The sequence below is a fragment of the Chryseobacterium sp. ERMR1:04 genome, assembly GCF_001297705.1.
Taxonomy (GTDB): Bacteria; Bacteroidota; Bacteroidia; order Flavobacteriales; family Weeksellaceae; genus Chryseobacterium.
Window position 1 is genome coordinate 230,686 of the sequence record NZ_LIRF01000008.1, and the last position, 461,373, is coordinate 692,058.

391 protein-coding genes, 3 tRNA genes, 7 pseudogenes and 2 riboswitches (2 of these 403 cut by a window edge) are annotated in these 461,373 nt (G+C 34.4%); of the genes and pseudogenes, 211 read left to right on the forward strand and 190 right to left on the reverse strand.

Annotation, left to right across the window (positions count from 1 at the left end):
• Together AMQ68_RS18340 and AMQ68_RS18345 are read left to right on the forward strand one after the other, a co-directional pair.
• Nucleotides 1–196: the 3' end of a hypothetical protein gene (locus tag AMQ68_RS18340; RefSeq protein ID WP_054512057.1), read on the forward strand. The gene continues 782 nt to the left of window position 1, outside the view; only the last 196 of its 978 coding nucleotides appear in the window; the start codon falls outside the window, past its left edge; its stop codon occupies nucleotides 194–196.
• Nucleotides 197–325: 129 nt separating this feature from the next.
• Complete coding sequence (locus tag AMQ68_RS18345; RefSeq protein WP_054512058.1) at nucleotides 326–3,043, forward strand: hypothetical protein; 2,718 nt, start codon at nucleotides 326–328, stop codon at nucleotides 3,041–3,043.
• Nucleotides 3,044–3,118: 75 nt separating this feature from the next.
• Here AMQ68_RS18345 and AMQ68_RS18350 read toward each other — a convergent pair whose 3' ends face one another.
• The 11 genes and pseudogenes from AMQ68_RS18350 to AMQ68_RS18400 all read right to left on the reverse strand — a co-directional run bounded on the left by AMQ68_RS18350 (nucleotide 3,119) and on the right by AMQ68_RS18400 (nucleotide 15,563).
• On the reverse strand, nucleotides 3,119–5,350 hold the full coding sequence (locus AMQ68_RS18350; RefSeq protein WP_054512059.1) for a zinc-dependent metalloprotease: 2,232 nt from the start codon (nucleotides 5,348–5,350) through the stop codon (nucleotides 3,119–3,121).
• A gap of 375 nt (nucleotides 5,351–5,725) precedes the next feature.
• Entirely contained in the window at nucleotides 5,726–6,031 is a 306-nt protein-coding gene (locus AMQ68_RS18355) for a hypothetical protein (protein ID WP_054512060.1), read from the reverse strand.
• A 47-nt stretch (nucleotides 6,032–6,078) separates the two neighbouring features.
• Nucleotides 6,079–6,570, reverse strand: coding sequence for a low affinity iron permease family protein (locus tag AMQ68_RS18360; protein WP_054512061.1), 492 nt, complete (start codon nucleotides 6,568–6,570; stop codon nucleotides 6,079–6,081).
• Between the two features lie 80 nt (nucleotides 6,571–6,650).
• The gene (locus tag AMQ68_RS18365; protein ID WP_054512062.1) at nucleotides 6,651–7,847 is read right to left on the reverse strand and encodes a PepSY domain-containing protein; all 1,197 of its coding nucleotides are present in this window, start codon (nucleotides 7,845–7,847) and stop codon (nucleotides 6,651–6,653) included.
• Nucleotides 7,848–7,927: 80 nt separating this feature from the next.
• Nucleotides 7,928–8,545 carry a hypothetical protein gene (locus AMQ68_RS18370; protein ID WP_054512063.1) on the reverse strand — a complete coding sequence of 206 codons (618 nt, stop codon included), beginning with the start codon at nucleotides 8,543–8,545 and terminating at the stop codon, nucleotides 7,928–7,930.
• 14 nt (nucleotides 8,546–8,559) lie between these two features.
• Nucleotides 8,560–10,743: a TonB-dependent siderophore receptor gene (locus AMQ68_RS18375; protein ID WP_054512064.1), complete on the reverse strand. Its 2,184-nt coding sequence runs from the start codon at nucleotides 10,741–10,743 to the stop codon at nucleotides 8,560–8,562.
• 356 nt (nucleotides 10,744–11,099) lie between these two features.
• Nucleotides 11,100–11,405 carry a 30S ribosomal protein S10 gene (rpsJ, locus tag AMQ68_RS18380; RefSeq protein WP_002661363.1) on the reverse strand — a complete coding sequence of 102 codons (306 nt, stop codon included), beginning with the start codon at nucleotides 11,403–11,405 and terminating at the stop codon, nucleotides 11,100–11,102.
• A gap of 17 nt (nucleotides 11,406–11,422) precedes the next feature.
• Nucleotides 11,423–13,580 (reverse strand): annotated as a pseudogene (gene fusA / locus AMQ68_RS18385) (elongation factor G).
• A gap of 6 nt (nucleotides 13,581–13,586) precedes the next feature.
• The gene (gene rpsG / locus AMQ68_RS18390; protein ID WP_054512065.1) at nucleotides 13,587–14,063 is read right to left on the reverse strand and encodes a 30S ribosomal protein S7; all 477 of its coding nucleotides are present in this window, start codon (nucleotides 14,061–14,063) and stop codon (nucleotides 13,587–13,589) included.
• Nucleotides 14,064–14,086: 23 nt separating this feature from the next.
• Nucleotides 14,087–14,500, reverse strand: coding sequence for a 30S ribosomal protein S12 (rpsL, locus tag AMQ68_RS18395; RefSeq protein ID WP_027383325.1), 414 nt, complete (start codon nucleotides 14,498–14,500; stop codon nucleotides 14,087–14,089).
• 94 nt (nucleotides 14,501–14,594) lie between these two features.
• Nucleotides 14,595–15,563, reverse strand: a complete 969-nt coding sequence (locus AMQ68_RS18400) for a sulfatase-like hydrolase/transferase (protein WP_054512066.1) — start codon at nucleotides 15,561–15,563, stop codon at nucleotides 14,595–14,597.
• A 267-nt stretch (nucleotides 15,564–15,830) separates the two neighbouring features.
• Here AMQ68_RS18400 and AMQ68_RS18405 point away from each other — a divergent pair, with 267 nt between their 5' ends.
• The 3 genes from AMQ68_RS18405 to AMQ68_RS18415 all read left to right on the forward strand — a co-directional run bounded on the left by AMQ68_RS18405 (nucleotide 15,831) and on the right by AMQ68_RS18415 (nucleotide 18,134).
• Entirely contained in the window at nucleotides 15,831–16,307 is a 477-nt protein-coding gene (locus AMQ68_RS18405) for a Dps family protein (protein ID WP_054512067.1), read from the forward strand.
• A gap of 93 nt (nucleotides 16,308–16,400) precedes the next feature.
• Nucleotides 16,401–17,579 carry a nicotinate phosphoribosyltransferase gene (gene pncB, locus AMQ68_RS18410; protein WP_054512068.1) on the forward strand — a complete coding sequence of 393 codons (1,179 nt, stop codon included), beginning with the start codon at nucleotides 16,401–16,403 and terminating at the stop codon, nucleotides 17,577–17,579.
• Between the two features lie 294 nt (nucleotides 17,580–17,873).
• Nucleotides 17,874–18,134 (forward strand): hypothetical protein, encoded by a 261-nt coding sequence (locus AMQ68_RS18415; RefSeq protein ID WP_054512069.1) that lies wholly within the window; start codon nucleotides 17,874–17,876, stop codon nucleotides 18,132–18,134.
• A gap of 182 nt (nucleotides 18,135–18,316) precedes the next feature.
• Here AMQ68_RS18415 and AMQ68_RS18420 read toward each other — a convergent pair whose 3' ends face one another.
• From AMQ68_RS18420 to AMQ68_RS18440, 5 genes are all read right to left on the reverse strand, one after another.
• Nucleotides 18,317–21,415: an efflux RND transporter permease subunit gene (locus AMQ68_RS18420; RefSeq protein WP_054512070.1), complete on the reverse strand. Its 3,099-nt coding sequence runs from the start codon at nucleotides 21,413–21,415 to the stop codon at nucleotides 18,317–18,319.
• Entirely contained in the window at nucleotides 21,415–22,533 is a 1,119-nt protein-coding gene (locus tag AMQ68_RS18425; RefSeq protein WP_054512071.1) for an efflux RND transporter periplasmic adaptor subunit, read from the reverse strand. Before AMQ68_RS18425 ends, AMQ68_RS18420 begins: the two co-directional genes overlap by 1 nt.
• A 2-nt stretch (nucleotides 22,534–22,535) precedes the next feature.
• Nucleotides 22,536–23,810, reverse strand: a complete 1,275-nt coding sequence (locus AMQ68_RS18430) for a TolC family protein (RefSeq protein ID WP_054512072.1) — start codon at nucleotides 23,808–23,810, stop codon at nucleotides 22,536–22,538.
• An 82-nt stretch (nucleotides 23,811–23,892) separates the two neighbouring features.
• Nucleotides 23,893–25,272: a HAMP domain-containing sensor histidine kinase gene (locus AMQ68_RS18435; protein ID WP_054512073.1), complete on the reverse strand. Its 1,380-nt coding sequence runs from the start codon at nucleotides 25,270–25,272 to the stop codon at nucleotides 23,893–23,895.
• 2 nt (nucleotides 25,273–25,274) lie between these two features.
• The gene (locus tag AMQ68_RS18440; protein WP_054512074.1) at nucleotides 25,275–25,949 is read right to left on the reverse strand and encodes a response regulator transcription factor; all 675 of its coding nucleotides are present in this window, start codon (nucleotides 25,947–25,949) and stop codon (nucleotides 25,275–25,277) included.
• A 153-nt stretch (nucleotides 25,950–26,102) separates the two neighbouring features.
• Here AMQ68_RS18440 and rmuC point away from each other — a divergent pair, with 153 nt between their 5' ends.
• Both rmuC and AMQ68_RS18450 read left to right on the forward strand, forming a co-directional pair.
• On the forward strand, nucleotides 26,103–27,596 hold the full coding sequence (gene rmuC, locus AMQ68_RS18445) for a DNA recombination protein RmuC (protein ID WP_054512857.1): 1,494 nt from the start codon (nucleotides 26,103–26,105) through the stop codon (nucleotides 27,594–27,596).
• A gap of 2 nt (nucleotides 27,597–27,598) precedes the next feature.
• Entirely contained in the window at nucleotides 27,599–28,363 is a 765-nt protein-coding gene (locus tag AMQ68_RS18450) for an RNA methyltransferase (protein WP_054512075.1), read from the forward strand.
• 143 nt (nucleotides 28,364–28,506) lie between these two features.
• Here the strand turns inward: AMQ68_RS18450 and AMQ68_RS18455 are convergent, their stop codons facing one another.
• Nucleotides 28,507–28,845 (reverse strand): hypothetical protein, encoded by a 339-nt coding sequence (locus AMQ68_RS18455; RefSeq protein ID WP_054512076.1) that lies wholly within the window; start codon nucleotides 28,843–28,845, stop codon nucleotides 28,507–28,509.
• 182 nt (nucleotides 28,846–29,027) lie between these two features.
• Between AMQ68_RS18455 and AMQ68_RS18460 the strand changes: the two genes are divergently transcribed.
• Together AMQ68_RS18460 and AMQ68_RS18465 are read left to right on the forward strand one after the other, a co-directional pair.
• The gene (locus tag AMQ68_RS18460) at nucleotides 29,028–30,194 is read left to right on the forward strand and encodes a hypothetical protein (protein WP_054512077.1); all 1,167 of its coding nucleotides are present in this window, start codon (nucleotides 29,028–29,030) and stop codon (nucleotides 30,192–30,194) included.
• On the forward strand, nucleotides 30,178–30,771 hold the full coding sequence (locus tag AMQ68_RS18465) for a hypothetical protein (RefSeq protein WP_054512078.1): 594 nt from the start codon (nucleotides 30,178–30,180) through the stop codon (nucleotides 30,769–30,771). Before AMQ68_RS18460 ends, AMQ68_RS18465 begins: the two co-directional genes overlap by 17 nt.
• On the opposite strand, the gene AMQ68_RS18470 is transcribed toward AMQ68_RS18465, so the two are convergent.
• Together AMQ68_RS18470 and AMQ68_RS18475 are read right to left on the reverse strand one after the other, a co-directional pair.
• Nucleotides 30,720–31,292, reverse strand: coding sequence for a 5-formyltetrahydrofolate cyclo-ligase (locus tag AMQ68_RS18470; RefSeq protein WP_054512858.1), 573 nt, complete (start codon nucleotides 31,290–31,292; stop codon nucleotides 30,720–30,722). The genes AMQ68_RS18465 and AMQ68_RS18470 overlap by 52 nt on opposite strands.
• 5 nt (nucleotides 31,293–31,297) lie before the next feature.
• Nucleotides 31,298–32,668: a rhodanese-related sulfurtransferase gene (locus tag AMQ68_RS18475; protein ID WP_054512079.1), complete on the reverse strand. Its 1,371-nt coding sequence runs from the start codon at nucleotides 32,666–32,668 to the stop codon at nucleotides 31,298–31,300.
• A gap of 385 nt (nucleotides 32,669–33,053) precedes the next feature.
• On the opposite strand from AMQ68_RS18475, the gene AMQ68_RS18480 reads away from it, so the two are divergent.
• Nucleotides 33,054–34,601 carry a trypsin-like peptidase domain-containing protein gene (locus tag AMQ68_RS18480; protein WP_054512080.1) on the forward strand — a complete coding sequence of 516 codons (1,548 nt, stop codon included), beginning with the start codon at nucleotides 33,054–33,056 and terminating at the stop codon, nucleotides 34,599–34,601.
• 72 nt (nucleotides 34,602–34,673) lie between these two features.
• On the opposite strand, the gene AMQ68_RS18485 is transcribed toward AMQ68_RS18480, so the two are convergent.
• From AMQ68_RS18485 to AMQ68_RS18495, 3 genes are all read right to left on the reverse strand, one after another.
• On the reverse strand, nucleotides 34,674–35,129 hold the full coding sequence (locus AMQ68_RS18485; protein WP_054512081.1) for a hypothetical protein: 456 nt from the start codon (nucleotides 35,127–35,129) through the stop codon (nucleotides 34,674–34,676).
• Complete coding sequence (locus AMQ68_RS18490) at nucleotides 35,129–35,509, reverse strand: RidA family protein (RefSeq protein WP_054512082.1); 381 nt, start codon at nucleotides 35,507–35,509, stop codon at nucleotides 35,129–35,131. Before AMQ68_RS18490 ends, AMQ68_RS18485 begins: the two co-directional genes overlap by 1 nt.
• Before the next feature lie 144 nt (nucleotides 35,510–35,653).
• On the reverse strand, nucleotides 35,654–38,245 hold the full coding sequence (locus AMQ68_RS18495; protein WP_082384166.1) for a putative LPS assembly protein LptD: 2,592 nt from the start codon (nucleotides 38,243–38,245) through the stop codon (nucleotides 35,654–35,656).
• A 53-nt stretch (nucleotides 38,246–38,298) separates the two neighbouring features.
• On the opposite strand from AMQ68_RS18495, the gene AMQ68_RS18500 reads away from it, so the two are divergent.
• The 10 genes from AMQ68_RS18500 (at nucleotide 38,299) to AMQ68_RS18545 (ending at nucleotide 46,159) form a co-directional block, all read left to right on the forward strand.
• On the forward strand, nucleotides 38,299–39,591 hold the full coding sequence (locus tag AMQ68_RS18500; RefSeq protein ID WP_054512084.1) for an N-acetylmuramoyl-L-alanine amidase: 1,293 nt from the start codon (nucleotides 38,299–38,301) through the stop codon (nucleotides 39,589–39,591).
• Between the two features lie 58 nt (nucleotides 39,592–39,649).
• Nucleotides 39,650–39,721, forward strand: a tRNA-Glu gene (locus AMQ68_RS18505).
• A 224-nt stretch (nucleotides 39,722–39,945) separates the two neighbouring features.
• Nucleotides 39,946–40,266, forward strand: a complete 321-nt coding sequence (locus tag AMQ68_RS18510; protein WP_054512085.1) for a hypothetical protein — start codon at nucleotides 39,946–39,948, stop codon at nucleotides 40,264–40,266.
• A gap of 77 nt (nucleotides 40,267–40,343) precedes the next feature.
• On the forward strand, nucleotides 40,344–40,598 hold the full coding sequence (gene rpsT, locus AMQ68_RS18515; RefSeq protein WP_054512086.1) for a 30S ribosomal protein S20: 255 nt from the start codon (nucleotides 40,344–40,346) through the stop codon (nucleotides 40,596–40,598).
• An 11-nt stretch (nucleotides 40,599–40,609) separates the two neighbouring features.
• Nucleotides 40,610–40,681: transfer RNA gene (locus AMQ68_RS18520), tRNA-Glu, on the forward strand.
• A gap of 97 nt (nucleotides 40,682–40,778) precedes the next feature.
• Nucleotides 40,779–40,850 (forward strand) — tRNA-Glu (locus tag AMQ68_RS18525).
• A 244-nt stretch (nucleotides 40,851–41,094) separates the two neighbouring features.
• Complete coding sequence (rhaT, locus tag AMQ68_RS18530) at nucleotides 41,095–42,144, forward strand: L-rhamnose/proton symporter RhaT (protein WP_054512087.1); 1,050 nt, start codon at nucleotides 41,095–41,097, stop codon at nucleotides 42,142–42,144.
• Nucleotides 42,145–42,157: 13 nt separating this feature from the next.
• Nucleotides 42,158–43,447: an L-rhamnose isomerase gene (locus AMQ68_RS18535; protein WP_241775176.1), complete on the forward strand. Its 1,290-nt coding sequence runs from the start codon at nucleotides 42,158–42,160 to the stop codon at nucleotides 43,445–43,447.
• 6 nt (nucleotides 43,448–43,453) lie between these two features.
• Nucleotides 43,454–44,836 carry an FGGY-family carbohydrate kinase gene (locus AMQ68_RS18540; RefSeq protein ID WP_054512088.1) on the forward strand — a complete coding sequence of 461 codons (1,383 nt, stop codon included), beginning with the start codon at nucleotides 43,454–43,456 and terminating at the stop codon, nucleotides 44,834–44,836.
• A 156-nt stretch (nucleotides 44,837–44,992) separates the two neighbouring features.
• Nucleotides 44,993–46,159, forward strand: coding sequence for an alpha-hydroxy acid oxidase (locus AMQ68_RS18545; RefSeq protein WP_054512089.1), 1,167 nt, complete (start codon nucleotides 44,993–44,995; stop codon nucleotides 46,157–46,159).
• A gap of 15 nt (nucleotides 46,160–46,174) precedes the next feature.
• Here the strand turns inward: AMQ68_RS18545 and AMQ68_RS18550 are convergent, their stop codons facing one another.
• Nucleotides 46,175–47,209, reverse strand: a complete 1,035-nt coding sequence (locus AMQ68_RS18550) for a GntR family transcriptional regulator (protein ID WP_054512090.1) — start codon at nucleotides 47,207–47,209, stop codon at nucleotides 46,175–46,177.
• A 168-nt stretch (nucleotides 47,210–47,377) separates the two neighbouring features.
• On the opposite strand from AMQ68_RS18550, the gene AMQ68_RS18555 reads away from it, so the two are divergent.
• From AMQ68_RS18555 to AMQ68_RS18565, 3 genes are all read left to right on the forward strand, one after another.
• On the forward strand, nucleotides 47,378–49,474 hold the full coding sequence (locus AMQ68_RS18555; RefSeq protein WP_054512091.1) for a bifunctional rhamnulose-1-phosphate aldolase/short-chain dehydrogenase: 2,097 nt from the start codon (nucleotides 47,378–47,380) through the stop codon (nucleotides 49,472–49,474).
• A 143-nt stretch (nucleotides 49,475–49,617) separates the two neighbouring features.
• A complete protein-coding gene (locus AMQ68_RS18560) occupies nucleotides 49,618–50,277 on the forward strand; it encodes a FadR/GntR family transcriptional regulator (protein ID WP_054512092.1) in 660 nt (219 codons plus the stop codon).
• Nucleotides 50,278–50,348: 71 nt separating this feature from the next.
• A complete protein-coding gene (locus tag AMQ68_RS18565; protein WP_054512093.1) occupies nucleotides 50,349–51,560 on the forward strand; it encodes an MFS transporter in 1,212 nt (403 codons plus the stop codon).
• Between the two features lie 432 nt (nucleotides 51,561–51,992).
• Here AMQ68_RS18565 and AMQ68_RS18570 read toward each other — a convergent pair whose 3' ends face one another.
• The 17 genes from AMQ68_RS18570 to AMQ68_RS18650 all read right to left on the reverse strand — a co-directional run bounded on the left by AMQ68_RS18570 (nucleotide 51,993) and on the right by AMQ68_RS18650 (nucleotide 74,000).
• Complete coding sequence (locus tag AMQ68_RS18570; protein ID WP_054512094.1) at nucleotides 51,993–54,266, reverse strand: DUF5074 domain-containing protein; 2,274 nt, start codon at nucleotides 54,264–54,266, stop codon at nucleotides 51,993–51,995.
• Between the two features lie 36 nt (nucleotides 54,267–54,302).
• Complete coding sequence (locus AMQ68_RS18575) at nucleotides 54,303–55,493, reverse strand: hypothetical protein (RefSeq protein ID WP_054512095.1); 1,191 nt, start codon at nucleotides 55,491–55,493, stop codon at nucleotides 54,303–54,305.
• 13 nt (nucleotides 55,494–55,506) lie between these two features.
• Nucleotides 55,507–56,643: a YncE family protein gene (locus AMQ68_RS18580; protein WP_054512096.1), complete on the reverse strand. Its 1,137-nt coding sequence runs from the start codon at nucleotides 56,641–56,643 to the stop codon at nucleotides 55,507–55,509.
• Complete coding sequence (locus AMQ68_RS18585; RefSeq protein ID WP_054512097.1) at nucleotides 56,640–58,667, reverse strand: TonB-dependent siderophore receptor; 2,028 nt, start codon at nucleotides 58,665–58,667, stop codon at nucleotides 56,640–56,642. Before AMQ68_RS18585 ends, AMQ68_RS18580 begins: the two co-directional genes overlap by 4 nt.
• A gap of 108 nt (nucleotides 58,668–58,775) precedes the next feature.
• A riboswitch (cobalamin riboswitch) is annotated at nucleotides 58,776–58,962 on the reverse strand.
• Nucleotides 58,963–59,061: 99 nt separating this feature from the next.
• Nucleotides 59,062–60,003 (reverse strand): transporter, encoded by a 942-nt coding sequence (locus tag AMQ68_RS18590; protein ID WP_054512098.1) that lies wholly within the window; start codon nucleotides 60,001–60,003, stop codon nucleotides 59,062–59,064.
• A 2-nt stretch (nucleotides 60,004–60,005) separates the two neighbouring features.
• A complete protein-coding gene (locus AMQ68_RS18595) occupies nucleotides 60,006–61,049 on the reverse strand; it encodes a cytochrome-c peroxidase (protein WP_054512099.1) in 1,044 nt (347 codons plus the stop codon).
• Nucleotides 61,042–61,872: an MbnP family protein gene (locus tag AMQ68_RS18600; RefSeq protein WP_054512860.1), complete on the reverse strand. Its 831-nt coding sequence runs from the start codon at nucleotides 61,870–61,872 to the stop codon at nucleotides 61,042–61,044. Before AMQ68_RS18600 ends, AMQ68_RS18595 begins: the two co-directional genes overlap by 8 nt.
• Before the next feature lie 450 nt (nucleotides 61,873–62,322).
• Complete coding sequence (locus tag AMQ68_RS18605) at nucleotides 62,323–62,691, reverse strand: hypothetical protein (protein ID WP_054512100.1); 369 nt, start codon at nucleotides 62,689–62,691, stop codon at nucleotides 62,323–62,325.
• A 3-nt stretch (nucleotides 62,692–62,694) separates the two neighbouring features.
• Entirely contained in the window at nucleotides 62,695–63,369 is a 675-nt protein-coding gene (locus AMQ68_RS18610) for a superoxide dismutase (RefSeq protein ID WP_054512101.1), read from the reverse strand.
• A gap of 121 nt (nucleotides 63,370–63,490) precedes the next feature.
• Nucleotides 63,491–64,174 carry an SCO family protein gene (locus tag AMQ68_RS18615; RefSeq protein ID WP_054512102.1) on the reverse strand — a complete coding sequence of 228 codons (684 nt, stop codon included), beginning with the start codon at nucleotides 64,172–64,174 and terminating at the stop codon, nucleotides 63,491–63,493.
• The gene (locus AMQ68_RS18620) at nucleotides 64,161–64,418 is read right to left on the reverse strand and encodes a YHS domain-containing protein (RefSeq protein WP_241775177.1); all 258 of its coding nucleotides are present in this window, start codon (nucleotides 64,416–64,418) and stop codon (nucleotides 64,161–64,163) included. Before AMQ68_RS18620 ends, AMQ68_RS18615 begins: the two co-directional genes overlap by 14 nt.
• Before the next feature lie 225 nt (nucleotides 64,419–64,643).
• Entirely contained in the window at nucleotides 64,644–65,006 is a 363-nt protein-coding gene (locus AMQ68_RS18625; RefSeq protein WP_054512104.1) for a hypothetical protein, read from the reverse strand.
• 348 nt (nucleotides 65,007–65,354) lie between these two features.
• Nucleotides 65,355–67,307: a heavy metal translocating P-type ATPase gene (locus AMQ68_RS18630; RefSeq protein ID WP_054512105.1), complete on the reverse strand. Its 1,953-nt coding sequence runs from the start codon at nucleotides 67,305–67,307 to the stop codon at nucleotides 65,355–65,357.
• A 45-nt stretch (nucleotides 67,308–67,352) separates the two neighbouring features.
• On the reverse strand, nucleotides 67,353–67,772 hold the full coding sequence (locus tag AMQ68_RS18635) for a Fur family transcriptional regulator (RefSeq protein ID WP_054512106.1): 420 nt from the start codon (nucleotides 67,770–67,772) through the stop codon (nucleotides 67,353–67,355).
• 12 nt (nucleotides 67,773–67,784) lie between these two features.
• On the reverse strand, nucleotides 67,785–69,008 hold the full coding sequence (locus AMQ68_RS18640) for an efflux RND transporter periplasmic adaptor subunit (RefSeq protein ID WP_054512107.1): 1,224 nt from the start codon (nucleotides 69,006–69,008) through the stop codon (nucleotides 67,785–67,787).
• 1 nt (nucleotide 69,009) lies between these two features.
• Complete coding sequence (locus tag AMQ68_RS18645) at nucleotides 69,010–73,374, reverse strand: CusA/CzcA family heavy metal efflux RND transporter (protein WP_082384170.1); 4,365 nt, start codon at nucleotides 73,372–73,374, stop codon at nucleotides 69,010–69,012.
• A gap of 302 nt (nucleotides 73,375–73,676) precedes the next feature.
• On the reverse strand, nucleotides 73,677–74,000 hold the full coding sequence (locus AMQ68_RS18650) for a DUF6660 family protein (protein ID WP_054512109.1): 324 nt from the start codon (nucleotides 73,998–74,000) through the stop codon (nucleotides 73,677–73,679).
• Between the two features lie 201 nt (nucleotides 74,001–74,201).
• Between AMQ68_RS18650 and AMQ68_RS18655 the strand changes: the two genes are divergently transcribed.
• The 9 genes from AMQ68_RS18655 (at nucleotide 74,202) to AMQ68_RS18695 (ending at nucleotide 85,688) form a co-directional block, all read left to right on the forward strand.
• On the forward strand, nucleotides 74,202–75,425 hold the full coding sequence (locus tag AMQ68_RS18655) for a glycosyltransferase family 39 protein (RefSeq protein WP_054512110.1): 1,224 nt from the start codon (nucleotides 74,202–74,204) through the stop codon (nucleotides 75,423–75,425).
• A gap of 37 nt (nucleotides 75,426–75,462) precedes the next feature.
• On the forward strand, nucleotides 75,463–75,987 hold the full coding sequence (locus tag AMQ68_RS18660) for a hypothetical protein (protein ID WP_054512111.1): 525 nt from the start codon (nucleotides 75,463–75,465) through the stop codon (nucleotides 75,985–75,987).
• Between the two features lie 215 nt (nucleotides 75,988–76,202).
• Complete coding sequence (locus AMQ68_RS18665) at nucleotides 76,203–77,054, forward strand: hypothetical protein (RefSeq protein ID WP_054512112.1); 852 nt, start codon at nucleotides 76,203–76,205, stop codon at nucleotides 77,052–77,054.
• 6 nt (nucleotides 77,055–77,060) lie between these two features.
• Nucleotides 77,061–77,543: a hypothetical protein gene (locus AMQ68_RS18670; protein ID WP_054512113.1), complete on the forward strand. Its 483-nt coding sequence runs from the start codon at nucleotides 77,061–77,063 to the stop codon at nucleotides 77,541–77,543.
• Nucleotides 77,544–77,575: 32 nt separating this feature from the next.
• On the forward strand, nucleotides 77,576–84,463 hold the full coding sequence (locus AMQ68_RS18675; RefSeq protein ID WP_054512114.1) for an RHS repeat-associated core domain-containing protein: 6,888 nt from the start codon (nucleotides 77,576–77,578) through the stop codon (nucleotides 84,461–84,463).
• Between the two features lies 1 nt (nucleotide 84,464).
• Complete coding sequence (locus AMQ68_RS18680; RefSeq protein ID WP_054512115.1) at nucleotides 84,465–84,848, forward strand: hypothetical protein; 384 nt, start codon at nucleotides 84,465–84,467, stop codon at nucleotides 84,846–84,848.
• 36 nt (nucleotides 84,849–84,884) lie between these two features.
• Nucleotides 84,885–85,160, forward strand: coding sequence for a hypothetical protein (locus AMQ68_RS25715; RefSeq protein ID WP_054512116.1), 276 nt, complete (start codon nucleotides 84,885–84,887; stop codon nucleotides 85,158–85,160).
• Entirely contained in the window at nucleotides 85,105–85,422 is a 318-nt protein-coding gene (locus AMQ68_RS18690) for a colicin E3/pyocin S6 family cytotoxin (RefSeq protein ID WP_198408892.1), read from the forward strand. The genes AMQ68_RS25715 and AMQ68_RS18690 overlap by 56 nt, the downstream gene beginning before the upstream one ends.
• Nucleotides 85,419–85,688: a hypothetical protein gene (locus AMQ68_RS18695; protein ID WP_054512118.1), complete on the forward strand. Its 270-nt coding sequence runs from the start codon at nucleotides 85,419–85,421 to the stop codon at nucleotides 85,686–85,688. Before AMQ68_RS18690 ends, AMQ68_RS18695 begins: the two co-directional genes overlap by 4 nt.
• Nucleotides 85,689–85,926: 238 nt before the next feature.
• Here the strand turns inward: AMQ68_RS18695 and AMQ68_RS18700 are convergent, their stop codons facing one another.
• Together AMQ68_RS18700 and AMQ68_RS18705 are read right to left on the reverse strand one after the other, a co-directional pair.
• Complete coding sequence (locus tag AMQ68_RS18700; RefSeq protein WP_054512119.1) at nucleotides 85,927–87,420, reverse strand: RagB/SusD family nutrient uptake outer membrane protein; 1,494 nt, start codon at nucleotides 87,418–87,420, stop codon at nucleotides 85,927–85,929.
• A gap of 19 nt (nucleotides 87,421–87,439) precedes the next feature.
• Nucleotides 87,440–90,373, reverse strand: a complete 2,934-nt coding sequence (locus AMQ68_RS18705; protein WP_054512120.1) for a TonB-dependent receptor — start codon at nucleotides 90,371–90,373, stop codon at nucleotides 87,440–87,442.
• An 83-nt stretch (nucleotides 90,374–90,456) separates the two neighbouring features.
• Nucleotides 90,457–90,553: riboswitch (SAM riboswitch) on the reverse strand.
• 242 nt (nucleotides 90,554–90,795) lie between these two features.
• On the opposite strand from AMQ68_RS18705, the gene AMQ68_RS18710 reads away from it, so the two are divergent.
• Complete coding sequence (locus tag AMQ68_RS18710; protein WP_054512121.1) at nucleotides 90,796–91,203, forward strand: type II 3-dehydroquinate dehydratase; 408 nt, start codon at nucleotides 90,796–90,798, stop codon at nucleotides 91,201–91,203.
• A 172-nt stretch (nucleotides 91,204–91,375) separates the two neighbouring features.
• Here AMQ68_RS18710 and pckA read toward each other — a convergent pair whose 3' ends face one another.
• The 12 genes from pckA to rimP form a co-directional block, all read right to left on the reverse strand.
• Nucleotides 91,376–92,995, reverse strand: a complete 1,620-nt coding sequence (pckA, locus tag AMQ68_RS18715) for a phosphoenolpyruvate carboxykinase (ATP) (protein ID WP_054512122.1) — start codon at nucleotides 92,993–92,995, stop codon at nucleotides 91,376–91,378.
• A gap of 127 nt (nucleotides 92,996–93,122) precedes the next feature.
• Nucleotides 93,123–94,028 (reverse strand): GYDIA family GHMP kinase, encoded by a 906-nt coding sequence (locus tag AMQ68_RS18720; protein ID WP_054512123.1) that lies wholly within the window; start codon nucleotides 94,026–94,028, stop codon nucleotides 93,123–93,125.
• A gap of 10 nt (nucleotides 94,029–94,038) precedes the next feature.
• Nucleotides 94,039–94,914: an ACP S-malonyltransferase gene (gene fabD, locus AMQ68_RS18725; protein ID WP_054512124.1), complete on the reverse strand. Its 876-nt coding sequence runs from the start codon at nucleotides 94,912–94,914 to the stop codon at nucleotides 94,039–94,041.
• A gap of 70 nt (nucleotides 94,915–94,984) precedes the next feature.
• On the reverse strand, nucleotides 94,985–96,949 hold the full coding sequence (locus tag AMQ68_RS18730) for a LysM peptidoglycan-binding domain-containing protein (protein WP_054512125.1): 1,965 nt from the start codon (nucleotides 96,947–96,949) through the stop codon (nucleotides 94,985–94,987).
• A gap of 38 nt (nucleotides 96,950–96,987) precedes the next feature.
• Nucleotides 96,988–98,574, reverse strand: coding sequence for a bacillithiol biosynthesis cysteine-adding enzyme BshC (gene bshC / locus AMQ68_RS18735; RefSeq protein WP_054512861.1), 1,587 nt, complete (start codon nucleotides 98,572–98,574; stop codon nucleotides 96,988–96,990).
• Nucleotides 98,575–98,591: 17 nt separating this feature from the next.
• Entirely contained in the window at nucleotides 98,592–100,532 is a 1,941-nt protein-coding gene (locus AMQ68_RS18740) for a putative porin (RefSeq protein WP_054512126.1), read from the reverse strand.
• Between the two features lie 43 nt (nucleotides 100,533–100,575).
• A complete protein-coding gene (locus AMQ68_RS18745) occupies nucleotides 100,576–101,256 on the reverse strand; it encodes a hypothetical protein (protein ID WP_054512127.1) in 681 nt (226 codons plus the stop codon).
• 108 nt (nucleotides 101,257–101,364) lie between these two features.
• Nucleotides 101,365–102,756 carry a RagB/SusD family nutrient uptake outer membrane protein gene (locus tag AMQ68_RS18750; protein WP_054512128.1) on the reverse strand — a complete coding sequence of 464 codons (1,392 nt, stop codon included), beginning with the start codon at nucleotides 102,754–102,756 and terminating at the stop codon, nucleotides 101,365–101,367.
• 11 nt (nucleotides 102,757–102,767) lie between these two features.
• The gene (locus AMQ68_RS18755; protein ID WP_054512129.1) at nucleotides 102,768–105,620 is read right to left on the reverse strand and encodes a SusC/RagA family TonB-linked outer membrane protein; all 2,853 of its coding nucleotides are present in this window, start codon (nucleotides 105,618–105,620) and stop codon (nucleotides 102,768–102,770) included.
• 309 nt (nucleotides 105,621–105,929) lie between these two features.
• A complete protein-coding gene (gene infB, locus AMQ68_RS18760; RefSeq protein WP_054512130.1) occupies nucleotides 105,930–108,920 on the reverse strand; it encodes a translation initiation factor IF-2 in 2,991 nt (996 codons plus the stop codon).
• 78 nt (nucleotides 108,921–108,998) lie between these two features.
• Complete coding sequence (gene nusA / locus AMQ68_RS18765) at nucleotides 108,999–110,234, reverse strand: transcription termination factor NusA (RefSeq protein ID WP_054512131.1); 1,236 nt, start codon at nucleotides 110,232–110,234, stop codon at nucleotides 108,999–109,001.
• Nucleotides 110,235–110,249: 15 nt separating this feature from the next.
• Nucleotides 110,250–110,717 (reverse strand): ribosome assembly cofactor RimP, encoded by a 468-nt coding sequence (rimP, locus tag AMQ68_RS18770; RefSeq protein WP_054512132.1) that lies wholly within the window; start codon nucleotides 110,715–110,717, stop codon nucleotides 110,250–110,252.
• 218 nt (nucleotides 110,718–110,935) lie between these two features.
• Between rimP and AMQ68_RS18775 the strand changes: the two genes are divergently transcribed.
• From AMQ68_RS18775 to AMQ68_RS18895, 25 genes are all read left to right on the forward strand, one after another.
• Complete coding sequence (locus AMQ68_RS18775) at nucleotides 110,936–112,249, forward strand: UDP-glucose/GDP-mannose dehydrogenase family protein (RefSeq protein WP_054512133.1); 1,314 nt, start codon at nucleotides 110,936–110,938, stop codon at nucleotides 112,247–112,249.
• 4 nt (nucleotides 112,250–112,253) lie between these two features.
• Nucleotides 112,254–113,333, forward strand: coding sequence for a dTDP-glucose 4,6-dehydratase (gene rfbB, locus AMQ68_RS18780; RefSeq protein ID WP_054512134.1), 1,080 nt, complete (start codon nucleotides 112,254–112,256; stop codon nucleotides 113,331–113,333).
• A 9-nt stretch (nucleotides 113,334–113,342) separates the two neighbouring features.
• A complete protein-coding gene (gene rfbA, locus AMQ68_RS18785; RefSeq protein WP_054512135.1) occupies nucleotides 113,343–114,206 on the forward strand; it encodes a glucose-1-phosphate thymidylyltransferase RfbA in 864 nt (287 codons plus the stop codon).
• A gap of 175 nt (nucleotides 114,207–114,381) precedes the next feature.
• Entirely contained in the window at nucleotides 114,382–115,233 is an 852-nt protein-coding gene (locus AMQ68_RS18790) for an ABC transporter permease (RefSeq protein WP_054512136.1), read from the forward strand.
• Nucleotides 115,234–115,275: 42 nt separating this feature from the next.
• Complete coding sequence (locus tag AMQ68_RS18795; protein WP_054512137.1) at nucleotides 115,276–116,517, forward strand: polysaccharide ABC transporter ATP-binding protein; 1,242 nt, start codon at nucleotides 115,276–115,278, stop codon at nucleotides 116,515–116,517.
• Nucleotides 116,514–117,812 (forward strand): glycosyltransferase, encoded by a 1,299-nt coding sequence (locus AMQ68_RS18800; RefSeq protein ID WP_054512138.1) that lies wholly within the window; start codon nucleotides 116,514–116,516, stop codon nucleotides 117,810–117,812. The genes AMQ68_RS18795 and AMQ68_RS18800 overlap by 4 nt, the downstream gene beginning before the upstream one ends.
• Nucleotides 117,809–118,930 carry an acetyl-CoA carboxylase biotin carboxylase subunit family protein gene (locus AMQ68_RS18805; protein ID WP_071254913.1) on the forward strand — a complete coding sequence of 374 codons (1,122 nt, stop codon included), beginning with the start codon at nucleotides 117,809–117,811 and terminating at the stop codon, nucleotides 118,928–118,930. Before AMQ68_RS18800 ends, AMQ68_RS18805 begins: the two co-directional genes overlap by 4 nt.
• Complete coding sequence (locus AMQ68_RS18810) at nucleotides 118,927–119,559, forward strand: acetyltransferase (RefSeq protein ID WP_054512140.1); 633 nt, start codon at nucleotides 118,927–118,929, stop codon at nucleotides 119,557–119,559. The genes AMQ68_RS18805 and AMQ68_RS18810 overlap by 4 nt, the downstream gene beginning before the upstream one ends.
• A gap of 1 nt (nucleotide 119,560) precedes the next feature.
• Nucleotides 119,561–120,703: an acyltransferase gene (locus AMQ68_RS25965; RefSeq protein ID WP_054512141.1), complete on the forward strand. Its 1,143-nt coding sequence runs from the start codon at nucleotides 119,561–119,563 to the stop codon at nucleotides 120,701–120,703.
• Nucleotides 120,700–121,845, forward strand: a complete 1,146-nt coding sequence (gene rffA, locus AMQ68_RS18820) for a dTDP-4-amino-4,6-dideoxygalactose transaminase (RefSeq protein WP_054512142.1) — start codon at nucleotides 120,700–120,702, stop codon at nucleotides 121,843–121,845. Before AMQ68_RS25965 ends, rffA begins: the two co-directional genes overlap by 4 nt.
• Nucleotides 121,846–121,881: 36 nt before the next feature.
• Entirely contained in the window at nucleotides 121,882–122,490 is a 609-nt protein-coding gene (locus AMQ68_RS18825; protein ID WP_054512143.1) for a hypothetical protein, read from the forward strand.
• Nucleotides 122,491–122,492: 2 nt separating this feature from the next.
• On the forward strand, nucleotides 122,493–123,671 hold the full coding sequence (locus AMQ68_RS18830; RefSeq protein ID WP_054512144.1) for a glycoside hydrolase family 99-like domain-containing protein: 1,179 nt from the start codon (nucleotides 122,493–122,495) through the stop codon (nucleotides 123,669–123,671).
• Between the two features lie 98 nt (nucleotides 123,672–123,769).
• Nucleotides 123,770–124,702: a glycosyltransferase gene (locus tag AMQ68_RS18835; protein ID WP_054512145.1), complete on the forward strand. Its 933-nt coding sequence runs from the start codon at nucleotides 123,770–123,772 to the stop codon at nucleotides 124,700–124,702.
• A 9-nt stretch (nucleotides 124,703–124,711) separates the two neighbouring features.
• The gene (locus AMQ68_RS18840; protein ID WP_054512146.1) at nucleotides 124,712–125,644 is read left to right on the forward strand and encodes a glycosyltransferase; all 933 of its coding nucleotides are present in this window, start codon (nucleotides 124,712–124,714) and stop codon (nucleotides 125,642–125,644) included.
• 13 nt (nucleotides 125,645–125,657) lie between these two features.
• Nucleotides 125,658–126,326 carry an NAD(P)-dependent oxidoreductase gene (locus tag AMQ68_RS18845; RefSeq protein ID WP_054512147.1) on the forward strand — a complete coding sequence of 223 codons (669 nt, stop codon included), beginning with the start codon at nucleotides 125,658–125,660 and terminating at the stop codon, nucleotides 126,324–126,326.
• A gap of 8 nt (nucleotides 126,327–126,334) precedes the next feature.
• Nucleotides 126,335–127,288, forward strand: a complete 954-nt coding sequence (locus AMQ68_RS18850; protein WP_054512148.1) for a glycosyltransferase family 2 protein — start codon at nucleotides 126,335–126,337, stop codon at nucleotides 127,286–127,288.
• Nucleotides 127,289–127,293: 5 nt separating this feature from the next.
• Nucleotides 127,294–128,082: a glycosyltransferase family 2 protein gene (locus AMQ68_RS18855; RefSeq protein WP_054512149.1), complete on the forward strand. Its 789-nt coding sequence runs from the start codon at nucleotides 127,294–127,296 to the stop codon at nucleotides 128,080–128,082.
• A gap of 7 nt (nucleotides 128,083–128,089) precedes the next feature.
• The gene (locus AMQ68_RS18860) at nucleotides 128,090–129,052 is read left to right on the forward strand and encodes a hypothetical protein (protein WP_054512150.1); all 963 of its coding nucleotides are present in this window, start codon (nucleotides 128,090–128,092) and stop codon (nucleotides 129,050–129,052) included.
• A 3-nt stretch (nucleotides 129,053–129,055) separates the two neighbouring features.
• Nucleotides 129,056–130,180, forward strand: coding sequence for a hypothetical protein (locus AMQ68_RS18865; RefSeq protein WP_054512151.1), 1,125 nt, complete (start codon nucleotides 129,056–129,058; stop codon nucleotides 130,178–130,180).
• Between the two features lie 82 nt (nucleotides 130,181–130,262).
• On the forward strand, nucleotides 130,263–131,411 hold the full coding sequence (locus tag AMQ68_RS18870; protein WP_054512152.1) for a hypothetical protein: 1,149 nt from the start codon (nucleotides 130,263–130,265) through the stop codon (nucleotides 131,409–131,411).
• 125 nt (nucleotides 131,412–131,536) lie between these two features.
• Entirely contained in the window at nucleotides 131,537–133,339 is a 1,803-nt protein-coding gene (asnB, locus tag AMQ68_RS18875; RefSeq protein WP_054512153.1) for an asparagine synthase (glutamine-hydrolyzing), read from the forward strand.
• Nucleotide 133,340: 1 nt separating this feature from the next.
• Entirely contained in the window at nucleotides 133,341–134,489 is a 1,149-nt protein-coding gene (locus AMQ68_RS18880; RefSeq protein ID WP_054512154.1) for a glycosyltransferase family 4 protein, read from the forward strand.
• Nucleotides 134,486–135,421 carry a glycosyltransferase family 2 protein gene (locus AMQ68_RS18885; RefSeq protein WP_054512155.1) on the forward strand — a complete coding sequence of 312 codons (936 nt, stop codon included), beginning with the start codon at nucleotides 134,486–134,488 and terminating at the stop codon, nucleotides 135,419–135,421. The genes AMQ68_RS18880 and AMQ68_RS18885 overlap by 4 nt, the downstream gene beginning before the upstream one ends.
• On the forward strand, nucleotides 135,418–136,356 hold the full coding sequence (locus AMQ68_RS18890; protein ID WP_054512156.1) for a glycosyltransferase family 2 protein: 939 nt from the start codon (nucleotides 135,418–135,420) through the stop codon (nucleotides 136,354–136,356). Before AMQ68_RS18885 ends, AMQ68_RS18890 begins: the two co-directional genes overlap by 4 nt.
• 16 nt (nucleotides 136,357–136,372) lie before the next feature.
• Nucleotides 136,373–137,311 carry a glycosyltransferase family 2 protein gene (locus AMQ68_RS18895; RefSeq protein WP_054512157.1) on the forward strand — a complete coding sequence of 313 codons (939 nt, stop codon included), beginning with the start codon at nucleotides 136,373–136,375 and terminating at the stop codon, nucleotides 137,309–137,311.
• Nucleotides 137,312–137,313: 2 nt separating this feature from the next.
• On the opposite strand, the gene AMQ68_RS18900 is transcribed toward AMQ68_RS18895, so the two are convergent.
• The 9 genes from AMQ68_RS18900 to AMQ68_RS18940 form a co-directional block, all read right to left on the reverse strand.
• Nucleotides 137,314–138,240, reverse strand: coding sequence for a hypothetical protein (locus AMQ68_RS18900; protein WP_123905737.1), 927 nt, complete (start codon nucleotides 138,238–138,240; stop codon nucleotides 137,314–137,316).
• Nucleotides 138,240–139,658 carry an MBOAT family protein gene (locus AMQ68_RS18905; RefSeq protein ID WP_054512158.1) on the reverse strand — a complete coding sequence of 473 codons (1,419 nt, stop codon included), beginning with the start codon at nucleotides 139,656–139,658 and terminating at the stop codon, nucleotides 138,240–138,242. Before AMQ68_RS18905 ends, AMQ68_RS18900 begins: the two co-directional genes overlap by 1 nt.
• A complete protein-coding gene (locus AMQ68_RS18910; RefSeq protein WP_054512159.1) occupies nucleotides 139,658–140,038 on the reverse strand; it encodes a VOC family protein in 381 nt (126 codons plus the stop codon). The genes AMQ68_RS18905 and AMQ68_RS18910 overlap by 1 nt, the downstream gene beginning before the upstream one ends.
• Nucleotides 140,038–140,277: an acyl carrier protein gene (locus AMQ68_RS18915; RefSeq protein ID WP_054512160.1), complete on the reverse strand. Its 240-nt coding sequence runs from the start codon at nucleotides 140,275–140,277 to the stop codon at nucleotides 140,038–140,040. The genes AMQ68_RS18910 and AMQ68_RS18915 overlap by 1 nt, the downstream gene beginning before the upstream one ends.
• A gap of 9 nt (nucleotides 140,278–140,286) precedes the next feature.
• Complete coding sequence (locus AMQ68_RS18920) at nucleotides 140,287–141,192, reverse strand: bifunctional 2-polyprenyl-6-hydroxyphenol methylase/3-demethylubiquinol 3-O-methyltransferase UbiG (RefSeq protein ID WP_054512161.1); 906 nt, start codon at nucleotides 141,190–141,192, stop codon at nucleotides 140,287–140,289.
• Nucleotides 141,193–141,195: 3 nt separating this feature from the next.
• On the reverse strand, nucleotides 141,196–142,920 hold the full coding sequence (locus tag AMQ68_RS18925) for an HAD family hydrolase (protein WP_198408893.1): 1,725 nt from the start codon (nucleotides 142,918–142,920) through the stop codon (nucleotides 141,196–141,198).
• Nucleotides 142,921–143,005: 85 nt separating this feature from the next.
• Nucleotides 143,006–143,971, reverse strand: a complete 966-nt coding sequence (locus AMQ68_RS18930; protein WP_054512162.1) for a hypothetical protein — start codon at nucleotides 143,969–143,971, stop codon at nucleotides 143,006–143,008.
• The gene (locus AMQ68_RS18935; RefSeq protein WP_054512163.1) at nucleotides 143,972–145,405 is read right to left on the reverse strand and encodes an MBOAT family protein; all 1,434 of its coding nucleotides are present in this window, start codon (nucleotides 145,403–145,405) and stop codon (nucleotides 143,972–143,974) included.
• A 21-nt stretch (nucleotides 145,406–145,426) separates the two neighbouring features.
• The gene (locus AMQ68_RS18940; RefSeq protein ID WP_054512164.1) at nucleotides 145,427–146,197 is read right to left on the reverse strand and encodes an O-methyltransferase; all 771 of its coding nucleotides are present in this window, start codon (nucleotides 146,195–146,197) and stop codon (nucleotides 145,427–145,429) included.
• Between the two features lie 93 nt (nucleotides 146,198–146,290).
• On the opposite strand from AMQ68_RS18940, the gene AMQ68_RS18945 reads away from it, so the two are divergent.
• From AMQ68_RS18945 to AMQ68_RS18985, 9 genes are all read left to right on the forward strand, one after another.
• Nucleotides 146,291–147,130, forward strand: a complete 840-nt coding sequence (locus AMQ68_RS18945) for a glycosyltransferase (protein ID WP_054512165.1) — start codon at nucleotides 146,291–146,293, stop codon at nucleotides 147,128–147,130.
• Nucleotides 147,131–147,135: 5 nt separating this feature from the next.
• Nucleotides 147,136–148,287 (forward strand): glycosyltransferase, encoded by a 1,152-nt coding sequence (locus tag AMQ68_RS18950; protein ID WP_241775178.1) that lies wholly within the window; start codon nucleotides 147,136–147,138, stop codon nucleotides 148,285–148,287.
• Nucleotides 148,284–148,847 (forward strand): DapH/DapD/GlmU-related protein, encoded by a 564-nt coding sequence (locus AMQ68_RS18955; protein ID WP_071254915.1) that lies wholly within the window; start codon nucleotides 148,284–148,286, stop codon nucleotides 148,845–148,847. Before AMQ68_RS18950 ends, AMQ68_RS18955 begins: the two co-directional genes overlap by 4 nt.
• Nucleotides 148,848–149,999, forward strand: coding sequence for a glycosyltransferase (locus AMQ68_RS18960; protein WP_054512168.1), 1,152 nt, complete (start codon nucleotides 148,848–148,850; stop codon nucleotides 149,997–149,999). It abuts the gene before it with no gap.
• 9 nt (nucleotides 150,000–150,008) lie between these two features.
• Entirely contained in the window at nucleotides 150,009–150,563 is a 555-nt protein-coding gene (locus AMQ68_RS18965) for a serine acetyltransferase (RefSeq protein WP_054512169.1), read from the forward strand.
• Between the two features lie 367 nt (nucleotides 150,564–150,930).
• Nucleotides 150,931–151,599, forward strand: a complete 669-nt coding sequence (locus AMQ68_RS18970; RefSeq protein WP_054512170.1) for a carbonic anhydrase — start codon at nucleotides 150,931–150,933, stop codon at nucleotides 151,597–151,599.
• Nucleotides 151,600–151,621: 22 nt separating this feature from the next.
• On the forward strand, nucleotides 151,622–151,921 hold the full coding sequence (locus AMQ68_RS18975) for a hypothetical protein (RefSeq protein ID WP_054512171.1): 300 nt from the start codon (nucleotides 151,622–151,624) through the stop codon (nucleotides 151,919–151,921).
• Between the two features lie 145 nt (nucleotides 151,922–152,066).
• On the forward strand, nucleotides 152,067–153,659 hold the full coding sequence (locus tag AMQ68_RS18980) for a SulP family inorganic anion transporter (RefSeq protein ID WP_054512172.1): 1,593 nt from the start codon (nucleotides 152,067–152,069) through the stop codon (nucleotides 153,657–153,659).
• 48 nt (nucleotides 153,660–153,707) lie between these two features.
• A complete protein-coding gene (locus AMQ68_RS18985; RefSeq protein ID WP_054512173.1) occupies nucleotides 153,708–154,343 on the forward strand; it encodes a carbonic anhydrase in 636 nt (211 codons plus the stop codon).
• Nucleotides 154,344–154,513: 170 nt separating this feature from the next.
• On the opposite strand, the gene AMQ68_RS18990 is transcribed toward AMQ68_RS18985, so the two are convergent.
• Nucleotides 154,514–154,930, reverse strand: coding sequence for a transcriptional regulator (locus AMQ68_RS18990; RefSeq protein ID WP_123905738.1), 417 nt, complete (start codon nucleotides 154,928–154,930; stop codon nucleotides 154,514–154,516).
• Nucleotides 154,931–154,950: 20 nt separating this feature from the next.
• On the opposite strand from AMQ68_RS18990, the gene AMQ68_RS18995 reads away from it, so the two are divergent.
• Nucleotides 154,951–155,361, forward strand: a complete 411-nt coding sequence (locus AMQ68_RS18995; protein ID WP_054512174.1) for a hypothetical protein — start codon at nucleotides 154,951–154,953, stop codon at nucleotides 155,359–155,361.
• A gap of 188 nt (nucleotides 155,362–155,549) precedes the next feature.
• Here the strand turns inward: AMQ68_RS18995 and pth are convergent, their stop codons facing one another.
• From pth to mfd, 7 genes are all read right to left on the reverse strand, one after another.
• Complete coding sequence (pth, locus tag AMQ68_RS19000) at nucleotides 155,550–156,113, reverse strand: aminoacyl-tRNA hydrolase (protein ID WP_054512175.1); 564 nt, start codon at nucleotides 156,111–156,113, stop codon at nucleotides 155,550–155,552.
• 90 nt (nucleotides 156,114–156,203) lie between these two features.
• Nucleotides 156,204–157,136: a hypothetical protein gene (locus AMQ68_RS19005; protein WP_054512176.1), complete on the reverse strand. Its 933-nt coding sequence runs from the start codon at nucleotides 157,134–157,136 to the stop codon at nucleotides 156,204–156,206.
• Between the two features lie 102 nt (nucleotides 157,137–157,238).
• Nucleotides 157,239–158,129 carry a hypothetical protein gene (locus AMQ68_RS19010; protein ID WP_123905739.1) on the reverse strand — a complete coding sequence of 297 codons (891 nt, stop codon included), beginning with the start codon at nucleotides 158,127–158,129 and terminating at the stop codon, nucleotides 157,239–157,241.
• A gap of 143 nt (nucleotides 158,130–158,272) precedes the next feature.
• Nucleotides 158,273–159,037: a hypothetical protein gene (locus tag AMQ68_RS19015; RefSeq protein ID WP_054512178.1), complete on the reverse strand. Its 765-nt coding sequence runs from the start codon at nucleotides 159,035–159,037 to the stop codon at nucleotides 158,273–158,275.
• A 3-nt stretch (nucleotides 159,038–159,040) separates the two neighbouring features.
• Nucleotides 159,041–159,859, reverse strand: coding sequence for a hypothetical protein (locus tag AMQ68_RS19020; protein ID WP_054512179.1), 819 nt, complete (start codon nucleotides 159,857–159,859; stop codon nucleotides 159,041–159,043).
• Nucleotides 159,860–159,862: 3 nt separating this feature from the next.
• On the reverse strand, nucleotides 159,863–160,684 hold the full coding sequence (locus AMQ68_RS19025) for a hypothetical protein (RefSeq protein ID WP_054512180.1): 822 nt from the start codon (nucleotides 160,682–160,684) through the stop codon (nucleotides 159,863–159,865).
• 135 nt (nucleotides 160,685–160,819) lie between these two features.
• Nucleotides 160,820–164,188, reverse strand: coding sequence for a transcription-repair coupling factor (mfd, locus tag AMQ68_RS19030; protein WP_054512181.1), 3,369 nt, complete (start codon nucleotides 164,186–164,188; stop codon nucleotides 160,820–160,822).
• Nucleotides 164,189–164,440: 252 nt separating this feature from the next.
• Here mfd and AMQ68_RS19035 point away from each other — a divergent pair, with 252 nt between their 5' ends.
• The 20 genes from AMQ68_RS19035 (at nucleotide 164,441) to AMQ68_RS19130 (ending at nucleotide 190,497) form a co-directional block, all read left to right on the forward strand.
• Nucleotides 164,441–164,833 carry a hypothetical protein gene (locus AMQ68_RS19035; protein ID WP_054512182.1) on the forward strand — a complete coding sequence of 131 codons (393 nt, stop codon included), beginning with the start codon at nucleotides 164,441–164,443 and terminating at the stop codon, nucleotides 164,831–164,833.
• 256 nt (nucleotides 164,834–165,089) lie between these two features.
• Entirely contained in the window at nucleotides 165,090–165,380 is a 291-nt protein-coding gene (locus AMQ68_RS19040) for a hypothetical protein (protein ID WP_054512183.1), read from the forward strand.
• Nucleotides 165,381–165,508: 128 nt separating this feature from the next.
• A complete protein-coding gene (locus AMQ68_RS19045; protein WP_054512184.1) occupies nucleotides 165,509–167,008 on the forward strand; it encodes a GH3 auxin-responsive promoter family protein in 1,500 nt (499 codons plus the stop codon).
• 69 nt (nucleotides 167,009–167,077) lie between these two features.
• Nucleotides 167,078–167,440 carry a hypothetical protein gene (locus AMQ68_RS19050; RefSeq protein WP_054512185.1) on the forward strand — a complete coding sequence of 121 codons (363 nt, stop codon included), beginning with the start codon at nucleotides 167,078–167,080 and terminating at the stop codon, nucleotides 167,438–167,440.
• Between the two features lie 93 nt (nucleotides 167,441–167,533).
• The gene (locus AMQ68_RS19055; RefSeq protein WP_054512186.1) at nucleotides 167,534–168,769 is read left to right on the forward strand and encodes an MFS transporter; all 1,236 of its coding nucleotides are present in this window, start codon (nucleotides 167,534–167,536) and stop codon (nucleotides 168,767–168,769) included.
• 91 nt (nucleotides 168,770–168,860) lie between these two features.
• Nucleotides 168,861–169,478 (forward strand): hypothetical protein, encoded by a 618-nt coding sequence (locus tag AMQ68_RS19060; protein WP_054512187.1) that lies wholly within the window; start codon nucleotides 168,861–168,863, stop codon nucleotides 169,476–169,478.
• A gap of 29 nt (nucleotides 169,479–169,507) precedes the next feature.
• Entirely contained in the window at nucleotides 169,508–170,128 is a 621-nt protein-coding gene (locus AMQ68_RS19065; RefSeq protein WP_054512188.1) for a type IV pilus biogenesis/stability protein PilW, read from the forward strand.
• A gap of 32 nt (nucleotides 170,129–170,160) precedes the next feature.
• Nucleotides 170,161–172,266: a T9SS type B sorting domain-containing protein gene (locus tag AMQ68_RS19070; protein WP_054512189.1), complete on the forward strand. Its 2,106-nt coding sequence runs from the start codon at nucleotides 170,161–170,163 to the stop codon at nucleotides 172,264–172,266.
• Nucleotides 172,267–172,380: 114 nt separating this feature from the next.
• A complete protein-coding gene (locus AMQ68_RS19075; RefSeq protein WP_054512190.1) occupies nucleotides 172,381–174,450 on the forward strand; it encodes a T9SS type B sorting domain-containing protein in 2,070 nt (689 codons plus the stop codon).
• 157 nt (nucleotides 174,451–174,607) lie between these two features.
• Nucleotides 174,608–176,188 (forward strand): replicative DNA helicase, encoded by a 1,581-nt coding sequence (dnaB, locus tag AMQ68_RS19080; RefSeq protein WP_054512191.1) that lies wholly within the window; start codon nucleotides 174,608–174,610, stop codon nucleotides 176,186–176,188.
• Between the two features lie 259 nt (nucleotides 176,189–176,447).
• Nucleotides 176,448–176,924: a ribonuclease HI gene (gene rnhA / locus AMQ68_RS19085; protein WP_054512192.1), complete on the forward strand. Its 477-nt coding sequence runs from the start codon at nucleotides 176,448–176,450 to the stop codon at nucleotides 176,922–176,924.
• A gap of 167 nt (nucleotides 176,925–177,091) precedes the next feature.
• Nucleotides 177,092–179,347, forward strand: coding sequence for a T9SS type B sorting domain-containing protein (locus AMQ68_RS19090; RefSeq protein WP_054512193.1), 2,256 nt, complete (start codon nucleotides 177,092–177,094; stop codon nucleotides 179,345–179,347).
• A 231-nt stretch (nucleotides 179,348–179,578) separates the two neighbouring features.
• Nucleotides 179,579–181,840 (forward strand): T9SS type B sorting domain-containing protein, encoded by a 2,262-nt coding sequence (locus AMQ68_RS19095; RefSeq protein WP_054512194.1) that lies wholly within the window; start codon nucleotides 179,579–179,581, stop codon nucleotides 181,838–181,840.
• Between the two features lie 129 nt (nucleotides 181,841–181,969).
• The gene (locus AMQ68_RS19100) at nucleotides 181,970–182,596 is read left to right on the forward strand and encodes an NAD(P)H-dependent oxidoreductase (protein ID WP_054512195.1); all 627 of its coding nucleotides are present in this window, start codon (nucleotides 181,970–181,972) and stop codon (nucleotides 182,594–182,596) included.
• A gap of 31 nt (nucleotides 182,597–182,627) precedes the next feature.
• Nucleotides 182,628–184,199, forward strand: coding sequence for an L-aspartate oxidase (gene nadB / locus AMQ68_RS19105; RefSeq protein ID WP_054512196.1), 1,572 nt, complete (start codon nucleotides 182,628–182,630; stop codon nucleotides 184,197–184,199).
• An 11-nt stretch (nucleotides 184,200–184,210) separates the two neighbouring features.
• A complete protein-coding gene (gene nadC, locus AMQ68_RS19110; protein ID WP_054512197.1) occupies nucleotides 184,211–185,071 on the forward strand; it encodes a carboxylating nicotinate-nucleotide diphosphorylase in 861 nt (286 codons plus the stop codon).
• Between the two features lie 209 nt (nucleotides 185,072–185,280).
• Nucleotides 185,281–187,887, forward strand: coding sequence for a TonB-dependent receptor (locus tag AMQ68_RS19115; protein WP_054512198.1), 2,607 nt, complete (start codon nucleotides 185,281–185,283; stop codon nucleotides 187,885–187,887).
• Nucleotides 187,888–187,983: 96 nt separating this feature from the next.
• Complete coding sequence (locus tag AMQ68_RS19120; RefSeq protein ID WP_054512199.1) at nucleotides 187,984–188,421, forward strand: hypothetical protein; 438 nt, start codon at nucleotides 187,984–187,986, stop codon at nucleotides 188,419–188,421.
• A gap of 30 nt (nucleotides 188,422–188,451) precedes the next feature.
• Nucleotides 188,452–189,444 carry an aspartate-semialdehyde dehydrogenase gene (locus AMQ68_RS19125; protein WP_054512200.1) on the forward strand — a complete coding sequence of 331 codons (993 nt, stop codon included), beginning with the start codon at nucleotides 188,452–188,454 and terminating at the stop codon, nucleotides 189,442–189,444.
• A gap of 54 nt (nucleotides 189,445–189,498) precedes the next feature.
• Nucleotides 189,499–190,497: a cation diffusion facilitator family transporter gene (locus AMQ68_RS19130; protein WP_054512201.1), complete on the forward strand. Its 999-nt coding sequence runs from the start codon at nucleotides 189,499–189,501 to the stop codon at nucleotides 190,495–190,497.
• A 138-nt stretch (nucleotides 190,498–190,635) separates the two neighbouring features.
• Here the strand turns inward: AMQ68_RS19130 and AMQ68_RS19135 are convergent, their stop codons facing one another.
• Complete coding sequence (locus AMQ68_RS19135; protein ID WP_054512202.1) at nucleotides 190,636–191,073, reverse strand: exosortase F system-associated protein; 438 nt, start codon at nucleotides 191,071–191,073, stop codon at nucleotides 190,636–190,638.
• Nucleotides 191,060–191,590 (reverse strand): exosortase family protein XrtF, encoded by a 531-nt coding sequence (gene xrtF, locus AMQ68_RS19140; RefSeq protein WP_054512203.1) that lies wholly within the window; start codon nucleotides 191,588–191,590, stop codon nucleotides 191,060–191,062. Before xrtF ends, AMQ68_RS19135 begins: the two co-directional genes overlap by 14 nt.
• Nucleotides 191,591–191,640: 50 nt before the next feature.
• On the opposite strand from xrtF, the gene AMQ68_RS19145 reads away from it, so the two are divergent.
• The 6 genes from AMQ68_RS19145 to AMQ68_RS19170 all read left to right on the forward strand — a co-directional run bounded on the left by AMQ68_RS19145 (nucleotide 191,641) and on the right by AMQ68_RS19170 (nucleotide 195,889).
• Complete coding sequence (locus AMQ68_RS19145) at nucleotides 191,641–192,660, forward strand: aminoglycoside phosphotransferase family protein (protein ID WP_054512204.1); 1,020 nt, start codon at nucleotides 191,641–191,643, stop codon at nucleotides 192,658–192,660.
• 213 nt (nucleotides 192,661–192,873) lie between these two features.
• Nucleotides 192,874–193,290, forward strand: coding sequence for an RNase adapter RapZ (locus AMQ68_RS19150; protein WP_054512205.1), 417 nt, complete (start codon nucleotides 192,874–192,876; stop codon nucleotides 193,288–193,290).
• A 96-nt stretch (nucleotides 193,291–193,386) separates the two neighbouring features.
• Complete coding sequence (locus tag AMQ68_RS19155; protein WP_054512206.1) at nucleotides 193,387–194,100, forward strand: nucleotidyltransferase family protein; 714 nt, start codon at nucleotides 193,387–193,389, stop codon at nucleotides 194,098–194,100.
• Between the two features lie 8 nt (nucleotides 194,101–194,108).
• Nucleotides 194,109–194,861 carry a TIGR00730 family Rossman fold protein gene (locus AMQ68_RS19160; RefSeq protein WP_123905766.1) on the forward strand — a complete coding sequence of 251 codons (753 nt, stop codon included), beginning with the start codon at nucleotides 194,109–194,111 and terminating at the stop codon, nucleotides 194,859–194,861.
• A gap of 59 nt (nucleotides 194,862–194,920) precedes the next feature.
• Nucleotides 194,921–195,391 (forward strand): DUF6702 family protein, encoded by a 471-nt coding sequence (locus AMQ68_RS19165; RefSeq protein ID WP_241775180.1) that lies wholly within the window; start codon nucleotides 194,921–194,923, stop codon nucleotides 195,389–195,391.
• Nucleotides 195,392–195,466: 75 nt separating this feature from the next.
• Nucleotides 195,467–195,889 carry a hypothetical protein gene (locus AMQ68_RS19170; protein WP_054512209.1) on the forward strand — a complete coding sequence of 141 codons (423 nt, stop codon included), beginning with the start codon at nucleotides 195,467–195,469 and terminating at the stop codon, nucleotides 195,887–195,889.
• Between the two features lie 138 nt (nucleotides 195,890–196,027).
• Here AMQ68_RS19170 and AMQ68_RS19175 read toward each other — a convergent pair whose 3' ends face one another.
• Both AMQ68_RS19175 and AMQ68_RS19180 read right to left on the reverse strand, forming a co-directional pair.
• Complete coding sequence (locus AMQ68_RS19175; RefSeq protein WP_054512210.1) at nucleotides 196,028–197,458, reverse strand: DUF5689 domain-containing protein; 1,431 nt, start codon at nucleotides 197,456–197,458, stop codon at nucleotides 196,028–196,030.
• Between the two features lie 26 nt (nucleotides 197,459–197,484).
• Nucleotides 197,485–200,367 carry a carboxypeptidase-like regulatory domain-containing protein gene (locus AMQ68_RS19180; protein ID WP_054512211.1) on the reverse strand — a complete coding sequence of 961 codons (2,883 nt, stop codon included), beginning with the start codon at nucleotides 200,365–200,367 and terminating at the stop codon, nucleotides 197,485–197,487.
• Nucleotides 200,368–200,604: 237 nt separating this feature from the next.
• Between AMQ68_RS19180 and AMQ68_RS19185 the strand changes: the two genes are divergently transcribed.
• Nucleotides 200,605–201,795, forward strand: a complete 1,191-nt coding sequence (locus AMQ68_RS19185) for an endonuclease (protein WP_054512212.1) — start codon at nucleotides 200,605–200,607, stop codon at nucleotides 201,793–201,795.
• 353 nt (nucleotides 201,796–202,148) lie between these two features.
• On the opposite strand, the gene AMQ68_RS19190 is transcribed toward AMQ68_RS19185, so the two are convergent.
• From AMQ68_RS19190 to rho, 3 genes are all read right to left on the reverse strand, one after another.
• A complete protein-coding gene (locus AMQ68_RS19190) occupies nucleotides 202,149–202,601 on the reverse strand; it encodes a hypothetical protein (protein ID WP_054512213.1) in 453 nt (150 codons plus the stop codon).
• Nucleotides 202,602–202,819: 218 nt separating this feature from the next.
• Nucleotides 202,820–203,416 (reverse strand): superoxide dismutase, encoded by a 597-nt coding sequence (locus AMQ68_RS19195; protein WP_054512214.1) that lies wholly within the window; start codon nucleotides 203,414–203,416, stop codon nucleotides 202,820–202,822.
• A 201-nt stretch (nucleotides 203,417–203,617) separates the two neighbouring features.
• Nucleotides 203,618–205,531, reverse strand: a complete 1,914-nt coding sequence (gene rho, locus AMQ68_RS19200; protein ID WP_054512215.1) for a transcription termination factor Rho — start codon at nucleotides 205,529–205,531, stop codon at nucleotides 203,618–203,620.
• A gap of 144 nt (nucleotides 205,532–205,675) precedes the next feature.
• Here rho and AMQ68_RS19205 point away from each other — a divergent pair, with 144 nt between their 5' ends.
• The 4 genes from AMQ68_RS19205 (at nucleotide 205,676) to AMQ68_RS19220 (ending at nucleotide 209,497) form a co-directional block, all read left to right on the forward strand.
• Nucleotides 205,676–206,065 (forward strand): DUF4293 family protein, encoded by a 390-nt coding sequence (locus AMQ68_RS19205; protein WP_054512216.1) that lies wholly within the window; start codon nucleotides 205,676–205,678, stop codon nucleotides 206,063–206,065.
• Between the two features lie 119 nt (nucleotides 206,066–206,184).
• Nucleotides 206,185–207,108: a M28 family peptidase gene (locus tag AMQ68_RS19210; RefSeq protein ID WP_054512217.1), complete on the forward strand. Its 924-nt coding sequence runs from the start codon at nucleotides 206,185–206,187 to the stop codon at nucleotides 207,106–207,108.
• Between the two features lie 179 nt (nucleotides 207,109–207,287).
• On the forward strand, nucleotides 207,288–209,126 hold the full coding sequence (locus AMQ68_RS19215) for an ABC transporter ATP-binding protein (RefSeq protein WP_054512218.1): 1,839 nt from the start codon (nucleotides 207,288–207,290) through the stop codon (nucleotides 209,124–209,126).
• A gap of 23 nt (nucleotides 209,127–209,149) precedes the next feature.
• Complete coding sequence (locus tag AMQ68_RS19220) at nucleotides 209,150–209,497, forward strand: DUF1801 domain-containing protein (protein WP_054512219.1); 348 nt, start codon at nucleotides 209,150–209,152, stop codon at nucleotides 209,495–209,497.
• A gap of 87 nt (nucleotides 209,498–209,584) precedes the next feature.
• On the opposite strand, the gene AMQ68_RS19225 is transcribed toward AMQ68_RS19220, so the two are convergent.
• The 5 genes from AMQ68_RS19225 to rsfS all read right to left on the reverse strand — a co-directional run bounded on the left by AMQ68_RS19225 (nucleotide 209,585) and on the right by rsfS (nucleotide 214,253).
• A complete protein-coding gene (locus AMQ68_RS19225) occupies nucleotides 209,585–210,238 on the reverse strand; it encodes a phosphatidylserine decarboxylase family protein (protein ID WP_054512220.1) in 654 nt (217 codons plus the stop codon).
• Between the two features lie 4 nt (nucleotides 210,239–210,242).
• The gene (locus tag AMQ68_RS19230; protein ID WP_054512221.1) at nucleotides 210,243–211,115 is read right to left on the reverse strand and encodes a phosphatidate cytidylyltransferase; all 873 of its coding nucleotides are present in this window, start codon (nucleotides 211,113–211,115) and stop codon (nucleotides 210,243–210,245) included.
• A 23-nt stretch (nucleotides 211,116–211,138) separates the two neighbouring features.
• A complete protein-coding gene (locus tag AMQ68_RS19235) occupies nucleotides 211,139–211,720 on the reverse strand; it encodes an LUD domain-containing protein (protein WP_054512222.1) in 582 nt (193 codons plus the stop codon).
• 135 nt (nucleotides 211,721–211,855) lie between these two features.
• A complete protein-coding gene (ftsH, locus tag AMQ68_RS19240; RefSeq protein ID WP_054512223.1) occupies nucleotides 211,856–213,868 on the reverse strand; it encodes an ATP-dependent zinc metalloprotease FtsH in 2,013 nt (670 codons plus the stop codon).
• Nucleotides 213,869–213,884: 16 nt separating this feature from the next.
• On the reverse strand, nucleotides 213,885–214,253 hold the full coding sequence (rsfS, locus tag AMQ68_RS19245) for a ribosome silencing factor (protein ID WP_054512224.1): 369 nt from the start codon (nucleotides 214,251–214,253) through the stop codon (nucleotides 213,885–213,887).
• Between the two features lie 84 nt (nucleotides 214,254–214,337).
• Here rsfS and AMQ68_RS19250 point away from each other — a divergent pair, with 84 nt between their 5' ends.
• Nucleotides 214,338–215,054, forward strand: coding sequence for a biotin--[acetyl-CoA-carboxylase] ligase (locus tag AMQ68_RS19250; protein WP_054512225.1), 717 nt, complete (start codon nucleotides 214,338–214,340; stop codon nucleotides 215,052–215,054).
• Here AMQ68_RS19250 and AMQ68_RS19255 read toward each other — a convergent pair.
• The 4 genes from AMQ68_RS19255 to AMQ68_RS19270 form a co-directional block, all read right to left on the reverse strand.
• Complete coding sequence (locus tag AMQ68_RS19255; protein WP_082384177.1) at nucleotides 215,048–216,160, reverse strand: LptF/LptG family permease; 1,113 nt, start codon at nucleotides 216,158–216,160, stop codon at nucleotides 215,048–215,050. The genes AMQ68_RS19250 and AMQ68_RS19255 overlap by 7 nt on opposite strands.
• A gap of 91 nt (nucleotides 216,161–216,251) precedes the next feature.
• Entirely contained in the window at nucleotides 216,252–217,382 is a 1,131-nt protein-coding gene (tgt, locus tag AMQ68_RS19260) for a tRNA guanosine(34) transglycosylase Tgt (protein ID WP_054512227.1), read from the reverse strand.
• A gap of 74 nt (nucleotides 217,383–217,456) precedes the next feature.
• Nucleotides 217,457–217,825 carry a DUF4296 domain-containing protein gene (locus AMQ68_RS19265; RefSeq protein WP_054512228.1) on the reverse strand — a complete coding sequence of 123 codons (369 nt, stop codon included), beginning with the start codon at nucleotides 217,823–217,825 and terminating at the stop codon, nucleotides 217,457–217,459.
• Nucleotides 217,822–218,538 (reverse strand): polyprenol monophosphomannose synthase, encoded by a 717-nt coding sequence (locus tag AMQ68_RS19270; protein WP_054512229.1) that lies wholly within the window; start codon nucleotides 218,536–218,538, stop codon nucleotides 217,822–217,824. The genes AMQ68_RS19265 and AMQ68_RS19270 overlap by 4 nt, the downstream gene beginning before the upstream one ends.
• A gap of 76 nt (nucleotides 218,539–218,614) precedes the next feature.
• Here AMQ68_RS19270 and AMQ68_RS19275 point away from each other — a divergent pair, with 76 nt between their 5' ends.
• From AMQ68_RS19275 to AMQ68_RS19290, 4 genes are all read left to right on the forward strand, one after another.
• Nucleotides 218,615–219,283 carry a DUF4271 domain-containing protein gene (locus tag AMQ68_RS19275; RefSeq protein ID WP_082384178.1) on the forward strand — a complete coding sequence of 223 codons (669 nt, stop codon included), beginning with the start codon at nucleotides 218,615–218,617 and terminating at the stop codon, nucleotides 219,281–219,283.
• A 12-nt stretch (nucleotides 219,284–219,295) separates the two neighbouring features.
• A complete protein-coding gene (locus AMQ68_RS19280; RefSeq protein WP_054512865.1) occupies nucleotides 219,296–220,036 on the forward strand; it encodes a uroporphyrinogen-III synthase in 741 nt (246 codons plus the stop codon).
• Between the two features lie 88 nt (nucleotides 220,037–220,124).
• Entirely contained in the window at nucleotides 220,125–222,173 is a 2,049-nt protein-coding gene (locus AMQ68_RS19285; RefSeq protein WP_054512231.1) for an oligopeptidase B, read from the forward strand.
• The gene (locus tag AMQ68_RS19290; RefSeq protein ID WP_054512232.1) at nucleotides 222,170–222,511 is read left to right on the forward strand and encodes a hypothetical protein; all 342 of its coding nucleotides are present in this window, start codon (nucleotides 222,170–222,172) and stop codon (nucleotides 222,509–222,511) included. Before AMQ68_RS19285 ends, AMQ68_RS19290 begins: the two co-directional genes overlap by 4 nt.
• 91 nt (nucleotides 222,512–222,602) lie before the next feature.
• Here the strand turns inward: AMQ68_RS19290 and AMQ68_RS19295 are convergent, their stop codons facing one another.
• Nucleotides 222,603–223,088: an SRPBCC domain-containing protein gene (locus AMQ68_RS19295; protein WP_054512233.1), complete on the reverse strand. Its 486-nt coding sequence runs from the start codon at nucleotides 223,086–223,088 to the stop codon at nucleotides 222,603–222,605.
• A 200-nt stretch (nucleotides 223,089–223,288) separates the two neighbouring features.
• On the opposite strand from AMQ68_RS19295, the gene AMQ68_RS19300 reads away from it, so the two are divergent.
• The 5 genes from AMQ68_RS19300 (at nucleotide 223,289) to AMQ68_RS19320 (ending at nucleotide 229,456) form a co-directional block, all read left to right on the forward strand.
• Nucleotides 223,289–224,836: a sensor histidine kinase KdpD gene (locus tag AMQ68_RS19300; RefSeq protein ID WP_054512234.1), complete on the forward strand. Its 1,548-nt coding sequence runs from the start codon at nucleotides 223,289–223,291 to the stop codon at nucleotides 224,834–224,836.
• A gap of 92 nt (nucleotides 224,837–224,928) precedes the next feature.
• Nucleotides 224,929–225,615: a response regulator transcription factor gene (locus tag AMQ68_RS19305; RefSeq protein WP_054512235.1), complete on the forward strand. Its 687-nt coding sequence runs from the start codon at nucleotides 224,929–224,931 to the stop codon at nucleotides 225,613–225,615.
• 81 nt (nucleotides 225,616–225,696) lie between these two features.
• Nucleotides 225,697–226,305 (forward strand): hypothetical protein, encoded by a 609-nt coding sequence (locus tag AMQ68_RS19310; protein ID WP_054512236.1) that lies wholly within the window; start codon nucleotides 225,697–225,699, stop codon nucleotides 226,303–226,305.
• 19 nt (nucleotides 226,306–226,324) lie between these two features.
• The gene (locus tag AMQ68_RS19315) at nucleotides 226,325–226,693 is read left to right on the forward strand and encodes a hypothetical protein (RefSeq protein WP_054512237.1); all 369 of its coding nucleotides are present in this window, start codon (nucleotides 226,325–226,327) and stop codon (nucleotides 226,691–226,693) included.
• 66 nt (nucleotides 226,694–226,759) lie between these two features.
• Nucleotides 226,760–229,456 (forward strand): TonB-dependent receptor, encoded by a 2,697-nt coding sequence (locus AMQ68_RS19320; protein WP_054512238.1) that lies wholly within the window; start codon nucleotides 226,760–226,762, stop codon nucleotides 229,454–229,456.
• Nucleotides 229,457–229,550: 94 nt separating this feature from the next.
• On the opposite strand, the gene AMQ68_RS19325 is transcribed toward AMQ68_RS19320, so the two are convergent.
• From AMQ68_RS19325 to AMQ68_RS19380, 12 genes are all read right to left on the reverse strand, one after another.
• Complete coding sequence (locus AMQ68_RS19325; RefSeq protein WP_054512866.1) at nucleotides 229,551–231,662, reverse strand: glycoside hydrolase family 97 protein; 2,112 nt, start codon at nucleotides 231,660–231,662, stop codon at nucleotides 229,551–229,553.
• A gap of 88 nt (nucleotides 231,663–231,750) precedes the next feature.
• Nucleotides 231,751–232,248: a phosphoheptose isomerase gene (locus AMQ68_RS19330; protein ID WP_054512239.1), complete on the reverse strand. Its 498-nt coding sequence runs from the start codon at nucleotides 232,246–232,248 to the stop codon at nucleotides 231,751–231,753.
• 40 nt (nucleotides 232,249–232,288) lie between these two features.
• A complete protein-coding gene (locus tag AMQ68_RS19335; RefSeq protein ID WP_054512240.1) occupies nucleotides 232,289–234,559 on the reverse strand; it encodes a GH92 family glycosyl hydrolase in 2,271 nt (756 codons plus the stop codon).
• Between the two features lie 19 nt (nucleotides 234,560–234,578).
• Nucleotides 234,579–235,436 (reverse strand): ROK family protein, encoded by an 858-nt coding sequence (locus tag AMQ68_RS19340; RefSeq protein WP_054512241.1) that lies wholly within the window; start codon nucleotides 235,434–235,436, stop codon nucleotides 234,579–234,581.
• 437 nt (nucleotides 235,437–235,873) lie between these two features.
• Nucleotides 235,874–238,291: an endo-beta-N-acetylglucosaminidase H gene (locus AMQ68_RS19345; RefSeq protein WP_054512242.1), complete on the reverse strand. Its 2,418-nt coding sequence runs from the start codon at nucleotides 238,289–238,291 to the stop codon at nucleotides 235,874–235,876.
• A 115-nt stretch (nucleotides 238,292–238,406) separates the two neighbouring features.
• Nucleotides 238,407–239,834: a glycoside hydrolase family 125 protein gene (locus tag AMQ68_RS19350; RefSeq protein WP_054512243.1), complete on the reverse strand. Its 1,428-nt coding sequence runs from the start codon at nucleotides 239,832–239,834 to the stop codon at nucleotides 238,407–238,409.
• 31 nt (nucleotides 239,835–239,865) lie between these two features.
• Nucleotides 239,866–242,097: a GH92 family glycosyl hydrolase gene (locus AMQ68_RS19355; protein WP_071254917.1), complete on the reverse strand. Its 2,232-nt coding sequence runs from the start codon at nucleotides 242,095–242,097 to the stop codon at nucleotides 239,866–239,868.
• A gap of 120 nt (nucleotides 242,098–242,217) precedes the next feature.
• Nucleotides 242,218–243,189 (reverse strand): glycoside hydrolase family 130 protein, encoded by a 972-nt coding sequence (locus AMQ68_RS19360; RefSeq protein ID WP_054512245.1) that lies wholly within the window; start codon nucleotides 243,187–243,189, stop codon nucleotides 242,218–242,220.
• Nucleotides 243,190–243,220: 31 nt separating this feature from the next.
• On the reverse strand, nucleotides 243,221–244,522 hold the full coding sequence (locus AMQ68_RS19365) for an MFS transporter (protein WP_054512246.1): 1,302 nt from the start codon (nucleotides 244,520–244,522) through the stop codon (nucleotides 243,221–243,223).
• Between the two features lie 158 nt (nucleotides 244,523–244,680).
• Entirely contained in the window at nucleotides 244,681–246,306 is a 1,626-nt protein-coding gene (locus AMQ68_RS19370; protein ID WP_054512247.1) for a SusD/RagB family nutrient-binding outer membrane lipoprotein, read from the reverse strand.
• Nucleotides 246,307–246,323: 17 nt separating this feature from the next.
• A complete protein-coding gene (locus AMQ68_RS19375) occupies nucleotides 246,324–249,284 on the reverse strand; it encodes a SusC/RagA family TonB-linked outer membrane protein (RefSeq protein ID WP_082384230.1) in 2,961 nt (986 codons plus the stop codon).
• 363 nt (nucleotides 249,285–249,647) lie between these two features.
• On the reverse strand, nucleotides 249,648–250,526 hold the full coding sequence (locus AMQ68_RS19380; RefSeq protein ID WP_054512248.1) for an AraC family transcriptional regulator: 879 nt from the start codon (nucleotides 250,524–250,526) through the stop codon (nucleotides 249,648–249,650).
• A 188-nt stretch (nucleotides 250,527–250,714) separates the two neighbouring features.
• Here AMQ68_RS19380 and AMQ68_RS19385 point away from each other — a divergent pair, with 188 nt between their 5' ends.
• The 8 genes from AMQ68_RS19385 to AMQ68_RS19420 all read left to right on the forward strand — a co-directional run bounded on the left by AMQ68_RS19385 (nucleotide 250,715) and on the right by AMQ68_RS19420 (nucleotide 257,816).
• Nucleotides 250,715–251,587 carry an AraC family transcriptional regulator gene (locus tag AMQ68_RS19385; protein ID WP_054512249.1) on the forward strand — a complete coding sequence of 291 codons (873 nt, stop codon included), beginning with the start codon at nucleotides 250,715–250,717 and terminating at the stop codon, nucleotides 251,585–251,587.
• 89 nt (nucleotides 251,588–251,676) lie between these two features.
• Nucleotides 251,677–252,093: an OsmC family protein gene (locus AMQ68_RS19390; protein WP_054512868.1), complete on the forward strand. Its 417-nt coding sequence runs from the start codon at nucleotides 251,677–251,679 to the stop codon at nucleotides 252,091–252,093.
• 428 nt (nucleotides 252,094–252,521) lie between these two features.
• Nucleotides 252,522–253,127, forward strand: coding sequence for a TetR/AcrR family transcriptional regulator (locus AMQ68_RS19395; protein ID WP_054512250.1), 606 nt, complete (start codon nucleotides 252,522–252,524; stop codon nucleotides 253,125–253,127).
• A gap of 10 nt (nucleotides 253,128–253,137) precedes the next feature.
• Nucleotides 253,138–254,406, forward strand: a complete 1,269-nt coding sequence (locus AMQ68_RS19400; protein WP_054512251.1) for an acetyl-CoA C-acetyltransferase — start codon at nucleotides 253,138–253,140, stop codon at nucleotides 254,404–254,406.
• 8 nt (nucleotides 254,407–254,414) lie between these two features.
• Nucleotides 254,415–254,840 carry a PaaI family thioesterase gene (locus tag AMQ68_RS19405; RefSeq protein ID WP_054512252.1) on the forward strand — a complete coding sequence of 142 codons (426 nt, stop codon included), beginning with the start codon at nucleotides 254,415–254,417 and terminating at the stop codon, nucleotides 254,838–254,840.
• A 1-nt stretch (nucleotide 254,841) separates the two neighbouring features.
• Nucleotides 254,842–256,083: a beta-ketoacyl-ACP synthase II gene (fabF, locus tag AMQ68_RS19410; protein ID WP_054512253.1), complete on the forward strand. Its 1,242-nt coding sequence runs from the start codon at nucleotides 254,842–254,844 to the stop codon at nucleotides 256,081–256,083.
• Nucleotides 256,084–256,106: 23 nt separating this feature from the next.
• A complete protein-coding gene (locus AMQ68_RS19415; protein WP_054512254.1) occupies nucleotides 256,107–256,661 on the forward strand; it encodes a helix-turn-helix domain-containing protein in 555 nt (184 codons plus the stop codon).
• Nucleotides 256,662–256,748: 87 nt separating this feature from the next.
• Nucleotides 256,749–257,816: a serine hydrolase domain-containing protein gene (locus AMQ68_RS19420; protein WP_082384181.1), complete on the forward strand. Its 1,068-nt coding sequence runs from the start codon at nucleotides 256,749–256,751 to the stop codon at nucleotides 257,814–257,816.
• Between the two features lie 80 nt (nucleotides 257,817–257,896).
• Here the strand turns inward: AMQ68_RS19420 and AMQ68_RS19425 are convergent, their stop codons facing one another.
• From AMQ68_RS19425 to AMQ68_RS19435, 3 genes are read right to left on the reverse strand one after another with little or no spacing between them, the layout of a single operon-like run.
• Nucleotides 257,897–258,382, reverse strand: a complete 486-nt coding sequence (locus tag AMQ68_RS19425; protein ID WP_071254920.1) for a hypothetical protein — start codon at nucleotides 258,380–258,382, stop codon at nucleotides 257,897–257,899.
• A 20-nt stretch (nucleotides 258,383–258,402) separates the two neighbouring features.
• Nucleotides 258,403–258,822: a Dabb family protein gene (locus AMQ68_RS19430; RefSeq protein WP_054512255.1), complete on the reverse strand. Its 420-nt coding sequence runs from the start codon at nucleotides 258,820–258,822 to the stop codon at nucleotides 258,403–258,405.
• A gap of 11 nt (nucleotides 258,823–258,833) precedes the next feature.
• Nucleotides 258,834–260,162 (reverse strand): hypothetical protein, encoded by a 1,329-nt coding sequence (locus AMQ68_RS19435; RefSeq protein WP_123905740.1) that lies wholly within the window; start codon nucleotides 260,160–260,162, stop codon nucleotides 258,834–258,836.
• 246 nt (nucleotides 260,163–260,408) lie between these two features.
• Between AMQ68_RS19435 and AMQ68_RS19440 the strand changes: the two genes are divergently transcribed.
• On the forward strand, nucleotides 260,409–261,098 hold the full coding sequence (locus AMQ68_RS19440) for a response regulator transcription factor (protein WP_054512257.1): 690 nt from the start codon (nucleotides 260,409–260,411) through the stop codon (nucleotides 261,096–261,098).
• Complete coding sequence (locus tag AMQ68_RS19445) at nucleotides 261,095–262,474, forward strand: HAMP domain-containing sensor histidine kinase (protein WP_054512258.1); 1,380 nt, start codon at nucleotides 261,095–261,097, stop codon at nucleotides 262,472–262,474. The genes AMQ68_RS19440 and AMQ68_RS19445 overlap by 4 nt, the downstream gene beginning before the upstream one ends.
• 260 nt (nucleotides 262,475–262,734) lie before the next feature.
• Here the strand turns inward: AMQ68_RS19445 and AMQ68_RS19450 are convergent, their stop codons facing one another.
• A complete protein-coding gene (locus tag AMQ68_RS19450; RefSeq protein ID WP_054512259.1) occupies nucleotides 262,735–263,487 on the reverse strand; it encodes a murein L,D-transpeptidase catalytic domain family protein in 753 nt (250 codons plus the stop codon).
• Between the two features lie 127 nt (nucleotides 263,488–263,614).
• Entirely contained in the window at nucleotides 263,615–264,058 is a 444-nt protein-coding gene (msrB, locus tag AMQ68_RS19455; protein ID WP_054512260.1) for a peptide-methionine (R)-S-oxide reductase MsrB, read from the reverse strand.
• Between the two features lie 240 nt (nucleotides 264,059–264,298).
• Between msrB and AMQ68_RS19460 the strand changes: the two genes are divergently transcribed.
• Nucleotides 264,299–265,543 carry a DUF445 domain-containing protein gene (locus tag AMQ68_RS19460; protein WP_054512261.1) on the forward strand — a complete coding sequence of 415 codons (1,245 nt, stop codon included), beginning with the start codon at nucleotides 264,299–264,301 and terminating at the stop codon, nucleotides 265,541–265,543.
• A gap of 27 nt (nucleotides 265,544–265,570) precedes the next feature.
• Nucleotides 265,571–266,455: a hypothetical protein gene (locus AMQ68_RS19465; RefSeq protein ID WP_054512262.1), complete on the forward strand. Its 885-nt coding sequence runs from the start codon at nucleotides 265,571–265,573 to the stop codon at nucleotides 266,453–266,455.
• 28 nt (nucleotides 266,456–266,483) lie between these two features.
• Here the strand turns inward: AMQ68_RS19465 and AMQ68_RS19470 are convergent, their stop codons facing one another.
• The gene (locus AMQ68_RS19470) at nucleotides 266,484–267,521 is read right to left on the reverse strand and encodes a quinone-dependent dihydroorotate dehydrogenase (RefSeq protein ID WP_054512263.1); all 1,038 of its coding nucleotides are present in this window, start codon (nucleotides 267,519–267,521) and stop codon (nucleotides 266,484–266,486) included.
• A 510-nt stretch (nucleotides 267,522–268,031) separates the two neighbouring features.
• On the reverse strand, nucleotides 268,032–268,727 hold the full coding sequence (locus AMQ68_RS19475) for a pseudouridine synthase (protein ID WP_054512264.1): 696 nt from the start codon (nucleotides 268,725–268,727) through the stop codon (nucleotides 268,032–268,034).
• 377 nt (nucleotides 268,728–269,104) lie between these two features.
• Here AMQ68_RS19475 and AMQ68_RS19480 point away from each other — a divergent pair, with 377 nt between their 5' ends.
• The 3 genes from AMQ68_RS19480 to AMQ68_RS19490 all read left to right on the forward strand — a co-directional run bounded on the left by AMQ68_RS19480 (nucleotide 269,105) and on the right by AMQ68_RS19490 (nucleotide 273,201).
• Nucleotides 269,105–270,646, forward strand: coding sequence for a glycine--tRNA ligase (locus tag AMQ68_RS19480; protein ID WP_054512265.1), 1,542 nt, complete (start codon nucleotides 269,105–269,107; stop codon nucleotides 270,644–270,646).
• Between the two features lie 109 nt (nucleotides 270,647–270,755).
• On the forward strand, nucleotides 270,756–271,571 hold the full coding sequence (locus AMQ68_RS19485; RefSeq protein WP_123905741.1) for a hypothetical protein: 816 nt from the start codon (nucleotides 270,756–270,758) through the stop codon (nucleotides 271,569–271,571).
• A gap of 100 nt (nucleotides 271,572–271,671) precedes the next feature.
• Entirely contained in the window at nucleotides 271,672–273,201 is a 1,530-nt protein-coding gene (locus tag AMQ68_RS19490) for a hypothetical protein (protein WP_054512267.1), read from the forward strand.
• Nucleotides 273,202–273,226: 25 nt separating this feature from the next.
• On the opposite strand, the gene AMQ68_RS19495 is transcribed toward AMQ68_RS19490, so the two are convergent.
• Entirely contained in the window at nucleotides 273,227–274,528 is a 1,302-nt protein-coding gene (locus tag AMQ68_RS19495; RefSeq protein WP_054512268.1) for a M48 family metalloprotease, read from the reverse strand.
• Nucleotides 274,529–274,611: 83 nt separating this feature from the next.
• Between AMQ68_RS19495 and AMQ68_RS19500 the strand changes: the two genes are divergently transcribed.
• Nucleotides 274,612–275,751, forward strand: coding sequence for a serine hydrolase (locus tag AMQ68_RS19500; protein WP_054512269.1), 1,140 nt, complete (start codon nucleotides 274,612–274,614; stop codon nucleotides 275,749–275,751).
• Nucleotides 275,752–275,775: 24 nt separating this feature from the next.
• Here AMQ68_RS19500 and AMQ68_RS19505 read toward each other — a convergent pair whose 3' ends face one another.
• A complete protein-coding gene (locus tag AMQ68_RS19505) occupies nucleotides 275,776–277,047 on the reverse strand; it encodes a Y-family DNA polymerase (protein ID WP_054512270.1) in 1,272 nt (423 codons plus the stop codon).
• A 329-nt stretch (nucleotides 277,048–277,376) separates the two neighbouring features.
• Here AMQ68_RS19505 and AMQ68_RS19510 point away from each other — a divergent pair, with 329 nt between their 5' ends.
• From AMQ68_RS19510 to AMQ68_RS19580, 15 genes are all read left to right on the forward strand, one after another.
• Complete coding sequence (locus AMQ68_RS19510) at nucleotides 277,377–277,877, forward strand: M15 family metallopeptidase (RefSeq protein ID WP_054512271.1); 501 nt, start codon at nucleotides 277,377–277,379, stop codon at nucleotides 277,875–277,877.
• Nucleotides 277,878–278,056: 179 nt separating this feature from the next.
• Entirely contained in the window at nucleotides 278,057–279,094 is a 1,038-nt protein-coding gene (locus tag AMQ68_RS19515; RefSeq protein ID WP_054512870.1) for a patatin-like phospholipase family protein, read from the forward strand.
• Between the two features lie 233 nt (nucleotides 279,095–279,327).
• Nucleotides 279,328–279,486 (forward strand): hypothetical protein, encoded by a 159-nt coding sequence (locus tag AMQ68_RS25375; RefSeq protein WP_160317999.1) that lies wholly within the window; start codon nucleotides 279,328–279,330, stop codon nucleotides 279,484–279,486.
• 199 nt (nucleotides 279,487–279,685) lie between these two features.
• Nucleotides 279,686–279,856: a hypothetical protein gene (locus AMQ68_RS25380; protein WP_160318000.1), complete on the forward strand. Its 171-nt coding sequence runs from the start codon at nucleotides 279,686–279,688 to the stop codon at nucleotides 279,854–279,856.
• Nucleotides 279,857–280,025: 169 nt separating this feature from the next.
• On the forward strand, nucleotides 280,026–280,655 hold the full coding sequence (locus tag AMQ68_RS19530) for a leucine-rich repeat domain-containing protein (protein WP_054512274.1): 630 nt from the start codon (nucleotides 280,026–280,028) through the stop codon (nucleotides 280,653–280,655).
• A 12-nt stretch (nucleotides 280,656–280,667) separates the two neighbouring features.
• Nucleotides 280,668–281,309, forward strand: coding sequence for a leucine-rich repeat domain-containing protein (locus tag AMQ68_RS19535; protein WP_054512275.1), 642 nt, complete (start codon nucleotides 280,668–280,670; stop codon nucleotides 281,307–281,309).
• 7 nt (nucleotides 281,310–281,316) lie between these two features.
• The gene (locus AMQ68_RS19540) at nucleotides 281,317–282,477 is read left to right on the forward strand and encodes a hypothetical protein (protein ID WP_054512276.1); all 1,161 of its coding nucleotides are present in this window, start codon (nucleotides 281,317–281,319) and stop codon (nucleotides 282,475–282,477) included.
• Between the two features lie 3 nt (nucleotides 282,478–282,480).
• Entirely contained in the window at nucleotides 282,481–283,527 is a 1,047-nt protein-coding gene (locus AMQ68_RS19545; RefSeq protein WP_054512277.1) for a hypothetical protein, read from the forward strand.
• A gap of 11 nt (nucleotides 283,528–283,538) precedes the next feature.
• Nucleotides 283,539–286,247, forward strand: a complete 2,709-nt coding sequence (locus AMQ68_RS25720) for a hypothetical protein (protein ID WP_241775181.1) — start codon at nucleotides 283,539–283,541, stop codon at nucleotides 286,245–286,247.
• Nucleotides 286,248–286,315: 68 nt separating this feature from the next.
• Nucleotides 286,316–288,892 (forward strand): hypothetical protein, encoded by a 2,577-nt coding sequence (locus AMQ68_RS19555; protein ID WP_054512278.1) that lies wholly within the window; start codon nucleotides 286,316–286,318, stop codon nucleotides 288,890–288,892.
• Between the two features lie 31 nt (nucleotides 288,893–288,923).
• Nucleotides 288,924–289,214 carry a hypothetical protein gene (locus AMQ68_RS19560; RefSeq protein ID WP_054512279.1) on the forward strand — a complete coding sequence of 97 codons (291 nt, stop codon included), beginning with the start codon at nucleotides 288,924–288,926 and terminating at the stop codon, nucleotides 289,212–289,214.
• Nucleotides 289,215–289,361: 147 nt separating this feature from the next.
• Complete coding sequence (locus tag AMQ68_RS19565; protein ID WP_054512280.1) at nucleotides 289,362–290,282, forward strand: YafY family protein; 921 nt, start codon at nucleotides 289,362–289,364, stop codon at nucleotides 290,280–290,282.
• Nucleotides 290,283–290,413: 131 nt separating this feature from the next.
• On the forward strand, nucleotides 290,414–290,959 hold the full coding sequence (locus tag AMQ68_RS19570) for an energy transducer TonB (RefSeq protein WP_241775182.1): 546 nt from the start codon (nucleotides 290,414–290,416) through the stop codon (nucleotides 290,957–290,959).
• 1 nt (nucleotide 290,960) lies between these two features.
• Nucleotides 290,961–291,557, forward strand: coding sequence for an energy transducer TonB (locus tag AMQ68_RS19575; RefSeq protein ID WP_054512281.1), 597 nt, complete (start codon nucleotides 290,961–290,963; stop codon nucleotides 291,555–291,557).
• A complete protein-coding gene (locus AMQ68_RS19580; protein ID WP_054512282.1) occupies nucleotides 291,558–291,989 on the forward strand; it encodes a nucleoside deaminase in 432 nt (143 codons plus the stop codon). It begins immediately after the preceding gene.
• Here AMQ68_RS19580 and AMQ68_RS19585 read toward each other — a convergent pair.
• The 4 genes from AMQ68_RS19585 to AMQ68_RS19600 form a co-directional block, all read right to left on the reverse strand.
• Complete coding sequence (locus tag AMQ68_RS19585) at nucleotides 291,986–292,519, reverse strand: GNAT family N-acetyltransferase (RefSeq protein ID WP_054512283.1); 534 nt, start codon at nucleotides 292,517–292,519, stop codon at nucleotides 291,986–291,988. The genes AMQ68_RS19580 and AMQ68_RS19585 overlap by 4 nt on opposite strands.
• On the reverse strand, nucleotides 292,520–293,278 hold the full coding sequence (locus tag AMQ68_RS19590) for a type III pantothenate kinase (RefSeq protein ID WP_054512284.1): 759 nt from the start codon (nucleotides 293,276–293,278) through the stop codon (nucleotides 292,520–292,522). It lies immediately after the preceding gene.
• 253 nt (nucleotides 293,279–293,531) lie between these two features.
• Entirely contained in the window at nucleotides 293,532–293,753 is a 222-nt protein-coding gene (locus AMQ68_RS19595; protein WP_054512285.1) for a hypothetical protein, read from the reverse strand.
• A 16-nt stretch (nucleotides 293,754–293,769) separates the two neighbouring features.
• Nucleotides 293,770–295,608 carry a M1 family metallopeptidase gene (locus AMQ68_RS19600; RefSeq protein ID WP_054512286.1) on the reverse strand — a complete coding sequence of 613 codons (1,839 nt, stop codon included), beginning with the start codon at nucleotides 295,606–295,608 and terminating at the stop codon, nucleotides 293,770–293,772.
• Between the two features lie 104 nt (nucleotides 295,609–295,712).
• On the opposite strand from AMQ68_RS19600, the gene AMQ68_RS19605 reads away from it, so the two are divergent.
• Nucleotides 295,713–296,357: a GldM family protein gene (locus tag AMQ68_RS19605; RefSeq protein WP_054512287.1), complete on the forward strand. Its 645-nt coding sequence runs from the start codon at nucleotides 295,713–295,715 to the stop codon at nucleotides 296,355–296,357.
• Nucleotides 296,358–296,411: 54 nt separating this feature from the next.
• Here AMQ68_RS19605 and AMQ68_RS19610 read toward each other — a convergent pair whose 3' ends face one another.
• On the reverse strand, nucleotides 296,412–296,879 hold the full coding sequence (locus AMQ68_RS19610) for a hypothetical protein (RefSeq protein WP_054512288.1): 468 nt from the start codon (nucleotides 296,877–296,879) through the stop codon (nucleotides 296,412–296,414).
• Nucleotides 296,880–297,065: 186 nt separating this feature from the next.
• On the reverse strand, nucleotides 297,066–298,754 hold the full coding sequence (locus AMQ68_RS19615; protein WP_054512289.1) for a hypothetical protein: 1,689 nt from the start codon (nucleotides 298,752–298,754) through the stop codon (nucleotides 297,066–297,068).
• Nucleotides 298,755–298,970: 216 nt separating this feature from the next.
• Here AMQ68_RS19615 and AMQ68_RS19620 point away from each other — a divergent pair, with 216 nt between their 5' ends.
• The 8 genes from AMQ68_RS19620 to AMQ68_RS19655 all read left to right on the forward strand — a co-directional run bounded on the left by AMQ68_RS19620 (nucleotide 298,971) and on the right by AMQ68_RS19655 (nucleotide 310,414).
• Nucleotides 298,971–301,166 (forward strand): glutamine synthetase III, encoded by a 2,196-nt coding sequence (locus AMQ68_RS19620; RefSeq protein ID WP_054512290.1) that lies wholly within the window; start codon nucleotides 298,971–298,973, stop codon nucleotides 301,164–301,166.
• Between the two features lie 167 nt (nucleotides 301,167–301,333).
• On the forward strand, nucleotides 301,334–302,026 hold the full coding sequence (locus tag AMQ68_RS19625) for a response regulator transcription factor (protein WP_054512291.1): 693 nt from the start codon (nucleotides 301,334–301,336) through the stop codon (nucleotides 302,024–302,026).
• Complete coding sequence (locus tag AMQ68_RS19630) at nucleotides 302,023–303,354, forward strand: HAMP domain-containing sensor histidine kinase (protein WP_054512292.1); 1,332 nt, start codon at nucleotides 302,023–302,025, stop codon at nucleotides 303,352–303,354. Before AMQ68_RS19625 ends, AMQ68_RS19630 begins: the two co-directional genes overlap by 4 nt.
• Before the next feature lie 121 nt (nucleotides 303,355–303,475).
• Nucleotides 303,476–304,213 (forward strand): TolC family protein, encoded by a 738-nt coding sequence (locus tag AMQ68_RS19635; RefSeq protein ID WP_054512293.1) that lies wholly within the window; start codon nucleotides 303,476–303,478, stop codon nucleotides 304,211–304,213.
• The gene (locus AMQ68_RS19640; protein WP_241775183.1) at nucleotides 304,210–304,971 is read left to right on the forward strand and encodes a TolC family protein; all 762 of its coding nucleotides are present in this window, start codon (nucleotides 304,210–304,212) and stop codon (nucleotides 304,969–304,971) included. Before AMQ68_RS19635 ends, AMQ68_RS19640 begins: the two co-directional genes overlap by 4 nt.
• Before the next feature lie 32 nt (nucleotides 304,972–305,003).
• Complete coding sequence (locus AMQ68_RS19645; protein WP_054512294.1) at nucleotides 305,004–308,273, forward strand: efflux RND transporter permease subunit; 3,270 nt, start codon at nucleotides 305,004–305,006, stop codon at nucleotides 308,271–308,273.
• A 24-nt stretch (nucleotides 308,274–308,297) separates the two neighbouring features.
• Nucleotides 308,298–309,404: an efflux RND transporter periplasmic adaptor subunit gene (locus AMQ68_RS19650; RefSeq protein ID WP_054512295.1), complete on the forward strand. Its 1,107-nt coding sequence runs from the start codon at nucleotides 308,298–308,300 to the stop codon at nucleotides 309,402–309,404.
• A gap of 299 nt (nucleotides 309,405–309,703) precedes the next feature.
• A complete protein-coding gene (locus AMQ68_RS19655; RefSeq protein WP_054512873.1) occupies nucleotides 309,704–310,414 on the forward strand; it encodes a C40 family peptidase in 711 nt (236 codons plus the stop codon).
• 80 nt (nucleotides 310,415–310,494) lie between these two features.
• Here the strand turns inward: AMQ68_RS19655 and AMQ68_RS19660 are convergent, their stop codons facing one another.
• From AMQ68_RS19660 to AMQ68_RS19685, 6 genes are all read right to left on the reverse strand, one after another.
• On the reverse strand, nucleotides 310,495–311,076 hold the full coding sequence (locus AMQ68_RS19660) for a pentapeptide repeat-containing protein (protein ID WP_054512296.1): 582 nt from the start codon (nucleotides 311,074–311,076) through the stop codon (nucleotides 310,495–310,497).
• A gap of 85 nt (nucleotides 311,077–311,161) precedes the next feature.
• Nucleotides 311,162–312,391: a rod shape-determining protein RodA gene (rodA, locus tag AMQ68_RS19665; RefSeq protein WP_054512297.1), complete on the reverse strand. Its 1,230-nt coding sequence runs from the start codon at nucleotides 312,389–312,391 to the stop codon at nucleotides 311,162–311,164.
• Nucleotides 312,388–314,418 carry a penicillin-binding protein 2 gene (locus tag AMQ68_RS19670; RefSeq protein WP_054512298.1) on the reverse strand — a complete coding sequence of 677 codons (2,031 nt, stop codon included), beginning with the start codon at nucleotides 314,416–314,418 and terminating at the stop codon, nucleotides 312,388–312,390. Before AMQ68_RS19670 ends, rodA begins: the two co-directional genes overlap by 4 nt.
• Entirely contained in the window at nucleotides 314,415–314,921 is a 507-nt protein-coding gene (locus AMQ68_RS25725; RefSeq protein WP_054512299.1) for a hypothetical protein, read from the reverse strand. The genes AMQ68_RS19670 and AMQ68_RS25725 overlap by 4 nt, the downstream gene beginning before the upstream one ends.
• Complete coding sequence (gene mreC, locus AMQ68_RS19680; protein ID WP_054512300.1) at nucleotides 314,914–315,768, reverse strand: rod shape-determining protein MreC; 855 nt, start codon at nucleotides 315,766–315,768, stop codon at nucleotides 314,914–314,916. Before mreC ends, AMQ68_RS25725 begins: the two co-directional genes overlap by 8 nt.
• A gap of 27 nt (nucleotides 315,769–315,795) precedes the next feature.
• Nucleotides 315,796–316,821, reverse strand: coding sequence for a rod shape-determining protein (locus AMQ68_RS19685; RefSeq protein WP_054512301.1), 1,026 nt, complete (start codon nucleotides 316,819–316,821; stop codon nucleotides 315,796–315,798).
• Nucleotides 316,822–317,063: 242 nt separating this feature from the next.
• Here AMQ68_RS19685 and hemA point away from each other — a divergent pair, with 242 nt between their 5' ends.
• The 6 genes and pseudogenes from hemA to hemE all read left to right on the forward strand — a co-directional run bounded on the left by hemA (nucleotide 317,064) and on the right by hemE (nucleotide 322,279).
• Nucleotides 317,064–318,338, forward strand: a complete 1,275-nt coding sequence (gene hemA, locus AMQ68_RS19690; RefSeq protein WP_054512302.1) for a glutamyl-tRNA reductase — start codon at nucleotides 317,064–317,066, stop codon at nucleotides 318,336–318,338.
• On the forward strand, nucleotides 318,325–319,236 hold the full coding sequence (gene hemC / locus AMQ68_RS19695; RefSeq protein ID WP_054512303.1) for a hydroxymethylbilane synthase: 912 nt from the start codon (nucleotides 318,325–318,327) through the stop codon (nucleotides 319,234–319,236). The genes hemA and hemC overlap by 14 nt, the downstream gene beginning before the upstream one ends.
• A 46-nt stretch (nucleotides 319,237–319,282) precedes the next feature.
• A pseudogene (locus AMQ68_RS19700) lies at nucleotides 319,283–319,844 on the forward strand (DUF1287 domain-containing protein).
• Nucleotides 319,845–319,856: 12 nt separating this feature from the next.
• Nucleotides 319,857–320,513, forward strand: a complete 657-nt coding sequence (locus tag AMQ68_RS19705; RefSeq protein WP_054512304.1) for a peptidoglycan recognition family protein — start codon at nucleotides 319,857–319,859, stop codon at nucleotides 320,511–320,513.
• Nucleotides 320,513–321,196: a uroporphyrinogen-III synthase gene (locus tag AMQ68_RS19710; RefSeq protein WP_054512305.1), complete on the forward strand. Its 684-nt coding sequence runs from the start codon at nucleotides 320,513–320,515 to the stop codon at nucleotides 321,194–321,196. The genes AMQ68_RS19705 and AMQ68_RS19710 overlap by 1 nt, the downstream gene beginning before the upstream one ends.
• 51 nt (nucleotides 321,197–321,247) lie before the next feature.
• Nucleotides 321,248–322,279 carry a uroporphyrinogen decarboxylase gene (gene hemE, locus AMQ68_RS19715; RefSeq protein WP_054512306.1) on the forward strand — a complete coding sequence of 344 codons (1,032 nt, stop codon included), beginning with the start codon at nucleotides 321,248–321,250 and terminating at the stop codon, nucleotides 322,277–322,279.
• 96 nt (nucleotides 322,280–322,375) lie between these two features.
• On the opposite strand, the gene AMQ68_RS19720 is transcribed toward hemE, so the two are convergent.
• From AMQ68_RS19720 to AMQ68_RS19745, 6 genes and pseudogenes are all read right to left on the reverse strand, one after another.
• Nucleotides 322,376–323,008, reverse strand: a complete 633-nt coding sequence (locus tag AMQ68_RS19720) for a nitroreductase family protein (protein WP_054512307.1) — start codon at nucleotides 323,006–323,008, stop codon at nucleotides 322,376–322,378.
• 150 nt (nucleotides 323,009–323,158) lie between these two features.
• A complete protein-coding gene (locus tag AMQ68_RS19725) occupies nucleotides 323,159–324,379 on the reverse strand; it encodes an aminotransferase class V-fold PLP-dependent enzyme (protein ID WP_054512308.1) in 1,221 nt (406 codons plus the stop codon).
• Between the two features lie 160 nt (nucleotides 324,380–324,539).
• Complete coding sequence (locus AMQ68_RS19730; protein WP_054512309.1) at nucleotides 324,540–325,181, reverse strand: 50S ribosomal protein L25/general stress protein Ctc; 642 nt, start codon at nucleotides 325,179–325,181, stop codon at nucleotides 324,540–324,542.
• Between the two features lie 55 nt (nucleotides 325,182–325,236).
• Nucleotides 325,237–326,177: pseudogene (locus tag AMQ68_RS19735) on the reverse strand (ribose-phosphate pyrophosphokinase).
• An 86-nt stretch (nucleotides 326,178–326,263) separates the two neighbouring features.
• A complete protein-coding gene (locus tag AMQ68_RS19740; RefSeq protein ID WP_054512310.1) occupies nucleotides 326,264–327,808 on the reverse strand; it encodes a G-D-S-L family lipolytic protein in 1,545 nt (514 codons plus the stop codon).
• 10 nt (nucleotides 327,809–327,818) lie between these two features.
• The gene (locus AMQ68_RS19745) at nucleotides 327,819–329,054 is read right to left on the reverse strand and encodes an OmpP1/FadL family transporter (RefSeq protein ID WP_054512311.1); all 1,236 of its coding nucleotides are present in this window, start codon (nucleotides 329,052–329,054) and stop codon (nucleotides 327,819–327,821) included.
• 276 nt (nucleotides 329,055–329,330) lie between these two features.
• Here AMQ68_RS19745 and AMQ68_RS19750 point away from each other — a divergent pair, with 276 nt between their 5' ends.
• From AMQ68_RS19750 to AMQ68_RS19775, 6 genes are all read left to right on the forward strand, one after another.
• Nucleotides 329,331–330,782, forward strand: a complete 1,452-nt coding sequence (locus AMQ68_RS19750; RefSeq protein ID WP_054512312.1) for a regulatory iron-sulfur-containing complex subunit RicT — start codon at nucleotides 329,331–329,333, stop codon at nucleotides 330,780–330,782.
• Nucleotides 330,775–331,242 (forward strand): gliding motility lipoprotein GldH, encoded by a 468-nt coding sequence (locus tag AMQ68_RS19755; RefSeq protein ID WP_054512313.1) that lies wholly within the window; start codon nucleotides 330,775–330,777, stop codon nucleotides 331,240–331,242. Before AMQ68_RS19750 ends, AMQ68_RS19755 begins: the two co-directional genes overlap by 8 nt.
• Before the next feature lie 6 nt (nucleotides 331,243–331,248).
• On the forward strand, nucleotides 331,249–333,630 hold the full coding sequence (locus AMQ68_RS19760; protein WP_054512314.1) for a penicillin-binding protein 1A: 2,382 nt from the start codon (nucleotides 331,249–331,251) through the stop codon (nucleotides 333,628–333,630).
• A gap of 75 nt (nucleotides 333,631–333,705) precedes the next feature.
• The gene (locus tag AMQ68_RS19765; protein ID WP_054512315.1) at nucleotides 333,706–335,247 is read left to right on the forward strand and encodes a YdiU family protein; all 1,542 of its coding nucleotides are present in this window, start codon (nucleotides 333,706–333,708) and stop codon (nucleotides 335,245–335,247) included.
• 92 nt (nucleotides 335,248–335,339) lie between these two features.
• The gene (locus AMQ68_RS19770) at nucleotides 335,340–336,185 is read left to right on the forward strand and encodes a T9SS type A sorting domain-containing protein (protein ID WP_054512316.1); all 846 of its coding nucleotides are present in this window, start codon (nucleotides 335,340–335,342) and stop codon (nucleotides 336,183–336,185) included.
• 74 nt (nucleotides 336,186–336,259) lie between these two features.
• Entirely contained in the window at nucleotides 336,260–337,546 is a 1,287-nt protein-coding gene (locus tag AMQ68_RS19775) for a DUF6080 domain-containing protein (RefSeq protein ID WP_185113410.1), read from the forward strand.
• Between the two features lie 52 nt (nucleotides 337,547–337,598).
• Here AMQ68_RS19775 and AMQ68_RS19780 read toward each other — a convergent pair whose 3' ends face one another.
• Nucleotides 337,599–338,150 carry a hypothetical protein gene (locus AMQ68_RS19780; protein WP_054512317.1) on the reverse strand — a complete coding sequence of 184 codons (552 nt, stop codon included), beginning with the start codon at nucleotides 338,148–338,150 and terminating at the stop codon, nucleotides 337,599–337,601.
• 182 nt (nucleotides 338,151–338,332) lie between these two features.
• Between AMQ68_RS19780 and AMQ68_RS19785 the strand changes: the two genes are divergently transcribed.
• From AMQ68_RS19785 to AMQ68_RS19850, 14 genes are all read left to right on the forward strand, one after another.
• Nucleotides 338,333–339,694 carry a c-type cytochrome gene (locus AMQ68_RS19785; protein ID WP_054512318.1) on the forward strand — a complete coding sequence of 454 codons (1,362 nt, stop codon included), beginning with the start codon at nucleotides 338,333–338,335 and terminating at the stop codon, nucleotides 339,692–339,694.
• 22 nt (nucleotides 339,695–339,716) lie between these two features.
• Nucleotides 339,717–342,764, forward strand: a complete 3,048-nt coding sequence (locus AMQ68_RS19790; protein WP_054512319.1) for a TAT-variant-translocated molybdopterin oxidoreductase — start codon at nucleotides 339,717–339,719, stop codon at nucleotides 342,762–342,764.
• Between the two features lie 25 nt (nucleotides 342,765–342,789).
• Nucleotides 342,790–344,187, forward strand: a complete 1,398-nt coding sequence (gene nrfD / locus AMQ68_RS19795; RefSeq protein ID WP_054512320.1) for an NrfD/PsrC family molybdoenzyme membrane anchor subunit — start codon at nucleotides 342,790–342,792, stop codon at nucleotides 344,185–344,187.
• Nucleotides 344,174–344,695, forward strand: a complete 522-nt coding sequence (locus tag AMQ68_RS19800; RefSeq protein ID WP_054512321.1) for a DUF3341 domain-containing protein — start codon at nucleotides 344,174–344,176, stop codon at nucleotides 344,693–344,695. Before nrfD ends, AMQ68_RS19800 begins: the two co-directional genes overlap by 14 nt.
• 1 nt (nucleotide 344,696) lies before the next feature.
• Nucleotides 344,697–345,389: a cytochrome c gene (locus tag AMQ68_RS19805; protein WP_054512322.1), complete on the forward strand. Its 693-nt coding sequence runs from the start codon at nucleotides 344,697–344,699 to the stop codon at nucleotides 345,387–345,389.
• A gap of 8 nt (nucleotides 345,390–345,397) precedes the next feature.
• Nucleotides 345,398–346,729, forward strand: a complete 1,332-nt coding sequence (locus AMQ68_RS19810) for a hypothetical protein (protein ID WP_054512323.1) — start codon at nucleotides 345,398–345,400, stop codon at nucleotides 346,727–346,729.
• Between the two features lie 141 nt (nucleotides 346,730–346,870).
• Complete coding sequence (locus AMQ68_RS19815; protein ID WP_054512324.1) at nucleotides 346,871–347,887, forward strand: hypothetical protein; 1,017 nt, start codon at nucleotides 346,871–346,873, stop codon at nucleotides 347,885–347,887.
• A gap of 50 nt (nucleotides 347,888–347,937) precedes the next feature.
• Nucleotides 347,938–349,134, forward strand: a complete 1,197-nt coding sequence (locus tag AMQ68_RS19820; RefSeq protein ID WP_054512325.1) for an NTF2-like N-terminal transpeptidase — start codon at nucleotides 347,938–347,940, stop codon at nucleotides 349,132–349,134.
• The gene (locus tag AMQ68_RS19825; RefSeq protein ID WP_054512326.1) at nucleotides 349,135–349,671 is read left to right on the forward strand and encodes an adenine phosphoribosyltransferase; all 537 of its coding nucleotides are present in this window, start codon (nucleotides 349,135–349,137) and stop codon (nucleotides 349,669–349,671) included.
• Nucleotides 349,672–349,852: 181 nt separating this feature from the next.
• Nucleotides 349,853–350,560, forward strand: a complete 708-nt coding sequence (locus AMQ68_RS19830; protein ID WP_054512327.1) for a hypothetical protein — start codon at nucleotides 349,853–349,855, stop codon at nucleotides 350,558–350,560.
• Between the two features lie 3 nt (nucleotides 350,561–350,563).
• Nucleotides 350,564–351,082: a 6,7-dimethyl-8-ribityllumazine synthase gene (gene ribH / locus AMQ68_RS19835; RefSeq protein ID WP_054512328.1), complete on the forward strand. Its 519-nt coding sequence runs from the start codon at nucleotides 350,564–350,566 to the stop codon at nucleotides 351,080–351,082.
• 194 nt (nucleotides 351,083–351,276) lie between these two features.
• Nucleotides 351,277–353,355, forward strand: coding sequence for an LTA synthase family protein (locus AMQ68_RS19840; protein ID WP_054512329.1), 2,079 nt, complete (start codon nucleotides 351,277–351,279; stop codon nucleotides 353,353–353,355).
• Between the two features lie 94 nt (nucleotides 353,356–353,449).
• Nucleotides 353,450–354,313 (forward strand): neutral zinc metallopeptidase, encoded by an 864-nt coding sequence (locus tag AMQ68_RS19845; RefSeq protein ID WP_054512330.1) that lies wholly within the window; start codon nucleotides 353,450–353,452, stop codon nucleotides 354,311–354,313.
• An 84-nt stretch (nucleotides 354,314–354,397) separates the two neighbouring features.
• The gene (locus AMQ68_RS19850; protein WP_054512331.1) at nucleotides 354,398–355,543 is read left to right on the forward strand and encodes a glycerophosphodiester phosphodiesterase; all 1,146 of its coding nucleotides are present in this window, start codon (nucleotides 354,398–354,400) and stop codon (nucleotides 355,541–355,543) included.
• A gap of 132 nt (nucleotides 355,544–355,675) precedes the next feature.
• On the opposite strand, the gene AMQ68_RS19855 is transcribed toward AMQ68_RS19850, so the two are convergent.
• Both AMQ68_RS19855 and AMQ68_RS19860 read right to left on the reverse strand, forming a co-directional pair.
• Nucleotides 355,676–356,548, reverse strand: coding sequence for a GLPGLI family protein (locus tag AMQ68_RS19855; RefSeq protein WP_054512332.1), 873 nt, complete (start codon nucleotides 356,546–356,548; stop codon nucleotides 355,676–355,678).
• 8 nt (nucleotides 356,549–356,556) lie between these two features.
• On the reverse strand, nucleotides 356,557–357,498 hold the full coding sequence (locus AMQ68_RS19860) for a GLPGLI family protein (protein WP_054512333.1): 942 nt from the start codon (nucleotides 357,496–357,498) through the stop codon (nucleotides 356,557–356,559).
• Nucleotides 357,499–357,712: 214 nt separating this feature from the next.
• Here AMQ68_RS19860 and AMQ68_RS19865 point away from each other — a divergent pair, with 214 nt between their 5' ends.
• The 4 genes from AMQ68_RS19865 to sufD all read left to right on the forward strand — a co-directional run bounded on the left by AMQ68_RS19865 (nucleotide 357,713) and on the right by sufD (nucleotide 361,903).
• Complete coding sequence (locus AMQ68_RS19865; protein ID WP_054512334.1) at nucleotides 357,713–358,042, forward strand: iron-sulfur cluster assembly accessory protein; 330 nt, start codon at nucleotides 357,713–357,715, stop codon at nucleotides 358,040–358,042.
• 81 nt (nucleotides 358,043–358,123) lie between these two features.
• Nucleotides 358,124–359,572 carry a Fe-S cluster assembly protein SufB gene (gene sufB / locus AMQ68_RS19870; RefSeq protein ID WP_054512335.1) on the forward strand — a complete coding sequence of 483 codons (1,449 nt, stop codon included), beginning with the start codon at nucleotides 358,124–358,126 and terminating at the stop codon, nucleotides 359,570–359,572.
• A 159-nt stretch (nucleotides 359,573–359,731) separates the two neighbouring features.
• Nucleotides 359,732–360,475: a Fe-S cluster assembly ATPase SufC gene (sufC, locus tag AMQ68_RS19875; protein ID WP_054512336.1), complete on the forward strand. Its 744-nt coding sequence runs from the start codon at nucleotides 359,732–359,734 to the stop codon at nucleotides 360,473–360,475.
• A gap of 120 nt (nucleotides 360,476–360,595) precedes the next feature.
• Nucleotides 360,596–361,903, forward strand: coding sequence for a Fe-S cluster assembly protein SufD (gene sufD, locus AMQ68_RS19880; protein ID WP_071254933.1), 1,308 nt, complete (start codon nucleotides 360,596–360,598; stop codon nucleotides 361,901–361,903).
• Nucleotides 361,904–361,970: 67 nt separating this feature from the next.
• On the opposite strand, the gene AMQ68_RS19885 is transcribed toward sufD, so the two are convergent.
• Nucleotides 361,971–362,894, reverse strand: a complete 924-nt coding sequence (locus AMQ68_RS19885; protein ID WP_054512337.1) for a DUF3078 domain-containing protein — start codon at nucleotides 362,892–362,894, stop codon at nucleotides 361,971–361,973.
• A gap of 223 nt (nucleotides 362,895–363,117) precedes the next feature.
• Nucleotides 363,118–364,047: a DUF3078 domain-containing protein gene (locus AMQ68_RS19890; RefSeq protein ID WP_054512338.1), complete on the reverse strand. Its 930-nt coding sequence runs from the start codon at nucleotides 364,045–364,047 to the stop codon at nucleotides 363,118–363,120.
• 264 nt (nucleotides 364,048–364,311) lie between these two features.
• Here AMQ68_RS19890 and AMQ68_RS19895 point away from each other — a divergent pair, with 264 nt between their 5' ends.
• The 3 genes and pseudogenes from AMQ68_RS19895 to gdhA all read left to right on the forward strand — a co-directional run bounded on the left by AMQ68_RS19895 (nucleotide 364,312) and on the right by gdhA (nucleotide 367,777).
• Entirely contained in the window at nucleotides 364,312–365,079 is a 768-nt protein-coding gene (locus AMQ68_RS19895; protein ID WP_054512339.1) for a rhomboid family intramembrane serine protease, read from the forward strand.
• Between the two features lie 38 nt (nucleotides 365,080–365,117).
• Nucleotides 365,118–366,227, forward strand: coding sequence for a DNA-processing protein DprA (gene dprA, locus AMQ68_RS19900; RefSeq protein WP_054512340.1), 1,110 nt, complete (start codon nucleotides 365,118–365,120; stop codon nucleotides 366,225–366,227).
• A gap of 192 nt (nucleotides 366,228–366,419) precedes the next feature.
• Nucleotides 366,420–367,777 (forward strand): annotated as a pseudogene (gdhA, locus tag AMQ68_RS19905) (NADP-specific glutamate dehydrogenase).
• A 216-nt stretch (nucleotides 367,778–367,993) separates the two neighbouring features.
• Here gdhA and AMQ68_RS19910 read toward each other — a convergent pair.
• The 6 genes from AMQ68_RS19910 to AMQ68_RS19935 form a co-directional block, all read right to left on the reverse strand.
• Entirely contained in the window at nucleotides 367,994–368,320 is a 327-nt protein-coding gene (locus tag AMQ68_RS19910) for a hypothetical protein (RefSeq protein WP_054512341.1), read from the reverse strand.
• 120 nt (nucleotides 368,321–368,440) lie between these two features.
• Complete coding sequence (locus AMQ68_RS25145; RefSeq protein ID WP_054512342.1) at nucleotides 368,441–368,929, reverse strand: YkgJ family cysteine cluster protein; 489 nt, start codon at nucleotides 368,927–368,929, stop codon at nucleotides 368,441–368,443.
• Complete coding sequence (locus tag AMQ68_RS25150; protein WP_054512343.1) at nucleotides 368,930–369,901, reverse strand: ion channel; 972 nt, start codon at nucleotides 369,899–369,901, stop codon at nucleotides 368,930–368,932. It abuts the gene before it with no gap.
• 219 nt (nucleotides 369,902–370,120) lie between these two features.
• Nucleotides 370,121–371,137, reverse strand: coding sequence for a tyrosine-type recombinase/integrase (locus AMQ68_RS19925; RefSeq protein ID WP_054512344.1), 1,017 nt, complete (start codon nucleotides 371,135–371,137; stop codon nucleotides 370,121–370,123).
• A 115-nt stretch (nucleotides 371,138–371,252) separates the two neighbouring features.
• A complete protein-coding gene (locus AMQ68_RS19930; RefSeq protein ID WP_054512345.1) occupies nucleotides 371,253–372,143 on the reverse strand; it encodes a tyrosine-type recombinase/integrase in 891 nt (296 codons plus the stop codon).
• Nucleotides 372,144–372,153: 10 nt separating this feature from the next.
• Nucleotides 372,154–373,380, reverse strand: coding sequence for a tyrosine-type recombinase/integrase (locus AMQ68_RS19935; RefSeq protein ID WP_054512346.1), 1,227 nt, complete (start codon nucleotides 373,378–373,380; stop codon nucleotides 372,154–372,156).
• Between the two features lie 489 nt (nucleotides 373,381–373,869).
• Here AMQ68_RS19935 and AMQ68_RS19940 point away from each other — a divergent pair, with 489 nt between their 5' ends.
• From AMQ68_RS19940 to AMQ68_RS19955, 4 genes are all read left to right on the forward strand, one after another.
• Nucleotides 373,870–374,223 (forward strand): hypothetical protein, encoded by a 354-nt coding sequence (locus tag AMQ68_RS19940; RefSeq protein ID WP_054509276.1) that lies wholly within the window; start codon nucleotides 373,870–373,872, stop codon nucleotides 374,221–374,223.
• Between the two features lie 28 nt (nucleotides 374,224–374,251).
• Nucleotides 374,252–375,196: a transposase gene (locus AMQ68_RS19945; RefSeq protein ID WP_054509277.1), complete on the forward strand. Its 945-nt coding sequence runs from the start codon at nucleotides 374,252–374,254 to the stop codon at nucleotides 375,194–375,196.
• A 581-nt stretch (nucleotides 375,197–375,777) separates the two neighbouring features.
• On the forward strand, nucleotides 375,778–375,993 hold the full coding sequence (locus tag AMQ68_RS25970; RefSeq protein WP_054512347.1) for a superinfection immunity protein: 216 nt from the start codon (nucleotides 375,778–375,780) through the stop codon (nucleotides 375,991–375,993).
• Nucleotides 375,994–376,026: 33 nt separating this feature from the next.
• Nucleotides 376,027–376,410 (forward strand): hypothetical protein, encoded by a 384-nt coding sequence (locus AMQ68_RS19955; RefSeq protein ID WP_054512348.1) that lies wholly within the window; start codon nucleotides 376,027–376,029, stop codon nucleotides 376,408–376,410.
• Between the two features lie 578 nt (nucleotides 376,411–376,988).
• Here the strand turns inward: AMQ68_RS19955 and AMQ68_RS19960 are convergent.
• From AMQ68_RS19960 to AMQ68_RS19980, 5 genes are all read right to left on the reverse strand, one after another.
• A complete protein-coding gene (locus AMQ68_RS19960; protein WP_054512349.1) occupies nucleotides 376,989–380,144 on the reverse strand; it encodes an AAA family ATPase in 3,156 nt (1,051 codons plus the stop codon).
• Nucleotides 380,131–380,685 (reverse strand): ABC-three component system middle component 1, encoded by a 555-nt coding sequence (locus AMQ68_RS19965; RefSeq protein ID WP_123905742.1) that lies wholly within the window; start codon nucleotides 380,683–380,685, stop codon nucleotides 380,131–380,133. The genes AMQ68_RS19960 and AMQ68_RS19965 overlap by 14 nt, the downstream gene beginning before the upstream one ends.
• A complete protein-coding gene (locus AMQ68_RS19970; RefSeq protein WP_054512351.1) occupies nucleotides 380,669–381,958 on the reverse strand; it encodes a serine protease in 1,290 nt (429 codons plus the stop codon). Before AMQ68_RS19970 ends, AMQ68_RS19965 begins: the two co-directional genes overlap by 17 nt.
• Nucleotides 381,955–383,169, reverse strand: coding sequence for an MBL fold metallo-hydrolase (locus AMQ68_RS19975; RefSeq protein ID WP_054512352.1), 1,215 nt, complete (start codon nucleotides 383,167–383,169; stop codon nucleotides 381,955–381,957). The genes AMQ68_RS19970 and AMQ68_RS19975 overlap by 4 nt, the downstream gene beginning before the upstream one ends.
• 359 nt (nucleotides 383,170–383,528) lie before the next feature.
• Nucleotides 383,529–385,007 (reverse strand): DUF3644 domain-containing protein, encoded by a 1,479-nt coding sequence (locus AMQ68_RS19980; protein WP_054512353.1) that lies wholly within the window; start codon nucleotides 385,005–385,007, stop codon nucleotides 383,529–383,531.
• Nucleotides 385,008–385,652: 645 nt separating this feature from the next.
• On the opposite strand from AMQ68_RS19980, the gene AMQ68_RS19990 reads away from it, so the two are divergent.
• Nucleotides 385,653–386,033, forward strand: coding sequence for a group III truncated hemoglobin (locus AMQ68_RS19990; protein ID WP_054512355.1), 381 nt, complete (start codon nucleotides 385,653–385,655; stop codon nucleotides 386,031–386,033).
• A 408-nt stretch (nucleotides 386,034–386,441) separates the two neighbouring features.
• Nucleotides 386,442–386,855, forward strand: a complete 414-nt coding sequence (locus tag AMQ68_RS19995; RefSeq protein WP_054512356.1) for a hypothetical protein — start codon at nucleotides 386,442–386,444, stop codon at nucleotides 386,853–386,855.
• A 108-nt stretch (nucleotides 386,856–386,963) separates the two neighbouring features.
• Here AMQ68_RS19995 and AMQ68_RS20000 read toward each other — a convergent pair whose 3' ends face one another.
• The 11 genes from AMQ68_RS20000 to AMQ68_RS20050 all read right to left on the reverse strand — a co-directional run bounded on the left by AMQ68_RS20000 (nucleotide 386,964) and on the right by AMQ68_RS20050 (nucleotide 397,811).
• Nucleotides 386,964–388,034 carry a calcium:proton antiporter gene (locus AMQ68_RS20000; RefSeq protein ID WP_054512357.1) on the reverse strand — a complete coding sequence of 357 codons (1,071 nt, stop codon included), beginning with the start codon at nucleotides 388,032–388,034 and terminating at the stop codon, nucleotides 386,964–386,966.
• A 65-nt stretch (nucleotides 388,035–388,099) separates the two neighbouring features.
• Entirely contained in the window at nucleotides 388,100–388,438 is a 339-nt protein-coding gene (locus AMQ68_RS20005; protein WP_185113411.1) for a DUF6122 family protein, read from the reverse strand.
• A 36-nt stretch (nucleotides 388,439–388,474) separates the two neighbouring features.
• Nucleotides 388,475–389,713, reverse strand: a complete 1,239-nt coding sequence (locus AMQ68_RS20010) for a hypothetical protein (RefSeq protein ID WP_054512358.1) — start codon at nucleotides 389,711–389,713, stop codon at nucleotides 388,475–388,477.
• Nucleotides 389,714–389,716: 3 nt separating this feature from the next.
• Nucleotides 389,717–391,786, reverse strand: a complete 2,070-nt coding sequence (locus AMQ68_RS20015) for a hypothetical protein (protein WP_054512359.1) — start codon at nucleotides 391,784–391,786, stop codon at nucleotides 389,717–389,719.
• A gap of 15 nt (nucleotides 391,787–391,801) precedes the next feature.
• Nucleotides 391,802–392,470, reverse strand: coding sequence for a hypothetical protein (locus AMQ68_RS20020; protein ID WP_054512360.1), 669 nt, complete (start codon nucleotides 392,468–392,470; stop codon nucleotides 391,802–391,804).
• Nucleotides 392,471–392,526: 56 nt separating this feature from the next.
• Nucleotides 392,527–393,237, reverse strand: a complete 711-nt coding sequence (locus AMQ68_RS20025; protein WP_054512361.1) for a DNA alkylation repair protein — start codon at nucleotides 393,235–393,237, stop codon at nucleotides 392,527–392,529.
• Nucleotide 393,238: 1 nt separating this feature from the next.
• Nucleotides 393,239–393,895 carry a DUF4919 domain-containing protein gene (locus tag AMQ68_RS20030; protein WP_054512362.1) on the reverse strand — a complete coding sequence of 219 codons (657 nt, stop codon included), beginning with the start codon at nucleotides 393,893–393,895 and terminating at the stop codon, nucleotides 393,239–393,241.
• Nucleotides 393,896–393,916: 21 nt separating this feature from the next.
• Entirely contained in the window at nucleotides 393,917–395,197 is a 1,281-nt protein-coding gene (locus AMQ68_RS20035) for a sodium:proton antiporter (RefSeq protein WP_054512363.1), read from the reverse strand.
• 15 nt (nucleotides 395,198–395,212) lie between these two features.
• A complete protein-coding gene (locus tag AMQ68_RS20040) occupies nucleotides 395,213–395,842 on the reverse strand; it encodes a DUF4919 domain-containing protein (protein WP_054512364.1) in 630 nt (209 codons plus the stop codon).
• Nucleotides 395,842–397,068 (reverse strand): GTPase HflX, encoded by a 1,227-nt coding sequence (hflX, locus tag AMQ68_RS20045; protein ID WP_054512365.1) that lies wholly within the window; start codon nucleotides 397,066–397,068, stop codon nucleotides 395,842–395,844. Before hflX ends, AMQ68_RS20040 begins: the two co-directional genes overlap by 1 nt.
• Before the next feature lie 308 nt (nucleotides 397,069–397,376).
• Nucleotides 397,377–397,811: an META domain-containing protein gene (locus AMQ68_RS20050; RefSeq protein WP_054512366.1), complete on the reverse strand. Its 435-nt coding sequence runs from the start codon at nucleotides 397,809–397,811 to the stop codon at nucleotides 397,377–397,379.
• An 86-nt stretch (nucleotides 397,812–397,897) separates the two neighbouring features.
• Between AMQ68_RS20050 and AMQ68_RS20055 the strand changes: the two genes are divergently transcribed.
• From AMQ68_RS20055 to AMQ68_RS20065, 3 genes are all read left to right on the forward strand, one after another.
• Nucleotides 397,898–400,090, forward strand: coding sequence for a S46 family peptidase (locus AMQ68_RS20055; RefSeq protein ID WP_054512367.1), 2,193 nt, complete (start codon nucleotides 397,898–397,900; stop codon nucleotides 400,088–400,090).
• 58 nt (nucleotides 400,091–400,148) lie between these two features.
• A complete protein-coding gene (locus AMQ68_RS20060; RefSeq protein ID WP_123905743.1) occupies nucleotides 400,149–401,129 on the forward strand; it encodes a hypothetical protein in 981 nt (326 codons plus the stop codon).
• A gap of 335 nt (nucleotides 401,130–401,464) precedes the next feature.
• Nucleotides 401,465–402,682, forward strand: coding sequence for a spondin domain-containing protein (locus AMQ68_RS20065; protein WP_054512369.1), 1,218 nt, complete (start codon nucleotides 401,465–401,467; stop codon nucleotides 402,680–402,682).
• Nucleotides 402,683–402,766: 84 nt separating this feature from the next.
• Here the strand turns inward: AMQ68_RS20065 and AMQ68_RS20070 are convergent, their stop codons facing one another.
• The 10 genes and pseudogenes from AMQ68_RS20070 to AMQ68_RS20115 form a co-directional block, all read right to left on the reverse strand.
• Nucleotides 402,767–404,359, reverse strand: coding sequence for a hypothetical protein (locus AMQ68_RS20070; protein ID WP_054512370.1), 1,593 nt, complete (start codon nucleotides 404,357–404,359; stop codon nucleotides 402,767–402,769).
• Between the two features lie 191 nt (nucleotides 404,360–404,550).
• Nucleotides 404,551–404,898 carry a hypothetical protein gene (locus AMQ68_RS20075; RefSeq protein WP_054512371.1) on the reverse strand — a complete coding sequence of 116 codons (348 nt, stop codon included), beginning with the start codon at nucleotides 404,896–404,898 and terminating at the stop codon, nucleotides 404,551–404,553.
• A gap of 127 nt (nucleotides 404,899–405,025) precedes the next feature.
• Nucleotides 405,026–405,727 (reverse strand): annotated as a pseudogene (locus AMQ68_RS20080) (YifB family Mg chelatase-like AAA ATPase); the annotation flags it as partial.
• Nucleotides 405,728–406,015: 288 nt separating this feature from the next.
• Entirely contained in the window at nucleotides 406,016–406,978 is a 963-nt protein-coding gene (locus AMQ68_RS20085) for a hypothetical protein (protein WP_054512372.1), read from the reverse strand.
• A gap of 250 nt (nucleotides 406,979–407,228) precedes the next feature.
• Complete coding sequence (locus tag AMQ68_RS20090; protein WP_054512373.1) at nucleotides 407,229–408,278, reverse strand: PIN domain-containing protein; 1,050 nt, start codon at nucleotides 408,276–408,278, stop codon at nucleotides 407,229–407,231.
• Between the two features lie 207 nt (nucleotides 408,279–408,485).
• Nucleotides 408,486–408,599, reverse strand: coding sequence for a 3'-5' exonuclease (locus tag AMQ68_RS25975; protein ID WP_123905744.1), 114 nt, complete (start codon nucleotides 408,597–408,599; stop codon nucleotides 408,486–408,488).
• 191 nt (nucleotides 408,600–408,790) lie between these two features.
• Entirely contained in the window at nucleotides 408,791–410,815 is a 2,025-nt protein-coding gene (locus AMQ68_RS20095; protein ID WP_054512374.1) for a hypothetical protein, read from the reverse strand.
• A complete protein-coding gene (locus AMQ68_RS20100) occupies nucleotides 410,799–411,290 on the reverse strand; it encodes a hypothetical protein (RefSeq protein WP_054512375.1) in 492 nt (163 codons plus the stop codon). Before AMQ68_RS20100 ends, AMQ68_RS20095 begins: the two co-directional genes overlap by 17 nt.
• A 2-nt stretch (nucleotides 411,291–411,292) precedes the next feature.
• Entirely contained in the window at nucleotides 411,293–412,216 is a 924-nt protein-coding gene (locus AMQ68_RS20105) for a hypothetical protein (protein WP_054512376.1), read from the reverse strand.
• Between the two features lie 546 nt (nucleotides 412,217–412,762).
• Entirely contained in the window at nucleotides 412,763–414,067 is a 1,305-nt protein-coding gene (locus tag AMQ68_RS20115) for a PIN domain-containing protein (protein ID WP_054512378.1), read from the reverse strand.
• Nucleotides 414,068–414,475: 408 nt separating this feature from the next.
• Between AMQ68_RS20115 and AMQ68_RS20120 the strand changes: the two genes are divergently transcribed.
• The 7 genes from AMQ68_RS20120 to AMQ68_RS20150 all read left to right on the forward strand — a co-directional run bounded on the left by AMQ68_RS20120 (nucleotide 414,476) and on the right by AMQ68_RS20150 (nucleotide 419,837).
• Nucleotides 414,476–415,018 (forward strand): antirestriction protein ArdA, encoded by a 543-nt coding sequence (locus AMQ68_RS20120; RefSeq protein ID WP_054512379.1) that lies wholly within the window; start codon nucleotides 414,476–414,478, stop codon nucleotides 415,016–415,018.
• Nucleotides 414,978–415,661, forward strand: a complete 684-nt coding sequence (locus tag AMQ68_RS20125; RefSeq protein ID WP_241775184.1) for a recombinase family protein — start codon at nucleotides 414,978–414,980, stop codon at nucleotides 415,659–415,661. Before AMQ68_RS20120 ends, AMQ68_RS20125 begins: the two co-directional genes overlap by 41 nt.
• A complete protein-coding gene (locus AMQ68_RS20130; RefSeq protein WP_054512380.1) occupies nucleotides 415,661–417,526 on the forward strand; it encodes a hypothetical protein in 1,866 nt (621 codons plus the stop codon). The genes AMQ68_RS20125 and AMQ68_RS20130 overlap by 1 nt, the downstream gene beginning before the upstream one ends.
• Nucleotides 417,527–417,852: 326 nt before the next feature.
• Nucleotides 417,853–418,137, forward strand: coding sequence for a hypothetical protein (locus tag AMQ68_RS20135; RefSeq protein ID WP_054512381.1), 285 nt, complete (start codon nucleotides 417,853–417,855; stop codon nucleotides 418,135–418,137).
• Nucleotides 418,138–418,149: 12 nt separating this feature from the next.
• Nucleotides 418,150–418,557, forward strand: a complete 408-nt coding sequence (locus AMQ68_RS20140) for a hypothetical protein (RefSeq protein WP_054512382.1) — start codon at nucleotides 418,150–418,152, stop codon at nucleotides 418,555–418,557.
• A 19-nt stretch (nucleotides 418,558–418,576) separates the two neighbouring features.
• Nucleotides 418,577–419,011, forward strand: coding sequence for a hypothetical protein (locus AMQ68_RS20145; RefSeq protein WP_054512383.1), 435 nt, complete (start codon nucleotides 418,577–418,579; stop codon nucleotides 419,009–419,011).
• On the forward strand, nucleotides 418,995–419,837 hold the full coding sequence (locus AMQ68_RS20150) for a hypothetical protein (protein ID WP_054512384.1): 843 nt from the start codon (nucleotides 418,995–418,997) through the stop codon (nucleotides 419,835–419,837). Before AMQ68_RS20145 ends, AMQ68_RS20150 begins: the two co-directional genes overlap by 17 nt.
• A gap of 517 nt (nucleotides 419,838–420,354) precedes the next feature.
• Here AMQ68_RS20150 and AMQ68_RS20155 read toward each other — a convergent pair.
• The 5 genes and pseudogenes from AMQ68_RS20155 to AMQ68_RS20175 form a co-directional block, all read right to left on the reverse strand.
• The gene (locus AMQ68_RS20155) at nucleotides 420,355–420,531 is read right to left on the reverse strand and encodes a histone H1 (RefSeq protein WP_054512385.1); all 177 of its coding nucleotides are present in this window, start codon (nucleotides 420,529–420,531) and stop codon (nucleotides 420,355–420,357) included.
• Nucleotides 420,532–420,539: 8 nt separating this feature from the next.
• On the reverse strand, nucleotides 420,540–421,226 hold the full coding sequence (locus tag AMQ68_RS20160; RefSeq protein ID WP_054512386.1) for a hypothetical protein: 687 nt from the start codon (nucleotides 421,224–421,226) through the stop codon (nucleotides 420,540–420,542).
• A gap of 4 nt (nucleotides 421,227–421,230) precedes the next feature.
• Nucleotides 421,231–424,713, reverse strand: a complete 3,483-nt coding sequence (locus tag AMQ68_RS20165; protein ID WP_054512387.1) for a DUF6443 domain-containing protein — start codon at nucleotides 424,711–424,713, stop codon at nucleotides 421,231–421,233.
• A gap of 232 nt (nucleotides 424,714–424,945) precedes the next feature.
• A complete protein-coding gene (locus tag AMQ68_RS20170; RefSeq protein WP_054512388.1) occupies nucleotides 424,946–426,889 on the reverse strand; it encodes a recombinase family protein in 1,944 nt (647 codons plus the stop codon).
• A gap of 47 nt (nucleotides 426,890–426,936) precedes the next feature.
• Nucleotides 426,937–427,782: pseudogene (locus tag AMQ68_RS20175) on the reverse strand (YifB family Mg chelatase-like AAA ATPase); the annotation flags it as partial.
• A 320-nt stretch (nucleotides 427,783–428,102) separates the two neighbouring features.
• On the opposite strand from AMQ68_RS20175, the gene AMQ68_RS20180 reads away from it, so the two are divergent.
• A complete protein-coding gene (locus AMQ68_RS20180; RefSeq protein ID WP_054512389.1) occupies nucleotides 428,103–428,729 on the forward strand; it encodes a hypothetical protein in 627 nt (208 codons plus the stop codon).
• A gap of 70 nt (nucleotides 428,730–428,799) precedes the next feature.
• Here AMQ68_RS20180 and AMQ68_RS20185 read toward each other — a convergent pair.
• Nucleotides 428,800–429,003, reverse strand: a pseudogene (locus AMQ68_RS20185) (magnesium chelatase domain-containing protein); the annotation flags it as partial.
• Between the two features lie 314 nt (nucleotides 429,004–429,317).
• Between AMQ68_RS20185 and AMQ68_RS25730 the strand changes: the two are divergent.
• Together AMQ68_RS25730 and AMQ68_RS20190 are read left to right on the forward strand one after the other, a co-directional pair.
• A complete protein-coding gene (locus AMQ68_RS25730) occupies nucleotides 429,318–429,536 on the forward strand; it encodes a hypothetical protein (RefSeq protein ID WP_241775185.1) in 219 nt (72 codons plus the stop codon).
• Nucleotides 429,537–429,574: 38 nt separating this feature from the next.
• Nucleotides 429,575–430,633: a DUF3472 domain-containing protein gene (locus AMQ68_RS20190; RefSeq protein WP_241775186.1), complete on the forward strand. Its 1,059-nt coding sequence runs from the start codon at nucleotides 429,575–429,577 to the stop codon at nucleotides 430,631–430,633.
• Between the two features lie 164 nt (nucleotides 430,634–430,797).
• Here AMQ68_RS20190 and AMQ68_RS20195 read toward each other — a convergent pair whose 3' ends face one another.
• From AMQ68_RS20195 to AMQ68_RS20210, 4 genes are all read right to left on the reverse strand, one after another.
• Nucleotides 430,798–431,769 (reverse strand): T9SS type A sorting domain-containing protein, encoded by a 972-nt coding sequence (locus AMQ68_RS20195; protein WP_054512391.1) that lies wholly within the window; start codon nucleotides 431,767–431,769, stop codon nucleotides 430,798–430,800.
• A 118-nt stretch (nucleotides 431,770–431,887) separates the two neighbouring features.
• Complete coding sequence (locus AMQ68_RS20200; RefSeq protein WP_054512392.1) at nucleotides 431,888–433,282, reverse strand: outer membrane beta-barrel protein; 1,395 nt, start codon at nucleotides 433,280–433,282, stop codon at nucleotides 431,888–431,890.
• Entirely contained in the window at nucleotides 433,279–433,842 is a 564-nt protein-coding gene (locus AMQ68_RS20205; protein WP_054512393.1) for an RNA polymerase sigma factor, read from the reverse strand. Before AMQ68_RS20205 ends, AMQ68_RS20200 begins: the two co-directional genes overlap by 4 nt.
• A gap of 104 nt (nucleotides 433,843–433,946) precedes the next feature.
• Nucleotides 433,947–434,522, reverse strand: coding sequence for a DUF4840 domain-containing protein (locus AMQ68_RS20210; protein WP_054512878.1), 576 nt, complete (start codon nucleotides 434,520–434,522; stop codon nucleotides 433,947–433,949).
• Nucleotides 434,523–434,724: 202 nt separating this feature from the next.
• Between AMQ68_RS20210 and AMQ68_RS20215 the strand changes: the two genes are divergently transcribed.
• The 4 genes from AMQ68_RS20215 to AMQ68_RS20230 are packed head-to-tail and all read left to right on the forward strand — an operon-like array spanning nucleotide 434,725 to nucleotide 436,628.
• Nucleotides 434,725–435,234 (forward strand): hypothetical protein, encoded by a 510-nt coding sequence (locus AMQ68_RS20215; RefSeq protein ID WP_054512394.1) that lies wholly within the window; start codon nucleotides 434,725–434,727, stop codon nucleotides 435,232–435,234.
• Entirely contained in the window at nucleotides 435,231–435,578 is a 348-nt protein-coding gene (locus AMQ68_RS20220; RefSeq protein WP_054512395.1) for a tRNA-binding protein, read from the forward strand. Before AMQ68_RS20215 ends, AMQ68_RS20220 begins: the two co-directional genes overlap by 4 nt.
• Nucleotides 435,579–435,593: 15 nt before the next feature.
• Nucleotides 435,594–436,298 carry a 3'-5' exonuclease gene (locus AMQ68_RS20225; RefSeq protein WP_054512396.1) on the forward strand — a complete coding sequence of 235 codons (705 nt, stop codon included), beginning with the start codon at nucleotides 435,594–435,596 and terminating at the stop codon, nucleotides 436,296–436,298.
• Nucleotides 436,299–436,301: 3 nt separating this feature from the next.
• A complete protein-coding gene (locus tag AMQ68_RS20230; RefSeq protein WP_054512397.1) occupies nucleotides 436,302–436,628 on the forward strand; it encodes a DUF59 domain-containing protein in 327 nt (108 codons plus the stop codon).
• A gap of 144 nt (nucleotides 436,629–436,772) precedes the next feature.
• Here AMQ68_RS20230 and AMQ68_RS20235 read toward each other — a convergent pair whose 3' ends face one another.
• The 13 genes from AMQ68_RS20235 to AMQ68_RS20295 all read right to left on the reverse strand — a co-directional run bounded on the left by AMQ68_RS20235 (nucleotide 436,773) and on the right by AMQ68_RS20295 (nucleotide 452,968).
• On the reverse strand, nucleotides 436,773–437,609 hold the full coding sequence (locus AMQ68_RS20235) for a sulfurtransferase (RefSeq protein ID WP_054512398.1): 837 nt from the start codon (nucleotides 437,607–437,609) through the stop codon (nucleotides 436,773–436,775).
• A gap of 179 nt (nucleotides 437,610–437,788) precedes the next feature.
• On the reverse strand, nucleotides 437,789–438,637 hold the full coding sequence (locus AMQ68_RS20240) for a hydroxymethylglutaryl-CoA lyase (protein WP_054512399.1): 849 nt from the start codon (nucleotides 438,635–438,637) through the stop codon (nucleotides 437,789–437,791).
• Between the two features lie 191 nt (nucleotides 438,638–438,828).
• Entirely contained in the window at nucleotides 438,829–440,352 is a 1,524-nt protein-coding gene (locus AMQ68_RS20245; protein ID WP_054512400.1) for a TSUP family transporter, read from the reverse strand.
• Between the two features lie 190 nt (nucleotides 440,353–440,542).
• Nucleotides 440,543–443,329, reverse strand: a complete 2,787-nt coding sequence (locus tag AMQ68_RS20250; RefSeq protein WP_241775188.1) for a TonB-dependent receptor — start codon at nucleotides 443,327–443,329, stop codon at nucleotides 440,543–440,545.
• A gap of 137 nt (nucleotides 443,330–443,466) precedes the next feature.
• On the reverse strand, nucleotides 443,467–445,140 hold the full coding sequence (locus AMQ68_RS20255; RefSeq protein ID WP_054512401.1) for an NADPH-dependent assimilatory sulfite reductase hemoprotein subunit: 1,674 nt from the start codon (nucleotides 445,138–445,140) through the stop codon (nucleotides 443,467–443,469).
• 18 nt (nucleotides 445,141–445,158) lie between these two features.
• Nucleotides 445,159–446,868, reverse strand: coding sequence for a sulfite reductase flavoprotein subunit alpha (locus AMQ68_RS20260; RefSeq protein WP_054512402.1), 1,710 nt, complete (start codon nucleotides 446,866–446,868; stop codon nucleotides 445,159–445,161).
• Nucleotides 446,858–447,703: a uroporphyrinogen-III C-methyltransferase gene (gene cobA / locus AMQ68_RS20265; RefSeq protein ID WP_054512403.1), complete on the reverse strand. Its 846-nt coding sequence runs from the start codon at nucleotides 447,701–447,703 to the stop codon at nucleotides 446,858–446,860. The genes AMQ68_RS20260 and cobA overlap by 11 nt, the downstream gene beginning before the upstream one ends.
• 24 nt (nucleotides 447,704–447,727) lie before the next feature.
• Nucleotides 447,728–448,639: a cysteine synthase A gene (gene cysK / locus AMQ68_RS20270; protein ID WP_054512404.1), complete on the reverse strand. Its 912-nt coding sequence runs from the start codon at nucleotides 448,637–448,639 to the stop codon at nucleotides 447,728–447,730.
• Nucleotides 448,640–448,671: 32 nt separating this feature from the next.
• Nucleotides 448,672–449,502, reverse strand: a complete 831-nt coding sequence (epsC, locus tag AMQ68_RS20275) for a serine O-acetyltransferase EpsC (RefSeq protein WP_054512405.1) — start codon at nucleotides 449,500–449,502, stop codon at nucleotides 448,672–448,674.
• A gap of 3 nt (nucleotides 449,503–449,505) precedes the next feature.
• Nucleotides 449,506–450,744, reverse strand: a complete 1,239-nt coding sequence (locus AMQ68_RS20280; RefSeq protein ID WP_054512406.1) for a sulfate adenylyltransferase subunit 1 — start codon at nucleotides 450,742–450,744, stop codon at nucleotides 449,506–449,508.
• An 89-nt stretch (nucleotides 450,745–450,833) separates the two neighbouring features.
• Entirely contained in the window at nucleotides 450,834–451,742 is a 909-nt protein-coding gene (gene cysD / locus AMQ68_RS20285) for a sulfate adenylyltransferase subunit CysD (RefSeq protein ID WP_054512407.1), read from the reverse strand.
• Nucleotides 451,743–451,752: 10 nt separating this feature from the next.
• The gene (locus AMQ68_RS20290; protein WP_054512408.1) at nucleotides 451,753–452,466 is read right to left on the reverse strand and encodes a phosphoadenylyl-sulfate reductase; all 714 of its coding nucleotides are present in this window, start codon (nucleotides 452,464–452,466) and stop codon (nucleotides 451,753–451,755) included.
• A gap of 85 nt (nucleotides 452,467–452,551) precedes the next feature.
• A complete protein-coding gene (locus AMQ68_RS20295) occupies nucleotides 452,552–452,968 on the reverse strand; it encodes an Rrf2 family transcriptional regulator (protein ID WP_054512879.1) in 417 nt (138 codons plus the stop codon).
• Between the two features lie 159 nt (nucleotides 452,969–453,127).
• Between AMQ68_RS20295 and pepT the strand changes: the two genes are divergently transcribed.
• Complete coding sequence (gene pepT, locus AMQ68_RS20300) at nucleotides 453,128–454,375, forward strand: peptidase T (protein WP_054512409.1); 1,248 nt, start codon at nucleotides 453,128–453,130, stop codon at nucleotides 454,373–454,375.
• Nucleotides 454,376–454,463: 88 nt separating this feature from the next.
• On the opposite strand, the gene AMQ68_RS20305 is transcribed toward pepT, so the two are convergent.
• The gene (locus AMQ68_RS20305; protein WP_054512410.1) at nucleotides 454,464–454,739 is read right to left on the reverse strand and encodes a hypothetical protein; all 276 of its coding nucleotides are present in this window, start codon (nucleotides 454,737–454,739) and stop codon (nucleotides 454,464–454,466) included.
• 98 nt (nucleotides 454,740–454,837) lie between these two features.
• Here AMQ68_RS20305 and AMQ68_RS20310 point away from each other — a divergent pair, with 98 nt between their 5' ends.
• The 4 genes from AMQ68_RS20310 to AMQ68_RS20325 all read left to right on the forward strand — a co-directional run bounded on the left by AMQ68_RS20310 (nucleotide 454,838) and on the right by AMQ68_RS20325 (nucleotide 457,741).
• The gene (locus AMQ68_RS20310) at nucleotides 454,838–455,095 is read left to right on the forward strand and encodes a hypothetical protein (RefSeq protein ID WP_054512411.1); all 258 of its coding nucleotides are present in this window, start codon (nucleotides 454,838–454,840) and stop codon (nucleotides 455,093–455,095) included.
• A 184-nt stretch (nucleotides 455,096–455,279) separates the two neighbouring features.
• Nucleotides 455,280–455,876, forward strand: coding sequence for a porin family protein (locus tag AMQ68_RS20315; protein ID WP_054512412.1), 597 nt, complete (start codon nucleotides 455,280–455,282; stop codon nucleotides 455,874–455,876).
• 79 nt (nucleotides 455,877–455,955) lie between these two features.
• Nucleotides 455,956–457,026, forward strand: a complete 1,071-nt coding sequence (locus AMQ68_RS20320; RefSeq protein ID WP_054512413.1) for a sensor histidine kinase — start codon at nucleotides 455,956–455,958, stop codon at nucleotides 457,024–457,026.
• Nucleotides 457,007–457,741: a LytTR family DNA-binding domain-containing protein gene (locus AMQ68_RS20325; RefSeq protein ID WP_054512414.1), complete on the forward strand. Its 735-nt coding sequence runs from the start codon at nucleotides 457,007–457,009 to the stop codon at nucleotides 457,739–457,741. Before AMQ68_RS20320 ends, AMQ68_RS20325 begins: the two co-directional genes overlap by 20 nt.
• 53 nt (nucleotides 457,742–457,794) lie before the next feature.
• Here AMQ68_RS20325 and AMQ68_RS20330 read toward each other — a convergent pair whose 3' ends face one another.
• Nucleotides 457,795–458,703, reverse strand: a complete 909-nt coding sequence (locus AMQ68_RS20330) for a DUF6268 family outer membrane beta-barrel protein (RefSeq protein WP_054512415.1) — start codon at nucleotides 458,701–458,703, stop codon at nucleotides 457,795–457,797.
• 252 nt (nucleotides 458,704–458,955) lie between these two features.
• On the opposite strand from AMQ68_RS20330, the gene AMQ68_RS20335 reads away from it, so the two are divergent.
• Nucleotides 458,956–460,797: an acyltransferase family protein gene (locus tag AMQ68_RS20335; RefSeq protein ID WP_054512416.1), complete on the forward strand. Its 1,842-nt coding sequence runs from the start codon at nucleotides 458,956–458,958 to the stop codon at nucleotides 460,795–460,797.
• 143 nt (nucleotides 460,798–460,940) lie between these two features.
• Here the strand turns inward: AMQ68_RS20335 and thiL are convergent, their stop codons facing one another.
• A protein-coding gene (gene thiL / locus AMQ68_RS20340; protein ID WP_054512417.1) for a thiamine-phosphate kinase crosses the window boundary here: on the reverse strand, nucleotides 460,941–461,373 show its end. The gene runs 623 nt beyond the window's last position; the window shows 433 of its 1,056 coding nt (coding positions 624–1,056); its start codon lies off the right edge, out of view; the stop codon is at nucleotides 460,941–460,943.

Genomic DNA, 461,373 nt, shown 5'->3' on the forward strand with positions numbered 1-461,373 from the left:
CGAAATTGAAATCCAAAAAGATGGATTCTATTTTGGAAATTATCTTAACAAAGGTTTCAAAATAAAAGTTGAAGAAATAGCGGATGATCAACTTCAGGAAGTTGTCGGTTTTCTGGAGAAAAAAATTAAGCATTTCAATATCGTTTATTATCAATTAGATAGTAAATTTGTTACAGGGCAGAATTTTAATTTTTAATTTAAATATTATTAATCACAAAATCTGTAAAGATATAACGTTGTTTTTCTCCCTCAGATTACACAGATTTACGTAGATAATTTGAATCCTTCTTTTAATTTTAAACTATAAAAAAACACCATCTATACAATGAAAAAGTACTTTCTTTCGCTTGCGGTTTTATCGCTTTTTTATACAGAATCCAATGCCTGTGGCTGGTCTGATCCGGATTATGAATACTTTAATCTTTTTACTCAAAGTATTATAAAAGATAAATCATACTTGCCTTTTCTTCATAGTTATTCTACGAGATTCTACACGGGTTTTAAACCATCTCAGATTCCGGATGAAAATATTGAATCCTGGAAAAAGTTTTTTAATAATCAATTGAGTTATTCCGAAACAGATTTCCTGGTCAATAAAATGAACATGAACGATCTGAATGAATTGAAAAAAGGAAATTCAACCAATACCCTACTTACAAAACTCGGTGCCGGCTCTTATCAAAAATATCATGAGGGAATTGATTATTTAATTGAAGCTAAATATTTGGAGCCTTACATGAGCATTAATTATGTTGAAAGTTCCAACTCATTTTATGATAACGAAGACAAAACCAGCAAGAACGCAACCAATCTAGATTACGACAAGACAGTTTCAGCTTTAACATCTTTATATAATGCGGCGAAAAATCCTGAGATCAAACAACGTTACGGGTATCAGTTGATTCGTTTTAATCATTATACAAGAAATTATGATGTTGCGCTTCAAGCATTTAAAACCTATGTAGAACCTGTAAAATTAAAAGGTCCAGTCTACTTTATGTCTCTTGATCAATTGGCAGGCGCACAGAGAGGATTAGAAATGAAGAATGATGCCAACTGGAATTTCTTTCAGGTTTTCATGAACAGCAAAAGCCGCAAGGAATCTGCATTTATTTCGATGAAGCTTTCGGATACCGCATCTTTCAATAACATCATGAAAAGAGCAGGAACCAATGATGAAAAGAATATGGCGTATTTCCTTTTAGGCTATGAAGATTTTACCAATCCGATTCCTATTATGGAAAAAATGTACGACATCAATCCAGATTCCGAGATTTTGAAAGTAATGGCCGTAAGAAGTATCAATGAACTGGAAAGGAATTATCTTCCCACCTACTATTATGCTTCCACTAATGGAACTGACTCAAACGTACAAAAAAGTACAACCAATACAACCACCGATCAAACAAAAACTGAACCCACTGAGGTAAAAGAAAAAGAACTGTCTTTCTGGCAAAAAATTGTACGTTTCTTTAAAAAGCTTTTCGGTATAAAATCTGATGCCGTATCTGATAGCAATAAAGCAGATCAAAGTGACGATGAATTGCTGGATAACCCGAACAGAATTCCGTTTTACGCTAAAAACATCAGTTATTATTACGATGACAAGACTAAAGATTTCTTAGATGATCTGGAAAAATTTACAGAAAAAACTAAAACGAAATCCAAAGATGAATACTGGCAAATTGCAGATGCTTATCTTAAGTTTTTGAAAAAAGACTACAAAGCGAGTACTGAAATCTTAGAAGATATCAAAACCAATAACCCGGAATATCTTGAGCAAATAAAAAGAATGAAAGTTCTGAATGATATCGTTTCCCAACCTAAAATAACTGCGGAATATGAAAATCATTTAATGAAAGATTATTCTGAATATTTTATTGAAAAAGAGGGTAAAAAAGAACCTGTACAAACAGAGGAAGATTCCTATTACGGAACAGTTCCATCAACCGCTTCTTTCCTTAAAGATGTTTTGGCTAACCGTTATTTCTTACAGGGAGAAGACGGAAAATCATTCTTAATGAGCAATAAACTTTCTGACCTTCAGTACAATCCCAATTCTCAATTGGTAAAAAGTGTTGAAGATTTTTACAGAAAACCCAACAAGTCTCAATTTGAGCAACAAATCATTGCTAAAAACATTAATAGCGTAGGTAATATTGATGCGTTTTTCAATCTAATTTACGGAGACAGAGCAATGAGAATGGCTGATTTTGAAAAAGCGAAATCGTATTATCAAAAAGCACAAGGCTTCGCCGGAATTCCAAGAATAGATTATGACTGGAGCAGCAATGTTGAGAAAACAAGTCTTCATCAATATAAACCTTCTGACTATAATGGATTCAATAATATTCCTAATCTTGTTTTCGGACATAATGTTTGGGAAAGTTTCCAAAGTGATGATGCAACGAGTATGAAAATAGAAGATTACACGCCGTTCCCTTTCATTAAAACAGACATGAATAAGCTAGAGTTGGTAGACGCATTAATTCAACTTAAAACCATAGGAAACGGAAAAGATGAAAAGGCTGCAAAAGCCAATCAACTTGTTGGAAATTTATTATACAACACTTCTATTTTAGGATATTACAGAGAATTATTTGTGATGGATATTGATAACAGCAATGGTGGAAAATACGACTTCTGGAATACAGACAAGAAAACACCTTACCGATATTATTACAAAAACTTCCTTGACTCCTCTTATATAGAACCCGATAACTTTGATCTGGCTATTAATTATTACAAAAAAGCACTAGATCTTGCCACCAATAAAGAACAGAAAGCCAGAATACTCTTCCAAATGGCGAGCGCAGAACAAGGTAAGTATTATCAATATGAAGCCAAAAATCAAGCTACTATCGATTATTCCGACCCTAAATATTCTGAGAAAAGTGATGCCCACCTCAAACAACTGGACGAGATTAAAAATCAGAAATTCAGAACGTATTTTGCAATGATTAAAAATCAATATGCCGATACCGAAACTGCAAAAGGTCTTATGGGAAGTTGTTCTTATTTTGGGTATTTTATGAAGAGATAAGCTATCGACTTTATTGACACACAAAAGCCGCTGAATTAATTCAGCGGCTTTTACTTTATATCATTCTATATAAAACTATTTTTTAACAAACTTAGTTTTAAGATTCGTACCATTCTCATCTATATTGATAAAGTACACCCCTTTTACTAAATCTCTTACCACAATTTTACCGTCTCCAATTGTACCTTTAGATATCAATTGACCAGGCGCATTGTAAATATCGTATGTAGATTTTGAAGATATATTTTTAACATTTAAGATATCATCCACAGGGTTTGGATAAATCTGAACAGTTTTTACATTTCCAACTTCAGATGTTGACAAAGTACCCACGTTATTTCCTTTCACAGCATAAAATACATTCCCAATTGCAGAAACTCTTAAGTGTCCACTTTTACCAGATAAAGATGCAGGAACTAAAACACTAGCAGTTCCAGTATTAGGAACCGAAGCAGCCAATACAGTCCAAGTTGCTCCATTGTCAAAAGTATAATCTATTTTCACATTTGCAACATTGTATGGTGCGGCTGTTGTCCCAGAAGCTACCCATGAAACCGTAGAGTTTGCATTTGGAGTTAGTGTTGAAGCATTAACAGTAAATGCACTTGCAGAACCTACAACAATTGTTTGTGTTGCGTAAGCTGTCTGTGCTTGTCCACCAATTTTATTATCTCTTACCGTCACTCGGAAGTTCGTAGTTCTTGCTACCGTAGAAGCAGCTTCAAAATCTAGTATATTTTTCACAGCACCTCCAAGAACTGTTGACAATTTAGGGAAGTATCTTGTAGGACTTGTTGTTGCAATCCAAGATCTAAAACTTGCACCAGAAGTTGTATTTCCAATATTAGATTTTGTCACTCCATTACCTAATAAGCTTGAATTCACCTGTTCCCAGCTATATGTTAGCGGATCTCCATCTGGATCTGTTGCCGATGCTGTAAGAACAAAAGCTGTTGATTTTGGAATTGTATAACTCGTTGTCATAGGAGTAACTATTGGTGGATTATTTGTAATAGGAGTTTCTACATCTACTGTTACTGATGCAAGATTCGCTTGAACCTGATCAATACTTACACTATGAAAATAAGGATCAGAATGAGTCTGAACATCTGTTGTAGAACCTGTAATCCCTGCATATCCCATAATAGTAGAGCCAGAACCAGGCTCAACACATACTCCTGTTCCTTCATTGAAACTATACGTATGATTATCTCCTAGTTGGTGCCCTATTTCGTGAGCAACATAATCTATATCAAATGCATCTCCCATCGGAATTGCATTACCCGGTGAAGTGATGCCACTTCCTTTATAATTATTTGGAGAACTATATCCATATAATATTCCTGTAGAAGTCTCACATGCATCATTACTACTAGCAGAAACTGTTGTAAAAGTAACATCATTACTCCCTATACATCCTATACATCCAGCATTTCCACCACCCCCAGTAGCACCAAATAAATGACCAATATCATAATCAGCATCAGTAACACCATAATTTCCACCATGCAAGACATTCATCAATTCATAATTCCATCTACACATATAATCTGCAGTACTATATGGATCCGTAGCTGCATCTGTAAAAATAAGATTTGGTGCACTAATCATATTAAGATGCAAATTAAATTCCTGCTCAAAAACACCATCTACTTTCGTTAAGGTAGCATTAATTTGAACAAGAGCATTTGCTGTCCCACCAAAATAGGCAGTATATTCTCCCGTTACAGATAAGGCAAGCTTAAGAGTATGGTACTTTTTATCTCCTGATTTAGCAGCTGCTCCCTTTGCCATCATTTGCTCCATTCTAGTAACAGACTCATGGCTTTCTTTGGTACTACAAATAAAAGCATGACCATTTTTACCTGTTTTCCCATGAATTGAATACACTGATTTATCTGCATTAGCAGGCTCAATGAACTCATATTTTCCATCATTTATGATCATAGACTGGAAATCATTAGGAGCTACACTAAATCTAATATATTTTGTAGGATCATCTACTCCCACTCCTACATAAGAACCTAACTGGTATTGGCTTGCTAGAGCCTCATCCATTACCGGAAAACTGTTCACTGCAAATTTTTCAATACTTCCATTTAATGTAGGAATATTGATTGTTACCGCAGTCTCTCCAACTTTTTGAGCTCTTAATAATTGCGTTCTAATTTTGTTAATATCAAGATTGTAATAAACAGTTTTATCACTTCTTTTAACAACATCTTTCGTAGGTATTGTTTTATTCCATTGTGCACTTACCATTGAAGAGGCAACTGCAAACAATACAAGGGGTAGTTTTGTTTTCATGTAAAATTTTTGGAAAACAAATGTAACGTTAATTACCAATTCTCCAACAAAAAGAAGTAATTATTTAATAAATTAACTATTACATACAAATAATCTATCGAAATCTAAGTTTTTAATTTAATTATTAAATTAAACTTAAAAGATGAAAAATAATATTTATACTTTTTTTCACACTTATTCTTAAAACTATTTCCAATTTATACTTTTCAACATACCGAAATATTTGCTTACACTATGTTCTGGTTGTAATTTCATACCCACATTGAATACCTTATTAAAAAAGAGTAAATAAAAAACACCACTAATTATGAAAAACTTATCCTTCATTTTAAAATTTGCACCCTTTTATTATACATATCAAATATTACTCGATCATTATTTTTTCTTATAAACAGTAAAATAGGTAGCATCTTTATTTTTCACTATAGAATCTCCAACTTTAATTAATGTAATAATTTTCATATCTTCTAAATGGATTTTATTACTATCCGATGATTTAACTATATTAAAATGAGAAGTTTCATCATATGAATTTGAGACAACTATTCCATTGCAATACTGATCAAAATATTTATATCTAGAAAGATTCGGATCAAAGGCTTTCCTTATAATTAAAAAACAGAAGATAATTCCAAAAAGAACTAGAATAGTTTTATTAACATTTACTTTTAAAAATCCCATATTCTAATTAATCTTTTCCCGGCCTTAAATCAAAAGCTTTCATCAACTTATCCCTTTTTTCCACCCTGCTTCTGCAACCATTCATCATGCCTTTTTCTAAACAGGTCATGCTTATAATCCTGATTTCTTTTGGCTGCATCTATGGAATGTGAACTGTGAATATCCGCATCTTCTTCTGCAAAATCTGCTAACTTCTCATAGTAACAATGGAGTTCGTCCAATTCTTTTTCTGTAAGATCTTCAATATCTACAATTCGGTTGCTGGCTTTTTCATTGGCAGCTAGTAGTTCATTTAACTTGATCTGGATGGCTTTCGAATCTTTATTTTGAGCTTTCTGGATAAGAAAAACCATCAAAAATGTAATAATGGTTGTTCCGGTATTAATAACTAATTGCCAAGTTTCAGAATAATTGAATAGAGGTCCTGAAATGGCCCAAATAACAACAATAAGTGTTGCGCCAATAAAAGCTTTAGAGCTTCCCGTGAACTTGGTAGCCCAATTTGAAAATTTTTCGAAAAAATTATTCTTATCACTCATCGTATATTATTTTAATGAATAAATGTATTAAATAATATCAGTCTTTGGATAAAGAAAATCATAAACTATATAAGAGATCATTATTTCAATTTCTTTACCCGATGCCACCAGATCAATAAACCTGTTACAGGCAAAGAGCATCCGATGAGACACACGATAAAATATAAAATAATACTGGGTAGTCCCATGATTTCTCCTGTATGTAAAGGCTTCGCTAACGCAGTAAATTGTTTATTTAATGGTTTGTCTGAAAACAATTCTTTGGTTTTAAATTCACCGGTTTTGTCAAAAGTGATTTCATCCGGAACCATCACACCCAGTACATTCTCTGTATTGGTTTTAACAACAACATATCTGGGGTTATCTTTATTCGGCATTTCGATACTTGTAACGGCGTCATATGGGAGATATTGATTGGATAATTCTAAAATTCTATTAATCGACGCAGCCTTTACATCTTTTAAATTCTTTTTTTCACCTTGCTTTTGCAGCATATCTTCTAGAAGATTTCCAAATGCATCATTCTCCTTATTTTTTTCATTTGAAACTGCGTTAATAGATGATCCGCCTAAGGAAATAATAAATCCGTTTTTCACCCAAGGATAGGTTACATAAAGTCCTGTCAACGAAATAAATAAAAGCAATAAGAAAGTATAAAAGCCTAGTGTGTTATGTAAATCGTAATTCAGCCGTTGAAACTTAGCATTCAGTTTTACTGTTAACCCTTGCTCCAAAAATTTCATTTTTTTAGGTAACCAAAGAATCAATCCTGAAATCAGTAAAAGACAAAATATTAACACCGATGCTCCTACAATTTGTCTTCCCACATTCCCCATCATCAAGTTTCGGTGAATATCCAAAACAACATCGAAAAATCGATTTGCTCCCACATCGGCATCACCAAGTAGTTCACCTGTATATTGATTATAAAAACCCGTCCGATCCAGTTGATTCTCCCGATAAGAAATAACATAGCTCCTATTCTTCTGCAAGGGAATCAACAAAGAAGTGAGTTCTTTATTACTTTTTAATAATTCCTCTTTTATCTGATCCGGCTTGCGGGGGATTTTTGTATTTGAAGAAATATAGACTTTATCTCTGTTGGAAAAGTCTGTGATCTGATTTTTAAAAGCATATAAACATCCTGTAACACACATGATGAAAACGACGATACAGGATAAAAGTCCCATCCACAAATGAGCAAGCCACATAATGTATTTAAGGGCAGATTCGTTTTTTCTTTTTTTCCTATAGAGACTTTTTACTAATGGATTCATGATCTGTAATAACAAAAACATTAAGACAGTTGCCCGCCTTAATGTTTTCTATTTAAAATTGAATATGAATGTTTATTGTATTATTTTCTTCCTTTGAACTGAACCTCTTTTACAATGTTTTCAAACTTTGCATAATGCTCAGGACTCAATGCTTTTTGAATCGCCAGTTTTCTCTGTGCGTCAAACTTCTCCCAGTATTCTTTAGCTAAATCGTTGTTTCCGTGATACACATCATGGGCATCATTGAATGCTTTTTCAAAAGCATCATTGGCAGCGTTTACCATGGTGAATTCTTCTTCTGATAATCCTGCTTCAGTTTTAATTCTTTCTAATAAAGCATTATCATATCTTGGTCTTTTACGAGAATTTTCGTCTACAAAAGCATTAAACTTTTGCAATTGCTCTGCATCTAAAACTTTAGCCATATCTAAAGACTGCTGATTTCTCAGTTCTTCATTTTTAATGCTTAACCCCACACGATCCATAGTTCCTCCCTGCCCTTTTGCAGCCTGAAAATTCTGTTCCTGTAGTTTTTGATATTTCGCCGTAATCTCATCAAAGCTTTTTACCTGCTCAGGACTCAAGGTAACTTTTGTCTTAAACTGGTTATAATCAATTCCTTTTTTCTTATCTCCTGAACATGCTACGAAGAATAAGCTTAAAACGAATGCTACTACTAGTACTTTTATATTTTTCATAAATTTAATGGTTATTAAAATTTGTAATTTACCTGAACGGCAAAGTTTCTAGGCTGGATCTGATCGATATATCCTCCTCTGAAATAAGAATTGTATCCTACTGAATCGAAGATGTTATTGAAGAAACCTCTTAATCCCAATCCGTTTTTGAAAGTATACCCAATCTGAGCATCTACAGTAGTATAATCAGGCATATTGAACGGTTTCTCATCTGGCTGCGTTCCATTTACATGCCCATTATCCAATACTGCCTTTAATTTATAATCATCAACCGGTCTGTTTCCTACATAATAAATTCCTGCTCCAACATCAAGTCCTTCCAAAGCACCTGTATTAAATTTATAATTTAACCAAGCATTGGCAGAATGTTTAGGCGTATTAATAGGCGCTGAACCATTAACGAATGAAGGACTGTCTTGATATTGAGCATCTACATAGGCCCAACCGGTCATTACCTGAAGGTTTGGAAGGATTTTCCCAATCAATTCTACTTCCATTCCTTTTCTTTTTAACTCACCCGCTAAAGCAAATCTTCCGGTACCATTTCCTCCACTTCCGATAATTTCATAAGATAAATTATCCGTTTTGATATCAAAGAAGGTTACATTAAATCTTAATCTTTCATTAAGCCAGTCTGACTTAATTCCTGCTTCCCATTGTTTCGTTGTGGAAGCTCCAACAGTACCTCCTGCTGCTAATGGACTATTAGAACTTCTTAGAGAAGTTGTACTGGTATAAGATCCAAAAACATTCATGTTCTCAACCGGAGAGATCATAATCCCTAATGAAGGATTCCAGGCATAGTCTTTTTCTTTATCGGAACCAATGAGTCGGCTGTAACGAACTCCTAAATGAGCCTTGATATATTTATTGAATGTGATAACATCCTGCGCCATTAATCCCATAGTAGGCGTTATTGTATTCACAATTGGATTATTTTTCATTAAATCAAATTTCTCAGCATCAATTGTATTGGGAAGAAAATTATTAATATCCTGCAAAACATTAATCTGATCAACGTCTTTTGATTGGTATGAAGTGGTTGTAACATTAGATTCTTTCCAATCGAAACCTACCTGAAAAGTATGTTTCATAAAACCAGTCATCACATCTGCTCCAATAAAATCGAATTGGAAAACTTTGTTCAAATCTTCTCTGTCTGATCTGGTCAAGGTTCTTTTACGGAATTCATTTGGAGCTTTATTATTAACCGGAGCAAGTGCTGCTCCTATGATTTCAGACTGGTAAGAAGAGCTCATGAAAGCCGCTCTTAATTTTAATTTCTCTGTCAGTTTTCTTGTTGCTGTTGTAGAGAAATTAAAGGTCTCAATTTTCGCATTGTCTGAAGCAAAACCCAGAAACTTTCTTCCCGGCATTCTATAGATAGCTTCTGTATCTCCTTTTGCAAGGTTCACTGTCCCTCTGTCGGGCGTTGTATTATTGTGCATATAATCCATCTCCACAACAATTTCCGTTTTATCGTCCGGACGAATGGCGATGGATGGATTTACGTAGATACGATCTGTATGAATAAATCTTCTGAAGCTGTTGTTATCTTGATAAGCAGCATTTAATCGTACCGCTACTTTCCCTTGAGAATCCAACACTCTTTGGAAATCTATTGTAGGTCTGTAGAAATCCCAACTTCCGTATCGGAACCCTACATTGGTTTGATTAATAAATTTTGGAACTTTTGTCACCACATTAATTACTCCTCCTGCAGCTCCAAGCCCATCTCCAATCCCTTGTGTAACGGCAGCCGAACCTTTTATTACCTGAATACTTTCCACTCCCTGCATATCCGTCAACATTGCTCCTGTACGGAAATCTGAATCCATCTGAACTCCATTCTTTAAAACTGGAACTCCACGGTATCCTCTGATAGACATACTTTCTCTTATTCCACCATAACTTCCGAATTGGGTTACACCGGGAACGTTTTTAGCAACATCTGTTACCGTTAATGCTCCAAGAGCTTCAATAGCTTTATAAGATATTACAGAAATACTTTGGATCTGATCTCTTGGTTTTAAAGGCAATCTGGTAATTGCTTCCAAGCCTTCGGGTTGCTTCTTTCTTTCTCCAAATAATTCTACTTCTTCTATCTTACTCTCTCTTTTAATAGAATCATTCACTTGCTGTGCGTTGGCAAAAACCCCACCTAATACAAGCAGAGAAACGGATACTATTTTATTCATTTAATAATTTTTTTCAAATATATTATTTTTATTAATTCTAAATAAAGAATATAGAATGATATATCTCATCGGAAAGAATTACTATATATAAAGTCTTAATCATTTAACAGGTTTATGGAAAGACTCTTTTACTATAACCAAGTATCATTAAAAAATAGAAAAGAAAGCAAGGGATCAATTAATGGTTTTACAATCAATTTATATTGAGATATTTTGACATTTTTAAGACTTAATAACAATTTACTTGATGGTAGAGCTTTTACTATTCTTGGCTTTTTAAGTTCAATTATATGCATAAAAAAATCCGCCCCTAAAAAGGGACGGATTTATATAATTACGTGCAAAAATGCAAGTTATCACACTTTAATTTCTACGTCTACACCTGAAGGAAGTTCTAATTTCATTAGAGCATCAACAGTTTTAGAAGAAGAAGAGTAGATATCCATTAGTCTCTTGTGAGCTGATAATTGGAACTGCTCTCTTGCCTTCTTGTTTACGTGAGGAGATCTCAACACAGTGAAGATTCTCTTATTAGTTGGCAATGGAATTGGTCCGTTTACAACAGCACCAGTAGCCTTTACCGTTTTTACGATTTTCTCAGCAGACTTGTCTACCAAGTTGTAATCGTAAGATTTTAGTTTTATTCTGATTCTTTGTGACATTTCTTTACTTTAAAAAATTAACCTTTTGCTTTAGCAATGATATCTTCCGCAACGTTCTGTGGAGTTGCTTGGTACTTCTCTAATTCCATAGAAGAAGTAGCTCTTCCTGATGAAAGTGTTCTTAGAGTTGTTACATATCCAAACATTTCAGAAAGTGGAACTGAACCTTTGATAACTACGGCTCCGTTTTTCTCTTCCTGACCACTGATTGTACCTCTTCTCTTGTTAAGGTCACCAATGATGTTACCCATATATTCTTCTGGAGTTACAACCTCCAATTTCATAATAGGCTCCATGATTACTGGCTTAGCAGCACGTCCCGCTTCTTTAAATCCTAATTTAGCAGCTAATTCGAAAGAAAGTGCATCAGAATCCACTGCGTGGAAAGATCCGTCTTTAAGAACAACTTTAATACCTTCAACTTCGAAACCAGCCAAAGGACCGTTTTTCATTGCAGCTTTAAAGCCTTTTTCAATTGCAGGAACAAATTCTCTAGGAACGTTACCACCTTTGATTTCGTTAATAAATTCTAGACCAATTTTACCTTCTTCAGCAGGTCCAAGTTCGAATACGATATCAGCAAATTTACCTTTACCACCAGATTGTTTTTTGTAAACTTCTCTGTGTTGAGCAACTCTTGTAAGATTTTCTTTGTATTCTACTTGTGGCTGACCTTGGTTAACTTCTACTTTGAATTCTCTTCTCATACGATCTACAAGAATGTCAAGGTGAAGTTCACCCATTCCTGAGATAATAGTTTGTCCAGAAGCCTCGTCAGTTTTAACCTGGAAAGTAGGATCTTCTTCAGCTAATTTAGCTAGAGCGTTACCCATTTTATCCTGGTCTGCCTTAGTTTTAGGTTCAACAGCGATACCAATTACCGGATCAGGGAAAACCATCGATTCAAGAACGATTGGGTTTTTCTCGTCACACATTGTATCACCAGTTTTGATAGATTTAAAACCTACAGCTGCACCAATATCTCCTGCTTCAATAAATTCTACAGGATTTTGCTTGTTAGCGTGCATTTGATAGATTCTAGAGATTCTTTCTTTATCTCCTGAACGAGTGTTCAAGATATAAGAACCTGCATCTAATCTTCCAGAGTATGCTCTGAAGAATGCTAATCTTCCCACGAATGGGTCAGTAGCAATCTTGAATGCTAAAGCTGCGAACGGCTCATTTACATCTGGTTTTCTTGTGATTTCAAGATCTGTTCTAGGGTCAGTACCTTTGATATCATCTTTATCCAATGGAGAAGGCAAGTATTTACATACTGCATCCAACATAAACTGTACTCCTTTATTCTTAAATGAAGAACCACAAGTCATTGGGATAATAGAAAGATCAATAGTAGCTTTTCTTAGCGCTTCGTTGATTTCGTCTTCAGAGATTGAATCTGGATCTTCGAAGAATTTCTCCATCAAAGTATCATCGTAGTCTGCAACAGCTTCTACTAGTTTCTCTCTGTATTCAAGAACTTCAGCCTTCATGTCTTCAGGAATTGGCACTACTTCGAAAGTAGCTCCTTGTCCTGCTTCATCCCAGATGATCGCTCTGTTTTTGATTAAGTCAACAACACCTTTGAAATCTTCTTCAGCACCGATTGGTAAAACGATTGGAACTGCGTTAGATCCTAACATTGTCTTAACTTGGTTTACCACGTTAAGGAAGTCAGCACCTTGTCTGTCCATTTTGTTTACGAATCCCATTCTTGCAACTTTATAGTTGTCAGCAAGTCTCCAGTTTGTTTCAGACTGAGGCTCTACTCCATCTACTGCAGAGAACAGTTAGTTCAACTCATTCTACTCCATCTACTGCAGAGAATAAGAATACCAAACCATCTAATACTCTTAAAGATCTGTTTACTTCTACTGTGAAGTCAACGTGACCTGGTGTATCAATGATGTTGAAGTGGTAAGGCTTACTTTCAGGTAACATTTTACCTTGGTCTGTTGGAAAATTCCAAGAACAAGTAGTTGCAGCAGAAGTAATTGTAATACCTCTTTCAGCTTCCTGCTCCATCCAGTCCATTGTAGAAGCACCATCGTGAACTTCACCAATTTTGTGGTTTACACCTGTATAGAATAAGATTCTTTCTGTAGTGGTAGTCTTTCCCGCATCAATGTGGGCAGCAATACCAATATTTCTTGTAAATTTAAGATCTCTACTCATTTCTAATTAGAATTTAAAGTGAGAGAAAGCTTTGTTAGCTTCCGCCATTTTGTGAGTATCAGATTTTTTCTTATAAGCAGCACCTTCTTCTCTAGAAGCCGCTACAACTTCGTTAGCTAATTTCAAAGCCATAGACTTATCATTTCTAGCTGTAGAATATTTGATTAACCATTTCATTGCCATAGAAATTTTTCTATCAGCTCTGATTGGCATAGGGATCTGGAAGTTAGCACCACCTACTCTTCTAGAACGTACTTCTACGTGAGGCATAACGTTAGTTAATGCATCTTTCCAGATTTCAAGGGCTGTTTTCTCAGTTTCTCCTTTTTTAGCTTCTACTAGCTCTAAAGCATCATAGAATATTTTAAATGCAATTGACTTCTTACCGTCTTGCATTAAATTGTTTACAAATCTTGTTACCAATTGATCATTAAATTTCGGATCTGGTAACAACGGTCTTTTTTTCGCTTTTGTCTTTCTCATTGTTTCTGTACCTTATTTAATGATTATTTTTTCTTTCCTTTAGCTGGCGCAGCTGCTGCCTGACCTGGTTTAGGTCTCTTAGCTCCATACTTAGATCTTCTCTGCGTTCTTCCGCTAACACCTGCAGTGTCTAATGCTCCTCTTACGATATGATAACGTACTCCCGGTAGGTCTTTCACCCTTCCGCCGCGTACCAATACTATCGAGTGCTCTTGAAGATTATGTCCTTCGCCCGGGATGTAGGCGTTGACTTCCTTCCCATTAGAAAGTCTTACCCTTGCAACTTTTCTAAGTGCAGAGTTAGGTTTCTTAGGAGTGGTAGTATATACTCTCGTACATACACCTCGTCTTTGTGGACAAGAATCAAGGGCAGCCGATTTACTCTTCTTGGTGAGTGCGACTCTTCCTTTTCTTACTAATTGTTGAATAGTAGGCATTTAATTGCTTTTTATTTTAAGGTGCAAAAATAGTAATAATTTTTTAATCTACAAGCAGTTGTGTAAATTTATTTATTATGAAAATTTAAAATTCTTATTTAAAAACATCTCTAATTACTTTTCCTTTAGCATACTCCAAAGGCATTCCTAAAAGCTCTGCGATGGTACTTGCAACATCAATCTGCTCGTAATTTCCAGTGTTAATAATCGCATTTTTCTTAAAATCAGGACCCATTGCGAAGAACTCAATATGCCTGCATCCTGCGCAATCATCACCATGTTCTGCAAAACCTCCATGACTGTCTAAATGTCTTCCATGATCATTAGAAACAATTAATGTTGTTTTATCCTTATAAGCAGGAAGCGACTGAATATGATTCCAAATATCTTTAATAGAGGTATCGGTTGCTTTTATAGCATTAATATATCCATTCCAATTATTATTGTTAGCATTATGAGCATGTCCATTAGAATCAACATCTTTTAAATTGATCACAATAATATTAGGAGAATACTGCCCCATGATCGACTTCACTCTATCTACTGTTACAGCATCTTCTCTATAACCAGAGCCATTACCATTGATACCGCAGTCTGTACTCGGTTGAAATTTATCTTTCCAACTGCTGAGCTTACAATTATTCAATATTTCTAATTTATCTTTAGAAGCGATGATCCAAGCTTTCTTTTTGTCTGCTCCTGTTTGTTTCAGCCATTGCTGCATAATAGATGGATAACCTGGTAATTCTGTACCATTATTTTGTAAATTTTCATATACTCCACTACACAGTGCGCTGTGTCCAGGGTTGGTAAGAGTGGCCCCATTATTTTTAAAATTACTGATAAAAACCCCTTGGTTTAAAAGGTTTACTCTATTGGGAATGTACTTTCTGGTAGGTTCTTCCCAAGTTTCAGAAATACGGGGTCCATCAACAACTAGTAGAATTACATTTTTGGTTTGGTATTTATCTTGATTTTTTATTGGTCCCTGACCATCTTTATCACGATCGGTACAAGAAAAGATTAGGAATAAACACGCGAAATACGATACAATTTTCTTCATAACATTTTATTATTTGTGAATTTTAATTGCAAAGCTAGGGAAACAACAAGTTAGACTACATTAACTAATTGTTATGTATATTTTAAATATGATCCTTATAGAATTACTATGAATTAGTTTTTATACTGCCAAGCTTATACCCCCTTTTCATATTGATGATTTCTCCAAATTGTTTTTAAAAATCCTCTTATAGTTATGTTCTATTAATTACACCCCCCATTCGGCATAATATTTCCTAACTTTGTAGATATCCAAAAAAATAAACTTATGAAAAATGCAAGTATTATCGGTTTAAAAGCAGCCGACTGCAAAAACATTTCGGGAAAATTAAATGTACTTTTAGCCAACTATTCAATATTTTATCAAAATACCAGAGGTTCTCACTGGAACATTAAAGGGGACCAATTTTTCACACTGCATCCAAAGTTTGAAGAACTTTACAATAGCCTGGTTTTGAAAATTGATGAAATTGCAGAAAGAATCTTAACATTAGGAGCAACTCCTGCACATAATTATTCAGACTATTTAAAAGTTTCCAGCATTAAAGAAACAAAAGAAGTTACTGACGGTAATAAAAGTGTAGAATATATTTTAAATTCATTTAAAATAGTTATTGATCTTCAAAGAGAGCTTTTAGATATTACGGACAAAGCTGGAGATGAAGGTACAAACTCTCAAATGAGCGACTACATCACGGAACAGGAAAAAGAAGTTTGGATGTATAACTCTTATTTGGGGAGATAAACAGATACAATCATCAAAATATTTAAAAAAATCGTCTTACATTTAGACGATTTTTATTTTTAATTATTAAATTTGCGTTAAAATCACACATATATGTACGACGTTCGATTAAACTCCATCCTAGACAATGATTTCTATAAAATAACCATGCAGAATGCCGTGGTAAAATTGTTCCCAAGCTCTATTGTAAAGTATGAGTTTATCAACAGAGGGAAACATCATTTTCCTGCAGGCTTTGATGTCGCTTTAAGAGAAGCCGTGACAAAAATGGCAGAATTGAAGCTTACTAAAGATGAAAAAAAGTTTTTGGCAAGAACTTGTCCTTATCTAAACCTTCCCTATTTGGATTTCCTAGAAGGCTATCATTATGACCCTTCTGAAGTGAAAATTCATCAGGATGGAAACGATCTTAGTGTTACTGTAGAAGGACTTTGGTACAGAACTATTTTATGGGAAGTTCCTTTATTAGCTTTAATCAGTGAATTGCATTACGAAATGAATCACATGGAAAGAGACTCTAATGAAGTGGTAATGAGTAAAACTGTTGAAAAAGCAGAATCTCTGAATAAACTTGGCGTTAATTTCGCAGAATTCGGTACCAGAAGAAGACACTCTTATAAAGTTCAAAATTTGGTAATGGAAGCGTTAAATCAGAAGAAAGATTCTACATTTATCGGTAGTTCAAACGTTCATTTTGCCATGAAATATAATGTAAAACCAATCGGAACCCATGCCCACGAATGGTTTATGTTTCACGGAGCAGAATATGGCTTTAAAATGGCCAACGAACTAGCACTGGAACATTGGGTTGATGTTTTCAGAGGTGATTTAGGAGTGGCACTTTCTGACACCTATACAACAGATGTTTTCTTCCGCCAGTTCGATAAGAAATTCGCTAAGCTGTTCGACGGCGTACGTCATGACAGTGGCGACGCCTTAGAATTTGCAGATAAAACCATTGCCCATTATCAAAAAAACGGAATCAATCCTTTATTTAAATATATTATTTTCTCTGATGCCCTGAATCTTGAAAAAGTGGAAGAAATCACCAATTACTGCAAAGGTAAAATCGGAGTTTCTTTTGGAATCGGAACCAATCTTACCAATGATGTAGGTTTAAAACCTATGAACATTGTCATGAAATTAATTGGCGTTCAGGCTCCCAATAAAGAATGGATTCCTACCGTAAAGCTTTCCGACGAACACGGAAAATATACGGGAGATCCTAAGATGATTGAATTGGCTAAGGAGTTTTTAAGGATAAAAGATTAAGTCTTTATAAAATAATATTTTAGTTGTATAATATTTCCCAACCCCGGATTCCTTTTATTATACTTAAAGCTCTATAACAAAAAATCAATAAATTGGGTTTTATAGCAAATTTTCATAATAAAATTTAATTGACATTAAGATTTGTATGAAAATAAAACATCATCATATTAAAGAAACAATTTTAAGCTAACTATAAATAAATCACTACAATGTTATATAGTGATTTGTTTTTTAAGTATATTAGATTCTCATTTTCAGATTTATACAAATTAAAATCAACAAAAAATTAAATCCATGAAAAAAACGAACTTATCTAAAATTTCAAGAACAGCATTGAAAGATGTATTTGGAGGAACTCTGGTTCATGCCCTTGAGTGTTATTCAAACAGAGAATGTAGTGGCCGTGGCGAAGGCATGATCTTATGTCCGGACGGAACAAGTTCGATGTCTGGCTATATCTGTATGGGTGGAACCTGTATGATGGCAACAGGATTTTGCGGTCCATTGGTTCTCGGACCTATTGATATTGATCCAGGACCAAGAGTTAATCCGTAATCACACCATAAAAAATGAGCCAATTCGGTTCATTTTTTTTATCAGATATTAGAATAATTCTTTGCTCTTTAACCTATTTCGAGGATTTTATCTAAAGACTGTCTAATCAAACGTAATACAAAAAAAGTTGCCGGGATCCTCACAATCCCGACAACAACAACTAACGTATAAAATTGAAAGAATTATAGCGTTGCATTATATTTTTTCTGATAAGCATAATAGAAAATAATCGGCAGTATGGTAAATGATAATAACATACAGATGATTAATCCACCTACGATCATAATCGCTAAAGGCTTTTGAATTTCAGAGCCCATACCGTTGGATATTGCCGCAGGGAAAAGTCCCATTGATCCCATTAGTGCAATCATGACAACCGGACGAATTCTACTTTTTACTCCTTCAGCAATTGCCATTTTAAGTGGCATTTTATTTTGCAGATTTTCCTTCATCACCCCGATCAATACAATTCCATCAATAGTTGCGACTCCGAAAAGGATAATAAAACCAATCCCTGCAGAAATCCCGAATATCGTTCCTGTAAACCAAAGGGATAAAAACCCTCCAATAAATGCAAATGCCAATGTTACAGAAGAGATCAATGTATCTTTAATATTTCCAAAATTGAAATACAACAACATCAGAATAAGTACCAAGGAAATAGGAACTACCATTGCTAACTGTTTTGCTGCTCTTTCCTTACTTTCGAATTCTCCTGCCCAAGTCATTTTATTATTCTTAGGAATATTCACATCTTTTGCCACTTTTTCTTTGGCTTCAGCAATGGTACTTCCAAGATCACGGCCTTCAATATTAAATCCAACTCCAATGTATCTGCTGTTTCCTTCTCTATAAATAAATGAAGGGCCTGTATGATAATCAATGGTTGCGATTTCTTTTAAGGGTACTTTCTTATTATCTTTTGTAGGAATCAGAATATTTCCAATCTTATCAGGTGTATCACGATATTGTTTTTCAAATCTTAACATGACATCAAACATCCTTTCCTGTTCATAAAATTTTGTAGCAGCCTGGCCACCAATCGTCATTTCAATTACAGCTTGTGCGTCTGCTGTAGAAATTCCGTACTTAGCCATTTTAGCATCATGAAGTTGTATTCTTAATTCCGGTAAACCGATATTTTTAAAAACATTCACATCAGAGATCCCAGGAACCGTTCTGATAGAATTGGCTACCTGATTGGCATAATTTTCTAGCTGAAAAAGGTCATTTCCAAAAATCTTGATCACCAACGGAGCTTTAACTCCGGCTACATATTCTTCCACATTATCCTGAATGGGCTGACTGAACCCAAAGTTAATTCCCGGATATTTCTCTAATGACATCCTCATTTCTTCAAGAAGGTCATTTTTAGATATCTTTTTCTTCCACTCATCTTCAGGCTTTAGCTGAATATTAAATTCTATATTAAAGAATCCGGTAGGATCTGTTCCGTCATTAGGACGTCCGGTTTGCGTCATTACAAACTTTACTTCATCATATTTCATTAAGATTTCCTTCATCTCTTTGGTGAGCCTTACCGATTCATCTAGGTTTACACTGTTTGGCAATGTTGCACGTACGTAAATGGCACCTTCATTAAGTTTTGGTAAAAATTCTGAACCATAGTTTGAGAATCTCCATCCACAAATAGCTAACAACACAAGAAATCCAATAATAAATGCTTTACGGAAACGGTCACTGAATGCGTAAAACTTATAGATGTTCACTCTAAAAAACCGAGAAATGAAATTTTCTTTTTCCTCTATATTTTTAGTTAATAACAATTTACACATCGCAGGAACGTAGGTTAAGCTTAAAATTAAAGAACCTAACAATGCATATCCTAATGTAAAGGCTAATGGAGAAAACATTTTTCCTTCTACTTTCTGGAAAGAGAAAATAGGCATCAAGGCAACAATCAAAATTAACAATGCAAAGAAAATATAACTGGCTACACTCCCTGCACTCTTCTTGATGATCCCCAATTTGGACATTTTATTAAAGCGCTCTAATCCTATCTTTTTTGCTTTAAGTTCGAGGGCAACAAACACATGTTCTACGATGACTAAAGTTCCTTCCAAGAGTAACCCAAAATCAAGCGCTCCCATAGAAATCAAGTTGGCAGGCAAACCTTGAATTTTCAACATAATGATTGCAAACAAGAATGCTAATGGAATAACAGAGGCTACAATGAATGTCGTCCTCCAGTTATATAAAAAGACAAAGACAATAATTGAAACAAGAATAATACCTTCCACTAAATTTTTAGATACTGTATGAACCGTTGTATTTACCAGTTCAGTACGGTCTATAATGGGCTCAATTTTAACATCTCCAGGAAGCTCACCTGAATTAAGTTCTGCAATTCTGTCTTTTATTCTTCCGATAACTTCACTTGGGTTTTCACCACGCAACATGATAACAATTCCTTCTACAACATCATCTTGCTTATTGTATCCTACATGCCCCAATCTTGGCTTAGCAGATACTTTAACTTCAGCAACGTGCTTCACTAAAATAGGCGTAGATCCTTTTACTTCGATCTGAATATTTTCAATATCCTCTTTACTTTCCAATAATCCGATACCTCGAACAACATAAGCCTGATCGCCTTTTGAAACAACATCTCCCCCTACATTCACATTACTTTTAGAAACAGCTTCATAGACATCCAATGGTGAAAGGTCATAATTATGTAGTTCGGTAGGATTAATTTTAATCTCATAGGTCTTTTCTTCTCCTCCAAAACTTACCACATCAGCCACTCCGGGAACAGCTAACAATTCTCTTTCAATAACCCAATCCTGAATAGAAGTCACTTCACTTATCGGCAATTTACTTTTAATAATATATCGGTAAATTTCACCGGTAGCTCCTGATGGAGGTTCTATACTGTGATCTGCACCTTCGGGAAGCTTTACATTGGCAAGGCGGTTGGATGCATATTGCTGGGCATAAAAATCATTAACATGATCATCAAAAATAACCGTCACCACCGATAATCCAAATAAAGAGATGGACCGTACCGACGTTTTATTCGGTATCGTATTCATTTCTTTTGAAATGGGTAAGGTTACGAATTTTTCTATTTCTTCGGCACTTCTTCCCGGCCACTGAGTAATTACTCTTACTCTGGTGTTGGTAACATCGGGGAAGGCTTCAATAGGAGTATGGATGTATGAATAGATTCCTCCAGCCAATAAAAGAAATGTTCCTAATAATACAATCAGGGAATTTTTTAAAGAGAAAGAAACTATACTCTGAACAAATTTTCTCATTATTTCTTAGAATTATTGGATTGGTTTTTCAAGTTCTCATAGATCAGCAATCCGTTAGAAGCAATGATCTTTTCTCCTGCTTTAAGGTTTCCTTCTACATAAATATGTTTGCTGTTGGCTGCTATTTCAGTAACTGCTCTTACCTCTAGTGCACAGTCTTTTTTATAAACAATAACATAACTTTGATTGTTATCAAAAACCAATGCTTTAGCAGGAATTGCCAATGCCGTTTTATCTTGTGAATTAATAGGTAGTACAATATCTGCTGACATTCCGGGTCTCAACTTCATATTATTATTATCCATAATAATTTTAGCTTTCAACACTCTTTCATTTTCATTAAAAACCTGCGAAATTGAATTTACTTTCCCTGAAAAATTATCATCAGGATAAGCCAAGGTTTTTACTTCTACAGGCTGATTAACATAGACGTGTCTCATATTCGTAGCATATACATTAGCCATCACCCAAACTTTATCAAGATTTGAAATTGTAAAAAGCTCGCCTCCACCCGATGTTACAGGCATTCCGTTAGAAATATTCTTTGAGATAACATATCCGTCTGCTGGAGATTTGATCTGAATAACGTTACTTCCCGCTGAATACAACTGCATATTTTTATTGGTCTTGAAAATACTTGCTTGCAGAATTTCAACTTCAGATTTTGCTTCCTGTAAATCTTTCTGAGAAGCAATATCATCTTTATACATAGATTCTACGGAGGATAGTTTCCTTTTTGCAACAGCCAATTGTGCCTGCAATGTTTTAGTATCTCCCTGCATTTCATTCACGGAAACACTTTTTACAGTGGCCAGAACCTGTCCTTTTTTCACATAATTCCCTAAAGAAAAATAGGTTTCTGTTACCACTCCATCCACAAGACTTACAAACGGAACCGTCTTGTCAGAGTTGCTTTCAACTTCCCCCGTAAGGGTAATACTTTCTTCTACCGGAAGTCTTTCTACATCTACCAGTTTCAGATCTTTTTTAAGCTCTTTACTGATACAGTAATTTTGGGTTCCCGCTTCTTCATTCTGCTTTTTTTCAGTACAGCCAGTGAAAGCTACCATTACCAAAAAGCCAGCTGCTATAATATATTTAGTCGTAATATTTTCCATATCTATAAATCTTGTCCTACAACATACTGTAGGTTTTCGTAATATTGATTAAGTTCTTTTTTGGTATCCAGGATGATCATTTTATTGCTTATATAAGTATCTAGAAAGTCCATATACTCCAGCATGCTTAGATTTCTAAGTCTGAAGTTTTTTTCATGACTTGTAAGCATTCCATCCAAAGTAGTTTCGTAAGAATCGTCGATCTCATGAAAGATCTCCTGAGTTTTGGTGTAGTTATTAAAAACTGCAACAATTTCGTTTTCAGATTTTAGAATATTCTTACGGGTTTCATATCCGGATTTGGTGATTTCTAATTTAGCTTCCTGAATATTCCCTTTATTTCGGTCAAAAATGGGTAGATCAAATGAAACACCGAATCCCACGAAATCTTTCATAATATTTCCTCCACGGTCGTATCCTACAGACACGGCAATATCAGGAGTTCTTAATGCATTTTGTAATTCCAGATTTTTCTGGGCAGACTTTTCTTTATTTTTGGCAATCAAAATATCGGGACGGTTTTCTTTAGCCACTTCCAACCACTTTGGTAATTCTAATTCTGAAAGTTCTTTTTCAGGAGCATGAAGATCATCTGAAATAACAATGTATGATTTAGCAGGAATAATTAATAATGCTTTTAGCTCTGTCTGCTGTTCTGTAATTTCCTGTTGTAAGGAAATCAGTTTTTTCTTGAATTCAATTTCCTGAGCCTTCAGCCTGATATATTCTGCCCGACTGATATTTCCTTGCTCTAATTGATTTTGATAAGATTTTGTTAATTTCTCAATAGAAGAAATTTGATTTTGATACAGTTTCTGCTGTTCCTGATTATATACAATTTCAGTAATGGTATTACGCAGCAGTTTTTTCAGCTCACGCAGTACTTCCTGCAATTCGTATTTCTCCCCTTCCACTTCAATTTTCTGAAGCTCGATGTTCTTTCTTCTCTTGCCTGCAGTTTGTATTACCTGCTCAATCTCCGCAGATACCTGCGTGTTTGTTCCCCAATTACGGATTAATGCTGGCTGCTCCTCAATATCATAGGTCCGCCATAAATTAACTTCATTAATGGTAAGTTTAGGATTAGGCCAAAATTTCGCCTGAACAACACGGGCTTCCGCTTGAGAGATTTCTAATTTCTGAGTAATAAGATCCAGATTTCGGGTAAGAAAAATAGATTCAGCTTCTTTTCTTCCAATTTTCAGCGTGTCTGAATTTTGTGCAGAAAAGAAACCAAAAATATGAACGTACAATAATGTTATGATAATTTTCTTCAAAGTCTCGTATTTAAGACTACAAAGTTATTTTCGGCACATTAAAGCTAATTTCAAATAGAATTAAGATTCGATTAATCCAACATTAGAGTTTGGTTAGAACCTTTGATATCGTAGGAAACGTAAGCAGAACCGTGGTTCCCTTACCGACTACAGAACTTATTTTCATCATAACATCATGATGATCGAAAATACTTTTAGATAAGGACAGCCCGATTCCACTTCCTTTTATATTATCTACATTTTTTCCTCTGTAAAAAGTCTCGGTTATTTTCTTAAGATCATCGGGAGCAATACCTTTTCCCTGATCTTTAATCTCGATTTGTAATTGTTGATTTTCTTCCAACATCGTCACCGAAATTGGACTCGGTCCCGAATATTTTATTGCATTTTCTACAATATTATATAACGCCAGATACAATAGGGTTTCATTTCCGGGAAATTCTAATAAAGCAGGCTTTGTAACCTTTAGATTGATGGTAATAGAAATTTGTTTTTCTTGGGCTTTACTATTTAATTTTTCATAGATTTTCCAGATAAGTTCATCCACACGTACCTGTTTATGAGATTTTTCAAGTTTAGTAAGCCCAGACATCAGCAAAAGATTATTCAGAATATTTTCAATCTCATATACATTTTCCAATGATTCTTTAACCACTTCTCTGTATTCTTCCGGTGTTCTATCTTTTTGGGCAAACACCTCTAAGTTTCCAGAAATTGCAGCCAAAGGTGTCTTAAACTCATGCGAAACATAGTTAATGAAATTCTGTTGGAGTAAGATGCTTTCCGAGATTCTCCCGAATAATTTATTGTATGATTTAATCAGTTCTTCAAGTTCATCATCCGTATTGGTAGAAGTAATTGCCTGAGAAATATCGTTATATTCTACATTATTAATACGCTCAACAATATTAGAAATAGGCTTGTAAATTATTTTCGAAAGATATCTGCTTAAAAAATAGATGGCCAATAAACCCATGATCAATACCGCCAACATAATAATAGAAAGTCTGATCATCTGAGAATTAAAAGAACCACTGGATGCTTTAGCGAAAACAACAAAATCCCCTTGGTTGTCTTTATAAAAAATACCATAATAAAAATTATTTTCAACTAAGAACTGTACACTCTTGTTACTTCTTGCAATCTTTAAATGATAGGGTTTAATATTTTTATCTCCCAGATTTTGCCCAAAAGTCACTTGATTCTTCTGATCATACACTGCGACTTGGCTATTTTCAATAAGATGATGGTATTCTTTTTTTATCTGCGCATGCCTGTCTTTTGGAAGCTCATCTTTTTCAAGATAATAAATGGCAGAGATAAGAGCCGTATTTCTCAATCTGTCAAAATAAGCAATCTTAGTGCTGTCATAGTACGCAAAAAATATCACTACAAAAGTAATAATAGAAACAATGCCGAACGAAAGGCTGGAAATAAGGGTAAATCTATTCTTTAAAGTCATTTCTAATCTTTAATCAAATATCCTGTTCCTTTTACGGTGTGAATAATTTTTTGTTCCGTTTCATCAATTTTATTGCGGACATAAGAAATGTAAACATCCACAACATTCGTGGTGTTATCAAAACTAATTCCCCACACATTATGAAGGATCTGGGTTCTGCTCAACACTTTGTTTTTATTCTCCATCAGGAAAGTGAGCAATTTATATTCTGTAGGGGAAAGCTCAATCTCTTTATCTTTCTGAATCACTTTATGAAGATCTGTATCTATCATCAACGTTCCGCATGATAAAAACTGATTATCTTCCTGATAGCTTAATCTATTTCTTCTTGTCAACGCTTTAATCCTCGATATCAACTCTTCAAAATGAAAAGGTTTCGACAAATAATCATCAGCTCCCAAATCAAGCATTTTTATTTTATCATCCGGACTGTTTAACGCACTTAAAACCAGAATCGGAGTATAATTTTTTCTAAATCTGATCATTTGTGTAAGCTGCATTCCGTCTAATCCCGGCAACATAATATCCATTAAAATAATATCAAAATCGTACGTGCCTATTATATCACGTGCTTTTTCTCCAGAATCAGCAAGAACCATATGATGGCCGGCTTCGCTCAACCCTTTTACAAGAAATTTACTGATTCTTTCATCGTCTTCTACTAATAAAATATTCATAAGCCCTGAAATTTCCTATAAATATAAGAAATCAAAAAAACAACTCTATGTGAAATCTAACGGATAAATCTATTTTAATAAAATCTTAAGCCTCCAATACTTGTTAGCACAATTTTTACACCCGGCTTTTTTTCATAATTTTGCAATATGGAGATGACCTATTTAATTATTGGATTTATTGCAGGAGGGATTCTTGGAGCAGTAATTTTATATTTTGCACTGAAATCATCAATGGTGTCAAGAAGTTCTTATGATGCGCTCAACAATTTACAGATTAAGAACAATTCGGATCTGGAAAATTCTATGCAGAAAATCCAGGAATTAATGCTTGCCATCAATAAAGAAAAAGAGCAAAATCAACAACAGGCAGATCTATTTAATGATCAAAAAAATGAGCTCGCAAAAGTCTCGGCAGAATATTCATCTTTACATTCTCAGATTTTAGAGTACAAAGAAATTAACATCAAATTAGCTGCTCAAATTGAAAAACTGATCACCGAAAAACAGATTATTTTTGCTAAAAATGCTGAACTTTCTGCCGTTAATGAAAGCATGCAAAAGTCTCTTGAAACCCAAAAAGGAGAAATCACTAAAATTCAAGAAGAATCTAAATTACAGTTTGAAAACTTAGCAAATAAAATTTTAGAAGAGAAAACAGAAAAGTTCACAACCCTTAATCAGAATAATCTTAAATCAATCTTAGACCCTTTTCAGGAAAAAATAGCAGATCTTAAAAACAGAGTAAACGAAGCTTACGAAAAGGAAAATAAGGAACGCTTTTCTCTTGCCGAAAAGGTGAAAGAATTGGCAGAACTGAATCAACAGATCTCTGAAGATGCCAAGAAATTAACAAGAGCATTGAAAGGTGAAAGCAAAACCCAAGGAAATTGGGGCGAGATGATCCTTGAAAGCATTCTTGAAAAATCCGGTTTGGTAAAAGGAAGAGAATATTTCCTGGAACATGAACTTCGCGATGAAGATAACAAAGCATTATTTTCAGAATTTTCAGGAAAGAAAATGCGCCCGGATGCAGTTATAAAATATCCGGATGAAAGAAATGTAATTATAGATTCTAAAGTTTCTTTAACTGCTTTCACGGAATTAGTGGATGAAACAGATCAGGATATTTATGCCATTAAACTGAATCAACATTTATCTTCTATAAAAACGCACATTACGCAATTAAGCCAAAAAGCATACGATGATTACGGGAAATCGCTGGATTTTGTGATGATGTTTATTCCTAGTGAGCCCGCTTATATTGCTGCAATGCAGGCAGACCAAAACCTTTGGAATTATGCCTACGAAAGAAGAGTTTTACTATTAAATCCGAGTAATTTAATTACTTCATTAAAATTAATAGCTGATCTTTGGAAGCGTGAATACCAAAACAAAAATTCCATGGAAATCGCTGAAAGAGGCGCTAAATTGTATGATAAGTTTGTAGGTTTTGTAGATAATCTTGAAAAAGTAGGTAAAAATCTAGATCAAGCGAAGAACGTTTATAATGATGCTTACAAGCAACTTTCTACAGGAAATGACAATCTGATTATTCAAACTCAGAAATTAAAATCTTTAGGAATAAAAAATAAAAAAGAGCTTCCACAGAGCTTAATTGATACTTCTAACAACATTCTAGAATCATAAAAATGATTGAAAGCTTTCAAAACGAAAAAATAAAAAATATCACTAAACTTCTTACAGACAACCGATTTAGAAAAAAATCAGGTGTTTTTGTAGTGGAAGGACAACAGGAAAACGAAAGGGCTCAGAAATATGATTTTGAAGCGGTAGAGTTTTTCATTTGTGAAACTATATTTAAAGGACAAACTCCTGATGGGAAAACACATCTTGTAAGTGATAAAGTGTATGAAAAGATTGCCTACAGAGGAAGCTCTGAAGGAATTATTGGAGTCTATAAGGCTAAAGAAAATAGCTTAGATTCATTTAACCCAAAAGAAAATTCTACTGTAATTATTGTTGAAGGAGTCGAAAAACCAGGAAATTTAGGGGCAATTTTAAGAAGCTGTGAAGCATTTGGAATTGATGCTCTGATTGTAGCAGACGGTAAAACAGACTTTTATAATCCTAATGTAATCCGTTCAAGTGTTGGTTGTCTTTTCGGAATGCAGGTATTTCAGGCTGAAAATGAGGAAACATTAGAATTTCTTCAAAAGAATCAGTTCAATATCTATACTACGATCATGGATGAAAGTTCTGAAGATCTTTATAAAAGAGATTTCACTCAAAAATCTGCGGTATTATTTGGAACCGAACATTCTGGGTTGAGTGATTTCTGGATAGGAAAGGGAAAAAATACGCTAATCCCAATGACAGGAAGCATCGATTCTTTAAATTTAAGCAACGCCGTTGCCATTACATGCTATGAAGCATTGAAACAAAAGAAAGGATAATTATTTGTTATTGGTTATTGATTGATTGTTGCGGGTTACAAGTATTACTTATTGTCAATTACTTATTACTCATAAATACAACGCATAAAAAAACCGATTCACTAGGTGAACCGGTTCTTTTATTTTTAGGTTGAGGCTAAAAATTATTTTTTAGCAGCGTCAACAGCTTGTTTAGCGTCTTTAGCAGCACCTTTAGCAGCATCAGCAGCTCCTTTAGCAGCATCAGCAGCTCCAGCAGCAGCACCTTTAGCAGCTTCAGCTCCAGCAGCAGTAGTAGCAGCAGCAGCATCTTTAGCAGCACCTACAGTAGCAGAAGCAGCAGAATCAACAACAGTTGCAGCAGAATCAGCAACAACAGCAGCAGAATCAGTAACAGCTACAGCAGCAGAATCAGCACCTCCTTCAGTAGAAGTAGCTTCAGTTTTTTTACAAGCAACTAGAGAGATTGCAGCGATAGCAGCTACGAATAATGACTTTTTCATAATAAATTAAATTTAATTTTGTTAATATTGTTTTCTAAAATTTTTTCTCGTTCTGTATATTTGAACAAGACAAAGGTATAGCAGATACAAAAGTTGTTTATGAAAAATAATTGTAATACCTTTGTAAAATAGTTTTACAAATAAACTAACCTGATAATCAGTAATTTAATTATATTTAAAAATTGACAGATTTAGATCTATTACATTTTGAGCAGCTAAAAAAGGATGTCCAAGCTCAATATTTGAAAGAATATACTCCTTCCTATGATGATATTTCAAAATGGAAGGGTATTGATATTATATATTTTCAGGAAGATCTTCGTAAAAAGGCTAAAGGAAACATTAGCGAAAAATCTTTTTACACCTATTTCAAAAACTCTCCCGTTACAAAATTACCTAGAATTGACATGCTCAATTTATTGAGTATTTATACAGGTTACGACTCATGGTACGAATTCAAAAAGCAACACTTATTTGCCGGAGAATTGCTACAACAAGACCAAGATATGAGTGATGAAGAGATAGAAGATTTAGAAAAAACACTTGAAAGTTTGTCTAATTTATCTAAAAGCAAGAATTCACCCGAAAAAACAAGCGAAACACCACAAGAAAATACTGATTTACAAAAATCAAATAGTGAAAATCAAATAGTTAATAAAAATACAGAATTAAAAATCCCATCAGATTCTGAGACTGTAAAACCCAAGAAAAATTTCTTTAAAAAGAACATTTGGGCGCTTGCAACCTCTATTTTGATTTTAGTAACGGGTATCCTTGGTTTTAAAGATGAATTATTTCTAAAAGAATACAAATATTGTTTCACTGATGCAGACAGAGGAACTTCCGTTATTAATACCTTAGAAATAAAAGTGATTAAAGAAAATGAGTCTCCTATTCTTTATAGAATAAAACCTGGAGATTGTTTTAAATACTCAACAAAGGATAAGATTTTGAAAATGGAGATCAGAGCTCCTTTCTACGAATACTTAACGATAAGCAGAAGTTTAGAAAACGCGCCTACAGAAGAAATGATAGAATTAAAGCCTGATGATTATAAGATGGCTGTTAATTATTTCTCGGTAAAAGATGCTAATGGTAATCCTGAACTCCTTAAACAGAAACGTAAGCAGCTAGAAAATCTCATCAGCAACAATGCTATTATTTATCAGGTTTATGATAATACAACCTACGGTATTGAAACGTTAGACAAACAAAAATACATTACCTTAGTAACAACACCCACAACTTCCCTTAAGAATCTAAGTGTCATTGAAATGAAAAAAGATAATAATGGGAAAATAATATCTATCAAATTTAAAATTGCAAGTACAGATGAAAAGAATAAGTAATTTTTTAATTTTTGCAATAACGCTTCTTATGTTAGCAGCTTGTAATGAGAAAAAAAACTCAGAAGTAAGTGATATTGAAAAACTTAGAAACAGTAATAATAAAAAAAGCTATCCTGCCGTGCAGATGGATAGCGCGCAGGCCATCAACTTCATTACCAAGCAAAAGGTTCAGGAGCTTTTAGATCTGTCTACCTTATACTTATCGGGATCAGGAAATAAGAATACCGAGATTGATACGGTAATCTATTCTCAAATCGGAAGCTATTTCCATAAACCGGATAGCCTGACCTTTAAAAGGTTATTCCGAGAACTGGATAGCTTAAAGGTAAAAAGTGTAAAAGTGAATAATTTATCTGTTTATAAAGATTATTATAAAAAAGATACGCTGGATTACGCCAAATTTGATGTAGAATACTTTGATGATAAGAACAGATCGTTGGGTACTTTTGAAAAAAATGCACAATACATTCTTATGTCGGCGCCTATTAAATTCAAAAAAGAATTTAAATTTTACTTCCTTAACTTCTATTCTTCCCCTTTGAAGAAAGACAGCACATCAGTAAAAGTAACTAAATAGTCTAAGGGAATATCATTTTCCCAGACATCATCAATATATTCATCGGGGTTAAAATAATTAACTCCGATTTTTTTTGAACTAGGTGAAATAGATTGAAAAAAGTCATCATAAAAACCTTTCCCATAGCCTACTCTATTTCCATTAGGGTCACAATACAATAAAGGCGTGATTACATAATCAAACTGAGTCTCTCCTGAATCTATAGTAGAAACAGGTTCCGAAATTCCCCACTTGCTTGTTTCAAATTCTGTATCTGGAAATATTTCAACCGAGATCAACCCTTCTACAACCTTAGGCACAAAAACACGGATATTATGCTCTAAAAAATAGTTGATGAATAGATTAGTATCAATTTCATTAAACTTCTCAATCGGGATAAAAACATGTACTTTCTGACCTTCTACAGGCTTAAAATAGTGAATAAAATTTTCAACAATCTTTTCAGATAACAAGAAAGCCTCATCAGAAGATAAGGCTTTTCTTTTTTGCATATATTTTTTTCTAAGTTCAGCTTTTAGCATTCTCATTAAGCTTTTTCAGAAGGTTCTATAATTTTATATAATTTGTCTGATAAACGAACTTTAAACGGAAGCTCAAAAGTAATTTGATCTCCCATTTTTGCCGTTTCGCAAGGACCTCCGTTTGCATAAATTTCGGTAATTGTAAATTCTTGTTCACCCGTTGTAGGACCAGAAATCAATACTTTATCGCCTATTGAAAGCTCTTTGTTTTCAATTAAGAACTGCGCAATTTTTGATTTTGAGTAATAATGTTCTCCTTTTCCAACCAATACTTTTTTAACCGCTATCTTTTGGCGAATATTTTTGGTGGCTACTTTTCCTAAAGGCTGAGTTGGTAAATCACCTGAATTCTTAAATTTCAAAGAATCAGACTTCCCTTTTCTGAACACTTTATTTCCAACCTGCAATCCTTTTCTTAGTTGTAATTGCTCTTCTACCGGTAAATGTGTAATTTCCAAGCATTCTGTAGAACATGTATTTTCCATTGTAGCTTTGCATTCGTCACATTGAATAAACAATAAGTGACAGGCATCATTCGCACAATTGGTATGGTTATCACAAGGCTTCCCACATTGATGGCATTGTGAAATAATATCATCTGTAATTCGTTCTCCTAATCGGTGATCAAATACGAAGTTCTTCCCTATGAATTTACTCTCAATATTTTCTTCTTTTATCTGACGGGTATATTCAATAATTCCGCCTTCTAATTGGAAAACATTTTTGAAACCCTGATGCTTAAAGTAAGCGCTGGCTTTTTCACAACGAATTCCGCCTGTGCAATACATTAACAGGTTTTTATCTTCTTTAAAATCTTGTAACTGTTCGTTAATGATTGGTAAGCTTTCTCTGAAGTTTTCTACATCAGGTGTAATAGCGCCTTCAAAATGACCTACTTCACTTTCGTAGTGATTTCTGAAATCAACCACAATTGTATTTGGGTCTTCCAATAGATTATTAAACTCCTGAGCTTTTAAGTGAACTCCTTTATTGGTAACATCAAAAGAATCATCATTCAAACCGTCGGCTACAATTTTATGTCTCACCTTGATGGTCAACTTTAAAAAAGAATAATCATCCTGATCTACTGCTACGTTTAAACGAATCCCTTTCATGAAGTCATACACTTCTAATGTATCGCGAAATGCTTCAAATTGATCAGCAGGAACGCTCATCTGAGCATTAATTCCTTCATGGGCAACATAGATACGACCCAATGCATCAAGTGCATTCCAGGCTATAAATAATTCGTCGCGAAACTTTTTGGGATCTTCAATTTTGGCATACGCATAGAAAGACAATGTAAGACGTTCCTTACCAGCTTCATCAATAAGTTGAGCTCTTTCTTCTGCGCTTAAGGTGTTATACAGTTGCATGCTATAAACGTTTTAAGTGAGAAAAGTATTTTTGCAAAGATAGTAATTTTTCAATTAAGTCTATTTGTTGATAAAAATATCAGACGTTAGGAGACACATAATGGTTATTAAATTATAGCTAATCAAAAAAATCATTTAGGTGTGAAATTTTGTCAGTTATTCATTATATAATGCTAGCTTTACGATACAAAATGTCACTATTTTGTTTAATATTTTTTTAAGTTTTGTTAATTCCAATTTTAACAATTACGACATAATGCATAAATAATTGCTATTCCTGTTAAATTTTAGTTAAAATTGAAACATATCATAATAATCAACTACCTATTTAGCATTAAATTTGTTTACAATAAAACATAAATTAAAAATTAAAAGAAGATATACAATGAAGAGTACTTTAAAAAAACTATTACCATTTGCTGTAGTAGGAGTTATCTCAGGAGCTACTACCGTTGGCACAATACAATATTTCGGTCATCCTACTAATAATGAGGATCAGGGTTATTTTAAATCTGCCTCAAATGTTTCATTTGCTGGTATGAATACTGGTGCTGTAGGTGACGATTTTGTAAAAGCAGCAAAAACTACGGTTCCGGCTGTAGTTACTATTAAGAATTACCAAAGCAGAACATCTTCTTCTGGTGGAAGAGCATCCGAGCAAGATCTATTCGACTTCTTTTTCGGTGATCCTTTCGGCGGAGGCGGAAGAGGAGGACAACAAAGACAAAAGCCACAGCAACAAGTCCCTGACAATATGCCTTCAGGAATGGGTTCAGGAGTAATTATCTCTCCGGATGGTTATATTATATCAAATAATCACGTTGTAGCGGGTGCCAATAAACTGGAAGTCGTATTAAGCAACAAAAAATCTTATATCGCAACCTTAGTAGGAACAGATCCTAACACTGATATTTCATTATTAAAGATTGAAGAAAAAGGACTACCTTATCTAAACTTTGCTAATTCTGATAATATTGAAGTAGGACAATGGGCTCTTGCGGTAGGTAATCCGTTAGGACTGAACTCAACCGTTACAGCAGGTATTATTTCTGCTAAAGGAAGAGGAATCGGAATTTTAGGAGGTCAAGGGAAAGCGACTAATCCTATTGAAAGTTTTATTCAGACAGATGCTGCCATTAACCCTGGAAACTCAGGAGGAGCATTGGTAAATACGAATGGTGAACTTATTGGGATTAACTCTGCGATCCAATCTACAACTGGTTATTACCAAGGATACGGATTTGCAGTTCCGGCTAATTTGGCCAGAAAAATTGTTGAAGACATCAAGAAATTCGGAATTGTACAAAGAGGATTCCTTGGAGTTCAATCTCTAGACCTTTCTGATGACATGCAGGTTGCTGCCTACAACAAACAGAAAAAGACTAACCTTAAAACAGGTTCAGGAGTATACGTTACAGGATTCGGAGATAAGAGTGGTGCTGAAGATGCTGGCATTAAAATGGGAGATATTATCACCAAAATAGATAATTCAGCCATTACAGACTTTGCCGATCTATCTATCGCTATCGGAAGCAAGCGTCCTGGAGATAAAGTACAAGTTACTTACTCAAGAAATGGTAAAGAGAGCACAACTACAGTAACATTGAGAGATCAAAAAGGAGGAACTTCTACAAGAACAAAAGAAGAACTAAGTGTTACAGAAAAAATTGGAGCTGATTTTGAACCATTAAGTGAAAAATTCAAAACAGACTACGGTTTGAATAGCGGTGTTGTTGCTAAAAATGTATCTGAAGGAAGCGAAATCGCTAAGATCGGATTGGTAGACAACTATATCGTAGTAGAGATCAATGGTAAGCCTGTAAACTCACAAAAAGACGTTGAAAGAATCCTAGATAAGTATCAAGGGAACGTTCAAGTGAAGTTTGTGGATGAGTATGGCAGAATGTACACGAAAGGCTTTAAAATGCCTTAATCAAGATTCAACAAAAACATTTATTTTCATATCAACGAAAAGCCGCTACAAAATTTGTAGCGGCTTTTTATTTTATGATTTATTATTCATTTTCTCAGCGATTCTCTTTTTCTTATTCCGTTCATAAATGACTTCTACGATCTTACCCCCGATCCACGAAAAAGGAAAGAATGTAAGGAAAATAGATATTTTATAGAACGTAGGATGATAAGGAAAAATAATAACATCCAGCATGGCTATAAACAACATGATGAACCCAATAAGAATAGCATAAGCTACTTTAGCATATTTTACGATGATTGCTGTTGCCACCCCTCCTATCGTAGTTCCCAAACCGGAAATAAACAATAAGAAGCCGAAGAACGCTTCATCATTTTTCATGCTTTCAAGAAACCTCTGCCAGTGCTCAAAAGGAGCGAAAGCTTCAAAAGTAACCCATTGCGGAAAAACCCTTATACCAAGGGTAATGATAAGCCCGGCAATTGCGAGCCCCACTAAAACCGCTAATGTATTTCTTATAAAACTCATTAATCCTGATGTGCGATCATCGAAATTTCAATATCAACATTTTTAGGCAAGCAAGAAACCTGTACTGTTTCACGAGCCGGAAAGCTTTCTGCATCCAAGTAAGACGCATAAATATCATTCATTACAGCAAAATCATCCATACTTTTAAGGAAAATACTCGCTTTTACAACATTTTTAAATGTCATTCCAGCTTCAGTAAGAATTGCCTCAAGATTTTTCATTACCTGGTGCGTTTCTTTTTCAATTCCTTCTACCAATTTACCAGTTGCAGGATCTACAGGGATCTGACCAGAAATGTATAATACTCCGTTGGCAAGATTTGCCTGAGAATAAGGTCCGATAGCTGCAGGTGCATTCACTGTGTTGATTACTTTTTTCATATGTAGTTACTATTTATTTTTTCTAAAATCATATGCAATCACTACCTCCTATACTGTTTTGTTTGAAGTATATTCAACAGTGATTTTATTAGAATTTATTTTGGTTGCAAATATAAAATTTATATTCAAATATCAATATGATATTTAGAAAGGTGGATTTGGCTGTGTGAAACTTCTGTCTTTATACTTCAACGCATCACTTAAAATATTAGCTTTTATCCCAATAAAGAAGTCGTATACCTTATACTGCCCAAAAGGAACCCAGTTAAAATTAATGGTAAAACTTCGTTGATCTCTTGAGAAACCAATTCTTGTATACGCCAATTCTTTCGTCACCATATCATAGTGAGTACTTCCGTTGATATTCCAGAAAGGTGTCAGTTTAACACTACCATCAAGTCCAACAGAGGCCATTCTTGTAGGAATTCTATTCCCTGAAGTTTTTGAATAGGCGTAGTTGGCATTCACATTCAACGTCCAAGCCTGATCGAAACGAGCGTAATTATCATCATCAAAATAATAATTTTCATTTCTTATCTCTCCTTTAGATTTATATTTTTTAGCATAGTCTGTTTTCTGTCCAAAAATCTCACTGCTTAAAGGATAAGACAACTGCACGTTGAACCCCTGTACACTAAAGTGACCAAAATCTTCTGTTCTGATTCCTCCTGTATCCTGTCCTGGAAGGTAGATGATTTTATATGGATCTAATGACAAACTCGTATTTACATTCAGTTTATTATTAAAGAAAGAAGACTGACCATTGATCGTTAAAATAGACCAAGGGTGATCTTTTGCTGCAAAGTTATAGCTTCCTGAAAGGTTTAAAGATTCAAATATTTTTATTTTTTTTACTCCGGTAGAATCACTTTTAGACTTCACTTTCATCTCAATATTGTTTCCAATATTAAATCCTAGCGCTCCCACCATCCCACTTGAAGGGCTTCCTACAATTCCGCCTTCAAAAATTGAATAAGGAGTTAAAGCGCCTGTAGCATTGTAATAGTTCTTGTAATATCCATAACCTGAACCTCCAAAATCCGGTGAGTATGTAAACCCAATACTTGGCGTCATCATGTGTCGGATCGCTTCAATAGTAGACCCTTTTTTAAACTTCATCATTCCGTAAAGCGTCGTTTGAATACTTGCCGTTGAAGAGAAGGTAGAATATCCTGCGATCCCTTTATCTGTTGCCGTAATTTCTTTATCAGCTACAGGATCATAAAATTTCTTAATTGTTTTTGTCGTTAATGCATTATCTACATTCGCCCCTAAACTGAAAGTGAAATATTTGGCAATGGTGGTATTGGTTCCTAAAGCAATATTGTTTTTAAGCCCGGTTTGTAACTTATCCCACATTTCCTTTTTGAAAAGCTCGCCTTCGTCAGTTTGCACATAATTTGTTAAATTAAGCCCTGTATTTACGGTAATATTTTCCAATAATCCGCTTCTTACACCCGTTTTTGATTTAAATAAATAAAACTGGTTAATGGCAACGTTCATCTGAGGCAAACGCAAATCTGACTTCCCGGTAGCAAAGTTCTGAGAATAAGAAGTGGTTGCTGTAATGGTAGCCGGTAACTTTAAGAACCTTTTTGTAAGCGTTACTGTGGAGTTCTGCTGCGTGTTTAATACATTTTGATTTAAAATATAATTGTTATTCAGCGTATTGTTATAAAACTTAGTACTCACAACATCCACAGAAGCAGAGAAATTAAGAAAAGGATTCGCTTTTGTATCTTGGGTATGTCTCCAGGCAATTCTATAGGTACTGTTTTTATTATAATCATCCAGTCCTTTTATCCCTCTCACCTGTGTTCCAATATCTGCAGAGAAACTTCCGGAATAACGATATTTCTTCATATAGTTCATTTCCGGTCTTAAATTCCAGCTTCCCTTGGTGTAAATATCAGCAAGTACCTTAAGATCAAAATGCTCCCCTATGGGTTGATAATATCCTATTCCATTCAAGAAGAAACCTACATCCTGCCTTTCCCCAAAACTCGGGATCAAAATACCCGCTGATCTTTTAGAAGAAAATGGTAAAATAGCAAATGGCATAATTAAAGGCGTTGGAACCCTTTCAATAAATAACTGAATAGGCCCTGTAATAATCTGAGATTTTTCTTTGGTCTTTATTAATTTAATATTATAAGCCCGCATGTGATAATCCGCCGCTGTATCTTTTTTCTTGATAAAATACTCATCCGTAGTATAAATGGCATTGGTCATTGCAAAGACAGAGTCGCTATACTTCTTCGTCTTTTTGGCAATAATTACCCCTTCACTTTCCTCAGTTCGGGCATTATAGGCGATAGCTTGTTTTGTTTTGGTATTATAATGAAACTCATTCGTTTCATATTTTTTCCCTGCCTGGGTTGTAATAACAGGTTCTATAATTTTTCCTAAAGAATCTAGCTTACCTCTCGCATAGACAAGATTTTGCTTCTCATCTATAGAGATATAATCTGCATCAATTTGCATATCCTGATACTTCACCTGAGCTTTTTTGTTCAGGTAAATCATCTTTTTAGGGAAGTCTCTACGGATATTATCAGCTTTAGTCTGAAGAATATCATCTAAAGACTCTTTTTTTACAACAATGGTATCCTTTTTGGAAATAGTATCATTAACCGCATTTTTAGGCAATTTCTCAGACGTTTCCTGTGCTAAAAAACTGTTAAAAATTAGGATAATTGAAATTTGTAATATATTTTTGAGGACGGTTTTGGCCAATTTTATTATATATAATTAAGGCTCAAAATTAGTATAATTTTTAAAACTGTAAGATGTACAAACAAAATTTTAAAATAATTTTATCATTTCTCCTCATCTTTTTGAGTAATTTTATGTTTTCTCAAAAGAAATTCACCATCGTTTTAGATGCCGGACATGGAGGAAGTGATTCAGGAGCCAAAAGGAGTTACTCCGATATTGGTTTGCTCGCAGAAAAGGATGTAACCCTTGCTATTGTGCTAAAAGTTGGAAGAATGCTTGAGAAAAATAAAGATTTCAAAGTAATTTACACTCGTAAATATGATGAATATCCTTCTCTTTCCGACAGAACGAATTTAGCAAACAGAAGCAAAGCAGATCTTTTTGTATCTGTTCACTGTAATTCAGCAGCAAGATCTACAGCATACGGAACTGAAACTTATGTTCAGGGACCAGACCAGAATGATACCAACCTTGAGGTGGCTAAAAGAGAAAATGATGTAATTTTCTTAGACGAAAAAGATAAGCAGACCTTTGGTTCTTATGACGCAAGTTCACCGGAATCTTTAATTGCACTAAAACTTCAGCAAAGTAAATATTTGGAATCCAGTCTACTTTTAGGTGGATTGGTGGAAGGAAATTTTGTAGATAAAGACAAAAGATTCTCAAGAGGTGTTTTCCAAAAAAACCTACACGTTCTTCGTATGAATGCAATGCCTTCTGTTCTTATTGAAACAGGATTTATCAATCATGCGGAAGAAAGTCATTATTTGGCATCTGAAAAGGGCCAGGATGAGATTTCTGAAAGTATCTATAACGCTATCATAGAATACAAAAAAGCAGTCGACAGAAAATCCGGAGGTGCCTATGCTACTACTACCAAAAAAATAGAGCCTGAAAAACCAGCTGAAGTAGCATTAAAGAATGATTTCAGAATATTATTAATGAGTGCTCCAACTAAATACAATGATGGAGACCCTGCATTAAAAGGCTTAAACTACATTCTTCCTATTAAAGAAAACGGACAGTACAAATACTATTACGGAGTCACCAATATGTCTTCTGTAAAAGATATTAATATTAAAACAGCGAAAGACGCAGGATTTAGAAATGCTTTTGCCGTAGGATTCATGCCAAATCAAAAATTAAGCATGGGATATTACACCATTGAAGTCTATGTGGGAGAAAAATTAAATGGCAATTCTTTTATCCTACAAACGCTAAAAGATCTCGAAAGGAACAAAGATAGTGGTGTTTTCTACTACACTTATGGAAAAATTTACACCCTAGAAGACGCTGTAAATTTACAGAAAGAGCTTGAAAGCAAAGGAATTAAGAATACTGTCATTCAAAAAGTATATAAATAATTTAAAAAATAATTTTGAAGTTCAAAAGTTAATTCCTACTTTTGCAACCTCAAAATTTGGTCTATTCGTCTAGTGGTCAGGACTCAAGGTTTTCATCCTTGCAACAGGGGTTCGATTCCCCTATAGACTACATAAATAAAGTATTCTGACTAGCAATTTTATCTAGCTATAGGAATTTAAAAAAAGATTATTTAATTTTGCATTCGCATTTATTCTTAGGCAAAAGAAAATAGTGAAACATTATACCCTTAATGATCTCTGTTTTCGACTAAGAAAAAGCAAATGATGAATACTAATTTATATTAAGTCTTTGGGATGTATTTCCCGCACAGGCTTAGCAAATAATTTTATGTCATGCAGGATTTAAAGATACAAGAAGCGAAGTTGCTCTTTAATAAAATCCATTCTAACCCTAAAAATTATGATTTAAAGATCAATGAAGAGGGGATTATAGGCAACGATGATAAAATAAGTTTCAGACTTTACAAGAGTGGAGAAAGAGGAGCATTAGAAGTTACAATTGACGGACTAACCTTTACCAACACAACCGGAGAATGGAACAACGCAATGATAATGTTGGAAAATATTATCAAAAGAATAGATAAAGAACAAGAAAATTTTAAAATAGAACAAGCAATAGATAAGCTTAAACAGTACCTTTCAGAAGAAAATTAAAATTTTTCAAAAATAATCAAGAAATTATTTGGCTGGTATTAAAAAAGTCTTTATTTTTGCACTCACATTTAAACGATATGGCAAATCATAAATCAGCATTAAAGAGAATCAGACAAAACGAAGTTAGAAAAGTTCGTAACAGATACTATCACAAGACTGCTAGAACAGCTTTGAAGATACTAAGAAATGAAGAAGACAAAGCTGCTGCTACTGAGCAATTGCCAAAAGTTATCTCTTTGTTGGATAAATTAGCTAAGAAAAATATTATCCACAAAAACAAAGCGGCTAACTTAAAAAGCAAATTAACTAAGCACGTTAACAAACTAGCTTAATAAGTATAGTTGGCCCGTTCGTCTATCGGTTAGGACCTCAGATTTTCATTCTGGTAAGAGGGGTTCGACTCCCCTACGGGCTACAAGACTTAATTACTACTAACCGGGTAATTAAAATAAGAGTTGAAACTTATAAAAACAAAAAATACTAACCCTGTAATTTATTACAGTTTGGTAGATGGCCCGTTCGTCTATCGGTTAGGACCTCAGATTTTCATTCTGGTAAGAGGGGTTCGACTCCCCTACGGGCTACAAAAGAGACTTTATTTTTAAAGTCTCTTTTTTTGTGCCTAACTTTCTCTCTTATTTTTTACCCTTACCAACTCCCTCTCCCACACGTTTACGATATTATATTATTATCTCATTTCCTTACCCTGTATTCATTAAAATAAGTCTACAGGATAGTACAGGACGCCACCTTACTCAGCTTCTCCTAATTTAGGAAAAGTAAAAATGATGAAGACAAAGTATAATTTATATAAACATCGTTAAGGGTATGCAAGCATTATTAGGAATTATTTATCATGTGATTGGCGGAATTGCTGCAGGAAGTTTTTATATGCCTTATAAAAAAGTGAAGGGATGGAAATGGGAAACCTACTGGATGGTTGGCGGACTTTTCTCTTGGATCATTGTTCCGTTTATAGCAGCATGGTTTTCTTATCCAGAATTTATGCATGTAATTTTCACGCATACAGAGGTACTTCCCTACACTTTCCTATTTGGGTTTTTATGGGGAATTGGAGGACTAACCTATGGACTAGGAATTCGCTATCTGGGAATGTCATTGGGTAATTCTTTTATTTTAGGAATCACCTTATCATTTGGATCTTTATTACCGGCAATCTTTTACGATTTTTATCCGAAAGAAGGAAAAGATACCTTTTCAGGATTGCTTTCATCCACAGGCGGACAGATTATTCTTTTAGGAATATTCATTTGTCTCATTGGGATAACGTTATCAGGAAGAGCAGGAATGTTGAAAGAAAAAGGTAAGAAAGAAGTTTCTTCCAACTCAGGTAAAGAATTTAATTTGAAAACAGGATTAATCTTAGGATTGATATCCGGTGTTTTAAGTGCCTGTTTTAATTATGGGATAGATGCCGGAAAACCTTTAGCCGAAGAAATGGTAAAAGCAGGCGTAAATCCATTAATGCAAAATAATATTATTTTTGTCGTCATCCTTTGGGGAGGCTTCACCACCAATTTTTTATCGTGTATTTATATTGCTTTAAAAGAAAAAAGTTATTCAGATTATACAGAACCCACCAAACCTCTCTTTAAAAATTATATATTTAGTGCCATCGCAGGAACGATGTGGTTTTTACAGTTTTTCTTTTACGGAATGGGAGAAAGTAAAATGGGAAATGGTGCCAGCAGCTGGATATTACATATGTGTTCCTATATTTTAGTCGCTAACATTTGGGGATATATATTGAAAGAATGGGAAGGTGTACAACCAAAAGCCCGTAATACAATGATTGGCAGCATCGCAACTTTACTTGTTGCCATAGCGATCGTAGGATACGGAACCTCTTTAAAATAAAAATAAAATATAAATGATGAATACAGAAAGTATAAAAGAAGCATACGCCTTAGCAAAAAAGAATTATGCCGAGCTAGGAATCGATACAGACTACGCTATAGAACAAATGAAGGACCTACACATAAGTTTACATTGTTGGCAGGGAGATGATGTGGCAGGTTTTGAAAGTCCGGATGCTGAACTTACAGGTGGTGGAATTCAGGTAACCGGAAATTATCCGGGAAAAGCAACCACGATTGAGGAACTTCGCCAGGATATCGAAGAAGTTTTACGTCTTCTTCCCGGAAAACACCGTTTTAATCTGCACGCTATTTATGGAGATTTCAATAATGAAAAAGTAGATCGTAACGAAATTGAGATCAAACATTTCCAAAGTTGGATAGATTGGGCAAAAAAAAATGAAATCGGATTGGATTTTAATCCTACCTGCTTTTCCCATCCTAATGCAAATACAGGGTTCACACTTTCCAGTAAAGATGAAAATATAAGACAGTTTTGGGTAGAGCATGTAAAATGCTGCCGTAAAATCGCTGCAGAAATGGGAAAACAATTAGGAACCCCCGTCATCAACAACATCTGGATTCCTGATGGATCAAAAGATACTCCCATCGACAGAAATACGCACAGAGCCTTATTAAAAAAATCATTAGATGAAATTTTTGCAGAAGAATATCCAAAAGAATATTTAAAAGATGCTGTAGAAAGTAAGCTTTTCGGAATCGGTGCAGAATCAATGACGGTAGGTTCCAACGAATTTTATTTGGCCTATGCGGTAAAAAATAATAAAATGATCTGTTTAGATAACGGTCATTTTCATCCGACAGAGCAAACCGGTGATAAAATATCTTCTGTCCTTCAGTTTTTAGATGAAATATTATTGCACGTCACAAGACCTGTCCGTTGGGACAGTGACCACGTGGTTACTTTTAATGATGAAATACAACTCATTGCTCAAGAAATTGTTCGTGCGAATGCAATGAAAAAAGTAAATGTAGGGTTAGATTATTTTGATGCAAGCATCAACAGAATTGGAGCTTACGTAACGGGAATCCGAGCGGTGCAGATTGCTTTTCTCTTCGCTTTCCTGGAGCCTGTGGAAAAACTTAAAGAGTTTGAAGAACATGGCAAGAATTTCCAACGCCTTGCTTGGTTAGAATTATTAAAAACAAAACCATTTGGAGCGGTTTACGATTATTACTGCCTGATTAATAATGTTGCTGTGGGTGAAAACTATATCAATGAAATAGAGAATTATGAAACCATTGTTCTCAGCAACAGAGCTTCTTCTGAAATTTTGATGTAAATAATTATGAAGAAAGTCATCGCCATATTTGATATTGGGAAAACCAACAAGAAATTACTTCTCTTTAATGAAGATCTTAAACTCATTCAGCTTCAAGAGCAGCCTTTTGAAGAAATAACGGATGAGGAAGGTTTTCCCTGTGATGATATTTCTGCCATTGAAACCTGGATCATAAGCATTACAAAAAGTTTAAGTTTGATCTATGAAATCATCGCCATTAATTTTACCACGTATGGAGCTACGCTTGTTTATCTTGATGAAAATGGAAACCGAGTTACCCCTTTATACAACTATCTGAAACCTTTACCTGAAGATACTTTAGACAACTTTTATGAAAGATATGGAGATTCTAAAGAGTTTCTTCGAAAAACCGCTTCTCCTAAATTGGGAATGCTTAATTCCGGTTTACAGATACTTTGGTTGAAAAATAAAAAATCTGAAGTCTATGCTAAAGTGAAAAATATATTACACTTCCCTCAGTATCTAAGTTATCTTTTCACAAAAAAGATCGCCTCAGAATATACGTCGATTGGTTGCCATACTGCGCTTTGGGATTTTGATAATAATACCTATCACCGTTGGGTTTCAGATGAGAATATCAACTTGGTAGCACCTACCTCAAATTTTGATTTTTTCACTGTTATATTGAATGATAAACCAACCTTAATTGGTACCGGATTTCATGACAGTTCAGCTTCCTTAATTCCTTATTTAATAGATCATTCAGAAAAATTCATCTTGATCTCTACGGGAACCTGGAGTATTTTTATGAATCCTTTTAATGAAGAAAAACTAACCTCCGATCAACTTAAAAAAGATACGTTATGCTTTTTATCTGTTCAGCAAAAACAAGTAAAATCTTCCCGCTTATTTATGGGACATATTCATAAAAAAATTGCAGAGAAACTATCTGAATATTTTCAAAAAACGAAAGACCATTATCAGTTTGTAAAGGCAGCTCCATCAATTTTTGAAGACTTATTAGCTAAGAATAAAGTCAATGTATTTTTTCCCAATGGTGTTTCTGAGAATGCAGACGAATGTATTTCAGATCTGGAACAGTTTGATAGTTTTGAAGAAGCCTATCATCAATTAAATATTGATTTAATAAAACTCGCCAAAGAAAGAATAGAAATAATAAGTGGTGACAATGATTCTTCCGCGATTTATATTACCGGTGGGTTTTCAAGAAATGAATTGTACACCAGATTATTGGCCACAGAATTTCCGGATAAAACAATTTACACTTCTGAAATTGATAATGCTACTGCTTTGGGTGCGGCTTTAATTACAAGAAATGCGCTTAAAAATGAACAAAGCTATTCAAGCAATACCATTGATCTTGGAATTCGGAAAGTTTTTCCTTTTGAGTTCAAAATGACGATTTAACTAATTGTATTGAATTTGGAACCTTTTAAAATTCTACCACAAAAGGTATAAAAGCTTTTAGTTAGCTATTTTGAAAATAAAAGTTTGAAAAAGTTTATAATACAAACAGATTACTAAAACCCCAATTTTTATTATTTTAAATGAAATTTACAGCCAATGAGTAAGAAATTAATTTTCCCTTACAATTCAAAATATCCATCCGTAGAAGATCTCCGTAAAAAAGCGAAAACAAGAATTCCAAAATTTGCGTTTGACTATCTAGAAGGAGGCGCTAATGAAGGATTGAACCTTTCCCGAAACGAAACCGATTTCGATGATATTTTATTGAAGCCTTATTATCTCAAAAAAATAGACGAAATTGATATGTCGGTTGAAATATTTGGACAAAAATATGCGGCACCTTTTGGAATTTCTCCCATCGGATTACAAGGATTGATGTGGCCCAACGCTCCGGAAATTTTAGCCAAAGCCTCTGCAAAACTCAAGATTCCTTATACCTTGAGTACTGTTTCTACAGCGGGAATAGAAAATATAGCCAAAGCTTCTGAAGGTACCTTTTGGTTTCAGCTGTATCACCCTACAGAAAATCGGTTGCGGGATGATATTCTTGATCGTCTGAAAGCGGTGGAATGTCCTGTTTTAGTTGTTTTGGTAGATGTTCCGGCTTTCGGACTTCGTTACAAAGAGATCAAAAGTGGCCTTTCTATGCCTCCGAAAATGAATATTGAAAATATATTTCAGGCTTTTAGTCATCCAACCTGGAGTTTGAAAACGTTACAATATGGTATTCCCAACTTCGGCGTACTAAAACCTTATATGGAAAAAGGGATGGACATGTCCCAATTGGGGCAATTTATGAACCGAACTTTCACAGGAAAAGTAGATGCCGAAAAAGTAAAAGCTATCCGGGATATTTGGAAAGGTCCATTGGTTTTAAAAGGAATTACCACACAAGAAGATATAGAAGAATGTATTAAAATAGGCGTTGATGGTATTATCGTCTCCAACCATGGCGGAAGGCAGATTGATGCTGGGGAATCATCCATCCGCTCTTTAATAAAACTAGCTTCTAATCCGTCTTATTCTTCTAAGATAAAAATAATGCTGGATGGCGGCATGCGCTCAGGAGTAGATTTGGCTCGGGCTCATGCGGTTGGCTCAGAATTTAATTTTATGGGCAGACCTTTTATGTATGGCGTAGGAGCGTTAGGAGATGAAGGTGGCGAGCATACGATAAATATGTTTAAAACCCACCTATATCAGATCATGCAACAGCTTTCTATAGATCGCATTGACAAATTTCCGGAAAGGTTATTACCATAAACCTCATCGCAATATCTAAAGAGAATCTCGTTCTATGTATTTAAAAACATTTTTTACAGATTCTCTTTTATTTTTCAAAACCATATATCCTGCCGTGCCTCCCATTGCTTTAAAATCTGTACTGATAACAGTGATTCCTAATAGGTCTTTCAATGGCGTTTCATTATAAGAAATGATCCCAATGTCTTTTCCTAACTGAAGATTTTTTCCACGAACCTGTCTTACCAGGCTTACCAGATCTTTTTCTCTCAAAATGATGTAGGCGTACTTTTTGTCCAGTTCCATATCATCATAAATTTCTTCAATGACTTCATAATTAAAATGATTTTGCATGCAGAAGGAAGTAAAACCACGGGCAATTCTTCTCGGATACGGATAATGCACTTTTGAGGGATATACCAATACCAGCTTTTCATATTTCTTCAATTTTTCAAGTGCTTCGGTTAATGATTCTGAAATATCTTTTTCAAAATCCTGATAAATACAACCGTAGCCTTCATTTAATGGAGATTTATAATTATCGATAAGAATCACCCGGTCTTTAGAAATTTTATTGAGTGTATGAAGTACTTTCTCGGTAAAACTGATGTGCTTGGAATTTTCATCCCGAAAATGAAGCATGACTACATAATAATCAAACGCACCCATTTTCTTTTCGAGCTCATTGATAAATAATGTTTCATCACAATAATACAGAAACATAGAAACGTGACCTTTGCCCCCAATTTCATTAACAAAAGCATCATAGATTTCCATTTTATATCCACTCGGTTTATTAATCATGAATAAAATATTCACTTTTTGATCAGGAATAATATCTGTGATATAATAGCCTTTCCCTTTAATAGATTCTATGATTTTTCTTTCACGAAGAACTTTATACGCTTTTTCAACTGTGTCTCGGGAAAGATAATAATCTTCACTCATCACATTGATGGAAGGCAGCCTGTCACCTGATTTTGTATGGCCTTTGATAATATTATTAATAATAGAATCAACGATTTGTCGATACTTCGGAATACTGGAATTTTCGTTAACATCAATTTGCATTTGTGGGTATATTTTGGGAGCTAATTTTTCAAAGATAGTTTTTTTAGCCTTTAATCATTAAAAATATATCCTATTATTATACAGCACAGTACAGGATACTTTCCTTCTTCTATTATCTTATTTTTGAAAAACAAGTGTAAGAAATTCATAGTTTAATACATCAATAAAATGGAAAAAAAATTTCAACATGTCAATGATCTCTGGAATGATACAAAAGCTGCTGAATTAGGCGATGACCAGGTAGCTTTATTTCTTTACAGATCTAATATATTAGGAGAAGATCTCCGTATTACCAATTATGGTGGAGGGAATACTTCTTGCAAAACCATAGAAAAAGATCCTCTTACCAATGCTGAAGTAGAAGTAATGTGGGTGAAAGGTTCCGGTGGTGATATCGGTACTCTCACCAGAAGCGGAATCGCAGGTTTGTATACCGAAAGACTTCGTGATCTTAAAAAAGTATATCAAGGGTTGAATGATGAAGACCGAATGGTAGATCTTTTCAACCACTGCATCTATGATCTTAATAGCAAAGCGCCTTCTATAGATACACCACTACATGGCTTATTGCCTTTTAAACATATTGATCATTTGCATCCTGATGCTTTAATTGCCATAGCTGCCGCTAAAGACAGTGAAAAAGTAACCAAAGAAATCTGGGGAGATACGATGGGCTGGGTTCCTTGGCAGCGTCCGGGCTTTGATCTCGGTTTACAATTAGAAAAATGCCTTATCGAAAATCCTGGAATTAGAGGAATTGTATTAGGAAGCCATGGTTTATTTACCTGGGGAGATACTTCTTACGAATGTTATATCAACAGTTTAGAAGTTATTGAAAAAGCCTCTCAATATATTGATGCTAAGATTAAAGAAAAAGGAATCGTTTTTGGAGGAAAAAAAATAGAGAGTTTACCCAAAGAAGAACGCCTACAAAAGGCAGCTACCCTAATGCCGTTGCTTCGCGGATTGGCTTCTACAGAAAACAGAATGATTGGTCATTTTACCGATACGGATGTTGTTCTTGAATTCATCAACAGCAATGATCTTGAAAGGCTTGCTCCTATGGGAACTTCTTGTCCGGACCACTTTTTACGGACTAAAATTCAGCCTTTAGTTTTACATTTAACAACAGATGAAAATTTAGAAGACACCTCATCTGTTCTGGAAAAATTAAAACCCGCCTTTGAACAATATCGTGAGGAGTACAAGCACTATTACGAATCGTGTAAACATCCTAATAGTCCTGCAATGAGAGATCCAAATCCTGTGATCATTATTTATCCGGGAGTGGGAATGTTTAGCTTTTCAAAAGATAAACAAACGACGAGAGTCGCCAGCGAGTTTTACATCAATGCCATCAATGTCATGCGTGGTGCAGAAGCGATTACAGCTTATACATCATTACCAAGACAGGAAGCCTTTGATATAGAATATTGGTTACTGGAAGAAGCCAAATTACAAAGAATGCCGAAAGAGCAGCCTTTATCCCGAAAAGTAGCAATTATAACAGGTGCCGGCGGAGGTATTGGTAAAGCTATTGCAGATAAGCTTGTTTCAGAAGGAGCCGTTGTTGTCCTTACCGATTTAAGTGAACCCACCCTAGAAACTGCCTTGAAGACTTATAAAAAAGATCAAGCTATTGCTGTCCCTTGTGACGTGACTAAAGAAGAAGATATTATTAATGCTTTCAAACAGGCGAGCCTTGCTTTTGGTGGTGTAGATATTATTGTACATTCTGCAGGATTGGCCATTTCAAAACCATTGGAAGAAACCACGATTAAAGAATGGGATTTATTGGCAAATGTTTTGGTAAAAGGACAGTTCTTAATGGCTCAGCAGGGCGTTAAAATTTTAAGAAAACAAGGGTTAGGAGGTGATATCGTACATATTGCCAGTAAAAACGGATTAGTAGCCGGACCTAACAACGTAGGTTATGGAACAGCAAAAGCTGCCCAACAACACATGACCCGTTTATTAGCCGCCGAACTTGGTCCTGATAAAATAAGAGTAAATACCGTAAACCCGGACGGTGTGATTGTGGGAAGTAAAATCTGGGAAGGCGAATGGGCAGAAGGTCGTGCCAAAGCTTATGGAATTACTGTGGAAGAACTTCCGATGCATTATGCTAAACGAAATTTATTACACGAAATCATTTTACCTGAAGACATTGCGAAAGGAGTTTTTGCATGTGTTGGTATTTTAAACAAAAGTACAGGCAACACGATTAATGTAGATGGCGGAATGGCCAACGCTTTTGTAAGGTAAAACTTTAAAAATAAACACAAAAAACACATACAAAACTGATGAAAAATGGCCGTCTCAATATAAGAGACGGCTTTTTTCTTTTACTTTTTCAAAGAAAATTAATAAAAAGCTTTACCTTTGCATTCGTCAGATGATAAGATGATATGTCGCATATTCAAAGAAAAACATTAGCCCAAGAAGTAGCAGAAAGACTTATTGAAGAGATCACTAATGATCATTATTCTATTGGTGAGAAACTGCCGACTGAACCTGAACTCATGAAAATGTATGGGGTTGGACGCTCCAGTATCCGTGAGGCGATAAAAATATTATCTATTAATGGTATCTTAAGCGTACAACAAGGTGTGGGAACATTTGTGGTATCTAAAAACATTCAGGAATCTTTAGAAACTCAAATTAGTAAAGCAGAAATTGAGGAAGTTCTTGAAGTGCGATCTCTTCTGGATTCAAAGATTGCGGCAAAAGCAGCAATGAATCGTACGAAAAAAGATTTAGAAACTATTAAGCATTATTTAGACCTCAGAGGTAAATTTGCTGAAGAAAATCAAGCACAGGAATGCTATCTGGCAGATTTAAATTTTCACGTAGCCATAGCTGAAGCTTGTGGTAATACGCTTTTAAAAGAAATTTATAAAGTAGCAAGTAAGAATATTCTAAAAACTTTTGAAATCAATAATAACAATAACACAGACTCTTTTAAGATCTCACAAAATATACATGCCGATCTTTATAAAAGCATAGAAAAAAGAGATCCACAGCAAGCAGCCATTATTGCTCAAAAAATTGTTGAAAATTTATTTTAAAAATAATAAAGCTAAGTAAAATAACAATCAAATTCATCAGATGATAAGATGAATTTTCAAATTACAATTCTATGGAAGAAGTACAAACAAAAACAATTGACCCCAATAAAATTGTTTATCCTATTTTATTTATGATCAGTTTTTCCCATTTTTTAAATGACCTGATCCAATCTACCATCCCTTCATTATACCCCATTCTAAAAGGAGAGTTTACACTATCTTTTGCGCAAATTGGTATTATTACATTGGTATTTCAACTTACGGCATCTATACTACAGCCGTTTGTAGGAATTTATACCGATAAGAAACCAAATCCAAGATCGTTGGCCATCGGAATGGGATTATCAATGGCAGGCCTACTCCTTTTGGCCTCAGCTCATGAGTATTATATGATTCTGATCTCGGTGGCATTAATCGGTATGGGATCATCGGTTTTTCATCCTGAAGCTTCCAGAGTTGCTCAACTTGCCTCTGGTGGACAGAAAGGGCTTGCCCAATCTATTTTTCAGGTAGGAGGAAATTCGGGAAGTGCCATTGGGCCATTATTGGTAGCATTAATTGTTCTTCCATTGGGTCAGGGATATGTAGGATTGTTCGCTATTGCTGCATTTATTGGGATCATCCTGCTATGGAGAATCGGAAACTGGTACGCTGAAAGATTATCTATTCAAAAAGCATCCAAGCATTCTGATGTGGTAATCAATATTCAACTGTCAAGAAAAAAGGTATTATTCTCTGTTAGTATTTTGTTGGCTTTGGTATTTTCAAAGTACATTTATCTGGCATCAATGACGAATTATTTCACTTTTTTCCTGATCGATAAATTTCATGTTTCTGTACAGGATTCTCAGTTATATTTATTTATGTTTCTTGCAGCCGTTGCAGTAGGAACCATTTTGGGAGGGAAATTGGGAGATAAATATGGCAGAAAGAAAATTATTTGGATATCTATTTTAGGAGCCGCACCGTTTACGTTGTGTCTTCCTTATCTTTCATTGGTTTGGACGATTGTATTTGCTGTTTTAATCGGGTTAATTATTGCCTCAGCATTTTCTGCCATCTTAGTATACGCAACAGATCTGATGCCTGATAAAATTGGTTTGGTAGCCGGTTTATTTTTCGGATTTATGTTCGGAATGGGAGGAATAGGTTCCGCTGTATTAGGGGCAGTTGCTGACGACACCAGTATTGAATACGTCTTTAAAATCTGTGCATTCTTACCCTTAATGGGTATTATCACCGCATTTTTACCTAATATTCGAGGAACTAAAAAAGCAAAATAATTATAAATTATCATCCATATAAAAAACCCCTTTACTGCAATAGCAAAGGGGTTTATATCAACTAGAGAATCAAATATTGTTTAAATTTATTTTACCTTCTTCCTCTACCGCCTTCTCCTCTATTTCCGCCTCCCATCTTCATTTCTCTTCCTCGCTCATCAAATCCTTGTCCGCCAAACATATTCATACTATGAATAGCAGAGAAACATGGTCATCTTTATGACCAATATTTTGTCCATAGAAGGAGATTTCTCTTGAAAGCCGGATTTGGTTTTTTCCATAAAAAAGTGATTTAAGATTTGGTAAATAGAATACTATGCAATTTAAAAAATAAATCGAAACAAAACAATACTCATTGTATATCAGACAATTAAAAAGCCTCCACCATAATGATAGAGGCCTCTATCTAATTATAAATTATTATTTAGAAAATTAATTCTTAATAAATTTCTGTTGATAAACCGCTTTGTCAGTCACCACTTTTAGGATGTACATTCCTTTTGTAAGTGTACTTACATTAATCTGCCCATTATTGATTGGAGCATTGATCATCTTTCCAGAAAGATCAAAGATTACGGCACTTACAATTTTCTCCTGAGTTTTAATATTCAAAACATCAGATGTAGGATTCGGATAAATACCTAATTGTATTTTTTTAACCTCAGCAGTCGCTAAAGTAGAAGTCGTGGTATTTACGGTAAGCATTTTTTCAACCACTTTACCATTTGAATTAAAACTTAAAACGATATCTGCAGTTCCTGACCCTTGAGGGGTAAGAACTAATTCATCATCAAGATTAATCATAGCAGAAAGTATAGCCGTATTACTGTTAGATTTAACAGACTTAACAATAGCTGATGATAAATTATCTCCATCAGAAATTACGGTCTTCAAATCAATTGTAGTTGCCATATTCACAGACACCTGAGAAGGGAATGTATTGCTTACAACAGGATTTGTCATATCTGGGAAAACTGCTACTGAAGGGAACCAATAATAATCATTTAGAGTTTTTGTATTGGTTAACGTTCCTGTATTATTATACGTATGAATCCAATTCTTTTGGTAATGAGCACCGTAACCACTTTCTGTAGTATTTAATATCAATTCATCTGTATTTGGATTTACACGCAATGCAGCTCCGTAAGGAATTTGCTTATAGGTTCCGGTTTGTCCCGGAAGTAAAGCAAAGCTTTCATTGAACGTTTTTGTAGTAACATCAAACTTCACAATTTGAGCACCTGAATTAAAAGAATCAACAGAGTTAAGCCAATACAAAGTATTGTTTTTATTACTTGCAGTAAAACTTCCGGCGTTCCAAGCTCCCCAAGCTCCCAAATATTTCGTCGTAGGAATATCATAACTTGTAGTTACAAAAGTTGTGGGATGAATATTTACTAATTTCTGATTTTGAATTGCCCAAATACTTCCATCTTTCGCCTGAACAATTGAATTGAAAGATCCTGCAATCGTACTAATAACCGTATCTGTAGTTGGATTGATTACCAATACCCCCGCAGCTTGTTTTATTGCAAAAACATATTGAGAAGTACGAATCATCGTTCCTATTTGTCCGGCACTTGAACTTCCGCCACCTGTTGTTGGAATAACTGTTCCAACCTGCATATTATCAATATCAAATTTGAAGATACCGTTTGATGCACCGATATATCCTTTGTGTTCATTCACCCCAAGAAAAGATCTTCCATCTCCTCCTCCAATGGCATTAAATCCTGCAATTTTCTGCATTGTCTGAGCATTCGCAACAACTAATCTTCCTCCTGGCGTATATTGATGATCTCCACCATCAGCAGCTTGCTTTGAAATGAAGTAGAATTTATCTCCGTAAATTGTTCCAAATTGAGTGGTTGCTCCAAAAGCCTCATTATTATTAGCATTGCTGTAAACACGGTAATTAATATTTCCGTTATTATCTATAAAATTCACAGAACCATTGGTATGGCCAAACCAATCTTCATTCACCATAAAATACCCATTGGTGAAATTAGTTGAAGAAACATAAGGGGTAACAGGCGTCATGGTAGAAGAAATTGGGAAATCATTAAATGATGCATTAAAATTCCAAACATCCCAAGAACCATTTTCCAGCGCTCTTGTACTTACTCCTACTGGTGAATATCCAAAATCAGAATCAGTAGGGTCTTTTGTCCAATATGACCAATATCCATTAACTGTCCATCCTGAAGACCAGTGATCAGCTGCATCTATTCCTGTATATTGATCAAAATCATAAGATGTTGTATTTATAACTCCATTTACAGGGTAAAAAGGATAGGTTAAATTCCCAGCCTTGTAAAGACCATTTGAATTTACCCCATTTAAATCAAAACCAAATCCCCCTACTGCAGAACCAAACTGGGTTCCCTGGTATAACAAAGAGAAAAATCTATGGTCGGCTTTTGCAATGGCTTTCAACATATCTTCACCTGTAGCATTACCGTCCCATCTGAATCCCCATACTAATGCATCAGGATTTTTACTGTCATTCCATTGTACCACAAAAGCAGCTTCGTTTGCTCCTGTTCCTACCCAATATTGTACATCAGCAAACGTTAAAGTTGTAGTCGTCTGATTTTGGGTATTAGGGTTCTGAATATCATTTCGGGGTACCCCTTGTACTTTTACCTGTGCATTCGTAAAAAATGCAAACAGCAAAAGCATTGTAAAAAGATAAAACTTTTTCATTTCTATTTAATTTTAAAAGTATTGTATTGTTGAATTTTATTTAAGATGTAAATCATACGCTCCGGCAACCTCAGTAGAGACTTCACCCAACCAACCTGCTTCCTGATTGGTTCCTGTATATACTTTCACAAAATCTACCCCGGGAAGTTTTACATAATTTCCGTTTCTGTCAACGGCCCAAGAGATATCGATATTGGAAGCTTCATCTGTATTCGGTGCATTATCTGCGTAGCCGTATTCATAAGATTTACCTACCCAATAATTTCCCGTTCCGCTTTGGTCATAAAAATTATTCTGAAGCTTTGTTCCGCTAAAACTGTAAGAACTATCCGAAAGCCACAAAGGATAATAGCTTTGCGAATGGAAGGCATTCCGTGTTTTAAATCCGTTATTCCCAAGATTGTCTTGCCATTTGATATATTCTACATCAGCTTGCCAAAACTCACTTCCGGGAACGGGAGGCTTATTTTCATTGGGTTTAAAATAGGTTATATTGAAATTTTTAACCGTTGTATTTTTAAAGTACTCGCTTCCTGCTATTTCGTACCATTCATTATCATCCGGCTTTCCGTTTTTATTTCTGTCATAGGCAACCATAATAATTCCCGGTTCACAAGATCCTGAACGAGAATCATTAGCATCACTCGCAAAGAAAGCATTTCCAAGAATTTTAAAATCTCTTCCGTTCATGTTTGGAACGGTATGATCAAAACCAAAAACAACATATCCTCCATATCCTCCAAGGCTAATCATTGTAGAATTGCCTCCTACCAAAGATTCTCTGGCTCTCTGAATCATATCAGCCGCTGTATTCCCTGGAGCATATTCTGGAATTTCGTTCATAAACTGTCCTACCGCAGGACGAAAATCAAATACATTAGAAATATATTTGCTGTAAGTTCCCGTCTCGTGATTAACAACTATTTTAGAATTATACGTTTTTACACTTCCATTCACATCAATTTTTAATGTTAAAGGATACGTATTGGCTTTTGAACTGATAAATTCCAGCTCTGAGCTTTGTGAAATAATAGAATCATTAATACTCCAGGTAAAATTTCCTGAAACATTTGTCGGGATACTCAATACTTTAAAACGGTCAACAGAATAAGATCCATCAAGACCATTAAAAGAAAAATCATCATCGTCACTTTTACAAGATACAACCGAGATAAGGAGGACTGATAAAAGTAAAATATTGAAATAGTTAAACGTAATTCTCTTCATATGTTAGATTTAATTATTTGTATAAAAAAGCAAAATGCGCGGGGATATTTCCGCCTTCGGTTTTCCATTTGAAATGTCCGTTCCTATCAAAACAGTATACAAATCCCATAGCAACATAGTTTCTGGCATCGGTAATGTAAATATCTTCCGTAATAGGATTTACCATAATTCCGTAAGGTGTTTTGATAGCGTTAATGTATTCCTGATCAATAATTTTATTAGAAATAATCTCCTCGGTTTTTACATCTATAATTCCGAAAGTTTTTGTGTAGGCGTGCGTATTGTAATTGAACTCGTTTCCATAGTAATACAACTTGTCGTTCACAATGGTCATTTCGCTAACCGCAATATGAAAGTCTTTCTTTATTGCCCCCGTTGCCGCATCCATTAAATATAAGCTTGACGGCACTGTATAATAATCTCCTCTTGAGCTTACATACAGATCTCCATAATTATCTTTTTGCAGACGGTGAAGATTAATGGCAACATCCACTTTTTTAGTCTCCGTGAACGAAGTGAGATCAATTACTGAAACTGTCTTATCATAGTTAGGAACCATATATCCTCCTGAATTTGCTACGAAAAGCTTGTTTCCTACGATTGCCATTTCTTCAGGCTGATATCCAACTGTTACTTGTCTTTGTATGGAAAGAGAAGTCGTATCAATCTCCACTACTTTTCCCTTTGGAGCATTAGGATTAATATCTACTGGTCCGGCATAACTGCTCGCGTATGCTTTTCCGTCTTTAAAAACCATATATCTGCAATTCTGCAACGGGATGGTTTTAATACGCTTCGCTGTCTTAGCATCCAAAACCTCTATTTTGTTGGAAACATTAACAACGATATATAATTTGCTTCCGTAAATTTTAATATCGTTTCCAACATCACCTAATTCCTTTACGACATTGGGATTAATCTCTGCGTAAATATTCCTGTGATACGTTCCTGTGGTATAATCAAAAAAATCCAGGGTGCATTTATTACTCCCCATATTTCCTTCATTCAACATATAGAACCCTTTGATTGCTGTATTTTCAGGTATGGCAAGTCCGGGAACAACTTCTGAACGCACAATAATATCGTCTGTACGACATGAAACTAGAAAAGCCAACGTAAAAAATAATAGAAAAATGTTTAGCTTCTTCATAAAGTGTAGTTTAAAATAAGTTTAAAATTTCTTCCCGGCATTGGATAATTAATTACGACATCATAGTATTGATTAAACATATTATTCATTTCTAAGCTTACTTTGAATTGTTGCTTATGCCAATTAAATTTCTTCTGAACAGATAAATCATGCGTATACCAAGGCTGTACATAATTATATTGATTGTTATCCTGATTCACATCGTAACGCTTACCCACGTACATTGCGCTATAATTAAAACTCCAGTCTTTATAATCTGCCATTAACGTAAAAGTTCCGCTATGCCAAGGGGTATAAGCAATTTGATCTTTATAGAATGTATCCTCAGGATTCGTCATATCTCTGGCACTTTGATACGTGTAGGAAAGCAATGGCTTAAGCTTAACATTCCCCAACATCATATCCGCCTGAACATTCACGTCTACTCCAACAATTTCAACCAAACCAAGATTCATCATCAGCCAACGGAACATACTTCCATTAGGAGCTGCGATAATTTTATCTTCAACTTTATTATAGTAACCATCAACTTTTGCATAGAAATTTTTAAGAATTGGTTTATCAAAACTTTTCTGATAGGTAAAGCCAATGTCATACTGATTGGTATACTCCGGTTTCAGATACGTATTTCCTATATAGGTATAATACAAATCATTGAAAGTTGGCATTCTAAAAATCCTTTTATAAAAAGCCCTCAACGTAAGCTCTGGAATAATGAGTGGCTGATAGCTCATGAATAAAGATGGAGTCCATTCTTGTCTATCAGGTGACTTAATATTACGTTCAACATGCTCTTGGACAAATGTTCCTAAAACACTTCCCAACACCTTAAATCTATTCCATTGATAGGTGGATGCTAAAGCTACCAACGAAGTATAACGAGTGGGAAAAGAAAATTTGTCTAAGTTAGCATCCAGATTATTGAATTGAAAATCACCATTTACACTCACATCCCAATTGGAATTAATAGAATATAAATTTGATGATGAAACATACACTTCTCTTTGGATAAAAGTATTATCTGCATACTTTAGATACTCTGTTCTAACAGTATCAAGAAAGTGCGTATAGTCATAAGCAAATTTTGCTTTAAACTGAGTTTCTAATTTTGGAAATAGTTTTTTTCTTACATGAGCTTGAACGAAGTAATTTTCATCAGACATTCTTGCACCACGAGCATCAAAACGCCCATTTACAATTGAAGCAGGCAATCCACGATTTGAAATATACCCATAACCACGAACATTCCAAGTTCCGTTATTTAGAGTTCCGTTTACACTGGTTTCAAAACGTTTTGCATTAATATCAGAATCCTGTCGTTTTGCAATAACATCATAAGCCTGTTCTCCATCAGGATATTTTTTAGCATAACGGTATCTGTAGATCCCATCACTCTGCATAAATTCCGAACTGAAACTCGCAGAAACTCTTGGTGAAATTTTTTGTTCTAACCGAAATGAAGGATTAAATAAATCAATAGAGGCATTCTTTAATCTTACAACAAGATTAGTTTTTTTATTTCCTGTAAAATAGGGTGTTTTAGGCTGTAAATAAATAGAGCTGGAAGATCCAAAATCTTTTGCAGGTTGAAAAATTTCACTTTTCTGCCCATTATATAATGATATTTCTTCCAAATCATCCAAAGAATATCTTCCTAAATCCACAAGTCCATTTTGAGCATTTCCCAACTGAATCCCATCATAAAAAACGCCAACATGCTGACTTCCTAAGCTTCGAACATTGATTGTTTTTAGCCCTCCAATTCCACCGTAGTCTTTAATCTGAATCCCCGAAAAATAACGCAATGCATCGGCAACAGAATGGCTATTAAGTCTCTCAAGCTCTTCTCCTGAAAGCGTCTGTGCAGGAAGAATTTCTTTAAAATTCTTTTTGTAAATAGTAACAGGAACAATGTGTTGCTCTTTAAGAGTATCTCTTTTTGTTTGGGAACATAAGAGTTGAGCCGTTAGCACAACGAATATGACAATAACTTTATGAAGTCCGGAAGTAAATTTTGATACCATTAGCTCTTTGAAAATAATAACGCTAATGGATATAAGAAAGCAGCAATGAAAAGCACAGCGATAACTGCACAGAATCATTGATGTCCTAAGCTTTATTCCACGAAAGCGTCAAACGTTAAATCTTCTGGCAGGTCTTCTGACTTACTCCATTTTTGAAATCCTTCCCATTAAAAAAACAGTGGATATAATTTTCAAAAACTTTTTTGTGGAGCTTACAGCAGCGGGTCTGTTCCGGATTTACACCGAATTCCCTTTTAAGCGCTTTTTAGGGCTCACCAGATTTTGGCAAAGATAGAAAATTATCAGCATATACAATACCTCACTTAATTAAATGAATTTCAACTAAATAACAAAAACATCCCGCTAATTTCTTAACGGGATGTAAATAATTATGTTAAATTCCAAAGTTGATAAAAACACTCAGTCGGGATTTCGCTTCAATATCTCCTCCTGCTAAATTAGAATAAGCGGGAAGCATCACTTCACTTCCCAAACTAAACTTTTTATAAGAGGCTTCAAAACCCAATTTTCCGTATAAAGCACTTCCTGCGGTATTGGGTAAATCTTCACGAAACTGTTTATTTCGATCATATACTTCTCCCTGCATTCCTACTTTTCCTGAAAAAATAACTTTTTCATTGGCGATAAGTTGATAGAATCCGGTGGCTGAATAATTCCATTGGTTTCCAAAATCATAATGCTTCTTGTTCTCTGTTTTAATGGTATAATCTGTGTTTAAAAGAACAGCAACTTTATTTTTCTGAAATTTATAATTCAAAACCATCTGATAATCCCAGCTTCCTGTTCCCAGCTGAAAACTAGGATTAACGCCTGTAATTCCTTTCTCATCAAACTTTCCTAAGGGAACTTTCACTCCAACTCCTCCATTTAATTGATGAATATTATCTTTTGAATTAATTAACTGATAGATTCCCATCAAATTCAAATCTCCAATTCCATTGATCTTAATATCACCCTGCATGGTTTTCTTTTCATGAAAATGAAATGGCAAACTCGCGTATACACTTAGCTTTTTAGTTAAAGGAATCTTTCCCCAAAGCTGAATGGTATTGAAATATTGATCCTGCGTTAAATCCTTTACAAATAGATTTTCTTTTGCTTTATAATGCTGTGCAAAATATTTAATTCCTATAAATTGTGGATTCAATAAAGACTCAAAACCAGAAGAACCGTTTCCTGCAGCACATCCGCAAGCATCACAATCATCAAAAACCATTTCATGAAAATCAGTAGGAATATAAAGACTGTCAGTGATTGCTTTAGCCTGAAATAAATTACATAAAATCAAGCTTATTATTAAAATTATTCTTTTCATGTTTACTCAGAAAATTTTGGGTTTGAAATAAAGTTTTTATCGGACAATGTTTTCAGAAAGGTAATAATGAACTGCTTCTCCTGATCGTTCATCGCAATTCCGACATGACCGTTTTGTTTTAATTGAGGATCAAGATTGGGCTGATTTTCCACATTATCTGAATAGAAATTAAGTACTGCATTTAAGGTGTAAAATCTCCCGTCATGCATGTAAGGTGCAGTATATTCAATATTCCTTAAACTCGGAACGCGGAATTTCATCCAATCGTTTTGATCAAGCGTCACTCTATATCGTCCCGCATCTTTGAACTGCGTATTATAATACATTCCTGTATTTCTGAAACTTTCATCTGTAAACAATGCTCCGCTGTGGCAGGAAGCACATTTCTGCTGAAATAAATTCATCCCCTGCGTTTCTTCTGAAGTAAAATTTTCTTTTCCTTGTTTAAATCTGTCATATTTCGAATCTGCGGAAATCATCGTCGCCATAAATTGTGACAACGCTTTCAACACTCTTTCCCCTGTGATACTTTCATCGCCATAAGCAGACTTAAATAATTTTTTATACTTAGAATCTCCGCTTAATTTTGAAATAACCTCAGGCATCGAACTATCCATTTCATCTTCGTTGGTTATTGGAATTATTGGCTGTTCATTTAAATTATGAATGACTCCATCCCACATATATCGTTTTAGAAATGCCATGTTTTGAATCGGTGGAGCGTTTCTGATTCCAATTCGATCATCAACACCATGACTTACGGTATGACCGTGATGGGTAAATGCATTTTCCTGAATATGACAGAAACCACATGAGATGGTATTATTTCGTGAAAGCTTGCCTTCATAGAATAATTTTCGTCCCAACTCTACTCCATTTTTGGTAATAGGATTTCCAGATTGATCGAAAGTCAATTCAGAAAAATAGGAAGGAAACTCCAAGTTGTAAGCTTCATCTTTTTCCAGCGGCTCTATTACCTCATCCGAACACGATATAACGCTTAGAAAAGAAAAAAGAATCAATCCCGTTTTTATTATTTTAATCATTGTGAACGTGGTCTACTTTAAACATCTTCGTTAAGTTATTGGTTACATTAACCAAGTGTTGACTTGAACCCATCATCATGTCATTGGTAGATGTCAAAGTAAGCGGAGTTTCACCACTCAAATACTGGTTAAGATCTGCCAAAATATGAATGGAAGGCGTAATTGCAGTGGTAACTCTTGCTGTCGTCGGAAGGTTTAACGTAACTTCTCGGTAAAGATTAGGTGTATTATTCGCTGCGGTATTCCCCATATTTCCGGTGTGATTCATAAATTCTGTAGTAGGAGAACTTGTTCCGTATTTTCCTTCCAATTTTACAAAAACATAACCTGCTGCCCAAGACCACGACATTCCTTTTTGCTTGGCCTTATTCCAGAATTCTGCCTGCCCGTCTTGTCCCAGCAGATAAGCATTTTGGCTAATTCCCAATCCGAATTTTATTTTTTTATAATTGTTTTTTGGAATTCCATTGAGGTTGAGGTAAATAATTCCGGCCACGGCATCCGCTTGATCTACGATGAAAGCACCTTTGTCAGGATTATTTTCATTGTATTTAAACTCATTTCCGTTTTCATCGAATAAACTGATATTGCTCACCACATATTTAAGCGCAGAAAACTGATGCTTTTGTCCTTGCAAAGACGTTTGTGTAGTTTGATTTAAAACAATATCGCCCAGATTATTAAACCCAATTTCAAATTTTATCTGAAGATTTCCAGGTGTTTCATTGGTTGAATCGTCGTTATCGTCATTATTTCGACAAGAGGTTAAAGTGAATACAATAATGGCAATACAGAATAATGATAAAAATTTATAAATTTTCATTGTTGATTTTTTAAGTTGATTTTTTGAAATAGACATATGAGTTGAATGAAAGAACACTCAATTTTCTCTAACCGCAAAAGGCACAAAAGCTTTAACACTTTAGAATTTTAAAGTGAGTACTTAACGCTTTAATAGAACACTTAAGTTTTGAGAAAATCTTTGATTTTCATCTTAGGTGAAATTATTTTACGTAAGATGTAAGCAATAGCTTTTGTAACTTTTTTGAAAAAAAAATATATCTGAATGAAAGAACACTCAATTTTTTCTAACCGCAAAAGGCACAAAAGTTTTAACACTTTAGAATTTTAAAGTGAATACTTAACGCTTTAATAGAACACTTAAGTTTTGAGAAAATCTTTGATTTTCATCTTAGGTGAACTTATTTTACGTAAGATTTAAACAGAAGCTTTTGTAACTTTTGTGGTTAAAATAAGATTTGAAAAAATTAACTTAAAAAACCGGAGGTCTGAAAATAGAGGGTAAAAACAGAAAAGAATAATCTGCTTTGTATGAAAATTTGAAATTAAAGAGAGATATTTTTTCTGTGTTTTGAATTTCTGCAATGTCAGGAAGAATATAAATATCCAATAATTTCTGTCCTGAATTTTTTGTTTTGTTTAAAGGCGAAGAATCGGTATCATTTGTTTTTGCAAGCTCTTTGCTCAGGTAACACTTTCCGTTACAGTGAAGCTCGGGTTTGCTTTTGTTGATACATAAAACATTCGATATATAATCATAATTTACAGCATACTCCACCAATGGTACCAGAGGCCTGAATACCACAAAGAATGTGAGAAATATGCTGCAAATTAAGTTCATGAATTATTTCTTGCTTATGGCATCTTCATATCTTTGGCTTACTGATTTCCAGTTAAGCACATTCCAGATTGCGGAAAGATAATCTGCTCTTTTGTTTTGATATTTCAAATAATAAGCATGCTCCCAAACATCAATTCCTAAAATTGGAGTCCCTTTTTCTTCTACAACATCCATTAAAGGATTATCCTGATTAGGTGTTGATGAAACGAATAATTTTCCGTTTTTATCTACAGAAAGCCAAGCCCATCCAGAACCAAAACGTTCTGCTCCAGCTTTACCAATTTTTTCTTTGAAAGCATCCATACTCCCGAAGCTTTCAGTAATTGCTTTTGCTAATTTTGCTGAAGGTTGCGTATTTTTTTCAGGCGTAAGCATTGTCCAGAAAAGCTCGTGGTTATAATGTCCACCTGCATTATTTCTTACAGCAGGAGTAGATTTCGAAGCCTGAGAAAGAATCTGAAATAAGGTTTGTTTTTCCTGTGGAGTTCCCGCAATTGCTTTATTCAAATTCGCTACATATGCAGCAGCATGTTTTGAATAATGAATCTCCATTGTCTGAGCATCAATAGAACCTTCCAATGCATTGTATGCATACGGTAAAGGCGTCTGTTTAAACTGTGCAAACGCAAACTGCGCCGCAAAAACTGCACTTAGAGCAGCTATTTTCATAATCTTCATAACGTTTTGTTTTTGTGGTTAAACAATATTTTCTTTTAGGTTGGAAGCTGGTAGATGGAGAGGCTGGAAGTTATATACTAACTGTTACAACTTCCCTCTTCCTGCATCTAGCTTCCAATCTTTACTTCAATAATTTCTTAATATCCTCAATTAAAATTTCTCTGTCAGGGTGATATTTACCTGTCAATTTTGGGACCTTTCCTTCTGCATCTTCATAATTTAAACCAGAATAATATAAAATCGGCATATTATCCTTATTGTATCTGCATCGAATATTACCTTCCTGGTCTACCAGAGCAATCATTCCGCTATGGTTGAGATTTTCTCCTTCATCTTCTTTATCACCTACATAAATATCGAATTGATCAGCCACCTTGCCAATATAATCTCTATTTCCTGTTAAGAAATGCCAGTTGGGAGATTTCACCCCAATTCTTTTGGCGTGTTGCTTCAATAATTCGGGAGTATCATTTTCAGGGTCTATACTTATGGAAATGATTCCAAAATCAGGATTATTAATCTCATCCTCAATTGCTCTCATATTGCTGTTCATCACAGGGCAAATGGTAGGACATCTGCTGAAAAAAAACTCTACCAAATATACTTTTCCAAGCATATCTTTATTCGTAATTTTCTTATTATTTTGATCAGTCAGTTCAAAATTAGGAACCTTCATTACCGTGTAAAGGCTCTTTTTAAAATAACTCATCCCAACCCCGATACCTAAGAAAAGTAAAGCAATAATAGCAAGCGGAATTATTACTTTGCGCTTTGCACTTTTATTGGTCTTATTATTTTTGGACATACTTCTCCGGATTTTTTTTGAATTCGTCCTTACAGTAAGCACTGCAAAAACCATACGTTTTATTTTTATACACCGCTGTATCCTTCATGCCATCTTCTGTTTTCATGTGGCAAATGGGATCTTCTGCGTTGGCAAATTTCGTGCTCTTAGTATTTGATTTTGAAGAGGCAGTGCTCTTTTTATGCTTTACCTTAGGGACTTCCTGGGCACAAGACAATAGTGAGATAGACAGAAATGCTGTCAAAATTATTTTTGATTTCATTTTAAATTAAATTGAAATTAATATTCGTATTGAATAAAATTGGTTGATTATTTTAACTAAATTTAATATTGAATTATTTTAAACGCAAGGTTCGCAAGCTTTTTACAAGCCTCACATTTATACGTTTGCAAGGGCGTTATACTCAGCAATTGATAGCTAAGTTTATTTCAATATTAGATTCAACTAAAATTTAGTTTTAAAAAAAAATTAAACTAAAGGAGGACGGAATATTCGGGAGGAATATTCTGATATATGGAAATTAAAGGCACCTGAATCAGGGATTCCTATTGAAAAATCTGATAGGTTTTTATTGGAGAATGAAAATATTTCGTTGGATAAGAAAACATCTAATCCCGCGATTTTAATATTTTGAGAATTGTTTGATTGTTTTTCTGTTTTTGCTAATTCCTTTTCGACATAGCATTTCCCTTTACAAGTAGATTGTGGAACGTTTCTGTTTTCACAAAGATTTTTTACAATGTAATCATAGTTTATCGCATAATTCAGCAATGGCAAAACAGGTCGTAATGCAATGGTGAAAATAACGAATATGGAAATGAAAAACTTCAATGATCAATTCTGTTCTACAAATATACTACTGAAATTTGTTTTTATGATTGATTTATGATGAAAGTCATTTTTCTAATTGATGGTGAGCGGTTGATAGTAATAAAAAAGCTCCGTTAAAATTTAACAGAGCTTTGTTTTTTGTTTCTCGCGGATTTTGCTGATGACGCAGATCTCTTTTTAATACAAACATCTACGAGATTTGCATAATCTGCGAGAAAATATGTTTTGGCTAAAGCCATGTTGAAAAATTTATTTTTGTAAACGGGCTAAAGTCCGTTTCTATTGATGAGTAAAAAACTTTGGGTGAAATCTGTGATCCTTGTCAAGGTTTATCACGTGAAAATTATTTTAAAATTTCATTTTCTGAATTCTAACCGCATTTAGAATAGCGAGTAAAGCAACTCCAACATCGGCAAAAACAGCTTCCCACATGGTGGCTAAACCTCCAGCTCCCAATACTAAAACAACCGCTTTTACGGCAAATGCAAGAATGATATTCTGCCACACGATTTTCTTCGTTTGCTTTCCGATATTAATAGCCATTGGGATTTTACTCGGCATATCGTCTTGGATTACAACGTCGGCAGTTTCAATCGTTGCATCACTTCCCAATCCGCCCATTGCGATTCCTACGTCGCTTAAGGCAACAACTGGCGCATCATTTACACCATCACCGACAAAGGCTACAGTTTGATTTTTAGCTTTGATCTCTTTTACTTTATTCACCTTATCTTCGGGAAGTAAATCTCCAAAAGCATTTTGAATCCCCAATTGATCGGCCACAAATTTCACCACTGAAGTCTTGTCTCCACTCAACATGGTGGTTTGTACATTCAAAGCTTTTAATTTATTGATCGTTAATTGAGCATCCGCTTTAATGGAATCGGCAATCGTAAGATACCCTACAAATTGTTTATCGTAAGCAATGGCAATCAAGGTGTACACAATATTGTCAGGTTGGATGTCATATTTGATATTGAACTTATCCAATAACTTAAAGTTCCCCACCAATAAATCTTTTCCATTGATCGTTGCTTTTAAGCCATGCCCAGCAATTTCTTCCACATTTTCTAATTGAATAGAATGATCAATCTCTCCTACAAAATCATGAATCGCTGTTGCAACAGGATGAGAACTTTTACTTTCTAAGGCATTGACAAATTTTAAAATTTCATCTTTATTGAATTCAGTTTTAAAATCAACTTCCTGAACTTTAAAAACACCTTCGGTCATGGTTCCGGTTTTGTCCATCACCACATTTTGAACATTCGCCAGAACATCTAAAAAGTTGCTTCCTTTAAATAAAATCCCGTTTCGGCTGCCCGCTCCAATTCCACCAAAATATCCTAATGGAATGGAGATCACCAAAGCACACGGACAAGAGATTACCAAGAATACCAATGCTCTGTACAACCAATCTCTAAACTGATAATCGGCTACAAAAAAGTAAGGCAACAACGTAATTCCGATTGCTAAAAACACAACAATTGGTGTATACACTTTGGCGAATTTTCTGATAAATAATTCGGTCGGAGCTTTTTGAGCAGTTGCATTTTGAACCATCTCCAAAATTTTGCTCAGTTTACTATCTTTATAAGCCGTTGTTACTTTTACCTGACTCACCGTATTGAGATTGATCATTCCCGCTAATACCGTTTCGCCTTTTATTTTGGTATCCGGTTTACTTTCTCCGGTAAGCGCGGAAGTGTTAAATGAGGCTTTTTCAGACAGCAACTCACCGTCTAATCCTAGTTTTTCACCAGATTTCAACTGAATAATTTCTCCAATATTTACCTTTTCTGCTTTTACAATTTCAGGTTTCCCATCTTTCAAAATCGTAACCTCATCGGGACGCTGATCGAGTAAAGATTTGATATTACTTTTTGCTCTGGTCACCGCCATCGCCTGAAAAACTTCACCCACAGAATAGAAAAGCATTACAGCAACTCCTTCCGGATATTCTCCTATTGAAAAAGCACCCACGGTTGCGATTCCCATTAAGAAAAACTCTGAAAACACATCGCCTTTCGTGATGCTTTCGTACGCTTCTTTTAACACAGGAAGTCCCACCGGAATATAAGCAATCAGGTACCAAACTAAGCGAACCCAGCCTGTGAACCAATTGGTTTTAATATAATTATCTAAAGCGATTCCTATTAATAACAAAGAAAAAGAGATGATTGCAGGAAGGAACATCTGAAACGTAGATTGATCTCCTGTATCATGAGAATGGTCGTGGTCGTGACCTTCATGACTATGATTGTGCTCTTTTTTGGGTTTTGTACTGCAACATTCTTCCATAACTGAATAATTTTAATCAAAATTAGGTGTAAACTTAATGCAATACTATTGCAAACTTTCCAGACAGTTTTCACAGATTCCTTTGGCAAAAAGCCTGATTTCATCAATCCTGAAATTCGTCTGAACATTCTCAGGAAAAGAAATATCTTCTTTACAAGTGGTCTGTTTACAGATCTTACAGTAGAAATGAAGATGCCAATCTTTATGTGTACTTTCATCACATCCATCGTGACAAAGCTTATATTTCGTCGTGGCATTTTCCTGTATGCTGTGAACAATTCCTTTTTCCTCAAAAGTTTTTAATGTTCGGTAAATTGTGGTTCGGTCGGCATTATCAAAATAATTTTCAATTTCTGATAATGACAAAGCTGCTTCCTGAGAACTCAAAAAATCATACACCAAGATCCTCATGCTTGTAGGTTTGGTATTTTTATCTATTAATTTATTTTCAATGTCTTTTTTCATAATATTTGAAAATTAATGTTCGTGTTCTCCAGAGTTTGTGAGCTTAGCATTAATAAAAAATGCTCCTTTTGTTGCGATTTTAGTTCCTTCCGGAATAGATTTCACAGGTGTAATGGCTGTATACCCCATTTCTGAAGTTCCTTTTACCACTTCTATCCTCTCAAAGTTAACGGTTTTTTCATTGTGTTTCTCCTGAGATTTTTCATCTTTATGATCTTCTGTCTTTTTATCGCTCACAAGAAAAATATAGTCTTTCCCGTCAGCACTTGTAATGGCCGTGTTGGGAACTGCAGACATTAATTTATTATCTAAACTTATCACCGCAGTGGCATTCATTCCATCAATTAAACCGTTTTTATTTCCTTTCACTTTACAATGAATCGGAATGGTTTTACTTTGATTTTCAAAAGCTGTTCCAATGCTGTAGACCTCAGCATCATATTCTTCTACCGGATTATTGGTTAACGTAAAATGAATTTTCTGCCCTACTTTTATTGATGGTAGGTCTTTTTCAAAAACCTGTAAATCGAGATGCAAAGAACTGTTATCAACAATTTCTGCAACAGGCGACGAAACATTAATATAACTTCCGATCTGTAATAAAATATTACTGATTGTCCCGCTAATTGGTGCTGTAACAGCAAGTCCGGTTCTTAGATTTTGGTTGGAAACATTTCCCGGGCTGATTCCCATCATCTGAATCTGTCTTTGCAAAGAAGCTCTTTTGGTTCTTAAAGTTTTTAACTCTGAATCCGCATTTTGTAGATTTTTTTTCGCTCCGGCATCATTATCAAAAAGTTCTCTTTGTCTTCTGTATTCCTGTTCTGCAAAAGTGATTCTGCTTCCTGTTGTTAAATAATCTTCCTGCAATTGAATAAACTCAGGGTTGGCAATCGTAGCGATTACCTGCCCTTTTTTTACAAAATCTCCCACCTGAACATTCAATGTCTTAATGACTCCTCCATATAAAGAAGTTGCACTGGCTTTATTATTATTGGGCACACTCAATCCCCCGTTGGCTTTAACGACAGAAGTAAGCTCCTTCATTTCAATTTGTCCTAACGAAATCCCCACCGCATTCATTTGCTCTTGCGTTAGTTCTGCAAACTCCGAACTTTCATGTTCTGAATGTTCTTCAGTTTTCTCTTTTGGTTCTTCTGCTTTTTCAGACTTTCCACAACTCGTTAGAAATAATGACAGAAGAATAAGTATGATGATATTAAATTTGAATTTCATTTTATTTGTTGATTAAAGAATTAATGTTGACAACAGTTTGATTTACCTGCTGAATAGATTGCAAATATTTCAGTTCGATATTGGTTGCTGTTTGAAGCGCAAACAAATATTCTACATAAGAAATCTCTCCTGTTTTATAACCTAACTGAGCGGCTTTTACAATACTTTTCGCATTAGGAACCGCCTGATCTGTATAATATTGATACTGTTGAAGATCTTGCTGATATTGGCTGAACGAATTCTTTAGTTGAGTATCCAGCTGTTGCTGCTGAAACTTCGCGTTCTTTTCTTCCATCTGCTTTTGGTAATCCAACGACTTTATTCTTGCTTTTGTAGCACCGAAAGTCAATGGAATAGCCACCCCAACGGTCACTGCATTGAATCTATTCTCAGACCCATAATATTTTTCCTGTCCATTTAAAGTATGGAAACCTATCAACGACTGATTGGTATATCCAATACTGAAATCTGGTAATCCCTGCGCCTTTTCAACATTTTTATTCTTTTCCAGCACTTCCATATTCTGCTTAAAAATCTGGATCGATGGATGATTTTCAACCGTTGCATTGTCTAAAAGATATTCAACTTTTAAAGGTTCATATTTTTGAGAATCCGGAATGGAAATATCTTCATCTGTATTTAATAAGGTCTTTAAATTTTTATAGGCATTATTTAGATATACCTTATTCTGCTGAAACAAAAGATTGATCTCTCCTTTCTGTGTTTCCGCGGTGTTGATTTCTATTTTCTTAATATCTCCTGCTTTAAATCTCACCGTTGCAATTCTGATAAAATCGCCATACAAACTATCGAGGTATTGCAGTTTTGATTGATTGTACTGCAAATATTCAATCTGATAAAAATAAGATCTTACCTGTTTGATCAATTCATTTTCGGTAACCTGTTTTTCAATCTTTTTGGTTTTAATCTCTTCCTGAATTAATTCCTTTCTGGCTTTAAACAAAGTGGGAAAAGGAATTGTTTGAGAAATAGAAAAAGACTGGTCAAATTTCGGGCTGTTGTATTGTCCGAGCTGTGCACTGAAATCTAACTTAGGAATTTCTTTTGCGGTTGGCTTCAATGCCTCAGAAGACTGAACACTTAAATCCTTTGCTTTTATGGAAGGGTTATTTTCCTGTAACAATTCTATTGCCTGATTCAAAGAAATTTCTCTTGAATTTTGTGCTTTCAAATTTTGACCTAACAATAAAGTTCCTATTAAAATGATTATTGTTAAAGGCTTTTTCAGCAATTTATCTTTAATATTAATTTTAGAATTAAAAATAATATACAACATCGGCAATACAAACAAAGTAAGGAAAGTTGCGGAGAGTAATCCTCCGATAACAACCGTCGCTAAAGGTTTCTGAACTTCTGCTCCTGCGCTTGTACTGATTGCCATCGGTAAGAATCCGAAAGAAGCTACCGTTGCTGTCATTAAAACAGGTCTTAATCTGGTTTTCGTCCCTTCAATGACTCTTTTAAAGACATCGGTAACGCCATCTTTTTCTAATTGATTGAATGTTCCGATCAACACAATTCCGTTAAGAACTGCCACTCCGAATAATGCAATAAAACCAATTCCTGCACTGATACTGAAAGGCATTCCTCTTAACAAAAGAGCAAAAATACCTCCGATCGCACTCATCGGAATCGCCGTAAATATCAAGGTTGCCTGTTTGAAAGAATGAAATGTAAAATACAGCAACATAAAAATTAGGAGAAGCGATACCGGAACGGCAATCATCAGTCGCTGACTTGCTTCTTTTAAGTTTTCAAACTGACCACCGTATGTGAAATAATATCCTGATGGAAGTTTTACCTCTTTTGTGAGTTTTGACTGAATATCTTTCACTACACTTTCTACATCTCTTCCTTTCACATTAAATCCAACGACAATTCTACGTTTCCCAGCTTCACGACTGATTTGGGCAGGCCCCAATTTATATTCAATATTCGCCACCTGAGATAATGGAACCTGAGTTCCGGTATTGGTTGGAACCATTAAATTACTCACATCATCAATATCTGTTCGATACAGGCTGTCTAATCTTACCACCAAATCAAAACGTCTTTCATTTTCAAAAATCTGACCGGCAGTTTTACCTGCAAATGCGGTGCTTAAAACATTGTTGACATCTTCAACATTTAATCCGTAATTGGCAATTCTCGTTCTGTCGTAAGTTACATTAATCTGCGGAAGTCCGCCCACTCTTTCAACTTGTGGAGAAGTTGCTCCTTCAACATTTTGAATAACTTTGCTTACTTTATCAGCATAAATTGAAAGTGTATCCATATTTTCACCGAAGATCTTTACCGCAACATCTTGTCGGATTCCGGTCATCAATTCATTAAAACGCATTTGAATCGGTTGATTCGCTTCAAAGAAAACTCCGGGAATTACTTCCAGTTTTTCTGTAATTTCATCTGATAATTCAGTGTATGATTTTTTGGATTTCCATTCTTTTTGAGGTTTCAATACAATGATTAAATCGGTGGCTTCCGGTGGCATCGGATCTGTAGGAACCTCAGCAGAACCTGTTTTTCCAACGACCATTTTCACCTCGTCAAATTGTTTAATCAATCTGGAAGCCTGCATTGACGTTTCGATACTTTGGCTTAATGAACTTCCCTGTGGTAAAATACAATGAAATGCAAAATCTCCTTCCTGCAACTGTGGAATAAACTCCCCACCCATTCTACTAAAAATCAATGCTGAGATTGAGAATAAAACAACGGTAAGTCCAACAATCACATATTTAATTTTAATAGCTTTCTGTAATAAAGGTTGATATATTTTTTGCAACCAATTCATCATTTTATCCGAAAAATTTTCTTTGTGAGATGTTTTCTTCGAAAGGAAAAGCGCGCACATCATCGGAATATAAGTCAGTGAAAGAATCAATGCTCCCAAAATTGCAAAACCTACTGTTTTAGCCATTGGTGAGAACATTTTGCCTTCAATTCCTACCAATGTAAGAATTGGAATGTATACAATCAGGATAATAATTTCTCCAAAAGCAGCACTTCCACGAATTTTTGAGGCCGATAGAAAAACTTCTTCATCCATTTCGCTTTGCGTTAATCTCTGAACGGATTTTCTTAATCCTAAATGATGCAAAGTAGCTTCAACAATAATTACCGCTCCGTCTACAATCAATCCAAAATCGATCGCTCCCAAACTCATTAAATTGGCACTTACTCCGAAAACATTCATCATTCCCAAAGCAAATAATAAGGACAAAGGAATTGCCGAAGCTACAATTAATCCTGCTCTGAAATTTCCAAGAAATACAACTAAAACAAAAATAACGATCAGTGCTCCCTCAATCAAGTTCTTCTCAACCGTACTGATTGCTCGATCTACCAAATCTGTTCTGTCTAAAAATGGTTCGATCACAATATCTGCCGGCAACGATTTCTGAATGGTCGGAATTTTTTCTTTAATTCTGTTGACAACATCATTACTATTCGCACCTTTCAACATCATCACCACTCCACCAACGGCATCGGTTTGTCCGTTATACGTCATCGCTCCGTAACGCGTTGCATGCCCAAAACGAACATCTGCTACATCTTTAATAAAAACAGGAATATTCCCTGTATTTTTTACCGCAATATTTTTAACATCCTCAATAGAAGTTGCCAAACCAATTCCCCGAATGAAATAGGCATTCGGCTTTTTATCAATATAAGCTCCGCCCGTATTCTGATTGTTTTTTTCAAGGGCTGTGAAAATATCGGCAACGCTTACTCCCATTGCTTTTAGACGATTGGGATTTACCGCCACTTCATATTGTTTCAGCTCGCCCCCAAAGCTATTGACCTCAGCAACGCCTTCTGTTCCGTATAACTGTCGGGAAACAATCCAATCCTGCATTGTACGCAGATCTTTCGCATTGTATTTTTTCTCACTTCCTTTTTTAGGATGCAAAATATATTGATATACTTCTCCCAACCCTGTACTCACAGGTGCCAATTCGGGAGTTCCGATTCCTTTAGGGATATTTTCTTCCGCCTGCTTTAATCTTTCGTTGATTAATTGCCGGGCAAAATAGATGTCTACTTTATCTTTAAATACAACCGTAATCACCGATAATCCGAATCTTGAAATACTTCGGGTTTCTTCTATATCCGGCACCGTCGCAATACTTTGCTCAATGGGGAAAGTGACTAATTGTTCTACTTCCTGCCCTGCCAACGTAGGGCAAACCGTAATAATCTGTACCTGATTATTGGTAATATCCGGTACGGCATCAATGGGTAATCTGGTGGCACTCCACCCTCCCCAAATGATCAAAAGCAAAGTCATTATACCTATAATGATTTTGTTTTGGATACTAAATTTTATTATTTTATCTAACACAAATTGAGATTTAATTTGTGATTGTCTGTTTTTTAACGCTGCTTAATTTTTTAACGCTAAGAGCGCTAAGTTTTTTTGATAAAGTAATTGGTTTTAAGTTCGCAAAGGCGTTTTACTCAGCAAAGTTATCAAAGAGACAATCGATTAATTTTAATTGAGAATATTTTACATTCCATTATTTTTTTAAATAAAGATGCTTTTCTTCAAAACCTATGAGGTTTGATGGCGTTGAAATGCAAAAATATCATGAATACCTCTGCAACGATATTGCAAAGTTTCATGAAATATTTAAAATCAATACATTAAATCTTAGGAGGTTGCCAAATATGGTCGTACACCTGGTAGGCAAAATTGTTTTTCTGAAATAGAATTTTCTTTGAAAAATAGGTTTGAATCTTTTGAGGAATTTTCATTGAAACATCCATCTTAAAAGCCGTAACCGTAATCTGACAGCAATTACAAACGCACAACGGAGAACAAATATCTCCTTTGTCTTTTGAATGGGATTCGTCAATATGCAAAGATAATAATGTCTTATCAGGACCTGATTGTTTATGTATGTCTTCACACGGCATTACGGATAACACCATGAAATACATTGCTAAAATCAGTCTGAATAGGTTCATTGTGACAAAGATAGAGATTTTTCATCAATGGAAAAGTCATTTTCCTGATGATTGTTGCATTTTATCATTTGAGAAATACGATTCTTTTTGTCTTAAATAACCTCGTGACCATTCATGGAAAATAAATAATGCAGCATTTAAATCTAAATTACTGTGACTATTTATTAAATTTGTAAAAACGCACATTTACTCACTCAAGCAATGCAAAATAAATACTCCGCTTATCCCTATATATTTCTTTTAATATTGGGGATTATCTACTTTTTATCCATTGGAAAAGATCCAGCTTTGGGTGATAGTTTAGGCTTTACCATTCAAGGTTATCAGGGATTTGCATTTGAATCGAACGCAACCAATCACTTTTTGTTTTCCAATGTTTTAGGCTTAGCCTATAAGATTTTCCCATTTATCAATGTACATATTCTTTTTGTCAGCATCTGTATTATTTCAGGACTGCTGGCTTTATTTTATTTAAGAAAGCTACTACTTTTATTAGATATTTCTGAAAAATCATCTCTGATGTGTATGATGCTGTTAGGATTTTCATTTACATTTTGGAGGCAAGCCATCATTACAGAGGTCTATACATTTTACATTCTTTTTGTTATCTTATTTTTAATGAATGTATTTAAATTCCTCAAAGAAAAGGATATTAAATATTTCTATTACCTCTCCATATTTTTAGGAATCCTTTTCTTGATTCATATTCAGACGATCCTTTTTGGCCCCTTATATTGTTTCTTACTTTTTAAAAACTTTAAACTTCTAAAGAAACACATTATTTATGGAGGTCTTATTACGCTTATTTTATTTTCAATTCTATTGCTTCCTGTAGCACTTGGACGTCATTCTTTAGTCTCTATATTTACCGATAATGCGTATGAAAACTCTCTTTTTGATTATGACCCTTCAACGATTTTTAAAAGTATTATAAAGAATTTAGGAATCCTGGGATACAATTTCTTATTTTTCAGTGTATTTATTGTTTGGGGAGTAAGAAATAAAAAATACCTGAGCTATATTCTTTTCGGGGCTCTTCCTTTTCTATTTTTCTGTATCAAACATAATGTATCGGATGTACATGTTTTCCAGCTCGTTCCGTATATTTTCATTATTATTCTCATAGGACAAGGATTGGATAGATTTCCTAAACTTCCATTACTATTACCCGTTATACTTCCTATGTTCTATTTTACGTCTTTTAAAATTGTACAAAGAACCTCTATTGGAAATAATTTTGAGAAAGAAAAAGGTTTTAAAGGCGGAACAGAATACATGCTATTTCCACCTTTAAATGGCATCCCAGATTTAAATTCTATCTTAAAGAACTACAAAAAAGATTCATTATACCAGAAACCAGGACTAGAGGAAATGTACCCTTTAATGATTCAGTGGGAAGAAATTAAAAAGAAAAATAATTATTAAATTTAAATAGATTAATTATCAAAAACTATCTATTTCAATGAATTTAAAAATCACATTAAAAAGCCAATTAAAGGCTTTGATAGAATTAATTATAATTAGTATAATCTATTTTGGACTTATGTATTTCTTATATGTAAACACAGAATTTGATCTATTCAAAATCCTTTTTTGGTCAACCTTCTCTTTTTATTTTTTAATCGTTGTTTTGCCTGTAGCCATTTTACATCTAAATTATTTGAACAACAATTGTTTTAAAGAAATAGTTATTGATAAGAATAGATTAATTGTGAATGCTATTGAATATAGCTCAGAAGATATTAACGAAATTAATGTTTTTGCAACGAAGCAACATTTTGATGATTCAACTGGAGCTTATTCATTGGCTTACAATGATTACTATTATCACATTGAAATATGCCTGAAAAATAATGAGAAAATTTCATTATCATCTTTGCTAGATTATAAACTCGATAAAATCTTAAAAGAAAACTTCAATTCTGTAAAAATTACTGAAAATGCTGGAGGATTATTTTCCTTGTTAATTAAAGGTAAGACAGAATGAGATAAGGCTTGTTGAATCTTAAATTTTAAATTAAAGCTTCAGACGTTTCTGTGATTTTAATTTTTTCTTATATTCCTAATTCAGGTTATTCCTTTACAATCAGTTTAAATTATTTTACTAATATTTACACGTAATAAATATCATATTGGTTTAATTCTAGTTCTTGTGAATTTATGTTAAATTCGCGGCTCTAAATTTAACATATTTTAACTTTTATGAAACTAAAATTATTCTTGATAGCTCTATTAGCTTCATCTTCATTTACTTTTGCCCAATCTTGGAATACAACAGGAAATACAGGAACAACACCCCCTAATAACTTTATTGGGACAATTGATGATAAAGATTTAGTCTTTAAAACCAATAATATTGAACGGTTTAGGGTCTTCTCTAGCCCTTATGTTAATGGCATGGTGATAGGTGACATGACTGCTACAGGAACTTCACGAGGACGATTAGAAATTACAAGTGTACTTTGTAATGGCTGTGCCTCTAGATGGGCTGTACCATCGGACGTTGTTGTAAGAACTGCGGGAAGTCGTAATTTGGAATTCCACATGCCTAATAATAATGTTGAAGATCCAAATGCAGATGTATCTACTCCTAATTCATCTGGAATCACAAGAATAAAATTTACCGATGCCGTACACAACAGTAGTCTTGTTGTTTTCAATACCGGAAAAGTAACTGTCGGTACTGATCAATATGATAATGATCCTAATTTTATTTTTTATGTAAGAAAAGGGATAAAAGCAGAGCAGATAAAAGTAGAAAACCCTTCAGCCAACGGATGGGCAGATTATGTATTCAAAAAAGACTATAAACTTAACACACTCGAAGAAGTTGAAAAACATATTGCAGATAAAGGACATTTACCAAATATTCCTTCTGCTGAAGAAGTTGCAAAAGTAGGGATCAATCTTGGAGAAATGGATGCTAAACTTCTTGAAAAAATAGAAGAATTGACACTTTATTCTATAGAGCAAAACAAAGCTTTGAAACAGCAATCTGAAAAGATTGAAAAACTAGAGAAACAATTAGAATTGTTACTTTCAACAAAAAAATAAAACACTATGAAAAGAAAACTACTTTCCCTATTCTCCTTACTGATAGGATTTTTTGGTTTTTCACAAACTGAAGTCTATTTTAAATATGATGAGGCAGGAAACCAAAGATACAGAGGTCCCAATGCAGCCGGAAAAAATGCTCCTGAAGAAATTAAAGAAGTAAAAAAAGTGGAGGAAATAAAACCGATTGCTGCTGTAAAACAAGAGCCAACGATTGATGAAAATACTTTTTGGAAACAAATAAGACTATATCCTGTTCCTGTAAATGATTTTCTTACGATAGACTGGACCGAAGAAGTAAATGGATTAATAGAATCTGTTTCCCTTTATCAGCATAGTACAGTGCACTGGAAATTCCAACAACAAAATATTCCAAGTTTAAACCGACAATTGAAGATCAACATGAATGGCTATGAATGGGGAGTATATGTTCTCCGCTTTACTTTAAAAGATGGAAGGATCTTCAGTAAAAACATTACCAAACGATAAACTTTTAACCATAATAATTTATAAAAAAGAATATGAAAATTCTTTCATCACTGATGCTTTTCCTGTGTTCAGTATTGGGCTATTCGCAGACCATACTCTACCAGCAGGAAAGTACATCACGAACCGTTCAGGATCCACAAACGGTGGTACTGGCACAAGGATTTAGAGCCACATCAACTACTTCAAATCCTTTTGTAGCTAAGATTGGTCCTGCAACGGAAAATCCAGGAGGTGGACCAATAGATTCAAATGCGGGAGCAAATAATCCATCTGGGACAATAAAAACCGACACTATTAAATTTCATGATACCAAAGGTAACATAGAAATTAATGGAGGAGGTCAGTTACAATTTACTTTACCCATTGCTCTACCTCCTGGAGTTAAAAGTGTTGCCCCTCAAGTAAACCTCGTATATACAAGTGGTGGCACAAACGGGATTGCGGGATATGGTTGGAATATCTCTGGAATAACCTCAATCTCCAGAATTGGAAAACATATTGAAAAAGATGGTAAATCTGATGAAATTAAACTAGACTATTCAGATTATTTCAGCTTCAATGGACAAAGGTTAATTTTAAAGTCAGGAGAATATGGTAAAGACGGCGCTGAATATGTAACGGAAAAATATTCTAATATAAAAATAAAGTCCATTGGTACTAAAAGTGGTGTTCAGGGACCTTTATTTTTTCATGTAACATTTGAAGATGGCTCACAAGCTTGGTATGGGGACACTCAATCTGACGATCCTGAACACTCTAGTACCGGAAGAACATCTATGGAATATAATATTATGAAATGGATGGATACTCAAGGGAATTACATAACCTATGAGTACGAAAAAAACACCTCTATAGCAGCCTTAACCGAAATCAGCGGGGAGGTGACAAAAATTAAAAAAATTAAATGGGGAGGCAATGAAATCTTGAATAAAAGTCATTTCAATGAAATCATATTTAATTATAATATTGAAAGAACTTCAAAAGAACTTTCATATCATCAAGGATACTATTATAATCAGGATAAACTTCTCAATGAGATTATTGTAAAATCTAATAGTTCCCAGTTTAAAAGGTATGAAGTCAAATACATTAACAATAATACAAATTATCAATTTGTAGATAATATAACTGAGTACAATGCTGAAAATGATGCCGCAACTCCCATAAGGTTTGAGCGAAGTAAGGATGCATCTACCATTAAAAGTTCGGAGCTTTCTAACAATTTAAATTTAGATAATAAAAACATATCTGACTTCGATGGAGATGGATATTTAGATTTATTATATTATCACTCTGCCAGTCAAGGATATTATGAATGTATAAGTTACGATGATTATGGACATTGTGACAGAGAAGGTGATTACATTGAAGCTACAATTGCTGGTACATATATTACTTATAATAATTTTTTTGGAGGAAACACCGTAAAAGTTTCTGATGCCAATTTAGCAGGTTCCTTAGCAATTAATTCTACATTAAGCAATGCTAAAATGCGACCTATTAAATCGCTTTATCAGCACAAAAATGAAGCAACCCAAATAAAATTTGATAAGTATATTTTTGAAAATGATAAATACATTCTTAATCAATCTAAAAATGTTCCATCATCACTGTATGATAAAACATATACAAGACCTCGGGAAAACCCTACAGACCCATACATATCTACAAAATCTTATATAAGAGAGTTTAGAGATGTAGACGCTAATGGAGATGGCCTTTCTGAGGTATTATTTTCAGTGGAAAGTATTACGACAATTGTACCATATACAGGCCCAATTACCGACCCAAATATTTTGGATTCAGGGCTTCCTGCCCCACCTCGCCCCACTATGCAATCTTATACAGAATTTGATTTTTATATCGTAAACCCTAATACTAGTGAAAATGATGCATATTGGGTAGGTTCTGGACCTAGAGATCTATTAAAAGTTGGATATGCAATGGATTTTGATGGAGACGGAAAAGAAAATTTAGTTGAAGTTACTTCAAATTGGGTAAATAATAATTTTTTTGTAGTAAACAACGCTGGTAAATATGAAATTCGAACTAATTACATATTTTTTAGTGGTGAAAGTTCTGGGGTCGTTTTTGGAGATTTTAATGGAGACAATAAAATGGACTTCATGGTACCTCAAGGTATTGAAACATCTGATTGGAAATTATATATTAACCAAGGAAAAACACTTCCTGCGGGGCAATCCTTTAATTTCAGGGAGCAGAATCTTAACAATTTTTCATACTACATTAAAGAGCCAAAAATAGTTGATAATACTTATAAAAGACAGCTTGCTGTTTGGCATTTTGCAAAAGACCTTAATGGAGATGGGAAAAGTGATTTAGTCCGTTTTGAATCCCAGATATTTAAAGCTCATAAATGCTGTAAAGACATAGATTCAAGAAGAGGTTTTCAGATTTTAGAATCAATGGGTACAGATGCTAATGGAAATATTTCATTTTCAACAAAATATAATGAAGATCCTTGGAGTATGTATTCAGAGATTGGTGATCATTGGATGCCTATGAACCTCTCATTACGAATTAATAAAGAAGAAAATATTTTTTTCGTGAAAGTAGCCAATCATCTATACCGTTATACTTATTATGACATAAAGAGCAGAGAGCGAATTCTTGCTATTAATCAGGGAGGCATAAAAACTGAAATTAAATACAATGAAATAGATACAACAGATCCTCTAACCTCTACATTCTATCGACCTACTACTATCCAGAATTATCCATATGTACAAGTGGAACATATGCCACAAAATTTTCTGGTTACTCAACTCAAAGAACAAGGAAGAAAGCAGGATTTTAAATATCGAGATCTAATTGTTAACCTTCATGGTAAGGGAGTTATTGGTTTCAGACAAACAGCCCGTTCATCATGGTATGCAGACGGCTTCGAAAACACAAAGATATGGTCAGGTGCAGAAATAGATCCTTTAAATGAAGGAGTAACAATTAAGGAATGGTCATTAAGAACTAATGACAACAACAAAATATTTCCGACAGATATTTCTGAAAACAATACAGAACTTTTAAACTTTAAATCGACAAGTTATGATAAAGATGAGTTATTAAATGGCCAAATAGTTACGAATATAACTCCAGCGGATAAACCTAACATCGTAAAAGCTCTTGTTCCAAAATCCACAAAATCAAAAGAGTTTTTAACCAATACAACTACAGTAAGTACAATTACTTATGGAGACTACTATCTCCCTTTACAGACCATAACAAATGTTAATAATAATTATGCAGTAACAACTTCCACGTTTGATTATTATCACAATCCTAATGGTACAAATTCTGAGTATTATATTGGTCGCCCTAAATCTAAAATTGATCTTTCACAAATATATGGTGATACAAAATCAGCAAAAGAAGAATATATTTATGATAATAATCTATTAAAAACTCTGGTAACTTGGAACAGAGATAACTCTGGTAACTTACAAGAAACTTATGAATATGATGGCTTTGGAAATATAACTAAGAAAATAATCAGTAATAATATTGATTCTCAAACTCAGACTGTAGCATCTGCATACGATCCAAAAGGAAGGTTTGTTGTAAAAAAGACAGATAATATAGGACTTGAAACAAATATCATTTATAATGACTGGGGACAGATAAAATCCCAAACGGACCCTCTAGGTAATATTCTCGAAAACACCTATGATAATTGGGGTAAAATATTAACATCTAAAACTAATCAGGCAGGAAAGACCACTTATCAATATGAAAAGGATAAGCAACTCAATGTAATTGTTACCCAATATGATGCTGATGGAGATATATCAAAAAAATACACCAATAAATTAGGTCAGGATTATAAATCTTCCACTAAAGCATTCAAACAAGGACAGTTTATAACTCAGGAAATTCAATATGATATTTTAGGAAGAAAAACGAAAGAGAGTGAACCTTATTTTGAAGGTGAAAATGTAAGCAAATGGAATGTTATATCTTATAACGACACCTTCTACCCTGCTAAGATAACCACAACTGCGTTAGCCACATTGAATAATGTAGGAGAAATTTCTTCAGTTACTGGTAAACAAATAGAAACTTTTGTTTCTGGTAATACCACCACTGTAAGAGAAGTTAATGGATATGCAAGAGTAAATACTAAAACCACGGATGCAGCAGGAAATGTACTTTCTACCACCGACAAAGGAGGAACTATTCAATTTTCATATAATGCCGCAGGAGAACAGATTAAAGCACAATATGCAGAAAATATTGTCACTACAAAATATGATAATTGGGGAAGAAAGTCAGAATTTAATGATCCGTCTAATGGATTATATAAATACGAATATGATGCATTCGGACAACCTAAGAAAATTATCAGTCCAAAAGGAACTAAAGAATTTATATATAATAATTTAGGACAGCTTATCACTCAAAAAGAAATTTCTACAGTAGATGCCGGCCAGGCTACTGATAAAATAATTTCTTATATGTATGATAATAAAGGAAGGGTAATATCAAAAAATGGAACTTCTAAAGGAAAAGCATACAGTTCAACTATTTCTTTCGATCAACAAGGAAGAATATTATCATCTTCTGAAAACAGCAATGGTAAATATTTTATCCAGAAAGGAATTACTTATGACGATAAAGCAAGAGTAACATCTTATGAAAAAAGCCTTTATTCTTCGGGAGTTCTTACTAAAGTAAATATTGAAAATATTTATAGTGAATGGAATGGAGAACTTTATCAGGTAAAAGATAAAAATTCAGGCAAGGTTTTATGGGAACTTAAAGACGCCAATGCAAAAGGTCAAATACTTCAAGCTAAATTAGGTGCAGCAAATGTTATTAATAATTATGATGGTAGTGGTTTCTTAACCTCGGTTAATCATTCTTCTCAGGTGAAGCAAGGGATTTTGCAGCTTAATTACATCTTTGACGGAATTAAAAATGAGTTAAAAAGCAGGGTGACTGGAGGTGATTTCAATATCACAGAACTCTTTGATTATGATGACAACAATAGATTAATCAGCTGGACAGATCCTATAACGGGTGCAAAACCAATGAACAGAAATATCTATGATGCTAAAGGAAGAATCATGGAAAATGATCAGGTAGGTAAAATTAAGTATGAAAACTCTTCCAAGATTTACCAACCAACAGGAATGACATTAAATGCAGCGGGAACTCAAAATTATAATAATGATTTAATTCAAAGTATTGCATATAATGAGAATAATGATCCAATTTTCATTGATGGAGAAAAAGGAGATGTAGCCTTCCAATATGGACTCACAAACATGAGGCAAAGGGTTACTTACGGTGGTAATTTCAGCACAAACGGAGATGGTAAGTTTACCAAATTCTATAGTGAAGACGGAAGTTTTGAAATTGTAAAAGACAATACAACAGGCAAAGAAAAACATATTTTATATATTGGAGGAACTCCTTACGAAAGCAATATTGTATATTTGAAAAATTTCGAAGAAAGCAATGGCTCTTACAAATTTTTACATAAAGATTACATAGGAAGTATCTTAGCCATTAGTGATGAATTAGGAAACAAGCTGGAGCAAAGGCATTTTGACGCCTGGGGTAATTTCACTCATCTTCAAATGGGAAATGGAGCGATTATAACAGATAAAAATATAATTGATACAACCGCATTATTATTAGAAAGAGGATTTACCAGCCACGAACATTTTGCAGAAGTAGGTATTATACATATGAACGGAAGGTTGTATGATCCACTGTTAAGAAGATTCTTAAATGCAGATGAGAATATTTCGGACCCAACTAATACACAAAATTATAATAAGTATGGATATGTAATGAATAATCCCTTAATGTTTGCTGATCCGAGTGGAGAAGAACTCGTAACATTATTTGCCATTTCTATGGCAGCCATTGTAAAGGCTATTATTATTGGCGCAGCTATTGGATTAGCCGCTTATACATTAAGCCTCGCAGTAACAGGTAACTTCGATCAATGGAATTTATTAGGGGCATTTAAAGCTACTTTTACAGGAGCCGCATCCGGAGCTGTAACTTTTGGAATAGGAAGTTTATTTTCTGCAGCTGGGCAAGTAGGAGGATTAACCGCTCTAGGAACTAGTATCAAGGAATCTGTCGGAGGTGTTGGATTAGCAATGATACAAGCGGGTACCCACGCTATATCTCAAGGGGTTTTAGGATTAGTACAGGGAGATAAATTCTTAAGTGCAGCAGCAGCAGGAGGTTTTTTTGGAAGCTTAGGAGCAAGTGCTTTTGGAGCTGCTGCTAAAGGGATCGCTAAAACTACTGTTGGCACAATAGCTTTTGGTGCTTTATCAGGAGGAATAGGATCTGAATTGACAGGAGGAAATTTCTGGCAAGGAGCTCTAATTGGAGGCGTAGTTGCCGGATTGAATCACGTGATGCATATGGAGGATATGCAACCAACTTATAATGATGATGAATTTAGGAGAAATGCAGATGGTACTATTACAGCAACAGGAGGAAAAAAGGGAGGAGATACAACAGATTATTTATATGATGCAAAAGGAAAATTAATTGGGAGTAAATCTGTAACTGTTCTTGAAGCTGGTGATAATATGTCTGCTGATTATTCTACCTACGGATTAAGACTTCATACCGAAGGAACTGGTCTTTCAATAAGTGAAGGTTTGGGTGCGGCGGCTCTTGAATTTACTGGAGCTGCATTCTATAGATTTGTATCTGGTGCAAATTTTTTTTATAAAACAAAGGTAGCAGGACAATTTAGTTTTGGATACCTTGACAAGCCTACAAAATTTATGATTAGATTTGAGAAACATAGTCTTCCAAAAATTGGTGGCGGAAGAGGATATCCAACACATTTTAATATTGAAAAAATAGGAAAATTTAATAAACATATTTTTCCAAATCCTAAAGACTGGGGTAAATATAAGGTTAGATAATATGGAGAATATAGAAAAAATACGTCAACATCTTATCTCATCGAAATATAGTTTGGGCAAAGATGATATCCTAAATGACAAGTTAATTCATTTAGAAAAAGAAACTAATGAGAATTTAGTAGTAGTAGATTTAGAAAAAGAGTCGATCAAAATTCAATTTAATTTGAATGAAAATTATTATTTTGAAAATGTTAAAGATATTTTTTTTAATTTTTTCAAGGGCGATTATACAATAAAATATTACTGCAATGACGAAAACTTGCTCTATTCTAAATTCATTTGGAAAAACAATGAGTTAAGAAAGTTTAATTTCAAGACCAAATATGGTTTTTTACGCTGTAAGAAGATTAATAAAATAGAACAAATCAAAGGCATAGTTTGGTAAATTTGGAAGTATAGAGGAACTTCTACTTTTGGTGCCTTGGCGGGAGGAGTTGGTTCTGAATTGACAGGAGGAAACTTCTGGCAGGGTGCTGTAATTGGGGGATTTGTCGCAGGGTTTAATAATGCGATGCATCAAATAGATACTCCTTTTTCTGATGATGGAGACGGCAATGGAGGGAAGAAAGGAGATAGTGCTAGGGATAGTAGGCATCATAAGCCTGCCCCAAAAGATTTAGAAGGATTCCCAGATGCAAAAAGTGGTCCTAATAAAGGAAGTGGCCGAACAAGATGGAAAAATATTAGAATGGGATAAACAACATGGAGATGTTGAAATATATAATAAAAAAGGAAAACATTTAGGCTCAGCCGATCCAAAAACTGGAGAAGTATATAAAGATCCTGTACCTGGAAGAAAAACTGAACCTATTATGAAAGTTGGAGTTGGGGTCGGAATTATTTATGGAGGGTTAAAACTTTTAGATTGGGCAGCAAGCAGAGTTACACCTTTTTTGATGACTCCTATAATGCAAATGAATCAACAATCTACTTATCAAAATCAAAAAATAGAGTTATGAAACGTGTAAGAGCTATCGAAGAATTTAGTAAAAAAGAAGAAATTCTTCATAAGGAATATAAATTAGATATTACATCAACACAGCTACTAAAAGAGTTAGATGATTTGATTCTTAATGAAGAAGATTATGAGGATGAAATTTATGATCAATATAATTTGACAAAGCTACAAGTTCAAAAATTAAAACCTTTTTTAAAAGAATTACTAAAAGAAGATTTTGAAAAATACACTTATGAGCTAGGTTGCTATGAAGAAGAAGAAAAGTAACCGTTAATGGTCACTTCCACTTTTTTGCTCGCGAGCGTCACACTCGTATCCGTTTCTCTTAATAAGTCAATCCAGGAAAATACTTTTTATAACAGCGGCACAAATTCCTCCTTGTCCATCATTCAATAAATATATTACCCAAAATAAGCTACTTTAAGGCAACAAAAAACTCCCTTGAATTGATCAAGGGAGTTTTACTTAGTAATATATTGCTTATATTATTTCAAGTATAAAAATACTACAAATTCGGGTTATTCTCCACCTCCTTCTGTGGAATAGAAAACAAATAATACTTACTATTCGGAGCAAAAGAAGTCTGGTCTGGGAAAGCATAAATGGTGTGTCCTCTTCCATTAACCGTTTTTACGACCCCAGCTGGAGTTGTAATCTGAACCGGAATGGATGACCCATCTGCATTGGCATAAGGTTTTCTAGCCACCGTTCCTTGGGTTCTGATGATATCAGACAAAGAGAAACCTTCCCCAAATAATTCTTTTCTTCTCTCAATCAAAACTTCTTTAATCACATCATTCTGCGCTAAAGATCCGTTGTATTGATTGGCGTTTCTTGCTGATTTTAATTGATTTAATACTGTCACTGCATTCGTAATATTTCCGTTTCTGGCGTCAGCTTCAGCTTCAATTAAATACATTTCAGCAGCTCTCATGTAGACAATATCTGCAATCAGATTGGCTTTAAATTTAAACTTAGCATATCTCAAAAGCCCTTCTCTTCCCGGCTGTCCATCCCATGAGAATAAAGAATATCTGATATCATTGGTGTCAAACAGATTTTTAAAGTACGGGTCAGCCATGAAACTGTAATAATAACTTCCCGAAGACGAAACATCTAAAAAGTGGAATGCATAACTTTCACTTGACTGCTCTTGTGTCTGGCCATGTCCCCAGATCCATTCTCCATTGCTGATGTCATTAAATCCGTCTTTGTACTTTTCAGAAGTCATTAAAGCATATCCATTTCTGGCAACCTTGGCAGCGGCAGCAGCTTTCGTCCAATCTCCGGTGTTCAAATAGGTTCTTGCCAATAATCCATTCACTACCGATCTATCAATTTTATCTTTATTGTTTCGGGTATAATTTTGCAATAATTGGTCAGCATCCGTTAAATCACTTTTAATCAACGTATAGATTTCCTCTAAACTCGCTCTTTTATTAGGCTTTGAATTCGTGGTGGTAGGTTCCGTATAAATTGGAGCCGTTAATGCTGTTTTATCTTTCAAATAACTTAACTGGTAAAAACTCGCCAAGTTTAAGTAACAAAATGCACGTAATGTTTTTGCCTGACCTTTCACCTGATTTTTCTTATCCTGACTTCCTTCTGCAGCATCAATTTTTGTAATCACATTATTCATGTTATTGATGGTAGAATACAGCAAACTCCAGATAAAAAGTGGACGACCTCCTGTATTATTTACTAGGTCTGTAAAAGCATACGCGCCGGGAAATCCATATTTATTGGTCAAAACCGCTACATCGCTTCCCATCGCATCACTTGTTCTCAACACGGTTGAATATCCGATGTTGGCATAGTTGGTTCCGTCATCGTTAAACTTTGCCCACGTTCCATTGATTACTGTTTCAGCATTATCCGCAGTTTTAAAAATTTCAGCTTCGTTCGCCTGGTCGGTAGGAGCCGTTTCCAGATCATTTTCACAACTCACAATCGAAAGCAAGGCAATAAAAGCAAAGGATATATATTTTAATTTTTTCATTGTTTAAATTTTAAAGAGATTAAAGAGTCGCCTGAATTCCAAAAGTTATTGTTCTCATTGCAGGATATCTATAGTAAGTAGTTCCATCCAATGCTTGCTCAGGGTCCATTCCTTTATGTTTGTAGAAGGTCAGAAGGTTTTCTCCCTGCAGATAGATTCTGAATTTTTTCAATCCGATTTTTTCAAAGTAATCTGATGGCAGCGTATAACCAATACTCACATTTTTCAATCTTGCATAGGTTGCAGAATATAAAAATCTTGAAGATGCATTTGTCCAGTTATTAGGCGTCGTAGATAGACCAGGAACATCTGTATTGGGATTTTCAGGCGTCCATCTGTTTAGTATTTCTGCACTCCAAGATCTTCCTCCAAGACTTCCACTTGACATAATGGATGTATAATCTGTATCCAATATCTTCCCTCCTATTCTGAAAGTCAATAATGCTGATAAGTCAAAATTCTTATAATTAATACTTGTGGTAAGCCCTCCCATTAATTTTGGAAGTGCAGAACCCTGAAGTTCTCTCGTTGCTTCTCCTACTACTGAAGTTGTACCTTCTACCGTTTGTCCGTTTGCATCCGTTTTAATGGTTTTCCACAATGCCTTACCATTACTAGGATCTACACCCACCCAAGTCGGAAGATAGAAATCATATACAGAACCTCCTTCTGTTAACAGCTTTGTTCCGCTAATGATTGACGCTTTGGGTAATTTTGTTATTTTATTATTTAATGTGCTTAAATTCACATCAACATTCCATTCAAAATCTTCTGTTTTAATTGGGGTTGTAAACAATGAAAATTCAAAACCTGTATTTTTTAATGTCCCGATATTAGCCTGAAAGCTACTAAATCCTAGAGATGGAGCCATAGGCGTGTCAAATAAAAGATCCTGACTTTTACGTTCAAAATATTCTACATTTCCTTTAACCCTATTGTTAAGAATAGCGAATTCTAATCCTAAATTTAGGTTAAGATTGGTTTCCCATTTCAACTCGGGCGTCGGAAGTTTGCTTGCCACCGTTCCCGGTTCTCCTAAATTATTATAGAACGTGTATAAACTCTGATAAGCATAGTAAATACTTTGGCTACCTTTCATGATTTTATCATTTCCCTGTCCACCGTAACTTGCACGAAGCGTCAATTGATTGAAGAAATTTAAATCTTTAATGAAATTTTCATTCGATGCTTTCCAAGATCCTCCTACTGACCAGAAGGTTCCCCATCTGTTTTCGGGTGCAAATCTTGAAGAACCGTCAGATCTTACTGATCCTGAAACGAAATATTTATTGGCATAATCATACTCTACTTTGCCTAAGAAACTTAATAAACTTACTTTATCACTATTTCCACTAAATCCTCCTAACAAGGCTGCAGCATCCGGCTCATAGTAATACGGAAGAGAAAACTGACTTCTGTTTCCTGAAATTGTCTGATAATCGTACTTATAAAATTCCTGACCAGCCAAAAGGTTAATATGATGCTGACCGAATTTTTTATCATACGTTAAAATATTACTTGTTGTATAAGAAAGTGTTCTGGAATTAGTTCTTGTTACTGAACCCCCAATCTCCGTTCCCTGTCCCAATAATGGGTTTGTATAATAATGACCGTTATAGTTCACCAAATCAACAGAAAAGCTCGACTTAAATTTTAGTTCAGGTAAAAATGTAAAATCTAGAAATCCTTTCCCAGAAAAGTTATCTTCTTTGTTTTCGTTTTTATCTAAAGGCAATGTTGCTGCTAAATTCTGATTTTGTAAAGCATTGGACGGCCTGTATTTTCCAAAGTCATAAATATTATTTCCATTTGCATCCAGCCTATAACTTCCATCTCCGTTTCTTTCGTAATAAGGATAAAATGAAGGAATACTACGTCCCACATTAATAATATTATCCGAACTTGAATCTGATGAAGGTGGAGCCTGTTGTATGCTGTTGGTGTAACTTAAGTTGGCACCAACATTCAACCATTTTTTAACTTCAGAATTTAATTTTAATCTCGTGCTGTATTTTTTAAAGCCTGATTCAATAGCAACTCCTTTATCATCCAAATAGCCTAATGAGAAATAATAATTACTTTTATCACTTCCACCACTGAAATCTAAATCTACTTGATTTCTTGCCGCAGTTCTTTGAAGAACATTCGCCCAATTATCATCCCATAAAGCTTTTGCACCGGGTAACAATTTTCCGTCTGTTCCTACAGGTTTTGCAAAATTGGATCCGTAAGGATTAATTCCTAAGCCATTGCTTCCTGAAATTAAAGCATCACTTGCCATTTGGGCAGCCTGTTGCGAAGCAATTTGATTGGCAACAAAACCATTTCTCAACGCTTCCCAATACAATTCAAAATATTGATCTGTTGTTACCTGCTTATAGTCTTTCACAGCTCTTGAAGAGAATCCCTGACTCATATTAAAATTAATACGCGACTCTCCTTTTTTACCGGATTTGGTTGTAATGATAATCACTCCGTTTGCACCTCTTGAACCATACAAAGAGCTTGCTGTAGCATCTTTCAATACACTGATTGATTCAATATCATTCGGGCTGATTGTATTCAGGTTTCCATCAAAAGGAAGTCCGTCTACCACGTATAACGGCTCACTTGATGCACTCACAGAACCAATTCCTCGAATACGAACAGATGCTACAGATCCTGGCTGTCCCGAAGCACTCACTGCCTGAAGTCCGGCAACCTGCCCTTCCAAAGCCTTTGTAATATTCGTAACCGGTCTGTTGTTGATTTTATCACTTGAAATGGTTGCCACAGAACCTGTGTAACTATTTTTTTTAGCTTTTCCGTAAGCTACCACTACCACTTCATCAATCTCCTTTTCGCGAAGGGTATCTTTTTTTGTTTCCTGACCATGTACGCTGGCAATTCCTAAGAAAAATACAGCAACTGGTGGAATCCAAATTTTAGAATTAATTAAACTTTTACCAATCATAATCAATTTTATTTATCAAATATTAAAAACTAACCCTTTATAGAAAAGTCAGCAAAAGTCATCGATAAATACGATTAACCAAATGCTTATTTTTCCTTTAAAGGCTGAATGTAACACCTTGCGCAACGCAGGTTGTTAAGACTTCACAGGGTCAGTTCCCTCCATCTTTCTTTATAAGCCGATCGAAATATGTTTGCAAATCTAGAAACAAATAGTCTACAAAACAAGTAGACTTTAATATTTTTAATGATAATTTGATAAAAATTATGTTAATAAAAATTTAAAAACCACTAAAATAAGTACTTAAGGAAATTATTGATTTTGTAAATATGAGAAATATCATTAAAAATAACACAAAGCATGATTTCCAATTAAAATCAAAAATTTGAGTCTTAATTGAAAAAACTTTTTAAATTTATACTATGAAAATTTTAATTGTAAACGGTCCCAACCTGAATCTTTTAGGAACAAGAGAACCAGAAATTTACGGAACACTTTCTATGGAAGATTATTTGGAAAATTTAAAATCTGAATTCCCTTCTCATGAATTAGAATATTATCAATCGAATATTGAAGGAGAGATCATTAACAGACTTCAGAAGGATGATTTTGAGGCGTTAGTCATTAATCCTGGCGCTTACACGCATTATTCTTATGCAATTGCTGATTGTTTAAAAAATATTCAAAAGCAAAAAGTGGAAGTTCACATCAGTAATATTTATAAAAGAGAAGAATTTCGTCAAAAATCTGTGACAGCTGCCAATAGCGATGCTGTTTTATCCGGCTTTGGAATGGATGGATATAGATTGGCGATTTTGAGTTTGAAATAAATTTCATTAAGATTGAAAATAAGAAATGCTTCGACTCCGCTCAGCATGACATCGCTAATAAAGTACGTTATAATAAAACGATTAGTATTAGGAATGTCATGCAGAGCGGAGTTGAAGCATCTTAGATATATATTAAAAAAAATCCTCATCGCATTGATGAGGATTTCTATTTTTAGTTTGTTGTCTGCTGTTGTAATTGAGGTCCGGAAGCGATAAGCTTTTTCCCTTCTTCGGTATTACAATACTGATCAAAGTTTTTGATATATCTTGAGGCAAGATCTTTTGCTTTCTCTTCCCACTCAGCAACTTCGTTGTATGTATTTCTAGGATCTAAAATACCTTCAGAAACGTTTGGTAATTCAGTAGGAATCTCCAAATTCATGATAGGAATTCTAGTTTTAGGAGCATTTTCGATTGAACCATCAATGATCGCATCAATAATTGCTCTTGTATCTTTTAGAGAAATTCTCTTTCCGGTACCATTCCATCCTGTGTTTACCAAATAAGCTTTAGCACCGTGTTCTTTCATTTTACCAATTAATGTTTTAGAATACATTGTTGGGTGTAATGTTAAGAACGCCTCACCAAATGCAGGTGAGAATGACGGTTCAGGAGAAGTAATCCCTCTTTCAGTTCCGGCTAATTTTGAAGTATAACCGCAAAGGAAGTGATATTGAGCTTGGTTTTCATCTAAAACAGAAACCGGAGGCAATACTCCGAATGCATCAGCAGAAAGATAAACAATCTTGCTTGCGTGACCTGCTTTAGAAGGTAAAACGATTTTATTGATATGATAAATCGGATAAGAAACTCTAGTATTTTCTGTGATTGATCCATCAGTATAATCAGATACTCCGTTGTTTACGACAACGTTTTCAAGAAGTGCATCTCTTTTAATAGCTCTGAAAATATCCGGTTCTTTTTCTTCAGAAAGGTCAATAACTTTAGCATAACAACCACCTTCGTAGTTGAATACTCCATTATTATCCCAACCGTGTTCGTCATCACCGATCAAATATCTTTTAGGATCTGCAGATAATGTAGTTTTTCCTGTTCCGGAAAGTCCGAAGAAAAGAGCAACATCTCCCTCTTCACCTACGTTTGCAGAACAATGCATAGAAGCCATCCCTTTCAATGGAAGGTAATAGTTCATCATGGCAAACATTCCTTTCTTCATTTCTCCACCGTACCAAGTACCGCCAATAATCTGAAGTTTTTCAGTAAGGTTGAACATTACGAAGTTCTCAGAATTTAATCCTTGCTCTTCCCAGTTCGGGTTTGTTGTTTTAGATCCGTTGATTACAGTAAAATCCGGTTCTCCGAAGTTTTCTAACTCGTAGTGAGAAGGACGGATGAACATATTCGTAACAAAATGCGCCTGCCATGCAACCTCTACAATAAATCTTACTTTAAGTCTAGTATCTGCATTCGTTCCACAGAAAGCATCTACAACATAAATTTTCTTAGAAGTTGAAAGCTGGTTCAACACTAATTCCTTACAAGACTGGAAAATTTCCGGGGAAGTTGGCAAGTTTACTTTACCATCCCAGAAAATTGTGTCTTTTGTAACATCATCCTGTACAATGTATCTATCTTTAGGAGAACGACCTGTGAAAATTCCTGTTTTTACTGATACCGCACCAGATTCTGTAAGCTCTGCTTTCTCAAAGCCTTGGTTTTCAGGAGAAATTTCAGCTTGATATAACTCTTCATAAGAAGGATTATATTGTATTTCATAGTCTCCTTTAATCCCTAATTTTTCTAAATCTTGGATGATTTTAGCGTGTTTCATTTTACTTATATTTTCTATTTCTTTTTTGGGTTCAACAAAATTAATATTAATTAATTGTTAAAGGTGGTTTAAATATAATGATATAAGTCAGATTGGCAAATAAAAAAACCTCTTTGTAAAATACTGATTACAAATTAATTATCTCATGCCATTGAAAAACAGTAGTAAAACCTTTTCCCCAAAAATAGTCCTTAAAGCCATCAAATTTGGCACTCATGACAAAATCTCCGCCCCAAGCACCTAAACTTTTCACAAATGAAGGGCAATCTTCGAAAAACTTTTGTTTAACTGTAGGAATTTCAAGAAAATTAGCTATTTTTTGCTCATGAATCACCATTAGTTGAGAAAAATTTTCCAATTCACTGCATAACAAAATATTCTTTGTGAGATTCGAAAACTCATCAACCAGTTTTTGAGACTTTGTTTTTGACTTGTAAAAATTGATTCCTTCGCGGCTATCTTGCTTTTGATTGAGATGAATAAAAATAAGCTCATTTTTAAAAGAAGGATTAAAATCTACCTTCTCATATTTGATCTCAGGTTTACTTTGAAAAAGGACAGCCGATTTCTCTTTGGCAACTGCAATATCATAACCGCTTCCTCCCAAACTGATAGAGTTTAAATAAAAAGGATCTATTGCAGCCCATTCCGCAAGATTATTCATCAGCGTAGAACTACTTCCAAGACCATAATCGGCCGGAAACTGAAGGTTTGTTTTTAAATGATAAGAATGTGTGCTTTTGAATTTGGTTTCAGAAAGACTCTGAACGTTTTTTAAGGTTTTTAAGATAAATTCAGCACTAGAAGTAATGTTGGTTTCTATGACCTGCCAGCTATTATAATCAATGACAGCTTTTAACCATAATTTATTTTGATGATAGGCTTCCCAGAAGATCAATGTCTTCCCATCCTGTTTTTCATCAAAGAAAAACTCTTGTCCTAGCTTGGTGGGTACCGCTAAGACAAGAGCTCCGTCTATCGCAAAATATTCTGAAGTAAGCATAAGCTTTCCCGGTGAAAATATCTCGCTCATATTTTGTTAATTAAATTGCAGAAGCAACATCTACAGAATTGTCAATTTTCTTGATCAATCCTTGAAGTGTTTTTCCTGGTCCAACTTCAATGAAGTTTGTTGCACCATCTTTAATCATATTTTGAACAGACTGTGTCCATTTTACTGGGCCTGTTAATTGCGCAATCAAATTTTGTTTGATCTCCTCAGGATTAGTTATCGCTGTGGTGGTGATATTCTGATAAACAGGAATTGTAGCTTTTCTAAATTTTGTTTTTTCAATTGCTGCTGCCAGTCTTTCTTGTGCCGGCTGCATCAATGGAGAATGGAATGCTCCATTCACAGGTAACAATAAAGCTCTTTTAGCTCCCGCCTCTTTTAGTTTTGCACAAGCCTCTTCAACCGCTGCCGTTTCACCAGAAATTACCAATTGTCCGGGACAGTTGTAATTTGCAGGAACAACAATTCCGCTGATTTGTGCACAGATTTCTTCAACTCTAGCATCTTCTAATCCTAAAATTGCTGCCATAGAACTTGGGTTAGCATTGCAAGCATCCTGCATTGCTTTTGCTCTTTCAGAAACTAATTTCAGACCGTCATCAAAAGATAAAACTCCATTGGCAACTAATGCTGAAAATTCTCCTAAAGAATGCCCTGCAACCATTTCAGCTCCAAGACCGTTCACTGCTTTAAGCGCAGCAACAGAATGTATAAAAATTGAAGGTTGGGTAACCTCTGTTTTTTTAAGGTCTTCATCTGCCCCATTAAACATAATGGAAAGGATATCGAACCCTAAAATTTCGTTGGCAGATTCCATCAGATCTTTTATATCTTTTCTAGAATCATACAATTCTTTTCCCATTCCTACGAACTGAGAACCCTGCCCAGGAAATACAAGTGCTTTCATGTATTGATTTAAAATATTATGCAAATATAAATATAATGTTAACGTTTTTCTTTAAACTGATCCAAATCATTTATGGAACCAATCTAATCACACGATAACCTGTATTTACATATGCTCCGTTTGCTTTAGATTTTACAAACTCAAATTTGGTAGCCAACTGAGTCTGAACTTTATTCATTTGCTTGAAAATTTCTCCTTTTTTGTTTTCTCTGGTTAACATGTCATTTACGACATCGAAACCTACGATTGCATATTTAGGAGGCGTTTTACAATATTTATTTTTATATGCTGCTAGAATTTCTTTTTCGAAACCACCATCAGCATTAATCTTTCTATCCATTAAATACACCAAATTAGCTTGGCTCAATTCGTCCACTTTCTTTTCAAAAATTGGAGAATAATACATACTGAAAGCTTTCACGCCCTGAACTTCTTTAGACAAAGCAATTACTTTATTTGCAAAAGCATCCCCCAAAGCATCATTATCATTCGCTAAGATAGTAATAACCGGAGCAGATTGTCCTGTCATCATATTTTGGTCAACCTGAATATCAGCCGGAGAATTTACAATCGTTACATTAGGATTCTTAAGTGCTTTTTCAAGACCTCCTTTAATATAGTTTGCATTTTCTTTTTTGCTATCTGCAACAATATAAATTTTTTGATCAGAATAAGCTCCTTTTACTTCTTCAATGATCTTATCTGCGTATGTCTGATCATTCGTTTCAACAATAATCAAATTGCTGTAGTTGTATAATTCCGGTGAATTGGCAAATGGCGCAACAATCGGAATTTTTTGATTTTTAGTAAAATCTAAAACATCAATAACATTCGACTTGAAGAATGGCCCAATGATTAAATCTGTATTGTTAGGATTAATCTGTGTTAATGAATTTCTGAATGAAGCTTCATTACCAGAATCTACAATCTTAATATCTAATTTCTGACCGTTTCTAGCATTTCTTTCAATTGCTACTTTCGCTCCTGTAAGGAAATCCATAGCCATTCCTCTGTATTGAGTTTCGTTGGTGCTGTATCCGAAAGGAAGCATCAATACAACGCTTAAAGCATCACCGCTTTTCTTGATATAAGCCGGATCAAGTTTCTTGATCTTTAAAATCATTCCTGTTTTTAACCCATGAGATAAATCGGGATTCAGTGCAATAAGCTCATCAATAGATACTCCGAATTTATTAACAATAGAGAAAACTGTATCTCCCTGCATCACTGTATACGTCACATATTCGTCTGAAGAAGCTGTGCTGGTATTTGATGAACTTACAGAAGGTTTTTCATTTCCTGAATCCATCGTTGTTTTTGTATTCGCAACCGGTTCAGAAACTGAGGTATTGTTATTTGATTTTTTAACTTTAATAGACTCACCAGGTTTCAACCCTTTTTCTTCCAATCCTGGATTTAAAGCAAAAAGCTCTTCTTTGGTAACATTAAACTGTCTTGCAATTCTGTAATAATTATCTTTTGCCTGAACAACATACAATTCATTACCAGCAGACGTTGATACCGGAGTCTCAACAACAGTTTCTACAGGTTTTGTAGCTGCGGGCGTTGTAATGGCAACTTGTGCCTGCTCACCACCATATTTCTTAACACTGTCAAGCGGTAATATGATCTCATCCCCGATCTTCATGTGAGAATCCAATTCAGGATTTAATTTTCTCAAATCAGTTTCTGAGATACGGTATTGTTTTGTAATTCCGTAAATAGTCTGCTTAGGCTGTAAAATAATTTTACCTAAGTGTGCATTGGGTTTAGCTTTTTCTACTACCGCCACCGTTGTTTTAGGAACTGAAGGTATAGCTGTAGCTGTTTTATCTGCTTTAACCGTAAGAATATCGCCAATTGCCAGCTTTCCGTCTTTAAACTTTGGGTTTAGTTTTAGCAATTCGTCCACAGTTATCCCGTATTTTTTTGCAATGTTATAAGGATTATCTCCTTTTACAACGGTGTGAGATTTCTGAGCAGACATGCCCAAAAACATACATAAACTGGATAGAATAAAAAACCTCTTTATCATAGTCGATAATTATAATTTACAAAAATACTCCTTTAAAATTAAATGGCAACAATTATTAATTTTGAATCTTGAACCACCATTTCTTCCAAACAAGTTTCAAGCCACGAATATCCATAATCTGCGAAAAATACGCTAAAATTATAAACTCTTTCTTGCCAGGTCTTAGAAGGATGTACATCTAAAAATAGATTTTCCAGTCTTTCTAACAATTCACTTTGTTTAATCTTTTCAGCATGAAGGAGACGTTTTTTCATTCTTGCAAAAGATTTCATTTGCCTCACTTCTTCAGCCTTTACCATATTGCCAAAGGACTTTTCAGTAGTTTCAGCAATAACTTTTAATTCAGAAAAATTATTTGTTAAGATCTGTTCTTTCTTTTCTAATAATTCCAGAATCGCATTATTACTTAAAATTTTGTTATTGGTAATTGTTGTAAAGTTTTGGAAAAAATCTTCAATTTTCAAATCTAATTTTCCAATTTTAGCAACCGTTTTTTCCTTTAAAAACAACATTGAATTTCTTGGAATTAAAACCGGAAACGGAATATTGATTTTCGTGAAATAATCTTTCAATTCCAACCAATACATGATTTCAGCATTTCCTCCGATATAGGCTAAATTCGGTAAAACCTTTTCCTGATACACCGGACGCATTAATGCATTTGGACTGAATTTCTCAGGATTATTTTCCAATTCATTCAAGATTTCTTCCTGAGTAAACTGAATATTTTTATCTACAACAATATATTTCTGACCATCAAACTCAATTCGATCTCTTGTTTCTGAAAAATAAAACAAGTTAATCTCACGTGGATTCACCTGAACTTTGCCGTATTTTTCTGTTAGAAAATCTACTTTATCTTTTGATGTTTCATGTAAACTAAAATTCAGAAGTTCATCTTTAAAAACATCTTTGATCTGTGTTTTAAGCTCTTTAGAATCTCCATCAACAATCAACAAACCTAGATCTGAAAAAAGCCTGTTAACTAAAGTTTTGATAGCCTGAGTTAATGTATTCTCAGGTTTGTAAGCCTCCTTCAACATCAAAATTAATTCAGTTCCGAAAATTGAATCTTTAAATTCTTTTTCAAACTCTGAAATAAAAAATGTATCATTGATCTTGATTCTTCCAACCGGACCGCCAGACTTTTCATTGATCTCGTAATAATTGTTGTCTGTTTTAAAATGATTGATCTCTGCAAAATCATGATCTTCCGAAGCCATCCAATAGACAGGAACAAAATTAAAATCAGGAAAGTTTTCTTTTAAATAAGTGCAGGTTTTAATCGTCTGCAAAATTTTATATACAAAGAAAACAGGCCCGGAAAATAAATTTAACTGATGACCAGTTGTGATCGTAAATGTATTGGGCTGTTTTAAATGATCTACATTCTCTTTTTGCTTTGATGATATTTTAAGATCCTTAAGTTGTTCCTCCAGCGCATCAAATAAAACCTCTCTTTGATCTTGCGTAAAAGATTCCTGTTTTAAGTGAATCTGCTTTTTAAAATTATCAAAAGAAAATGTATTTTCTTCGAATCCTTCAATTTTATGACTCAAAAAATCTTTGATCAATTGAGGTATGCTTTCTATATCGTTAAATGATATTTTATTAATTGTTTTCAACTTTTGATTGTATAATATTAGTTGAACATATACCAAACAATCCCAAGATTCAGTCTAAAATCATAAACCGGATAATGTGGAAATGCGTAGGCTTTATTATGTGAAATAACCGTTCCTATTTGCTGACCTTCAACATAAAAGAACATTTTTTTAACCTTCATATTAATATAGACATCTGCAATTGGCTGTCCACCAATCGAGAATGAACTAGAATTAGGTAAAATATATTCGTTCAATATCGGAAAATAATCTCTTGAAGCGAATTTTGAGAAGTAATATACTTTGATCCCCGCCTGAATTTCTGCAGCATCTTTGAAAGCTTTAGACTGATAAAAGAAATTTGCTCTACCAATAAAACTTGGCATCGGAAGTAATTCTTTATTTGTTAAAGCATTTTGAAACTGCAATCTTGTATTCAAATGAAAATCTCCATAACTAAATGTTGCATCCCCTCCTATTTGGGAAATATTCAGCGAGGTATCACTTTGTTTTGGCATCGCAAACTGATCGAAATATGTATAATTATCAATTCTGAAATAGTTTACAAACAGTTCGGTTTTGAACCATTTTAAATTTACATTTCCGCCAATTTCAGTGATCGACTGATTTTTTGCATTCTGAAGATAATAATTAAAATTATTATAATTCGATGTATTTAAAAGGTAGTTAAATGACGGATATACACTTTGGAAATTAACTTTAGCATTTACAAAATAATCTTTTATCGGTTCAAACTTAAGATTATTAGTTGTTTTTAAATAGGTTCCAAATTGGCTCCCATTTGAAAATTCAAGAAATGAATTCAACTGTATCTTATCTAAAAGTTTCACCTGAAGATTTCCTACTGCTCCAATTCTACTTTCCTTAATCTCATTAGGGATTTCTAAAATAGGCAATGTAATAGCAGTTGCGCCAAATTTCAACATTTGGTAACGTACCCCAGCATCAAGCTTGAACTTTTCGTTATCCCAAACCAAACTAACGGTATTGCTTAAATTCTCAGAATATTTTTTTGTTGAAAGAGGAAAACCTGCAACGATCTCTTGTGGAACAGCCTTCCAATAAGGCTCTATAGCGCCTTGCGTATAGTAATATTTATTTCCCTGATGAGAAATAGTGTGTCTTATTCTAAAAGGATATTTTTCAGGATTAAAAGGGGAAAATTGATGGCTTAAATAATATCTTCTATACGCATATTGCGAGTTTGAAGACGCTAAGTTAACCTGAGCATTTTGCTTATTGCTATAATCGCTGCTTCCGCTTTGGAAAAGATCATCGTCTACAATTCCACCACTCTCCTGATTGTTTACATTTTGGTGTAGGTAGTGGGCAAATAATTCATAGTTTCCACTTTTAGAAATATAGTGTCCCGAAAATAAGGTATTGTTATTAGCAGCCAAAGAGTTTCTATACATTCCCTGAGAACGCAATCCCATATACTCTAAAGCAAAGTTGAATCTCTTACCGATATTCTGAGTATATGTTGATCTCAACGCAGCTCCATTTTTCATTGCATTATGATATACAAAAGTAGCAGTCGGTGTTTTTACATCGTAATAATGGACATCATTAACACCAATAATTCCGTACGATTTATTCTCCGGTAACAACGCTAGATTCTGTTCTGCATTTACTTCATAAGACAACGGATTAAACCCCGCTCCTATGTTAGCAACCTGTACTCTCCCAAAATTATCTTTGTTATTATACTGTGAATATATATTCGTTTTATCAAAAGTCATCACCGTATCAAATACTTTCTTTTCAGAAAACTGCGTCTGATACAGATAATCCTTAATCGTTGGCTTAAATATTTTTAAAGAATCTTTTTTACCGGAGTCTATCACTAAGGTATCATCATCTTTTTTGTTTTCAAGTTTATTTGAGTCTGTTTTATTGACAACCTGAGCCTTAGAAATAAACCCGAGAAAAAATATTATAAAAAGTATGTACTTCATTATCTGCTTTTGTAGGGCAAAAATACATACTTTTTTACAATTATTATTTATTAATAAAGTCAACTAATTTTATAAGATCAGCTTCCTTATTAAAGTTAATCTTATTAGATTTAGCAAAACTCTGTAATTCATTCTTATCTAAAGACAATAGAACCGCAAGTTCATCTATATCTTTAGGGAATTTGTAAAACTGATTTCCATTTGAAATTAAATACAGATCTTTTTCTTTTGCGAAGTAATCATTAGCATCCTTACCATAGGCATTAGGACTTTTTTCACCAGGTATAAGTTCTACTTTTTCTCTTTTAAACAATCCGTATTTTGCATCTTTTTTATTTAAAAGCATTAAATAGCCTAATTTTTTATTTCCTAAATAAGTGTAATCTTTTACAATATATGTTTTTTTTAATTCAGGAAAATTAACAACCAATCCATCTGTTTTATCCACAAAGTAATTTTCATTATTTTGAGTAAACTCCATTTCATCTTCATAAGCATTATATCTAAGATCCTGAACATTCTTTGAAAATCCATCTATTGTTACTTTCTCAAATTTTTTGCTATTCGAATATGGATTTCCGTCTATCTTATATTCCGCACTTTTACTTCTTTTTCCGAGAGTGAATATTTTATCATTAGACATAAATACATTACCATTACCCGCTTGCGCAAAAAAACTAGCCGTAGCAAGAGGTAGACACAGAATCAAAAATATTTTTTTCATATTAAAAAATTATATATACTGTAAAGATAATAATTTTACCTATTGAATTATCATAAAAAAAACCGCTAATAGCGGTTTTTTTTATAATAATAATTTTTAATATATCATTTAGTTGTCGTATCCTGGATTAGACTGAACAGCTCCTACGTTCGTTTCTGATAACGGAATAGGGAAAGCATTCAATAATGGACTAGTGCTAGCCGTAGTAGGTCTAGGAACAGCATCACCCCATCTTCTAAGATCCCATTGTCTTAAACCTTCACCAAGAAGTTCTCTTAATCTTTCATTTTTCAATTCAGCAATAGTAACACTTGTTGCAGCTGCTAAATTTCTATTAGTACGAATTTGGTTTAAATAAGTTAAAGCCTTAATTGGATTACCTCCATTAAGCTCTGCTTCAACACCGTCTAATAAAATTTCCTCATAACGAAGCATTTTAATATTATCAGCACCAGAAGCATTCAAATATTTACCTTTTACTCCATTAAGATTAGACAAGTAATTTGTGCTTCCAGTAGTAATAAGAGTTCTTCTTGTATCATTAGAAGCAAATAATGCAACAGCAGCCGGTTTGATAACAACATTCCCATATCCACCATTACTAAGCTTATGTCTGTAAGACTGCGTCCCCAAGGCTGATGCATTTCCTACTGCTAATTCAAACATTGAATTGGCAGCCGATCCGTTCATTGAAAATGTATAAGAACCCTGAAGGTTTGCAGCTCCAACTACAGAATATCCTCCTGCATCTACAATATAATCTACTAATTCTCTAACTTTAGCATAATTACCTTTGTATAGATAAAATCTAGCCATTAGACCTTTTACAGCTGAAAGTGATAATTCAGTTCTCTCACTAGGTCCATTATCCCAATCAGAATGATCTTCCATTAATTGCTCAGCTTTAGCAAAATCAGATGCAATCTGTGCTTCTGTTTCTGCAATTGTACTTCTAGCCTGTTTGGCTTGTGGATCATATTTAAGAGGTAAAACTACTCCTAAAGATCCAGATCCAGTATATTGTTGCCCGTATACACGAAGTAAATCAAAGAAGTTTAAAGCTCTTACCGCATAAGCCTGACCTTGTAAAAATCCTGCGTGATCTTTATCGTCAGCGCTAAATGAACTAGCATCAGTATTAATAACAACGTTAGCCTTAGCTACAGTCTGATAAATATAATTCCAAGTATCTTTAGCATATCCATCTGCCGCTACTTGTGTATAATTCATAACATTTGTATAATAACCACTATTCAGGTTACTCAACATCTCATCTGACCTCACCTCTCCATAAGCCAGAAAATCACACCCATAATAATATGGACTTCTCATAGAAGCATAAGTACCTCTTACAAAAGACTCCATCTCCTGAACTGATTTTAATGGTCCCTGCTCTACATCTTGATTGAATTGTCTTTCTACGAAATCATCACTACAAGATACAGATACCGTCAGAAGTGCTATAGATAATAATGCTACTTTTAATATTTTATTTTTCATTTTCTTTTTTTTTAAAAACTTAAATTAACACCGAATAAGAAAGATTTTAATACCGGTAAATTTAGATCTGTATAACCTGCGATATTAGTTTCAGGGTCATATTTAAGACCTTTATCGAATCTATATGTGTAAGCATTGTTAGCCATCACATATACTTTCATATTAGTAAATCCAGAGCCTTTAAGGAAATCACTGCTGAATGTATACCCAAAACTGGCATTGCTTAAACGAATATAATCTGCATCATATAAGAATCTTGTAGATGCTTGATTTGATTGCTTATTACCTCCAATAATTGGTTTAGGATTAGAAGCGTTAGGATTATTTGGTGTCCAATAATCTCCCATTATATCACCATATCCAGGATAATTAAGAGAATATTGTCCGTCTGAATAAAGGTAGTTTGACCAGTTGTCATAAATCTTACCTCCAAATCCATAAGTAAATTGTAAATCAAGCGCAAACCCTTTATAAGACAATGAAGTATTCACCCCACCAAATACATTACTTAGGAATGAACCTTGTACAGCTTGCTTAGCTTGACTATATACATTTGTTGTAGCACCATCTACTCCATTAATGTACCAAAGTGGATCTCCATTAGAAGGATCTACTCCTGCCCATTTTCTTAAATAAAATGTTCTTACTCCTTCACCAACTCTAACAGTTGTTGTAGATGTATTTACATCTGATCCGTAAAGTTCTGTTACTTTATTATTCAACGTAGATAGGTTAGCACCAAGTGACCAGTTAAACTGATCTCTATCTCCTCTAAAAATATCTCCGTTTACTGAAAATTCAAAACCTTTATTTACTAATGTTCCAATATTATCTACATAAAACACATTTCTTCCAGCATCAGAAGGATCATTAGCACCCTGAGCACCTGATAAAGGAATATTATAAATTAGATCTTTGGTTTTCTTGTTATAATATTCTGCAGTAACTGTCAATCTATTTTTAAAGAATCCGAAATCAAACCCTACGTTAAATGGATTTACTGTTTCCCAAGATAAATTTGGGTTAAAGACTCTATAGATAGATGCTGCTGCATAATCATTATAGTTGGTTGTATAAGCAAAAGTAGCATAAGGATTAGCCAATACCTGGTTTCCTAATTTACCATATGATGATCTGAACTTCAACATTGAAATAGCATCAATATTTTTAATCGTTTCAAAACGTGCTACATCAAGACCTACCCCTACAGACCAGAAGTTCCCTGCTTTATGACCTGGAGTAAACTGAGATAATACATCACGTCTATATGAAGCATCTAATAAAAATAACTTATCATAGTCATAATGACCTGTAACAGCATAACCATAACGAGATGACATATCTTTGTCCCCATTATACCCGAAAGGTACTACAAAATTTGTCAGAGTCTGAAGTGTTGGTGTACCAACAGTAATACCCGTTGCTGTTAAATATTTACTGTCTTTTTTGTATGCTTCCTGAATCAATGAAGCTCCAAAATTATGACGATCTATTCTAAAGTTATAATCTAAGATATTCTGTACGTTAAAATTGAAATATCTGCTAACGCCAGTCTGTTGATACCCTCCATATCCTGCACCATCACCATGCAATGGATTCCAATAAGTATCCTCTTCTAGGTTAATATATTCTGGAGAGAAAACAAATCTATAGGTAAGGTTTTTTAATATCTTATATTCAACATTTAAATTTCCAAAAGCTCTAAAAGTTCCTCCATGAACATAATTCATATCCTGAAGAGCCGCAGAGTTGAAATTATTATTACTCAATCTACCATTCGCTCCTCCAAGATTATAACTTCCATCAGGATTCGTAATAGCATCTGTTGGTCTGTTAAAATATTGGGTAAGAATTGGGTTTGAGAATGCTCCAGCATCGCTTAACGTACTGATTTTTGTGTACGCAAATTGAAAATCTGTATTAATTTTTAACTTATCAGTAGCCTGATATGATAATTTATTTGTAAAAGCAAGTCTGTTAAAATAAGACCCTCTAACAACACTCTCCTGATTAAAATAGTTGATTGATGAATAATAGGTAAATTTATCATTCCCTCCAGACACATTAAAATCAAGATTTTGCTGATACCCTAATTTTTGAGTCGCTTTTTGCCAATCACTTGAACTATCACCAGTTTGGAAAACACCCGCAGCATTTACTCCTGTATTATAAGTATTATTTGCTAGGTCTGCAGCAGTATATTGTCTATTATCTCTGTTTGAAAATGCCTGAAGTAAATACGTCTTCCAGTCAGTTGTATTGAAAGACTCATGAGCCTTCACTGCTCTGTCATTAAATCCACTGTTGAAACTAATATTAAATCTTGCTTTTCCTTTCTTACCTGATTTTGTCGTAATTACAATTACCCCTGCTCCGGCATCAGCACCATATACAGCTGTAGAAACTGCATCCTTTAATACAGTAACATTTTCAATGTCATCTGGATTCAAACCAGCTAAAGCATTTGCAGTCGTTACTTGTCTTGATAAATCACCAGAAGAAATTCTTACCCCATCAACAATATAAATAGGTGAAGAAACTCCATTAATGGATGAAATACCACGAACACGTACACTAGCCATACCTCCAGGCTGCCCAGAAGCATTACCTGTCTGTACACCTGCTACTCTTCCCTGTAGCATTTTATCTACAGAAGCCACAGGAACATCTTCAATCGCTTTTGCAGACATAGTACTAGCCGATCCTGTCATTTCTTGAACTGTCTTCTTCTGACCGAATCCAACCATTACTACTTCCTCAATCTGAGTTTCTTTAGCAACCGTATCTTTCTTAGATTGTGCAAAAGCAGCTTGTCCTAAGAAAAACAAAGCTCCTACACTTAATACACGTAGTTTAACATTCATATTAACAAATTTTAATATATTTTAATGGGCAAATATGTTAATAAATATTAACACTTGCAAGTTTTCCAACTAGATAGATATTACTTTTTTTCATGTTTAATGTTATTTTTTTTTAAAAATAAACAAGCTTTAGCAAAAATTACCACTTATTTTTTCATATAATGTATTCTTTTTATATGAAAAAAAACATTTAACATATTTTTTATAAAGAGAAAAATCTTATTTAGAATTATTATAAATTATAAAAGATAAAAAAACAACAAAAAAGCCACTTTTTACAAAGTGGCTTTTTTATCCTTAAAATATTAATTATTTCAATTTTTTCTTAACGGCTACTTCTTCGTAAACCTCAAGAATATCACCGGTTTCGATGTCGTTATACCCTTTTAGGTTCAATCCACATTCGTAACCTTTTGTTACTTCTTTTACATCGTCTTTGAAACGTTTTAAACTTTCAAGCTCACCATCGAATTTCACGATACCGTCACGAAGTACTCTTACTTTAGACTGTCTGGTAACTTTTCCTGAAAGAACCATACAACCAGCAATTGTTCCAACTTTAGAAATCTTAAAGACTTCTCTAATTTCAACATTACCAATTACCTGCTCTTTAATTTCAGGGGAAAGCATACCTTCCATTGCTTCTTTAACTTCGTCAATAGCAGCATAGATTACAGAATATGTTCTGATCTCAATCTCTTCTCTGTCTGCTAATTCTTTAGCATTACCACCAGCTCTAACATTAAATCCGATAATAATTGCATCTGAAGCAGTTGCTAAGTTAACATCAGATTCCGTGATCTGTCCAACACCTTTATGAAGAATGTTTACATTAATTTCAGCAGTAGATAATCTTTGCAATTGATCTGATAATGCTTCAACTGAACCATCAACGTCACCTTTTAAGATAATATTCAATTCCTTGAACTCACCCAATGCAATTCTTCTACCCAACTCTTCAAGAGTTGTATGTTTCTTAGTTCTGATAGACAATTCTCTTTGAAGCTGCTCTCTCTTGTTAGCAATCGTTTTAGCTTCACTTTCATCTTCATATACTTTAAACTTATCACCAGCTGTTGGTGCTCCGTCTAAACCTAAAATAGTTACCGGTATAGATGGACCTGCTTCCTTAAGGTTTCTACCTCTTTCGTCAAGCATTGCTTTTACTTTACCGTGGTTTTTACCTGCAACTACATAATCTCCAACTTTCAAGGTGCCTGTCTGTACTAACATTGTAGCAACATAACCTCTTCCTTTATCTAATGAAGCTTCAATAACAACACCTTGAGCGTTTCTGTCCGGATTAGCTTTTAAATCTAACATTTCTGCTTGAAGTAATACTTTCTCTAATAGAATATCCATGTTATTACCAAACTTAGCAGAAATCTCTTGTGCCTGAACATTTCCACCCCACTCTTCTACTAAGATATTCATCCCAGAAAGTTGTTGACGGATATTGTCCGGATTTGCACTTGGTCTATCTACTTTGTTGATTGCAATAATCATTGGTACACCAGCAGCCTGTGCGTGAGAAATAGCTTCTCTCGTTTGAGGCATCACATCATCATCAGCTGCAATTACAATAATTGCAATATCCGTGATCTGAGCACCTCTGGCTCTCATTGCTGTAAACGCTTCGTGACCTGGTGTATCTAAGAATGTAATTCTCTGTCCACTTTCCAATTTCACGTTATAAGCACCAATATGCTGCGTAATACCTCCTGATTCACCAGCGATAACGTTTGTTTTTCTGATGTAATCAAGTAATGACGTTTTACCGTGGTCAACGTGACCCATTACGGTAACGATCGGAGCTCTTGGAGAAAGATCCTCCTCAGTATCCATATCTTCTTCAGATTCTACCTCTTCAAGGTCAGCATCCGAGAATTCTATTTTATAACCAAATTCGTCAGCAACTAATAATAAAGTATCAGCTTCAAGTCTTTGGTTCATTGTTACCATTACTCCTAGAGAGAAACAAGCCGAAATTACTTCTGTTGCACTTACATCCATCAAACTTGCCAATTCTCCGACAGTGATAAATTCTGTAACTTTTAGTGAAGTATCTCTTGCATCTGCTTCCTGCTGACGCTCATCCTGCTCTCTACGGTAAGTTCTTTTATCTTTTCTGTGTTTAGCAGATTTAGATTTACCTCCTTTATTGGTTAATTTTTCAAGGGTTTCCTTGATCTGGTTTTTAACTTGCTCGTCGGTTAATTCAACAGGCATCGTTCTTTGACCAGGTCTGTTGTTGTTTCCTGGGCCACCTGGGCCTTTTTTGAAACCACCACCTTGTCCTGGAGGACGGTTACCTTGGTTATTCCCAAAACGAGGACCACCTTGTCCTGGCGGACGGTTTCCTTGGCCACCTTGACCTGGCGGACGGTTTCCTTGACCACCTTGGTTGTTCCCTTGACCTGGCGGACGGTTTCCTTGGCCACCACCTTGGGTATTATTACCACCTTGTTGATTGTTTCCTGAGTTTGGCTGATTAGGGCCTCCAGGTTTTTCAATCCTTTTTCTTTTCTTTTTAGCCCCAGAATTAGGTTTTGGCGCAAACTGACTTAAGTCGATTTTTTCACCAACAATTTTAGGTCCATCAAGTTTTTGATAAACCGTTTCAATTTTTTGAGACTCTTGAGGCTGATCAGCTTCTACTTTTTTAGGCTCAGCTTTCACCTCAACAGGTTTAGCTACGGGCTCTACAACGGGCTTTGGAGCTTGTTTCACAGGCTCAACTGGTTTTTCCTCCGCTTTTTTATCTTCCACTTTAGGTTTATCTTTTTTTACAGGTCTATTTCTAGATTCTATCTGAGACAAGTCAATTTTATCCAGAACTTTGAATTCCTGCTTTTCTTTTTCAGGAGCTGCCTTCACTTCTGGTTCCGGTGTTGGCGTTGGTGGTACTACTACTTCTACTTTCTTTTCTTCTACCACTACCGGTGCTGCTACAGGAGCAACAGGAGTTTCTTCAACTTCAGGCTTTTTAGGCTCTAAGTCTATTTTACCTAAAATTCTCGTTTCCGGTCTGTTAGCTTTAGCTCTTATTACTTCAGGGGTTTTCTTTTCTTCAATTTCCAGTTTTTCTTCCGGAACTTTCGTGATCACCACCTCATGGGAAGCTTTACGTTGCTCGCCATCTTTGGCAAACTCAGCTTCCAATGCAGAATATGCCGCTTCTTCTAATTGAGCGTTAGGATTGCTTTCAACCTCGATACCCTTAGCTTGTAAAAATTCTACTAATCTGGACATCGAAATATTGAATTCCTTAACCGCTTTATTTAATCTTATTTTTGGCATCTATTATATTTACTATTTTTTTAATTCTTAAAATTAAAGTATTTCTTTTTACTGATTATTAAAATTTATCTCAAAATCTTAACTTTCAAATTCTTCTCTTAGAATACGTTTTACATCTTCAATTGTTTCCTCTTCCAAGTCAACCATTTTAATAAGACTTTCCGTATCTTTATCTAATACTGATTTTGCAGTAGTAAGACCCACTTTCTTAAATTCATCCAGAATCCACTGCTCTATATCGTCATTAAATTCTCTCAATTCAACATCATCATCTTCGCTAGCTTCTCTGAATACATCAATTTCATACCCTGTTAACCAAGAAGCCAATCTGATATTCTGACCTTGCTTACCGATAACTTTAGAAATCTCTTCAACAGGAGTATAAACCAAAGCATAATTGGTTTCCTCGTTGATGTCAATTTTATTGATGGTAACATTTCCTAAAGCTCTCTTCACTAAGATCTCAGGGTTTTTAGACCACTGAATAACATCGATGTTTTCATTTCTCAACTCTCTTACAACGCCGTGAATTCTTGATCCTTTCACACCCACACAGGCACCAACAGGATCTATTCTGTCGTCATAAGCATCTACTGCGATCTTCGCCTTTTCACCAGGAATTCTTACTACTTTTTTCAATATAATAGTACCATCTTGGATCTCAGGAATTTCCAACTCTAATAACTTCTCTAGGAATTTAGGTGCAGTTCTGGAAATAATAATCTGAGGTTTTGAACCTTTAAAATCTACTGATTCAACAATAGCTCTGATATTTTCACCTTTTTTAAAGAAGTCAGAACTAATCTGATTTTCTTTTGGTAAGATAAATTCATTCTCTTCATCATCCAATAAGATCACATGTTTGTGACGGATATGGTGAATTTCTCCAATTACAATCTCTCCGATTCTATCTCTAAACTGCTCATACAACATGGCGTTGTTATGTTCCTGCAATTTAGTTGCTAAAATCTGCTTCAACGTAAGAATATTTCTTCTTCCTAATTGAGCAACAGGAATTTCCATTGTAAAATCCTCGCCTACTTCGAAAGTTGAATCTATTTTCTTTGCTTCAGAGATCTCGATTTCCAAATCATCGTCTTCCGACATTTCGTCCTCTACAATCGTTTTATTTAAAAATATCTGAAAATCTCCTTTATCCGGGTTCACAATTACATCAAAATGATCATCTGAATCAAATCTTTTTCTCAAAAGAGTCTTCAGTGAATCTTCAATAATTGCCATAAGATCGATCTTACTGATCCCTTTTTCGTCTTTAAAATCACCAAAGGATTCAATCAACGCTATATTATCCATTTATTCTTTTTTCTTTTAAAATTTAATTGCTACTAATGCTTTTTTAATCTCAGCGTAAGGAATTTCTTTTTCCTCCACCACATCTACTTTACCTTTCCCCACTTCTTTTGGTTTTCTGTAACGTAAAATAAGAGTAATCTTTTCCTCATCTACTTTCAATAATTCACCTTCAATTTCGGAAGAATCCGTCAGCATAATTTCGATCTCTCTTCCTAAATTTTTATTGAATTGTCTCGGAGTTACCAAAGGCTCGCTTAATCCAGCAGACATCACCTGTAAGCTGAAATCATGTTCTTCGCGATCCATATTGAATTCTATTGCGCGACTTGCATCTAGACAGTCTTGCACAGAAACTCCGTTGTCTCCATCTAAAATCACCGTAATGTCGTCCCCCGTAGAAAACTTTAAATCAATAAGAAATAAATCTTCTCTGGTTTCAAGGAACTCATTTAATAATTCTTCAATTTTTTTTCTAAACTCCATAAATTATATTAACCTTGGTTTACCTGTACGAAAAAAGGCTTTCTTCCGAAGCCTTCTCATTTTTTCCCGTAAATCCAATGCAAATATACAATTTTTTTCTAAAAAAGCAAAAATCTCTTATAATCAAGCATGTAAGTTAATATTCATTTACATTAAATTAAAAGGCGCAGTGAAAGTATTTTTACTATTTTTGTCATGAATTTTTAAAAACATACATTTTGAATATAACGATTGTAGGAACAGGTTATGTAGGATTAGTTACAGGAACTACCCTAGCAGAACTTGGCAATTCAGTATACTGTGTAGATATTGATGAGAAAAAAGTAGAAGGTATGAAAAACGGCGTAGTTCCCATCTATGAGCCGAACCTTGAGGAAATGTTTCTTAGAAACATCCAATCTGAAAGATTATTTTTCACTACCAATTTAAAAGAAGCTTTAGACAAAAGCGAAGTTGTATATCTAGCATTACCCACTCCACCAGGAGAAGATGGCTCAGCAGACCTTTCTTATGTTCTGAAAGTAGCCAACGATATTGGTGAACTCATGACAGAATATAAAGTTGTTGTCAATAAAAGTACTGTTCCTGTAGGAACTGCTGATAGAGTGAGTGAGGTAATTGCATCAAAAACAAGCATTCCTTTCGACGTAGTGTCTAACCCTGAATTTTTGAGAGAAGGTTTTGCCGTTGAAGACTCAATGAATCCCGCAAGAGTGGTTGTAGGATCAAGTTCTGAAAGGGCTAAAGATATTATGTCTAAAATCTATCAGCCATTTACAAATACCGGAATTCCTATTATTTTCATGGACGAAAAGTCCTCTGAATTAACAAAATATGCTGCCAATTCTTTCTTAGCTGTGAAAATCACGTTTATGAATGAAATTGCCAACTATTGTGAAAAAGTAGGTGCAGACGTTGATAAAGTAAGACTAGGAATGGGAAGTGATGACAGAATTGGTCACCGATTTTTATTCCCTGGAATCGGATATGGAGGAAGTTGTTTCCCTAAAGACGTGAAAGCTTTAATCAGATCCGGAAAAAAGGAAGATTTTAATTTCCAAATTTTGGAAGCTACTGAAAATGTAAATATTGCTCAAAAAGTAATTTTAGTTTCAGAGATTGAAAAATACTTTGGAGGAAGTGTTGAGGGGAAAACAATTGCCATGTGGGGATTAGCTTTTAAAGCAAATACAGACGACATCCGTGAAGCTTCTTCTTTAGACAATATTGATCTTTTATTAAACAAAGGCGCGAAAATTGTAGCATACGACGCTGTTGCCGAAAATAATGTTAAAAAATTAATCGGCGATAAAATACAATACGCAAAAGGAATGTATGATGCCTTAGAAGATGTAGACGCTTTATTCATCGCAACAGAATGGCCGGAGTTTAAAAATCCAAACTTTGAACTGATGGCTAAAAAAATGAAAAATAAAGTTATTTTTGACGGAAGAAACATGTATCCGCTGGAAGTTCCAGAACAAAACGGATTCTTTTATAAAAGTATAGGAAGAAAGACAATTTCAAAATAATCAGATGAAAAACATAATTATTACCGGAGGAGCAGGATTTATAGGATCCCACGTTGTAAGAGAATTTGTGAAGAATAATCCAAATACAACAATCATCAATCTTGATGCGCTTACCTACGCCGGAAATCTGGAAAATTTAAAAGACATCGAAAACGAACCTAATTACGTTTTCGAAAAAGCAGATATCACCAACCCTGAAGAATTAAGAACAATATTTGAAAAATATAATCCTGATGCTGTCGTTCACTTAGCTGCAGAAAGTCATGTAGACCGAAGTATTACAGATCCAATGGCATTTATTAATACCAATGTAAACGGAACAGCAAATCTTCTTAATCTTTGTAAAGAATTCTGGACATTAAATCCTGATCATACTCACGGAAGGTTCCCAGATGAAAAAAGACAAAACTTATTCTATCACGTTTCAACTGATGAAGTGTATGGAAGTTTAGGGGAAACAGGATTTTTCTTAGAAACAACAGCTTACGATCCACAATCTCCATATTCTGCTTCTAAAGCCGCTTCTGACCATTTGGTGAGAGCGTACGGAAATACTTATGGAATGCCTTTTATCGTATCAAACTGTTCAAACAATTACGGACCGAATCATTTCCCAGAAAAACTGATCCCACTTTGTATCTCAAATATTCTTAATGAAAGACCATTGCCTATTTATGGTGACGGAAAATATACAAGAGATTGGTTATACGTAATTGACCATGCAAAAGGTATTCACCAAATTTTTAATGAAGCTAAAACTGGAGAAACTTATAATATAGGTGGTTTCAACGAGTGGCAGAATATTGACTTGGTGAAAGAATTAATTAAGCAAATGGATGCCAAATTAGGAAAACCCGAAGGTCATTCTGAAAAACTCATTACTTTTGTAAAAGACAGACCAGGACACGACAAACGTTATGCTATCGATGCTACTAAACTTAATAAAGATCTGGGATGGAAGCCTTCTGTAACTTTCGAAGAAGGTCTAGGAAAAACAATCGATTGGTATCTTGAAAATAAAGAGTGGTTGGAAAATATCACCAATGGAGATTATCAAAAATATTATGATAATCAATACAATTAAACACACAAAATGAAAGGAATAATATTAGCCGGAGGTTCCGGAACAAGACTTTACCCTCTTACTATTGCTGTAAGTAAGCAACTGATGCCGGTTTATGATAAGCCAATGATTTATTACCCGCTTTCAACTTTATTATTAGCAGGAATTAAAGACATTTTAATTATTACAACTCCGCACGACCAAGCTGGATTTATCAAGCTTTTAGGTGACGGCTCACAAATTGGGTGTAATATAGAATATATTGTACAACCCAGCCCAGATGGTTTAGCACAAGCCTTTATCTTAGGAGATCAATTTATCGGAGACGATTCTGTAGCCCTTGTTTTAGGTGATAATATTTTTTATGGCTCTGAAATGGGAACTTTATTAAAAAACAAAACGAATCCTGATGGAGGTGTTGTTTTTGCTTATCACGTTGCTGATCCCGAGAGGTACGGTGTTGTAGAATTTGATAATAATTTCAAGGCAGTTTCCATAGAAGAAAAACCTCTAAGCCCTAAATCAAACTACGCCGTTCCCGGTCTATACTTTTACGACAATGAAGTCGTAGAAATCGCTAAAAACATACAACCTTCACCAAGAGGAGAACTGGAAATTACTGATGTAAATAATGTTTACTTAAGTAAAAATAAGCTTGAAGTTGGTGTTCTTGATAGAGGAACCGCTTGGTTAGATACTGGAACATTCGACTCACTTCATGATGCATCTGAATTTGTAAGTGTAATTGAAAAAAGACAAGGTTTCAAAATTGGATGTATCGAAGAAATTGCTTTCAGAAACAAATTTATTAGCGAAGAAAAACTATTAGAAACTGCTATCAAATATGGTAAAAGCGGATATGGTACATATCTTAAGCAGCTTGTAAACAAATAATCAGAATAACATTGATAATTTAAAGAACTATTGGCTTTATGGCCAATAGTTTTTGCCAATTCAGATATTTTTCAATACATTAGTTGTTATTTTCAGTTCCATATGAAGAAGAATTCATAATCTAAAAAATTTCAGCTAAATTAATTATTATAAATTTGTAAAAATTTTGACACAAATGAATGAACCACAACAACAGAAGTGGACAGAAACAATAGATGACAACCATTCTTTATTTGATTTAAAAATAAAAGAGGTCTGGAAATATAAAGATCTAGTCTATATGTTTGTAAAAAGAGACTTTGTATCAAGTTTCAAGCAAACTATTTTGGGACCGATATGGTTTTTTATTAATCCCATTTTCACTACAATTACCTATTTGGTTATTTTCGGAAAATTTGCAAAACTTCCTACCGATGGTGCACCGGGTATTTTGTTTTACCTGGCAGGTGTTACCTTATGGAATTATTTTTCCGGGGCACTTTTAGGCACTACCAGTACTTTTACAAGCAACGCCAGTATTTTTGGTAAAGTGTATTTTCCAAGACTTGTAACGCCAATTTCAATTGTTCTTTCGAATCTTATGCGATTGAGCGTACAGTTTCTCTTATTCTTAGTAGTGTGGCTGTATTATGTTATTAACAAAGAAGTTCATCCCAATTGGTGGATGTTGGCAACGCCATTTCTTATCATCATCATGGCATTGTTAGCTTTAGGAGCCGGAATGCTGTTTTCTGCACTTACTACAAAATATAAAGACCTTACTATGTTGTTGGCTTTCGGCGTAAGTTTGCTGATGTATGCAACGCCCGTAATTTATCCTGTATCTATGCTTCCAGGATATTTTAGAAGCTTATCGAAATTTAATCCGCTAACCGGTATTTTCGAATGTTTTAAATATGGCTGGCTGGGTGTAGGAGATTTTTCACCCTCAATGCTTATTACGAGTACCATTATTACTCTTATTCTTCTTTTTATTGGGGTCATTACCTTCAATAAAGTGGAAAGAGCTTTTATGGATACCGTATAAACGTGTTATAAAAACATTTTGATTAATTAAAAAAATTTAAAAATGCTAGCTTTAAAAGCAGAAAATATATCAAAACAATACCGCTTAGGGCAAGTGGGTACAGGAACACTTTCCCATGATCTCAATAGGTTTTGGCATAAGATAAGAGGTAACGAAGATCCTTATCTAAAGATTGGGGAGGTCAATGACAGAACCACAAAAGGAAGCTCCGATTATATTTGGTCTTTACGTGATATTAACTTTGAAATAAATCAGGGTGATGCAGTCGGGATCATCGGAAGAAACGGTGCAGGAAAGTCCACCCTCCTAAAACTGTTAAGTAAAGTAACAAAACCTACTACTGGAAAAATCTATACGAACGGAAGAATAGCCTCTCTATTAGAAGTAGGAACTGGGTTTCACCCTGAAATGACAGGAAGGGAAAATGTTTACCTGAATGGTGCTATCCTAGGAATGACCCGTAAAGAAATCACCCGAAAATTTGATGAAATTGTAGCTTTTTCCGGAGTAGAAAGATATATTGATACTCCTGTAAAAAGATATTCCTCAGGAATGTATGTGCGTCTTGCTTTTGCCGTTGCAGCCCATTTGGAATCTGAAATCCTTATTGTAGATGAGGTTTTGGCAGTTGGAGATGCGGAGTTCCAAAAAAAATGTCTTGGAAAAATGGGTGATGTTACAAAAGGAGAAGGCAGAACAGTATTATTTGTGAGCCATAATATGGCTGCTGTAAAACAGTTATGTAACAACGGTATTTTAATGAGACTTGGACAGGTTTCAGATCAGGGAAATATTAATAAAGTTCTTGAAAGCTATATTCTAAATGAACTGTCACCCAGCACTGAATTTGCTTATATCGAAGATTTAAACAAAAAAGCTCAGATCCAACATGTTAGAATATACAACAACAAAAATATCGAAACGACCGAATTTAGTCATACAGATGATATTTGTGTTGATATCAGCTTTGAAAATAGAAATGTAAAAAGCGGTATAAGAGTAAACATCGCAGTATTAGATAAATTTGAAAATGTAATTTTCATAACCCGAAAAATTTTTAAAAATATTGGAGAGAACAAATTCTCAATCAAAATTGAGGGCAATACACTCATTCCCAATACTTATATTTTTTCCGTTGCTTTAGATACTCCTAGCGTTGAGCTTTATGACTTGATAAAAGGAGGTGTACAATTATCTATTATAGAAACAGGACATGACAATTTCATTACAGGAGATACCGAAAACGGAATTATAACTCCTCCGGTAATTTGGGATTTAAAATGAAAAAAATTCTTATTTTATCAACGGGTGATATTAATGGCGCTTATGAAGCCATGTATAAAACTGCTCTTATTTTAAAAAATATGGGGCATGAGGTTGTGATGTGTGTAAAACATAAAACAAAAAATGATGATTTTATTAAAGTATACAGACATTTTACGCCTTATCCAAAGTTTAGCTTAACACAAAGGATTATTAATAAAATAAAAAGTAGGCTATTTCCTCAACCTATTAAAAAAGAGCCCAAAATAGAAGAAAAATATTGTTTTTTAAGCAAAGATGAACTGTCTGAAAATATAAACGTTGAAAGCATGCTAAAAATAGTAGGTTTTATTCCTGAATATATTTTTACAGGAATGACAATTGATTTTCTCAACAGTACAGATTTGTTAAATCTTTACAATGGGACACATGCTAAAATATATAATATCACTGTAGATATGAATCACTTCACAGGAGGATGTCATTATTCATGGGGATGTGAAGGTTATATTCATGGTTGTGATATTTGTCCTGCTATTTTAGATGATCCAATCAAAGACAGAGCTAAAAACAACTTTAATAAAAAATATGAAAATGCTCAAAAGGCAAATTTTCAAATCATTGCTGGTTCAGGTTTAACACTAGAACAGGCTAAAAAATCAAAAATATATAAAAATCAACATACAATTTATAACGTAAATAGTCTGATTGATACCAAACTATTAAACAGTAAAAACAAATCCATTGCAAAAGATATCTTTTCTTTGTCTTATGATCATTTCTATATTTTAACAGGTGCTCAGAAAATGGATGATCCGAGAAAAGGATTTTCTTATCTTATTGAAGCGCTTCAGCTATTGGATAAAGAATTACCTGCTGAGATAAAAGAGAAAATCATAGTGTTGGTTGTTTCAAATTCTGTAAATGAAGAATTTGAGAAGGTGACGTTCAAAAAGCAAATGATTGAATATATAAAAGATTACCGTTTGTTATCATTACTGTATCAAGCTGCAGATGTTTTTGTGAACACTTCGGTAGAAGACTCAGGGCCGATGATGGTTTCAGAAGCATTAGCCTGTGGAACTCCGGTTGTAGGTTTTGATACCGGAATTATAACAAATATGGTCATAAACGATTACAATGGATATAAAGCTTCAGTAAAAAATAGTCAAGAATTAGCTGAAGGGATTAAAAAGGTTTTTCAATTAAATAAAGATTCTTATAAAATCTTTTCTAAAAACGCTGTCAAGCAGGTCGAAGAGTTTTCGTCTTATTCATATGCTGAAAAAATTTTCAAAAACATTCTTGAATCATGAAAAAAATTGCCATTTTAGGAGCAAGCTACCTCCAACTGCCATTAGTGAAAAAAGCAAAAGAAAACAATCATGAGATTCACTGCTTTGCTTGGGATGACGGGAAAGCAGTTTGCAAAGAATATGTAGATTATTTTTATGATATTTCTGTTTTGGAAAAAGAAAGTATTCTTGCGAAATGCAAAGAAGTTGGTATAGATGGAATATTGACTATTGCAACTGACATTTGTATTCCAACCATAGCGTATATAGCTCAGGCATTAAATCTTCCAGGAAATAGTATTGAATGCTCAATGCTAACAACTAATAAGTCACTTATGAGAAAGTGCTTTGAAGAAAATAATATTGCATCTCCTCGATCCATTTCAATTTCAGAATTTAATCCAAGGGATTTTGATTTGTTTAGCTATCCTTTAATCATAAAGCCTTCTGACAGATCTGGAAGTTTGGGAGTCATAAAAATAGATTCTCCTGAGGGTGCAACAGAAGCTGTTGAGAATGCAGTCAACTATTCATTTAGTAAGACTTGCGTGGTGGAAGAATTTATAACAGGTAAAGAAGTAAGTGTTGAAACAATTAGCTGGAAAGGCGAGCATAAAATTATAACAATTACGGATAAAGAAATAACAAAAGAGCCCTATTTTGTTGAGTTAGCCCATCATCAGCCATCAGCATTACCTGAAGATATTAAAAATAAAATACATGAGATTACATATAAAATACTGGAGGCAACAAAAGTTGAAAATGGAGCTTCCCATGTAGAATTAATTATAACCGATAAAGGTAAAGTATATCCCATTGAAATCGGAAGCAGAATGGGAGGTGATTTTATTGGATCAGATCTTGTGGAACTATCTACGGGTTTTGACTATTTACAGGCTGTAACAGATATTGCTTTAAACCGATTCTCCTTTCCCACAGATATAGCATCAGAAAAATACTCAGGAGTATACTTTTTGTCAAAAAATACAGAATATTTACTTCCTTTCTTTTCTGATATAGAAAATCAAAATATATTAAAAAAGGAAATTACCAATCCTTCGCTACAGGATGTACATTCCAGTAATGATCGGTCAGGATATTTGATCTATCAATCTGACCATAAAATTGATTTTAAATGAAACGTATTGCAATAATCGGGTCCGGCCATCTGGGACAGCAGATTCTGCATCATATCCATACTGATACAGATAATAAAGTCGTTGGTTTTTTTGATGATTTTCAGGAAAAGGGAAATAAAGTAAAAAACCTTCCCATATTAGGAAATCAAAAAGATATTCTGGATATTTTTCAGAAGGATGTCTTTGATGAAATAGTCATTGCAATAGGATATAGACACTTGGAATTTAAGCGACAGGTTTTTGAAGATTTTAAAAATAAAATTCCTTTTTATCAATTTATTCATTCAACAAGCATCGTTGATCCTTCAGCAAAAATAGGACAGGGAACCATTATCTATCCTAATTGCATGATTGATCAGGATGTAAAAATAGGGGATAATGTTCTTCTTAACATTTCATGTTCTGTTGCCCATGACTCAAGTATAGGAGACCATTGTTTTTTATCCCCGTCTGTGAGTCTGGCTGGATTTGTGAATGTTTCCAAACTTTGTGTTCTTGGAATAAACAGTACTGTCATTGACAATATAAACATCTCGGAGAGGATACAATTAGGAGGAGGAACTGTTGTGATAAAAAATTTAGATACATCAGGATTGTATGTTGGTAATCCTTCAAGATTTATAAGATAATATGGAGCCGGCAAAAAAAACCGTTTTTTTCACTGGACTCAATGAACTACGTGCAGTTGCGGCTTTGGATGTAATATTCCATCATATTGAGGTATTCAAACACAGTGACCATATAGGAAGCTTATTCAATTCAAAATACAGCACCTATTTTATAGAGAATTTAGGTGAAAATGGTGTTTATCTATTTTTTGTTCTTAGTGGATTTCTTATCACCTATCTTCTGATTTCAGAAAAAGAAAAAAATAATACGATTAATTTAAAAAAATTCTATTTAAGAAGGATATTGAGGATTTGGCCATTATATTATCTTATTGTTTTAATCTCTTTTACACTCATACCCTTATTCGCCCACTCTTTCACTATTTTTTCCATTACTCCTAATTGGTATGACAAAATAATGGACCCTTCTAATTATAGTTTGAAAACAATATTATTGTATATCCTTTTCTTACCCAACCTTGCGTTGAAAACAGGGAAAATAGTTGTTGGTGCATCCCAATCTTGGTCTGTAGGTGTTGAAGAGCAATTTTACATACTTTGGCCTCTAATCGTTTCTTTTTTTCGGAAAAATCTTTTGGTATGGGTTTTCGGATTAATATTATTCACGTTTATTATTACAAATGTGAAGTTCCCTCAGTCATTATTAGGGCATATTACCAGTATCATTCCTTTCGAGTTCATGGCTATTGGGGGGATTGGTGGATATTATTATTCCAAGTATCCTGAAATAATAACAAAATATACTAAAAGTAAATTCATATATCTGACAACAGCCCTATTAATATGTTTTTTAATTTCTACCCCTATTTTTAAACATTATATACAAAGCTTAATCTCAGGATTTCTTTTTTTATTATTGATTATAATTAGTATCAACCAGTCAAACAGAAGTGTTTTTACCAATAGATCATTTTCATTTTTAGGAAACATCTCTTATGGAATATACATGTACCACCCTATTGTCATGTTTTTTATTTTTCCTATTTCTTATAAGTTACTTCGTTTATGCAATAATATTTATTTATTCAATATATTTATCTATTTATTAATCCCAAGTTTAACTATCTTTATTAGCTATTTATCTTTTGAATACATGGAAAAATATTTTATAAAGATTAAAGATACTAAGTTTAAAACACTATGATTCCATTCAACAAACCATTTATTATAGGCAAAGAGCTGAAATATATAGAAGAAGCCGTATTATCCGGAAAAATTTCTGGGGACGGAATGTTCACTAAAAAATGTCAGCAATTCTTTGAAGAAAAATACCATTTTCCTAAAGTACTCTTAACAACGTCATGTACCGATGCTTTGGAAATGGCCGCCATCCTCTGTAATATTAAGGAAGGAGACGAAGTGATTGTTCCAAGTTATACGTTTGTTTCCTCGGCTAATGCTTTTGCATTACGGGGAGCTAAAATTATTTTTGTAGACTCCTGCACAAATAACCCTAATATTGATGCCGAAAAGATTGAAGAGCATATTACAGAGAAAACAAAAGTAATTGTTCCCGTACATTATGCTGGAGTAGCTTGTGATATGGAAAAAATCATGGCCTTAGCTAAAAAGTATAACCTGTTTGTGGTGGAAGATGCTGCTCAGGCGATAGACAGCTATTATACTTTCTCTGATGGAACTAAAAAAGCTTTAGGTGCAATAGGTCATTTTGCCGCTTTTTCATTTCATGAAACAAAAAATATCATTGCTGGAGAAGGAGGAATGCTTGTTATTAATGATTCTAAATTCTTTGAAAGAGCAGAAGTTATCAGGGAAAAAGGGACCAACAGAAGCGCTTTCTTCAGAGGTGAAGTCAATAAATACGGTTGGGTAGATCTAGGCTCATCTTTCCTACCATCAGAAATTATTTCTGCTTTTCTATATGCACAATTAGAAAACCTTGATATTATTCAAGCAAAAAGAATAGAGATATGGCAAAGGTACTCTAATGCCTTTAAATCATTAGAAGAGAAAAAATGTATCGCTTTACCGAATATTCCTTCATTCGCAGATAACAATGCCCACATGTTCTATATCATTTGTAAAAATTATGAAGAAAGAACAAATCTGATACAATACTTAAAAGCAAAAGATATACATCCCGTTTTTCATTATTTAAGTTTAAATAAAAGTGATTATTACCTTGCAACTAATCCTAAGATTGACATTCCTAACTCCGATCATTTTACAGATAATCTTTTAAGATTACCTTTTTATTATGAATTATCAAAAGATGACCAAGACAAGATCATACAACTTATCCTTACTTTTTATTTACCTTGTTAATAACTGAAGATACCATAGCATCTTAAAAAATTTATTATGTTTCAAAAGATAAAAAACAGGATACTAAATTACCTATTTAATGAATTCAAAAATCACCAAAATAATAAGCAAGATCAATATATAAGGTGGATTGCTAAACAATTCAAAAAAGTAGGAAGCAATTTCCAATTAGAAACGCCCTATATCATTAATGGTTGCAAATATATCGAAATCGGATCTGATTTTGTAGCAGGAAACCGTTTTTGGCTAGATGCTATTGATCATTATCGAGATCAGAAATTTAATCCTGAAATAATAATAAAAGACAATGTACACATCAATCATAACGTACATATAGGAGCGATTAATAAAATAGTCATTGGAAATAATACTCTTATTGCAAGCAACGTACTCATATCAGATCACAATCATGGCTCTATAACAAAAGAAGAGAATAATATTCCGCCCAAAGAAAGACCTTTATTCTCTAAAGGAGAAATCATTATAGGAGATAACGTTTGGATTGGAGAATATGTAAGCATATTAGGAGGTGTCAAAATTGGGAATAATGTCATCATAGGATCCAATTCACTGATAAATAAAGATATTCCTGATAATTGTGTTGTCGGAGGCGTTCCTGCAAAAATTTTAAAAACACTAGAATAATTATGTTAAATAAGCTTAGACCAATTGCCATACACCTCCCTCAGTTCCATCCGTTCCCGGAAAATGATGAATGGTGGGGAAAAGGCTTTACAGAATGGACCAATGTAACCAAAGCAAAACCCTTATACGAAGGTCACGATCAACCACAGCTTCCAACTGATCTGGGCTTTTATGACTTGCGTCTTGCTGAATGTAGGTTAGAACAGGAAAAACTGGCTAAAGAATATGGGATCTATGGTTTTTGTTATTACCATTATTGGTTCAATGGAAAGCTTTTAATGGAAAAGCCCCTCGAAGAAAAATTAAAAAATCCCAAGGAAGATTTCCCTTTCATGCTTTGTTGGGCTAATGAAAACTGGACTAGAGTCTGGGACGGAGGAGACCAAAATATATTGATGCAACAAGATTATAGTGATATGGAAGACCATATTGCTCATATTAATTATCTTATCCCTTTCTTCAAAGATGAAAGATATATAAAAATTGATGGAAAAGCTGTTTTTGCAGTTTACAGAACCTCACTGATACCGGATTTTGATAAGGTTGCTGAATTATGGAGAAAAGAAGTGGCAAAACATGGAATAGAATTATACATTACCCGTTTTGAAAGTTTTGGAGAAAAAGGTCAGGAATTTATCACCAAAAATATTGATGCAAGCATTGAGTTTCAACCCCATTCCGGAATAAAAACCTTAAAAGAAATTAAAGATAAGAATAACTCACTTGAAAAGCAGAACTTTAAATCTTTAAGAGACGAGATAAGTGTTTCTACCATTAAACAAAGTTTTAGTCACTGGACTAAAAAACTAAAATTAAAATCTACTGAATCAATACCTCAACTAGATGGAAAACTTGTAGAATATATTGATTTTGCTAATGCAGACATTGAATATCATAAAAATGAAAAACCGGATCATAAATTTTTCAGATGCGTATGTCCCGGCTTTGACAATAGCGCTAGAAAAGCAAAGAATTATTTTATTTTAAAAAACACATCTCCAAAAATATTTAAACATTGGCTTGAAGAAAAAGTAAAATTATTCACTCCTTTTAGTGAAGAAGAAAATCTATTTTTCATCAATGCTTGGAATGAATGGGCAGAAGGAAATTATTTAGAACCAAGTAAGACCTGGGGAAGAGAATATTTAGATGTAGTTAAAGAAGTTTTTAAAAATAAATAATATAAATAGGACGTTATGATAAACTACAAAAGAAATAAGATGAATTTTTTGTTCGTTTATCAATAGAAAATAACTAATATTTATCCAAGAAATAGACTATGAAGATATCCGTAGCTTTATGTACATACAATGGAGAGAATTATCTACATGAGCAAATAGATTCTATTCTGAATCAAACTGTACAAGTAGATGAGATCGTAATTTGCGACGATGGTTCGAATGATAAAACGATAGAAATACTTTTTGAATATCAGAAAAAGCACCCTGATTTTTTCAAATTTTATCAAAATGAAAATAACTTAGGTTTTATTAAAAACTTTGAAAAGGCGATCAATCTCTGCAAAAACGAGATTATTATTATCAGTGATCAAGATGATATTTGGGAAAAAGATAAAGTAGAAGAAACTATTCGTTTTTTTGAAATTAATCCTAAATTTGATGGTGCCTTCCACGATTTAAAATTAATTGATGATGATAAAATACATCCTTCTTATTTAAATTGGAAAGGTATTTCTCATGAAGAGGTGATTCAAGAGGTAAATGATAATGATCTTTTTGTAGCATTAGTTAAAAAAGGAAGTTTTATATTAGGCTGCGCTTTGGCAATAAAAAAAGTAGCTCTGAAAAAATATGAAATGGAAGACTTCCCTATCGCCCATGATTATTATATTGCTCAAAAATTAAGTTCAAAACACTCACTCGGATTTATCTCAAAATCTCTTTCTTCGTATAGATTACATCCTAATCAGGTATATGGTTTAAGATATAAATCAGATAAGGAAGAAGAAGAAATATCAGAAACTCAAAAATATTTTAAAGAATATGTGTGGGGGTATATGCAAATTTTAAAAAGATATAAAGAATTAAATCCTAGAGAAAACGAAAAACTAACCAACATATATTCTATATTTATTAAAAATAGAAATACATATTTAAAATCATTGCCTTTTTTGGAGAAAAAAAAATACATTTTAAAGTGTATTCGTTACCAATATTTAGACCTTGAAGGAGCTGATTTATTTAGAATTTAAACCAACAGTATGGATGTAAGCATTTGTATTACCACCTATAAACACGAAAAATATATTAAACAATGTCTTGAGAGTATTTTCGCTCAAGAGTTCAATGGTGCCTATGAAATTATCATTTGTAATGATAATTCTCCGGATAATACAGAGATCATTATCAATGAGCTCATTGCGTCACATCCAAAAGGTAATAAAATAAAATATTTTAAAAACGTTCCTAATTTAGGATATGTAAAAAACACTTTATTTTCTTTTTCAAAAGCTTCTGGAAAATATATTTCTATATTAGATGGTGATGATTATTGGATCGATTCTTCCAAACTACAACAACAATTTAATTTTTTAGAAAAAAATCCTGATTTCTCAGGAGTGGGTACAGATTCTAATGTCATTTATGAAGATGTTCCTCTTCCTAGCCATGGTTTTTCAGGACATTTGGGACAAGAATTAACGAAGGATAGTTTGACTGACAGAAACATTTGCCAAACCTCAACATTTTTCTTCAGAAAAAGTATTTTGAAGGATGATTTTCCAACAAAAATTATTTCTGCAGACAGATGCCTTTATCTTTTAGCTGGATGCTATGGAAAAATAAAAGTTCTTCCTGAGCAAATGAGTACTTACAGACAGTTTTCGGCAAGCATTTCGAAAAATGTAACGTATGATATGATGAAGGGAGATTTTGCTATTATCCCTTTTATAAAAAAATATAATTCAGAATATAAAACATCAAACCTAAAGGCTTATTTTTATTATACTTTGATGACATACTCTACTGTAATCACGAAGTCTAATTTTCATAAAGCTGCTACAGGATACTTTTTCAACAATATATTATCAAAGTTTTCATTGAATCCTATAAAATTATATCTGGCAATAAAATGGACCCAACATACAATTAACCAAAAACATCAGATAAAAGTACAGAACAACAGTTTTATATAAAAAAACACAAATAATGATTATAGGAAACGGACTTATCGCAACCTCACTAAAAAATATAGATTCAGAGGATATGCTCTACTTTGCTTCTGGTGTTTCAAACTCCCTCGAAACCAGAAGTTCTGAATTTGAAAGAGAATTTACTCTTTTAAAAACTGCATTAGAGAATAATCCTAGTAGCAAGGTTATTTATTTTTCTACTTTGAGTATTAATGACCAATCAAAGCAAGACAGTCATTACGTTATGCATAAAAAAGCAATCGAAAATTATATCCAAGAAAATTCCGAGAATTATCTTATCCTAAGAATAGGAAATATTGTAGGAAAAGGAGGAAACCCAAACACTCTTTTCAATTATTTGAAAGCACAGATTTCAAATAACAATAAATTTGCACTGCACACCAAAGCCAGAAGATTATTAATAGATATTGATGACATTGCGCTGTTTTTAGGTATGAATTGCGCTCAATTAAACAATAAAACGATTAATTTTGCGTATCCCTATTATTATGATCTGAGTGAAATTATTAATGCAATCCAACTAAAAATGGATAAGAAGGCAAACTACGATGAGGTGGACCAAGGGGATTTTTATAAAGTAACTTTCGAGGAAAATATTACTGCCTTTTTCTCAAAAACAAGTGCTGAAGATTATATAAAAATTCTGACCGAAAAATATATTTAAAAACACACATGAATAAAGTTTATTTGATCATCGTTACTTACAATGCTATGAAATGGGCGGAAAGATGTTTTACAAGTTTAAGACATTCCAATCACCCTGTAATATGTATTGTAATTGATAATGGTTCCACAGATGGTACACAAGAATATATAAAAACTACTTTTCCTGAAGTAGATTTCATACAATCAGCCGAAAATTCTGGTTTCGGAAGAGCAAATAATGTAGGAATAGAAAAAGCATATAAAGCAGGTGCTGATTTTGTTTATCTCATGAATCAGGATGCATGGATTTTCCCTGATAGTGTAGAACAACTATTGGAGGTTTACAAAACCTATCCTAATAAGGAACAAATCGGGATATTAAGCCCTATGCATATGGATGGAAGTGAAAAAAGATTTGATCTCCATTTTGAAAACTACATTGCCCAAGACGCTAAAAATAACAGATTAGTTTCTGATCTATTTTTTGGCAGCCTTAAGCCGTTTTATGAAATAAAATTCGTGAATGCTGCGCACTGGTTTATTCCAAGAAATATCATTGAGAAAGTAGGAGGATTTAATCCGTATTTCTTTCATGGTGCTGAAGATTATGACTATATCAACAGAGTTACTTATTTCGGATTCAAAATAATTGTTTGCCCGAAAAGTAAGGTTGTACATGATGCAAAAGTGCAATCCTTTGAAAAAGAGCAACAAAAAACGCCTGCCGAAATATTAGCAAGACAGAGACTTTCCATGCAAATGCAAAGGGAAACGAGATATATGAACCCCAATTTTGATTATAATATCAAGAGAGAGAAAAAAGCTTTCCTTACCTCTATTTTAAAAGTGGGAGCACAAAGAAATAGAAGTGAGTATAAATTTTATATGGAACAGTATAAATACTTTTCAGCAAAATTTAAAGAAATTGATGCCTATAGAACAACAGCTATGACCGGTAAACATCCATTTTTAAATCTTTAATTATAATGGAAAAACTACCTATAAGCATCTGTATCCTTTCCTGGAAAAGTGGGAGTACGCTGAAAAACACGCTGAGGTCATACAAAAAGTATGGACTTTTAGAGATGGTGGATGATATTGTAATCCTCTTTCAGGAAGTAAGTGAGGAAGATAAAAAAACCGCAGAAAAATATAAAGTCAAATATATTGGCTTAAAAGAAAATATTGGGATTGGAAAAGGCATGAAAATGCTGGCCGAAAATGCTTCCACCGAAAATATTCTTTTCTTAGAACATGATTGGGAACTTATTGAAGAAAAAAACTTTGTATTTCCTCATCTTAAAGGCGGACTAGATTTACTTAATAATGGATTTGACGTTGTAAGATTCCGAAGCAGAAAAAAACCCGGTTATCCTTTGATATCTATTAGAAACAAAGGTAAAGAGCTCGATTACTATGATGATTGGCACGAATGCACCTCTCCTCACCTTCTTGAATCACTCCATTGGCTAGATCCGGCGGTAGAGTTTCCTGATAAAATACAAAAGCAGGGAGAATACTTCGTAACAACTTCCCGATGGGCGAATTGGACGAACAATCCTTATCTTGTTAAAAAAAATTATTTACTTGAAAAAATTCTTCCTTTTTCCGGAGAATCTGTTTCGCTTGAAAGAAATATTGCTTCTTGGTGGGTAAAGCAGGATTTTAAAATAGCACAAGGCGAAGGTCTTTTTACACATAAAGATTTTACTAAATACCCGAAGAAAAGCCTTCTTCGCAAAATATTGAGTAAATTGAAAAATAAATTTAAATAAGCACATAATGAAAATCCTTTTCCATGAGAACGAACTCAATTATAGAGGGACTTCCATCGCATTATATGATTACGCAGATTTCAATGAAAGATATCTTGGAAATGAATCTATCATTATATACAATAAAACATTACCAACCAACCATCAGTTAGGAATTGAAAAATTCAAAAAACGTTTTCAGGTAATTGATTATTCTGATTTTAAAGAAGTTGATACCGTCATCAAAAACAATACTATTGATTTGTTTTATGCCATCAAAAACGGGTTCCAAGACGGTGTAGAGACAAAAGAGTGCAAAACAGTTATTCACAGTGTTTTTAAATATTTAGAGCCCCATGGAGATGTCTATGCTTATGTTTCAGAATGGCTGAGTGAGGAAATGACAGGATCTAAATCTCCATTCGTTCCACATATGGTCAATTTGGGAGCTGAAACTCATGAGGATCTGAGAACGGAACTTAATATTCCAAAAAATGCCAAAGTTTTTGGATATTATGGTGGCGGTCAAAGTTTCAATATCACTTTTGCTCAAAAAACAGCAGAAAAAATTGCTTCAAAATATAAAGACATTTATTTCATTTTTATGGGAGTAGACTCTTTTGTGAAGAAAAAATGGTGGAAATCAGCTTTACCCAACATTATATTCCTCCCGCCAAGTTCGGATATTATGATGAAACTAAAATTCATCAACACTTGTGATGCATTGCTTCATGCACGAGAAAGAGGTGAAACGTTTGGAATCACTGTTGCCGAATTTGCAATTAAAGGAAAATCCGTCATTACTTTTGCGGATTCTCCCGAGAAGGCTCATAATATGCATTTGAAAGATAAAGCCTACTATTATCGCAACGAAAAAGAATTGCGGGATATTATTTTAGATTCAGATCTGAAACTATCTGCAAAAGAACTGTATGAAAAGTTTTTACCACATCCTGTAATGGATACCTTTAAGAATGTATTTATTGATTAAGGCATGAAAACTAAAGTCATTAATTATATCATTAGTCTTATACTGATTGTATATTATTTTATAAGTATACAAAATACCTATTTACAAATCATAATTAATAAAAACGGATGGTATTTAGGAGAATGGATTATCAATTATCAGGATGGAGGCTTTAAAAGAAGAGGGTTATTTGGTACTATATTTATATTTTTAAATGAGGTTACTAAAATTAATCTGGAATACATTATTTTCTCTTTTCTATTTTTAGTATATACTTTATTCTTCTACATGTTGATTAAGCTCTTCTGGAAAAATAAAAATAATTTAATCACAATAAGTATTTTACTACTTCCTTCAGCATTTGGAATGCTTTTAAAAGATCCTACAATCGCAGCTAAAAAAGATGTTTTTTTCCTGTTATTATATCTTTTATATTTTGTTTACCTCAACTCAAAGATTATTATTAATGATTTTATAATTACATTCTTTATAATAATTGCGATCTTAAATCATGAAGCAACATTTTTTTATTTACCATTTATAGCCTTCACTTACTTCATCAAAAATGAAGCTTCAGCATTTAAGAAAATTAAAAAGATAATTATATTTCAAATAGTTCCTGCAATTATAACGATGGCGCTTCTTTATAAATTTGGGATGAATATAAAAACAGATAACTCCATTTTATTTTTGAAGGAACATGGTCTTCAACTCGGTCAATTAGGAATCTATGAATATGATCCCAATTTTAATGTTTTGAACTTTTATAAGGAACATCTATATGGTTATCAAATGTATGCTATAAGTATATTAATAAGCATATTAACTTTTGGAATATATTATAGATTTAATAACCTCAAAATAAATATTCCATTTATAATAATACAAACAATATTTTTATTACCCTTATTCTATATAGCCTATGATTGGGGTAGATGGATAAATATTATTTTCTCTCTATTAACAATCTTTATCGCAGGTGAAAAAACAATCCTAAGTAGTTTAAAAAAAGATATAATTGCTATTGTATTAATATTATTTAATTCCCTTTGGAGTATGATGGTTTTACACCAAGGCTTTTTAACCTTCCCAAGAATTGATAATTTTTTGAAAAAACTTATTTATTTTTTGTATTTCAAATTTTTTTAACTCCCTGACATTATACAAAATAGCAAAATAAAATTATAGAAGTTAATATAAAATTGTTAGTTATCAAATATTTATTAAAATAATGAAAGTAAAAATAACCAACTACATCATAAGTTTCATATTCATAATTTACTATTATTTTAGTATTGCAACCTCCTATTCATTAATCGTAGTAAACAAAGGCGGATGGTTTCTGGGAGAATGGCTTATAAACTATCAAGATGGTGGGTTCAAACGAAGAGGGCTCTTTGGTTCTTTATTTATATTTATAAATGAGATTACTAACATTAATCTGGAATATATTGTATTTGCATTTTTATTTATTCTTTATTCTTTATTCTTTTACTTATTCATAAAACTCTTTTGGAAAGAAAAAAATAACCTCCTTGTTATAGCACTCATACTACTCCCTGCAGGTTTCGGAATGATGGTAAAGCATCCTGAAATTGCATCAAAAAAGGAAGCTTTGTTTTTTCTGCTATATCTCCTATATTTTTTATCTCTCCGCTCCAAGGTTATCATTAAAGATTATGTTATTACTCTCTTTATCCTTATTGCAATATTAACCCACGAAATGGCATTTTTTTATTTACCATTTGTCAGTTTTACCTACTTTGTTAAAAATGATCGTCCTAGTATTGACAAAATAAAAAAAATATTTTTTTATCAGTTTCTACCTGCCACTGCGGCTATGATGATTCTTTATAAATTCGGAGTAAATATAACGACAGTAAATACAGTACAATTCTTTAAAAACCACGGATTAGTATTTAAAGAATTAGGTATTTTTGAGTACAACCCAAATTACAATGTTCTTGATTATTACAAATCACATTCATATAGCTATCAGATGTATGTTATTAGTATATTTCTGGGTTCATTCACTTTTTATATTTATTGTAAATTTAATCAAGTTAAAATCAGTACTATATTCTTAGCTATACAAGTTATTTTTTTACTTCCTTTATTCTATATTGCTGTGGATTGGGGCCGATGGGTAAATATCTTTTTTTCGCTATTAACCATATTTATGATTGGGGAGCAAAAATTAGTGTTAACTCGCAAACAAGAAATTATTACTATTATAATAATATTTTTTAATCTCTGGTGGAAAATGCTGCTTAGAACTGAAGGTTTTTTAACTTTTACTATATTTGATAATTTTCTAAAACAAACCTATTATTTTATATTTTATAATCTAAAAAACATATTTAATTTATTTTTTTTCTAAAAAACACAACTATTATTTTTTTAACTTGACTTTAAGATTCCAACGATGAAACTGAGAGAGCAATTTAAATAAGCACCTTATTAAAAATACAAACATTAAATTAAACTTCCCTTAAAAAAATACCTATGTGCGGAATAGCAGGAATCATAATCAATAATGCAAAAAATTATCAGGAAGAAATTCAAAAAATGACGAATGTTATGGCCTATCGTGGTCCGGATTCTGAGCATTTTGAATTTTATGATAATGCAGCATTAGGTCATAGAAGACTTTCAATTATAGACCTTTCTGAGAATGGTAAACAGCCTATGTTTTCTGATACAAAGAAAGAATGCATTGTTTTAAATGGTGAAATCTATGGTTATCAGGCGATAAAAGACCAATATGCAGACTATCCATATCGTGGAGGTTCAGATACTGAGGTTGTTCTTGCTATGTATCAGAAGAAACAAGAAAACTTGATCCATGATCTACCCGGAATGTTTGCTTTTGCCCTATGGGACAATGAAAAGCAAGAACTATTCTGCGCAAGAGATCGTTTTGGAGAAAAGCCTTTTTACTATGCTATTGGAAAAGACGGTGAATTTATTTTTGCATCTGAGATCAAAGCAATTTTAGCCTCAGGATTAGTAAAACCAGAAATTGATAAAGCACAGATTGCCTATTATTTAAAAAACGGATATATCCACCCTCACCAAACTATTTATAAAAATATTTCCAACCTTAAACCAGCGCATACTCTGGTATATAAGAATGGGAATATAGAAATAAAACCGTATTGGAAAGTTCCTACAGAAACCACAAAATTAAGCTTGGGTGAAAGTGTCGAAAAATTTAAATACCTTTTAGACAGTGCCGTAAAAAAACAATTAATAGCAGATGTTCCCGTAGGTTCTTTCCTTTCGGGAGGGCTTGACTCAAGTACGATTGTTGCGGTAGCTTCTAAATATAAAGAAAATATCAAAACATTGGTTTACGGCTATGATAGTGGTGATTTAAACGAAATGCCATACGCACAGGCCATTGCAGATAAATACAAAACAGACCATCATATTCTTTTAGATAAGAAACAAAAAATTTCAGAAACGTTGCAGGAAGTTTATTCCTATATGGATGAACCGTTGATGGATTCTTCCTTACTTCCTACTCATCTTATTTTCAAACAAGCTTCCAAAGATCTTAAAGTTATTCTTTCCGGCGATGTAGGTGATGAGTTATTCGGAGGATATAGTTTTTATAGATATAATGTAAATCTTTCTCAAAAAGGTTATTATCCGGACTACCTTTCTAAAATGATTCTTTTAGCCGGAAAATTTAGAGATATTGGGTCCGAAAGGCGCCACAGAGCAGAATACAGTGATACCCTGGATTATCATCAGAACAAGGTGCGAAATCACTTTTCTATTGCCGAAATTAGAAAATTGGGGATCAGCGAGGGAATTCCTGCACAAGAGTTTAGCTTTACCCCTAAAAATGAAGATTTTAATGATCTTATGAGGATAGATCTGGAAAAATATGTTCCGGGTAACATGTTGTTGAAAGGTGACAGAACTTCTATGTATAATTCTGTAGAAGTAAGAATTCCATTTTTAGATATAGATTTTGCAGAGTTCTGTATTCAACTTCCTTGGCAGTACAAGGTAAACTCAACGGAAGATAAAATTATATTAAGAAAAGCCTATTCTCAGGCGTGGACAGAAGAAATTGCAAAACGTAAAAAAAATGGTTTTGGAGCTTCTGTCAATGAATGGTTCAAAGAAACTGAACTTCAAGATCTAAGCAAAGAACTTCTTGAAAATAAAAACAGTTATATCTTTCAGTTTTTAGATTTTAATGAAGTACAAAAGAAACTCAATAAGCAGCTTCAGCATTGGAGTTTATTGATTTTAGCGCTTTGGTTTCAGAATAATAAAAATCATTTACAATAAGATGAAAATAGGCCTGACACAAAATGACTATCCCATTAAAAGAAATATTTTAAATAAAGTTTCTGGATTTGAGTATGTATTTCTACGAAAAAACAACAATTTTTTTCATTCATTATCTACCTTGAAAAATATTTTGTTCAGAAAAAGAGATAATATTGAAGGAAAGTATTTTTTCTATCAAAAACCAAAGATTGATATCCTTCATCTTTACAATGATATTAATTATTCTTCTCAGAAATGGGTAGCTTCTTTTGAAACGTTAGTTCCCAGATTCCATGAAACCAGAAATGATCATCAGAAAACTGAACCTCAACATACCCGTAATAAAAAAACAGAAAATGCGCTCAAGCAAATTTCCAGAAAGAACTGTTTAGGGATTATCTCAATTTCTCAAGCTTCTGCAAATATTCAGTTGGAGCTTTTGAAAAACTATCCTGAATTTCAGGAAATTATCAACAATAAACTTTCTGTGATACATCCTTCGCAGGAGGTTATTCCGAGAGATTCTCAGAGTGTTTACAAAAACATAGAAACTTTTAATCTTATTTTTGTAGGAACCCAATTTCATCTAAAAGGAGGAGTGGAAATGGTAGAGGTTTTAAAAAAATTAAGACAAAAACACAATTTCAAACTTACGATTGTTTCTTCTTTTAAAACAGATAATTATGTAACGAGGGTAACTGAAAAAGAAGCTCAGGAAACTAAAGAGCTATTGAAAAAGGAAGAATGGATCGAAATTTTCGAAAACATTCCTAACGAAAAAGTGATCGAGCTTATTAAGCAATCTCACGTTGGTTTGTTACCCACTTGGTCCGATACTTATGGATTTTCTGTATTAGAAATGCAGGCGGCAGGAGTTCCTGTCATTAGTACAGACATAAGAGCATTACCGGAAATTAATAATAAAAATTGTGGCTGGTTGATTCATATTCCTCAAAATCGTTTAAAACAGGCACTTTACTATACCAATGAACAAAAAGAAGAACTAAAAAAAACATTGAAAGTACAGCTTGAAAATGTTCTTGAAGATATTTTTGCAGATCCGGAACAGCTCTTGGAAAAATCAAAAAATTCATTGGAAAGAATCAAAAAAAATCATGACCCTATTATTTTTAGTGAAAAATTAAACGCAATATATAGCAAGGCATGAATATCTCAGTAATTATACCCGTTTACAATGCAGCAGAGTTTTTAGAAAAAGCGGTAGATTCTGCGTTGCAGTTTGATGAAGTACAGGAAATTGTATTAATTGAGGATAAATCAACCGATAATTCATTAGAGGTTTGCCAGAAATTGATTATCAAAGATTCAAGAATTACTTTACATCAACATGCTGACAAAGGAAATCATGGTGCCGGAGCTTCTAGAAATTTAGGTCTTGAAAAAGCAAATTGTGAATTCATCTCTTTTCTGGATGCAGATGATTATTATCTCCCCAATCGTTTTGAGGCGGAAAAAGAAATTTTCAAAGAGGCAAAAATCGAAGGTGTTTTTGGAGCCATCGGAATAGAATATTTAACCGAAAAAGGAAAAGAAGAATTTCAGAGTAAATTTAAAAACATCTCTTTAACCACCGTTAATTTCCCAGCAGAAGGTGAAACTGTTTTGAAAGGATTATTAGGTTTGACTCCTATCATTTTTGGAACATTCTTTCATTTGAACGCACTTACCATCAGAAAATCGGCTTTAGTTAAAAATAATCTTCGCTTTAACGAAAATCTTAGGGTACATCAGGATTCTGATTTTATTACTAAACTGGCTTATCATTGCTATTTAAAATCTGGAATTATAGATAAAGCCATTGCGATAAGAGGCGTTCATGATAATAACAGGATCACAAAAATTATAAGATATTCCCCTCAATATAATAAGAGGCAATGCCTGTTATGGAAGTCTTTATATGATTGGTCAAGCTCCAATCCATTACCGCTAGATTGCAAAAGAAAAATTTATTTAACCTATAGATCATTTGACTTATCTTTAAAAACAGGATTAAATAAATATTTTTGTATCTTTTTAGAGGCTATTAAAAATCCCCAAATAGTAAAAACACAATATCGTTTCACTTATCTCAACCGATGAAAATATCCGTAATCATTCCCGTTTATAATGCTGAAAAATACATTTCGCAAGCCGTAGAATCAGCGCTACAGTTTGAGGAAGTATATGAGATCATTTTAATTGAAGATAAATCTCCGGACAATGCGCTGCAGGTCTGTCAGAAATTAGCTGAAAAATATTCTCAAATTAAATTATACCAGCATCCCGACAAAGGTAACCACGGAGCCGGAGCTTCCAGAAATCTCGGATTAGAGAAAGTAACCGGCGATTTCGTAGCATTTTTAGATGCCGATGATTACTACTTACCCAACAGATTTGATGCGGAAAGAGAACTTTTCAAAAATCCAGAAGTTGATGGGGTGTATGGAGCCAATGGAGTACAATATTATTCAGAAAAAGCAAGAGAACAGTACTACCCTATTTATAAAGATAAATTAGATACTGTATATAAAAAAACAAATCCTGAAGATGTTTATTTAGGATTAATTAATTTGCGCGGAACTTTTGGATTGATTCATCTGGATGCTCTTACCATTAGAAAAACAGCTCTGTCTAAAATGAGCAAAATGTTTGAAACCTCTCTCCGTCTTCATCAGGATTCGGAAATTATCGTAAGGCTCGCTTTCTATCTTAGGCTTTTTACAGGAATCAATGAGCAACCTATTGCCTTAAGAGGTATTCATGAAGATAATAGAATAACAAAAGTAGATTCAGGGAAAACAAATCCTGCAACAACGCGGGTTTTATTGTGGAGAGAACTGAGTAAATGGGCCGAAAATGAAGAAGGCGTTCCCCAAGATGTAAAAATTCACATCCAAAGAATGCTTCGTAGTTTTGAGATTGCCATTGCTCCCACTTTCAAAAAATGGGGAATGATTGGGAAATACCTTATTACTGATTATAGAAGTATTAGATCGGGACTTTACAATATCAATTTTAGATCAACCATTATTTAATTTACATTCTGTTTTAATGAAAATATCAGTAATTACTCCCGTTTATAACGCCGAGAAATATGTTGCTCAGGCTGTAGAATCTGCTTTACAGTTTGATGAAGTATATGAAGTGATTTTAATTGAAGACAAGTCGCCCGACAATGCATTACAAATCTGCTTGGAATTGGCTGAAAAATATGACCGAGTAAAACTCTATCAACATCCCGATAAAGGAAATCATGGAGCCGGAGCAACCCGAAATTTGGGATTAGAAAAAGCAACCGGAGATATTATAGCATTTCTGGATGCCGATGATTACTACTTACCCAATAGATTTGATGCCGAAAAAGAGCTTTTTAACAATCCAGACGTAGAAGGAGTTTATGGTGCCATTGGGGTTCATTATTATTCTGAAAAATCAAAAGAACAGTATTATAAATTATATGGAGATCGACTAACAACCGTCTATAAAAAGCATCATCCTAAAGATGTATTTCCAGGGCAGATCCATATGAGAGGATCTTTTGGACAATTTAGTCTGGATGCGCTTACCATAAGAAGAGAATCATTACAAAAGATGGGTACATTCTTTAAAACGCATTTAAGGCTTCATCAGGACACCGAATTCTTATTAAGACTCTCTTACTACCTCGATTTGTATACTGGCATTATAGACAAAGCAGTAGCCGTGAGAGGCATTCATGAAGACAACAGAATCACGCAAGTAAATTCCGGCAAGATCAATCCTGCCACCACAAGGGTTCTACTTTGGAGAGAAATCAATAAATGGGCTGAAAATGAAGAAACTGTTCCCCAAGACGCCAAAGTTCATATCAAAAGAATGCATCGCAGTTTTGAAATTGCTGTTGCCCCTCGTTTTAAGAAATGGGGAATGATTACAAAATATATGATCACAGATTATCCCAGTATTCGTTCGGGATTATTTAATATCAATTTTAGAAAAGGGCTATTTTAGAATTATTTCTTTCCTCTTTTATCCGCTATAATAGAGTCGGCAATTTGAGCAGTGAAGATCTTCCCAGATCCTTTATACATGTGGTTTCCGTCTGTGTAAATGTAATCCTCAGGTTTTGTTGACAAATTAAAAAACTTCACTCCATTTTGTTTTGCTATATTTTCTATTCTCTTATTGAAATCAGGAGCGTATTTATCTTCTAGTTCCATCATGCCTTTGAATGCCGGAATTCTTACAATATACACCGTCCCTTTCTCTTTAAGATATTTAATCATATCTTGAAAAGCATTGATTCTGTATTGTGAAATTTTCTGACCTTTCATCATCTCAGTATACCCTTCAATCTTTCTGGCTTCTCTTACTTTAATACTATCAGGATGTATATTTACATTAACTTCCATCCATCCATTTTTATGCAAAAAAGTTACTGATTTTGAAAGTTCTTCCCTATCTCTGTAGATATTAAACCAACTTCCAGAAAAATGCTTTAAAAGGTATTCATAGTTGGGGCTCATATCATAAAAATGCATATCAGCCAGAGGAGAATATCTATCCGGATCTTCTTTTACGTTTTCTAAACTTTTTTCTAATGATAAACACCAAGGATCAACGGTTAAAATGAAAATTCCATTTTTAGTATCTGGATTCATTCTTCTCTTTACTGCTTCAAGATAGACTTGTCCATACGGAGAATCACCAATATTAAGGGCAAAATTATTAAACTTTCTTCCTTTTAGTTTTTCATCCAGAACATAGGGAATAACAGCCTGTCCGCCACGAGAATCTCCCAAGATCATATCAGAAGGTTTTGGGCCTGTATAGTGTCTGTAATTATCATCAGTATTACCATCTGCGTACGTTCCTAAGAACAGCATAACGCCAATAACACCAATAATATAAAATGATATTTTAAATAAAAACTTTTTCATTAGAACTGTTCATAGATGAAACTTCCGTTACCAAAAACGCCGTAATACATAATCAGAAAAATAAGGAAAACATAAATAATTCTTCTTACCATTGGTTTAAATCTGCTGATTTCCAAACCATGCTCCTGCTCTTTATTAATCCAGTCAATTAAAACGACAATGGCAATTAAACCTAAAATTTTAATTTTAATAAACTGTGGAACCGAGAAAAGTGAAAGACTAAAAATTCTCCCATACATGCCAAAAGCATCTTTTAAACTCGGAGCAACAAAAAGAACCAGTGCAAAACAAACCAAAGCCATGGTATACACTATATTTCCAAGTTCTTTAAATGTAGGAATTGTTTTAGATAGTTTCTTCTTTTTATTAATCTGATTATTAACCACTAAAGGAACATAATACAGTCCTTGCAAAGCTCCATAAACAATGAAAGTCCAGTTGGCACCATGCCAGAAACCAATGATTACAAAATTCAGAAAAACGGCAAGCATTAATCCCTTTTTATCGTAATCTCTGAATTGTATTACTAATGGGGTAAAGACATATTCTGTTAACCAAGAAGTTAATGAAATATGCCATTTTCTCCAATAATCTGCAATATTTTGAGCAAAAAGAGGGAAAGCAAAGTTTTTAGTTGTTTTAAAGCCTAACAGTTTTGCGATACCAATGGCCATATCCGAATATCCTGAAAAATCGGCATACATCTGGAATAGGAAAAGAACTGCTCCAAAAGCAATTGTACTTCCTGAAAGATGTTCGTAGTTCTGGAATATATTCTGAGTAATAGGTGAAATACTATTAGAAACAACCAGCTTTTTGAATGCTCCCAAAAGAATCTGCCTTGCTGCATCAGATCCATTTTCAACGGTGAAAACTCTTTCTTTTTTCAGTTGAGGAAGCAATAGTCCCCCTTTGTCAATAGGACCTGAAGTCATACTTGGAAAGAAAGAAATATAGTTGAAAAAAGCTAGAGCATCTGTTTCAGCTTTCAATTTATTATTCTTAATATCAAGAATATAACTTATCATCCTGAAAGTATAAAAACTAATTCCCAGCGGTAAAATTATTTTTAAAGTCAAATCATTTTTAATTCCAAATAAATCTGTAAAAGATTCAATAAAGAAATTGAAATATTTAAAATAAAATAATGTTCCTACAGAAAATAGTAATCCCAAATTTACCCAAAGCTTTTTTCTCTTCGGATCTTGAGTTTCAGAAATTTTTAATCCCAAATAATAACATATTGCTGAACTTACCACCAAAAGTATAAGAAACCTCCAGTCCCAGCTTGCATAAAACACATAGCTGGCCAATAATAAAAATATATTCTGAGCTTTAAGATTTTTCCCTAAAACCCACCAGTATATGGCAAAAACAACCGAAAAAAAAAGGATAAATACTAATGATGTAAACTGCATCAGTTGCTATTTAAAAGTTCAACAATTCCATAAGAAAGCATTAAGAAAGCCACTTTTCTGTTATTGAAAAGTATCGCTTCTTTAGGTGGAGAGATTAGCATTCCTCCCTTTTCGGTAAGATCTTCTATTGTTTTATCAATATCATCCACTTCATAGCAAATATGATAGTATGAAATTCTTTTTTTCAAAAGATTCTCCACCGGTTTCCCTGAAACAAGCTCGATATTCAATCCATCTTCTACCGTAATCATACATAATTCTGCTTGCTGATTCGGATCGAAAACAACAGGCGTTTCTTCTATGATTTTGTGGAGTTGTCTTATGCTTTGGAGTTCTGCCTGTATATCCTTACAGGCAACTCCTACGTGATGAAATTTCATTACAATTTTGAAGCAATAGAACTTGCCATTTCACCTACTGTGTTCCAGCTTTGAATTTCTGAAGAAGTGAAACGTACTTTAAAAGCCTTTTCTACTGCTACAATAAGTTGAATATGAGAAAGTGAATCCCATTCTTCTACATCATTTGCTGTAGTTTCTTCTGTTAGGGTAATATCTTCGTTATCCAATTCTTCACGGAAAATTTCTGATAGTTTTGCTAAAATTTCTTCTTTATTCATAATGTTTAACTATTTTTTTATTTTTAAAAACGATGCATACATGGTTGCAATCTTTCTTTTTTCTGCTTTTTCTAAATCTATATCTTCACTTACAAAATACCTTTCATCTACAATCTCCAGTCCTGCCTCATTAATTAAATCTCTGATTTCCTGAACATTGTTAAATAGATAAATATGATCTATGGAAGGGGCATTGGTAGGAGTTGTAATAAAAATAGTTCCTTCTGGTTTTATAAGGTTTTTGATTTTCTTTAATAACGCTAAAGGATCTTCCACATGCTCTAGCACCTCTCCCATTGTTATGAAATCTTTCTTTTCATCATCATCATTATAATCAAATACATTTTTAAGATGATAGATCACCTTGTCACTTTTGATTAAACTTTTTGTAAGCTCAAGAGAAGACTCACTAATATCCAATGCTTCAAAAGTACAATCATTACCAATTTTTTCCATTGCGGCTTCAAAATACAAGCCATGACCAGCTCCTATTTCAAGATAAGATTGTATAGGTAAATAGTGTTGAATCCCATTTTTGAAATATTGATACACATCATAATGATGTTTCCAAAGAAACTGAGAAAGCAATAATCCGTGCATATGAGAAACCATGACATCAGGATTATTATACATTGCTTTATTTACGGCGTCAAATGAAGTATTCCTATATTTTCCTGTTCTTATAAAATCAAGCATTTCTTCATTAAAATCTCCAATCATTTTAAGATAATAGTTGATGGAGTCATCAAATGTAAGACTGTTCTTTTCAAGAATATCTTTATATTTATTGATGAAAACATTATAGTCATTAATATAATGTTCTTCTTCCTTTAAAGAAGAAAAATTCTTTTGCAACTTTTTACCATGAATGGCATTTTTAGTCGCAATGCTTTCGATTAAGTGTTCAATTTCCATATTTTATTTAGTGCTTATAAAAACTTCTTTTGGCTCATAGCGATCAATATTCAAGACCCATTTTCCTTCATTTTCTATAAACCCTAACCTTTGGTAATGATCCTTCACCATTTGGTTTTTTGCTGTTGGAAGATATTCGCCTACAACATATTTAAAACCATTCTTTTTTGCTGTCTCAACGATTGTGTTAAGCGTAAACTCCTCCATTCCTCTTTTCAACACTCGGCAGCTCATCAGCCATGTTTCAATGAAAAGTGTTTCTGCATCTTTCTTTTCCAGGACAATCACACAAATCAATCCGTTGTCACCATATTTATCTACCAAAGTAAAAGACATGGTATGGTGATCCTCCGAATTCATAAGGCTTTCAACGTCTTGTTCAGTATATCTTACCGTTCTTAAATTAAATTGATTAGAGCGTTGTGTTAATTGAGAAACCCTAGGTTTTGAAAAGTTATTAAATGCCTGAACATCAGAAACCATCTTCATACTTTTAAGAAAATCTTCTACATTGGTAAAACTATCCAACGCAATGGCTCTTTCTGCCTCAACCTGATATTGCTTCGTTCTCTCAGCATCATTTTCAGAGAAGCTTGCGGTTTCAAAAAGATTTAAACCATATAAATATTCTAAATATTCTGCAGGATCTTCGGGTAATTCCGGAACACAAACGTCAGGAAGATTTTCTCTGACAATGTTTCTTTCAAAAGGATTGTCATCCAGGAAAACCATAGAATCGAACCCAATATTTAATATACTCTGAATTTTCCTGATATTATCTGCTTTATTCTCCCAATTGGCTACAAACACAGCAATATCGTCTAATTTAAGAACCATATCAGGATGTTTTTCAAAAGGCTCTTTCGCTTTATCTTCATCATTTTTACTGCAGACCGCTAGAATAATACCTCTCTTCTGCAACGCTTTAGCCCAATATTGAAGTTCTGTAAAAGCTTTGCCGATTCCTAAACTACCAATCTGTATTTTTTCAAGACCATCATCACCAATAATTCCTCCCCATGTTGTATTATCCAGATCTAAGATCAAACACTTCTTGAACTTACCTTCTACAGAAGATAAAATACTAACGATATGATGGGATACAATGGGCAGTACATCTAAAGACAACACCATCTCCGTATTCACATAAATATTGGGAGAAAACATAAAGTTTCTTCCCCATTTATTTTGAATAGAAAGCAAATCTGCGATAAAAAGATTATTCTGTCCTATGGCTAATTGTGCAGAAAGTAAATAATTCAATTTATTAAGCTGAAAAACAAAAGAAGATTCAACTTTATGAGCAAAATTCCCAAAAATCTGATTATCAATACCTGTAAAATTGCAATAAATAACTTTGCTTTTTGTGCGGTTTTGAATGGTAGTGTATAATTCTTCTATATAATTGATTTTATCCTGAGCAAAATTCAACTGAGAATTGTATGATTTATAATATTGAGAGAGTAATTTATGTGAAGATTCAAAGATGATCGTATAATCAGCATTAAACTCATAATATTCTGAAGTAGGATCTAAGATCTGACGGGAAATCTGACCAAAATCTGCTTCAAAAACCTCTAAGTCAAAGCCTTCATCAATAGCAGTACCTTTTAGAGCTACATTTAAAAACTGGGTTGCAGTATCTCCCAACAACGCCACTTTTATTTTTTTTAGCCCTTCTTCTTTTTTATTTAAATTTTTCTTTAGCTGTGTAAACGTTTTCATCATAGGTTTCATTTGCGGTTTGCAAAATACAATTAATATCATTTATTTACAAACCTCTGTTTAAGCTTTAATTAAATGTAATATTTGATTATTTCTTATCTAAAACTTTTTCTAAAAGAGGAGCCGTTTTTTCTGAAAGAATTTTAGATCCCTTTTCATTAAGATGCCCATAATCCCATCTATTTTCATATTGATAAAACTCAGGATATGCATCCGGATTTACAAGACTTACAACAGGTACGTTGAACGCGTTTTGATATACTTCCAGTTTTTTTGCATCCGGCTCTGCTGGGCCTGGAATATAGAGTATCAATTGAATGTTTTTTTTCTTACACTTTTCTGAAAACTCATTAATTCTCTTCACCAAAGCTTGATTTGGTGTGTATTTATTTTGATCTGCATGATAACGTTCAAGCCTTTCTTTAATTACACTTTTAAGTTTATTTTCGTCAGTTCTTGGAACCGAACTAAATTCTAATGCAGAAAAGCCTTGATTCTTATCTATAAAACTATTCTGTGTTTTTTGAATAGATCTTTCATCAGAATATTTATTAAAGTGAAAAACATTTAAAACAAAAGACGCCAATGTCAACCCTATCTGTTTATAATCTTTATTCTCTAGATGGTAATTTATAGCAAAAGCCGTATTTGCATAATTGAAAGATCCGAAACTTCTTTCTGTTTTAATATTGATTTTGGTAACCTTTATTTTATCCTGCAATTCAACGATGATATACTTAGGTTTGAAATTAGGATTGCTTAAAATATAATCTAAAGTTTGATAACTTTCTAGATCAAAACCTGCATTGGCTCCTAAATTATATGATTTTACCCCTGCAATATTCTGATCGATAATTTTACAATCAACCTGATTATTGATTTTAGAGCTTCCAATGAAATACATATTGTATTCCGGATGCTTTTCCAGAAACTCCAGCTTTGCATTTAGATACGGATATGAATAATTTGTATTCGGGCTAAGGGCCAGCTTCACCAAGCCTATAATAAATACTACGGCTATAAATAATGCTAATCTTGAGAAAAACTTCTTCATTTAAAATTGAAAATAAATAAATTCATTACTGCCAAAGTTGGCAAAATTCAATATCAAAAATGCGACTAAAATATAAATAATACTTTGTAACCACGGCTTTTTATCTTGAATTTTTAATCCATAATCCTGCGTTCTATTCCACCATTCTATCACAAGCATAAAAAGAATCAATCCAGACAGAACTAATCTAAACTCTGTCGGGAATGAAAACAGACTTTCGCTAAAGATCCTTTTAATATATCCGATAGCATCAGAAACACTTTCTGAACGGAAAAATATCCACGCAAAACAAGTCAGCGTAAACGTCATTAAAATACTCAATACTTCTCTGAACGAAGGAATAATTTTTCCCATTGCCACAACTTCCAGGTTATGTCTGTTTTTTTCAGCAATTAATAAAGGAAGAAAGAATAAAGCATTCAATCCGCCCCAAATAATAAACGTCCAGTTGGCGCCATGCCAGAACCCGCTGACCAGGAAAATAATAAAGGTATTTCTAATTTTCATCCACAATCCGCCTTTACTTCCCCCTAAAGGAATATACAGGTAATCTCTAAACCAAGATGAAAGTGAAATATGCCATCTCCTCCAGAATTCGGCAATATCTCTTGAAAAATAAGGGAATGAAAAGTTTTTAAGTAATTCAAGACCAAACAATCTGGATGTTCCTAAGGCAATATCTGAATATCCTGAAAAGTCTCCATAAATCTGGAAGGCAAAAAGTACAGCTCCTAATACTAAGTTACTGGCACTTTCTGTATGGTAGTTTGTGAAAATTTCATTAACAATAGGCGCACAGTTATCTGCAATTACCATTTTCTTGAAAAATCCCCAGAGAATCTGAGCCATTCCGTCTTTTGCTTTTTCGTAATCAAAAGTTCTTTTTCTCTGAATTTGAGGAAGAAGATGGGTTGCTCTTTCAATAGGCCCAGCCACCAACAAAGGAAAATAACTTACAAATACTGCATAATCTACATAGTTTCTTTCTGCCGGAATTCTTTTCTTATAAACATCTATCACATAAGATAACCCATGGAATGTGTAGAAAGAAATACCAACCGGTAGAATAACTTTTAATACCCACATGTTTACGCCAAAGCCAAACGAATGCAAGAGTTCTGCAAAATTTTCTATGAAGAAATTGTAGTATTTAAAAAAGCCTAAAAAGCCAAGATTAATTGCGATACTCAATGTCAGCCAAAAAGTAGCTTCTCTTTTTGTTTTACTGTTTTCAATTTGAATACCTGAAAAATAATCCAGTCCGATAGAAAATATCAGAAGGAAAAGAAACCGCCAATCCCAACAGCCATAAAAATAAAAGCTGGCCGCCAGCAAAAGGATATTCTGGTATTTATAGTTTTTATTACATACACGCCAGTATAGTATAAAAACAATCGGAAGAAAAATTAAAAAGGCAATAGAATTAAAAAGCATAAACTTTATTTAAAATAAAAATTACTTTACAAACATACCAATATATTTTCCTTCAAACTCCACTACCACTGTATTTATATCATTTTTTTCACAAAAATCCTGATAAGCAGAATTATCGCCTATATCATCACTTATAAAGATTCCTCCTTTTCTAAGATGTTTATACAATTCTTCATAAGCCCACATTCTTCCGTTATAACTCTTGTCTGAATCATAATGTACAACATCAAAAGAAGAATTTTGATTAAAGATTTTAGGTAGAGATTCCTTATCCGCAAAACGGAATAATTTCCAATATTTTTTAAGATCATCAGGAACTACAACCCCTACATACTGGTCGCCATCTTGTGCTAAATAAGGCATATCAGAACTATACAAAGTTCCATCTATTTTTTGAAGGGAAAGCAATGCAGCCAAAGAAGACCAGCCGTAAGCAACTCCGGTTTCTATGACATTTTGTGCCTTTGTAAATTCACATGCAAAATAGATTAACTCCATTGCACCGGCACCCCCCATTTTAATGGGGCAAGAGATTTCTCTTTCTTCAGATTTTTTTAAAATTTCTTTAAAATCATCTTTAAAAGAATTCATATCAATTTCAAAAAGCTGGGAAATTGCTTCTCTTTGAGAAATTGATTTAGAGGCTGCCCAAGAGTTTGTTTTCTCTTTGCCTTTAAAGGCATTTCCTCTATTAATAGTGTTTTTCACGATTTTTCTACCAAGTTCAGGATAGAGATCCGGACGTTTAAGGTAGGCTAAAAATGTTTTAAAAACTCTTAGTAATTCATTCATTGTGTTTGTGTAAGTGACAAAAATAAAGATTTTTCTGTAATATTTAATTTTTATCTTTACAAAAATTTATTAAAAAAAACTTAACCCTCACAAATGAAGTTTTCTATCCTTATAGCAAATTACAATAATGGAAAATTTTTCAAGAACTGCTACGATTCTATTATTGCACAAACATATGATAATTGGGAAGCCATTATCCTTGATGACGCTTCTACAGATAATTCTTTAGAGATTATACAAAAAATAATCGGCCATGATGATCGTTTTAAGATTCATCAAAATGAAGAGAATAGTGGCGTTGGTATTACAAAAAGTAAATTAATAGAACTTGCAAATACCGATATCTGTGGATTTGTAGATCCTGATGATGCCATTACTCCCAATGCACTCCTTTCAAGTATTACCGCTTTTAAGAAAAACAAAGATATAGTTCTCACTTATTCAAAATATGTGAAGTGTGACGAGCATCTTCAACCCATAGAAATTCCTAAATTAGCCATGCAGGTTCTCAATAATGATCCTTATTTTTTTAACTGTCCGGTTCATATTGTTCATTTTGTAAATTTTAGAAAAAAGATTTATGACCAAACAGAAAAAATGGATCCTATGATGAAAATTGCGGAGGACCAGGATTTGTATTTAAAAATGTATGAGAAAGGAAAAGTATTATTTATCAATGAAGCTAACTATCTTTACAGAACACATGCTGGAGGTATTTCTCAAAATGATAACAGACCAAAATCTCGTGAATATTTTGCCAAAGTAATTTTTAATGCCATGAAACGTAGAAAATTAACAACAATACACAGTAAACCTATTCCTAATGAGTACAACACTTCTACCGAAATTTATAGTTTATTAGAATATCAAACTTCGATTACATATAGAATTAAGAAAAAACTGAAAATATTTGCACAACAAATCTTTAGTTAATGATGATGAATAAGAAAACAAAAGTACTTTTCAGGCATCGCTCCATGGAAATGGGAGGGGTAGAAAAGGTAATATTAAGCATGCTTAATAATCTTAACAGAGATAAATTTGAGATGACAATATGCTTAAACATGAATCAGGGAGAATTACGAAATGAGATTCCCAAACATATCCGAAAAGTATATCTTAAAGAAGGAAAAGAAGATCTTTCCAAAAATCCTGTTATCAAAAAAATACAGCTTATAAAAAGAAGATTAGAACTAAAGCATGCGGAAATAAACCCCAACGTTGCAGATAATCTTCTGAATGAAAAATATGATGTAGAAATTGCTCCGACTTTCGATGCTTTCACCTCTGTATTAAACTCAAGTAACAAACATTCAAAAAAAATAGGCTGGTTCCATTCTGACATTACGGTTCCTAAAATGCAGCCGATTGTTTCTAGAATCTTACATCAAATTCCTCAGTTTGATTATTTCATTTTTGGCTCCCAACAAGCCAGAGATATTCTAGTAGAAACATATCCTGATCTAAAATTGCCTGAAAATCAAGTTATTTTAAATGCAATTCCCATTGATGAGCTAAAGCAAAAAGCTGAAGTATTTAAACCTGAATTACCCGATATTCCCGTATTTGTATCGGTTGCCAGATTGCATACCAGAAAAGGTTTTCATAAATTACTTAATGCTCATGCAAAGCTTATAAAAGACGGATTTAATCATCATATTATCGTAATTGGTGATGGTGAAGAAATGGACAATCTAAAAAAACAAGCTGAAAACTTAGGCGTTACCAACAGCTTTGAATTATTAGGATCCATGATGAATCCTTATCCTTATGTAAAAAATGCAGACTTTTTTATTCTCCCCTCAGAATCTGAAGGATGGCCTCTTATTATTGCAGACACATTAATTCTTCAAAAACCTATTATTGCAACGAGCGTAGGAGGAATTCCAGAGATGATTTCTCATGAAAAAACAGGATACCTCGTTAATTATGAAGAAGACGATATGTATGACGCAATGAAAAAGTTTTTAACTGAACCAGAACTCGTTTCCAACATTAAAAAACATCTTGAAACGATTGAAGAGCAGTTTGATAATCAGAAAATATTTAACACTGTAGAAAATATAATTTTAAAACTAACACAAAAATGATGTTATTATTCAGAGTCATATTAAAGATACGTTCCCTGTATCAGGATATGATCAAACATATTATTATTAAAGTCGCCATCAAACAAGGAATGAAAGTGGGTGATAATCTTTATGTACAAGGCATTCCCAATTTTGGTTCAGAGCCTTTTCTTATTGAGATGGGAGACAATATAACCATTGCTGAAGGCATTTCTTTTATTAATCATGGAGGAGATGGGCGAGTAACAAAAAGAATTGAAAAATACAAAGACGGAAGAACGTTCGGAAGAATAAAAATCGGTAACAATACCTTTATTGGAAAAGGAGCCGTTTTACTCCCCGGAGTTTCCATTGGAAGCAACTGCATTGTTGGTTCTATGAGTGTGGTAAGCAGTTCTGTTCCCGATAATACAATTTATGCGGGTGCCCCTGCTAAATTCATTTGCACGATTGAACAATATGGCGAAAAATTGATCGCCAATAGCACAATATATCCTCTTGAACTAGAAGCCGACCGTGCAAAACTAGAAGAATACCTCATCAAAAATCTCCCTCATACTTATAAACCCGTAAGAAAATAAATGTCGAAAAAAAAGAAAATACTCATTCGTATTGGTTCTCTTCGTCATGGTGGGGCAGAAAAAGTGTTGGTTACTTTTTTAAAAAACATTTCACCAGACAAGTATGAAGTTGATTTATTAATCAATCTTTATTCGGGAATCTACATTAAAGAAGTGCCTTCTTGGGTAAATGTTTATTACTTATTGAAAGGAGAAATGATCACCACCAATAGACCACAAGATATTCCTGTAAAAGCTTATCGGGTTCTTTATCAAAAGATGTTTCTTTGGTTTCCTTCCCTGCTTTATAAATTTATTTTAAAGAATAAACAATACGACGTAGAACTGGCGGCCATTCATGGAATGTACAGAGAAATTTTATCGAGCCCACAGAAAGATTCAAAAAAAATAATCTGGGTACAAAATGATATTTTCAACCTAAAAGAATACACTCCAGACGTCATAAGACAGTTTTTTAAGTTTGACAAAATATTAGTTATTTCCAACAAACTGCAGCAGGAAATGCATAAATTGGCTCAAAATGAAACAGAAAAACAATCTGTCATCAAAATTTTCAACCCTATAGATAAAGAAGATACACTGAAAAAAGCAAATATTATTATTGATGACTACCCTTTCGATAATAATATTCCTACTTTTGTAAGCGTTGGAACTGTTTACCCCCAAAAAGGCTACGATAGGTTATTAGAAGTTCATAAAAGATTATTAGACGAAGGTTTAAAACATCAACTTTTAATTATTGGTGATGGTTTTGATCTCGATAACATTCAAGCATTGCTTGATCAATTAAAATTGCAAGAAACAGCAAAAATGTTAGGATTTAAAAGCAACCCTTATCCTTATTTAAAAAAAGCAGACTACTACATCATGTCCTCAAGACATGAGGGATTTCCAACAATTATAGCAGAGGCACTTATTCTTAACAAACCTATTTCAGCAACAGATATTTCTGGGATTAAAGACCTTTTGCAAGACGGAAAACTAGGAACGATAACTCCAAATTCTGAAGATGGAATTTATGACGGAATGAAAATGTTTCTTACGAATAAAGATCTTGCCGGAGAATACAAAAAGCGGGTATCCGAAACAGATCTACCATTTGTTTTAGAGAAATCTGTACAAAAACTTCAAGAAATAATTGATGAAATATAAATCCTAACTATGTCAAATTATTCCATCATACAAAAAGATTTTTATCGTGAAAGCGGAAAATGGCTTTCAACATTTGAAATTTGGGCAAAATGCATCAACCCTAATTTACACTTTATCTATATTTTTAGAAAAACTCAGAAACACATGAAAAAACCTGTCTTAGGGATTTTCTGGAGATTGGTTTTGAGGCATTATCAAATAAAATATGGATATCAGATCTATCCCGAAACTGAAATTGGCGAAGGACTGTATTTAGGCCATTGGGGAAGTTTAGTCATTAACCCTAAAGCAACAATTGGCAGAAACTGCAATATCGCACAGGGCGTAACCATCGGGCAACAAAACCGTGGAAAGTATCAAGGCTTTCCCACCATCGGAGATGAAGTCTGGATTGGAACCAATGCCGTAATTGTGGGCGGGGTTACAGTGGGAAATAATGTTTTAATTGCACCCAACTCGTATGTAAACTTTGACATCCCGACCAATTCTGTAGTTGTTGGAAATCCCGGGAAAATATACCCTATAAAAAGAGCAACAGAGGGCTATATTAACAGTAAAATATAACAAACCTTATAGATCATAAGTTTTCGCATAAATAGTAGCTTCCTTAACCTAGGGAAGCTTTTTTTGTGTCGATTTAAGAATCTTTTAATATTGAAATTTCTTTTTATTCTAAATAGTTCGTATTTTTATATCTATATTATTGAAACTGTTTAAATTATTAAAACCATAAAATATTAATCTAAAACAAAGGAAAACCTATCCAATACATAGATTCCGTATGATTTTAAGCATATTTTAATATTAAACTTTGTTAAAAGTAATTGCATTTTAACCAAAAATTATATTTTTGCATCATTATTGATTTAGTCTATTGATTTTGAAAATAATTTAAACGAAATAAATAATTACACCTTCAAATTTTTAATTTATGTCACAATCGTACGAAGTTATTTTTGAAAACAATAGAAAATGGGTAGCATCTAAAATTGCACAAGACCCTAAATTCTTCGAAGAATTAGCTAAAACTCAAAATCCGGATTATCTATATATTGGATGTTCAGACAGCCGAGTAACCGCAGAAGAATTAATGGGTACGCAGCCAGGCGAAGTTTTTGTAACGAGAAACATTGCTAATGTGGTGAATACTTTAGATATGAGTTCAACAGCTGTTATTCAGTATGCAGTAGAACATCTAAAAGTAAAACACATTATTGTTTGCGGACATTACAACTGTGGTGGTGTAAAAGCAGCAATGACCCCTCAAGATTTAGGATTATTGAATCCTTGGTTAAGAAATATTCGTGATGTGTATAGATTACACCAAGCAGAATTAGACGCTATTAATGATGAAGGTAAACATTATGACAGGCTGGTAGAACTGAATGTTCAGGAGCAATGTATCAACGTAATTAAAATGGCTTGTGTACAGGAAAGATATATTTTAGAAGAATATCCTGTAGTTCACGGCTGGGTTTTTGACCTTAGAACAGGTAAAATTATTGATTTGGAGATCGATTTTGAAAAAATCTTAAAAGACATCCAAAAAATCTATAACCTAACAGGTTCAGATTGGGTAATGAGTAAGAAAACTAAATAGTTTTTTAATAAAAGAATGTAAAATGAAATTCTGGAGTATTATTGTTTTAACGTTTTTCCTAAACTTTACAGCGCTGCCAAGCATTGCTGCAGTTTTTGGTTGGGAATTACAGAGAACCAATATTATCATCAATGAAGAAGAGCCTCATTCTCACTCCACATCTTTAGTTATTTACGAAAAGACGCTTCCAAAGCCTCTAAACGTTTTCGATTATTTAAAATTTTTCGAACCTGATCTTTCAGGTAGATCTTTTATACTGATAGATGATTCTTTTCATCTGTCTCCCCTACTCACTATATTTTCTCCGCCCCCGGAAGCTTAATTTTTAAGTACGATTCATATTTCTATTTATTCATATCAAATTTGATATCGAATACACATGCTTTAAAATTAAATTTCCAATCTTTTATCATTGAATTATGTAAAGACACATAGCTCTATGATATATTCACAGCAGTTTTCACATCATGAAAAAGACATCTTTAATAGGAGGAATTAAGGAGAATTTTCCTTCAGGCCTCGTTGTATTTTTAGTAGCACTTCCGCTTTGTTTAGGAATTGCTTTAGCGTCTGGAGCACCACCCTTGTCTGGAATTATTTCAGGAATCGTAGGTGGTCTGGTCGTAGGGTTTTTAAGTAACTCAAACATTTCAGTATCCGGTCCTGCCGCAGGTCTAACAGCGATTGTCTTAACGGCAATCACAGATCTTGGTGCCTTTAACCTTTTCCTTTCCGCAGGAATCGTGGCGGGTCTTATTCAATTAATCTTAGGCTTTGTAAAAGCAGGAAGTATTTCAAACTACTTTCCCAATAACGTTATTGAAGGGATGCTTGCCGCAATTGGTATCATCATTATTCTAAAACAAATTCCCCATGCCCTAGGATTTGATAAAGATTACGAAGGACATGAATCTATATTTGATAAAGGACTGAACTTCAATTATTTTACAGAATTATTTGGAGCAGTTCATGCGGGAGCAATTCTAGTTACATTGGTATCAGTATCTGTTCTTTTAATTTGGGATAAAGTACCTGCCTTGAAAAGAATGAAAATGCTTCCAGGAGCATTGGTTGCAGTGGTTGTAGGTATTTTATTGAATGAACTTTTTAAAATGTCCGGAAGCGGATTGGCAATTGGTACAGAGCATTTGGTTTCTTTACCTGTTCCAAAATCTGCTGACGACTTTAAAAACCTAATTACACTGCCCGACTTCGGAGGATTTACCAATCCTAAAGTATGGATCGTGGGAGCAACTATTGCCATTGTAGCTTCTATTGAAACATTACTTTGTATTGAAGCATCAGACAGATTAGATAAACAAAGAAGAATTACTGATACCAACCTAGAACTTAAAGCTCAGGGAATCGGAAACTTAATCAGCGCATTTATCGGAGGTCTTCCAATGACATCCGTTGTTGTAAGAAGTTCAGCCAATGCTAATGCAGGTGCTACTTCTAAAATGTCAGCGATGATTCATGGGGTTTTACTATTGGTTTGTGTTCTTACCATTCCGTTTATATTAAATTTAATTCCGCTTGCAACGCTTGCCGCTGTATTGATCTTGGTAGGATATAAATTAGCAAAACCGGCTACCATCATGCATTTTTGGCATTTGGGAAAATTCCAATTCATTCCATTTGTTGCGACTGTAGTTGCGATAGTGGCTACCGACTTGTTGAAAGGAGTAGGAATTGGTTTAGCCATCTCTGTTTTCTATATTCTTCAGGGAAATATGAAACGTGCTTATTATTTAAGCCGAGAAAAATTAGATGATGCAGACGAAATTAATATTAAGCTTGCTGAAGAAGTATCTTTCTTAAATAAAGCTGCCATCAAAAAAACATTAAAAAACATTAAGTCAAACTCTACAGTGACTATTGACGCGAGAGGAACTTCATATATCACAACCGATGTATTGGAGATGATTCAGGATTTCGCCAACATAAGAGCCAAAGAAGAAGATATTAATGTTGAACTTCTAGGTTTCAAAACCTCATACAGAGATTATGAAACCAATCAGGATTCTCACATCTTGATTACTCACAAAAGAGCAATGTAAGCTCAATTCCAATAATTTTTTTAACTTTAAAAAGAATAAACAAATCATATGAAAGCACATACACACGAAACTCAATCTACTATTACGCCTGAAAAAGCATTAGAAATTTTAAAAGAAGGAAACCAAAGGTTTGTAAGCAATCTAAAGGCAAACAGAGATCTTTTAGGACAGGTAAATGCTACCCGTGAAGGACAATGGCCTTTTGCAGTAATTTTAAGCTGCATAGACAGCCGTACTTCTGCAGAACTTATCTTTGATCAAGGATTGGGAGATGTTTTCAGCGTTAGAATTGCAGGTAATTTTGTAAATCAGGATATTTTAGGATCAATGGAATTTGGCTGTAACGTTGCAGGTTCCAAACTTGTTGTTGTATTGGGACACACTAAATGTGGCGCTTTAAAAGGCGGTTTAGACGCAGCACAAATCCAAGGATTAGGAATGGACAACCTTAATCATTTGATCAATCATTTCGACCCAATCATCAATGAAATCATTGAAGAAGGAGAAGAGCGTTCATCTAAAAACGGTGATCTTTTGGAAAGACTGAACCAACAAAACGTAAAAAGTGCCATCGAAGATATCCGTACCCAAAGTTCAACGCTTAAAAAGCTTGAAGACGAAGGTAAGATCAAAATAGTTGGTGCCAACTATGACGTTGAAACCGGAGTTGTAACTTGGTTATAATAAATCCCATTTACACCTCTCTATTACACACATAAAAAAGAAATAATACTATAGTTAGTTAGATTGGAAATTAATTTCTAAAGTATATAAAAAGACCATCGAAATATCGATGGTCTTTGCTTTTTTAATAAAAAATAAGATGATGCAACCCTAAACAGGCTTACTTTTATTTATTTACTTTTTAACTCTTCTTTCAATCTCTGATTTTCTTCCTTTAATAATGCAATATAATCCTGTAAATCCTTTAATACAAATTCAGGAATATTACAATAGTTATTATTATTTCCAATATAATTTCCTGAGCTATTATCAAAATTATTCATCACATTAGATGTTTCTGAATTTTCTTTTATTTCTTCAACATCTATTTCAAGAAGTTTTGCAATACGTTCCCATTCATTTTCAGTAATTCCCATTTCCCCTTTTTCCTTTCTTTGGTATAACAATTGTTCTGATTTTGCTATAGATGTCTTAAATATTGCAGGGGTTTCTACAAACAATAGCGGAAGTTGGGATAGCCCAAATAACGTTGCTTCAATTTTATCTAGTTTAGCTAACCACTCATCAGGAGGAAACGCACCTAACACTATAAGAACTTGTCCTTGATATGAAAGTTTTAAAAATTATATCTATATTTTCTTTTTTACTTATTAACGGTATACAAGAAAACGGAACCATTAATTTTGGAATAATTTTAATGTACCTATTTGCATTTCTACATGATATAACACATTTTCCTGTAATTGGGATTTTTTGGGAAGGATTTATAGCTATTACTATAATAGGAACATTGATTACTTTTATTTTATGTAGAAAGTATAAAGACAGGTACCTCCAATTATTTTGTTTTTTGTCTTTATTAATAGGAACAGTTTATCTCACAGGAGTTTCAGTTCCCGAAAATTACAAGAGAGTATCATCATCTGGATTTCTACCTACCATATCTATTTTTATAATAAGTTCTGTTTGGGTAATAATATTAAGTTTTAAGAAACCTGTTATAGAAAAAGAAGAATAAATAATTTTTTAAAAAGAAACAGCTACATCAGGCGTTTCTTTTATATTTTTAGTACATGAAAATTCTTAAAATCATTTCAGCTATTTCTTTTTTCCTTATTAGTAAAGTAAAGAAGTATAGCTCTCAATCCTAATAATATTATATAAGACAAAACCTACTAAAATGTAGGTTTTGTCTTATATAATATCTTATTTCCCGTTAAAAGCGGACATTGTATTATTGATGCCTGCAAAAACAAACGATAAACAAGCTTTAGTAAATTTTTCTATTCTTTCAGGAAGCTTCTCCGCTTCTTCTTCATTCCAGGTTCCAAGGACATAGTCTACTTGCCTACCTTCTGAAAACTCTGCAGAGATCCCAAAACGAAGTCTTGCGTAATTTTGGGTCTGAAGTACTTCATTAATATTTTTAAGTCCGTTATGACCTGCATCTGAACCTTTCATTTTCATTCTTAATGTACCAAAAGGCAACGCAAGATCATCAGTAACAATCATTACATTTTCTAAAGGAATATTTTCCTTCTGCATCCAAAATTTCACTGCATTTCCAGAAAGGTTCATATACGTATCTGGCTTTAAAATCAAAACTTTTCTGCCTTTATATTTGCCTTCTGCCATCCACCCAAAGTTGGTGGTATTAAATGATGCTTCAAGTGTTTCAGCTATTTTTTCAGCTACTTTAAATCCTATATTGTGACGTGTATTTTCATATTCCGGGCCTTTATTTCCGAGACCGACGATTAAATATTTCATGAGAAATTTTTTGCAAAATTAAGAGATAAAAAATAAAAAACTCAATCCGGTGAAGAATTGAGTTTAAATATTATGAAAAATAATTATTTCTTATAGTGGTTTATAAATAAAGTTTGTCCCAAATCCTTTTGTCACATACGTCTGTGGATCATAACGATAATCTGTAGAGAACAAAACAGGAGCCGGAATTGGCAACATAAGATCTGATACAGACATCCTCTTAGGACTATTTGGAGAAAGTATTAAACTTTTTAAATCATTTTTACTTGTAGATATAAGAACAGACACTTTATAAGCGAAAGGCAGTAATGTATACGGGCTTATCTGAGTATCATAACTTGAATATACATATCCTAGTTTTTCAGTTGGTGTACCAAATACCCCACCAGCTCCTATAAGACCAGAATGTTTTTCTGCATTAGATACATTATCTCCTATATAATCATAATTCGTTTTTGAATAGGCTGTATAGGCAAATTGAGTTCCTGAAACATCTGTTCCGGTTCTCATAGTGATCATTTTAAATTTAGCGGTAGATGCATCATACTCTAAATTAAACAAACTTTTCGTCTTTTTAAAAAGAGCAAATGGACCTAAAATTGCCGGGGGAACCGGAGTTCCTCTCTTATACACAGAACGGTTTTCTGATATAGATTCCAATCTTCCTGTATTACCATATGTAAATAACTGTGAAAACGAAGTACTGTCTTTATCTAAGATTCCATCTCCGTCCATATCAAGGAAGCCACGAAAATTGATCGTACTTACTTTGTCACCACTGAAAGTAACATCAGTAATAGATGCATGATTTCTAATGACTCTTGATAAAAGCAATCCGTTATAATGATATTCTGCGATTGTATCAGCATCCGTAATTTCTCTATATAACGCTCTTGGGCCTGTTAAACCGCTATTAGTATTCAAATCTACTAATGGATTTCCATCTTCATCCAATAAATCTTTACAAGAATGTATTGCAGAAAAACCTGCCAATAGTAAAACAAAATATAAAAGTCTTTTCATTCCTTAAGGGGGATTATTTATTTTTCCAAAAATATAATTTTTTTTTGAATAAAAAGTATATAATTATTCATATTATAGCAAACTTAGTAATTAAGTTTTTCGTTATAAAGCTTTATAGATATATTTTCCTGTCTGGTTTTGGCTTGAAATAGGATAATTCTGAGTATCATACTGATACGCCATATCTACAGATATAGATGGTGCTGGAGCCGGATACGCAAAGCTCAGATTCCCAACATTATTGGAAGATAGTCTATAAAAATTAGCTGGATGTATTAAGCTATATACCAAAAAGAAAGTTTTAGGAAGTGTTGTATACGGATTAATTTTAGAGTCATAGTTTGTAAAATTGAAAGTCGTTGCCAATGATCCCCCTGGTTGTGGATTTCCACTATTATCTGTTGCTCCCATCACAGAAACTACTTTAGTAATATTATCTCCGGTATACGTTAGCGTATTTTCTGTAAACTGACTATATACACTAGGTATTATACCTCCAGCTCCCATCTTTTTCTTTTCTATGATCTTTGTGATTTTCCCAGCAGAATCATACGTATAAAAAAAATCACTTTTTCCTGTAAGTATAGTTCCCGTAAGTAAATTAGACGTTGTTCCGGAAATTCTTCCATTCGTATCATAGCTGATGTCAAAATCATATCCTGCACCATTAGAACCCACAAACTTTATTTTCGAAATTTTATTTGCTGTATAAGTGGCAGTACCCGTAAAAAAAGAGTTCGGAGTGCTTGCATCTGTAAATATTCCTTTATCAAGAATGCCCGCATTCGTAATAAACTCTTCTACTGTAGCCCCATTACCCGTTGTTTTGCTTAAAATTCTTGGTCCGGTAATCGTTGTACCCCCGCCTCCGCTGTTGTTATTGGGAGTAGTAGTTTTGTTTTGGTTAATAGGATCGTCCGTTGTATTGTCGCACGATATAAGAAATCCGAAAACAAGCCCTAAAAGAGCTTTAAATAGAATGTTTTTTCTCATGGTTAATGATTTTTTTAATGGTGCCAAATATAATTTATTTTCCCAAATAAAAACCAAGCCATCATAAATATTAGTTTTATAATGAAAAAAGGTTTAAAAATTTACACTTTTAAACCTTCTCAACTATTATTTATTATGAAAAATTAAAATGGCTGCAATACCGATGTTGTTAATACAGATTGTGACATATCTGCATTAAGAAAAGTAGTATTTACGGCTCTTCCAATTCCTAAAGTTCCTGAATTCAAATTTCTTTTTACGCAGGCAGCTTTTACATTGTAATCCTTTTTGGGAAGAAGATTAGTAAGAGTTGCATTAAGATTAAAGATCTTATTTGTTCCATCCCCGCCTAATATTACATCAGTTCTCACTGCCTTTAACTTATCGTCTACAAAAATTCCGCAGGCAAAACTTATTGATGCATTAGCATTGGTCGTATTAGAATTAGGATTAATCGTTTTTTGAGCAGTCGTTTGAAAAGTAAAGGTTACTTTATTTTCTGCATTTGTAATAGAAAATTTACCTACGGTTCCAGTCAAAACTGTCCAATTTGCATTATAATCTAAGTTTTCTGCATATGGACTTGTAGAGCCATTATTACCCGTAAAACGTGCACCTACTTTATCAAAAACTGTAGTCATAGAAAAAAGAGACATACTTCCCATCCCATCAGCAACTTTTACATCTTTCCAATCATTAATATTCAAATTTGCATTATTGTGAAAGAGTGTTCCTTTTGGTCCCGAAGAACCTTTAGTAGCTGCGGAAGCGCCTATTCTAATTTCCTTTCTTACATTCAAGTCTCCATTTATATCTAATCTATTTACTGGTGCAGCCGTATTAATACCCACTTGAGCACTTAATAAAGCTCCAAAGAATAGCAAGCTTATTAACAATATTTGTTTCATGATTTAGTTTGTTACTGTATTAAACACCTGAGGTACCTCATAAACATCTACTTTAAGTGATGATTGAGAGATGAAAGAATCAATATTAGCCGCAACACTAGTTCCTATTCCTAATGTTACTGGAGTATTACTATTTATGTTATAAGATTCCAATCTTGAACAGGCCACGCTTACGGTATGATCTCCTTTTGAAAGATTTTCCACAAGACCAATTTGGTTGTGCGTAAGGAAAGGATTGGATGCACTACTTGCCTTAATATTTCCCTGTCTTAAATTCACCAGTTTATCATCTACAAAAATCCCACAACCGTAATCAATGGAATTATCTGTGTTTCCAACGGTTCCAAAATCAGCATGAACAACGGTTTCAAACTGAAAATAGGTCTTACTTTGTGTACTAAATACTTTGAAAACTTTAGTCAGCCCAGGTATTTTCTTAAACTGTCCAAAAGTACTGAACGTATTGTTTTTAGTAAAAGAAGCAGAACGTGAAGTAGGAGCAGACTCTTCAGAATCCGTAAATTTCACCCCTTCTCTATCGGAAAACGAGTTATTAAAAATTAAATAAAATTTATTGGCTTCATAATCAGGAATACGAAGTGTTTTCCATGTAGGAGCATTTCCTTCGCCTTGTGAAACTAAAAGTTGATCATCTCTACCTTCAGAAAGCTTATTATTAGCATCTTGAACCACTAATTTACCTCTAAGATTATAGTTACCATTCACATCCAACATTGCTTTAGGAGCCGGTGTATTGATTCCAACTTGAGCAGAGAGTGATAATCCTACTGTAGAGAATAGGATAAATAATATATTTTTCATTGATTAATTTACTTGGTAGGTTACAAATTCAATAAGATCGATCTTGAATGCAGATTCTAAAGTAAATGCATTAGAAAGATTGCCATTACCTTCTACATTACGCCCAATAGCAAACTGAGCGTTGTTATTAGATACATTAATTTTCCTGCATGCAACTTCAATCTTTTGTACCCCTACCGGAACGTCTGGTTCCGTGTAATTTAACGTGAAAATATAATCTTGGATTCCTTTCTTTTCAGAATTATTGTTTGAAGAAATTTTGTCCGGACGTACCGCTACAAGTTTACCATTTCGGAAAATACCACACGTAAAGCTTACATTCTGAGATGCATTTGCCGTTGAGGCTTTCATTTCAACTCCGGTTTGGAACTGATAAGTAAGTCTGTTCAGCCCGTTTTTAATCGTAAAATTATTCTCAAGACCCGCAATTTTCACCCATGTTCCTTTGCTTGCATCAGTGATATCATCTCCAATACTATTTTTGTAAATAGCATCACCAGAAATCCCGTTAGAAAGAGAGGCAACACCTACTTGATCTGATGATAAATATGAATTGATTAATTTGTACTGTCCTTCCTCCATAAAGGTGACATTCAGAGTTTTCCATTGAGGAGATACTCCATCTCCCTGGGAAACCAAAACTTGGCCGTTTAAACCGGCATTACCAACTTGGGTAGAAGTACCACCCACTCTAAGTTCTTTTCTTAAGGTGGTCTTCCCGTTGACATCGAGAGTTGTTTGAGGGATGTTTATCCCAACGCCCACCTGCGCATAGGTATAGACCGAAAACAGCCCAACCACGCATAAATACATAGCTTTTTTCATAATAAGGGCTGCAAAGGTATAAAATATTATACAAAAAGTAGAATTAACTTAATGTAAGTTAATAGAAATAAGTTAATTACGCTATAGAATTTATAGCATATAAAAGTAGAATTATTTCTACTTTTAGCGAATTATCTAGTCGTTTTTTAGGATAGATTTTAGTAGATTATTCACCTCATCGACATTTATCACCTTGTCTTTTCTCATCATAAGGTGATTTCCTTCCTTGCTTACTTTCTCCTTCAGTTGGGCTTCTGCAGGATTTGAGGTTAGGTAACTAATTATGTTTTTAAACTTGCTTGTTTGGTAAAATTTGTCTTGAGGGTTGCCCGGAAAGTAGCCTAAAAACACTCCATTTTTCATGACAATTTTCTCAAAACCGATGTCGGAAGCGAGCCATTTTAACGAAACACTTTTTAATAAATTAATTGCTTCTTTTGGTAATTTTCCAAAACGATCGATCAATTCCAGCTCGAATTTTTGCAAATCTGCCTCATTATTGATCTCTGCAAGTTTCTGATAAAGCAATAATCGCTCTTCGGTATTCGATATATAAAAATCGGGAAGCATTAATTCTAAATCAGTATCAATATTCACATCTTTTACCGATTTAAAGAGCTTGTTACGATCTTCCTCATTATCAAATAAGTTCTCAAAATCCTTATCATCTTTTAGTTCTTCAAGAGCTTCCTGCATCAGTTTTTGATAGGTTTCAAAGCCCATTTCATTGATAAATCCACTTTGTTCAGCACCTAACAAATCTCCAGCACCACGAATCTCCAAATCTTTCATGGCAATCTGGAAACCACTTCCAAGATCTGAAAACTGTTCAATCGCTTCAAGACGCTTCCTCGCATCCGATGTAATCATATCATAAGGCGGAGTAATTAAATAACAAAAAGCTTTTCTGTTGCTTCGTCCTACCCTTCCTCTCATCTGGTGAAGATCTGCCATCCCAAATCTTTGAGCATCATTAATAAAGATGGTATTGGCATTAGGAACATCTACTCCACTTTCGATAATCGTTGTAGAAACCAGAACGTCATATTTACCTTCCATAAAATCCAGAACGTTTTTCTCGAGTTGCTTTCCTTCCATTTGTCCGTGACCAATGATTACTCGCGCATCAGGAACCAGTCGCTGAATTAATCCTGCAATATCTTTAAGGTTTTCAATTCTATTATTAATAAAATAAACCTGTCCGTCTCTTTGTAATTCGTAAGACACCGCATCACGAATGGTTTCTTCATTAAAACCAACAAGTTGCGTATCCACAGGCTGCCTGTTTGGTGGTGGTGTTTTAATAACTGATAGATCTCGGGCTGCCATCAATGAAAACTGCAAGGTTCTAGGAATTGGCGTTGCCGTTAAAGTCAAGGTATCAACATTGCTTTTAAGTGTTTTCAGTTTATCTTTTACTGAAACTCCAAACTTATGCTCTTCATCAATAATCAACAACCCTAAATCTTTAAACTTAACACTTGCGCTTGCCAACTGATGTGTTCCTATAATAATATCAACTTTTCCATCTTTCAGATCAGCCAAAGTTTCAGATTTCTGCTTGGCAGTTCTGAATCGGTTAACATAAGAAACTGTAACTGGAAAATCTTTTAATCTTTCTTTAAAACTTCTATAATGTTGAAAAGCCAAGATAGTTGTCGGAACCAAAATAGCTACCTGTTTACCATCTGTTGCCGCTTTGAATGCAGCACGCACAGCCACTTCCGTTTTACCGAAACCAACGTCTCCGCAAACTAATCTGTCCATCACCGTATCTGCCTCCATATCCTTTTTAACGTCAATGGTTGCTTTTTCCTGATCCGGAGTATCTTCATAAATAAAACTGGCTTCCAATTCATTTTGCAGATAAGAATCTGGTGTAAAAGCAAAACCTTTAGCCGTTTTTCTTTGAGCATACAATCTGATAAGATCAAAAGCAATCTGTTTTACTTTAGCTTTTGTTTTCTGTTTCAATGATTTCCAACTCGGCGATCCCAACTTACTTAGAACAATTTCTTTTCCATCGGGCCCATTGAATTTTGAAATCTTATGAAGGGAATGAATACTTACATATAATAAGTCTCCATTTTTATAGGTCAGTTTAAAACATTCCTGAATTTTACCGTCGTTATTCACCTTTACCAATCCCATGAATTTTCCTATTCCATGATCGATATGAGCAATATAATCTCCAATTTTAAGAGACATTAAATCTTTTAAAGTAAGCTGTTCAGATTTAGCAAAATTATTTTTCGCTTTATATCGTTGATAACGGTCAAAGATCTGGTGATCTGTATACACCAAAATTTTGTGATCACTATCTACAAAACCTTCATGAAGCTCAGACTTAAAGCTTTTAAAAGGCACTTCATGTTCCAGTTCTTCAAAAATTGACTGAAGTCTTTCCCTTTGCTTCTCCGTAGAAAAAGAGATCCAGGTATCAAAACCTTCTTCTTGCTTTTCTTCTAAATCTTCAATGAGTAATTCAAAGTTTTTATGAAAAGAAGGCTGTGAAGTCTGATCAATTTTAATCTCCGTAATATCTTTCAGCCCTTCAATCGCAACACTGCTAAAATCAATGGTTTTAAATTTTTTATAATCAAATAAAAACTCCTGATCAGAAATAAATAATTCCTTTGGTGCTCTATGAGCTATATCTTTGCTTAAAGCTTCGAATTTCTCTAAAGATTTTTCGTAAAACGTTTTAATTCTTTGAATCCCAACAAGTCCATTTTTAGAAACAATAAAACTCTCTTTCGGTAATAATTGAAGTAAAGAAACTCTGGTCCCTCCTACTGAAAAATTCATATTAGAAACCAATTGAAGCTCTTTTACTTTCTCTATAGAAAGTTGTGTTTCAATATCAAATGTTTTTATGCTTTCAACCTCATTTCCAAAGAAAGTAATACGGTAAGGCTTTTCATAAGAATAAGAAAATACGTCTACAATCCCTCCTCTTACGGAAAACTCTCCGGGTTCAGAAACAAAATCTGTTTGCTGAAAGTTATAATGTGTAAGCAATTCATCCACAAAATCAAAGTCAAGTTGGTCGCCTACTTTGATCTGATGAGAAATAGCTTTAAAATCTTCTTTCTTCAACACTTTTTCCGATAAAGCACCCGAATAGGCAACAATTACCTTTGGAGATTTGCTTGAATTTATTTTATTTAAAACCTCGGTTCTCAACACCAAATTGGCATTCTGCGTTTTCTCAACCTGATAAGGCTCAAGATGCGTTGCAGGAAAATACAAGACTTTTTCTTTCCCCAACAAATCTTCCATCTCCGTATTGACATAAAGAGCGTCTTCTTTATCATCAATTATATAAAGAACGGTATGTTTCTGGGTTAAAAAAAGCTCGGCAACAAAAATAGAAGCCGAAGATCCTGCACTTCCTCTTACAGAAATGTGTTGATTATTTTCCAGTTGAGCAAAAATCTCTTTTCCAAATTCCTTTTGTAATAAATCTGGAAGAAACTTTTCGTTGATTGTTTTTAACTGCATAAATAGTAACGGTATAAACGCCAAAAGCGATTTCGGGAGTTTTCCGAAACCGTTTAAGACAAAACAAAGGTAAGGATATTTTTTTTCTCTAAAATCATGATTGTGATTTACACAAAATTTAAACTATACCGATAAAAACCTCCTAAATCACAATAAATGCCAAAAAATTTAATTAAAAGTTAAAACGTAAAAAATCCCTATCCATGGCATAATGTTTGAAAGTTCCCCCACTTAACATTTAAACGAAAAATGATGCAAAAAACAATTAAAGCTTTAGGAATTTTTATGCTGGTACTTTTTACAGCAATCTCTTTTTCATCTTGTAGTAGCGAGGACGATGTAACCAAAGACGATGTTTTCGCCGGAGTTTACAAAGGAAGTGTTTCTTATAAAGATGCAGACAAAAACATCAGCACAACCGAAGGAAGTGTTTTTGTAACCAAAGTTGTAAGCGGAACCAAATATAACTTTGCTTTCTCTAACGACATTCCTGCTCTTAACGGAATTGATTTTGAACAAAAGGGAGCTAATACCATAATTATGGTAGGTTCAAATGCAACAGCTTACGTAAGAGTTGAAAACAATCAGGTGAAAATATTATACACCAAAGACGGTAAAACTTGGACTGCTGACTGCAAACGTTAAACTAACTATTTAGACACATACTAAGACCTGTTTTCATTTTTGAAAGCAGGTCTTTTATTTTTAAACACAACACAAAATTTATTTTTTTTAAAATTGTTTTTGATCCTCTGATATTCCAGAAGGCTCTGATAGATTATTAAACAGCTTTAATTTTTTTTTAAGCTGTAATAAACTTTAGTTAAGTTTCTAAACGTTAGATTTTTCAGCCTAATTTTTGCATAACTTTGATTCAACAAAAACAAATAATACAATTATTATGAAAAAATTAATAACTGCAATGACACTAGTATTAGGACTAGGGTTTGCAACTGCTCAACAAGCTGCTCCTGCAACAGCTTCTAAAGCTCATCAACAGGTAACAAAACCTGCTAAAATGGTAGACGCTAAAGCTGTAAAAGCAACAGATACCAAAGTAGCAAAACCAGCAGCCCCGTCTACAACAGCTGTTAAAATGAAAAAAGACGGTACTCCTGATAAGAGATATAAAGACGCTCAACATCTAAAAAAAGATGGTACCCCAGACAAAAGGTATAAAGAAAACAAATAAACTCAACTTATAGTTGTTATTTTCATAATCAAATTTCGAAGAACCGATGATACTCATTCATCGGTTTTTTTTATTTCATATTTCATTAAAATGTCATCAAATTATTTAGTTATTTATAAATTTGAACCATGTTAAACTTTTTCAAGAAAAATATAGCACTGGTTTGGGCAAAAAAGCATGTTCAAAAGGCTGAAGAATTCAAACAAAATTCGGGGAAAAACCAAGAAGAATTACTTTTATCTTTGGTAGAAACGGCTAAAAAAACACTGTTTGGAAGAGAGCATGATTTTGAAAACATTCACTCAATAAAAGAGTTTCAGGAAAAAGTTTCTATTGCAGACTATGAAGACCTTAAACCCTATATTGAAAGAGTAAAAAAAGGTCAGGCCAATATTCTATGGACAGAAACTCCGGAATATTTTGCTAAAACTTCAGGTACGACTTCGGGATCAAAATATATTCCGATTTCTAAAGAAGCCATGCCTTACCAAATTGCAGGAGCTCAAAGTGCTTTATTCCATTATATTGCACAGAAAAACAGTGCTGAATTTGTGAAAGGCAAAATGATCTTTCTACAGGGAAGTCCTGAATTAGAAGAAGTTTTCGGCATAAAAACAGGACGCCTTTCTGGGATCGTTGCACATCACATCCCAAATTATCTACAGAAAAACCGTTTACCGAGTTGGGAAACCAATATGATCGACGACTGGGAAACCAAAGTTGAAAAAATAGTTGAGGAGACCGAAAAAGAAAACATGACGCTGATCTCTGGAATTCCACCTTGGTTAATCATGTATTTTGAAAAATTAATTGAAAAGAACGGCAAAAAGATCAAGCAAATTTTTCCTAATCTTCAATTGATCGTTACAGGTGGAGTAAATTATGAACCTTACCGCGATAAAATGGAAGAATTATTGGGTGGGAAAGTTGATATCATTCAAACATTCCCTGCTTCAGAAGGTTTTTTCGCTTTTCAGGATGATTATACAAAAGAGGGACTTTTGCTTTTAACCAATCATGGAATTTTCTATGAGTTTATTCCCTTGGAAGAATATGGCAAACCCAATGCAAGAAGATTAACGCTAAAAGAAATTGAACTGAATAAAGATTATGCATTGATCTTAACAACGAATTCAGGTTTGTGGGCGTATTCCATTGGTGATGTGGTAAGGTTTATTGATAAAAATCCGTACAGAATTTTAGTAAGCGGAAGGACAAAACATTTTACTTCAGCTTTCGGGGAACATGTTATTGCTTTTGAAGTGGAAGAAGCTCTTAAAGCAACCTTAGAAAAATATCCCGCACAAATTACCGAGTTTCATCTCGCCCCACAGGTAAATCCTACAGAAGGACTTCCCTATCATGAATGGTTCATAGAATTTGACAAAGAACCCGAAAATTTGGAAATCTTTAAAGATGAACTTGATGAACAGCTAAGAAAACGCAATACCTATTATGATGATTTGATTTCTGGAAATATTCTCCAAAAACTTCATATCAGCAGATTAAAAAAGAATGCTTTTCATGAATATGCAAAATCTCAAGGAAAATTGGGCGGTCAAAATAAAACTCCAAGACTGGCAAATGATAGAAAAATCGCAGATTTATTAGAAATCTATAAATTTTAAACACATTTTTTTAATTCAGGAAACGTTTATTCGAAAAAAATTATAAATTTGGAAAACTAAAAAATAAGAATGAAAGCATCTGTACTTTTAAAATCATCTTTGTTAACTTCATTATTTGTAATTTCATCTTGTGCAACTACAAAATATACCGAAGACATTTCTAAGAATAATTATTCTAACCTTGAAGCAGGAAAAATGTATGTGGTTAAAATGAAAGACGGTTCTAAAAATCAAAAAATGCTATTCCGCAACATAGATGGCAATAATCTTATGGGTACAGCCGGGAAAAAAGACAGCACAGAAGTTATCATTCCAAAATCTAATGTAGCATCTGTAAGAGACAGCAGAAAAGCTAGAATTACTGCCGGTGCGGTTGTAATTGGGGCAGCAGGCGTTGCAGCATTAGTTTTAAGTTCTTCAAGAGCTGACTAAAATAGATTTTATCTTTCAGCTTCCATTTGATTTATCATTTAAAAAATCACGATATCACTAGCCTTAAATGAATATTTAGGGCTATTTTTGTGAATGATTTCGTTTACCCCGCTAAAAACATTGCAAAATGTTGAATTCAGGAATCTTCTTACAGGAAGATTTTTTATCGTTTTAGCCTTTAGAATGCTCGCTACTTTACTTGGATGGTGGGTGTATCAATTAACAAAAGATCCTTTTTCAATTGGTTTGATTGGTCTTTCGGAAGTAATTCCGGCCGTAAGCTGTGCTTTATACGCAGGCCATGTTATTGATATGAATGAAAAAAAGAGGCTCCTGCTCATCTGTAATTACACCTATGTTTTTCTAATTGGCTTATTGCTGATTCCGGCATTCCTAAATGTAGAAATGCATTTTACCGGACACCAGATTACCTATTTCATCTACGCTGTTATTTTTTTCACAGGAATTGCACGAGCTTTTATCGGACCTATTGTCCCTTCTATGATTCCAAAAATCGTTAAAAAAGAAAATCTACCGAATGCCGTCACTCTAAATCAGGCCACTTTCCTGATATCATCTGTTTGCGGACATGCAGTTGGGGGATTTCTTATTGGTTATTTTGGAGTAAAATGGACCTTAGTTGTTATTATATCATTAATATTTTTCGCTTCATTATTTTTCTGGCAATTAAAAAAACAATATTCTGAACACAAAAAAGAAGAAGTAAATGTGGTTGAAAGTATGCGCGAAGGAATTTCTTACATCTTTAAAACCAAAGAGATTCTAGGTGCGTTATGTCTTGATATGTTTGCTGTTCTCTTCGGAGGAGCCGTTGCAATGATCCCCGTATTTGCTACCGACATTCTAAAAGTAGGTGCCGAAGGTTTCGGATTATTAAATGCTGCTTCGGATATTGGTTCGATGTGTATCATAATAATGTTATCTATTATTCCGTTAAGGAAAAACCAGGGTAAGATATTGCTTGTGGTAGTAACCGGATTTGGATTGTGTATTATAGGTTTTGGATTATCTCATATATATTGGCTTTCATTTATGTTTTTGGTATTAAGCGGAATGCTCGATGGAATTTCTGTTGTAATACGAGGAACTATAGTTCAGTTGAAGACACCAGATCACATAAGAGGACGTGTTTTAAGTGTGAATTCCATTTTTATTATGTCTAGTAATGAGATGGGCCAATTTGAAAGTGGAGTTATGGCAAAACTACTTGGCGTAGTGCGCTCTGTAGTATTTGGAGGAACGATGACGGTATTGGTTGCTTTGCTTGTAGCAAGCACAAATCCCAAGCTTAGAAAAATGCAATATTAAAACTTATAAGTGTGATTTATTAAATAAATCACAAAAACTTCGATTCAACGTTAATAATTATTTATATTTGCTTTATAAAATCTCCCCCTTTATGAAAAAAATTCTACTAATTTTAGGCTTTTTTATGGCCGCTTCTTGGGCAGACGCTCAAGTTTACATAGAAAAAGACTTTCAACAATCTGTTTTACAAGTAAATACTTCTAAAACAAGAAGTGATTACGATAACCTTTTTCAAAAGTTTTCTAAATTCACGAGTACCAAAACTTCAGAAAGATGGCAAGCTTACTATTATGCTGCTGTTTCAATGTATCTTAAAACAGAGGTACAATTAGATCAAACTACTCACGAAGACCTTTCAGCATCTAATGCACTTGCTACAAAATTTGCTAATGGAGCAACTTCTCAGCAAGATAATGCAGAAGTTAATATATTACTTGGATTGATCTATTTTCAGAAAATACAAATCAACCCTTCTAGCAATACACAAAAAGATCTAGATCTTATTTCACAAACAATAGCAAAAGCAGAAGCAACAACGCCAAACAATCCTAGATTAGCAATTTTAAAAGCTAGAATGAAAGAAAAATCAGGAGACAAATCTGCTGCAGAACTCCTTCTGAAAAAAGCAACAAGCGGATTTGGAAGTAAGAATTCTTCGGACAATACTGCACCAATGTGGGGCAGACAGTTAATTCAATCAAATAAATAAAGAATTAGAAAATTTTAAATCTACCCTTTATGAAAAAAATTCTACTTATTTTAAGTTTTTTTGTAGCAGGCATTTCAGTAAATGCTCAATCCTACACAGAAAAAGACTTTCAACAATCTGTTTCGCAAATAAATACAGCTAAAACAAGAAGTGATTACGACAACCTATTTCAAAAGTTTTTTAAATTCACAAGTACTAAAACTTCAGAAAAATGGCAAGCTTACTATTATGCTGCTGTTTCAATTTATCTTAAAACTGAAATGCAATTAAAAGATACATCAGCACAAAATCTTGGTGAATCTAATGCAATGGCTCAAAAATTCGCCATAGCTGCATTGACCTCTCAACCAAACAATGCTGAAATCAATACATTAATAGGGTTGATTTATTTTCAGAAGATACAGATGAATATTTCTCAGGATGTACAAAAAGACACAGATGTTATTGCTAAAACTATTGCAAAAGCTGAAGAAAGTTCACCAGACAACCCTAGACTGGTAATTCTAAAGGCTAAATTAAAAGAAAAATCCGGAGATAAAGCAGATGCTGAAATCCTTTTTCAAAAAGCACAAAGCGGTTTTGAAAAAGAAAACTCTTCAGACATTACCTCACCAACATGGGGCAGACAGTTAATTCAATCAACTAAATAATCTAAGGATTAAAAAACTTTAAACTGATCAAAATGAAAAAATATCTACTGGTCTTTCTATTTTTTGCAACTCAAATGTTTTATGCACAGCAAGACTGCGCTACCGCTATACCAATATGTAGTGATGCTGCTATTTCCTTAACACCTAATGGCTGGGGGAACATTAAAGAAGGTACAGTTGGTTGCTTGGGTCCAATTGGAGAGACAAACTCCATTTGGCTTACTTTCAGCATACAAACAGCCGGAACTTTAACCTTTCTCGTTACGCCTACAGGCCCTAATGCCACTAATATCGATTATGATTTTGCACTCTATGGACCTAATCACAATTGTGCTAATTTAACAGCAACCCCTTTAAGATGTTCATATGCAGGTCTTGTTAATTTTGGAGCCGTTAACCCTACTGGATTAAGTATGACAGCTACAGCTACAAGCGAAAACGGAACAGGAACAGGTTTTGTGAAATATATAGATGTGCTTCCAGGGCAAGTTTATCACTTACTTTTGAATAACTTCTCTACTCAAATTTCACCATTTACATTATCTTTTGGAGGTACAGCAACATTACTAACTCCTTTTGACAACAATTCATCTCATATATATCAACCTAACCCATTTTTACAGCCTGGCCCAACACAAAATGGAGAAATTCCTATTTGTGGCAATCCTGTAAATTTCGATTTCTCAACACTTTCAACACATATCCTAAATAGCAATCCTAATTTTATTGTCAAATATTATAGAAGTGCTACTGATGCTATAGATGATATAAATCCTATAACCACTCCTGAATCGGTAAATACAACTACGACTTATAGCTATGCTATTACTTATGTTGACCCTAGCAGCCCCACAAGTTTTTTAAATCAGTGTAGGGAGTTCGGCACAATAAAATTCCTTGACAAATCTTTTAAACTATCACCAGCAGCATTAACTTCTTGTAGTAATAATAATTCGGGAACAGCATTATATGATCTTACAACAGCCAATGTAAATGCAACCCCTAATCTTACATTAAAATATTACCCGTCATTAGCCGCTGTAAATGCTGGAATTAGTGAAATAACAAATCCTTATCAATACACTTCTGCTGCAGGATCTGCCTATGTAAAAGCAACTAATGAATTTGGATGTACAGACATTGCAGAAATTAAATTAAATTTTTTCCCAATTGTAACCGTAAATGACGTTACTTTAAGATCTTGTTTTATTGAAACAAATCCTTCAACAGCTTTATTTAATCTTACTATAGCCGCCGTATCAACTCAGGCAGGAACTACTAAAAAATACTATCCTTCTTTAACAGATGCGATCAACGGAACCAATGAAATTCCTCCTGCGCAAGCATTAGCATATATTTCTCCAAATGGAGTTATCTACATTAAAGTATCCAATGCAAATGGATGTTATGCTGTTGCAAAAGTAACATTAACCGTAATTGCCCCTGTTTATTCTGCTGTTTTAAAAGACAAAATCATTTGTATTGAAGATAAAACCACATTAGATGCAGGTCCCGGATTTAGTTCATACGAATGGAGTACAGGAGCTACAACTCAATCCATTGCCAATGTTGGAGTAGGTACTTATTGGGTAAAGCTGAAAACAGGAGACTGTACTGCACTTCAAACAGTAAAAATCTACCCATCTGAGCAACCAGTAATTTCTAGTATTGACATTTCAACTACTACTCTTACAGCATACGTTATAGGTGGGACCGCTCCCTATAAATACTCAATAGATAATATCAACTGGCAAGACTCCAATGTATTCGCTAATGTACCAAGAGGAAACACTACCGTTTATGTGAAAGACTCTTATGATTGTGATCCTATTGAAGTGGAGGTAGTTGTACCTAATATCATCAATGTAATCACTCCAAACGGAGATGGCATCAATGATGTGATTGATTATTCTGCATTAGCAAGTAAGAAAAATCTTATATTCAGTATTTTTGACAGATATGGTGCCAAAATCTTCCAAGCTGATAAAAGCAATGGATATAAATGGGGAGGTACTACGATTGATGGTAAAAAACTATCTACAGGTAATTACTGGTATTCTGTAACATGGAATGAGAACGATAAGAAAAGTACTCCTTTCAAATATTCAGGATGGATATTGGTAAAAAACAGAGAATAATTAATAATACATACAAAAACCGCTTTCTTTTAAGCGGTTTTCTGTATCTCGCTAATACAATATTAAATTATTGTTAATATTTTCGTTATTTTTGTTTAATAAAAGTCAGTTAAAATGAAAAAACATCTACTTCTTTTAGTCTTCTTTTTCTCGCAGCTATATTTTTCGCAATCAGATTGTGATTCAGCAATTCCGGTATGCGGAAACTCAGACCTGTCCTATACCCCAAGTGGTCATGGAAATACAGCAGAAGGCCTAATCGGATGCGTAACCTCAGAACACTACTCAGTATGGTATAGTTTTACTATTGCAACGAGTGGCACCCTTACATTCCTAATTACTCCTAATGCACAGGCAGATTATGACTGGACTGTTTTTGGACCTAATGTTACCTGTGGTAATTTAGGGACCCCTATCAGATGCTCGTACGCTAACACAACAAACGGAATCTTAACAGGGCTCGACATGACTTCAACCGATCTTACACAAGATGCAGGTGGAAGCGGATTTTGTAGATACATGGATGTAATAGCTGGAGAAACATACTATTTACTTGTAGACAATTTCTCTGCAAATGCCAATGGATTTGCATTAACCTGGGGAGGAACAGCTACATTAGCATCTCCATTCACTGATCCCGTATTAACCCCTCATCCATTTGTCACTCCTGGAGAGCCTGGCCCAACACCAACTTCTCCAAATGTTATTTACAAGTGTCAACTACCAACAATGTTTGATTTCAGTACTTTATCTGCAGGAATCATTAATGGCAATACGAACTTTACGGTAACCTATCATACAACTAGTAATGACGTAATTACAGGAAACGCTCCGATCACAGCACCCATCATGGTAAATGCAACAGATATTTACTATTACAGATTAAAATACACTGATCCTAATAACCCTGATAATCCTATCAATGGATGCTTTCTAACAGGAAAATTCAAATTTGAAAAAGGAAATATTATCACTAAAAATGTCACACTATACGGCTGTAACAATAATAATGTAGGAACAGCATCATTTGACCTGACAACAGCAAATGTTTACACAGGTGCTGCTACAAAAAAATATTACCCTACCCTTAATGATCTAAATGCAGGAACAAACGAGATCACCAATATTACCAATTACATTTCCGTAGAGAAAAAAGTATTCGTAAAAGTAAGTACAGACGATGGCTGTACTGCAAATGCCGAAATAACATTAAAATTCTATTCTCTTGTTATAGTAAATGACGCCAGCCTTGAATCTTGTTATATTCCAACTAATATAACAACAGCTGTATTTGACTTAACTTCAGCAAATGTTTCCACACTTCCAACTCCTCCTAAAAAATTCTACACAACATTAGCTAACGCAACAAGCGGAACGAATGAAATAGGAAATCCAGCTATTTACATTACCACTACAGGTTCTGCATATGTAAGAGTTTATAGTGCTGATGGTTGTTATTCTATTGCTAAGATTAATCTTAAAGTTTTACCTCCTGTAAAATCAAATGTTTTAAAAGACAAAACAATCTGTCTTGAAGACAAAACAACTTTAGATGCAGGTGCCGGATTTGACGGCTACGAATGGAGCACAGGAGCAACAACACAAACAATTTCAAATGTAGCAGTTGGCGCTTATTGGGTAAAATTGAAAACAGGAAAATGTTTCACCCTACAAAATGTGAATGTATACGCTACTCAGCAACCTGTGGTAACCAGCATTGATATCACCAACAATACAATTACAGTAAACGTAAACGGGGGAACAGCTCCTTACAAATACTCTATAGATGGTATCAACTGGCAAGATTCTAATGTGTTTACAGACCTTCCAAGAGGAGAAGTAAAAGTATATGTAAAAGATTTTTACGATTGTAATCCTGTAGATGTACAAGTAACTGTTCCTAATCTTATTAATGCAATCACACCAAATGGAGACAACATTAATGATTATATAGATTATTCTGCATTGGCTTACAAAAAGAACTTAGAGTTTATTGTTTACGACAGATATGGAAATAAACTTTTCACAGCTGATAAAACCAAAGCCTATAGATGGGACGGAACTTCCGGAGGTAAAAAAATCCTTACAGGAACTTATTGGTACACGATCACATGGAACGAAAATGATAAAAACAATACTCAGACAAAATACAGCGGATGGGTACTTGTAAAAAACAGAGAATAATTTAATTCTTTTAATACATTTAAAATCACCTCAATTTTGGGGTGATTTTTTTATTCACATCAACTCTCTTTTATTGATGGTATTTTAAAACAAATCAGCAGTAAAATGTTAGTTACTATTTTCAAATTATTTTTTAAATAAACTATATCTTTGCACAATGGCGCAGAAAGAAACACTATCATCTCTTACTCACGGAAACTTTGCAAAAGAGTTATCCATTGCTGATGGAAAAATGCCTCCTAACGCAGTAGACTTCGAAAGATTGGTTATCGGAACTTTTTTAATTGACAAAAAAGGGCTAGACCATTCTATTGATCTTCTTACGCCTGATGTATTTTATGACCCTAGACATCAGGTAATTTTCACGACCATTTTAAAATTATACGAAGGAAACCACCCTGTTGATTTAATGACCATTATTCAGGAGCTTAAAAAAGAAGAAAAACTTCCTTTGGCAGGTGGAGACCATTATATCGTTGATCTTACAATGGGTGTAAGTTCATCTGCACACATTGAATATCACGTTCGTGTTATTCTGGAAAAATATATTTTAAGAAGTTTAATTAATGTTTCTGCCAACGTTATAGACTCTTCTTATAAAGAATCTACCGATGTTTTTGAGCTTTTAGACAAAGCTGAACAATCATTCTTTGAAATCACCAACGGAACCATTAAAAAAGGATTCGACACGGCAAACTCATTGGTAAAACAAGCTATTGAAACCATAAAATCTTTAAAAGACAAAGAAGGTATTTCAGGAGTACCTTCAGGATTTAGAGATATCGATAAAGAAACCGGAGGTTGGCAAAATTCCGACCTTATTATTATTGCTGCCCGTCCTGCGATGGGAAAAACAGCTTTCCTTCTTTCCATGGCAAGAAATATTGCTGTCGGACATAAAATACCAATGGTCCTTTTCTCTCTGGAGATGGCATCGGTACAGTTGATCACAAGGATGATCGCCTCTGAAACAAGAATTTCATCTGAAAAACTAAGAAAAGGAACCCTAGATGATGAAGAATGGCAGCGACTATTCTCCAATGTATCTGAACTGGAAAACGCTCCTCTTTTCATTGATGAAACCCCTTCCCTTTCTATATTCGACTTCCGTGCAAAATGCCGAAGATTGGTAATGCAGCATGGCGTTAGACTGATCATGGTCGATTATCTTCAGCTGATGACAGCCGGTAGTGGTGGAAAAGGAGTTGGAAACCGTGAACAGGAAATCTCCATGATCTCACGTTCACTAAAAGCGATTGCAAAAGAATTGAACGTTCCTGTAATTGCACTTTCACAGCTTTCAAGAAGTGTGGAAACCCGCCCCGGGAAAAGACCTCAACTTTCAGATCTAAGGGAATCCGGAGCGATTGAGCAGGATGCAGATATCGTGTCTTTCATCTTTAGACCGGAATATTATAAAATTGGCGTTTGGGATAATGATGATGAAGGACAGGAAACTACAACAGAAAACCAAGCCGAACTTATTATCGCAAAACACAGGAATGGTGCTACAGCAGATGTAAGATTATCTTTCTTGAAACACTTTGCAAAATTTGGAGATATAGAACACGCAACAGGCGGAGGTTTTCCTACTGATTTCGGTACACCTGAACCAAGTGGTTTTGATAAAATAAAAACAACAATTCAACCAGGAGCAGCATTTGATTTACCCGATAGTTCTAAACTTTCAGGTTCTTCAATGAATGATTTTGATGATGAAGATGATTTTCCTTTTTAATACTTAAGGTTAATTTTAATTATAAAAACTTTCATATCAAGTCCATTTTTTTTGGCACTTAAGTCTTTTAAGTTTAAAATAAAGTTCATTAAAGAACACTTAAGTTTTCAAAAATCTTTGATCTTTATCTTATTTGTACTTTTTATTTTTAAAGTAATAAACTCTAAAACTTAAGTGATCTAAAGTGTTTAAATAATAAAGCTTTTGTGGTCCATTATTTAAAAATTTCAAACGATTTTAATTTTTACATACAACAGATTTGAGAATTGATATATATACAGACGGCGCCTGCAGTGGAAACCCCGGAAAAGGAGGATACGGAATTGTTATGCGCGTTCCTGAAAAAAATTACCAGAAAACATTCTCGAAAGGCTTTCGCAAAACCACCAACAACAGAATGGAGCTTCTGGCCGTGATTAATGCACTGGAAAAACTAAAATCTCCGGATAATGACATTCATGTTTTCACGGATAGTAAGTATGTCTCTGACGCGATTAACCAAAACTGGATTGCAGGATGGATAAAAAGAGGATGGAAAAATGTGAAGAATCCTGATCTCTGGAAAAAATTCATTGAACTTTATAATATACATAAACCTAAAATGCATTGGATAAAGGGACATGCAGGGCATTTTGAAAATGAACTTTGTGATAAATTAGCCGTTGCCGCAGCTGCTTCAGACAACCTTGAAATAGATGCTTATTTTGAATCTCTTGAGAATAACTCCCTTTTTTAGCTCAATTTTATTTAAACTAATTATAGATACTATCTATTAGTAATTTCGCTATTCAAACTAGACTTCTTTATTAAATACCTATTATATTCCGCAAAATTAACAGTAAATACATATTTATTGATTCGGATTTAATATATTTACACGTCTAATTTAAAGTGCGTTACTAAATGATTAAAAAACTACTCGTTTATTTTGCCATTATTTTTTCTGGTTTATTCGGAAAAATCCTGGCCCAAACCTATCAGCTCACAGGAAATCCTGTAACTACGACCGGCTGGACAATGGTTTCTCCTACACAAGTGAATACTGACTTCATTCAGCTCACCCCTGATACCAACAACCAATCCGGATCCATAAGACTGAATGATCCCATCAACTTAAAATACTGCGATAAGTGGAGAGTTGAATTTGATTTTAGAATGGATTCTAACCAAACCGCCAACGGAGATGGCCTTGCGTTTTGGTATCTGGCAAATCCACCGGTAGCCAGCGTGCTAGGGTCTGGTCTTGGAGTTTCTCAAAATGCAGTTGGATTAATTGTAGGATTTGATACCTATAACAATACCACTACAGCTGTAATGAGCAAAGTTCATGTGGCATACGGACAAGTTGCCAATACTACCGACAGCAACAACGTAGAGTTTTTCAATGTTGCAGGAAGTTCTTTTCACTCCCCTGATCTGAACACAACACAGCCTTTCCAAGGCGCTACCTACAAACATGTTGAAGTAACCGCTGAGGTTAATCCTAGTTCTCCTACTGGTTGGATCATCAAAATAACCATTGATGGCAACATCATCTGTAATCAATCTTTTGTCCCTTCAGGTGCTGCAACCGCAATGACCATTGGGTACTTTGGATTTTCAGCTTCTACGGGAGGGAACAGATCAAGACATTCCATTAAAAATGTAAAAATTTACACCGATAAAGTTGCTATTTTACAAAATAGCGTTACCCAATCTTTTTGCCCTAATCCAACGACAGGATCAGCAAGTGTAAATTTAACGTCTTACAATAATCAATTTGTAGCTAATCCTGCTAATTATACCTTTACTTATTATGTTTTAGGAAGCTCTACTCCAATTGCTACTCCTACAAACTATCAGTATAACGCAAACACAACAATAACAGTTGTTATTAAAGATAACGCAGGGGTTTTGTGTGATAACGCCGACGGAAAAATAGCCTTGTCACTTTCTCCTTTCAGCGCCAATAATGTTACTTTGACCGAGTGTAATAATAACAATATAGGAACAGCTACATTTAATCTTACTACAGCCAACATAACAGGTGTTTTAGGAGTTACAAAGAAGTATTACAAAACAATGGCTGATCTTAATGCAGGCATTAATGAAATCCCAAATCCTGCAGCGTATACTTCTGTACCAGGAGTTGTTTTTGTAAAAGTAACCACCCCACAAGGATGTACCGGCAGCGCGCAAATTACCTTAGCCTTCCATCCTCTGGTGGTTGTAAATGATACTGTTTTGCGCTCATGTTTTATTGAAAATGCTCCTACGACAGCTTTATTCAATTTAGCAACAGCCAATGTAACGCCGCTAGCAGGTACTACTAAAAAATATTATCCGACAGCAGCTGATGCATTAGCAGGAACTAATGAGATCATGAACCCTACAACATATATTACAGGAAATACAACAATATATGTAAAAGTAACCTCTGCAAACGGGTGCTATAATACCGCCAAAATCACGCTGATTGTTTTAACTCCGGTAACCTCTGCCGTTTTAAAAGATAAAATCATTTGTATAGATGCCAAAACAACGCTTGATGCGGGACCTGGTTTTGACGGATACGAATGGAGCACAGGAGCAACAACTCAGGCTATACAAAATATTTCAGCGGGTCTTTATTGGGTAAAACTAAAAACAGGAAACTGTATTACTACTCAAATTGTAAAGGTAATTCCTTCTGCCCAGCCTGTTATTTCAAGCATTGATATTAATAACAATACGATTACTGTAAATGTAAACGGAGGAACCCCTCCTTATAAATACTCATTGGACGGAATCACTTGGCAGGATTCTAATTATTTCAACAACCTTGCAAGAGGTGAAGTAAAAGTATATGTTAAAGATTTCTACAACTGTACTCCTATTCAGGTTCAGATCACCGTTCCTAATTTGATTAATGCAATTACTCCAAACGGAGATAACATTAATGATTATATAGACTACTCAGCATTAGCTTACAAAAAGAATCTGGAGTTTATTGTTTACGATAGATATGGAAACAAGCTTTTCACCGCTGATAAATCTAAAGCTTACAGATGGGACGGAACTTCTGGAGGTAAGAAGATCTTAACAGCGACTTATTGGTATACCATTACTTGGAATGAAAATGATAAAAACAATACCCAAACAAAATACAACGGATGGGTACTTGTAAAAAATAGAGAATAACAGGTAAAACTCACTCCGAAATCGGAGTGAGTTTTTTATGAATTATACCTCAACGCTGGGCGAAAATTTCAAATCAATCTTTTTAATTAATTAAAATTATCAATTTAATTTCATAAATCTTATTTTATTACAGTTTAACTAAATTAAATTACATAATTAACACATAAACAACACCAAATAACATAAAATCAATACATTTACAATACTAACAACCTAACCAATATACTTCACATGAAAAAAACTTTACTCTTTTATTTTTATATTATTTTGTGCTGTTTGTCTGGAAAGCTATTTTCTCAGACTTATCAGCTCTCAGGAAACCCCGTGGTAACCACAGGGTGGGATCTCGTCTCGAGCGCGAACGTTAACACCGACTTCATACAGCTCACCGCAGACCAAGGAGGTCTTTATGGTGCTATAAAATTAGCAGCTCCGATCAACTTGAAATATTGCGACAAATGGAAAGTGGAATTTGATTTTAGAATTGATGGAAACGGAACCCCTGCATTCGGAAGAGGAGACGGATTTACCTTCTGGTATCTTGCCAATCCCCCAACAGGATTTGTATCAGGCGGAGGACTTGGAATTCCTTCAAATGCCAATGGGTTGATGGTAGGCTTTGATATTTTCAACAACACTACCGAAGGGCAAATGAGCAAAGTTCATGTTCTATATGGCACCAATAATCTACCTGCAGGAAACTTTAATATCGAATACAACAATACTCCGGGAAGCACTTACCACACTGCAGATCTTAACCCAACTCAACCATTTGTAGGGCCAACTTACAAACATGTTGAGGTAAATGGAGAAACCGATCCTGCCAACCCTACAAGCTGGCTCATCAAAATAAGAATTGACGGTGTACTACTTGTTGATCAATCTTTCGCGCCATCAGGAGGAGCAATAGGCATGACAACAGGATACTTTGGTTTTTCGGCAGCTACAGGAGGTGCCAGTGCAAGACATTCTATTAAAAATGCGAAAGTCTATATCGATAAAGTTCCAATTCTTACCAATACACTCACTCCTTTTGTGTGTGTAAATCCTGCAACAGGAACAGGAACCATAGATTTAACATCATACAACACCCAATTTGTAGCCAATCCTGCCAATTATATCATTACTTATTTTGGACCTGGCGGAACCCCTATTACCAACCCTACCAATTATACCTATTCGGGGAACACTAACATAACCGTGGTTGTGAAAGACCCATCATCTACGTTATGCGATAATGGTGATGGAGTAATCAAATTAAATCCGACTCCTTTTGCTGCGGTTGACAAAACACTAACGGGATGTAACAACAACAATGCTGGTGTAGCCATATTTGACCTTACAACAGCTGCGGTAACTACCGTTTTGGGAGTAACAAAACAATACTATCCTACTCTAACAGACCTTAACAACGGAACGAATGAAATTTTAAATCCTACAACCTATCCTTCTCCTGTAGGTTTTGTATATGTAAAAGTAACCACTCCTCAAGGTTGTGTATCTACAGCAAAAATTACTTTAAATCATTTCGCAGTAGTTACCGTAAATGATGCAACCCTAAGAACTTGCTTTATTGAAACAGATCCTTCAACAGGTTTATTTAATCTTACCATAGCAGCTGTAACAACGCAGGCAGGGACCACAAAAAAATACTATCCATCTTTAACAGATGCAATCAATGGAACCAATGAAATTCCTAATCCCTTAACCTATACCGCTCCTAATGGAGTCATTTACATTAAAGTAACAAATGGAAACGGATGTTACGCCGTGGCCAAAGTTACATTGACCGTAATTGCCCCAGTTTTATCTGCTGTTTTAAAAGATAAAACAATTTGTATGGAAGATAAAACTACGTTAGATGCAGGCCCTGGATTCAGTTCATATTTATGGAGCACAGGAGCCACAACCCAAACGATCTCCAATGTAGGCGTTGGTACATATTGGGTAAAACTGAAAACAGGAGATTGTACGGCAACTCAAAAAGTAACAATTTTCCCTTCTGAGCAACCTGTCATTACGAGTGTTGATATATCAAGCAGCACCATCAGCATCAACGTGATCGGAGGAACCCAGCCGTATAAATATTCACTGGATAACATTACATGGCAGGACTCTAATCTATTTAAAAATATACCGAGAGGTGATAATAAAATATACGTAAAAGATGCATATGACTGCGAACCTATCACCATCACGGTCGTTGTTCCCAATCTTATCAACGTAATTACGCCCAACGGAGACGGAGTAAATGATGCCATCGATTATTCTGCATTAGCCAACAAAGAAAATCTCGTGTTTAATGTATTCGACAGATATGGAGCCAAGATCCATCAAGGTGATAAGTCTACAAGATACAGATGGGACGGAACCATTGCGGGAAGAAAAGTCCCTACAGGAAGCTACTGGTATTCTGTAACATGGAATGAAAATGATAAACATAAAACTCCTTTCAAATATTCAGGATGGATATTGGTGAAAAACAGAGAGTAATAAAATAATCATTTTATATAATAAGAGAATCACTTCAATTTTTTTGGAGTGATTCTTTTTTGTGCAATTTAGACGGAGATATTTCGTTTTAAGCTCAGTTTATTCACATCCAATCCTTAAATTTGTCATATGAATTATTTGGAAGCTTTAAGCAGAAGATATTCTGTGAAAAAATTTAACGCCGAAATTATTCCTCAGGAAACCCTTCATAACATTCTTGAGTCAGGAAAGCTGTCTGCAAGTTCGCTTGGCCTTCAACCCTACAAAATTACTGTGGTGGAAAGTGAAGAGATGAAGCAAAAATTAATTCCTGCATTTTATAATCCATCACAAATATCCACGTGCTCTCATTTGATTGTTATCATTTCGAAAAAAACAATTGGAGAAAGCTATGTGCAAGGGTATTTTAATCATATTTCTGAAGTGAGAGATGTTCCGTTAGAGAATCTCAACCTCTTCAAGAACAGCATCAATCAGCATATTAATCAAAAAAACAACGATGAAATTTTCAACTGGGCAGAGAAACAGTCTTATATCGTATTAGCCAACTTAATGTATGCTGCAGCGATAGAAAATATTGACACTTGTCCTATGGAAGGCTACCGTCAGGATCTTATTGAAGAAATTCTAAACATCGATCCTGAAACAGAAAAAGTAACCGTTACCCTAGCGTTAGGCTACCGTTCTGAGGAAGATCATTTCCAACACATGAAAAAAGTAAGAAAACCAAACGAAAAATTGTTTAAATTTATTTAATTATTTAGACGATTGTACCTAAAGTAAGCATATGATAAAAGCGGATGTATTAGTAATTGGTTCCGGTATTTCGGGACTTTCTTATGCCATAAAAGTTTCTGAGCAACTTCCCGATGCCAAAATAATCATAGTAACGAAATCTGATGAAGACGAAAGCAATACCAAATACGCACAAGGCGGTTTAGCGGTAGTCACAGATTCTAAAAATGATAATTTCGAAAAACACATCGAGGATACCATGCGTGCCGGAGACGGTGAAAACAAACGCGATGTTGTAGAAATGGTGGTAAAGGAAGCTCCTGCAAGATTCAACGAGATCGTAGAATGGGGCGCCAATTTCGACAAGAAAAATGGAGAATTCGCTTTAGGAAGAGAGGGCGGACATACTGAAAACAGAATTGTTCATCATAAAGACATTACCGGTTTCGAGATCGAAAGAGCCTTACTGGAAACAGCCAACAAAAGCCCTAATATTGAGATTTTAGATCATCATTATGTAATTGATATCATTACGCAACACCATGTTCCTGGAAAAGAATTAAACACAGGAGACATTCATTGCTATGGAGCGTATATTTTAGATGAAAAATCTAAAACCATCAAAAAAATTACTTCAAAAATCACTTTGGTAGCAACTGGAGGTGCCGGACATGTTTATAAAAACACAACCAATCCTAAAATTGCAACAGGAGATGGAATTGCATTTGTAGCCCGCGCCAAAGGCCAGGTTTCCAATATGCAGTATTATCAGTTTCACCCAACAGCTTTGTATAGCAAAATTGACGGAATGTTATTTTTAATTTCTGAAGCCGTTCGTGGTGATGGTGCAAAATTAAGAACCAAAAGAGGTGAAAAATTCATGCACAAATATGATGAGCGTGAAGAATTAGCTTCAAGAGATATTGTCGCAAGAGCTATTGACAATGAAATGAAAGTTTCTGGTGATGAATTTGTCGGTTTAGATTGCCGAGAGATGGATCATGAAAAATTCTTGGAACACTTCCCTAATATTTATAAAAAATGCAGAGAAGAAGCAATAGATCCTTTTACTCAATTGATTCCTGTAGTTCCAGCTTGTCATTATTTGATGGGTGGAATTGAAGTCGATAAAGACGGACAATCATCCATTAAAAATCTATTTGCGGTTGGTGAATGTACCAATTCAGGCCTACATGGAGCCAACAGACTCGCATCGAACTCATTATTAGAAGGTTTAGTTTTCGGACACAATGCTGCCATGAAAACAATGACTCTTCTCAATGAAAACAATTTCAACTTTGATGATTTAAAAGCAGTCCCTGAATGGAATGAAGAAGGAATGAAGATCATGGACGAAATGGTCATCGTAAGTTACCTGAGAAAGCAACTCCAGGAAATGATGAGCGATCTTGTGGGAATCGTAAGAAGTAACAAACGTTTAACTATGGCTTTACAAAAGCATCAGGAAATTGCTGCTGCTGTAGATGAGATCTACCACTACTCTATACTTTCGCCACAATTATCAGAACTAAGAAATTTAACAACCGTTGCCCACCTCATTATTACCCAATCTATGGAAATGACTGAGAATAAGGGAGCGTTTTACAATAAAGATTTAGCTTAAAAGCATACACAATGAAAAGACCAGACTACGTTACAGATAAAGTTTTAAAACAATTCATCAAGAATGCTTTAGAAGAAGATATTCAGGATGGAGACCACTCTACCCTTTCTACCATTCCGAAAGATTTGGAACAAAGTGCAAAATTGTTGGTTAAGCAAAACTGTATTTTGGCAGGAGTTGAATTGGCTGAAATCATTTTTAAAACTTTTGATAAGAACTTAAAAGTCGAGGTTTTTATTAAAGATGGAACTCCTGCAAGAATTGGTGACGTAGCCCTTATTGTTACCGGAAGCGCAAGATCTATTCTTTCTACTGAAAGGCTGATTCTTAATTGCATGCAAAGAATGAGCGGTATTGCCACCCTTACCAATGATTGGGATTCCCGATTGGTAGGTACAAAAACCAAATTATTAGACACTAGAAAAACAACTCCCAATTTCAGAGTCTGTGAAAAATGGGCAGTTGCCATTGGTGGTGGAACCAATCACAGATATGGTCTTTATGACATGATCATGCTGAAAGACAACCATATTGATTACAACGGAAGCATAACGAATGCCGTGAAAATGGCAAAAGATTATATCAAAAAAAATAAAAAGAAATTAAAGATTGAGGTTGAAACCAGAAATCTTGAAGAAGTTGAAGAAGCAATCAAGGCAAAAGTTGACAGAATTATGCTTGATAACATGAATGTGAAGATGATGAAGCAAGCCGTAAAAATGATCAATGGTTCTTGCGAATCTGAAGCATCCGGCGGAATTACCCGAGATATGTTAAAAGAAATTGCGACTACAGGAGTCACCTATATCTCTGTAGGAGCCCTTACTCACTCAGCTGAGAATATCGATTTAAGCCTCAAAGCAGTGAAATAGCGTTGTATTTTTAATAAAAAGCACCCCTATTTATTAAAAATACAATAATATGATTTTTTTCATATGAAAATTCGATTTTAGTTTAAATATTTGACAATCAATAAATTACAACTTATTAAGATTCAGTAAAAATTAACATATAGTTAATATTAGTTAAAATTTATTTCGCCAATTTTGCAGAAAATTAAATCTAACTATTACTAACGATTATGAAATTAATCAACAAATCAATACTAACTGTATTTATTACGTTATCTACAGCTAGTGTTTATTACGCTCAAGAAACTAAAGACACTGTTAAGACAACCAGGTCTAAAGATATTGAGGAGGTAATCCTAAGAGGAGTTACTGATATCGCTAAAGATAGAAAAACACCAGTAGCTGTCTCTACAATTAAAGCTGCACAGATCCTTGAAAGACAAGGAAATCAAGAGCTTGTAGAATTGTTAAATACAACGCCTTCAGTATATGCTACAAAAGGTGGTGGTGGTTTCGGAGACTCTCAAATTGTTATGCGTGGTTTCGAATCTAGAAACATTGCAGTAATGGTAAACGGTATGCCTGTAAATGATATGGAAGGCGGTACTGTTTATTTCTCAAACTGGACTGGATTATCTGATGTTACAAGTTTCATGCAGGTACAAAGAGGACTTGGATCTTCTAAACTGGCTATTGCTTCTGTTGGAGGTACGATGAACTTCATCACAAAGTCAGCAGACATGAAAAAAGGTGGGGTAATAAGATTAGGTGTTGGTAACGACGATTATTTAAAAACATCTTTTGCTTACAATACCGGTAAATCTAAAGACGGATGGTCTTCATCAATTTTGATGAGCAGACAAGCTGGAGGAACTTATATTGAGAACACAGATTATGAAGCTTATGCTTACTATTTTGCATTAGGATTTGAAGCAAGTAAAAAACATAACTTTCAATTTACTTTAACATCTGCGCCTCAATGGCATAATCAAAGAACTTTTGCTCCTACAGTCCAAAATTACATTAATTACAACCCTGATCGCGACGGGTCGCCATACAGACAGTATAACTCTGACTATGGATACTACACAGATTCTTCAGGAAACAGAGTACCTGTAGCTAACAGAGCTAATTATTACTCTAAGCCGGTAATGATGCTAAACTGGGATTGGACAATGAGTGAAAAATCCAAATTAAGTACGGTAGCTTACATGTCTAATGGTAGAGGTGGCGGAACTGGAGATTTAGGAAAAGTAGGAGGTAAATCAATCACTGATGCTTCTTTTGTTGATACTTCTGGGCATTTCAATTATGATGCTATTTTTGCCGCTAACCAAGCAGTTAATGTAAATACAGCTGGTGCAGGAAGTACTTTAATTCGTAGATCAAATGTAAACTCTCACAACTGGTATGGAATTTTAGCTAATTTCCAACATAAAGTGAATGATAACTGGAATTTCTCAGTAGGAACTGACGATAGATATTACTATGGATACCATTATCAAGTAGTTTCAGATCTATATGGAGCTTCAGGATACAAAGATGCTAATAACAAAAATATAGCCCCGAATATTGTAAGTAACGCATACGATTATAAAAAACTTGAGTGGAATCCGTTTGGAGGAAAAACAGCTCCATTACAAGATCAAGTAGGATTTAGTAATGATGGAGAAGTAATTTGGTATAGTGGATTTGCGCAAGTAGAATATACTAAAAATAATTTATCTGCATTCGTACAAGGATCCGTATCTAACCAAGGATATCAAAGAATTGATAATTTTGTATTAGACGGAAGCACATTAAAAGGCCAGACAGTAAACACTAAAACAGGTTTCAAAAATCTATTTGGATATAATATCAAAGGGGGAGCTAACTATAACATCAATGAGCAACACAACGTTTTTGCTAACATTGGTTACTACAGCAAGCAACCATTCTTAAATACAGTTTACCCAAACAACCAACAGCTTATTAATCAGTCTTTAACCAACGAGAAAATTTTCTCAGCAGAAGTTGGGTATGGATTCAGATCAGCTAAATTCAGTGCGAATGTTAACTTATACAGAACGCAGTGGAAAGACAGATGGTTGAGAAAAACTAACCAGACGTTTACATTGCCTGATAATACAACGACTACTGGTTATGCAGAGATCAATGGTATTACTGAAATTCATCAAGGTATTGAATTCGACGGAACTTACAAACCAACTAACTTCTTAGAATTCAATGGTATGTTCTCTTGGGGCGATTACTACTACAAAGGGAATGCAACAGGAACAGCATTTGACGACAACAACAATCCACTTACTTTATCTGGTACTTCAAATACATCTGAATTATACATAGACAAAGTAAAAGTAGGAGGAACAAGTAATAACAGTATCCCACAAATGACTGCTTCATTAGGAGCAACCATCAAACCTGTAAAAGATCTTAGCATCTTTGGTACTTGGAGATATGTTGGGAAATTATATTCTTCTATTGATATTGCAACATTCTCTAACCAGTCTGCGCAAGACAGAGGAGTATTACAATTACCTGATTTTAACTTGTTTGATGTTGGAGCTTCTTATAAATTAAGATTAAAAAATGAGTCTCAATACTTTACTATAGGAGTAAATATCTATAACTTGATTGACACAACGTATATATCTGATGCTTCTACTAATATATTTGGTAATGATACACCAACTAAATTAGCTGACGGAGTAACAAACAACGTAGGTAAAAAAACTTATGACGAACTTGGTATGATGTACAAAGGGATCGCAACTGGTAACCGTGCATATTTCGGATTCGGAAGAACATGGGCTGCAACATTATCATTCAACTTCTAATCATATAAAAACATTAGATTTTATAAATATCAATCCCGGCTTATCGCCGGGATTTTTGTTATATTTGTACATTAGAAAAAAAGAAAAAATAGGATTATGGATTTTTACAAGATTTTATTGAGTGCCCACAAGGGATTTGGGTATTTAGAGCTTCTATTAGTAACATTATTTATTATCGCTTTACTAGCTACCATGTTTGGTTTCAGTGGGAAAGTAAATAAATTTTTAAAGAAGACTACCCTTTTCACAATGATCTTCTTCCACGTGCAATTTTTAATGGGAATCTTTTTATTATTTGTTTCCCCAGGCTTAAAAGCGGCTATGGCATCTGGAACATTAATGAGTGATGCTTATAGCAGACAAACATTTGTTGAACATCCATTTTCTATGCTAATCGCAGCAGTTTTGTTGACCATCATCAATAGAAAAGTAAAATCTAGCGATACTATTTCTTTGAAAATTGTAATTATGGGATTAATTGCAGTTGGTTTATTTGCATTCGCGTTTCCATGGACAAGAGTCTTTGGAGCTTAATATATTAACTTTAAAAATGTAATCATTAACATGAAAGTAGCTGTAGTCGGTTCAACAGGAATGGTTGGACAAGTTATGCTTAGAGTATTAGAGGAAAGGAACTTCCCTATAACAGAATTAATTCCGGTAGCTTCGGAAAGATCTATAGGTAAGAAGGTGAAGTATAAACAGGAAGAGTATACTATTGTAAGCATTAATGACGCTATAGCTGCCAAACCTGATATTGCACTTTTTTCAGCGGGTGGTTCAACATCGCTTGAATTTGCTCCAAAATTTGCAGAAGCAGGCATTACAGTGATTGATAATTCTTCAGCTTGGAGAATGGATCCTGATAAAAAATTAGTGGTTCCCGAGATCAATGCTGATGTATTGACCAAGGAAGATAAGATCATAGCAAACCCAAACTGTTCTACAATTCAGTTGGTGATGGTTTTAGGTCCGCTAAACAAAAAATATGATTTAAAAAGAGTAATTGTTTCTACCTACCAATCTGTAACAGGAACAGGAAAAGCTGCTGTAGATCAATTAAACGGAGAAATAAACGGAGACGATTCTGTTGAAAAAGTATATCCTTATCAGATTTTTAAAAACGCACTTCCACATTGTGATGTTTTTTCTGATGATGATTATACGAAAGAAGAAATTAAATTAATGAAAGAGCCTAAGAAAATTTTAGGAGATGATACATTTAATTTAACAGCAACAGCAGTAAGAGTTCCGGTTCAGGGAGGACATTCTGAAAGCGTAAACATTGAGTTCGAAAATGAATTTGAACTTGACGAAGTAAGAAAGATTTTAGCTGAAACTCCGGGAGTGATTGTAATGGATAACGTTAAAAACAACGAATATCCAATGCCATTATATTCAGAAGGAAAAGATGAAGTGTTTGTCGGAAGAATCAGGCGAGACCTCTCCCAGCCAAAAACGCTCAACCTCTGGATCGTAGCAGACAATCTGCGAAAAGGCGCTGCAACCAACGCAGTACAGATCGCAGAATACCTTGTAGCAAACAACTTAGTATAAACTAACAAAATAAAAAAGAGTCTCAACATTGAGATTCTTTTTTTTATCAAACTTATGAACGCTCAGAAGAATATCAATAAAGATAAAATAGGCTTTCAAAAATGGATCGCCGCTTTTGGAATTATTCTATTTATAGGAAAAATCGTTGCATGGAAACTGACTAATTCCGATGCCGTATTTTCTGACGCTATGGAAAGTATCGTGAATGTCATTAGTGCATTTATGGGACTTTACTCTTTACATCTTGCTGCAAAACCAAAGGACGAAGGACACCCTTACGGCCACGGAAAAGTAGAATTCGTAACATCGGGAATAGAAGGTGCTTTAATCGCCATTGCGGGGATCATGATCATCTACGAAGGCATCAACAGTTTAATCACCGGCAAAGTATTGAATAAACTGGATTGGGGTATCTGGATTATTGCTGCAACCGCGATTGTAAATTATTATTTAGGCTACATTTCCATTAAAAAAGGAAAAAGAGAAAATTCTTTAGTGTTAATTTCTTCCGGAAAACATCTTCAGTCTGACACCATTACAACATTGGGTGTGGTAATAAGTTTAGTCATTGTTTATTTTACTAAAATTTATTGGATAGATTCCGCTGTAGCCCTAGTTTTTGGAGCCTACATTATTTTTGTTGGATACAAGATTGTCCGCAAATCTTTAAGTGGAATTATGGATGAACAAGATCCTGACTTATTAAATCAAATCGTTCATATTCTTGAAAATAACAGAAAAACAGAATGGATTGATATTCACAATATGAAAATCCAGCAATTTGGAGCTTCCCTGCATATTGACGCACACATCACTCTTCCTTGGTATTACACCCTTCGTGATGCTCATAAACAAATGGAAAGCGTCATTATTCTTTTAGCTAAAAATACAAAGCGTACCGTAGAATTTAATTTTCATATGGATGACTGCAGAACCGTTTCATGTCCTGTATGTCAGATCACAGACTGCCCAGTTCGTGAAAGAGAATTTGTAAAACGAGTGGAATGGACGGCTGAAAATGTGACAAGAGAAGTTAAACATACAGTGGAATAATTTCAATTTAGATAAAAAAAACTTAGATTTTGGCTAAAGCCAATTGATGGTATTATTTTGTTTAAACGGGCTGAAGCCCGTTCCTATTGATGACAAAATTTGTGTAAAAATAGCCGCGAAAATTTGTGCTTAAAAAGTCTATGTAACTTCTTTACCTATTTGCTTTCTATAATAAAACATCGGAACGATCAAAAGCAAGATCAAAGGTTGAATCACAAATCTTCTCATGTAAAAAGAAAACAGGTAGCCAATCTCAAATCTATCATAGATACAATACAGATAAATCGGAAACGTAATCGCGAAAATTATTGTGATTAGTAAAGCTCCTTGGATTGTCCATTCTTTATTTTTAAATATAAAATGAATGATCACACAGGAAAAAAATAAGTTTAAAATAAATCTGAAAAGGTGCCCTGCAATCAGTTTTCCCCATTCAAAAGGAGGAAATGAAAGATTTTTATTGGCTTCATGAAAATAGTTGAGAAAAGGGTCATAGAAGATCTTATCTTCAAGCGCTCTCACACTTACAAGTCCAACAACGCCTACTATAACCAGAAACCAACTAAGAATTTTCATTTTTTAAAGCAAAGAATTTAATCCAAACAAGCCAAAGTAAAACCACACTTCCGTAGATAACTGCCGGAAAAACAAAATCATGTGACATTTTACCATATTGTTGATAATCTCTCATTACAATATTCAACCCTGCAATTCTCAATACATTCATGATATAAAGAGCAAGAAGACCAATCAATACAAAAACAAATGTTTTCTTTCCTTTATAAAAAGCAAAAACAAAAGATACAAAAAGAATCATCACAGAAATAGCATTACACCCCTCCACCATCCTTGTTGGATAATAATTTTTCACATTAAACCAAACAGATTCTCCGCGAATATCATCGAAAAGTTTGGTGGGATAATTTATTAAATTCTGAATCCACATTACCTGATCTGCAATGAGCCTCGAAAAAGGATCCAGTCCGGTTCCTTTAAATTCATTCAGATAAAATTGATAGCCAAAAAGCAACACCAAATAGATAATGATGAAACGCAATAAAATGCTTAAAACTGGTTTAAAATCCTTTAGCATAACGCAAAGATAAAAAATCAACTGATATTTAGTATATTTGTTTCCATATTATGACTTCCGAAAACGCAAAACGATTTTTTGAAAACTATATCGGTAAAAAATCTTCTGAGTTCATCACATTGGCTCAAAGCGGTTCTGCGAGGGTAAATTTCGTGGCCCAATCCGATAACAAACAATACATTATTACGTACAATGAAAACATTCCCGAGAATGAAAGTTTTTTTTATTTTTCGGAGATATTTTCCCAACTCAACCTTAATACGCCTACTATTTTCTCCATTTCTGATGACCGGAAAATATACATTCAGGAGTTTTTAGGTGGAAATACACTTTCTGAGATGATTTCAAAAGAAGGTCTATCCGAAAATATAAGATCATTGGTAAAGCAAACATTAGAAAAGCTTTTTCAACTTCAAATACAGACCAAAGGAAAAATAGATTATCATCAAACTTTTGAATATGAAAGTTATGATGAGCTTCCCGTCATTCACGATTTATATTATTTTAAAAACTTTGTGGCAGATGTTCTTGAGCTGGAATATCATAAATCTACTCTGCTGAAAGAATTTAAAAAGATCGTCCACCTCATCGAAAATCTTGAACCGAAAGGATTAATGATTCGCGATTTTCAGGCAAGAAACATCATGGTAAATGAAAACAATACCGTTTCATTTATCGATTATCAGTCTGCAATGAAGGGACCTTTAATGTATGATGTTATTTCTTTTCTGTTTCAGGCGAAAGCTAATTTTTCTGAAGATTTTAAAAATGAGATGCTGGAATTCTATACTCAACAATTTGAAAATGAAGAAATTCAAGTTCAACTAAAAAAATCGGTTAAACCAATTCAATTGATGAGATTCTTACAGGTTTTGGGAGCGTATGGTTTTAGAGGATTGATTCAGAGAAAACAACACTTCATTGCAAGTATAGAAAAAGGAATAGAAAACATCACCCAATTTGCTCAATCCTGGGAAGATATGAAAGACTATCCGGAACTTGAAAAAGTGATACAACAGTTAAGCTCGGAGAAAACGAGGTTAAAAATTGAAGAAATTTTAAAAACATAAAGTCTTCAACAAAATCTGACTTACATAAATTGAGTCACACCTCATTAAGCGGTTAGTATTAACGATTTCATCCTGAGCGAAGTCGAAGGATCTTTTTAAACAAAAAACTAAGCTTAGATTCCTCCGGAATGACAAAAGTGATTGAAGAAATAAAAATAAACAATGAGCTGAATGGTTCAAATTAAAAGCCACAATAATTAAATATAAAATAATATGCTACACATAGACATCCACAGTTTTTCATACAAAAAGGGAGGAATTCCTAAAGACGAATCAGGAAACGGAGGTGGTTTTGCTTTCGACTGTAGAGGAATTTTAAACCCAGGAAGAGTTGAGGAATATAAAATTCAAACAGGAAACGATATCGGCGTTCAGGAATATCTTGAAACAAAAACCGAAATACCTCAATTTTTAGAGCTCATAAAAAACATCGTTTCTATCAACATCGATAACTATTTGGCAAGAGGTTTTGAAAATCTACAAATCAATTTCGGATGTACAGGTGGACAGCACCGATCTGTATACGCTGCGATAAAAATTGCAGAATTCATCAAAGAAAAATATCCTGAAGGAACCAATGTAACCCTTCATCATGATGAACAACACCAACTTAACATGAGTGATAAGTAATTGGTAATGAGTAATATTTTTAACTTCGTTAAATTATATTAATTATTATTTATACTTCATCATTACATATTACCAATTACTCATTACCCATATTATATGAAGGCTCTAATTTTTGCAGCAGGAAAAGGTACCCGTCTGAAACCTTTTACAGATCATCATCCCAAGGCTTTGGCTAAGGTGAATGGCATCCCTCTTTTAGAAAGAAATATAAACTACCTCAAGAGTTTCGGAATCACTGATTTCGTGATCAACATCCATCATTTTGGAGATCAGATCGTTGAGTTTTTGAAGAAAAACAACAACTTCAATTGCAACATTGAGATTTCAGATGAAGCCAACGAACTGCTGGAAACTGGTGGTGGTTTGATTTTTGCTAGAAGATTCCTTGATCATGGGGAAGATTTTTTAATCATGAATGCAGATATTTTAACAGAGATAAATATTACTGATCTTGTAAACTATCATAAAAAGATAAAAGATTTCGCTACTTTAGCCGTTTCGGATAGGGAAAGTTCAAGAAAATTACTTTTCAACGATGAATTGGTTTTAAGAGGATGGCTTAATGTACAAACCGGCGAACAAAGACTTGCAGAATTTAACAAAGGATTCAAGGCTTTGGCTTTTAGCGGTGTTCATTGTATCAACCCTATCATTTTTAACAAAATAAAAAGAACAGGCAAATTTTCTATTATGGAAGAATATCTGGACATCATGCAAACTGAGCACATTCATGGTTTTGTGCACGATAGCGTTTTGATAGATGTTGGAAGACCAGAATCTGTAATAGAAGCCGAAAAATATTTTAAATAATTGTCATGATGGAACTTGATGGAACGAGAGATGAAAGTTTGGTAAACCCGGCACTTGATAGCAACGAAACAAAACTACATAACAGTTTAAAACAAAAAACCTGGGACGAAATCATTACCAAAGACAGCTGGATGGTTTTCAAGGTAATGGCTGAATTTGTAGATGGTTATGAAAAGTTGGCTAAAATAGGACCTTGTGTTTCTATTTTTGGTTCTGCCAGGCTAAAACCAGATACTAAATATTACGATATGGCAGTTGAGATTGCCGAAAAAATAACGAAACTTGGTTTCGGAATTATTACCGGAGGTGGACCTGGAATTATGGAAGCCGGAAATAAAGGAGCTTTTAATGCTAAAGGAACCTCAATAGGTTTAAATATTGATTTGCCTTTTGAACAGCATTTTAATCCTTATATCAACAAATCCTATTCTATGAATTTTGATTACTTCTTCGTAAGAAAAGTAATGTTTGTAAAATATTCTCAAGGGTTTATTGTAATGCCGGGCGGATTTGGAACACTTGATGAACTTACCGAAGCAATGACGCTCATCCAAACCAATAAAATAGGAAAATTCCCTATTGTTTTGGTAGGATCTGAATTTTGGGGAGGATTGCTAGATTGGTTTAAAGCAACTTTATTAAAAGAAAAAATGATTGCAGAAGACGATTTAGATCTTTACAGAGTGGTAGACACGGCTGATGAAGCGGTTGCGCACATTAAAGCGTTTTATGATAAATATTCTGTGAACGTAAATTTTTAATTGGCATATTATTTGTGACTTTATAAACAACAACTATGATTGTAAATCTATTAATTAGAATGAAAAAACTTTTATATATATCAGGAATATTAACATTTTTTGTGTTAACGAGTTTCATGAGTGTAGACTTTTTCTCTTCAATGACTAAAGTTGATTATATTGATGGAAGCAAGACGTTGAAGTTTACTACAAAGATGAATACAGCCCATATTTCGGATGCTATAAAAATAAATCCTAACACAGCAGGGTTTGAAGCAGAAGTAAAGAAATATGTAAATAATAACTTCGACGTGTATGTTAATGATTCTCCAAAAACAATTACTTTCACAGGAAGTCAGGTAAGCGGAGAAACAGTTTGGGTATATTTTGAGACCAGCGGAGTGTCAGATATCAGTACCATGAAGATTAAAAATACGATCCTTTTAAGTGCTTTTCCGAAGCAGATTAACATTGTGAGTATCGCTTATAAGGGAAGTCAGAAAGTAATGAATTTCCAACGCGGAAAAGAAGTGAATGAAGTTTCTTTTTAAAAGCGAAAAAATTTAAAATTATACAACCATTGCAAAAAGCAATGGTTTTTTGTTAGACTTTGAATTCAAATAAATATGAAAGTAAAATGTATTAGCAAACAAATTTTGAGTGATAATAAATTATTAGCAGAATGGGCAATACATTCAGAATTAGAAATCACAGTCAATAAAGAATATACAGTTTTCGCTATTGGTAAATATTTAAACGCCCTATTTTATTATATACTTGGAGATGAATCTAATTCTTATCCTCTTTCATTTCCAGCACAATTATTCCAAATAATAGATTCCAGAGTATCTAAATATTGGGAAACAAATTTGGTCAAGATAAATTCTTGGGAAGATTTAGATATTCAAGATGGTGATATTATTAGCTTCAGAGAATGGACAGTAAAAGGCGACAGTTTCTATGAAAACCTATTAAATGAACAAAGATCAGAAGTATTTCTATTTAATAATTATTGTGACAAAATTTTGAATGAACATATATCGTTCTAATAAAATTACTGCCTGTGGAGAATTTAAAGTAAGACCTTTTATTTCTCATTCATAGCCTGAAAACAAAAATCCGCCTCAATGCTGAGACGGATTCTTTTATTGATGATAAGAATACTCCTATTCTAAACTATCTTGATATTACTCAATTTTGATGTTATCAATCTGAAGATCGTAAACTCCTCCACTACCTGTTTTGATAGCAAACATGTTTTTTCCGGCTGTTAAATTAAGATCTGTTAGACCCGTAACATTCAGCTCGATCAATCTCCATTGTCCGTTTGTATTGATTGATCCCGAATATGCATTAGCACTTTCAGTATCTAAGATAGCACCAGTTGTAAATGTTCCTAAGTTATATGTATAAAAAGCTGTACCAGGGGTACCTGTAGTTTTATATACGTTAAAAGAAAGCGATTTTCCTGTTGCTGTACCTTTGATATACATTGTAATTCTCTTCGGAGCAGCTGGTAATCCTGTAGCAGCATAAGCCGTAAACACATAATCATTTGATGGTGGTACTGTACCTTTAATCTGAAGTGAATTTGTACCGTTATATCCCAAACCAATACCTTGAGTAGCATAAGGCTTAATTCCAAAGGTAGCATCTATATTGGCTATAAAGTTCGTCCAGTTTTCAAAATCAGAACTCGGGAAAAGATTCACAGCAGAAGCAGAAGGGTTTTCTGGTGCTCCAGGAGAGAATCTTGCGTTGGTAAAGACCATATCATTCAGACTTCTGATATATGCTTGCTCTGTGAAAACTGTAGCTGTAGGATTAGTTGGGCTAGTATAACGACTTAAGCATAGAACGATATCCCCACTTTTTGCGTAATTTGGAGAGATTGGTGATTTAGCAAACGTTGCGAAATTACTGAAACGAAGATCTAATCTCGCCGCTTTTTTATCTGTAATATAACGATCTCCTGTTGCTGTATCATCACCAAAATTCTTTGTTAATTCTGCATCTTCGAACTGAACATTCTTAATTTTGATCAATTGGTTGATGTGTGCGCCATTTTTAAGAGCCTCAGCGATAGAATTAAATTCCAAAGGTATCATTGCAGCTACAACCGGCTTTTGTCCGTCACAAACTCTCGCCATATAGTTCGAAAGTTTATTTGGGTTAATTCTTCCAACTGAGTAGCTTGGATCGTAAGAACCAATTTTGATATTTCCATTAGAAGCCTGAACAATAAGTCCCTTTAAGTTAATTCTAACCATAGCTCCTGTAGGGAAATCCAAATACTGGTTTCCTCCGTCAATGTCCACCTCTATCCCTTGCGTTGGGTTTTCCGGCTTATCCTGAAGGAACATCATTTTGTAAATATTTCCAGATTCATCATTTGAACCAACATAGGCTTCAACGATATAATCTTCAGTAATAATATCAGTTGCACCCGGTTTAGGCTTTGCAATGGTTGCAAGATCTGTTAATTTATGATTAGCTGCCGCAAATTTGTTAGTACACTTAATTTCCGGAACTTCGTAATCATCGGACTTTACACAAGACGATAACGTCAACATTGAAAGGGCACTAAATATAGCCGCTTTAAAATATATATTTTTCATTGTTTTCGATTTTTTAAATTTATTTATTAGAATCTAAATTGAAGATTAACAAAATAAGATCTTCCCTGAGAGTACCAGTATTTAGGAGCAAATACCATATTTCCGCTATCATAATCACTTGTATAGTCATTATAGTTTACGTTTCTGGTCTGTTCAAACCCTCCTGTAATATAATTTTTATTATTAAGGATGTTATTAATAGATGCAGATACCAATACATAATACTTACCGATCATCCATGATTTACCTGCGTTAGCATTCAAGAAGAATGAGCTAGGCAATTTAGTAGGCGTAAGAACTCTTGCCAATTCTTCAGGAGTTACGTTGTCATAAGGTACTCCCGGGGTATTTGGATTGGAATAAAACCTTTCTGTTCTTGTTACCGGAGACGGATCTAAGAATGAGTGTCCGAAGTAGTTCCAGCTTGCACCAACCCACCAGTATTTAGGGCTGCTATACCTAAGACCTAAGTTATATGCCTCTTGAGGTGTTCCTCCCTGTCTGTAATTTTTTAATGTAGCCTCTCCCATATTAGTATATGATCTCGAAACTAAATTACCATTACCATCAAGCTCTCTAAATGTTCCAACTGCGTCAGATGCAAAATAAACAGTAGGGTTATTGGTATAAGTATATTGTCCTACACTCAATAATCCATTAGCCGTTAAAGTAGGCGTAATTTTCACCTGTGCACCCAGCTCAATTCCCATATTTCTCTTGTTAGCACCCGCAAGTACCTGAGTAATAAATGCACCGTCCTGAACTGGAGTCTGATCACCATTTTCACTCAAGGTAGTAAGCTTAACACCCTGTGCAAAATATCTCTGTACACTTGTTTCATTCTGAGTATTAACAAGGTAACCGGTTAATCTCACTTTAACAATAGGAGTAGATATTACATAGCTCAAATCATTAGCATCAATAACAACGTTCTTGATATTTGGAGTTACAACACCACTTACTCTTGTATTAAAATAAATATCATTTAAGAATGGAGACTGTGAGTAGTATGCTCCATTATAAACAAGGAAGTTTCTACCGTTGATTCTATAAGTAATCTGACCTTTAACACCAACATTCCAAAAGTTTTTAGTCTCTCCTTTTCCGTAAGATGACTGATATAGGTAATGCTGAAATAAACCTTCTCTACTGTTGGTAGTATACCCGAATAATCCAGAAACAAAAACATCAAATTTACCTGTTGAGAATTTTACTGCCGGATTTATTTTTATTTCCTGTCTTCTAAAAATATAATCATACCCGATCTTATCTCCTTCTCTTTTTGCAACAGAAGCATCATCTTCTTTTGTATTGTATTTACCCCAAACACTTCCTGCATCAGTATTGGATGCAAACGGATCCATATTCAGAGCGAAATCAGCCCCTAATAAATCGTTCACCTCTCTGTACTGCTCAGATTTATAATTTTGATAAGATGCATTTAAAATGAAACGAGAAGTATCATTAAAGTTATAAGTATAGTGGGTTGATACATTAAATGTTTTATCATCTTTCACATCATCTACTAGGTAATAAGCTGCTCTCCTACCGCCAAACTGCGACATATAAAGATCACCGTTTCTGTTGGCATTATAAAGATTATCCCAGTTGATTTGCGTACGTGATTCATCGTTATTAGTCCACCAATCCGTAGTAATTCCAATATTCTCAGCTTGTGCAGGAGCAGGATTTTTATAATTCAACCAATAGCTTGGTAAATTACGGTAGTACGTTGGTGAAGGGTTATTCGCTCTGTACCAATCCAATCTTGAGCTATAGTCTTTTCCGAACTGATAAGAAACGGATGTCCATAATTGAGACTTCTTATTGATCTTCCAGAAATCCTGTAATTGGAACAATGGCTGGAAGCCTCTTCTTACCCTCTCGCTTCTTTTCTCTCCACCTTGCCATCCCCAATATGAGTTGTAATGAATTCCTCTGAAATCATAAACCTCCTGAGTATTTGGACTAGAAGTACTTCTAGTATATTTAGAACCAATGGCATTAAATGTCATGGAATGGTTGTCACTGAATTTCTTTTCAACCCCAAGATAACCGCTGTATGCATCATAGAAAGTTCCTTCTTGTATACCTTCCTGAGCCCACCTTCTGGCGATCATCCCTGTAAAAGCCCAACCTTTCTTACTCATTCCTGAAGAATATCTGTAAGATAATCTGTTGGTATAGTTTCTGTTCGTCAATGAATACGTCAACTGACTTCCTTTTCTATAATCGCTTGCTTTTGTATTTTTATAAATAACGGAACTGTTTCCACCAAATGCATATTCTGATGGCGAATGATTTTGAGAAATTTCCGGGTATCTCGTGATTTCATTAAGACCACCCCAATTTCCAAAATCGACATTACCATTATCAGATTCAACCATAGAAACACCATTCAACATTGATTCTGCTGACCTACCATCAATTCCTCTAGGACGGAACCAATAAAATCCTAAATCAAATGCTGCAACTCTACTGAATACATCCTGAGAAGACTGTAGCAAACCTACGGTAGAAGATTGGCTGTTACCACCACCTTCATCACCACCACTACCACTGTCGATAATTGCTAATCCCTGATCTGCATTCGTAAGAGCAGAATACAGCGTAATAGCCCCTAGATCTTTTCTTTTCTCGTCACTGACTACATCAAACTCCATTACTTTTGTTTCGTAATTCGATTTTGCAATCACAATTTGGTAATGCCCCGGCTGTAAATCAACAAACTGGAAATATCCAATTTTATCGGCCGTTACATCATTTTCATTCCCTTTTAAATTCACTCCGGCCTTTTCAATAGCCTTTCCGTCAGCATCCTTAAGATACGCAAATACTGTAGTTTGCGCAAAATAGAACGAAGCAGGAAGTAAAGTAAATAAAGAGACTAATGATAGTTTTTTAATCATAGTATATTATTTTTTTAAACACTTTTCACCTTAGTTATCAACAAGTTAAAACTTGGGGGCACAAATTTAATCAAATTTTATAATTTAAAACTTTTTTAACATTATTTTTTCTTAACATTGCAAGCTTTTAAGGAAAAAGCATGTAGCTCTTCATTAAATTATTATAAATTTACAATTATTTAAAACTGAAAGAGTTAAAAAAAAGTAAATTTGTCGATTAATTAATTTTAATATTCAATGAGAAAATTTTTAAGTTTTTGTGCCGTTATTTGTTCGGTCATAACTTTCGCACAACAGCAAGGCAAATTAAGAAAAGTTGCCGCGGTAGGTTTTTTAAACGTAGAAAACCTTTGGGACACCATACGTTCCGCAGATTACATAGACGGTACAAAAGATATAAAAAATCCGGCTTTTCACAGAAGTATTCCTTTAGACTCTATTAAGTTTTTAGAAGCTGAAAAATATGACGGACAATGGAGTGACGGCGCTCTGAAAGGTAAAAAAGCAGTAAGATACCAAAGTGGTTCTGAAGAATTTACTCCGAAAAGTCCTAAAAATTATAATACTAAAATTTACAATGCTAAATTGGCTAATGAAGCTAAAGTAATTTCAGAATTGGGTTCACAATATACCAAAACTGCACCTGCAGTTGTAGGCTTGATTGAGGTTGAAAACAGACAGGTTATTGAAGACCTAATTAAGCAACCGGCTTTAGCAAAATTCGATTACGGAATCATTCACTATAACTCTTATGACTACAGAGGAATTGATGTAGCCCTGATCTATCAAAAAAGAAGATTTACCATAACCAATTCTCTTAAAAAAGAGTTGAAAGTTTACGGAGATAACGGAAAAAGAGAATACACTAGAGATATATTAGTTGTTACAGGTTTCCTTGATAACGAAAAAGTAGCTTTCTTTATGAATCACTGGCCTTCCAGAAGAGGAGGTGAAGCGATTTCTTTACCAAAAAGAAATGCCGCTGCTGCTTTACTGAAACAACAAATGGACAGCATAAGAACAGCCGATCCTACTACAAAATTGTTTGCTATGGGCGACTTTAATGATGATCCTGTAAGCTCAAGTTTAAAAAATCATTTAAAAGCACAGGCAAGTCCAAAAGACTTAACAGAAGAAACTCCTTATCTTAATCTAATGTATCCTTTATACAAAAAAGGGATTGCTTCTTTAGCGTATCAGGATGCTCCTAACTTATTTGATCAGATCATTGTTTCTAAGAATCTAATCTCCGATCAGGTAACTAAAGAATATTCTGTTTTTAAAGCTGAAATCTATGCTCCGGCTTATTTAGTTAATAAAGAAGGAAATTATAAAGGCTATCCTTTCAGATCCTGGAACGGGGATCAGTTTACAGGAGGCTATAGTGACCACTTTCCGGCATTTGTCATTCTTCAAAAAGAACCATAAAATATAAAGCACTCGATTCGGGTGCTTTTTTTGTGTAACTTTATGAATATAGAAAATCTAATTTTACTATTATTCATCACATCTATTCCTTTTAGTTGTTCAGCACAAGCCAATTCTAAAAGTGATAAGGAAAAATCAGAAATGAAACCTGAAAATTTACTTAAAGAAATAAAATGAGCTAGTTTATTTTAAATAATCATTAATAAAAATATCACATGAAAGAATTTGTACAATGGTCAAGATGAATATGGGTAGGCTTCGTCTAGTTTTAAATAATAAAAGAATCTATCCATAATAAGATAGATTCTTTTATTTATAGGTATAAGAATAAACAATAGAAAAATATATTGTTATTATTTAGTCGCCTCAATAATACTTCCCGTTACTTCTTCATTGAGTCTTCTTTTATCAAACCCAAATGGAATTTTATCTATTGACCAACCTTCTTTTTCATTAATATTTTTTTTTCTCAAGCTATCAGTTATATCATAATCGTCTAAAATCATAAATCCATTTTTAATATTAACAGAGTCATAAACCACAAGATATTTTCTGCCCTTAATGAAATTTCCATCAACGTGCGGCTCTTTTATACCTTTTTGTGTATAGAATTCATAATCATACCCATCTCCTGTTGATTTACTATAGAATCTATCTGTTAAAATAGTTCCAGTTGTATATTTAAGATTTTTAAGCATATCTTTATTTAGTATTGCTGTATCGGAAAACTTAATATATAGAACTAAAAATACCAACAATAACGCGCTAGCAATAAGTAATTTTATACTGTCTTTATTATCATCCATAAATTTATTTATTTTCAATAGTAATAGGAACGAGAACCTGTTGGTTTATACTTTTATTTCTAACTAAATAAACCTCTCTAATAATTGACAAATGTATCATTAAAAGCTATTAGAGCATACAAAAAAACAGTAGAGACTTGAAAGTCTCTACTGTTTTTTTGTATGCTTTTATTTGTTTAATCCTGTATCATTTTTTCAGGACAAGTAATGTCTGAAAATTATTTGTTGAATAATTCCTCTACTTTGTCCCAGTTTACAACAGAGAAAAATGCAGAAACATAGTCAGGTCTTCTGTTTTGGTAGTTTAAATAATAAGCGTGCTCCCAAACGTCTAAACCTAAAACTGGAGTTCCTTTAACGTCTGCAACAGGCATTAATGGATTGTCTTGGTTTGGCGTAGAAGAAACAGAAACAGAACCGTCAGCATTTTTCACTAGCCAAGCCCATCCAGAACCGAATCTTGTTTTAGCAGCATCAGAAAAATCATTTTTGAATTTTTCAAGACCACCATAAGTTTCGATAGCAGCTTTTACGTTTCCTACAGGCTCATTGCTTCCACCAGGAGTTAAAACTTCCCAGAATAAAGAGTGGTTGAAGTGACCTCCACCATTGTTTCTTACTGCAGGCTTATCAGTTCCAGTCTGGCAGATCTCTTCGATCGTTTTTCCAGCTAGTTCAGTACCTTCAATTGCTTTATTTAAGTTGTCGATATATGCTTGGTGATGTTTTGTATGGTGAATCTCCATAGTTTTTGCATCAATAGTCGGCTCTAATGCATCGTAAGCATATCCTAATTTTGGTAATTCAAATGACATAATTTTATTTTTAATGTTATAATTCAAAGTTAGCCAATAAATGATCGATTATCAAAAATTGGAGATTATTTTAATAAATCTTTAACATTGATATCGTAGATTCTATCATACTTTTAATTAAAAAAATTAAGTTTAGAAAAAATCAAAACAAAAAGCACAGATATAAAACCTGTGCTTCTCATTTAACAATATTAAATTAAATTATTTATTCATAGACATCAAGAACTCTTCATTGTTTAAAGTTCCTCGGATGTTTTTATTTACAAATTCCATTGCTTCTACAGGATTCATTTCAGAAAGGTATTTTCTGAAGATCCACATTCTCTGAGAAGTAACTTCATCAAGCAATAGATCGTCTCTTCTTGTACTTGAAGAAATTAAATCAATAGCAGGATAAATCCTTCTGTTAGCAATTTTTCTGTCTAATTGAAGTTCCATGTTTCCGGTACCTTTGAATTCTTCAAAAATAACTTCATCCATTTTAGAACCTGTATCAATAAGTGCTGTTGCAATAATCGTTAAAGATCCACCACCTTCAATTTTTCTTGCCGCTCCGAAGAATCTTTTCGGCTTGTGAAGAGCATTCGCATCTACCCCACCAGAAAGAACTTTACCAGATGCAGGCGTTACCGTATTGTAAGCTCTTGCTAATCTTGTAATTGAGTCTAATAAGATCACAACATCATGTCCGCATTCAACCATTCTTTGAGCTTTCGCTAAAACAAGGTTGGCCACTTTTACATGCTTATCTGCTGCTTCATCAAATGTAGATGCAATAACTTCTGCATTTACACTTCTTTCCATATCGGTAACTTCTTCAGGACGTTCGTCGATCAAAAGAACCATCATGTATACTTCAGGATGATTAGAAGCAATAGAATTAGCAATATCTTTCAACAACATCGTTTTACCGGTTTTCGGCTGTGCAACGATCATTGCTCTCTGTCCTTTCCCGATTGGCGCGAATAAATCAACAATTCTTGTAGAAAGCGTTGAATTATCTCCTGCCAGGTTAAATTTCTCTTCAGGGAAAAGCGGTGTTAAATATTCAAACGCCACACGATCTTTAATGAATGCAAGATCACGTCCGTTAACTTCAGTTGGTTTTAATAAAGAAAAGTATTTTTCTCCTTCTTTTGGAAGTCTTACAATACCTCTTACTGTATCACCCGTTTTCAACCCGAAATTTCTGATCTGTGCAGTAGAAACATATACATCATCCGGAGAAGAAATATAGCTAAAATCTGAAGAACGTAAAAATCCGTAGTTATCCGGTAATATTTCTAAAACCCCTTCAATACTTACCATTCCATCAAAATTGAACTCTTTTCTATGGTGTTCTTGATGATCTTCGTTTCTGTCAGAATTCCTATTTTGATTTTGATTAGGGTTCTGATTCTGATTCGAATGCTGGTTTGGGTTTTGATTCGGGTTCTGCCCTTGGTTAGGATTTTGAGCCTGTCCCTGATTAGGATTTTGATTAGAGCTCTGACCTTGATTCGGGTTTTGATTTTTATGTTGGTTTCCACTGTTTTGTGGATGGTTCTGTCCTTTTTGAGGTCTAGCCTGCGGTTGTTGTCGAGGGTTGCTAGGCTTCTCTGCTGCTGGAGCAGATTCTTGAGGTGGTGTGTTTTTAGGAGCTTCCGTTTGTTCCTGAACAGGATTTTCTACATTGCTTGTATTTGTAGGAAGCCTTTTTCTTTTTTTCCTTGCGGCTTCAGCCTTTGCTGCTGCATCTTCTTCAGTTTCAGCTTTAGGAGCTTGTGGCTTTACTTCTTCGGAAACAATTTCTTTTTCAACCGCTTTTTCTTCTTCTTTTGGTTTTGTTTCTACCGGAGCTTTTGCCTCAGGCTTTGGTTTTGGCGTCCTTTTCGGAGCAGCCTTTTTTACAGGAGCTTTCGCTTCTTTCTCTGGTGGATTTTCTTCAGTATTCATACTGCTTTCTGTGGCGTTGAAATAATCTTTTGCAACTTTAGGGTTAGAAGCCTGAAAATCAAGAACTGCAAAGATTTTATCATTCTCATTGCTGTTTCTTGCAACTTTAACGCCCAAATCCTTTAAGATTTTAGTCAGTTCCGTTACGGATTTTGACCTTAACGTTTCTATGTTAAACATATTTAATGTAAAAATGTAATTAATTGTGAGTAAGAAAAGTAAGTCCGGTGACTATTGTTTTCAAGTACATTGTATAATGCAAATCTACACTTATTTTTGAATTGTGCAAAATTTATACTACTTTTGCCTAGAATTAAATATTCAATGCTACAAAGAATACAGACTATATGGGTTTTTCTGGCAGTTTTAGCTGCTGTGTTTCTGTTCATTACAGGACAGGATGTTGTCATTTTTGGCACTATATCTGTTGTAAATATTGGTAGTGTAGCACTTGTTTTGGTTGGATTACTAAGTGTATTCAGCTTTAAAAACAGAAAAAGACAAATTTTGCTGAATAACATCAGCATCATTATAAACGTTTTGTTGATTGGTGTATTGGCGTACTGGTTACTAAACTCACCCGGAGGAATTCAATTTCCTGAGAAGGGTGTTGAGCCGATTTTTCCATTGATCGCGATTATCTGTCTGCTTATTGCAAACATATACATCCGCAAAGATGAGAGGCTCGTGAAATCTGTGGACAGACTTCGATAACCTAAACAACGATTTTTTGAGTAAGAACAGCTTCTTTTAGGAGCTGTTTTTTTCTTTTATATATCATTTGTGCAACATTTTCCTTTAAATTGCGACCTATTATTAAAATTTATCTACTCATGAAAAAACTCACCTTTCTTACGCTCTCTCTTTTCTCAGTATTTACATTAGCACAGGAAGTTTCAACCGAAAGAATCAAAACTGTTCTTGCAACGTTGGCATCAGACGAAATGAAAGGCCGCGAAATCGGAACCCCTGAAAATGAAAATGCGGCAAATTATATCGCTAAGCTTTTTAAAGAAAATAATTTAGAATTCTGTACAGGAAATTCTTACCTCGTTCCGTTTGATTACAAAGGAAAAAAGGTTTATAATGTGTGTGGTGCTAAAAAAGGAAAAACCGATAAATACTTAGGTTTCTCAGGACATTTCGATCACATCGGAATAGACAATAATAAAAGTGGCGATAATATTTACAATGGAGCTGATGATGATGCAAGTGGCATTACCACTTTAGTAGGAATTTCAGATTATTTCAAAACTAAAAAACCTGAATTTTCAATGGTTTTCATGGCATTTAATGGGGAGGAAAAAGGAATGTTGGGCTCTACCGCCATTGCAGATGATAAAAATTTAGATAAAATTTACAATAACTTATATGCGCTTTTCAATTTTGAAATGGTGGCTACAGAATCTCAATTCGGAAAAAACGCTGTTTTTATGACTGGCGATGGGTTTTCGGATTTGGATGAACTTTTTAATAAAAACGCAGTAAACGGATTAAAAATCAATGCTGATCCTTATGCTGCAGAACAATTATTTTACAGATCAGACAATGTAAACTTTGTTAAAAAGAAAATTATCGCTCATTCAATTTCAACTGCTGATATGACTAAAATCAAGCATTACCACCAAGTGACCGATGATGTAAGCATTGTTGATTTCGATAATATGACCCAGATCATTAATAATTTTGGAAAGACATTGGATAAATTAAGTCCTAAGAACTTTGCTCCAAAGTATAATGATACCGTGAAATTTTAATTAAAATAAAAAGAGTGTTACCTTATAAAAGTAGCACTCTTTTTTTCACAACCAGCACCATATCAGAAATACCTTGTAACAAAAAAGAGAGTATTAGGACATATTAGTTAAAGTAAAATAGGATTTAGAACGTCTTATCACTATATTTTAATTAATTTTGCTATCCAATTTTTCATTGAATGAACGAATATAAAAAAATACTAAAATTCGCGAAACCGCATCAGAAATATATCTACGGAAGTTTATTCTTCAACATCATGTATTCTGTATTTCAAATAGCTTCTTTAGGAACTATTTTACCTGTCTTGGGAATGCTTTTTGGCACTATAAAGCCTGAGAAATACGAAACAGCTCCTGTTTATTCCGGAAGTATTGGTGATTTCTTTTCTTACTTAAAAGAATACTCTAACTATTATGTTCAGAGTTTAGTCGTAGAATACGGTACTCTAAAAGTTCTGGCTTGGCTGTGTATTATTACGGCTTTTATGTTTCTTTTGAGAAATGCTTTCCGTTATTTCGGATCTTTTTTGTTAATTAATTATCGTGTGGGGGTTACCAAAGATCTTCGTGGTGCTATGTACCGCAAAATACTTTCTTTACCCGTTTCTTTTTTTACCGAAAGTAGAAAAGGAGATATGATGTCTCGTATGTCTAATGATGTTGGGGAAGTTGAAGGAAACATTTTGGGAAGTTTGATTGAGTTAATCAACGCTCCATTTATGTTGATAAGTACTTTAGTGACCTTGTACTTCTTAAGTCCACAAATGACCCTTTTCTCTTTATTGGTTTTACCTGTAATGGGAACCATGATTGCTTTGATTGGAAAAAGTCTTAAAAAAGACTCTCATGAAGCGCAGCACGAAATGGGAACTATCTTTTCTATTGTTGATGAAACACTGAAATCATCAAAAGTGATCAAGATCTTTAATGCTGAAAAGATAATGGACAATAGATTCATGCAATCTATGAATAAATGGATTTCCAGCTCGATAAGCTTGGGAAGAAAGAAAGAATTGGCATCGCCAATGAGTGAATTTCTAGGATCAATTACTTTCCTGATCATTGCATGGTACGGAGGAAAACAAATTATTATTGAGCAAAGTATTTCACCGGCAGATTTCCTAGTTTTCTTGGGAATATTCTTCCAAATCTTACCTCCTGCAAAAAGTTTGTCTACTTCTATTTCTAATGTTCAGAAAGGAGAAGCTTCTCTAAAAAGAGTATTGGAAATTCTGGATGCAGACGTGAAGATCGAAGAAGTATCAGAACCTGTTTCAATTACTACTCTTCAAAATAATATTGAATTTAAGGACATTGGATTCTATTACGATAAAGATAATTTAATCCTTAAAAACTTCAACTTAACCATTCCGAAAGGAAAAACGGTTGCGTTGGTTGGACAAAGTGGAAGTGGAAAAACAACCATCGCCAATCTTTTGGCAAGATTCTATGATGTTTCTGAAGGTGAAATTTTAATTGATGGTGTTAGCATCAAACATTTAAAATTAAATGAATATAGAAAGCTATTGGGAATGGTAACCCAGGAATCTGTATTATTCAACGATTCGGTTTACAATAATATTTTAATGGGTAAGCCTGACGCTACTAAAGAAGAAGTAATTGCAGCTGCTAAAGTTGCCAATGCAGATATTTTCATTACACAGTTACCCAACGGGTATGATACCAATATCGGAGATGATGGAGGTAAACTTTCCGGAGGTCAGAAACAAAGAGTTTCTATCGCAAGAGCGGTTCTTAAAAACCCTCCTATTATGATTCTTGATGAAGCGACTTCAGCTTTGGATACTGAATCTGAAAAATTTGTTCAGGATGCTCTTGAAAAAATGATGGCCAACAGAACCTCATTAATCATTGCCCACAGACTTTCAACGATTCAAAAAGCTGACTGGATTGTAGTGATGGAAAAAGGCGACATCGTAGAACAAGGAAGCCACCAAGAGCTTATGGCGCACAGAGGTGTATATCACAAGCTTGTTGAGCTTCAAAATTTTGATTAAATCTTTTTAAATTAGTTTTTAAAATGAATCCCATACAAGAGTACTTCTACAGAATTCAAGAACCTGAAAGAAGTACTCTTCTTTTTTTAAGGAAAAAGATATTAGAGTCGGACCCTGAAAATATCACAGAAACATTGAGCTTCGGGCTTCCTTTTTTTAAGTTTAAAAAGAAGATGTTATGCTATTTATATTACAGCAAAAAGCATAAGAAACATTATGTAAGTTTTTATCATGGTGATAGACTTGATCATCCAGAGCTCATTCAGGAAGGCAGAAAGAAGTTTAAAATCCTTTTAATTGAGATTGAAGAGGATTTGCCTGTGGAATTGATTTTGAGGTTGATTAATGAAGTAAAACAGTACATAAAATAGGTTGAAACAAATTCTCGTGTCATTCGTATGTAAATAAAAAAGACCGCTCCTTTCGAAACAGTCTTTACATATATTTTTGATGATGTCTTAATCTTTCATTCTTGCAATCACATCCAATCCACCTTTGGTGATATCTCCAATCTTGCAGATGATTTCTGTATCTAAAGGCAAGAAAACATCCATTCTTGATCCGAATTTAATGAATCCAAATTCATGTCCTGCTTTAGACTCATCCCCTTCATTACAATAGAAAACAATTCTTCTAGCCACGTATCCTGCAATTTGTCTGAAAACCACTTGATGATTTGTCATACTTTGAACAGCAACCGTTGTTCTCTCGTTCTCTGTAGAAGATTTCTCGTGCCAAGCAACAAGATATTTCCCTGGATGGTATTTTTTATAAATTACTTTTCCTGAAACCGGATATCTACAAATATGCACGTTTAAAGGTGACATAAAAATAGAAACCTGAATCGCTTTTCCTTTCAAAAACTCGGTTTCTTCCACTTCCTTGATCATTACCACTTTCCCATCAACAGGAGCAATAACGTTTTCACGGTGTTCTAAAATATCACGTACCGGAACTCTAAAGAACCAAAATACTAAACTGTAGACAATCAATAATGGCATAATGATCAGTAATGACCACATTTCAAGAAAATAAATAGCCAACACACTAATGATAATAAATAGTAGTGTTGCTACAGTGATCGTCCCCTTTGACTCCTTATGTAATTTCATGAGATTAAATAAATTTTTCTAAAATAAAGTACAAATATACGACAGGCGCGCAAATTAAAAAACTATCCAGCCTATCTAATACGCCACCATGCCCCGGAAGGATGTTTCCGCTGTCTTTTACACCGAAATTTCTTTTCAGTTGGCTTTCTACCAAATCTCCTAATGGTGCAAAGGCAGCCACTAAGAACCCAACAACCATCCAGTTTCCTCTAAGTTCAGGCTGATAATGTTCTATGAAGTAAGAAAGCACTAATGTTAGTACTACCCCACCAAAATATCCTTCCCAAGTTTTTTTAGGAGAGATTTTAGGAGCCATTTTATGTTTCCCGAAGAATTTCCCTGTTAAGTAGGCAAACGTATCGCTGCTCCATATCAAAACAAACAAGAAAAGAACTTCTAAAGAGAATGTATTCTCATAGGTAGAAAACTTTGGTAAGCCCAATGCAAAACTAAACGGAAGAGCCACGTAAATAACTGTAAAAATAAGTTTCCCGCTATCGAAGTACAATTCGTTCGCATATTTAAATAACGTGATAACAGCTATTAAAATCAAGGCAAGCGCCAATATTTCGCTTAATCTGAAATTAAAATAAAAGTCGTGGTAGAAATACCTTTTGGAAAACATATAAAAGATAACCATGATAACAGGAAATACGACCCATTTCTCATATCCATTTCCAAATTTCATAATTTTTACACATTCCCATGATCCTACAATCAATAGAAAAGTGATCAAACCGTAATATAAATATTGTTGTTTAACAAGGTCCGGAGAAATACTGTTGATGAGTTGCGCTCCTAGCGGAGTGGTACAAAGAATAATAACTGCAACATAAACAATTCCCGAGAGTGTTCTTTGAATAAGATTTTTGTCCAAGATGTAAATTTTAGAAGTTGATGCTAGTCTTCAAGCAGCAATAAAAATAGTTTTGTATTGGCGTGTGAAGAAGTATCTAATTTTGACTGATTTCCGCTGATGGAAGTAAGGTTCTTAATATTTCCGTTTCTTTTAATTTTTCCCATCGCATCATTCAGGTTATTTACAATCTGTGAAACATTCGCCATAATAATGATTTTATTAGGCAACCTTGAAGAGTGATAATGCAGGATGTTATTATGTGAAAGCATGATTCTTCCATCGTAAGCAATAAGATACTCACAGGTGATGAAAGCAGCATCATTGGAATGTTCAAAATCTGAAGTATAAGGAGTTTTCACCACGTTCAGAAAATTCTGAAGCTCCTTATCCCAACAAAAGATATTATTCATCCCTTCTATTTTGACAATTTGCTGTAAAGTCTGTAGAGCCTCCGCTTCATCTGCACAATAATTAAAAAATCCTCCCGAATGCGTAAATAATTGCGCAAACTTATAGTCGAGATCCGCATTTTTAAGCGAATCCCCTAGTTTTTCCAAACTCTGTTTGTCTTCTTCCTCAGGTTGGTTGGTCAGTTTGCTTACAATTCTCTTGAATAAACTCAACTTAATTTATTTTTAGTCAACTTTATACAAAAATAGAAAATAAATTACAATAGATTCTAAAAATGTACTCTTAAATATGAAAAAACCTGACAATTTTGCGTCGTCAGGTTTTTTCTACTCTATTTTTGAAGTATTTTAAAGTTGTGTCGGGCTTTCTGGAGCCTGAATTTCACTTTCTTCTTCTTTGTCTTTGATAATGATTTCCTCACTCGGTTCTTTAGCCGCCATCGTGCTTGTAACAGGTCTTTCTGTTAACTCAGGATCCCATGCTCTTTTTCCGAATATATCCTCAAGGTCTTCACGGAAAATTACTTCTTTTTCTAAAAGTTTATTCGCTAAGGCATCAAGCTTATCTTTATTCTCAGTAAGAATCTGAACCGCTCTTTCATATTGATTTTCAATAATTGATTTTATCTCAACATCAATTTTATTAGCCGTTGCTTCAGAATATGGTTTTCCAAAATTATATTCAGACTGCCCTGAACTGTCGTAGTAAGAGATGTTCCCAATATTTGGGCTTAATCCGTATACCGTAACCATAGCCTGAGCTCTTTTCGTTACACTTTCCAAATCAGATAATGCACCTGTTGAAATATTGTTAAAAATAACCTGCTCTGCTGCTCTACCTCCTAATGTTGCACATAATTCGTCCATCATCTGTTCAGTAGTTGTCAACTGTCTTTCTTCTGGAAGATACCAAGCTGCTCCTAAAGAGCGTCCTCTTGGCACAATCGTTACTTTCAACAATGGAGCTGCGTGTTCTACCAACCAAGAGATGGTAGCGTGACCCGCTTCATGATAAGCAACTCTTCTTTTTTCTGAAGGTTTGATTGCCATATTTTTCTTCTCAAGACCACCAATGATTCTGTCTACAGCATCAAGGAAATCTTGCTTAGTTACCGAAGTATGACTATTTCTAGCTGCAATTAATGCTGCTTCGTTACAAACGTTAGCAATATCTGCTCCACTGAATCCTGGAGTTTGTTTTGCTAAGAAATCTCTGTCCACTGTATCATCAAGCTTAATTTTAAGCAGGTGAACATCAAAAATCTCTCTTCTTTCGTGTAATTCAGGAAGATCTACATAGATAGAACGGTCAAAACGTCCTGCTCTCATCAAGGCTTTATCTAAGATATCAGCTCTGTTGGTTGCAGCCATAACGATAACGTTAACATCTGTTCCAAATCCGTCCATTTCTGTAAGAAGTTGGTTCAATGTATTTTCTCTTTCGTCATTTCCGCCTGAGAAATTGTTTTTACCTCTTGCACGTCCGATCGCATCAATCTCATCAATAAAGATGATTGCCGGAGATTTTGCTTTTGCCTGAGCAAACAAATCTCTTACTCTTGAAGCTCCTACTCCTACAAACATTTCTACAAAATCAGAACCTGAAAGTGAGAAGAATGGAACTTTAGCTTCACCTGCAACGGCTTTAGCCAGTAATGTTTTACCCGTTCCCGGAGGTCCTACTAATAGAACTCCTTTAGGGATCTTACCTCCTAGTTTTGTGTATTTTTCAGAATTTTTCAAGAAATCTACAACTTCCTGTACTTCTTCTTTTGCACCTTCCAATCCTGCAACATCCTTAAATGTTACCTGAATTCTTTCTTTTTCGTCGAAAAGTTTTGCTTTAGACTTACCGATAGAGAAAATTTGTCCACCAGGGCCTCCGCCACCTCCCATCTTTCTGAAAAGAAGGAAATAGAACAATCCTAAAATAGCAATCCAAATTAATGCTGAGAACAAAATATCCATGAAAGGATTTTTGCCTGCACCATAATCTTTAGTCGTTGCAATAGCAGGGTTAGTTGCTTTTATCTGTTCAAACTTTTGAAGGAATAGCTGAAGATCTCCGTATTTTACAGAACAATCTGCTTTTGGTGCCATCTCGAATGCAGATAACGGATTATTTTCTTTAGCATCTTTACTTACTATCGCCGTTTTAGCAGCTTTCGTTAAGAAAACATCAGCCTTTTCGGTGTCTTTGTATATAATAATATTTTGAACTTTTCCCGCCTGCAACTCTTTGAAGAAACCATCTTCGTCAATAGATTTTGCACTGTCGCCTCCTAAAAAATTGGAGCCAAAAAATAACAAAAGAGCTATGATCGCAATCGGAAAAAACCAGTTAAATCCTTTATTGTTCATTTATACTTTTTAAAATTTAATATTCATATTCAATCTTTGTAATCTTCGCATCTCCCCAAAGTTCCTCGATGTCATAGTACTCACGAGTTTCTTTTTGGAAAATGTGAACTACCACGGTAACATAATCTACCAAAACCCACATAGAGTTTTCGGTACCTTCTACATGCCAAGGTCTATCCTGAAGATCGTTTCTTACTTTTTTCTCTACACTCCCTGCTAATGCAGACACTTGTGTGTTTGAGTTTCCGCTACAAATTATAAAAGTTTCCGCTACAGAATTTTCAATTTTCGAAAGATCGAAAATCATAATATCTTCACCCTTTACATCTTGGATGGCCTCAACAATTTTATCTATTAGCGCCTGCTTTTCTGCTGTTTTATTCATTAAAATATCTATAATCTGCAAATTTATTGTTTTTCTTTTACTTTAGCCTTACTTTTAGCCTTTTAAAGTCTTAAAGTTTTCTTAATGGGTCAACTATTCTATCAAAAAGAGTCTTCTTCTACTAATGACGAAATATCTCAGTATTTACTTTACGATAATTCGGATTTTATTGGGCTTCATACTTTCAACCAGACCAAAGGTCGTGGACAGTACGGAAATACATGGATTTCAACTGCTGAAAAAAATTTAGCCTATACGCTAGCAGTTAAAACTGAAAACTCCACGCTGTCTGATTTTTTGTTCAATTATTATACCGCAATTGCCATCAGGGATTTCCTTGCCAATTTGACTGAAAATATAGTGAAAATAAAATGGCCGAACGACATCATTCTTAAAAATAAGAAAATCGTTGGAATTTTAATCGAGAAGAAAAAAATCAACCAAAGCAATTATTACATCATCGGTTCGGGTATCAATGTGTTACAGGAAGTATTTGATGATATTTCCAAAGCGGGCTCACTTTTAACCCAGACGGGAACAAGATATGATTTAAAAGAATTTACCTCCAACTATCATGATTTTCTAATTGAAAAATTAAAAAATATTCCTTCTGAACAGGAAATCATGGATCATTTTAATGAAAATCTATTTCGAAAAGATGAGATCTCTGTCTTCGAAATGAATGAAGAGAGACAAAATGGCATTATAAAATACGCCGACAAAATGGGTGAATTATGGATTGATCTTGAAAATGACGGACTACAATCTTTTTATCATAAAGAAATAAAACTTCTTTATTGATTGGCTCTTTTCAAGTATAAATACAATGCGATCGGGAAAAACACAATATTGGGAAACCACATCGCAAGCAGAGGCGACATGCTTTTGTTTTCAGAAACCACCTTTAATGCTTCAAATGAAAACACAAACAGGAAAGCCAAGGAGATTCCTATAGCCAAGTTTACACCCAATCCTCCTCTTTTCTTTTGAGAAGAAAGAGAAAGTGCTAAAAACGTAAGAATAACAATAGAAACAGGCATTGAAGTTCTCTGATGAAGCTCATTGAGATGGGTATTCAGGTTACTGTTTCCTTTTTCTTTTTCTCTTTGAATAAACTTCAGAAGCTCCAGCGTGGTTTTGTTTTGCCCTAACAATTCGTTCGGGAAAAGCTCTTCAGGATCATGACCAAAACTTTTTCTTATCTCAACTCCGTTTGAAAGTTTTTCTGTATCGTCTTTATTGATGGTTTTTTCCAGATAATTGCTTAAAACAAATTGTTTTTTAGCTTTATCCCAAAGTACATCGGAAGCTTTAAGCTCATAGGTCATCTTTCTATTCTTATTGAATGTTTGAAAGACAAAACCAGAGCCTCTTTTCTCTCCTTTATTCCATGAATTAACAAAAATATATTCTGTTCTGCTTAGCTGTGCGGAAACCGGAGCCGTTCCTAGAAGTTTTTCTTTATTCCTTGCATTATAGGTATATGCCTCTAATTGATTTTTCTGAATATTTGCCCAAGGAAGAACAAAATGATTGACTACCAATGACAAACACGCAATAAATAAAGAGGTAAGCAAATAAGGCTTTGCAAATCTGTGGAAACTGGCACCACTGCTTATAATGGCAACAATTTCGGTATTATTTGCCATTCTGGAGGTAAAATAAATCACCGAAATAAACACCAAAATAGACAAGAAGGTCATGACCAGGTTGATGATCCAGAAAGGGTAAAAATGGATAAGAAAATACGTCAAATCCAATTTTGGGTCTACCAATTTAGCATTTTCAATTCTTGGAATCTTCTGCTGAACATCAATTACCAAAACCACTACAGACAGCAATATCAACATGAAACTAAAAGTTCCAAGGTATTTTTTAATGATATATTTGTCTATAATTTTAAACACTACTCGCTTTTTTTATTTTGATAGGATTAGCATCCTATTCTTTGTTAAGTCGTCCCTTTGGGACTCTTTTTTTACTATGTATTTATATTTTTTAAAGTCTTTGTCTAAGAACAGGAACCACAGAATCTTTCCATTGATAAAAATCTCCTGCAATAATATGCTCTCTTGCCACTTTTACCAAATCTAAATAAAATGCCAAGTTATGAATTGATGCAATTTGTTTTCCTAAATATTCTTTAGAAACAAATAAATGGCGCACATATGCTTTTGAATATTCTCTATCTACAAAACTTGTCCCAAACTCATCCAAAGGAGAAAAATCTTGTTTCCATTTTTCATTTTTCATGTTTATTACCCCTTGCCAAGTGAACAGCATTCCATTTCTTGCATTTCTGGTAGGCATCACACAATCCATCATATCAATTCCCAACCCAATAGATTCCAAAATATTCCATGGAGTTCCTACTCCCATTAGGTATCTCGGTTTATCTTTTGGTAAGATATCGGTAACTTCATTAGTAATTCTGTAAAGTTCATCTTCAGGTTCACCAACAGACAATCCACCAATTGCGTTTCCTTCGGCACCTGCCTCTGAAATTACTTCAGCAGAAATTTTTCTTAAATCTGAATACGTAGAACCTTGAACAATCGGGAAAAACCTTTGTTTGTAACCGTATAATTCAGGATTTTTCTCATTCCAACCAATACATCTTTTCAACCATCTGTGGGTCATTTCCATGGAAGCTTTTACTTGGTTGTATCCACTAGGATAAGCCACACATTCGTCAAAAGCCATGAAAATATCTGCTCCGATCTGTCTTTGGATTTCCATAGATTTTTCCGGAGTAAATAAGTGATAACTTCCATCAATATGAGATTTGAACTTCACTCCTTCCTCAGACATTTTTCTACTTCCTGAAAGTGAAAATACCTGAAAACCTCCTGAATCCGTAAGAATAGGAAGATCCCAGTTCATGAATTTATGTAAACCTCCCGCTTTCTGCATGGTTTCCATACCAGGACGAAGGTATAAGTGATAGGTATTACCCAAAATAATTTGGGCCTTGATGTCTTCTTTTAATTCTCTTTGGTGAACTGTTTTCACACTTGCTACAGTTCCTACAGGCATAAAAATAGGGGTTTGCACCTTCCCATGATCGGTCATGATCTCTCCTGCTCTTGCCTTACCTTCAGAGGTTTTTTCTATATTAAAAAATTTCATTCGTATACTTCTTTAATTCACCATCATTGGCGACTGATCTTTTTTGCCAAATGGAATATGTTGATCTACCAGCCCTATTTTTCAAGAGTTGGTAACACTCCATTCTTTTTCAACTTATCTTTTATATATTGATCCGCTTTTGGATCTTTTTCAATTAATACTTTTTGAGCTTCCTCAGCAATTCCCTTCATTTCATCTTTCACCACATAATATTTAAAACTTTCGATAAAATCATTCGGTTTTACCTTATATGTTTTAAGAATATATCGTGTTCCGGATTCCAGATTTTTATTTTGATACACAAAAGTTGCCTGATCATTAATTGCCATCTCAGCAAGAATCTCAGCCATTATATCTTTGTCTACCAAGTTCTTTGGTTTATCAATGTAATCACCACATGAAAACATTCCCAATAAAACAAAAATGAAGATCAGTTTTTTCATAATCTGTTGATTAATGATTTCCACTTTAAATTTAAAACACCAAACACCGCTTCATGAATAATTCCACCATTCATTTTACTTTCGCCCAATATTCTGTTGGTAAAAATAATAGGAACTTCTACAATTTTAAAGCCTTTTTTAAAAGCTCTGAATTTCATTTCGATTTGAAAACCATATCCTTTAAGCCTTACATTCTCCAATCCTATTTCTTCTAAAACTTTTCTTGAAAAACAAACAAAACCTGCTGTTGTATCATGTATCGAAAGTCCTAAAACAAATCTTACGTATTTTGATGCAAAATAAGAAAGAAGAACTCTTCCCATTGGCCAGTTTACCACATTTACTCCTTTCGAATAACGAGAACCAATGGCCATATCTGCATTCAGACAAGCTTCGAAAAGTTTGGGTAAATCACTTGGATTGTGAGAAAAATCGGCATCCATTTCAAAAATATAATCATAATTATTTTGAATTGCCCATTTAAAACCATGAATATAAGCTTTCCCTAAACCATCTTTTACATGTCTTATCGATAAATGCAATGTATGAGGAAATCTCTTCTGAAGATCTTTTACAATCTCAAATGTACCGTCCGGAGAGGAGTCATCCACTACTAAAATATGAAAATTATCTTCCAACGCAAAAACCGCGGAAATTATACTTTCTATATTTTCCTTTTCGTTATAAGTTGGGATGATGACGAGTTTTTTCATTTCAATTTGCAAAGATAGTTTATTTAACCTTTTTATTTTATACAAAATAATCTATAATTTTGCAAAAAACATTCCTTTGCCATTATCACAAAATTTTATAAATCACGTAAGGATACCCGAGAACAACGATTGGGTAATCTTTATATTGTTGGGCTGTATATTTTTATACCTATTTATGATGAATATCATAGAAAGAGGCGCCAACCTGAAAGACTTTTTGCTGCAAAAATATTTTGACGCCAGCAATAACCTTCCCAGCTGGATTATCACCTCTTGTGTGATGGCTCTTACCTTAGCTGTTTTAATCTCACAATACATCCCGATTGTGCCTAAAAAAGTTGCCGACTTACAGGTTTTGGGATACCAATTGAATAAATTTGGGTATAGTTTAATAGCCGTTGTGTTATTTTATTTAATAAAAACAACATTAGGATTTATTTTCTATCAAAGTATAGGAGATGGTAAAAAATGGATGGTTTTTTACTTTACCTCTACAAAATTTTACTTTGTTTTGTCTTTTTTGTTAATAATTTTATGTGTAACCCACTACTATTTCCCTATTGACAGAAATAAAATGTTTTTATACTATTTATTCTTCTTTTCATTTGTATTCATTTTTAAAGTTTTTTTCTATTTATTTCACAAGAACAATGTTTTACCCGAAAAATGGTATTATAAATTTTTGTATATTTGCACCCTCCAAATAGCACCATTATTACTGCTTTGGAAAGTATTATTTTTTTAATAAATGTCAATGATGAGAATAAAGTCTATATTGGTTTCTCAACCAGCGCCTAGTGAGTCTTCTCCATATTTAGATATAGCGAAGAAGGAAAAAATAAAGATTGATTTTCGTCCTTTTATCCACGTCGAAGGTGTTGACAACAAGGAACTTAGAACACAGAAAATAGATCTAACACAGTACACTGGAATTATTTTTACCAGCAAAAATGCAATAGATCATTATTTCAGACTTGCTGAAGAGTTACGCTTTGCAGTACCAGATACTATGCGATATATCTGCCAGTCTGAAGCAGTAGCCAACTATCTTCAAAAGCATATTGTCTACAGAAAAAGAAAGATCAGTTTTGGGGAGAAAAACTTCTCAGACTTAGCTCCGCTTTTCAAGAAATTCCCTTCTGAAAAGTATCTATTACCTTCTTCGGATGTTTTAAGTCCGGATATTGTAAAGACGTTAGATGCCGCAAACGTAGATTGGACAAGAGCAATCATGTACAGAACGGTTTGTAGTGATCTTACAGATATTAGTATTAAAGATTATGACATGATGATCTTCTTTAGTCCTCAAGGAATTAAATCTTTACAACAGAATTTCCCAGACTTCAAACAGGATGAAACTAATATTGGTGTTTTTGGTAACACAACATTAGCAGCCGCTGAAGAAGCAGGATTAAGAGTAGATCTAATGGCGCCTACAAAAGAAACGCCATCTATGACTATGGCCCTTGAAAAGTATGTAAAAGCTTTACATAAGTAACTTTTACTCTAAAATATAAAACAGCCGTCTTTCAATAAAAGGAAAGATGGCTTTTTTTTAACTAAATTTGAACAAGAATTAATATTGAATGGAAGCTCCACAGGCAAAAAAAATAGAAAAAACACTAGAAATACACGGAGATAAAAGAACGGACAATTATTTCTGGCTCAATGAAAGAGAAAACCCTGAAGTCATAAAGTATCTTGAAGAAGAAAATGCTTACGAAGAATTTATGATGAAAGATACCGAAGAGCTTCAGGAAGAGCTTTATGAAGAGATGAAAGCCCGCTACAAAAAAGATGACGAATCTTTACCCTATTTCTTCAATGAATACTGGTATATCGTACGTTATGAAGAAGGAAAAGAATATCCTATTTTTTGCAGAAAACATAAAAGTTTAGAAAACACCGAAGAGATTATTCTTGATGTAAATATTCTTGCAGAAGGTGAAACATTTTTCGAAGTGGGAAGCGTTGCTGTAAGTCCAAATAATACATTAACTTCTTTTTCGTCTGATAATGTTGGAAGAAGAATTTATGACATTAATTTCAAGAATTTAGAAACAGAAGAAATTCTTACTGATAAAATAGAAAACACCACAGGTAAAGCTGTTTGGGCGAATGATAACGAACACGTTTTTTATATCAGAAAAGATGAAAGCTTACGTGCATTTCAGGTATACAGGCATAAATTAGGAACAGAACCTTCAGAAGATATTTTAATCTTCCATGAAGAGGATGACACTTTTGATGTGAATGTTTTCAAAACAAAATCATTAGAATATATTTTTCTGGCAAGTTCAAGCACGATTTCTGATGAACACCGTTTTATTCCTGCTGATGATGTTTTTGCAGAATGGAAAATGATTCAGTCAAGAATCGATGATCTAGAATATTCTGTAGAACATTATGAAGACGAGTTTTACATTATCACCAATGCCGATGACGCAATAAATTTTAAAATTGTAAAAGCTAAAATTGATAATTGTGGAATGGAAAACTGGGTAGATGTCATTCCGCACCGCGCAGAAATTCTCTTGGAAGGTTTTGAAATATTTAAAGACTATCTTATTCTTGAAGAAAGAGAAAGAGGTCTTTTACAAATCAAAATCATCGAAGAGAAAACCAAAGAATCTTATTATCTACCTTTCTCTGATCCAACGTATACGGCTTACATCGGGACCAATTTAGAATTTGACACCGAAGTTTTACGTTACGGCTATACCTCGCTTACACAACCCAATGCAACTTATGAATATAACCTTAAAGACAAAACAACGAAACTGTTGAAGCAACAGGAAGTTTTGGGAGGAAAATTCATTGCTGAAAATTATATTTCCGAAAGAATTTGGGCAGACTCAAGAGATGGAGAAACAAAAATTCCAATCTCATTGGTTTATCACAAAGACACGAAAAAATCAGCCGATACTCCTGTTCTTTTATATGGTTATGGAAGTTATGGACATACGGTTGATGCAAGTTTCTCTAATGTAAGGTTATCAATCTTAGACAGAGGCTTTATTTATGCAATTGCTCACATCAGAGGTGGAGAATATTTAGGAAGAGAATGGTATGAAGACGGAAAAATGCTGTTTAAGAAAAATACCTTCTTTGATTTTATTGATGCCGGAAAATATTTAATCAAACAAAATTACACTTCATCAAAGCATTTATATGCAATGGGCGGAAGTGCAGGAGGATTATTGGTTGGGGCAGTTATCAATTACGAGCCGAAACTATTCAACGGAATTGTTTCTCAGGTTCCTTTTGTAGATGTTGTGACGACGATGTTGGATGAAACGATTCCATTAACTACAGGAGAATATGACGAATGGGGAAATCCAAACGACAAAGAATATTATCAATACATGAAGGAATATTCGCCATACGATAATGTAGAAGCGAAAGAATACCCTCATATACTGATTACAACAGGTCTGCATGATTCTCAGGTTCAATATTGGGAACCTGCAAAATGGACCGCAAAATTAAGAGAGTTAAAAACAGACAACAATCTTTTATTATTCAAAACCGATATGAGTTCCGGACACGGAGGCGCGAGCGGAAGATTTGAATCATTAAAAGAAGACGCATTGGAATATGCGTTTCTGTTAAAATTAGAAAATGAAAAAGGATGATCAACGAAGCTGAATATTGGAAAAAAGTAGAACAATTTTTCGAGGAAAACTTTGATACTGAAAAAAATCCACCCATTGAGACCATCTTATTTTTAATTGGTCTTCAGGAATTAGGAAGTGGACAGCAAAAATATACGAAAGAAGATAAAGTAAATTTAATTCATATCGCCGTGTGTAGATTACTGGAACCTTTTGGGTACTATAAATTCTCGCACTACGAAGGCGGATGGCCGCACTTTGAAAAACTGGAAGGATTACCAGAATTAAAACCCAATGAGCAATCATTGCTTATGAAAAAAGCAGTTATTCAATATTTTCAAGACGAAGAATTGTTTTAAGAAAAATAAGAAAACGGAAAGGTTCTCCTTTCCGTTTTTTTTTATTTTAAGCCATTAAGGTCATTTTGAGAATTAAGCTCAATGGTTCAAATTATTTTAAAACCTCTGCTAATTGATTCAATCCCATTTTGAAGCCTTCTTCAAAACCCATTTCCAGTTGCTGCTTCATTGCTTCCTCCGACGCAAAATGAATATTGATCGTCACTTTTGCTCCTTCTTCTATTCCAGTAAACCCAATAAGCCATTGTGATCCGGAAACCCTTTCATTAATATCTCCGTCTTCATTACAAAAAGCAGCCACACCGTCAAAACTTCTATGTTCCATAATCTCCCCATATTTTAATTGGGCATAATGTCTTTCATTTTCCGGACCAACCATTGAATACAACCAAACTCCTCCTTCCTTAAAATCCTGCTTTTTAGTTTCACATTTCCATGGTTTGGGAGCCCACCAATAATCCAATAATTCGGATTGTGTAAAATAATCCCACACTTTTGACACATCAGTATGAAAAATTTTCATTACATAAACACTCTTTGAGTCAAAATCTTTGTTAAAAATGATATTAGATTCCATAAGTAATTATTTGTAACAAACTTACTATTTTAATTTATGACAGGGGTTTTCCTATGTTAAGCATTCTTAAATTTATAATAAAATGTTAAAAAACGTAGTTTTAAGAAAAATTATACAATTTTTTGGCTCGTTTTTTGTTTATCAAGTCTTAAAACAATTAATTTTAACATTCACAATTCTAAAAACAATAAAACAGTCTAATGAATAATAAGTTCATCCCAATAATTTCGGTGTTTATGACCATCTCACTGATCGTCTTTGTTACGCTCCAATTTTATTGGCTGAAGAGATATTACAATATTCTGGAACAGGATTTTTCAGGCAAAGTATATACTGCTTTAGAAAGTACTGCGAAAAGCATTACTGAAATAGAGATAGAAAAATATACCAACGAAGACAATAAAAACTTCCGAAAAAATATCATTGCCAGCAACAATCAACCTTCTTTAACGACTATTCAGCAAGTAGAAGATTCCGGAACTCAAAGACAAATCATTTATTCTAAAAATATTATTGAGAAGACGCAGCTTCCCATTTCTCCAAGAGGAGATTCCATAAAATGGACAACCCTTTATAGTGATGGTGCAGCCTATAAAATAAAAAGAGACACTACAAAACCACAACAGCTTACCGCAGAGATCAACAACGATATTGAAAATGGAGATTATACCATAAAAGAATTTGCTAAAATTTATGGAAATAATTTACCCATTACCAAAAGAGTTGACAGTAAAGTTCTTGATTCTATTATCACCAAAGAACTTAAAATAAGGGGAATTTCAGCGAAGTTTGACTATGCCGTTACGGATAAAAATAACAATCTCACAAGCATTGTAAACAAAGATTATAAAGACAAAAAAGATAATACGCCTTACAGCTACCCTCTTTTTACAGACCAAAAAGAACGTACTTTATATACTTTAGCATTAGTCTTTCCTAAAAAAGAATATTCTTTGGCGATGAACAATTGGCCGATGCTTTTAGGAACTTTCCTTTCCTTGTTGACGATTTTAGGAATTTATATCATCTCTATTAATTATATGATGAGGCAGAAAAAATTGGCAGAAGTAAAGACAGACTTCATCAATAATATGTCTCATGAGTTTAAAACGCCTCTCGCAACAATATCCGTCGCAACAGATTCATTAGCAAATGATAAAATTGCCACGAATCCTGATAAGGTTAAATACTATTCAGAATTAATCAAGCAGGAGAATTTAAGGATGAAAAAGCAGGTTGAGAATATTCTTAATATGTCTAAACTAGAGAGAAATGAGGTAGAACTATTCTTAAGAGAAGCTAACGTAAGAGAATTAATCAAGAGAACAACTGAATCATTTAACTTGATTGTTAATCAACGAAATGGTTCGCTTACCCAGGAATTCACTGCCGATAAATATATATTCAAAATAGATGAATTCCACATCTCGAATATGTTGGTTAATTTATTAGATAACGCGAATAAGTATTCTCCTGAGACTCCTGAGATCCATATAAAAACCAGCAATGAAGGCAATCTATATGTGATTGAAATTTCAGACAAAGGAATGGGAATGGAAACCCAAAATAAAACGAAAATTTTCGACAAATTCTTTAGAGAAGAAACAGGAAATATTCATAATGTAAAAGGACAAGGCCTTGGTCTTTCCTACGTAAAAAAGATTGTAGAACTGCATAAAGGAGAAGTAATTGTAGATTCTCAGAAAGATAAAGGAAGTACTTTCACGATAAAACTTCCAATGAGTTAATTTAAAATAAATAGGAACCCAAATAACAATATAATTAAGAAGGTAGAATGAGTGACTTCATGATTACTTTTTAATTTTTAATTTTTAAAACTATGAGCAACAGAATATTATTAGTAGAAGACGATCAGAGTTTCGGAGCAGTATTGAAAGATTATTTAACGATCAATAATTTTGAAGTTACACTGGCAGTAGATGGAGAACAGGGATTGAAAGAATTTACAGAAAACGAATTCGACATCTGTATTTTCGATGTCATGATGCCTAAAAAAGACGGATTCTCATTAGCAGAAGACGTTAAAAAAATCGATAAAAATACCCCTATCATTTTCTTGACTGCAAGAAACATGAGAGAAGATATATTAAAAGGGTACCAATTGGGAGCGGATGACTACATCACAAAACCATTTGATACGGAGTTACTTTTATACAAAATAAAAGCTATTCTTCAGAGAAGCTCTACGTTGGAAAATGAAGAGCAAGAGCAATTCAAGATCAGCAATATTTTCTTTGATTCTATGCTTAGACAATTGAGAGTAGGTGATAAAGAATATAAACTTTCTCCAAAAGAAAATGAATTATTGAAACTTCTTTGTATCCACAGAAACGACTTTATGCCTAGAGATCTAGCATTAAGAAAAATCTGGAAAAAAGAAAACTACTTTACGGCAAGAAGTATGGACGTTTATATCGCGAAGCTTCGTAAATTATTAAAAGAAGACGAAGGTTTGGAAATTATCAACGTTCACGGAGAAGGATTTAGACTTTTAGTTAAAAATTAGTTCTAAAATAAGATTATAAATATAAAATTAGCAAAACAATTAAAAATGTTTTGCTAATTTTGTTTCATACCAATTCTGGATATGAAAAATACACTTTTAGGCTTTATCGCCGTTTCACTAGTAACCGTTTCTTGTAAAAAAGACGAAAAAGCAACGTATATAAAGGAAGAAACCAGCGTTCAATCAAACGCAGTTGTTAATACGCCTCAACCCTCTATTTTAGATCAAGCTGGAATTTCCAGCCCAGCCGCCGCTTCTATTGCAGCACCAGGAATGAATCCTGCGCATGGACAGCCGGGTCACCGATGCGATATTCCTGTTGGACAACCTCTGAATAGTCAAGCTGCTCCCGCTCAAAATGTGGCCGTTAATACCGTTCCTAACGCCGTTCAAGTTGATCCTAATGCATTACCTGCAGGACAAGTTATAGTTCCTGATAAAAATCAGGCTGCAAAAACTGCTCCCGGAATGAATCCTCCGCATGGTCAGCCAGGTCATAGATGTGATATCCCTGTCGGACAGCCTTTAAGCAGCAAACCCTCTCCACAAGCCACTCCAACAAACATTCAACCTACTCCTGCCCCAGCCCCTCAACAAGCTCTTGCAATGGGTGAAAAACCAAAATTAAATCCTGCTCATGGTGAGCCTTTTCATAGTTGTTCATTAAAAGTAGGAGAACCTTTGCCATAATTTTTGTAAATTTGCAATCGTGAAACTAGTTCAGATTTTGACGATCATTTTCTGCTTGGGAATTTTTTTAATTCCCAAGGATAACTTCTATGCTCAGGCTTCACAGGAAACTTGCTGCAAAAAAGAGTCAAAATCAGACGATTGCTGCAAAAACCACCACAGTTCATCAAAAGACCATCACTCTAAAGAAAGTAAATCATCTTGTAATGATGATTGCTGTACGTTGTGCATCTCTTGCGCTCCATTTTTAGAAATTACCCCTTCTAAATCTTTATTGTCTTTAGATCTATCTCATTTTAATCTTACCCAAAATTTACCATTTCAATATTCTGATCCTTATGTTTCAGATGGTTTAAAAGATATTTGGCAACCGCCCAAACTAGGTTAATTACATATCAACCAGTTCATTATTCTATAATGGACCGATTTTTTAATTAATCTAAATTTTAAACAAATGAAATTATATATTTCCAAGATAATTCTTGGTGCATTCTTACTATTTACCCAAATTATTTTTGCTCAAAATCTTTCTAAAAGCCAATTCAAAGTAAAAGGAAACTGCGAAATGTGTAAGGAAAGAATAGAAACAACCGCTAAAAAGGCAGGTGCAAAAGAAGCCCGTTATTCTATTGAATCCCAAACCTTAACCTTAGAAACAGACAGTACTGTTTCAACGGATGAGATCTTGAAGAAAGTAGCCGGAGCAGGACACGACAATGAAAAATTCAAAGCATCGAATGAGACGTATGAAAGTCTTCCGGGATGTTGTCATTATGACAGAAACCTTCAACCAACTGCCGTAGAAGCGCACGATCATCAGCATAAAAAAGAAAATGAATTTTATGTAAAAGGAAACTGTGCGTCTTGTAAAGCAAGAATCGAAAAAGCAGCAAAAGAGGCGGGTGCCAATTCCGCAGACTGGAATGCAGAAAAGCAAACCGTTACCTTAGATTTTGATTCATCAAAAACCTCAGCAGATAAAATTTTAAAGAAAATTGCAGATGTGGGTCATGATAATGAAAAATATAAATCATCAGATGCCACCTATAAAAATCTTCCCGGATGTTGTTTGTACGACAGAGAAATCGCCTTAGGAGAAAAGAATCCTAATGTACATTATGAAGAAGGTACAACGTCTGACCATTCAGAACACAAGGATGCAAACGCTTCAAACGAAAGCCATGAAGGTCATGACAATCGTGAAAAAAGCATTGAAGGCGTTGTTCTGACAGGAGGGAAAACAGCAACTTCTTTAAGCAAGAAAGAAGCAGGATTGGTTTTTAATATCGATAAAAAAGAATTATTAAAAGCAGCTTGTTGTAATTTGTCTGAAAGTTTTGAAACCAATGCAACGGTTGATGTTTCTTTCAGCAATGCGGTTACGGGAACAAAACAATTGAAAATGTTAGGCTTAGACCAAAAATACACAAGTTTAACTAAAGAATTATTACCTGAAATCAGAGGATTAGCCTCTGCCTATGGATTAAGCTTTATTCCCGGAAGATGGATCGAAAGCATCCAATTAACCAAAGGAGGAAGCACCGTTACCAACGGATATGAAAGTATCACAGGACAAATTAATACAGAGCTTTTAAAAAACGCTAAAGAACCTGAAACTTCATTAAATCTTTTTTCTGATTTTAATGGAAGAGCCGAAGCCAATATTACCAACGTTTCCAAGATTAATGAAAAATGGTCTCAAACGTTTTTGCTTCATGGAAACGGAACTTTCGGTAATACCGATATGAATAAAGACGGTTTTCTTGACCGTCCAAAAGGAACGCAGATCAACACGGCTTATTTGCTGAACTATAACGATTTAGAAAAGTCAGGTTTCGGTTCACATTTTGGAATTAACTTCATCAAAGACGAAAGAACGGCAGGACAAACAGATTTCAACAAACAACTGCCTCAGGATAAGCAAACCGCTTACGGGGTTGGAATTGACATCTCAAGATTTCAGGTTTGGAACAAAACAGGATATGTTTTTAAAGGTAAACCTTACCAAAGTTTAGGCTGGATGAACCAATATGTTTATCATCAGCAGGACAGCTTTTTCGGTCTTAGAAATTATTCAGGAAAGCAGCAGACGTATTACTCAAATTTAATTTTTGAAAGTATTTTAGGAAATACCAATCACAAATATAAAGCGGGTGCAAGTTTTATGTATGATGGTTATGATGAAACATATTTGACAGATAATTTCAAAAGAAACGAAATTGTTCCGGGAATTTTTGCTGAATATACGTTGACCGGATTAAAATATACTTTAGTCGCTGGAGCCAGAGCAGATTTCCACAATTTGGCAGGAACTCAGTTTACGCCGAGATTGAATTTTAAATATGATTTCACTCCACAGACTATTTTGAGACTTTCTGCAGGAAGAGGTTTTAGAACCGCCAATGTTTTTGCTGAAAATCAACAATATTTTGCTTCTAACAGAAATATTCAGATCTTACAAAATAATGGAAGTATCTATGGTTTAAAGCCTGAAATTGCTTGGAATTACGGAATCAGTTTACAACAGGAATTCAAGATCTTTGGAAGAAAATCTTCGATTATTGCAGATTTCTTTAGAACAGATTTCCAGAATCAAGTTTTGGTAGATCTAGACCGTTCTCCTCAACAATTGACTTTCTATAACCTAGAAGGTAAATCTTTTGCGAACTCCTTTCAAACGCAATGGGATTTTACGCCTTTCAAAAACTTTGATGTAAGATTAGCATATAAATATTATGATGTTCAGGCTGATTATCTGGATGGAAGAAGAGAAATTCCTTTCATGGCCAAGCACAGAGGTTTTGTAAACCTTGCCTATTCAACCAACAAAAATGATAAAGGTGCATTCTGGAGTTTTGATACAACCTTAAACTGGGTTGGAAAGCAAAGACTTCCTAACACATCAAGCAATCCTGAAGAATTTCAATTGCCCACTTATTCAGAATCTTATGCGGTGCTGAATGCTCAGGTTTCAAGAAATTTCAATAAAAAGATCAGAGCGTATGTTGGCGGTGAGAATTTAACGTCTTATTACCAGAAAAATGCGATTGTAGATTTTAGAAATCCTTTCGGTAATTACTTTGATGGCGGAATGGTGTATGCCCCAATTATGAAAGCTAATTTCTATGTTGGATTAGATGTAACTTTCTAGAAATAAATATTTTAATATAAAAACCAGCTCCAAAAATTGGAGCTGGTTTTATTTTTATGGCATTGTTTAGTCCTGAAATAATAATCCCTTTTTATTATTTCAAAGCTTTAATACTTATAGCAAAACCTCCTCCGGGAGCTACTTTAATTTTTAATGTTTGGTTCGATTTCACCTGTTGCTTAGAGATCTCATAGCTCTTAGGATTATGATTCCAGCTTGCCTGTTTTCCATCTTTATATAGGGTTGCTTCAAATTTTTCTCCTTTAGGCAAAAACGATAAATCTACGATTGCTTCTCTTGGGTTCTCATCTGTAATACTTCCCACAAACCATTCTTTCTTATTTTTTGCTTTTCTTGCAATGGTAACATAGTCTCCAGGCTCTGCTTCAAGAATATAGGAAGAATCCCAATCTACAGCCACATCCTTAATAAACTGAAAAGCATCAGGATATTTTTTATAGTTTTCAATTAAATCTGCTGCCATCTGAAGAGGGCTATACATCGTGATGTAAAGAGCCAATTGTTTGGTAAGCGTTGTACTTAACTGCGCTTTATTATTGCCGTAAACGGATAAATCTCCTTCAAATATTCCCGGTGTATAATCCATAGGACCTCCTATCAGTCGGGTAAACGGTAAAATGGTTGTATGATCGGGCTTGTTTCCACTAAAAGATTCAAACTCAGTTCCTCTTGCAGATTCCTGAGCAATCCAGTTGGGGAAAGTTCTATATAAGCCCGTTGGGCGCACGGCTTCGTGTGAATTGACCATGATATGATATCGGGCAGCTGTTTCCACAACATATTGATAATGATTCACCATCCATTGCCCGTCATGATATTCACTTCGGGGAATAATAGGTCCTACATATCCCGTTTTCACCGCATCATAACCATTGTCTTTCATAAACTTAAAACCATCATTAAGCTGTCTTTCATAGTCTACAACAGAAGATGTGGTTTCGTGATGCATGATGATTTTTACGTTTTTACTTTTTGCATATGCCTGAAGCTCCTTTACATCGAAATCCGGATATGCTTTCGTAAAGCTATAAATATGTTCTTTCCTGTACGCTTGGTTATCTTCCCAGCCTTCATTCCAGCCTTCTACCAATACAGCATCAAATCCGTTTTCTGCCGCGAAATCTATATATTCTTTTACATGTTTGGTATTGGCTCCATGAGTGCCATTGGGTGGTAAAGTCGTGTAGTCCGTTTTTCCTATTCTAATATCCTGATTATTTGAGTACGCCCAAGTAGACCCTCCTCCTGTAAAATATTCCCACCAAACGCCAATATATTTAATCGGTTTTATCCAGGATGTATCTTCAATTTTGCTTGGCTCATTAAGGTTAACCACAAGATTAGAAGACAAAATTTTTCTAGCATCATCACTGATAATCATGGTGCGCCAAGGACTCACGGATCCTGTTTGAATAAAGCCTCGATCTCCGTTTTTATCCGGTGTAAGATTAGATGACAAAATAAAATTTTTCTCATCAAGAGTAAGGCTCATGGCGGGAAAATTAACCAAAGCTGCCTCATGAATATTGATATAAAGACCGTCCTGAGATTTCAACATCAATGGGGTCTGTACCGCAAGGCTTTTACTTGGCGCTTTTGCGGCTAAAGATTCTTTTCTAGCATGATCAATAAGTTTCGAAACTTCAGATAATTGAGAGGTCGACACCGGAAATTCATTGGTGTCATAATCCGCAGGAATCCAAAAAGCTTTATAGTCTTTCCCTAGATTAAAACTCGTTGTTTCATTGTTAATCGTAAAATGTCTTAATTCAGATTGGATGGGAAATTCATATCGAAAGCCCAATCCATCATCAAAAAGTCTAAATCTGACATCCAGCTTCCAGCCTGTTTTCTGTTGAACTAAATGCACCAACATTTCGTTGTAGTGATTATTTACTTCTTTGTTGGGTCCCCAAACCGGGGTCCAATTTTTATTAAAAGAAGCATAATCAATATTTTCTACCTTAAATTCAGAATCATAAGAGTAGGAAGGCTTTATCGTAAATCCTAACTTACTGTTTTTTATTACACTTTTATCTTTATAGCCTAAAGAATAATAGGGACTTCCCCCTTCTTCAATGGTAAAATTTAATTTTAATTGACCATTGGGTGATGAAAACGTTTGTGCCTGAGTATTTACCACAAACAGAATCCCTATCCAAAAGCATAAAATATATTTTTTCATACGGTTTAATCTTAAAAAAAGCCTCTGCTCGCCACGCTCTACAATAGAGAAATGATGAACAGAGGCTGATGTATATTTTAGTTTAGAATTACCTTCCAAAATCATCCTGCACTCTCACGATATCGTCTTCGTCAGAAGGGCTAGAAGCATCAGTATGCTGCCAGATCTCGGCAACTACACCCCAACCCTGTAAACCAATTAGTCTGTGTCTCTCTCCTTGCTGAAGCTTGATTTGATCTTTTGGACCGAATTCTTTCAACTCGCCTTCTTCATCGGTATTGCTTCTTTTAATTCCAACCGTCCCTTCTACTACCTGCCAGATTTCTGCTCTACGGTGGTGATACTGCCAGCTTAGTCTTGCATCCGGAGCTACCAATAAGATTTTCGGGCTTAGCTTTCCTCCAATTTTTAAACTTTCTACATCAATTCCATCAAAATATTGGTTCGCAAAATCCTGTGCCTGGTTTTCATCAATCACAAAAAAGCCACCCCAAGGTCTTGTATCATCCTTTGCGGCAATGTTAAAACCCTGTGTTCCCAACATTTCTTCTACTCTATCAAATATTTCTTTCTTTTCTGCACTCATTACAGTTGTATTTATAGGTTAAAAAATTATTATTAAATGATTATTCTTTTGACATTGAATACGGAAAATCCTTTTCCTGTGCACCTCTTTCTTTGTTTGGCTTACTATCCATTTGGAAGTCCAGAACAGCTCCTGTCATCAATTCTTTATGACTCAGCCAGTTTTTAGAATAAGGTTTCTGATTTATATTCAATGATTTTACATATAGATTTTCAGCACTATTTTGTGGCGCCTTTATTTCTATTTTCTTTCCGTTTTCAAGATGAATCGTAGCCTCTTTAAATAAGGGTGCCCCTAAAACATACTGATCTGTGGCCGGAGTTACCGGATAGAAACCTAACGCAGAGAAAACATACCATGCAGAAGTCTGCCCGTTATCTTCATCTCCACAATAGCCGTCTGGTGTTGGCTGATATAGTTTATTCATCACCTCTCTTGCCCAATATTGAGTTTTATAAGGCGATCCTGAATAATTATATAAATAAATCATATGCTGAATGGGCTGGTTTCCGTGGGCATATTGTCCCATATTCATGATCTGCATTTCACGGATCTCATGAATTACGCCTCCATAATAACTGTCATCAAAAACCGGTGGAAGAGAAAAAACCTCATCCAGCTTTGCTTCAAATTTCTTTTTGCCTCCCATTAATTTCGCAAGACCATCAATATCCTGAAAAACAGACCAGGTATAATGCCAGCTATTTCCTTCTGTGAAAGCATCTCCCCATTTAAAAGGATTAAAAGGTTTCTGGAATTTACCATCCTGATTTTTACCACGCATTAACCCAGTTTCCGGATCATACATGTTTTTATAATTATAGGCTCTTTTTTTATAAATATCAATTTCTGAAGCAGGTTTCCCTAACGCTTTTCCTAACTGATAAATAGCGAAATCATCGTAAGCATATTCCAACGTTCGGGCTGCATTTTCGTTAATTTTCACATCATAAGGCACATATCCTAAACGATTGTAATATTCCACTCCTCTACGTCCTACAGCATCCATAGGGCCTTCATTATTGGCACCATGTTTTACCGCCTGCCAAAGTGTTTCTGTATCATACCCACGAAGTCCTTTGATGTAAGCATCTGCCACTACGGAAGCCGAGTTGTTTCCAATCATAATATTGGAATATCCGGGACTGCTCCATTCTGGTAAGAAACCTCCTTCCTTATAAGCGTTGGCCAAACCTTCCTGCATTTCAACATTAATGCCTGGATACACTAAATTCAGGAAAGGATATAATGCACGGAAAGTATCCCAAAAACCTGTTCCTGCAAACATTCTACCCTCTTCTATTTTCCCGTTATAAGGACTCCAGTGTTTTATTTTATTCTGCGCATCAACTTCATATAGTTTTTGTGGAAAAAATAAGGTTCTGTATAAAGAGGAATAAAAGGTTCTCATCTGTTGATCTGTTCCTCCCTTTACCTCGATCTTATTTAAGGTTTTATTCCAGATATCTTTAGCATCTGTTTTTACCTGATCGAAACTTTTGTTTCCAATTTCTCTCTTCAAATTTATTTCTGCCTGCTCAAAACTGATGAATGAAGATGCTACTTTTGCATACACCGATTCTTTGTTTTTCAATTTAAAACCAACGACTGCTCCTGCATGATTACTGGTAACTTCAAGCTGATTGTTGATGAACTTATCATCCTTCCAAGCGGTGGTTACGTCAAAATCTTTATCAAACTGGATAATGAAATAGTTTTTAAAATTCTCATATTTTCCTGAGGCATACTTGGTGGTATATCCTATGATCTTCTTTTCTTTTGGAAAAATCTTGATATAAGAACCTTTATCCAGCGCATCAATCACGACATACGCGCTATCTGTTTTAGGAAAATCAAATTTAAAAAAAGAAGCTCTTTCTGTAGGCGTAAATTCAGTGGTTACGTTAATATCAGCTAAATACACACTATAGAAATAAGGAGTTGCCTTTTCTGCTTTATGGCTGAACCAACTTGCTCTGTCGTCTTCTTTAAATTTCAATTTACCAACGCCCGGCATGATCGCAAAAGCGCCGTAATCATTCATCCAGGGAGATGGCTGATGCGTTTGTTTAAAACCTCTTATCTTGTCGGCATCATAGCTATAGGCCCATCCGTCGCCCATTTTACCCGTTTGGGGCGTCCAAATATTCATTCCCCACGGAAGTCCTATTGCCGGATAGGTATTTCCATTCGACAAAGAGGGTTTGGATTGCGTTCCCATAAGCGGATTTACATAATCTACCGGGGATGAGCTCTGACTAAAAATCAAAGTACTCAGTAAAAGAAAATAAGTAGAAAATAAAGACTTCATTATCATTTTATTAATTTATTCAGGCTTTTTTCAAAGCATAGCTTGCAGCTCCTAAAATGGCTGCATCTTCAAAAATAGCGGAAATTTTTATGGGTAGGTTAAGATTATTCTTTTTTAAATTAGAAATAAATCTTTTTTCAAAATAAGGAAAAGCTTTTGCAATATTTCCTCCTATAACTAAAACTTCAGGCTCATAACTTCTTACATATCTGATCATAAACTCTGCAAAAGAATCTGCATATTCATCAAATATTTTGGTTCGTATTTCTTCAGGCTTATCCAGTAATTCTTTGGTTCCGGAAATGGTTTCTCCTGTTAATTCTGCATACCGGTTGACAAACCATCTTGTTGCCAGATAGTCTTCACAAATAGAATCCTTGAGAGGTGAATCCCACAGATCTTCATCCGTGGCAGTTTCGTTGTTATAAAAAGTGGTTCCAAGACCTGTTCCCAACGTTACTCCAAAAACTTTTTTATACCCTTGCGCGCAGCCTGCGAAAACTTCTCCTTCCATAAATGCAGCGGCATCATTTAAAAAATGAATCTGATCAGAAGAAATTGAAAGTCTCTTTGCCAGTTCTTCTTTGATATTTACCTGATAAATATCCATAAATTTTCCTTGCTGCATGGAAGAAACCCCATTTTCATAATCGAAAGGTCCGGGCATTGCGATCCCTATTAAAAGATGTTCTCTACTCAGATCATGAGCCACTTTTTCAATGGCAGACGTCCATGAAGAAAAAATAATTTCACGAGGCTCAAAAGAATCAACATGTTCTCTCCCATAAGTAGAGGGCAGTATTTCACGTTTCTGCGGATCAACCTGAGCCAACGTAATATGAGATCCTCCAATATCTATTCCTACTATATTCTGCATTATTTCGTTCTTTATTATGAACTTGTTTAAACCTTTTATTTTAACCGCAAAAGAGACAAAAGATTAACACTTCAGTATTTTTAAGTTAATTATTAAACCGCTAATAAGAGCACATAAGTTTTCAAAATAGCTAAACTTTAAACGATTCAATAATAGCTTTTGTACCTTTTGTGGTTTAATTTTTAAATGAGTTTGAACAGGCTTTATATTTATATATCCTCAAAACAGACAAACAAAAAGCAAAAATAAATAACACGGAATGATAATCATCCTTTTTGGAATTCATTTTTGCTTTTTTGTCTCTCTATTTTACTATTTAATTTGTTTTACTTTTTTAAATGTCTGGTTTACTAGTATTTTTTAAACGCAAAGACCACAAAGTTTTTCAATGAGATCAAATTGTGGATAATCATTTACCTTTTTAGTTGAACCCTCATTTATTCTACGATTATTTTACCGGATGATACAATCTGGCTATTTTTTGATGTTACTTTATAAAGATAAGTCCCCGTTGGTATATTTTGAGTATTCATGATAACATCATTTTTATTTACACTTTCTTTTCTAATCAGCTTTCCTGACACATCATACAAAGCAATTTCTTCCGCAGTATTAGTATTGATTCTGAAGTGAATATCATTCCCTCTTTTAACCGGATTTGGATATACATTGTTCTCTTTACCTAACTCACCATCCTTAATATCCTGTGTAGATAATGAAGCCGTACAAGGAACGTCCGTTTTCCAATTGGTATCTGACATGTTGATCAAGCTCGCAAAATGAGTATTTGAAGTAGCATCCAACGCTCCGTTTCCACTGCCTTCATCCATTTTCCAGTTGGCTTCAAGACCGGTTGAGCTTGCTCCAACGTTACATTTATTATCTAAAATCTCCTGAGGGGTTAATGCTTTTTTCCATACTCTGAATTCATCCAGAGATCCATTTAAAGCTCGTGAATTATCATAATTTCTAGCGATATAAAGAATACCATTTGCTGTAAAATTACCCGAACTAGAAGCACTTGCATCCAAAGCGCCATTGATATAAAGCTTCATTGATGCACCGTCATAAGTTGCTGCAATGTGGTACCATGTATTGGTATTAAGGCCTGTATTACTGTTAAGCTTTACCTGAGATGAGCCAAAACTTAATATAAACTGTAATTTGTTATTAGCCAAGTTACCATCCCCAAATCGTAGCATTGCCGAATTACTATCTCCTACTTCAATTCCTAGAACTGATGAAATATAAGGAAAACTCGGTTTAAATGCATTTACTTTAACCCATCCTTCAAAGGTTAATGCATTTCCACTCAGGTTAAATTGTCCTGCATTAAGATATTGGGTACTTCCATTAAAAGAAAGCGCTCTTGGGCCAGGGCTTACAACAGGTGCAAAACCACTGTTAAATGCGGTATCAGCTGAATAAACGCTGGTATTTGTACCTCCGCAAGATGATTGTACTTTCCATACATAGTTGGTATTACCCGTCAGGTTCTGAAGGCTATACGTATTGGTTGAGATATTTGGAATCACATTCCATGTAGTTGCTGCTGCCGTTTTATATTGTAAGGTATAAGTAGAAGCAGTTCCCACAGCATCCCATGACAATTGCGTAGTTGTACCAAGGTTATTTGATGCCACCAAACCAGTTGGAGTAGCGCATCCGTTTCCAGAATTAAACCTCGGTGCAAAAAGGTAAGTACTCGTTAATGTTGAAGAACAGTTAGATTGTATTCTCCAGTCATAATCTGTATTCTGGGTAAGGCTATTGATCACGACATTGCTTCCTGAATAGTTGGTTGCCACATTCGTCCATGTCGTTGAATTGGCTGCTTTATAATCGATATTATAGGTTTGAGAACCATTGGCAGTCCAATTTAACTTAGCGGTAGTTCCGCTAGCATTCGTCATTTCCAACCCAAGTGGCGGATCACAGGCTTGCCCTTGTGACCACGAATAAAGAGCTCCACTGCGTTGTGTATTTTCACTGTAAAGAATATTTGATCCTGTACTCAGATAGCTTGCAACATCGGTTCCACCCAGATCGTACCACATGAATACTCCATACCCGTCGTTTTTTGTATTGGTTGCCAGACTTGTTAATGTAGCCACAGAAGTAGACTGTGGATTCGTGTTTTGAATCCACGTTGCAGCCGCTGATAGCTTACTATTATCAAGAGGTGATACACTAGGAGCACTGTAAGTACCATAATATGGGTTCCAGCTATAATCTATATAATTTCCGGCTTTATCTCCGTTATAATTTTGTCTTGTGGTGGCAGGCCCCAGATAATAAAATGTGATTAACTTATCGGGCATTGCACTTTTAAGTTCCTGCAAAAGCATAACAAAAGAACTGCTATTCGCAGGACCTGTTCCGTTATTTCCATAGCCTGCATATTCGTCATCCAGATCTACCCCATCCAAACCGTAAGTATAAACAGTATTGGCAATCTGTAATGCAAAATCTTTGGCTGCTTCACGGTTCGGGAAGTTCGAAATACCAGCTCCCTGATGATTTCCTAATAGATCCAACAATACCTTGATTCCCTTTTGCTGCAAAGGTCTTACATAGGTATTTACATCATTCAATACTTTGGTAACATTGTTATTGTTTGAGATATACGCTCTGTTCTTGGAAACATCATAATTAATATTAGCCGCAAAAATAATGGCCACATCAAAAAGCTGTTTCCCGCTGTTCTGCAAAGTATAAGACCCTGCATTCAACATATTATTGTTATTCACTTCTACATAGCATATTCCTACCGGATTAAGTTGCTGTGCACTAAGCTTTAAAGTACCCTGAAGGGCAAGGGCAAGTAGGGTAATAAAAACGGATTTTTTTCTCATAATATAATTTGTTTTATTGTTTCTTGGTGTTAAAATTGTACAAATCTCTATCAGGACATTATTCTTTTACAGAAAAACATCTAAGGGAAAAATAGAAGAATGTACTCTTAAATGGCTATGCCAATAACTCCGGATGTTCGTTAAAAGTTTTCCATAATAACTCTCCAAATAAGGTATTCGACCATGCAAACCATTCTCTGGTGAATTTTTTATCATCATCCTTATTGAAAGATTCATGCATAAAACCTGTTCCTCCGTGAGTTTTCTGTAATGTGTTGATACACCATTTAATCTCACTTTGATCTTTGGAAGTCAACGCTTTCATAATGATACTCATTGGCCAGATCATATCAAGACCAATGTGTGGACCTCCAATCCCTTCTGCCAATTTACCTTTGAAAAAGAATGGGTTGTTTTCTGACCAGACAAATTTTCTGGTATTAACATACACAGGATCATCAGATTTCACAGCTCCCAAATAAGGCAATCCTAGCAAGCTTGGACAGTTGGCATCATCCATCAGGTTATAACTTCCAAAGCCATTGACTTCAAAAGCATATATTTTTCCGTATTGAGGGTGATCGTAAATTCCATATTTCTTAATCGCGCCCTCTACCTCATCTGCAAGGCTGTTAAGCTGCTGAGCCAATGCTTTTTCATTTTTGATTTGTGAAACCATTTCTGCAGCCTGACGTAAACTTATCACTACAAATAGATTAGACGGAATCAGGAATCCATAAATAGTAGCATCATCACTTGGACGGAACATAGAACTGATTAATCCAACCGGTTTTGTAGGATAGCCATATCCTCCCATCGGAACACCATCTGTAGCCCAAGCTGTTGTACGCTCGAATTTATAAGGTCCTAAATCTTTTTTCCTCTGCTGCTCGGTAAACGTCTGTAAAGTAAGTTTAATCCCCTGTAACCAATTGGCATCGAAAGGCTTTGTATCTCCTGTTGTTTTCCAGAAATGATATGCTAAACGAATAGGATAACACAATGAATCGATCTCCCATTTTCTCTCATGGATTCCAGGCTTCATATCGGTGTGATCATATTCTTTCCACTTGCTTATTTTCTGGTCATCATTGTAGAAAGCATTGGCATACGGATCTTTCAGAATAAACGTGGTCTGCTTGTGGATTACTCCAGAGATCAGTTTATGTAGTTTCTCATCTTTCTTTGAGAACTGCAGATAAGGGAAAACCTGTGCAGAACTGTCTCTAAGCCACATGGCATCAATATCACCAGTAATCACGTACGTATCCGGATTACCGTTATTTTCACTATAAAAAACAGTTGTATCTAATGTATTTGGAAAACAGTTTTCAAAAAGCCAAGCTAATTCTTTATTTTTAACTTTACTTTTAAAAGCTGAAATTGCACCTTCTACTGATTCGCTGGTAAAATGTCTTTTATCCTTAGCCACTCGAACAATCGGGAAGCCATCCAGAACCAGATTTTTTGCAAAAATATTTTGAGTAAACAGCAATCCGGCTCCTGCCAGTGCACTTGTTTTAATAAAATTTCTCCTTTCCATTGATACGTTATTTCGTTATTTTTTATTAATCTTATTTTACAGGTTTATTTCCCATCACAAATCTCAGTTCCCCTCCGTTCATGATGTCACTGTGATTAAGTTCCCAGCTTTTATACTCTTTACCATTAAGGAACATTTTCTGAACATAGATATTTTTATCAGAAATTTTATCTGCAATGACAGTGAAAGTTTTTCCATTTTCTAATTTAAGAGAAGCTTTCGGAAACTGAGGCGCTCCGATTGCATACACAGGCTTACCAGGTGTCACCGGATAGAATCCTAATGAAGAGAAAATATACCATGCCGACATTTGTCCGCAATCTTCATTGTTTACGATTCCGTCAGGCTTTGCAGCATACATATTATCACGGATGAATTTGATCATTTTCTGTGTCTTGTAAGGACTTCCCACATAGTTGTAAAGATAAGGAACGTGGTGTCCCGGCTCATCTCCAAATCCTAAAGAACCAATGAATCCTGAAATATCTACGTGCTGTTCTCCCTCCATTTTAAGGGCTTCGGTAAAGGTTTTATCTAATTTGTTTTCGAAACCTTTTTTTCCTCCGTATAAGTCCATCATTTCATCAATCTTATGAGGAACAAAGAAATCATACGCCCAGATATTTCCAGAAACCCAGTGTGGCTGAAGTTTTTTCCAGTCGTTCAATACAAAATCTGGTAAGAATTTACCGTTTTTCTGTTTTGGCCAGAAATGATTATTTTCTTTATTAAAAGTATTTAAAAAGCTCATAGAACGCTTTCTGTACACTTCTGCTTCGTCTTTTTTGCCCAGCTTTTCTGCAAGTTGCTGGATACACCAGTCATCATAAGCATATTCCAACGTGGCAGAAACAGAAGCTCCGTTTTCTGAAGGGGTATAGCCTAATTTAATATAGTCATTAAGACCTCCGCCTCCATCACTGCTGCTCATTTTATCGGTTAAAGAAGCATCTTTCATGGCTGCAAACGCTTTTTCTTCATCAATACCCGGTACTCCTTTAGAAATAGCATCCCAGATTACCGATACACTATGATAGCCAAGCATACAGAAATTATCGTATCCACAAAGTTCCCAAATCGGCATATGATCTTTACGGTCTGTATATCGGCTGATTAAAGAGTTTGCAAATTCTTTCGTATGTTTTTGATCCATAATGGTCAACAAAGGATGGGTAGCTCTAAAACCATCCCAATAAGAATAGGTACTGTAGTTGGTAAACCACTTGGTATTCATATTTTCCTGTGCTGCCACATAGTCTCCGTTGGCATCCATATAAAGATTAGGAGCAATAAATGTATGATAAACCCCTGTATAGAAGATTTTTCTCTGGTCATTTGTTCCACCTGTTACTTCAAATCTACCGATCAGATCTCTCCATGTTTTCTGTGCCGTTTCTTTCGCTTGAGCAAAGTCTACATTTTTGGCTTCGGTATCAAAATTTTCCTGTGCATTTTCTGTACTTACCGGAGATAAAGAGACTTTCACCTCAATACTTTCATTGTCTTCCGTAGAGAATTTCACATACGCTTTAGCATCTTTAGCCAAAGCCATTTTTTCATTGCTTTTTATTTTTCCTTCCGCATATACTCCATAAGATTTAAACGGTTTGGAAAACTCCATCACAAAATAAGCAAATCGCTTTCCTCCCCAGCCATTGCTGTAGCAATATCCTTTAATTTTATTATTTCCTTCTATACTTACCAGCGTATGATAAATATTTCCAAAGATTTTATTGGTAGGATCTATAATGATATTAGATTCATCACTTTTTGGGAAGGTATATTTATGAAAACCTACCCTTGGAGAAGTTGTTAATTCTGCTTTAATTCCATAACTGTCCAGCATAACAGAGTAATACCCCGGCGATGCAGTCTCTCTTTCGTGGCTGAATTTTGAGCGATAGCCTGTTTCAGGATTCTCTTCTGTACCCGGCGTCATCTTTAAGGCACCCACCGTTGGCATGACCAGAATATCTCCAAGATCTGCCCAACCTGTCCCACTAAGGTGGTTATGACTGAATCCCATAATCGTCTTACTGCTGTAATGGTATCCTGAACACCAGTCCCAATCTCCACTTTTTGTATTCTGATCCGGACTTAGCTGGATCATTCCAAATGGCGTTGTAGCTCCTGGAAAAGTATGACCATGGCCACCTGTTCCGATGAACGGATCTACCCAAGAAAGAACATCATTCTTCTGTTGTTGAGCATGCCCCGTAGAGAGCAGAGCGGTAAAAAAATAGATAAGCAATTCTTTCTTCATGATAGGTATATCGGGCTTTTTAATATAAAAATTTGTCTAAAAATATGAAAACCAAAACAAAGATCTTTACTCGAAAAAAAATAAGTTGATCTACATATTCCGTAAAAAATTCTAACTGACTTAGATTGAGTTCTTTTTCATAAAATCAATTATTTCTGAAATATATCCGAAGGCAATAGCCACCACCGTATCGGCAGCGCCATAATACACGGAAACTTTATCTCCTTCTGTTAATGCAGCACAAGGAAAAACTACATTCGGCACATCTCCTGTTAACTCATACGATTCTGCAGGAGCCAATAAATATGGCTTCGTTCTATACAGTACTTTGGTAGGATCTTCAAGATCCAGCAATGCTGCTCCCATTGAATATCGGAAACCTCTGCAGGTATTAATTACACCATGATAGAAAAGCAGCCATCCTTCTTCTGTTTTAATAGGAACCGGGCCACCACCAATCTTGGTACATTGCCATGCACTATCTTCAAAAGGCGTTACTTTCATTACGCAACGGTGTTCTCCCCAATATTTCATATCAGGACTGTAGCTGATGTAAATATCTCCAAAAGGAGTGTGCCCATTATCACTTGGACGGCTCAACATTGCATATTTACCATTGATTTTTTCAGGGAAAAGCACTCCATTTCTGTTGAATGGCAGAAAAGCATTTTCACACTGGAAAAACTCTTTAAAATCGAAAGTATAGCCAATTCCGATGGTAGGTCCATTATATCCATTACACCAGGTAATCCAATAACGGTCTTCTATAAAAGTGACACGAGGATCATATTTGTAGTCGGATTCTATCATTTCAGTATTGCCTGCCTTCATTTCAATAGGATCATGATTGATCTCCCAATTGATTCCATCTTTACTGAAACCAGCAAAAATATTCATCTGCACGGCTTTGTTATCACATCTGAATACGCCTGCAAATCCGTCCTCAAAAGAAGTTACGGCACTATTGAATATACTGTTCGACGTTGGTATTGCATATCTGTTAATGATCGGGTTTTCGGAGAACCTCCACATAATATCATTGCTATCTTCCGGGCGATCCTGCCAAGGGATCATTACTGATTGAGCTGTCATAAAGTATTTTTTACTTTTTATTTAATTTTGTTTATTGATTGATCTCTTGTTCTTTTTGATTTTCCAAATAGGGGAACGGAACAAATAATGTCACTAAAAATGCCGGAATCGTAGCTACTAAAACCCAGATGAAAAACATTTTATATCCTATACAGTCGCTGATCATCCCGCTGAACATTCCCGGAATCATCACCCCAAGATTCATAATACCGGTGGCAAATGCATAATGGGCTGTTTTATGTTTTCCGGGCGCTATCTGTTGCATCATATAAAGCATAAGCCCTACAAACCCAAACCCATAACCAAAGTATTCTACCACAACAGCAATACCTACCGGTAAAAGATCAACCGGCTGATAGTAAGCTAATAAAGCATATACAATGAATGGAATATTGAAAGCGCAACACAGCCAGATTAACGATTTTTTTAGTCCACGGGCTGAAATAAAATATCCCGCCAGCACAGATCCTAAAATAAATGCGGCTGAACCATACGTCCCATAAATAAGTCCTATTTCTGAGGTAGATAATCCTAATCCTCCTGAAGATCTTGGCGCTTTAAAAAATAAAGGCGCAATTTTGATGGCAAAACCTTCCGCAAAACGATATAGGATAATGAACAAGATAGACCATATAATTTTTCGTTTTGTAAAGAAAGAGGTAATAACTTCCAACAATTCTTTACGGACATTTCTAGCTGATTTTTCTTCTTTTGGTACTTCTCTCTCTTCTTTTGGCAAGATGAAATAATGATAAACAGCGAGCGCAAAAAATAACAATGCATAAATCCCCATAATAAGCATCCATGCATGGGTAACGCCTTTTGTTTTTTCTAAAACTCCGGCGAAATATACCAATGCTCCACTGCTGATAATCTTTGCCAAATTGTAGAAGGCACCCTGCCAGCCAATATATTTTGCCTGTTCTTTGTTGGTAAGGAAACCAATATACGTTCCATCTGCTACCACATCATGTGTTGCTCCACAAAATGCAACAACTGCAAAAAGTGCAATGCTGTATTTAAAAAAATCGGGTAACTGAAGACTTAAAGCAACGAGTGCAAATAGAATTCCTATGGCAAACTGGGTAAATACAACAAAGAATTTTTTAGTTTTATAAATCTCCAGAAAAGGACTCCACAATGGTTTTAATGTCCATGAGAACATGATAAGCGCCGTCCAGAAAGTAATTTTGGAATCTGAAATCCCCATATCCTTATACATAATTCCGGATACGGCATTAATGGTTACAAAGGGCATTCCCATTGCAAAATATAAGGTCGAGATCCAGAGGATAGGGTTTACCAGACGGTTTCCTGAGTTGTTTTTTATCATGCTTAAAACTAAAATACTAAATGAAAAGAGACATCTTACTATTTCATCCCGGCTAAAATGAAACTATATAAAGAGGTTAACCTCTCCAACCGAAATGAAAGTATCAAATAAAAACCTGATTCCTAAGATGCCTCTATATTTTGAGTGATTTTGATTAATTATTTCTTATCCCACCATAGCTTAGTTGCTCCGGTATCTGGTCCGCTAAGCGTTTGTAAAGCCTGTTGATAATTATAAAGTGATGTTTTAGTCTCGATAGTGAAAGGAATTCTTCGGATCATAGCATCCGTACTGATCAATCCGCCACTATCATTTTTTCTTATTTTGAAGAGAATAGGATATCCTGTTCTTCTCTGTTCTGCCCAAGCTTCGGGTCCGTTAGGATAAAGACACAACCATTTCTGGGTAATAATTCTTTCTAATTTTCTTTCGTTTGTATCTGTATTATTCCAACCAATGGTAATTGTACTTAACTGAGGGTTTCCAGCAGCTACATTATTGTCTGCATTTTTTGGATCAACATAAGCTTTTTCCGTATAAGTGGTATTGGCAAGATAAACATCAACGTCAGCACTCTTTCCCCATTCACCGAAAGATTGGCGAACTCCGTTTTCATAATTGGTTTGAATATCTCCTGCTCCTGCATACCCTCTTAGAGCGGCCTCAGCTTTCAGGAAATAGGTTTCTGCTGCGGTAAATAATTTCATTTTACCATCAGTTCCAGAAAAATAATCTCCGTTTGCCGATTTGGCCTGTGGTTGTGAAAATCCACCATAGGTTGCTTTACCATTTAACAAATCAATTCCCTGACGTATTCCTATATATTGCCCATGAACACTGCTGTCCGTTGCCGGAAGAGCATACGCAGAAAGTCTTGAATCTTTATATCCGTTCATAAAAGCCATTAAAGGGGCACCTATGAAACAGTCTCTATCCCCTTCGATGATTGTACTCAATTCTGACCTTCCTACACTAATTAATGCGTTATCTGCATTATCAGTAATCAATCCTGCGGACGACGCAAGAGCTTCCTCAGCATATTGTCTAGATTTCACAGGGTCAGCGTAGCTCATTCTCATGGCTAATCTCAGCTTAAGAGAATTGGCAAATTTTGCCCACTTTACCATATCTCCACCATATACCAAATCAGCATTTTTTAGTGAAGATTTATCTTCTACATTTTGTGTAGCCGATGTAGCAATTATTTTCTGTAAATCATTAATCGCTACAGTAAGATCAGCAATAAAATAATTGTAGGCATCTTGTTGAGAGTCAAAATCTGTAGTTCCGTTAGGATTTGGCTTTTCATATTTACTGTATACCACGGGCCCATGATTGTCTGAAACTCTTGCTGCTGTAATAACTTTCAGAATTTTTTTAACGGCAAATGTTCCCGTAAAATCTACTCCTTCATAGATTACTTTCGCAGCATTATCAATAATGATAGAATAATTGAAAATATCCTGCTGTCTGGCAACAATTTTATTATTCCAGTCATCCACCATAGAATAGGTAAGATTATTTACCCCACTATTGAATGGAGTTGCAGTACTGAACATTCCAGAGTACATATCTGCACTCAAATTAGGATATCGTTGATAATCTGCCTGCAACCCACGTTGCATAGATTTCATAGGATCAACAACAGCAATAAAATCTGCATAAAAATTTTCAGGTCCGCCTAGTTTTTCCTGATTATATTGGTCAAAGTCATTAGTACATCCTGAGATCGAAAACAGCACTACAGTACCGAATACCAATGTTTTAATAGTATTGATTTTCATTTTCTTAATTGTAAAAGTTAGAAGTTAGCTTTTAATGATAATCCGATAGATCGGTTAACCGGTAGTCCGAATGCGTCTACCCCAACCCCACCAGGTGTATTTCCAGATACTTGTTCAGGGTCAAACGGTGCTTTTTTATAGAAGAAAAATAAATTGGTTCCCACTAAACTTACCGTTGCATTTCTCATGTATTTTGACTTGATATCAAAAGTATATGAAATAGAAGCCTGACGTAATCTTACCGTTGTAGCGCTGTACATATAAGCCTCGTCAATTCCTTTTCCATATCCTTCGGTAGTCCCTACTTTTTGATAGTAATCTTTCGGATCTGTTAAACCGGTATAAGCCTGTCCTGCATTTGGAGTTCCTGGTGCATATACCGCATTTGGAATAGATACACCTCCGGCATCTCTTGCATCAGCAGAAGCTTTACTTACCCCATACAAATCATTTGCTTTCTCAGTAAGAGAAAGAACCTGACCTCCAAATTTACCATCAATAAGGAAAGAGATTCCTAATTTGCCAATATTAAAAGTATTATTAAATCCTAAAATAAATTTAGGGTTCGGGTTACCCAAATAAGAAGGAGTATCTTCTGCTAATGGAATCCCTTTTTCATTCACCAAAATACGTCCCTGGTCATCTCTTTTAAATTTAATTCCGTAAAGATCTCCGAAAGATCCTCCCAGTTTAAGCTTTGTATACTCTCCCCCTCCAGTCAATGAGAAAAGTTGTTCTTCTGAAATACTCAACCTTGATGGGAATAGCTCAACGATCTTGTTCTTATTCACAGATCCATTCAATGCCGTAGTCCAACCAAATTTTTCTGTATTGAAAATTTTATAAGATAAAGAAGACTCGAAACCTATATTTTGTATTTTTCCTGCATTAATGTAATAAGATCCTGTAGGAATACCTCCTAAATTGGAAGCAATTTTGGTTTCCAACAACTGGTTACTCGTATTGGAATTATAATAGGTAATATCAAAACTTAATTTATTCTTCAACATCCTTAGCTCTGTCCCCGCTTCAAAAGTTTTATTAAGTTCGGGTTTTGGAAACAATTCATTAAAATTAGGATCTGTAATGAAAGAGCTTTTAGGATATACAATCGTTCCTGCATCTACTCCGTAAGAATATCCTTTGTTGTATTCAACCATTGAATTTGAAATATTCGCAGGCAATCCCAATCCAACAGTTGCGTATGATCCTCTTATTTTCCAGAAATTAATTGTTTCCGGAAGTTTGAATATAGAAGATAATATAGCATTGGCACCTACAGATTCATAATCAAATCCGGTTCTTCCGGTTAGCGCTAAGCTAGAATCCCAATCATTTCTGAAGGTCATGTCTACATAGAACATATTTTTGTATCCAACAGATGCACTTGCAAAAACCGACTGCACCTGTCTTTTCATATTGGTATAGATGTAATGATATCCATCTCCAGGTGATCTGTTTGTACTCCATTGAAGGTTATTCAGAGTAAAAAGATTAGGAGCAGCCAGATAAGCATTATCAATCTGTGTAATCTTATTTCGTGACGTATTGATACTTCCCCCTACTGTAAAATCTAAAGAGATATCCTCACTTAGCTTTGGGCTACCGATAAGTAAAACATCGCCATAAGTAGAAGAGTTTTCGTATACATTTTTAAGAATTCTTCCATTTTTACCTCCAGCTAGTAAACTATTCGCTGAGAAAGCAGCAATATCACGCTGACTGTCTGATATATTCCAGCTATAATTCCCTCTCACTCTTGCAGACAACCATGGATTGATCTGATAAGACAGCGCAAGTGCTCCATAGGCATTTTTATTGCTAACAGTAACCGGATTTCTGTTTAAGATCCAATAAGGATTCTGCGTTGCAGGATTTCCTTTAAAGCTTCCTTCCGGAGTAATTTCCCACCAGTTCTGAGCTGGTAAATATCTGGTTTTATCTATATAGGAATAATTATCGGGTCCATATTGATCAAAGTCTACTCCTCTTGGTAACCAGTACAAACTTGTTAAGGGCGAAAATGATGCTCCTGGAGTCTGTCTGTTTTTACTTTCCTGCAGTGAACCAATGAAGTTGGCATCTAATGTCAACTTATCATCCATGAACTTGCTGGAGTTTCTGAAAGAGACATTATACTGATCAAAATATGACATAGGAACGACTCCTTTATTGGTGGTATTCCCAACAGAAAAATAATTGGTAGATTTTTCATTCCCAGACTGGAAAGAAAGACTGTTTACCCACGTAGTTCCTGTTTGCAGAAAATCTTTAAGATAATCTTTAGATGCTCCTTTTGCACCCCAGCTCTGTACAGATTCTCCAGGCTGCTGTCCTGAAACAGATGGGTCATAAGACAAATAACTGTGCTGCAACTTTGGAAGGCTATACGCTCTATCTGCTGTGAGGCTGGTGCTGTAAGTAATAGTACTTTTACCTGCACGTCCTTTTTTTGTAGTAATCAAAATAGCTCCGTTTCCTCCGGCAGAACCATACAATGCAGAAGCAGAAGCTCCTTTCAGGAAGTTCATGCTTTCAATATCATCCGGGTTAATTGAGCTCAGTACATCTCCGGGATCCGGCATATTGGAGTATTGTCCGATATCTGCAGACTTCCCTGTACCATTCACAATAGGAATTCCATCGATTACATACAGTGGCTGAGTGTTGGATACCGATTTGTTTCCTCTCATAATCACCCTTACGGAACTTCCTACCCCGTTCGTTCTGTTGACCTGTACATTGGAAACTTTTCCGTTGATAGAATTTAAAAGATTGGGAGTTTTTACCGCAGTCAGTTCATCTCCGCCAATCTGCTGGCTAGAATACGTCAGCGAGCGGGCTTGTTTTTTTATCCCCAAAGAAGTGACAACAACCTCCTGAATATCGGTTGTCTTGGTGGTGTCGGCTGTTTTCCTCTCCTGAGCATTTGAATAAAAGGAAAGAACTAATAGAACCGGTATAACTGCTTTTCTCATAAGGCTTAGATTAGTTAGATTTAATTGAGAATCAATCACATTACTTTAGCATTCGATACAAAAATTTCTTATTTTTTTAGCAATATTTTGCTCTTTATGCATCAGATAATTTAAAGTTTTCTTAAGATTTAATTCACATTAGCAAATCTAAATTTTGTTACCAGTCAGATATAATACTATTTTGTCATAAAATGATATTATTATTTCATGCTTGTTTTTAAAACAATCATACCAAACTAATTTACAAATAGATACAATGCATTTTAAGGGATTAAACCCAAGGCATTTATTTCACTTTTTAACAAAAAAATCCAGATCTTGAAATCCGGATTTTCTAAAAATTATTTTATGAAGTAAGCCTTTTTATTCAATTTTTTTGACTCCTTTAAACTGTTCTCTAAACTCTGTAGGTGTTGTTTTCTTGATGGATTTAAAGACTTTATTAAAATTAGCAATATTATTAAATCCGGCTTCAAAAGCGATTTCAAAAACCGTTAGATTTTTTTCCATAAGCCATCGGGCGGCATAGCTTATTCTTACTTCGTTAAGATAATTTACAAACGTTTTACTAATCCTTTTTTTGATAAATCTATTGAAAGTAACATTGCTCATATTCACAAGTGAGGCAACATCATCCAGTGTTATTTTATTTTCAAAATTTTTGTGTACAAAATCATGAACAATTTTCATTTTGTCATTATCAGCAAAAGTCTCCAAATCAATACTATAAGATGATAAAAATATTTTATCTTCTGCAACCGCCAGCTCATTAAGGATTTTCATGATTTCAATAAAAGATTCAAAACTGCTCATTTTAGAGAGATTGAGAAAAGAATCTTTTAGTTTTTCAGCTGTTTCTGTTGAAAATAAAATCCCTCTGATGGATTCTTTTATCAGTTTATTAATCGGTTTCAACACATTTTTTTCCATCAAAGATTGATTGAAAAAATCCTGATTGAATTGCACTGTTATCTCATTGGTTTTCCTATTCTTACATTTATGATTAGCCCAACAATGAGGCAGATTTGGCCCCACAATAACCAGCTCTATATCTCCAATTTCCCCTGTATGATCTCCAATCATTCTACGGTATCCTTTTCCTTTGTAAACAAAATTTATTTCAATCTCAGGATGGTAGTGATATGGGAAATCAAATGATGCTTTAATACGGTCAAACACAAGAAAGCTATCTTCGGGAGATAGTGGAGTTATTTCTCTCAGAATATTTTCTAATTCGCTCATATAGCAGTTTTGGAAAAAGGGTTAACAGTACAAATCTTTGTAAAAATGCTAAAATAATATCAATCTAGGGATGTATTCTTTTGTTTTTTTTAAAAGAATCTTTTCCATCCTTTTTAGGTTCAATAGTTTTCAATAATTTAATGTATTGAAATCATGCTTTTTTGTATCTTTAAACTTAAAGTAAATCTATGGGATTACAAGATCTGGTTTTTGAAGACAATTATAAAAAATTCGGACTCATTCTATTTTCTAATGAAAATCTTGAAACCATCAACAAAATAAAATCTCAACCCTATATAAAAATACTTTTAGTTCCTGCAGGCTATGAACTGACCGTAGATTTCAATCATTACAAAACAGAAGCTCCTACTCTATTTTTTCTTACCTATCAATATTTTGACATTAAAAATGGAAACGCTGAAGCGGCTTCACTTCTTTATTACAACAGAGATTTTTATTGCATCCAAATTCATGATAAGGAAGTAGCCTGTGACGGTTTGCTTTTCCATAATATCTTTGAAATCCCGAAAGTTGATCTTGATGATTCTGAATCAATGATTATTAAAAACTTATTTCAAAACATCCAGGAAGAGCTGGAATGGAAAGAATCTTCCAGCGAAGAAATGATACGAACCTATTTAAAACAGGTCATTATCCGCGCCACCAGAAAATGGAAAAAACAAAATCTGGATAATGACACTGTAAAAATTCTGAGTAATGAATTGGATGTGTTCAGAGATTTCAGCAGACATCTGGAAATCCATTTCAGAGAGAAACACAATGTTGCCGATTATGCAGAATTACTTCACCTAGCTCCGAAAACATTAACGCATAAATTTAAAAGCTTACATCTGGATTCGCCCAATCAGTTTATCATCAATCGAATCTTACTGGAAGCTAAAAGACTGTTATTCTACACTGACAAACCTGTTAAAGAAATTGCTTACGATCTAGGCTATGAAGATCCTGCTTATTTCAACCGACTCTTCACCAATAAAATTGGAAACACTCCCGTTAATTTCAAGAAAAACTACACCTCGGGAAAAAAGTACAATATTTAGGTCTTTTTATCTATTTATTTTACTCAACAACCACTATATCTTTGTATCATCAAAAACAAACAACATTAAATAACAAAAAACAAAACATTATGAAACGTAACGCAACAGCCGTTTGGAACGGTAACATCAAAGAAGGAAAAGGACATTTAACCACTCAAAGTACAACGTTGAATGAAACTCAATATTCTTTCAACAGCCGTTTTGCTGACGGAGTGGGAACAAACCCTGAAGAATTATTGGCAGCAGCTCACGCAGGATGCTTTACTATGAAATTAAGCGCCGAACTTTCTCAGGCTGGTTTTACTCCGGAAGAATTGGTTACAAAATCAGTAATCACCCTTGATCCAACCCTTGGAAAAATTACAAAATCTGAACTGACTTTAACCGCAAAAGTTCCGGGACTTTCAGAAGAAGAGTTTCAAAAATTCGCTAAAATTGCTGAAGAAGGATGCCCTGTAAGCGCAGCTTTCAATTTTGAAATTACTTTGACTGCTACTTTGGCTTAACAATTATCTATAAAAAGATATTTTTGTCATCCTCTGTATGCATTCGTAAAGTATTTTTAACGCAAAGATTCATTTTTAATTCTGATTATTTAAGATAGCAAAGAATTGAATCAATATAATTGATTCTTAAGAAGCATCCTTCATCAGAGACTTTGTCGTATTTCTTTGCTTCCTAAAAATAATATTTTTTTTATATTAAAACTTTGCGTTTAAAAATGAATTTTAGTGTTATACTCATTATCATTCTATGAGGAATCTAAAGAAGTATATAGAAAAAACTAAGTTGAGATTCCTCCGGATGACAAATTAGGTGAATAGATCATAAATAATTAAATCTGAGCTTATCCAACAGTTCAGATTTATTTTTAAAACAAAATATACCGCTTGGTATATTTTCGTATCTTTGCAGTATAATTTCATTACAGGAAATGTCAAAAGCAGAAAAGACAAAACAATTTATTATTGAAAAAACAGCCTCTTTATTTAACACAAAGGGCTATACTTCTACGTCGCTTTCCGACATAACAGAAGCTACAGGATTAACGAAAGGAAGCATCTATGGAAACTTTGAAAATAAAGACGAAGTAGCTCTTGAGGTCTACAAATACAACTCGAGCTTACTGGCCAAAAGCATGGCAAGATCTTTAGGTGATGAATTCCCAACCACAATTGATAAACTTAATGCCTTTGTGAATTTCTACCGAAAAAGCTGGAAAATGGTTTTTGAAAGTGGTGGATGCCCATTAATGAATGCTGCTACTGAAGCTGATGATACTTTTCCCGCTTTACAAAAACAGGTTTCTTTATCCTTCGAAATTTGGATTAAAAAAATTGTATCTGTTATTGTGCAGGGACAGCAAAAGAAAGAGATCCATCAGCATATCAATGCCGAAGAATACGGAGCGCTCTTTATCATGATCGTTGAAGGAGGTATTTTACTTTCCAAAACAACAGATGATGAAAAATACCTCAACCTTGCTTTAGATCGGATTTTATTAATGATTGACAAAGAACTAAAACTCCTTCCATCATAAAATTGACGCTATGGAAACAAAAAAAGTAGCAATCGTAGGATACAACAGGATTCCTTTTGCCAGAATGAATACCGCTTATGCAGATGCAGACAATCAAAGTTTATTGATTTCTGCGTTGAATGGGCTTATTGATCGTTATCATTTAAAAGGAAAACTTTTAGGTGAAGTGGCAGGCGGGGCTGTCATTAAACATATTTCTGAAAGCAACCTCATCAGAGAAACGGTGATGAATACCTCACTCGATCCTGCAACTCCTGCGTGTGATTTGCAACAGGCTTGTGATACAGGAATTGAAGCAGCTATTTACATCGGAAATAAAATTGCCTTAGGCCAAATCGAAAGTGGAATTGCCTGCGGCGTTGAAGCCATGAGCAACATCCCGTTTGAATCTTCGCCAAGATTAAGAAAAGCATTGTTAAAAGCCAACAAAGAAAAATCTGCTTTTGGAAAACTAAAACACTTATTAAGTCCAACACTGAAAGACTGGATGCCGATTCCCTACAAAGGACAAGAACCCAAAACAGGTTTGGTAATGGGCGGACACACAGAAATTACCGCAAAACATTATCAGATTTCCCGTGAGGATCAGGATGAATTGGCTTTTAAAAGTCATCAAAATATGGCGAAAGCGTATGATGAAGGCTTTTTTGATGATATGATCACCCCCGCTTTTGGTTTAGATAAAGACAATAATCTTCGTCGTGATACAAGTTTGGAGAAATTAGCTTCATTAAAACCCGCTTTCGATAAACAAAACGGAACGTTGACAGCCGGAAATTCAACTCCATTTACCGATGGAGCTTCTGCCGTTTTATTGGCAAGTGAAGATTGGGCAAAAGCCAATAATCTTCCCATCTTAGCTTATATCACATTCTCAGAAGTGGCAGGAATTGAATATGTTGAAAATAAACAAAACCTACTACTGGCTCCCGTTTTTGCAGCAGACAGAATGCTTAAAAAAGCAGGAATGAACTTGGAAGACTTTGATTATTATGAAATTCACGAGGCTTTTGCTGCTCAGGTTTTAGCTACCATTAAAATCTGGGAGAATGATGATTTGGCAAAGCAATTCGGATTAGAAAAAGCATTAGGAAAAATCGACAGAACCAAATTAAACGTAAAAGGCGGAAGTCTTGCTTCAGCCCATCCTTTTGCTGCAACCGGCGGAAGAATCATTGGTACATTGGCAAAATTACTGAATGAAAAAGGAAGCGGGAAAGGATTTATTTCCATTTGCGCCGCCCGCGGACAAGGGGTAACGATGATCTTAGAAAAATAAAACTGAAAATGGACAGATTAGAACAATTAAAACAATTCATCGGAAAAGAATTTACCCAATCTCCTTCTCCTTTTATGAAATGGCTCAACCCCATTGTAGTTTCTGTAGAAGAAGGACATTTGGAGTTTCAATATAAAGTAAGGCCAGAATGGCTAAATCCGATAGGAAATCTTCATGGCGGAGTGACCGCAGCTATTGTTGATGACATCATTGGAGCGACAATGTTCTCCCTAAATGAAAATTCTTTCATCACAACCATCAATAATGTCATAGATTATTTTTCAACTGCAAAAGAAAATGATAATATTGTAGCCGAAACGAAAATCATTAAAAGAGGTAAGCAATTTGTAAACGCTCAATGCGAAATATGGAACGCAGATAAGACGCGTTTAATTGCAAGGGGAACCTCTAATTTATTTAAAATCAGTAACTAATATGAAAAGAGTTGTCATTACAGGACTAGGTGCAGTTACACCTTTGGGAAATAATGTCGAAGATTTTTGGCAAAACAGTATTAATGGTGTCAGTGGGGCCAACTTAATTACCCATTTCGATACCGCAAAATTTAAGGTGCATGTAGCTTGTGAGGTTAAAAATTTTGATCCAAAAGCACATTTAACCCATCAGGAAATCAAAAGAAGTGATCTATTTTCACAATATGCAATGTATTCTAGTGCGGAAGCTCTTAAAGATTCAGGGCTTGAGCTGGAAAATATGGATCCGTTTGATACCGGTGTTATCTGGGGAACAGGACAAGGTGGAATGTGGACTTTCGAAAGTGAAGTGATGGAATTTACAAAAGGAGACGGAACGCCAAGGTTTAATCCGTTCTTCGTTCCAAAATTCATTGCCAACATGGCATCAGGAATGATTTCCATGAAGTTTGGTCTTCAGGGTATTAATTACACCACGATTTCAGCTTGTGCTACAGGGAATACAGCGATCATGGATGCTTTTAATTATATCAGATTAGGAAAAGCGAAAGTAATTGTAAGTGGTGGATCCGAAGCAGCTATTACACCGGCTTCTGTAGGAGGTTTTTCTATTATGAAAGCCATGTCTACAAGAAATGATGATTTTGCAACAGCAAGTCGTCCTTATGACGCCAACAGAGATGGTTTTGTAATGGGTGAAGGTGCAGGTGCATTAATTCTTGAAGAATATGAGCACGCTAAAGCAAGAGGGGCAAAAATTTACGCAGAATTAGTTGGTGCAGCGATGACCGCAGATGCTTATCACATGACAGCACCTCATCCAGATGGTGTTGGAGCTATTAAAGCAATGCAATTAGCACTAAATGAAGCGGGAGCAAACATCGAGGATATCGACTATCTTAATCCTCACGCCACTTCTACTCCAATGGGAGATTTGGTTGAATTAAAAGGAATTAATAAATTATTCAAAGGAAGTAAAAACCTTGATATCAGTGCTACCAAATCAATGACTGGTCATTTGTTGGGAGCAGCTGGAGCAGCAGAAGCTATTCTTTCTATAAAAGCAATTGAGCAAGGAATTATTCCACCAACGATTAATCTTCATAACATTGATGAGAATATCCCGAAAGACGTAAATATCGTTTTTGGTGAAGCTAAAGAAAAAGATATTACGTTTGCTTTAAGTAATGCTTTCGGTTTCGGAGGGCATAATGCCACTTTGGTTTTCAAGAAGTTTAGCTAATTTCGGAATACATATACAGCAACATGTCCAAATTAAAAGAAATAAGAGAGCAAAAAAATCTTACTCAAGAAGAGTTAGCTGAAAGCTCTGGCATTTCTGTTAGGACCATACAACGGATAGAAGCAGGAACTCAACCAAAAGGTCATACCCTTCGTGTGTTGGCAAAAGCTTTAGAAACAAAAGAAAGTGAGTTTCAAAAAGTAGAAATTGAGAATGAAAACCTGGAAATTAAAGAACAGCCGATTTTAATCGATTATTCATTAATAAAAATAATCAATCTTTCTTCTATCCCTTGTATATTGCTTCCCCCGCTCAATATTTTACTCCCGCTTATTCTTATGTTTAAGCTAAAGCAGAAAAACAATTTAGCAAAACAAATAATTTCTATTCAGATACTTTGGACTGTTTTAGCTCCTATTACCTTTATGCTGGGTATCTTTTTAAAACCCGGTCCTGCATTGACGCTTATCATTATGATATTGATTATCCTGTCAAACGTATTCATCATTCTTCGAAATGCAGCTGAAATAGACAAACACAAAAAGCTTTTTTACAAGCTGAATTTCAACATGATATAATCGTGTCAGATTATTGTCGGGCCTTTGTCGGGCTCTTTTTTTTGTTTAAAAAACAGGAAATTCAATCTTTGTCAAAAAATTACGACAATGACAAAATCCTTTTATTTTACCCTATTATTCTTCATGTTTTTTTTCTCTAAAAGTTACGCTCAGACAGAAAAAACAAACGACCATTCCCACACAAATTCAATTTTTGATACTGAAATTGAAAATTGGCTGAGAGAACTTAAGATTCCAGCTCTTGGACTTGGGATTATAGAAAACGGAAAGCTGAAGCAAATTAAAGTTTTCGGACAAATTAAAGAAAACAATTCCGCGCCTTACAATACAATTTTTAATGTAGCATCCCTTACTAAGCCCATTACTTCAATGGTTGCATTGCATTTGGTGAGCCTGGGAAAATGGAATCTTGACGAACCCGTTTATAAATATTGGACAGATCCGGATTTAGTAAATGACCCTAGAAACAAAAAATTAACAACCCGAATAATACTAAGCCATCAAACAGGTTTTCCAAATTGGAGATACATGAAAGAAAACAAAAAATTGAGTTTTGATTTTGAGCCGGGAACCCAATTTCAATACTCAGGAGAAGGTTTTGAATATTTGAGAAAAGCAATTGAGAATAAATTCAAAAAACCTATTGAACAATTAGCAAAAGATCTGATATTTCAACCCTTAAAAATGAAGGATACCAATTATATTTGGGATACAGACACCGATAAATCAAGGTTCGCAATAGGCTATGACAAAAATGAGAAACCCTATGAAATAGAGGAAAATAAACAGGCAAATGGTGCCGATGATTTACATACAACAATAGAAGATTATGGAAACTTTCTCGCTAATATTCTTAACGGTGGAAACCTTAGCAAAGATGTTTATCTGGAAATGATCAAAAAGCAGGTTCAAACCGGGAAAAGCAAATACTTCGGATTAGGCTTTATAATTTATGATCTGGGAAATGGAGATTATGCCTTATCACATGGTGGCTCCGATGAAGGAACATTCTGTCTTACCGTGATTTTACCAAAAACCAAACAAGGAATTCTTATTTTCACTAATTCCGATAATGGCTATAAAGTTTTTGATAAATTACTTTCCCAATATTTAGGAGAAAATGGTGGGAAAATTGTAGAAATAGAAACTAAGTGACACAAAAAAGCAGTCAAAATTTTGACTGCTTTCAACATTGTACGAAGTATATAAAACTATAAAAGTTGTATCTCAAAAAATTAATTTGATGCTTTATCTGCAATAAAGAAATCATCTGCATCTTCAGCAATCGGCACATATAATCTCTCCCACTCCTTGCTGTGAACCATATCCCAACTGTGTCCTTTTCCTTTCAAATCTTCCGCCAAAAGAATCGTTCCGGGGGTGATCATAAAAGTAGAACCGTCTGTTACTTTAAACTTGATATTTCCTTTTAATGTAATCACATATTGCCTTCTTGGAGCGGGATGTGCGTTTTTCTCCCATTCTTCTGTCTTATTACTCATCCAGAAAGTTGTGGTATTCATGTGTTTTAGCGTAGGAATTTGTCCTTTTTCGAATGTACATGATCCATCAGGATTATTCACCAATCTTATTGCAGGAATAAACTCAGTTGTTTTTTCTGTACTTACGCTAACGTTTTTGTGTTTTTTGTGCTGTGCATTCATAAATCCAAAAGTGCTTAATGCCAGAACAAAGCTAATGCCTTTAACTATATTTTTCATTGTAAATTAAATTCTTTTTTTTAATTGTAAACTGTATCATGAACCAACATTCTTTCAAAGAATGGTTTGTATTTTTTTACCAAAGCCAAATGCTCAGGGAGCTGACCGTAGGCTTCCAGTTCTTCCAGCGTATCAAATTCCATAGAAGCGTTGTACGTGAATGTATTATCTAAAACACTTCTCGGACTTGAGTTAGCAGGTTTTCCGTAACGGAGATTTTTTTGATAAGGGAGTTTTTTCAGCCCTTCAAAGAAGTTTTCAAACTCTTTTACTTCAGCTTCAGACAAATCTTTTCTGAGCCAGAACAATAAATAATGGAAGTACACTTTTTTAGTTTTTATAGGGTTAAACATAGGTAAAACAGACGCAAACATATTTCCTGAGATCAACAGCAAAGCCGAAGCCTGCATTGAGCGGAATAAAAATTTTCTTCTTTCCATTGTTACTATTTTTAATTAAAATCAATTCTATATTTTAAAACAAACTGCCACTGTCGGTCAGAAACCACTGCATTATTATTGGCTCCTCCTGTAAAAACGGGCCTGTTTTGTGCATCAAAAGTTAATCGGGAAGACATTCCGTTCATCAATAAAGAAATTCCGGCATCATAGATAATTGCGTTATCATGAAGACCTTTTAAATCAGACAACTGCATCCCAACCGCAGGCTGAAGCTGAAGATTCTTTTTTTCTTTATTTAAATAAGGAAGCGTTCCTCCTAATTGCACATAATACGTATTTCCTGTCCCAATAACAGGCATTGCATTTCCTGCTCCGTTCAAACTCGCTTGCGTAACATCTACAGAAGTCGCAGGATTGTTTGTTCCTACATAACGAACATAATTCGGACCATAATCATTGTGCATTGCCATTCCGTAAGCACTAACAGAAGTTCCTTTTTCTTTGTTTAAAGGAGCATCATAAAATAAGTCTACCGCAAAGCTTTTCATGTCATCATTAATCGTGTTTTTATCAACATCCTGATGCCACATGGCATTATGAATATAATCGAAACCTGCGCCCAGACTCAATACATTCTTTTTTCCACCATACGTTCCAGAATTAAAAGGTGTTGAAATATTTTCTGTATCCAAAAATGCATATCTGAAATATCCTGAAAAGTCTTTGTGAGGCGCATTTTTACTGAAAGAAGCTACATTGAGTTTAGGATCAGCGGTTGACATGGTATAAGGATCAGCAACCACCAAACGATAGTCAAATTTCCCTAATTGCCCTTTCACATACGCTCCCAATTCTCTCACCGTATAATCTGTTGCACCTGCATTGGAAGTGGCATACGCAGGTAAATCATATAATAACGTGTTTAATGGTCCTGTCGTGAATCTTGACAATCCTCTCCACGTAGATCGTCCTGCTCCAAAAGCAATCTTATCACTAAATGAATATTCAGCATAGGCATCCAATAAATCAAAATAGTTGCTGGCTTTTGCCGTAACATTTACATTCGTAGTTCCGCCCTGTAAAACAAACATCAATTTCTCAGTCGGCTTATACGTCATTTTCACCCTCACCCTACGAAGAGACAAATCTGCAACATCCGATTTGGCCTGATTATTAATCAAACTTCCCGGATTAAGCTGCGCATATCTTGCCCAAAGCTCTGCATATCCGCTAAAAGAAATATAACGTGTATGCTCATCGTTCAGATAATGGGTAAGTCCCGGATTATTAAAATCGTTCTTTTTCTGAGCTTCTACTTTCGAGTACACACTCATCATTGAAAGTAAAATGAGCCCGACTTTAAAAGATTTTTTATTCATAACATTTTCTTTTTATTAATCCTTAGTGTTGATTTCAACGGGACAAAATTACTTTCGAAAATCAAGGAACGTCGTTAGAAAACTGTTAGAAACCTTATAGAAAACTATTAAAAGAATCAATCTCTTCTTTAAAAATAAAAATATAGAATACCTTTGTATAAAATTCACAGAACAACTGACAGTCAACCTATTGACAATATTTATTTTAATCTCAATTTTGAATAACCGTCCTGAAACAATTTTCACATGAAAGTTTTAATTATAGAAGATAATGCCCGCGTTTCTGCGCTTTTAAAACGAGGACTGGAAAGTCAGGGCTATCAGATTTACATCTCGGAAGACGCTGAGGATGCTTTGGTCATGGTAGATAAAATTACATTTGATCTTGTCATTACCGACATTATGCTTCCCAATATGAATGGCATTGAATTAAGTAAAATCATTAAACAAAAAAATGCGGACCTTCCGATTATTATGCTGACTGCATTAGGAACCATCGACGAAAAAATTGAAGGTTTCGATGCCGGAGCAGATGATTATATGGTTAAACCCTTTGAAATAAGAGAATTATACGCCCGAATAAAGGCTATCGTGCTAAGAAAATCATCTTCGCCTAAGAAAAATGAATCGTCGAATTACATTGAATATCAAAACCTTAAAGTAGATACAAAAATAAACCGTGTTTTCAGAAATGAAAAGGAAATCATTCTTACTCCGAAAGAATTTAAGCTCTTGGTTTTTCTAATGAGCAATACCGAAAGGATTTTAACCCGTGAAGAAATAGCTGAAAATGTTTGGGGCAATCATTTCGATACAGGAACGAATTATATTGATGTGTATATCGCCTATCTGCGAAAGAAAATCGACAAAGATTTTGATGAAAAACTCATTCACACCAAACCCGGAGTTGGATTTATTTTCACAAGTCAGTTATGAAAATAGCCACTAGGACAGCGCTCAACTATGCGATATTAACAGCGGGAATTCTTTTCCTTTTCGCGTATGTACTCTATTTTGTTTCTGAAAAAAACAGAGAGGATGAATTCAATGACCGTTTGGGATACAAAATCACCTGGAGGTCAGAATTTATTTTTGATGCTAAAATTGATGACTCCAAAATTCGCGAACTTCATGAGCGCAATAAAAAGCTATTGAATGAAGCAGATATCAGTGTTTATGATTCGAATAAAAAATTGATCTTTACAGATATTCAGCCTTCTTCTAAAAATCAATATTATTTAGATCAACTCATTAAAACGAAAAAAAACAGAATCACCTGGCAAAGAGGAGATCGCCAGTATATGGCGTTTAAATATGAATTTAATAATGAGAATTTCTACATCATCGGAAGCGCAACAGATGTTACAGGAAAAGCACACATTGAGGAATTCAAAAAAGATGTTATTATTATTTACATCATATCCATTGTCATCATTTTTATTATTGGGTTTTTGTTTTCTTATTATACATTAAAACCTTTAAAGGATATTATTCTCCAAATTCGTGATATTTCGGAACATAACCTCAACAAAAGATTGGTGGTTCCCAAGGCAAAAGATGAAATTTATGAATTGACGGAAACGTTTAATTCAACCTTCAACAGATTAGAAAAATCGTTTAATAATCACAAACAATTCGTTACTACCATTTCTCACGAATTCAGGACTCCGCTTTCTACTTTAATTGCTGAGCTTGAGCTTGCTAAAGAATTAAACATCACCTTGGAAGATTATAAAATCTCCATTGATAATGCTTTACAGGATGCCAACCAAGCATCGCAACTTTCATCCGCTTTGCTGGATTTTGCACGGGCGAGTTATGATGTTTCCCAGATCAGTTTTGTAGATCTTCGTTTAGATGAAGTTTTGGCAGATGCAAAAGTAGCTTTGTTGCAAAAAAATTCAGAATATAGAATCGGTATTCATTATATGGATAATCTGGCGGACAAAGATGAAAGCAATTATGATTTTCATGGAAATCCTTATTTACTGCAGATTGCCTTTTTAAATCTAATGGAAAATGCCTGCAAATATTCTTCTGATAAAAACTGTTCGGTAGAAATTGAGGTTCAGAACAACAATCTGGAAATTCGTTTTATAGATCATGGAATTGGTATTTCAGAAGCCGATCAATTAAAAATATTCGATTTATTTTATCGTGGAAATAATAAGAATTACGACAAAGGAAACGGCATCGGATTATCGATTGTTAAAAGAATTATTGAAATGCATCTGGGCAATCTTTCCTTACAATCTGAGCCATCAAAAGGAAGTACTTTTACCATACAATTTGTTTCTCGAAATAGATTATAAATTTTTATTTTAACCGCAAAAGAGGCAAAAGTACTGTTCTAAAAACCTCATCTTTAAGCTATTAAACCCTTTAAGCTATTCAAAAGTGCACAATAGAATAATATTTCGACTCCGCTCAATATGCACAGTTTTTTAAAACTTAAGTGCTCTTCTTTATGCTTTTATATTAGACTTAAAATATCTTAAGTGTTAAAATCTTTTGTGGTTAAAGTTAAAGCTAGTCTAATAAAAAAGCAGTCTGATGTAGACTGCTTTTGTTCTTATGCTTTTAACCATTCCGATTTGGAAAGATAATTCTGATCGGGATAATAAATGAAAAGGCAATTTCTTCCTTTTATTGTATTAATGATCGGCTGTGTAAGATCTCTTGGAACAGCGGGACATCCCCAACTTCTTCCGATTCTCTTATGCACTGCGGCAAAATCTTCACTCACATAATCAGCTCCGTGCATGACGATTGCTCTTTTGTAAGCTGCATCATTAAAGCCTTTATCCATTCCCAACAATCTTAAAGAATACCCGTTGTCTCCGTTATAAGTAGCATCCGTGATATAAAATCCTAAGCTGCTTTGAAGCGAACTGTTGGTATTCGAAAAGTTAGTGGCAAATTCTTCTCCCGTATTCTTTCCGTGGGCTACCAGCGAGTTGAATAATACTTTCTTTTCTTCTGTGTCAATCACCCAAAGTCTTTTCGTGTTAGAAGACATTGAAAAATCGCATACTGTTAATAAGTGAGCATCTTGGTTAAGCAAACCAGCTTTCTTTAAATTCTCAAAACCTGTTAAAGCTTTAAAGAAAACTTCTTCGTTAAGTTCGTGCCCCACTTCAAATGTAATTGATTTGTACAATGCTTCTGACGAAGATACCGTGGTAGCCTTCTCAGATGTAGTGGTCTCTGTTCTTTCAATTTTTGGGTTGATGTTTTCCTTCTTTATATTTCCTTTTTCCGGAGAAATATAAAATGAAGTTGTAACCATGTATACAACACCTAATACGCTATACAATCCTCTCATTCAATATTATGTTAAATTCAAATTAGTAGGCAAATTTATAAAAACATAATTACCAAGCAGTTAAAAACGAAAGAAGTTTAACTCAATTTAAGAAACTTTAACGTCCTGATTTCGTGAATTAAAAGGCTTATTTTTGCGAATCCGGAACAAATTCCAAGCTTACAGAATTCATGCAATAACGCAGTCCTGTAGGCTTCGGACCATCATCAAAGACATGCCCCAAATGCGAGTCACATCGTTTGCAAAGCACCTCTACTCTTTCCATTCCGTAGGCGGTGTCTTTTTTATAATATACCCCTTCTTTATCTGCTTCAAAGAAACTTGGCCATCCGCAACTGCTCGAAAACTTAGAAGTGGAACGGAATAAATGATTTCCACAAACGGCGCAATAATAATCTCCGATTTCGTCAAATTCATTATATTTTCCGGTAAAAGCTCTTTCTGTTGCCGCTTCTCTGGCGATGGCATATAAATCGGGCGCTAAGACCTTTTTCCATTCTTCATTAGAAATCTCAAGTTTAGTTGTATCTGTTCTTGAGTAATATGGATTGTTTTTTGCTTCGTTTTCCATAAGAATTATTTAAATATTTAAATTAAACCACAAAAGGCACAAAAGTTTTTAATGCTTTAATCTTTGAAGTTTAAAAATTAACAATCAAAAGTTCACAGAAGTAAGAAAATCTTAGATTTTCAAAAAACTAACGTGCTCTTAAAAACTTTTTTAATACAGCAAAAACTTTTGTGCCTTTTGTGGTTAAAGCTTTTACTTAATATTAAATAGTTTCATATCAAATTTAGTAAATTTGAGAATATGAATGATGAAGCGAAAAGAAAACAGTTAAGAAAATATAAAGCATTTGCCACAGGCTTATTTGTATTGATGGCCATTGTGTTTATTATTACCACGATTCTTCAAAAATCAAATGATTCTCATTGGATTGGGTATGTTCGTGCTTTTTCTGAGGCAGCAATGGTGGGTGCGTTGGCCGATTGGTTTGCCGTTACCGCACTTTTTAGTCATCCTCTTGGATTACCCATTCCACATACCAATTTAATTGAAAACAGCAAAGAAAGGCTTGGAGACAACTTGGGCAGCTTTGTCGTATCTAATTTTCTTTCCCCTCAAAATATCCGTCCTTATATTCAGAAACTTAAGGTCTCAAATTTTGTTGGAGAATGGCTTACTAAAGAGAAAAACCAGGAAATTTTAATTAAAAACCTTTCCGATATTGTGTTGGATATTCTGAATAAGCTGGATGATTCTACGGTAAGCAGTTTCATCAGTAAAAAGGTTTCGGAAATGACAGATGATATTAAATTGAATAAAATCATCGGAAACGGAATTAATTATCTTTTAGACAAGAACGATCATCAAAGAATTATCACCAACCTCTCCAAACAGATCAAAGATTATATCATTGAAAATGATGAAATGATTCAAAATCGTGTAAAAGAAGGAAGTTATTCTTTTATTCCGTCTTTTGTCGACAATAAAATTGCAGATAAGATTGCAAGCGGCCTTGCAGACTTTTTCAAAGAAGTGGAAGAAGATCCTCAACACGACATCAGAGCTTTAATTACAAAAAAGATTTACGAATTTTCAACTGATTTAAAAGAAGATCCGAAATGGGAAGATGAATTCAAAGACATCAAAAATAACTTCCTGAAAAATGATAAACTGGATGAATATTCTAATGATATCTGGTTCTCTATTAAAAAAACATTGGTAAAAGAATTACAGGATAATGGATCTTCACTAAAAAATTATTTATCTAAAAACCTGAATGAATTTTCACAAAACCTTAAAACGGACGAAAAGCTTCAAAATAAAATAGATCATTGGGTTCGTGTCACCGCTTACAAATACATTCTTAAAAATACTCATCAATTTGGAAACCTCATCAGTTCAACCGTTGGTAATTGGAAAGGAAAAGAATTGAGTGAGAAGCTGGAATTAGAAGTCGGAAAAGACCTCCAATTTATTCGCGTTAACGGAACTTTGGTCGGTGGGCTGGTTGGTTTAATTATCTATACAATTTCAAACTTCTTCCTCTGATCAACTAAAAACTACGCTCACCCAACCATGAAAAAATTTTTAACGTTCTTATTTTCTTTAAGCTTATCTTTTTTTCTCTGTCAGAAGGTTGAATTAAAGAAAGTAACAGATTCATCTCAGATTTTCAAAGGGGAAATTGCCGGAGTTCCCGTCACCATGCAACTTTATTTTGCAGGAATTGCCGACTGTAGTCTCTATCAATATTTTGTAGACGGATGGTATTATTACGATAAATACCAAAAGAAAATTCCATTGACAGGCATTTACGATTATGGAAAATTGTCTTTGTATAATTTTGGCACTAAGCAAAAGCAGAATGCTAAAAGTTTCAGAGACAGTATTACTTCCCCTCAAAAAGTAGAAAAGACTGCAGAAATCGCAGAAGCTTTACATCCTAAAGAATCTATTGTTTTTGAGCAAAACGATAAAGAAAATCCTATTTTGGGTAATTTTTATTTGAATGAAAAAACTCAACCGGCAAAATTATTCACCGGCAACGATATGATTTACCGTTATAATAATTACCTGATTTTACCCAATAATAAAAAGATCAACACCTTTGATTTTATTAATAAACATGGAGGCAATCAATTAATTTCTTACGCTTCCGGAGAAAATGGAAATCGTGTTTTGTTGTATTTTGAAGAATCATCAAACTTCAATGCGTGCGGAAGATGCGGGGCAAGTGAAGGCGAAAAAGGATATCGGGTTTTGTACTTTACCAAAGACTGGAATTACAAGAACTACGAAGAATTTCTCACAGAAAGTTGTCTTGAAAATATATATGACACGAAAGAAACAAAATCTAAAGACAAAAAAATGTTAACTTTTAAAGTAAACAAAACGGAATCTACATCCGCTTATATATTTACGGTTGATGTAAAAAATGCGTCTGTTAGAAAATCAAAATAAAAAAGAGAGTCTAAAACTCTCTTTTAATTTATCTCGGTAATCTGCTTGCTCTTTTTAAAAGTTCCTTATTGATTTCGTTGATCAATTCAGGGCCTTCGTAAATAAATCCGGTGTATAACTGAATTAAGCTCGCACCTGCATCTAATTTTTCAATCGCATCTTTTGCAGAGTGAATTCCACCTACCCCAATGATTGGGAAAGCTCTGTTGCTTTTATCTGAAAGATATTTGATCATTTTTGTACTTCTCTCACGAATAGGTTTTCCGCTTAAACCGCCATTTCCTATTTGTTCTAAAACGTCAGGTGAAGTTTTTAAGCCTTCTCTGTTTACTGACGTATTGGAGACAATTACTCCATCTATTTTTGTTTCTGCAATCAGATCTACAATCTCGTCAAGCTGACTGTTATTCAAATCCGGAGCAATTTTCAGTAATATCGGCTTCTGCACAGCTTTGGCCTGATTTATTTTCTTTACCGCTGTAATCAGTTCTCGTAAATATTCTACATCTTCCAATTTGGCATGGCTTCCTACATTTGGGCAGCTTACATTCAGTACAAAATAATCTACGTGAGGATGAAGACCTTCAAAACAATCCAGATAATCCTGAGTGTAATTTTCAGGGCTTGTATCTGTATTCTTACCAATGTTTCCACCGATGATGATTTTCCCTTTGTTGCCTTTCAGTTTTTCGATTGCTGCTTCCAAACCGTCGTTGTTGAAACCCATTCGGTTGATGATTCCTCCGTCTTCTATCAGACGAAATAATCTTTTCTTAGGATTTCCGGCTTGTGCTCTTGGTGTTACCGTCCCGATTTCTACAAATCCGAAACCTAAATCTCCCAATTCGTTAAACAACACCGCATTTTTATCAAAACCAGCTGCCAACCCTACAGGATTTTTAAATTTCAATCCGAAAACTTCTCTTTCCAGACGTTTATCTTCAATAGGTTTAGGGAAAAATAATTTGGTAAGAAATCCAAAATTCTTTAGCATCGAAAAAGTAAAGTGGTGTACTTCTTCAGGATCAAATTTGAAAAGAATCGGACGAATAAGCGATTTGTACATTGAAAAAAAGTTTTACAAAAATACTCATTTTAAAATTAATGTTTGATTAACGTATGATACTTTATGTAAAAATGTTTTATAAGTATCGTCTATAAAATATAAACATCTGCATAATCAGTAAAATCAGCGAGTTTTTTTGACGCAAAGATTTTATTTTTCGAGTGTACTATTTAAGTGAGCAAAGAATTAATCAACAAGTTGATTTGATAAAGCTATATGTTTAAGCTTTGCGCAGCAAATTTATTTGATGTTTTTTGACTACACCGAATTGTATTTTTATTTTTTCTAAGAGCTATTTCCCGATTTCCATTGCAATCTTTTTTTGCAAAAAAGGATTTTCATTTCAATCGGGGCTAGGGTTGCAGTCGTTTATTTCAACATTATTAAATAGCCACGAAGTTTGTCATTCCGTAGGAATCTCAACACAAATTACCAAATACGCTTAGATTCCACGCTCCACTTCGTTACGCTCTGAATGACAAACTTTATGGCAATAAAAAATGTAAGAAACTAAGAATATGCACTCAAATCGAACTTCAAAATATCTCCTATTCTTTTGAACTCATCATCTATAGTGGCATTTACCGTAATTTTTTCGTTAGAAATAGGATGATTAAAAATCAATTGATGGGCGTGAAGTGTCATTTTATTGATTTCAAATGTTTTAAGCCACAATTTATTCTGTTTATTGCAACCGTGTTTACGGCAGCCTAAAATAGGATGTAAAATATGTTTAAAATGTTTTCTCAACTGATGAAATCTTCCCGTTTCAGGAATAGCTTCAACCAAACAATATCTTGAAGTCTGATGTTTTAAAAAAGGTAAATCTATTTCCGAAGTCTGTAAGCGGTGATAATAGGTAACCGCGTTTTGCTTGACTTCGTTTTCATTAACCAAATCATAATCGATGGTTTCTTCTTCTTTTGCCCAACCCCTAAGAATGGCGATGTATTTCTTTTCGACTTCTCGTGAGGCAAACTGATCGCTCATGAGTCTCAAAGTTTCTTTATCTAAAGTAAATAACAAAACACCCGAAGTTTTTCGGTCTAAACGATGCACAGGATAAACTTTTTGTCCAATCTGGTTTCTTAATTCCTGAATAGCATAAGTATCGGCTTCCCCTGCATAAAAAGATTTATGAACCAGTAATCCGCTTGGTTTATTGATGGCAATAAGATGTTCGTCTCGATAAAGAATTTCTAACATTCGACAAAAGTAGAAATTTCAAATCTATTCGATAAAAACCTTCGTTAAAAATTACTCTTTCAATTTTCGCAAACTTGTGTTGTTGAATGAAAACCTAACGGGTTTTGAAAACCCGTTAGGTTTGAGTTTTGCGGTAAAAAAAATCTCGGATCATTTTAGCCCTGATTGAACGGCATGTTTGAGCTCATTTTTCATGAATTTGCGCGGCGGCTCCGCCGCCGCGCAAATTCATGAAAAATAGCGAGTAGAGAAAGCAGGTTCTCGGCTTCTGAAAATTAAAATGTAAATATTTGTATTTTTATTTACTGCTTTTTTTATTGAATTTCATGATTTTGAAATCCAAATTCATATTTTTGTGCTTCAGACGTAAAAAAATTATGGCAAAGCAAGAAGATGTTTTCAAGAAAGTGATTTCTCACGCTAAAGAATATGGTTTTATTTTCCCTTCAAGTGAGATCTATGACGGTTTATCCGCTGTTTATGATTATGGACAGAATGGGGCCGAACTAAAAAATAATATCAAACAATATTGGTGGAAAGCGATGGTACAGCTTAACGAAAATATTGTGGGTATTGATTCTGCAATCCTTATGCACCCAACAACTTGGAAGGCATCGGGCCACGTAGACGCTTTCAACGATCCATTGATTGATAATAAAGATTCTAAAAAACGTTTCAGAGCAGATGTTTTGGTAGAAGATTACTGTTTGAAAATTGAAGATAAAGAGAACAAAGAAATTGAAAAAGCAGCAAAAAGATTCGGTGAATCTTTCGATAAAGCTCAATTTGAAGCGACGAATCCTAAAATTTTAGAATACAGAGCAAAAAGAGAAGCTATTCTTTCAAGGTTAGCAAAATCATTGGAAAATGAAGATCTTGCTGATGTAAAATCTTTAATTGAAGAATTAGAAATTGCTGATCCTGACACCGGTTCTAAAAACTGGACGGAAGTAAGACAATTTAACCTGATGTTCGGAACTAAATTAGGAGCTTCTGCAGATTCTGCAATGGATCTTTACCTAAGACCTGAAACGGCTCAAGGTATCTTTGTTAATTTCTTAAACGTACAAAAAACTTCACGTCACAGACTTCCTTTCGGTATCGCACAAATCGGAAAAGCTTTCAGAAATGAAATCGTTGCAAGACAGTTTATTTTCAGAATGCGTGAATTCGAACAAATGGAAATGCAATTTTTTGTAGCGCCAGGAACTGAACTTGAATTCTACGAACAATGGAAAACAAAACGTCTCAACTGGCACTTAGCGTTAGGATTAGGAAATGATAATTATAGATTCCACGATCATGAGAAATTAGCGCATTATGCGAATGCTGCGGCTGATATTGAATTTAATTTCCCATTTGGATTTAAAGAATTGGAAGGGGTTCACTCAAGAACAGATTTCGACTTAAAAGCTCATGAGAAGCATTCAGGAAGAAAACTTCAATTCTTCGATCCTGAAAGAAACGAAAACTATGTTCCTTACGTAGTAGAAACTTCTGTAGGATTAGACAGATTATTCCTTTCTATTTTTGCAACTTGCTTAAAAGACGAAGTATTGGAAGATGGCTCAGAAAGAACAGTTTTATCTCTTCCTCCAGCGTTAGCTCCTGTAAAAGCAGCTATTCTTCCATTAATGAAGAAAGACGGTTTAGCAGAATATGCAGAAAATATCTTCAACGATCTTAAATATGATTTCAACTTATTCTACGAAGAAAAAGATGCGATCGGAAAACGTTACAGAAGACAAGACGCGATCGGTACTCCTTATTGTATCACCATTGATCACGATTCTTTAACAGATCACACCGTAACAATAAGAGACAGAGACACGATGCAGCAGGAAAGAGTTCCGGTATCTGAACTGAGACGAATTATCGACGAGAAAACGAACTTCAGAAATTTACTTTCTAAAATATAAACTTAGAGCCTTGAGAAATCAGGGCTTTTTTATTTTTAATACCAAATCCATCCAAAATATAGCAGAAAGTATTATTTTTAGCAGAATTTTAAAACTAAAAATAATAACTATGAAGAAATTAATTATTTCGTCTTTCGCATTGTATGCCTTCGCAAGCTGCAGCTCTTCTGATGATACGTTAGAACAAGATCCGCCAGTTGATCCAATAACGATCGTTCCAACAAAACTTACCGAAATTACTCAGGACAACCAAACTTATGTGACTACTTTTAAATATGACGGAACAAAACTATTAGAATCAAACGATGTTGGTACTAACGAAAAAACAGTTTATACTTATAGTGGAGACAATATTGTAAAAACTGAAGATTTTGAAGGTAATACTATGGTTTACATGAGAGAATTCACCTATATCAATGGAAAAGTTAGTGCTGAAAAAATAACAAACAAACATTCAGGAACGTTAGTTTATACAAAGAACTTTCAATATCTGAGTGATAACCATGTGCAATATAATGAATATACATCATCTACCTACAATCCCACAACCGGAGTACATTCGAATGTGAAATTTACCTTGTATGATGTTTATATTTCCAATAACAACAATCTTATTACTGCAACATCTACCTATGAAGCACAAACAAGAAAGTACACCTACTTGTATGACGGGCAAAATAATCCGACTAAGAATATTAAAGGATTTTTAAAAATAAACTTCCTATTATCAGCTGAAGGAGACGTAGCAGGTAACAACCTTTTAACAATGAAAAGTACCTACACTGGACCAACCAACGGAAACACCAGTGCTACATCAGTGCACACCTATAATAATAACAATTTTCCCACAAAAACGGTTACTACTTATACAAGCACTACATTTCCTACAAATTCACACACGTTCCTTGCTGAGTACAACAAGTAGATCTCTACTTTTTTTAAATACAGCCTTGATTTTTTCAAGGCTTTTTATTTTTCTTCAACTTTACACTTAAAGTATTACTTTTGAAACTCAATTTTTAACCATGAAAAAAATAACGTTATTAATGTTAGGCCTCATCCAGACGTTTTCATATTCTCAAACACAGGATTTAGCCTCTCTAGCTTCAGGAAAAAATATCGGAATGAATGCCTTGTTTGACACAAAAGACAATCTCTATGGCTATGTTTCTCTCTATTCTTATGGAAATAAAGATAAAAAAACTCAAAAGTTTGAGTATGTAATTTTAGATAAAAACCTTAATCCTGTTGCCAATAAAGAATTTGAAGCAGGACCTCTTGTTTCTAATTATGTAGGATATGTAGATTTTAAAGGTCAGATTATTCTTCGTCCTTCAGATTACCATTATATACAGGCTTTTGCAAAAGATGTAACCGCCCCTGTCTCCATGGTAATTGATCCTAAAACAAATACCGTAAAACCAAAAGTGTATTACGATTATCAGGAAGATGGTCAGTTTAAAGAAATCACCCAACCTAAAAGCTTCAAGGAAGAAAGAAAAGAGAATCGCGCAGAGAAAAAAGAAAAAGGCTACAATTACGTTTCTGCCGTTGGCGAAATTAAAGAAGGAGGTTATCTTGCTACTGAATATAATGATTATGGAAGATACATCAACAAAAACAGTCTGATTAAATTTGATGAAAACAAAAAAGAAATCTGGAGATACAGCTACAATACAAATGGTGATAAAAAAGTATTCTCAGATCTTACCGTTCTTGAAAGAGATGAAAACCGCCTGTACGGAATTTTAAGAAAAGTGAATGATGACGATAAAACGTTTTCCCTTTTGGTCATTGATATGAAAACAGGTAAAGAACTTTCTAATAAGCCAATCACAGGACTTTCGCCGGACACTATTTATAATATTGATGTCCTAAATTCAGGTAATGGAAGAATTGACAATGACAAAACTTTTGATGATAAAATTGTTTTGTTGGGTAGAAATTATGTTCCGAAAAGCGATAGAGGTTTTGCACGATTGATGCTGGATAAAAACAATTATAATGTAGATCTCAAAACATTAAACTACAAACCAGATCTTTCCAATCATATTCCGAAACTGAGTGCAGACGGAGGGGTAGAAAACGGATATTATCTGCAAACAAAGGACGTATATTTTATGAGCGACGGAAGCGTGGGGATTCTTTCTGAAAAGTTTAAACCTGCGGGACAATACAATGCGCCTAAAACCACGGATTTAGTCTATGTAAATACAGATAAAGATTTCAAAGTAAAAGAAGTTCAGGTTTTTGAAAAAGAAAAATCAAAGTGGGTAAATAGCGATTATCTTTTTTCTCAATATTTAAATGACGGTAAAGACGTTGTATTTTTCTTCCGGGATTATCAGAAAGATCAGGTAACGAAAGAGAAAAAATGGAATCTTTTCATCAATACAATTATTGATGGGAAATTCAAACAGGAAGTTGTTCCTATTTCAGAAAAAGATAACTACAGTGTAACGCCATACGTTGCGAAAGAAGGCTATATTTTACTTCGAGAATACAATGAAAAGGAAAAATTCAATAAAATTCGCTTAGAAAGATTAAATTATTAAGATCAACAAGAATCCTGGCAGTTTGTCAGGATTCTTTATTTTGATAATAATCAGCGATATTTTTTATTTCATCCAGATTCAAATTCCACATAAAATTCAAAAACTGCTGATAACTTTCACTTTGGTTTTTAGGGTCTACTCTATCCAGATATCGGTTTAAGTTATAATTTTTCCGAGCTTCATAAATTTTAGCGAAACATTTTCCGAGCCATTTTTTATAATATTCCTCTTCTTCTCCGTCCTGTAAAAACTGAAGACTTGAATAAATTCCAACCCCATAGTCTTCTGAATAATAAAAATTGGGTAGCGTTTCCATTCTCGCTATTTTTTCAAGAACAGCGTAAGATTCCGAAGGTTTTCCATCTGCATTTTCAACTTTCAGTTCCGGAAAACTTTTTTTTAGTCGATCAATTCTCAGTACAATTTCCGGATGCGACTTTAGCGAATCTTTATTCAGCTTTTCTTTAAAATTATTATAATTATACAGCGAAAAATCTTCTTTTTTCAGCCACTTTTCTTTAAACTCCTGCTTGGGAAAACCAAAATATTTTTTATATGTTTCTACTTTTAATACTCTTGGCGAAATGGTATCGAAATCTTCCAGTCTTTTTAATGTATTAACAAATTCAGTTTTCTTAAAATCACTATTTTTAAAAATCACGTAGCCCAAAGAATCGGCCTGCATTTCCTGCTTTCTATTTTCAACACCCTTCCTGTAAATTCTGTTTTTTAGCACATCAAAAGCCCTTTGATTACGGTTTTCTTTGGATAATTTAATATCCTGAACCACCGCCCTATCCGTTTGATCCTGATCAATCATATTCAGAAAAACCTTCAGCGTATGTTCCGAAATTTTGTGCCCCAACTCATGGGAAATCACCGCTGCCAGCTGATCATCATTATTTAGCCAGCTGAAAAGTCCCATATTGATCACAAAAGTTCCGTCTACAAAGCAATACGCATTTGGCGTGTTGTCTCTGGCAATAAGAATTTTTAAGTTTTGAGGAATTTGAGGGTTATTTTTTCTTAATCTTTCGATCAGACTTTTTACTTTAGAATCAAACTCAGCGTTGAAAACAAAGCTTTTTCCCTTTACCTTTTTTTCAAACTCTTTGGAGAATTCTTTATAGATTTTTGATAATTCAGATCCCTTTTTTCCCGGAAAATCAGATTTACTTTTTTTGCCCAGATTTTCAGCATCCGAAGAAAAATTTCTGAGAAAATCTTTTCTCTTTGCATAATCTGCGGTATCCATAGGTTTATATACCTGTCCGAAGGTCATTATGAAAAAATAGAAAAATAAAAAGGAAATTAGTTTTTTCATCATATTTTACATCAAATAATCACAAAAATAAATCATTCCGTTTCATATTATCAAATTTATTTTAAATTTGTTGAAGACCAACTTACATGAAAGCACTAAAATATATCGTAGGCGGAGCCGCTGCTACAGTAGCCCTAGCCTATCTTTTTGGATATGATTATTTATTCAGTGGAATATCTAAAACATACCTTAAAGGGAAATTAAGCGCCAATATTGATGATGGAAAGCTTTTTCCGAGAAATACAATTCACACAGAAGAGCCCAAACTTTGGGAAGAAGATCCTGAATACAACCAAAAAGAACTTCCCGAAAATATCGTTACTGATCTTTTACAGTCTGATACAGCAGGTTTTGTGGTCATTAAAAACGGGAAAATTCTTCATGAACAATATTGGAATGGATATAATCAGCTTTCAAAAACCAATTCATTTTCAATGGCAAAAGCTGTGACCGTAATGCTTTTGGGCAAAGCATTGGAAGAAGCTAAGATTAAAAATATTGATTCTCTATTCTCCGATTTCTATGATGAATTTAAAACTAAAGAATTTGGGAATCATGTAACCCTTAAAAATTTGGCTCAAATGGAGGCCGGACTTGATTGGGATGAAGATTACGCCAATCCTTTTCTTCCGAACGCTAAAGCGTACTACGGAAGAAGTCTTGCCAAAGCGGTTTTTTCAAGAAAATTCAAAGAAGAACCCGGGCAAAGATATCAGTATCAAAGCGGTTCAACACAGTTGTTAGGTTTTGCTGTAAGAAAAGCCATCAATCAATCTTTAGCCAGTTACTTATCTGAAAAATTCTGGATTCCGCTTGGAATGGAGCAAAATGCAGAATGGAGTGTTGACGACAGCGGGATGGAAAAAACCTATTGCTGTATTCATTCCAATGCGAGAGATTATGCAAAATTGGGGCAGCTATTCTTGAATGATGGAAAGGTTGACGATATTCAATTATTAAATTTAGATTTTATTAATTTAATGAGAACTCCAACTCAGAAATCTAAAGAAATTTACGGAATGGGACTTTGGATTAATCATGATAATCCTATTCAACATTATTATTTCTTAGGACTTCAAGGTCAGTACATTATTATGGTTCCTGAACATGATATGGTGATTGTAAGAACTGGAAGCTACAGTAATAATCCTAAAAACGACAGAGGAAGACCAGATCAGGTGAAATTTTTGGTGAATGAAACCGTACAATTATTTCAGACAACATAAACTAATCACTTCTAAACTAAAGCTTTAGTGGAACCGGAAATTAGCTTCCGTCAAGGTATTATTCTTTAAGAAAGCTTCGTATTCGGGGGATAATTGGGCGCGTCCAAAAGTGTTCTCGCCGCTCATACTTCCTAGACGAACTTTGTCTTTTCCGTATTTTTTATTCATCGCATCCATTGCTTTCATCACCGGTAAATGTTGATTTTGAGTATCTTCCTCAAAAAGGCTGATCAATCGTTGATCCTCAGGAACAAAATCATTAACGATAACTCCCGCTTTTTTATAATGGAAACCTTCTTTAAAAATAGCTTCGAAAAGTTCATTCACAGCCCTTCCGATAATAATAGAAGAATTGGTAGGATTAGGAAGAATTTGGGTCATCGCATTTCTATATTCCGGCAAATCCTGTCTGAAACGATTCGTCTGAACAAAAACCGTAACCATCTTACAGCATGTATTTTGTTTTCTCAACCTTTCTGAGCAATACATTCCGAACGTTTCTACCCGCTCTCTCACGTCATCTTTTTTCATCAACATTTCCATGAAACTTCGGGTAACAGCAATGGACTTTTTAGGAGAAGGAGCATCCAGTTCAAGCTGCCGGATCCCTTTTAACTCATTAATCATTCTCACCCCATGAATTCCCATCACTTTTCTCACCCACATTTCGGGTTTTTGCAGCAGATCCCAAGCTTTGTATACTCCACTGTCATTCATTTTTGCGGTAAGTTTTCGACCAATGCCCCAAACATCTCCGATATTAAGCCATTTTAAGGCTTTCTCAATTTTTTCAGGCGTATCCATTATATAAACTCCATCAAAATTTTTCGGAAAATCTTTTACAATTCTGTTGGCAACCTTACACAATGTTTTGGTGGGTGCAATTCCGATACTTACCGGAATATGGGTTTCTTTCTGAATTTTATGCTGAATTTCCAGACAATAATCATAGAGATTGATGTATTTAAAACCCGTTAGATCAAGGAATAATTCATCAATACTGTAAACCTCATGCTCCAAAACATAAGCCTTTGCAATATCTATTACCTGTTGACTTTTAAAATTATACAACTCAAATTTTGCTGAAAAACTTTTGACATCATATTTCTTAAAAAGCTCTTTATACTTAAATGCAGGAGCCGCCATCGGAATTCCCAAATCTTTAGCTTCTTTACTTCGAGACACAACACATCCATCGTTGTTGGAAAGCACCACAACGGGCTTGTTTTCGAGCGAAGGATCCAGCGTTCTTTCACAGGAAACAAAAAAATTATTGCAATCGACTAAGGCGTACATGATAAATAAATCAACTTTTTGCTATACAAAATTATGCCTTTTAAAATAGAATATTATGTTTAATTAAAACTTTAACGCTATAAATAGCCATTTGATTTTCAACAAATTAAATATTTTAAATGCGTCATGTTTTGTCGTGTTTACCAATTACTTTTGCTTTTTTTTCTAAATTTTCCAATAATAAAAAATCCATCTCTAAAAAATAAGCTTCATTGTTTTAGACCATTAATCCATTCAAAGAATAATAAGATCATATTAATTCTACATGCGTCAAGTTTTGTCGCATCCCGTGTATACTTTTGTTTTCTAAAACATTAAAATATACAATTATGGATAAAGTGACTTTAGAAAGAATTGAAAAACTACACCCTTTCGTAAGAGATGAAGTAAAACAAATTATTAAAGAATGCGATGAAGCCCTAACCGGAAGAGCAAAAATAAGAATTACGCAGGGCCTAAGAAGTTTTGAAGAACAGGAAAAGCTGTATGCCATTGGAAGAATTACGACAGGAAAAAAAGTAACCAATGCTAAAGCCGGACAAAGTATTCATAATTATGGCCTCGCGGTAGATATGTGCTTAATGATTGATGGAAAAACAGCAAGCTGGGATACCGCAAAAGACTGGGATAATGATGGTGTGGCCGATTGGTACGAATGTGTGAAAATTTTCGCTAAACACGGCTGGGATTGGGGCGGAAACTGGAAAACGTTTAAAGATCTTCCCCACTTTGAAAAAAAGAGCATTCCAACCAAAAAAGGACCTATAAAAACAAGCTGGAGAACCTTGTCTAAAATGACGAGAGATAAGGCAGGATATATTATTCTTTAATCTCATTTTATTTGAAATTAATTATAATACGACACGTTCTGTCGCCTCCTCCGCCTATCTTTATTGTAGCAAAAAACAGCAGAAACAAAGAAATCTAAAAGCTAAAAACCAATAGTTACTTATTGATTTTATCCAGCTAAGATTGTATGTGTCCTTTTAAAAAAATTAAAAAATATCACATGAAAAAAACAACCATTCTTTCTTTGGACGGCGGCGGTATAAGAGGTATTATCACCTGCATTATTTTACGCTATATAGAAGAGCAACTACAGCAGCATGATAAACCAAGTGCCAAGCTTGGAGATTATTTTGATTTTGTTGCAGGAAGCAGCACGGGTGCTTTGATTGCCTCTATTATTCTATGCCCAGATGAAAACCGAAAAGCAAAATATTCTATTCAAAAAGGATTGGAATTATATGCTGAAAAAGGGGGCGATATATTCCAGGTTTCTTTCTGGGAAAAATTAGTCAATCCGTTTGGTTTACTGAATGAAAAGATTTCTCAGGAAGAACTTGAAAAAAACCTCAATGACTTTTTTGGACATCTTGAGCTGAAAGAACTCATAAAACCCTGTTTAATAACCAGCTATGATATTGAAAATAGAAGAGCTAAACTTTTTAATTCCTGGAAAGCAAATTTAAGTACCGACAATTTTTACGTAAAAGATATTTGCAGAGCAACTTCAGCGGCACCAACGTATTTTAGTCCGGTTCAGATAAAATCGATGTACGGACAAATATTCAGTTTAATTGACGGCGGAATGTTTGCGAATAACCCTACCCTTTGCGCCTATGCTGAAGCAAGAAAAATTCCCTTTGCTGAAGTGTTAAGAAATCATCAAAAAGCTAATCACCCAAGCGTTAATGATATGATTATAATTTCTATCGGAACAGGGATTGAGTCTAGGTCTTATTCTTTCAAGAAAATGGAAAAATCAGGAAAATTGGGCTGGGTAACTCCTATTATTGACATTCTAATGTCTGCCAATGCTGAAACAGTAGACTATCAACTTTGCCAAATGTTCCAAACGTTGGGTCAGAGAAATCAGAAAAACTATTATCGATTAAATCCATCTTTAAAAAATGCTTCTCCTTCAATGGATAACGTAAGAAGATCTAATATTGAAAATTTAATCCAAGCCGGACTGAGTTATATTGATGATAACAGAGAAACATTGAATCAAATTGTACAGAAATTGATCAGAAATAAAATATAAGCTATTTTACTTATAAATACCCAATATAAGCTATTGAGATTATATTGAAAAAAAAATAAAAAAGATATTTAAACACGTCAAGTTTTGTCGTTTCTCACCCCTACCTTTGGAATATAACAAAGACACAAAATAACAATCATTAAAACTTTTAAACGCCTTTGAATTCAACATTTATAAATGCTGGACAGCAAGAAATACGTCCAAAATTTAACCTAAATCACCAAACAAAAGATATGGAAACACCAAATCACAATCCAGATATAACTTTTGATAAAGAGCTCTACACCGTTGAATGGAGCGACATCGAAAATGCAGAAATAGACTACGAGAATTATCTCGACGATATTGAAAATTTCTTCCGACAGGATTTTGAAAATGATGGTCCAATCTAGATCGCTAGCTATTCAAAAAAAATAAAAAAGATATTTAAACACGTCAAGTTTTGTCGCTTCACCCGCCTACCTTTGGAATATAACAAAGATACAAAATAACAATCATTAAAATTTTTAAACGCCTTTGAATTCAACATTTATAAATGCTGGACAGCAAGAAATACGTCCAAATTTTAACCTAAATCATCAAACAAAAGATATGGAAACACCAAATCACAATCCAGATATAACTTTTGATAAAGAGCTCTACACCGTTGAATGGAGCGACATTGAAAATACAGAAATAAACTACGAGAATTATCTCGATGATATTGAAAATTTCTTCCGACAGGATTTTAAAAATGATATTCTGGAAGAAGATATCTATTAAACTCAATTTTTAAACTTAACACGTTCTGTGCTCTTCAGCATATTCCTCAAAAACCAATACTACTTTACTGTCTCATAACCTTTGAATTCACCATTCACAAATGTTGAACAGCCAGAATTGTGTTTAAAAATAATCAACTAAAGATCAATATTAATTACAAAATTTATTTATGAAAACAAAAGAAGAATTAAAACTTTATTTCGAAAACGGAAATAAACCAACACAAGAACATTTTTGGCAATGGCAGGAATCTTATTGGCATAAAGATGAAAAAATTCCACAAAGCGCTATTAGTAATCTCGAAAAATTAGTTCCATTAATTACTAATAATGAATTTAGAGGATCTTTTCTGTCTGTTACATTTCCGGATACTATAAAAAAAATTGCAGATGGTGCTTATAACTACCAAGGTTTCTTATACCAAGTAAGAGAGATTATTTTAAATGAAGGGCTTGAAGAAGTAGGTAGATCCGCCTTTGGATCACAATGTATAAAAAGTGTTAAAACACCTACCACATTAAAGATTATTAAATATGGAGCTTTTTCTAGCCAAGTAAATGCCAATGACGCTTCTGACACATTAGAAGAAATCATTTTAAATGAAGGCCTAGAGGTTATAGGTGATTATGCATTCAATTCCTCAAACACTAAATTAAAAGAATTATACATTCCTAATACTGTACAATCCGTTGGACTTAATGCATTTGCTATACCATCTCTTAAAAGTGTATCTGCCCCTAGAGGATTAGACTTAAGCAATGCCGGCATTCCAGAAACAGCAACAATCACATATAGATAAATTTATATTAAAATGAAAACAAAAGAAGAATTAAAATTGTATTTCGAAAACGGAGATAAACCAACACAAGAACATTTTTGGCAATGGCAGGACTCTTATTGGCATAAGGAGGAGAAAATAGATATTGCTAAGATTGCAGGATTAGAAAACGGCCTCCCTCGTTTGAATGATTTTTATGCAGAGATAGACGAAAATGGAAATGCTACATTAGCACCTCTACGGGTTATTAATATATTTATAAAACAAGGTACTTTGCACATACCGGCACAATTTGCGTTTGGCAATGGAGTATCAAATTTATCTTTGGCTGAAAGTGTTCTAACTATTGGCAACGAAGCTTTCAGTAATAATCAGTTAAAATCGCTAATCATTACAGGAAATGTTACAACTATTAATGAACATGCTTTTTCTTCCAATCAGCTCACCTCATTAAACATCCCTGCCAACGTCATTGAAATTAAAGACTATGCCTTTGCCTACAATCAGCTTAACTCCTTATACATAGCACCAAGCGTCTCAAAAATTGGACCAAATGCATTTAATTACAATCCCGATATGAAGACTGTCATGCTAGACAGAAATACACAATACTATCCAGATTCATTTGATCCTAAAACAAGAGTCATTGGAGGAAGTTTAATCAGCGAATCTTAAATTAATTATGAAATCAAAACAAGAAATAAAAAAAAACTTTGAAAACGGAGATATCCCAGTACAAGAAGATTTTTGGGAATGGCAGGACTCTTATTGGCATAAAGACGAAAATATTCCTCAGGATAATATTTCAGGGCTGAAAGAAACATTAAAAACAAAATTAAACGCACCTGATCCTAGTCTTGGATCTGGATTCTATTTTCTTACCCAGAATAGCCCATGGACTACCTATCAAAAAATTAACCTAACCTCTTATTACCTTACTTCTTGGAATGGGTCTAATTTCGTAAGCAGCAATATATATTATAACAATGGAAAAGTAGGTATCGGTACAACTCAATTACTTACAGAAACTTTCGAAGTAGATGGGAATATAAAAACAAGCGGTTTGATTATTTCAAACCTTGGATATACTCCAACAATTCCCGGTCAAATTAAAAAATACGTTGTTGCAAGACAAGACGGCTCACTTGGATGGGATACTCAACCCACTGATAGCCAAGAACACATTCCTTTAGCAGGAACAACTGATGACAAACCGTTAAGGGGCTCCATCCAATACAAAGGTAATGACACCACAGGTCAAAATTCTTTTGGATTCTATAGCAAACATTCTAATAATGAGATGGCTGGATTTGATATTCAAGATGACGGAGCTTTAACACCATCCATATATTGGATTGGAGGTGATAATGTAACATCTGTATTAAGTATTAATCATGACGATGTCATAATAGGTTCCTCTAATCCAGCTTTCTCAGGTTTACGGGGATCAACCTATTATGGTGATTATTACACCAATGAAAGCTTTATTCAAAAGAAATACGCAGACAAACAGCATTCCTATACCACCAAAGAAGAATTAACAGGCGGAAGCTGGATTAATGGTAAACCCATTTATAAAAAGACTTTATTTTTCAATCAGATTCCCAGAAATGGCGAAATATGGATTGATAAACTTATTGAAAATATGGAGGTTATTGTATCCAATCAGATGTTTACAGAATGGTATGCCATAGATGCTGCGTTTGCAGGGAATCAGTGGAGATCAAAGGCTTTTATCACTTTAGAGAAAACCCATGTTCAATTTGAAATTATAGGAGCTCCTGATAATGATTATTCTACAATCGATTCATTTACGCTCACCTTAGAATATACTAAAAAATAAAAAATGGCACCAAACAATACACCAACAAAGTCCGCGTTTACCGTCGGAAAATCCTTAATAGGAGAAGGCATTATTAACTATCAATCAACAAATAATATGAGCACAGCAAACAATGCGTCCCAGACGCTTTTCAGATTCGTGAGTTTAAGAAACCCACAGCTAACAGAAACTAAAGATAAAAATTTAGGATTTATCCATAGACCCAAAGGCGCAACAGGTCTTTTTGACACTGCAGTTGCCGGAAGATCTGCTAAAACATCTAAATTCGGAGAAATGAAAAGGATAGCCAGCAGATTTAGTAATGTTGGATTTGAAACCGAAAAGAAAATTGAAGAAGGCGTATTTAGAGACCTTCTTACTATCGGGAGAAAGCTTTCTAAAAAAGAAGCCTTAGATAGTAATGACTGGGATTATGTTACGGTTTATTACAAAACTCTTATTTATCCCAATAAAGAACTTAATTCTGAAGGAATTAAAACATTCAGCCTTCTTTGGAATAACTTTATTTATCAGATTGTTACTCAGGGTGATTTTTATATTAAAGAAGCAATCAGTCATATTCTTATGGCGATCCAGCTCGGTTTTGCAAATATACAAGATCTTACGGACCAAGAACTAATCAGGATAAATGGCGAAAAACCGCTAGAAAAAGCGATGAATAGTCAGATAATATTACCAACATCACTATTTTCAGATGATAATTCAGAAACATCTTTTTCAGATTCCTCAAAATCATCTGAAGATGAGTCTAAGCCGGGTCTAGCTGCAAAAACTATTCAAAGACTAGAAGCTGAAGCAAGAGCTTCTCTAGTTGCAGACAGAGCAATACATAGAAGAAAAGCTTTAGAGAAGCTTAATTCCGAATTAGAGAAACTTCAGAAAAAATATCATAAATCTAGTTACCAAGCATACCAAGAAGGGCATTCAAGGTATATGGACGAAAACAGAGAACGTATAGATTTATATGATAGAAAAAGGACTGAAGTAGAAAGCAAAATAACTCCTGAAACTACAGAAGAAGAGAGAAAAAACGTCTTTATGACAGCATAAGGGAATATGAAGTGCCATCTTTTGAATTTTCTTACAGAAATGAAATTGACTTAGAAGATTTACAGTCAAAACTTTCTCCTGAATCCTTTGATCTATTTATTGAACTTTTTGCTGAATTCGATCATAAGCAAGCAGTTGAAACTGCTGCTAAAGGAGGAGTTAAAATTCTTTCTTACAATACGCTAAAATTAGGAAATCAAAATATTGTTCTTGACGAAGAAATACAAACCTATTCTGATGCTTTAAATATTGTTAAGAATACAATCTCTTCATCCATGGAAACGGCATTGGAAAACTCTCCTCTTTCACAGCAACAATATGTGAATATAGGAGGTGCTTCTGTTCCTCTGGTTCAGAATACCTCGAGAACAGCAATGGCATATAGCTTCTTAGCGCATAACTCTTTCGGACTTTCGGGAACAAGAGGATTTGTTAACTTTTCTTTTGAAGTAGAAGATACATCATGGAGTGTTGCCAATGCAAAAATTATTGCAACGACAGATACCGTAGGAAGTTTTGAAGAAAACTATAGCAATATTCCGGTAATAGACAACAAAATTACCTTGCCAATCAGCTTAATTGATAAGTTTAGAGCCAGCATTGTTTTCAGGATAGAAATCATTTTTGATAACGGAAGTGTTGCATATGGAGATCTTGGACAACTGTATCCGAAAGGAGATCTTAGTCTTACAGGAATGCTCACATTACAGCGTGCCCCTGAAAATCCGGGAGAACCTGAGACGGTAACAACTCAAAAACGTAAAAACTTTGGAATCAAAAGGCTTGGAGTTGCAGATTATTTGAAAGTGGTACAAAGTATTCACGCATATGTCCCTGGAGAAGTTTCTAATATTGAAAACGTTATGGCCAGCGAATTGAGGCACAAGTCTTCAGTTGCCAGAGAATATTCTGAAATTACAGATACGACTTCTAAATCTCAGGAAACCGAGAAAATTTCTGATACTTCAAAAACCTCCCGATCAGATATGCAAACTGAGGTAGCCAAAGAATTGGATAAACAGCAGAGTATTACGGCATATGCACACTTTAGTTATGATGCAGGATATAAATTAGATATAGGATCAGACTATGCCAATAATACAGCGCAGCATGACAGTACAAGACAGGCAGTCATGAAGTCTCAGGAGATCACGGAAAGAGCAATGGAAAGAGTTCTTACTAAAATTTCGGAAGAAAGGGTACAAAAAATTATTAAAGAATACACGGAAACCAACGTTCACGAATTCGACAACAGAGGAAAAGCTCTTACAACCAACGAAGCACCACAGCATATTACAGGAGTTTATAGATGGATCGACAAGAAAATGAAGAATCAGATCTATAACTATGGTAAACGTACCATGTTTGAATTCATGGTTCCTGAACCTTCAAGACTACACCGTCTGGCGCTTTCCGTTGCCAAAGCTCAGGTACTTACCGCTCCGGTAGATCCGAGAACGGCTCCTGAAAAAGCATGGACAATGCCAAATCCAAAGTCTGCAACCATGGAACAAATCAAACATTGGGCAGATATTTATGGAATTACCGTTACAGACCTTCCACAACAAAAAAAACAGCATACTATTGGTTTAAACTGGTTCAAACTGGCAAAAGATGGAGGGTTGAGAATTCTAACGCTGGATTTCCCACAAAACTATGCTGCAAAATCTGCAAGAGTGAACTATGGATATGAGTATGGTTATATGAAAGTAAGCAACTTTACAGGCGGTAAGATCAATTTACCCAATGTAGGACGTGGTTCAATTGACAGTAATTATTCGGTGAGTGGATTAAACATTACCGGATCTTATCCTTATGAATATCAAGGGGTCGGTGTAGATTCATTCAATGTATCATTTATTTTTGAATGTGAACTTTCTGACGATTATATGCTGGCTTGGAAGACAGAAAATTTCAATGTTATTATTAAAGCTTATGAAGAAGCTTACAAAAATTTCCAGGAAGAGCAAAAAAAATTAGATACAGAGCAAAAGGAAAAAGAAGCTGAATCTAAAGATAAACAAGGAAATTATTACCGTTATATGGAACATGATACCTTGAAGCATAACTGTATTGCTTATTTATTACAGGATTATCTTACCTCCCTTGGGCAAGCAACAACAAATGGAGCTGATGACAATACAAAAATGGATAATTTCCAGGTGTATTTAAGTGAAAACCTTGATAAATATACCGCATTAGCGAAGTTTATGGAGCAAGCCTTTGAATGGGAAATTATGGATTACACATTCTATCCATACTACTGGGCTAACCGTAAGAGCTGGCAGGAATTTTATCTTACTGAAAGTATGGATCCTTTGTTCAGGAGCTTCTTACAGGCGGGTATGGCAAGAATTATTGTGACCGTAAAACCTGGCTTTGAAAATGCCGTACAATTCTTCTTGGAAACAGGCCTTATCTGGAATGGGGGTGCAGTTCCTGTAATTGGAGACCCAATGTATATGAGTATTGTAGAAGAAATGAGACAACCTACCGGAGAAGCACAAGGTAAATATTGGATCACAAGAGTTCCAACAACATTGACAATTCTTCAGGACAAATCTACAGGATTACCTGTGGATGAACCTCTTCCAATTTTTCCGGAAACCGATCCGAAAAATTGTGAGAATCCTTCGGAACTGGAGACTAAGACGAGTTTCAGGTTGGATGAAGACTCTCAATTACAGCATGGCGAAAAAGACACCAGCACTTTAGGCTAATATTTATTTAACGAAATGGCGGTGTAATTGCCGCCATTTTATTTCTCATAACATTAAAAACTAAAAAGATGAGCACAATAAAAGCATTAAAAGTTCCAAAAATACAAGATATTTCCTCTCCATCTCAAATCATAAAAGCTATTCCACCATTAGGATTACCAAAAAAAACATCTGGTGAATATTCAGAAGATTTTTATGGTCTAGAAAGAAATGAAAAAATTGATTTTGCCAGGATTGTTAAATACTTGAAGACTGGCATAGAAGAACCTTTAGACTGGAATACCTTTATTGCTCCAACAAAAATAATTAGCGAAAGTGTTGTAATTGGTACAGATGGGGTGGTTGATGTAAAGAGAAAAGTTAATGAAACAATTCCTTTTTCTTACGTCAATTCTTATAAACAGAAAATTACAACATCGATTAGCTGTGGTATCAATAGAAAGATCGATAATATTGATAGTAAAATATCAATATCTTTTCAAATTGATAGTAACCAAAAACAAATTAAGTGTAAGGCAGCATACTTTTATAAAAATACAGAAAAGTATCGAAATTCTGTACAATCAACAACTTCAGAAAATGCATTTAGTATTAATGATAAATACGTTGGGATTATGCTTTTCAGTGAGAACATTACAGATATATATTACTTAATTAAAGAAATCCAAGGAGATACCCCTGAATGGTTCGAACAATTAATTAACAACAAGTATATTCCATTAATTGAAAGGTGCACAGATATTAAACAACTCATTTGGTTATATGAAAATGCCCCTGATTTTACATTATCCAGCTTAAAACCAGAAGTTTTATGGAAAAACATTTGTTCTTTTTATAGCTATGATGTAAATGGTTTTTTCAGCTTTGTAAGAGATGCCAGTTCTGCGTTAATGAAAGCATTATTTGCTTTTAACACTCCTCAACGAATCTCATTTTTGATGCAACAGTTTAATAAAAACCAAAGTTTTGTAGTTAACCTCTATCATGCTTTGGATGATGAGATAGCTTTTATGGGACAGGAGGTTCCTTGTAAAATGGCCTTTATAAGTATCATTAATTCATTCTCTCATATCGCAAAAGATAGTTTCACTTTTACCAATCATCTTTTTTCAGTTGGGAAAAAATCTTTTGTAAGCTTGGAAAAAATAGAATCCAATTTAAAAGAAGACAAAAACAAATACTATGTTCAACAAAAATATATTACAGACGAACAGTTAGTAGATACCGGAAGTGTTATCATGGATATTGGTAGTAATACCATTACAACAAGAGCAATAAAACTAAATCCACTAGATATTATTATTGTGATAGAAGAAGAAACTCAAAGTCTCTTATTTGTACCTGCATTATTTCTCTATGACAAACAGCATCAGAAAAATATGGAAGGGCTGGCCAATGCTATTAGAATTGGAATAAACATGCTCGCGATTGCATTAGCGGTAGAAACCCTTGGGACAAGTTTATTAGCTGCTGAAGGAGCCAGCTCCATTACATTTTGGGGAATGTTAGTAGCGGTAGATGGAGCTATCGCTTTAGGAGATCTGGGAATTCAATTAGTAAAAGATAACCTAACTAAAGAATTTCTGGATATATGGGAGAAGATTTATAAAACAGCAGGTTATGCAACAGCTACAACAGCCGTAGTACAACAATTATACAAAATAGGTGGAAAGATATTAGCCCAAGAAACCAGAGCAGAAGTAAAGAATTTTGTAATGAGCTGTATGGTAAAAGTTATGCTTGAAAGAGAAATTTCTAACTTTACCAAAAATACATTTAAGGTACTCCTGACAAACAAGGAATTAATAGATGCAACAAGAGGTCTTGTAAACGAAGCAAAATCAAAAATGCTAAATAAATATGGCATGTTCCTTATAGAAGGACAGTTCAGAACTCAAAGAATTGTAAAAAATAAGGTTGTAGAAGAAGTTAATAATGAAATTGCTATAGTATATAAAGGTGAAATAATTACAAGAGCTCAAAAATCCGAGTTTTATAAAGAAGCAAACAAGTTATTGAAGCACCTTAATAATCCAAAGGAATTCATTAAAGCGGCCGAAGAACTTCTGACATATGGTAAAATATATCCTACAACTAATTTAAAAGATTTACTTACTGAAGCAGAAGCTTATAATAAATATGGAGATTGGGGCAGAAGCCTTGTTGAAAAGATAAATATAGATGCTGCCAAAATTCTTTCTACTTTTGATGCTGGTATTATTTTCGAAAAAACAATGATAAGTGGTTTCATTTATGTAAAAAATGGAATAAGGTATATTTCAACTGAAACCAATTTTTTGAAAGCAGAAATAGGAAAAGGAAAAGGTGAAGTATATAAAAACTTCATTGACAATATTCACCCCACTCTTAAAATAAGGTTGGAAAAGCATATCGCCCGTTTAAAAATGAAAGGGGTTCCTGCTGAAGAAATTGACATATTAAGGGCTGGTGCAATGGGGTCTCATGGAGAGATCAGAGCATTAGATAGGCTGTTAACTATTATTGATCCTGAAGGAAAGCTGGGAGAAGCAGTCTTTCATGATATTATCGGATACAACAGATATTTAAGAATTACAGATAAATTACAACCTCCATGTGTCCATTGTTATTATTTGACCTCAGGAATTAGATTCATGGGATTTTAATAAATTTGTTTAATACATTAATCGAATAATCATGGCATTAAAAATAAAAGAAAGCGAGTTAACATGTAACCGTTTAGATGGCGGAGGAGTTCCTATATATTATCACAATGGCAGCCTTTTTACAGGTCTTGTTTTACGGTACTATGACACCGGCGAACTTTTTTGTGAGGAGGAATATAAGGAAGGATACCAGGAAGGTTGGTTCAGATCTTATCATAAAAACGGTAAAAAATATACAGAATATAAAGCCCATAACAACGTAGAATATGACGGAACTTATAAAAAATGGGATGAAAATGGTAATTTAATGGCATCCTTCTAATAAGAATATAATAGATAAAAAATAAAACACGACACGTTTTGTCGCATTAAGAATCTATATTTGTTTTAGAAAATAATCGAATGAAATGCTCGCGTTTCATTTGGTTACATTAAAACGCAGCAAATCTGCAACATAAATAGATCCCGAATGAAAAAAGACTTTTACCTGACAAGATATGCCTTAATTATAAAAAGATTAGAGAGTTCTCCGGCGACGTATTCGCAGCTGGAGGACTATCTTTTAAACTCTTTTGAATTTCAGGATGCAGATATTAAAAGCTACTCTATCCGCACCTTGCAGAGGGATATTCGTGAGATTTTAGGTCTTTTTAACCTTTCCATTCATAACAAAAAGAAGGGTGATAATCGATATTATATTGAGAGTCGACCGATTATGGAAGTGGATGAATACAACCAAAAACTCTTAGAATCTTTTCAGGTAAGTAACGCGTTGAATCTTCATCCGGATTTCTCTAATTTCATCTTTTTTGAATCCCGAAAACCGACCGGAGTTGAACATTTTTATGACCTTTTCTTTGCCATTCGTAATAAAAGAGTGGTCACTTTTGAACATTACAATTACAAAAACAAACTGATGACTTCCCGAAAAGTTCATCCATTGGCATTGAAAGAATCTAAAGACAGATGGTATCTTATTGCGATCGACACTAAGGATAAAGCACTGAAATCTTTCGGTTTAGACAGAATCAATTATCTGGATGTTGATAAAAATAAATTTCGTGAAAAGCACAATTTCAATTTCAGGGAACATTTTAAAAATGCTTTCGGAGTAATGAATTTATCTGAGCAAAAACCTCAAAAAATTGTTCTTAAATGCACTAAACATCAGGGAGAATACATCAAAAGTTTTCCGCTGCATCAGTCACAAAAAGAAACGAAGGAAACCCTTGAGGAAACTTTTTTTGAATTTTTCTTACATCCTACTTACGACTTTATGCAGGAAATTTTATCGTATGGAAAAGAGGTTACCGTGCTAGAACCTAAAACATTAGTTGATGATATCAGAACTCACCTTCAAGAGTCTTTAAACAGCTATTCTGAACTGTAAAAGAATCATCAGATTTCATATTTTTTGATTACTTTTACATGAATATGTCAGGATTGAAAGCTTTATTTCTTTGTTTGTTTTGTCTCATTTCTTCTTTTTGTTTTTCGCAACAGACTGAAGACTTTAAGCTCGTGAAAAATTATTACAACAACCATCGAAGTATGTTGGGGACTGAGTTTAAGAAAAAATTTAACGCTGAGCCCAATACATTCAACAAATCTGCTATAAAAAATGACTTCCTGTTTTTCATGAAGAAAATGGACAGCATTGAAAATGTAGCATTGATTGGCGCTTTATTAAAAGTGAAGAACATAGAAGATCTTGCCAAAATTCAAAAGAAAAACATTCAAACACAAGATTCATCTGAACTTATTTCAACAACAGATAAAACGGCAGCCTATCCTGGCGGAGTGGATGCTTTAAGAAAGGAAGTGGTGAATCTTTTTTATTCGGAAGGCGTTTATTCGAACATCAAAACCATTAAAACCAATGTTGCTTTTATTGTGGAAAAAGACGGAAGTATAAGCAATGTGCAGGCTCAGGGTGATAATTTTACGTTCAACAGACAAGCTGAGATCGCATTATATTCTATTTCTTCAAAGTTTTCTCCAGCAACCATTAATGGAGATGCCGTAAGATTTCGTTTTAAACTTCCGCTTACTTTAAATATTGAATAGTATGAAGAAATATATTATATTCTTATCACTTTTCATTTTAAATTTCTATTGTTCACAACAAACAGAAAGCCTTAAAGTTATTAAAGAAAAGTATGATATTGCAATTAAAAATACTGAAGAAGAATATAATAAAAATATATCTCAACCTATTTCTAGAGAAAAAAAAGCAATGCTTTTCAGTAAAAAAACTAAAGAATTACGAGATTTAGACTTTAATAGAAATAGAGATTACTTAGAAGAAGTATCCAAGATAAAAACCAATATTATACCTATAGATTCTAGCAAAATTATTAAAAATGAGACTGGCGAAATTATAGCAATACATCCAAAAGGATATGAATTTTTCAAAAAAGAATTTATGGCTAATTTTTTAGGTGATGAAATTAATGCTAAAGGAATTATCGCTTGTAAAATTTCATTTATTATTGAAACTGATGGAAGTATTCAAGATGTGAAAGCCATTAGTGATAATGAAGATTTTAGTAAATATGCTATTCTTGCTATATACCTTACACAAGAAAAATGGATCCCAGCAAGATTAAACGGATATCCTGTAAGATATAAGTTCTCTCTTCCTCTAACTTTAAATTTCCAGTAAATGTTTACCGACGAATACTACATGAAAATGGCTTTTCAGGAAGCTGAAGCAGCATTAGAAAAAGATGAGGTTCCTATCGGCTGTATCATCGTTTCTAATAATCGGGTGATTGCAAGAGCCCACAATCTTACGGAAACCCTGAATGATGTTACCGCTCATGCCGAAATGCAGGCGATAACCTCAGCCGCTAATTTCCTAGGTGGAAAATATTTAAAAAATTGTACATTATATGTCACGTTGGAACCTTGCGTGATGTGTTCGGGAGCTCTTTCCTGGTCTCAAATTTCAAAAGTTGTCATTGGTGCTAGAGATGAACAAAGAGGATTTATCAACAAGCATCTTTCTCTTCATCCAAAAACAGAAATGATTGTTGGTGTTATGGAAAATGAGTGTTCTACTATCGTTAAACAGTTTTTTAAATCCAAGCGTTAATCCTTATTCCTAAAAACAGAATACAAAGGAATATCAAAGTATTCCCCGTTCTTTTTTAGATGCTGTTTCAACAAAGCTTCTTTTTCCATTCCTATTTTTTCCAATACTTTTCCTGATGCAGGATTGTGTAGAAAATGCGTGGCGTAGATCTTATTTAAATTCAATTCATTAAATCCAAAATCTAAAATAGCTTTTGCAGCTTCTGTAATGTAGCCTTTATTCCAAAATGAAGCACCCAGCCAATATCCCAATTCTGCTTTATCATCTCCTCTATCGTGAAGTCCGATGGCACCCATAATTTCATGGTCTTTATTTCGAATCGCAAACGTATATCCCGACTTATTTTCAAAGGCTTGCTGAGAATTATTCAACCAAAATTGAGCATCCTCTTCTGTATAGGGAGAAGGAATATTGGAGGTGAGATCAGAAAAAATTTTCGACTGAAGATATTCAACAACCAAAGGAAGGTCTTCCTCCTTCAATTGAGAGAGAATAAGTCTTTCTGTTTCTATTTTGGGGAATTCATTCATTTATAAATCTTTTCCTAAAAAGTATAATCCTTTCAAGGTATGAAGCCTGTCTGTGATATGAATCTTAGTTGTTAAAGGTTTGTAGACATGCGAAACACCGCCCGTTGCGATCACAAAACAATCGTCATTTACTTCATCATTAATTCGGTCGATAAACCCTTCTACCATTCCTAAAAATCCGTATACCATTCCACTTTGCATACAAGTTACCGTATCTAATCCTAAAACAGACTTTGGTTTTTTTAATTCAATTTCCGGAAGTTGAGCGGTTTGACTGATTAAAGAGTTTAAAGAAGTCACAATTCCCGGAGCGATAATTACGCCTAATGTTTCTCCGGTTTCCGTTACACAGCTTGCGGTAAGTGCAGTTCCGAAGTCTATAATAATTTTCTTTCTGTCCGGATATAAATTGTGAGCAGCCACGAGATTGGCATAAATATCCGTTCCCATTTGTTTAGATTTCGCATGAACGCCGGAAGGCGTACTTCTGTCAACAATTACAGGCTGAATACCGTGGATCTTTTTTATCGCCGAACTCACCACCTTGGTCAATTGGGGAACCACCGATCCTATAATAACTTTACTAATATCTTTGGGATCTATTTTGTAGGTCTGATACAACATCAACATTTGAACATAAAGCTCATCCGTTGTTCTATAAGGCTTTGTATTAATCACCCATGAAATATCACAATTGTCATCATCAAAAAGACCAAACCTGACATTGCTGTTTCCTACATTGATTACGATAGAATTCATTTAAATCTTTATTTCTTTTAGCATAAAAAATCACTGTAAAAGTAAAGTTTTTACACAAAAAAAGCTTCATTAACTCCAATATTCTTTGGTTTAAAAAAAATATTAATTTTTAATTTAAATTTTCCAATAAACAAAATCACACTTAAGAGAAATATTAATACACTTATTAGCTATAGATAAACAGCTGCTATTTCTTACTTTTCAATTACTACAGATTACGATAGTTTTGATTATCAAATTATAACACATTCATCTAAAACAAAATCATTATGAAAAATTTAAAGAAACTCTCGAGAAGCGGATTAAAATCCATACAAGGCGGAAATGTAAATTGTCCTATACCCGGAATCAGCGTACCCGCAATATGCCCAGGAACTAAATGCCCTGCAAACCCTTGTGCTACGCTAAACTGTATAATACCTCCGGCGTGTGCTCCAAATAATGGATAAATAAAAAAAGGAGGAACTTTTCTCAAAATTCCTCCTTTTTAATTATTTTACTTCAACAAAATTGTCTTCCATATTTACATCAGCAAGCCTCTGGCTAAAATCTATTCCCAGAACAGATAGCTGAGACTTCGTGTAAGGAATTGTTAACGTATATTCTTTCTGAGTCCAAGGCCAATACTCTACTGTTTTAAAATCACCGTAAGCATCTTTTGACTTCCAAGTGTGGGTAAGATTGGTTGGAATTTGGTACGTAACAATTTTCTTCTCCTTAGTCATTACGCTAAAATCAATCGGCATCGGAACCTGCCCGTTATTGATTAAAGTAATCGTTGTAGACTTGGCATCGTATTTTACATCCTTAATTCCGTAATCTATTGTTTTTGTAGTGTTGATCCAATAATGATGAAACCATTTCAGATCCATTCCTGAAACTTTCTGAGCGATATGCAGAAAATCTCTGTCTGTAGGATGTTTCATGCTCCATTGATCATAATATTGTTTCAATGTTTCCGCTAAATTTTGCTCTCCCATGATATAACCTAATTCTACCAAATATAATTCTCCTTTCACATACGTAGAATAGGTATAAGAAGTTCCGTTATCGTGGTGATCACCTAACCAAACCGCAGGTTCTTCAATCTTTTTTTGGATGAATTTTCTGTAAGCATCCAATCTTTCAACAAAAGGATTCGGCAAGTCTTCAGGGAATAACTGATGCATCGTGTACCCTTCCGCATAACTTGTAAATCCTTCATCCATCCATGGACGCATAGATTCGTTGGTTGCCAACATTTGCTGATACCAAGAGTGTGCGCCTTCGTGAGCCATTAATCCCATTAAATCCTTGATATTTTTAGATTCACCCAAGATCATCGTACACATTCCATACTCCATTCCGCCATCTCCACCTTGGATAAATGCGTAGGTTGGATATACATATTTCCCAAAGTGAGCATTCATGATCTGGAAATATTTTGTAAGATAGGCCGGAGCTTCTTCCCAAGCTTTAGTTTTGTCATTGTTTTGATACACCAAGAAAACTTTTGGCCCTTCCGGTACCTCAAAACTTTTTACCACATAATCTCTATCTGCACTCCAAGCAAAATCCAGCATATTTTTAGCCGTCCATTTCCAGATTGCTTTTTTATCTTTTTCGGTTTTGATCTTTGCATTGGCATCATACCCTTTTACTTCAGTCGGGTTTTCAAGAATTCCGCCCGCTCCTACTACATAATCTTTATTGATTTTAATGGTCACATCAAAATCCGAGAACGGTGCATGAAACTCTCTTCCCAAATAATCGAAAGTAGCCCATCCGTCATAATCATATTCTGAAATTTTAGGATACCATTGCGTCATGGTCATATCAACACCTTCTCTGTTGTTTCTACCACTTCTTCTGATTTGCTGAGGTATGACAGCATCCCATTCCATCGTAAAATTAGTGGTTGAATTAGGCTTGATCGGTTCAGCTAAATACACCTTCATGATCGTTTCCTGAATTTCAAACTTCAGGTTTTTCCCATTTTGTTTGATCCAGTGAATATTTTGAGCCCCTTCTTCATTTTTCGGAATAGAAGCTAATGTTGAAATACCGTTTTTCTGCAATCTTGAATCTCCGTTTTTACCTTGGCTCGCCACCCTTTGATCCATCATTGAATTCGGTTTAAAAGCATTCCAATATAAATGGAAATACACCACGTTCAATTCGTCCGGAGAGTTGTTGGTATATTCTAAATTTTGATTTCCCTGATAAGTAAATTTTTCCGCATTAACATCAATATCCATCTTGTACTTCGCAGCCTGCTGATAATAAGGCGTCTGCTGTGCCTGAAATTGAGAAATGATAAATGCAAATAGGATTGCAACCGATTTTTTCATTTAAAATTTTATTTTTTTTAAAGATAAGTAAATTTTGAAAGAGCGTCAAATGCATATTAGTTGTGATAATTTATATATTTGAGTGAAAATAATTTATTATTCCATTGAAAAATTTAGCTTGTTACACACTTATTTTCTGGGTTTGCATTTATTGTACACCAAAAAAACAAATTTCATCTTCAGAGGATTCAAACATTAAATCCATCATAGAAAACGAAAAGCTCAATATTTTATATAGAGGCCTAAAAAACTATTTGACAATTTATGTCCCTAATTCGGATAGTATTAAAGTAAGCGGATTAGGAGTTTATAAAGAGCAGAAAAACAAATATTACATTACTCCTGCAGCAGGAGCATCAATGGAAATCACAATAATTAAATTTAGTAAAGGCAAAGAAATAGTTGAGAAAAGAGAATTTCGAATAGTAAACATTGATAAATCTTTTGCAAGTATCGAAAACAAAATAGGAAAAATTACTTTGTCGAAGGAAGAACTTGCTAATTCTAAAATAGAATATTACATTCCTCAATTTGTTATGAAATTAGGAAAGGTGGGGAAATTTCGCTATCAAATTAATGCTGAAGAACCAATGGTTAATTATGGAGATGAATTTAATAAATCTGTTAAGGAAAAGATTTATAATATGAAATCTGGTGACATTATGATTATTGACAATCTAAATTTTAACCCAGAATTACAAAATGTTGATCTAAAAAAAGTAACAGAATTAGTAATTTATATTAAATAGAAATATATTCGTGTTATTTGTGAAAAAATTAGTGCTAAATTGTGTTTAAAAGAATTAATTACTCAATAGCTTTTTAATCAAAGTAATCTGTCCCAAATGATAATAAGAATGCTCGATCATTCCATCAATATTTCTAAGATAAGTTCCGTATTTTTCATCAACAATAATTTCATCCATTTTAGAATCTGGCATTTGTTCTAATAATATTGCAAACTTTTCAGAATCCATCCATAATTGATTTAATAATTCTTCCCACTGCTCCTGAGATTCAATAGACGGAAGATCAAAACTGTATTTATCTTTAATCTCAAGATTGCCACCTTCAAACACATTAATAAGTCCTGCAATATAATAATGAATATGAAAAGTAAGCATTGCAATTGTATTCAAAGAACCTACTTTCGTTGTTGCGTGATCCCAAAAGACATCTTTAAGCTGATCTTTAAAATTGGTATTTGCGATCCAAAAACCATCAAGCAAAACCTCCCTAAATCTTTTTGATAATTGTGAAACTGAACTCATGATTTTAATTTTTTTAAAGATATTAATTTTAACTTTTTACTTCTGGCTGATTTTGCAAATTTTAATTATCCTTGTCAAGGTTTAAAACCTTAACAAGGATAACACATTCATAAACAACCAATTAATAATTAATAAAAAACCTCAAATGCAGAACATTTGAGGTTGATATTTAGTATAGAATTAAAATTATTTTTTAGCCGTTTGTTTTTTACCGCTTTCTAAAATTTTCTCTAAAATTTTCAAGGTAATCAGATATGTTGGTTTTACTCCTGTAAGTCCTAATCCACCTGAAGATAATGTACTTCCTGTTTCCAAAGGATTATCGGAAGCATAGTAAGCGTAACAAACAAAAAGATCCGGTGCAATATGATGTCTGATTTTAGACGCCACCTGAATTGCTTTCTGATAATGCGCACCTTCCATTTCCAGTCCGATTGCTTTCCATGAAGTATGCATGAAATACGACAAGATATCTCTGTTTTGAAGTGATGTTCCTAAAACAGTGATCATCGTTCCTTCAAAAGCTTTTAATTCATCATCTTTAAAATCATCCAGTTTCAAAGCATTTTCAAAAGGATAGTTATCTGCCGTTCCTTCAAAAATATGAGACGTAGGAATCATAATATCTCCTTTTGCGCCTTCTAAGATTCCGGCTTTCCCCATAATCGAAACAGATTTCACCTTCATCATATATACTTCTCCTTTATGCTCGAAAGGTCTCAATAATTCATCCATTACTTCAAAGGCCTGTTCTCCGAATGCATAATCAAAAACCATAATCACATCGTCTCCATCATATTTAATATGACCGAACGGTGTATTTTTAAGTTCTGTTTTACTTAAGTCTATGATCTGAACGTCTATATTACTTCCGCTTTTGTCATCAATATAAATTAAACCTTGGTCTAATGCATATTTAGAAACCTTATCACGAAGCTCTTTCTTATCGGAAATATCTCCGTACATTTTATAGTCTACTTCTTTGTGATCTTTTTTCTTTAACGCATCATTTCCGTACAGCATATTTTTCACAGAGTGCATGTTCGCAGAAATAATATGTAACGGACGCATGTGAAGGTTGTTTTCAAATAAAACCTCTTTCACTTTATGAGCCCATTTTTCACCAAAATAATGGTGACCTACTCTTTCCTTTAATATCGCACTGAAATGAATTTCTCTTTCTCTGCTTTGTTTAGCATCTTCTAAACTTACTTTTCCTAAGTTGTAAATGATCTTAAATAAACGGTCCGGATTGTTATCGTCTCCGAAAGTATTATATGCTCTCAACGTTTCGTCAAAAGTTCTTCCTATTAAAGAAGATAAATGAATAAGAGCAACCTCTTTTTCCTTTCTTGTGAATTGTTTTTCGCCTTTTACTACTTCTTCAATAATTTTAAAAGCACGTGTCGGCTTCCAGTTTTCATCTTGGATGAACGCCAGATTACGGATTTTATCTGCTTCTATAAATAAGAAGGTTAAGTGGGTAAGAATGTCATAAATTTCAGAACGCCCCAAAAGAACTTCAATATTCATCTGGTGTTCGTCTATTCTATAACAGTTTCTTCTCCTCTTTTTAGGTACAATTGGTTCGAAACTTCCTTTATCAAAACCCTCATCTGATGTCAAATGAATAAAAGCACATTCCTCAATTCCCTCCGGAAGTCTGTCTAAAACATACATCAAACCATCTAGCTCCAATTTGTTTGGAACATTCATGGTACCATAAATTTCAGGATTGATTGTTTTCAACAAACTTCTAATACTTTCTCCAGAAACACCCGCCGGCTTGAAAAATCCTCTATAAAATAAATGTCTCATAGAGATATATAGTCTTTCAATGGCCTCTGTTGTTTCTCTTGCTCTAGAATTTGTCATAAAATAAATTTCACACAAATATACAAAATCTCCCCTCAAGTTATTTTAACTATCTTTTAACAAACTACTTAACATAATACCCAATTTTAGGGGCTTAAAAACTAAATTCTTGTTTAATTTTTGATAAAATATTCACAATACCCCTAAAAAATATAGGGCAAAAACATTTTGAATTCATTTTTTTTGTAAATTTGCCCCACAAAATACACCCTTAATATGTCAACTTTAAGATTTAAAGCATTAGAAACATTACCATTCAAGGACTTTAGAAAAGATAATTCAGTAGAAATTCCTGCGAAATTGTCAGAATTATTTTGTGAAAATGTATTCTCTGAAAACACAATGAGAGAATATTTAACAAAAGAAGCATTCCAGTCCATCATGGATGCTATTAAGAAAGGAAGTAAAATCCAGAGATTAATTGCAGATCAGGTAGCCGTGGCTATGAAAGATTGGGCAATGAGCAAAGGAGTAACTCACTATACACACTGGTTTCAGCCGTTAACAGGAACAACTGCAGAAAAGCACGATTCTTTCTTCACGCCAATTGAAGGCGGAAGAGCCATCGAAAGATTCAGTGGAAACTTATTGATCCAACAAGAGCCTGACGCTTCTTCTTTCCCGAACGGTGGAATCAGAAACACGTTCGAAGCTAGAGGATATACTGCTTGGGATCCTACATCTCCTGCTTTCATTATGGGAACTACGCTTTGTATCCCTTCTATCTTTATCTCTTACACAGGAGAAACGTTAGATTACAAAGCTCCTCTTTTAAGAGCGTTGAACGCTGTAGACGAAGCTGCAACAAGCGTCATGCAGTATTTCGACAAAAACGTAACAAAAGTAACTCCTACTCTAGGTTGGGAGCAAGAATATTTCTTAGTTGATTCTGCATTATTCCAATCTCGTCCAGACTTGGTATTAACAGGAAAAACGTTATTAGGACACTCTCCTGCAAAAGGACAGCAGCTAGATGACCATTATTTCGGTTCTATTCCTACAAGGGTAATGAACTTCATGAAAGAATTGGAAATCGAATGTATGAAATTGGGAATTCCGGTTACTACAAGACACAACGAGGTGGCTCCAAACCAATTTGAGCTGGCTCCAATGTTTGAAGAAGTAAACGTTGCAGTAGACCACAACTCTTTGTTGATGGATGTGATGGCAAGAATTGCTCACAGACACCATTTCCATATTTTATTCCACGAAAAACCATTCGCAGGAGTAAACGGTAGTGGAAAACACAACAACTGGTCTTTAGCTACTGATACAGGTGAAAACCTATTAAGCCCAGGCAAAAACCCTAAGAAAAACTTACAGTTCTTAACATTCTTCGTTAATGCAATTAAAGCAGTTCATGAATATGCTGATCTTTTAAGAGCAAGTATTGCATCTGCAAGCAATGACCACAGATTAGGGGCTAACGAAGCTCCACCGGCAATTATTTCTGTATTTATCGGAAGTCAGTTGTTCAGAGTATTGGAAGAATTGGAAAAAGTAACAGAAGGTAAACTTTCTCCAGACGAAAAAACAGATCTAAAACTAAATGTAGTTGGAAAAATTCCTGAAATTTTGTTAGATAATACTGACAGAAACAGAACGTCTCCATTTGCATTTACAGGAAATAAATTTGAGATCAGAGCGGTAGGTTCTTCTGCAAACTGCGCAGAATCTATGACCGTAATGAATACCATTGCTGCAAAACAATTAAACGACTTCAAAAAAGAAGTGGATGCTTTAATTGAAACAGGATTGAAGAAAGACGAAGCTATTTTCAACGTACTAAGAGAATACATCAAGCAATGTAAAAACATTATGTTTGAAGGTGACGGATATTCTGACGACTGGGCTATAGAAGCTGAAAAAAGAGGATTGAACAACTGGAAAACTACTCCTGAAGCATTGAAGCAGGAAATGAACCAGAAGTTTGTAGATCTTTATGAAGAATTAGGAATTTTCAACCACAGAGAGGTTGAAGCAAGAAATGAGATCAAATTAGAAAAATATTCTACTGTTATTGATATTGAAGCAAGAGTTTTAAGTGATATCGCAAGAAACCACATTATTCCTTCAGCGTTAAATTATCAAAACAGATTAATTGAAAACGTAAAAGGTCTTAAGGATATTTTTGAAGACAAAGAATTCAAAAAATTAGCAAAAGAACAAATAAGTTTAATTACTCAGATTTCTGAAAACATTTCTAAAATTAAATTAGGTGTTGAGGATCTTATGAAAGCGAGAGAAGCTGCAAAAGCAACGCCTGACAGTCAAAAGCAAGCAGAAACATACTGCAAAAGCGTAATCCCATTATTCGATCCGATCAGAGAAGCTTCTGATGATCTTGAAATGATGGTTGATGATGAGCTTTGGCCAATGACGAAATATAGAGAAATGTTATTTACAAGATAACATCTGTAAAGTTCCATATTAGTTAAACTCTCCGGAAAACCGGAGAGTTTTTTTTGTGTCAAATTTTTACATTAACGTACTTAAAATCAAAAACCTTAACGCGTTACAAATAAGAATTTACACAACTTCAAGATTCATATAAGATTTACATTTAACTTTGCATTCTTATGAAAATCTTACTCATCGAAGACAACAGAGAGCTTGCCCAAAGTATCACGTACTACCTTGGAGAAGAGCATTATATCTGTGAATGTGCTTATAGTTACAAAGACGCATTGGAGCGGTTAAGTTTCAATAGCTACGATTGTATATTATTAGACATCATGTTGCCCGATGGGAATGGTTTACAGCTTTTAAATTACATCAAAAAAGAAAAAATAAACAGTGGTGTACTTATTATTTCGGCCAAAGATGCATTAGATGATAAGATCTCCGGCCTTGAAAAAGGAGCCGACGACTACATTACAAAACCGTTTCATTTACCTGAACTCCATGCGAGATTAAGAGCAATCTACAGAAGAAAAAAAATGGATGGCTATAATGATGTAAAATTTAATGAGATTGTATTGAACACCGATACTTATGAAGTTTTTATTCAAAATAACAGATTGGAAGTAACCCAAAAGGAGTTTGAACTGCTCTTGTATTTTCTGGTCAACAAAAACAGAGTCTTGTCTAAACAATCTATCGCCAATCATCTCTGGGGAGATTACACAGACAATTTAGCTAATTTTGATTTTGTATATCAGCATGTGAAAAACCTCAGAAAAAAAATAGCAACCGCTGGAGGCAATGATTATGTGGAAACAATTTATGGGCTTGGCTATAAGTTCAACGGATTAAAATATACAGATTTATGAATTTACTGAATAAAATATCGGTTTGGTTTATTGCCATTGTATTGTTGGTTACGCCCATCAGTATGTATATTTCTTATATCAGCATCAAAAAACGATTAGACAATGTAGAAATCGAAAGGCTAAAAGCAGTCAATACATACGTTGCTGCTCAGTTAAAAAAAGGAGAAACTCCTGAAAAAACATCGCAGGGATTACCTATTTCTATTCGTCAAGTTAAAAGCAGTATCCTTCCTTCTAGCAATCCTGAGATCATTCATACCTGCCTTGCCAATGAAAAAGCAGCACGTAATGAATGTAAAATACAAATCAATTCTTATATAACAACCGATAATAAAGTTTATAAAATCTCGTCTTACAGCTACATTACCTCAACCGACGAGATCATGAAAGGCATGTTGAATGCTTTATTTCTAAAAATAATATTAATTACCACCATTGTATTTGTAACCGCAAGAATTTTATCCCGTTATATCCTCAAGCCTTTTCACCATGCTATTGATGGTATTTATCAATTCAATATTCAGAAAAAAGAACGGCTGGATCTATTACCCACAAGCACCAATGAATTTAAAAAACTTAATGAATTTCTACAATTAATGACCGATAAAGCCATTGAAGATTATGCTTCTGTGAAAGAATTCAGTGAAAATGCGTCTCATGAAGTACAGACTCCGCTAGCTGTTATTCAAAGTAAGATCGAACTGTTGGCTGAAACAGAAATCAATGGTCAACAGGCTGCGTTATTAACTGACATTCAGAATTCTATCGATAAACTGAGCAGAATCAACCGGTCTCTTATTCTTTTGACAAAGTTGAATAATCATGAATTCATCACCAATGAAGAGCTGAGGTTCTGCCGAGTAGAAAAAGAAACCATCAACGCTTATTCAGATCATCTGATCCTTAAAAATATCAACCTCAACCGAACTTGTGAAAGAGATGTGTATGTGAAAATTCATCCCACATTGGCGGAAATTCTTCTTAACAATCTTTTATCCAATGCGATCCGTCATAATCTTACAAATGGAAATATTGAAATTGTGCTGACCAAAAAGTTCTTCAGAATTTGCAATACCGGTCTTCCTCCTGATATTCCTACCCAAGAGCTTTTTAAAAGGTTTAAAAAAAGCAATCAATGTAACGAGAGCATAGGATTGGGATTATCAATCGTCAAACAGATTTGTGAGGTCAATGCATTTCCTATTCATTATGACTTTGCAGACGGCTGGCACAGCATCACCATCTATTTTCACACCACAGAAAATCATCAGTTTTTTATCCCAACAAAAGCTTTTAATGAAACCGTTTTAGCAATGGAAAATGCATAGATTATTAAATCAAAAAGAAAACTATCCTACATAAAACTGATAATATTGTAATCTATTAATTTAAACTTCAAGATTGCTTCAAAATGTATTTTTTACTTTGACCAAAGAAAAAATATACCAAATGCTTTTAAGAGCTTTTATCCTAACGATATCCTCTATTTTTGTCAGCAGTCAAGTGAATGCACAGGAAGTCCTCTCCTTGCAATCTGCTCTTGAAACCGCTGTTCATAATTACGGAACCATCAAAGCAAAGGAATCCTACCGACGATCTTCTCAGGAATCTGTAGAGCTGGCAAAACGTCAGGCTTTACCTAATCTTAATTTCAGTGTTCAACAGGACTATGGAACCGTCAACGGACAAAACGGTCCGCTATATGGATTTGGTGGATACGGAGTGGCTTCATCAGGACTTCCTCTCCCCGAACAAAACTGGAACGCTTCTTTTGGAGCCTTATATTTAGCCAATGTCAACTGGGAGTTTTTCTCTTTCGGTAAAGCCAAACAGAGGGTTAAAGTAGCCGAATTCAAAACACAGAGAGACTCTAAAGATCTTTCTGATGAAATCTTTCAGCACAAAGTAAAAGTAGCCGCCGCTTACATTAATGTTCTCGCTGCTAAAAAATTAAAACTGTCCTACGAAAGAAATGTGGGAAGAACAGATACCATTAGAAGAATTGTTGAGGTTAAAGAAAGAAACGGCCTTGTTCCGGGGGTAGATCTTTCTCTTGCAAAAGCAGATTATGCCAATGCGATGATTACTTACATCAAAGCAAAAGATAATGAGCAGGAACAGGAAAATAAACTCGCCCAACTTTTGGGCATTCCTTCTCAGCAAAAGCAGATTATGCCAATGCGATGATTACTTACATCAAAGCAAAAGATAATGAGCAGGAACAGGAAAATAAACTCGCCCAACTTTTGGGCATTCCTTCTCAGAGATTTGTATTAGACAGTACTATTTTGAAGAGAACTCCGACCGAATTTCCTTCAGAAACAAGCTCTGAAATAAAAAATCATCCTGTTCTTTCATTCTTTAAAAGCCGAATTGAGGTAAGTGAGCAGGAAAAACAATTGCTGAAAACACAATATTATCCTTCCTTCTCAATGGTTGGGATCATACAGAGCCGGGCTTCAGGATTTGGAAACGGATACGCACAGGATCAAAATGATTTTTCTTCTTCTTACTGGGACGGAATAAGACCCACCAGAAGCAATTATCTGATTGGTGTAGGCGTTTCCTGGAATTTCACCCAAACATTCAGGTTATCTAAAGAAATCAGCGCCCAGGATTATACAACGCAGGGGCTCCAACATGAATACGATTTGGCCGAACAGCAGATCAAAGCACAGCTGGATCTATCAGAAAACAAATGGAACAATGCATTTTCAGTCTACGAGCAAGTTCCTATCCAGTTAAAATCAGCTAATGATGCTTACATACAACGATCTGTATTGTACAAAAACGGACTTACAGATTTGGTTGATCTTTCTCAGACGATTTATGCTTTGGTAAGAGCAGAAACCGACATAGATATCGCCATCAGCAATGTTTGGAATGCCTTGTTACTAAAAGCCGCAGCACTAGGTGATTTTACAGTCTTCGAAAAAGAACTGTAAGAATTAAAATAACTCATATCAATCCTATATAAATGAACTTAATAAGATTTGCATTAAGAAAACCCATTACGATTTTAGTATTGGTTGCAGGGCTTTTTTTCTTCGGAATACGCTCCGCCAGCTCCATTAAAGTCGATATTTTCCCAAAACTGGATTTACCGGTAATCTATGTTTCCCACCCGTTTAGTGGATATACTCCGCAGCAGATGGAAGCATTTTTCGCCAAACAATACATCAATATTTTCCTTTTTGTGAATGGGATTAAAAGTATTGAAACCAAAAATATTCAGGGATTAACTTTGATGAAAATCAATTTCTATCCGGGTACCAATATGGCGCAGGCTGCGGCTGAGCTTAATTCATTCTCTACCAGAATTCAGGCTGCTTTCCCGCCGGGATCCAATCCACCTTTTATCATCCGCTTCGATGCATCTACTCTTCCTGTGGGCCAACTTGTTTTAAGCAGTGATAAAAGAAATAATAACGAATTGCTGGATTTAGCGAACGTGTATGTCCGCTCTACTTTTACCTCCATTCCCGGGATTGTTTCTTCGCCTCCTTTTGGAGGAAACATCCGTACCGTTGTTGTTAATGCCAATCCTGATTTACTCCGTCAACATAATTTAACGCCTGATCAATTGGTGGAATCACTTCGTCTGAACAATCAGACCGCCCCGTCAGGAAACGTACGTATTGGTGATAAATATTACATCACTCCTACCAATACGATGATAAAAAATGTAAAAGACTTTGGCAACATCCCTTTATATAAAGGAGGTGTACAGAATCTTTACTTAAAAGATGTTGCCACAGTAACAGATGGAGCCGATGTTACTTCTGGTTATGCATTGGTTAATGGCCGTCGTTCTGTTTATTTAAGTATTGCCAAAAGTGCTGATGCTTCCACTTGGGATGTCGTTCAGAATCTAAAAAAACAACTTCCTCAGATACAGTCCAATCTTCCTGATGATGTAAAAGTCAGTTTTGAATTTGACCAATCTACCTATGTGATCAACTCCGTTAAAAGTTTGCTGAGTGAAGGAACCATAGGTGCTTTACTGACAGGATTAATGGTAATTCTCTTCCTCGGTGATATTCGGGGGGCTCTTATTGTGATCCTTACCATTCCGATTTGTATAATTTCATCCGTATTATTTTTAAATCTCTTTGGGCAGACCATTAATATCATGACCCTGAGTGGACTCGCCTTAGCCATTGGAATTCTCGTCGATGAAAGTACCGTTACGATAGAGAATATCCACCAGCATTTTGATATGGGCAAACCAAAAGCATTGGCCATCTGGGATGCATGTAAAGAAATCGCGTTTCCAAAGCTATTGATCTTGTTTTGTATTCTTGCTGTGTTTGCGCCTGCATTTACGATGGAAGGAATTCCCGGCTCATTATTCTTACCGCTTGCTCTTGCAATAGGATTCAGTATGATTATTTCCTACTTCCTATCTCAGACTTTTGTTCCTGTCATGGCCAACTGGATCATGAAAATAAAACATCACAAAGCAAAAGACGGCCACATCATGACCGATGCTGAAGAATTAAAAGCAGCAGGCCTAAGTGATGAAAATGATACCTGGAGTCAGAAAGAAATACTGCTTCAACAAGAAGACAGTAACCGAGATGGAAAAGTAAGTCTTTTCGAAAAAGTACGATTCCGTTATCTGAAGTTCTTAGACCGAATTATGCCCTTCCGAAAGATCGTGGTTTCCATATATATTGTGCTTACTTTGGCCTTGGTTGCTTTAGTTTTAAACAGCATTGGTCGTGATGTACTTCCGCAAGTTAACGGCTCTCAGTTTCAGGTGAGAATGAGAATTCCTGACGGAACCAGAATTGAACAAACCGAGCTTCAAACCTTAAAACTGTTAGATGGGATCAAAGGTATCGTTGGAAAAGATAATATCTCAATCACCTCTGCCTATGTAGGAAATCATCCGAATCTATTTTCTGTAAGTCCTATTTATTTATGGATGGCAGGATCTCATGAAACTGTTTTACAGGTAGGATTAAAAGAAGGATTCCACACGAATCTGGATGATCTGAAAGATAAGATTAGAGAAAAAGCAAAAAGCATTAACCCACAAATGAAGCTCTCATTTGAACCGATAGAATTAACTGAAAAAATTCTTAGCCAGGGATCTCCTACTCCTATCGAAGTGAGGTTATCCGGAAGAAGCAAAGAAGCTAACGAAGCGTACGCAAAAAAGGTTGAAACCGAATTGAAGAAAATCCCTTATTTAAGAGATGTACAAATCGGGCAATCTATTAAATATCCATCTATCGATATTACAGTAGATCGTATTCGGGCTGCCCAATTGGGAATTGATATGACCGATATTTCACGTTCATTGGTCGCTTCTACTTCATCATCAAGATACACAGAAAAAAATATCTGGACCGATGAAAAAGCAGGATACAGCTACAACGTACAGGTACAGGTTCCTGAAAACAAAATGAACAGCAAGGCTGAAATTGCAGGAATACCATTGCTAAGAAATTCCAATAGACCTAATTTAGGCGATGTAGCAACCTTAAAAGACAGTTTCACATATGGCGAAACAGATAATTTAGGAGCGATGCCGATGCTTACGGTAACCGCCAATTTAAATCACACCGATTTAGGGAAAGCATCAAGAGATGTTCAAAAAGTAATTGACAACTTGGGAGAACTTCCAAGAGGTCTGAATGTAGGATTAATAGGAATGAGTCAAACATTAAATGATACTTTAACCAGTCTTCAAAGCAGTTTGGTGATTGCGATCATGGTGATTTTCCTGATGCTTGCCGCCAACTTCCAGTCTTTTAAAGTTTCTGGCGTTGTATTGGTAACAGTTCCTGCCGTTTTATTCGGTGCGCTGGCTTTATTAATTGTAAGTGGATCAACGCTTAACCTTCAGTCTTATATGGGAATCATTATGTCTGTCGGGGTGTCTATTTCCAATGCCGTATTATTAATTACCAATGCTGAACAACTGAGAAAACATAACGGAAATGCCTTATTATCTGCCAGAGAAGCGGCTGCATTACGACTAAGACCTATTGTAATGACTGCTTTAGCAATGGTTGTAGGAATGGTTCCTATGGCATTGGGATTAGGAGAAGCAGGAGATCAGGTATCTCCTTTAGGAAGAGCCGTAATCGGAGGATTAATCGCCTCTACCTTTGCTGCTCTGTTTATTCTTCCACTTGCATTTGCTTGGGGACAAGGTAAAACAAGCACTCAAAGTGTTTCTCTGGATCCTGAAGATGAAGAAAGTATTCACTTTATTCCTGAACTTTTAAAATAAAACAAAGCTATTAATACCATCAATATGAATCGATTATATCATTATATCATCCCGACCATCATCGTAGCTTTCAGTTTACAAAGCTGTGAACAGAACAAAGCCGAAGTAAAAAAAGCAGCTCCTCAAGCAGCTCCAGACATAGAAGCTATTAATCCTAAGCAGGGAGATTTTGCCTCTTCTACAACAATTCCCGGGGAGCTACAACCTTTCCAAAAAGTAGATGTATATGCTAAAATCAGCAGCTTTGTTAAAAAGCTTTATGTGGATGTAGGAAATGAAGTTGTGGCCGGACAACTCTTAGCTACTTTAGAGGCTCCTGAAATGAATGCCCAGCAAAGTGCTGCCGCTTCCACATTAAAGTCTAAAGAAGCTATTTATATTGCCAGTAAAGCAAAATATGACCGTTTAAAAGAAACGAGTAAAACCCCGGGAACTATTTCTGCGCTTGATCTGGAACAGGCTCTTGCCTCGCAAAGATCAGATATGGCGCAGTTAGAAGCTGCCAAAGCCTCTTACCGAGAAGTTATTGATGTTAAAAATTATCTTCAGATCAGAGCACCATTCAGCGGAAACATTTCTACGAGAAATGTAAGTGCCGGAGCCTACGTGGGTCCATCAGGAAAAGGATCTGAGCTTCCGTTGTTTAGTTTAGTACAACAGAGCAAACTTCGTTTAATCGTGAATGTTCCCGAATCCTATACCGGAAGTCTTAATAAAGACGGGCAAATAAAATTCTCTGTACAATCTATTCCCGGAGAAACCTATACTGCAAAAGTATCAAGATTTTCAGGAGCATTAGACAATCGTTTGCGATCACAATCCGTAGAAATGGATGTTTACAATACAGACAAAAGATTATTACCCGGAATGGTAGCCAATGTGATCCTTCCTTTAAGTGATCACAATAAAGCACTGTCTGTTCCTACTTCTGCGGTGTTAAATTCTACTCTGGGCGTATTTGTCATTCGCGTAGAAAAAGATAAAGCACATTGGATTCCTGTTACCTCAGGTATTTCTAATGGAGATACCACCACCATTATTGGGAATGTAAATTCGGATGATGTTATTGTAAAGGCTGCTACAGAAGAGATTCGTGATGGCCAAAGTATTAAAGTAAAACTTTCAAAATAAGAAGATTATTAATGAAATGTTAAAAATGATTTAATACTTTTTTGTCTCGCAACATCTAAAAAAGTGCTGAAACAGAGAAAACGGAAACATTTTGTTAAGAAATCATAATAAAAAAAACCAAAGTCTTATGAAAAAAAGGACGTTGTGGATTGTTTTTCCTTAACATACGTATATTATATGTTAAAATATGTTAAATGCAGAACCTGACAATAATCATATTAGGACTCTTTTGATTGGAATCTCTACTTTTGTAAGGCTTTTGAAATAAATATCCCTTTAACACGGTAATAAATATGTATATGAAGAAAAGAGTTTTGTCTTATTTAGTAGCTTTAGTTTCTACAGTTTCACTACAATCTTGCGTTACAAATTATGTAGTTTCAAAACCAGCAACTTACTCTAAAGAATACAAAACAGATGCCAAACTAGCTTCACTTGATACAAACAAAATGGAGCAGGATAAGCAGAGATTGATCAACTCATTTCTTGCAGAAAAGGCGGCATCTATAGCAAATGCAAAAAATTCTATTAAGAATGCAGGCATTGCAAAAGTTATTAAGTATAATAAAACAATAGACAATATCCTAACGGAAGCTGAAACATACCTAGGAACTCCTTACAGATACGGAGGAATGACAAGAAACGGTATAGATTGTTCAGCTTTTGTGCTTTCTGTATTTGGAGCAGCAGCAGGACTTAGCTTACCAAGAGTAGCAGCCTCTCAGTCTCAGGAAGGAGAAAAAATAGAAAAAGAGAATCTTCAGAAAGGTGATCTAATTTTCTTTTCTCACGGCAGAAGAATTTCTCACGTAGGTATTGTAGAGAGTGTTTCTGAAGAAGGTGAAGTAAAATTCATCCATGCAGCCACTTCGAAAGGAGTCATGATATCTTCTCTTAATGATTCTTATTGGGGACCTAAATTTAGATTCGCAAAAAGAGTGATCAATGAAAACGGAGAAGCTTATAACAACCTAGCTGCAATAACAGCGACAACAGCAACAAGTTTTTAATTTTAAATAATTGATTTAAATAATGAAGCCTTCAAAAATTTTGAAGGCTTTTTTATTGTTTTATATTCTCTAGGTTTACCCTAGCTATTTCTCTCTATCTGAATATCGAGCTTATACAAAAGACCATGCACTTCAGAAAGGGAGAATTTAGCCTTTTTAAGCTTGTTTACGTTCGGATCTATAGAATAATTGATGGATGTTCTGAAATCCGTTTTTTCAAGGTTTGTATTAACGAAAACAGCACCCGCCAAATCACTGTTGGTAAAGACAGCGCCGGAAAGATCACATTCTTCAAAATCAACCTCTATTAACTTTGAATTTTTAAATAATGTCTTTTTAATCGTTGTTTTATAAAAGGTAGAATTATTGAGAGAGCATTCGTCAAACTTAAATGATAATCCAAATTCATTGCAATCGCTAAACTGAAGTCCGAACATCTTAGATTCTTTAAAAATAACATCACGAAAAGCCGTATTAGAAAGCTTTGCCATACTTAAATTACATTCGATGAACTCACAGTCGGTAAATTTACATTCGGATAGATTTACATATTCAAAATTACAATTACGGAAAGTACAGTTTTCATCCTCTCCTTTTTCCAATGGAGCTTTTCCAAAATCTATATTGTCGAAGTTTTGGTCCAGAACGTAGGCTTCTCTCATAAAGCTTTATGATTTTATTTGAATGATTGATTATTTGTAACTAAGAAATAAAAAAGATGATTGTAAACTTCCAGCATCTAGCCTTTTAAACCAAACTGTTTTTATCAGCATAATTTAATTTAAAGAAAACAAAAGTCATGATAGAAAAGGCCAGTAATGAACTTCCTCCATAACTAAAGTAAGGCAACGGAATCCCAACGGTTGGGAAAAGCCCCATAACCATTCCTAAATTGATCGTAAAGTGCATCAAAAGAATAGAGGCAAAACAATACCCAAAAACACGATTAAACGTAGATTTCTGCTTTTCTGCGAGATAATAGATTCTTCCAATAAAAACCATATAGGCAAGAACCAAAGCTGCACTTCCTACGAAGCCCCACTCTTCTCCTACCGCACAGAAAATATAATCGGTTTGCTGCTCAGGAACAAATTTCCCTTGCGTTACCGAACCTTGGCGATATCCTTTTCCTAAAACTCCTCCGGAACCAATTGCTGTTTTAGAATACAATAAGTTATACCCCGAGGTATCTCTAAAGGCTTTCTCACCTTTATAAAGAACTTCAATTCTTTCTCTTTGGTGTTTGGGAAGTTTTTCTAAAATATAGGGTGAGCCAAAAGCTAAACCACACAATAAAAGAATAGATCCGGCAATACCTCCTATGGAAAGAACATCCCAAGACATTTTATAATAGTTCATGGCAATCCAGCCGCCCGCAATTAATAATATAGCGATAACAATGTAAATAGGATCTACAGCCAGCGACACTAAGAATACGCCTGCAAAAAGAAATCCTACTCCGAAAAGTAACCCATTCAATCCTTCTCGGTACAAAGCAATAAAAAAGGCTACGAAAACCAACATGGAGCCCACATCCGGAATGGCTAAAACAACTGCTGCAGGAATACCAATAATGGTTAAAACAGTCAACAGAGATTTCCTATTTTTTAAATTAAAATCTGGCCCTGAGACATAGTTTGCCACCATAAGAGTTGTACTAATCTTAGCAAATTCTACAGGCTGCATCGTAAAGCTACCGAATTTATACCAGTTTTTCTGCCCCATAATCTCCTTTCCAAAAGGGAAAAGGCCAATAAGAAGCAAAACGCCTCCGATATAGAAAATACCAGACATGTTTTCGAAGAACTTACTTCTGCCCACAAATATTATCAAGCCCACAAATAGAGAAATACAGAAAAAAATCAATTGTTTTTCTCCTAATTTCTGATCAACGCTATAAATATTGGCAATCGCAAAAATGCAAAGCATGAAGTATAAACTAAGACCTAATTTATCTATTCCCTCTGTCCATTTCATTGTTTAGTGGTTTTGATGTTTTTAGTTTCTTCGTCTATCTTTTTTTGCAATTTTGCTTTTTGTTCTTTAATGAAATTAAGACTATCCTGCTTTCTTTTTAATTTAACAGAATCAGGTTTAGGATCTATATATAAACCTTTACGTTTTAAATCTGCAACCCACTGTCTTTTATACTCAGGCATGAAGCTTGAGGTTGTCATCTTTTTGTAAAGATTTTCTCTCTTTACATCTCCTGTAATATATTTTTCAGCAATCACGGTACAAGCCGGACCTGCCCAAGTGGCCCCAAAACCAGCGTGCTCCATTACTGCAACTACAACTATTTTAGGTTTATCTGCCGGAGCAATCAATACAAAAATCGAGTTATCCTTTCCTTGAGGAACCTGCGCGGTACCCGTTTTTGCTAACTGAGTGAAGTCATTTGATTTTAATCCTCTCGCTGTACCTCTTAACACCACGGCTTCCATTCCTTTTAAAACGGGTTCGAAATGTTTAGGATCAACAAGCGTTTTATGTTTCGTTTTAAATCTTTTATCAGGATTTGGTTTCCCATCAATTGATTTTACAATATGAGGCGTATAATACCATCCTTTATTCGCAATAGCACCAACATAGTTAGCCAACTGCAAAGGAGTTACTAAAACGTCACCTTGTCCCATTCCGTTAAATACCGCTCCTGTAGCCAAAGCATCCCAGTTTTTAGGATCTTTTTTAGCGCCACTTGCTTTATAAATGGACTGCATTCTTTTTTCATAAAACTCCCCGGAAGGAATTCTTCCTTTTGCGCCTACCGCCAAGTCATTGTTCAAAAACTCTCCTACTCCAAAACTGTTTAGAATTCCTTTCCATTCATCGACTCCTTTCGAAGGGTTTCCCGGATATTTATTCATAATCGCTAAATAAGCGTATGAGAAGTAACAGTTACTTGATATTTGTATTGATGGAATCAAAGGATCTGCACCACCGTGCCCTTTAATTCTTAATCCTCTATAATTAAAACCTCCTCCACAAGGGAAAACAGTCTTTTCATCCATCACGCCCATCTGCATTCCTGCAAGTGCCGTTAACAATTTGAAAGTGGATCCCGGAGGATAAGCTGCTTGAAGCGATCGGTCAAAAGTTGGTTTGTTTTCGTAGAGCGTATCTTTCGATAATGCGTATAAATTTCTAGACTTATTGGGTCCGGTAAATAAATTGGGATCAATATCCGGTCCGGTAGCTAAGGTTAAAATTTCCCCATTATTAGGATCAATCGCCACAATAGCTCCATGCTTATTCACAAGCATTTCTTCGGCCATTCTTTGAAGATCATAATCAATAGTAAGCGTAATATCTTTACCCGTTATTACATCTTTATCTAATGAACCGCCTTTATAAGAACCAATATTTCTAAGCCTGATATCTTTCTGAATATATTTAATTCCTTTTACCCCACGAAGTTCTTTTTCGTATGATTTTTCAACTCCGGATTTACCGATGAAATCTCCAGGTAAATAATAGGTAGAATCTTTCTTAATATCTCTTTCGTTTACCTCACTGGTATATCCTAAAAGGTTTCCTGAAGTAGAAACTTCATATTGTCTTTGAGGTCTTGAAACAATACTGAAAGCTGGATATTTAAATATAATTTCCTGTACTCTGGCAATATCTTCTCTGCTGAGGTCCTTTATAAAAGTCATCGGAGTCAGCTTAGAGTAATATTTTTCTTTTTTAATAACCGTAATTTTCTTAATAAAATCATTTTTATTGATACCCATCAAGCTACAGAAAGCAATCGTATCAAAATCAGGTTTCATTAAAGCTTCCGTAAAAGAAATTTCATACGCAGGTTGGTTCCCCACCATGATCTTACCATTTCTGTCAAACACCACTCCTCGTTGAGGGATAACGTACTCCGTTTTAATGGAAGTATTAGCCGCATTCAATGCATACCGGTCGGTAAACAACTGTAAATAAGCAAGTCTCGCTACAAAAATTATAGCGATAACAGCAAGCACGGAAAAGATTTTTAAATAACGTGTGTTCAAACTTTTTGTTTGATTTTAAAGATTAATGCGTAAATAACGATAAATATAAAGGAAATTATACTTGTTACCACCACATTAAGTAAAATTTCAAAAAATCTGCTAAACTTAAAGAATTCAATATACTGTACTAAAAGTTGGTGCAAAAATATACTTGAAAACAGAAACAGCAAAAACTGCGCCCATTGAAGGGATTGAAAAGAAAAAAAGTCTGTAGAGGTATCTGTAGACGTCCTGAAAATCAAGGTTCTGAAATAAGCAATTAGCGTTGTTGCAAACGCGTTGATCCCCCATGAAGACAAGAATGCATCCACAGAAAGACCGATTAAAAAACTGAGTGCTAAAAACTGATATTTATTTCTAAAAAAAGGATAAAACATAACGAACACAGGATATAATACCGGAGTATATTTCCCGAAAATAGTTATCCTGTTCAATACAAAGACCTGTAATGCAACAAGAAATATCATGATTAATATGTCCGTAAATAAAGTCCTGCTAATCATTTTCCTTTTTTATTACAGCTTGCATTGTATCTTGAATCTTTTGTACCTCAGCTTTCTTAAGATTTTTAACCACGAATACTTTGTTCAAAGCACCCATTTTTTCACTTAGCTCAACTGAAATATCCCAAAAACCTGTTTTATTGTCAACGGAGTATCCCGCAATAGTACCAATCATCACTCCTTTAGGGAAAATTGCCGACTTACCGTCTGTTACCACGGTATCACCAATTTTCAAGGCTACATATTTAGGAACATCTGACAAGTGCATTACTCTGGAGTTATCTCCATTCCAAGTTAATGTTCCAAAATATCCTGAGCTTTTAAGAGCTGCATTAATTCTTATATTATTCACACTTAAAACAGACTGAACCAGGGCGTAACTATCTGTAGCATTGATCACGATTCCCGCAACACCTTTAGGAGCCATAACTCCCATTTGTGGAAACACGCCATCTCTCTTACCACGGTTAATGGTAAAATAGTTATTTCTTCTGTTAATACTATTGAAAACTATCTCTCCGTCTACAAATGTGTAAACCTGACCTCCTCCTAAAGTATCATGCACTCTTTTGAATACAGGATTCTTGGCGCCCTCTTTTCCATAGAGTTCCACCATCAAAGCCTTATTTTGAGCAACAAGATCTTCATTGATCTGTTTAAGCTTAAGATAAGTAACCCCTTCATCAATATATCCGGAAACCCTAGAGTTCAACGCGGCTGATTGGCCGGCGACCCAAGATTTCTGCATGGCATTTTTAGAGAATATCAGAACCAGAGCAACAATTTGCAAGAAAATAAAGAAGACAAAAAGAGAGTTCTTCGAAAATAATCTCAGCAAAAATCCCATTCAGATAAAGTGTCGTAAAAGTTAAAATTATTTAATTAAGAAATTGAATTTATCCATATTCTTAAGCGCAATACCTGTTCCGCGAACTACAGCTCTTAACGGATCTTCTGCCACGAAAACAGGAAGACCGGTCTTTTTGTGTAGTCTGTCTGCCAAACCTCTTAACAAAGCACCACCACCAGCAAGATAAATACCTGTTTTATAGATATCAGCTGCCAATTCCGGAGGTGTTAAAGAAAGAGTTTCCATTACAGAATCTTCAATCCTGATAATAGATTTATCCAGCGCACGTGCAATTTCTTTATAGCCAACCATAATTTCTTTTGGCTTACCAGTGATAAGGTCTCTACCTTGTACCGGAATATCTTCAATATCTACATCAAGATCTTCAACAGCAGAACCTACTTCAATTTTCACTCTTTCAGCTGTTCTTTCTCCGATGTAAAGATTATGGTGCGTTCTTAGGAAATAAGCAATATCGTTTGTAAATACATCCCCTGCAATTTTCACAGATTTATCACAAACAATACCTCCTAAAGCTACCACAGCAATTTCTGTAGTACCGCCACCTATGTCGATGATCATATTACCTTCAGGTTTCTGAACATCAATCCCAACTCCTATTGCAGCTGCCATTGGTTCATAAATCAACCTTACTTCTTTTGCATTTACTTTTTGTGCAGAATCTCTTACCGCTCTTTTCTCAACCTCTGTAATTCCTGAAGGAATACAGATCACGATTCTTAGAGCAGGCTGAATGAATCTACCTTTGATCCCAGGAATTTTTTTGATAAACTCCTTAATCATGTGTTCAGAAGCATGAAAATCTGCAATAACCCCGTCTTTCAAAGGACGAATAGTTTTGATATCTTCATGAGTTTTCCCCTGCATATGCTTCGCCTGTTCCCCTACAGCAATAGGTTTACCCGTAGAACGCTCAATTGCAACAATTGAAGGCTGATCTATAACAATTTTGTTATTATGGATAATAAGCGTGTTGGCAGTTCCTAGGTCTATCGCAATTTCTTGCGTAAACATATCGAATAAACTCATATTTTTCTTCTGATTTTAAGAATACAAAGATATAAATTTAAGGCTACTAAAGAAACTTCATAAGCATATAATTTGGTTAAAATTTGGTTAAAATTCTAAATTATTTGCTAAGTATTGAAATAATATTTTTAGAAGACGGAAAGCAAAGCCCTACATAGTGGCGATTTATAGTTTTTCACGATAATTATCATATACATTATCAGAAAATAATTAATAAAAAAAGCCTTAAATTTGCAACGCTTATGCTACAATATTCCAATATACATAAAACTTCAAATTTTGCTGTACTTTCTATAAGCTATGAAAAGGCTGATGGAGAAACGCGAGGGAAATTTGCATTTTTTGATGAAAATATTAAAAATTTTGTTGCTCGAATTCACGACGAAAATTTAGGAGATGCCTTTGTGGTTTCCACCTGTAACAGAACCGAAATCTACACTACTACTCCGAATTACCTTTTGGTTGCCGAAGAATATTGTAAAACAATCGGGGTAAACATCACAGATTTCCTTCAATTTGCCAATATCCTTACCAAAGAAGAAGCTTTAACGCATTTATTCAGAGTCGCTGCAGGATTGGAGAGTCAGATCATTGGTGATTTCGAGATCATCGGACAAATTAAAAAAGCATACAGCCGTTTTAAAAAAGAGAGGCAGAATTCGAATCCTTATCTGGAAAGAGCCATTAACTCTGCCATTCAGATCTCCAAAAGAATTAAAAACGAAACTGGAATCTCCAACGGAGCCGCTTCCGTTTCTTATGCTGCCGTTCACTATATTTTAAACAACCAAAAAAGAATTACAGAGAAAAACATTCTTCTTTTAGGGGTTGGTGAAATTGGCCAAAACACAGTGGAAAATCTTGTGAAACATGTTTTCCAACCCAAAATAAAAATAGCAAATAGAACTCAGGAGAAAGCTGAAAAGATATCTGAAAAATATAACATTCCTCATGTTGACTATTCTGATTTTGACAATGAGTTGAAAAATACAGATATCCTTATCGTTGCTACCGGAGCCAAGAAACCTATTATTAATGCTTCCCACTTCCCGAACGGAAAAGAAACATTGATCATTGACCTTTCTATTCCTCACAATGTAGATAAAGATGTTACGACCAATGAAAACGTAACCTTAATTGATGTTGATGAGCTTTCAAAGCAAATTCAGGAAACCATTCAGCAGAGAGAAAAAGAAATCCCAAAAGCCGAATCTATTATCAAAGAAATGGCAAAAGAGTTTCTTGAATGGGAAAAAAAGAGAAAACTAGCACCAAATATTCACCATTTCAAAGCCGTTCTTAAAAATATGGAACGCAACGAGATGCATAATTTTTACAGAAAAAACAAATATATTAACATTACAGACATGGAGCTTTCTGAGAAAATGATTCAGAAAATCACCAATCGTTTTGCGAAATATATCATCGATAATCCTTGGAAAGCCGAAGAAATCAGTAAATTAATGCACGAAATATTAGTTGAACAACCAAACAACGAATTCAATGAAAAGCATTAGAATCGGAACCAGAAATTCCGCACTTGCACTTTGGCAGGCAAGAGAGGTTGCAAGGCACCTACAAAACAGTAATTACCTAACGGAAATTGTACCTATCGTTTCTTCTGGTGATAAAAACCTTAATCTTCCCCTTTATTCTATGGGAATTACAGGCGTTTTCACAAGAGATTTGGATGTTGCATTATTAAATGATGAGATAGACATTGCTGTTCACTCTTTAAAAGATGTACCTACTCTTTTACCGGAAAATATTGAACTTGTTTCTTATCTGGAAAGAGATTTCCCTCAGGATGTATTGATAAGAAAAGAAGAATCTAAAAATAAAGAGTTTCACGAACTGAAATTGGCAACAAGCAGTTTGAGAAGAAGAGCTTTTTGGTCAAGAAATTATCCGCATGCTGAGTTTTCAGATATTCGTGGAAATATTCAGACGCGTCTTCAAAAATTACAGGATCAGGATTTTGATGCTACCATCTTATCTTTAGCAGGAATCAAAAGAATGCAGATGGATATTGATTATGAAATGCTTCCGTTAATGATCCCTGCTCCTTCGCAAGGTGTTATTGCTGTGGCAGGACATTCTGACAAGAAAGAAATCAATGAAATCCTAAACACAATAACCAATCATAAACCTACTCAGATCTGTGTAGAAATTGAAAGAAACTTCTTAAGTACATTAGAAGGAGGTTGTACCGCACCTATTGGAGCATTTGCTGAATTTTTTGGAGATCAAATTCGTTTTAAAGCAGCCCTTTGTTCATTAGATGGGAAAAACTGTATTGCTACAGATGAAAACTTCGAATATAATGAGGTTGAAAATTTTGGGGAAAAATTCGCAAAAATAGTTCTTGAAAACGGAGGAAAAGAATTGATGGCTGAAATTAAAGGTTCTTATTAAGAACTTTTAAGCATATTTGTACCTTTATATTTTAACGTACAAAATAATGAAAAAGGCCCTGTTTTTATTGCTCCTCACATTCTGTGTGTTTACTGTAAATGCACAGAATAAATTTGCACTTCAATTATCTGATGCCGCTTTGGGGATCATAGACAAGACCATTACCTACGACCCTACTTATTTTATCCTCGCCTATCCCAATGGAGATGTTCCTTCGGATAAAGGTGTTTGCACAGATGTTGCTATCAGAGCTTACAGAAAAGTAGGTATTGATTTACAAAAAGAAGTGCACGAGGATATGGCGAAAAACTTGGAAGTTGAAAAAGCCTGACCCTAATATTGATCACAGAAGGGTTCCTAATCTTGGCGTCTTCTTTTCTAAATTCGGAAAAGTAAAATCTATTGAAACCAATCCTGCACTTTATATTCCGGGTGATATTGTTACTTGGATTTTACCAGGCAACCTAACCCATATTGGAATTGTGGTGAATAAAAAATCTGCTGACGGAAAAAGATTTTTAATCGTACATAATATAGGAAGCGGACAAGTTTTGGAAGACGTACTCTTTAAATATACCATTACAGGACATTATCAATACCCTAAATAAGCTATTTTTATTATGAAAAACCTTTTTTATGCTTTATTCGTATTGATAACATGCTTTGCGAAGGCTCAAACCAGTGAAGTTAAAATAATTAATAAACCTATTGATTATTCTACTGAAAGAACACGCCTAAGTTTGGAGTACCTTAAGGATCATTATCAAATTGTTCAAAAGTCTCCAACTATTTCACCTAAAATAATCGTCCTGCATTATACCGCAGGTGGAACCGTTGAAACCAATTATAAGTATTTCAATAAAACCTATTTGGAATCTGCCAGAAATGTTTTGAAAAAACAAAGTACGCTCAATGTTTCTTCTCAGTTTATTGTAGACAGAGATGGCACTATCTATCAACTTATGGAGCCCAATATGTTTGCAAGACACACCATTGGTCTTAATTATTGTGCAATAGGTATTGAAAATATAGGAAGCAAACAGCAACCGCTTACCGAAAAACAAATAGCCTCGAATGCTCAGCTCATTAGATTTTTAACTAAAAAATACAATATAGAATATTTAATAGGACATTCAGAATATGGTATCTTTAGAAATTCTAAACTTTGGAAAGAAACAGACCCTAATTATTTTACAACAAAAGAAGACCCAGGGAAAGATTTCATGACAAAAGTAAGACTGTTAGTTACCGATTTACATTTAAAAGATAGACCTTAATGAAAATTTTATTTACCAAAAACATAGACCAATCAATTTTAACCCAACAATTAGGAGAGGATATTTTGGTGGACTGTGTTGAGGTTATTAAGACCAACCCTATTCAGATTACTTCTTTTGATTTAAAAAACTACTCTCTTATTTTCACCAGTGTGAACGGTGTAATTTCTTTTTTCAATAATCAATTTAAGCCTAACGAAGATTTTACTGCGAAAAACTACAATAAAATATATTGTGTGGGCGAAAAAACCAAAAGAGAACTGAGAAAAAATGGTTTTGGAACTTTTAAAGTATTGAAAAATGCCGAAACGCTTTCAAAATTTATTATTACCCACTGCCAGCATGAAAAGTTTGTTCATTTCTGTGGAAACCTCGCCATTGACGTTCTCGACAAAGAACTTCCGTTACAAAATATCAAATACAATAAAGTCACTGTTTATAATACCGAAGAAATCAATCCGTTGGTACCTGAAAAATATCATGCGATAGTTTTTTTTAGTCCAAGCGGAGTTCGTAGTTTTGCAAAGCAAAATTCATTAGAAAATATGACCCTGTTTTCGATTGGAGAAACCACTTCTGGTGAGTTGAAAAAATACACCCAACAGAAGATCTATACCTCCGAAGGAAATAATCTTGTATCTATCTTTGAATTAATACAAAGAGTAGTAAAAAATAATCTTTGAAATATCTATTGCCCAACGTGTATACTGCCGGCAATATTAGTCTAATACATTATGATTAAAAACGACCTATATTTAAAAGCACTTCGCGGAGAAACCGTAGAAAGACCACCAGTTTGGATGATGAGACAAGCCGGAAGATATTTGCCGGAATTCATTGCTCTTCGTGATAAATATGATTTCTTCACGAGATGTCAGACTCCTGAGCTTGCCGCTGAAATCACCGTACAGCCTATCCGTAGATTTCCTTTGGATGCTGCCATTTTATTCTCTGATATTTTGGTAGTGCCTCAAGCCATGGGAATTGATTTTAAGATGAAGGAAAACGTTGGTCCTTGGTTAGACGATCCTATCAGAACAATGGAACAAGTACAAAATGTTATCGTTCCGGATGTAAATGATACCTTAGGATATGTATTTGACGCCATTGAATTAACATTGATAAAACTAGACAATGATATTCCATTGATTGGTTTTGCAGGTTCTCCATGGACTCTTCTTTGCTATTGCGTAGAAGGAAAAGGAAGTAAAGCTTTTGATATTGCAAAGTCGTTCTGTTTCCAACAGCCGGAAGCCGCTCATTTATTGCTTCAAAAGATCACAGACACTACGATTGCTTATCTAAAAAGAAAAGTAGAAAAAGGAGTTTCTGCGGTACAGATCTTTGATTCTTGGGGTGGAATGCTATCTCCAGCAGATTATCAGGAATTCTCTTGGCAATATATTAACCAAATCGTTGAAGCTTTAAGTCCGCTTTCTCATGTTGTTGTATTTGGAAAAGGATGTTGGTTTGCTTTGGAAGATATGACAATGTCTCCGGTTTCAGCTTTAGGTGTTGACTGGACGATCAAGCCTGAGTTAGCAAGAACGTTAACGAATCATACCATGACGCTTCAAGGGAATTTTGATCCTGCAAGATTACATTCTACACCAGAAACGATTAAAAAAATGGTGAATGAAATGATTAACCGTTTTGGAAAAGACAGATACATCGCGAATCTTGGTCACGGAATTTTACCTAACATTCCAGTAGAAAATGCTGAAGCTTTTATTAGAGCTGTTGTAGATTGGAAACCGAATAATTAAACTTTACATTATTGAAACCTTCAAGGTCTAATTCCCATAAAACAAAATCCCTTTCAGAAAGCTGAAAGGGATTTTTCTGTATATGGTATATAGAAATTATTTAATTTCTGTAATAAAATCTTCTTTAGCCTTTCTTACTTTAGCAAGGTTCACCAACCAATCGTTGGATGCTTCTCTGTAACCGATTGGCAACAGTAAAACACTTTTTAATCCTTTCTCTTTTAAGTTTAAGATTTCATCAACCGCATCAGGAGAAAACCCTTCCATTGGCGTAGAATCTACTTCTTCAAAGGCGGCTGCAATAATTGCTGCTCCGAAAGAAATATAAGCTTGTTTCGCTGCGTGCGTAAAGTTTTCTTCAGCTGATCTTTGAGGATATGTACTCAACAGCATCTGTCTGTAGTTTTCCCAACCTTCATTTTTGAAGCCTCTGATTTCATTCGTAAGATCAAACATATTATTGATTCTTTCTTCCGTATAATTATCCCAAGCTGCAAAAACCAAAAGATGAGAACAGTCTGTAACCTGTGGCTGATTCCATGCATGTGGCTTAATCTGCTCTTTTACCTCCTGATTGGTAATAACAAAGATTTCGAACGGCTGCAAACCGCTTGAAGTAGGCGCTAATCTTGCCGCCTCTAGTATTTTGTCCACTTTTTCCTGTGGCACTTTTTCACGGTTCATTGCTTTGGTCGCAAATCTCCAGTTTAATTTATTTATTAATTCCATTCGTTAAATTTTACAGGGCAAAATTAGCAGAATAAATAAAAAGAATAGATCAAAAAATTACAATTCGAAGGATTGTTAAAATCTATTACTCATGATAATATTAAATAGATCAAAAGAAAAAAGCTTCTGAATTTCAGAAGCTTTGATATATTATGACAACATTCGTTGTGCTTTTTTCACCCCTTCCACAAGAAGATCAATTTCTTCAAAAGTATTGTAAATCGCAAAACTAGCTCTCACGGTTCCTGCAATATTAAAGAAATCCATGATTGGTTGTGTACAGTGATGTCCTGTTCTCACGGCAATCCCCATTTTATCAAGAATCATCCCTACATCAGAAGAAATACCTGTTCCTTCTAAATTAAAGGAAACTACCCCTGTTCTGTTTGCCTTTTCACCATAGACTTTAAGGTTTTCTATTTCCAGCAATTGTCTTTGTGCGTATTCTAACAAAGCATTTTCATGATTCTGAATCGTAGAATGTCCTATTTTTTCAATAAAATCTACTGCTGCACCAAGAGCAATATTCCCTCCAACATTTGGAGTTCCGGCTTCATATTTAAAAGGTAAGCCTGCGTAAGTAGTTCCGTCAAAAGAACACGTGGCAATCATCTCTCCTCCTCCATGAAAAGGTGGCAAATCTTCCAATATCTCTTGTTTTCCGTATAAAATACCCGTTCCCATGGGAGCGTACATTTTGTGACCTGAAAACACGAAGAAATCACAATCCATTTTCTGAACATCAATTGTAAAGTGTGGAGCAGATTGAGCCCCATCAATCACAATATAAGCATCCGAATTTTTTCTTGTCTTAGCAATGATCTCTTCAATAGGATTTACAACTCCCAACGCATTAGAAACCTGGTTTACAGAAACTACTTTTGTTTTTTCGCTTAAATACTGATCAAGATAATCTAACTGAAGAATCCCGTTTTCATCAATTGGAATAACACGAAGCTTTGCCCCTGTTCTTTCACAAAGCATTTGCCAAGGAACAATATTTGAGTGATGCTCTAGGTAAGAAATGATAATTTCATCATCTTTTTTAAGCTTCTGTGTTAAAATATAAGCGATAAGGTTTAACCCTTCTGTTGTTCCTTTCGTGAAAATTACTTCAAAATCATGTTTAGCATTGATGAATTTCTGAATCTTTCTTCTTGAAAGCTCCATTTCTTCTGTTGCTAACTGACTTAATGTATGAATTCCTCTATGCACATTGGCATTGATTTCTGTGTAATATTGAGTCCAAACTTCTAAAACTGAATTCGGTTTTTGAGACGTTGCTGCATTATCTAAGTAAACTAACGGTTTACCGTTCACCTGCTGGTTTAATATAGTAAACTGACTTCTTATTTCGTGAATGTCAAACATTTATTAAAATTTTAAATTAAAATGCTCTTATTTAGAACTCTTCAAATTTACGGCTTTTTTTCCGAAAGAAAATTGCATGAACATGATTATAGATTTAATCTAAAAATAAAAAACCTGCCAAAATACATTGACAGGTCTTATATTGTGATTAAGAAATTTCTTATTCAGCTGCTGCTTCTTCTGTTGCAGGAGCATCTCCTTCAACTTCTGTTGCAACTTCTTCTTCATCGTCATCATCAGCTGCTGCACCTTTGATTGCATTTCTAGACATTTTAACAGCTACAACAACTGCATTGTCTGGGTGTACAAAAGTATATCCTTCAGCTTTGATACCTCCAACATACAATTTGTTACCAATTTTAAGTGAAGTAATATCTACCACAACTTCGTCTGGCAAGTTTGCAGGAATAGCTTTTACTTTCAATTTTCTGAAAGACTGACGTAAAACACCACCAGCTACAACACCTTTAGAACGACCAATGATTCTTACAGGAACTTCCATAACAACTGGCTTATCGTCAGATAATCTGTAGAAGTCTGCATGAATAATTCTGTCCGTAATTGGGTGGAACTGAATATCTTGAAGAACAGCAGGAATTACCTGTCCGTCAACTTCAATAGATACCGTGTGTGCTTCAGGAGTATATACCAAACCTTTGAACGCTTTCTCTGTAGCAGAGAAGTTCAATGGCTCACCACCTCCGTAAACAACACAAGGAACTAATTCAGCATCACGTAAAGCTTTTGTCGACTTTTTGCCCACGCTTTCTCTTTTTGTACCTTGAATTGTAATTGATTTCATTTATAAAAATTTAAAAATTTGTTTAAAGTTTAATTTGCAAACAGCTAAATATCAATTAAATAACAAACTTACTGCTAATTGATTGATGCTCATGAACCATCTTCATAACGTCCGCAAATAGAGGGGCGCAAGATAGCACTTTTATTTTAGTTGTCAAATTATTTTTCACAGGAATTGAGTCAGTTACAATAACTTCCAACAATTTCGAGTTCTCAATATTATCGTAAGCTTTTCCTGAAAGCACTCCATGAGTAGCCATCGCTCTTACTGATTTTGCTCCTTTCTCCATTAAAATGTCTGCAGCTTTGCAAAGTGTTCCCGCAGTATCGATCATATCATCGATTAGAATAACATTCTTTCCTACAACATCTCCGATAAGGAACATTTCTTCTCTATTACATTTGCTTTTTTTCTTTCCTTGTAAGCAATTACTACATCAGCACCTAAGTGACCTGCATAGTTTTTCGCTCTTTTTGCACCTCCCATATCCGGAGAAGCAATTGTAAGATTATCTAAGTTTAGATTTCTTATGTAGTCTACAAAAATGCTAGAAGCATACAAATGATCCACAGGAATTTCAAAGAATCCTTGAATTTGGTCTGCATGCAGATCCATCGTCATAATTCTTGTTGCTCCCGCAGCAGTTAAAAGGTTCGCAACCAATTTTGCCCCTATCGGTGCTCTTGGCTTGTCTTTTCTGTCTTGTCTTGCAAGCCCAAAGTACGGAAGTACTACAGTAATACTTTTTGCAGAAGCTCTTTTCGCTGCATCAATCATTAGAAGAAGTTCTAAAAGATTGTCTGCCGGAGGGAACGTAGATCCGATTAGGAAAACTCTCCCACCTCTTACAGATTCGTCTAAAACAGGCTCAAACTCTCCGTCGCTAAACTCCTGAAAGTTGATTTTCCCTAATTCTTTCCCATAATACTGGGCAATTTTTTCTGCCAAGACCTTACTCGTTCTTGTACAAAATAGATAACTTAACTGATCGGCCATTTTTACTTTTTAAAAGATTTTGCAAATTTATAAAAAAACCACAAGAATTACTCCTTGTGGTTCATATGTTTTTATTTTCCTTTTGATTAAGGGAACTTCACGCCCGAATAATTATTCGCATTTACCTGTGGTAAAGAAGATTTGTAAGTCGCATTAATTGACTTAATAAATTCATTAGCAATAATTGCATACCCTCTACCCGTAAGATGTACTCCATCTAAAGAGAAGGCTCCACCTGTTACAAATTTAGCAGTGTATCTCACACCATCCCAAGAAACTCCTGACTGAGTACCAAGCTCATTCATTTTCTTGTTAGCATCTACAAAAGCATAACCTTTTGAAGCCGCCGCAGCTTTAATGGTAACATTATAAGCATCAATTGCAGTATTGATTTCTGTAATTTCTGATGGTATTAAAATATATTTATCTGCAAATGGATAAGCAATTCCTCTTGCAGAAAGAGCCGCAAGCGCCGTTGGTTCAGTCGATCCAATTGCTGCTTTACTCGTTAAAGGAACTAAATCTCCAGTTTTCGCCTGTCTTGCCTGCCCGTAAGTTGCTCCAAGATAAGTAGCCAAAGCAACCAATTGAGGATTTCCTGACGCAGTTGCTGCTGCTGTAATCTGAACTTTTAAATCAGGCAAACTTTCATCCTTAATTAATAAAGGATTTGCTTCTGTTTTAGAAAGCAATTTAATTCTGCTTCCTGCACCAACAGCAGTTAAAATCTGACTTAACGGACCGTATAAATTCGTATTTAAATTATCAATATTTGCATTCCCTGCAGCTACATTCCCTCCACCCAAAACAGAAGCTGTTAAAGGATTTGTTGGAATTGTTGTTAGAGAAGGAATAGATGTTACACTAGGAATATTTGCAATTACACCTTTAGCATTTGTAGTCGCAATCTCAGCAATCAATGCATTATAATATTGAGCAAACAGAGCAGGAGGCGTTAAAGTTTCCACAGAACTATCTGCACCAGCCAAAGCATACAATAAAGCATCATTATTACCGATCCATAAAGAGAAGAATGTAGGACTTTGAGCTTTGAAATCCTTAATCACAGATGTTGTAGGCGTTGACGCAAATCTTACGAAGTAAGGATTAGCAGTACCTAAAGCAACCCCTTGCACATTCCCATAACCATCTGCCAGTAAATGCGCAACCTTAGCTCCCGGAACCCCCATGTTGTTGAAAGGACCTGTTAAAACAGTATTTGTTAAAGTTGTTGCAACATTATTATTAGCATTTTTGATATCAGGAGAACCAGCAATAAAACTGTCAATATAAAGTTTCGTACTTGCAATTTGAAGATTGGTAGTACCACCTAAATTAAGAAGAAGCCCTCCGTTATTATCCGGCATTAAAGGTTGTTTAAAATCTCCGCCGCCAACTAATTTCATTTGCTGAGCAATCATAGAAGGATAAGATTCATTTTGTCCATCAGCATAAAGAGCACCGTCTCTATAGCCTGAAGTCAAAGAGTTTCCTAAAGAAATATATTTAGTAAAATCGGCTTCTCCTTTACTTACAACAACGTCTTTTACGTCCGTATCGAATTCATGTTCGCAACTCGTTGTAAAAAATAACGCGGAAATAGCGATTGTAGAAATTATAATTTTTTTCATAGTCTTTCAATTAAAAAGGATTATAAGATAAACCTAGACCTACATAGAATGCCGTAGCTGTAGACTGTCCATAGAAACCAAGTAAACTATTTTTCACATCTCTTGCCTGAGGTATTGCATATCCTCCAGCAATATCAACTCCGAATTGTTTTAGTTTAAATCCAACCCCTCCTGTTACCACATACGTATTGTATGAAGGTGTTTCAGGAATAAAGTTTTCGTCAGTATATGGAGATTCATCATAATAAGCACCAAGACGACCAAAGATCTTATCTGTAAATGCATACTGAGTTCCCAATCTAAATGTCTTAGAATTTTTAAAGTTTTTAGGAGAAACAGAAACCGTAGGATCTGATGGCTGATTTCCAACCGGAGCTTTACCAAAATCCAACGTCAGCTGACTGTATCTTTCCCATCCGTGATAGTTGAAATCCGCAGAAACCAACCATTTCGGAGTAATTTTATACGTTAAACCTATCGTATACTCCTCCACCAAAGGTAATGTTGCAGTAAAACTATCTTTACCTGATGTATCCAGACCTAATAATGGATAAACACTAGATGTCGGAAAACTGAAAGTAGCTGTTCCTTTCTTAGCTTTCATATCAACCGGTGAGCGGTAAGCGATACTTACGTCAAGTTTTGGATCTGGCCTGAAGTAAAAACCAAAACCATATCCATGCCCGCTCGCCTTACTGTCTAGATTAAGTTCACCACCAAATTGTGTAATAGCCTTATCCCAGTTCACAGATCCTTTAGCGTAGATATAACTTGCACCAAACGCAAACCAATCATTAAATTTATATGAAATCATGGGCTGAAAATAGAATGCTTTCAACTCAAGTTTTTCAACCATCTCTCTTCCTTCCCAGTTATTTGGATACTCAATAGTACTCCCAAAAGGGGTAGAAAAGCTGAAACCAATAGATAATTTGTCAATTGGTTTATAAGCAATAGCAGCATAAAGTGGGGTTCCGATAGGATTATCCGTTTCTGTACTCTGCAGCGTATTTGTATTCTGGAAAGTCACTTTATTACCCGCAGCAAAACCTCCTACTGATATACTCAGTCTTGAAGGAATAAATGACATACCCGCTGGGTTAAAAAATGCCACACTTGCATCTTCAGCATGTGCACTAGTATGTGCCATTGCCAATTGTTTTACCCCTTGCAAAGAAACCCTGAAGCCTCCTGCGTAAGATAGAACACCTGCCAATAAAGCAGTTGATACTAATATTTTTTTCATAGACTATTATTATATAACCCAAATATAAAATTATTTTGGCTACACCTGTTAATAAATCTTAAAATTTTAAACAATATGCCAAAAGAAAATTATGTTTAAAATAACACTTTAATAAAAAAAGCCCTTAAACACATAGTTATTAGATATTTAATAACCTTTTGCCGAGTAATCAAGTTTTTAGTTTAATATTAAACAATGATCTTGATGAATATTTGAATTTTTTAGAATTACATAAAGATAAAAATATATAAATTTGCAGGAACAAATAAAAGTTATATGAGTTGTGGATGTAAAACATCCGGCGATTCTGCACATTCTTGCGGACCCAAGAAAACCGCGAATGGCTGTGAAAGCGTAAATACCTGTGGTAATAGTTATAAATTAAGTGTTTTCGACTGGCTATCTAACATCAATAATCCGGCATCTAATAGGTGTGATTATGTAGAAGTTAGATTTAAAAATGACAGAAAATTATTTTATAAAAATGTAAATAATGTTCCTTTACATATTGGTAGCGTAGTAACAGTAGAATCTAGTCCCGGACATGATGTAGGTGTGGTAAGTCTCACCGGAGAATTAGTGAAAATTCAGATGAAGAAGAAAAGAACTTCTGAAGAATCTGCACTTAAAATATACAGATTAGCCAACCAAAAAGATATTGAAGTCTGGCAGGAAGCTAGAAAAAAAGAAGATAACGTAAAAATAGACGCTAGAAAAATCGCTCACAGACTGGGACTTGAAATGAAAGTTACAGATGTTGAATACCAAGGTGATGCTTCTAAGGTTACATTTTATTACACTGCTGATAACCGAATAGATTTCAGACAGTTAATTAAAGACTTTGCTTCTACTTTCAGAACGAAAATCGACATGAAACAAATTGGTTTCAGACAGGAAGCAGCAAAAGTTGGAGGAATCGGATCATGCGGAAGAGAGCTATGTTGTTCTACGTGGTTAACAGATTTCAGATCAGTAAACACCAACGTTGCAAGATATCAGCAGTTGAGTATCAACCCTCAAAAACTGGCTGGGCAATGTGGTAAACTTAAATGTTGTCTTAATTATGAATTAGACAGCTATCTTGATGCATTAAGCCACTTCCCTTCTTCTTCTACAACGTTAGACACAGAAAAAGGAAGAGCATTTTGTATTAAGATTGACGTTTTCAAAAAGAAAATGTGGTTTGCATACATCGACAGTTCGGTTGCGTGGTATGATTTTGATATTGATTTGGTTAAAGAATTAATTGCAAAAAATAAAAAAGGAGAAAGAACGTTGCCTCTTGAGGATCTTAAGCAACCTGACGCTCCTTTGCACACCATTGATCTTATTCAGGAAAACAGTGTTGATAGATTTGAGAAGAAAAATAAAAGCTTTAACAAAAACAGACCTCAAAATCAGAATCAAAACAGGCCAAACCAAAATCAAAGCGGTCCTAACCAAAGTCCAAGAAAAAACAGACCTGAAAGATCAGATCGACCTCAAAATACGGAAAAGTCTGAACGCCCGGAAAGAGTTGAAAGACCAGCAAGGACAGAAAACCAGAATCCGAACGCCAACCCTAATCCTAACAAGCAGAGACCTCAAAAGCCTCAACAACAGCAGCAACCAAAAGCTCAGTTAGAAAAAGCAGAAGCAGCGGTAGATCCTGAGAACAAGCCTCAACCTAACCCGAACAAGAAAAAATTCAAGAAAAAGTTTCCTCCAAAAAAAGATAACAATGCATAAAATTTTAGGAGTATTAACTCTTATCCTTTTCTTTAGCTGTAAATCTTCTCCGGAAGGTGAAACAGTCACAATGAATTCTGTTGATAACAAATGGAATAAGAAAAGTGAGCAAAAATTTAATCTTGAAATTTCAGATCCACAAAATCCTAAAAACATTATATTTGTTGTAAGGAATAACAATAATTACCCTTACAGCAATATAAGATTTATTGTAAATTTCACCAATCTTCAGAACAAAAAGAAGGAAACAGACACCTTAAATTATGTATTGGCAAAGCCCAATGGAGAATGGCTTGGTACAGGTTTTGGAGACACGAAGGAGACCCTTTTTCAATATAAATTGAATTATAAGTTTCCGGAAAAAGGCAAATATGAAATCGGCATGGTGCAAGCCATGAGAAATGATGCCCTTCCTGGAATTGAAGATATTGGAGTAAAAATAGAAACGGCTAAACCGTAATTATCAATGGAAGATAACAAAAGAAACGTAGGAAGCAAAGGAAAAACATTCCCTCTTCCTCCCAAAAAGAATGGCAAAAAAACCGGTTGGAAAAAATGGGTTAGCATTATTTGGATTGGACTCATTGCAGTTGTTCTAGGAATTTCAGGACTTTTCTTTGCTGTTTCTCAAGGTTTTCTTGGAGAAATGCCCGATGTAAAAGAGCTTGAGAATCCTGATATTTACGTAGCCTCTGAAATTATTTCATCAGATGGAGTTCTTCTAGGCAAATTTGAAAAAGAAAAAACGCAGCCTATTACTTACAAAGAACTTCCTCCTTTCCTTATTTATGCATTACAAGCTAAAGAGGACGAAAGGTTCAAAGAACACTCTGGAATTGATTTAAGATCTATTTTAAGAGCTGTAAGGTATGGTGGCGACAGAGGTGGAGGTTCTACAATTACACAACAGTTGGCTAAACTTTTATTCACCAAAGAACCTTCTAAAAATCCAATAAAAAGGGTTATTCAAAAGCTTAAAGAATGGTCCGTTGCGGTAAGTCTTGAAAAAAGATATACCAAGGAAGAGATTATCACTTTATATTTTAATAAGTTTGACTTTACCTACAATGCCAACGGTATTGAAATGGCGTCAAAAATTTATTTTAACAAGTCAACCTCTCAACTCACTCTTCCGGAGGCAGCAATGTTTGTAGCAATGCTAGAAGCTCCTATTGCAAACAACCCGATGAGAAATCCTGAAAGAGCAAAAAGGAGAAGAGATGTTGTACTCGCTCAAATGTTGGAAACAGGATATATTGATCAAACAACTTATGATAAAGCAACATCATCAGCCGTAAAAACTGACTATCAACCGATCAAAAATATCAGTGATGACTACTCTGCTTACTATAAGTTTTATTTGAAAAAAGAGATTGATACTTACCTTAAAGATTACGAGAAACAGACCGGTAAGAAATTAAACCTTTACAAAGACGGTTTAAAAATATATATCACTCTTGATTCTAAGATGCAGAAATACGCAGAGCAATCAATCAGAGAACATTTAACAGATCTTCAAAAAAGATTTGATGCCGAGCAAAGAGGTAGAAAAAACAGACCTTTCTATTACTTAACAAATACGCAGGTTAACAGCGTAATGCTTCAGGCAATGAAAAGAACTGGACGTTACAAGCAATTAAAAAGAGCTGGTATTTCTGAAGACTCAATCATGATGGAGTTTCACAAACCAATCAAAACTTCACGTTTCACATGGGCCGGAGAAGAAGAAGTGGAAATGTCTCCTTGGGATTCTATCAGATACCATAAACAAATTGCTCAGGCAGGTTTAATGTCAATGGTTCCGGGAACAGGTGAAATTAAAGCTTGGGTTGGAGGAATCGACTGGCAACATTTCCAGTATGATCACATCAAACAAGGAAAAAGACAGGTCGGTTCAACATTTAAGCCTTTTGTGTACGCAACGGCTATTATGAAATTAGGAATGACGCCTTGTTCAACGGTATCCAATGGAACTTATGATCACAACGGATGGCATGTTCCGGGAAGAGGAGGAATGCTAACCTTAAAAGATGGTTTAGCACACTCTCAAAACCCGATTGCCGCAAGACTTATTGAAATGACTGGTGTTGATGCTGTAATTCAAACAGCAAGAGACTTAGGAGTAACAGAAGAAATTCCGAGAAACAATACCATTGCTTTAGGTTCATCAGATATTACCATCTATGAAATGCTTGGGGCTTACAGTACTTTCGCCAACTATGGAAATCACAACAAACCGGAAATGATCTGGAGAATTGAAGATGCCAACGGTAGAGTGATCAAAGAAGTAAATGTAGAACCAAAAGAAGTAATGAATCCGCTATACGCTTACACCATGATTGAACTCATGAAAGGGGTGGCACAATACGGAACTGCTTCTGGTGAATTAGGAAGAAGAGGAATCTCAAAAGCGGTAGAAATTGCTGCTAAAACAGGGACAACACAAAATAACTCCGATGGTTGGTTTATGGGAATTACGCCAAAACTAGCAACAGGAGCTTGGGTTGGATGGGAAGATAGAGCAACCCACTTCTTAGGAACAGGTGAAGGACAGGGAGCAAAAATGGCATTGCCAATTTGGGCAATCTTCATGAAGAAAGTGTGGGCTGATAAAACATTAGGAATTTCTCCTGATGATAAATTCACAAAACCTTCCGATTGGAAAGATGGATGCTCTGGCTTAAAAGGCATTGGAGGCGGTTATGGTGATGATGGAGGCCTTCAGACGATGGACGAAATCAAAAATCCAAGACCTGTAGAACGTACCCCTAAAAACAACTCTGACAAGAAAGAAGAAAATGTGAATGAAAACCTACATTCCTCAGACGAAGTAGATTTCAATAAATAAATTCTCTTTTAGAAATACACAAGACCTTTCAATTATTTGGAAGGTCTTTTCTTTTATTATTAATAACTTTGATACATGAATATCGAAAACATCAAACAACCTTTTATAAAAATGTTTCCTGGAGATTTTTCCGGCAATACCATTCAAAGAAATACGCCTAAAGTTTTATTTTCAACAGTAGATCCTGTTAGTTTTGAAAACCCAGCATTGATTGCATTCAATGAAGAACTTTCGGAGGAAATAGGATTAGGAAAGTTTGAAGAGAAAGATTTAGATTTTCTTGTGGGAAATAACCTTCCTGAAAACATACAAACATACGCTACCGCTTATGCAGGACATCAGTTTGGAAACTGGGCAGGACAATTAGGTGATGGAAGAGCAATTTTAGCCGGTGAAATCACAAATGATTCAGGTAAAAAAACAGAAATTCAATGGAAAGGAGCCGGCGCAACTCCTTACTCCAGACATGCAGATGGAAGAGCAGTGTTGAGGTCTTCAGTTCGCGAATATTTAATGAGTGAGGCTATGTTTCATTTAGGCGTTCCAACAACAAGAGCATTAAGTTTAGCTTTTACTGGAGAAGACGTCGTAAGAGATATGATGTACAGCGGAAACCCTCAAGCCGAAAAAGGCGCAGTGGTCGTAAGAACAGCAGAAAGCTTCCTTCGATTTGGTCATTTTGAATTGATTTCTGCACAACAGGAATACGACACCCTACAAAAGCTTGTTAATTTTACCATTGATAATTACTATCCTGAAATTACTTCCGAAGGAAATCAAAAATACAAAGACTTCTTTCAAGACGTTTGCAAAAGAACAGCAGATTTGATGGTAGAATGGTTTAGAGTAGGCTTTGTTCATGGCGTAATGAATACGGATAACATGTCGATCTTAGGACTGACAATAGACTACGGCCCTTATTCCATGATGGATGAATATGATTTAAACTTTACCCCAAACACAACCGATTTACCCGGAAGAAGATATGCCTTTGGAAAGCAAGGACAGATTTCCCAATGGAATCTTTGGCAATTGGCCAATTCACTAAATGTATTGATTGAAGATGAACAGCTTTTAGAAAAAACATTAAATGAATTCGGAGACTATTTCTGGAAAACTCATGACACTATGCTGTGCAAAAAATTTGGCTTTGACCAATTGCTTGATGGTGACGAAGAATTTTTCACAAACTGGCAAGGATTGATGCAAGAATTACAGTTAGACTATACTTTATTTTTTAACGAATTAGAGAAAATTAGCCGTAAATATGATTTAAAAGATAATTTTCAAAGGATTTCATACGTTTCACTGCATCCTGAAAAGCTTTTAAAAATTGAGGATTTCATAAATACATACAACATAAGATTAACTCGAAATTTGATTTCAAAAGAAGAATCAATTATTCTAATGCAGAAAACAAATCCTAAATTCATTTTAAGAAATTTTCATTTATACCAATGTATCGAAGAAATTAATTTAGGAAAAACAGAAATGCTTAATAAATTAACAACAGCATTAAAAAATCCTTATCAAGAATTTTATCCTGAATTTTCAACAAAAAGACCCTCTGAGTATGATGACATTTCAGGATGCTCCATGCTTTCTTGCAGTTCATAAAATTATTAACCCACAATCAATATCCTTTTTTTAATGAGCTTTTTTCATTATTCTGGTTTTTTTTGTTATTTTTACATAAAATAAAAAATATTATGAAAAAAATTCTACTATCTTTAAGCATATTGTTTATTGGAGCCTCTATAGAAGCACAGACATTATTATCAGAAAACTTTGAAGGAACAACATTTCCTCCAACAGGATGGACAAGAACAAGCACAGTATCATCAAGACCTTGGGATTTTAGTCCTGTTGTTTTTGGAACGGGAGCATCAGAATTTTTAATTTCTGGAACCAAATCTGCAGGTATTAATTTTACTACTTCAGCAAATACTGCAAATTTAGTAAGTCCTTCATTTAGCCTAGCTGGAACTACATCTCCATCTTTAAGTTTTAAAGCAGTAATAGGCTACTCATACATGAAAGTTCTTGATGCAGGAAATTTACTTGCACAAATTTCTACCAATGGTGGAGCAACATGGACAACATTATGGAATGAAGATGATGAAGTAGGCTTCATAGATGATGGAGACGGGGATATTGATACTGATCTTTACAATTTAAATATTGTACCGGTACAAGTAAGTTTAACACCATATATTGGACAAACAAATGTTCAAATTAGATTCCGTTATGTAGCAACAGACGCAGATGGGGTTTCAATAGATGATGTTGTAGTTTCATCTGGCACCTTAGCAACAAACGAAGCATCTTCAAAATTAAAATCAGTAAGCATCTACCCTAACCCAACAAAAGGAGAAATCAATATCAAAACTGATAAAAAGATAAAATCTTCAGCAGTGTTAGACTTCTCAGGAAAATCAGTATTGAAATCAACATCTGATAAAGTAGATATCTCTTCTCTTCCAAAAGGAACCTATTTAGTGCAAGTAGAATTTGCAGACGGAACAACAACTACAGAAAAAGTAATTAAAGAATAATTGCTTTCCACATAATCTTTTAAAGCTCATCAAAATTGGTGAGCTTTTTATTTTTACTTTTGTAAAAATTTTTGATGGTGTTTATTCCTACTATTAAATCGAAACTTAACGGCTTATTTAAGCTCATTCTCCCTTATTCATATTCGGAGCTCGGAGTATTCACATTCTTTCTCATTGCTTACGGAATTTTAGGCTGGTATATTGCCCTAGATTATCGAATTATTTTCGATGAAAGAATTCCTTGGGATGCTTACTTTAGTTTTGACAACCGTTCTATTGTAATGACCGGAGGAAGCTTTGAAAGACATCCACTCTCTTATTATTTTTTTAATTGGGTCAGAGAAATTGCTTTATATCTTTCTGATGGAAAAACAAATGCCGTTTTCAGGTTAGCATTAGCTTGGATGAGTACTTTAATGGTTAGCTTAAGCATGCTTCAGGTCTTTAAATACCTTAAGAATATTATTAACCTTCCCTTATTCATCAATGTATTAATTATCCTGTTTTTCGGAACATTTTCAACCCCTATTATCCTTTCTTTTACCCCAGAAAACTTCACTTATACTCTATTCTTATTGACTTTATTCAATCATTATGCAGCGATAAAGCTCAAAAAAGAAGAAAAAATCCCTGCCATACCAATTATTTTAGCAGGTATTTCTATTGGAGGACTTACCGTAACAAACATTGCAAAAGTTTTTATTCCCGTAGCATTTGAGAAAGGTATTTTTAGAAATTGGAAGAAATTTGGAAACGCAGTTTTCAGGGTTGTCTTAACTATTATTTGCTTCGTATTATTGTATTTAAATAGAATTAATTTCAAGTATGAAAATATATTTTCCAAGACAAACAGTCAATACGAGAAGTTTTCTAATGTAAAATCCACCCCGATTTGGGACATGATTCTCTCCTACTTTTTTGGAGGAAACATCTTATTCCCAAGCTTCATTATCCGCAATAAAAACAACATGAAAGGCTTTGATTTCAAAGGCCTACTTATGGATGTTTACACCTCTTGGATTCCTTACGTATTTATTGCAGTCCTTTTGACACTGATTTTTTGGAGTTATTTTAAAAATTTCAAAAATAAGTTTGTCCAAATACTCATGATCTCATTTTTCATTGACATCATCATACATTGTATGATGAAATTTGGACTTCATACCGCGTACATCTACGGTGGACACTTTGTTTTCGTGTATCCGTTATTATTGGGATGGCTGTTTTATTCGTATAAAACCTCTCCTAAAATCTTATCTTTTTTAACGGTTATTGTAAGTCTATTATTTGTCTATTTATTGCTCAATAATTACGTAAGAATGGTAGAGTTTTTCTGGTTTTTAAATCAATATTACCAATAAAAAAAGCTGAGAATTTTCTCAGCTTTAGTTTTCTTTATATTTCTACAAAATATTATTTTGCTTCTGCGCAGAAAATTCTGTATTGAACAGGAGTTGCCGATTTAAAATATTCTCTTACTCTAGATAAATCTGAAGCAGCACTTTGTTTTGTAAAATAACTTCCTGCTAAAATTTTATAATTCGGTCTTAAAGAAGCATCCGTTTCAACCTTCAGATTCGGAAACCTTTTTCTGAAATAAGACTTCACCTCGTTAGCCTCTTCATTGGTCTTTACTGTAGTGATTTGGATCTTATATCCTAAGATTCTAGGGTTCTTTCTGCAAATTTCTGCATTGGTAAGCTCTCTATTGGGAACATATATTTTCGCAGGCCTCGTATAAGAACTGTCATCATCATTATCTTTGGGTGTATTATTGGATGAATTATGAGTCGCCACTTTAGAACATTTATCTTCTAAGCTCCCCAAAGCATCACTCACTTTAGGATCCATAGTGATAATTAATTCTGTTCCAGACAGCGTATCTTTCTTCACAACCTGTTGTGCATCAATATTATAAAACCCAAATAATGATAGTGCTAAAAATATTTTGATTAAATTTTTCATTTAAACTTGTTTCCGCAAATTTATACAAATTAAAAAATTATACCAAACTGAGTTATTTAGAATTAATACAAATTAACTACAAATGATATTTTCCCCTCTCGTTATGGCGTTAAATTCCTGTTAAAAATATTATTTTTGCGGGATTGATTGGTTCAATATTTTACTAACATAAGATAATTTAAATGATTAGTTGGAGAAAGCATTATAAACAAACGTTGATCGCAATAGGCTTATTGCTATCGACCAGTGCTTCAATTTACGGGCAAGACGGCGATCCTAAAAACGGTGAGAAACTTTTCAAAGCGAATTGTACTGCATGCCACGCGCTGGATAAACAAGTAATAGGACCTCCTTTGAAAGGGGTTGTAGAACGAGTAAAAACAGAGGGTGGTGTAGACAAAGATTGGCTTCACAAGTGGATCAAGGACAACAAAGCTCTGAGAGCATCTGGTGACAAATACGCCAATGAGATTTTTGAAAAATTTAACAAGACTGAAATGTTGCAGTTTCCGAATCTTACAGATAAGGATATTGATGACATCTTAGCTTTTACAACTAATCCTCCGGCTCCAGAACCGGAACCAGCTGCTACGACAGCTACTGGTACAGATGCAGCAGCGGCGGCTCCTGCAAGCAATACTACGACTAGTGTTGTTATTATTTCACTTCTAGCAATTGCTGCTTTATTGGTTTGGATCTTAATTAAACTAAGACAATTAGTTAAATTAGGTCAATCTGAAGACTTAGCTGGACTTAACGAAACTAGAGTTCGTTCTTTCAGTGAAATCTATGAGAAATACCACTACATCGGTAAAGGAGCATTAGCAATTCTAGCTATTTTGGCTACTTATGGAATTTGGAACTGGGTCATGTGGATCGGGGTTTACAAAGGATATAAGCCAGAACAGCCTATCTACTTCTCTCACAAAATCCACGCTGGAGAACAGAAAATTGACTGTCAGTTATGTCACTCTAGTGCTAAATACGGTAAGGTGTCTGAGATTCCTTCTATGAACGTTTGTATGAACTGTCACAGAACAATTTCTGAATACAATGCTAAACATTACATGGAGCCTGGAAAAGACAAAGCATTCTATGACGGAGAAATCCAGAAGATTTATGCTGCGACAGGTTGGGATTCTGAAAAACAACAGTATACAGGTAAAACTCAACCGGTAGAATGGACAAGAATTCACAACATGCCAGATTTCGTATACTTTAACCACTCTCAACACGTAGTAGCAGGTGAGCAAGCGATCATTAATTCTTTCAACAAAAAGAATCCAACAAACAAAATTGATGTTGTTTGTAAAGCTTGTCACGGAAAAATTGATACAATGAATGTTGTTCAAATGGCTAATGACTTCACAATGGGATGGTGTATTGAATGTCACAGAACTACTGAAGTTGATATGAACAACGGTTATAATAAAGAATACTTCAAGAATCTACATGACAAGCTTAAGAAGCAATACCCTAAAGACGGTGGTAAAATTACTGTAGACGCAATTGGAGGTCTTGAGTGTGGTAAATGTCATTATTAATAACTAAAAATTAGAAGTATAAATGGCTTCAAATAAAATACAATTTAGAAGTATTCATGAACTTAAAGACCCAGCTTTAAATAATAAGCTGGCTCAGAAAGAGTTTCAGGAAGAAATTCCGGTAGAAGATTTCCTTGGAGATGCTGAACAAAACGGATCAAGTACTTCAAGAAGAGATTTCTTAAAGTTACTAGGATTCTCTACAGCAGCGGTAACGCTTGCTGCTTGTGAAGCTCCGGTAATTAAAACGATTCCTTACGTGGTAAAACCTCATGATATTATTCCTGGGGTTCCAAATTACTACGCTTCAACATATTTTGATGGATTCGATTTCGCTAGTGTTTTAGTAAAGACTCGTGAAGGTAGACCTATCAAGATTGATCCAAACCCGGCTGCTGGTGATTTAGGTAAAACTAACGCTAGAGCTCAGGCAAGTGTACTTTCTCTTTATGATAATGACAAAGTAAAACAACCTAAGCTAGACGGTAAAGACGAAACTTTCGATAAAGTAGATGATTTCGTTCTTAAAGGATTAGAAGAGGCTAAAGCAGCAGGAAAGAAAATCGTTCTTTTATCTCAGTCTTTCGCTTCACCTACTTTCAAAAAGTTATTCGCTGATTTTAAAGCAAAATATCCTACAGCTGAACTGGTAACTTTTGATGCTTTCCCTTACTCTGCAGGATTAGATGCTGCTCAGGAAGTATTCGGACAAAGAGCATTACCTGTTTACGATCTTAAAGGTTCTGAATTAGTAGTTTCTTTCCAGGCAGATTTCTTAGGAGATTACAACGCTGGAAGTTTAGAAACTTCTTTTGCTGAGGCAAGAAAACCAGGAGCAAGCATGTTGAGACACATCCAAGTGGAATCAAACATGTCTTTAACTGGTGCTAATGCTGACTCAAGATATAGATTAAAGCCAAGTGCTGTAAACAAAACTTTAGTTGAAGTTTACAATGCAATCGTAGGAGGAGGCGCTGCTTCTGACAAGATTGCTGTTGAGATCGTTAAAGAATTACAAGCTAAAGGCAACAAAGCTGTTGTATTGGCTGACGGTTCTAAAGGAGCTCAGGTTCTTGCACACTTGATCAACCAAAAATTAGGTTCAGTAGCTTTCACTGGTAAAGCGAACTTCTTAAGAGAATTTGATCAAGCAAAATATAACGAATTCTTAGGATGGGTAAATGCAGGACAAGTTGGAGTATTAATTACAAACAACGTAGATCCTATCTACTCTCATCCAAAAGGAGAAGATTTCAAAAAATCTTTATCTAAAGTTGCTTGTGTAGTTGCTGTTGCAGATAAGAAAAATGAAATGTACAAAGCAGCGAAAGCTGTAATTCCTGTAGCTAACTGGCTAGAATCTTGGGGTGATATTGAGCCTCAGACTGGAGTTTATACATTAATGCAGCCTACAATCCAAAAGATCTATAAATCAAGACAGATTGAAGAATCTCTATTGGTTTGGAAAAATGGAAAAAACAATGCTGCTAATAACTATTACGATTATTTAAAAGCAAGTTCTGCTTCAATCTTAGGAGCAACTTCTTTCAATAAAGCTTTATATAACGGTATCGTTCCTTCTAATAACGCAACAATGTTGTCTTATGCAGGTGGAAATGGTGCTCAGGCTGTTGCAGAATTAGGAAATTTCAAAGCTTCCGATCTAGAATTGGTATTGTATACTACTACTGCAATGGGAGATGGTACTCAGGCAAACAACCCTTGGTTGCAGGAATTACCAGATCCAATCACTAGAATGTCTTGGGATAACTACTTGACGATCTCTCCTAAAGATGCAGAAAGATTAGGTATTGAAAACGATCTTAATGCAAGAATGCAGTTGGATGGTTCTATCGTAAACCTTACTGTAAACGGAGTAACAATAAAAGATGTTCCTGTATTCATTCAGCCAGGACAAGCAGACGGATCAGTAGGTCTTGCGCTTGGATATGGTAAGAAAAACTCAGGAGCTACTGCTGATACAGGAGTAAACGCTTATCCTTTATTTGATGGTTCTAACTTGGCTATTTCAAATGCTAAGATTGAAAAAACAGGTGAAGATCATGAGTTTGCTGGTATCCAGCTTCAAAATACTCTAATGGGACGTTATGAGATCGCTAAAGAAGTTCCTTTAGCTGAATATATTAACGTAGCATTCGATGACGAACACAAAGGATGGAACAAGCCTTTGGAGTACCACACCATTAGCGGAGCACTTCCAGCAGGCAAAATTGACCTTTGGGATGCATTCGATGATACAGATGGTCCTCACTTCAACTTGTCTGTTGACTTGAACTCTTGTACTGGTTGTGGAGCATGTATCATTGCTTGTCAGGCAGAAAACAACGTTCCTGTTGTAGGTAAAGAAGAGATCAGAATGTCTAGAGATATGTATTGGTTAAGAATTGACCGTTACTACTCTGCTAAAGAAAAGATCGAAACTAAAGAAGGTATTGACAGAGGACTTAACGTTCCTAACTTATACAACATCTTAATCGAGCCAAACGAAAGTCCAGATGTGATTTTCCAACCGGTAATGTGTCAGCACTGTAACCACGCTCCATGTGAAACTGTATGTCCGGTAGCGGCTACTTCTCACAGTAAGCAAGGTCAAAACCACATGGCTTACAACAGATGTATTGGTACTAGATATTGTGCAAACAACTGTCCGTACAAAGTAAGACGTTTCAACTGGTTTACATATAACTTGAATGATAAATTCGACTTTAATCAGAATAACGATTTAGGAAGAATGGTTCTTAACCCGGATGTTGTTGTAAGAACAAGAGGGGTTATGGAGAAATGTTCAATGTGTATCCAAAAGACTCAGGCAACTATTCTTACAGCTAAAAAAGAAGGAAGAAAAGTTACAGACCATGAATTCCAAGACTCTGTTGCGTGTGCATCAGCTTGTTCTACAGGATCTATGAAGTTTGGAGACATGAATGACAAAGAATCTGAAATTAGAAAACTATATTCTAGTAACAGAAGATATTATTTACTAGAAGAGATCGGAACCAAGCCAAACGTGTTCTATCACACTAAAGTAAGAAACAGAGTAGAAAAATAAAGTTTAAATAATAAATAGGTAAAAAATGTCAGGACATTACGAAGCTCCGATAAGGGAACCTCTAATTATTGGTCACAAAACTTATCACGATATTACAGAAGATATCGCACGACCTATCGAAGAAAGAGCAGGAAAATTATGGTGGGTATCACTATATGCAGCCTTAGTTCTATTCATCTACGGATTCGGCTGTATCGCTTATACTATCGGAACAGGTATTGGAGCATGGGGGCTTAACAGAACTATTAACTGGGGTTGGGATATTACCAACTTCGTATGGTGGGTAGGTATCGGTCACGCCGGAACACTTATCTCCGCAGTATTATTATTATTTAGACAGCGTTGGAGAATGTCTGTAAACCGTTCAGCTGAGGCGATGACTATCTTCGCGGTTGTTCAGGCGGCAATCTTCCCTGTTATCCACATGGGTAGAGTTTGGGTAGGATACTGGGTTTTCCCTTTACCTAACCAGTTTGGTTCTCTTTGGGGGAACTTCAACTCTCCTCTACTTTGGGACGTATTTGCGATCTCTACGTATTTCTCAGTATCAACCGTATTCTGGTTCATGGGATTAATCCCTGACTTTGCGATGATCAGAGATAGAGCAAAAACTCCTTGGACAAAGAAAATTTATACATTCCTAGCATTCGGTTGGGGTGGTAAAGCAAAACACTGGCAGAGATTCGAAGAACTATCTTTGGTTCTTGCAGGTTTAGCAACTCCACTTGTATTCTCAGTACACACTACCGTATCTTTTGACTTCGCAACTTCGGTTATTAAAGGATGGCACTCTACGATCTATCCTCCTTACTTCGTTGCCGGAGCAATCTTCTCAGGATTTGCAATGGTACAAACACTATTGTTGATCGCTAGAAAAGTTTGTCACCTAGAAGACTATATTACAATGTATCATATCGAAATTATGAACATCGTAATCATCTTAACAGGTGGTATGGTAACTGTAGCTTACGGAACAGAATATTTTATCGGATGGTATTCAGGATCAAGATTTGAAGACTTTACTTATCTTTCTCCAGGTGCAGCAACCGGTCCTTACTGGTGGGCTTTCTGGGCATTGATTACTTGTAACTTAATTATCCCTGCATTATTCTGGTTCAAGAGAGTAAGAACAAATATTATTGCAACATTTATTATTGCATTAATCATTAACATCGGTATGTGGTTCGAACGTTTTGATATTATTGTTATCAACCTTTCTAGAGACTACTTACCTGGATCTTGGACAATGTTTAAGCCAACGATTATTGATGTAGGTGTATACTTAGGAACAATCGGATTCTTCTCTGTATTATTCTTATTATACGCAAGAACATTCCCTGTAATTGCACAGGCAGAATTAAAATCGATTTTGAAAATCTCAGGTGAAACTTATAAAGCAAAAGAAGGAGATGAGCACCACTAAAATTGTATACGGACTTTATGCTGATGACGACGATCTAATGAACGGCGTTAAGGCATTCAACGATAAAGGAATTGCGATAAACGAAGTTTATACTCCATTCCCGGTTCACGGACTAGATAAGGCTTTAGGGTTGAAGAAAACGAGAATTTCTGATGCTGCATTTATCTACGCTCTTTACGGACTTTCTATTGGTGCAACAGTTACTTGGTACGTAATGAACCATGACTGGCCTCAAAATATTGGTGGTAAACCTGCTTTTGACTGGGCGCACAACATGCCTGCATTCGTAGTACCAATGTTTGAGCTTATGGTTTTCTGTGCCGCTCACATGATGTCATTAACTTTCTTAGTAAGAAACAAAATGTATCCTGGAGCTCCTGCACAAAACCCGGATCCTAGAACAACAGATGATAAATTCCTTATGGAATTTGTAACTGAAGATGTAGAATCTGTAAAGCAGTTGCTTATTGAGACTGGAGTTGAAGAAATAACTGTTAAAGACGCTTAAAATGAAAAAGAATGTATTAAAAATTACAGCAATTTTAGGTTTAACTACAGTTTTACTTAATTCTTGCGGACCGAAAGAAAACGCACCGTTGGTTTATTTCCCGGATATGTACTTTCCTGTAGCTTATGATCCATTGATGAAAGCTCAAGATGCGTATTCAGATCATGAGAATGAAATTCCAGCGTTTGTTAAAAATAGTTTTGCAACAGGTCTTGGTCCCGTAGAAGGGTCAGTGGCTCAAAATAGTGACGGTGTTTTTGAAGAAGGTTTACTTCCAAAAAATGCAGATCAATATAACGCAGGATATGATGCATCTAAAAAGCTAAATGCTTCTCCTTTAAATCCGGCAAATGCTGCTAAGGATATTGAAAGAGGAAAAATACTTTTTGATCATACTTGTGCTGCATGTCACGGAACAGGAGGTGATGGACAAGGACCAATTGTACAAAGCGGTGCTTTCTCTGGTGTACCAAACTATGCTGATAGAGAAATTACGGTAGGATCTGTTCATTATGTATTAACAAACGGTAGAAATGCAATGGGTTCTTATGCAGGACAACTAAACGCTGGAGACAGATGGAGAGTTGCAATGTATGTGATGAGCGCCTTCAAAAAAGGAGCAGCGGCACCCGCAGCGGCTACAGCTACACCAGCTGCAGCTACAACAGAAACTACTACCGCAACTAAAAAATAAGAAAAGAAATGTATAGTTTTTCACCAAAATTAAAATCAACTTCTATAATACTTCTTGTTGTAGGTTTAGTTCTATTTGGTATTGGTTTTTTCTTGAATAAAGGAATTAGCACAGAAAGAATAGAACAAATGATGGAAGCTGTTCATGCTTCTGGTCATACTGCTCCTACACATTCAAGTGAAATGATCGGTCCTCAGGATCACGCTTCTCACTTGGAACATGCGGAACTACAGATTCACAATCAGCCTTTAGCATCAATACACTTTGTAGCTGTATTTTTCTTTGGAGTGAGCTGCGCGGTATTATTTTTCTATTGTATTCAGCATGCTGCTCACGCAGGATGGCCAATTATTATCACAAGAGTAATGGAAGCTATCGCTTCTTACATCCCTTACGGTGGTGCAATCTTGGTAATAATCATGATATTGAATATTTTACACCAAGGTCACCTATTCCACTGGATGGATCCGGATTTAACAGATCCAAACTCTGCACATTTTGATGTGATCTTATACGAAAAGAAAAGATTCTTAAATATTCCTTTCTATGCAATCAGAACGTTGATCTACGTTATCGGAGCATCATTCTTCGCATGGAAATTGAAAGCACAGTCTAAAAAAGTAGATGATACAAAATCTTTAGTAGAGTATCAATTCCTTTACAGATGGGCAGTAGGATATATCGCATTCTTCGGGTTTGCTTCTGCAGCTTGGGCTTGGGACTGGTTGATGTCTATTGACCCTCACTGGTATTCTACAATGTACATCTGGTATTCAATGGTTAGCTGCCTATCAAGTGGTATTGCTGTTATCATTTTATTAAGTGTTTATCTTAAGAAAAATGGTTTCTTACCACAGTTCAATGACAATCACTTGCATGATTTAGGAGTATTCCTTTTCGCTACAAGTATGCTTTGGACGTACACATGGTTCGCACAGTTTATGCTTTATTGGTATGCAAACGTACCGGAAGAGGTTAACTACTTCTTCGGAAGATTCCAACACTATGGTATTACTTTCTTACCAATGTTGATCATCAACTTCTTATTACCATTATTGGTATTAGTAAGTAGCAGCATTAAGAGAAACTACAAAGTAGTTACAGTAATGGCTATCGTGGTTATTTTAGGTCACTTGTTAGATTACTTCAACATGGTAATGCCGGGAACGGTAGGACCTTACTGGAACACTCCAGAAGTATTCTTATTGATCTTAGGGGCTGTTTTATTCGTAGTTGGATTGTTTATTTTTACGGTAATGTCTGCATTAGCTAAACTTAAATTGATTCCTACAGGTAACCCTTTCTTACATGAATCTGAAATTTATGAGTATCCTTTCTAAGGACTTGTAACAAAATAAAACTTTAAAAGACTGATTATTAATTAATCAGTCTTTTTTTATGGAATGAATTCACCATTTCAGGCAGCTTTTTTAAAATTGTTTCAATTTTAGACTGATTACACAACTTCTAAAAAAATCATTATGAAAAAAAGTTATCTGTTTTACATGCTATTTGTTTTTGCATTTCAATTGATCAATGCACAATCCATCACTTTCATTTCCGGAAAAACCAATAAGCCTCTTCCCAAAGTTTCAGTTTTCGGAAAAGACGGAAGCATCCTGGCCTATTCTGATATTGATGGAAAAATTGATAAAAAGTTGATAGACCCAGCTCAGGAAAAATTTCAAATTATATATGATAATTTTTCGGTGGCCACACTCTCCTATTCAGATTTTACTCAAGACGTCATAAAACTCAATGACAGAGTAAAAGATATTGAAGCCGTAGTTATTAAAAATAATAAGCCTGCAAAATATATTTTTGTGAAAGGAAATTTTAATTCTTACGTAACCGTCAACAACAAACTGAATTGTTATACCGATGGAATTGTTACTTATATTTTTGATAATAAAACCAAGAAACTGAAAAGTACAAATGTTGAACAGTTCAGAGTCTACAAACTTGAAGATGCCAAGTTTGAAAAAAAGCAAACGGCAAATTGGGATTACGATTCAAATCTGGAAGTTCCGGATATGAAAGAAATAGGAAATATTCTAGAATATAAAAGTAAAAAATCTACCATCAAAGAATTGAAAGGTGAGCAAAAAGATCAACTTGAAATTACAGGTGAAGCGCTACAGAAAAAAGAATTTGCCTTGTTCGGATATCGATTCTTTGATATCAAAAGTATTTTAAATCTTTCCTATGAAAAAGGAAGTAAAAAAACATTGCGCGATTTATTAGAATTTAACGAGATCAATTTTTTAAAGCTTAAACATAAAAGCGAACCTCAATACAATCAATTAATTCTTTACACCAACTTCTACCCTACAGAATTAAACTTCAGCAATGACAATGATATTGAAAAAGTGAAATTCAGCACAAAAAACAGCAATTATCAAACAAAGTACTGGGAAAGCCCATCTTTTCCGAATATGCAGAGCGTTTTCAGCTCATTCTTTAAAGATGATTTAAAAGAACAACAAAATAAAAAATAAAAAATGCCTATTCCTAAAGGTTTTATTAAATTTGTAGCAAACAATCAAAAATGAAAAAGTTTTCTTTTCTACTAGTTTTCAGTCTATTGCTTTTTACAGCATGTAAAAAAGATCATGTAGATGCTACCAGTACAAGAACTTTACAGTCTAGTATCAATGATATGACTTCTAGTCTTCCAACCATTAAACAGATAAAATTTAATGAGGCTCTTTATATTCTTAAAACATTTGGAGTAGAAGCTGATGGCGATGTAAATGAATTGAAAGCTCTTGGCCAGCTTATTAACGGGAAAAAAGTTCCTGAAATTCTATCGCTGGCAGATCAGGTTGCACAGAAAAACGGTATCGAATGGGCAAGTACTGCCCCACCTTCATTAGGAGAAATGAATATCTTTGGAGATGATAAAGCAAAAGAAAGTGATCCTAATGATGTTAAAGCAAACTCATTAAGCATCATAACAAGACCTTCAGCAGATGACGGAAATGGCTCAACGGCTATTCAGATCATTCCAAGATTGGTAGATAATGCAGGAAATCCTGTTTCATTTACAGGAGCTGGTTTAGAAGCGACCTTAGAAGTATTCAGTAATGGAGTAAGACTTTCTACTGCTAAAAACCTGATGCAGGATAATAATTTCAAAGGATTCAACTTGAAATTCTCATCACTTCTTGCTTCAAAAGTAGTTGATAATAAAATTGACATCACCGTTTCTGTAAAGACTACTGCAAAAACATTCAAAATGTCTAAAATCGGGTTAGATGTGAATCCATCTGCATTGAAAGTTCCTGCACCACCAAAAGTAGATTCTACAGCAGTAACTACAGATCCTGCAGTAATTGATCCTAACAACCCTTCAGCTACCATTCCAACGGCTCCAACAGATCCTGCATCAGCAACTACAGCTCCTGCAACTCCAAAGCAGCCCGTTGCAGATCCTAAAAATACAGTAACTAAATTTTTAAATAACGTAAGTTCACAAAATTTAAAAGCAGCATTTGAATCTTCAAACAATCCAAACTGGGGAAGCTATGAGTCTTTCTCTAACCCAACTTCAGGATTTGGATCAGTGAAAAATGTAAGCGTTAAGAATATTACATCCAACGCAACAAACCCGAATAATGCAAGCGTAAATGCAACTTACGATGTTACTGATAAAAGTGGAAAAACAACTGCTTTAAAAGTAACTTTCGGACTTAAAAATGTAAACGGAGACTGGAAAATTTCCAGCTATAAAATAAACCCATAAATGGCTTCAAAAGAACTCATCAAAAAACTAGAAGATACAATTGAGAATATTGCCGATTTTCCGATTCCCGGAATTCAGTTTAAAGACATCTCTCCTATTTTCTTAGACCCAAAACTTTACGAAGAGGTAATTAAAGATCTGGTAGCTTTCAGTAAAGGAAAAGTAGATGCAGTCTGCGGAATTGAAAGCCGAGGCTATTTATTCGGAATTGCGATTGCAGTGGCATTAGAAGTTCCGTTTATCTTAATCAGAAAAGCAGGGAAACTTCCTCCACCCATCATTTCAGAAAAATATGACCTGGAATATGGAAGTGCAGTAATCGAAACCCGCGAAGGACAGATAAAAAAAGGACAAAGAGTTTTAATTCATGACGATCTATTGGCAACAGGCGGAACTACAGAAGCTGCGGCAAAATTAGTAGAAAAGCAAGGAGCAATCGTTAGTCAGTTCAGTTTCCTTATTGGTCTTACGGGATTAAACGGTGATGAAAAATTAAAAAAATTCAACTCCGAGATCTATCATATTTTAGAATATTAAAAATTATAAATAAAAGATGCTTTACAATCATACTGCCTCTTTTTCAATGTAAACACCGGCAAATTTTGGGCGTTTAAATGATTTATCTAAAGCTTTACTATAGTTTTATTAATAATACCCTTAAAGTATTTTGTAAATCATTCAGAAACAATTAAATTTGCAATTCAATTTTTAAGAATTTATGGCAAAACTTGCAAAGAATGCTCAAAACGAGCAAGAAGGTAAAGAAACAGTAGAGTTTTTTAAAGACCTTGATAGAGAGGCTTTAAACACTGAAAGATTTCTTGAAAAATATTCAAAGCCTCTAGGTATTGTTTTTGGCGCACTTATTTTAGGTGTTCTAGGGTTTTTCGCTTATAAGCAATTTATTGTAGCTCCTCAGAATGCGGAAGCTATGAAAACTTTCCTTTCTGCTCAGAAAAATCTTATGGAAGGAAAAGATAAAGAAGCTTTAGGTGGTAAATCTGCTGCAAACCCAGGTTTTGTAGGTACTTATAACGACTATTCTTCTACTAACGTTGGTAAACTTGCAGGATATAACGCTGGTTTATTAAAATTCAAAGAAGGAAAGTTCCAGGAAGCTTATGATCTTTTAGATCAATTTTCATCTGACAACAAAACATTGGTAGCAATGAAGTTTGGTGCAATGGCAGATGCAAAATCAGGTCTTAACAAAAATGATGAAGCTTTATCATTATTAGACAAAGCATCTTCTGCATCTTCTGATCCTTATACTACTTACTATTTCACAAGAAAAGCAGGGATCTTAGCATTAGGATTAAAGAAAAACGCAGAGGCTAAAAAATATTTTTCTGCAATTGACGAAAAATATCAGGACTATGACAACGGAATGTCTGATTCTTATATTGAAATGACTAAATATTACTAAAAAATGGCAACAGTTAATCTATCCGATTACAAGCCACTTCATATAACTAATGCCGAAGATTTTTCTATCGGCATTGTTTTTTCTGAGTGGAATGATTTTGTAACATACAATCTTCGTGATGCAGCTTTGGAAATCCTTGAAAAAGAAGGCGTAAAAGCTGAAAATATAAAGCTCTTCCCTGTTCCGGGAGCATTTGAGCTTAGCTATGCAAGCATGCAGCTTTGCAAAGAGAGGAAATACGACGCGGTAATTGCCATAGGTTGCGTGATCCGTGGAGAAACACCTCACTTCGATTTCGTTTGCTCAGCAGTAGCTCAGGGAATTAAAGACTGTAATATCTTAACCGATACTCCAACGATTTTCTGTGTATTAACAGATGATACCAAAGACCAGTCTATCGCTAGAAGCGGTGGTGATCTTGGAAACAAAGGAGTGGAAGCAGCCGTTACAGCATTAAGAATGATAGATTTCAAAAAGAATCTTTCTGAGAAAACCGGAAATATCGGTTTCGGACACTCATAAATTGAGATTCATTATCAACTCATACAAAAGGACTATTGCTTATAGTCCTTTTTTTATTTTCCAGGTTTCTCTATAAATCTAACTTTTCTTATGAAAATTAGCTTGTAAAAAACCTATTCCACAAGATGTTTTTACTTTTTTTATAAATTGATTCTGAACAAAAACTATCTTTGTGAAAACTTAATTCATACCTAATGTTCTCACAAAAAATAAAACCCTTCCTATATTTAGGAGCTTTTTATCTTATTATTTCTTTAATAGTAAGAATCGTGTTTTTATTTCACCCTATAACCACGGCGAGCTTTGGCTTTTTTGAAGTACTAAAAGTTTTATCCATTGGGATTATTAACGATATTTTTGTTTTCGTTTTAGCCAGTATTTTTCTGGCGCTCTATTTTTTGTTTTTATCAAATACGAAATACAAAAAACCTTACGGACAGATCATATTAGGAATATTCGTTTTGTTTTTCCTCTATATATTGGTTATTCCAAATAATATTTTTAAACAATACGGAGGTTCTATTGCAGAGGTTGCCCTTGCTTTTATAGGACTAAAGACGCTTTTCTTTGCAGCGATGTTATTCTTCCCTGCCCAAAGGATAAAAATCAGGAATACACTCTATTTCATCGTTGTATTTTTATATACCACCGTTATTATTTTTAATGCAGTAAGTGAGTATTTCTTCTATAATGAATTTGGTTTGCGTTATAATTTCATTGCTGTAGATTACCTTATTTATACCAATGAAGTGATTGGAAATATCATGGAAAGTTATCCTGTTATTCCTCTATTCCTAGCCATATCTGCGGTATCGCTTACGATTACCTGGATGATTTTCAGAAGAACTAAAAACGAACTTTTAGACCTTCCCAACCTGAAACAGAAGTTCATTCTATTGGGATCGTTCATTGTATTGGCTGGAGTAAGTTTATTAGGATTAAGTTTTACTACGAAAATAACCTCGCCGAATGTCTTCGCAGAAGAAATTGAAGCGAATGGATTGCCTAAATTCTATTGGGCATTTACGCATAACGAACTTGATTATTTTCAGTTCTATCCTAAAATAGATCAAAAGCTGGCGGAAAATAATTTTTTAAGTCAGTTTTCTGAACCTAAGCTTACCCGAAATATTACATCAGATCAACCTGAATTAAAGAAAAACGTTGTGTTGATTTCGATTGAAAGTTTATCGGCAGAGTTTATGGAGCATTATGGAAATACCCAAAAATTAACGCCTTTCCTGGATAGTCTTGCCAATCATTCTATCATGTTTACGAATCTTTATGCAACCGGAAACAGAACAGTTCGTGGCTTGGAAGCATTGACGCTTTGTATTCCGCCAACAGCAGGAGAAAGTATTATTAAAAGAGAAAATAATAAGAATAAATTCACCACCGGAAGTGTTTTCAAATCTAAAGGCTATGATGTGAAGTTTTTATACGGCGGATACAGCTATTTTGATAATATGCAGGATTTCTTTGCCGGAAACGGATACGGAATTGTTGATAGAAACAACTTCAAACCCGAAGAAATATCTTTCGCAAATGTTTGGGGGGTTGCTGATGAAGATATGGCGAGAAAAGCAATTCAGGTAATGAATGCTGAAGCAAAATCTGGAAAGCCATTTTTCAACCATTGGATGACGGTTTCTAACCACAGACCTTTCACGTATCCTGATGGAAGAGTTGATATTCCCGGAAATGCAAAATCTCGTGAAGGTGGCGTAAAATATACAGATTACTCTCTTAAACTGTTTTTTGATATGGCTAAAAAACAAGATTGGTATAAAAATACAGTCTTCGTGATTATTGCCGATCATTGTGCTTCCAGTGCAGGAGATACAGAATTGCCAATGGATAAATATAAAATTCCTGCTTTGGTGTATTCTGACGGATTTATTCAACCTCAAAAATTTGATCAGGTGATGTCTCAAATAGATGTGATGCCTACTGTTTTTGGATTGTTGAACTTTAATTATCAATCTAAATTTTTAGGTCAGGACGTTTTCAAAAAAGAATTTCAGCCTAAAGCTTATATTGCAACGTATCAGGATCTTGGGTTTGTAAAAGATGATCATTTAACGGTTATTTCTCCTGTGAGAATGATAAGACAATATTCTTTAAAACAAAAACCAAGTCAGTTATCTCCTCAATTCAATATTTATTATGATGAAAATATTATAAAAGATCATAATCAAAAACTGGTTGACGAAACAATTTCGGCCTATCAGTCTACTTCTTACTGGATAAAAAATAACAACTTGAATCGTTAATTAAAAAGTATATTTTACCTGATCATTCAGCAGGTAATTTTTTACTGTTACTATTAATTTTATATTTTTAACTTTATACATAAAATTACAAACTATGAAATGGACAGACGATAGAGGTGGAAACGTTGAAGACCGTCGCGGAAGCGGTGGCAGCAGCGGAGGTGCCATTGTAGGTGGCGGATTGGGAACTTTAATTATTGCTGCTATCATCTTCTTTCTGGGAGGAGATCCTTCCAGTATATTAAGTTCTGGCAGTATGTCTTCATCCCAACCCCAGACCGAACAGAGAGAATTATCAGCCAACGATAAGAAAATCGGAGAAATGGTAGATATGATGGGAAAATGGAATATCCTTACATGGGACCAGATTTTCAAAGAAAATAGCATGAGTTATACCCCACCTAAAATTGTTCTTTTTTCACAAACGACTCAGTCAGGATGCGGAACAGCACAATCTGCAATGGGCCCGTTTTATTGTCCGGCTGACCAGAAAGTTTATATGGATATGAGCTTTTTTAATGAACTACAGGATAAATTTGGTGCAAAAGTGACTGAATTTACCATTGCTTATGTATTGGCTCATGAAGTAGGACACCATGTACAAACTCTTTTAGGAACTACCCAAAAAGTGGATGCGCTTAGAAGAAGTGGAAGATATTCTGAAGCAGAAATGAACAGAGTTTCTGTCGCAACCGAATTACAGGCTGATTTCTATGCCGGAGTTTGGGCAAAAAAAACAGATTCCAGAGAGCATATTTTAGAACCCGGTGATATTGAGTCTGCTATTGAAGCTGCACAAGCTGTTGGAGATGATAATATTCAGAAAAGATCTCAGGGATATGTAAACCAGGAAAGCTTTACCCACGGTTCATCTGCACAGCGTAAAGAATGGTTTATGAAAGGCTATAATACCGGAGATATCAGACAAGGTGATACTTTCAACCAATTACTTAAATAAGTATTTCCAGAAATATTTAAAATTAATATTAAATTAAATTTCCTGTAACATATAGAAGTTACATTTGAGGTCTAAACTCAATGTATGAAAAAACTTTTATTAATAACAGTCCCGTTATTCCTATTCTCATGTAATGATAATCAAGACTTTTCAGTCACAAATTATCCCACTCTTTCTGGTAAAGTACCATTGATAATAGCACACAGAGGAGCTTCAGGAGTTCTGCCAGAGCATACTCTTGAAGCCTACGCTAAAGCTATAGAAGATGGTGCAGACTTCATTGAAACAGATCTTGTGATGACAAAAGACGGGCATCTTATTGCTCGTCATGAACCAATGCTTTCCGGAACAACCAATGTTTCGAAAATATCAAAATTTGCCTCTAAAAAAACAACGAAAAATCTAGACGGATTTATGGTAGAAGATTGGTTTGCCTGCGATTTTACATTAGCAGAAATAAAAGAATTAAAGGCAACACAAGCTTTACCGGAAAGGGATCAAAGCTATAATGAACTATATGACATTCCTACTATACAGGAAATCATAGCCTTAATAAAAGCCAAAAAAAATGGAAGAGCAGTTGGCTTCTATGCCGAAACAAAACATCCTACTTTTCACGAAGACAGAAATTTGAAAATATCCGATGAGCTCTTAAAAGAACTAAGCCTTGCCGGATGGAATTCTAGCAATGCATCAGTTTTTGTAGAATCTTTTGAGGTATCTAATCTACAATACATCCATTCTAAATCTACTGTAAAACTTGTACAGCTATTGGATGCCTATGATGTAAAAAAAGATGGCACCCTAGATATGACATTACCTAACGGAAAACCTTACGATTTTGTTGTAAAAGGAGACTCTCGGACATATAACGATTTGGTTACGAATGCAGGATTAGACTTTATAAAAACGTATGCAAATGCTATAGGACCTTGGAAACCCTATATTATTCCTTATACTTTTAAAAATAATAGCGATGGAAGTATCGTAGATTTAAATGGCGATGGAAAAATAGATAGTAGAGATTTTACCAAACTTCCCAGTACAGACCTTATTAAAAGAGCTCATGACAGAAAATTGCTGGTTCATGTTTATACTTTTAGAGATGAACCCAAAAGATTGCTCGCAGATTATAAAAACAATCCTCTTTTAGAATATAAAGATTTTTTCAACCTTGGGGCAGATGGCGTATTCACAGATTTTACTTCAACAGCTGTTAAAGCAAAGTAACAACGTCATTCTTCAAAAATCTAAAATCCTTTGTATGAAACTCCTCTTCTTATAAAGAGATACAAGCAAAAAATAGGCTGTCCCGCATAGGACAGCCTATTGTATAATTAATGCTAAAATTATTCTGTTTAATTATTTCAATTCTATCGGATTGCTATTATTTTTAGCTTCCTCTTTCATTCTGTCTTCCATTCTTTTTTTCATTTCCGCAGGATCTTGGTTTCCGCCACGACCTCCGCCGCCGCCAGATCTTGGTGAGGCAATTCCTCCACCACCACCCATTCTTGTCTGAGCAAAGCCTCCGCCTTGTTGACTCATGAATGAAATAGGATCACTTTTATACTTTTCCTGTTGTTTTAAATAATCAGACCTTTTTACTTTAATGGTATTTCCAAACTGATTCATCGTCGGGAAATCGGCAATTTTATAGTTTTTCATTAAGTCAAAAGAATAGTCTCCTTGAGCATCTTCTACTTTTACGATTAAACCCGGAAGTCCTGTAAATTTATACGGTCCATCTTGGTAAGGAAGGTCTGTTGTAAACCATGCCGTCCATTTTCTTCCTGCAAAATCAGTTTCTGCTTTTTGAACTTTATACTCTCCGATTTTCATCGTCTCCGATAAAATTTTCCAACTTAAAGGACGATCTTCTTCGTAAGAATAGATATCTCGCCCTATCCTATCTTTAAAGAAAGTTTTCTGGTTGGTCTTATCTTTTTCTATGGAATAATTAATATTGGATCGTAAGCCTTCCATTTGATCTCTGTTAAAACCTCTCGCACCACCGCTTTGGAAGTTTTTCTGCATAATAGAATCTCTTTTTAATCTGTTTTCAGAATAGAAAAGTGATTTTTCTCCTGAAATATCCAGATATGCATTTTCAGTTTTTATATCATTTTTATTTGCTGCGTCTGGCTTCATAGTCACCTGATACACAAATCGATTAGCTTGTGCATAGATATTCTGAATAAACAACGCTAAAGCAATAATGCCTATTTTTTTCATTATACGTTTTATTTTAATTCAATTGGGTTTTGATTGATACTGCTTTTAAAAGAAGTATTTTCTGTGTTGCCACTTGGCATTGATGGACTATTATTACCATCCATTCCTCCTCTGTGAGACATTCCTCCGCCACCACCTGAGTGGTTACCGCCTCTCATTCCGCCCATTCCGCCGCCATGTTTTCCACCGCCGCCGCCAAAATCCTGCATACCTTCTCCCTTACTGCCTAACCTTCTATTTTTTGCAAATTCCAACTCCAGCGCTGCTTTATCTCCATTAAAATTCACCCTTGTGCTTTGCTTTACATCAGAACTAACGGGTTCTTCAAACGCATTCTTCACGGTAATCTTCTTAATAAGATCAAATTTATAATCACCTTTATCATCTTCTAGCTTCACAATCAGTCCGGGTAATCCGGAAAGTTTATATGGTCCATCAGAAATAGGAATGTCTTTAGTGAACCACGCCGTCCAAACTCTTCCTCCAAAATTGGCAACTGCTTTTTGGGACGGATATCCGTTCTGCTTCTCTGTAACATTGGTGATCTCCCATTTTACAGGTCTGTCTTCCTGATAGTAAATTTGTTTTCCGGCTACTCTATCATAATAATAAACTTTTTGTTCCGGAATATCTTTAGTTATATAATATTCAAAAAAAGTAGGCTCAATATGTTTTTTTACACCTAATTTCGAAAAATCTTTTTCTTCTTTTTTAATATCTTTCTTTTCTTCAATTTTAAATGCAGAGAATAAAGAATCTTTTATTAATTTGTTTTCACTAATGAATAAAGAACGATTTCCTTTAATATCTAAAAAAGTTTTCTCATTCTTCAGACTTACCAGATTAATAGAATCCGGATTCACCGAAGTTTCATAAATGTATCTTACGGTCTGTCCATAAGACATTGTTACTAAAAGCAACATTAAAAAAACAACGAGTTTCTTTTTCATTATTATTTCTTTTATAGATAAAAAATCCTATTCAAAGTTAAATCAAAAACAAGATCTTCAGATTGGCGATAGAAAATTTATACATTTTTAACATTAACAATCATATCAATAATCAACATAATAAGATCGGAATCATTAAAATAGATAGCTTCAATTTGAGATTGCGGAAATTAGTTCGTATTTTTGCAGCATTAAATCATTCTAAATAAATACAATGATAAAAGTATCAGACCAAGCAAAGGCAAAAGCAATCCAACTTATGACAGAGGATGGCTTCAACCCTGCTGAAGATTATATAAGAGTAGGGGTAAAAAGTGGAGGATGTTCTGGTTTAGAGTATGTTTTGGGATTCGACAATCAAAAAGCAGACACAGATCAGATTTTTGAAGACAACGACGTTAAAATTGTTGTTGAAAAAAAGTCTATCCTTTATCTGGCAGGAACAATTCTTGAGTATTCAGGAGGATTAAACGGAAAGGGGTTTGTTTTCAACAATCCTAATGCATCCAGAACGTGTGGTTGTGGAGAGAGTTTTTCTTTATAATTAGAAGTTAGAAACCAGAGCGTAAAAGTTCGCACATGCAAATTTTTAACATCTGAAATATAACCTCTAAAATCTATTAAAATGAGTAAATATACTGAAGACGACTTAAGAGTCGATTTAGAAAATAAAAAATATGAATTCGGTTGGGAAACAAAGATCGATTATGAAGATTTTCCAATTGGTTTAAATGAAGATATCGTTCGTGCTATCTCTGCTAAAAAAGAAGAGCCGGAATGGATGACAGAATGGCGTTTGGAGTCTTATAGAATTTGGCTGAAAATGACTGAACCAGATTGGGCAAACATTAAATATACAAAACCAGATTTTCAAGCCATAAAATATTACGCTGCTCCAAAAGTAAACGCTGAATTGGCAAGTTTAGATGAAGTAGATCCTGAATTATTGGCAACTTTTGCCAAATTAGGAATCAATATTGAAGAACAAAAAAGACTTTCTGGTGTTGCTGTAGATATTGTAATAGATTCAGTTTCTGTAAAAACGACCTTTCAGGACACGTTAATGGAAAAAGGAATTATTTTCTGTTCTATTTCTGAAGCCATTAAAAACCACCCGGATCTTGTTAAGAAATATCTTGGTAAAGTAGTTCCTAGAGGAGATAACTTTTATGCAGCCTTAAATTCCGCAGTATTTTCTGACGGAAGTTTCTGCTATATTCCAAAAGGGGTAAGATGTCCAATGGAATTGTCTACGTATTTCCGTATCAATCAGGCAGGAACAGGTCAGTTTGAAAGAACGATTGTTATTGCTGATGAAGGAAGTTACGTATCTTATCTTGAGGGCTGTACAGCTCCATCAAGAGACGAAAACCAGCTTCACGCTGCTGTTGTAGAACTTATTGCAATGGATGGTGCTGAAATTAAATATTCAACTGTTCAAAACTGGTATCCAGGAAATGAAGAAGGAAAAGGAGGTGTTTTCAATTTTGTAACGAAAAGAGGACTTTGCGAAAGAAATGCAAAAATCTCTTGGACTCAGGTTGAAACAGGTTCTGCCGTAACTTGGAAATATCCGTCTTGTATCTTGAAAGGTGATAACTCAATCGGGGAATTCTACTCTATTGCGGTTACCAACAACCACCAATATGCAGATACAGGAACAAAGATGATTCACATTGGTAAAAACACCAGATCAACGATTATTTCTAAAGGAATCTCTGCAGGAAAATCTCAGAATTCATACAGAGGTTTGGTAAAAGTAATGCCTTCTGCAAAAGGAGCAAGAAACTTCTCTCAGTGTGACTCTTTGCTAATGGGTAACGAATGTGGTGCACATACTTTCCCTTATATTGAAATTAAAGATCCTACGGCTCAGTTAGAACACGAAGCTACAACTTCAAAAATCGGTGAAGATCAGATTTTCTACTGTAACCAAAGAGGTATTGATACGGAAAGAGCAATTGCTTTGATCGTTAACGGTTTCAGTAAAGAAGTTTTAAATAAATTACCAATGGAATTCGCTATTGAAGCGCAGAAATTATTGGAAATTTCTTTAGAAGGTTCTGTAGGATAGATATATAAACATTAAGGTTTTATTTGATAACTTCTTAATGTTTAAAAACAAATAAAAAAGAAATAGTATTTCATTGATAAGCGTTAGCGCCTTTGTTTATCTTAAAAAAGCAAAGGAGATTAAAAAATCTTGGTCTAACCTTGCGATAAACTTGAACATATGTTAAATATAAAAAACTTGCACGCCAAAATTGCAGATGGCGCAGAAATTTTAAAAGGTATCAATCTCGAAATAAAACCGGGTGAAGTTCATGCGATCATGGGACCAAACGGAGCCGGAAAATCTACTCTTTCTTCTGTAATTGCAGGAAAAGAAGATTACGAAGTTACAGACGGAGAAATTCTTTTTCAAGGTGAGAATATCATTGAAGATGCTCCTGAAGACAGAGCGCACAAAGGTATTTTCCTTTCTTTCCAATATCCTGTGGAAATTCCTGGGGTTTCTGTAACCAACTTTATCAAAGCTGCTTTAAACGAAACAAGAAAAGCAAACGGATTGGAAGACATGTCTGCAAAAGAGATGTTAGCCATGATTCGTGAAAAATCTGAGCAATTGGGAATTAAAAAAGATTTCCTTTCAAGATCATTAAATGAAGGTTTTTCAGGAGGTGAAAAGAAAAGAAATGAGATTTTCCAGATGATGATGCTTAACCCAAAATTGGCTATTCTTGATGAGACAGATTCAGGATTAGACATTGATGCGTTGAGAATTGTTGCAGATGGAGTAAACACATTCAAAAATGAAGGTAATGCAGTTCTTTTGATTACTCACTATCAAAGATTGCTTAACTATATTCAACCTGACTTTGTACACGTTTTAGCGAACGGAAAGATCATTAAAACAGGAGACAAATCTCTTGCTTTAGAGCTTGAAGAGAAAGGTTACGATTGGCTTCTTAACTAAGAAGAAAATAGTTTTTAGCTAAGATTTTATCAATTTTAACTAAAAAACAAAGCGGAAAAACCGCAGTATTAGTACAATATTCAAATATATAAAAAAGGTGTGATGGCCGAAATCGCAGTAATGGCTTTATACGATCAAATTATTGACAACCACGGTGAATTTTTGGAAAGTCTTCGTCACAGATTTCTGGATGAAGATAGAAAATCTGCTATTCAAAAGTTTGAAAGCATTGGTTTTCCTACCAAGAAAGACGAAGAATATAAATATACCAACATCAAAGAAATCACGGAAAAAAGCTACAATTTTTTCCCGAAAGAAAGTCACAATATCACTAAAGAGCAATTCGACCAATTGCATTTAGGCGAAGAAAATTTTGACTGGATTGTTTTTGTAAACGGTAAACTTCATAAAGAATTATCTAAAGTTTCTATCGAAAATGTAGAGTTCCTATCATTCAATTACGCATTGAATGACGAGAACCACAAAGAAGTTTTTGATAAATACTTTAATACAATTGCTGAAGGAAATTCGGCTTTTACAGATTTAAATCTTGCATACTGCAAATATGGTTTCTTTCTGAAAGTTCCGAAAAATGTAGTGATTGAAAAACCAATCCATATCTTCTATATTTCTCAAAATCAAGAAGAAAACACTTTCTACAACACAAGAAACTTGTTGATCGTAGAAGATGGTGCAAAAGTGGAAATTATTGAAAGTCACCATAATTTTGATGATACATTTGTATTAACAAATTCGGTAACGGAGATTTTCACGTATCCCAATGCAAAAGCAGATTGGCATAAACTTCAAAACGATAATCATACGTCTTATCTTGTAGACAGCACTTTCGCAAAACAGGAAAAAGACAGTTTAACAACGGTAAACACATTTACTTTTGGAGGTAAATTGGTTAGAAATAACCTCGATTTTATTCATAATGGATCAAACATTAATTCATTCATGAACGGAATCACAATTATTGGGAAAGACCAATTGGTAGACCACCATACGGCGGTTCATCATAAGACGCCCAACTGTGAAAGTTACCAGAATTATAAAGGTATTTTCAAAGATAATGCACACGGTGTATTTAACGGAAAAGTTTTCGTTGATAAAATCGCTCAGAAAACGAATGCTTATCAACAAAATAACAACGTTTTATTAAGTGAAGGTGCTACCATTGATACAAAACCTCAGTTAGAGATTTTCGCAGATGATGTGAAATGTTCTCACGGCTGTACGGTTGGACAATTGAATGAGGATGCATTATTTTATCTAAGGGCAAGAGGTATTTCTAAAAAAGAAGCGCAGGCTTTATTGTTGTACGCATTTGCTAATGATGCGATGCAGAATATCGATATTGAGCCTCTTAAAGAGAAAGTTTCAAAACTTTTGGCAGAGAAACTAAACGTAGACATAGAGTTCTAAAAATAAATTGATACATAGAAAAGCACTTCAAATTGAAGTGCTTTTTTTGTTTTTTATAGAAATTGGATTATTTCTTCATCCAAGATTGATTATCTTTTTTATCAGAACGCTTTTTACCATTTTCAAAATTATAGGCAAAACCAAGACCTAACGTCTGTTTTAGCTGTGTTCTTCTGATCTGGTTATGATCATACAATACATCCAATGTAATATTTGATGAGATAAATTTATTGATCTTCATATTTAAGACCGCTCCATACGCAAGAACCAATCTGTCCGGATGATCTATATAGTTTGAGAATACAGAAGCGGTATTGGTCAGGTTAATATTCTCCATCAGCTTCACTTTATAAATAGCTGTTCCCAGGAAACCAAACTGAAATAATGATTTATCACCATCATTCTTTAATCCGTAGCTTCCTGCATATTGTAGGTCTTTATCCAAGACAAAAGTCCATCTTGCATTGGCAGGGCGTAAGGTCATCGTAAAATTATCATTTGGACGGTAAGTTACCCCAACACCCACGTTAACATATCCAGGAGCCATAAAATTGGATATTTTAGCAGCATCCGGATTGTTTCCATCTGCATAACCTCCCGCAAACTGAGTTTGTAAACTTGCACCTCCAGAAAGATACCAGTTCTTCCTAAATTCTCTACCGTAATTCGTAGAAAGGTTAATAACGTCCTGCGTTTTTCTTGTTCCAACACCTTGTGTATTATTTTGTCCGTAGCCAAGAATAACAATGTTTTCCCAAAGATCTTTCCCTTTCTCGTAAGTCATATTGTAGTTAACTCCGGCAAGCCACCCGACGTTATTGGCGCCCCCGCCTACCCAATTTGAAAAGGCAGACTGATTAAGCATTAACGTATTTTGCCCCTTGATAGACCAGTATTTTGTAGAATCAGCGGCTGGAACATCACTCTTAGTTTCCTGTGCAAAAGCACTTACTCCCAAAGACATGGAAATGATTAATAAACTTTTTTTCATATGTATAAATTTTCATTACAAAAATATAAATATAATTATTGTAAATAAACAATTCAACAAAAAATGAATTAAAGATAGATTTTGTAAGCTTTTATTTATCTGAACCTTACAACAATAACATTGAAACACTGTCTTGAACTTAAAGCTACTTAAAAAACAAAGTCTTGAAAACAAAAAAGCAATTCAAAACTGAATTGCTTACTATATTACGATTGTCGTTAGCTTATTTTTTATTGATCCACCACTGGCTGTCTTTTCTTTCAGAGCGTTTAACCCCATTATTAAGGGTGTAGGCAAAACCAACTCCCAACGTTTGTTTGAGCTGTGTTTTTTGAATCTGGTTATGATCGTACAGAACATCTAAAGTAATATTGGTAGAAATAAATTTATTTACCTTCATATTTAGCAACGCTCCGTAAGCCAAAACAAGCCTGTCCGGATGATCCAGATAATTAGAGAATACAGAAGCCGTATTGGTTAAATAAATATCCTGCATCAGCTTCACTTTATACTGCGCTGTTCCAAGGAAACCGAATTGCAATAATGAAGAATCACCGTCTTGTTTTAAACCATAACTTCCTGCAAACTGAAGATCCGGATCCATAACCAGTGTCAGCCTGGCATTGGCAGGACGCATAGTCACCGTAAGATTATCATTGGGCCTGTAGGTAATCCCCAAACCAAAGTTCAGATAACCTGGAGCCATAAAATTAGAAATCTTTTTTGCCTCCGGATTGTTCCCATCCTCATATCCCGAAGCAAACTGGGTCAGCAAACTCGCACCACCAGACAAGTACCAGCTTTTTGAAAACTGTCTTCCATAATTGGTAGAAATATTAATAACATCCTGAGTCTTTCTGGTTCCGATACCTTGGGTATTATTTTGTCCGTAATTTAAAATAATAATGTTCTCCCAAAGATCTTTATCTTTTTCATAGGTAATATTATAGTTTACGCCTGCAAGCCAACCTATATTATTGGCTCCTCCTCCTACCCAATTGGAGAAAGCAGCCTGATTGATCATTAAAGTATTTTTGCCTAAAACAGACCAGTATTTGATAGTATCTGTTTTTACAGAATCTTTCTTAACTTCTTCTTGAGCATTTGCATATATCCCCAAAGAAATGGAAATAGCAAAAAAAAGTTTTCTCATAATTAACTATTTACAGCTACAAAAATATAAATATAATTTTTCTTTACGCCCACTTCAAGCCATAGATGAATAGGGAAGCTTTTATTTATTTTTTTAACCCATTCATAATAAGGAGGTTTAATAAATAAATGACAAAATATTTTTTTATTAAATTTTACTTAGAGAAAAGTATTACCTTTTGTCTTAAAATAAAATAAGCCGTTAAAAATCATCGCCATATTTTCCGAAATTGAGCATTGGCTTTTGATTTGACGTAAATTCTCCATGTTTAAAAATGTAATTTCCAAAAGAGCTATCTTATACCCACTGCTTATGCTTGCCGCAATGTGGTTTGGCTACTTTTTACAGACGCAGGGCTTTTTTGGCAGTTGCTTCGGGGCTATCATTCCTTTATTACCGGAAGGTTTATTGGGAATTGTCACCTCGCCTCTTTTACATGGAAATATGGATCATATTATAGGAAACTCCATTCCTATTGCGGTGCTCATGTTTCTTCTCTATCAATTCTATCCGCTAGTCGCCAATAAAGTTTTTATCTTGGGATGGCTTGCTACCGGTTTACTGGTTTGGCTTTTACCTCCTGTGGACATTCTTACCGGTGAATATATCTACACCTGCACCATCGGAGCCAGCGGAGTGGTTTACGTTCTTGCATTTTTCCTTTTCTTCAGTGGAGTTTTTAAGTGGAATACAACCCATTTAACCATCTCTTTATTGGTAGTTCTGTATTATGGCAGTTTAATTTGGGGAATGTTTCCTGAAGAACTCTTCTACAACTTACAAGAACCGAGTAAAATTTCTTGGCAAGCCCATCTTTCAGGCGCTGTTGTAGGAAGTATTATTGCTTTTGCATTTAAGAACATTGGAGAAAGAAAGAAGAAATATATTTGGGAATTTCCTAATTATTATAGCGAAAAAGATGATAAACTTTGGCAGGAATATAAAGAAAATCATCCTGACGATTTCTTAGAACTACCGTATAAAAAAAGAGATGATATTTGGGATCATTTGGATAAATTAAGGAAAAAATAAAACTTATTTTCTACATTTGTGTTATAAAACCAACACAAATGTATTCTGAAGAACAACTCTATTCCATCGCTTTACGCGAATGCAACCTTATTGGTGATATTAATTTTTTAAAGCTCGTCCGAACATTTGGAAGTGCAAAAGAAGCTTGGGAACATGCCAAAAAAGAATACCAAAAAGTAGATGGAATCGGAAGAAAAATAGTGTCTGACATCGGAAACATAGCTTATCTGGAATTTGCAGAAAATGAATTAAAATTTTGCGAAAACAATAAAATACAAATAAGACTAAGACATCTTAATGAACTTCCAAAATTACTTAAAGAATGTGATGACGCTCCTGCTATCCTCTATCAGAAAGGAAATTTTGATGATTCTTTAAAAACTTTAAGTCTTGTGGGGACAAGAAATATCTCGCCGTATGGTAAACAGTTTATCCATGATTTTTTTGAAGAAACCCAATCAAACCAATACATTTCAATAAGTGGCCTGGCATTAGGAGTTGATAAGGAAGTTCACGAACAATCTATTGAATACAATATTTCAACAGTAGCCGTTTTGGCTCATGGATTTCATATGCTGTATCCCGCAAAAAACAAGAAACTATCCGAAAAAATCATTGAAAATAACGGAGCCTTATTTACTGAATTCAATTCGTCAAGAAAACCTGATCGGGAAAATTTCATCCAAAGAAATAGAATTGTGGCCGGAATTTCACCCGCAACCATCGTTGTAGAAACAGCTTTTGGAGGAGGTTCCATCAGTACAGCCACCTTTGCAAACAACTATAACCGAGAGGTTTTTGCCCTTCCCGGAAAGATCACAGATAAATACAGCCAAGGATGTAATCAATTGATTTTTCAGCATAAAGCAAGAGCTATTTCTACCCTGAAAGACCTTACCGATTCACTGGATTTTAATAAGCCTCTTGAAAAAATAGAAGAATTATTTCCACGAAGTGAAGAAAGTATTCAATTAACTGAAAATCAAACAGTCGTATATAATTCAATTATTGACCATCCTCAAATAACTTTAGACGATCTTGCACAGAAAATATCGCTTCCTTCGCATAAAATTTTGCCGGTCATTTTAGAATTGGAGCTTTTAGGGAAAGTGAAATCGTATTCCGGGAGGCAATTCACTGCAATTTGAGATTTAACTATTTCTTAATATTGCATTATTTCATAGATAACTTTTAATTTTCAACAAGATTTAAACGCAAATTGTGGATTTAATAATATTTCGCCTCCTTATTATTAAATTTTCAGCAATTATCAAATAAGGTATTGTGAATTTTGAAAAAAAAATTAAATTTGTTGACAATAATATTCAACCTTACTCTATATGGAACAATATAATATTGACCAGAAAATTCAGGAGTTTATTGCAAAAATTGAGGCAAAAAACCCTAACGAGCCAGAATTTTTACAAGCTGTAAAAGAAGTTGCTGTGACTGTAATTCCGTTTATCTTGACAAAGAAGGAATACACGGGAATGAAACTTCTAGAAAGAATGGCGGAAGCTGAAAGAATCATTATTTTCAGAGTTCCATGGGTTGACGATAAAGGAGAAATCCAGGTAAACAGAGGTTTCAGAATTCAGATGAACTCTGCCATCGGACCATACAAAGGAGGAATCCGTTTCCACCCTACTGTAAACTTGTCTGTTCTTAAGTTTTTAGCTTTCGAACAGGTATTCAAAAACTCATTGACAACTCTTCCAATGGAGGAGGAAAAGGAGGTTCAGACTTCGACCCACAAGGAAAATCTGATATGGAAGTAATGCGTTTTTGCCAAGCTTTCATGACAGAATTATGTAAACATATCGGCCCTGAAACTGACGTTCCTGCGGGAGACATCGGTGTAGGTTCTAGAGAGATCGGATATTTGTTCGGTCAATACAAGAAAATAAAAAACGAGTTTACAGGTGTTCTTACAGGAAAAGGTCTTGCTTACGGTGGTTCATTAATCCGTCCTGAAGCAACTGGTTACGGTGTTGTTTACTTCGCTGAGCAAATGCTTAAAACAATCGGTCAAACTTTCAAAGATAAAACAGTAACTGTTTCAGGTTTCGGAAACGTAGCTTGGGGAGTTATTAAAAAGATAACTGAACTGGGAGGAAAAGTAGTAACTATTTCCGGACCGGATGGGTATATCTATGACAAAGACGGAATCGATGGAGAAAAAATCGATTATCTATTAGAGCTTAGAAATTCAGGGAACAACAGAGCTGAAGATTATGCTAAAAAATATCCTTCTGCTGAATTCCACGCTGGAAAACGTCCTTGGAGTGTGAAGTGTGATGTAGCAATACCATCTGCTACTCAAAACGAATTAGATCTAGAAGATGCTAAAGTATTAGTTGAAAACGGATGTCTTTGTGTAACTGAAGCTGCAAACATGCCTTCAACACTAGATGCTATCAACTATTTCTTAGATAACAAAGTATTATTCTCTCCTGGTAAAGCGTCTAACGCTGGTGGTGTAGCTACTTCAGGATTAGAAATGACTCAAAACTCTATTCGTCTAAACTGGACTTCTGAAGAAGTGGAGGCTAGATTGAAAGAGATCATGATCGGAATTCATAAAGCTTGTAGAGACTACGGAAAAGAGGAAGATGGCTATGTAAACTACGTTAAAGGTGCTAATATCGCCGGCTTCGTGAAAGTTGCAGAAGCAATGCTGGCTCAAGGAGTGGTATAAGACAAAATATAAAGGTTGGGAAAATTTCCCGACCTTTTTTGATACAACCTGTTCCCGGGATTATAAATGGGAAAAAAGTAAAAAGTGAAAGGAGAAAGCGTTGATTTATTTCAACGCTTTTTTTATTATCATTTGATTAAAAACATCGTGTGAGATTTAACACACAAAAAATCCTGAAACATTACGTCCCAGGATTTTTTACTGTTTTACTTTTAGTTATTTACTTTGACTTTTTGGTTTAGCTTTTTTTGCTGCTTTGGCTGTCCCTTTTGGCTTCGTAGTCTCTACTGATCCTTCTGCCGTTACACTTGGCGCTGCTTCTGTTGCAGAATTTACTGTTGCTGTAGCACCATCTATTGTAGTGGTAGCTTTAGTAGTAGCTGTTTGAGCTTCTTTAGCCACATCAGAGTTCCATTGCCCACCCGCCTGGGTTTGGGTTGAAGCTTGCGCACTAGCTGTTGCCGGCTGTTGAGATGTTGTTTGAGCTGATACTGCAACGATTCCTACTAAGGTAAATGCTGTTGCTAAGATTGTCTTTTTCATAATGTACGTGTTTAAAGTTAGTTGTTTCCTATTCTTAAACGCCGCCTATTTTATTAAAGTATTTGCAAACCAATCATTTAACGCACTTTATAACTCTTTAAGATGAATTGGGATTATGAATTATTTTTCTAAATTTTTCATAATTCTTTCTACAAACTCAAATGCTGCAGGACAGATTACCGTATTTTTTAACATCAAATCATTGATCTGATAAATCTTTTTACGATCTGTATGCGGATATTCTCTGCAGGCTTTCGGTCGCACATCATAAATTGAGCATGTATTATCACCATTCAGAAAAAAGCAGGGAAGATTTTGCAATACTTTGTCATTATCTTCATCTACTCTTAGAAATTTAGCTTCAAAATCAGCCGATTTCATTCGCAGATGTTTTGAAATCCGTTCAATATCTTTCTCTGTGTATAAAGGACCTGTGGTTTTGCAGCAGTTGGCACATTGCAGGCAATCTATCTTTTCAAAAACTTCATCATGCGTTTCCTGAACCACATAATCAAGGTTCTTGGGCGGTTTTTTCTTTAATCCGTCCAGAAACTTTTTGTGTTCTTTCTGTTTCTGTAAAGCCTGTTTCTTGTAAAATTGTAAATTCATTTATATTGATTCTTCTCCCAAAGTGGGAAGATCTACTTTTTGATAGTCATTGATTTTATCCAAATCTAAAACCGTTGTCTGATTATCTTTATTTGGATAATACATCGTGGTAAATTTTGCTCCATATACGATTTCCCTCGAAACATAAGATGATCTCTGAACTACCGTATTTGAAAACACTTCATCAAACGCACGTACATGAACAATGATTTCAATATTTGTATTCTTAAAATCATCCTCAGAGAAGCCATAAAACGGCGAATTTTCATCTATTTTATGCACAACCGTCCAATTGAGCGCTAATGTATTGATCTTGCTTAATTGAGTATCCAGCCTGTAAAATTTATTCTTCGCTCCCCTTTCTTCAATCACTTCAATGGCCGTTGATAAAATAACTTCAGCATCTGTTAATGCATTATTTTTATACGGTGCTAACCTGAACATTAAAGCCGTGGTATCCTGAAAAGGAGCAATTACTGTAATATCAGAAAACTTTAAATATGCCCTTGGTCTCGAAAATCTTCCATAAAACAAACCCGTTGCAATGGCAAAGGTAAGCAATCCTAAAAAAGCTTCAAAAGTAGCCACCAAACTGGCCGTAAAGCCCACGGGTGCAATTCTTCCGTATCCAACCGTCGTAAAAGTCTGTGAACTAAAGAAAAATACATCAATAAATTCATTTAACGGATCGCTTTTATCAATTCCTGTAAGATGTTCTACTCCAATTAAATAATAGATCATCGCAAAAACAATATTAATCAGAATATAACCCACAACAAGATACGAGAGAAACCGAAACGTGGATAACTCCAACATTGTATGATACCAGCTGAATCTGTTGAAGACATTCATTCCTTTTCTCTGAACATTCGGAAGACCATCTTTATTAATGAATCTTCCGGATGTGTTATCTCCAAAACCGCTATTCTCGGTATTCTTTTGTTGAATTTTCTTTCTGAATCCTCTTGCCATTTCTTTGAATCCTTTTTATTTTTTTAACGAACCTTATCCTAAATAAAAACTAACCAATAGGCAAAGATAAAATATTGTTTTCATGAAATTTATCAAAAGCTTTTGATAAAGTCAGTTATCAAAACTTAAATATAATCAAAAGTATAAAAAATAAATTATTACAAATCAATCAATTAGACTATTAACTTTGTACTTAGACTTTTGATTACACTATTAAAATTATCTCAAACCTTTAAGGAATTCTTTTAATGCAGAATTTTTTTCCCATGAACGTTCATTATTAATTTGAGGTAATACATCCTCATAAACAGATTCTAAAGCTTTTTTTATCTGTTTCGAATTGGTTCTAGTATATCTATCTGTAGTTTGTATACTCGAGTGACCAAGAAAATCTCTTATCCAAAATAAACTTAATCCCGCTTCAGCAAGATGCATCGCTTTTGAGTGTCTTAGAGTGTGCGGGCTAATTACTTGAGGAATAATTTCAGGATCAACAAATCTAGCGGCACTAGCATATTTTTTTAAGATATATGTAACTCCTGCAGATGTAAGTTTTTCTCCAACTCTGTTAAAGAATAATGGAGTCTTTTCTTTTTCTCTTTTGTCAAGTCCATATTCGATTATATATTGTTTTAAAAACTTTATCTGTTCTGATTGTAATGGTATCAATCTTTCTTTATTTCCTTTGCCATGTAGTAAAATCATGCATGGCTCTTCAAATCTTATATTAGACGGAGATAAATCTATTAATTCTTGAACACGAGCTCCGCTATCATACAATAAGGCCATCATCGCTAAATCCCGTCTCGAGCTACGATTATTACTAGGAATTTGTTCGAGAAGTAGTTTAATTCCATTAATAGATAGATATGAAACGGTTTTAATGATGGTTTTCTTTAATCTAATTGATCGAATATTTTGCCATTCTCCTATCCTAGTTGGCTCTTCATACATTAAGAATTTAAAAAAAGAGCGAATAGCCGCACAGCGCTGATTTCTTGTTGCTACATTATTATTATGCTCATACTCAAGCCATGATAAAAAATCCTCTATAATATCTTTATTAATATGTCTAAGCTCAATCTTATCAGCATCTATAAATTTAACCTTTTTCATAAAAGATAATAATAACGAAAAGCTATCTCTATACGCCCTAATTGTATGTTTTGACGCCCCATACTCACTAATCAAATATTTGTGGAAAAACTTTTCTAAATATTTAGCAAAATCTGTCATAAATCATCAGTATTAATAAATTTCATATCAGGAAAAACAAAAGCCGTTTTGCTTTGCATTTTAATTAGATCCGGAAACATTTGTGTTGTTAATCTAATATAGTGTGCCGTGGATTTTAAATTTTATGCCCTAAAAACATTGAAACCAAAGGAAGTTCACTATATATATCTGTACCTAAACTTATTAATTTCTGCAAACTATGAACAGCAGCAGTATGTCTTAAATCGTGTATCCTAGGTTGATTAATATAAGTCTGCTTAGGAATTTCTGCGTAGGACAAAGTTTTATGAAACCAAACTCGAATGTTTCCTACGGAACACTTCCTCCCCATTTGTGTTGTAAAGAAATGTCTATCTGGTGAATCTAAATTATGAATTGGGATAAAGTTCCTGAAAGTCCTATACTCTTTTAGAACTGACAATAAAGAATCATTCATAACAGCTAATCTTTGTTGTCCATTTTTAGCTCTATTTATATATATGAGTCGTTTATTAAAATCCAAATCTTCATTTTTAAGAGACAGCGCTTCGCTAATGCGCATTCCTGTACTATAAAGTAATCTACATATTGCCGGCATAACAAACATTGGAGTAGTATTTCTATTTATATCTATCCGAAGTTTATCAACAGTTGTAAAAATTAGTTCAATCTCTTGCGAAGTATATATGTAAGGTATATAATCATTTTGGCTACCTTCTCTTGGGGGTCGTGGAATATAGCATTCTATTCCTATACTACATAAATACCTACAAAAATTCACCCACGCAGTATATTTATAATACAAAGTTCGTTTACCGTCACTAATTCTCGTGTTTCTCCATTGCAAAATGACGTCTTCGGTAATATTTAAATCAGTTATGCTATATTCTTGGAAAAATTTATCAAATTCCAACATGAAACCTTTTAACACTTTTGTATCAGAAAGGCCTTTCTGTTTTTTTTCTGTAAGGAATCCATTTATGTATGGTGCGAATCTGCTTTTATAAAATCCTTTTGGTTCTTCCATAATTACCTTTTTAGTTTATTTGTAGATAAAAATCTTTGCTAACGGGTGGCACATCCAAAGAGCAATTGAGTAAATCTTCAGTATTTAAATGAAGATATATCATTGTATTTGCAGTACTATTATGCCCTAGAGTTCCTGAAATTACGGGTAATGGCGTTCCTTTTTTAAGAAGATTTGTAGCCAAACTGTGCCGCAAGGAATGTGGGCCATGCCTTTTTTTCGCAAATTCAACATTAGATTTTTTAAAATACTTTTCCGTTATTGCTGTCAAAGTTTGTCCTTCTAAAGGTAAATGTGGAGACTTTCCTTTAAGGAAAATATATTTAGAGAAAGATTTAGGCCTACCGTGCTGAATATAATCTACAATCGCCTCACCAACATCTATTAACAATGGTAATTCCACTGGTTCTTTGGTTTTAAATTGCTCAAGAGTTATAACATTATTATCCCAATCAATATTAGAAAATTGTAAAAGCCTTATGTCTGAAGACCTTAAACCTAGACGAGTCGCTAATAAAATTATAGCGTAATCCCTTTTACCTATTGCATATTTCCTATCAATAGATTTCTCTATGCACATAACTTCTTCAGGTGTATAGTGAGAAGGTAGTTTTTTATGGGATCTAGTTTTTACATTGGTAAGAATATTTGCTGTCCGAAAATCAATAATTTTTTTTGAATAAAGATCTGCTAAGACTGATCTTAAAATAGCTGCCACATGCTCTTTATCCTTTTGTAAATAAACAAATTCAAGTATATACTCTGCCGTAATATTATGAAGATTTGAAATCTTATCTTCAACCAATTTTTCACAAAACCGTCTAAGTCCTATATAATAATAATTCCTTGTCAATTGTGACAGACGTCTTTCCTTTGCATAAGTATTAAGAAAATCAAGCATATAACTTCCTAGATTCCCTGGTAATGGTAAATTATAATCTTTTCTTTTTTTCTTTATAGTCCAATCTCCATTTAGTACTGCATTTAAAAGCTCAATATACCATTCATGGTATTCATGTTTAGAATTTTTAATTAATTCACTTTCACCTGGCGATTGTATATATGTCAAATATTGTTTCCCTACATTTTCATTATAAAGGAGGGTCGACTTCGATGACATATAGAAGGAAAGTCGATAAAATTCAGACAAAAATTTCTTCTTTAAAGAATTTGAAAAAGCATTTTCTTCCATGCATTTTTCAAAAAGATTGTGAAGTTCATTTAGTTTTTTTTCCATATGTATATAATTTTAAACTTATACAAGCCTTATATAGAAAAATAAACTTTCGATGTTACCTATCCTAGTACCCATTGATATCAATATTTTTGGAAAACTCAAAAAATATTGATAATCATAATTTTTTTATTCAGTAATAAATTTTATATTTGCTAAATAAAAATACAGTATAGGGGACAAAAGAAAGCTCTTTTTTCCATATGCTATTATCGAAAATAAAATCCGTAGGTGCTCTAATACTTGACGGATTTTATTTTATACAAACATATTAAAAAAATACAAAACTCAACTATTTTTTATTGAAAACAATATTATTCCCAATATATATTGGAAATAATTCAAATATTTGGAATATTTAGTGTAATATAAATATTTGGAATGCAAAATTCACATAAGATGCTAATATTAAACATTTTATATAAATTCATTAAAAAATACAGGATCAGTTCCAAAACTTGGGGAGAAAATAAAAAATGATATTTTTGTAGTATGTTAAATGATGCCGAACTGCTTAAATTATTTTTACCTGAACTCTTGATTGAATATTTTGAGATTGTAAAATTTGAAGAGGAAAACAAAATTCTACATATTTACTTTGAAGAAAAAAATACAGTTCCAAAAGAATTTTCTTCGCTCATATTACAGTCAAAAGGTTTTGTTCCTGAAATTATGGTAGATGATTTTCCTCTCCGCGGAAAAACAGTGAAGCTCCACATCAGACGTAGAAGGTGGACTGATACTAAAACAGGAAACATCATTCAAAGAGATTGGAATCTTATTGCCAAAGGAACCCGCATGACACAAGATTTTGCAGAGTTCTTAAAAAAAATCAGCAGATACTAAAGCGCTTCCCTGTAAAACCATTGGTGAGATGTACGGCGTAGATGGTAGAAAATTCCAAAGACAGTACAAACAAAGCATCAGTAATTTTAAAGATTGGGAACAAAAATCGCATGCAGAAGATTGGATTCTCTACCCTGAAAACCTCTCCGAGCAGCTTTCCTTGGACGAAGTTGCCCTTTCTGATGGAGAACTGTACAGTGTTCTCACTTCCAAAAAAGCAAAAGGCAAAAAAGGTTCTCTTGTAGCTGTAATCAAAGGTACAAAAAGCAATATCATAGCTGAATATATTTTAAAAATCAGCAGAAGGTCGAGAATGAGAGTGAAAGAAATAACACTCGATATGGCTGGTTCTATGAAACTCATCGCCAAAAGATGTTTCCCCAAAGCAATACAGGTTATCGACCGTTTCCATGTTCAGAAATTAGCCATAGAAGCGTTGCAGGACATCAGGGTAAGCCATCGTTGGGAAGCTATTGAACAAGAAAATAATCTTTTGTTGGAAGCAAAGCAAAAGAAAGAAAATCTCCAAATTGAAATTTTCCTAAACGGTGACACTCGAAAGCAACTTTTGGCAAGAAGTAGATATTTACTTTATAAAACCAGAGAAAAGTGGACTCCATCACAAAAACAGAGGGCGAAAATCTTGTTCTCAGAGTATCCAGATTTAGAAAAAGCGTACAATTTATCAGATGGGCTCAGGAAAATCTATAATCAAAACATTGAAAAACCAGTAGCCATGTTAAAGTTAGCCCATTGGTTTAAAGATGTGGAAGAATCCGGATTTAAATCCTTCAATACCTTAACTAGGACAATTATATTAAACTATGATGGTATTCTCAATTATTTTAATGCTCGTAGCACGAATGCTGCAGCTGAGTCTTTCAATGCCAAAATAAAAAACTTCAGATTACAACTTAGAGGTGTGCGAGATAAATCGTTTTTCCTATTTAGATTATCTAAACTTTTTGCCTAGTCCCCAACTTTTGGTATTGATCCAAAATACACCTGTGAGCAGTTATTAAATTTTCATACTAATAATGCTTTTTTAATTGATTAATAAATTTCTTATTATTACAAATAACAAAAAAAACACTTATTAAACAATATAAAAAAGAGAGCTCTATGGTTACAGATTTTTTAGACGTTAAAGAAATACTCAAAAAATATTTATTCTAATAAAGCCTACCGCTAATTTCAGACGAGAAAACCAATCTAGTTGTATATTGTATACAAAAGGAAAAAGCCTAATGCTACATGTTTTATCCTGAATTAGATTATATTTATTTATATTTTTTTTAGATATTCATTTTACAATAATACCCACTATATTGTTTATCTATTTTTGATTTTTATTATATTTGCTACAAATTAAAATAACGTCAAGCGTAAGCTATCGTTTTGGTACATAAAGCCGCGAACTTTAAAATGATAACCAAAAATGATAGACTTACGCCCATGCTTATACGGCGTGGGCTAAGTCTTTCTGGTTATCGGGTACTTCGCGGCACCTATGTACGGATTGATATTAGTTCCACGCTCTTTTATTAAATAAGCATGATACAAATTTTGACCATAACTACACAACAAGAACAAGGTGGAGCATTATTTCTTAAAATAATTTTGTTTATCTATTTCATTCCTTCAATGATAGCGCTACTTCGTCTTCCAAAACTAAAATTTAAATTTCTGATTGTTTTATTAATTAATGTATTCTTTGGATGGACTGTATATGGATGGTGGCTATCATTTATAAAAGCTGTTTCTTCTTAGAAATCATATTATGTAAATGATTTATTAAATTATATGTTAGAAAATGATGAAACACAGATAAGTTTACTAATGCAAGATATAGTTAACCTTATTAATGAAAAATCAGAGCAAGTTGATTATAGTAAAAAGTCAGAGCAAGCAATAATGCTACAAGTTATAATCTGTTTAGATGAGCTACATGCATTTCAGAATACAAGAATACTTATAAATGCATTATATAGATTAAGGGCATTAGATTACAGATGGATCCGATTTAAAAATGAAAATAAATCTTATGGTGAGAGCCTTTTAAATTTTATAGATATAATCGTATTTTCAAAAGAGAAATTACGATTCGAAATATCATATTTTTTTCTTTCTGAATTAAAAAAAGTTAATTTTAATCTAGAACTCTATATACCCCAAAATCACTTGTAATCTATAAATTATATGCGTAAAATCATTCAGGAACTGGAGTTAAAACTTTTTTTGTAAACTTTTCATTTTTTAATTCCGAATATTTAATGCGAAAGCAATTTTTCAGGAATAATTATACCTATTATTTTAAAAGTAAGAAAATTATCTTTATTAAAGAAAAATAAAATCCTAACATGAAAAAAGTTAGGATTTATTAAAATTATCCTTCGCCGTGTGAGATCTGATTGATTATTATTAATTTTTAAGCTTATCGAAACCGCATTAAAAATTAATATTTCGCTTTGCAGAAAAGATTAACTGTGAAGAATAGCTATTAGAGACATTACTGATAGTAGAGAGAGACCTTTCTTCTTATTTGCCATACTTAAAATTTCCTTTTTTTGCGTTTTCGAAGCATTAAGCTTTAAAAATCAACCAATTAAACTAATTAATTTACTCCTCTAAGTAAATATATGACCCTATTCTTTTAAAAATTTTACTCAGCAAAATACTTCCTTCAAAACATAACACATCTCCTCTGATTAAAATAAGGCATCATTCCGAAAAGATTTTCATATTCTCTATAAACCATCTATCAATTATTTAACATGAGTCGCTTTACCAAAACTTTGAATTTCGTAATAACGAACGTTAAAAGCATCTGACGGCATTTTATTTCGCATAAGTTTGTAGAAATTTTCGTCATGTGAAGAAATTACAATTTGCCTGTTATACTTAGTTATCATTGTTCGAATAAGATCAATAAAGGAAAGTATATTAATATCACTTAGGTTTTGAATCGGATCGTCCATAAAAATTGTATCTATCTCATCATTTCGTGTTTCAAATGCTTTGGCCAAAAATATACTCAAAGATAAAACGTTTAGCTGACCAGCACTTAAATATAAAGAAGGGTCTAATTCTTCGTCATTACTTATAGCTTTAATATCCAAAATAGGTCCTTTTTCGGTAATTTTAGGACTAATTTTTATTTGGTTAAGATTTGGGTGAGGCTCAATTCTAGAATATATCTGATTAATCACCTCTTGATTAAAGTATTTATTGATTTCCCCATTAATGTAAGTTTCAGAAGTTTTTCTGGCCTCTATGACTTTGTCGAGTGAGTCGTCTAATGGTCTAATCTGCAATTCCCATTTTTCTACATCTTTTTCTAGTGTGTTTTTCAAAACATTGTTTTCTATAACCTTCAGACTCACCGACAAATTCTCAAGGTCCTTAACTTCTGCTATCAAATTTTGGTGATAGAGTTTAAGTCCCTCTATTTCTCTTTGGAAAAACTCTTCTGACGGATCTTCATCTTTAGAAAACTGTCTGAACTGATTGATATAAGTTGAAGTCTTTTGCTGAACATCATTGATATCGTTCTTCTTAGCAATTTTTAAGCCAGGAATTTCAGCCTCATTGAACTGAATGGAAAATGAACCTATATCACTTTTAATCTCTGCAATCTTTGCTTCATTTCCCGATTTTTCCGTGCTGGCAGAGGTCAATTGATGTTTGATTTCATCCAACCTACTTTGCAATTCTATTTTATGAAAGCTATCATCGACTAGATTTAATTCTTTCATTATCTGCTCAGCTTCGACTAAAAGTCGGTCAGCGCGAGAAATTGCGATATTATTTTCAGCAGTTGAAATCCTATTTTTTAAAATCGAAATATTATTTTCAATCGAAGAGATGTTTTGAAATCTATATTTTACAATATTTTCCAGTCGTAAAACCCTAAGCCTAATTTTAGAAAGTTTTGATTGCATTTCTGATTTAATTTCATCAAAATCAATAGGGGTGTTTAAGTCAGATTCTGTAGCGTCAGGTCTAAGTTGCGATAAACTTGTACTAACAGATCGAGTTGAATTCTGAAGGGCACTTTGTACATTTGTAATTTCACTTGAAATTATGTCCCTTTGCATTTGTAAGTTCGATATCTCATTATTACAAAGCTCAATTGCTTGCTTGATAAAACTTAAAATCTTCCTATTAAACTCACCGATTTTTTCTTGGAGCAATATTTCATCTGCCTTTGCTATATCAAGTTGCGATTTTAACGTTATAGTAGTTGTCTTGGCGGTCTTCTGTTCCTCGATTTTTGCTAATAAACTGGAAACTTCCTTGAAATCTGTTGCGCATAGTGGACAATGGTTGTCATCCGTTTTTCGAACATAATCCTCTCCCCATTCAATAATTCTGTCTAAAGTTTCGTCTAAAGTTGCAGAGTTATCTAGATCATTTTGCAATTTGTTAATATTAATCTTATTGGCAATTAACTGTTTATCCAACTGTTTTCTTATTGTAAAATCATCAGACAGCTTTTCCTGGTCCTCCAATGGTAATGATTCAAAGTCTCCATTTTCAACAATTGATTGCAACAACTGACGAGAAGAAAGTTTTGATGATAAAGCGGATTCTTTTTCTGTAAGTTGCTCATTAAGTTCTTTAATTTTTATCTTACTTTTTTCAGAATCTGCATTCCAAAATCTATAATTTTCCAGTTCTGTATCCCATTCTTTCAATTTACGATCAAGTGCATCATGTTGCTGCTCCCATTCTGTTAAAGTCGACTGGAGAGCAAGATTTGACGATTTTGAACTTTCTAATTGATTAAGATATTTATTGATATCTTGACGGAAATCATTAAGAATTTTTTGTTGCTGAGCAATATTTTTATAGATAGTATCAACATCACCGACAAGTGCCAATAAGCGGGATATTTTTTGTTCAGAATTAGAAATACTTAAAAATTTTATCTCAAGAGAATTTACGGAAGTATTATAAGTATTAAGATCGGTATACAATTTTTCCAATTTGGAAAGCTTATTGTAATCTTCGGTTAAGATGGGGTAAGCTTTTAACCATAGAAGATAGTCCTGTAATGATTTTTGTAGTGCTTGCAGTAAAGATATTTGTGCGAATGCATGCTGTTCGATAAGTTTGGCTCTTTCAATATAGGTTTGTGTCGTACTAAGAATAACTTGATAAGTTTCTTTATTGACATTCGCTACCAAAGCCTCCATTTTAAATTCGGTTGAACTTTTCTCAGCCAGTTTCTGAATTGCGGTATTAATTGGCTCAATCTGATCCCCGGCATTTAAAAAATCTTTAATTTGCTTATTCGCGCTCGCTATATTTGTGTTAATTTCATCTTTTTCAAGCGCCAACATACTGATATAACTGTCAATCTTTTTAAGAATGGAAAGAGCATTTTCACCTTCTGGCCAAAAGTTTTGCAATTGAAAAAATCGTTCATCAGGTTTAGTATGACGTAAAAATTCGTCAATTTGATCCTGCGTCAGTATATTGGTTTTAACCAACCTATCGAGAACATCTTGCTTAAAATCCGACTTTAGGCTACTCACAGTCCGGTAGTCATATTTGTATTCAAACTTTTTTGCTTTTCTCTCTGTAGCTGTTCGTTCTATTACTTTATCGTCAGTAGTCTGAATCTTAACCGTACCGCTTTTCCCATTTTTATAACTTTGTCTATTTGTGAGCAAAATTTTGTCTCCACTTGAATAGTCCCTACGATTAATTTCCTGTCCGAGTATATCCGATTCAAAACGTCTTAACTTACTGGAATAGCACCATTCCACGGCATCAAAGAAAGATGTTTTACCAAAGCCGTTTGGCGCATAAATCACCATTAGATTTGAAAGTGAGTCACCATTAATGAAGCTGAAATTCTGTTCTTCGTTATAAATTCGAAAATCATTAATTTTAATATCTTTAATCTTGCTCATCGCTTAAAAATTTAATGAGTTCTTTTAAATTGTCTCTATTAGTCATTGCATCAATCTGGTTAACCGCAATTGCTACTTCAGGATGCTTAGCATTCATCAATTCTTCAAGCTTGTCAATTGATACATTTCTTTCAGGTATATCAATATCAATAAGTGTTTTGCCTATTAAGCTATTAATATATTGGTCATTAATTTCCTCTTGTCCTGTTGAACAAACCATCTTTCGAGCTGAAAATTTGTCCTGAAGAATTATCTGTCTAAGTTCTTGAGGTACGAACTCTTTCACTAAATACAAAATATATAGATTCCAACGCTCGGCAGAATTGTTCAGTGTCCTACTTTGGAAACTTATCGCGACGTGATCACGTAATTCTTTATAGTTTTCTTCCAAATCTTTCGCAGTTTCGTAAAATATTGAAAATACATACAGATGAATTTTTCCAGACGACGTCATCCAACACTCCGCACCAGATGAACTAAAGTAATTATCAAATTTTGCTAATTCGTCTATAATTGGTTGTGATTTATTTAATTGCATCATTAAATATTTTAGTGAGATTTTGGGTCGCCTCTGCGATTGTTGTGCTACATGCAATACCTAACGCCAATTGTGACAAACTTAAAACTCCATAATCTATATTGCCAGCTATATTTAAACCTGCGTCTGTTGGGCTAAAAATATCAAAAATGATGTTTCTTTTGTCTTCTTTTGTGAAAGGGTGTAAGCCAAACATAGTTTTATGTGAGTGAAAAATATGACAATGATTATTTTGCAAAGTTCCTGCAATAGACTTGTCTAGTAGATGCTTTTTAGCTATAGAGAAATATTGTGCCTCTTCAGTAAAGAAAAATTGCAGAGTTAATTGGATATCTTGAACTATTTTTGTTTCGACACCTTCGATAAATTTTGATACCTCGGTGTTTGGAAGAGAAATATATACGGCATTAATATCACCATATTCTCCTTTCAGCATCTGTACGTAACTTAAAAATTCTAACCATGCTTTCCACAACTCATTATTTAGATCAGCTTGATTTTTTAGGAATTGAATTATCTCATTCAATGAGCCATTCAGTTCCGGAGTCATTAATTTACCAGTTAAAATACTTGCTATTGCTTGAGGAGAAGTATTCTTAGCTACTTGTTTGGCAAAAGCTACCCCAATTGATTTTAATGGTTCTTCTGCGTAATCAAATGCTTTGGGCATATAAACTGAAAAATCATCTAATTGATCATCAACAACTGATATACCATTCTTCTTTAAAAAATTTTCTGCTTTTTTAATACTTACAGAGCATAAGCTATTTACATCTATATATCTCAATACCGAAGATATTTCTTGCCTCTTATTTATTACCCCAGAGCCTGAAAATCCGCGATATTCATTGTCCAACTTGATGCCAGGCGTTTCCAATACGAGATCGTGAGTATGTTCTACAGATATGACATTAAAAACGGTTCCCTCCAGTTTACTGCCTACCACCAAACCTTCCTTAGTAGCTGGAAATCCAAATGCTGACCATTCGGCCTTAATTAAAGGTACCTCACTACATAAAATAACCGTATGGTCAGAAACATATCCGTCCGTTATTAAAATAGCAAGATCATTTTCGTTACAATGGTCTTTGACAAAAACTGGAGCCTTTGTTTTATCGCGATTTTCTATGTAAAATTTTTCGCCGATAAAGTCCTCAACAACATGTAGTGAAGTTATTAATAGTTTTTTTTCAGCGAAAAAAGCAGTACCTACCGGAATTCCATCCTTATCCAAGACTTTCCATGTACAATTTTCTAAATTTTTAATATCTATCATGGCAACTTTAATTCGTTGGAAACTTCAGCAGTATAGTTAAATTCCTTCATTAAGTCTTCGTCAAAGATCCGAGCAAGATGTTTAGGAAAATAATTGAAAATTAATTTCCTTTTGGTAATGGTCCCACGTAAAGGCCGGTTAATAATAAATGCAATTGTTTCAATGTCAGGATGCATATGAGAAGGATGGCTTCCATTCGTTGATATAAGGTAATTAGCACTGTCGATTAATTCATATAATTCTTTTGGATTATTTCCAAAGCTTCCGTGATGGCTAACTTTTATTGCATCAAAGAAGAGACAAGTCTCATCAGGATACAGTCTTTTTAATCGCTCTATCACAGGTTCTGCATGTGCATCAGCAAGCATTAGTATTTTTTTTCCATCTGCATTTAAAATAAACGATATAGAGCTCCCATTTCCGACCCGTTTGTCTGGTTTATATTCTGATTTATTTGATTTAATGAGCTCTGACGTTATTGGCTTGATAACGGAGCCATTAATGACACCACTATAAGTTTCAATATCTTTAGCACTAAGTGATTTTAAAAATAATTCAAATGCATCATCAACAAAATGCGTATCCGAAACCTTTATTCCCTGCGATTTTAGAGCTTTTTTAAACTCACTATCAATAGAAGTCAGTTGCTGCTTATTAGGCCCAACTAAAGTAATCAACACGTTATCGTTTAGAAGGATTGTTGTGGCATATTCAATACAAACGGCTTTGCCGTTAAAGTCTTCATTCCATGAGTAGTTTTGTGAGAGTAATTCCTTACCTAATTTTGAAGCTTGTTTTGCACCAATTTCAGTTTGCTTTTTGGTAGTATCAACTTTTTGCAAAGCAATAAAATTCCTTAGTAGGTTTAGCTGATTCTCATCCGGTACTGGAAGTTTCTTCTTCTCAAATTGCAGATGTTTGTATGCATTTAGCCATACCTGATCTATCTCAATTATTTTAGGACTTTGTGCTGATCCATTTTCCTTTATAAATTTTGCGGCACTATTAATATGATCATCATCATAGTGAGTAATTATAAAACGGTCAAGCTTTTTACCTGCCTTATGATACTTATTTAGTATAGGAAGAATTTCTGACTCAAAATTAAATCCACAATCAATCAATATATTAGTATTAATTTTTTTTTCATCGAAAACATCGATAAGGATAGTGTCGCCATATAGAGCTGGCAATAAATGTACTGTGAGCATTAATTGGTTATTAGATTGATGATAAATATATTACTTTTTTTGCTTTGCGAATACTTTAAGGTGGTGGTTTCTATTATTTTTAATAAAAAAGTATATTAAGTAAAATACATAAACGATACTTTGTTTGAAGTTTGAGAGAAATAACCTCAAACTTATCTTTTGTTTATGAATAACTTCTAATTAAGAATAGATTATTACATTCTAAGCAAGGATATTTATATAATATAAGTTTAAACTATTTAAATTCTCAATTTCGGCACAAAATCTAACAAATAGTTCAGCCATTTTATCATTTTTTTCTTATTCATATATTAAAACTATTCTGTTATAGATGTTTACATTAAATAAAATAGGCGATTTTAACAAAGGTTATTATTAAAATATTTTTTAAATTCTTCTAATAATTCAGCGTTCCCGATAATTTGATCAGCGTACGCCAAATAGTCTAATTCTCTCAACGCAGTCTTTTGGTCGGCTTGACCTGAAAAAAAATCAAAACATTCTTTTGACAAGGTCGATTTTGATAATTTGTTATCATTCATAAAATCTGAGTAAGTTTGTGATAGAAGCATCTTGCCAGACGAGGACTTCAAACATTTTAATATGGGATCTGTTTGCTTACTTTTAATTAGCTCTCCCAAAGTATAAAAGTAATCAGGTTTTTGAATTTGATCTTTAAACTTTTTCTCAAATGCATTAGCTAAAATTTTCGAAGCTTCTTCACCAAGTAAAACTGAAATTTTTACAAGATTTAAAATTTTTGGAGACTTAGATTGTTGAAAAATCTCATACAATAGATTAGCAGCAATTTTCGAGGGAAGTTTAATAAACCAAAACATGAAGGGAGCATAAAAATCAAGCATAGCTGTTTTTGCTAACATTTCAAATATGTCAATATTAAAATTAACATGTTGTCGCTCAGAGTAGATTCGGTAATACAATTGAATTCCAAGCATAAACTTGGATTTATCTTTAGATAAAAGTTTATTTGCATCGACAATATTGTTTATTTCATCAAAAATTCCATCTTGCAATTCCTCGTAATATATAGAACCTGTCGCCAAAATTTTATCGCGAGTTAAAACAAGTTTTTCGCCTGTTTTGCTGGCAATAATATTTTGAGTTTGTTTTATTGTTGATACAGTCAATTGATTTTTCCGTGAATTATCGATACCAGCTATCAAGTCAGCATTTGTTATTCTTGAAACATTCGTTAAACTCATTCTAAAATCAGAGAAAATAGTTTCGTCAATTTTTTCATCATTTAACCGACGAGAAGCATCTACTATTGTATGTAAAAATTCTTTTAATTCTACTGATGCGTTGGTATTAACTGATATATTTGAAATATAGTCAATTGGCGAAACAGGGCGTTTAAAGCCTATAGGTAATAATATAAGATTGTTATCTTTTGTAAGATCAATTTTAAAGTGTACTTGAACAAATTTGGAATAGAAAATTATACTTTTACTAATTAACGAGAACAATACAGGATTTAGTTCTTCAATAAAAAAATGTGCAACTTGATTTCTATATTCGTATAATACTTTTAAATTTTCTACCGTTGGATTAAATTCTTTACCTATTTTTTCAACTGTAATATTTAAGCAATTATCAAATTGCTTTGTGGTTCCATCTTCATGAAAAAGTTTTATTTTTTTATGATATTTATACAGATAGGCCTTTAAAATTAGTTCCCAAGCATTAAGAATAAGGAGAACGACAGTTTCATACCGATATGACATTATTGGCTTATTGTGAATTTCAATTGCACTGAACATTCCGGAAACAGAATTATTCAAAAGATTTTTTGCTATTGGTGACCTCCTTTTTTTCATAATTTGGAAGATTTTATACTATCATACAAATTTCATAATGGATTAATTATAAAACTTCACTTATTATCAAATGTAGTTTATCAGTAAATGTAATAATAAGAATTTATCTACTCTTACGGCAATCCGTATTTCTACTGAATTTATACATATTAATTGATTAACTATTTCAATACTTTATTCGGCATTTTTTCAGGTCTTCATCTGTATGATTATCCAGAATTTTAGCATCTCTGTAAAATATTGCCTTTGTCACTCCGAATGGCTTGTAAATTTCTTCTGCATGTTTCCTCAGATCCTTATATATAAAGAGCGTAGTGGCAATAATTTGGAAATTGTTTCTGCTATTAATTGATAATGATGCCATCAGGTTTAAAAAGAGTCGTTCACTTAGCGTAGAAGTGTCAAGTCCATGGTTTATATTAATAATATATCCTAACAAAGTTAACATACAATCTCTAATGCTTTTTAAAAAAATTAAAAGCATATAAAGTTTTAGTACTAAATATTTTAGTTATCAAAAGATAATTATCAAAAAAACTCTTAGTTTTCAGCGACTTACACTCATTACTAAAACAAACTTTTGATAATGAAATTTATCAACACAGCGATTGAATTTTTAAATTGATTTTACACTACATTTGAAAGATGAAAAAACTGGAATCAAGAGAAGACATTGAACATCTTGTGAATTCTTTTTACACCAAAGTAATTAAAGATGAAACCATTAGCTTTTTCTTTAATGATGTAGCCAAAGTAGACTGGGACAAACATTTACCTAAGATGTATTCTTTTTGGGAATCTATCCTTTTCGGACAAATGAGCTACAAAGGGAATCCAATGGCAGTACACTTCCCTATCAATGAAATGCAGGCCATGGAAAAAAAGCATTTCGACCAATGGCTTGAATTATGGAAACAGACCATCGAAGAAAATTTCGTGGGTGAAAATGCCGATATGGCTATTTACAAATCCGAAAACATCGCCAAATTAATGGCTTACAAAATGGAAATGGCGAGAAAACTTTAATGAGTAAAAAATAATTACCGTAAAATTCTATTTCTATACATTTATCAGCATCATTTTCTGTAAAGAAGATCTATTTTTTTTCATGTTTGACGAAAATAAAATTCATTTTTCTCATTATTTTCCCCTTTGAAAATACAAATCTCAAGATGGTTTTTTAAGCCTCAAAATTATGTTTCCCTTATTTTAAAGCTATTACAGAATATAGCCTAATCAAGAAAAATAAAATATATCTCCATTTCGTTATATTTTGTAAATAATTGATTTTTAGGTATTTCTACTGATGCGCGATGTGTTTTTAATCTCTAGCTTTACCCTATCAAAATTACTACAGACGTCTCAATAACCAAATTTTGACTGCGGTCTCCGAAAAGCACTTAGAGTAGGAAATTAAAAAAAACCTTAGAAATCATGGAACTAACTAAAGAAAACGTAAAAACTGCTACAGTAGTATTATTACAAGCTCAAGGAAAAGAAATCGGAAAATTTTTAAGCCATGGAAATGGAGATGTATTTCTTCAAAATGGTATTAGAGGATTAGGTGAAGTCTTTATTCTTGAAACTTTATCAAATAATAGAGTTGCATTAAAATGCATCAGCAAAGAAAATGGATTATACCTAAGCCATGCTTTTGATAAATTATGGCTACAAAACGGAATCCAAGGAGAAGGTGAAGAGTGGGAAATGAAAGTACATAGCCCAAATAAAGTTTCTTTTAATTGTTGTGGTAAAGAAGTTGGAAAAACTCTTAGCCATGCTTTTGATAAAATGTGGTTACAAGATGGCTACCAAGGAGAAGGTGAGCTATGGGAAAAGCAAGATTAAGCCAGACATAAATAATTAAATAAAAGGACTACAATCTAAGCTAAGATTGTAGTCTTTATTTTGTTCATTCACTTTTATAAGATGGAAATGGCGAGAAAACGTTAATAATTAAGGGACAATTACCGTAAAGATATACGCTGCTAAATTCACCAATAACACCGTTCCGTACAGAATGTTTGTTTTTCCTCTACTTAACGACAGCATTACGATAAACACGGATAAAGAAAGCAGGATAATATCTTTTTTATCTAATCCCAATACGAAAGGAATATCATACATAATACACACCACAGATACCGCCGGAATCGTTAAACCAATACTTGCCAAGGCAGAACCTAATGCTAAGTTTAAGCTTGACTGTATCTGGTTGTTTCTCGCTGCTCTTATTGCTGCAACACACTCAGGAAGTAAAACTACCGCAGCAATAATAACTCCTACCAATGATTTTGGAGCACCCACGCTTCTTACCATATCTTCAATAGTTCCGGAAAGCCCTTTTGCCATCAAAACAACAATAACAAGACAGATAACAAGAAAAGCAAAGCTGATAGCCGTAGCGAATTTTGTTGGAATGTAATGCGAATCTGAGTCTTCATCGGTAATAATAAAATAGTTTCTATGTCTCACGGTCTGTACCATCAGAAAGACTCCGTAGATCACCAAACAGGCAATAGAAACAAAGATCAACTGGGCTTTATTATAGAAAGGCCCGTTAACGCTCGAAGTAAAATTAGGAAGTACCAAGGTTAATATCAAAATAGAAACAATACTCACCAAGTAAGTGGTTGCCGAAGTTCTCGCAAAAAACTGCTCGTAATACTTCACTCCTCCTATTAAAATACAGATTCCTATAATTCCGTTCAGAATAATCATTACTGCGGCAAAAACCGTATCTCTGGCCAGCGTGATGGCATCATCTCCACCAGCAACCATCAATGATATAATTAATGCGACTTCAATAATGGTAATACATAATGCCAGGATAATGGTCCCGAAAGGTTCTCCTACTTTATGAGCTACCACTTCTGCATGATGCACTGCCGATAAAACACTTCCAGTAAGCAAAATACCTGCAATTACATCATAAACAACACCGCCGCCCATTAATCCGGAAAAGTAATAAATTACCGCCAGAACAGGAAAAATATACGTATAATGTAAAAATTCTTTTAATTTCATAAGTGTCAACAAAATACAAAAAATCTATTGAAATTCAAATATCAAAAGAAAATATTAATCATATTTTAATGAGGCCAGAAGTAAAAGTCTTGAAAATCTGTCAGCATATGAAACAAAAGTCCTACCCCAATAATTCTGATATTCCCTTTAAAAAATAGCAGCAAAAAGTACACCGCAATGGCATAATAAGAATGTAAAAAATGAAAACCTATACTTCCTCTATTCGGATCAAAAATAGGATGAGCAAATAAATGATCGGCATCCACCAACATGGTTGCTAATAGAATAAAATACGCTTTTTTCCAATTTTCACGAAAAAAAATCAACGCGATAAAAACCGGAAAAACCAGATGTAGAAAGTAATGCGTACCTGTTTTTATCAAAGAAATATCTGAAGGGCTCATCAATCATTAATCATTTTAGACGTTCACAAATAACAATTACCATCTTAAAATTGAAGGTAAGTTTCCTTTCTTAGCCTTACATTTTATATAATAATCTTGTCCTTTATTTCCATAAAAAATATAATCTAAATTAGAAATCATATTTTTCTCAGTATCTGTTAAAGTACTTAAAGAAGAAGACAGCAGCATGCTATTTCTGACGAAGATATAGTTTTCTTTTAAATTGGGAGATGGGGGTATGGGTTTTCTGGTAGATTTTATTTCAAATCCGTTTTTGGTTTCAGCAATTGTATTGGGCTGAAAAGGAATGATGGTAAATTGATGTTGAGCGTTGATCCATTTTTTATGCACAAAGTATTGCCATGTTATTTCAGGAACCGCAGTTTGAAGATTGATTACATAATTCGGTTGAACAATTTTCTGATACGTCTTTTTCTCTATTTCATTAAAATTATCATCATAGCCGTAACTAAGAATAGTGTCACTCACCTGCTCTAGCTCAATACTTGCTTTTATGTAATTAATCTGTGAAGAATCTGCGATGCTTTTATTAAAGAAAGAAGTGTATTTCTTGATGTTTTGAGCATCTAATTCCATTTCTAAGAAAGCATTTTTCTTCTCCAGTTTAGATAGGATTGAAGTAAAGCTATCTGAATTCGATCTATTTTTTATTTCAATATCACCTGCATTTAATTCAATAGAAAAATTCTGAATCTTTTGTCCAGAAATAAAAGAAATACTTCCTGCCGTATTTTCAATAAACTGACTGGCATTAAAAACATTTTGCCTAGAAGACTGAAACAATTGATTCTGAATGTTTTCAAAATCTGAATTAGAAGTTCCCAAAATACAATGATTCCCTTCTATTTTGATAAAAAAATGATCTTTTTGAAAGAGATTTCTCCCTTTATCTATGAATTTCTGCTTGTTGAGAAAGGCTAAAAATTTTTGTTGATCTTTCAATTTGATCACAGAATACCAATTCGAAAATTTGGAGTTTTTGACATGAAAAATTTGCAAAAAATCTGGAATTTTAATCCCCGAATGTTGCAAAGAAATTCCTTCTTCATGGCTAGCCTCACCTCCAAACCATTGGGAAGGATGCATTATAAAGCTAGAAACATATTGTCTCGTTAATTTTTTCACATCAATTATAACTACTACATCTGCATTTTTAGGCACAAATTGTAACGTCTTATCTTTATGATAAAACACAAAATAAATAGCAATGCCGAGTACAATAACTAACGGGACAATAAATCTCTTTTTATTCATTGATTATAGTGTTTTCAAAGCTTTTTCAGGTTCTTGCATGATTTTGTATGCTTCGTCAAATAGATCGAAGAAATACATCAAACTGTTATCAGAAGAATCTTTAATATTATAATCTATTTCTGTTTCTATGCTTTCGCCCTTCACCTCTGTTTTGTAATACAATTCCCCTACATTTTTTCTAAACAAATCAAGCATCTTTTTTTCAGAAGTACTTTTGAATTCTTTTTCCATCCCGATTAAAAGCTTCTGAATATCAAGTCTTCCCGACAAAGGATATTTAGCCGCATCTTTTGCCCATTTTTTAGACCCTTCAGATTGATCTTTAGGAATAATACTATCGGTTGAGGTTGTAAGGTATACAATTCCGTCTTTTACGGTAAAGAACATCTGATCAAGGTATCCATTATCTTTAGGATCTTTGAAAGAATAGAATTCTCCTTTTTTCGTAAATTTTTTCGACAGCTTTTTATTCGTAATCAATAAATTAAAGACACGATTCCAATAGTCTTCATTTTCTGTAGCAAAAGCAAAAGTGAAATTAGGAACCACGACATCTTTTGTTTTCTTTACTTCTTTTTCGTTGTAGTCATCATCGTAATCGTAATCTGTGTAGTCTACTTTTTTAGATTTCAATTCATTCAATACAAAAATTCCATTTCCTGGAGCAATTTTAGCAATGGCCTCTTCATCCAGAACAATTTTCATGGTTTCCATCATCAGCTCCATTTCTTTCTGATATTCTCCATCTCCCAAATCTTTAAACAGACTGTAGACCATGTCAAAACTTTTCGCTCCGTTTAAATTAACAGAATAATACCCAAGACTTTTATCATTAATCAACGCAGTCAGTTTTTTATTTTTCCTGCCTTTGTAAACAGCAGCAATCCCTTTTTGAACCTCTGCATCTTTATGCTGATAATTGTTAATCAGTTTTACTTTGTCTTTGTCAAAATACAAATTGTATGAAGAGTTTGAATTATAAATTTTCTGGAAAAACTGAGCATAATTATAGGTCTTCATGAGCTTCCCGTAAATTCCTTCATTAACGATTCTTCCGTAATCGGTGTATACAAAAACATCTGCATTAACATCTCGGAAAGCCAACATCTGCTGAGGAACCTCAAGCTCTAAATTCGAATTAAAATATTGATCAAACGAATCTTCAGCCAGCTTTTTTACCACCTTGAATTTTTCTATTCGTATGGAATCCATTTCCTTTTGAGCATCCGGATCTATTGCATACTCTTTATTTTCCATCTCCTCATCATTAGCGGTAGGATCTTCTTTTACAGCCTCATCTTCAGAATATACGGTGTCTGTTGTACTTTTCTTTTCTTCCGGATAGGCATGATGCTTTTGCAGGTATTTAATATCTTTTTGGATTCTTACAATCTCATTATTATTGTCTTTAATATTTTCTTTTAAATATTTGATATCTCCTTTTAATGATTGTATCTCTTCTTTATAGTCAAATGGTCTTTCCGGCTCTGCAGCATAAGCAGTATCTACCACCACTGCCGAACTGTCAACAACAGCCACTGCGCTATCTACCATCACCTCATCAGCCCAAACATTTTTGTATGGTTTTGTGTAGTTGATCACGCTTACAACAGCACGGCTTCCATTCCAGGCAACAAAAATATCATCATCAATATCAACGTATGAATATTTGCTTTTCTTAGTAATTTCCTGTCCGCTTTTTTTGGTAGAATTAATAAATTCCTGAAACTTTTCTTTATTATCTAAAATAAAATAAGCCGTATAAGCCTGTACCGAATCATTGAAAGTTCCGTAATGATATTGTGTTCCGTCATATTTAATCCCTGTTTTGGAGTAATCATTCCAAGAGGGTTTCTCTTTATTCTCTTTGTCTTTTTTATGCTTCTTTTTGCTGATCTCCTGTAAAAAAGGATTGAATTTGTCCCAGCTTATTTTCTTATTAAGCTGTTTTCCGTTGATTTCCATATAAAAGGCCGCATCATTGGGAATCTTCATCTTTTGTTGTGCAAAAACAAGCACAAAGCCAAAGAGTAAAAGCGTAATTTGTTGTGTTTTTTTAAAGATAGATTTCATATTTTATAATTGAAATTATTGGAAAAGGATGGTATTTTGAATTTGTTTTTTCTGAAGAATAAAATCTAAAACATTGGCGTCAAGCTTCACCGCTTTTTTATTCGGAGAAAGCGCATAAGAGCTGTTGGTTTGAGATTTTATCGTGTTTTCGAATTGCAACACAGAAGTATATTTGGCGTTATTAAACACCTCTTTATCTGCAGTACTCATTTTGTCGTAATCTGTTTTAAACGTACTGACTTTATTTCTGGTAAATGATTTTTTGTCAAGGCTCTGACTGTAAATTTGTGTAGGAATCATTTTACCGAGAATGTTTTTCGCTTTTAACTGCTCTAATCCGGCATTGATATTTTCAATTTTCTTGAAATTACAGCTTAGTTTGATGACATAATTATCAAAATCTACGCTTGTTTTTACGTTGCTGATCCCCGGAGTGGCCTTAAAAACCCTTGAAGCTTCATTAATTTTATTTTCAATTTCAGGCTTTTTAGGGATTTTTTTTCCATTCACCGTTTCCATTTTAGAGATAGAAGCGAGCCTGGTTTTGTTTTTACTAGCGTTTAGAATAACGCTGTATTCACCTGTTCCATCAGCTTTTACATTGACTTTCTCTAAAATATCGAAACAACTCGTTAACAGTAATAACGGAAGAAGCAGCATCAACTGCTTGAGAAAAATTTTCATGACTTAGGTTTAAAAAGCAAAACTACTTAATTCTAATGTATTAAGTAGTTTTATTTTTATATTCTCCCTTTAAGATAATCCTGTCGTACTTCTTCATCCAACTTTTCTATTGAATATCGAAGACAGGTTCGTGGCATTTCTTTATAATAGGTATTTAGATATTTGATGAGTTCGGCTTCATTTTTCTCGCCCATTTCTCTTAGCATCCATCCGTTTGCTTTGTGCATCAAATCGTGGGGATGTTTTAAATTGTGGGTTACAAATTCTTTTGTCAGATCAAATTCTCCTTTTTTCACATAGTGCATTGTTCCTACCACCGCAATTCTTTTGTGCCACATTTCATCTGAATTGGAAAGCTTTCTCAACAAGTCTTCTTTCTGATTTTCAAAGGCATATCTGCCTAAGATCTTATAGCAAGTAGAATCTACCAGATCCCAATTGTTAACATACTGCAAATGATTCAGATAAAATGTTACCACTTCCTCTTTTACTTTTGGATCTTTTGTTTTTTCAAACTTAGAAATCAACATAAATAGAGCGGTAAGCCTATGTTCATGGTATTTTGAAGAAAGCAATTCGCCCAGTTCCTCTAAAGAAATTTTAGGATAATATTCTTTAGCTACACTCCTTTGATCAGGAACTTTTACCCCTAAAAACAAATCTCCTTCTCCATATTCACCTTTTCCGGTTTTAAAGAATTTTGGAAAAAATGCGGCCTTCTCAGGAATGGATAAAACGGCTAACGCTTCTTGTATTTCTTTTACCATATTAATCAAATCTAAAGCCTCCTACTAATTTTACGTAAATCTGTTTCTTTCCCATTGAATACATTGTAAGGGTACTTCCGTCCGGCAACATTTTTATATCTTGTTTAAAATCTCTTATCGTTCCGTAACCTCGTAAATCATCAATTTTTTCAAGAACATGTCCCGCCCAAATTACACATATAGGAGAATCTGCTGAATCACCTGTTCCACTATTTTTAATTGTATTTTCGATAGCAGCATATTGATCTTCAACCAATTTACTCTTAATTTTATCTCCTAAAGCATTATAAATATTAGAAAGACCAATTAATATATTTTTATCAAAAGGATATTTGGAATAGGTTTCTTCTGCTTTAGCAACAATTTTTTCAGCTTTACTTTTAGATAAGCTTCTTTTTGAAGCAGGGTTCCAAATTTCTTTAGACTCTTTATTATAGACAGACAAATCGTAGTCTAGCTTTATAAAACGACTTCCGTAATAAAGCTGGCTCATCTCTTCCTGAGTGAGTTTTGAAGGATCTTTTTTAAAGACTTCCAAATAATCGTAAAAATATTTCTGCGGATTTTCTGTGACGTTTTTTTTTATTTCATCAGTATTAATCTGGGAAAAATAAGTTCCAAAAATCAACAGAAAGAATACATAAAAAATCTTATTCATTTTTAAATAAATTTCAATCAATTAATGTTTTTCATCTGAAGCCATACTTTCCAGCTCCTCTTCTTCTTTTGCAATCTTGTTCGGATTGGCAACTTTCGCAATCGTAAGCCCTTGAACTATAATTGAGAATACCACTACACAATAAGTGATACTTAAAATAATTTCACTGAACTCACTTTTAGGAATAGACATGGCTAATGCAATGGAAACACCCCCTCGGATTCCTCCCCAAACCAATACTTTTACGGTTTGTGGACTAAAGGTTGTTCTCATAAATTTGGTAGGTCCCCAAATGGATATCACTCTCGCCAATAAAACAATAACAATAGCCACTAATCCCGGAACGATAAAATGCTTAAGGTCTTTGATCATTAATAATTCAAAACCAATGAATAAGAATAATACAGCATTCAGAATTTCATCAATCAACTCCCAGAATTTAATAAGATAATCCTGCGTGATGGATTTCATTTTAAACCTTACATTAAAATTACCCATGAATAAACCTGCTGCAACCATTGTTAACGGTCCTGAAATATGCATCTGTCTTGCAATAAGATAACCGCCCATGACCACAGAAAGCGTTACCAACACTGAAATAATATAATCATCTACCTCACGCATCAATCTGGAAGTTATCCAACCTAGAATAACCCCTAGAAACAATCCGCCTCCGGCTTCTTTTAATAATAAGAGCCCAATACTTTCAATACCTAAATCTACCTCTTTCCCGATAGCAACTTGTAATACGACTGAGAAAACCACAACCGCCATACCATCGTTGAAAAGAGATTCTCCCGCCACTTTCGTTTCTAATGATTTGGATACATTAGCCTGCTTTAAAATACTTAAAACAGCAACAGGATCAGTAGGTGAAATTAATGCTCCGAAAAGAAGACAATATATAAAAGGTAAATGAATTCCTAAAAAGGGCAATATATAAAACATCCCAAATCCTACAATAAATGTAGAAATGACGACTCCCACCGTTGAGAATATCAAAACAGGACGAAACTGTTCTTTAAGATCATCAATATTAATATGAATACCTCCCGCAAATAACAGGAAATTAAGCATCGCACCCATCAGAACTTCAGTAAAATCGATACTGTTCATCAGGTCATTAAGATGTCCGAAGGTTCTTGGTAAAACTGCTTCCCCAAAAGAAACCAGAAATATAGAAACCACAATGGCAATAACCATAATACCGATGGTACTCGGAAGTTTCAAAAACCGGTGATTAAGATAGGCAAATATTGATGCTAGAACGATTAAGGCTGAAAATGAATAATATAACTCCACTAAGTTGTTTTTTAATTAAAGGTCTAAATAAAGTACTTTGATATAAATTTTATTGTCGTCTTTTTCCCAAATATCATACATCCCGTCTTTTGAGGATTTAGAACCTCTTGTGTAGTCTTGTCCTATATTCAGCATGTTCAAAAGAATATATTCATCCCCAACAGAATTTACAGCATATGCTGTTTTTTCAGATTTACCGTCTCCAGAATTTTTTATCGCATCTGCAAGCAGACGGAATTGGCTCAGATGATGGGTAAAATTACTACCATCTTTTTTTTGATCATACGCACGGAGCAAAATAAGAAGAACATCCAGATTCGTAGGATCTTTATCATAAAGAGCCTTGCCCTGTTTTATACAATCGTCAAAATTCTGATTCTTAAAAGATTCTGCCAGTTGTTTAAAATCATCATCATTGGTAGAAACCTTTCCATCTCTGAAATTTCTGCCGTAATAAAGATATTGCGCTTCAATACTATCCAAAGATCTTGGATAGCCTTTGTATTTGAAGATCAGTTTTTCGTAAGTGTACGGAGACTGTTTATTCGTAAGACTTTTTTCAATACTTTTAAAATCGATTTTTGATTTTTGGCTATAACCAAAAACCGAAATAAAAAGAAGTAAAAGGAAAAAGTGATATTTCATTAATCTTTGTTTTCTTCTTCCTCATCATTTTCGAAATACTCGAAAAGGAAATCATTGTAAGGAAATCTCGCAATATGAATTTTCATGACCTCATCATAGATCATCTTTTTCATTTCCGGGAAGTTTTCTTTCGTTAAAGCAGAAATAAAAACCGTTGGATGCTTAGATTTACCCATCCATGTTTTTTGCCACTCTTCTAACGAAACATTTTTCTTGGTAGACGGCGTTAAATCGTCATCCTCTTTTTTATCATAACTGAAATCATCAATTTTATTGAACACCATGATCATCGGTTTCTGATGCGCATTGATCTCCATTAACGTATGATTTACAGATTCTATATGATCTTCAAAACTTTCATGAGAAATATCTACCACATGAATCAACAAGTCTGCTTCACGCACCTCGTCAAGAGTAGATTTGAAAGATTCAACAAGTTGGGTTGGTAATTTTCTGATGAATCCTACCGTATCTGTCAACAGGAAAGGTAAATTACCGATCACTACTTTTCTTACCGTAGTGTCCAGTGTTGCAAATAACTTGTTTTCAGCAAAAACGTCAGATTTTGACAACGCATTCATCAAGGTAGATTTCCCCACATTGGTATACCCTACCAAAGCTGCACGAACTACCTTTCCACGATTGTTTCTTTGGGTAGCCATTTGCCTATCGATTGTTTTCAACTTCTCCTTCAATAAGGAAATTCGGTCACGGATGATACGACGGTCAGTTTCAATTTCCGTTTCCCCGGGACCTCTCATCCCGATTCCCCCTTTTTGACGCTCCAAGTGAGTCCACATTCTCGTCAATCGAGGTAAAAGATATTGATATTGCGCCAATTCTACCTGAGTTCTTGCATAAGAAGTCTGTGCTCTTTGGGCAAAAATATCAAGGATAAGATTGGTTCTGTCTAAAATTTTTACTTCTATTTCTTTTTCAAGATTTTTAAGTTGGGAAGGAGATAGTTCATCATCAAAAATGACTGTTCCTATCCCATATTCCTTAACATATTCTTTTATTTCCTGAGCTTTCCCGCTTCCAATAAAGGTTTTGGAATCCGGTTGGGTTAATTTTTGAGTAAAGCGTTTTTGTACGGTAGCTCCCGCTGTAAAAGCCAAAAACTCCAATTCATCCATATATTCCGTAAGCTTATCTTCATCTTGGTTTTGAGTGATAACACCCACCAAAATAGCTTTTTCGTAATTATGTTCTTTCTTGTCTAGCATTAAATTCTATCTATGTTTGTAAGATTTACAAGTTACCATTTTCAGGAGAAAAAACAAAATCATTTTTTACATATCCTAAGATTTTAATGTTAATTTAAGTTTATCATACATTTGATTTATAGATTTTTAATCACTTAATGACGCAAATTTTTAAAAATCATACTCATTTTTTTTAAATTTATCGTAAAAACTAACAAGCAAAGAATCACGACTGCGCATATCAATCAATCTGAAACTAGAGAAACTCTTGCTTCGTTTGATTGAGCTGAGAACCAATTATTCAAAAAAAGACTCATAAAAGGTGATTTTTAATCCCAGTCCGCAGCTACAAATTTCATTGAATTTCCATGATCATCGGACAACGTAAGAAAATGCCCTTCAACAGAATATTTCGTCATATTTTGAAAGCTTTTTGAAAATTCGGTTTCCAACTCCATATTTTGACACGCTTTCATGGTACCTCCTACTCCTGAAATTTCTACTTTTCCATTGTTTTTAAATGCGGATGTAAAGAACATATTGTTGCATCCCATAAAAGCACTTCCCCGGATTTTCCCGTTTTCTTGAGCAGCTGTTAGATTGATCCCTGCTTTATCTTTAACTAATTCATTTTTAGTAAAATTACCAAAAGAAACCAGCATCCATTCTCTTTGAATAGGTGGACTTTTAACCTGCGCTGTTGAACAATTAAAAATTAAACTTAATAACAAAACAGCAAAAACTGATAGTAGTATTTTTCTCATAAAGGGTAGAATCCCATTTTCATACCATTCGCAGGCAGAATCCCATAAAAATTAGTAAATTAGCGTCACAAAAATTATGTTATAAAATGAAAAGACTATTTCTACTATTTACCTTCTTGTTGGGCTTTGTCCAGATGAGGGCAGATGAGGGGATGTGGCTGTTAATGCTCATCAAAAGATTAAATGGTGTTGACATGCAAAAAGAAGGTTTGCATTTAACCCCTGAAGAAATTTATTCAGTAAACAACTCAAGTATGAAAGATGCTATCGTAAGTTTCGGTGGTTTCTGTACTGGGGAAATTGTTTCTGACAAAGGACTTATTTTCACAAACCACCACTGTGGTTATGGTGCTGTTGCAGCAGCTTCTACTCCAGAAAAAGACTATTTGAAGAATGGTTTCTGGGCAATGAAGCAGAAAGACGAATTTAATGCAAAGGATCTTTACGTAAGATTTTTAGTGAGAATGGATGATGCTACGCAAAGAATCAATTCTAAGCTAAACAATAAAATGACCGGAGACGAGAGAAAAGCGGTGATTGATGCTGAAACTAAAGCAATCCAGTCTGAAAACTCTGAAAACGGAAAATATACAGTAGTTGTAAGAGACTTCTTCAACGGAAACGAATTCTACTTTTTCGTTTACCAAGATTATAAAGACATCAGATTAGTAGGTGCACCACCATCTTCTTTAGGGAAATTCGGAGGTGATACAGACAACTGGGAATGGCCAAGACATACTGCAGACTTTACGGTTTTCAGAGTGTATGCTGATGCTGCAGGAAACCCTGCCGAATTTGCTCCAACAAACGTTCCTTTAAAGCCTAAACATTTCTTACCTGTTTCTCTTAAAGGAGTTAAGCCTGGTGATTTCTCAATGATCATGGGTTACCCTGGAAGAACAAACCGTTACCTGACTTCTTACGGAATTCAGCAAATGGTTGGTAAAGATTACCCGGCTTGGGTTACCGCTTCTAGATTAGCAATGGATGTTATGAAGAAGTACATGGATAAAGATAAAGGAACTCAATTGAACTATGCTTCTCAGTATGCTTCAGTAGCAAACTACTGGAAAAACAGACAAGGAACAATTGATGCTGTTGAAAAAAACGGAACTATTACTGACAAACAGAAGATTGAAGACGTTTACAGAAAATGGTCTATACAAACCGGAAACGAAGCATATGATGGGGTTCTAGAAGATATTGAAACGTATTACAAGCAGGTTTCTACAAGAAATGTTGAGAGAAACTATATGTCTCAGCTTTCAAGAAACTCAAAATACATCAGTGTTGCTTTCCAATTAGGTTCTGTGCTTAAAGCTTACGCTGCACAAGACATGCAGGGAAGATTGGCAATGAAGCCAAAAGTAGATGCTGCTGTAAAAGCTGCTTACGAAAACATCAATACCAACTTGGAAGGTGAAATGCTAACTTCAATGGTTAACCTTTACCAGACTAAAGTAGATAAAGATGTAGCTTCTGCAACTATTATGGGATTAGATGCTAAGAATTTATCAAACATTGCTTACTCATCTATCTTCGCTAATAAAACTTCTGCTACCAACTTCGTTTTAAACCCAGATGCTTTAAAACTAGATGCAGATCCGCTTCTTAAGATCGCTAACAGCTTAGCTGCAGACCAAAAAATGGCGGGAGAAAGATTCGCTAAAGTGGATGACAATTTTGCTAAAAACAACCGTTTATTCTTAGCTGGTTTAATGAAATCAATGCCTGAGAAAAAATTCTATCCTGATGCTAACTCTACAATGAGATTAACATACGGAACGGTAGATAAATTACCTATCAGAACAGACAGAAACTATTTCGGTGTTACTGATAACTATTATACAGATATGGCTGGTCTTGTAGGCAAATACAAGAAAGGGGATGAAGAATTTGATCTTCCACAAAGAGTAATTGACCTTTACAACATGCAGGACTTCGGTCAGTATGCTGATGCTAAAGGATACATGCCTGTAAACTTCTTATCAAACAATGATATTACAGGAGGTAACTCTGGTTCTCCGGTAATTGATGGAGATGGAAACCTTATCGGTATCGCATTCGACGGAAACAGTGAAGCGTTAAGCGGTGACATCGTTTTCGAACAAGAATGGCAAAAAACAATCAACGTAGATGTTCGTTTCGTTCTTTGGACAATCGACAAGTACGCTGGTGCAAGAAGATTGATTGACGAGTTAAAATTAGTAAGAGATGAAAATACTCCTGCTGACACAAAAACAAAAGTGTTAAAAACTCCAACTACAAAGAAAAAATAATCTTCATTGAATATATTTTTGAAAACCGTGAAAGTTATCTTTCGCGGTTTTTTTATTTTTGATTTTAAATAATAAATGGATGAGTGAATTTAGCCACTTTTCAGATGAAAATGTAATTGATACTTTCTTAGTGTATCGATATAGTGAAGGATATAACCAAGTACTTCTTGAGGAATTAAAAAAACGCAATATTGAAATTAAAAATTTTGATACCGATGAGGGATATATAACTTCTTTCATTAGATCTTTCTCAAGGGGATGGCAAAGAGAAATCAAAAATATGTTTAAGGAACTTCAGTCATTAGGCTGGAATAAATTGATGCATATTGAAGCTAAAGAGAAGTGGGGTCGTTTTCATTTTTCAGGAGGAAATTTATCCCTTGAATTATCAGAAGTTATTAATAAGTATAAAGAATTAATTAATGATACCTGCTCAAGGTGTGGAAGTAAAGATCATGTTCAGGAAAATGGAGCTGATTGGATAGAAGTTTTATGCCGAAAGTGTACACAAAATGACTTAAAAAAATTGGTTATTCATGAGATTTCTGAAAAAGGATTTATTTATTATAATATTAAAAGCTCAAACAATGTTTTCCTATGGCAAGACGTTGATTGTATAAATTTAAATTTCTCAGAAGAAGTACAATCTATAGATATCACAATGAACAGAATAGTTGAGATATTTTATGATGTTGAAAGCAAATCATTAAACTTCCATCTTTTCAGAAATCTAAATTTTCTTAAACTCTTGCAAAGTATTCCCGAAAATACCCTCTCCTCTTTTGAATTAGAAAAAAGAAAACATTTTTTGAATAGTCTTAAAAAATGTCATTTCTGTGAAAAGAAAACAGTTTATTCTAGCTCTTGCTTATTATGCACAGAAAGTTTAGACAACATTTTGTCAGGAAAAAGACAGCAATATTTAAAATTTTATAATAATATTCCGGAAATAATAAAAGAGAAAAAACAAAGTGTTCAATATTATTTAGAATACTGGAATTCCCAGAATTTCTTTTTTAAAAATGATTATTTTTTATAGTTAAATGTAAATCAGATCAAAATAATTCCAAATAAATAATCTTCATTGAATATATTTTTGAAAACCGTGAAAGTTATCTTTCGCGTTTTTTTTATTTAACACCATCATCACTCATTCAACTATAAACCAACTAAATAACAACAAATAAATTAATCTTTATTTCGATTTTAAATTCCAATTATTAATAATAATTAACACCTAGAAAAGCAAATAATACCATAGGCGCCAATAGATTTGTGGGTACAGAAATATTTTTTTCAAAAATTTTTGTCAGGATTTCAAAACACTTCCGACTATAGCTATAGAAAAACAATTTATAACTTAAATAATATTTTATGAAAAAGAACATCTTTAAAATTGCTACGTTGGCCGCTGGTATTATCACAACATTTGCACTTACCTCTTGTGACAACAATGATACGATGGAAATTCCTTCATCAGAAAAAACAATTACCTTCGAAAACGTAGTAGCTCCCAAAGATTTCGTTGAAAGCGGAAGTTTCAAAGGTACAACAGCTCCTATTATTACACCGGGACAATCTGTTTCTATTAAATTTAGTGCAGGAAAAGCACAGTCATTAATGTTTGCAACGATGTATGGAGCATCAAAAGACTGGTTCTTTGCTTCTCAGCAACCAGGAATCAAGTTATTTGACAACAACGGAAACGCCATTACCGGAGATGTATCTTCACAAGTTCTTTTGTGGGATAACGGAACTAAAGACAATGTTTCAGGACAGCCGGAAAGCAAGCCTATCGCACAAGTTCCCGGTGTAACCGCTTCACAATTGATGAAATTAAACCTTGCGTACAATGATGTTTCTTCTGAATTTACGTTAACGATCACCAACACCTCAGCAGGTACAGGACATGAAACTCCTTTCTCTCCGGGAGTTTGGGCAGTTTCTAACTATAATGGTTCACAATTATTAAATTCAGCTCCATTCTTTACTCCAAATGCCTTATCTAATCCTGAGATCACCGATATAGCACAAATGGGAGATATCACTAAAATGGTTACAAGCCTAAATGCCAATACTAAAGTAATGACAGGACTTTCTCCTGCTTTGGTTGTGGTGTATAATGGAGATAAAAATCCAATTTATGAGCTAGGGCAATTAGATGCAGGAAAAGGATTAAAAGAAATTGCACAAATGGGAGATGTAAACAAACTTCAAAATAGCTTAAAAGCTTTACCAAACGTAAAAGGAGTTTATATTGCAGGAAATGCACCGGTAGCGCCTGGAGCTAAAGTAATGACTAAATTCCAATCAAATCCGGGAGACAAAATTGCGTATGTAACGATGTTTGGGTTCTCTAATGACTGGTTTTATGCTAACGAACAAAGCATCGATGCTAATACAAAAGGTGATCTAACTTCAAAAACGACATTGTTTGATTCAGGAACTGGAATTGATCAATATCCTGGAGCAGGAAATCACCAGGCTTTATTTGGAGGAACCCCTCAAGCAGAAAGTAAAGTGATTGCAAAAGTAGGAAATGTATTCCCTATTCCTGCCGTACAAAATGTGTTGAAAGTAACGATTAATTAATCATAAACAGAATCTTCAAAAAACAATAAAAAATAGCGTTTAGGAATGTCCTAAACGCTATTTCTAGTATACTATATATTACTATTAAACTTTCAATTCTGCTTTGAGATACTGGGATGCACCATTATTCTTTACTGTAAAATATCCATCATAATGAGTAATCTCTACCCCTAATTCATTAAAAACTTGTTTAAAATGACCTGTTTTTTGGGTACCATTTACGTTTCGATGCCATAAAAATTGAGCAAACTCTCCGCTGGCATTATGCATCATCAATATTCCGATTGTACTTCCAAACCCAAATGGTTCAATAGCAACATCAAGACTTTCATTATTCGCAAATTGTCTTCCAAATAAATTAATAGATCCATTTAGATAAGCTTCCGTTTTTTTACCATTCGTTTGCCATGTATGCTTCATATAATTTGAAGTAGTGGAATCATTACTTATAGGCGTTGCAGCTAATTGATGATCTCCATTCTCAAAATATCCACCATGAAAAACCTGAGGTCTAAAGATGATTGGAACATTCCATTCGGGAGAGATGTTTGCTCTTTCTAGATCAAAATCTCCAATAAATTCAGAAGATTCACTTATAGGAGTTCCTCCTTGCTGTGATGGGATATACCTCCATGCATTTCCACTGTAATTAATGTTTTTTTGAGTGGAGTGGAACGTATCTGTAGTACTCTTGTCTGAATTAATTCTAACAGCATGTAAAGTTCCAATATAATTCCCTGTGATTGAAATTCCTGCTACATGATGCAGTTTAATAGCCTGCATAGCACCTCTATAAAACAAATTGCCTGCAATATTAATTCCTGCAACAGTTTCATCAACAGGATTTACAGTAGAAATATAAGTATCAACTTTATTTTCATTATATCCTTCGAAATAATTCCCCGTGATATTAATTCCAAAAGCACGGTCTAAAATTAATCTTCCTGAAGCATCTTCAAAGCTACACCCAGAAATATTTCCTCCTGTTGTTGTATCAATAATTTCCGATGGAATACCTGCTCCATGAACCTTCATATTGGTTACATCAAAAGCATTCGTTGAGTCATGAAATTTAAAAGCCTGATATACTGATTGAAAATACACAGAATTAATTTTGGTAAAATAACAATCACTTAAATCAAACCCTAACTTCATCCCATCAAAACGACAATCTGTAATTCTTAAATAATGACTGGAACTTGCTTTAAGGAAAGTCTGAGCTGTTGGTGTATTCCCCGAAATAAAGTTTTTGATATGAATGTTATGAGCATCATATATATTGTTTGAATTATCAATATTAAAAATTATTATATCTGTCCCTACTCCACTTGAAAGCACACAGTTTTTACCATCAATAATTAAATCTCCTCTCTCAATATTTAATGTAGAATTGGTAATCACTTTTTCAAGTCCATAGAAAGCAACTTCATTTATTTTTTTACTATCCTTAATATCTAGAAGCATTTGTTTCAGAGCATCACTTTCGTCCGTTCCATCACCTTTTACTCCCCACCATCTTACATCGGCAACTTCAAACATTCTTTCATATTTGTAATTTCCAATGTTTTTTTTGAGTACATTGTTAAGCGAGCTATCTGCTGCTCCAATTTTTTTCCAAGAGTATTCTAATCCTGTATACTCATCTGCTAATAAAATAAATTCGTCTGGTGTTGGCATTTTAATATTTTTTTGATTTTGGTTATGTAAGAAGAACATTTCTATATGGCCATATCTCTCTGTTTTTCTATACTGCAAATATCGCCCTGCACAACGACAGAACTTGACGTATTATTTTTACATTTCAAATTTTTTAATAAAAAAAATAGCGTTTAGGAATGTCCTAAACGCTATTTCTAGTATATCAATTATTAAACTTTTAATTCTGCTTTGAGATATTGGGATGCTCCACCATTGGTTATTGTGATAGAACCTTCATTATGGGCAATAGTCACCCCTAGCTCATTGACGCTTTCTTTAAAATATCCAGTTTTTGCAGTGCCATCCGGAAGAGTATTTTTTTGCCATAAAAATCGGGCAAATTGCTTATTTTCATTTTCTAGGATGATGCCTTTTAATGTATTTCTACATTTGAGAGGTGTAATATCTATCACTACACTTTCATGAGCAACGAAACTCTTACTCATTAGATCTATAGAATCATTAGCGTCAGTTGGCAATGAGCCATTTTTCAAAATATTTTTATCGATTGTACTCATTTGATATCTGATTTAAGGTATTACTTTACAATTATTTATTATCCTTCTCTACAAATATCACCCTACACAGCGACAAAACTTGACGTATTATTTTTTTATTGAATATATATGCCAACTGAGTCTTTATTTACACATTCCAGAACTCTCTATCTAAGCTTCTGTATTGTATGGCTTCAGAGATATGATGAGATAAAATATTTTGAGATTCTTCCAAATCGGCAATTGTTCGGGCTACTTTTAAAATTCGGTCAAAGGCTCTGGCGGAAAGATTCAGTTTTTCCATGGCTAATTTTATGAGATTAAAAGATGCTTTATCCAGTTCACAATATTTTTCAATTTCTTTGGGGCCAATTTGAGCATTATAACTAATTTCCAAATCTTTATATCGCTCCCCCTGAATTTCACGAGCAATTAAAACACGCTTTCTTATATCTTCGCTCTTTTCTCCTTTCCGTTTTTCTGTTAGTTGCTCAAATTCAACTTTCTGAACTTCAATATGAATATCAATTCTATCCAAAAGAGGTCCCGAAAGTTTATTCATATACCGCTGCATTTCGTAAACAGATGAGGTATTGTTTGGATCGTCCGGGAAAAATCCGCTTGGGCTAGGGTTCATGGAAGCAACCAACATAAAACTAGCTGGATAATTTACCGTAAACCGCGCTCTTGAGATGGTCACTTCACGATCTTCCAAGGGCTGTCTCATTACTTCCAAAACCGTTCTTTTAAATTCAGGCATTTCATCTAAAAATAAAACACCGTTATGCGCCAAAGAAATTTCTCCGGGCTGAGGATAACTTCCGCCCCCAACGAGTGCAACATCTGTTACTTTCTTAAATGAGGGGGCGTTATTTTATTTCTATATAAAATTGTAAAAGAGGTCTCCCTGCTTGGGAAACCTCTTTATACATTTAAATTTTATTAGATGCTTTGTCTAATATAAGACAGTATTACACTTTGTCCTTGTAAGAAACATTATCTCTTCCAAAATTTCGAATATTTTTAATAATTTCGAATTCGGATTATAGAATTATTCGAAAATTAGAATCAATATTTCAATCTTATTCCTCCTATCTATATCTAAATAATTAATGTTTATAAATAATGAGTTGATAAATTATAAGGTATATTTTTGAACAGTCAATTTACCTGGCTCACCTGATTTCCCATCAATTCCCTTTACTCCGTCAGCACCATCAACGCCTTTTTTCCCTCGTCCCCTTTCAGCACTTAGACGTGAACAGTTTCCAGCATTTGAACCGCCTTCACCACCATCACCACCTCTTCCACCAATACCAATAACACCTGCCTCACCTGCTAAACCTTTTTCAGACGTTATATTAAAAAGATTTTCAGTCGAAGGGTTTTTATTAATATAATTTACAAAAAGGAATCCTCCATTACCTCCATTACCGCTATTCCCGGCATTACCTCCGTTAGTTCCATTAGTTCCATCACTACCTCTTCCTGGACCTCTTCCGCATGAGCCCAAAGCACCGTTCCTTGCATTTGTTCCATCGCTTCCTTTAATTCCATTCTTCCCAGGCATACCACTTCCTGCATTACCTCCATTTTGACCATTCAAATTAAGTATGATTGAACTTTCAATTTTGTCCAATATAAAAAATTTCACTAGACCACCATTATCACCATTATCACCGCTTGTCCCATTTATATTCTGTTCGTTTCCATTTAAACCATTTTTCACAAAATATTGATTGAACGATTGGATACTCGATTTATTGTCAAATTCAATTTTATTTGCGTACACTTCGAGAGAATTTCCATTCGTAATTATTTTAGTGTTTTCTAGCTTTAATTTCTCAATTGCGAATACAAATAGTGTATCTTTTTCTCTAATGTCACCAAGATTAAGTTCTACATTTCTAAGAATTAAGGTACCACTTTGATTTAACCTCTGATTTAATTCATTTAGTGTACTTAAAGTTACTGCATTAGTAATTTTTGAAGGAATATCGGTAAATTTAATTTTACCTGATAAAATCAGTATTTCAGTGTTTTGACAACAAAAGTTTGCAACTGCGAATACTGTGAATAAAAAAGTTGTTAAGATTTTCATAGCTGTTTTTTTAGTTTATGCTAAATTAATCATATTTACACACAATCCGCATTAAATAATAGATAAAATTATTAATTCAATAACAAAAATCCTATTTAATTAAAAACAGAAAGACTTTACAATTGGGTAAAAGTTTTACTAACCTCTAATTATATTAACATCTGTCACTCTCTTAAATGAGGGCTCGATTAAACTAGGAATACCTCTGTTGTAAAAGTATTCTTGTTTAATTCTAGTGTTTATTCCAGCATTAATAAAAATCTTCAATCGAATCAAAATAAATTTCGACACCTTCGTTAATTGATTCTATCTCATACTCTTCAGAATAATCTTCTTTGTTATTCACTTCAATCCCTATAGTCATTGAACACTTAAATGTTTTGATAAGGCTAACACTATCTGTATCAAAGAAATGATATGTCTTATCATCACTGTCGTAATATCTAAACTCTTCATTATCAGTGGTAACATCTATTTTCACGCTCACATTGGATGTTATTTCAGCAAAAACCTCCTTATCAGTAATATCAACAACACTAAACTCTAAGGCATCCACATTTATATCTTCTACCTCAACATCGTGAATATCTTTCCAATTTACAGCATCGTGATAAAGATTATAATCATAGAGTCTATCTTCAAACCAATCTTTGAATTGGTCAATTATGCTTTCTTGATTAAGTATATAAACCCTTTCTGCTACTTCTGCTTTCTCAAGTTTAGAATTTTCAATATTCAAGAAAGAAATATAATCTTTACTTATAGTTGCTTTACTATCTAGTTGTGAAAAATCATTATCTAAAGAAAAAATCGTTACATCTGAGAGCCCTTTCTCAGCAATAAATTCCTCTATTAGTTTTGAAGTAAATGCATCGGGGAATTCTGATTTTTTATTTTTTTGACCAAAAGGTGGATTTCCATTAAAGTAGTCATTGAAAATGGTATCGATGTTCAAGAGTTTATAAGGAATAATTTCTATAACTCCTTCACTAATATATTTATCTAACTTTCTTTTAAAATCATTAAGTACAGATTCTTTATTAATGTCTTGAAATAAATTATCATAACCATTCACATTCTTTAATAACTTAAATCCCATAGCACCTTTTAGCTTAATGTAACTAGCTAGCCCTTCCGTAAAGAAGTCATTAAATTTTTTTAATACTTCATGGTATGTAATCTCTGTAATAAAAATTTTAGCAATTTCTTTATCATGTAAGTTTAGTAAGCCATTTATTTTATGTCCATGAAAAAAATTTTCCTGAACAAAGACACATGTATCAATAATTATATTTTTCATTATTTTTTAACAATTAGTATTGCTTAGTTCACAAGTAATTTTAGTTCACTATCAATAAGCCACTTTTTTTATCTTTAACTCCAACTCCTGTTTTCAACTCTAAGTCTCCTGAACGACAATTTGGGCACTTTAGATTGCTATTCACTTTGTTATTCAGGCTTTCATCAAGCTCAATAATAAATTTCGAAGCAAACTTCTTATTGGCAATTAGAGATTTATCTTTGCCCTAGTTAGTGCAACATAGAAAAGCCTCCTTTCTTCACTATTAGGGTATGTTTCAGAGCTCCCCAACAATAACAAGAGAACAGGGTCATCATACATTTCGGAAGGAAATCCAAGTCTTCAAGAATTACAATTTAATACAAATGTATATTCAGCCTCTAATCCCTTCGACTTATGTGCAGTAAAGAATTCCAATCTAACTTTTAACCTTTCACTATACTTGTATTCTAAAGTGTTATAGTCATTAAAAAATGATTTGGTTAAGTAGTATTGTATAGATAAAATATTATCTATAGTATTGGCTTTATTAAAGTCTCTTCAATCTTACTAAGTTTAAAGGTAATCCCGTCAGTTGAATCAGTAAAGGTTTTATCTGAATTTTCAAAGGATGCAAAAACAAAAACTTGTTGATTTTTGAACTTTGCTAACTCCTGAAGGAAGGTTTTAAAACTTGGTAAAGATATATCCTGTTGCTTTGGTTCATCAAAGATTAAAACTTGAGGATGGTTTCCTCCAAAAGCGACTGATGTTTTCATTAGAGAAATAGTATAAGACCAGATACAACGTATAAAATCACTTGCTGACGAATCAAACTTAATGTTATATAGACCGTCAACAATTGGAAAATAAGTATCTCTTGATAGCTTAATGGCATCAAAACTTTTACTTTTGTAACCAAACTTTCTCAGATAAGAAATAAAATTTTCCTCAAAGTCTTTTATTTTTTGTTCATCTAGGGCGGATAGATTTAAAGTGGGTAACCCAGAAACGTCAGTCAAGAGTTTTCCATAACTATCAATTAAGGGTGAAAATTGGTTTTTGATATCTTCTAGTTTCTCAACTGCTTTACGGAAAAGGTTTACTCTCTGTGTTAAACTAAATTTTTTCTCGATTTGTATGATTGAAGGAATTCTTTCATCCTCTACTAATTCTTTTTTTAAATCTCTAATTTCTTTTCTTAAAATGTGAGCTTCATTTCTTAACTCTTCTGCCTGCTTCTGCTTATCCTGTATTGATTTTTTTTGCCCATCAATGTAAATCTTAATCATACTTACTTGTGACTCTAGATAAGAAATATTATCTTCTAACCTCATTGGTGTATGGTTAATATCACTCGGCAATAAATCTTTTATCTCTTGGGAACATGTAGGACACTTATTTTCTGTAATTTTCAAATCATTTTTCGCCCCTAGTCTATTTAACTTTTGAACTCCCTTGTTCTTACGTAAATCCTCATTAATTGTTGCATGTTGTCTTTCAAACTGTACGAGCTTTGATTCCTCAACACTAATTTCTGGCAGAAGGATATCATAGTTGATATTAAATTTATTTAAGAGATTCTGCTTATCGTTAAGTAGTCTTTCATTTGCAGATATATTATCACCTACAGTCTCAAAGTTATCACTATAGCCAAGTAATTCGTTTTGTAGCTCGGAAAAGTAATCTTCAATTCGCAAGTCTCCTGCTTCTCTTTCTAAGATAAGTTTTATGTCGTTAATATTATTTATTAACTCAGGAGTCTGTTTAACTCCTACAATCTTTGTATTGGTTCTTTCTGCCAAAGATTCCAAGTCGTTAAAAGTCTTTTGCCAATCATTTTGAAGCTTATTTCTTCTAGTGTTAATTAACTCCTTTTTTTCATTATTTTCAAAAACATCAAGGTTAAGCAAAAATTCTACAATTCTTTGATTTAAATCTCTAATAGAGTATATAGGAGCTGTAATAAAGAAGTCACTCCAGCCTTTCTTTTGCTCAATGATAAATGCAGATGCTATCTGCTGAAGGTAAAGGGAAGTAAAATTACCATTATAGGTGACAACTTTTGGAAGTTCTAAATTTATAAACTCACACAGGAAAGCATGAAAGCCAAAGTCATTGTCTGAAGCACCACCTTTATCATGAACCCACATCTGTTTTTGCTGAGTTATGTTTTCTGGCTCTGAAATATAATCACCATAATACACATCTATCAATTGTGACTTTCTATCGGGAACTCTAACCCCACGTCTTACTGTAATTACTTCACCAGATTGATTTTCAACTACAAGATATACAAAAGACTGTAAAATCTTGTATTGATTTTTTTCTCTGGGATACTCAACGGTATCTTTAAGTACAGACTGTAGTGTCTTTTCAAACTTTCCTCCTAAAAGCTCTTCAAAACCGAGTGCATAAATGATTGACTGGAACAATGATGATTTACCTGCTGTATTGTTTCCTCGAATAATATTCAAACCTGATTCAAAAGTAAAGTCAGCTCCAAACAGACCTTTATCAGTATTTATTTCAACCTTTACACTATTTATTTTCAACATATTGTAATTTCCATTGTTTAGTCATTTCGTCAATTCTACTATCCGTAATTTTATTCTTACCAACAAATTTTAAAAACTCTACTTCTTTAGTAAAACTTTCACTTTCAATTATTGAATTGTAAAATGATTCTCCTTTTTCTGTTAATTTATATTTTTTTGTACTTGTCATTTCACAGAGTCCATCAGCAACAGCAAACTGTAGCGCCCTGTTAAGTGCTGGCTCAATGTTCCAAACTTCAATCTCCTTTTTGTAATTACTTATTATATAATTTCGCATCACATTCATGTTGCTATCAGATTTCAGTATCCAAGAGAACAAATGTAGCTTTAGTAATGTTGAAGCGTTGTCTCTACAGCACAATTTTAGAACAAGTATAATTATCGAAATTTTGTACAATGGACGATAATCTACTGGAATTGGTATTGGTCTTTGAGTAAACTTTAAGTGCTGTATGTTAATATCTTTGTCATTCATAACTATTCGAATTCAATTGGGCATCTCAAAATCCAATCTGCAAGTACTTGATTTGTTAATCTTTCAATAGTTGTTTCATCTAAATATGGAAAACTTGAAGCTATTTTTGCTTTCAAATCAACAGAGATTTTTTCATAGAGTGTGTTACTATCTGAACTATTTGTTATACACATTTCTTCCACTTTTTCTTCATATTGGCTAATAATACGAACAAACTTCTCATAGTCATCGGGAAAGGAAGACTGTATTTTACTTAACATAAGGTTACCGTTCAAAAAATATGAAATTGTAAGAGAGGTTAGTTTATTTATCTTTTCTTCTCTTCTAGGTACATTAGCAGAAACCCTATGAGTATTTTTTCTATTAGCAGTTTGTACCAAGGAAATACTACTATTCTTCCATCTTTCCTGATTTTCTGTGGACTCAGGGATATGATTTACTTCAACTTTTCTACCATTAAAACCAACCACGTAAGGGATTTGCTCTGCAAAGAAACCCAAATCTTGAACAAAGACATCAAAATCTGAATCAAGTATATCTAAAGACATTGCTCTATATTCTTCTGCCTTATCTCTACAATGTTTAACGAGTTCTTTATTTTTGTAACCAGGTGTAACTAAAATCCATTTTTTGATTTTAGTATCCTTCAAATACTTTTTTAAATCCTCCTTCTTGGCATCAAGCTTTTTAAGGTCTTTAGTAATTTTGTCTCTTTGCTTTTCATAAAGTATTGATGGTTCGTACTCTTCATCGGGGCAATAGCACTGAAAAACGACACCGTCACGTGTAAAACCCTCAATACCTAAATCCCCTTGCCAAGCAGTAAGCTCTTGATATCCAACATTTTCATACTTCAACTTAAAACAAGTTTGACAAAATGCTTCCCATGAGTTTCCATCAAAACTACCATATTCGGTTTTGTACATATCGAAATAATAATTTTTTATAAAAATAATTAAATAATTCAATGTAATGATAGAAAAAATAATTAATACTCTACAATCATTATCACTTATTGAAAAGCAAGGATTTTATTTACAAGATATGATGACGCACATCCCTTTTTTTATTAAAATCTTTACAATGCAACAAGTTAAGAAATAAAAATATTTTTAAAATACGGGAAACCGTAATCAAGTCATTTTATGTCTAGGCAATCCAATTTCTTGTTCTTGGGGATATGGTTTTCTAAACGTCATACCAATATCCTCCCTCATATTTGTTTGGGTTCTTTGAGCCATTTCTTTATCAGGGGAGTATCTTGGGTCTGGAATAAATGGCATTTTCGCCATTTTTTTAATAGTTATGAGATTGAATGGAAAGACATTCTAGAAATTTGGGAATTTGCTGGAAGTGTTAACAAAAAGGAACTTGAAACTCCCAGCAACAATTTTGAAGAAATAAAGATAATGTTCAAAGCTTTACAAAATGAAATTAAATCATTGCATTGTCCTTAATCCAAAATTCATTAACTAGGTCGATTGAAAGATTTTTTCAAACCTATCTCTCTTAATGAATCCAGGAATAATTTCTACATTAAAATCTGTATCTGACATAAGAAGTATTGATTTAATTGCATCAAGGCTATTAATCACCTCCTCCATCATCATAAATTCGTCATATGTGATAATGAAACATATTTTTTCATATTCATTAGTAGAAGTACGAATCTGATTTAATATTTGTGAAACTCTAGATTTCAAATTACCAATACTAGTAAAATCAATTATTTCAAAACCTATCCTGCCTCTTCCATTTTCAACTTTTATTGATATTCTGGGAAAACCAATATTATTAATGCTGATTAGATTCTGATATTTATAGTTATCCCTTATCCACTGTACAATTTTAGATTGAATATCAGATTTATTAAAGGTTAATGAATCTGAATGTAAAGTTTCTTGTTCCTCATGCTCTAATTCCTTAACGACTTTCTCATCTACTCCATATAATTCTAAAAGTTCAGAAAGTTTAATGATACTAAATGTTTTACCAGGAGCTTTACCTCTGAACTCAGCAGTTAATTCAAATTTAGGATATAAACTCTGTTTCTCACTTTGATAAAACCAATCTTTCTTTTCATCACCAGATATAAAAATTATATCTTTTGTATGTTTCTCAGCTAGCTCTAGAATAGTAAACCATATTAATAAATCACCAATCCCTCCATCTTCTTTGTTTCTATCCTCATATCCAGGAGGAATTTTATTTTCATATCTATACTCTAGCTCTTTTTTTATTTTTACCTCATCCAATTCAATATCATAGATTACTTCATCCGTAAACAAGACTTTGTAAAGCTGGCTTACTGGGTCATTCCAAGACCATTCCTTAACATGTTCAACAACTTTTCCTAGTTTATCGGAATATTCTGTCAATAGAGAATTAATTTCTTTTTCTTTTGAAAACAATTCATCGTATTCTTTTATTCCATTTAATAATGGGTATTTACCTATCTTTAATGTTGGAATACTAGTTCTACTTTTTGTTAATTTTTGAAAGACTTCTTTAATTTTTTCAGGTCTGATTCTGGCAAACTCTCGTGCGACTTGTCCTGGGATGAAAAACCTTTTCTCTCGAATAATTTTTGTATAAACCTTTTTTAGTTCATCGAGACTTTCTGAACTTGTTGTATAAGGTAGTATCAAAGAGTTTGTATCAAATACAAAAAGACAATCATTTTTTATTTCAGAGATAGGTCTTCCTGATACAGCAAAAATATCTTTTGCATTTGGAAAAATCTTATTTATGATAAACATATCTTTATCACCACTCATTTTAAGAAAATTTTATAGGTTATTCACGCTAAATATAATGAAATATATTGAGTTTATCTATCCCCTGTAGTGATATAGAAAACACCTCCCCCCTCTCTTTCTGCTTTTTGATATACCCCCACTTTTAAATTCAGATTTTTGTTGTGAGTTTTATAAAAAGTCATATTTATAAACTATTTGAAATTTTTATTTTTTGTCTCGTAACATTTTTAGACTAAAGTCTAAACGTGACACAGAAAAGGTTTGTTCAAAAGATGTTATAAAAGTTTTAAAATATACCAAAAAGACCTATCCTAAATTTGGTGCATTTAAAAAAAATGTGTATATTTGAATTAATAAAAAAGCCTTGGTGTGGTGGTACACAACAAGGCAAATCAATAAATTTTAACGTTACTAAAATTATCGACTATGGCAAAGTTACAACATTGTCTTCAAAGTGCCTGCATTTATGTGGGAACGTATCGCAAGTACAACAATTCAAGTTTGTACGGAAAATGGCTAAATCTTTCGGATTATTCAGATTATGACGAATTAATTACTGCAATGTATGAATTGCACTCTGATGAAGAAGACCCCGAATTTATGTTTCAGGATTATGAAACCCCAGAATTCTTTATCAATCAAGGCTTAATAAGTGAAAGCTATATTTCAAAGGACATTTACGAGGTAGCCGAACAAATCGACAGTTCAGACTATGATTTCGAGGTTATAGAAGCTTATGCGGAGTGCATGAGCTACTACCATAAGGAGGTGGAAGACCTTTTGGAGAGTCTTTCAGATTCTTATTATGGTAAATTTGATTCAGATGAAAATTTCGTTCAGGAAATGTTAGAACAAGATGGTAGCATTCCCGAAAATTTACCCTCATACATTTACATTGACTGGACTTCTACAGCAAGACATCTAATGTATGATTATTCAACCTCAAACGGGTACTATTTTAGGAATTAACAACAACCTTGCACCCTGTTATCAGGGTGCTTTAAACCTTAATCAAATGAAAGCAAGATATGTAAGGATTTCCACAGGAAATCAAAACTCACAAAGACAGTTACAAAAGAACCACCCCGATGAAAAACTCTACATTGACACCATTAGTGGGGCTACGCCATTCAGCCAAAGACCAGAGGGAAAAAAAATGCTCGAAGACATAGAAGATGGCTTAATAGACTATATAAGTGTGCATTCCATAGACCGATTGGGAAGAAATCTATTTGATATTTTAACCACTTTAGAGCTTCTAAATGAAAAGAAAATTGTTTTAGAAGTTGATAATCTTGGATTAAAAAGTTTAGTCAATAATAAGCCTAATTCTGCTTTTAAATTGATTATATCGGTTATGGGAAACATCGCTGAAATGGAACGGAATACGCTATTAGAAAGACAGAGAGAGGGAATTGCATTAGCAAAAGCAAAGGGAGTTTACAAAGGTCGCGAATTAGGCTCGAAAGAAACAGACGAAGAGGTTTTGGATAAATATAAAGATGTTGTCAAATACCTAAGGAAAGGACAATCTTTAAGAAATACAGCTAAACTGTGTAATGTTAGTCTGGGGACTGTACAAAAAGTAAAAAAGATTTTAAATAAAAATTAATGATTGAAAACACATCACCTAAGGCATTATCTAATTATGAGTTAATGCTTTTAATTCCCGCAAGTATTAATATTGAGGAGTTGGCTAATTCGGTAGTTTCTGAAAATACTGAGATAGAATTTAATAAATTATTATCTCTTATAAACTTAATTGCAACCAAAACAGTCACCTATAATACTGATAAAAATAGGTATTACACATCTAAAAAAAGAAATATACACAGTAATGATTTAAAAAAATGTTGTGGAAATAATTATAGAATATATTACGATTTCCTATTCAAACTAAACATTCTCTCAAAAAGAAGCCCATTTAATAATGAAATAAGAGGTGAACATTTTGGGTACGGCTTTACCAAGTCTCATTCTTATCAAAGGTTAAAACTAATAGAGGTAAGCAACTTAAAACCAGTCAATTTTGAGAAAAAATTCGATAATGCTTATGTGAAAAATTTTGAGAAAATTTTATACAAGCTTTTTGATAGGACTAAATTCTCAATCGATTTTAATCTGGCAGAGGAATTGTTGTTTTGTAAGTATTTGGAAAAAGTGAAATTTCCTCTTGATTCAGATATAAAAATTGATTGGAGAAAATATTCTGCATATCATGGAGCATTAAAACAATTGGTAAAGTTTTTTAATGGTCAACATAAATTTAATAGAGAACATAAACAATTTGAAAAGAAACCATCTGGTAGATTCTATTCTCCATTGACTATATTAAATAAAACCACACGAAGTTTACTATTTTATGAAGGTAAAAAGTTACAGCAGTTAGATGTAAAAAATATGTTTCCTTATTTATTATCACAGTATTTACAGAAAACGGCTGTTTTAGACTCACATAGGATTGAAAGGCTGAAAAATTGCCCAGCATTTGAGGCTAAATATAAATTAAATACTATTTCATACACAACTAAAGGTTATCTTCCGAACCAATGGTTAGAACAGTTCCTCGTAGAAAGATATGGAACTTTGTTGGTAGCTAAACCAATGTTACAGGTTACAAACGGGAGATTAGTCCAGCAAGTTTCTAACAAATACTTTTTTTTAGATAAACCTAAAAGTTTGTTTCAGGATAGTTGTAACCACTTTCAGAATTCTAATAAAAAATTTTATTCCCCTTTTCTTAACAATTCACAAAAGGGGAACTGGAATCACAATGGCTGGAAATCAAAAAGTGAAAGGGAAACCCCAAGTAGCATTTATCCCAATAGTTACAATCAAACTAAGGGATTACATACTAATTCCCATTTGGTTACACATTATACTGAAACATTTAATGGTTTAAACTCAGTAAATCAGTTAAGCCCTGAGATAAAGCCTCCCTCTTACTATATCTCGACCAGAATCCTCAAAACCCTTATGAATAAAGAGATTCACAAATTTAACACACTCACCACTAAGGGAGTTATATATGATTATTTTATTGACCTTTTCAAGGGGAAATCCACTTTAATAGAATGGGCAACAGACTATCAAAGACTATTTAATGAGGTTTACAATTATTTACCTGAGCAAGACAGAGCATTAACAAAAAGCCTTTTTATTTCAATGCTTTATGCTCAAAACAACCGTTACATAGAAGAGCAGGAAGTTTTTAAATCAGAATTCCCAATCCTATATGATTTAATAAGAGAAAAGAAAAAAGGGAATCACAAAATCATTTCTCATGAGCTATTCGATTTAGAGGCTGAACTCATTGTTGATAAGGTTGCAAGAGGCTTAATAAAGAAAAAGATTCCAACCTTTACCATACATGACTGCATTGCTGTACAAGAGGAAAATATTGAAGTCTCAAAGTTAAAGATGAAAGATGCATTTATTTCAAGGTTCGGGAGTTGCCCACAAATTAAGTTGGAATAATGCATGTTACTGAACAATAAAGGTGTTTATCATTCTGAAACAGTACAAAAGGCTATTTTACAAGAAATAGATTTTAAACATTCAGGTTGAATTAATATCTTTGTCCAACTTCAACGAAAAAAAGAGAAAACTTTTGCAAGTGTAATACGAATCGGCAAAATTCAAATTTGACACAAAATGCAAACAGTTTAGCTCCTTGCCATATAATGGTGAGGGCTTTCCTGTTATGTGTCAGAGCTTTGCCGAGCTTGTATTGCTAACATGGACAAGTGCCTCACTTTTTTGTTGTTTATACTTTAGATTATGAACAATAAAATTCAATTTATATGAAACATTTATTTCTTGCAGTTACAACTGCATTCGTTATCACTTCATGTGGAGCTATTTCCAGAGGAACAACAGGAACAACTGAAAGTAAACTAATTAAAATCGTATCGGTTGAACAGGGCTGTCCTGTTGAAAACATTAAGATTATTGACAAAGTTAAAGGTATGGGAAGTGGGTCTTATGCCTTAGAAGTTTGTGGTAAACGAATGGTGTACAAACAGGCTGGGACAACCTTTATGGAGTCTTCAAAAATGCAAAATATTATGCAAAGTGTAGGAAACTAAAATCCAAACAAGATGAAAAAGATTTTATTTACACTTTTTATTGGGATGTCTTTCATTGGGTGTTCCAATAATGATGATGACAATACTGTTCAGCAAACCAACCCTGTAAATACCCAATACTTCCACGTGCCTAATTGGATAATAGGAAGTTATAAGATTTCTGGTACTTCCACAAGTTATTTTATTTTTGAGGATGATGATTTTATACTGGTAACTCCTTACACCAGCTACAAAACTGTATTAGAACAGGCAAAATCAGCAGGGCAAACAGCAAAGGTTGATGAGACAATAACAGATACTGATTATAACTTTGTTATTACAGCAGGTGCTTCCAGTGGCTCTTATAAATTTAAAAAGATTAGTGCTACTAAAATACAGTGGATAAACGGAATTAACAACATTACTTTAGACAAAGAATAATAATTTAAAATCACTGAATATGAAAAAGTTATTATTACTTTCATTTATCACGTTTTCCTCCTTTTTATTCTCTCAAAATGATTATAATTCTGCTTACAAAGAGGGTTTTGGAGATGCCTTGTGTTATAAAAAAGGAAGTTATTGCCAACGAAGAGCACCTTACGATAGTAATATACCTCTTCCAAATTATAATGAGAAAGCTGATTATTCAACAGGTTATATAAAAGGAATTATTGATGGTTTTAAGTATAGAAATTCAGAAGATAGAACTAACTATGATTTTTCTGATTACATGGACCAAATACTTCAAAGAAAAATCGAAAGTAGAAGACGTACCGTTGAAAATTATGAAAAATACTTAGATGATGATTTGAGGTCAAGGCATCCAAGACCCAAAGACTCGAGACAAGCAGAAATATATGACAAAATAATGAGTAATGACTTGGATTATTAATTTAAAAGTCAAGGTAATCGGTAATGTTTACGATAAACTTCACAATTGGTTATTTCCAATAGATGAGTACGCAAGGGATATTGTTACTATTCCACGTTATAACTATATTAACTCTGTACCTTTTCAAAAGGTTGTATTAGATTTTTTAGCTTGGAAAGGAATTGATAAAAAGGGAAATATAACCAGTAACAGAGTTTATCCAACTCATATTGAAATTCTGGAAAACCAAACAGCACTTGCAAAATGTGGATTTTCAACGGGTAAATATATTGAGAAACTTGTAGTTTCTGAGTTTCTAGAAATGAAGGAAAGAATACCCGATTTGAATCCAGTATTGTTTGCTCATTTTCTTGATGATAGCTACCATAATTCAAAACTTACTAAATTCACCAATTTAGAGGCTCAAAAATCAAACCAAACAACGAAGGAGTATTACGATAGATTAAAGGCTTTTTTAATAGAAATTCAAAGCTTTTTCGAGGTCGAGGATTTAAGAACCAGAATTGAATGCAATCATACTGAAAACCAAAACTTAGGAAACAGCTTTAAATATGAGGAATTTATAACAGCTTTTGCAAAGATTGATTTGAACTGTGATGAGTTAGGCAGATTTAGCATGACTTACTTTATAAATCCACATCTAAAGGAACTTATAGGGGAATCTTTGGGGGATACTCTAGAAAAAAGATTTGAAGAGCTAACCAATTGTAAAATGGAAGGTTTTATAAAAATGGTTCCTTTAAATCGTAGATATGATAAATGGTTTAAAGAAATTCAGACTATTCCAAATTATAAAGTAACTGTTACAGAACAAAATTCTTTATAAATCCAGAAACAAGGATAAACCTATATTGTATTAACTGCAATAAAAAACTTCTCTCAAAATGGGAGAAGTTTTCCTATGTTTACCCTCGTAAGACATTATCTTTGATGTTTCGCATATCAAATAACTGAATTTCAGCACTTTATTAAAAACAAATGGTATATTGGAAGTTTATATATTTTTTAGTGATATTTGAGGGGAAATTTTACACTTTTTTAGCTTGATGTTTACTATGATTATGTAAAGCTTTTAAATCAATAGAGAAACAGACATAGAGCTTGTACAGTGTTTCTGAAAAAATTAATTTTCTCATTTTTATAGGAAATTTTGATATTAGCATATTCGTAACGACTTAACAGACTTGTTTCTTATTTAAGTTGCTGATATTCATTATACTTCTCATTACAAAAGGCAGATTGATATTTTGTGTTATTTTTGGCTGAAAAACTATCTATTTCTACCTCTTTTTTTCTGTTGACAGCAACAAAAAACCTTTACCAAATTTGATAAAGGTTTTGTTTTACTTTTTGGCTTCTTCAACAGAGACTTTTCTAAACTCTTTGAACAGTTTACTAAGTTCCAATGCTGATTTTCTGGCTCTCATTCCAGCCGTCTTGTTTCCTTTTTCTGATTGTAGATTAGCATCCGTTGCAAATGTTTCAAATTCTGTTTTGATTTTTTCAATTAGTTCTTTCATAGTTCATTTTACTTTTTTGTATTACCTTGTATAGTATCTAATACATAAATATCATTTGCTCCAATACCACCATTTTCTAATTGAAACATCTCCCAGAAACCTCCTTGAATAATAAAATCATTATCATCAATATTTTTAGGTAGAGAAATTTCGCATTCAAAAATGTTTTTATTTTTAACAGCTTTAGATTCTAAATGTCTATATTCTTTTCCTTGAAAAGAATATCTATAATTAAGTTTTCCTTCAGAGCGTATTTTTTTTAGTTGATTAGGTATATAAAATCTATAACTTACAGAATTTACCTTTTTCTTTAAAGAATAAAATTTACTGCTTAAAGTATCAATTTTTTTATTTTCAAATAAAATATACTGATTGACAAATTCTTTCTTATCAATTAATTTATATTCTAATTTTGCTACTAATTCTTTCGTATTATTGTCAGTGGCTTCCCACCATCCTATTCTTTTATTATTTTTATTTATTTGACCTTTTATTTCATAAATACTAAATTGACCTTTTATTTTAAATAAGGAATCGTTTATTTTCAATTTTTCAATTTTTTTTAAATTTTTCAAATTAGTAGCAATTGAAAAATATTCTGTGGAATTTAAATCTTTATAATTTTTTGTTTCTTCATTCTTTTTGCAAGAAACAAAAAACAAAAAAAGATATAATAAAATAAGTTTGTTCGTCATATTTTTACCATTTTGCACGTGCTGTTGAATCTGCTGTTTTATAAACTCTTGACCAAGCTTGCTCAAAGGACTCTCCTTTTCTTACTGGTGTTTGGTATAGAGTATCTTGAATCCCTTTTTTATCAAACGTATAACCTCTGAAATAAGCTGTGTCAGTTGGTTTATTTCCTCCAGACATAGTGTTTTTCACATCTGCTAATCTATCTGCTACCCACGACCCAGCATAAAACCTACCAGCCCATGTTACTACACCCTTAGAGCCATCGGCTGGGAAAGTACTTGGAGCAACAAAACTTCCCCAGTCTAAAGTAAAAGTTTTATCACCTGGTCTTAGCTTATTATGAGTACTTGCATCAAAATCAGTCCTTGCCAATCCTCCAGTATTTGTGATTTGAGGAAACTCTTCATTAGTAGTTCCAATAATACTCCCTAAAGCAGAAGTTGTTGCTGAAAGAGCATCTCTAAACCAGTTCGACATTCCAAGCATTCCTGTAGAGCCATTAGAGTTTGTAGGCAAATAAGTAGCCTGTCCGTTTGCCCCTAAATAAGTTTGTCCAGTATCCCCACTTTCTTGTCCCTGTATCGGTGAATTACTAATTATACTACCATCATCTTTATAGTCTGTAAATCCTTGTTGTTGATAATTACCTGCTGTTAAATTTGCATCCCATTTCCAAACATTATCTTTCAATCCCCAACCTAAGCCTTCGGTTCCCATTGGGTCAATAAAACGTATAGGATTGTTGTATCCATATGCATACGGTTGTAATGTCTTTTCAGAAAGTGGGTCATGTTGTCCGAAAATAACTGCATCAGGCATATAAAATCTTGCATTTAAATCAAACCATCCTGTTTCTTCCTGTAATTCCTGACCTAAAAACTTGTATTGATAGTTAGGAGAGGTATTACTTGTAGTAGCATGTGCTCCAAATTCAAGTCCGAAAGGATAGTAATTTGTTGCCCTGTCTACAACTACATTTCCCGAAGCATCTTTATAGTAAGACATTCGAATATTTCCCAAATGGTCTGTAAAGTTGTAAATATAACCATTATTTACAAAATTGTAATACCCCTCAGAGGTAGGTACAAACTGTAGTACATTGTCCGTGTATTGGAACCCATCCAGATAATCCGTAGTTTTTTTCACATCCATCTGTGTACGACCTGAAAAGTAATTGTGTACTTTTTTAAGCTTCGTACCATCGGCACGATACAGGTAAGTTGTATTCTTGTATTTTGCTTCCAATCCAAATCCAAACGGGTCATCACGCATCACGTACTCATTGAACTTAATATAATTCGGGAGATTCATTGAATTGTAGCCAATCTGTAGTATTCCTTTGTCTACAAAATCTTTCATATTCCCATTATCATCATAAGATATGGGGGTTCCCGAAGTCTCAGGATATCCAAAATAGTTTCCTGAAACATCAGTAATGGTATTGGGTTTGTTTCCAGTATAAGTGTAATTAAGGTCGTCTATCAATTCAGCTCCTATATTGGCTGCTTCTCTGTTTCTTTTCAGATTCTGAATATTTCCATTCAAATCATAGGTAACCGTCTCATTGAAATAGTTATTTACAGGAATAGAAGCATTAGGCTCTGAGTAAACCCCATTTTTAAGTCTGTTTAGACCGTCATACTGGTAAGAGTATCTTTTAAGGATTCCGTCTTGTGAAGCCATCCAGTCCACCTCTGCAATGTTGCCATTGTATTTGCCTGTAGAAAGTGAGGTGCTCGTAGGATTATTATATTTTATCTCATAACCAAACATCTTATTGCCTAAACTTTGTGGGTGGTTGATTTTAGTCAGCCAACCTCTGATATTGTAAGAATAATCTATACTCTGAATAGGTGCAGAAAGGCTTGTTCCTCCTACTTTTTTGTTTGTGACCTGTGAGAGTTCATTATAGCTGTTTTGAGTCAGTATTTCAACAGGGTTATTGTCTATTTGATGCTTGTGTACCAATAGTCTGTTTTGGTGGTCATATTCAAAGGTTTCAGTAATGGTTTTCTCATTATCAAATGCTGACTTTTTATGATAGGTTTTAGTTTGTTGGGTCACTCCTGTAAAATCCAATTCCGATTCTGTTTTGGTATAGCCTCCCAAATGGTTGATAGAATAACTTCCTATTGCTCTTCCTCTGTTATCGTAATAAGTAAAGTTTTTTGTCCAACTGTCATTTTCTAAGTTCTTGACCAAACTCATGACAGGGAGTCCTTTTGTGCTGTGGTTGATTGTTGCAGGGTTGGTCGGGTCGTCTGTTAAAATATCTTTCCCGAAAATAGTGGTCGGAAATGGAGGGTTAAAGTTGTATGCAGGATACCTGTCGTAATAGTTTAGAGATAATAATGTTACCCATTTCGTAGAGTTTGGGTACGTTGAATCTTGGTTATTGTAATACACATCGACTCCTTGTCTGTTGAAAGGTGCTGTGTCTACTCTGTTAACATTATTAGAACCTAAAGTGTCAATCAAGTCCTGTTCTGTACTTCTCGTGCCCCCTGTACCAATTCCAGTAATGGCAACTCTTCCAAACTGGTCAAATTTTGTGTACAGCCATTGACCTTTGACTTTTAAATTGGCATCCTGTGCAGCTACAAGTCTATCTTGCTTATCATAAGCTAAATATTCCCAGTCTTTAGTCGGTAACTTTTTTTCTACAAGTCTACCTCTGCCATCATATCTGAATTGATAGCATAGATTATTTAATGTAGTGTCATTAATGGGAGCTGTTGAAGCCAAAGGAGGAAGTACAAAAGCTCTTTGGTTGTATTCATTATATACAAAATATGTATCAGCATTTTCTGTGGCACTGAGTACCTTTCTTACCATGAGTAGCTGACCCATTCCATTTTTAAATTCAATGGTCTTGCCTCCATCTTCATCAGTAACCGTATTTTTATATAATTGTGCAGCTTTAAAATATCCGTTTTCTGAGTTGGAATCGGTAGCAAGACTTAAAATACTAGAAGTTGCACCGTTAACCCATGTAGTTGTGGTAACATATTTTTTAACCTCACCTCCCGAATTGGCATCATAATCCATTTTCACGGGTTTGTTTGCCCAATCGTTCCCTACTTGTGTTAGTTCCTGCAATCTATCCAACGGTGAGTTCTCCAATTTCTTTTCAGAGTAAATCTTTTCTGACCCATAGATTACTGAAGCATTACCTAATGGGTTTGGGAAAATATCTCCGTTTTGAGTTACTGATTGTGGAACGGGTAGGAAATCTTTCGTCTGTCTTCCAAAGCCGTCATACTCAATGTGAGTAACAACATCTTTTCCAGCAGGAGAAGCTTTTACACCAATAACCTGCTTAGGTCTTCCAAGTCCGTCAAAATACTGTACAGTTACGGCTTTTTTGATACAATCTGCATCAAGGCAGTTGGTCGTCTCAATATAATTTTCGTTGTTACTTGGGGAGTTTTGGGCATAAGTAAGACCAGCACATAACATGCTGATGGGAATAATAATTTTTTTCATCGTTCACTAGTTTCAATTAATAATTCTGTTTCAAATTGGTATAATTAAAGTTCTTGCAAAAATAACCCTTTTTATTTCATTTCAAAGAGATTTATAAGAACTGAAACAAAGATATACCTGAGCAACGACAAAACTTGTCGTGTTACTAATTAATTGTAAGTTAATCTAAAAGATATTATGAGAATTTTAGGCTTATCCAGAATGTGAAAAACTCTTTCGCCATCTAATCAAATCATTTTTTATCAAATCTACTATTTACAGCATTCAAATGTCCTTCAAATACAGAAGTGAACCACTCTTCTGCTCCTTTATTTTTATATCCCTTATATTTTTCTACAAACAAATTATAAAGTGAGGCTTGCTTATCTAGTACATAGATGTTAAGTCCAGAATCATTACACAGCCAATGAGGATTTAAATCGTAAAACTCTATAACTTTCTCAAGAGTCCAACTTCTTATTTCACCATAAGGAATAAATGTGTTTTTAATAAATTCAAGACCATGTCCATGGTCAAAATGTGGTTTTAATAATATTCCATTTTGAGTGTGAAGACTTTGTTCGTTCATGTCTTCAAAACTTACAATATACTGTATTTCTGAACCTACAAGTTTTCTAATTGCTCTGTCTCTAAAAGAAAATAGATAACCATTTTTAACCCTAAAAATATATTTCTCCTTTACTATCTCGTTCTTAAACCCAATCTCTAAAGAATAGCAATTAAGGAATTCAGGCGTCTCATTGTATGCAACAATTATTTTATCAATATATTTATGTACAAGATTCATTTTAATCTCAAAATCAGTCTCCAGAGAATATTTTTTGAAATCTTCCTTCGTCTCAATAATTAAGCTTTCAAAATCTTTCAAATTAGATGTTCTCAAGTCAATTTCTGAAATTTGAAGTTTAATTTTGCTATTTTCATTCCTAATCTTTTCTATTTCAGGCTTAACCTCATCATTAGTAAGTACATCATTCATAACAGACCTTATTAAGCTTTGTTTGCCTTTTTCATTGTTTTCTAACTTTTTTTCCAAAAGTTCTCTTTCAACTAAAAGATTTTCCAAAATCGAATTTCCTGAATTTGAAGCTTCATTTAAAAGCTTTAAAAGCTCATCCTTTATAAAGAAATGCTCCCAAATGATGTTTTCAATTTTATCAATATTTATGGCTCTATTTCCACAGTTTTCGCCCTTGATTCTTCGTGATGAGCAAATATAAGTATGGTCTCTTTTATCAACCCTACTTCTACCATACATATTTCTCCCACAACTACACTTAATAATACCTTTTAGTAAATATTTATGCTCAACTTTCTTTCCAGTATTGTTTCTATTCTTTTGTAAATTTTCATTGACTTTTTGCCAATAAACATCCTCAAAAACTGCTGGAACTTTATAGTAATTGCCTTTCCAAAATCTCTGACCTTTGTAAATTGTATTTTTAATGATTCCCTGTACGGTTCTCCCTCTCCATTTAGCATCACTCTTTTTCTTTTCAGTTACAACATTAGAATATCTATCTCTGATTTTGTAAACACCTCCTTTTTCTAATTTACTATAAGCTGTTAGTACTCCTTCTAAGTTTAGTATTTCAGCAATTTTATCTGTTCCTTTACCTTCTAAGGACATTTGATAAATCCTTTTCACAGTTTCCGATTCTTTTTCATTGATAATCAAATTTTTATTAGAGTCCTTAGTGTAACCAAATGGAGGGCTGGCATGAACTTTTCCACTTTCAACATTCTTTTGTAATGCATTTACAACCTTTTGCTTTGTTAACTTAACAAAAAATGAATTAAAAACGGATAGGACATTTGAAGCAAGAAAATTGTCAGGGGAATCAAAATTGAATTCTCCTCCTGAATGAAAATAGAGTTTAGTATCATTTTTTTGGAAAAGTAACCATAAACTATTCCAAACAATATGGTCTCGTTCAATTCTTGATTGGTCATAAGCAAAAACATTGGTGATTTCTTTTGCTTCAATATCTTCTATTAATCTAAATAGTTCAGGACGTTTCTCTATCGGTAATGTTCCAGAAACACCAACATCTTGATAAATTTTGTAACTTAAATTTAATTTCTTTGCATACTCTTTTCCAAAATGAATTTGGTTCTCTATTGAACTTAGATTATCCCCTTTGTCCTGAGAGAGTCTTGCATAAATAGCTAACATACAGTTGTTTTTCTACAAATATATACAAACACCACATTCTATACAACAACATCAGAAATCGTATGATGGGGTGATCTAAAAGGCCGAACAGTCATTAATGAAGTTTCTGTTCCCATTTTTCCGGCGACAGAATGAATTTTTGTTGTTTCTAAGGCTTCTTTTAATGTTAAAGGAGGTAAAATACTGGGAACTCTTTTCGCCAACATTGTTTTTCCGCTTCCCGGTGGGCCAATTAAAATAATATTATGACCTCCCGCAGCAGCCACTTCCATTGCCCGCTTTGCTGTTTCCTGTCCTTTTACTTCTGAAAAATCAAAAGGAAATAAATTCACTTTATCCTGAAACTCTTTTCTGGTATCTAAAACTACTTTTTCAAGAGGTTTCCCTTCATTAAAGAAATCAATAACCTCTTTAATATTTTCAACGCCATACACATCAAGATTATTAACAATAGCTGCCTCGCGCGTATTTTGTTTGGGTAAAATAATCCCTTTGAAACCTTCTTCCCTCGCCTGAATCGCAATTGGAAGAACGCCTCGGATAGGCTGTAAACCTCCATCTAATGAAAGCTCACCCATAATAATATAATCCTGAATATTTTCAGCTAAAATCTGATCAGAAGCCGCTAAAATTCCAATCGCAATACTCAGATCGTAAGCAGCCCCTTCTTTTCGGAGATCGGCAGGTGCCATATTGATGGTGATTTTCTTTCCGGGAATCTTGAAACCAACGTTTTTTAAAGCAGCCGAAATTCGGTAACTGCTTTCTTTAATTGCATTATCGGCAAGGCCTACCAAATGATAACCTACCCCGCCTGTATCTACATTCACTTCAATAGTAATTGTCTGAGCTGCAACTCCATGAATTGCACTTCCATAAATTTTGATCAGCATACTTTGTGTTTTGTAGTAAAAATAATTAATATTTTATTTTACAAAACAGCATATTATATTGATAATTTTTCATAAAAATAAAAGCACATAATAATACATCAATAAAATAACTTATAATGTTACATTTTCAAATTATAGATAATCGTTATTTTGTAGATAATCATTATTTTAAAACCAAAATTATAATAACAAGATATGCTAGATTAACAATATATTTCGATTTAATAGAAATATTAAAAAAATATAAATAAAAAAAAACATTATCTTCCATAGATACAGACAGTGAGCTGGAAAAACTTAAAAAGCAATAAACAAATAAAATGAGGCTAATCTTTTTAACTTTATGTTCTTTACTTGTATTACATGCTTGTAAAAATTCAAATACTAAGATTATACAGAAAGAATTAATTGTTCTAAATCCTGATGCTAAGGCAATAAAAAAAGAGTACCATAAATACTCTACTCATAATCCTTTTCATCCAGACTACCATCTTTATTCTCCTATAGAACCTAGTAAAAAGGAACAAGGAAAAGCAAAAATATTAATATCAATTTACGACGAATATAATTTTCAACATTTAAAAAATTATATCAGAAAAAATGGGATATATGAATCATATATTTTAAATAATGATACAATACTTTATAGACATTTTATTAAAACATATGATAAGAAGGAAAGTAAAAGAATTAATAATTTAGCTGATATTCAAAATTATTTTCATAAAAATAATATAGGATTTAGATTATTTAAGGATAAACATAATGAGGGGTCTGGTTACACTTTTTTATTGAATAAAAACAATATAAAGGACTCTGCATTATGTACTATCTTTCCTAAAAAAGATGAGTTAGAAGTTTATCTTTATTATAATGTAAGGGATACCCTTAAATCTTTATCAAGACAATCAGTCAATCCATATTATGGTAAAGAGATTGAAGATTAATGTTCCGAAGCTAAAGCTTCGGAATTTTTTGTTACAAATACTCTTCTATTCATAGACTAGATTAATAGTGCATATTGATGGTGATTTTCTTTCCGGGAATCTTGAAACCAACGTTTTTTAAGGCAGCCGAAATTCGGTAACTGCTTTCTTTAATTGCATTATCGGCAAGGCCTACCAAATGATAACCTACCCCGCCTGTATCTACATTCACTTCAATAGTAATTGTCTGAGCTGCAACTCCATGAATTGCACTTCCATAAATTTTGATCAGCATAATTGTGTTTTAATGTAAATATAATTAATATTTTTTTCTGAATGAAACACATCATTCGAAATATATGAGACCTTCCTTTTTCTAACCTGCAAAACACTGGAATTTATTTTAGCCTGTTTAATCCCAAAATATCAATATAATATTTATCTATTTTTTAATAAAGAGAAATTTATTTGTTCTTATCAAGATAATGATTAAATATAAAAAAATCAATTTACCAATTCAATAGCTAAAACAACAAATAACACGATTAAAAACAAAATAAAAAGGCCAATTATTGTTATATTTACATTTAATCACATAAAAAACACACTATGAAAAAATTAACAAAATTAGCTTTATTAAGCTACTCAGTACTGCTAATATCTTTTTCATGCAGAGAAAATAACAATGAACCTTTTAATTCTTCATCTACAGAAGTTCCTTTAGCAGGAAATGCATTTATTACAACCCAACCCAACGAAGCCACTGAAGAAATTAGTGATGAAGCAGATGGAGGACTTAAAAACTGGACCAACCCAAAACAGTTATAAGTACTTATTTTCGCGTTTCAAAATCAGGAGATTTAACCTTGGGCTTAAAAGCTAAAGTTCCTAACGGAAACAGTACCATTAAAGTCACAGTAAACGGAATATCAAAAAACATTTCCATTACCGGACCATCATATTCTAGCCGTATAATAGGAAATTTCAACGTGCCGGCAGGGTATGTAAAAGTAGATTTACAAGGGGTAACAAAAACGGGTAGCTATTTTGCAGATGTATCACATATTTTATTCTCGGGTACAGCCGCTTCCGGAACTAATGTATTTAGCAATATGCCTGAGTATTATTATTGGTCAAGAAGAGGACCTTCCTGCCATCTATCTTATACCATCCCAACTCCTGAAAATATTAGTTATTATTATAATGAAGTGACCGTGCCTACCGGACAAGATAAAATAGGTTCGGATTTTATGGTTAGCGGATTTAAAGAGGGATATTTTGGCATACAAGTAAATTCTGCAACAGAAAGAAGAATCTTATTTTCCGTATGGAGCCCATTTGAAACAGATAACCCCGATGATATTCCTGAAGATAAAAAAGTAAAACTATTAAAAATAGGAACAGATGTAACCACCAATCAATTTGGAGGTGAAGGCGCAGGCGGACAAAGTTATTACAAATACAACTGGGCAGCAGGTAAAACGTATAAATTTTTATTGAAAGGGGAACCCGACGGAAATAACAACACAATATATACCGCATGGTTTTTAACCCCGGAAAACAGTAACTGGAAACTTATTGCCAGCTGGAAAAGACCATACACCAATACCTATCTTACAAATTTCCATAGTTTTGTTGAAAACTTTGAGCCTGAAAATGGCTACTTAGAACGTAGCGCTACATTTAAAAACCAATGGATAAGAACACAAGAAGGTACATGGAAACCTCTGTCAACAGCGAAGTTTTCAGTAGATGCTACCTATAAAAATGCACAAAGAATTGATGCTATAGGTGGAACCAAGGATGGAAATACTTTCACTCTACAAAATGGAGGATTTTTCAATACCATTGTTGAGCCCGGTTCCCAATTTACTATAACACCTCCCAGTACTGCTCCTAATATTAATCTTAGTACCCTTCCTTAAAAGCAAAAAAGTCTGCCTAAACATCCCTATTAAGGCAGGTTTTTTTCTACATTACCAAAACACTTTAGGTTACTTTTTTAAAAATTATGAATAACCTTTAAAAATAAATCGGCGCAAGTAAAGAACTTGCACCGACCTAAACATAAATTATTAAAAACTAACTATTACTTCTTGATAAACTTGTTTTTGTAAACCTTCCCATCCAATGTTTTAGAAACTACCATATAAGTTCCCGGAACAAAACTGCTCACGTCTATGGGTTCATTATATTGATGTCTGGTTTTCTGTAAAATAAGCTTTCCGGACATATCAATGATAGAAACATTATTATATGTTTTATCAGACTCTTTTCCGATATATAAAAACTGTGTGGTTGGATTTGGATATACTGTTAAAGCATTCTCTTTGGGTTTTGTTTCTCCAGTTCCCAGGTTACCACAAAAGCCCCAGCTTCCGAAATTAAGCTTGATAAATGCGAAGTTAGCCAACATTTCACACTGATCGGGGCAATATTCTGTGCACGCATAAAATCCATATACTCCTGATGTAGTCGCATGATAAGAATCTCCTGTTGCACCAGCGATGATACAAGGATCTGTAGGCAATGGCGGATTTGTTCCCGGAAGACACTTAAACCAAGTATGTACCCCATACAATTGTGGAAATCCGTCATCCAGCTGCACTGTTGCTCCTTCGCAAATATTATATTCTCCAGGTGCGATTTGTTCGTAAGTTCCCGGTGTAAAATTGGCCATCATAAACGGAAGTCCGTATGCATATCCATCAGCAAGAATGGCCGGACTTTCTGCTTGACAATCTCCATCTGTTACCACCACTTTAAAGTAATACAACATATCATTGCCCCCATTAATCGTCAATGTCTGAGAGGTAGCCCCAGCTATCGCAACCCAAGGATTTGGGTTAGGAGACTGCCAATCCCATTGTTGTTTATACCATTGGTAAGTTCCATAAGTTTGCGTTGTAGAAAGCATTTCTGTCTCTGTATTACAAAACACAACCTTGTCTGCAAACAGCGTCCCAAGCCTTGGGCTCGTAATCGTTGGAGAGCATTGTGCCTGAACATTGACAATGCTCAGAAGAAGATAAAACGCTAAAAAAATTAGTTTTGTTTTCATAGTAAATTATTTATTGGTGAGTTTTATGAATTAAAAATTAAAGCATACAAAACCAACCGGACTCATATATTTACAAGCCTAAAATGGGGGTTAAAAAAATAGTTGAACTAAAAAAGGATTACTTATCGATCAGTAATCTAATCCCAAAGTTCATATTAAAATTGAATGGTTTTTCTTTGTATATGGTGTTTAAGGAACTATTATCTTTAAAGTGGTAACCAATACCCGGCTCTGCATAAATTCCTATTTTATTGGCCACTTTTAATTGTATTCCCACGGCGGTATTTACCGAAAACTGAAATGGTTTAGCTTCTATGTTCTCTTTTATTTGGTCCTTTACTTCATCATTCACGATATATTTCGTCTTCACATTTCCGGCAACCGATTTTTCAATAAGCGCTCCGGCGGTAACATATCCTGTGAAAGCTCCTTTCTGTACGACATTATAATTTACCTGAACCGGAACGCCAATGTAATGAACGGTCTGATCACTTTTTATAAAGTTAGTTTCACTTCCGGTACGAAGTTCAGAGGATAATTTGGTGTAATTTATTCCCGTCCCTATTCCCCATTTTTTTCCAAGACTGTAATACATGGAGATTCCTAATGTCACCGGTATTTTATGTTGGATCTTTGCATCTACTTTTTCATTTTGATTGGCTAATAAAACCTCTCTCAGCGGACTTTCTTCATATCCTGCTGCACTAAACAGATCACTCACTCTCACCGGACTTCCATTTAAAGTAGCATATCCCGGAAATTGCTCTGCAGAATTTGGAGACGCTTTACCTGTAAGTAAACTCAACATCCAAGATGGATCACGTTGTCTTTTTATCTTCTTTGGAACATCTGCCGTTGCCAGTTTATTTTGAAACTCAACTTCATTTCCTAAGGTTTCTTTATTAGCATTTATTTCATTAAGAGACTGGTCACTGGTATTAATTGTAGCCTCCTGTGCTGTATGTTGATCTTGTTTAAATACGTCTGCTCCTGTAGCAATATTTTGATTTTCAGAGGTTGAATTTTTAATTGTATTCAATTCATTGTCTACGACTTTAGTTAAATACTTCGTTGAAGATGAGGTTGTTGTATTTAATATATTATTTTGCTGTTCATTGTTTTGCTGAATTGCTAAGTTCCTTTCTTTTTCTCGCATTGGATCACTTGATACAACTGGATCATTATTCTTTTGAACTGAATCTCCTTTTCCAATCTGTGCTATCTTTTTTGAAGGCGCTTTCTTATTGTAAAATTGAATAACCTCATTTCCCACAAAAAATAGTGCAACTACTGCTGCAACAGCACTTATACGATACAGAACAGTTCTAATTTTTTTCCCCGAAGTCTTCTTTTCTTGTCCGGCTAGCTCATTTTCTGATCTCAATCCAACAATGGTGTTCTCATCCTTTTCATTGAATAATTCATCTTTAATATCATCCCACAATCCATCCGGAACATCACTTTCGTGGTCTTCCATTCTGGAGCGCATATTATCTAACCATTGATTTTTCATATTGCGCTTTTTTTTACCATTTTATATTCTTTGATCTTTTGTGCAAGTAATCCTTTAGCTCTGTGAAACTGGGAGGCAGAAGAATTTTCAGCAATACCCAACAGTCCCGCAATTTCTTTATGACTTTTCTGCTCAAACACAAACAAGTTAAAAACAGTTCGGTAACCATCAGGAAGCGACCGTACCATCTTCATAATAGTGAGCTCTGATATTTCCTCAAGATCTGGCTCTTCTTCATCAGACACATCAGGAAATTCGAAATCATCTGTCATTAATTTAAAATCAGAGTTTCGTTTGATATAACTCAACGATTCATTCACTACAATTCTGGACATCCATGCTCTTAAAGAACCTACCCCTCGATATTCAAAAGAATCTATAGAACCAAACATTTTTATAAAGCTGTTTTGCAACACATCATGCACGTCATCTTTGCTGATAATGTATCGGGAGCATACATAGGTAAGGTTTCTGGAATGGGCTCCAAAAAGCTCTTTCCAGGCAGCTTCCTCCTTCAATCGAAGGCGGTTTGTTAACATCTGCTCCTTACTTTCTTCCATGAATTTTTACAATCCTGTTCTAATTTTATGATCCGTTTAATTGTAATACAAAAATAGGCTGCCTTTTTTACAAAGCGCAACCTATCTTGGGTGATATCCGCCTCTTAATTTTTTAAAGAATACGGAAAATCATATTTAATAATTTCAAAGGGGGCCAATTCTACACCATCAACAGTGATCTTTTCTGCAGCCAAACTATATCTCAGCGACCAGTCTTGCCCTATAAACAATCCTTTTTGTTTAGCAGACAACGTCACAATCGTTTTTTTCGTTCCTCCGTCTACAGGAATCTGGATTGTAATCTTTTTTGGCACAAAACTCAACTCTACTACATTATTTTCAACATTGATCTTGGAAGAGTAATTAAGTTTATATTCAACTTTTCCAATCGCAGTTAATGCTGTTTCTGTTTTTACAGGATCTTTTACTACCGCTTTTACAATTTCTTTTATTGGAAACTCTTTAAACGTAATCAATGTATCTTTTGCGGCAAAATCAATTACCTTTTCTGTTTTATTATTTCCTTGCGTTGTTATCAATTTCGCTCTATAGTTTCCGTTTACATCGCTTAATTTTACAGGAACCGGTTCATAACTGTCGTTATTACATGACGTTAAAGACAATGCTGTAAAGGCAACCAAAACCACCATAAAAGCCTTAAGTACTGTTAATTTCTTCATTACTTTAATTATTTTCATTAAACATTATATTACTTTGAGTACTCATTTACATAAATCAGTTTTTTAAAGAATCTTGCATTGAATTTTCAAAAAAAATTAAAAAAAACCATAACTAACTGATTTTAAATTGAAAAAATTTATGTCCTGAAAATTATTTTTAGGTTTTTAATATTTTAATACATTTGTTAAAACATATATTTGAATGAATTTCGAACAAATCAATTTACATCTCAACGCCTACAAAGAGCATGATCAGATTTTGGATGCTGCGAAATATTTAATCAGTTCTTTTAAGTTGGAACATGAAAATTTTGCAGGATTTGGTTTCAGACAAGAACTTTCACCAACTTCAATGCTTTTAACCGCCGAAGGAGAATTGGGAAAACCTCAAATGGTTATGATTCCCAAGAATATATTTGATTTTGATTTGAATCTCGTTCTTAATATGCTGGCTCACGAAATGCTTCATGTAAGACAAAAAGCACCGGGAAATGTGGTTGAAGATAAAAATGAAAGAGAATTTCAGGCGTATTGCGAAATGCTTTTCCATACCGTTTTTCCACAAATTCCTGATGTTTCAGATTTTCACCGGAAATTCTTTGGAAACAAAGCATTGGAATATTACAGAAGAATGGGCGAAGGCTCTGAGCTTCAACAAAAATACACAGAACAAAAAACAGAAGTAGAACACTTAATCAATTCATTACCATGACAGTAAAACCAGAAATCTCTTGGGAAGATTTTGAAAAATTAGATATCAGATGTGGAACCATCATTTCAGTAAACGATTTTGAAAAAGCCAGAAACCCATCCTATCAGTTAGAAATTGATTTTGGAGATTTGGGAATCAGAAAATCATCTGCTCAAATTACTTCTCTTTATCAGAAAGAAGAATTGGTAGGGCAACAAATTTTAGCCATCGTCAATTTTCCAAAAAAGCAAATTGCTAACTTTTTCAGCGAATGCCTTGTGTTGGGACTTTATGGAGAAGATAAAAAGGACGTTACCCTTTTAAGCCCTTCATTACCCACAAAAAACGGAATGCAGGTTGGATAAACAGTAAACATACGTATGATACAACATATTCCATTAGAAAGAGTTTTATTCCTTGATATTGAAACAGTTCCAGGCACCGGTTTGTGGGAAGAACTTCCTGAAACAGATCAAAAACTTTGGGATAAAAAAACAAGATTCCAGAGAAAAGATGAGATTTCCGCAGAAGAGTTTTATCCTGAAAGAGCCGGAATTATGGCCGAATTTGGAAAGATTATTTGCATTACCATCGGAATGCTCGAAAAAAACGAGACCCTGAAGATCAAAAGTTTTGCGAACGATGATGAAAAGAAATTGCTGATAGAGTTTGGCGAAATTTTCAATAGTCCAAGACTTCGGGATGTTATTCTTTGCGCACATAACGGTAAAGAATTTGACTTCCCCTGGATAGCGAGACGTTTCTTAATTAACGGAATACAACCTCCTATACCTTTCCAGATGTTTGGAAAAAAACCGTGGCAAATCCCACATATCGACACCATGGAATTATGGAAGTTTGGAGACTATAAAAGCTTCATTTCTTTAGAATTACTTGCTCATGTCTTTGGAATTCCCACTCCGAAAGATGATATCGATGGCTCAATGGTTTCATCAATCTACTACATAGAAAAAGACTTGCAAAGAATAGTCGACTATTGTGAAAAAGATGTCTTAACTTTGGCAAACGTTTTCCGACGAATGCGTCAGGAAGATTTGTTGAAAAGGAATATCAATCTAGATTAAAAAATGAAATTTACAGACGATCAAATTGCTGATATAGGAGAAGAAATCATAGGAATACTAAAAACCGTTTATGACCCCGAAATTCCGGTGGATATTTACGAGTTGGGATTAATTTATGACGTTCAGATTTCTGAAGACGGTGATGTGAAGATCATCATGACTCTTACAACACCGAATTGTCCTGTTGCAGAAACACTTCCACAAGAAGTAAAAGATAAAGTAGCTGAAGCCGAAAACGTAAAAAGCGTTGACTTAGAGCTTACTTTTGAACCTAGCTGGACTAAGGATATGATGAGCGAAGAAGCGAAGTTTGAATTAGGAATGCTTTAATTCTTGAATTAAAAATAAATTAGGCTGTCATTTTTGGCAGCCTTTTATTTTGTTTATGTTCACTCTATTTCATTTCGTTCAGAATCTATATCTTGTTGAGATTCTTCCTTCGTCAGAATGACAAATAAAATGACAAATATCTATTTAGATGTTTCTTGCGACTTCTTTCCCGTCTCTTCTGCTCCATTCACTCCATGACCCAACATACAAGTTAGATATTTGAAAACCAGCGTACTCCAATGCTAAAATCGTATGACACGCTGTAACTCCTGAACCACAATGGATGATTAAATTTTCTGGTTTATTTTGTAGTAGTTTTACATATTTTTCCTTTAAAATTTCTGGTTTTAGGAAGTTCCCATTTTCGTCAAGGTTTTCAGAAAAGGGAATATTAATCGCTCCGGGAATATGTCCCGCCACTAAATCAATAGGCTCAGATTCACCATTATATCGGTAAGCATCTCTTACATCAATTATTGTTGAAGAATGGTTTACCAATTCATTTTCAACATTTTCCAACATTGAAGTTGGAAGAAGCCAACCCTCTTTCTTGAGCAGTTCTGCTTTTTCAACAATTCCCTCACCTGATGAAAACTCTAAACCTTCTTTTTCAGCTGCTTGAATTCCTCCATCTAAAACCTGAACATTTTCAATTCCAAAAGATCGTAACATCCACCAAGCTCTTGCCCCTGCATTCGCTCCGTTTTTATCATCATAAATAACAACATGAGAATCTTCTGAAATACCAAGATTTGAAAGTGTTTCTGCAAATTTTTTAATGCCCGGAAGAGGATGTCTTCCGCCAAAAGCCGCATCTTCTCCAATCTCCGCTAAATCTTTATCTAAATCTATGAATCTTGCTCCTTTAAGGTGCTTTTCAAGATAGTTTTGGTAAACGTCTTTTCCTACCCTTGCATCAAGGATGATTAGATTTTCAGTTGATAGCGTTTTAAGTTCAGAAGGTGAGATTATTGGTGACATTTTTATTGATTTTGGTGTTATTTTATATGTTTTGGCTAAAGCCAATCTCAGTTTTGAATAGTAAAGCGGACTAAAGTCCGCTCCTATTGATATTCTTAATTTTATTTTAATTATTGAGATCCTTCGACTCCGCTCAGGATGACATCGCTAATACTGAATGAAAATTATAAGATATTTTTTTAAAAATGAAAAATATCTTTCGCTCTGTTATAAGAACTTTCGAAGTTTAACAAATTTAATTTGTGATCTACTTTTTCAACACTCATAAAATTGATGACCTGTTCTGTAGGCATATTTCCTACCAAATCATCTTTTGCCATTGGGCAACCGCCAATTCCTTTGATCGCACTGTCGAATCTTCGGCAACCTTTATCATAAGCTGCTTTTAATTTAGAATAAGAATCTTCATATCGGTTATGAAAATGCCCTCCGAAATTGATATCAGGATATTTTGATGGTATTTTTTCGAATAAAAGAGCAATGGTTTCCGGTGTTGCAACTCCCGTTGTATCAGAAAGTAAGATATTTTTAATTCCAATTTCCGAAAACCTTTGTGCCCAGAAATCTACATCTTCCCATTTCCACATTTCACCATAAGGATTTCCGAAAGCCATTGAAAAATAAACATTTAACTCTCTATTTTCACTTTTTGTCAGCTCAAGCATTTTAACAATTTCAGTGAAAGCTTCTTCCTGACTTTTATTCGTATTTCTATGCTGAAAAGTCTCAGAAATAGAAAATGGAAACCCAAGAATATCTACGGATTTATGCTTCAATGCTTTTTCGGCACCTCTGTAATTTCCGATGATTGCTGAAACTTTAGTATTCGATAAAGATTTATCTATATTTTCGGCAACCTCATCAGAATCAGCAAGCTGAGGAATTGCTTTTGGAGAAACAAAGCTTAGACAATCTAATATATCATACCCAACATCCATCAAGGAGTTGATATAATCTATTTTTTTATCTGTAGGGATAAATTCTCCCCATCCCTGCATTGCATCTCTCGGACATTCAGTTAGAAACATTAGTACTTTTGATTTTTTCAAATATAATAAAACTTAACAAGTTTATATAGGAATAACACAAAGCTAACACTATTTTGATTTTCAACCTTTTATAAGTGATTTAAAATTTCGATAACTGAAATATACTCCCAGATAAACTCTCCAAGAAATGGAAACTGCTATTTTATAGAAAAAGTACAATCCAAAAACATTTAGGCTAGTGATTTTACAATGGTAATAAGACTCATCACAATAACCACGACTCCTACTACCACAAACATTTTTTTGGCAGGAAGCCGTGATGCAAACATTGCTGAAAAAGGAGCGGTAAAAACACCTCCCAAAAGAAGACCAAGAACAATATTCCAATGATGAATTCCGATGGTAAAAACAAAGGTTAGAGCGCTTACAACGGTCAATAAAAACTTAGCCATCGTTGAACTTCCCACTACATACCGTGGCGTTCTCCCCTCTTTGATTAATGTTCCGGTAACCAACGGCCCCCAGCCTCCTCCTGCAAAAGAATCTATAAACCCACCAACCAATCCTAAGATTCGGAGATTGGTTCTCTTTTTAGGCTTCTCAGCTCCTGATTTTTTATCTTTTCTTTTAAAGGCATTTCTAAGGATATTGATTCCTAAATATAGCGTGTAGCAGGCAATTATAGGTTTTACGATATGAGCATAATGTTCGCCAAAGTGAGACAAGGTAAATGCTCCGATAAAAGCTCCCACTGCCGCCACAGGAAATAAAATCCACACCATTTTTTTATTGACATTCCCTAACTTATAATGGCTGATACTTCCCGCCGCTGATGTAAAAGATTCTGCAGAGTGAATGCTTGCACTTACTACCGGTGGCGGAACATTCAGCAGCAGGAGAATTGTTGTACAGATTACTCCATACCCCATCCCCATTGATCCGGCTACAATTTCAGCTAAAAACCCAGCCAGCAACATCCAATAAAAAATATGCCCGTCTTTATTGAGAAAACTTTGAATGTCTCCAGAAAGGTTGAATTGGTAAATAATCAATATCAATATTCCGATAAGGAGTAAAACCCCTATTATTCCCAGATAAATATTGGCTCTTCTCTGTACTGTTTTGGTGATGTTAATAAGCTTCTCCATCTCCAGTTTTGTTTCAGGAGACTGGCTTCTTTCATCGAGATAATCAGTAGTTAACCTATTAAGCTCTTTTACTTTGTAGGTGAAATCACCTTTTAATTGATTCCGGATATTCTGCATATTGTCCAGTAATCCATTAATTTCTTCATCAGGTATTACTTCTGTTAAGATCTCACGTAATCTCTTGGCGACGGTAGGCGATTTGCCATTGGTGGAAACTGCAATTTTAAGATTTCCTTTTCGGACGATGGAGCCTAAATAAAAATCGCACAGATCTGGTTTATCAGCAATGTTTACCAGTATATTATGTTGATGCGCCCTGCTACGGATGCGCTCTGCTAAAGAAATATCATTAACGGCCACAATTGCAAGATCGGCACTATCAAAATCATTATCTGTATACGATCTTTCATACAAGGTAAGATTAGGATAGCCTTGTTTTAGCTCTTTAACCTGATCATTAATTTCTTTTGCAACAAGCTTAATACGCGCATTGGGAGAATTAGCCAGAACAGATTCTAGTTTCTCCAACGCGATGTTTCCACCACCAATAATAAGCAGTGACAGGTCTTCGAGTTTTAAGAATATGGGATATAATGGATTACTCATTGTGTTTAAAGTTTTAAATCATACGTAAAAGCTAAATAATAGAGACCTCCAATTTCTGGGCCAGCTGCGTATTGATAATATCTGCGGTTAAGGAGATTTGTAGCGCCTATTTTAACGCTTACCTTTATTTCTGGAATCCGCCATGTGGCCTGTGCGTCAATGGTATAGTATGCAGGGACATTTCCGGAAGCTAATGGGCTCTCCCATAAGAAACGATCCTGCCACCTTGCTGCGACGGTAAACCCGATATTCTTAATGATTCTCTGTTTCCGAGTAGATCGGTTCCCTCGATAGAATACCATAAGAAACGATCCTGCCACCTTGCTGCGACGGTAAACCCGATATTCTTAATGATTTCTCTGTTTCCTACACTGAGATTGACAGCCCATTTCGGAGTATTGAAAGCAGTAATAAAGAGATCCGAAGTGTTGGATGAAATAAGATCATTATACGATACGTTGGCGTTCACATTATAATTTCCCACCAGATTGTAACGGATTCCCAAAGACGTTCCTAAGCTTTTGTATATACTGTTGCTGTTGGTATACACTCTGTATCTATCCTGCTTACTTTTGTCCAACATCGCTAAAACAGCATTATCACTTCCTATATTTTCATTTTTAGGTACGGCTACTTCTACTTGTCCGAGAAAACCTTCGTAAACATTATAATAAAAATCCCAATCGATGACCAACCTGTTGTTGAATAAAACTGATTTATACCCTACTTCAAAAGAGGTAACTTTTTCAGGTTGTAATTTCGGCAGATTGGCAGCAATTAAAAGATTTCTGTTTTTCAATGCGGCCTGGTTCTGATTCTCGCCTCCATCTACGTCTTTATTAACCGCAGAAATGAATTGATCAATAGAAGCCAGCGTATATGAATTTTCTAGATATCCAAGACCGTCATTAACTTTTGACAAGCCGCCTACTCTTCTTACGTTTCCATTATTCACAAAAGAGAGCGCTTCAAATAAAGAGGGAAAACGATATCCATTTTGAATAGAAGCCCTGAAATTATGCTGGTTAACCGGCGAATAAACAACACTTAGTCTTGGATTTAATTTAGTGTCAAATTCTGGATTCCTGTCGACACGAAGTGCAAAATTAACCTTTAATTTATCATCAAAGAAAAGCTTAGTAAGCTGAGCAAATGCACCGTACTTTTGGTAAATTACATCGTTTCCGAAGGTTCCGTTAGGTAAAGGGATATTTCTCTCACTCACCGGTCTTTCGAAATCAACAAAATTATTCCCATCCGGCGTTATGCTGTAAAGACGGTAATCTGCTCCGGCAAGAAGATTAAAAACCTTTACGAATCGGGTGAAATCATAAGTAATTTCACCTTGGTAGAAACGGGATTTTTGCTCAAGCTTTGCTCCTCCTGTAGCGGGTGCTCCCACAATTCCAGAATTTACAGAATCCCAATTATTAATCCCTGCAATGGTATTTTTTAACTGCTCAAAGGCTGCTGTTCCAGGAATTACCCTGTTTTTATCTGCCTCCTGTCGGGCCAAAATAAAAGCATCATTCAGATTCACGCCTGAATTAAGTCTATCCTGCAAAGCCGTCTGAAAAATATTTCTCCAGTTGTTATTAGAAAGATTGGTAAGATCCAGATTATCTGCCAAGGGCTTAAGATTATAAGAATCTCCGGTATTTTCTATGGACATATAGGCTCTGAATGTCAATTCTTTACCCGTAAGTTCTACTTTATGATTCTGAACCGTTGCATTCTGAAGGCGTATTTTATTTCCTCTCTGAAAAGTTCCATCTAGTAATCCGTAACGGTATACATAGGAAGTCTTCCACTGATCACCAAAACGATAGTATAGCCCGGCATCAAATTTTACATTTTTCACCTCTGGGCTTACCAAATCTTTTTCATAGTAACCCGTTCTGGATACATTAAAAGTGGTAGGTTTTCCGTCATAATTTACCTTTACGGTTGTTCTATTATTTCTTTCATCTCCGTATTTATTCCAAAGATCTTCTGCCGGATTATTGGCTAAAGAAAAGTTGGGGTTGGCGGTAATCAGTGAATTAGGGTTCTGATCTGTACGGTTGTTTGAAATCCAATCTACACCTGTGAAGTAAGAGGCATTTACTTTTACGGCAAAGTTTTTATTAAAAACTTTTGCAATCCTAATGGCACTTTCTCCAAGAGTTGACATTTTATGGTTGACATTGTCTACGTGGTTCACGCCACCTCTGAAATAAACACTTATCCCTTCCGAGGTAAACGGATCTTTTGTCTGAAGGCTTGCCAAACCATTAACCGCATTCATCCCATAGAGGGCTGAGGCAGCTCCCGAAGTAATTTCCATTGACTGGATATCTAATTCTGTGGGACCTATGGCATTTCCTAATGGAACTCCGAGGGTGGCAGACTGAACATCTACCCCATCTACCAACTGCATGAAGCGGAAGTTATTCGGAGAGTTGAATCCTCTTGAGTTAGGAACTTTCAACGTAAGACTTGACGTTAAAAGCTGCATTCCTTTTACGTTTTCCAATGTTTCATAAAATGAGGCAGCCGGACTTTCGCGGATGGTTTTAATATCAATTTTTTCAATCGCAATTGGCGATCTCAATATTTTTTCGGGAACACGAGATGCCGAAATAACCACTTCATTAATGATGCTATTCTGAGGATTTAAGTCTATCGTTATTTTATTGGATAATGACAGTACTTCTGTAGTCTGGCTGGCAAAGCCTTCTTTGCTAACCACGATTCTGAAAGGTATTTTCACCCTTGTTCTCAGATTAAAATTTCCTTCCTGATCCGTTATGGAGGTATCCTGGGTATTTTCTATCTGAACCTTTGCTCCGGCAAGGCCTTTATGAGTATCTGTATGGTTGATAATTCCACTTACTTCAATAAGCTGTTGTGCCTGTACAAAGCCCGAGAACGAAAGTGTAAATAAAAAGAGTATAGTTATTTTTTGCTTAAAATATTTAGGTTGTGTGGGTATCATTTGTTTAAAATTTTAGGGTTGTAGAATGATTTATGCGTCATCAATTAATAAACAGCATGTACACATTCGAATCCCTAAAAGATGATGGTAATGTTTTTTGGCTTTTTTTTGCCGATAAAGAAGGTTGATCATATTTTTTATTTTTTGATTTGTAAATAGCGGTAAGAGAAATCTCCAAATGTTTCTTCTGCCTGTCTGCTTTCAGAATAAATTCCAAAAAGGGTATCAAGGGTTTCAAGGATTTCTTCTTCCCCAATATTTTCTTTAAATTTTGTATTGAGGCGCATTCCTAGCCGGTCACCACCGATATGAAGATTGTACTTTCCATACGCTGTGCCCACAAAACCGATCTCTGCATTGGGCGATCTTCCGCAACCGTTAGGACAGCCCGTCATTCTAATGGTGATGTCTTCATTTTGAAGTCCGTGCTTTTCAAGAACAGGTTCTATTTTGGTCACCAAAACCGGTAAATAACGCTGAGCTTCTGCTAATGCCAAAGAGCACGTATTTAAGGCTACACAAGCCACAGAATTTTTACGTAATGCACTCGCTTCCTGTGTATAATCTGAAATTCCATGTTCTTTAAGAATCTTCTCAATTTCAGCTTTATCTTTTTCCTGAATATCAGAAAGAATAAGATTTTGATTACAGGTAAACCTGAAATTTACTTTTCCTGTTTCAGCAATTTTTAACAGCCCAGATTTTAAAGGATATTCTTCTGTATCGAGAATTCTGCCATGCTCCACAAACACGGTATAAAACCACTTGCCTTCATGGTTCTGTATCCACCCGTAGCGGTCTTTTCTTTGTTCAAACTTAAATTCCCGAGCAGGTTCAAAACTAAAGCCGCATCTTTTTTCGACTTCTTTTCTGTATTCTTCAATGCCCAGTTTATCTAAGGTGTATTTTAATCTTGATAATTTTCTATCACTTCTATTCCCAAAATCACGTTGTACGGTGATAATTTCATACACTGCTTTCAGTACTTTTTCTTCTGTATCTACAAAGCCTAGAAGAGAAGCCAGACGCGCATAGGTTGCTTCATTTCCGTGAGTGGCACCAAGCCCTCCTCCTGCGGCAATATTATATCCTGCAATTTTATCATTTTCAATAACAGCAATCAGCGCGATATCATTAATAAAAACATCCACGTCATTATTGGGAGGAATTGCAATCCCTATTTTCATTTTTCTAGGAAGATATCTGTCCTGATACAAGGGATCTTCTTCTATTTTTCGATCAATTAATAATTCATCATCAATCCAAAGATCATAATAAGATTTTGTTTTCGGAAGACACATTTCACTGATCTTTCCTGCCAGCTCATAGACCGTTTGATGTAATGGTGACTCGGAAGGATTTGAGGTACAGGTTACATTTCTGTTGACATCCCCACACGCCGCAATAGAATCCAGATGATGAAGGTTGAAATCCTGAATCGTAGGCTTTATGTGAGATTTTAAAATTCCATGTAACTGCACGGTTTGCCTCGTGGTAATTTTTATGACTCCTGTAGAATGATTTTCTGCAATTTCATGAAGCCCGGCCCATTGTTCGGAAGTTAAAAACCCTCCTGGAAGCCTCAACCGAATCATATAGGAATAGAGCCATTCTAATTTTTTTGCGACTCTCTCTTCACGTCTGTCTCTATCATCCTGCTGATACATGCCGTGAAACTTGATGACAGTTTGGTCATCTTCTCTGATGGCTCCTGTAAAATCATCTAAAAGGCTTTCTTTTAAAGTTCCCCTGAGCCCGTTACTACCGGTTTTTATCCTTTCTACCGGCGAAAGGTTATTCTTATCTGTCATTACCTATCCGTTTATGATTTAATACACATCTTTAACATATCTTCCGCTAAGCTCCAATTCTTCAAGATAAGCCTGAGCTTCTTCCTCGTTGTGTTTCCCTTTCTCTTGAATGATATTCAGAATGGTTTTTTCAACATCTTTGCTCATCGGCTCTTTAGCTCCGCAAACATAAAGTGATGCTCCACCTTCCAGCCAATGATACACTTCCTGCGCTTTTTGTTCCAGCTTATGCTGTACATAGATTTTTTCTGGTGTATCTCTGGAAAATGCAAGATCCAAGTGGGTCAAGGTTCCTGTTTTCAAAAAGTCCTGAAGTTCGGATTGATAAAGGAAGTCTGACACGAAAGTTCGATCTCCGAAAAAGAGCCAATTCCTTCCCTCTGCTCCCACAGCATCTCTTTCGTAGAGAAAAGACCTGAAAGGGGCAATACCCGTCCCCGGACCAATCATGATGATATCTTTATCCTGTTTCGGAAGCCTGAAATGTTTAGCTTCCTGAATATAAAATTCTATATTTTGTCCTTCCTTAAATTCTGACAGGAAACCGCTGCACAATCCGTTTTGTTTTTTATTATTGATGAAAAATTCAGACTTGGTTACTGTAATATGAATTTCGGTATCGCCATGCGCTTCCAAAGATGAAGAAACAGAATACAGACGTGGAGACTGGCCAGTTAAAACACCTATAATCTGTTCAAATTCATCCGTGTTTTTTACAGGATGGATCTTCAAAAGTTCTAGAAGGCTTACCCTTAGTTCGGGAATATGATGTCCCGTAATTGCTGCATATTGAGTCACTACATTTTTAAGCAGATAACTGATATTAAGATGTTTGTAAAGAAGATCTTCTATAGTGGCAGTTATTTTCGAAGTTTTAATTTCCTTTTTAGGATCAACCCCTGTCAATCTAATAATTTCATCTACTTCCTGTTTTGGATTAAAAGCTAAAACGCCCAATGCATCACCCGGATTATACACAAGAGAATCTTCCGTTTCTATCTCTATATGATAGGTTTCTTTGTCGGAGCCTATATCATTAAGGTTAATGATTGTTGAAATCTTCCCCTGATATTTTTTTCTTCCTGCTGACGTTTTTGGAGCGAGCGCAATTTTCTGACTGTTTTCTTTCGTTTTATTGATAACATCCAAGATATGTTCTGTCCAGCTATGAGCCTCCTGTTCATAATCTATATCACACCTTTTTAAAGGAATGATTCTCTGGGCTCCAAGTACTTCAAAACGGGAATCAATATCTTCACCTGTTTTACAAAATAAGGGATAGCTGCTATCTCCGAGCGCAAGAATTCCAAATTTTAAATTACTGATATCCAACTCATTTTCATGAATATGATCGTAAAATTTTTTGGCAAGAATTGGTGGATCTCCTTCTCCCTGAGTACTGATAATGACGAAAAAAAACTCTTCTTTAGCAAGATCTTTAGGCTTATACTGAGAAAGGTCTGCCAGCTTTACCTGAATTCCTTTTTTCTTGATTATTCCTGCAAGTTCTACTGCTAATTTCTTACTGTTACCTGTTTCGGTTCCATAAGCGAGGGTAATTTTTTTTAAAGGCCCACTATCTGTTTGAACTGCGGGTGTAATCTGATCCTTTATAGCTGAAAATCCTTCTGAAAGACCTGCCAAAAAACCACTTGCCCAAACTGCTTCCTCTCTTGAAAAGCCTCCGGATATTTCTTTAAGTGCATTTAATTTAGTTTCAGACAGCATATTGAATTATATTTTGATTGTTTGACACTAAAGTTCCATTCGTTACAGATTTAAAGTAAATCCCTTCCTGAATTGATGTTTCTACCCATGAAAATTCTTCATGCAGATTAACTACTTTTCCTATCACCACTAATGACGGAGATACAAAATCTTTATCTCCAAATTTTTCATGAAAATCTTCTAATGAAGAAGTATATACTTTCTGATAAGGGGTTGTAGCCTGTTCTATAATTGCAATCTTTTTATCATCTAATTTCCCCCATGCTAAAAATCTATCTACCAAACCATTGAGGTTTCCTTTAGACATGTAAAAAACAAGTGTATCATCTGACGTTCCCAGTTCTTTCCAATACGCATCGCTCAGAATTTCTGTTTTATAATAGGTAAGAAAACGTACGGATGTAGCATATCCTCTTGCTGTTAAAGGGATTCCTGCATACGCTGCCGCTCCTGAGGCTGCTGTAATACCAGGTATAATTTCAAATGATATATGATGTTGTTTTAAAACTTTCAATTCATCCAAAACGTTAGAAAAGAAAGAAATATCACCCCCTTTGAGCCTTACCACTGTTTTTCCTTGGGAAGCATGATCTACAATTAAAGTATTGATATGAGGTTGCGGAGTGGACGCGTTTTTACTGCATTCTTTACCAACATATATAATTTCTGTTTTTTTATTTACGTAACGATCTATTATTTCAGGACTTACCAGACGATCACACAAGATAACATCGGCTAAAGCAATGGCTTTTACAGCTTTCACAGTGATCAGATCTGGGTCGCCAGGTCCTGCACCGATAAGGTAAACCTTTGGTGTAGTATTCAATTTTTCCATTTTAAATCTTCTTATTAGTGAGGTCTAGAAAAGTCCTTCTATAGACAGGTATCTTTCGCCTGTGTCATAATTTATAGTCAGTATGCTAGATCCAGATGGGATTTGCGGTAGTTTTTTTGCAACTGCCGCTAAAGCAGCTCCGCTAGAAATTCCTATAAACAAACCTTCTTTTTTGGCAGCTTCTTTGGTAAATTCAAACGCTTCCTCTTTATTAATCTGAATAATTTCGTCTAAGATTTCGGTATCAAGAATTGAAGGGATAAATCCTGCTCCCAACCCTTGGAGTGGATGTGCCCCCGGAGATCCTCCACTAAGTACCGGAGACAGTTGAGGTTCTACCGCAATGACTTTGATATTGGGGAATTTCTGTTTAAGAACCTGTGCAATTCCGGTAATATGTCCTCCGGTTCCTACCCCCGTAATCAAGTAATCTAATCCTTCGGGGAAGTCTTTCAGAATTTCCTGAGCAGTAGTTTGAATATGTGCCTTTACATTCGCCGGATTGTCAAACTGTTTCGGAATCCATGAATTTGGAGTTTCCTTCGCCAATTCTTCCGCTTTTTCAATCGCTCCTTTCATTCCTTTCTCTCTCGGAGTTAAAATAAATTCAGCTCCATAAGATTCCATAATTTTTCGGCGTTCCAAGCTCATACTTTCAGGCATCACAAGAATAAGCTTATAGTTTTTTACAGCAGCTACCAAGGCCAGTCCAATCCCTGTATTCCCACTTGTAGGTTCTATAATGATACTGTCTTTGTTCAGAAGACCTTTAGATTCTGCATCTTCAATCATTGATAAAGCAATCCTGTCTTTAATACTTCCTCCAGGATTAGCCTTCTCTAGTTTGATCCAGATTTCATGTTCTGTACCGAAAAGCTTATTAATTTTTACTATCGGGGTATTTCCGATTGTTTCTACTATATTTTGGAACTTCATACCGATTCTATTTTAGGTTGTTATTTTTATTCTTATATCACAAATGTTAAAGATTCAGGAAGCGGTCCGTTATCTTTTATTCTTATTTCACTTTTATTATACACCAAAGAATTGGATGGAACATTTTGTGTAATCCATACATTTCCTCCAATAATACTGTCTCTTCCTATCGTTGTATCTCCTCCCAGAATGGTGGCTCCGGAATAGATGATAACATGGTCTTCAATATTGGGATGCCTTTTCTTATTGGCTTTATCCTTTGAAACATTTAGGGCTCCAAGTGTTACCCCTTGGTACAATTTCACATGATTTCCGATGACGACAGTTTCTCCAATCACAATCCCTGTTCCATGGTCAATAAAGAAATGTTTACCAATGACTGCCCCCGGATGAATGTCTATTCCTGTTCTGCTGTGTCCGTATTCTGAAATCACCCGCGGCAGAATTTTTACTTTTTGAATCCAAAGCTGATGCGAAATCCTATACACATAGGTTGCAAAAAATCCAGGATATGAAAGCAGAATTTCTTCTAACGATTCTGTAGCAGGATCAAATTCTAAAATAGATTCAGCGTCAAGAATCAGTGTATTATAAATATCAGGCAATGCCAGAAAAAAATCATCAGTATTCTTTTCAGCAAAAACCTCATCGTTTGATGTATTATTAAGCAGGTTTAACAGTAATACATGCAGTTCTTCAAACTCAATACCGATCTGATTTTCAGTATTTAAAGTTTGTTTAAGAAACAATACTTGATATAGCTTTGTTACAAAATATTCCATCTTGGTCTTATCAAAAAAACCTTGGGAATTGATCTGCTTTTTTTCAATAATGGTTTTAATAAAATGATCCGAAACTTTCATTCTTTACTGAATTATACATGCTGCAACGGTAGCGTTAGAGGTTTCATCCACCAAAATGGCCGATCCCGTTTTTTTATTGCTTATAAAATCATCAAATACTAAAGGCTGCGCAGTCTTTATGGTTACTTTTGCAATCTCATTAAGCTTAATTTCTCCCTCTGCAGTTTCCTGCTCCAACGTATTGACATTGATTTTATAATCCACATTTTTCACGATAGCTTTTAACTGTCTGCTGTGATGCTGTATCAGGTACTTATTTCCCGGTTGCAGCGCTTTATGATCAAGCCAACACAATAATACTTCCACTTCTTTCTCAACATTGGGAAGCTCTTCAGCAGATGCAAAAAAATCTCCACGACTGATATCTATATCTTCTTTAATCTGAATGACGACCGGTTGCCCTTCAAAAGCTTCCTGAACCTCAGATCCATTTACTTCTATTGTTTTAATTTCAGTAATAATTCCTGTTGGAAGTATGGCTATTTTATCTCCTTTCTGAAAACTTCCGCTGATCATCTGCCCGGCATATCCACGGTAATCATGAAGTTCTTCTGTCTGAGGCCTAATCACATACTGTACCTGAAAACGGCTTCCTTTGTTATCCTCCTGATCAAGCTGTACTTCTTCCAAATATTCAAGAAGAGAACTTCCTTTATACCATTCTGTAGCAGGCGATAAGGAAACAATATTATCTCCTTTCAATGCAGAAATCGGGAAATAGGTAACTTCATTAAGACCTAGACCTTTTGCAATTTTAGAATAATCTGCTTTAATGCTTTCAAAAACAGCTTCTGAATAATCTACCATATCCATTTTATTAATCGCAACTGCTACTTTTTTCAGTTTAAGCAACGAAGCAATAATAGAATGTCTCCTCGTCTGTTCAATAACGCCCTGACGTGCATCAATAAGAATCACCATTACATCTGAATTGGAAGCTCCCGTAATCATGTTTCGGGTATATTGAACATGCCCCGGAGCATCTGCAATGATAAATTTTCTTTTTGAGGTTGAAAAATATCGATACGCAACATCAATGGTAATTCCCTGTTCTCTTTCTGCCCGAAGTCCATCCGTTAAAAGAGCTAAATCTACCCCGTCTTCATTTTTGTTTTTAGAGTGTTTTTCAAGTACTTCCAACTGATCTTGTAAAATACTTTTGCTATCGTACAGCAGTCTTCCGATAAGGGTGCTTTTCCCGTCATCTACGCTTCCTGCTGTTATAAATCTTAATATATCCATGTTTTTTATTTATCCGTGATTCATCATAGGCAAGATCTTTGGAATGGCTATTTTTTCATGCCGTGCTATTACCTATTGCTTATTATTCATTAAAAGTAGCCGCCTTTTTTTCGGTCTTCCATCGCTGCTTCTGTTACACGATCATCAATTCGGGTCTCTCCTCTTTCTGAGATTCTGGTCGCTATAATCTCTTCAATCACTCTGTCTACTGTAGCAGCTTCCGATTCAACAGCTGCGGTACAAGTCATATCCCCCACGGTACGGTATCTTATCCTTTTTGTAATAATGGTATCACTTTCTTCCAGAACAGCAAATTCAGAATTGGCAATCCACTGTCCGTTCAGCTCTACCACTTCTCTTTCATGAGAAAAATAAATTGAAGGCAGATTAATCTGCTCTCTACGGATATAATTCCATACATCAAGCTCTGTCCAGTTGCTTATCGGGAAAACCCTTACATTTTCACCTTTATGAATTCTTCCATTGAAAATATTCCACAATTCGGGGCGCTGAAGTTTAGGATCCCATTGCCCAAATTCATCCCTTACAGAAAATATTCTTTCTTTTGCACGGGCTTTTTCTTCATCTCTTCGGGCACCACCAATGCATGCATCAAATTCAAATTCTTCAATCGTATCTAGCAGCGTAAAGGTCTGCAACCAATTTCTACTTGGAAACTTACCCTTAGGCTCTGTAAGTTTTCTTTTATGAATGGTATCTTCCACTTTTCTCACAACCAAGTCTACGTTCATTTCTGTGGCCAGCTGATCTCTGAAGTCTAATACCTCCTGAAAGTTATGCCCCGTATCTACATGAACAAATGTAAAAGGAATTTTTCCATGCGGGAATGCTTTTGCTGCCAAATGCGCCAAAACGATACTGTCTTTTCCCCCACTGAATAGTAAAGCTGGACGCTCAAACTGTCCCGCTACTTCCCTTAAAATATAGATAGATTCAGATTCTAACTGATCTAGATAATTTAAATGATATAATGACATATTTTATTTTTTATTGATGAACATGTAAACCGCATTCTTTCTTATCTGCATCTTCCCACCACCAGCGGCCTGCTCTGAAATCCTCTCCTTCTTTAATTGCTCTCGTGCAAGGTTCACATCCGATACTTACAAATCCTTTTTTGTGAAGATGATTATAAGGAAGGTGATGATCTTTTATATAATCTGTTACCTGCTGTGTAGTCCAATGAAGAATCGGATGAAATTTGATGATCTGATGATCGGGATCCCATTCCAGCTGTGGCATTTCTTTTCTTCCGGCAGAATGTTCAGACCTTAATCCAGTGACCCAAACCTTATATCCCTGAAGCGCTTTTTTCAACGGAATAACTTTTCTGATATTACAGCATGCTTTTCTTTGCTCAACTGATTGATAAAATGAATCTGGCCCATTTTCTGAAACAAATTCTTGCAATAATTCTGCATCCGGATAATAAGCTTTAATCCTTTTTTTGAAAAATGCTCTGGAGGAAGCCCAGGTTTCATAAGTCTGCTCAAAAAGTCTTCCCGTATCCAGCGTGAAAATATCAATATTCAGATTTTTTATCAGATGAGTCACCACCTGATCTTCATAACTGAAGCTGGTAGAAAAAATAACCTCCCCTGAAAACCTGTTTGCAAGAACTTCTAAAAAATCAGCACCGAAAGCACCCGTAGAGGCATTATCAAGCAATTTATTGTATTCTATTTTTAGAGTATTTTCCATTGTAAATTGAAATTAACTCTTGCAAATATATATAAATCCTATTAATCCTACCAAATTAGTAGGATATAAAAATTAAAAAAAAATATCAGCTGTTTTTTATAAATGAAGTAAGCGTCGCTTCCATCATACTTTTCCTGGTCTTTTCTCTTACAATGATTAATTCGTTTCTAAGATAGCAGGTTGCTTCATCAACACAATCGTCGCAAGCTTCATAAAAATTTAGGGAAACACAAGGAGTCAGCGCAATCGGACCCTCAAAAATACGGTAGATATCGGCTAATGAAACATCGTCTGGAGACTTCAATAAGTAATAACCTCCAGCCATTCCTTGCTTGCTGTTAACAAGCCTGGCTCGTTTCAGTTCAAGAAGAATTTGTTCTAAAAATTTTTTAGGGATATTTTCATCCTGTGCAATAATAGTGGTTGACAAAAACCCTTGATTATAGTTTTTTGCCAATCTAACCATTGCTTTTAAAGCATATTTGCAACGTTTGGACATCATATTCATGCAAGTTATGATAATTTATTTAATTAATGAAATCAGGGTTCGATATTAAAAAAATCAACCAATATGTTCAGGTAGAAAATCTACAGAAACATATACCAAATTTTAGATGTGAAGAATTTACATTGTATATTTGTTGGAAATTTATGATATCTAATGAGTACAATAGAATTCAACCAATTGTGGAAAGAAAAGTTACTGAACCGTTTTCTTAGTTATGTAAAAATATATTCAACAAGTGATGCAGAAAGTGAAACTACCCCTTCTACAGAAAGGCAGTGGGACATCGCAAAATACATTGTTGAAGAACTGAGAACAATAGGTTTAGAAGATGTTTCAATTGATGATAACGGTTATATTATGGGCTATGTTCCCTCTAACCTAGAAAATGATGACAGACCAACTATTGGATTTATTTCGCATTATGATACTTCACCCGATTTCAGTGGTGAGAATGTAAAACCTCAGGTTTGGGAAAACTATGATGGAAATGATTTATTATTAAACCAAACAACAGGATTTACTTTATCTTCTTCAAAATTTGAAAGTTTAAAAACGTATATCGGTCAGACGTTAATTACAACAGACGGAAATACGCTTTTGGGAGCAGATGATAAAGCAGGTTGTGCAGAAATTGTAACAGCTGCAGAATATCTAATCGCAAATCCAGAAATTAAGCATGGAAGAATTGCTGTAGGATTTACGCCCGATGAAGAAATTGGAAGAGGAGCCCATAAATTTGATGTTGCAAAATTCGGAGCAGAATTCGCTTATACGATGGACGGAAGTGAAGTTGGAGAATTAGAATATGAAAACTTCAATGCCGCTGGAGCTGTTGTGAAAATCCACGGATTGAGTGTACACCCAGGATATGCTTTCGGAAAAATGGTAAATGCAGGTCTTTTAGCTGCTGAATTTATACAGTTACTTCCTGCTAATGAAACTCCTGCTACGACAAAAGGTTTTGATGGTTTCTATCATTTAATGGATATTACTGCTGATATTTCCGAAGCTAAACTTCAATATATCATTCGTGATCATGACGAAGAAAAATATGAAGCTAGAAAGAAATTTATGGCAGAAAAAATTGTTGAATTCAACCAAAAATATGGTGAAGGCACCGCTGAAGTTGAGATCAAAGAGCAATACCGTAACATGAAGCAGCAGTTTGAAGGAAAAATGCACATCATTGACCTTGCTGCAAAAGCGATGAAGGAATCTAATATTGAACCTAAAATTAAGGCAATCAGAGGGGGAACAGATGGCGCACAATTGTCATATATGGGACTTCCTTGTCCAAATATTTTTGCAGGTGGAATGAACTTCCACGGACCTTACGAATATGTTGCTTTGGAAAGTATGGAAAAAGCAATGGAGGTTATTATTAATATTGTGAAAGCATAGCATAAGAATTAAGCTTATATATTGAAATCCAGCTCGTTTGAGCTGGATTTTTTAATTACACTCACTTTGTTTTCATTATTTCACAAAATTATGTCATTGTGCCATTCTTAAAATGAAAATGTTCTAACGATGCAGAAGTAAATCTTTCAATAAAGTCAGCTTCTTTCTGATATTCTTTATTTACAGTAAAAAAATTTTCTTTTATCGCCCAATCATACAGCCCCATATCTAAAGGATATTTATTTAACATTCCACTTAATGAATATTTTTTTATCCATTCTTCTGCATTTTCTAATGTTGTAAAAATCCCTGATGGGAAAGGAGATTTTTCTCCTGTAAAAACATATACTTCATTGTCTTTCATATTTCTCAATTAAACAAATAACAAATGGTTGAATTTAATTTTTTATCTTTAAATAATGTAAAATATTTTACATTTTAACCAAATTACAAACTTTAATTATGAAAAACATCAAAAAATTAGTACGAAAAGATCTTTCCAACATTCTTGGCGGAGGCGGAGGTGGTTGTCACAGTAACGGAGATTCTGCCTATTGCTGGACAGATTGCGAATGTACCTTCGGAAAAGCATGCGAAATGAATGATGACGGAAATCCCGGACAATGTGTTTCTACCGGAGGAGGAGGTGGTTCAGGAGGAGGTGGCGGTATTCCTTACTGCGCTCCGGGAGACGATCGCTGTACGGAACAACCTTTTTAATCATTATAAGTCGGAAGATTTTTCTTCCGACTTTTTTATTGGGATAGCCACTTTGTTGTTATCTATATACTCACTTCAAATTAAAAAGCCTTCTTATCCTATCTTCCTTACCATTCATCAAATAAAATTTCAATTCGATGCTGAGATCCGTTGTTTTGCTCAAATTTCTAACATCAATTAATTTATGAAACAACAATTTTTAGCACTAAGCTCACTGTTATTATGCATCACTTGTTCTGTTGATATTCAAGCTCAGCAGACCCCTACTTTTCACATTGGAGTAAAGGGAGGAACAAGTTTTACGAAAACATCAACGGAATCTTCTTCCTTAAAAGGGAAATATGGTTTAGGTTATCAGGCAGGAGTGATGACAAGAATGGATATCGGAAGTCTGTATGTACAGGGAGAAGCCTTATTCAACAAAAGAAAAACAACCTATGAAATTAAAGACGGAAGTTCTGCAAAACTAAGCTGGAGCGCCATTGACATCCCTATCGTTATAGGATACAAAGTGGTAAAAACCAATGATTTTAATCTACGGGTATTTGCCGGCGGGGTTTATAGCTATGCTTTTAACAATAATCTATCTACCTCACAGGCTCTTCAGGAAGGCTTTAAAAAATTTGACAAATCCAATATTGGAATTACAGGAGGTTTAGGGATAGATTATAAAAACCTTACTGTTGATTTGAGATATGAAAAAGGACTTTCAAGCATCAGTAAAGACTTTAAATTTAAACCCAATAGCTTTAGCTTAGGAATAGGTTATTTTCTATTCTAAAAACTTAAATTATCTTTACTTATTAGAAACTGCAAAACCGCAGTTTCTAATTTTTTATAAATCATCATCATCCTATCCCATGACAAAACCTTTTGTTGTAAGAGAATATATTTTCACCTTTATTTTCTGGCTTGTTTTCGCTATTGTATTATGGTGTAACTTCCAGATTAACACAGAGAAATATCTGGCTATGTTCCAATCTCTTATCATCACTATAAGTTCTTTTACATTCACTCATTTTTTAACCACCAAACTTCTTCCAAAAGCATTACGACTAAAAAAAATGAAACGGTTTCTTATTCAGGCGACCCTTCTCATTCTTCTTCTGAGTTTGGTTTATTCTGTGATATTTACTTATCTTGAAGTAGCACCTAAGACCACCCTTCCGTCTAATATATCAGGTCATTTGCCTATTTTATGGCAGGGGTTTTATATGGCTCTTCCAGCCTCTTTCCTGATTAACGGATCTGCCTGCGGTATTAAGTTTTATAAAGAACATGGAAGAATAGAGCGAGACCACATCCTTCTTCAGCAAGCCCATTTGGAAAACCAGCTCAAACTTCTTCAGGATCAAATCAATCCACATTTGGTATTCAACATCCTGAACCATATTCATATTTTGATGAAAACAGATACGCCACTCGCCGGATTTTTACTGATGAAGTTTTCAGATATTCTGAGATATCAGCTATATCACTGCAATCAGCCATTGGTTCCTTTAGATAAAGAAATTGAATACCTTCAGAATCTGGTAGACGTAGAGAAATTAAGATGGGGAAATGAACTGGATGTAAAAGCATTCTGGAAAATCGATAATAAAAAGACCAATATTGCCCCCTTGTTGTTGGTCCCTTTTATTGAAAATGCATTTAAATACGTCTGCAGGCTTCCAGGGCATAAAGGGTATATTATCATCTCTTGCAAAGAAAAAAACGAAACGCTTTCTTTCTACGTTGAAAATTCATATTCGGATATAACCGTATACAAAAAGAAAGACGGAATCGGTGGAATTGGCCTTCAGAATGTAAAAAAACGTTTAAAATTACAGTATCCTGGTTCTCACGAATTAAAAATAGAATCTGATAATCTTGTCTATAAAGTTTCTTTAACCTTACATCTTTCCGAACAAAATGATCCCTACTATTCCTAAAATGAAATGCCTGATCGTAGATGATGAACCACTTGCAAGGTTCCATCTAAAAGAGCTTGCCGATCAAATCGATTTTTTATCTGTAGAAGGTACCTGCGCCACAGCATTGGAGGCCGACTCCAAAGTAAAAGAAAGTGAAATAGACCTTCTGTTTCTGGACATTAACATGCCCTACCTGAGTGGTCTTGAATTTTTGGAGCAGCTTGAAAATCCGCCCTTATGCATTCTTACAACAGCCTATTCTGAATATGCGTTAGAAGGATTCCGTCTGCAGGTTGCAGATTATCTTTTAAAACCCATTGCTTTTAATCGTTTTTATCAGGCTGTAAATAGGGCACAACAACAGTTTATCATCAGTGAAAAACTAAAGAAGAACAGCCCGTTGGATGACCCCTTTCTTTATGTAAGACAATCTGATTCCTTTATTAAAGTTTCCTGGGTAGATATTTTATATGTTGAAAGTATGCAGAATTATACAAAACTTCATTTTAAGGATAAATTCCTGGTGATCCACCAAACCATGAAGGCCATAGAAGAATCTTTACCTTCCGAGCATTTTTTCAGAATACATAAGTCTTTCTTAATCAATATCACCCACATTGATATGATCTCCGGAGGGCGCCTGTTCATCAATAAAATAGAGCTTCCTATTTCCCGTACCCGAAAAGAAGAGCTCTTGAATCAAGTAGTATATAAGAAGTTGATCAGTAAATAGAGAAAATGTAAAGGCTGGAATATATAATCTTCCAGCCTTTACGTTCTCTTTTCTTATGGCAAATTCCAACGCAAGCCCAGCGCCACATAAAATGTGCTTGTAAATCGGGGATCAGCCACGTTCTTTTCCTTAAAAATATTTTTAATCTTGCGATCGTTCTCACTGAAACTTCTGACTAAAGTACTTCCTCCAGTAAGACGGAGTGTGAGTTGATCATTCAGTTTTATTTCCGGTCTGAGCCCTGCTGTAATCTGCTGATATCCGAACAGCATAGATTTCCCGTCTTTATTTCTTTCCACAGACATTCCATTGAGGTTCACCACTGCTTTTAAAGTAAACTTGTCTGTAAATTGATATCCCGCATCCATTCCTTCCGGGAAATTAATGTTGAATTTAATTTTCCCATTGGTTTTCCAATCGAAATAAATCCACGGCAGAATCATCGGAACTCCAAAAGCCGTTGTTAAAACCGGACCTCCCCCCAAGGCAAGATTTGGATTAAAATGCCTGATAAATAATATTCCTCCCTGTCCCAGAACATCATTAAAATCTATTTTTTCAAGATCGGTATACACTCCTACCGATGCAGTCATCATCATACTCCACTTTTTTCCTAAAGGTCGCATATGCTGTATTCCGACCTGCGCATTCAGCATTTCAGTTGGAAACAATTGGGTTTCGTAATTTTTGTGATTCATTTTCGCATAGGAGCCTCCAACTAGCATGGACCATGATTTTATTTTACCGTCGCTATTCTTTTTTACGGATAACGGAATACTCAGATTCAGATCTACTCTTTTAAAATCACTTTTGGAATCTGTTTTTACACTGTCTTCCGGACGGACATAATTAGAGAATGGAATATACTCTGTTTTCAACTCTGCAGATATGCCTGTCTGAGCATTGATCCAATATCCTAAAGGCAACAGACAGCAGACAGCTGTCAGAAGGTTTCTCTTCATAATTTAAACTTTATGCAAAGAGAGCCTATTGCTTATTTTTTACAAAAATTACTTGATTAAGTGTTTGAATAGTATGACCAAAAGAAAAAACGGAAGGATGATGTCAATTTTATTGTACTTTTTTTTAGAAATAAAGGTAAAATATAAAGCCTATCAAACATGAAATCATACATACGTCCCATGGCAAAATAGGTAATATTCAAGATCAAGTACAATTATCCATTATATTTGCGCTTTAATTAAATTCATTGAATGGAGTTTAGAAATGATATACAAGGAATAAGAGCATTGGCCTTCTTATTAGTATTTATTTTTCATTTAAATTACAATTGGTTACCTGGAGGTTTTATTGGGGTAGACGTATTCTTTGTTATATCTGGATATTTAATGACGTCCATTATTATCGGGCAAAAAGACAATCATACTTTTCAATTTTATGATTTTTACTTAAAACGGCTGAAAAGAATATTTCCCGCTTATCTTTTCCTTATTATCTCAGCAACTACTGCAGGATTTTTCGTCTATTTAAGTCGAGATTTTTGGACACTTCAAAAGTCTGCAGGCGCATCAGCTTCATTTGTTTCAAATCTATTATTTTCTCGTGGAGATTCTTATTTTGGGGCTAAACTGGAAGATAACCCATTTCTACATACCTGGTCTTTATCTATTGAAATGCAATTTTACTTTTTACTTCCATTGTTTCTTATGGTCTGTAAAAAAAAATATTTACCTCGAATTATTCTCTTATTAATTATTCTTTTCACTATTTACACCAATATTGGAATGTCTATTGAAAATGATAATTCATCACAATATTTTTCATTGATATCCAGAATTCCTGAGTTTTTAATCGGAGCATTTTATAGCCTTACGTTTAAAAAGAAAATTAATTTTAATAGATTCTATAATAATATTTTCGCCTCATTGAGCTTATTAGCTTTACTATTATCTGCTATTTTAATCAATAAAAATGTTTTTTTTCCTGGGGTTTTAGCTTTAATTCCAACTATTGCCACAGCAAATTTATTAGTTTCAGATAATAATTTTATCTCTGATTTTTTTGCTAAGAAAGCGCCCGTTTACATAGGAGAACTCTCCTACTCATTGTACTTATGGCATTGGCCCATTATTGCTTTTATTAGGTATTACAATGATGATTACGTCCTAACTACCAATGAAATTATTTTCATTGGCATTCTAACCTTTTTTCTCTCTTGGTTTTCCTATCAGTTTATTGAACGTTTTTTTAGAAAAAAAAGTAATTCTATCTTTATTCGTTCTATCGTTTCGGGTGGAGCCCTATTAATTCTTATTACTCTTTTACTTCCAAAAGCAACTCAATCTCTCCATATTCCCGATATTTATACGTCTCCAACATTTGGTATGAATTCTCATAATCAGAAAAAAATTGAATTTTTCGGGGATAAGAAATCTAAAAACAACCAAATACTACTTATCGGAGATAGCCATGCTTTAAACATTAAGCCCTTTTTAGATTATATAGGAAGGAAAAATGATTTTGCTTTTTCTACAGTTACAACAGACGGATTGCCCGCATTAACAGGAATAGGAAAAGATAATTTTAAGCCTTCTGAAATGAAATTTTATGATGCATCTCAACAACTTGCAGGGTTTACGCAGCAAAATATCAATAAGAACAAAATTATTTTAATTAATGCAATTGCCTTATTAGAGCCCAAAACAGGGAATACATCAGTATACATGGCATTGGAAAAAGTAGCACAATCGCTAAAGCCCAACCAAAAGTTGGTTGTATTCAATACATTTCCGGCAGTTGATAGAGATCCCGTAAAAATTAATAGAGATTACCTCAAAAGAACCACAAAAAAATTTAAAATTATTGATAATCCAATCAATAGAAATGCATTGAAGAAGTTTGCGGCTACTTACAAAAACGTTTATTTTTACGATCTTTCTAAAAGTAAAGTATTTAAAAATGCTCCTTTTTATAAGGATACGTTAATATATTATAATCGTTCTCATATCAACTATTATGGTTCGATTTTTTTAGCCAAAGATTTAGAAAAAGATTTTATGTCTTTCTTAAAGCCTATAATCGATGATACAAAATAATATTATTGTTGTTTACTTATAATTTATTTTTCAAAGATTTGTTTAACTTTCTTCTACATTAGAGATTGAGCTATTTTAAACAAAAAAACCACTACAAAAGCAGTGGTCTTACAATATTTCAAAATTAAGTATACAACTTATTCTTAGTTATTTCCTAAAAAAGCATCCCATCCTTGAGCGGTAAGAGAAACCAATTGGTTAGAACCTCTTGCCACCATAAAATTACCTTCTTCTTTATCAACAGCATGTCCAATGATTGTGAAATCAGGATGGTTTTTCATTTTCTCAAAATCATTTGGTGAAATGGTAAATAATAATTCATAATCTTCACCTCCACTTAAAGCTGCCATTACAGGGTTTAAATTAAATTCATCCGCTGTCGTAATTGTCAGATTATCCATTGGAACTTTCTCTTCATATAATCTGAAACCTACTTTTGATTGATCTGAAAGATGTAAAATTTCAGAAGCCAAACCATCAGAAATATCGATCATGGAAGTTGGTTTAATACCTAATCCTTCTAAAATACCTTTAACGTCTGTTCTTGCTTCAGGCTTCAATTGTCTTTCCAGAATA

What these genes read in the sequence shown, in the direction of transcription:
- AMQ68_RS18545 (WP_054512089.1), top strand. Translation starts at nt 44,993, where the DNA reads ATGAGTAAGAAATTAATTTTCCCTTACAATTCAAAATATCCATCCGTA.
- AMQ68_RS18640 (WP_054512107.1), bottom strand. Translation starts at nt 69,008, where the DNA reads ATGAAATTCAAATTTAATATCATCATACTTATTCTTCTGTCATTATTT.
- AMQ68_RS18415 (WP_054512069.1), top strand. Translation starts at nt 17,874, where the DNA reads ATGAAAAAAACGAACTTATCTAAAATTTCAAGAACAGCATTGAAAGAT.
- hemA (WP_054512302.1), top strand. Translation starts at nt 317,064, where the DNA reads ATGCTACAATATTCCAATATACATAAAACTTCAAATTTTGCTGTACTT.
- AMQ68_RS19395 (WP_054512250.1), top strand. Translation starts at nt 252,522, where the DNA reads ATGTCAAAAGCAGAAAAGACAAAACAATTTATTATTGAAAAAACAGCC.
- AMQ68_RS19135 (WP_054512202.1), bottom strand. Translation starts at nt 191,073, where the DNA reads ATGAAAATTCTTAGTTGGTTTCTGGTTATAGTAGGCGTTGTTGGACTT.
- AMQ68_RS19785 (WP_054512318.1), top strand. Translation starts at nt 338,333, where the DNA reads ATGATTAGTTGGAGAAAGCATTATAAACAAACGTTGATCGCAATAGGC.
- nrfD (WP_054512320.1), top strand. Translation starts at nt 342,790, where the DNA reads ATGTCAGGACATTACGAAGCTCCGATAAGGGAACCTCTAATTATTGGT.
- xrtF (WP_054512203.1), bottom strand. Translation starts at nt 191,590, where the DNA reads ATGCTAAAGGATTTTAAACCAGTTTTAAGCATTTTATTGCGTTTCATC.
- rpsT (WP_054512086.1), top strand. Translation starts at nt 40,344, where the DNA reads ATGGCAAATCATAAATCAGCATTAAAGAGAATCAGACAAAACGAAGTT.
- nadC (WP_054512197.1), top strand. Translation starts at nt 184,211, where the DNA reads ATGAAAAGACCAGACTACGTTACAGATAAAGTTTTAAAACAATTCATC.
- AMQ68_RS19560 (WP_054512279.1), top strand. Translation starts at nt 288,924, where the DNA reads ATGGCATTAAAAATAAAAGAAAGCGAGTTAACATGTAACCGTTTAGAT.
- AMQ68_RS19175 (WP_054512210.1), bottom strand. Translation starts at nt 197,458, where the DNA reads ATGAAAAATATATATTTTAAAGCGGCTATATTTAGTGCCCTTTCAATG.
- rpsJ (WP_002661363.1), bottom strand. Translation starts at nt 11,405, where the DNA reads ATGTCACAAAGAATCAGAATAAAACTAAAATCTTACGATTACAACTTG.
- AMQ68_RS18575 (WP_054512095.1), bottom strand. Translation starts at nt 55,493, where the DNA reads ATGAAGAGAATTACGTTTAACTATTTCAATATTTTACTTTTATCAGTC.
- AMQ68_RS18465 (WP_054512078.1), top strand. Translation starts at nt 30,178, where the DNA reads ATGAAAAGAATAAGTAATTTTTTAATTTTTGCAATAACGCTTCTTATG.
- ftsH (WP_054512223.1), bottom strand. Translation starts at nt 213,868, where the DNA reads ATGAACAATAAAGGATTTAACTGGTTTTTTCCGATTGCGATCATAGCT.
- AMQ68_RS19490 (WP_054512267.1), top strand. Translation starts at nt 271,672, where the DNA reads ATGAAAAAAATAACGTTATTAATGTTAGGCCTCATCCAGACGTTTTCA.
- AMQ68_RS19390 (WP_054512868.1), top strand. Translation starts at nt 251,677, where the DNA reads ATGAAACGTAACGCAACAGCCGTTTGGAACGGTAACATCAAAGAAGGA.
- AMQ68_RS20305 (WP_054512410.1), bottom strand. Translation starts at nt 454,739, where the DNA reads ATGAAAGACAATGAAGTATATGTTTTTACAGGAGAAAAATCTCCTTTC.
- AMQ68_RS19310 (WP_054512236.1), top strand. Translation starts at nt 225,697, where the DNA reads ATGAAAAATACACTTTTAGGCTTTATCGCCGTTTCACTAGTAACCGTT.
- sufD (WP_071254933.1), top strand. Translation starts at nt 360,596, where the DNA reads ATGGCTTTATACGATCAAATTATTGACAACCACGGTGAATTTTTGGAA.
- AMQ68_RS20210 (WP_054512878.1), bottom strand. Translation starts at nt 434,522, where the DNA reads ATGAAGAAATTAACAGTACTTAAGGCTTTTATGGTGGTTTTGGTTGCC.
- AMQ68_RS18835 (WP_054512145.1), top strand. Translation starts at nt 123,770, where the DNA reads ATGAAGATATCCGTAGCTTTATGTACATACAATGGAGAGAATTATCTA.
- AMQ68_RS19150 (WP_054512205.1), top strand. Translation starts at nt 192,874, where the DNA reads ATGCTACACATAGACATCCACAGTTTTTCATACAAAAAGGGAGGAATT.
- AMQ68_RS18970 (WP_054512170.1), top strand. Translation starts at nt 150,931, where the DNA reads ATGTCACAATCGTACGAAGTTATTTTTGAAAACAATAGAAAATGGGTA.
- AMQ68_RS19790 (WP_054512319.1), top strand. Translation starts at nt 339,717, where the DNA reads ATGGCTTCAAATAAAATACAATTTAGAAGTATTCATGAACTTAAAGAC.
- AMQ68_RS19190 (WP_054512213.1), bottom strand. Translation starts at nt 202,601, where the DNA reads ATGGATGATAATAAAGACAGTATAAAATTACTTATTGCTAGCGCGTTA.
- AMQ68_RS19620 (WP_054512290.1), top strand. Translation starts at nt 298,971, where the DNA reads ATGTCAACTTTAAGATTTAAAGCATTAGAAACATTACCATTCAAGGAC.
- AMQ68_RS20250 (WP_241775188.1), bottom strand. Translation starts at nt 443,329, where the DNA reads ATGATACCCACACAACCTAAATATTTTAAGCAAAAAATAACTATACTC.
- AMQ68_RS18790 (WP_054512136.1), top strand. Translation starts at nt 114,382, where the DNA reads ATGAATGAACCACAACAACAGAAGTGGACAGAAACAATAGATGACAAC.
- AMQ68_RS19265 (WP_054512228.1), bottom strand. Translation starts at nt 217,825, where the DNA reads ATGAAAAAACTGATCTTCATTTTTGTTTTATTGGGAATGTTTTCATGT.
- AMQ68_RS18810 (WP_054512140.1), top strand. Translation starts at nt 118,927, where the DNA reads ATGAAACGTATTGCAATAATCGGGTCCGGCCATCTGGGACAGCAGATT.
- AMQ68_RS18550 (WP_054512090.1), bottom strand. Translation starts at nt 47,209, where the DNA reads ATGCAAATTGATGTTAACGAAAATTCCAGTATTCCGAAGTATCGACAA.
- rodA (WP_054512297.1), bottom strand. Translation starts at nt 312,391, where the DNA reads ATGAAATGGACAGAGGGAATAGATAAATTAGGTCTTAGTTTATACTTC.
- AMQ68_RS18915 (WP_054512160.1), bottom strand. Translation starts at nt 140,277, where the DNA reads ATGAATAAAGAAGAAATTTTAGCAAAACTATCAGAAATTTTCCGTGAA.
- mreC (WP_054512300.1), bottom strand. Translation starts at nt 315,768, where the DNA reads ATGGGATTTTTGCTGAGATTATTTTCGAAGAACTCTCTTTTTGTCTTC.
- AMQ68_RS19090 (WP_054512193.1), top strand. Translation starts at nt 177,092, where the DNA reads ATGATTAAAAAACTACTCGTTTATTTTGCCATTATTTTTTCTGGTTTA.
- AMQ68_RS20140 (WP_054512382.1), top strand. Translation starts at nt 418,150, where the DNA reads ATGAAAAAGATTTTATTTACACTTTTTATTGGGATGTCTTTCATTGGG.
- AMQ68_RS19415 (WP_054512254.1), top strand. Translation starts at nt 256,107, where the DNA reads ATGTCCAAATTAAAAGAAATAAGAGAGCAAAAAAATCTTACTCAAGAA.
- rmuC (WP_054512857.1), top strand. Translation starts at nt 26,103, where the DNA reads ATGACCTATTTAATTATTGGATTTATTGCAGGAGGGATTCTTGGAGCA.
- AMQ68_RS19210 (WP_054512217.1), top strand. Translation starts at nt 206,185, where the DNA reads ATGAAAAAACTCACCTTTCTTACGCTCTCTCTTTTCTCAGTATTTACA.
- AMQ68_RS20230 (WP_054512397.1), top strand. Translation starts at nt 436,302, where the DNA reads ATGAAATTTACAGACGATCAAATTGCTGATATAGGAGAAGAAATCATA.
- AMQ68_RS19895 (WP_054512339.1), top strand. Translation starts at nt 364,312, where the DNA reads ATGTTTAAAAATGTAATTTCCAAAAGAGCTATCTTATACCCACTGCTT.
- AMQ68_RS19040 (WP_054512183.1), top strand. Translation starts at nt 165,090, where the DNA reads ATGAAAAAATTAATAACTGCAATGACACTAGTATTAGGACTAGGGTTT.
- dnaB (WP_054512191.1), top strand. Translation starts at nt 174,608, where the DNA reads ATGGCGCAGAAAGAAACACTATCATCTCTTACTCACGGAAACTTTGCA.
- hemC (WP_054512303.1), top strand. Translation starts at nt 318,325, where the DNA reads ATGAAAAGCATTAGAATCGGAACCAGAAATTCCGCACTTGCACTTTGG.
- AMQ68_RS19120 (WP_054512199.1), top strand. Translation starts at nt 187,984, where the DNA reads ATGGATTTTTACAAGATTTTATTGAGTGCCCACAAGGGATTTGGGTAT.
- AMQ68_RS19165 (WP_241775180.1), top strand. Translation starts at nt 194,921, where the DNA reads ATGAAAAAACTTTTATATATATCAGGAATATTAACATTTTTTGTGTTA.
- AMQ68_RS19185 (WP_054512212.1), top strand. Translation starts at nt 200,605, where the DNA reads ATGAGAAAATTTTTAAGTTTTTGTGCCGTTATTTGTTCGGTCATAACT.
- AMQ68_RS18920 (WP_054512161.1), bottom strand. Translation starts at nt 141,192, where the DNA reads ATGGAAATTGAACACTTAATCGAAAGCATTGCGACTAAAAATGCCATT.
- AMQ68_RS18425 (WP_054512071.1), bottom strand. Translation starts at nt 22,533, where the DNA reads ATGGAAAATATTACGACTAAATATATTATAGCAGCTGGCTTTTTGGTA.
- AMQ68_RS18485 (WP_054512081.1), bottom strand. Translation starts at nt 35,129, where the DNA reads ATGAGTTTTATAAGAAATACATTAGCGGTTTTAGTGGGGCTCGCAATT.
- AMQ68_RS18960 (WP_054512168.1), top strand. Translation starts at nt 148,848, where the DNA reads ATGTCGAAAAAAAAGAAAATACTCATTCGTATTGGTTCTCTTCGTCAT.
- AMQ68_RS18750 (WP_054512128.1), bottom strand. Translation starts at nt 102,756, where the DNA reads ATGAAAAATAAAATATTAAAAGTAGCATTATTATCTATAGCACTTCTG.
- AMQ68_RS19335 (WP_054512240.1), bottom strand. Translation starts at nt 234,559, where the DNA reads ATGAAGTCTTTATTTTCTACTTATTTTCTTTTACTGAGTACTTTGATT.
- AMQ68_RS19215 (WP_054512218.1), top strand. Translation starts at nt 207,288, where the DNA reads ATGAACGAATATAAAAAAATACTAAAATTCGCGAAACCGCATCAGAAA.
- AMQ68_RS19070 (WP_054512189.1), top strand. Translation starts at nt 170,161, where the DNA reads ATGAAAAAATATCTACTGGTCTTTCTATTTTTTGCAACTCAAATGTTT.
- AMQ68_RS19010 (WP_123905739.1), bottom strand. Translation starts at nt 158,129, where the DNA reads ATGAGAAAAAACATTCTATTTAAAGCTCTTTTAGGGCTTGTTTTCGGA.
- AMQ68_RS20000 (WP_054512357.1), bottom strand. Translation starts at nt 388,034, where the DNA reads ATGAAATTAAAAGAATTTTTACATTATACGTATATTTTTCCTGTTCTG.
- AMQ68_RS19990 (WP_054512355.1), top strand. Translation starts at nt 385,653, where the DNA reads ATGAAAAAACTGGAATCAAGAGAAGACATTGAACATCTTGTGAATTCT.
- AMQ68_RS19430 (WP_054512255.1), bottom strand. Translation starts at nt 258,822, where the DNA reads ATGGAAAGAAGAAAATTTTTATTCCGCTCAATGCAGGCTTCGGCTTTG.
- AMQ68_RS25725 (WP_054512299.1), bottom strand. Translation starts at nt 314,921, where the DNA reads ATGATTAGCAGGACTTTATTTACGGACATATTAATCATGATATTTCTT.
- AMQ68_RS19980 (WP_054512353.1), bottom strand. Translation starts at nt 385,007, where the DNA reads ATGAAAAAAAGGAGGTCACCAATAGCAAAAAATCTTTTGAATAATTCT.
- AMQ68_RS19800 (WP_054512321.1), top strand. Translation starts at nt 344,174, where the DNA reads ATGAGCACCACTAAAATTGTATACGGACTTTATGCTGATGACGACGAT.
- AMQ68_RS19845 (WP_054512330.1), top strand. Translation starts at nt 353,450, where the DNA reads ATGAAATGGACAGACGATAGAGGTGGAAACGTTGAAGACCGTCGCGGA.
- AMQ68_RS19910 (WP_054512341.1), bottom strand. Translation starts at nt 368,320, where the DNA reads ATGAAAAAGACAATCTTAGCAACAGCATTTACCTTAGTAGGAATCGTT.
- AMQ68_RS20025 (WP_054512361.1), bottom strand. Translation starts at nt 393,237, where the DNA reads ATGGTAAAAGAAATACAAGAAGCGTTAGCCGTTTTATCCATTCCTGAG.
- AMQ68_RS19535 (WP_054512275.1), top strand. Translation starts at nt 280,668, where the DNA reads ATGAAAACAAAAGAAGAATTAAAATTGTATTTCGAAAACGGAGATAAA.
- AMQ68_RS19930 (WP_054512345.1), bottom strand. Translation starts at nt 372,143, where the DNA reads ATGGAAGAACCAAAAGGATTTTATAAAAGCAGATTCGCACCATACATA.
- AMQ68_RS19565 (WP_054512280.1), top strand. Translation starts at nt 289,362, where the DNA reads ATGAAAAAAGACTTTTACCTGACAAGATATGCCTTAATTATAAAAAGA.
- hflX (WP_054512365.1), bottom strand. Translation starts at nt 397,068, where the DNA reads ATGCTAGACAAGAAAGAACATAATTACGAAAAAGCTATTTTGGTGGGT.
- AMQ68_RS19600 (WP_054512286.1), bottom strand. Translation starts at nt 295,608, where the DNA reads ATGAAAAAATCGGTTGCAATCCTATTTGCATTTATCATTTCTCAATTT.
- AMQ68_RS19575 (WP_054512281.1), top strand. Translation starts at nt 290,961, where the DNA reads ATGAAGAAATATATTATATTCTTATCACTTTTCATTTTAAATTTCTAT.
- AMQ68_RS19065 (WP_054512188.1), top strand. Translation starts at nt 169,508, where the DNA reads ATGAAAAAAATTCTACTTATTTTAAGTTTTTTTGTAGCAGGCATTTCA.
- AMQ68_RS20325 (WP_054512414.1), top strand. Translation starts at nt 457,007, where the DNA reads ATGATCCCTACTATTCCTAAAATGAAATGCCTGATCGTAGATGATGAA.
- AMQ68_RS18665 (WP_054512112.1), top strand. Translation starts at nt 76,203, where the DNA reads ATGAAACTAAAATTATTCTTGATAGCTCTATTAGCTTCATCTTCATTT.
- AMQ68_RS19035 (WP_054512182.1), top strand. Translation starts at nt 164,441, where the DNA reads ATGCAAAAAACAATTAAAGCTTTAGGAATTTTTATGCTGGTACTTTTT.
- hemE (WP_054512306.1), top strand. Translation starts at nt 321,248, where the DNA reads ATGATTAAAAACGACCTATATTTAAAAGCACTTCGCGGAGAAACCGTA.
- AMQ68_RS18850 (WP_054512148.1), top strand. Translation starts at nt 126,335, where the DNA reads ATGAATAAAGTTTATTTGATCATCGTTACTTACAATGCTATGAAATGG.
- AMQ68_RS20130 (WP_054512380.1), top strand. Translation starts at nt 415,661, where the DNA reads ATGATTGAAAACACATCACCTAAGGCATTATCTAATTATGAGTTAATG.
- rfbB (WP_054512134.1), top strand. Translation starts at nt 112,254, where the DNA reads ATGAAAAACATAATTATTACCGGAGGAGCAGGATTTATAGGATCCCAC.
- AMQ68_RS19325 (WP_054512866.1), bottom strand. Translation starts at nt 231,662, where the DNA reads ATGAAAAAATATATTTTATGCTTTTGGATAGGGATTCTGTTTGTGGTA.
- AMQ68_RS18840 (WP_054512146.1), top strand. Translation starts at nt 124,712, where the DNA reads ATGGATGTAAGCATTTGTATTACCACCTATAAACACGAAAAATATATT.
- AMQ68_RS18450 (WP_054512075.1), top strand. Translation starts at nt 27,599, where the DNA reads ATGATTGAAAGCTTTCAAAACGAAAAAATAAAAAATATCACTAAACTT.
- AMQ68_RS19960 (WP_054512349.1), bottom strand. Translation starts at nt 380,144, where the DNA reads ATGAGCAAGATTAAAGATATTAAAATTAATGATTTTCGAATTTATAAC.
- AMQ68_RS18950 (WP_241775178.1), top strand. Translation starts at nt 147,136, where the DNA reads ATGAATAAGAAAACAAAAGTACTTTTCAGGCATCGCTCCATGGAAATG.
- AMQ68_RS19970 (WP_054512351.1), bottom strand. Translation starts at nt 381,958, where the DNA reads ATGATAGATATTAAAAATTTAGAAAATTGTACATGGAAAGTCTTGGAT.
- AMQ68_RS19745 (WP_054512311.1), bottom strand. Translation starts at nt 329,054, where the DNA reads ATGAAAAAAATATTAGTATCAACTGCTTTATTGGCAGGTGTTCTATCT.
- rho (WP_054512215.1), bottom strand. Translation starts at nt 205,531, where the DNA reads ATGTTTAACATAGAAACGTTAAGGTCAAAATCCGTAACGGAACTGACT.
- AMQ68_RS18435 (WP_054512073.1), bottom strand. Translation starts at nt 25,272, where the DNA reads ATGACTTTAAAGAATAGATTTACCCTTATTTCCAGCCTTTCGTTCGGC.
- AMQ68_RS18595 (WP_054512099.1), bottom strand. Translation starts at nt 61,049, where the DNA reads ATGATTAAAATAATAAAAACGGGATTGATTCTTTTTTCTTTTCTAAGC.
- AMQ68_RS20030 (WP_054512362.1), bottom strand. Translation starts at nt 393,895, where the DNA reads ATGAATAAGATTTTTTATGTATTCTTTCTGTTGATTTTTGGAACTTAT.
- AMQ68_RS19100 (WP_054512195.1), top strand. Translation starts at nt 181,970, where the DNA reads ATGAATTATTTGGAAGCTTTAAGCAGAAGATATTCTGTGAAAAAATTT.
- AMQ68_RS19360 (WP_054512245.1), bottom strand. Translation starts at nt 243,189, where the DNA reads ATGACAGCTCAATCAGTAATGATCCCTTGGCAGGATCGCCCGGAAGAT.
- AMQ68_RS19485 (WP_123905741.1), top strand. Translation starts at nt 270,756, where the DNA reads ATGAAGAAATTAATTATTTCGTCTTTCGCATTGTATGCCTTCGCAAGC.
- AMQ68_RS20290 (WP_054512408.1), bottom strand. Translation starts at nt 452,466, where the DNA reads ATGGAAAATACTCTAAAAATAGAATACAATAAATTGCTTGATAATGCC.
- AMQ68_RS18540 (WP_054512088.1), top strand. Translation starts at nt 43,454, where the DNA reads ATGAAGAAAGTCATCGCCATATTTGATATTGGGAAAACCAACAAGAAA.
- AMQ68_RS19425 (WP_071254920.1), bottom strand. Translation starts at nt 258,382, where the DNA reads ATGAAAAATATAGTTAAAGGCATTAGCTTTGTTCTGGCATTAAGCACT.
- AMQ68_RS20195 (WP_054512391.1), bottom strand. Translation starts at nt 431,769, where the DNA reads ATGAAAACAAAACTAATTTTTTTAGCGTTTTATCTTCTTCTGAGCATT.
- AMQ68_RS18720 (WP_054512123.1), bottom strand. Translation starts at nt 94,028, where the DNA reads ATGAGCGAGATATTTTCACCGGGAAAGCTTATGCTTACTTCAGAATAT.
- AMQ68_RS20040 (WP_054512364.1), bottom strand. Translation starts at nt 395,842, where the DNA reads ATGAAATATCACTTTTTCCTTTTACTTCTTTTTATTTCGGTTTTTGGT.
- nadB (WP_054512196.1), top strand. Translation starts at nt 182,628, where the DNA reads ATGATAAAAGCGGATGTATTAGTAATTGGTTCCGGTATTTCGGGACTT.
- AMQ68_RS19885 (WP_054512337.1), bottom strand. Translation starts at nt 362,894, where the DNA reads ATGAAAAAAAGTTTATTAATCATTTCCATGTCTTTGGGAGTAAGTGCT.
- AMQ68_RS19225 (WP_054512220.1), bottom strand. Translation starts at nt 210,238, where the DNA reads ATGAAATTACATAAGGAGTCAAAGGGGACGATCACTGTAGCAACACTA.
- AMQ68_RS19820 (WP_054512325.1), top strand. Translation starts at nt 347,938, where the DNA reads ATGAAAAAGTTTTCTTTTCTACTAGTTTTCAGTCTATTGCTTTTTACA.
- AMQ68_RS19660 (WP_054512296.1), bottom strand. Translation starts at nt 311,076, where the DNA reads ATGAGAGAAGCCTACGTTCTGGACCAAAACTTCGACAATATAGATTTT.
- AMQ68_RS18440 (WP_054512074.1), bottom strand. Translation starts at nt 25,949, where the DNA reads ATGAATATTTTATTAGTAGAAGACGATGAAAGAATCAGTAAATTTCTT.
- AMQ68_RS18475 (WP_054512079.1), bottom strand. Translation starts at nt 32,668, where the DNA reads ATGCAACTGTATAACACCTTAAGCGCAGAAGAAAGAGCTCAACTTATT.
- AMQ68_RS19635 (WP_054512293.1), top strand. Translation starts at nt 303,476, where the DNA reads ATGCTTTTAAGAGCTTTTATCCTAACGATATCCTCTATTTTTGTCAGC.
- AMQ68_RS19115 (WP_054512198.1), top strand. Translation starts at nt 185,281, where the DNA reads ATGAAATTAATCAACAAATCAATACTAACTGTATTTATTACGTTATCT.
- AMQ68_RS20160 (WP_054512386.1), bottom strand. Translation starts at nt 421,226, where the DNA reads ATGACGAACAAACTTATTTTATTATATCTTTTTTTGTTTTTTGTTTCT.
- tgt (WP_054512227.1), bottom strand. Translation starts at nt 217,382, where the DNA reads ATGAAATTTTTTAATATAGAAAAAACCTCTGAAGGTAAGGCAAGAGCA.
- AMQ68_RS18650 (WP_054512109.1), bottom strand. Translation starts at nt 74,000, where the DNA reads ATGAACCTATTCAGACTGATTTTAGCAATGTATTTCATGGTGTTATCC.
- AMQ68_RS20135 (WP_054512381.1), top strand. Translation starts at nt 417,853, where the DNA reads ATGAAACATTTATTTCTTGCAGTTACAACTGCATTCGTTATCACTTCA.
- AMQ68_RS18370 (WP_054512063.1), bottom strand. Translation starts at nt 8,545, where the DNA reads ATGAAAAATATAAAAGTACTAGTAGTAGCATTCGTTTTAAGCTTATTC.
- AMQ68_RS19320 (WP_054512238.1), top strand. Translation starts at nt 226,760, where the DNA reads ATGAAATTATATATTTCCAAGATAATTCTTGGTGCATTCTTACTATTT.
- AMQ68_RS18800 (WP_054512138.1), top strand. Translation starts at nt 116,514, where the DNA reads ATGAAAAAAATTCTTATTTTATCAACGGGTGATATTAATGGCGCTTAT.
- AMQ68_RS18565 (WP_054512093.1), top strand. Translation starts at nt 50,349, where the DNA reads ATGGAAGAAGTACAAACAAAAACAATTGACCCCAATAAAATTGTTTAT.
- AMQ68_RS20090 (WP_054512373.1), bottom strand. Translation starts at nt 408,278, where the DNA reads ATGAAAAATATAATTATTGATACATGTGTCTTTGTTCAGGAAAATTTT.
- AMQ68_RS19810 (WP_054512323.1), top strand. Translation starts at nt 345,398, where the DNA reads ATGTATAGTTTTTCACCAAAATTAAAATCAACTTCTATAATACTTCTT.
- AMQ68_RS19935 (WP_054512346.1), bottom strand. Translation starts at nt 373,380, where the DNA reads ATGGAAAAAAAACTAAATGAACTTCACAATCTTTTTGAAAAATGCATG.
- AMQ68_RS20005 (WP_185113411.1), bottom strand. Translation starts at nt 388,438, where the DNA reads ATGAGCCCTTCAGATATTTCTTTGATAAAAACAGGTACGCATTACTTT.
- AMQ68_RS18935 (WP_054512163.1), bottom strand. Translation starts at nt 145,405, where the DNA reads ATGCTTTTTAATTCTATTGCCTTTTTAATTTTTCTTCCGATTGTTTTT.
- AMQ68_RS19510 (WP_054512271.1), top strand. Translation starts at nt 277,377, where the DNA reads ATGGATAAAGTGACTTTAGAAAGAATTGAAAAACTACACCCTTTCGTA.
- AMQ68_RS19380 (WP_054512248.1), bottom strand. Translation starts at nt 250,526, where the DNA reads ATGAGCGAATTAGAAAATATTCTGAGAGAAATAACTCCACTATCTCCC.
- AMQ68_RS19160 (WP_123905766.1), top strand. Translation starts at nt 194,109, where the DNA reads ATGGAACTTGATGGAACGAGAGATGAAAGTTTGGTAAACCCGGCACTT.
- AMQ68_RS18925 (WP_198408893.1), bottom strand. Translation starts at nt 142,920, where the DNA reads ATGATGAAAACGTTTACACAGCTAAAGAAAAATTTAAATAAAAAAGAA.
- rpsL (WP_027383325.1), bottom strand. Translation starts at nt 14,500, where the DNA reads ATGCCTACTATTCAACAATTAGTAAGAAAAGGAAGAGTCGCACTCACC.
- AMQ68_RS20235 (WP_054512398.1), bottom strand. Translation starts at nt 437,609, where the DNA reads ATGTCACCAATAATCTCACCTTCTGAACTTAAAACGCTATCAACTGAA.
- AMQ68_RS19925 (WP_054512344.1), bottom strand. Translation starts at nt 371,137, where the DNA reads ATGACAGATTTTGCTAAATATTTAGAAAAGTTTTTCCACAAATATTTG.
- AMQ68_RS19955 (WP_054512348.1), top strand. Translation starts at nt 376,027, where the DNA reads ATGTTAGAAAATGATGAAACACAGATAAGTTTACTAATGCAAGATATA.
- AMQ68_RS18680 (WP_054512115.1), top strand. Translation starts at nt 84,465, where the DNA reads ATGGAGAATATAGAAAAAATACGTCAACATCTTATCTCATCGAAATAT.
- AMQ68_RS18605 (WP_054512100.1), bottom strand. Translation starts at nt 62,691, where the DNA reads ATGAACTTAATTTGCAGCATATTTCTCACATTCTTTGTGGTATTCAGG.
- AMQ68_RS18580 (WP_054512096.1), bottom strand. Translation starts at nt 56,643, where the DNA reads ATGAAGAAGCTAAACATTTTTCTATTATTTTTTACGTTGGCTTTTCTA.
- AMQ68_RS19285 (WP_054512231.1), top strand. Translation starts at nt 220,125, where the DNA reads ATGGAAGCTCCACAGGCAAAAAAAATAGAAAAAACACTAGAAATACAC.
- AMQ68_RS18405 (WP_054512067.1), top strand. Translation starts at nt 15,831, where the DNA reads ATGAAAAATGCAAGTATTATCGGTTTAAAAGCAGCCGACTGCAAAAAC.
- AMQ68_RS18885 (WP_054512155.1), top strand. Translation starts at nt 134,486, where the DNA reads ATGAATATCTCAGTAATTATACCCGTTTACAATGCAGCAGAGTTTTTA.
- AMQ68_RS18880 (WP_054512154.1), top strand. Translation starts at nt 133,341, where the DNA reads ATGAAAATAGGCCTGACACAAAATGACTATCCCATTAAAAGAAATATT.
- AMQ68_RS19705 (WP_054512304.1), top strand. Translation starts at nt 319,857, where the DNA reads ATGAAAAACCTTTTTTATGCTTTATTCGTATTGATAACATGCTTTGCG.
- AMQ68_RS20065 (WP_054512369.1), top strand. Translation starts at nt 401,465, where the DNA reads ATGAAAAAGAACATCTTTAAAATTGCTACGTTGGCCGCTGGTATTATC.
- AMQ68_RS18610 (WP_054512101.1), bottom strand. Translation starts at nt 63,369, where the DNA reads ATGAAGATTATGAAAATAGCTGCTCTAAGTGCAGTTTTTGCGGCGCAG.
- AMQ68_RS19365 (WP_054512246.1), bottom strand. Translation starts at nt 244,522, where the DNA reads ATGATAAAAAACAACTCAGGAAACCGTCTGGTAAACCCTATCCTCTGG.
- AMQ68_RS19640 (WP_241775183.1), top strand. Translation starts at nt 304,210, where the DNA reads ATGATTACTTACATCAAAGCAAAAGATAATGAGCAGGAACAGGAAAAT.
- AMQ68_RS18710 (WP_054512121.1), top strand. Translation starts at nt 90,796, where the DNA reads ATGAAAATTTTAATTGTAAACGGTCCCAACCTGAATCTTTTAGGAACA.
- AMQ68_RS18555 (WP_054512091.1), top strand. Translation starts at nt 47,378, where the DNA reads ATGGAAAAAAAATTTCAACATGTCAATGATCTCTGGAATGATACAAAA.
- AMQ68_RS19840 (WP_054512329.1), top strand. Translation starts at nt 351,277, where the DNA reads ATGTTCTCACAAAAAATAAAACCCTTCCTATATTTAGGAGCTTTTTAT.
- AMQ68_RS18570 (WP_054512094.1), bottom strand. Translation starts at nt 54,266, where the DNA reads ATGAAAAAGTTTTATCTTTTTACAATGCTTTTGCTGTTTGCATTTTTT.
- AMQ68_RS20115 (WP_054512378.1), bottom strand. Translation starts at nt 414,067, where the DNA reads ATGAGTGGTGATAAAGATATGTTTATCATAAATAAGATTTTTCCAAAT.
- AMQ68_RS19220 (WP_054512219.1), top strand. Translation starts at nt 209,150, where the DNA reads ATGAATCCCATACAAGAGTACTTCTACAGAATTCAAGAACCTGAAAGA.
- AMQ68_RS19020 (WP_054512179.1), bottom strand. Translation starts at nt 159,859, where the DNA reads ATGAAAAATATATTATTTATCCTATTCTCTACAGTAGGATTATCACTC.
- AMQ68_RS19170 (WP_054512209.1), top strand. Translation starts at nt 195,467, where the DNA reads ATGAAAGTAAAATGTATTAGCAAACAAATTTTGAGTGATAATAAATTA.
- AMQ68_RS19340 (WP_054512241.1), bottom strand. Translation starts at nt 235,436, where the DNA reads ATGCAGAATATAGTAGGAATAGATATTGGAGGATCTCATATTACGTTG.
- AMQ68_RS19995 (WP_054512356.1), top strand. Translation starts at nt 386,442, where the DNA reads ATGGAACTAACTAAAGAAAACGTAAAAACTGCTACAGTAGTATTATTA.
- AMQ68_RS20320 (WP_054512413.1), top strand. Translation starts at nt 455,956, where the DNA reads ATGACAAAACCTTTTGTTGTAAGAGAATATATTTTCACCTTTATTTTC.
- rimP (WP_054512132.1), bottom strand. Translation starts at nt 110,717, where the DNA reads ATGGAGTTTAGAAAAAAAATTGAAGAATTATTAAATGAGTTCCTTGAA.
- AMQ68_RS19645 (WP_054512294.1), top strand. Translation starts at nt 305,004, where the DNA reads ATGAACTTAATAAGATTTGCATTAAGAAAACCCATTACGATTTTAGTA.
- AMQ68_RS19350 (WP_054512243.1), bottom strand. Translation starts at nt 239,834, where the DNA reads ATGGAAAGGAGAAATTTTATTAAAACAAGTGCACTGGCAGGAGCCGGA.
- AMQ68_RS20100 (WP_054512375.1), bottom strand. Translation starts at nt 411,290, where the DNA reads ATGAATGACAAAGATATTAACATACAGCACTTAAAGTTTACTCAAAGA.
- AMQ68_RS19615 (WP_054512289.1), bottom strand. Translation starts at nt 298,754, where the DNA reads ATGACAAATTCTAGAGCAAGAGAAACAACAGAGGCCATTGAAAGACTA.
- AMQ68_RS18705 (WP_054512120.1), bottom strand. Translation starts at nt 90,373, where the DNA reads ATGATTGGTAAAAGTTTAATTAATTCTAAAATTTGGATTCCACCAGTT.
- AMQ68_RS19370 (WP_054512247.1), bottom strand. Translation starts at nt 246,306, where the DNA reads ATGAAAATCAATACTATTAAAACATTGGTATTCGGTACTGTAGTGCTG.
- AMQ68_RS19725 (WP_054512308.1), bottom strand. Translation starts at nt 324,379, where the DNA reads ATGTTTGACATTCACGAAATAAGAAGTCAGTTTACTATATTAAACCAG.
- AMQ68_RS18585 (WP_054512097.1), bottom strand. Translation starts at nt 58,667, where the DNA reads ATGGTATCAAAATTTACTTCCGGACTTCATAAAGTTATTGTCATATTC.
- AMQ68_RS18360 (WP_054512061.1), bottom strand. Translation starts at nt 6,570, where the DNA reads ATGAGTGATAAGAATAATTTTTTCGAAAAATTTTCAAATTGGGCTACC.
- AMQ68_RS19145 (WP_054512204.1), top strand. Translation starts at nt 191,641, where the DNA reads ATGACTTCCGAAAACGCAAAACGATTTTTTGAAAACTATATCGGTAAA.
- AMQ68_RS18730 (WP_054512125.1), bottom strand. Translation starts at nt 96,949, where the DNA reads ATGATAAAGAGGTTTTTTATTCTATCCAGTTTATGTATGTTTTTGGGC.
- AMQ68_RS20245 (WP_054512400.1), bottom strand. Translation starts at nt 440,352, where the DNA reads ATGAGTAATCCATTATATCCCATATTCTTAAAACTCGAAGACCTGTCA.
- AMQ68_RS20150 (WP_054512384.1), top strand. Translation starts at nt 418,995, where the DNA reads ATGACTTGGATTATTAATTTAAAAGTCAAGGTAATCGGTAATGTTTAC.
- AMQ68_RS19385 (WP_054512249.1), top strand. Translation starts at nt 250,715, where the DNA reads ATGGGATTACAAGATCTGGTTTTTGAAGACAATTATAAAAAATTCGGA.
- AMQ68_RS18480 (WP_054512080.1), top strand. Translation starts at nt 33,054, where the DNA reads ATGAAGAGTACTTTAAAAAAACTATTACCATTTGCTGTAGTAGGAGTT.
- AMQ68_RS18745 (WP_054512127.1), bottom strand. Translation starts at nt 101,256, where the DNA reads ATGAAAAAAATATTTTTGATTCTGTGTCTACCTCTTGCTACGGCTAGT.
- AMQ68_RS19945 (WP_054509277.1), top strand. Translation starts at nt 374,252, where the DNA reads ATGTACGGCGTAGATGGTAGAAAATTCCAAAGACAGTACAAACAAAGC.
- AMQ68_RS19475 (WP_054512264.1), bottom strand. Translation starts at nt 268,727, where the DNA reads ATGTTAGAAATTCTTTATCGAGACGAACATCTTATTGCCATCAATAAA.
- AMQ68_RS19775 (WP_185113410.1), top strand. Translation starts at nt 336,260, where the DNA reads ATGGTGTTTATTCCTACTATTAAATCGAAACTTAACGGCTTATTTAAG.
- AMQ68_RS19050 (WP_054512185.1), top strand. Translation starts at nt 167,078, where the DNA reads ATGAAAGCATCTGTACTTTTAAAATCATCTTTGTTAACTTCATTATTT.
- ribH (WP_054512328.1), top strand. Translation starts at nt 350,564, where the DNA reads ATGGCAACAGTTAATCTATCCGATTACAAGCCACTTCATATAACTAAT.
- AMQ68_RS19180 (WP_054512211.1), bottom strand. Translation starts at nt 200,367, where the DNA reads ATGATTAAAAAACTATCATTAGTCTCTTTATTTACTTTACTTCCTGCT.
- AMQ68_RS20295 (WP_054512879.1), bottom strand. Translation starts at nt 452,968, where the DNA reads ATGATGTCCAAACGTTGCAAATATGCTTTAAAAGCAATGGTTAGATTG.
- AMQ68_RS19450 (WP_054512259.1), bottom strand. Translation starts at nt 263,487, where the DNA reads ATGAGAGGATTGTATAGCGTATTAGGTGTTGTATACATGGTTACAACT.
- AMQ68_RS19590 (WP_054512284.1), bottom strand. Translation starts at nt 293,278, where the DNA reads ATGAATTCTATCGTAATCAATGTAGGAAACAGCAATGTCAGGTTTGGT.
- AMQ68_RS19975 (WP_054512352.1), bottom strand. Translation starts at nt 383,169, where the DNA reads ATGCTCACAGTACATTTATTGCCAGCTCTATATGGCGACACTATCCTT.
- AMQ68_RS19500 (WP_054512269.1), top strand. Translation starts at nt 274,612, where the DNA reads ATGAAAGCACTAAAATATATCGTAGGCGGAGCCGCTGCTACAGTAGCC.
- AMQ68_RS20280 (WP_054512406.1), bottom strand. Translation starts at nt 450,744, where the DNA reads ATGGATATATTAAGATTTATAACAGCAGGAAGCGTAGATGACGGGAAA.
- AMQ68_RS20105 (WP_054512376.1), bottom strand. Translation starts at nt 412,216, where the DNA reads ATGTACAAAACCGAATATGGTAGTTTTGATGGAAACTCATGGGAAGCA.
- AMQ68_RS20225 (WP_054512396.1), top strand. Translation starts at nt 435,594, where the DNA reads ATGATACAACATATTCCATTAGAAAGAGTTTTATTCCTTGATATTGAA.
- AMQ68_RS18455 (WP_054512076.1), bottom strand. Translation starts at nt 28,845, where the DNA reads ATGAAAAAGTCATTATTCGTAGCTGCTATCGCTGCAATCTCTCTAGTT.
- AMQ68_RS19125 (WP_054512200.1), top strand. Translation starts at nt 188,452, where the DNA reads ATGAAAGTAGCTGTAGTCGGTTCAACAGGAATGGTTGGACAAGTTATG.
- AMQ68_RS18910 (WP_054512159.1), bottom strand. Translation starts at nt 140,038, where the DNA reads ATGAAATTTCATCACGTAGGAGTTGCCTGTAAGGATATACAGGCAGAA.
- AMQ68_RS20255 (WP_054512401.1), bottom strand. Translation starts at nt 445,140, where the DNA reads ATGACAGATAAGAATAACCTTTCGCCGGTAGAAAGGATAAAAACCGGT.
- AMQ68_RS19650 (WP_054512295.1), top strand. Translation starts at nt 308,298, where the DNA reads ATGAATCGATTATATCATTATATCATCCCGACCATCATCGTAGCTTTC.
- AMQ68_RS20260 (WP_054512402.1), bottom strand. Translation starts at nt 446,868, where the DNA reads ATGCTGTCTGAAACTAAATTAAATGCACTTAAAGAAATATCCGGAGGC.
- AMQ68_RS20085 (WP_054512372.1), bottom strand. Translation starts at nt 406,978, where the DNA reads ATGAAAATCTTAACAACTTTTTTATTCACAGTATTCGCAGTTGCAAAC.
- AMQ68_RS18940 (WP_054512164.1), bottom strand. Translation starts at nt 146,197, where the DNA reads ATGAATGAATTACTAAGAGTTTTTAAAACATTTTTAGCCTACCTTAAA.
- AMQ68_RS20125 (WP_241775184.1), top strand. Translation starts at nt 414,978, where the DNA reads ATGATTATTCAACCTCAAACGGGTACTATTTTAGGAATTAACAACAAC.
- AMQ68_RS19760 (WP_054512314.1), top strand. Translation starts at nt 331,249, where the DNA reads ATGGAAGATAACAAAAGAAACGTAGGAAGCAAAGGAAAAACATTCCCT.
- AMQ68_RS19730 (WP_054512309.1), bottom strand. Translation starts at nt 325,181, where the DNA reads ATGAAATCAATTACAATTCAAGGTACAAAAAGAGAAAGCGTGGGCAAA.
- AMQ68_RS19530 (WP_054512274.1), top strand. Translation starts at nt 280,026, where the DNA reads ATGAAAACAAAAGAAGAATTAAAACTTTATTTCGAAAACGGAAATAAA.
- AMQ68_RS19755 (WP_054512313.1), top strand. Translation starts at nt 330,775, where the DNA reads ATGCATAAAATTTTAGGAGTATTAACTCTTATCCTTTTCTTTAGCTGT.
- msrB (WP_054512260.1), bottom strand. Translation starts at nt 264,058, where the DNA reads ATGGAAAACGAAGCAAAAAACAATCCATATTACTCAAGAACAGATACA.
- fabF (WP_054512253.1), top strand. Translation starts at nt 254,842, where the DNA reads ATGAAAAGAGTTGTCATTACAGGACTAGGTGCAGTTACACCTTTGGGA.
- AMQ68_RS19585 (WP_054512283.1), bottom strand. Translation starts at nt 292,519, where the DNA reads ATGAATGAATTCCCCAAAATAGAAACAGAAAGACTTATTCTCTCTCAA.
- AMQ68_RS19780 (WP_054512317.1), bottom strand. Translation starts at nt 338,150, where the DNA reads ATGAAAAATTTAATCAAAATATTTTTAGCACTATCATTATTTGGGTTT.
- AMQ68_RS19015 (WP_054512178.1), bottom strand. Translation starts at nt 159,037, where the DNA reads ATGAAACAAATATTGTTAATAAGCTTGCTATTCTTTGGAGCTTTATTA.
- AMQ68_RS18670 (WP_054512113.1), top strand. Translation starts at nt 77,061, where the DNA reads ATGAAAAGAAAACTACTTTCCCTATTCTCCTTACTGATAGGATTTTTT.
- AMQ68_RS18985 (WP_054512173.1), top strand. Translation starts at nt 153,708, where the DNA reads ATGAAAGCACATACACACGAAACTCAATCTACTATTACGCCTGAAAAA.
- infB (WP_054512130.1), bottom strand. Translation starts at nt 108,920, where the DNA reads ATGCCAAAAATAAGATTAAATAAAGCGGTTAAGGAATTCAATATTTCG.
- AMQ68_RS19555 (WP_054512278.1), top strand. Translation starts at nt 286,316, where the DNA reads ATGAGCACAATAAAAGCATTAAAAGTTCCAAAAATACAAGATATTTCC.
- AMQ68_RS18535 (WP_241775176.1), top strand. Translation starts at nt 42,158, where the DNA reads ATGATGAATACAGAAAGTATAAAAGAAGCATACGCCTTAGCAAAAAAG.
- AMQ68_RS25150 (WP_054512343.1), bottom strand. Translation starts at nt 369,901, where the DNA reads ATGGCAAGAGGATTCAGAAAGAAAATTCAACAAAAGAATACCGAGAAT.
- AMQ68_RS20145 (WP_054512383.1), top strand. Translation starts at nt 418,577, where the DNA reads ATGAAAAAGTTATTATTACTTTCATTTATCACGTTTTCCTCCTTTTTA.
- AMQ68_RS20010 (WP_054512358.1), bottom strand. Translation starts at nt 389,713, where the DNA reads ATGAATAAAAAGAGATTTATTGTCCCGTTAGTTATTGTACTCGGCATT.
- AMQ68_RS19625 (WP_054512291.1), top strand. Translation starts at nt 301,334, where the DNA reads ATGAAAATCTTACTCATCGAAGACAACAGAGAGCTTGCCCAAAGTATC.
- AMQ68_RS18500 (WP_054512084.1), top strand. Translation starts at nt 38,299, where the DNA reads ATGTACAAACAAAATTTTAAAATAATTTTATCATTTCTCCTCATCTTT.
- AMQ68_RS20205 (WP_054512393.1), bottom strand. Translation starts at nt 433,842, where the DNA reads ATGGAAGAAAGTAAGGAGCAGATGTTAACAAACCGCCTTCGATTGAAG.
- AMQ68_RS18560 (WP_054512092.1), top strand. Translation starts at nt 49,618, where the DNA reads ATGTCGCATATTCAAAGAAAAACATTAGCCCAAGAAGTAGCAGAAAGA.
- AMQ68_RS20315 (WP_054512412.1), top strand. Translation starts at nt 455,280, where the DNA reads ATGAAACAACAATTTTTAGCACTAAGCTCACTGTTATTATGCATCACT.
- AMQ68_RS18865 (WP_054512151.1), top strand. Translation starts at nt 129,056, where the DNA reads ATGAAAACTAAAGTCATTAATTATATCATTAGTCTTATACTGATTGTA.
- pncB (WP_054512068.1), top strand. Translation starts at nt 16,401, where the DNA reads ATGTACGACGTTCGATTAAACTCCATCCTAGACAATGATTTCTATAAA.
- AMQ68_RS20165 (WP_054512387.1), bottom strand. Translation starts at nt 424,713, where the DNA reads ATGAAAAAAATTATTATTCCCATCAGCATGTTATGTGCTGGTCTTACT.
- AMQ68_RS25380 (WP_160318000.1), top strand. Translation starts at nt 279,686, where the DNA reads ATGGAAACACCAAATCACAATCCAGATATAACTTTTGATAAAGAGCTC.
- AMQ68_RS19855 (WP_054512332.1), bottom strand. Translation starts at nt 356,548, where the DNA reads ATGAAAAAAATAGGCATTATTGCTTTAGCGTTGTTTATTCAGAATATC.
- AMQ68_RS19685 (WP_054512301.1), bottom strand. Translation starts at nt 316,821, where the DNA reads ATGAGTTTATTCGATATGTTTACGCAAGAAATTGCGATAGACCTAGGA.
- AMQ68_RS18980 (WP_054512172.1), top strand. Translation starts at nt 152,067, where the DNA reads ATGAAAAAGACATCTTTAATAGGAGGAATTAAGGAGAATTTTCCTTCA.
- AMQ68_RS18855 (WP_054512149.1), top strand. Translation starts at nt 127,294, where the DNA reads ATGGAAAAACTACCTATAAGCATCTGTATCCTTTCCTGGAAAAGTGGG.
- AMQ68_RS19045 (WP_054512184.1), top strand. Translation starts at nt 165,509, where the DNA reads ATGTTAAACTTTTTCAAGAAAAATATAGCACTGGTTTGGGCAAAAAAG.
- AMQ68_RS18420 (WP_054512070.1), bottom strand. Translation starts at nt 21,415, where the DNA reads ATGAGAAAATTTGTTCAGAGTATAGTTTCTTTCTCTTTAAAAAATTCC.
- fabD (WP_054512124.1), bottom strand. Translation starts at nt 94,914, where the DNA reads ATGAAAGCACTTGTATTTCCTGGGCAGGGTTCTCAGTTCGTAGGAATG.
- AMQ68_RS19815 (WP_054512324.1), top strand. Translation starts at nt 346,871, where the DNA reads ATGAAAAAAAGTTATCTGTTTTACATGCTATTTGTTTTTGCATTTCAA.
- AMQ68_RS20120 (WP_054512379.1), top strand. Translation starts at nt 414,476, where the DNA reads ATGGCAAAGTTACAACATTGTCTTCAAAGTGCCTGCATTTATGTGGGA.
- AMQ68_RS19580 (WP_054512282.1), top strand. Translation starts at nt 291,558, where the DNA reads ATGTTTACCGACGAATACTACATGAAAATGGCTTTTCAGGAAGCTGAA.
- AMQ68_RS19890 (WP_054512338.1), bottom strand. Translation starts at nt 364,047, where the DNA reads ATGAGAAAACTTTTTTTTGCTATTTCCATTTCTTTGGGGATATATGCA.
- cobA (WP_054512403.1), bottom strand. Translation starts at nt 447,703, where the DNA reads ATGGAAAAATTGAATACTACACCAAAGGTTTACCTTATCGGTGCAGGA.
- AMQ68_RS18965 (WP_054512169.1), top strand. Translation starts at nt 150,009, where the DNA reads ATGTCAAATTATTCCATCATACAAAAAGATTTTTATCGTGAAAGCGGA.
- AMQ68_RS25975 (WP_123905744.1), bottom strand. Translation starts at nt 408,599, where the DNA reads ATGTATGATGACCCTGTTCTCTTGTTATTGTTGGGGAGCTCTGAAACA.
- AMQ68_RS18355 (WP_054512060.1), bottom strand. Translation starts at nt 6,031, where the DNA reads ATGGGATTTTTAAAAGTAAATGTTAATAAAACTATTCTAGTTCTTTTT.
- AMQ68_RS19830 (WP_054512327.1), top strand. Translation starts at nt 349,853, where the DNA reads ATGGCAAAACTTGCAAAGAATGCTCAAAACGAGCAAGAAGGTAAAGAA.
- AMQ68_RS18490 (WP_054512082.1), bottom strand. Translation starts at nt 35,509, where the DNA reads ATGAAAAAAGTAATCAACACAGTGAATGCACCTGCAGCTATCGGACCT.
- AMQ68_RS20200 (WP_054512392.1), bottom strand. Translation starts at nt 433,282, where the DNA reads ATGAAAAATCAATGGTTAGATAATATGCGCTCCAGAATGGAAGACCAC.
- AMQ68_RS20240 (WP_054512399.1), bottom strand. Translation starts at nt 438,637, where the DNA reads ATGTTTCTAACTGAATGTCCGAGAGATGCAATGCAGGGATGGGGAGAA.
- AMQ68_RS18635 (WP_054512106.1), bottom strand. Translation starts at nt 67,772, where the DNA reads ATGAAAAAAGACATTGAAAATAAATTAATAGATAAAAATACCAAACCT.
- AMQ68_RS20220 (WP_054512395.1), top strand. Translation starts at nt 435,231, where the DNA reads ATGACAGTAAAACCAGAAATCTCTTGGGAAGATTTTGAAAAATTAGAT.
- AMQ68_RS20310 (WP_054512411.1), top strand. Translation starts at nt 454,838, where the DNA reads ATGAAAAACATCAAAAAATTAGTACGAAAAGATCTTTCCAACATTCTT.
- AMQ68_RS19025 (WP_054512180.1), bottom strand. Translation starts at nt 160,684, where the DNA reads ATGAAAAAAGCTATGTATTTATGCGTGGTTGGGCTGTTTTCGGTCTAT.
- AMQ68_RS19465 (WP_054512262.1), top strand. Translation starts at nt 265,571, where the DNA reads ATGAAAAAATTTTTAACGTTCTTATTTTCTTTAAGCTTATCTTTTTTT.
- AMQ68_RS19750 (WP_054512312.1), top strand. Translation starts at nt 329,331, where the DNA reads ATGAGTTGTGGATGTAAAACATCCGGCGATTCTGCACATTCTTGCGGA.
- AMQ68_RS19205 (WP_054512216.1), top strand. Translation starts at nt 205,676, where the DNA reads ATGCTACAAAGAATACAGACTATATGGGTTTTTCTGGCAGTTTTAGCT.
- AMQ68_RS19290 (WP_054512232.1), top strand. Translation starts at nt 222,170, where the DNA reads ATGATCAACGAAGCTGAATATTGGAAAAAAGTAGAACAATTTTTCGAG.
- AMQ68_RS25145 (WP_054512342.1), bottom strand. Translation starts at nt 368,929, where the DNA reads ATGAATTTACAATTTTACAAGAAACAGGCTTTACAGAAACAGAAAGAA.
- AMQ68_RS19060 (WP_054512187.1), top strand. Translation starts at nt 168,861, where the DNA reads ATGAAAAAAATTCTACTAATTTTAGGCTTTTTTATGGCCGCTTCTTGG.
- cysD (WP_054512407.1), bottom strand. Translation starts at nt 451,742, where the DNA reads ATGTCATTATATCATTTAAATTATCTAGATCAGTTAGAATCTGAATCT.
- AMQ68_RS18740 (WP_054512126.1), bottom strand. Translation starts at nt 100,532, where the DNA reads ATGAAGTACATACTTTTTATAATATTTTTTCTCGGGTTTATTTCTAAG.
- AMQ68_RS19250 (WP_054512225.1), top strand. Translation starts at nt 214,338, where the DNA reads ATGGGTCAACTATTCTATCAAAAAGAGTCTTCTTCTACTAATGACGAA.
- AMQ68_RS18400 (WP_054512066.1), bottom strand. Translation starts at nt 15,563, where the DNA reads ATGAAGAAAATTGTATCGTATTTCGCGTGTTTATTCCTAATCTTTTCT.
- nusA (WP_054512131.1), bottom strand. Translation starts at nt 110,234, where the DNA reads ATGGATAATATAGCGTTGATTGAATCCTTTGGTGATTTTAAAGACGAA.
- pepT (WP_054512409.1), top strand. Translation starts at nt 453,128, where the DNA reads ATGAGTACAATAGAATTCAACCAATTGTGGAAAGAAAAGTTACTGAAC.
- AMQ68_RS20055 (WP_054512367.1), top strand. Translation starts at nt 397,898, where the DNA reads ATGAAAAGACTATTTCTACTATTTACCTTCTTGTTGGGCTTTGTCCAG.
- AMQ68_RS20335 (WP_054512416.1), top strand. Translation starts at nt 458,956, where the DNA reads ATGGAGTTTAGAAATGATATACAAGGAATAAGAGCATTGGCCTTCTTA.
- AMQ68_RS18345 (WP_054512058.1), top strand. Translation starts at nt 326, where the DNA reads ATGAAAAAGTACTTTCTTTCGCTTGCGGTTTTATCGCTTTTTTATACA.
- AMQ68_RS19345 (WP_054512242.1), bottom strand. Translation starts at nt 238,291, where the DNA reads ATGAGAAAAAAATCCGTTTTTATTACCCTACTTGCCCTTGCCCTTCAG.
- rpsG (WP_054512065.1), bottom strand. Translation starts at nt 14,063, where the DNA reads ATGAGAAAGACAAAAGCGAAAAAAAGACCGTTGTTACCAGATCCGAAA.
- mfd (WP_054512181.1), bottom strand. Translation starts at nt 164,188, where the DNA reads ATGCAGTTAAAAACAATCAACGAAAAGTTTCTTCCAGATTTATTACAA.
- AMQ68_RS18590 (WP_054512098.1), bottom strand. Translation starts at nt 60,003, where the DNA reads ATGAAAAGAATAATTTTAATAATAAGCTTGATTTTATGTAATTTATTT.
- AMQ68_RS19505 (WP_054512270.1), bottom strand. Translation starts at nt 277,047, where the DNA reads ATGTACGCCTTAGTCGATTGCAATAATTTTTTTGTTTCCTGTGAAAGA.
- AMQ68_RS18805 (WP_071254913.1), top strand. Translation starts at nt 117,809, where the DNA reads ATGAAAAAAATTGCCATTTTAGGAGCAAGCTACCTCCAACTGCCATTA.
- AMQ68_RS25375 (WP_160317999.1), top strand. Translation starts at nt 279,328, where the DNA reads ATGGAAACACCAAATCACAATCCAGATATAACTTTTGATAAAGAGCTC.
- AMQ68_RS19280 (WP_054512865.1), top strand. Translation starts at nt 219,296, where the DNA reads ATGAGAATAAAGTCTATATTGGTTTCTCAACCAGCGCCTAGTGAGTCT.
- AMQ68_RS20095 (WP_054512374.1), bottom strand. Translation starts at nt 410,815, where the DNA reads ATGTTGAAAATAAATAGTGTAAAGGTTGAAATAAATACTGATAAAGGT.
- AMQ68_RS18600 (WP_054512860.1), bottom strand. Translation starts at nt 61,872, where the DNA reads ATGAAAATTTATAAATTTTTATCATTATTCTGTATTGCCATTATTGTA.
- AMQ68_RS19655 (WP_054512873.1), top strand. Translation starts at nt 309,704, where the DNA reads ATGAAGAAAAGAGTTTTGTCTTATTTAGTAGCTTTAGTTTCTACAGTT.
- AMQ68_RS19545 (WP_054512277.1), top strand. Translation starts at nt 282,481, where the DNA reads ATGGCACCAAACAATACACCAACAAAGTCCGCGTTTACCGTCGGAAAA.
- AMQ68_RS19865 (WP_054512334.1), top strand. Translation starts at nt 357,713, where the DNA reads ATGATAAAAGTATCAGACCAAGCAAAGGCAAAAGCAATCCAACTTATG.
- AMQ68_RS18890 (WP_054512156.1), top strand. Translation starts at nt 135,418, where the DNA reads ATGAAAATATCCGTAATCATTCCCGTTTATAATGCTGAAAAATACATT.
- AMQ68_RS19055 (WP_054512186.1), top strand. Translation starts at nt 167,534, where the DNA reads ATGATTTCGTTTACCCCGCTAAAAACATTGCAAAATGTTGAATTCAGG.
- AMQ68_RS20170 (WP_054512388.1), bottom strand. Translation starts at nt 426,889, where the DNA reads ATGTTAGCTATTTATGCAAGACTCTCTCAGGACAAAGGGGATAATCTA.
- AMQ68_RS20215 (WP_054512394.1), top strand. Translation starts at nt 434,725, where the DNA reads ATGAATTTCGAACAAATCAATTTACATCTCAACGCCTACAAAGAGCAT.
- AMQ68_RS18755 (WP_054512129.1), bottom strand. Translation starts at nt 105,620, where the DNA reads ATGAATGTTAAACTACGTGTATTAAGTGTAGGAGCTTTGTTTTTCTTA.
- AMQ68_RS19295 (WP_054512233.1), bottom strand. Translation starts at nt 223,088, where the DNA reads ATGGAATCTAATATCATTTTTAACAAAGATTTTGACTCAAAGAGTGTT.
- AMQ68_RS19375 (WP_082384230.1), bottom strand. Translation starts at nt 249,284, where the DNA reads ATGAGAAAAGCAGTTATACCGGTTCTATTAGTTCTTTCCTTTTATTCA.
- AMQ68_RS18660 (WP_054512111.1), top strand. Translation starts at nt 75,463, where the DNA reads ATGAATTTAAAAATCACATTAAAAAGCCAATTAAAGGCTTTGATAGAA.
- AMQ68_RS18675 (WP_054512114.1), top strand. Translation starts at nt 77,576, where the DNA reads ATGAAAATTCTTTCATCACTGATGCTTTTCCTGTGTTCAGTATTGGGC.
- AMQ68_RS19540 (WP_054512276.1), top strand. Translation starts at nt 281,317, where the DNA reads ATGAAATCAAAACAAGAAATAAAAAAAAACTTTGAAAACGGAGATATC.
- AMQ68_RS19330 (WP_054512239.1), bottom strand. Translation starts at nt 232,248, where the DNA reads ATGAGTGCAGAAAAGAAAGAAATATTTGATAGAGTAGAAGAAATGTTG.
- AMQ68_RS19355 (WP_071254917.1), bottom strand. Translation starts at nt 242,097, where the DNA reads ATGAAGAAAGAATTGCTTATCTATTTTTTTACCGCTCTGCTCTCTACG.
- pth (WP_054512175.1), bottom strand. Translation starts at nt 156,113, where the DNA reads ATGAAATATTTAATCGTCGGTCTCGGAAATAAAGGCCCGGAATATGAA.
- sufB (WP_054512335.1), top strand. Translation starts at nt 358,124, where the DNA reads ATGAGTAAATATACTGAAGACGACTTAAGAGTCGATTTAGAAAATAAA.
- AMQ68_RS19480 (WP_054512265.1), top strand. Translation starts at nt 269,105, where the DNA reads ATGGCAAAGCAAGAAGATGTTTTCAAGAAAGTGATTTCTCACGCTAAA.
- AMQ68_RS25730 (WP_241775185.1), top strand. Translation starts at nt 429,318, where the DNA reads ATGAAAAAATTAACAAAATTAGCTTTATTAAGCTACTCAGTACTGCTA.
- AMQ68_RS19440 (WP_054512257.1), top strand. Translation starts at nt 260,409, where the DNA reads ATGAAAGTTTTAATTATAGAAGATAATGCCCGCGTTTCTGCGCTTTTA.
- AMQ68_RS19435 (WP_123905740.1), bottom strand. Translation starts at nt 260,162, where the DNA reads ATGAATAAAAAATCTTTTAAAGTCGGGCTCATTTTACTTTCAATGATG.
- rhaT (WP_054512087.1), top strand. Translation starts at nt 41,095, where the DNA reads ATGCAAGCATTATTAGGAATTATTTATCATGTGATTGGCGGAATTGCT.
- AMQ68_RS19005 (WP_054512176.1), bottom strand. Translation starts at nt 157,136, where the DNA reads ATGAAAAGACTTTTATATTTTGTTTTACTATTGGCAGGTTTTTCTGCA.
- AMQ68_RS19445 (WP_054512258.1), top strand. Translation starts at nt 261,095, where the DNA reads ATGAAAATAGCCACTAGGACAGCGCTCAACTATGCGATATTAACAGCG.
- AMQ68_RS18795 (WP_054512137.1), top strand. Translation starts at nt 115,276, where the DNA reads ATGCTAGCTTTAAAAGCAGAAAATATATCAAAACAATACCGCTTAGGG.
- AMQ68_RS19095 (WP_054512194.1), top strand. Translation starts at nt 179,579, where the DNA reads ATGAAAAAAACTTTACTCTTTTATTTTTATATTATTTTGTGCTGTTTG.
- AMQ68_RS18975 (WP_054512171.1), top strand. Translation starts at nt 151,622, where the DNA reads ATGAAATTCTGGAGTATTATTGTTTTAACGTTTTTCCTAAACTTTACA.
- AMQ68_RS20330 (WP_054512415.1), bottom strand. Translation starts at nt 458,703, where the DNA reads ATGAAGAGAAACCTTCTGACAGCTGTCTGCTGTCTGTTGCCTTTAGGA.
- AMQ68_RS25965 (WP_054512141.1), top strand. Translation starts at nt 119,561, where the DNA reads ATGGAGCCGGCAAAAAAAACCGTTTTTTTCACTGGACTCAATGAACTA.
- AMQ68_RS19765 (WP_054512315.1), top strand. Translation starts at nt 333,706, where the DNA reads ATGAATATCGAAAACATCAAACAACCTTTTATAAAAATGTTTCCTGGA.
- AMQ68_RS20015 (WP_054512359.1), bottom strand. Translation starts at nt 391,786, where the DNA reads ATGAAATCTATCTTTAAAAAAACACAACAAATTACGCTTTTACTCTTT.
- AMQ68_RS18900 (WP_123905737.1), bottom strand. Translation starts at nt 138,240, where the DNA reads ATGAAAAAGTTTTTATTTAAAATATCATTTTATATTATTGGTGTTATT.
- AMQ68_RS18695 (WP_054512118.1), top strand. Translation starts at nt 85,419, where the DNA reads ATGAAACGTGTAAGAGCTATCGAAGAATTTAGTAAAAAAGAAGAAATT.
- AMQ68_RS18845 (WP_054512147.1), top strand. Translation starts at nt 125,658, where the DNA reads ATGATTATAGGAAACGGACTTATCGCAACCTCACTAAAAAATATAGAT.
- rsfS (WP_054512224.1), bottom strand. Translation starts at nt 214,253, where the DNA reads ATGAATAAAACAGCAGAAAAGCAGGCGCTAATAGATAAAATTGTTGAG.
- AMQ68_RS19195 (WP_054512214.1), bottom strand. Translation starts at nt 203,416, where the DNA reads ATGTCATTTGAATTACCAAAATTAGGATATGCTTACGATGCATTAGAG.
- AMQ68_RS19770 (WP_054512316.1), top strand. Translation starts at nt 335,340, where the DNA reads ATGAAAAAAATTCTACTATCTTTAAGCATATTGTTTATTGGAGCCTCT.
- AMQ68_RS18630 (WP_054512105.1), bottom strand. Translation starts at nt 67,307, where the DNA reads ATGGAAGAATGTTGCAGTACAAAACCCAAAAAAGAGCACAATCATAGT.
- AMQ68_RS18375 (WP_054512064.1), bottom strand. Translation starts at nt 10,743, where the DNA reads ATGAATAAAATAGTATCCGTTTCTCTGCTTGTATTAGGTGGGGTTTTT.
- AMQ68_RS19825 (WP_054512326.1), top strand. Translation starts at nt 349,135, where the DNA reads ATGGCTTCAAAAGAACTCATCAAAAAACTAGAAGATACAATTGAGAAT.
- AMQ68_RS20070 (WP_054512370.1), bottom strand. Translation starts at nt 404,359, where the DNA reads ATGCCAACACCAGACGAATTTATTTTATTAGCAGATGAGTATACAGGA.
- AMQ68_RS18350 (WP_054512059.1), bottom strand. Translation starts at nt 5,350, where the DNA reads ATGAAAACAAAACTACCCCTTGTATTGTTTGCAGTTGCCTCTTCAATG.
- AMQ68_RS19940 (WP_054509276.1), top strand. Translation starts at nt 373,870, where the DNA reads ATGTTAAATGATGCCGAACTGCTTAAATTATTTTTACCTGAACTCTTG.
- AMQ68_RS19470 (WP_054512263.1), bottom strand. Translation starts at nt 267,521, where the DNA reads ATGTACAAATCGCTTATTCGTCCGATTCTTTTCAAATTTGATCCTGAA.
- AMQ68_RS20020 (WP_054512360.1), bottom strand. Translation starts at nt 392,470, where the DNA reads ATGAAAATTTTTCTCAAGCAGTTGATGCTGCTTCTTCCGTTATTACTG.
- AMQ68_RS18945 (WP_054512165.1), top strand. Translation starts at nt 146,291, where the DNA reads ATGAAGTTTTCTATCCTTATAGCAAATTACAATAATGGAAAATTTTTC.
- AMQ68_RS19850 (WP_054512331.1), top strand. Translation starts at nt 354,398, where the DNA reads ATGAAAAAACTTTTATTAATAACAGTCCCGTTATTCCTATTCTCATGT.
- epsC (WP_054512405.1), bottom strand. Translation starts at nt 449,502, where the DNA reads ATGAAAGTTTCGGATCATTTTATTAAAACCATTATTGAAAAAAAGCAG.
- AMQ68_RS19495 (WP_054512268.1), bottom strand. Translation starts at nt 274,528, where the DNA reads ATGATGAAAAAACTAATTTCCTTTTTATTTTTCTATTTTTTCATAATG.
- AMQ68_RS19130 (WP_054512201.1), top strand. Translation starts at nt 189,499, where the DNA reads ATGAACGCTCAGAAGAATATCAATAAAGATAAAATAGGCTTTCAAAAA.
- AMQ68_RS18470 (WP_054512858.1), bottom strand. Translation starts at nt 31,292, where the DNA reads ATGCTAAAAGCTGAACTTAGAAAAAAATATATGCAAAAAAGAAAAGCC.
- pckA (WP_054512122.1), bottom strand. Translation starts at nt 92,995, where the DNA reads ATGAAACACGCTAAAATCATCCAAGATTTAGAAAAATTAGGGATTAAA.
- AMQ68_RS19710 (WP_054512305.1), top strand. Translation starts at nt 320,513, where the DNA reads ATGAAAATTTTATTTACCAAAAACATAGACCAATCAATTTTAACCCAA.
- AMQ68_RS19405 (WP_054512252.1), top strand. Translation starts at nt 254,415, where the DNA reads ATGGACAGATTAGAACAATTAAAACAATTCATCGGAAAAGAATTTACC.
- AMQ68_RS18655 (WP_054512110.1), top strand. Translation starts at nt 74,202, where the DNA reads ATGCAAAATAAATACTCCGCTTATCCCTATATATTTCTTTTAATATTG.
- AMQ68_RS19270 (WP_054512229.1), bottom strand. Translation starts at nt 218,538, where the DNA reads ATGAAAAAACTCGTCATCATCCCAACTTATAACGAAAAGGAAAATATA.
- AMQ68_RS18860 (WP_054512150.1), top strand. Translation starts at nt 128,090, where the DNA reads ATGAAAATCCTTTTCCATGAGAACGAACTCAATTATAGAGGGACTTCC.
- AMQ68_RS18615 (WP_054512102.1), bottom strand. Translation starts at nt 64,174, where the DNA reads ATGTCCAAAAATAATAAGACCAATAAAAGTGCAAAGCGCAAAGTAATA.
- dprA (WP_054512340.1), top strand. Translation starts at nt 365,118, where the DNA reads ATGTATTCTGAAGAACAACTCTATTCCATCGCTTTACGCGAATGCAAC.
- AMQ68_RS25970 (WP_054512347.1), top strand. Translation starts at nt 375,778, where the DNA reads ATGATACAAATTTTGACCATAACTACACAACAAGAACAAGGTGGAGCA.
- AMQ68_RS18830 (WP_054512144.1), top strand. Translation starts at nt 122,493, where the DNA reads ATGTTAAATAAGCTTAGACCAATTGCCATACACCTCCCTCAGTTCCAT.
- cysK (WP_054512404.1), bottom strand. Translation starts at nt 448,639, where the DNA reads ATGAAGTTCCAAAATATAGTAGAAACAATCGGAAATACCCCGATAGTA.
- AMQ68_RS19630 (WP_054512292.1), top strand. Translation starts at nt 302,023, where the DNA reads ATGAATTTACTGAATAAAATATCGGTTTGGTTTATTGCCATTGTATTG.
- sufC (WP_054512336.1), top strand. Translation starts at nt 359,732, where the DNA reads ATGTTAAATATAAAAAACTTGCACGCCAAAATTGCAGATGGCGCAGAA.
- AMQ68_RS19155 (WP_054512206.1), top strand. Translation starts at nt 193,387, where the DNA reads ATGAAGGCTCTAATTTTTGCAGCAGGAAAAGGTACCCGTCTGAAACCT.
- AMQ68_RS19860 (WP_054512333.1), bottom strand. Translation starts at nt 357,498, where the DNA reads ATGAAAAAGAAACTCGTTGTTTTTTTAATGTTGCTTTTAGTAACAATG.
- AMQ68_RS19305 (WP_054512235.1), top strand. Translation starts at nt 224,929, where the DNA reads ATGAGCAACAGAATATTATTAGTAGAAGACGATCAGAGTTTCGGAGCA.
- asnB (WP_054512153.1), top strand. Translation starts at nt 131,537, where the DNA reads ATGTGCGGAATAGCAGGAATCATAATCAATAATGCAAAAAATTATCAG.
- AMQ68_RS18895 (WP_054512157.1), top strand. Translation starts at nt 136,373, where the DNA reads ATGAAAATATCAGTAATTACTCCCGTTTATAACGCCGAGAAATATGTT.
- AMQ68_RS18995 (WP_054512174.1), top strand. Translation starts at nt 154,951, where the DNA reads ATGAAAGTTTTAAAAATTATATCTATATTTTCTTTTTTACTTATTAAC.
- AMQ68_RS18905 (WP_054512158.1), bottom strand. Translation starts at nt 139,658, where the DNA reads ATGCAGTTTACATCATTAGTATTTATCCTTTTTTTTTCGGTTGTTTTT.
- AMQ68_RS19805 (WP_054512322.1), top strand. Translation starts at nt 344,697, where the DNA reads ATGAAAAAGAATGTATTAAAAATTACAGCAATTTTAGGTTTAACTACA.
- AMQ68_RS20155 (WP_054512385.1), bottom strand. Translation starts at nt 420,531, where the DNA reads ATGAAAGAACTAATTGAAAAAATCAAAACAGAATTTGAAACATTTGCA.
- AMQ68_RS19515 (WP_054512870.1), top strand. Translation starts at nt 278,057, where the DNA reads ATGAAAAAAACAACCATTCTTTCTTTGGACGGCGGCGGTATAAGAGGT.
- AMQ68_RS18870 (WP_054512152.1), top strand. Translation starts at nt 130,263, where the DNA reads ATGAAAGTAAAAATAACCAACTACATCATAAGTTTCATATTCATAATT.
- AMQ68_RS19300 (WP_054512234.1), top strand. Translation starts at nt 223,289, where the DNA reads ATGAATAATAAGTTCATCCCAATAATTTCGGTGTTTATGACCATCTCA.
- AMQ68_RS19965 (WP_123905742.1), bottom strand. Translation starts at nt 380,685, where the DNA reads ATGATGCAATTAAATAAATCACAACCAATTATAGACGAATTAGCAAAA.
- AMQ68_RS19420 (WP_082384181.1), top strand. Translation starts at nt 256,749, where the DNA reads ATGACAAAATCCTTTTATTTTACCCTATTATTCTTCATGTTTTTTTTC.
- AMQ68_RS19460 (WP_054512261.1), top strand. Translation starts at nt 264,299, where the DNA reads ATGAATGATGAAGCGAAAAGAAAACAGTTAAGAAAATATAAAGCATTT.
- AMQ68_RS18930 (WP_054512162.1), bottom strand. Translation starts at nt 143,971, where the DNA reads ATGAAGAAGTTTTTCTCAAGATTAGCATTATTTATAGCCGTAGTATTT.
- AMQ68_RS20075 (WP_054512371.1), bottom strand. Translation starts at nt 404,898, where the DNA reads ATGAGTACAATCGATAAAAATATTTTGAAAAATGGCTCATTGCCAACT.
- rfbA (WP_054512135.1), top strand. Translation starts at nt 113,343, where the DNA reads ATGAAAGGAATAATATTAGCCGGAGGTTCCGGAACAAGACTTTACCCT.
- AMQ68_RS18700 (WP_054512119.1), bottom strand. Translation starts at nt 87,420, where the DNA reads ATGAAAAAATTAAAATATATATCCTTTGCTTTTATTGCCTTGCTTTCG.
- AMQ68_RS18365 (WP_054512062.1), bottom strand. Translation starts at nt 7,847, where the DNA reads ATGAATCCATTAGTAAAAAGTCTCTATAGGAAAAAAAGAAAAAACGAA.
- AMQ68_RS19720 (WP_054512307.1), bottom strand. Translation starts at nt 323,008, where the DNA reads ATGGAATTAATAAATAAATTAAACTGGAGATTTGCGACCAAAGCAATG.
- AMQ68_RS18510 (WP_054512085.1), top strand. Translation starts at nt 39,946, where the DNA reads ATGCAGGATTTAAAGATACAAGAAGCGAAGTTGCTCTTTAATAAAATC.
- AMQ68_RS18955 (WP_071254915.1), top strand. Translation starts at nt 148,284, where the DNA reads ATGATGTTATTATTCAGAGTCATATTAAAGATACGTTCCCTGTATCAG.
- AMQ68_RS18825 (WP_054512143.1), top strand. Translation starts at nt 121,882, where the DNA reads ATGTTTCAAAAGATAAAAAACAGGATACTAAATTACCTATTTAATGAA.
- AMQ68_RS19075 (WP_054512190.1), top strand. Translation starts at nt 172,381, where the DNA reads ATGAAAAAACATCTACTTCTTTTAGTCTTCTTTTTCTCGCAGCTATAT.
- AMQ68_RS19610 (WP_054512288.1), bottom strand. Translation starts at nt 296,879, where the DNA reads ATGAGTTCAGTTTCACAATTATCAAAAAGATTTAGGGAGGTTTTGCTT.
- AMQ68_RS20050 (WP_054512366.1), bottom strand. Translation starts at nt 397,811, where the DNA reads ATGAGAAAAATACTACTATCAGTTTTTGCTGTTTTGTTATTAAGTTTA.
- rffA (WP_054512142.1), top strand. Translation starts at nt 120,700, where the DNA reads ATGATTCCATTCAACAAACCATTTATTATAGGCAAAGAGCTGAAATAT.
- AMQ68_RS19400 (WP_054512251.1), top strand. Translation starts at nt 253,138, where the DNA reads ATGGAAACAAAAAAAGTAGCAATCGTAGGATACAACAGGATTCCTTTT.
- AMQ68_RS19740 (WP_054512310.1), bottom strand. Translation starts at nt 327,808, where the DNA reads ATGAAAAAAATTATAATTTCTACAATCGCTATTTCCGCGTTATTTTTT.
- AMQ68_RS20180 (WP_054512389.1), top strand. Translation starts at nt 428,103, where the DNA reads ATGAGGCTAATCTTTTTAACTTTATGTTCTTTACTTGTATTACATGCT.